Here is a 461,373-nt window from a genome sequence, read left to right as displayed (position 1 = left end):
CATCGGGCGTGCAATTGGTGTCGACGATGGCGACGACCGGGATGCCCAGCTTCTTCGCCTCGTGAATGGCAATCTTTTCGTGACCGACGTCGATCACGAACAGCACGTCCGGCAGCGACTCCATCGCCTTGATGCCGCCCAGGCTGCGTTCCAGCTTCTCGCGCTCGCGACGCAGGCCCTGGGCCTCGCGCTTGCTGTGCTGTTCGAGCGTGCCGTTGGTCGCCATCTCATCGAGGGTCGTCAGACGCTTGATGGAACCGCGCACGGTCTTGAAATTGGTGAGCATGCCACCCAGCCAGCGGTGGCTGACGAAAGGCATGCCGGCGCGCTGCGCCGCTGCTTTCACCGCCTCGCGGGCCGAACGCTTGGTGCCGACGAACAGCACGCGGCCGCCGTCCGCCACGACCTGGCGGATGAAGCCCGCCGCGTCGTTGTACATCGGCAGGGTCTTTTCGAGGTTGATGATGTGGATTCGGTTACGCTCGCCGAAGATATAAGGAGCCATCTTCGGGTTCCAGAAGCGGGTTTGGTGTCCGAAATGAACGCCCGCTTCCAGCATCTGTCGCATGGACACGCTGGTCATCGCAAAACTCCTAAGGGGTTGAGCCTCCATCTGCCCCAGCTGACGACCTGTCTTTATCGGACAAGCACCCCGTCAACTGTGTCGGTCAGATGTGAGAATTCAGGTTAAAGAGAGAGAGATTCGTTGCCAAAAAAACGCGCGCTTTATACCATAAACTCCATGATCGTTCACAACTTTTTCCAGCTGGCGCTAAACCCATGATGCGTGGGCTGTTGCAGTCGCTAAACCGCAAGGTCGCAGGCGTCGAAGAAAGCGCGGCCTCCCTGACTTCCGCCCCAAATGCCATGCAGGTGACGATCAAAACTCCCGCCGAACAGGAACAGATGCGCGTCGCTGGCCGGCTGGCCGCGGACGTGCTCGACATGATCGGCCCGTACGTCGTGCCCGGCGTCACCACCGAAGAGCTCAATGCCCGCTGCCACGACTATATCGTCAATGTGCAGAAGGCCGTGCCGGCTCCGCTGAATTATCGCGGCTTCCCGAAGTCGATCTGCACCTCGGTGAATCACGTGGTCTGCCACGGCATCCCGAGCCCGGACAAGCGCCTGAAACAGGGCGACATCATCAATCTGGACATCACTGTCATCAAAGACGGCTGGCACGGCGACACCAGCCGCATGTTCGCCGTCGGCAAGATCGCGCCGGCTGCGCAGCGGCTCATCGATATCACGCATGAAGCCATGTGGACCGGCATCCGTCAGATTCGTCCCGGCGCCCGACTGGGCGATCTTGGTGCATCCATCCAGCAGTTCGTGGAGCCCCAGCACCTGTCGATCGTGCGCGAGTATTGCGGACACGGCATCGGCCGAATCTTCCACGAGGATCCCCAGGTGCTGCATTATGGCGAGCGAGGCCGCGGCGTAGAGCTGGTTCCCGGCATGACCTTCACGGTCGAGCCCATGGTGAATGCCGGCAAACGCCACGTGCGGCTGCTGCCCGACGGCTGGACCGTCATCACCAAGGATCATTCCTTGTCCGCACAATGGGAACACACGGTCCTGGTGACTGACACCGGCTACGAAGTGCTGACGCTCGGCGCCGCTCAGCGCTGAGTATCATTAGCACTCCTTTCGTTTCTCAGCCGGTCTCTCATGCCTGTCGTCACTCCGGATGACCTGGAAGAGCTTGCCTCGCCCACGCAGGCGAGCGATCCGTCGTGGGACTATCTGGCAGCCATGCAGCCGCAGCTGGCGGCCAATCCACAGGACGTCGCGACCTTTCGCACGGCCCTGACCGAAGGCGACAACCGCCTCAAGCAGCGCTTCCTCGATGACGAGCCGGTTGAGCGCCTGGTGCGCGACCGCGCGCGCCTGGTCGATGCTTTGTTGAAAACCGCGTGGTCGATGCACATCGGCGAACACGTGCGCGACGTTGCATTGATCGCGGTCGGCGGCTACGGCCGCGGCGAGCTGAACCTCTGCTCCGACATCGACATCATGATCCTGCTGCCCAAGAGCGAATCCGCACCGTGGCAGGGCTCGCTGGAAAAATTCCTCACCTTCATGTGGGACATCGGCCTGGAAGTGGGCCATAGCGTGCGCACCATCGACGACTGCCAGCGCGAGAGCGCCGCCGACGTCAGTGTCGCAACGACCATGATCGAAGCCCGCCTGCTCCAAGGCCCCGAGTTGTTGTTCGAAGCCATGCGTCGCGCGCTCGCTCCGGAGCGTGTGTGGCCGACGCGCGATTTCTTCGAAGCGAAGGTCAACGAGCAGACCGCGCGTCACCATCGCTACTACGACACCGCGTACAACCTCGAGCCGAACGTGAAATCGAGCCCGGGCGGCCTGCGCGATATTCAAACCATCGGCTGGGTCGCGAAGCGCCACTTCGGCGCCGAGTCGCTCGATGAGCTGGTCGAGCACGGCTTCCTCACCCGTAGCGAACTGCGCAAGCTCAAAACGGCGCAGGCGTTCCTGTGGAAGGTCCGCTTCGCGTTGCACGTCCTGACTTCGCGCCGCGAAGATCGCTTGCTGTTCGACCATCAGATCCGGCTCGCGAAAATGTTCGGCTACGAAGACGCGACCTACACGCTCGCGGTCGAACAGTTCATGCAGCGCTACTACCGCACGGCCATGGACGTGAGCCTGCTGAACGAAATGCTGTTGCAGCTGTTTCGCGAGGCCATTCTCACCGATCCGAACGTGCCGCCGGCGCCGGTGAACGCACGTTTCCAGATCCGCAACGACTTCCTCGAAGTCACCTCGGACGACGTGTTCGATCGCTATCCGTCGGCCATGCTGGAGCTGTTCGTCATCATCGAGCAGAACTCCGAGAAGATCCGCGGCGTGCGCGCAGAAACGATCCGCCAGCTGACGCGTCACCTGTGGCTGATCGATGAAGAGTTCCGCCAGCATCCGCGCAATCATCGGTTGTTCTTCGAGATCCTGAGCGCGCCGGTCGGCGTGACGCACGAGCTGCGTCGCATGAACCTGTACGGCGTGCTCGGCCGCTACATTCCGGCGTTCGGCCGCATCGTCGGCCGCATGCAATACGATTTGTTTCATGCGTACACGGTCGACGCGCACACGCTGTTCGTGGTCAGCAATCTGCGTCGCTTCGCGATGCCGAAGTACGATCACGAGTTCCCGGCGTTGTCTCGCATCATGCAGTCGCTGCCGAAGCCGGAGCTGGCGTATCTGGCTGCGATCTTCCACGACATCGCCAAGGGCCGTGGCGGCGATCACTCCGATCTCGGCTCGGTCGACGCCGAAGCCTTCTGCCTCGAGCAGGGCCTGTCGCGTTACGACGCACGCCTGGTCGCCTGGCTGGTGCGCAACCATCTCGTGCTGTCGGTCACCGCGCAGAAAAAAGACATCTCCGATCCGAAAGTCATCAACGAGTTCGCCCGGCACGTCGGCGACCAGACGCACCTGGATTATTTGTATGTGCTGACCGTCGCAGACGTGCGCGGCACGAACCCGAAGCTCTGGAACAACTGGAAACAGTCGTTGTTCGCCGAGTTCTACGAGCGCACGCGTCAGGCGTTGCGCCGTGGCCATGAAAGTCCGCTCGATAAAGATGAGCTGATCGCCGAGACGCAGGCGCGGGCCAAAGACCTGACGACGCGCGCGGGCGTCGGCGAGATCCTGCGGCAATCGGTGTGGCAACGCTTCACCGAAGATTACTTCCTGCGGCATACGCCGGAAGAAATCGCCTGGCACACGAAGATGCTGGCGGAGCGCGATAACGGCGATCAGGGCTCGCTCGTCTCCGTGCAGCAGCTTTCCGGGCGCGGCGGCACGGGCATTTCGACGTACACGCCGCAGACCCAGCACAGCTTCGCTCGCACCACCGCCCTGCTCGACCAGCTCGGCTTGAACATCGTGGACGCTCGCATCACCCCGACCGCCGACGGCTTCAGCCTCGACGTGTATCACGTGCTGGAAGATACCGGCGCGGAGATCACCGATCCGGCGCGCATTCGTGATATCGAGCAGCAGCTCGCGCACGCGTTGTCGAAGCCCGACAACGTTGCTGTGACCGTGACTCGTCGTGCCCCACGACAAGTGCGCATGTTCACGACCGCGACGCAGGTTACTTTCAGCGAAGAGCCGGTGAACGGCCGGACCATCGTTGAAATCATCGCCGGCGACCGGCCTGGCCTGCTGTCGCAGGTTGCCAAGGTGTTCATGGCCGCCGAGGTGAAGATCTTCACCTCGAAGATCATGACCGTCGGCGAGCGCGCCGAGGACGTGTTCTACATCACCGACGACGCCGGCGGACCCTTGAGCGCCCAGGCAAAGCAGCAGCTGGCGCAACGAATTACCGAAACACTCGACCGCCGCGTATGAATCCCGCTCTGAACAAGCTGCAGCCGTATCCCTTCGAACGGCTGCGGACGCTGCTGGCCGGCGCTCAGCCGCCCGCCGATCTGTCCTGGATTGCGATGTATATCGGCGAGCCGAGGCACCCGGCGCCGCCGTTCGTGATCGACGCGCTCACTCACAACATGCAGGGGCTGGGCAGTTATCCCCTCACCGCAGGCATTCCGCAGCTGCGCGAGTCGATCGCCAATTGGTTGACCCGCCGCTTCGAGCTGCCTGCCGGTTCGATGTCGCCGGAGACCATGGTGATACCGGTCAATGGCACCCGCGAAGCGCTGTTCGCATTCGTGCAGGCCATGACGAATTCGAGCAAGCAGCCGCTGCTGGTGATGCCGAACCCGTTCTATCAAATCTATGAAGGCGCGGCGTTGCTCGCGGGCGCCGAGCCCTACTTCATGCCGAACGATGCCGCTCACTCGGCATTGCCAGATCTGGACAGCGTGCCTGCGGACGTCTGGAAACGTTGCCAGATTCTATTCCTGTGCTCGCCCAGCAATCCGACTGGCGCCGTGGCCAGCATCGAATATCTTCAGCACGCACTGCAGCTCGCGGAGCGCTACGACTTCATCGTCGCGTCTGATGAGTGTTACAGCGAAATCTACTTCGATGAAGCCAAGCCACCCGCAGGCCTGCTGCAAGCCGCGGCCGCCGCCGGCAATACTTCATACGAACGCTGCATCGTGTTTCACAGTTTGTCGAAGCGCTCCAGCGTGCCTGGCTTGCGCTCGGGCTTCGTCGCTGGCGACGCCAAGCTGATCAAGCCGTTCCTGCTCTATCGCACATATCACGGCTCGGCCATGCCGCCGCCGGTTCAGTTCGCCAGCATCGCGGCGTGGAACGACGAAGCGCACGTGCTCGAGAATCGCAATCTGTATCGCCAGAAGTTCGGGGCCGTTCTGCCCATCCTGCGCGAGGTGATGCCGGTCGACATGCCCGAGGCCGCGTTCTACTTGTGGCCTGAGGTCGACAACGATGAACGCTTCACGCGCGAGTTGTTCGAGCTGCAGCACATCACGCTGTTGCCGGGCAGCTACATCGCACGCCCCATGCCTGACGGCACCAATCCGGGGCGCGGCCGCGTGCGCATTTCACTGGTCGCGAAGGTGCCCGAGTGCATCGAGGCCGCGTCGCGCATTCGCGAGTTCGTCAAGAGCAGGACCTGAAACAGACGACAGGGGCACTGACTTTAGTCAGTGGTCGGCGCTCGGTTTGGGATACAATTCCGCCCATGACCGAGCTAGCCAATATCATCAATGACGCTTTCGAGCGTCGTTCCGAATTCAATCCCAAGAACGCGCCCACCGATGTCCGCGGTGCAGTCGAAGAGGCGTTGACGCTGCTCGACAACGGCAAGGCCCGGGTCGCCGAAAAGCGCGACGGCAAATGGGTCGTCAATCAATGGCTGAAGAAGGCGGTGCTGCTGTCCTTCCGGCTTTATGACAATCGGCCGATGGAAGCGGGCTTCACGCAGTTCTTCGACAAGGTGCCGCTGAAGTACTCCGATTACGACGAAGCGCGCTTCCGCGCCGAAGGTGTACGCGTCGTGCCGCACGCCATCGTCCGTCGTGGTGCATTCGTGTCGCCGAATTCCATTCTGATGCCCTCCTACGTCAACGTCGGCGCGTTCGTCGGCGAAGGCACGATGGTCGACACGTGGGCAACCGTCGGCTCGTGCGCGCAGATCGGCAAGAACGTGCACCTGTCGGGCGGCGCCGGCATCGGCGGCGTGCTCGAGCCGCTGCAGGCCAATCCGACCATCATCGAAGACAACTGCTTCATCGGCGCCCGCTCCGAGATCGTCGAGGGTGTGATCGTCGAGGAAGGCGCGGTCATCTCGATGGGCGTATTCATCGGCGCCAGCACCAAGATCTACGATCGCGAGCGCGATGAAGTGACCTATGGGCGCGTGCCCGCCGGCGCGGTCGTCGTGGCCGGCTCACTGCCTTCGGCGACCGGCAAGTGCGGCCTGTACTGCGCCGTGATCGTGAAGCGCGTCGACGCACAGACGCGCTCCAAGGTCAGCTTGAACGAGCTGCTGCGAGATTGATCTACTTCGGGTACTTCGTCACCAGCAGGCTGTAAACAGTCTCTGCGCCGGTGACGAAGTTGCCCATGCGCATGTTCTCGTCGAACGTGTGCTGATTGTTATCGGCGTTCACCGTCGGCACCAGCAAGAACGGTAAGCCGAGCGCCTCGACCAGCACGTCGGTCGGCACCGTCCCGCCCATCATCCTGATTCGCACCGGCTCCGCCTTCGGCGCCGGAGCAGTGGCTGACTTCAAAGCAGCCATCGCCCAGCGCCCGACCGGCGCATCCATCGGCACGCGCGCCGCGGCTTCCACACTCCCGAGCTTGAACATTGCAAGCTTGTCGTACTTCGCACGCTCCTCTTTGGTCGGCGCGGCGTCGACCAGGTGATAGCCCTGCTTCTCGATGTGACGTTTCAACAACTCGAACAGGCGGCGACCGTCCGTCTCCGGCGTGGTGCGAATGTCGATTTCAGCGATGGCTTCGCTGGGCACGATGTTCGACGCCTTCGCTCCAACCGAAGCCGAGGCCATGCCTCGCACGTTGAGCGATGGATACTGAAGCGCTTCCTGATAGGTCGCACCGACGCCCTCGGCCTTCGCGATGCCCGCACGCTTCAGCAGCGCGGCCTCGTCGTCGCCGGTCGCTCTGAGAATCTGACGATCGGCGTCCGTGAGATCGATACCATCGTAATAACCCTCGACCCGCACCCGGCCGTCGTCATCTTTCATCGACGCGAGCAGCGAAGCGAGCCGCAGCGCCGGGTTCGGCACATAGTTGCCAAAGTGACCGCTGTGTAACGGCGCGGTTGGACCGAACACCGTCAACGTCGCCTGCGTAATGCCGCGATTGCCGAACACGAGCGTCGGCTTGCCGGAGCCGTGCAGCGGACCGTCGAGTACGATCAATGCGTCCGCTTTGAACAGCGGCGCGTTGGCTTTGACGGTCGCGGCAAGACTCGGCGAGCCCATCTCCTCTTCGGAGTCGAGCAGCACTTTCACATTGATAGCCGGCTTCTTGCGCTGTGATTGGAGTACATCCATGGCCGTCAGCAGCATGACGATGGGCGATTTATCGTCAGACGCGGAGCGCGCGAACACGCGCAGCTCCGGGTCGAACGGCTTTGCAAACAATCGCTCGCGCGGAACCTCTTGCCACGCGCCCTGCGCGTTTCTCTCCTTCACGACTGGCTCGAATGGATCCTTCTGCGCCCACTCTTCTTTGACGATGGGCTGACCATCGAAGTGCGCGTAGAACAGAATGGTCGGCGCGGATGCCTGCGCCCCACTCAGCTCGGCGAGAATCATCGGCCGCCCGGCCGGATTGTCGAGCCGATGCGTTTTGAAGCCGCGCTTCTGAAAGCTCGTTTCGAGAAAGGCGACATTACGCTGGATGTCGCTCGGCTCGGCCGCAACGTTCGGCAGGCTGAGTAACTCGAGATATTCAGGGAGGTTCTTCTGCGTGGCCGTGGTGATTGCAGTCGCCTGCGAGCCGGCCAGCGCATTTGCCTGGAGCAGCAGAACGCAAAGGCCGGCCGCGATGCTGTTCAGTCGGTGCATCAATTCGCTCCCGTGCTCTCTACCGCGCGACTGTCGCGCTTGCCGCCCCACTGCACGTACATCAAGCATTCATCGCTGAGACAACTGTCGACGTGCGTCTGATTGCCAGGCTGGAACCAATAGCTGCCTGGACCGAGCAGCTTGGCAGTCTCCGCGGTTTCGCCGGGCTGCCAATGCTTCATCTGGCCTTTGACGACGACGAGGTCGTAGTCCGAGGAGTGAACGTGCATGCGCCCCTCGCCTCTGCCGAACTTCATGAGCATGGATGACGGCCCGTTCGCTGGATCGCCGCGGAGGATGGCGACCTCCGGAGACCCGGGCCGTGCGGGATCCATTGGCTTGAACACAGCGCCTTCGATCGGAGTCACGATCATTTGCGGTCCGGACGCCGCGTAGATGCCGGCAGCGAAGCCGAAAACAGTACATGCGACCGACAGGAACATCGCGCGACCAACCATAGCAGGCGCCCTCCGATAGATCGGCGCATCATACGATGTCGCGACGGCGGAGGAATCCAGGCCGAGTCGGCGGACCGCTATCGCGCGGCGGACCGTCGAAATCGACCGCCCGCGGGTCGAATCGTGGGAAATTATTTCTCGGGAGTGCCGGCTTCGGCGGCTTTCTTCGTGTGTCTGACGTCTTCGCCGCTGGCGACGAACAAGACCTGCTCGGCGATGTTCTTGGCATGGTCGCCGATGCGCTCCAGCCCTTTGAGCGCGAACACGGTATCGATGGTCGCGCCGAGGAAACGGGCGTCTTGCATGGCGAGCGTCAGGATCTGACGAAGCGCGGCGGCGAACTCGTCGTCGAGCTCCGAATCGCGAGCACGCACTGCGCTCGCCATCTCGGCATTCGATTCGTCCAGAGAACGGACCGCATCCCGAAGCATGCCGGTGGTCAGCTCCGCCATGTGCCGCAGGAAACGTGCGACTGCGAGCACCGGCCCTTGTGGCTCGCCCGTGGCGACGCGAGCGGCGAACTTCGCGATTTTTTTCGCTTCATCGCCCGCGCGCTCCAACTCGACCGTAATCCGGGAAGCGGCCTTGGCCATGCGCAGATCGCTCGCCATCGGCTGATGAAGCGCGATCAGCCGAAACGCCTCGCGATCGACGAAGCGCTCCAGCTCGTTGACTTTCTTTTCGCGGGACAAGACCAGATCGGCGATCGTGGCGTCGCCATCGAGCAGCGCACGCACGGCGGCCGAGACCTGGTCGATCACCAGCCCGCCCATGCCCACGATCTGCAGGCGCAGGTCGGAGAGCGCGGCATCGAATGCCTTGGCGGTGTGGCCTTCCACGGGATCGGAGCCGCCCATGTTCATGGCGATCGACGTTAGCCGTAACGACCGGTGATGTAGTCTTCAGTCGCCTTCTTGCTCGGGTTGGTGAAGATCTTGGCGGCCTCGTCGAATTCGATGAGCTCGCCCAGATACATGAAGGCGGTGTAGTCGGAGACACGCGCGGCCTGTTGCATGTTGTGAGTCACGATCAGCACCGTGACCTGATCGCGCAGTGTGGAGATCAGCTCCTCGATCTTCGCCGTGGCAATGGGATCGAGCGCCGAGGTCGGCTCGTCGAACAGCAGGATTTCCGGCGTGGTTGCGAGCGCGCGGGCGATACACAGACGCTGCATCTGACCGCCGGACAATGCCAGCGCCGAATCCTGCAAGCGGTCTTTCACTTCATCCCACAACGCGGCGCCACGCAGTGCCTTTTCCACTTCCTCGGCGAGCGTCGCGCGATTGCGCACGCCACGCAGACGCAGGCCATAGGCCACGTTCTCGAAAATCGTCTTGGGAAACGGGTTCGGCTTCTGGAACACCATGCCGATGCGCATGCGCACTTCGATCGGATCGATGCCCGAGCCGACCAGATTGATGTTGTCCGGGTGCAGCGTGATGCTGCCTTCGTAGCGCGTGTCCGGCTGCAGATCGTGCATACGGTTGAAACAACGCAGGAACGTGCTCTTGCCACAGCCGGACGGACCGATCAGCGCCGTGACCTGCTTGTCCGCAATGGGGATCGAGAGGTTCTTCAGCGCGCGGTTCTGGCCGTAATAGAAGTTCAGGTTCTCGACCTGCGCCTTGACGCTGGTGATCGCACGCGACTGACGAGTGTCATCCACCGCGATGGAAACGCGGGGCGCCGCGACTCCCGCCGGCGGTTGGCGTGCAGGTTCTTCGTTACGCAAAGTGCTCTCCGGGGTGCCCCGTGTGCTCGTGGTGTCGATCATAGGTCACCAATTGATCTTCTTGCGGAAGCGGTAGCGAATCCAGATCGCCACCGCGTTCATGAGCAGCGTCATGCCGAGCAGGATGGCGCCGGCCGCCGCCGCGTTCGCCTGGAACGCCTGGTCGGGACGCGACACCCAGTTGAACATCTGGATGGGCATGGCCGTGAATGGATCGCTCAACCACTGGAAAGAGATAAACGGAAACTCGCTGGTGATCGGCGACGACGGCAGGAACGCGATGAAGCTCAGCGCGCCGATCGTGATGATGGGCGCCGTTTCGCCGATGGCGCGTGACAGGCCCAGGATCATGCCGGTGAGAATGCCGCCCGTGGAGTACGGCAACACGTGATCCTTGGTCACTTCCCAGCGCGTGGCGCCCAGGCCATACGCCGCCTCGCGAATCGACTTCGGCACAGCGCGAATCGACTCACGCGTCGCGACGATGACGATAGGCAGGATCAGCAGCGCCAGCGTCAAACCGGCAGCGGCAATGCTCTGCCCCAACCCGAACTGATACACGAACAAGCCCAGTGCCAGCAGGCCGTAGACGATGGACGGCACGCCGGCGAGATTCGTGACATTGATTTCAATGATCGCCGTGAACCAGTTCTTCGGCGCGTACTCTTCCAGATAAATCGCCGCGGCCACACCGACCGGCACCGCGCAGAACGCAGTCACCAGCATGATCAGCGAGGTGCCGACCCAGGCGCCCAGGATGCCGGCGCGCTCGGCGCGGCGCGACGGAAAGTTGGTGAAGAAGTCCCAGCCGAAGCGCTCCGAGCCGTCGAGCACCAGGTTCATGAACAGCACGGCCAGGATGCCCAGACAGGCGAACATCAGCACCAGGCCGACGATCACGAACACCTGATCGAGCATCTTGCGCCGCGACAGGCCGGTGCGGATCGAATCCGGGTTCAAATAATCCGGAACGTTTGCGGTGGCCATCAGTACGCCTCGCGGAACTTACGTGTCAGCGAGAAGCCGATCACGTTGAAAATGAGCGTGATCAACATCAGCACCAGACCGGCGGCAAAAATACTCTGATATCCGATACTGCCGTGAGGCAGATCGCCCAGGCTGACTTGCACGATATAAGCGGTGATGGTCGCTGCCTGCTCGCGCGGGTCGAAAGTGAAGTTCGGCTGCATGCCGGCGGCGATTGCGACGACCATCGTCTCACCGACGGCGCGCGAGATGCCGAGAATGAACGCGGCCGCGAGACCGGAGAATGCACCTGGCACAACGACGCGGAGCGCCGTCTGCAAGCGAGTCGCGCCCATGGCGTACGAGCCTTCGCGCATGTAACGCGGGACGGCGCGCATCGCGTCTTCGCTGACCGACGCGACATAAGGAACGATCATCAAGCCGATCACCAGGCCGGCGCTCAGCATGTTGAAGCCTGGCAGCTCGGGCATGAGCATCTGTAACAACGGGGTCACCGCCGTCAGCGCGAAGTAGCCGTACACCACCGTCGGCACCGCGCCGAGCAATTCGAGGATGGGCTTGACCGTCTCGCGCAGCCGGTGCGACGCGAACTCGCTCAGGTAGATCGCAATGATGGTGCCCACCGGCACCGCCACGATCAGCGCCACGATCGTGGTCGTCAACGTGCCCGCCACCAGCGGCAGGATGCCGTAGTGCGCGTCCGCGAACAGCGGCGTCCACATGGTGTCGGTGAGGAAGTCTTTCAAAGAGACGTGATCGAAGAACGCAGCCGATTCCGTCAACAGGATGACGACGATGGCCAGGGTCGTGAACACCGCGACCAGGCCGGCCGCGAGCAGGAACGTCTCGACGATGCGGTCCCGGATCTTGCGGTAGCGCAGGCCGCTGCGCGAAACCAGATCGTTGGACTTTGTAGCCGCAGTAGAAGCCATAGATACCCGCTTACCCGTGTGTCACGCCGTCAGGCTGTGCACCGGCCCGTCCGCGAAGGGCGCATTGTAGTGATACGGCGCGCCTGATCCCAGCTCCAGCGAGGCAGAACTCCCGGCAAGGGGAGCACCGGGAATCCCGCCCGCTGGTTTACCTTATCGATCGCCTAGTAATCAGACGGGGATTAGAGCTTGCCTTCGCGCGCCAGCAGCGCGTCGATGGTCACACCCACTTCCGGCACGCCGCCGAACACGGTGCCCAGCTTCTTGTCGCCGAAGTGTTTCAACGCCACCTTGTAAGCCTCGGCCGGCAGCGGGACATAACCCACTTCCTCGGCGAGTTTGGCGCCATCGGTCAGGTAGAACTGGATGAACTCCTTGACTTCGGCGCGGGCGGCGGCCGTGTCACGTACGTAGATGAAGAGCGGACGCGACAGCGGGTTGTAGCTGCCATCGTTCACGGCTGCGATGCTGGGGCCGATTTCCTTGCCCTGCGGATTCACGATCGGCACCGCACGCATCTTGTCCTTGTGCGCGATGTAGTACGCGTAGCCGAAGTAGCCGATGGCGTTCTTGTTGTTCTCCACGCCCTGCACGAGCACGTTGTCGTCTTCGCTCGCGGTGTAATCGCCACGGCTGGCCTTGGCCTTGCCGTTCACGGCTTCGGTGAAGTAGTCGAACGTGCCGGAGTCGGCGCCCGGGCCGAACAGCATCAGCGGCTGGGCCGGCCACTCGGAACGCACCTGGTTCCACTTGGTCACGCGACCCTGCGCACTCGGCTCCCACATCTTCTTCAGGTCAGCGGCGGTCAGCGACTTGACCCAGTCGTTCTTCGGGTTGACCACGACCGTCAGGGCGTCGAACGCCACTGGCAGCTCCAGGTACTTGATACCGGCCTTGGCGCAGGCTTCCATCTCTTCCTTCAGGATGGGGCGCGAGGCGTTGGAGATGTCGGTCTCGCCACGGCAGAAGCGCTTGAAGCCGCCGCCCGTGCCCGCGATGCCTACGGTGACGCGAACCTTGCCCTTCTTGCTGATCTGGAATTCTTCGGCGACCGCCTCGGCGATCGGAAACACGGTGCTGGAGCCGTCGATCTTGATGACGCTCTGCGCGTGTGCCAACTGCGGCGCGGCTACGGCCGTGAAGCCCGTCAGGAAGACCGACGCGCCCAACTTGTGCCACAACTTCATTGATTTGAACCCTCGTTAGAAGAGTGCGGACCGAAAACAGGAGAATCCAGCTAGCTGGCGCGGAGTGTGACGGCCTTCGATGACAGTCGTATTACAGTGGGCCGGCGGCGGCTGCGATTTCGTCATCTGGGCGTAACAAGCCGCTGACCGTCGCCCAAAATTCGTTTTGGGGTAGCGACTTAGCGACACCCCTTGCGAGCCGGGGTGCGCCTGGATATAAGACCGCGCCCACTTCCCACCGCTCACTTCTCTCCCAGGAGTTCACGCCCTTGCCCACGCCCGCCGACGACCCGACTCTGCTCCTGACCCAGGAACTCATCCGTCGTCCCTCGGTCAGCCCCGAGGATCAGGGTTGCCTGCAGATCATTGCGCAGCGTCTGGAGGCCGCCGGCTTCCGCGTCGAGCGCATGCCGTTCGGTCCGGTCGAGAATATCTGGGCCCTGCACGGCACCGGGCGCCCGCTGCTGTGCTTCGCCGGACACACCGACGTGGTGCCGACGGGTCCGCGGGAAGAGTGGCACACCGATCCGTTCGAGCCGGTGGTCCGCGACGGCATCCTGTACGGTCGTGGCGCCGCGGACATGAAGAGCGGCCTCGCTGCCATGGTGGTCGCCACGGAGCGCTTCGTCGCCAAGCACCCCGATCACAAAGGCACCCTCGCCTACCTGCTGACCAGCGACGAGGAAGGCCCGTCGGTCGACGGCACTCGCCGCGTCATGGAAGTGCTCGAGGCGCGCAACGAGAAGATCGATTACTGCGTGGTCGGCGAGCCGAGCAGCACCGACAAACTGGGCGACGTGATCAAGATCGGCCGGCGTGGCTCGCTGTCCGGCAAGCTGACGGTGCACGGCGTGCAAGGGCACGTCGCTTATCCGCATCTGGCCGACAACCCGGTCCACGCCGTCGCGCCCGCCTTGGCGGAGCTTGCGGCACGCACCTGGGACAAGGGCAATGAGTTCTTCCAGCCAACGACGTTCCAGATCTCGAACATCAGCGCCGGCACCGGCGCGCCGAACGTGATTCCGGGCGAGCTGAAGGCGCGTTTCAACATCCGCTTCTCCACCGAGCAGACGGTCGAGAAACTGCAGTCCACGATCACCGAGATCCTGAACCGTCACAAGGTGAACTACACGCTGGAGTGGTTCGTCTCCGGCCTGCCCTTCTTCACCGCGCCGGGCGCGCTGTCGAAGGCAGTGGTGCAGGCGATTCAGGAAAAAGCGAATCGCACTCCGGAGCTGTCCACCACTGGCGGCACCTCAGACGGCCGCTTCATTGCACCGACCGGCGCGCAGGTCGTCGAGCTCGGCGTGCTCAACGCCAGCATTCACAAGGTGAACGAGAACACCCGGGTCGATGACATCGTCACGCTCACGGATATGTATGAGCGCGTGATGGAGTTGATGCTGGCGAAGTAGCTGCCGACCGGCCCTCGACCGGTCAGTAGTTGTTTGTTTTTCTCGGGCGGGCGGCGATATTGACGATCACCGCCCAGCTACCGAGCGCCACCAGCGCGATCAGCACCCACCAGGGCATGGACAGACCGAGCAAGCTCCAGTCGACCTTGCCGCACTCGCCCGAGCCGAACAGCACTTTGTTGATCACGTCCGTCAGGGGCATGATCTCCAGCAGATAGTTCAAGTCGGCGCCGCAGGCCGCGACCGAACCCGGCGGCTGCGCCTGGATCCAGATGTGACGCGCGGAAATGCCGATGCCGACGAGCGCGGCCAGATCGATCAGCACCCCGTACGCCAGCGCCCCTTTGCTCGATGAGGGATTGTGAAGCGCGGCGATCAGAAACAAGACGCCGACCGCGATCACCGCGACACGCTGAAAAATACAGAGCGGACACGGCTCCAGCCCGAGCACGTGCTGCGCATACAGCGCATACCCCATCAGAGCCGCACAGGCGAGAAAGCCGAGCGCGTTTCCCGCGCGACGATTGATTGTCAGCATGAATTATCGGGCTGGCGGAAGCGATTCCTGCTGACGCTGTGAGCGCGACTGCAGATGTTTCTCCACGTCTTCCATGGAGAGGTGGCGGATGTCCTTACCGTGAACCATGTAGACCACGTATTCGCAAACGTTCTTCGCGTGGTCACCGATGCGCTCGAGCGCGCGAGCAACCCACAGCACATCCAGCGCCCGGCGAATGGTGCGCGGATCTTCCATCATGAAGGTGATGCACTGGCGCTGGATCGCTTCGAACTCTTCGTCCACCAGGCGATCTTTTTTCGCGATGGCGACGGCGCCTTCCGGATCGAGGCGTGCGAACGCATCGAGCGCTTCGTGCACCATGTCGCCGACCAGCCGGCCCAGGTGCTTGATCTCGCGATAGCGATCCGCCGGCCGCTCCACTGCCGCCAGGCGCGAGCCGATATAGCCGATCTTCTCCGCTTCGTCGCCGATGCGCTCCAGGTCGGTGATGGTCTTGATGACCGCCACGATCAAGCGCAGATCGGACGCGGCCGGGGCCCGGGTTGCCAGAATCCGGCTGCAATCGTCGTCGATGGCCACTTCCATGGCGTTCACTTTCTGGTCGCCGCGCGCTACCTGCTCGCCCAGGCGGCTGTCGCCCTGAACCAGCGCCGTGACCGCCTGCTTGAGCTGCTCCTCGACGAAGCCGCCCATTTGCAGCACGTTGGTACGCACGCGCTCCAGGTCGTCGTTGTAGCGACTCAGGATGTGATGAGAGAGATCGGACTTTTCCATGACATCACCTTTAAGATCGCTGGCTGTATAACCCGCGGACTGGGAAAAGAAAAGGGCGGAGAGCGCCATCCGCCCTCCGCCCCGCGGACTGTGCTCGAATCAGAACTTGACGTTGAAATCGACCTGCAGACGATCGTAGTCCACGTCGAGCTGACCCAGGCTGTTGGCAAGCTCCGCGTTGCGCTTGTTCAAGAAGTACGTGGTGTTGATCGTCCAGTTGCGCACCGGCGCGTAAGCCCCGCGCAGCACCCAACCTTCGTTGTCGGAGAAGCCGCCGGCGAAATCGGAGTCGATCAGCTGTGCGAACAGTGCATCCTTCTCGATCTTCTGGTAGCCGGCGCCCAGTTCCCAAGTGCGATAGTTCGACGCCTTGCCGAACAGCACACCGGCGGCCCAGGCCAGGTTCTCCTCCGACGGATCCTGGTTCTCGGCAACGTCCGCCCACACCGAGAACGGCAGCTCGCCGAACTGGGTGTTGAACTCGGCGCTCAGGTTGATGACTTCGTAGTCATAACGCAGCACTTGAGTCGTCGTGGCGCCGCTGACGATGGTATCCGTCGTGTTGTTGTTCGCATTGGCGTTGTAGAACGGCGAACGACCCACCGCCGCGCTCAAATCGTAGTAATGAGCGGCGAGCATCAAGCTGCTCGAACCTATCGGCAAACGCGTGCCGATCTGCAAGCCGTGCAACATGGTATCCGCGGTGCGCGTGTTCTCGGTGCCGGACTGTTCGGTCAGCCAGTAGTTGTACGCGGTGCCGAAGAACGTGCCGCTCTGGAAACCGACCGCCAGACCTTCCGGCGTGATGTCGTTGTCCCAGAACAGACTCTGGCCCGGCTTCACGAACGGCTGCTTCATCTTGCCGCCGATCAGGTTGCCCCACGAGGCGAACTTCCAATCGAAGTAGGCGAGATCGAGGTCGAACGGCTTCTTCGTGAACACGCTGTTCAGGCTCTGGTTGCCGGAACGCGGATCGTTGCTTTCGGCGGTCGTCATGCCGATGCCGACGGTGATGTTGTCGGTCGCCTTCACGGTCGCAGCCAGACGTGCGCGGATGCGATCGCGATAACGATCGGCGGTTGGCACGAGCCCCACCCCCGAAACATTGCTGAGCGTTTCATCGCTGATGTACTCGTAGCGATAGCGCACGTCGCCGGTGAATGCGACCTTACCGGCCCAATCCGCGCCCTTGGTTTTCGCGACCTCGACCGCCTGCTGCGCCGTTTCCTTGCGCAGGCCGCGCGCCTCGCCCTTCAGATAATCGTCGTTGGCCAGCAGCTTCTCGTCCGTGGCCTTGAGCTGTTCGTTCTCCGACTTCAGCTGCGTGTTTTCCTGTTCCAGCTTGTCGACTCGCTGCATGAGCGCTTCGAGCTGCTCACGGATCTGCGCCAGCTCATTGGGACTGGCTGCCTGGACGCCCATCGACACCGAGGACAGTGCAGTCGCCAGTGCGGCTGCGAGCACGAGGTTCTTCACATTGCTCTCCGTTCGTTGTTAGGGAAAACAAGGCCGCGACATGCGGGCGTTGCCCCAAGTGAACTTAACGGTGAGCGTTATACGGCCGACTTATTACAGTAATGTTTCAGCAGGCCGCCTTTGGCGCCCGTTAATTTCAGTTGCATTACGACGACAGGCGCCAACTATTACAAGCAGCAACAATACGGGCGCAGGCATGGCTCGAGCAGAGGGAATATCCCAGGCAGCAGGACGCGAGCCCGGTCTCCCGGGCGGAAAAGGAATGAATCAAGCGGTGGCGAGGACGCCGGCGCTGCGTGAAATCACGCGAGTGCGGGGAAAATGACAGGTGAAGGTGCTGCCGACGCCTTCCTTGCTCTTGATCTCGAGCGTGGCGTCGTGGCGCTGCAACGCATGTTTGACGATGGCCAGGCCCAGGCCCGAACCGCCCATGCTGCGCGCCCGCCCCGGGTCGACCCGATAGAAACGTTCGGTCAGACGCGGAATATGCTCTTCTGCGATGCCGACGCCGGTGTCTCGGACCGACAGATGCGCGCCGGCATCGTCGACCCACCAGCGCAACTCGATGTCGCCTTCCGCCGGCGTGTATTTGACGGCATTGGTAATCAGGTTCGAAGCCACCGAGTGCAGCTCCGACTCGACCCCTTTCAACAATGCATCGCTTTCCAGTTGCAACCGGACATTGCGGGGCCGCTCATCGAGGGCCATCACTTCCTTGCGCAACAGCGCGAGCATGCCGGCCATGTCGACCGCGCTCTCTTCCTGCGTGTGCTCGCCGGATTCGAGCTTCGACAGCTCGAGCAGATCCTTGATGATGGTCCGCATGCGCTCGGCCTGCCGGCGCATCTCCAGCACCGGCGTATTCCACGCCGGATCGAGCTCCTCGTCGTCGGCCAGCGCATCGAGATAACCGCTGATGACGGTCAGCGGCGAGCGCAGCTCGTGCGATGCATTCGCGACGAAGTCCTTGCGCATCGACTGCAGCTGCTGCTCCTGGCTCACGTCGCGCACCATCAGCAACTGCCGTTCGGCCGTGCCGGTGCGCACGATGTTGAAAGCCAGCCAGCGATCGGTCTCCAGGTCCTGCACGATCGGGCCTTCGCTCGGATGACCGGTCTTCAAGTAATCGACGAACGCGGGATGACGCACCAGGTTCTCGACGCGGATGCCGACATCGCGCTTGCGCCGCAGCCGCAGCCATTCGCCGGCGCGGCCGTTGAACCAGAGGATTTCATGATCGGGACCGAGCAGCACGGCGCCCTCGGGCATCGCGCTGGTGAGGCGGCGAAATTCGCGCAGCAGGCCCGTGACCCGGGCCCGATGAAACTGCTTGCGTCGATAGATGCGGCTGATGATGGTCACGACTTCTCCCCACACGCCGCTGATGTCCGGGGGCGACTCGACGCGGCGGTGGCGCAGCCAATACTCCACGCGCAGCACGTTCCACAGCTGCACGATCGAATAGATGCCAAAGGTGATCGCCAGGGCCAGCGCGACGCGGCCGAACATCAGGCCGATCAGGAACGCAACTGCCAGCGCGATGCCGAGCCGCGATACGGATCGCCAGCCCGACGGCGAAAAAGCGCTGAGTATTTTCTTCAACGGCTACTCCGCGCGCGTTGAGAATCGATATCCCGAGCCTCGCACGGTCTGAATGAAACGATCGTAATTGAAAGCTTCGAGCGCCTTGCGCAAGCGACGGATGTGCACATCGACCGTTCGTTCTTCCACATAAACGTTACCTCCCCAGACGCGATCGAGGAGTTGGGCGCGACTGTACACCCGCTCCGCATGCGTCATGAAGAAGGACAGCAACCTATATTCGGTGGGGCCGAGCTGCACGGTGCGATCGCCCACGGTGACGCGGTGGCCGGCCGCATCCAGCACCAGCCCTTCGGCCTCGATCAGCTCTTCGCCGCTGCCATTGGTCGACCTGCGCAAAACCGCATTGATGCGAGCCAACAGCTCGCGCGGCGAAAACGGCTTGGTCACGTAGTCGTCGGCGCCGCTGTCCAGGCCCATGACCTTGTCCTGCTCTTCGGCACGGGCGGTGAGCATGATCACCGGCACTTCCTGGGTTTCCTTGTCGCGCTTCAACGCGCGGGTCAGCTCCAGGCCGCTCATGTCGGGCAGCATCCAGTCGATCAGCACCAGATCGGGACGCTGGTCTGCGATGCTGGCGCGCGCGGCGCTCACGTCCGCCGCTTCCCTCACCTCGAAACCGCTACGTCGCAATCCGAAGGCGATCATCTCGCGGATGGGCCGCTCATCCTCGACGATCAGAATTTGCTTGGTTGCCATGAGATAAGCGAAGTGGCCTTGAATTCAATGACATGGGTGACGGGGCACATTACAGCAATGAAGTATTACAGTCGCATGACGCGCCTCGGGGAAATTGCCCGATAGATGACAAAGCTGCGAACCCCGGCAGAAATCGAGCGGCTTTGTTGCAGGCTGCTTACAGCCCGGTGAGCCTCAGGTGCCTTTGACGTGCGCGACCTGATCGCGCACGTAAACGGGCTCGGCTTCGGTCGCGGGCCGGCCGCGGCCGGCGCGAAATTCCGCTTCCGCCAGCAATGCGATGTCGCTGGCCTTGGGCAATGCCGCTTCATAAACGGTGCGAGCGCCGGTCGCCAATCGTGCGCGCAACTGCGTGTACGCCTTGAAACCCGTCCCCGCCAGAACGGTGTAGTTACCTTCGACGACCTCATCCGGCGCATCCACCCGCTCTGCCGAGAGCGGCGTAACCAACTCCGCGCCGTGCTCGCGAGCGAAGCTCGACCAGTACACCTGATTCATGCGGGCATCCATGCACACCAGAATTCGATCGTCCGGCTGCGCGACTTGCTGAGCCACGGCGGCGAGATTCGAAACGCCGACGGTTTGCAGGCCCGCGCCGAACGCCAGCCCCTGAACGACGCCGACGCCGATGCGCACACCGGTGAACGCGCCCGGCCCACGCCCATAAGCGATGCCGTCCAGATCGGCGAGGCGCACGCCGCCTTCTTGCAGCACCGACTCGACCATCGGCAACACCAGATCGGCGGCGCCCCGCGGCTGCTCGCTGCTTCGCTCAACCACTTTGCCATCCAGGCGCAGAGCGACGGAGCAACGTTCGGTGGCCGTATCGATTGCAAGCAAACGCATGAAACTACCAATCAATGACGGCGGAAGGATTCATCGCAGCCGGATCCGGAGCGAGCCCGATCGCACTCAACCGCTCATATAAGAACTGTTGGACGTCGACCAGATTCTCGGTGCGCGGCATGGACGGCAGGCTGTCCAGGAAAATGCGGCCGTAGCCCTTGGTCCGCAGGCGCTCATCACACAGCATGATGACGCCGAAATCGTTCGGGTCGCGCATCAGCCGGCCAACGCCCTGCTTCAACGTGATCACCGCTTGCGGGATCTGCTCTTCGAAGAATGCATTGCCGCCGCGACGCTCGATGGCATCCAGACGCGCCTTCAGCACGGGATCGTCCGGCGCGGCGAACGGCAGCTTGTCGATGATCACGACCGACAGCGCCGCGCCCTTCACATCGACGCCTTCCCAAAAACTGCTCGTCCCCAGCAGCACGGCATTGCCCCGCTCCCGGAACTTCGACAATAGCGCTTCGCGGGGCGCATCGCCCTGAACCAGCACCGGGAACGGCAAAGCCGGCCCCAAGCGAGCCAACAACAAGTCCGCCGCTTCACGAAGCGCGCGATGACTCGTGAACAACATGAAGGCGCGCCCACCGCTTGCTCTCAAAACGGGCAGCGCGGCGTCGACGACGCTCGCTGTGTGTCGCGGCGACGAGGGCGGAGGCAATCCCTTTGGCAGATACAAAAGAGTCTGCGACTCGTAGTCGAACGGACTGCCGTAGCGTGCGGTTCGCGCGTCACGCATGCCAATCCGCTGCATGAAGTGATCGAAGCTTTCCCCGATCGCGAGCGTCGCTGACGTACACACCCAGGCCGCGGCGTTCGCTTGCACGAGCTTGCCGAGTTGCTCGGCCACGTCGAGCGGCACCAGATGAAACGACACGCCCTGCCCCGAGCTTTGCGCCCAACGCACGCTCGGCACCGCCGCTTTGCTCTCTTCTTCGATCATCGAGTTCAATCGGTCCGCCAGGTCGGCGGCGCGCCGGCGCAGATTGGCCAGTCCCGTGTTGTCTTTGGAGGCTTCGACCAGCGACTGCGTCAGATCGTCCAGTGAAATCCGCAGATTGGCGAGCCCTTCGATCGTGAGCGAAGGCCAGTCCTTATACTCGCAACGCTCGCGCTGGCTGCGCAGCGAATCCTGCAGATCGATCAGCTGTCGATCGATGGTTTGCGAGAACGCCGCAGACACAGCCTGCTGAGGCCCGGCCAGTAACAACTCGCTGGCGAGATCGCGCGCCAACGATTGCAGCTGACGGCTCGAAACCGTGAAGCCCAGAAAGTTCGCAGCCACTTCGGGCAGCTGATGAGCCTCGTCGATGACGATGGCGTCGGCGCCCGGCAGCAGATCGCCGAAGCCTTCTTCTTTGAGCACCAGATCGGCCATCAGCAAATGATGGTTCACGACCACGATGTCGGCGCCCTGCGCATTGCGCCTGGCGTTGACGACGTGGCAGCGATCGAACGAGGGGCACTCGGGGCCCAGACAGTTATCGCGTGTCGACGTGACCCAGGGCCACACCGGATCCGAATCGCTGAGCTGCGCCAGCTCGGAGATATCGCCTTCTTTGGTGACCTGCGCCCAGGTGCGCACTCGGTTCAGCGCGGCGGCGACTTCACGTCGAAGACCGCGAGAGACGGCTTGTTGCTCAGCCATCTCGAGCCGGTGCACGCAAAGATAGTTCGCGCGCCCTTTCAACAGAGCGACGCGCGCCGGACGACCGATCGCCGCCGACACGGTCGGCAAATCGCGATGGAACAATTGATCCTGCAGATTGCGTGTGCCGGTGGAGATGATCACTCGCCGGCCGGACAGCAACGCAGGCACGAGATACGCGAACGTCTTGCCCGTGCCGGTCCCCGCTTCGACGATGAGCCGGCCCTGCGAGCGCAGCGCCTGCCACACGTGCTCCGCCATCGCGATCTGCTCATCGCGCGTCGCGAACCCAGGGATTGCCGTCGCCAGCGGTCCCTCGGCTCCAAAGATTTCCTCGAAGTCCTGCATCAGTTGAAGGTAGCTCTAAATCGCGCCAACGCGGTGGCTCCGGGCGCCAATGGATTGTCCAGAGTCCAGCGGATGTGCGTGTAACGCGCCGGTGGTGCGCGCGTGCCGTCAGTCTGCTTCAGGCTCTCGGGCCGGCCAAAGGTCTGGCCGCCATCGATCGAAAACTCGATCTCCGCCCCCGGCCCGGCCGCGGATCCCGGCAGGTAGGTGGTATTGGCTGGAATCAATTGACTGACCTGGACCTTATTGGCGAAGACCGGCGTTGGATTGGTGATTCGTACTGTGTAGTAGACGACTTGCCCTTGCGACAGCCGGGTTGCCGGCGCCAGGCGAAAGGTCGGGCGCTCCGCGGGGCCCGTGGTCTCGCGAACCTCCGCCACCAGCTGGGTGCGCAGCTCCACCGCCTCGGTAGCCAAGGTCGGGGTGGCGAACGTTGTCAGCCACACAACTAGTAAAACCAGGGATTTCATCAAGATACGCAATATTCCTGCGTCAGCCGCTGAGCACTCGTGTTACGGAAACCCGACAAGCCATGCAGCGCGGAAGGCGCTGGGTATAATCACTGGCACTAATACATCTATGAGTTTTCATGAAGTCGCGAGGTTGCCGCTCTAATGACCACGTCTAACGCATCCCTCAAACGCTGGGTGGAGGATGTCGCCCGCCTCACTCAGCCGGATTCGATCCACTGGTGCAACGGGTCGGATGCCGAGAACAGCGCACTGATCGAAGCGATGCTCAAGAGCGGCGATCTTATCAAGCTCAACCAGGACACCCATCCCAATTGTTATCTGCACCGCTCCCATCCCTCGGACGTGGCGCGCGTCGAGCATCTGACGTACGTCTGCACGCGCAATAAGGAGGATGCGGGCCCGAACAATCACTGGATGGATCCCACCGAAGCCCATCGCAAGATCGACGGCTTGTTCGCCGGTGCGATGAAGGGCCGGACCATGTACGTGATCCCGTACTGCATGGGCCCGATCGACTCGCCGTTCGCCCGCTGCGGCGTCGAGATCAGCGACAGTCCGTACGTCGTCGTCAACATGCGCATGATGACGCGCATGGGCGACCCCGCGCTGAAGCGCATCGAGCGCGAAGACAAGTACGTGAAGGGCCTGCACTCGATCGGCGATCTGAATCCCGACCGCCGTTTCATCATGCACTTCCCCGAAGAACTCACCATCAAGAGCGTGGGCTCTGGCTACGGCGGCAACGCCCTGCTCGGCAAGAAGTGTCACGCACTGCGCATCGCGAGCTACCAGGCGCGCGAAGAAGGCTGGCTCGCCGAGCACATGCTGCTCATGGGCCTGCAGAGCCCCGAAGGCAAGACGCATTACATTGCCGCGGCCTTCCCGTCCGCGTGCGGCAAGACCAATCTCGCCATGCTCGTTCCGCCGAACTCGATGCCCGGCTGGAAGATCTGGACGCTGGGCGACGACATCAGCTGGCTGCACGTCGATGACGAAGGTCAGCTGCGCGCGATCAATCCCGAATCGGGTTACTTCGGTGTCGTGCCGGGCACGAACCGCAAGACCAACTGCAACGCCTACGACATGATCCAGCGCGACACGATTTTCACCAATGTCGCGGTGACCGAAGACAATCAGCCCTGGTGGGAAGGTCTCGAGACCGGCAAGCCCGCGCTGGATTGGCAAGGCAAGCCATACACCGGCAACGGCCCGGCGGCTCATCCGAACTCACGTTTCACCGTCTCGGCGAAGCAGAACCCGATTTACTCGACGCTCGCGGACGCGCCGGAAGGCGTGCCGATCTCCGCGATCCTGTTCGGCGGACGTCGCCGCGAAGTTGCTCCGCTCGTTTACGAAGCGCGCAACTGGGCACACGGCGTGTTGGTCGGTGCGGGCATGGCATCCGAGACGACCGCCGCGGCCGTTGGCCAGATGGGCGTCGTGCGTCGTGACTCGATGGCGATGAAGCCGTTCGCCGGCTACAACTTCGCCGATTACTTCGGCCACTGGCTCAAGCTCGGCAGCGGCAAGAACGCCAGCAAGCTGCCGAAGATTTTCCACGTCAACTGGTTCCGCCAGGACCGCAACGGCAAGTTCATGTGGCCCGGCTTCGGCGAGAACCTGCGCGTGCTGAAGTGGATCGCCGATCGCTGCGACGGCCGAGCCGAAGCGATCGAAACTCCGATCGGCCTCGTGCCTCGCAAGCAGGACCTGGACGTGAACGGCCTCAACATGGATGCGTCCACGCTCGAGACCTTGCTGTCCATCGACCCCGCGGCCTGGCGCCAGGAAGTCGATGCGATCGGCAAGTACCTCGACGAGTTCGGCAGCCGTGTGCCGAGTCAGCTGCGGGAAGAGTTGAAAGGTGTCGCGAAGCGATTGGAAGCGGCGAACGCCGCCTAACTCCGGCGCATGAAACAAAGCGGCGGCGCCTCACGGCGCCGCCGCTTTTTTATTTGCTGATTACAGCGAGCCCGGCAGCGTCCAGCCCTGGTACCACAGGTTCGAGCCGTTCGGGTTCACCGCGCCCAGGAAGTTGTTGGCTTCGAGAAACGTAGTGTCCGCAAGGCTTTCCGTGTGAGCAGCCTTGAACCCGGCCCAGTCGTAGTTCGCGCCCAGCGTCGCCTGCGCCACCGCAGTGGTGTAATTCGCCGCCAGCGCCGGATCCACAGCGAACACCGTGGTCTGATTCAGCACCGCATCGCCGAACGCGCCGCCGGCGCCGCAATTGACGATGACGTTATCGAAGTACATCGAAACGTTGCGATTCGCCTGCGCTCCGGAGCCGCTCACCACGACGCAGCTCGTCACGGTGCTGCTCGGGCGCAGCGTGATGATGCCGTTGTGGAAGAAGCCGCCGGTGCGGGCCTTGAGGTTCAGCGCGGTCGCGTTCGCATCGACCGTGTTGACCAGGAACGTGAAGTTGGCCAGCGTCGGCTTCGACAGCATGGGGCTGGTCGTGCTGCCATCGGTGTCCGCTTCGACGGCATTGCCGTCCGTGTTCGCGCCGGCCTGGTTGACGATGGCGTACTGGATGTTGCCCTGATAGCCCTCGTCCCAGTCGATGGTGTCGTCGAGATTGTTCGTCAACACCAGGTGCTTCATGTTGACCGTCCCGCCATACATCTCGATGGCGTCGTCCTTGTTGTTGTGGACCTGGATGTAATCGACCACGGTGCCGGAACCGACGCCGACGAAGGAGATGCCGTTGATCTCATTGCCGGGCGCGAACTCGTAGCCGCCTTCCGCGACGACCACATACCGCAGCGAGCCGCTGTTGTCGGCGTTGTTGTAACCGCCGGCGAAGCCCGACTCGCCCTCGGCGTCGACGTTACATGCGACGCTCGAAACCGTGCCGCAGGTGTTGTGCTGAGCATAGCCGTGAATGATCAGGCCGCCCCACTCGCCGGTGCCGTCGTAGTTATCGTCCTCGGAGCTGAAGACGATCGGCGCACTGGCCGTGCCTTCCGCCATGATCTTCGAGCCGCGGGTGATGATGATGTTGGCGAAGGTACCCACCTGCGCCTTGATCTGCGTGCCGGCCTCGATGGTCAGCGTCACATTCTGCACGGCGAGGCCGTTGGCCAGCGTGCCCGGCGTCGCGGACATTTCACCGTTGCCGTTGCCAACCGTCACTCGGTCGGCGAGATACCAAATTGTGTCGGCAGTGAGAATGGTGCTCGACGAAATGGACGACGGCAGCTGGCAGACGTTCGTGCCAGTAGAGGTCTGCGGGCGCGACGTGGCGAAGCTCGGGCAGGTGGACACGCCGTTGCCGGGGTTGGTGGGATTGTTTGGCGCCTCGTTGATCGTATCGCCTTCAATCGTCAAGGAACTACGATCGCCATCCGAGCAGGCGGACAGCCCCAAGGCGCTGGCAACCGCCGCCGCGACCAGGACCAACTTATTCGAACGCATGATGACTCCTCTAACTATATGAACGGTTGCTGTCGCAACGACCTGCTGCGGATCAGAACTTCCAATCGAAACCAGCTTCGAACTCCGCGCCCCGGCGATAGCTCTGGAAAGTCTGGCCGCCCTGCGTGAACTCGACGTCCGAGTCCAGCAGATTGATGGCTTTGAACTTGAGCACGAAGTCATCGAAGACCTCGTAGCGATAGTTGAAATTGAGGCTCAGGCGCGGCTCTTCGATGATGTCCGGATTGCCCTGGATGCCCACGTCCTGGATCGACTCGCCGTTCTGGTTGAGCAGCAGCGTGTACTGCTGACGCGTGCCGATGTTGTCGTAACCGATGATCAGGTTGGCCGTGTAGTCGGGCTGGCCCTGCAGCTTGCGCGACGCGCCGTTGGCGAGATCCACATCGGATTCGATGTAGCTCGCGTTGACCGCTACGAACAATGTGTGCGTGTACGCCGCGTTGAGACCGAACTCCTTGCGGCCATCGACTTCGACGCCGTAGATCGTCGCGGCATCCGCGTTCTGGAAAGTACGCGTGTTGCCCGCGGTACCCGAAGCGGTCACCGCGACGCGTTCGATCGGATCCTTCAGATCTTTGTAGAACAGCGCGACGCTGGCGTTGTCGGCATCGTTCCAATACTGCTCGAAGCGCAGGTCGTAATTGTTGACTTCGGAAATCTTCAGCAGCGGATTGCCGCGCACGCGGAAGTCGAACTCGTTGTCATAGAACGTCGCGTTCGATGTTTCCTTGAAATCCGGCCTTGCGACGGTACGCGACGCGGTGGCGCGCAGCTGGCTCTTGTCGCTCATGTACCAGTTGAAAGACAGCGACGGCAGGAAGGAGCCTTCGTCGATCTCCGAGCGCACCGCTTCCTGAGCGCCGGCCAGCGTGAACGTGTCGGTCGTCTGCTTGAACTGCTCGTAGCGGCCGCCGCCGACGATCTGGAAATCGCTGAACTTGTAGTCGTAGCTCACATAGCCGGCATACAGCTCGAGCTCGGCTTGATACGAATCGCTGGGCAGCGTCTTGTCGTCGAAGGCATAGCCGGTCGCGGGATCGCCCGTGATCGTATCGCCATTGATGACATCGCCGACGCTCAGGTTCGGTGCGTTGGTCTCGGCGCCACGGAATCCGTAGCTGCGTGATTCGGATTCGCGCTCGCGCGTGATTCCCTGCAGACCGGCCGACAGCGTCGAGTCGTCGAACTCATAGCTCCAGTCGGTCGACACATCCAGGTTGTCGTCCGTCAGGTCGTCATAGCGACGCAGAATGTCGGCTGTTTTCAGGTTGTAGATGCCGGTGCCGCTGCCGGCGCCGTCCGTGATCTGGCCGGTGACCGGATCGATGTCATCGCCGGTGCGCAGGTCATAGCGAACTTCACGACGATCTGGCGCGTCGCGCTCGGCGCGGCTGCCCGTGACCTGCCACTTCGCGAGCAGATTGCCGAGGGTGTGCTGGCCGCTGAACTGCTGCGCAATGAACATGCGCTCGATCCATTCCATGCTGTAACGGTAGGACGGCACCAATTCGTCGCCGTCGAAACCGTCGGAGATGCGCACCGAGCTCTCGGTCGAACGCGACAGCAGCGAATTCGACGCGAAGCTGTGATCGCCGATGCTCCAGCCCAGCGACAGCAGTCCGCTCATATCGGAGTTATTGCTGTGCTCTTCGAACTTGAAGTTATCGAGCAGGTCGCCGCCGCTGCCGTAGGTGCGCGAGACGCCGTCCGTGCGCTGCGACCAGCCGTTGGTGAAATTGGCGGCCGCGAAGTAGCCGAGCTCCGAGTCGCCGATGCCGAAGGTGTCCCCGTAGTTGAGGTTCAGCGTGCCCTTCGGCCCGGCGGTGGTGGTCTTCGGATCCAGATTGTCCTTGATGAGCAGGCCGCCGGCCTGCTGCAACTTGCGAATCGTGTTGGCGGACAAATCGGTGCGATTGATCGCGTCCGAGATCAGCGGCAGCAGGCCATCCTGTTCGCGACTGCCGTCGTCGATGCCGAAGAAATCGAAGTCGCCGCTGATCGGATCCGAGTTGACCCTATCGCCAGTGAGATCGGAGTTGTAGCCGATCGATGCGCTCACCGAGCCGCCGGGCTGATTCGGGAACGTACGAGTGTTGATGACCAGATTGCCGCCGGTGCTCTCACCCGGCATGTTGGCCGTGAAGGTCTTTCTCACGTCCAGCTGCGAGACCATGTTGGTCGGGAACAGATCGAGCGGCACCGTGCGCTTGGACGGATCGGTGCTCGGCATGGTCGCGCCGTTGAGCGTCGTCGAGACGTAACGATCGCCGAGACCGCGGATGAAGACGTAGCGATCTTCCTGGATCGTGATGCTCGGCACGCGCACGACCGACGCTGCGACGTCCGAGCCGCCTGCGCGCGCCAATGCTTCGGCATCGATGATATCGACGATGTTCGCTGCCGCCTGCTCCGTCTCGCCTCGTTCGCGCTGACTCACGACAACGACTTGTTCCACGTCGGCGGGCACGACATTCACCGCCGCCGCGCCTTCGCCGGCGAACGCCAGGTTCTGCTGTGCGTTGATGCCGCTGACGACGCGCACGTTTTGCCGGAGCGGTCCGCCCGTGATCATCGGGTGACTCACTACGATTTCATAAGAGCCGCGCGGCAGTTCCAGCGTGTAGCGGCCGTTCGCATCGGTGGTCGCCAATGCACGTGCATTGCGAACTGTGACGGTGGCGTGATCGAGCGGCGTGCCGTTCAAAGTCACAACGCCGGCGAGAGAGCCGGTCGCCGCGCCGCTGCGCTCGGCAGCCACCTGATTCTTTGCATACGAATCGATCGCAACCGTCGGCTCCGAGTTCGCCGCGAGCGTGACGGTGATGTCTACGTTCTGGCCATTGGCGGCGTCGAAGCGAAACACATGCACAGGCTGACCGGAGGCCAGCACCTGCACACTGTGAGGACCGGCGCCGAGATCGAAAACAAAGCTGCCGCCGGCGCTGACCGGCTGCGGCGCGCCGCCGTCGAGCGAAATCGCCATATCGGTGGCGAGCGCGCCATCGCGGAATACATGGAGCACCAGTTCATCGTCGGCCGCGGCGGCGTTGGCCAAGCAGGTCAGTACCGCTGCGGAAATGAGGTTCTGGCTGAATTTCTTCATTGAACGGGCTCTCGCCATCGCTGTTCGAGAAGATCGTTCCCGGCGAGAACGATCCTCAGCTTGCTACTAGGTTCGGTGATTAATATGAGTGCCGGTCGCGCGGCGGCACGATGTTGATGATGCTGAAGCCAAGCCGCGCCGCCGTCGTCATATGAGGCGCAACCTTAGGGCGCACGTCTTACAAATGCGCTACTGAAATGTGACAGTCACATTACGTTGCAACGATTAGCGAACGACGCAGCCGTGCGGTGGCCGCGCGTAATGTGAAGTTGGGACGGGATTTCTTGCGGGCAGCCGAAGAGCGGCCGCGGCGCGACGTAACAGAAACGAATTATGACGGTGAGATTATGGCGCGGGCGGCGCGGTCAGCTGTGCTCTGACCGCTGTGGCGCGCTATTCTTCGCAAACGTAGCGAACGGTCAGCGACGAATTGTTCTCCGGCACGCGGCCGAAGCCGATCAGGCCCTCGCCCTTCAATTGCATCGTATCGCGGCGAACGAAGGCTTCTTCGCCTTCGCGCGTGGTGACGAACGTGCCGTTGGTGCTTTGATCGACCAGCTGAAATTTGTTGCGGACCAGCTCGATCTTGGCGTGCAGACGTGAAATCAGATTGCCTTTCACGACAATGTCATTTTCTTCGGCACGACCGATGGCGATGTTCGCACGGTTCTCGTCGACGACGATCTCCTGCCCCTGAAACCGCAGACGCAAGCGACGCGCACGTTGCTTGTCGCGACTCGCGGCCGAGTTGCCTAGCGCGATAGCGGGCAACATGCTGGTGGCATCTTCCTTCTGCCACAGCACTTCGAACAATTCGTCTTCGCTGGTCTTGCCCTTCAGGGTGGCCACGTCGATCTGCCGCACGGCCGACTGCCACTCGGGCGCCAGGCGCTCGACCATGGCGCTGGTGATCATGATCTGCCCGGCCTTGGCCTGGCTGGTCATGCGGTTCGCAGTGTGGACGGCGGCGCCGAAGATATCGCGGTTCTCGAGCACCACCGGCCCGAAGTGGCCGCCGATGCGGATGGCGATGGGCTGGCCCTCGACCTTCAGCTCGGCATGAATGCGAATGTCGTGTTGCATGCGGCTGCCGGCGTTGATGGCGTCGTTCGCCGTCGGGAACGTCGCCATGATTTCGTCGCCGATGGTCTTGATGACCGTGCCGTGATTCTGCTCGGTGGCCGCCCGCATGATCTCCACGCAGGTCAACACCATATCCCGGGCGCGCAGGTCGCCCATGACTTCGTAGATTCGCGTGCTGCCGACGACGTCGGCAAACAGAATGGCTAGTTCGATGTCCTTTCCCATGACCCCTTGGCGCTCATCGTCGTCGTCGTCTCCCGCCTCGTCGCCGCCCCATTGGTATCCTTGCTGCTTCGCTTGAGGTTCCCGGCCGGCACCCGAACGGCCGGGTACGGACGGCAGTATATACGACAACGCTACATAACCCCGCAGGATCCCTACAAATTGACGGGCTGCCGGGGTCGACAAAGGAGTTCGGATGCTCGAAATGGTTCCCCCCCACGCCCGGCGCCGCCTCGCTGGCACCGGTCACGCCGCCAGTTTTTTGGCACTGTTGGCCCTCGGCGTTCAGCTTTCGGCCGGTCCAGCCATCGCCCAGGGCACGCAAATCGCCGACTGGACCGAAGCAGAACTAGCCACCGCCGGCGCGCTGCGCGACCGCGCCCTGAAAGGCACTTCCGCCTTCGAGCACGTAAGCTCGCTGGTCACCGAGGTCGGCCCGCGGCTCGCCGGCTCCCCCGGCGACGAGGCGGCCGTGCGCTGGGCCATGAACCGGCTCGGCAAACTGGGCTTTACCGGAGTGCGCACCCAGGACGTGCTGGTCCCCCGCTGGATCCGGGGCACGACCGAAGTCACTCTGCTGGGCCCGGCTCCGCAGCCGCTGGTCGCCGCCACTTTGGGCGGCAGCATCGGCACCGGCGAGGAAGGCATCGAAGCGCAGGTGGTCGAGGTCGACTCGCTCGAAGCACTGACCGCGATGCAGGCCGGCGACATCAGGAACAAGGTCGTCTTCATCAACCAGCGCATGGAGCGGACCAAGGACGGCGCGTCCTATGGCACGACCGTGAAGAATCGCACTCAGGGCGCGAGCGCGGCCGGCAATCTCGGCGCGGTCGCCCTCGTGATCCGATCCGTCGGCACCTCGGACGAGCGCTTCGCCCACACCGGCCGCATGGTGTACGACGTGAGCGCCCCTCGCATTCCGGCGTTCTCGTTGTCGAACCCCGATGCCGACACCTTGTCGCGTCAACTGAAGACAAACAAACAGCTGCGGCTGCGCCTGAAGTCGACGGCGCGCGAAATGCCGCCGGCCTGGTCGGCCAACGTCATCGGCGAGATCCCCGGAACGGACCGCGCGGGAGAAATCGTGTTGTTGGGTGCGCACCTGGACTCGTGGGACCTGGGCCAGGGTGCGCTGGATGACGGCGCCGGCGTGGCCATCGTCGTCGAAGCGGCCCGCTTGATCTCGCGCCTCGATCGCAAGCCCTCACGCACGATTCGCGTAGTGCTGTTTGCCAACGAAGAGTTCGGCTTGTCGGGCGCAAAGGAGTATGCGCGACTGATCGGCGATGAACACGCGAAACACGTGCTCGCGATGGAAGCCGATACCGGCATCGGCCCGGTGATTCGGCTCGAGTCGCAGGTGGCGCCCGAATCTCTTGGCGCAATCGAAAAGATGCGTGCAGCGATGCAGCCCTTGCCCATCGAAGGCGGCAGCAACAACGCCTCCGGCGGCGCGGATCTCGGCCCGCTTCGTTCTCTGGGCGTCCCGGTGCTGGATCCCGTGCTCGATGCCAGCTTGTACTTCGACGTGCACCACACGATGAACGACACGCTCGCGAAGGTCGACGCCAAAGTGCTCGACCAGACCGTCGCCGCTTATGCCGTCGCCGCCTACCTGGCCGCGACCAAGCAAGGCGATTTCGGTCGGCTGGCGCCGGTCCCGTTCAATCGCTGAGCGGGTTGGCTTTTCCCCCTCCCGTACGCGGGAGGGGGTCAGGGCGTGGGTCTTCCGCTCCGTGATTCAGCGATCTCGGTGAAGTCCACATTCATCACCGGATACTGGCGCCACTCGCCATAATCGAAGTGCCACCACTCGTTGACGTAAACATCGAAGCCCTCCGCTTCCATTGCATTCTTGAGCAGGTCGCGACGCCATCGCTGCAGCGACGTGCCCCCCACATACAAAGGTGACGAGCGCGCCGAGGGCTCGTCGTACCGGCCCGGCATATCCACGATCTTGCCGATCGCCAGGTCGAACATGCTGATGTCCGCCGCGCAACCGCGATTGTGTCGCGAGCCCTGCGAAGGATCGGCGACGAACGGCCGGCTCTCCGGCGGCACGGCATCCCAGAACATCCGCGTCGCGTACCAGGGTCGATAGCCATCGATCAGTGCAATACCGAAGCCCTGCCCGGCAAGCTTGCGATGCGCACGAATCAATCCGCTCGCTGCCGGCCGTTGCAAGAAGAAGCGCGGCGAATCGTAGAACGGCGCCCCCATGAAATTGTCAGTCGTCGCATAACGCACGTCGAGCTTCGTGCTTGGCTCGAGTGTGTTCACTTCGACCAGGTCCGGCTTGCGGAGCCGACCCGATTGCGAAGGCGGCGACATCTTGCGGGCACCGGCCAGAAGCCCAGCGATGTATGGCGCGTTTGCGCGGCTGCGCACTTCCGTCTCGGCACCGAGGTCGACTCGCGGCATGACGACGCCACTGAGACTCGCAGCCTCGGCGATGCCTCGCTCGTTCCGCATGAAACGCAACTCTTCATTGGCGTACAACCCAACGGCCGGGAATCGATAAGCATCCTTCCCTGCCCGCTCCAGCTTGTAGTGCTGCGACCACTCGACACGTGCGTAGGTCTCACCATCGCGCTCGTAAACGCGCAGAATGTTGTGCGCCCAACCGTACTCACCGATCAAGCCCGCGAGCTCTTCAGCCGGTTCAGGCGGTCGTTCCCAATTCGTCCGTCGATACGTTGCTCCGCGAAATGTGATCGCGCGGGCTTTCGTATCGAACTGCACTTCATCACCAGCTACCGCGACATCGTCGACAACGAGCCGGCCGCCGCGCTGACGTAACTCGCCCGCCACTTCCGGCGCTTCAATAAACACTCGTTGATCAACCGTGCGGATGTCCAGGCTTCGAGCGCCATCGCTGTAATGACCTTGCAGCCGGTGCGCGAGACCGACGGAAATATTGTTACTCGCCTCTGACGTTGGCCGACGCTGCTTCGTGCGCGCGGCCATGACCTGTCTCGCTGTGATATCACGCACGCGCTTCGCCACCGGTTGCGCGCTGTCGATTGCCATCAAGGTGATTACGGCGAAACTGTCGGCGGGAAACATGGACAGATCTGCTGTGTAGCCGTACACCCCACCGCTCAACGAGACCACCTCGCGACGATCCAGCACGCCTCGCTCACCGCTAAGTGATGCAGCGTCGCGAGCGAGCAAATCCTGGGCGAATCGTGCGACATCCTGCATGCTGGACTGTGCCCCTATCGATGCCGCGACGCCAGTATCGAACACCGCCGGCGCGAATCGCTCCCCGTCGAACGGCGCCACCACTGCGTGTGCCAACGACTGTTTGTCCGCTCGCAGGGACGTGTGCGCCATGGCGCGTGGAGTGAAAACTGCTTCGGCGAGCAGCTGGTCGAATGGCTTCCCGCCGATCACTTCGACCACCCGAGCGAGCACTGCGTAGCCCGCATCCGAATGTTTGACAGCTGAGCCGGGCTGCGAGACCAGCGCCGTCGCATTCAAGCTCGTGACCGTTTCAGCGAGCGTCGCGCCTCCGAGATCCGCATGGCTTCCTTTGGGCGGCATGCGCACCAGGCCACTGCGATGTTCGAGCAAGTGTCGGACCGTAATCTCGCCGCCGAAGGTATTGCGAGGCTGAAAGGAAGGCAGGTAACGAGTGACGGGCGCATCGAGGTCGACCGCGCCACGCGTGGCAAGCGAGCGCACTGACTCTGCGGTGAATTCCTGCGTAAGTCCGCCGATTCGATAGATGGTGCTCGCGTCGACCGGCACCTTGCCCGAAGCGTCCGCGTGCCCGACACCGCCCGACCAGACGAGACCGTCACGCGTAACGATGCCGACCATGATGGACGGAATATCGCGGGCGGCGCGCTCCTGCTCGGCCACGACCAACGCCGCCTCGCCCGCTCGCTGCCAGATCCCGTCGGTGTTGCTGGACGCCGCTGTCGATATGGCAGGCATCAATGCCGCAGCCATGACCACGGATCGCCACATACTTCTTCCCCTCTTTCTTGTTGCTTCCCTGGGAAGCGCTCGGGGGAATTCTACCGTGACTGCTCCCTGCGATTTCTTTCCTTTCTTCCCTCGCTTTCCCTATTTCCTTCTGCGCCCAGGGGCGCTAGGCCGCCTGAACGATTCGCAAGGCGTCGAGCAGCAACTCCGCTCCCGCCGTCGGTTGGCTAGCGCCTTCGGACAGATAGCGGCGCCACGAGCGCACTCTGGGCAATCCGGCATACAAGCCCTGAACGTGCTTCACCATGCTACGCAGTCGATGTCCCTCCGAGAGCCGGCTGCGCACATAGTCCGCATACTGCTGAATCACCAGCTCGCGCGCCGGCAAATCCCAGCTCGGATCGAATACAGCCTGCTCCAGCTGCGCCAACAGATACGGATTCGAATAAGCCTCACGCCCGATCATCACGCCGTCGAATGTTTGCAAATGAGCCTGCACTTCTTCGACCGTGCGGATGCCGCCGTTCAACACGAATGTGAGATTGGGAAACTCAGCGAGCAACGCGGCCGCGACATCGTACTTCAACGGCGGGATCTCGCGATTCTCTTTCGGGCTCAGCCCCTTGAGAATTGCCTTGCGAGCATGCACGACGAATACCTCGCAACCCGCCGCGGCCACCGTCGAAATGAAGTTACGCAGGAATTCGAATTCCTCAGCCACCTGCGGCATCGGCTCGATGCCGATCCGGCACTTCACCGTCACGGGCACACTCACCACCGCTCTCATGGCACTCACGCACTCAGCCACCAGCGCCGGCTCGCCCATCAAACACGCGCCAAAGCGTCCGCTCTGCACGCGATCGCTCGGGCAGCCACAGTTCAGATTGACCTCGTCGTAGCCCGCGTCCTCTCCCATCTTCGCCGCAACCGCCAGCTCCTTCGGATCGCTGCCACCCAACTGCAGGGCCACGGGATGTTCGGCCTTGTCATAAGTGAGCAGCCGAGCGCCATCGCCTCGGACCAGAGCGGCCGAGGTCAGCATCTCCGTGTATAAGAGAGTGTTCGGGCTCAACAGGCGCAGGAAATACCGACAGTGTCTGTCGGTGTAATCCATCATGGGAGCTACACTCACCTTCCGAGCCTTTGAAAGGCTGGAAATCTCGTTCGAAATGGCTTTTTTTCCAGGGTTTTCCATTCGTGGCGTTGGTGCGGAATTTCTAGGGATTCGGGGGAGTATTTAGGTTGCGGGGGCTACAAAAAGGCGACATAAAACGCTTGTAGCCCCGATGTGATCGTAACATGACGCACATCCTTGCGAGAAAGCAGGCCGACGGATCGACCCGATACACGGCGGTAGTCCGAATCCGCCGGAACGGCAAGATCCTCTATCGGGAAGCCAAGACGTTGACCCATAATGCTTCGGTCATGAAAAACTTTTTGGTTCTTGGGCTATGCTGGTTTGCCTTCAATGCCGAGGCCGGGTGCTCAAGCGATACTGAAGGGAAAGCCCCGTACCCGACCCGCACGATCACGCTGCAGAAGCGATATCTGAAAGAGTTCTACTACTATCGCGCAGACCATTACGCGATCGTAGTAGATGCCGAGACATTGATTCGAAGGCTGGAAGATCAGGGGCACCGTCGTTCGGGTCATGCCGATAGAATGCTTCAGGATATTCGCAACCGCGTGCCGGCCGGTCAGTGGAAAGATCTCTTTGCACTGCTCATGAAGGACGCGTTGTATCTTATCGATCTGGAAATTCTGATCGCGGACATCCTGGAGAAGGGCGAGGCGATGCTGATCGATGCCTGGGAATTGCCCCAGTACGAGCGGCGGTTGGTGCCTGCAATCGTAATGACGTCGATCAACAACGGAGGGTGCGCAGGAAGAGAATTCCGCACGTCCAATGGGGACTTGTTGTTCAGCGTAAGGGACTCGGTCACCGATTGATCGGACTGCGATGATCGACACATGCTCGCCGCAGGGTGCGAGCACTTTTGCCCGTTTGTTCGCCTTTGCTATTGGTCGCACGCTTGCTACGGCCAAGTTGGAAGTATCGCCGATAATTCGGCGATACTCCCAACCACAGAGACCGCCGGCCGTGTTGGTAGCCCCCTTCCCGCGAAGGTGCGGCATCGGTCGAGGGCCGCGCGCCGGTCGAGGTGTCCAGGCGTGGACTCCCGACTCGCATAGGAGGAATTCGAGACCGTCGCGGTAAGATCGCTACCGGCGCACGACAGTGCGGCGGTCACGTCCATCAGGAATAGGTGGCTACATGGGTCTTACCAGCAGCTTTCCCCACATTGCCCTGCTGCTCTCAGTAGTGCTTCTACCCTGGGCTAGTGCCCACGAGGCCGCGCCATGGCGCGATCCGTCGCCACACAAGGTGAGGTTCACTACCGTTGCAGAGAACGTTCAGCTGGAAACACTCGATTGGGGCGGGAAGGGGCCGCCCATCGTGTTACTCGCTGGCGGTGGCAACACCGGCCATGTGTTCGATGATTTCGCGCTGAAGCTTCGTGAGCATTACCGAGTGTACGCGGTGACACGCAGAGGTTCTCCGCCTTCCAGCATTCCAGAAGATAGTTACTCCGCCGATTGTTTGGGGGACGACGTGGTCGCCGTCATCACCGCGCTCAAGCTGACCAAGCCCATTTTGATGGGACATTCCTACGCTGGATTCGAACTGAGCAATGTCGCTTCCCGCTACCCAGAGCAGATTGCGGCAGTGGTCTACCTCGATGCGTTCCATTCGCTAGACCCCGACTACGAAGCAGAAGGGTTCTACAAAATCGTCGAATGGAAACGGCAGCTGCGAGACTTCGAGCAGAGGTTCGATGAACTCCTGGCTGAGCCCTGGGACTCGCGCCCGCTCGCTGGGCATATGCTTCAGGAAAATCTACCGCAGCTTCAAGCCATTCTTGAAAGGCTGATCAGAATCGAAGACGGCCGTCCACCGCGACCGGATCCGACGCCGGCCGACCTTGACAGCTTTCGTGCGCTCCAGGCGTGGTATGCACGGGGAGCAAAAGTTGTATTGCCCGAGGCGGAGTTCCGAATGATGCAGGCCACGGATGCGGACGGCCGCCCCGTCATGAAATTTCGTCGCCCGCCTTTCGTTGGCCCCCAGATGGAAGCGGCCAAGCGCAAATACACCGATGTTCGCGTGCCGGCGCTCGGCATCTTCGCTGCCATGAACGATCCAGGGACCGTCGCTGACGGCGATCCGGAAGCGCGCTCGAATGCTGAAGCCTACACCTGGTTCCAAAATGAGCGAACCAAGAGACAAATGGCACTGTTTCAACGCGACCTTCCTCATGCCCGGGCGGTGCGCCTCGAACGAGCCGATCACTATGTTTTCCTGTCGAATCAAAAGGAGGTGTTGGAGCAGCTGAACGCCTTCACTGCGACACTGCCGTGAGCACCAGCACCACACAGCCATAATCCGGCTCAGGAAAGAGGCCCCGCCATTCTCCACTCGCGCGGCCACCAAGGAGTGGGACCGGCGCTAGAGAAGTCAGCTGGAGAACTCCCTCGCCCTCGCGGGCGCGGCACCAGTAGAGCTGACGCTGGCTACCCTGATCCGCTGGTACATAGAAACCTTCGAGACCGTCTCGCCATGGTAACGGTCGAAGCGGTCTGCACTCGAGTTCTTAGAAGCGCATCCGATCGGGCAATTCAACCCGCTCGCTGTCACACCCGACGTCCTCGCCCCTCAAGGTCGCGTCTGTTTGCGGAGCTCACCAACCTCGCCTTCCGAAGTGGGTGCAGGAACACCGATATTGAAACCCTGGTACATCTTGAGTGAGTCCCATGCGCCTCGCGCTTGGTTCTCGCGATCAGAATCAACTCGACGCATCAGAGCTTTTCGGATTGCGCCAATTGGCGGTCGCGCTATGGTCCTCGGCGCAGTGCTGCACCTCGACCATATAGTTCATGTCCCGCGCTTCTACATGCCGCGTCGCAGGCCGCTCGAGACGAACTGGCGACACGAGCTGCGGCGATGGGCGTTGCATCTGCTCGTGTTGCCACCTGAGCAGGCGAAACCGTGGCCTCGGTGCGTTCAGCTTTTCGTCAATCCACTTTTCTTGTGGTTGGCGTGCCAACTCAAAGTACGGATTCCTCGTAGCATGCGTAGCTGCGCGCTCGGCCTGGCCCTGCTCGCCCCCGCACGCGTTTCACCGTCGGCAACCTCCGGCCAACGGCATTCGCGGACCCTCCCCCAATGCTGGACTAACCGCCGCCGCACCTTCCACTCGCATCACATTCCCTTCACAGCATCTCTTTTCACGCAATTCGAGGCCGCCTCCGAGTCCATTCATCGCGCCTGGTCGCACAGCGGGTTGCTGGTACGCCTAGGCACGATGGTCTTTGCGATTGCGTTCCTCGCAATCGCTGCATCGACGCCGCTGTCGCTTCATGAACAGCTCATGATGTTGGTGTCGATGTGGGGCATGACGCTGATCGTTCGTCGGGCGGCAGGACTGGCCTCAGGAATCATCATGATGGTCTTTTCCATCATTGCCTCGTCGCGCTACATCTGGTGGCGCCTCACGCAGACGCTGGGCTTTGATTCGGCGACGGAAGCGCTCTTTGGCGCCGCGTTGATCGCGGCCGAATGCTACACGTGGATCGTGCTGCTATTGGGCTATGTCCAAAATGCGCGACCGTTGCGCCGCAGTCCCGTCGCCCTGCCGGAAGACCGCAATTGCTGGCCGACAGTGGACGTGTACATACCCACGTACAATGAGCCTCTCTCAGTCGTAAGACCGACAGTTCTGGCCGCGCTCAACATCGACTGGCCCGCCGACAAGCTCAATATCTACGTCCTCGACGACGGCAGGCGCGCCGGCTATCGCGAGTTCGCCGGCGAGGCGCAAGTCGGATACATAACTCGTTCGGACAATGCACATGCCAAGGCCGGCAACCTCAATCACGCGCTGCGGATGACTAATGGTGAGTTCATCGCAGTTTTCGATTGCGACCATATTCCTGCGCGTTCGTTTCTCGAGACCACTATGGGGTGGTTCCTTGCCGACCCGCGCTGCGCGCTACTTCAAACGCCGCATCACTTCTTCTCTCCCGATCCGTTCGAGCGGAATCTCGGCACGTTTCGTCGAGTACCGAACGAAGGAAGTCTCTTCTATGGCGTCACTCAGGATGGCAATGACCTGTGGAATGCAGCCTTTTTCTGCGGCTCTTGTGCTGTGCTGCGCAGGAATGCCCTCGAGGAAGTCGGCGGCATCTCACTGGAATCAGTGACTGAGGATGCGCACACGGCACTCAGGCTGCATCGACGCGGCTATACGACTGCTTACCTACGGCACGTGCTGGCAGGCGGACTCGCGCCGGAAAGTCTGTCGGGGTACATCGGGCAGCGTATCCGGTGGGCGCGCGGGATGGCTCAGATATTCCGACTCGACAATCCACTCAGTGGCAAGGGCTTGGATGTGTTTCAGCGCCTCTGTTACGCCAATTCCATGCTGCATTTCTTTTCTGCGGTTCCACGCCTGATCTTCCTGGTCGCGCCGCTGATGTATTTGTACTTCGATCTCCACGTCATCAACGCAGCGGCGCTGACGCTCGCTGCATATGCCGTGCCCCACATGCTACAGGCGAATCTTGCCAACTCGCACATGCACGGCCGCTACCGACATTCATTCTGGAACGGAGCTTATGAAGCGGTAGTCTCCTGGTACATCGCATTTCCTACGTTCCTCGCCCTGCTCAATCCAAGACGCGGAAAATTCAACGTGACGCCGAAGGGCGGCGTCGTCGAGCAAGACTTTTTCGATCTGCGGATCGCGGCACCGTATCTCGTGCTGGCGGTGCTCAATGCGGTCGGGGCGCTTCTCGCGATCCCTCGGTTGCTCGCATGGAACGCGTTCGAGGCCGACACTGTCGTCGTCAATCTCATCTGGACGATTTTCAACCTGATCACGCTCGGCGCCGTGCTCGGCGTCGCAGCCGAGATCCGGCAGGTGCGCGGAGTCCAGCGAGTCTCACGGCGCATGCCGGCGCTGCTCTACACCTGCCAGGGCGCGAAACACTCAGGCGTCATTGAGGATTTTTCGATGCGCGGGCTTGGCCTCACGACTGCGGCGTCACATGGCCTGCAGCCCGGCGAGTCGGTCACGGTTGCGCTTGCCGATGGCGACGCCGAGCACATGTTTCCCGGAACGGTGGTGAGCACTCAAGCGAATCGCCTGAGTATTGCACTGCACGCTCTTCCGATCGAAAAGCAGCGGGAGTATGTGCGCTGCACGTTCGCCTCGACAGACGGTTGGGTCGACTCTGCGACAAGCATCGATCGGCCTCTGGCGAGCTTCGCGGAAGTGCTGCTCGTCGCAGTCACAGGGTATGTGCGCGTGCTGCAGGTTTTCTCTATGGGTCTGCTCGCTTGGCGCGGTGGGGCGCAATCCCGGGCCTTGTGAGTGGGAGTCGGCATGGGACTCTGGAGCGCCTACTTTTTCTCGAAATTGCTGCTCTATGCGGCCGGGTACATCGGCTTCGCGCCGTGGCTCAATCTCCTGTTCGCGGTGTTCACGGCGTTGCCGACGCGAAACGCGCGCCAGCGCGTTGTCAAGAATGTGTTCGCCGTTCCCATTGGCATTGCTCTGCTCTATCACGACTCCTGGCTCCCTCCAGTCGATCGCGTGCTGTCACGGGCGCAAAACGTAGCCTCGTTCACCGTCCCCTATTTGATCGAGCTCCTTGGTCGGTTCATCAATTGGAGAGTGCTCGCTGCATTGGCGGTGATGCTCGCGGTGTACGATCTCGCGAGGCGCAAGCTGCGTATGAGTACGTTCGTCTTTGTCGGTATCCTCATCACTATACTGGCGCCGGAAAGCGGCCTGCTGCTCGTGCCGAAAATAAGCTCGAATCCAGTCGCGCCGGCGGGGACATATACTGCCCCGGACCCGCGCAGCATGTCGCCTAAACAGCTGGACGAGTTGTTGTCCGCATTCTACGAGGCAGAGCGTTCACGGCAGGTCGCTTACCGCCAGGGTCAGCAGACTGCGGAGCCTTACGACATCCTACTGGTGCACGTGTGCTCCTTGTCGTGGGATGACCTCGAGGCAGTGCGCTTCACCGGCAACGCGCTATTCGACCGCTTCGATATTCTTTTTGCAGCGTTTGATTCGGCGGCGAGCTATAGCGGTCCGGCCGCGATACGACTCCTGCGCGGCAATTGTGGAGCGACGACGCACCAAGGGCTGTACAGCCCCGCAAGGCCCGAATGCCTGGTCATCGACGGCTTACAGAACGCTGGGTTCGAGCCTCACTGGTTGATGAATCACGACGGCCACTTCGGCAACTTCCTCGATGACGTGAGCGAGCGCGCCGCCTTCCCCGCCGCACCCGAGAATCCCGCCGAGGCGGCCGTGGCACAGCGTTCGTTCGACGACTCGCCGATTTACGATGACTATTCTGTTCTGTCCCGCTGGTGGCGCGAGCGCGCGGCCAATCCCGCACCGCGCGTCGTGCTGTACTACAACACCATCAGCCTTCACGACGGCAATAAGGCACAAGGCGATCACGCCAGCTCATCCTATGCAGCGCGCCTCGCACGATTCACCAATGACATGAGCAGGGTCTTGGATGAGTTGGGGAAATCGGGCCGACGAATGATCGTTCTTTTCGTTCCGGAGCATGGCGCTGCAGTGCGTGGAGACCGCAGACAGATACCAGGACTGCGCGAGATCCCTACTCCAGCCATTACGCGTGTGCCGGTCGGTGTCGTACTTCTCAACGCGGCGCAATCGCCGGCGCGCGTGCAGCAACGCGTCGACACGCCGACGAGCTATCTCGCGCTGAGCGAATTGCTGTCGCGCTTTCTTACCGATGACCCGTTCGAGAAGACGACCGATCTGGCCGCCTACGCAACGAATCTCCCGTCGAGTGAGCCGGTCGCCGAAAACGACGGCACCGTCATCATGCGAGTCGGGAACGATTACATGATGCGCACGCCAGACGGTGAGTGGTCGCACTGGGCCGCTGCGCGATAGCGCATCGTACTCTTCAATAATCGCTGAAGAGCGTTACCGGTCGTGGCGGTTCTGCGAGCGGCGGACCGGGTGAGCCGATGATGTGTCGCAGATAGATCATGTACGTGGTGGGTTCGTAGAAATCCGCGCGATCGATATCCAGCTTGGCCCCGACCACCATGGCGCGCGAAATTTGCCATTCGACGGCCGCATACCCCGAAAGACTCAAGCCGCTGCCGCGACTGTTCGGAAAATTTGGTGAGTCGAACCCTGAGGGCAAAGGCGATGCCGCGGCCCGGCTTTGCAGTTCTGGATCGTCGGGATAGAAGGCGGCTTCGTCGACCCGGCTCAACGTGTACGAAACGGCAGCACGCACCCTATAACTCCAACGGCCGGAGATTCCCTGCACCTCGATCGGCGCGGTGAGACTCAGATAGGATTGCGGGCTGTAGTAGCCGCCGTTCCCAAACGTATGGTTCTGCAGGTTTCGATCGTAACTCCAATAATTGATCGTCGTGCCGATAAAGGCGCGGGTTTCCTCGCCGGAGAGAAACTTCCAATCCGCGCTCGCCCTCATCTTGAAAAAGCGGTTGTCCGGGACGCGCGTGCCGGTCAGCTCTGCAACCGCCAGCGTTCCCGAAAAACCGTAACGCTCACGAAAAAGCCCAATCCGAGCGAACGGACCGGTTGCTACCACTCCGCCCCACTCGACTCCGCTGATTGGGTCGCGCAGTCCACCGAAGGAGAGAACGCTGCTCGTTACCGCCCTGCGCGCGAAGCCCAGACCGAGATCCAATGACCCCCAATCCGGCGTCCATTCGACGCCGCCCACGAGGTTTGGCAACAAAAAGCCTCGCGGCGTGGAGCCGAAATCCGCATGCAACGTGTCGCTCAAGTACTCCACGCCGAAGCTCAACCCTTTCTGCGCCTCATTGACAAACGCACGCTGCGCCTGAGGTCCAGCGGCCTGGATCGTTCCCAACAGCGCCGCGGTGTCGAAGGAGCTACTTAGTTCACCCGCATCAATATCGATTGCATCCATCCGGAGGGCGAAGCGTCGGCCGTCGTCCATCGTATGCGCCCACGCGGCCGGTACCGCAGTCGAATCGAACCTCGATATCCCTGGTTCTCCGGGTTTATGGCGCGCCTCGAAAGCTGCTTCCACCCAGCTCTGCAACCGCACGTCGATATCAACCTGCGCAAGTTTCGCCTGCGTGGCGGTCGACTCATCGCCCGTACGCAGCGCTTGCGTGTAATAGTCTCGCGCCGCGACGTACCTTCGCTCATCCTGAGCAACCCGACCGGCCAGCAGCAACGCATCTGCGCGCTGGGGCGCCGTCGCGAGAACAGCTTGCACAGTTCGATCAGCAGCGGCCACATCGCCGCTGGCCAGCTGCCAACGCGTAATTCGGAGCTGGAGATCAACGTCGTCCGCGTGTGCCTGAGTCTGCACCGCCTCGAGTTGCTGCCGCGCAAGCGCTGTTTGCCCAGATTCAGCGAGAGCGCGAACCAAGGTAAGGCGCGTATTCAGATCTTCGGGCTGCTCGCTGGTCAGCACAGTCAGGCGGTCGCGTGCCGCATGAGGCTGACTGTCTGCGAGATCGAGCTCTGCGCGAGCGATACGAAGTCGTCGGTCCGCGGGGGCTCTTTGCAGCGCTTCGTCTAGCAAGCGTTGGGCGGATTCGAGGTTGCGTTCGCGCTGCAGTGTACGCACACGGAGCAAGTCGAGCGATCCTTGTAGATGCACGGTGGAAGCGCGCTGCTCCTCGGTCAGCTGACGTGTCTGAAGCCGTTCGAGCGCTGCGCTTAGCCGCTCGGTGTCATCCGCGCGATCGAACACTTCCGCGCAAACCAGCAGTTCCTGCGGCGACCAAGCTAGACCCTCCCGAGCGTCGCAAGCAGAGTGGTGAGTAGCCAAATCGATCGCGCGGCGTGAATCGCCGATTTCGATCCAGGCGAACGCAACTTGGCGCATCCGATCGGCGCTGACCCGGGCGAGCGGTTCGACCGCGACCAATGTCGCGCGGGCGCCGTCAGCATCTCCGGCCGATTTGAGGCGTCGTGCGCTCGCACTCGCCACCTCGATCTGCGCCCTCGCGTGCAACTGATTGATCGCCTCGCTTCGATCATTCGCGGCAATGTTTTCGATTGCGGCAACGGCACCCTCGTAATCGTCGATGCTGGCGAGATACAAGCCCTGCACATAGCGCATCTCAGGATCGCTCGCAGCGAGCCGAACGCCTTCGTCGAGAACCGCACGAGATTGCTCCGCGCTGCCCTGTTGCGCGTGAAGCCTCGCGAGGCGATAGCGATTCCATGGATCTCGTGGCGCGAGGACGATGGCACGCTCGAGATCACTGATGGCTTCTTTTGGGTGACCCTCTGCCTCACGCGCCTGTGCGCGCCGTGCCAATGCCAGGGCCCACAGCTCATCGCCCGACCTCGTACTTCGTGCGCTGGAGGCCGCACGCGAACTTAGCAGCGACAGTGCTTCAGCTGCGCGATCGTTGTTGGCGAGCCAGCGAACGGAGGTTTCAAACAGCCAATCGGAGCCGGGTTGCAGTCTACTCGCAGCCATGAGCAGTTCCCCGCTGAGTGCAGGATCACTCAGCGACTCCATACGGCTCGCAAGCGGTATCACGGCTTCGTACTCTCCGCTGCGGAGGGCTACGGCCGCGTGTAGCTGCACGGCTGCGAGCTCGAGCTGACCGGCGCCTTGCGCTTCGCGGCTCCGGATCATCCACGCGGCAGCGAGCGCTTCGTTCTGCATGGGCGTCCACTTCGGAAATTGGCCGGCGAGGAGCTGCGTGAGCGCCTTGCCCTCCGCGGCCAGAGCATTCGAGTCCGGCAGTGCAGTTAGAGAGGTGTTGAGCCTTTGCAGATTTCGCTTCTGTCCATCGATATCTATGCGCGCAAGACGGCCGCTTGCGAGAAGCTCGGCCTCTTCCGACGCGAACTCCTGGGCACGCAGAAGCTCACGAACAGCCGCGTCGCTCGGATGGCGCTCCAGATATTCCCGAAGAACGCGCGGTGGCACTCGATTACCTGGCTTCTGCATCGATGACGCGAGCAGAGCATCGATGTCCGCAACCCGCACATCGTCTCTGCGGGCAAGCGCGCTCAATATTTCGCTGGCCTGTCCTGCGGTCCCTTCGTGGTAAAGCAGAAGTTTCGCGAGCGCGAGCTGATAACGCGGATCGTCGCGATGAGTCTCGGCCAGCGCCTTCAATCCATGGTAAGCGGGCGTCCACCCGGATGGCGTTCCTGCAAGCAGCCGGTAGTACTCAGTGCTGAGCATTCCGCCCGGTGCGCCGTTCGGGAATAGTTGGTCGAGCTGCCGCCGCGCCTCCTCCCCGTGCCCCGTCTGGATCAAACGCGCCACAGAAGCAAGTTGCAGACGGTCGCGCGTGGCGAATCGGTACTCGATTGCAAAAGTTGTGGCAAACGCGGAGGCTGGAAAACGTCGATTCAGGCGCTCGAGCACGTGCTCCGCCGCGCGTATGTCGGACAAGCGCAGATTAAGCTCTCCAAGCTCGAGCAGCACCTCAGGAGAGTCCGGCCGCGCGGACGCAAGCTTCTCGAGCGCGAGCCTCGCAAGGTCGCCGCGGTCACGTGTTTCCCATACGCGAGCGTTGTGCATCAGGGAATCCACTGCCATTTGCGAGGAATTCTGCGCGCAGATGGCAGTGCTCGCGACGACGAAGCAGAGTGTCACGAGGGCGCGGGCTAGCACGGTTGCACCCAATTTACTTTGAGGAGTGCCGATCGCTCGAAGCGATAACGGCCCTCCAGCCAACCAAGACCGAAGAGGCTCAGGGCATCGTTGTAATACGCTTGGTTGCTCTGCAGTAACCGCGCCTCGACTCGCGCGCGGTGCTTGCGCTCCGCATCATCCATTGCGGCGTTTCGAAACATGGGCAGAAGTGCTGCAGAGAAGCCGAACGATCCATCCCCGGTCGTCGCCAGTGTCTTGGTATTTATCTTCTCGGGTGGCAGCGAACGCCGGGCGACGCTCTCGATCATCGGCGCAAAATGAGCTGCCAACTTCGAATAGGCCGGGTCTGACTCTGGCAGCGTTCCGGCCCATAGATAGACCCGGATGGCGTCATAGCTGCCGACCCCTGCAGTGGCCCGATCCGTCGCAAAGCCTTTGCCCCTGCGATACTCGACCCAGTCTGCCGCAAAACCCCGCGGCGCTGCCCCCACGATCATCTGTTCGGAGGTTCGAGCGATCTCGTTCCAGACGTCCTGCCCCGTCTGACGCTGGATGCCCCGAATGATTTGCAGCGGTACATAGCTGGGGTTCAGACGCCAGACGCCGTCATCGACGAATCCGTGCGGCCCGGGCAACAGCGTCGCGCCGAGTGCCGGAATCGAAGCGATCTCGCGTTCCACGATTCTCGAGGCAAGCGCACGGCCGAGGATTTCGTACGAGGGTTGCCCCCAAAGCCTGGCCGCCTCACCGAGCGTGTACGCCATCAACAGGTCTGCGTCTGCAGCGGCGTTACTGTCCAGAACTCCCCACGTACCGTCCGCTTGGCGCCCCCAACGCCACGCAGGAAGCGAACGCGTCAGATCGCCGCCCGCGAGATTGTTCGTGGTCCATTGCAACAGCACTTCGAACGTGTGCCGATCGTTCCCGATAAGCGCGAAGAACAGCGCATACGCCTGTCCCTCCGACACCGTTGCCTTCTCGGGTGAACTCGCATCGATGATGCGACCGTCTTCGCTCATGTACAGCTGCCTGAAACGCTGCCAAGCGGGCCATGAGTCGCATGCGTCGTTGGATGCTCCGAGAGCATCGCCCGTCGATAGCAAACTCCATACAGCGAGGGCGCTGGCGTGCAAGATGCCCCGCGCCTTGTCGCTGCGCCGGGGGCTCGCATCCTGCACGCCGCTGGTGTCCCGTGAGCGGCTCATTTGCGCGGCGCCTCACCGAGACGTATGGCCGCACGCCGTTGCAGCCAGCCGTAGAGCCAAAGCGCGAGAAGGACGGCGAAGACAAGAGTGAGTGAGATCAATAGTGAAGGTCGATTCGAGAGATGGAACCACACCCACTTCCACCATGGGAGGTCACCCACGTAATAGACCGAATCGCCCTGATAGCTCTCTACGGCGCGGCCCCGCACGATGGCGAGATCGCCACGAATGAGACGCACCTTACCGACGTCTTCGAGCGCGTCCGTGAGCGCATGAGCGGCGTCTACGTCCGTCCCAGTGAACGCGACGACCGATCTGTCTTTGCTCAGCGGAGACTCGAATGCGACCAAGGCAGCCACTTGTCCAGCAGCCGAAACGTTCACCTCAGAAGGCACGCTCGTGACCTGCTCGGCGCGCGCCAACCCCACGCTGAAGATCGGAGCAGTCTCAGGCTCTCGAAACTTGCGAGTGCGGCGACTGATGACCAGCGGCAGGTTCTGCTCCCATTGCGCGAGCAACTGATTGGAGTCCTCACCACTCAGAATCAAGAGATCTACGTTGCGCGCCTGCCGCGCCTGCATTGGATCCAGCAGCCCATACGCAATCGCAGCGGCACCGGTGTGTCGACCCATTCGTCCGAGCACGAAGAACAGCTGTTCGATGCTCTCGAGGGTCGGATTTCGCGGCAGCACGACTGCTGTCTCAGCAAGATCGGCATAACGTGTATACGGATAGCCCGAGCTGGCAAACAGTGCCAGGTCCGGCAGTACCGCGTAATGATGGAAGGAAGAGATGTCGATGGTCGAATTCGGATCGATTGCAGACCGTGACGTGTCCGTGAAGACATCGTTGCACAGACCGGTTCGTTGGCGTTCGAGGGCGAACTGAAACTGCAGCTGAACATCGGGACCGAGCGCGAAGGCGGGAATGAGGAGTTCATCTTTGCGCTGCTGGCCCGCTGCAAGTCCGCTTGCCGGATCAGGCTCCAACGGATAAGAGCGGAGGAATCTGTCGTTCACGCTCACCCGCAGCTGCGCGTTGCGCCCCTCGCTCGTCATCGTGTGTCGGTAACGAAGACTGAGCGGTATGCCGGTCCGATTCCACGTGAACAAGTCGGGCGGCAGGCGCAGATCGACCGTAATGAGCGGGGGCGAGATACCACTCACCTGTAGCGAATCCGCAGAGTCGACCAATTCGCCGAGCCTGACGGGACGATCCGAAGGTATCCAGCGCGGTGTCTCATAAGCCTTGCGACGCGCGTACTTCACTTCGGAGATGCTTGCCGACGGACCCGTCAGGACCCCATTACCCAGCACGAGTCCCTGCACGGCCTTCAGAAGCTGCGCATCGTCCTTGCCTTGTATCAGCAGGATCTTGATCCTTGGATCCTCTGGATGATCCGCGACGCTGATCGTGGGCGACTCGACATCCATGACCGGGAGTGAAGACGGACGTGCCGCATTGGTTGCAAACGCGAGCGCGTGTCGATTCGGCAGTGAATTCTGCTGCGGTGGAAATCGCGCTCCGCGGTAGTCAGCGAGAGCACCGAACCATGATGCGACGATGCCTGCACTGCGCAGCATGCTGCGCGAGGGATTGTCCGGCAGCACGATCGGCAGTACGAGCCGGCTGTTCTTGCGCCGATCGAAGAAAGGCGCCGGCAGCAACGCGAGGTCATCGCGCAACTCCAATGTACGCACGCGCAACTCGATCTCACTGTGCTCGCTGATCGTCGCCCACAAAGACGAGTGCTGTGCGTCCTCGCATTCGCGCGTGTAATGGCCTACCAGGTCGAAGCGAATCTCGTTGAAGTCGCTGAAGTAGCGAGGATCAAGCGGCACCTCGCGCTCGATCTCGCGTCCGGCTTCCGCTTTCGGCAGCGGTAGTGCTGCTTGAACCTGACCATTCAGAATGACGCGCACATGCGACAGCTCAGAGAGCATGGCGGGCGAATAGGTCATGCGCAAACGCAACTTGGCCGCGACGATCAGCTCGTCCATCCCCGCACCGACAGATACGGCCCCCACCGGCTGCCCTCCACGCAACTCCATGGCGCCTGCACCTAGCGACGCAAAGCTCAGTTTGACCTGTCGGATTTCCGTGACGTCGTGCGACGCGTGAGGCGACGATGCGTCTTGCGCGACTGCAGTGCCGCCGACGCAAACGACGATCGCTGCAAGCAAGCAGCTCGCGACTCGCCCGCGGAGAGCAGGAACGATCTCCCCTTGCGCCTGAATGAAGGTTGCGCTCATCTTCCGACGCGCGCCGTGAGCGCCTCCAGCGCAGAGTATTTCTGTCGCGCGCTATCCGTTGCGTTCTTGGATTCGACCGCAGCTCGGTAGGCCTGAGCCGCAAGCTCGAGATACAGATCACCGAGCTGCTCTTGCAGCCGCGCGGGATCCGTTTGTAGGGTGAGCGCCGATCGCAATGCGCCGATCGCACGTTGCGAATTTCCCTGCCGCTGATACACCGCGGCCAGCTGTACATAGGGCTCAGGCAACCGCGGATACTCCTGAGTCAGACGCAGGAAGACGCGCGCTGCCTCATCGAGCTTGTTCGCATCGGCCAATCTCAACCCTTCTCTGAACTGTTGCTGTGCGCGACCTTCGCTTGCGTGCGTCGAGGCGGATTCGTCAGCGATGGCTGCCTCCCCGCCCCATGCGCGAAATGTCGCGAGGATCGCGCAGCCTGCAACGTTCAGCAGTAGCACTCGGAAACTTGGCCCGCGCCCCCTTCTGATCACGGCCGATCCTCACAGCGACTGTACGTGCTGTCGCGATAGTCGTTGCTAACGACGCGTGAACCTACGAGGTTGCGAAAGCACGGTCAATTCGTGTAACAGGACGGCCAGCTCTATGTCGCACGCCTTTCTATTGAGTACGCAACCGTCGTCATTTTGAGGAGTGCTCGTGCTGGATCGTTTTCCCGTCCCGGGGCCGGTGTCGGCGAAAATGACTCTGAGATCACGCTGCCCGAGAACACGAGGCCTGACAGTACCGCAGCCTTGTCGCAAAGCGCGTTCTTGCCAGTCAATGAGTTATGATGCTCCGCGGTCGGGCTAATTGAACCGTACCCGCCATGGGGTCGCAGATTGCGTGCATATCGATTACCCGACAGGTTTCACTAACAAACTCTGCAATTTATATCGTTTGAACCTGCTAACAATCGCAAATAGAGAACAAATCGAGTCTCACTGCCTGCGGTGGGAGATGCCTGTTGAGTACACCGTCACGTTGCCAATCGCTCTCCGCGATTGCCGTCAACTCTCATGCCGCTCTCGTTGGCGGCATTGATGCCTTTTACGGCCGGATGATGGGGATGGTGAATGCGAATGTGGCCCCGGGGCCTTCGGGCGCTGACTCCGCCCAAAGTCGCCCGGCGTGGCTTTCGACGATGGAGCGGCTCACGGAAAGGCCGATGCCCATGCCACTGTCCTTGGTGGTGTAGAAAGGCTGGAACATCTGCTCGACGGATGATCCCGGTGGGAATCCGACACCACGATCGTGAACGCTCAGCTGCACGTTGCCGGAACCATCGTTCGAGGTGCGCAGCGTAATCAGACGTGGATGGTCGACACTGCTCATGGCGTCGGCAGCATTGCGGATCAGATTCAAGATCACCTGTTGTAGTTCAGCGCGGTTGCAGTCTGGTCCGTTACGCGCGGCGACATGAAAACAGCGCCGCTCACCACGTTGAGACCCCTTATCACCTCGCCGGCAGCGGACAGCTCGACGCCCCGATGACGCTCATCGCCGACTTGCACATATGCGCCGGCCTGATCGAAATTAAATAGGGTTTTCGCACGTCGAACACGGCACCGACGAGATTGAAGCGCTCCTTCAGCTCGTATCGAATTCCCGCCTCCTGCTGCTCGGTCCGCGCGGCGTCGAGGATTTCACCGCGATTGATCGCGCTCGCCGGAGCGACGCCTGAGTTCTCGAGGCCACGAGTCACGGCCCCGAAGAGCACCACCTTGCGCAACGCAGACCAGCTAAACGAAGCGTTGTACAGCCATGGTTCTTCGTCGCTGCGCGCGATGCCCTGCGTCGGATGCGCAATGCGCCTCTCGTACGATGTCTTCTGGATGCCCAGCGATGACTCAAAACGCCCGGGAATGTTCAGGTCATACGAGACACCGCCAGTCCATTGCGTGACTCGGTCTGCGGACTGCGGACCAAACGAGAATTCCGGCCGCTGTACGGGCTCGACCCGCCCAATGAACGCCTCGCCAAGGTCAACAACATCCGATCCGCCATAGCGCGCCCGAACATTCCGCGTGCGCACACCGAGATGCAAACGATGCTTTATTCCCTGACCTTCGAACGCGCGCGAGACACGGACTTCCCCGGAAGTCGAGGCCGTGAAGTAGTCAGGCTGCGCCACGAAAACGTGATTCGCAAGGCCGTCTACCTGCGTATCGAGGTACAGGTCGGCGAAGTTTTTGTTCACCACTGACCTGGAGTGAAACACGCCGGCGCGCACGATCCATTGATCAGCAAGGACTGCGTTCGCCAGCGCGCCGAAATGTTCCGCGAAGCTGTCTGCTTCGGCCCATTCCTGGCCGAAGTTCCGTGCGTCGATACGTGGCGGCAGGTGTTCGGCCGATCCGTAGATCGTCGGAACAATCCTCTTATGCTTGACGGTGCGCTTGCCCCAGAATGCCTGCAACTCCAGGTTCTGCGTCGGACGCCATTGCGGCAGCAACCCGGCCGCCGCGATCTGCCGGGTCTGGTCGGGAATGGGCTCATCGTCGCGATATGCCACTCCCGCGGCGATGCCGCCTTTACCCAGTGGGATCGAACCAGCCCTACCCCGTCGAACGGACCGGCATAGAGAATCGAAGTCAACGAGGGCTCGTTCGCGATCCCGCGCAACGTGTAATCAACGATGCCGGTCGGAGCCGGCCAGGGAAAGCCGACGGCGGAGGAGCCAACGCCGAGCTTCACTGTTGCATAGTGTCGCGCGCTGTCGCCGTTCGTCGCATGGCGTCTCCGGGCATACCGTCGTACAGTGTCGATGTTTCGGACGGCGTCACGCCCAGACGATCACCCTCGGAAACGAGGGTGAGTCGACTACTGCGCCTTCGATCTGTTTTTTCGACGCTTCTCTGGAAACTCGGCGAGGCTGTGTTCCGCGAGCAGCCAGACGCTGACGGCGTTAGTCTGAATCCGAAGCGTTGCTCGAATCCGTTATCCCGATGTTGAATTGATCGGCAACTCGCATAGGAGGAATTCGAGGTCTCGCGATAAGATCGCTACGCACGACGGATGTGGCAGGCACGTCCAGCAGGAATAGGTGCCAAATGGGCCTTACGCGCAGCTTTCCCCGCATTGCTCTGCTGCTCTCGGTATTGCTTCTACCTTGGGCTCGCGCTTCCGAGGCCGCGCCATGGCGCGATCCGTCGCCACACAAGGTGAGGTTCAGTACAGTCGCAGAGAACGTTCAGCTGGAAACACTCGATTGGGGCGGGAAGGGGCCGCCCATCGTGTTACTCGCTGGCGGTGGCAACACCGGCCATGTGTTCGATGATTTCGCGCTGAAGCTTCGCGAGCATTATCGACTGTACGCGATGACACGCAGAGGTTCTCCGCCTTCCAGCATTCCAGAAGATAGTTACTCCGCCGATAGCTTGGGGGACGACGTGGTCGCCGTCATCAAGGCGCTCAAGCTGACCAAGCCCATTTTGATGGGACATTCCTACGCTGGATTCGAACTGAGCAATGTCGCTTCCCGCTACCCAGAGCAGATTGCGGCAGTGATCTACCTCGATGCGTTCCATTCGCTAGACCCGGACTACGAAAGCAGAAGGGATCTACAAAATCGTCGAATGGAAACGGCAACTGCGTGACTTCGAGCAGAGGCTCGATGAACTCATGGCTGAGCCCTGGTACTCGCGCCCGCTCGCTAGGCATATGCTTCAGGAAAATCTGCCTCAGCTTCAGGCTATTCTTGAAAGGCTGATCAGAATCGAAGACGGTCGTCCACCGCGACCGGATCCGACGCCGGCCGACCTTGACAGCTTTCGTGCGCTCCAGGCGTGGTATGCACGGGGAGCAAAAGTTGTATTGCCCGAGGCGGAGTTCCGAATGATGCGGGCCACCGATGCGGACGGCCGCCCTCTCATGAAATTTCGTCGCCCGCCTTTCGTTGGCCCCCAGATGGAAGCGGCCAAGCGCAAATACACCGATGTTCGCGTGCCGGCGCTCGGTATCTTCGCTGCCATGAACGCCCCGGGGACCGTCGCTCAAGGCGATCAGGAAGCGCGCTCGAATGCTGAAGCCTACACGTGGTTCCAAGATGAGCGAGCCAAGAGACAAGTGGCACTGTTTCAACGCGACCTTCCCCAAGCTCGGGTGGTGCGCATCGAACGAGCCGATCACTATGTTTTTCTGTCGAATCAAAAGGAAGTGCTCGCATAGCCGACTGCTAGGGAGAATTGCCCCTCGCAACCGATCCACGATTCCAAGACGATTCCCGCGCCATGGTTCCGGCCCCAAGCTCCGCTGCCATGCTCTCGGGTATCTTCATACTTCTCACGTTCTGCTTGTTTCGATTCGATTAGTCATCGTATTTCTGGCTGCTCCAACCCCATTGCCCAGCCCCCACCTGACACCTTGATCTGGATCAGCGCGCGCCCCACATCCGGAGTCTATGCTCCGGTCGTCTTCGGCGAACGACCTTCCAGGCGCCGAGCGCTTTACTCGTTACCGACACCTCGAGGCAGATGTCCAACACTACCCTCACAGATGAAGAACGTCGTGCCGCCATAGTTCAGCAGATGCGCGAACAAACCGGCATCGATGAAGCAATGATCGAACAGCTCGTTCGCGGGTTCTATGCTCGCATCCGCGCTGATGACCTGCTCGGGCCCATCTTCAATTCGCGCATTGAGGACTGGGAACCGCACCTGCAACGCATGTGCGCATTTTGGTCGTCTGTCGTGCTGTCGAGCGGCGCCTACCACGGTCAACCGATGCGCATGCATCTGCCACTGCCAGTCGACGCCAGACACTTCGATCGATGGCTCGATCTCTTCGAACAAACTGCGCGTGATCTGTTCAGTGATCACATCGCAGGATACTTCGTGGACCGCGCGCGACGTATCGCAACGAGCCTCGAACTCGGCATTGCCACCAGTCAGGGCGTGCTACTTGGCAGAGGCGAAAGATTCATCCGCCCGCACCTCGAGGGAACTGGAAACGACTAAGGCGGACTCGTTGGTGCAGCGACCTCACGCCTTCACAACAACGCACGTGCCAATCGGGCCAGCCGATGGAACATATTCGTAACCTCCGCCGTGGCCACGCACTGTTCGTATCACGGTGGGATTAGCAGGCGACGGCTCGATCTTGCGGCGTAGGCGAGTTATGCGCAGGTCGATTGCGCGGTCGAATATCTCTCCCGGGTCGGTGCCGGACAAGGTCAACAGTTGCTCGCGTGACAGCACCACGCCGGGACGATCGGCGAACGCGCATAGCAACCCGAACTCCGTGCCGGTCAGCGCGAGCACTTCTCCTTCGCTATCGACCAAGCGCCGTCGCGCACGATCCAGGCGCCAGCGTCCAAACCAGCTTTCCCGCAGACCGGGAGCTGCAGTATTGGCCGTGGCGACGGCCACGGGCGTCGGCCGGGGCACGCCCATCCGCCGCCGCAGTACGCTTCGCACGCGCGCCAACAGTTCGCGAAGGTCGGCAGGTTTCGCGACGTAATCATCGGCGCCCAACTCGAGCCCGACCACACGGTCAGCAGTTGCGTCATTGACGGTGAGCATGATCACGGGCACATCCGATTGCGAGCGCAGCCAGCGCAATACAGTCAGGCCATCCTCGTCGGGCATGACGAGATCGAGAATCACACAATCCGGCGGACGGACGCAGAAAGCTTCACGCAGGGCCGGCCCGCTCTCCAGGCTCAGGACGTCGTAACCCTGTTTGGACAGGTACTCCACGACCACCTCGCGCGTCAGTGGATCGTCGTCCACGATGGCGATACAGGATTTCACGAAGCATTCCTCTCGACTTCCAGAAGCTGCACGAGCTTTCGCCGTGCTGCCTCGTCCATCTCGGCGAGTACAGTCAGCTCGCCATCCACATTGCCCGCCAACTCGCCGAGCCGCGCTTCTACATCCGTGACCGCACGTTGAAGCGCTAGCAAGCCGAGCGTGGCGGCGATTCCCTTGAGCGTGTGGGCTTCGCGATATGCGGCCTCACGCTCACCGGCTCTGCAATAGCTGACAATTCGCGCGGATGCGGCGGATGAACTCAGATATCGGCGCGCGGCATTCTCCCACAGGCCGCGATTATCGCCCATGCGACGGATAGCGTTCTCGAAATCATAAGCGACTGGTTCTGCAAACGACGCCGACGCGCGATCCCGCGCGATGGCTGAGCGCATCCCGACACGCGCAATCCACTTGAGCAGCGTTGCGTTCAACAACTGCACGTCGACCGGCTTGCCGAGATGATCGTTCATGCCGGCATCCAGATACCGCTGGCGATCTTCGGCCATGACGCTGGCGGTCATGGCGATGATGGGAACCGTCGCGTGCGACGATTCGAGTGCGCGAATCCGGCGCGTGGCCTCGACGCCATCCATCAGCGGCATCTGCACATCCATCAGCACGGCATCGTAATCAACCTCGGTCACGCGGGTCACAGCTTCGCGTCCGTTGACTGCAACGTCGACTGTCAGGCCAGCGCGCAGCAGGAGCTCACGCGCCACTTCCTGATTGATCTCGTTGTCCTCCACCAGGAGCACGCGCCCATTCACGAACAGCGCTGGCTTTGCCGCAGCGTGCGATTCCCCTGCAGGCATCGCCGCTGCCGCGTCAAATGCGCTCAAGATCGTGTCGATCAACACCGATGGGTTCACCGGTTTGATGAGAAAACCTTCGAAGCCCGCGGTCAATGCCTGTCTCTCGACTTCCTCACGACCGAAGGCCGTGACCATGATGATGATCGCCGGATCCGGCTGCATCAGCTCACGAATGCGGCGCGCGGCCTCGATGCCGTTCATGCCAGGCATCTGCCAATCCATCAGCACCAGTTGAAATGCGCCGGTGGCAGCCGCGCGGATCGCCTCGATCCCATTATTGGCGGATGCAACCTCGAAGCCGAAGGACTCAAGGTGGTTCTGCAAGATCGACACCGCGGTGGGATTGTCGTCCACCACGAGCACGCGCATGCCTCGTAGCGATTTCAGTTGGGCGGCGTGCCTGACGACTGCGGGTGCGAGACCGAAGCGAGCGGAGAACGAGAACGTGCTGCCACGGCCGGGCTCGCTTTCCACCGCGATTTCCCCATCCATGAGATCGACGAGCCGCTGTGAGATCGCAAGCCCGAGGCCGGTGCCGCCGTAGCGACGCGTAGTCGAGGTATCGGCCTGCGAAAACGATTCGAACAGGTTCGCGACCTGCTCCGGCGTCAGGCCGATGCCGGTATCCGCCACCTCGAAGCGTAGACGGACGAAATCGCGGCCCTTCTTAGCCGTCTTCACGCGCACCACGATCTGGCCGGCTTCCGTGAATTTGATCGCGTTGCCGGCGAGGTTGAGCAGCACCTGGCCGAGCCGCAGCGGATCGCCGATGAGTTGCGAGGGCAATCCAGGCTCGACCGCGAACAGCAGCTCCAGCCCCTTGTTGGCCGCCGGCAGGTTCATCAGATCGCTGAGATTGTCGAGCACGGCGTAGAGATCGAACGGCATGGCCTCGAGCAGCAGCTTGCCGGCTTCGATCTTCGAGAAATCGAGAATGTCGTTGACGATCTGCAGGAGCGTACGAGCCGCGCCGTCGATCTTGCCGAGGTAGTCGTGCCAGCGCTCCGGGTCCTTCGTGGTCAGGCCCAAGTGGGACAGCCCGACGATCGCGTTCAGCGGCGTGCGGATCTCGTGGCTCATGTTGGCGAGGAACTCGCTCTTGGCCTTCGATGCGGCGTGCGCCTCGTCGGTCGCCTTGCGCAGCTCGTGCTCGTGGCGGACGCGCTCGCGCAGGTCGGTCATCGTTCCGAAGAGCTGCGGTTTGCCGCCGAGCTGCACGCGCGTCAACGCCACTTCGCAGGGCCGAGGCTGACCGTCGCGCGTCTGGTGCATCCAGTCGAAGCGGTTGTAGCCGCGTTCGAACGCAAGCGAGATCATTTCCTTGGCTCTCTCCATCGACGGACGTCCGTCAGGCTGGAAGGGTGGAGAGAAGGATGGAAACTCACGTGCGAACTCCTGCTCGTCTTCGACTCCCAGCAACTCTCGCAGCGAAGGGTTGGGACCCGAGAAAACATGATCCTCGTCGATCATCACCAGGCCGATGCGCGTGTGATCGAATATCGTGCGCAGGCGTTGCTGTGCCGCCTCGGCACTGTCGCGTGCGACGGCGAGCGCACCATCCAACTCGCGACGTTCTGTCACGTCCTGCCAGAAGCCGTTGAAGATCGTGCTGCCATCGTCCTGCCGTTGCGGCGTGCCCATGGTGCGAATCCACCGTAACTCGCCGGTCGTTGCGTGGCGGATGCGAAACTCCGCACGCAAGGGAGCGAGTTCGCGTGCGGCACGCAGCGTTTCCTCGTGCGTCGGTGCCATATCGTCAGCCACCACCACCGACAACACCGTCTTGGCCAGCTGTTCGCAATCGTCTGTGTGCGCGATTCCCGCAAGTACCAGCGCGCCAGGGCTCATGTAAGTAGTCTCATAGCGGCCGTCCGGCAGCACGCGAAACTGGTACACGGCGCCGGGGATATTGGCGATGATGTCGTGGAGCCGTTTCTCGGTCTTGTCCATTTGCGTGCGCACGGCACGGGCTTCCGCTTCGAGATTCTTGAGATCGGTGATGTCCTGCCAGAAGCCATGGCAGAGCACCTCCCCGTCCACGCGCGGCAACGACGTCGCGCAGGAGCGCAACCAGCGTGTTTCTCCTGTCTTGGCGTGCCGAATCCGGTAATCCGAGTGCAGTACCCGCGGACCGCTGGCAAGCGCTGCGATACCGCTTTCAATCACCGGCAGATCATCGGCAAGTACGAGTGTGACCAGTCGTCCGATGTCGGCCTCCGCTTCGGCGCGCGACACGCCTACGAGGCGATCGATGCCTTCGCTGACGTAGGGCAGCCTCGGATTGCCGTCGCGACCGATGAGAATCTGGTAAACCGCGCCGGGCAGAGTGGATGTGAGGTTTCGCAGCCGCTGATCGAAGTCGGAGACAGGGCCGCGTACATCGCGTTCGGCATTCATAGATTTGGCTGACTCGAACTAGAGCCGTCGTGACGTGTTGAACATGCGCGCACCCAGCGCACGTGCACTGGCTTCATCGCAAACCGGAATTGTCGCCAGCGACGGGCATTGCGCCAACAACTGCTCTCGCGACAGCAACTCGGCCCAGCGCGTGTGATGCACGCAGACTGCTCCCCGCTCTGTCCAACCGGCCTCGAACATATAGCTCGCATCATTCGCCAAACCGCGCGTCTGTATGCCGTAATCGTCGTAGGTGTCGATAGTGGTGCCCACCTTGGTGTAGGGCTGGCCGTCACCGCAATAGTCGGCGCGCACCATACGGACGCAGGCTGCGTGCAACTCCACGGGGTTCTCACCTCGCGCTGCCCGCGCCCAGGGACGATACCCGAAGGTCGCACACTTTCCGACCGCGCCCGAGGAACAGGTAATCGTTATCGAATACTCGCGACCAGGGTGGCCCTCGGGAAGCACCACCGGGAACCCCCAGCGTCCACCGTTGGCATCGGGTTCGCAGGCGGGCTTCCAGCCCCCTCGCCCATCCATCACCTGGAAATCGTGGTGGAGAATGTCGGGGTACTTGGCGTCAGCGACGATAGCCGCGAGCTTCAGCGCGGTTGCCTCATTCATACCCATCTCAAGATAGACAGTGGCGCCCGCAAGTTCAGCGCCGCGCAACTCACGGCCGTCGGCCAGCTTGAGCACAAAGGCGCTGCCTTCGACTGTCAGTGTCGGAGCGGGTTGAGATTGGGTGGATTCGGCGTGGGCAGGAAGCATCAGCAGTGACAACGCTGCGATGGCGGCAAGCGCGCAGTTCTTGAACTTCATGGGGCGGGCTCGTTATGTAACGATGATCCATTGACGGCAGTACGCCCGACGGGTTTCACAACCCGTCGGGCGCATGTGCTGCGAGGACTCTTAGCGAACGGCGATCGTCTCACCGCTCGGCAGAGCGACCGCGACGGGCCGGCCGGTTGCGATACGCGGAATCGACACAGGCTGCAGCTTCAGAGCCTGCGGCAGCGAGGTGTTGAGCACTGGCCCCTGCAACACGGGACCGTTGAGTACGGGCCCCTGCAACACTGGACCGTTGAGCACGGGGCCCTGCAACACGGGGCCAGCGTGCACGACGGCGCCGAAAGCCAGCGCGGCGGCGGCGGCGGTCATTGCACAGATACTCTTGAGGCTTGTCATTTCTTTGTTCCTTCATTGATCGAAGAGCGGATCTCTTCGCTGGCCCAAAGCCTAGACATAGCCTGTTTCATCCCGACTTCCGCCGCTTGAAACATGATGTCAAGCTGGCGGGAAAGCCGGGCGCTCGCTCTCCAACGAATCACCCAACCCAGGTGGGGCTCACGAAGCCGCCGTACTTCATGTAGCAGTTCCATCCAGGACAGCAGCGTACGCTATGGCCTTCGTCATCCAGTTATCATTCGCGCATACGCCTTTAACAATCCATTCCAACCGTTGTCCGAATCGAAGATCCCACGCATCATATCCGCGCGCTCGCCGTAAGCCTCGAGCTTGCGATGCTCCAATTCCACTCGCGTATATTCCTCGTTTTCCGGAATGAACCGAACCTCGACCTCCGTATCCAGCTGTTCGCTGTACTTCCAATCTGCTGTGATGCTCCAGGACAAGATAAAGCGACCTGGCGGCTCCCACACTTTTACTTTGCCCCAGTCACACTCAGTACCGTCAGTAGCGCGCTCGAACCAGCGGCCGCCCACCCTGGGCTCGATGATCGCGGTCTCTGCGGCGGTTGCGCCGATATGATGCGATGTCAGTGGCCACCATTGCCCGAAGCGACGAACGAAAATGTCGAATGCATCCTCGCGCGATACAGCGACACGAATAGATTTACGAACGAGCAGCGAAGAGTCTGCGCCGATGTTTAGTACAGAATTCATTTCGATTTCCTCCTGACGGTTCGGCGTGAAGCGGCGGCTCTCTGCGTATCGGCCTGGAATTGCCCCAGCGCGGTTTCCCACAGGGAGTCGAGATACTTGCGGAGCTCAGCGAGCCCTTCGGGGTCGGCTTGATACAGATGGCGCGTGCCGTCGACTCGGTGAATAACCAAGCCTGCCTCACTGAGGACCCTCAGATGCTGTGAGACTGCCGGGCGAGAGACCGGGACTTGGTCAGTGATTTCAGCTACCGACCCGGGCGCTGCTGCCAATAGTTCCAGAATACGTCGCCGTGTCGCATCGCCGAGCACGGACATTTTGTTGGACGAAGCACTCATAGCCACGCTTTAGTAAGCCGTTACTAACGGTAAGTATGCACTTACCATTGCGACTGTCAACAGCCGCCCCAGCAATGGACACCCGTACCAACCTCCCCTTAGGTTCTCTGTAACAACGCGTACGCGAACGACTGCTCGTTTCCGGAGGGAGTTCGATGGATTTCGCGCCGACTCTCCGTCAGTACAAAATGACTGGCAAAGAGCGCGGCGATCTCCTCTGGGTCGCGACGCGTCACTGGGAATCCGCTGCATTGAGTCGGACCATCGGCAGCAAAGCTGCCGACGATTGCATATCCTCCCGGCGCGACTGCATTCGTCGCCACGTCCACGTAGCGGCGGACATCATTCGGATCAGTGAGAAAATGCAGGGTGGCTCGATCGTGCCAGATATCAATGCTCGATACCGGAAGCATCGCACTCGTGGCATCGGCGACCATCCATTGCACGCAGTCCCCTCGCGCTGCAAGCCGCTCCCGGGTCGCGGCCAGTGATTGCGCCGACAAGTCGAGCGCGATGATGCTCCGCACGCCGAGCGCCAGCAGATCATCGATCAGTGTCGATGCGCCTGCGCCCACATCAATCACTCGAGAGCGGGAGTCCAATCCCGCTCGTCCCATCAGCTGAAGCGAAACATCCAGGTGTGGCCGATACCAGCTCACTGCCTGGGCTGCCTTTTGATGATAGGCACGCTCCCAGTGGCTCTGACGGTCGCTGATCTTGGACATCATGACTCCATGAAAGCCTCGAATGCAGTAGCCTGACTCCCGACTCACATCAGTAGGTGCTGCCTTGCTACTGCTCAAGACGCTCGGGCTGCTCGTGGTTACGGCGCTCGCCGAGATCATTGGATGCTATCTACCTTACCTCTGGCTCAAGAAAAATGCTTCGGCCTGGCTGCTGATGCCGGCTGGTTTGAGCCTAGCGCTTTTCGTGTGGCTGCTTTCCCTGCACCCGGCTGCATCCGGGCGAGTGTATGCGGCGTACGGTGGCGGCTATGTCGCCACCGCGCTGATCTGGCTTTGGAAAGTAGATGGCGTGCCGCTTGCGGCAACGGATAATTGTTCGCGATCGATCGATCTCTCAACGCTGCTGTCGCAGTTCGCCGCATGACATCATCGGGCACTCCAGCTCGACGCAGCGCCATAAGTTCACGGGCACAGACTGGAAAACGGCGCGCTATGCGACCGCTGTGCAGATGGCCACCAGTTTCGACTGGCAGATGGGCATCCCAAGCCTAAACAAGCGGCTCAGCCGTTTTTTTCCCCTTTCCACAAAACTATAGTCATTTTGTAAAGCCGTCGGTAAATTGTCGCTCGCAGGATGCGCCGCCAATGGTTAACTGGCTCCTGAGTACGACAGGGAACGTCTCTTATGAAGGTCTTGATCAGCGTCGCGGGTGCGATGCTCTCGCTCGCTAGCGCTCATGCGACCTCTGCGGGCAGTTACGACGACGCAGTGGTCAAGGCCGCGAACAAAACATCTCGCCGCGGCAGGCCCGTGGCCGATCACTAATCCGCCCGCGAAGCGACCATGGCAAAGATCTGGGAAATCGCCGCCGCGTGCTGTCTTGGGATCGTGGCGATAAGCGGAGCGGGCGCGACTTGGGCGACTGAGAACGCTGAAGCGAGCAGCTTCGTCACAATCAGATTCGACGGCGGCGCATGTGATGAACGTAATACCCGGGTGTGGCTGGTGAATGATCATACTTATAAAACCATCGCCACCACCGTGCGTTGGCGCGCCGCCGGCGGCAAAGACCTCAGCGAGGAATTTTTCGTCAGCCCGCAAACCGTAAAAGAGATCGGATGCGCTGCCGAAGCGGCGATTGTCGAAGCCAAGTTTGCGGATTTCTGAGCGCTCGAGGTAGCTGCACAGGCGTCGGATCAACGCTGAAGCGCCTTCGCCCGCTGTTCATACTGTCGCGCGCGGTTCGCCTCCCCTTTCACCTGATATAGCAGCTGTAATTCCTCGTAGATGTAGGCTCTCGGCTGCTGCGCAGCTTCACTTTCTCGCTCCAATCGCAATTGAATTGCCAAGGCGTCGTCGATGTGATTTTGGACACGAAGCACGCGTGCGATGTGCCAATTGGCATCCCGGGCACCCTGCGAATCCTCGCTCTGCTCGCGCAGGAACAGCGCCCTGCGGAAGTACTTCAGCGCCTCATCGTACTTACGGAGGTCATACAGCGCTTCTCCGGTGTTGCTGCTGATCGAAGCCTCCCACCGCTTGGCTTCCGGTTGCTCGGACGCCGCTATGACCGCCAGCGCCTCTTGATTCCACTTCAACTGATCCTCGGGCGCAGTATCGACGAACACGAACATGTGTAGCGCATCGACAGCCAGTCCATCCAGTTTCGCCTCCTTCGATATCTTTAACGCTGTAGAAAACGCATTCCGGGCGAGGCGCGCGGATTCCGGCGTCTGGGTTGTTGGATCATGGCGATGTGATGCATAGCTGCGCCCCAGCTCGAGCCAGTATCTCGCTTTCGCTTCGGCGCCGGCCTCTGCGACGTCAGGCGAAATGGCCCGGAGCATATCCCTTGCCGCTGCGAAATCCTTGCGCAGCATGTGAGTTCGAGCGATCTGTGTCTGAATGATGAGCCGATCGTCACCGACGGCGGATTTCAAAGCTTCACGAAAGCGCTGTTCGCTAACGCCGGGGTCACTGAAGTCCCAGAGAGCCGCCAGATCCACTGCCGACATGGCGCACGCCGCCGCAATTGTCGACAGGATCGCTAATGCCAGTCGACACATCCTTGCGCGCCTCGTACCCACGGACACTGGGGATAGATCCTGAATCACTGCCACGTTGTGCAGCCTTGACATCGACGCTCACACTATAACGCGCTTCGCCACCTCGTCCCAGTTCAGGTTAGCAAAGAACGAGTCGATGTACTTGGCTGCCGCCGCGCCGAAGTCCATGTGATAAGCATGCTCATACATGTCCATCACCAGCACCGGCCGTGTATGGGGTGGATTGTGCGCATGATCGGCCATCCAATAGTTTTCGAGCAGTTGCAAATGTTCGTTATAGCCCAGGACAACCCAACCCGAGCCGCCACCGAGCCCTTGTCCGATCTTACGGAACTCACTTTCCCAGACGTCGAACATACCGAACGATCTGGCTATTGCCGACCTGAGCTGCGCGGGCGCTTTGCCATCACCACCAAGGTTGCCGAAATACAGTTCGTGCAGCACGACTGAGCCCGTACGGATGAGATGTTCGCGCTTTACATCGTTATAGAGGTACGGCGGGTCTTGGGACGCCAACTGGCCTCGCAACTTTTCCCGAACGGCATTCAGTGCCTTGACGGCGCCTGCGTAGTTGTTCTCCCAGTGAGAGACGAGCAGTTTCTCCGAGAGACCGTTGAGACTCTTGGGATTGAACGGCAAAGGCTTCGGTTCGACCGTGCGCGACAGCGCGGGGCCGGTAGCACCCGCGGTGCTCTCTTGAGCGCCGACATCGGTAGCGGCAAGCATGGTGACTCCGAGAGCGGCTGTTTGCAGAACTTTCCGGCGAGTGAGGTCAGTCATACATTGGCTCCCGTACAAGGATCTGAGCAACGCGAGCGGGACAACGAACACCGCAGCACATCCTCAACGCTCGTAATCAATAGCGCGACTGTAGTTCCCGCGACGAATCCGTCCAGGACCTCCCCAATGCTGGACTCGTGCAGCAACCGGCCGAACGGCTCATGCGCTAGGAGCGGGAATACGAACGCGACATAAAAACCAGCGCCAGCGGCCGACACTCCAAGTGGGGTCGGAGCCGTGCCGCGGGCGCTGTGAGTGCCACGGTCTGCAGGGCACACGAACCAACCGGCGCCACTACCAACGCTTGGTCAATGCCACGCCAAACAAGCGAGGTTCCAGCAGTTGTACCCCGCGCGTCAGGCCGAGCTGCTCGGACTGAACCGACAGGCCTACGATGACGTCGTCATCGGCGAGGTTCTTGCCATAAATCTGCACGTCGAGATCCCAGGCCTGGTTACGGAACATGAGGCTCGCGTTGTAGTTATCCCAGCTCCTCAGCTCGTAGTCGGCAGTGTTGAAGTGAGACGCATAAGACTCGGCCTGATGGTAGTAATCCGCGCGCAGCATCGCATCCCAATCTCCACCCAATGCCAGCGTGTACTGAGCGCCGACCGACGCGGTCCACTCCGGCGCGCCCGGCAGCTGATTGCCCTTGAGATTGACGGGAATGCCGGCGTTAGGCCTGAGGCCGAAAGCGGCATTCAACGCCGCCGATCCGCACAATCCGGCGCCAGGCAGCGGCGCTAACGCCGCAGCCGGCAACGCCCCTGCATTGATCGCAGCAATGACTCGTTCCAGTGCAGCCTGGTTGACGACGCAGCCGCCTTCGAGCGACTTTGCATAGTGCAACGACGGATCGCCCTGCGTGCGATCGAACGGGTCGACGGACGTGCCCGCGGTAATCTCTGTGTCGAGATAACCAATCTGCGCATTCAAGCGCAAGGCATCGATCGGCGACCAGACCGCCTCGAACTCCAAACCGCGAACTTCCGCGTCGAGGTTATCCACGAGGCTGGCAAAGCCATCGAGCTTGCTGAACTGATAATCCTGGTAGTCATACATGAATGCGGTGAGATTGAGCGTTACACGACCGTCGAGCAGCGTGTTCTTGGCACCGAGCTCGATCGCATCGACCGTCTCCTCATCGTAAGGCGCCGCGGAGCCCAGCGTCGTCGGCGTGTTGAAGCCGCCAGCTTTGTAGCCGCGCCCCAGTGTCAAATACAACAGCGTGTCGTGAGTGACATTCCAATCCAGCGTCACGCGCCCCGTCGTCGCATTCGACTCGAGCTTTTCCGGAAGCACCCGGCTCTCATTCCAACCCGGCGCCCCCACCACGCCGCCCTGGCCCGCTGCCGCAAGCAGGTTGACGGGATAGTACACGCGGCTTTTTTCATCCTCGGTGTAGCGGGCGCCGACCGTCAGCTTCAGCGAGTCTGTCAGATTCCAATATAGCTCGCCGAACGCAGCCTGCGATTCCAACTCGTATGGCGTGTAGACGAAGAAATAATTGTGCCCGAGGCCGCTGACCGGAATGCCGGGCGTCGGATCGTAGTAGCTCGCGTTTCGGGACGCTCGATGAAAGGCGTTGGTGGCATTCGTCGATGTAAATGTGGTCGTCTGTCGATCGAGGTTCAGCGCGAACAAGCCTGCGCTGAAGTTGATTGCGCCATCGAAGCTGGACTGCAGGCGCAACTCGCCGGTGCGCTGAATATCGTCGTTGCTCGAGTATGTGAGTGTGCGCACGCCCGTACCGGGACCGCCTTGAGGATCATCGAACACCCCACCCGGCGTCACCGCCGTGTTGTTGAATCCGATGTTCGACTGCTGACTACCCCCAGCCGCGAACGCCTCATCGCTCGTGTATGAGGCAAGGAATGACAGGGTCAAGCCGTCAGTGAGATCCCATTGCGTTTCCAGCTCGAGCAGATCATTCGTCGCCTCGTAACTTGGATCCCGGTACGCCGAGGCGCGTCGCAAATCTGGATCGGCCGTCTGACCCGCGAACGTATCGCCCGTGGTCACTCCGAGCACGTTCGAAAACATGCCGCCGAACGTCGCCACGCTGTTTACCGTGCCGAAAGCCGAGGGCTGATAGATCGAGCCTTGCGAGCAGCCGCGACTCAGATAGTTACGAGCCACTGCACTGTTGACCGGCGTCGCTCCCACGGAGCTCGGCCCCGCATCTTTGATACACAGCGTTTTCGCGCCTCCATTGCGCGAATCGTCCTCCTCGAAGCGTTCATACAGCACGTATGCCCGAAAACTTTCGGTCGGCTCGAAGGCCAGCGTCACTCGCGAGGACCATAAGTCGCGCGAGTCGATGTCGTTGCCGGTCGCAAGATTCTCGGTATAACCGTCGCGTTGTAGATAGTTTCCGGCAAGCCTCACCCCGAACATTCCGCCCAACGGGATGTTGACGTGCGCCTTCGCCTTGCGCGTGTCGTAGTCGGCATACTCGAGCGTGGTCGACGCATTGAAGTCAGTCAGATTCGGCTTCGCCGTAATGACGTTCAACACGCCGCCCGTCGCATTGCGACCGTACAGCGTGCCTTGGGGACCACGCAGCACCTCCACGCGCTCGATGTCATAGAAATCGGAGACGCCAACTCGACTCACCGTGAGCGGTACGTTGTTGTGATGTGGAAGCACGCCGGAATCGCCGGTCGATCCGATGCCGTTCGCCGAGCCGACGCCGCGAATGTTGAAGTTGGGAGTGGATCCGGTGCCGCCCGAGAAGACCAGATTGGGAACCGCGTTCTGCAGGTCGTAAGCGCCGTCGAGCTGCTGCTCTTCGAGCGCCGCTGCCGAAAACGCCGACACGGCGATCGGCACGTCCTGGATGCTCTCCGCGCGCTTCTGCGCGGTGACAATGATTTCTTCGAGCGCTTTGCTTTCCTGGGCCTGCGTGCCCGCGGCGAATACGCCGCCTGCAACACCGATCAAAGCGCCAATCGCAGTTCTTGATCTCATAGTGTCCCCCTGAATGACCCGTGCGAGCGACACGCGTCGCTGCGCGCTTAGATAACCTCCGCACCATTAGCCATGCGAGCGGGTTGCCGCCGGCACGACGCTGTTCCTCGTTGTTTACTCCGTTTCTAGTTGTGGACTCGGCTGCAAGCAAGCAAAGGAGATCGATGCATATTTACTCCTTTATTGACTTACGCACCAGTACTGTTGAGCCGTGCAAGGAATGTTTTTGGCGAGATCCACGCTGTGGAATCGCGGGGCTTTTACGGGCAAGCGCAGGCTATGGCAAAGCGGCGCCCATTCAACGAGGCGCGGGGCGCTGGTACAACTCGATCAGATAACCGTCCGGGTCGCGGACGAAGTTCGTGCCATCGATCACGGGCCGCGCGTTCTGATAGCCAGCTGCGACGACACGTTCCGCCATCTTGCGTCCGTTTGGAACGACGATCGTGATCGAGCCGAACTCGATTGCTCCGGGCTTCACCTCGCCCTTGCGAATCACGATCAGCGTGTCCTCGCGAACGTTGCCAGTGAGACCCAGCAGGTATTCGTAAGGCTCGCCCTGCGCCGGGACCTTCGCTGCAACCTTGAGCCCGAGCACTTCGGTGTAGAAGTTCTTGGATCGCTCCAGGTCACTCACGCGAATGCCGAGACCGGATACTCGTATGGGCTTCGCGTCGTCGGGTCCGTTTGTGACATTCGCCCGCGGCAGAATCACGGCATTCGGGCCGGCCTGATGAGTCGCGTTCGGGTCGATATACAGCCCATCGACCACTCGGGGGATAACCTTCGCCGTGCGTGTACTCTCCGGCGGCGCGAGCGACTTATATGATTGCACCGCCGCTGCCTGCTGACTTGCATCTGGAGTCATGACGAACGCCGGCAACGCATCCACGCGCAAGGCATATGAAATGTGAGTCTTCTCGCCCTTCGCACCGCGCGGGCTGAAATCGGCGTTCCGGCGCAAGGCGTAATAAACCGCGGGCAGTTGCACCCACGTCAGCGCCTCGATGACTGGTCCGCGCGCGTTCACCCAGCCCTGGTAAACATCCTGCCATGGCCGATAGCCGCCGACGTAGCCGCTGAGCGAGCCATCTGGCCGCATCGTGAGCTTGATCTGAGCACGCTCGAGTTCCAGATCCGGCCAGTACGCGGGCTCGCGCAGCACCCCCGATATCGGCTTGGTCGAGACGATCAATCCATTCGTCACACGGGCCGGGAAGATGGCTTCGTACTTTGCATCCGGCTTGATGCTGAAGGTGTAGTCGCGGGCGATGTTGCCGTTGCCGTCCTTCACCATCTTATCGCCGCTGACGTAGAAGCCGACCGTGACCTGCTCATCGTTCATCGGATCGTTGCCTTTGCCGGCGACGACGATCACGGTCGTCCATGCACCGTTGCGCATGGAGTCGTTGAACTGCAGCGCGCCGCTCGAGAGGCGCTGCGGACCGCGATACGTCTTCCAGCATCCGACGGTCTTGTAGAAGTTGTTGTCGATGCCGCGTTCGCCATTCGGGCTCGTGAAGCCGGTCTTCGGCTTTCCGTCCAGGTCGATGCCTTCGGCGATCGTGCCGGTCACGCCGACCAGTCCGGCATCGGGCGTCGAGGTCGGATTGACATACACGTTTGCGCGGTCTTTGCCACGAAACGCCATTTGGTTCTGACCATGAACGGCGCTGCGTGTCGGGTTGGCGGGATTGCGCAGCCATTCCGCTTCTTCGCGCGTATAACCGGCGTCCACCAGGACCTTCACCCAGTCGATCTCGGGATTGGTGCCTTGCGGACAATCGGTGCCGGGATCGATGACGCCGGTCTTCGCTCCGTAGTACATCGCAGGCTCGTTCCACTCGACGACGTACGATTTCGTCCAGGCCGCCATTGCGACACATGGCGCCGCAAATGCCGCCAACGCCAACGCTGCCCGGCTGCTACGTTTCATGCTGCGCATCCTCAGGCCATGACTTCGCCGATGGGATGGGTCGTCTTCATCGAGCCGACACCGAACTCACCGATCGGCGCGCCGGCGAGCTGCATTGCCGTCAGCGAAACGCGCGTTACCGAGTCACCCTTGCCTGCGACGTGCTGCCCGGCCTTGTGCCGTCCGCCGGCCCGCCCGGCGAGGAACATTGGAATGTTCTCGATCGCATGAATCTTCGCGTAGCCGGTATCGCTGAACGCGAGCACGATCGAGTTGTCGAGCAACGTGCCCTCGCCTTCCTTGATGGCGTCCAGCTCGGCGAGAAACACACCTAGACCCTTCATCACCTCGCCCGCAAGCTTGCTCGATTCGGGTTGATAGCCGAGCTTCGCGTCGGTCGGCTCGTCGTGCGTGATCTGGTGATAGATCTTGCTCTGGCCGGCCAGGTAGGTTTCCGAGGCGCCTGAGGTGTGCACGAACGTAAACACCCGCGACTGATTACAAGCGAGCCCCATCGCGAGCAGCTTCGCCATCACCTTGGTATTGGCATTGACCACATCGACCGACGAGATCCGCGTCGGATCCTTTGGCGCTTGCGGCACCACGCAGGCCTGGGCCTTCTCCGGTCGCTGCAACTGCACGGCGAGTTGGTTCTCCATGTCACGCACCGAGCTGAAATATTGGTCCATCTTCAGCTGGTCGTCCTTGCCGAGCCCTTTCATCAAAGCATGGCGCTGTTCCGTGACGGCGGACAGCACGCTCTGGCGTAGCATGATGGACGGGTTGGGCTTCCAGTTGTCGCTGTTCGGATCCTGAAAGTCAGGGCCGAAGAGACGATGGTACAGAGCAAGCGGCGTGGCATCGGGCGAAGCGAATGTAGAGCCCGACCGCGTGGAATAGCTCACCGGCTGGCGCGACACGGACGCATCGATGTCGATCGACTTGAAGCGAGTCGATGTGCCGATCGCATCGGCGACTTTGGTGTCGAACGACGGCGCATCGAACTTGCTGGCCGACGCGGGCGCAATACCTGACAGGATCGACGCGTGCCCGGTCCAGTGAACGAGGTTCGCGCGCCCATCGCCGATCGCTCGGAATCCGGAGAAAACCGACACTTTGTCCTTGAGCGGAGCGAGTGCTTCGAGCTCGGGCATGAGCTCGTACCCCGGCCCTGCTTTTGTCGGCACCCAACGCGAGCCGCCCGTCGGCGTATCGGTGAGACCCAGCCCCCAGAAATAAGTACCGAATCTCACGGGTAGCGGCGCTCCGCTTGCGAACGCCGTGCCGTTGGTGTCGAGAAATGCATCGAGCACCGGCAGACCGACATAGACCGCCGACCCGCCAAGCATGCCCTTCAGAACCGAGCGACGATCGAAACGCAGTTTCATCGGATTACTCCGCCGTGGATTGCAGCTGTGTCACCGTTGCTTCCGCAATCGGTTTCGAAGGCTTTGCTCTCGGTGCGACCACCTGGAAGAACTCCGGACTCGTCGCGATCTGCCGGACCAGCGCCGGGTATCGGTAGCCGCTTGCGATGAATGCCTGGGTCTGCACAGCGAGGTACGCCTTGTCGCGACCGTAGGTCTTCTCACCCACTCCATACGAATACACGTTGCGCACGAGGCAGGCGGGAACACGCGGCTCGGTGCGCAGGTATTCGCCAACGCCGCGCGCGCCCTCGATTCTCACGTCTTTGATCTCCGCGCTCACATCGATGGGCGCACCATTCTCCATCGTGCGCAGCTGTCCAAGACCATCGAAATGCTCGAGCGCAAGACCGAGCGGGTCGGTGCGGCGATGACAGCCCGAGCACCCCTCGTTCTCCATGTGATCGAGCAGACGGCCGCGGACCGTGCCCTTGGTGCTGTCCTGGACCGCGGAGAAATCGACATTCGCCGGCGGCTGCGGGGTCGCCTGGCACATGAAGATCTCCAGCACCTTGATGCCGCGACGGGTTGGCGAAGAGGTGCCGGGATGCGCGTGCAGCGACAGGAATCCGATGTCGGTGAGAATGCCTGAGCGCTCCGATTCCCGAGGTAACTCGTACCGCATCCACGACTCCTTGGACGCGTACGGCACGCGATACACGGACGCGAGCGAGCGATTGAGAAACGTATCGTGCGAGGTGAACAGATCGCGATAGTCGGCCTGCTGGGCCACCAGCAGATCGAGCGTGCGCCGGAGCATCTGCTCGCGCGCCGACTCCGCCACCGACTGATTGAACTTCGGATAGATCGCCGGATCCTTCACCAGGTTGCCGAAGCCATCCATCTGGAACATATCGGCGAAGAATGCGCTCGCGCCGTCACGGAACTTCGGCGAGGCGATCATGCGCTCGACCTGCTGTTCCAGTTCGTCTTGCGAATGAATCGCGCCACTGCGAGCGGCTGCCAGGAGCGCCGCATCGGGCGTTGAATCCCACAGGAGAAACGACAGCCGCGCTGCCTTGGAATAGGCGTCGAGGCGGAATTTTTTTGGATCGGCGGGTTCGGGCTCGGCCGATTCGATCCGGAACAGAAAATCGGGCGCGACGAGCAAACTCGTCAGCGCCAGCTCGAGGCCGGCATAGAAATCGCCCGCTTGATTTGCCCCGAGCCCGGCGGTCTTCACACGACTCTGGATCTCGGCCGACGCAAGCGGTCTGCGGAACAGCAGCTCACCGTATCGAGCCAGGAACTCGCGAGCACACGCGTCGTCGGCTTTCGCCGCATCGACCGGTGTGCAGGGGACAGCGGTCTCACGACCTTTCTCATCCAGCACTTGCCCGGAGATCGACCGCGCGAGCGCGAAATACTGCTCGAAGCCGGAGGACGTGAGCGACAGCATCGCGCTACCCAATGCGAGCAGTCCTTCTTCGCGACGCTCCGGCTCGAAGCGGGCTTCGACCTTGATGGCGGGCCCGAACACGTCTGCGATGGTGTGGCGATACTGGGTTTCGGTGATCCTGCGCAAACCCACTTTTATCGCCGGCAACTGCGTCGGACCTGGGGCCGCCGCCTCGACGGCCACGACACCGAGCAGGGTTGCGCCGAGCAGCGCCCAGGCTGAAGCCGTCTTCGTGATCAACGTTCGTTCCCCCAAGTCGCGATGCCGCCGAGCAGGCGCTGCAGCGCATGGAGCCGACCGTATTACATTATTGGAGCGACCGTCAATTAGTCGCGGGCGGCGCTCAACATTCTTCACCTGATCGGAGAAAGCTACGGCCCGTTCCGCAGGGCGGCCGTTGTTTCAGGCGTTGCAAGAACACGCTCGGCTCCTTACATGAAACAATGGGCGCCCACGCCTCCGCTGCGCTCAATCGTCTTTCTCGCGAAACTTGTCATGACAAGCTTTGCAGGTTTTCCCAAGCGCCTGCGCTTGCGACTTGATCGCCGCGGGGTCATTGCCCGAGGCGGCCTGCACAAGTTTTGCGACCTCCTCGCCGAAGGCCACCTGCCCCGCCTCGAACTGAGCCGGCTGTTGCCAGATCTCCGACTTCGCCGCGGTTTGGACGTCCGATTCCGGGCCGGTGCCGGCCGGAAACCAGCGGTGCTGCTGTTTGCTCAGATCATCGATCTGTCGCGCGTACTGGCGAATCAATGGCAGCGATGGTGGGGATTTCTTGAACTCATCGTTGATGCCCTTGAAGGCCGCGCCGATATCGCGCAAGGCGGATTGGCGCCCCTCGATGACCGGCTGCGGATCAAAATCCTGGTCGGCAACGACGGTCATGGCCGCAGCGGCAAAGCCGATACCGGCAAACAATTGGAGGACGCGCTTCGAATTCATGATGGATGACGAGCTCACGCACGCTTGGTCCAGGACACGCAGTGACCACTCGCGCGCACGGGGCTGTTGAGAACCTCACAATGGGCGCAGTCATCACTTGCTTTGGCAGGTTTGAAGTACGAACACGCCCTGCACGCCTGCTTTGGATCGGCGGCTGCGTCGGTGTATTCCAGAGAGTCGCGCATGCCTTGTACGCTGTCGCTCAAGTCGTCCGGATCGACACAGGCCGGGCCCGCGGCTGCGCTCACACAGATCAATGCCGACGCCTGCAACCCGTAGGCGATAAATCTGCGACGATCATGGCCAGCCATGCCCCCTCCGCCGGTTCCAGTGAACGATGCGCTGCATTTGAATGTTTAATGGTGTGACAGTCAACTACCCCAAAAGAACCCTATGCGCCGACAGGTCAGGCAAGCCGGGAACTGGGCATTCGCATTGACACAATGGATGCCGCTGGCTAGCGTCCGCACATCGCCCGTTCCAGTTCTCGAGTCGCCCACCGATGAGCCGCAAAGCGCCGATTACCCTGACTCGCAAGGAGTTGTATCGACGCGTCTGGTCGAAGCCGATCAGCGCGGTCGCGGACGAGTTCGGGTTGAGCGGCAATGCGTTGACAAAGATTTGCAATCGGCTGCTGGTGCCCTATCCGCCTCGCGGCTACTGGACCAAGGCAGCGGCACGCAAGGCCGTGCCGAAGCCGCCGCTGCCCAATGCGCCTGATATCAAGGCCACGCACATCATCATTCCCGGCGAACGGGCCGCATCTCGTCGGGTACGCACCCGCCTCAATCCTGAAGCTCGGCGCGAGCAGCTGATCGGCATCGCTGAGCAGCTCGTCATGGAAGCCGGGGTGCACGCCGCGACGATGAAGCGTATCGCTGCCGTGGCCGGGATCAGCGAAACACTGGCGTACAACTACTTCGGCAGTCGCGAACAGTTGTTCGTGGAGCTGGCGCGGCGCGAGTTCAAGCGAATCCGCGATGCACGGCAAGTGGATGAGCAGCGATCACATGATCACTATCAACGCATCACTCGCATGACCCGGACGTATTTGCGTCACATCGGCCGCCGCGGGGCATTGTTACAAACGCTGCTGAGTAATCCCGAAGTGCGCGCCCTGCTGCGCGCCGAGCGACGCAAGGAGCAGGACAACAGTCTGCACGAGCACGCAGACGAACTGGTCTCGCTTTACGGCATTCCCAAACCTCTCGCGCTCGGCACGACCGTCGTGCTGACGACAATGTGCCTGCGTGCCGGCAAGATCGTCGCGGACGGACGCATTCCGGTCGAATCGGCGGAACGGCTGTGCCTGAGCATGATGCTGCAAGGCTCGCGCGACCTGGTCAGTCGGGAACGGCCACCTTCTCGGGCGCTCTGAGCGCCTTCAAGCAACTGCCGATGAGGCTGTGGCAGATCTGTCGCGCGGTGGTTTGATCGAGCTCACGATGAAATACGAGACGGCCGGCCTCGTCGGGGATGGCAGTCATCATCTCGATCGCCGCGTGAATCTCCTCCCGAGTACACGGCAGTTGATCGGCCGCAAGATTCGTCAAGCGCTCCGCGACCAAGTCGCACGTCTGCCGCACCTCAGGATCCAAGTGGCCGGCCATGTACAGGTCGGTCATCAAGATGTTCAACAGCGGACCGTTGCGCGCGACGTGCTCGAAATACAGCATCGCGCACAGCACGGCGGCCTGCTCCAGATCCTGGACCTGCGAGGCGGTATCGAGGCCGCCGAGCAACAGGCTGCGAATTTCCCGGCCCAGCAAACTGTTGAACAGGTTGTGCTGTGTCGGGAAGTAAGCGTAGATGAGGGCCTTGCTCGCGCCCGCCTGTCGTGCGAGCTCTTCGACCGGCAACGGCAGATAGCCCTGCTCGACGATCATCCTCGCCGCCGTGTCGAGCATCTGCGCGCGCCGGACGTCAGGAGAAAGCCGCTTCGACTTGCCAGTTTCGGCCTTCTTCTCGGACACGGGCGGTCGCGTTTTCATGCGCAGCCCTTATAGCCCGCGCCGTTGCGCCATTCAACATCGCCAGCGGGAATGCACCTTCCTTGCCTCGGTCAACTCGCAGGACGCGGTGGCCCATCCGGAATCGTCTTCGACTTCCCAAGCTGTGGCGTGTCATTGAATAGCATCACCTCATCGCCCGCCTCGGTGAAGGCAGGCCACTGCACGCCATTGGCGCAGGTGAACGACTTCGCCTGCGGACTCATCTTGTAGAACGCAATCCAGCACGAGTTCACCAGCTTGGCTACGGCGGAGTCCGCAGCATCCGCTTTGCCCGAACTGCTCATTGCCCAGCCGGACGTTTGGATCGAATCGAACGTGAACATGAGCTCGGCCGAATGAATGGCGCCATTCTTCCACTCTCCTTTGCGGAATCCAGGGACGTGCTCGAAGTGATACAGCCACGCGCCCGCGCCACTGTCGCCCGCGAGCCTGGCGACGGTGCGTGCATTGTTGAAGCCTGGCTCACCGCCGTTCGAGCCCACCATGACCGGCACGTCGATTTCCGTGCCGGCGTTCAGCGCATCGACGGTGGCGGTCGTACGAAACCGGTTGTCTATCGGCGAGGTCACCCCTCGTCGCGTCTTCTCGCCTGCAACGAATGTTTGCGCGGACACTGCACGCAGTTGCGCTGCCGTGATATCTGCAGGTAAGCCGAGGGATGCGACGGCGTCGGCACCGCGCTGTTCCGCTTCCGCCAGGGTTTGAGCGGGCATCAGCAACGCACCTGATTGCACGATCGCTTTGTGATACAGGCCCTTCGCCGATGGAATCGACAACAGGTGCATCACCATGACGCCACCGGCGGACTGCCCAGCGATCGTCACGTTGCTCGGATCGCCCCCGAACGCAGCGACGTTGCGCTTGATCCATTCAAGCGCCGCGACCGCATCGGTCAACGCAAAGTTGCCGAGCGGATCCTTGGGACCCGCCGCCTTACTGAGCGCCGGGTGCGTGAAGTTTGCCAGCGAGCCCAGTCGATAGTTGATCGCAATCGTAATCACGCCTTGCTGTGCATTCGAAGTGCCGTTGTAAGAACCAAGGTGCCCGGCGCCGAGAAACGCTCCGCCGCCGTAGAACCACAGCACGACCGGGGCCTTGGTCGCGTTGGGCGGCGCGTAGACGTTGAGATACAGACAATCTTCTGATTGCACGCCAGCGACGCCACCCCCGTTCACAGTACCGTCGCTGTTGACTGGCTGCGGACACGGCGGCTCGTTCGCACTCGCTGCCCGCTCGCCTACCCACTTGTCCGGTTGCTGAGGTGCGCGCCAGCGCAAGTCCCCAACTGGCGGTTTCGCGTACGGCACGCCGCGGAAAACGTTAACCCCCTTCTGCACCTCCCCGACGAGCACGCCCGAATCGATTGTCACCTTCACGGGCGCCGGCTTCTCTGCCGATGACTGCGCCTGCGCGGCGCTCGCGAGCATCAAAAGCGCAGCCAACAGAGGTCCTGGATGCCTCATCGTCGTTCCCCCAAGAGCGTTCGCATTCCGTGGACCCAGAGAGTGCTTCGACAATGGTGTGATCGTCAATAGACTGCGCTCAATGGCGTATAGTTATATACGTTCCGAGCTGACTTCTTCCGCACAACGGACCAACTCATGAGTTACGAAACCCTTCGTTATGAGGTAGCCGACCGCATTCTGACGCTCACGCTGAATCGACCGGAGCGCATGAATGCGTTCACGGCGCGCATGGCGGACGAATTGATCGATGCTTTCGATGCAGCCGACGCCGACGATGAGATCAAGGTCGTCATCGTCACCGGCGCAGGTCGCGCCTTCTGCGCTGGCTCCGATCTGGAACGCGGCGGCGACACGTGGAGCAAGCATGCTGACTACATCGCCAAGCAAGCTGCATCGGAACGCTACGTCGGTGACGGTGGTGGCCGCGTCACTCGTCGCATTTATGATTGCTACAAACCCGTCATTGCCGCGATCAATGGTCCGGCGGTCGGCGTCGGCTTGACGATGACTTTGGCGATGGATATTCGCCTGGCGGTCACCGGCGCGAAACTGGGTTTTGTGTTTGCGGGTCGGGGCATCGTGCCGGAGGCTTGCTCGAGCTGGTTTCTGCCGCGCATCGTCGGCATCAGCAAGGCGCTCGAGTGGTGTTTCTCGGCACGTATTTTCCGCTCCGAAGAGGCGCTAGAGGCCGGACTCCTTCGCAGCACTCATGCTCCGGACGATCTGCTGCCGCACGCGCGCTTGCTCGCTAAAGAGTTCATCGACAACTCCTCCTGCGTTTCGATCGCGCTGATTCGTCAGATGATGTGGCGAATGCTGAGCGCACCTCACCCGATCGACGCACACGAGATCGACACTGCTGCTTTGGCCGCGCTTGGCACCTCCGCGGATGCCAAGGAAGGCATCTCGGCCTTTCTGGAGAAACGTCCCGCGCAGTTTACAGATCGCGTGAGCTGCGATTTGCCCAAGTTCTTTCCGTGGTGGACGGATCGGCAGTTCCGCAAGCTGTAGCCGGTCGCTGTTGATCGTCGTAACTTACTTCACAATGCCCGCAAGAACTCCAGCATGAGCGCGTTGGTTTCGACGGGTCGCTCCTGCTGCACCCAATGACCGGTGTCCGGAATCAGCTTGACCGATTTCAAGCCAGGCACCGCTGGACGCATCGCAGTCTCGAGTGACTGGGCGCTAGCGCCGCGAATGACGACATCCTTATCGCCCGCCAGGAACAGGACCGGCGCCGTGATCTTCGCGTCAGCTAGCTGCGGGGTGGTGTCCCAATTGCGTTGCAAGTTACGGTAGTAATTGATGCCACCGCGAAAGCCTGCGTGCTGGAACTCCGCGACGTAATAATCCAGATCCTTCTGCGTCAGCCAGGTCGGCAGTCCCTTTGGCGCTCCCAATCTGGGAATCCAGCCACCGGCAACTCGTTTCGAATCTCGAACCAACGGCTGCTCACGCGGTGAGCCCGGCGACAGATATAACCGACTGAGAATCGCGCGCGGGTCCGCGTCGAACTCCTTCTCGGCCACGCCCGGCTCTTGGAAATACAGGATGTAATTGAAATTATCGCCGTGCGCCGCGCGCAAAGTGTCTACAAGGGAATGTGAACCGCGGCCGGCATATGGAACGCTCATCGCGACCAAAGCACGGAAGCGCTGTGGATGGAGCAGCATCGCGTGCCACGTGACGATCGCTCCCCAGTCGTGCCCCATCAGAATGGCGGTTTTCTCGCCCAGCGCATCGACCAGTGCAACCAAGTCGCCCGTCACGTGGTGGATATCGTACCTCTCGACGGCCGCGGGCTTATCCGACTGCCCATAGCCACGCATGTCCGGCGCAACCGCACGGAATCCAGCGCCGGCTAGTGCTGGCATCTGATGTCGCCACGAATACCACGACTCGGGCCAACCGTGCACGAGCATCACCAGTGGGCCCTTGCCCATCTCCGCGATACGCAGACGCACGCCGTTGACCTGCACGTGGCGCAGGCTCGGCTCTTCTATTTCGCTGACTGTCATACCTTCGCCTCCCCTGGCCTCTGTGCAAGCTAATGCAATCAGTGTTAGTAGCGAGCGCGCGAACAAGCCACTGACGTTCATGTGAGCACCACGCTGAAGAGATGCGCTGGAATATAGGCCGGTCCCTGGTTCGTCAATGAAATAAACGTGAGCCCGCATAGCAGACGGGCCGACGACGGTCGCGTAGCGCGCCGTCGAGCGAACGACGTTCTTCGAAGGCACCCCGCATACCTGCGCTCAGGGCTTCCGCCCTCGTCCACACTCCTGGCCTGCCAGTGCGCCCGTCGCGCTATTTCGTCGCACGAAGGAACTTCCCGCGCTCCACCGAGTTATTGTAAATCCTACTATCCGTTATGCCCGGACCCGGCGCCCGCCGATTCGTATATATAGGCGCCCGGCACTGAGCCTCATCCGAGTCTTGCAATGTCAAGTGTCGAAGAGTTCCCGCGCGCCGCACAGCGTTCGACGGAGTACGAAGCGCTGTTATCGGCGGGCCCGACTGCGCTCGACGCATTTCCAGGCGCCGTGTATCTGTGCGATCACGAGGGGCGACTGGTTGCCTACAACCGGGAAGCTGCGACCCTATGGGGTCGGGCGCCAACGCTGCTCGAAACCAGGTTCTGCGGCTCGCAGCAGCTGTTCCTCCCGAACGGCACGCCGCTGTCGCACGATGCCTCGCCGATGGCTGAAGCGGTCAGAGCGGGCAAGTCTGGTCAAAACACCGAAGTGATCATGGGGCGACCGGACGGCTCCCAGGACGCGGTGTTGATGAACATCCGAGCGCTCCGGGACCGCCGTGGCAAGATCCAGGGCGCAATCAATTGCTTTCAGCGGGCCACGGCCACACGGCAAGTTGCAGACGACTTGCGCCGCACGAATCAGGAACTCGAAGACTTCTTCGAGAACGCCGCCATCGGCTTACACATCGTGAGCGGCGAAGGCATCATCCAGCGGGCCAACAAGGCGGAGCTGAATCTGCTCGGCTACACGAACGAAGAGTACATCGGCCGGCACATCGCGGAGTTTCATTTGGACGCGCCCGTCATCGGCGACATCCTCCAGCGCTTGTCCTGCGGTGAGCAACTGGACCGCCATCCCGCGCGTATTCGTGCCAAAGACGGCTCGATCAAACATGTGCTCATCACGTCCAACTGCCGCTTCGAGCAGGGACAAATGGTGAACACGCGGTGCTTCACCACGGACGTGACGGAGCTCCACGACTCCGAAGATGCACGACTGGATAGCGAGCGACGTTTGGCCGCGACCTACGAGGCTGCCACCATTGGAATTGCGGAGACTGACGAACAGGGCACCCTGCTGCGCGTGAACGATGCTTTGTGCAAGATGCTCGGTCGTCCCCGTGCGCAGCTTCTGGGCACTACCTTTCTCGAATATACGCACGCAGAGCATCGAGCCGAGGACGCCGCCCGCTACGCGCGTCAGGTACGGGGCGAACTCGAGAACTACGCAATCAGAAAGCGCGCAACCCGACCCGACGGTACCGTTCTTTATCTGGATGTCTACAGTTCCTCTGTGCGTGATGCGAGTGGCCGCTTCCAATACGGTGTTCGCGTGCTTCAGGATGTGACCGAGGCGAAACGGCTGGAGGACCAGATCCGCGAGAGCGAGCGGCACATGCGGAACCTGCTCGAAGCGCTGCCCATCGCGGTGTACACGACCGATCGTGCGGGTCGGATCACGTTCTACAACAAAGCGGCGGTCGAACTGTCGGGTCGCACTCCCGCACCGGGCGACGAATGGTGCGTGACTTGGCGCCTATACACACCCGATGGCGCACCTTTGCCGCACGCTGAGTGTCCTATGGCAATTGCGCTGAAAGAGAACCGTGCGGTGCGCGGTGCGGAGGCGGTTGCGGAGCGCCCCGATGGCACTCGCATACCCTTCATCCCCTACCCCACGCCGCTGTACGATGCGCAAGGAAACCTCATCGGCGCCATCAACATGCTGCTGGACATCAGCGATCGCAAGCAGGCCGAGAGTCGGCAGAAAATTCTGATCGATGAGCTGAATCATCGCGTAAAGAACACGCTTGCGACGGTGCAGTCGTTGGCCGCCCAAACGGCGCGGCACGCCGAGAGCCTCCCTGACTTCGTCGGCAAATTCCAGAATCGTTTGTTGGCCGTGGCACGCGCGCACGACCTTTTGACCAAGCGTCACTGGGAAGCCGCTTCGCTCGCTTCGCTGGCCCACGAGGTGCTGGCGCCGATGGCAAGTTCGGCGCAGGACCGCATGAGCATGGCGGGACCTGCAATCGACCTCACACCCCGCGCCGCGCTGAGCCTGACGATGGCGCTCAGCGAGCTCGCCACGAATGCCGCAAAGTACGGGGCCCTCTCATCCGAGCACGGCAGGCTTTCTGTCGTTTGGCAGCTTCGGGAAGATTCCGAAGGCGTGAGGACGCTCACCATCGAGTGGTTGGAACAGGATGGCCCGCCGGTCAAACCGCCAACTCGTCGCGGCTTCGGCGGACGATTGATGGAGCGCTGTATCGAGGGCGATCTCGGTGGCGTCTTTGATCTCTCCTATGAGCCCGAAGGCGTACGCTGCCTGATGGTCGTCCCGCTCTCGCGTTGCGCAGCGCATGGCTGACTTCACCGGTCTCAAGGCTCTGGTCGTCGAAGATGAGGGAGCCGTCGCGCTGTTGATCGAGGACATGCTGCTCGATCTTGGTTGCGAAGTCGTGGCGTCCGTGGCGCAACTCGATCGGGCATGCGAGGTGGCGCGTACGATCGCGATAGATTTCGCTCTACTCGACTTGAATCTCGATGGCGCCTCGGCGCTTCCCGTCGCACACATTCTTCGGGAACGCCACATCCCCCTGGTGTTCAGTACCGGCTACGGCAGGCACGGCATCGAGCAGGTTTTCGAATCCTATCCCATGCTCGCCAAACCGTTCGTCATCGCGGAGTTGCAGGAAAAGATAGCAACTGCGCTTGCGAACCACCGCATGTCGCTGGCCAGTGGCTAAACGCGTTCCGGAAGGTTTCGCCCCGAAACGGAACTTGCGCAGCGAGCAAGCGTTGCGAGACAGGACTCCCGAACGGGCTTAGCCGCTCCATGCGATCTCGCATCCCGATCCGCCCGAATTGGCTCAGGAAACCTCTCAGGGCCGTTCCACGCCACACTCGACTTCGTCCTTCCGCAGGTCCACCCGCTGAGCGCACCGAGACGGAACGGCTCGAACTCATTGAAGCATCACGTTACCTGTCTCGACGCTCTGATGAGCACGCTACCCAAGCGCGCATAGCAGAGTCGCACGTGGCGAGAGCCCTCGCAGCGGACCTGCTGAGCCAGGCACTCGGTCAGTTGTCGCCGAAGGCGGTTGGCGACCTGCTACTGAAGTCATACGCGAACCGGCACTTGTAATTGAACGGCGCGCACGTATCCCGGGCAGGCTGGGAACACTCCGCTTTCTGAAGCATTCAGTGGCTAGCGCTGAATATCGATACAGGATTGAAGATGGAAACCCAACACTCGCCAATGACACGCGAAGCCGTCTATCGCGAGCCGAGACATTGGGGCACGAGTGACGAGCGCATCACGGCCGCCCAACTCTCATACCTCAAGACCCTGATGTTGGACGCTGGCGAGCAGAGCACAGATCTCGAAGACATGACCCACGTGGAGGCGGCCCTGCGAATCGAAGAATTGCAGCGGCGAACCGGCCGCCGCTCGTGCAAGTAAAGTTAGCGACCGCTCATTGCAGATCCGGCGCCCGTGCCTGATCCACGAGGCTTGCGACAGCAATAGCGCCTCACGGCTCGATCCTGCCAAGGAAGATTCGCGTACGATATTGCAGCTCCACGAGGCCTTTGGCAGCGTGACGGTGGAATAATTCCGTCAAGCCCTCGGTCAGCAGCTCATACTCCGGGTGTCCAGGCTTCGGCGCATACGCATCCGATTCCACTCTAGCGATGAGCAGATCGAGCGTCAGGCTCTGACCGTTAGGCAGCTGCGTTTCGCGCCATCGACCGCTGCCGAACACGGTATCGAGCGCCGGCGCCCGGCGGTCTCGAACATCCCTTCCGCCCCACTTCTCCCGGTACTCTGTGCAACACCGAAGCAGCGTCTCGTTGTATTCGCTCATGAAGGGCGAAACCTCGTGCTGCCGCGTGTTCCAGAACAAACCGAGACAGCCGCCTGTCCTACTTATACGAAGCGCTTCGATGCGAAATTTCGCTGGCTCGAACCAATGAAACGCCTGGCCGGCGACGATCAGATCCATGCTGCTTGCTCGCAGCGCGGTACCCTCCGCATGGCCTTTGACGCTCGTAAAGCCGGCGTAGGCTGCAAGCTCACGCTCAGCTGCTGCCCGCATCGCATCGTCCGGCTCGACACCACTGACCAGACATCCCGCCCGAAGGAATGGCTCGGACGACAGTCCCGTTCCGCTGCCGATGTCTGCAACAGCGGCGCCCGAAGTCAGCGCGAACTCGTCCATCAGGAGAGTCGCAAGCTCCTTTGGATATCGAGGCCGCGCACGCACATAGGCTTGCACCCGGTCCGAGAAAACTGCTTGCCGTCCGCGCTCAGTCATCGATGCTCACCTTGCCATCATGGGGGCCACGCAGACGCGGCGGTTCAAGCCTTTCATTCGTGATCGCCTGCCGAAGCACCCATTTCATTGACGGTGTCGACAAATGCCTCTCGATCAGCGAGCCCAGCCCCCACGCCATGAGGATCGTCGGCAGATACCACACAAAGCCCCAATAGGGATCCCATCGAGCGGCCTTCACGACGCTGGCGACGGACAGCACGACGAACATGTGGGAAAGGTACATCTCATAGCTCAAGCGCCCCATGGAGCCCAGCCACTTTGCCCCCGGCCGACTTCTGAGAGCTCCCAGCTTCGCCTGCCAGTGAAACCCGAGAAGGAGACACACAGTGGCTACAGTCAGCAGCAGCGGCAAAACGTATTGAAGGGCGGCAATGCGATCGGTGAGCCCCATCACCGCAAGCAGCCCTGCCGTGCCGACGGCATAGAGGACACGTAGCTGCGCCATCGATACTGCTTGGATCTTCGCAGCGATCAACGCCGCCACGACACCGGCGGAGATGGCCGACATACCCGGGAGGTAAGCCTTTTGCTGCCAGATCTCGCTGCCACCCACGGTGGCCTTCAGAATGGGCAGCGATGCCGCGAACAGCGCGAGCAGGATCATCATGGCTGCGCGGCTCCGGATCAGGAGGCAAACAATCGGGAAGCCGAGATAGAAGATCTCCTCGATCGCCAACGACCAGAGGATGTCCCAGCTGCCGGGCAGATATCCGTGTTGTCCTTCGTACCAGTTGATGTGAAAGCCGAGCGCCGCGACGATCGCGCCCGAAAGAGATTGACCTTCCCGCCAGATGGTATAGCCCTGCACATCCAGTAAGTGCAGAACGCTCAGCACGGCGATCAGGACCAGCAAGCAAGGCAGGATGCGCGCAGCACGCCGCGCCCAGAATGCCAGAGCGTCCATCTGGTGGAGCTCTCTCCATCTGATCATCGCATGCGATGTGATCAGAAAGCCCGAGATCACGAAGAACACGTATACCGCTTCATGTCCACGATCGGTCAGGGCGTTCACCAACCAGTGGGGCAGGATGTCGGCGACGAAGCTGTCCTTCAGCGGGATGCGGATGCGCAGGTGCACGAGGATCACGAGCAGGATCGCCAGACCTCGCAGCGCGTCGATTCCCGGGTTTCGCATCAAGGCACGCGGGCCGCTCTCATTCGATCAACGCGGGATTCTTCATGATGAGCGCCATGGCCATCACACGCGCCAGATAGTCAGGATCGTTCTCGAAGCCCTGCTCGACTGCGCGCCACGGATTGCGTGAGCCTGTCGCGCGCATGGCCTCGTCTACCATGCGCTCACCAGTATTGTATGCGAGCAAGGCGAGCCCCCAATCGTCGAAGTGCTCGTAGAGGCCGCCGATCATGCGCATGGCCGCGTCAGTCTCCAGTGCGACGTTGAGCCGCTCATCGATATTCCCGTCGATCACCAACCCGAACCGGCGGGCGGTCGGCTCGATGAACATCCACAGCCCGGCGCCTCGTCGCGCATCGTCGCTGGGCGGGAGATTGCGATAACCCGATTCGATCGCAGGCACCGCCATCAGCTCCTCCGGTAATCCGTAATGAGCGATCGCTGCAGTAATCAGCGCCTCGTGTTCTTGCATGCGCCGCAAGCTCGCGCGTACGAAGGCCCGGCCGTCGGGAGTGCCGAGCAAACGATTGAGCTGCGCCACGACCGGCTCGTTCGCGACGAACGGAAAGTCACTGCCCCGCCGAGCGACTGCCAACATGCGCTGCGCCTGCTCGGGCGAAATCCTCCGATCTTGAATCGTCGAGGAGAATGCCATGGCGGTACCCGCCATCGTTGCCAGCACTACAGCACCAAGCGCCGCGGCGGGCCAGCGTCGATTGCTGGCCACTCCTCGCGTCAGGAGCGCTTCGACTCTTCGCCTCAGAACGCTGCCCGCCGCGGAACCCAGCATGCTGACGCAGATCGAGGTAACGCGCTGGGAGACCGCCGACTCGGCGACTTGCAGCAGGCAGCGGCAATAAGCCTGTGGAGAGACCTTCCGGGTTCCGATCAAGGCCTCGTCGCATGAGAACTCCTGGAGCTCCGCAATGCTCCTATTCAGCCAATGCACGGCCGGATTCCAGAAGAACAACAGGCGCAGCAGCTGGTATGCGTAGATCACCCGTGTATCGAGCTGTCGGTGATGTTGGGCTTCGTGCCGAATCGCCATGCGAATGTCGGCGGGCGATACAATCAAGTCCGCGGGCAGCACGATGAAGTGCACTCCGGGGATCCACAGCGAGAACGGTACGCGGACTGCCTGCGAGGACAGCACCCGCACGCGCCGACGCGTCGCGATTGTCTGCGCATCGACGATGATGCGCCGGATCCGCATCGCTTCGGCGAAGATCACTATGAGAAAGGCGGCCGCCCCTGCTACGAACAAACCTGTCGTGACGGCGCGAACTGCGTACAGAGGGGCCGAGACTTCCGACGACGCGACTGAAAAGCCAATTCGATGCGTATCTCGGGAGCTGTGGGTAGCATCACCCATTGATGCGCCGGACCAGATCTGTGCGTTTTTGGGCAGCCAATCCTCACGCTGCGATAGCAGCGACAGGCTTGGCAGCATCACGGCCGCAATCGTCAGCACGTATGCAATCTGCAGCTGGCGTCGATACGCGATTGCAGTGATCGAGCGCCCGCCAACGCCACGCAGACATGCCACTCCAACCGCTGCAAGCAGCAACAGGAGGTTCGCAACCAAGTACATGTTCACCGCGTGCACGGTCATCATCACTTTCCTTTCTTCCGCAGCAGCGCGCGGATCTCAGCAAGATCGTCCGAGCTGAGCGACTCGGTGTCGAGCAGCCGGCGCACGAGGAGCGCTGGAGTATCGTCGAATACGCTCGTCACCATCCGCTTCAGCGTGCTGCGCTGATAGTCCTCCTTGGACACAGCAGCGTCATAGAGATGTCCGCGCCCCTCCTTCGAACTGATGACATAGCCCTTCTGCTCCAGAATGCGCACGATCGTCGAGACGCTGGTGTAAGCAAGCTCTCGCTCGGGCCGCAGCTGCTCGACGACTTGCAGCACCGAGCAAGGACCGATGCGCCAGATGACGTTCATCATCTCCAGTTCGGTCGCCGTCAGCGGCTTCTCGATGGGCTGTGCGATACGCGCGACGCGGGATTTTCTGACCATGAGCTTCGATTGCGACGTGATGACACATCGTAACTAAGGAATTAGTTGCTGGCAACTAAGAGTTTAGTCATGATCCGCCGCGTGCCGAATTTGGCGCAGTCCACGGATACCTGAGGCGAACACATGGATGCACCCTCTGGCGGCTTCAGCCGCCGCACCTGCATTGGGATGTTGATGAGCGCGCTGGCGGGCTGCCGCAGCTCGGCCGCCTTACCTCCGGCATCTCAACCGGAGATCGCGATCACCATTGACGATTTCGACCTGAATGCGTCGACACCGCTATTCGATCCCGATGCCAGGAACACACAGATACTCGACGCGTTGCGGGCAATGCGGGTGCAGGCAGCCGCATTCGTGTGCGGCAGGCGGGTCGACAATCCGGACGGCAGGCGGCGCCTGGCGCCGTGGAGCGATGCCGGTCACATACTCGCCAATCACACGTACTCGCACTGGCACTACCCAGACACCGGCTTCGATAAATTTTCCGCCGACGTGCTGCGAGGCGAAGCAGTGATCGCGTCGTATGCAACATTCCGCAAGTGGTTCAGATTTCCGTATCTGAAGGAAGGAGCCACTGCCGAGCAACGCGACCGGATGCGCGCATTCCTCAAAGCCAATGGCTATCGCATGGGCTACGTGACAGTCGATGCCTCGGACTGGGCGATCGATGCTCGACTGCGCAAGCGACTGGCCGAGGACCCGCATGCGGCGTTGGACGGCTATCGCGCGTTCTATCTGGAGCACTTGTGGGATCGCACGCAGTTCTACGACCGCCTCGCCCGGGAAGTGCTGCAGCGACCGGTGAAGCACACGCTGCTGATCCATCACAACCTGGCTGCGGCATTGTTTCTGCCAGATCTGCTGCAAATGTATGTGCAGCGTGGCTGGCGCATCATCGATGCCGAAACAGCGTTTCAGGACCCGCTGTTTGCCGCCGAGCCGGATATTCTGCCAGCCGGCGAAAGCGTTCTTTGGGCGATGGCCAAGCAGTCAGGCCGGTTCGCCGACCTGCGCTATCCGGCGGAAGATGAAGTCTACGAACGCCGCCGCATGGACGAGCTGAAGCTGTGAGCCGACGCGACCAAGCTGGGCGCTCATCCCTGCCGCTCGTTCCACATGGCCATGAGCGCACACAGCAGCACCGTACTCGCCAACAGCGAGCCGAAGCCGGTGAGCACCACATCGAACTGCGGCGTCATCTGCTCCGATTGCACCGTTACGACGATCAGGCCGATGAAGAAAGTCACCATCCAGCCAAACCTGAGTTCCTGCTGGCGCTTGCCGAGCATCGCCGCGATGTGACGGTGCATGAGCAGAGCAACGATGACCAGGGCGGCAGCGACTGGCCTCCAGGCTTCGCGATCGGCCAGAAACCACAGCACGGCGACGGCGACGATGGCAACGATGCTGGTGGCAAACAGCCAGATCCAGCGCTGAGGGGAAGTCAGACGCTGCTCCCAGACCGCGATCGCCATCGGCAAGCCCAAGGCACTGCCGGCCAATGCGCACAGCACCGGCGCATGAAGTTGCGGCACTGGCGGCATTTTTCCCGCGGCGGACAACCACCACATTCCAGCGACAAAGTTATAAATCAGGACGCGGAAAACCGGCATGGTCAGCACGTTCTGCAGCGAGCCGGGGGCGCCGTTCCATCCGACGATCCACGCCCACTGAGTGGCGCAAGCCGCAAGCACGGCGAGGATCCATGAAACGAAGCTCCACGCGGGAATCAATGCCAGCAGTACGACGGCGATGCTGGCGGGAAACCAGCCGAGCAGCACCAACACCGGCGGCACGGGCAGCTTTGTACGCAGCAGATGGCGGGGCCAATCAAGCAGATATAGCTTCCAAAGCGCCAGCCCTGTGAACACGGCCGCGATGTTCCCCACACTGACCAGCACCGCATTCGGCTCGCCGATGGCAACGCCCGGGATAACACTGAGCGCGGCGAAGGCCAGGCCGAGCAGGATGATCGGAAACGAAACCTGCGGCCGGCCGGCAAGCCGGTCCCACCATGCAACCGCGGTGGGCTCCAACAACGGCAGCAACGACCGATGGTGCAGGCGGATCAGCTGCAGGAGCTCATATTCGCCCGGCACGCCGGCTTTGCTGATATGCGCCATCATCCAGCTGTAGAGCGGGATCTTGCGCCGCTGCAGGCCGCGAAACGCGGCCGAGTAAGGGCTCTCTCCGGAGCGCAACGTGTCGAGGAAATGGAGATCGTTGAGGCGACTCAGGATGACTTCGATCGGCGGCGTCCGATCCAGCTCCGCTTCCGGACGAGCCCAGCTAAACCTGGCGGCGGCGCTTTCCAGCAGCGAGTCGGACGCAGGAATGAAAGACGCGAGCAAACCGGCGAGCTGGCGCTCGACCCACTGTTCGGCCGACACGTTTTCCAGTGCCGGCGATTCCAGGATTTTTGCCAGCGCGCGACTTGCCTCGGGCGAGTCGCCCCGCTCGGATTTCAGCTGCGCGTGCAGCTCGCCGAACGCCCGTCGAACGTTTTCACGCTCGACATCGACGACGTTCGTTGGGTCGGCTGCCGAAGCTTTTGTTTCATTCACCGTACCGTGCGTCGGAGTTGTCGCGGACACCGGTGCCGGAGCGCGGACCGCAGCAACTTGCTGGCGAGCCCATTGCAGCGCGAGCTCATAGGCGGCGCGCAAATGCTCGAATCCCGCTCGATCGTCTTCGGGGCGAGTGAGTTTCAGCTTCGCCGCGTAGGCGCGCCGGATTGCAGCGCCATCTGCAGTGGGCGCAATACCAAGGATGCTCCATGGAGCATCAGGCGTGCTCACAAGAACACCTCGCCATCGACACCGTCGAGCGCCTTCATGAACGCATTCCGCGCCATTTCGATTTCGCGCGGATCCTGCCGTTCAAGCACCGCCTCGAATTGTGACATCCAGCGTCCGACCAACTCGCGACGCTCGCCGAGCGATTCCTCGAAGCAGCGGGCGGCCCGCGACAGAGCCACCCTGTTTGCATCCTGATCGCGTGGATGGATCTTCAGCGCAGCCAGCCGTTCTCGGCGCTGCTGCACTTCCTCGCGTTGCGTACCGTCCTCATCGTCCAGGATGACCAGCTGATGGCGCTCGTCGGTGAGCGGCACGTGTACGTCGATCTCCAACAAGCCGCTCACGTCATAGCTGAAGCGACAATCGATGTTCACTTCTCCGGCGCGACGCGGCGGCACCGGCACCTTCAACTCGCCGAGCTTGACGTTATCGCTGACCTGCCGCGCTTCGCCTTGGTAGACGTTGACGTGCACAAAGGTCTGCCCGTCGGTCAGCGTGGAGAATTGTTTCGAGCGGCTCGCCGGCACGATGGTATTGCGTTCGATGAGCGGCGCGAACAGGCCGCCGCGCAGCCCGACGCCCGCAACGACCTCGGAAATCTCGATGCCGAGCGTGTACGGACAAACGTCCGTAAGCACAATTTCATTCAGAGCGGCATCGCGCTGCTTCAGGCCCGCCTGCACCGCCGCTCCCAACGCGACCGCTTCGTCGGGATTGAGTCGCGAGTCAGGGAAGCGGCCAAACATCCTGGTCACCGCTCGGCGCACGATGGGCATGCGCGTCGCTCCGCCCACCAACACGATTGAATCGAGCTGACTGGCATCGATGCCGCCGTCCTTCAGCGCGCGAACCACGGGAACACGCAACCGTTGCAGTAAAGTCTCGGCAGCACGCTCGAACTGTTCCGTGCTCACCAGGTGCTCGGCATGCTTGTCGTTCCACGAGATCGACATCGTGGTTTGCTCTTCGCTCGAAAGCAGTCGGCGTGCACGCTCAGCCTCGGCGCGTACGCGCTGATAGAGCAGCTCGCTGCGAGGCGTGTCGGGTAGATGCCACTGCTGACGGCAGCTCTCGAGCATCATGCGGATCAGCACCTCGTTGAAGTCTTCACCGCCGAGGCGATTGTCACCTGTGCTCGCGCGCACTTCGATCACGCCGTCGAAAATGTCCAGCACCGAAACGTCGAAAGTGCCGCCGCCGAGATCGAACACCAGAAAGCGCGTCTCGCGCCCGGTTTCGTGAATTCCGTAAGCCAGCGCGGCTGCCGTCGGCTCATTCAACAGCCGCTCCACGCGCAGCCCCGCGAGTTCGCCCGCACGCTTGGTCGCCTTGCGCTGCTTGTCATTGAAGTAAGCTGGGACAGTGATCACTGCGTCAGTGATCGTTTCGCCCAGGTAGTGCTCGGCGTCTGCCTTCAACGAACGCAGCACGAACGCAGACAACTCCTCCGGGTAGTAGCGTGTCTGCCCCAGAGAAAGGGACCGACTCGTGCCCATGTAGCGCTTGAAAGCTGTGGCGGTTCGTTCCGGGTGTGTCACTTGACGGTCGCGGGCCGCCAGACCGACCAGAATCTTGCCGTCGTCATCGATGCTGACCGCCGAGGGCGTCAGCAGGTGTCCGAGACTGTTTGGAATGAGCTCGGCACGCCCGTTACGCCATACTCCCGCCGCGCTGTTTGTCGTCCCCAGGTCGATGCCGAGAATCATGAATGAGGCGCCCTCCGCTGACTTGCGCAAGTCTACCTGCATCGAACTGCACCAGCGTGACGGGCTTCACGGTGGTAGCCCTATCTCGAGGGCGCTGAGTACAATCCAACCATGATAGAAATTGATATCGAACATCCCGACCAGCCCGATGTCCGCGCGCTACTCGCCGCCAGCGATGCCTACATGGCGAGTCTTTATCCGGAACAGAGCAATCACCTGTTGGACCTGAGTGCACTGACGCGGCCTGAGGTCACGTTTATCGTTGCGCGATCGAAGAGCGGTTCTGCGGTGGGCTGCGGCGCGGTGGTCGGCTCGGGTGACGATTGGGTGGAGATCAAGCGCATGTTCGTCTGCCCTTCGGCACGGGGCCAAAAGGTCGGGCGGCAACTGCTCCAGAGGATTGAAGCGATTGCCGCTCAGCGCGGCGCCAGCTCGATACGGCTGGAAACCGGGGTGAGCCAGCCGGAAGCGCTCGCTTTGTATCGATCGGCTGGCTTCACCGAAATTGGTCCTTTCGGCGCGTACGAGCCCGATCCGCTGAGCGTATTCATGGAGAAATCGCTCGTTGCGGATGCGGGGTGAGGTCAGCGAACCTCGATCTCGACACGACGCGCCTCGGCATTCGTTCCCGCTCCAGTCACCGCAGCCGGCGGATCCATCACGATCTGCGATTCCGTTACGCCTTCAGCGACCAAGGCGTCTTTGACAGCGACGGCGCGGTCCTTCGCGATCTGCACGTTCTGATCGGGGTTACCACTGCTGTCCGTGTAGCCTGTGATGGCGACCACACGATCGTTTGCTCCTTTAGCTGAGGCCGCGACCGAGGCAATCCTCAGCCGGCCTTCTCCGTCGACGGTGACCTCGCCGGAATCGAAATAAACACTGGTCGACTCCGTCGCTGGACCGGTGCGCTCATTCACTGTCTGCGCGGTGCGCTCAGCGCCGCGCTGATCTGTGCGGTTCATGAATAACGATAACGCCAGCGCCGCAACACCGGCGGCGACTGCCCACGGCAGCCAGCGCGGTCTGTGCTGCTCCCTTGGACGCGCCCTCACCCTCTCGTGACCAGTAAAGGATTCACGCGTGCCGGACGATCGACTTGGACCGCCGGGAATTCCACTCAACAGATTCGACAGACTACCGACGCCAAGCGCGCCCGCGATTCGATCATCGAGCCCGACTCGTTCCAGCGAGCCGCGTTGTGAGAACAGCAGTGAACTCAGTCCGGAAGCGTCGAGTCCGCCACTGCCGACCTGTTTGCGCAACATGCCGAACACAATCGGCAAGCCCATCGCCAGCAGGGACATCGCCGATCTCGGACCGACACCCGCGACCTGAGAGATGGCGCTGGTGAGCGGACCGGTGCGATTGCCGAACACGGTGCCCGCGAGCGACTCGCCCAGGCCACGCATCGAATCCATGCTGCCGCGATTGCCGAAAATGCTGCCCAGCTTGCCGACGATGCCGCTATCGATGTGATCGTCATTGACCGCACGAAACATTTCTGCGGCGCCCGCAGGCGTGGCGACCCGTTGTATCAGCCCAGCGAGCATGCTTGGCCCCACCGAGCGAACCGCGTTGCGAGTGCCTTCCTCCGTTTCACCCAGCGATGAGCTCAGATGACGAATGACAGGACCGCCGAGCGCAGCATTGAATGACTCAAGGATATCGAAGCTCATGCTACCTCCTTCCGTAAGGGCGAGCGCTATGCGCTGCCCCGTGGTGAACCTCGCTATCCAATCGATCGATCCAGTGCGAAGCACGCTCCGGCCTCGCGAGTGAACGCGATTCTGATCGGCAGTCCCGATGGGTCAATGCGCACAAGGTGAACCTGTGAGGCGCAGACGACGGCGTGTCGCCGACCTGTCCTGCAGCAGCTGAATGCATCGTTTATCGGGAGTGCGCGATGCGTGCTCGTAGCTGTTCCGTGTGCGGCTCGCCGGTCGGTTGTCCTTCGATCCAGCGCATGGCTTCGTCGGGCTTTTCGGCCGCCCAGATCTGCACCATGTGTTCGAGCGAGCCGTCGTCCCGGCCGATGTCAAATTGGTCGGCCACGGCAATGGCCTGCGCAGGCTCGATGGCTGCGAGCGTTCGCATGGCGATCGTCGCGCTTGCCCTGCGATCGGCTGCCTCGAGTGAATTCATCCACTCGATAGCAGCGTCGCGATGCTTCGTGATCCATTGGCGCGCCACTTCGTCGCGAAGCGCATCACGGGTCTCGCCCGGCTCCTGCCGCGCCACCATGGCAATCACACGATTAGGATCAGCGCGCAGCAGTTCGGGCAAGACAAAATTGAATGCTGTTTCTCGGTATTGCACGTCTCGCGACACGAGCGCGCGCTCGATCGCAATGGCGAGCTGTCGGTTGCGCTCTTCCGCTCCCGAACCGATTTCGTTAGCCGCCGACGCACGATCCATCGTCGACGCGTGCACCGGTGTCGCCACCGGTGCGGTCGATTGTGGGTGCAGTTCGTCTACATCACCCGCGCTTAGTAAGTGCGCAGCGCTCACCGCCGTCAGCACGGCGATGAGCGCTGCGAGGCTTACGGTGAAGCGCACGTGTAATCGCTCGGCAATTGCGTGTTGCCATTCGGTCGGCTCACCTGGAATCCGAACGCGGTGTTCCCACCCGCCGCGACCGTTCCGTTATGCGGCGCGTTGCGCGCTGTGACTGTTTGTCCGCTGACAGTGAGCGCCGTATTCCACGATCCGATCACGGTATGACCCGCCGGCAACGTGAACGTGACCGTCCAGGAATTGATCGTGGCCGTGCCCGTATTGGTCACTCGCGCCGGCTCGATCACATAACCCGTCTGCCACTGTGTTTGCACGGTCGGCGCCACCGAGCAACCGCCGCCCGTTCCGCCGCCCGTCTGAGTCGTCGCGGTCACCGTATTCGACACCGCTGAAACATTGCCCGCTGCGTCGGTGGCGCGCACCTGGTAGCGGAAAGTGGTATCCGCGGCCAAGCCAGTATTCACGAACGAATTGGATGTGGCGGTTGCAATCTGCGTGAACGTGCCGCCGCTCGTGCCGGGCGCGCGCAGCACTTGATAGCCCGTGACTCCCACGTTGTCCGTCGACGCGGTCCACGTCAGCGAGATCGAACTACTGGTCGTCGAGGGCGCCGTGAGACCCGCAGGCACGCTGGGCGGTTGCGTATCGTCGCCGGGAGTTGCTCCCGAGACATACTGCTTGAGCCACACCATCGCCGGGCGCTCCTGTCCGCCCGTGGTGACAAGCCCGGTGCCATCACGCCAGGTTTGGCCAACGATGTAGCCCCACAGCGTGATGCCCTTGACGGCGCTGTGTTCCCAGAAGCCCGGGAACACATCCTGATATTTCGCGAGCTGTCCGGCATCGCTGCCGTTCGCGACGATATCGAGCTCCGACACCCACACGTCCAGCGCGAGCGTCGCGTAGTCGTTCAGCATCGTCGTGACCGCACTACGGTTCATGTTGTCGATGTTGAAGTAGTGCGCCTGGATGCCGATGCCATCGATCAGGCCGCGGGCTTTCAGCAGGTTGATGATGTTCTTATAGGTGTTGCGCACCGGAGGATCGTTCTCGGTGCCGTACTCGTTGATGAGTAATTTGGCATTCGGACAATTTTGCCGCGCAATCTGGAACGCGGTGATCACCCAGTCCCAGCCCGTCGCGCCATCGCCGCCCAGCGCGGCCTTCCATGGCAGTGCCGTCTTGATGGGCTCGTTGACCACATCGATCGCCCAGGTGTTGGGATAACGCTCGCAGGCGAGCCGGATCCACTCCTCGATCTCGGCGCGCTGCTGTTGTTGCGTGAGGCCCGTGAGCCAGCCCGGAAACTGCGAACCCCACACGAACGTGTGGAACTTGAACTTATAGCCGTTCGCTTGAGCGTGGTCATACGCCGCGTCCGCCCCGCCCCAGTTCATCTGGTTGCGCGTGCCTTCGACGGAACCCCACTTGGTCGCATTCTCGGGAGTGATCTGATTCCAGTACGTGTTGAAGTTGGCCGGCACGCTGTTGCCGGTGACGTTGCCGACGAATTTCGGCTTGCCATTGGCCATCTGCGCGAGCGCCGGCTGTGCAAACAAAGCTGCGGCGCCCAGACTCAGGACAATAGATAGGATTCGGCCAGTGACGGCCGTGCGAATAGTCATAGGAAGTCCCCCTCCATGAGAACTGAATTCGGTCAGGTCCTTTGCGTCCTCTGCTCCGCGTCGTTGCTGACGCGGGACCTGAACATACGCCGATTGTTAGCGGTACCGCAACTGTTTCAAACCGATTCGGATGGCGCCTAGGGCGCCGGGAGATCCGGAGATCAAGTGCGGACGATCTTCAGCACTGAAGCAAGCTCAGCCAGAGTGTACGGCTTGCGTAGTACGCCAAACCCTTCACTCTCGGCGCGCGCCGATGCCGCATCGGCGTAGCCGCTCGTGAGCAGCACAGGAATGTTTGCTCCGCGTTCACGCACTTCCCGCCCGAGCTCCACGCCGTCCAGCTCGCCGGGCATCATGATGTCCGAGAATATCAGATCGAACTTGCGATCCTCGGCGAGTGCGGCGAGCGCGGCGGAGGCGCTGGCGACACGCTGCACTCGATACCCGAGCGTGCCGAGCATGCGGCTGACCATTACCGCGACATCATTATCATCTTCGACCAGCAGCACCGCGCCGGCGGAGCTGTGCGGAGATGTTTTCAGTGTGGAGTCCGTAGACCCCACGGCGTTCGTCGCCGGCGGCAGTATAGATCGTGGCAGCAGCAGCGAGACGGTCGTGCCCCGCCCCACTTCGCTTTCGATCTGAACATTGCCGCCGGACTGCTGCGCGAACCCGTACACCTGGGCGAGTCCCAGGCCCGATCCCTTGCCCACCTCTTTGGTGGTAAAGAAAGGTTCGAAAACACGACGCTGCACCTCGGTGCTCATGCCCACGCCGCTGTCGATGATCGAGAGTCGAACGAAATCGCCTCGCAATCCGTCCAGATGAACCGAAGGCGCGTTGCGTGCGCGAACGATGATGACACCTCCCTTCGGCATGGCATCGCGCGCGTTGACTGCCAGGTTGAGCACGACCAACTCGAGCTCGCCAGGATCCACGTGCACGGGCCACAGCGCCTCGCTGAATTCCAACTGCACCTGGACATTGCCGCCTAGACTGCGGTCGAGCAACTCGCGCATCCCGCCAATCTGGGCCACCAGATCGACTGGCTGCGGCTGCAATGCCTGCCGCCGTGAGAATGCCAACAGCTGTCGGGTCAGCGCGGCGCCCCGGTGAGCGGCCTGACGCATGCCATCCATGAGCAGTTTACGTCGCGCGCCATCGGCGGTGTGGTCGAGCATCTCCAAGCCGCCCAGAATGACCATGAGCAAGTTGTTGAAGTCGTGAGCAACACCACCGGTGAGCTGCCCCAATGCTTCGATTTTCTGCGCCTGGCGGAGCGACTCCTCTATGCGGGCACGCTCCGACATCTGGGTGCGCAACTCCTCGTTGGTAACTTCGAGCTCACGAGTGCGCGCAAAAACCAACTCCTCCAGGTGCACGGCGGCGGCCGCTTGCGCATCGAGCAGCGCCTTCAATTCGAATTGGCGTCGACGAGCTCGCACGGCCGCCTGCACGGTACTCGTCAAGGTAATCGCTTGAACCGGACGCTCCAGCAAGGAAACATTGCGCAGTGTGCTGACCAGCTCGCGCCGCCAGCCAGAGACATTGGCGTGGACGACGTGACTGGTGAGAACGACGAAGGGCAGATCGGACCAGGCGGGCTGCTGTTGGACCCAGGCGGCGAGAGCCGTGCTGTCCTTGCGATACACCGCCTCCTCCGCCAGCAGCACGGCGGCTACTTCGGTCGTCAGATGCTTCATCAAACACGCAAGGTCGCGACAGACCTCGGTGCTCAACCCCGCACGGCTCAGCAACTCCGAGGCGGCGGAGGCATCCCGGCCTATCGGGGCAAGCACCAGAACCCGCAGTCCGTCCGGCTCAGGCGCCTCCACGAGATTCACTCTTCATCAGTGGCGTCGGATCGCCGGTGTATTGCGGCGTGCCCGAGAAGATGCCGCTGAAGTTCACGAGCGGCGGGCCGACCTCGATGCCTTGGGGGCTAAGGCGGAACTCGCGGATCGTATGCTCATGATGGCCGCTGCGCTTCTTCACGACCGATAGGGCACGCCTCACCAGGCCGCCATACTCGAAGTATCGCAGCATCAGCACCGCATCGCTCAGGTAGCTGATGTCCAGCGGCGTGTCCATCGGACCGACGAGTCCGTGCTGAGCAAGCACCAATATCGTCAACACGCCTTGCTGATTCAGATAGGTCAGCAGCTCGTGCATTTGCAGGATCAGGAAGCGACCGTCGGGCATCGCATTCAAATAGCCGTTCAGGCTGTCGATGATGATCACGCGCGAGCCATCGACTTCCACGCTCCGGCGAACGTTCGCCGCAAACTCTCCGGGGGACAGCTCGGCGGGATCGATCTGCTGGAAACGAATCGAGCCCTTTTCGAGAGCCTCGGCCAGTGGCAAACCGATGGTTCGAGCGCGCGCCTCGAGCGTGCCTCTACCTTCATCGAATGCAAAGAACACAGCGTGATCGCCGCGTTGCGCGGCTGAGATCGCATAGGTCAGCGCGAGCGAGGACTTACCGACACCCGCCGCTCCAATGAGCAAGGCATTCGTGCCCCGCTCGAGGCCGCCGCCGAGCAGGCGATCGAGCTCCGCGCTGCCGCTGGAAACGAACTCGCCGACGAACTGCGAGTGATGCTCGGCTGCAATCAGTCGAGGGAAAATCTCGAGCCCTCCTCGGCGGATCGTGAAGTCATGATAACCGCCGCGAAAATTGATCCCGCGCATCTTGAGCACTCGAATGCGACGACGTTCCGCGCCGTAGTCGATCGCAAGCTGCTCCAGCAGCACCACGCCGTGCGAAATCGAATGCAGCTGCAGCCCGCCGGCGTCCGCTCCGGACAGATCGTCCAGCAGCACGACCGTGCATTGGCGGCTGGCAAAGTAATGCTTCAGCGCCAGGACCTGCCGGCGATAGCGCAGCGGATCCTGCGCCAATAACCGCAGCTCCGAAAGACTGTCGATCACGACCCGCGTCGGATTGAGCGCATCGACGCGATCGAAGATCAGCTTCGTGGTCTCGCCCAGCTCCAACTCCGAGGGGTGCAGTATGGTCAGCTCGCGCTCCTGATCGAGGGCGCTCTCGGGCGGTATCAGTTCGAAGACGTCGACTCCCTCCAGCGACCACCCGTGTCGCTTAGCGACGAGCTGTAGTTCGAGCAAGCTCTCGGACAACGTGATGTACAAGACCGGCTCGCCCCGTCGCGCTCCTTCCATGAGGAACTGCAGGGCGATGGTGGTCTTGCCACTGCCCGGGCGCCCTTCGTAGAGATACATCCGGTGACGGTCGAAACCGCCGCCGAGGATGTCGTCCAGGCCCGCGCTCCCGGTAGATACCCGCTCAGGCTCCGCGCCGGCGCCATTGTCGAGTGAATTTCGTTCAGTCATGCGCAGCTCCTCTTTTAAGTGGGATACGTGCGCTCCACATTGGTAGTGTCATCGACGGTGAAAACTTACAAAGTCGCCGAAAAGTTCCGATGCTCGTCGTGTCCGCGGCCGCGAGTAGCATCAGCTCTGCAACATGGTTTGAATCCGCTCGGCCAGCACGTGCATTTCGAACGGTTTGGTCAGCAACTCCATCCCCGGTTCCAGTTGTCCGTCGCCGACCGCGGCGTTCTCCACATATCCGGTGATGAACAGCACGCGCAGGTCTGGCCGACTGAGCCGCGCGAAATCCGCGATCTGGCGACCATTCATCCCGCCGGGTAAACCGACATCGGTGACCAGTAAATCAATGTGCGCATCGCTCTCGATGATCTTCGTCGCGGACGATCCATCCGTCGCCAGCAGTATCCTGTAGCCCGCCTCCCGCAGCACATCGGCGATCAGCATGCGCATGATCGGTTCGTCATCGACGACCAACAAAGTCTGGCTTCCGCACCCAATCCCGCCGTCAGCCTCGGCAGGCTCGGCACCCGGCTCCACGGCGCCGCTGTATCGCGGAAAGAGAAGCGTGATCTGCGTACCCCGCCCCACCCGCGATTCGATACTGACATTCCCGCCGGATTGCCGAACGAAGCCATAGATCATCGACAGGCCCAAGCCAGTGCCTTGACCCAGAGGCTTGGTAGTAAAGAAGGGATCGAAGGCACGCGCGACCACTTCGGGCGTCATCCCAGTCCCGACATCAATAACCCGAAGCGCGACATACTGGCCAGGTGCGACGTCTCGGGCGCGTGCCGCCTCCTCGTCGAAAATCTGGTTCGAAGTCTCGATGACGAGCACGCCGGGATTCGGCAACATCGCATCCCGCGCATTGATGCACAGGTTCAGCAACGAATTCTCCAGCTGCGAAATGTCCAGCCGGGTGGCCCACAGGCCTTCGGCGCCGCGCACTTCGACTTCGACCTGCGGTCCCATCGTGCGCCGGATCAGTTCCTCCATCCCCCCAATCAATCTGTTCAAATCGACCGGTTTGGGATCCAGGGTTTGACGCCGTGAGAACGCGAGCAGCCGCTGCGTCAACGTTGCAGCACGTCGAACGGCGTCGCGAGTTGCGTCGAGGTATTTCTCGATGCCAGGTTTGCCGTCCTTCAGCCGCTTCTCGATCAGCGACACGCTGCCGCCGATGGCGGCGAGCAGATTATTGAAGTCGTGAGCGAGGCCACCGGTCAGCTGCCCGACCGCTTCCATCTTCTGGGACTGGCGGAGCGCCTCCTCCGCGGCGCGCAGGCGCGCCTGATCCCTCAAGCGTTCGGTCACGTCGTGCACGAACTGATACGCGCCGATTCGCTGTCCCTCCCGATTGCGCAGCACATTGAACCGGATCTCATAGCTGCGCCGGTCGTTGTCGGGATCTCCGAATGCCTGCACGGTGGTGAATGCCTCACCGGCGAGCGCGCGACCCCACAGCCCTTTCACCTGCACGAGATCATCGGGTCGATGTGCGAGAACTTCGTCGATGGTCTGCCCCACTCGAGGACGAACGCCGAACACCCGCTCGAATTCGTCCGCAGAGGCGCGATTGATTGCCATGAACCGAAAATCCAGATCGAACACCTGCACGAACGAGTCGGTGCCTTCGACCATGTCGGCCAGCAAATTGCGCTCCGCCACCGTCGTAGCCACTTGCTGTTGCAACGCTTGCTCGTCTTCCTTGCGGCTCGTGATATCCGTGGCCGCGCCGAACCACTCCAACAGATCACCGTTGGCATCGAATATCGGAATCGCTCGTGAGGCAGTCCAGCCCCACGTGCCATCGGCTCTGCGCACCCGGTGCTCGAGCTCGAAAACGCTCTTGGTCGCGATGGCCTTGTCGATTGCGGCGGCGATCATCGCTTGATCGTCCGGATGAATGTAGTTGGCGAGCCAGCTCGCCCTGGGCTGCTCGGTATCTTCGAGGAAGCCTCGTCCCGCCAGCTCGAGCATTTCCGTCCAATCGGGATTCATGCGGTAGATGATGTCCGAGGTTGCCGTCACCAGCGCCCGCAAACGCTGCTCGCTTCTAACGACGCTCGCGTGCGCTTCCCCTCTTGCGCGCTCAGCCAGCATCAGTTCGGTCGTTTCGGTACAAACGCAGAACATCCCCGCCACCGCGCCGCTCTCGTCGCGCACCGGAGAATACGAAAAGGTGAACCAGGTCTGTTCGTCATAGCCCCGGCGATTCATCAGTAAGGGCAGGTTCTCACGGTAGGTTGCTCGCCCGGCCATCGCCGCTTCGATGAGCGGACTGATGTCCGGCCAGATCTCCGACCAGATATCGTAGAAGCGCGAGCCCAGCGATTGCGGGTGTTTGCTGCCGAGCACCTCGGCGTAGGGGTCGTTGTAAAGAAACCCGAGCTCCTTGCCCCAGGCGACGAACATGGGGAACTGCGACTGCAGCAGCAGCCCCACGACGGAGCGCAACGATTGCGGCCATGAAGCGGGGGGGCCGAGCGGTGAGTGGGACCAATCATGCTCGCGCATCATGGCGCCCACTCTGCCCCCACCTTGTAAGAAGCCTAGCGGGTCATTAGCCATTCGAGCGGCCCGATCCATTCTTCGGCAGCAACACTTTGAAGGTCGTACCGGCGGCATCGCTCGATTGCACATCGATGGAGCCGTGATGAGCCCGCGCCACGGAGCATGCAATGTACAGTCCGAGGCCCATATTGCCTCTGGCATTCGTCCCCGGTTCCGAGCTGTCTGCGCGCACCAATGGCTCGAAGATGCGATCTATGATGCGCTTTGGAATGGCCTCGCCATCATTGTGTACGTTGATCGCGAGCGTCTCGCGATCGCCCTGCAACGACACCAAAATTGGCTGGTCGGCGGCGCCATGTTGAACGGCGTTCTTCAGCAGATTCGACATCAGCTGTTGCAGCCGTCCACCATCCCAAACCCCCTTTACATCCCCTGCCGAGTCGAATCTGAACTCCCGATCGGAGTAGATTGTTCGCAGCTCCCCGATCACGCGATTGCAGACTTCGGCCGCATCGACGGGCCGCGGGTTGATCGGCAACTGACCGCCGAGCTTGGTATGCGCAACGTCGAGCAGTTCCTCGATCATGGTGTGTATCTGCTGCGCGCTGTCACGCACGTGATCCACCATGTCGGAGTGCTTGCGTGCCGGCGTTTCAGGCTTCTGCAGATAAGCTGCCGCGCTCAGGATGACTTGCAACGGGCTACGCAAGTCATGGCCCAGCGCGCCCATGAACAGCTCGCGAGTGCGGTTGAGCCGGTCCCAGAAGCGCTTGACCGATTCGCTCAGTGCCTGGTCGATGCCTTCATTGAACCGGGTCACCTGATCGATGGCGTCCTCGGCAGGAGCGTCCTGCTCTCGCCATCGCCGCAGCACACTGGCGCGTAGCGCACGGAACTCAGCGACCATCTCCGGCATCGAGAACCCATCCTCGAGGCGGCCGCCGCCGTGCTGCTGAGCCGCCGAATCACCGGCCTCTTCGGCGGCATCGCTATGACCCTGGGACTGGGACAGCTCTTCGTCGGCGTTCTGCGGACACTCCATATCGCTCGCGATCGTCTTCAGAATCTTGCCGGCGTGGTCTCGCAACTCCTTCGGATCCATGGAACGGGCGCAGGGCAGCGATCGCGCAAACTCCTCCCACTCCTGCAGAATCCCCGCCATATCGGCAGCAATGAATTGAGCAAGCCTCATCGTCCCCACCCTGCAATGCTCGTGCGCCTAGATAGGGACGACAATGCCTGGAGACTGCCGTTGGTGCCGTCGCAGGATTATTCGATGGCGCCCGGAACAGTGCTCATCGATGAGCAGTTCTGCGATTTAGCTCGATCGATTTAGTCGCGGCCGACAGGTGCGCAGCCGGGGCAGCTTGGACGCATCGATGATCGGGCCCGGGTGCGGGCGGAGTTGGAAGGCGCCCCTCGCTAGTCGGTCGACGCCTGCCTCGGTTCGATCTCGAGCAGCTCCACCTCGAAGATCAACACAGCGTTGGGTCCAACATAGGGCGGCGATCCCGCTTCTCCATAAGCCAGGTTGGCAGGGACATACAATTCCCACCTGGCGCCTTCCGACATCAACTGCAGTGCCTCGGCCCAGCCTTCGATGAGCGCTTTGGCGCTGGTGCTGTAAGGCTCGCCACGTGAGTAAGTGCTGTCGAATTCGGTCCCATCGATCAGCCTGCCTCGATAGTGAACTGTCACGTCATCCTCTACGGTCGGTCTATATCCGCCACTTCCCTTGGCGACCACCTTGTACTGCAAGCCGCTCTTGGTGACTACCACACCTTCCTTCCTGGCGTTTTCTCTCAGGAAGATCTCGCCTGCGCTTTTGTTTGCTGCGGTTGCCGCCGCCCATTCTGCTTCTTTCTGCTTAGCATGAGCTTCTTGATAGAGTTGAATCGTTGCGGCAATTTCTCCAGCAGACATCTTCTTCTCGCCGCCCTCGAGCACAGCCTGCATCGCAGCCGCCATGAGGGCGACGTTCATCTCGATGCCTTCGGCCCTGAACTGTTCCGCCAGATGAGCTCCGTAGGCATAGCTATAACGATCTTCCAGAGTTTTGAACTCTGGTTGGCCTTCCGGGGCCACTGCTCCTGCTTCTGCTACGTCGGCAGATGCAGGCAGTCGATTGCAGCCGCCCATGCACGCCAGAGTCAGCGCCAACACAGCGACCGCGCATTTGTTTCTTTTCATTGGGTTTGCCCGCTGAAACGCACAAAAACCCCAACCGCGAATGGTTGGGGTCCTTTTTAGAGAACCAAGCTGACAGCGACTAAAGCAGCAAACGGTCAATCTGGCTACGCATTGCTGCGCCGACCGCGCCACCGGTGCCGGAAACAGGTGCGAAGTGAGTGCCGATGGTCGTTACCTGTCTGTAAATGGTCGAGTTGCGCCTGCAGTTCGCCGCGTTGCTGGGCAATGCAGGGGCCAACGTGTCACCAGTACTGAAGATGCAAGTAACGTCCACGTTGGCAGCCACGGGGCGCTGGATTCTGACCGTGAAAACCGTATCGGGCTGAACGGCAATGACACATGACACCGCTGAGCCAATGACGTTTGCAGCGTTGAAAGAACCACCGCCGCCTTGCGAGTGACCCGAGGTACAGATTTTTGGAGCTGGATTGAGGATGCCGGCGTAACGGCTCCTCGCTTGACTGACAGCGTCGCGAACGTCAGTACCGCTTCCAGAACTCGCGGTGGTAGCAGCCGCCACCAAAACGCAACGTTGAGCAGCGGCCGTCAGCAAACCCGAGTACGTGGTTGCACCGCCGCCGGTACCGTTGCCCCACCCCAAGATGTTGTAACGCCCGTCACCACCGCTGGGCACGTAGAATCGAGCACCGATTCCGCTTTGAATGCTAACACTGCAAGTCTGGGCAAATGCGCCTGGCGACATCAAGCAGCCAAGCAAGAGCGCGGACCCAATGAGTACTTTGATGTTCACGATTACCCCCCAAAGTTTGAGCTTCCATGATCGGCACGGTCAGCCTGCATGAATTGGCGTTGACCAACCCACGCTGGGGATCTTAGGTAACCGTATTCAGGAACAATATGACCTCACTTTCCTGATCTGGACAGAAATGGCAGCTGAGGTATCCGCGTCATAACGCACACCTCTACTTCGCATCACGCGCCTGCCAATCGGAACTCGTCAGGCGAGCCCGTTCCCGCTCTTCGGGACTGAAGTACTGCTCGAATAATTGTTCGATCTGGCGCTCACGCTCGACCTCGTCCAAACCCGCCTGCACGACGTAGCGTCGCGCCTGCCAAAAACCATTGAAGCGGCTTTGCCAGGCTGCCTCTTCACGGTCGGCCGCGGCCAGATCGCGCGCGCTTTCCGCGCTCAGAAGCTCTTTACGGGTGGCGTAAATGTCGGCGCTCGACGCGCCTTCCTCACGCAGCCGTTGCACCTTTTCCGCTGCTGCCTCTTCCGGCGCCAACAGCCCCAGCGCTAGCAGCCGATCGTTCAACTGCTCCTGCAAGGCCTGCTGCTGAGTCTGTTTCTCTTCATCCGTCAAGTTCGCGTTCGTCTGAATCGCGATGGCGGCGAGCATGTGGCGCCCATTGGTATCTTCCACTTCGAACAATTTGTCAGCGGTTTCTGCGCCGAGATAGCTGCGTCGCAGCTGCACCAGTTCTTCGTAGCGGTCGGCGGGCGTTTGGTCGAGCGGTTGCCCTTCGAACTCCCTCTCTGCCAGACGAAATCGATAGTAGTTTTCCAGGATCTGCGCCGCTTCTTCTCCTGCCTGCCCCGCCAACCCGGTGCGAATCAACGTCTGCAGCTCTGACATGGCCGCCGCGTTCAGATTGGGTCCCAGCTCGTCAAATCCCTGCTCGAGTGCTTCCTTCATCGTTTGATCCGGCACCACACGGCCATTTTCATCGAGCTTCATGCTCTGCAGAATTCTGTAGATCAGCACGACGTTGGCAGACACTTCGGAGTCCTCGCCAGCGTCGGGTGCTGACTCGCTCTTGCTGAAATTCTGCCATTGCCACTTATATGCAATGGTGTCGCTGTTCTTGTCTTTAGCTTCCGCACGAGGTGGCGCACGCATCACGCTTTGTTCCCCAGGCAACGCCCAGTAGGCCAATCCACCGATCACGCCCGCCGCCGCAAGACTGGCAATCAGTATCGATTTTCTTGGCATGGGATTGGTTCGGTTGCAAAGTGGGTAGCGCCGTCCACGGAGCCGTACTACCACACCTGATTGTCAACCAACAGTCCCAATCAACGCCGCGCATCTGTTCTATTACCAAGGATCTCCATACGTACTACGTTCACGCCTCCATCGGCCAGTTCAGGCAACCTGGCAAACCATGACTGCACATGAGGTGTGGCGTTGTGAGCCTCGAAATCCGCCTGGCTCACGAAGATCTCGTAGAACACAAAATGTCCCGGCGCCTCGCGATCGGCCCGGGATCATTGTCCATGGACGCTCGTCTGTATGGCCGCAAGCGCATAGATCTCGGTCGTTCGCAGCGAACGCCTTGAGGCTCTGAGCCGCTTGCCCGACCAACTCCTTAGTCTAGAACGAGGTCGATCACCGTGGCGGAGTATGGCGCCAGCGAATGTTTCAGCGTCGAGCCCGATATCACCAGATTGGACTGCTGCACATCCGCTGAGCCTTCACCGGTGCGTGCGGCTTCGTCCTGTGGAATGCCATAGCTGTACACACACGCCTTGCCTCCTTTCTTCATCCCGGGGATGTTGATGGAAGTAGCGAGGCTGGCGCTCGGATGCTTGTTGATCAACAACAATCGTAGCGACTTGCCGCCGTCGCGGACCGCGTAGACACCCAGACTGCTGTAGTCGCTCTGGGCTGCTACGACTAACTCTCCGCCGCGCGCGAAGTGTTTGAGTAATTTGTAAACATAGAAGGTGGGATAGCGGTCGGCGGGGCCCGCCGGGTCCGCATCGTTGACGATGCCATAGTCGCCATAGCGGCGCCACCCATACAGCGACGAGCTATTGTTGTTGCCGGCTTCGCGGCCATTGCGCAAATCCCACCAGACCATCGCCTTGAACTCCGTCTGCAGAATGCTGCCGATGCTGTCGGCCAGGAACAGTCCATTGACCAGACTGGTGGTCTGCTTGCCAGGATTGCTGTAGACCGAATTGTTCTCGGTGCAAATCAACTCGACGCGGCGACCCTTGGCTCCAAGGTAATCGTCGACCATCTGCCGGAGGTTGCCAGCATCGCTGGACCAACTCGCCGCGGAGTTCAGCAGGAACAAATCGCTCTCGCCGCCTGGTCCCTGCTCGTAGCGATGATAGATGACGAAATCCGGCGTGATGCCGAGGTTGCGCAGCGTCGTCAGCATGACCGGCGTCCAGCCCAGATGAACCTCACCGGTGCGAGGATTCGTGACCGGATGGTCGGTATAGATGACCTCCGAGTCTTCGCCCCGCGCGACCACGGCGCCGACTTTGATGCTCGGATCCACGGCCTTCATCTTCAGGTAGTAGTCGCGGAATCGGTTCGCGTAGGTCACCGGATCGTGCGGCCGATCGTTGTTGTCGGCCTCCCAGGCGCCGTAGTTTTCATTGCCTATTTCCCAATACTTGAACGAGTACTTCTTGAGCTTGTTCGAATATCGGACCCACTCGGCCGCCTCCTCCGCAGTGCCTGTTCCATAGTTCACCGTGATGAAGACCGAGGCTTGCGTCGCAACCGCCACCTGCGCGAACTCATCGAAGCTCGTCGCCCACTCGAAGGTCTCACCTTCGCTGGTGTTGGTGCTCCAGTGATACACGTCCGACAACGATCCGCCCGGGAAACGCAGTACCTTGTTGTCGAGCTCCTCGAGCAGTGCAGTGGTATTCGGCGAGTGGAAGGCGGCATCCCATACTGCGGCGTTCACACCAAACAAGCGGTGATCCACGCGGCGCCCCGGACGCTGCGGATCCACGCGAACGTTGACGGTACTTGGCGGCGCCGCGAACTGCAGTCCGACATCGTCGACATAGAAGGTCGGCTGGTTTACGCCCGCGCTCTCCTGTAACCAGATGCCGGTGAGTGCCGCCGCATTCGCCACGCCGAGATCCGCTAAGGGAATCGTAACCTCCTGCCACGAGTTCGGCGCAAGCGGTCCGAGGCTCACTGCGGGTTGGGCAACGTCGTTCAACAGTGCGATGACGTTGAGCGTCTGCCCGCCTTGCGGCCCGCCGTTGATCCAGAACCGCAGCGATGCGTACGGCTGACTGGGAAATGCGTTGTGCTGTAGATAGAGCGCCGCGAACGGGCCCGCCGTGACCGCGATGGAAGTGGATCCAGTATGGACGCTGGCGGTGCTGGCTGGATTGACCGACGCCCAACTCCAGTTTTGCCAGCCGTTGATCAAGGCATCGTCATAGATACCCATGCCGTCGATACGCAGCGGCGGCGGCGGCGGAGTGCCGGACTCCAGAACGATATCGTCCACATAAAAGGTGGGTGAGTCCTGCCCCGCCCCTTCCTGAATCCAGAATCCATTGACGTCGTTGCGACTGTCTGCACCGAGCGCGCTCAACGGCACAACGACGCGCTGCCAGACATTCGGTGTCAGCACTTCGATCGGGATGCCGGGTTGCGCGACGTCGTTCACCACTGCAACGACTTGCAAGCGTTGCCCACCCGCAGCGCCACCGTTCACCCAGAAAGTCAGATTGAGTAGACCTTGCGTATCGATCGGCGCGGCCGCCGATCGAAGGTAGGCAGCCGACCACGCTGTTGGTGTAACTGCCAGTGAAGCGGCCCCTGTGTGCACGGTAGCCGCGTGAGCCGTGTCAGTGACGGCCCAACTCCAGTTCTGCCAACCCGGTGCAATGACATCGTCGTAGATGACGATATCGGCACGCGCGGCGCTGATGAAGAAGGCAAAGGTGGCCACCAGTACGGCGACGCAGCTCTGAATCCATCGAGCACGTGTACGCCCGCTAAAAGCATCCATACTTTTCCCCTGCGGCGTCTGTGAAATCCGTTTTCAGACTAAATAACACAGACATGAGCTCCATCCAATATGGATGTCGCCGGCGGCTGGGTGTTCAGTGTTTCCTCGGCCGAATGTATCCTGTACAGCTGCATTGGCCGATCTCAGGTAACTCATGCCTTCCATTCAGCTCGTCCTGCCCATCTTCCGAGACCTCGATGGCGCGACGCTCTCGGCACGCACCTTCTCCGAGGCTTGTATCGCGTCGGGCTGGCCTGAACCGGTCGACGACGGAGTCGGGCTGTGGGAGGTCGAGCATCCAACCGAGCGGACCTACCTCGTCCTCGACACCTCGACAAAGCCCACCACACTCATCGGTCGATTGGAGCAGGATGACGAGTATGATCCCGATGAGATGCTCGAGGACGATGAGCTACGTCGCAGATTCGACGAGCGCTTCGAGCAAGCGCTGGCGGCACTCCGCTCCTGCTTTCCTTTGGCATTGACCGAGGGAACCTACGAGAAGCCTTACAAGTGGCGGTTCGCGCATTTCCAGGGGCTGAATTCGGTGATTGCGCTGGAGCAAAGCGATTACGACCCGCAGTACGGCGTGCAGCTCGTGCTCCTGTTACAGCCGCTTCCTCGCAAACCGCATCGGTCCGCAATCACATCGAAGTGGTAGGCGTAACGCGCGAGCATCGTTCATCGCGAATGCACGCGCCACCCGCCGGGCGAGGCGCCGAACTGGCGTTTGAACGCACGGCTGAATGCCGCCTCGGACTCGTAACCCACTGCAACGGCAACTTGCGCGACACTGTCGTGCCCCTCGCGCAGGAGCTGCGCCGCCAGGTGCATCCGCCAGAGAGTCAGGTAGTGCATCGGTGGTTGGCCCACCAAGGAGGTGAAACGCTCGGCGAATGCAGAACGTGACATACCCACCTCGAGCGCCAGGACTTCTGCGGTCCAGTCTTCGGCCGGACGCCCGTGGAGCAACGCCAACGCACGTCCAATCTGTGGGTCGCGCAAACCCGCAAGCCATCCGCGTCGTTCCGCGGGAAGGCTCGCGACGTATTGACTCACCGCTTCAACGAACAAGAGCTCGGACAATTTCGCGATCACTGTTGCCGAGCCCATCCTCCCCGCCGCTATCTCGCTTACAGCGAAGCGGAACGAACTCTCGATCCAGGCGCCCGAAGCAGATGCGCGCACATCCAGTTTCAATACCGATGGCAATGACGCAAGCAGCGGGCTGAAAGAAGTCTCTGAGCCCAGAAAGCCGCACAGTATTTGCGTCGCTTCCCCGCCGCCGCCGTACTCGATTCGCGAGATGTTGCCGAGCTGCGGCGACTGAAGAATATTGCCGGCTGGAATCGGCGCCGCGTCCAGGTCGCTGCCGATCAAGTGTTCGTCGTTCTGTGCAAGCAGAACGAGCTCGCCGGCTCGTACGTCGAGCACCTCGCCCCCTTCCACTCGAAGCCGCATGCGCCCCTGAGCGACGAAATGAGATGCAATGATGTGACGCGGAGTGACCAGAAAGGGCTTGCAAAGATCCGCGGAGATCTTGCCTTTGATGCACCACGGCGCGGTGAACTCGGCGTCGAGAAAAACGCCGCCGGCCAGGCGAATCACACGTAAGACATCTGAAAACGCGTCCAACGGCAGCCGTCCTGTCAGGAGTCCGGAGCATGAAATCCGGCGCTCAGGTCATTCATCCCCCGCCCGCGAGTCCCTAGATTAGCACCCACCGAAAAGCGATTGTCGCTTTCGAACGAGCAAAGAGGATTGCATCATGAACGCCAGTGTCGCCGCTCTCGACCCGGGATCGAACCACAGCGCCCGCTACGCCAGACTCGTCAGTCAATCGAAAAAATCGGACTGGCAGATCGATCGCGATCTGATTCGCGATCGATCTTTCGACTTCTCGCGCAAGTTCCTGCCCGACGCACTGTCGCAGGTCGATCGTTTGACTTTTCTCGCAGAGGACGAGGCGCGCCTGCTCAGTCAGATCCAGGGTCGCACCTATGCCTATGTCTTCGGGCTGGTCGAGCGATTCATCAGCGCCAAGATGCTCGACCAGGGACGCGCCCACGCATTCGATGACCAACTTGCGCTCGAAGCGTTGGTGCGCTTTTCCGCCGAGGAGATCAAGCATCAGGAGATGTTCCGACGCATGGAGACGATGATCGGTTTGCAGCTCCCCGCAGGTTATCGTCAAACGGCCGATCCCAACGACGTGGCGCGCGCCGTGCTCGCAGCAAGCACCTGGTCGGTGTTGGCATTGACCTGTCACATCGAACTGTTCGTGCAGGCGCACTACGCGCAGAGCATCGGTCCCCGCGAGGAACTGTGCCCGCTGTTCAAGGATGTCTTCAAGTACCACTGGAGCGATGAGAGCCGACACGTCGTGCTCGATGAGCTCGAATGGCGGGACGAGCACGCCAGATTGTCGCCGGCCGAGCGCGATCAGGCAGTGAACGATCTGATTGCACTGGTCGCGGCCGTCGACGGAATTCTGCAGGCGCAGGCGCGAGCCGATGCGGACTACTTCATTCGCAATGTCTCTCGGCCCTTCAGCGCAGAAGAGATAACTAGAATTGGAGCGTCCGTGCTCGGCGCCTATCGCTGGCAGTACATCATTTCAGGCGTGCAGCACCCGCACTTTCGCCGGCTGCTGACCAGCATGACCACTGCCGCTCAAATGTCCCGGATACAGGCCGCGTTAGCGCCCATCATCGCTGGCTGAGGATGACGGCAATGACCATACCGATGTGGATGCTGCTCGGATTCGCCGCGTGGACATTGATCCTGCTGATGGCGACCGTCGGTGTGTATCGGTGGTTCAACATCCTGTTTCGGAAAGCGCCGATCGCTTCGTTCCGGAGCGATCGGCTCGAGGGCGAGGATTGGTATAGACGCGGAACCCGAGCCCACGCCAACTGTGTCGAGAACCTGCCAGTGTTCGGAGCCATCGTGTTCGTGATATCCGCCATTGGAGTTGACGGCGCCGCCGTGAACTATCTTTGCACGGCGGTCTTGATTGCTCGCGTCTGCCAATCCGTCGTCCACGTGTCCCATGCGCAGACTGATGCGCTCGTCACCGTGCGATTCTCGTTCTTCACCATTCAGTTGATCTGCTTTGTGGCGCTCATAGTCATCGCCGCGCGTGCGGGCACAGGGGTTTGAATCAAAGGCTTGCGCAAGCCAGCGTTGGCGCCCGCCGCACGCCACGATTGAGTCGCCCCTTGCCAAGGCCAGTCGCAGCGATCATCCCTTTGTCATCCCAATCCGGGTGGATGCGTCAATCCGATCCAAGACTTCGCCGGAATCGTAAGCTATCTTGTTCGATGGATTGGCTGATTACTGACGACCCCATGCACTACAACCGCGCGCTTGACGGCGTCCGCGCTTTGGCGATCCTTGCCGTTGTCTCCTTCCATTGCGTGGCGCCCTGGGGCAGCGGCGGCTTCCTGGGCGTCGACGTGTTCTTCGTTCTGTCCGGCTACCTGATCACTACCCTGCTTGCAGCCGAACACCGCAAAGGCAGCATCGACATCGGGGCATTCTATGCGCGACGTGCGCTGAGACTCTATCCGAGCTTGCTGTTAGTGCTGTGCGCGTACCTCGCTCTGGCGCCCATTCTCTGGCCCACCGACGAGCGTTGGTTGGTGGCCGCGCTCAACGGTCTATACCTCATGGACTACGCGCTCGCCTTCTCGACCGTACCGGGAACCATCGGTCATACCTGGTCGCTGGGCGTCGAAGAAAAGTTCTACCTGCTGTGGCCGCTCGTGTTGCCGATTCTGCTTCGAACGCGACGACCGATCTCGTGGCTGCTGGCCGCCTTTGTCGCAGCGACCCTGTGGCGATACTTCGTCACGTTCGAGTGGGGGTGGAGACAGGCTTACTTCCGCTTCGATACGCGGATGAGCGGCATCCTGCTCGGAGCGATCGCTGCGCTCGTGCCCGTCAGGGTGTCGCGGCCCACCATCATGATCGCGTGCACGGCGCTGGCTATTGCCATCATGGTTCCGATCATTGCGACAACGACTCGCTCCGTGCCCGTCGAGGGAGTGACGATTGGCGTCACGTTGGCAGAACTGTCCGCTTTCGTACTCATCTGTTACGTGAAAGACCATCCAAACAGCAGTCTGCTCGCCTCCGGCCCTGTGGCGTATATCGGCAAGCTGTCTTACGGGATCTATCTGTGGCACTTCCCGCTCGTGCTACTGCTACGGGATGTGCATGCCCAGCCTTGGTGGCTCACGCTGAGCGCGACATTGCTATTCTCGTTCGCCATGGCAGCGCTTTGCCTGCACCTGGTCGATACGCCCCTCAAGCAATGGCGCGAACGAAGAGAAGGACTCAAAACCGGTTTCTCGCCGAGGGGCGCCGAGACATGATCAGCCGCATCCAATCGGTCACTGTCCTGTGCGGGTTCACGCTGGCCGCTTTGCGACTCTCCAGCGCAGACGCGGCTGAGTGCGCTGAGCTCAAGCGCATCGAGCTGCCGCGAACGCAGATTACATTCGCCGGAGTCGTGCAAGCCGGCGCATTCAGCCCGCCTGGTGCCGCGAACGGCACGGCCAACTACGTGCGTCTGCCCTCCTTCTGTCGGGTGACCGGCACCTTGCGGCCGACCGCCGATTCGGACATTCGCTTCGAAGTGTGGCTGCCCATCGCGGGCTGGAATGGCAAGTTCGTCGGCGTCGGCAACGGTGCATGGGCAGGCTCGATTCTCCATGCCGCGATGATCGATCCGCTTTCGAAAGGTTACGCCACGGCTGCGACGGATGGCGGACATCAAGGCGATTCACTCGATGCCAGCTTTGCAGCCGGCCATGCGGAGAAGCTGATCGACTTCGGCTATCGCGCGACACACGAAATGACCATGGCCGCGAAGGCGACCATCGCTGCGTTCTACGGCAAAGTGGCGAACCGTTCGTTGTTTGCGAGCTGTTCCACTGGCGGCCGCCAGGGACTGATGGTGGCTTATCGCTACCCTGAAGACTACGACGCGATCTCGTCGATGGCGCCCGCCAACCCTGTCGTCGCTCTGATGGTGAGCTCGCTGTGGATCGGATCCGCTACCTCGAAGGATGTCGCAAGTCGGATCTCGCCCGCGAAATTCGACTTGGTGCACAAGGCCGCGGTCAAGGCATGCGATGCAGACGATGGCCTCGAAGATGGTCTCATTTCGCAACCGAGCCGCTGTCGTTTCGATCCCGCGGTCCTTGCGTGCAAGAACGCTGACGCACCGGATTGTTTGACAGCCCCGCAGATCGCGGCGCTGCACGCGATCTACAAAGGCCCGCGCAACCCGCGCACCGGCGAGTCTATTTTTCCTGGCTTCGAGCGGGGCAGCGAAGCGTTGCTGCCGATTCAGGCCTCCGGAACCGGGCTCTTCCCCGCCGTGTCCAGCTACTTTCGCGACCTTCTTTTCAACGATCCGAATTGGGACTTCCGGACCTTCGACTACGACAAGGACGTCACTCGTGCGCTAAGGGCGCACGGCGACGCGCTCGACGTACCCGCGAAAGGTCTCGACAGATATCTGGCCAGTGGGCGCAAGCTCCTGCTCTCGCACGGCTGGGCTGACCCGCTGGTGCCGCCAATGGCGAGCGTCAACTTCTACAAGGAGCTGGGCGGGAACAAAGCAAGGAGCGCCCGGCTCTTCATGATTCCGGGCATGGGACACTGTGGCGGCGGCGACGGACCTTTCGTATTCGACCCCATTGCGACGATCGACAATTGGGTGGAGACCGGTCACGCGCCCGAACACATAGTCGTCAGCAACCCGCCGGATACTCCCGAGCGCACCCGACTCGTATGTGCCTTTCCAAATGTGGCCACGCAGTCCGGCTCGGGCAGCACGGACAATGAGAAAAGCTTTCGATGCGAGAGATAGCTCTCGGGCAGATCACTGCTGTGCGTCCTCCAGCAGTGCGGCGGCGTCGTCCAGCCCTCGACGCCGCGCCACTTCCCCAGGCGTGTGCCCCTGGGGATTGCGAAAGGTTGGGTCAGCGCCGAACGCCAGTAGCAATTCGGCAATCTCGACCGATTTTTCCTCATCGTCGGGCAAGCAGAAAAGCGCCGGCTCGCCTTCGCGATCATGGCGATTCGCACGCTCGGGTGCTTCGGTGAGCAACTCTCTGACCCGGTCGACCGCACCCGCATAGCAGAGGCCGCGAAAGTTGCGGCTGACGGAGGCCAGCAGGTTCACCATCTCTGTTTGCCTGTTGAAAACAGCATGGGTGAGCGGCGTTCCGCCATAGCGCAGTTCGAACGGATCGATCTGCGCGCCGCGCTCAATGAGCAATCGTGCGATCGCCTCCGCTCCGCAATGGGTGGTGTAGTGCAAGGCACGAAGATTCTTCTCGTCTCCAACGTCGACTGACATGCCGAGGTCGAGCAGAGCCTCTGCGATGTCAGCGCGTTGCAGGCGAATGACTGCGAACATGGGTTCGTGATTGTGGAGGAACTCGGGATGTTTCAAAGCGAGCTCGCGCATCCTGGCGAAGCCGCCTGCAACGGTCGCGGCGAAGAAGCGCTCCTTTTCGGTGAGCTCGGGCCGGACCGCACCGTGACGAACGAGGAGCTCAACCATGTCTTCCCGACCGGCCAGCACGGCGTGCTTGATCACAGGTTCGCGCGAATAGAAATTGATACCGCGCGCATCCGCGCCGTGCTCCAGCAGCCAACGCAGTCGTTGAATGTGATGAGGCACGGCGTTTCCAAGAAGATAAGCGAGCGCGCTGGCGCACCTCTCACCGCCCAGTTCATTGGGGGACGGGCCGGTCCATTTGTGAGTTTCACCGCGTCTTGCGGATTCTGACCAGAGCAGGTCGAGCCAGAACGTAGAGTCCGCCCCGAGCGAGGTGTTGTAAAGAGCCTGTGGAACGAACGGATCGGCGCCGCGCGCGATCAGCAGGCTCGCGAACGCTTCCGCCACTGGATGCGCGACCTGACCGCCCTCGCCTCCGCCAATGACGCCGACCAGCACGTTGAAATCATTGGCGCCGTCGGACCAGCCCGCGTTGGGATCGGCGCCAGCATCCAGCAGAACAGTCGCGATCTCGAGTGCGTTGTGGGACACCGCTTCAATCGGCAGGCGCGCATACGCAAGCCGCACTAGCGGCGTCCAACCATCGAAACTACTGCGATCACGAACGGCGTTGGGATTCTTGCGCAGGATCGTGCGCACGGCATTCACGTCGTGGGCCGCCACGGCAGTGTGAATACTGTCACGGGCAATTTCGGGATGACGTTCCAGGACTCGGGCGGCGACGACGCCGCGCTGAGGTCCATCGGGCTCGTAGGTGCCCCATTTCTGGGTCGCCGGATCGGTGCTGTACCGGTTGACGGACTTCTCGAGAAAAAGCCGGACGCGATCGGCAAAGCTGCGCGCCCGATCTTCGAGCTCCTGCTTCAGCGCCGCCCAGGACGAAGCGCCGTATTCACGAGCCAGCGCGTGCTGTACTTGCCGAAGTTTCGGAGTGCCGGTGTGAGCGGGAAAGCTCTGGCGGAAGCGACTGAGCGCCTCGGTATCTCCAGCCGCGATGGACTTGAGCCAGCGCTTGGCCTCGCCACGCAGGGCGTCCAGATTGGAAAGGGACGAAAGAGAACGGGTCATGGCACCTTCCTTCCGAAAAACGCCTGATGTCCGCTTCCCAGGCCGGAAGAAGGTCGATACCGATTACGATTGCATCGAATGGGTGGGAGCAGGCTCCCTTGCCGCGGACCGGTGGCGCCCCAAGCGCACTAGGGCCATCCTAACTCGGTGAGCTGCCGGTCTTCAACAGCGCGAAGACTCAGCGCTTCTTGAGACCCACCACGAAAAGCACCAGTCCGGCGCCCAACGCGACGCCTCCTATCCAGTCCGGAACTCGATGCTCCTGTTGCACCTTGGCCTCGAACCCACCCACCTTGAAAAAGCTTTCTTCGCGCGTGTAGCTCACGCCGACGAGGAGCAGAAACGCCCCCACCGCCGCAAGCACGGCTCCCGAGATCAACGCAACTCGCATTACGACTACCTACTCGATTGCCCAAGCGCCCTTGGAATTCCGGCAAGCCACACCGGATGAGGTGTTCTGGCGCACACCGGGCGGTCACAGATATGAAACGCATCTCACCACGCCCGATTGTAGCCGACTGGCAGCGTTCCAGCGTTACGCCGAGACTCAATGGCCGCCTTGGTGTAGCCCTGCTTCTGGAACATCGGCGCCTTCAGTATCGAAGCATCGCCGGCGATCACCACATCCACGGTGGATCGGCGCAGCGCGATCTTTTCTCGAGATAGGTTGTGCCATGCTCAGGTCTTGGCCCCAGCTCCATGAGCTTCGGATCGTTATAGAGCGACCAGATCACGTGCCCAGTGAACTCAGGGGTCTCGGCGCCGCGTTCGAGTGAGCGAACTTCACTGGGTCCGACGCGATGACTTGACGCAGCCGAGGCAGGCCCGAACACATAGTGCACAGCTCCCGAGGCGGAGGTGAAGACAACGAGCCCACCTCGCTGTTGAACCGCTCAGCGACGTGATGCTCCCGATTCCATCAAGTGCTGCCTGCACGCCGATGTTCTTGGTAACACGTACGAGACAATAAGATCTCGCAGCTCTATTTGTCCTGATCGCAGCCGACAACGGGTCGAGATCACCTGCAATAGCAGGCCGGAAATTACACGTCTGCGAAACAGATTGGTTCAAGACCTGAATCGATTGATCCACATTTGGAATTGGCCTGCCGGAAAACGGCCTCTCTACACTCCAGCTCGACCCGAACTATCCAGAACATCCTATCGACACCGGCTCAATCGATGGAGGCTCGATCCCAAGGGGTGACACCGGTGTCAGAATCACGCACAATGCGTGAGCTTCTACGATTACAGGCTTCGATCGCGCGCGAAACATATATCGCGCCTTGACAACGATTCTGTTCGACAGGGGGAAGCAAGATGGCACAAGGTAACAACAAAGGGCCTCGCCGTGCGTTTTCGCGCATTCTGATGACGGGCTTGTGCGCTTCGGCGCTGCAGTCCGGTGCCGGCTACGCGCAAGAGAGTGGGAACGTTTCGCAGACCGAGCTCGAGGAAGTCGTCGTCACCGGCTTCCGTCAAAGTCTGGAGCAAGCGCTGAGCTTGAAGCGTGACGCTCCAAACGTACGCGACAGCATCGTCGCCGAAGACATCGGCAAGATGCCTGACCTGAATCTGGCCGAATCCATCCAGCGCATCCCGGGCGTTGCCATCTCTCGAGACGGCGGCGAAGGCCGGAATATCACGCTACGCGGCCTGGGCCCGGAGTTCACACTCGTGACCCTCAACGGCATGGAAGTTCCGTCGGCCACCGCCGGTCTCGACTCCTCCGGCGGCGTGAACCGCGGTCGCAGCTTCGATTTCAACGTGTTTTCTTCGGAGTTGTTCAATCGCATCGACGTCAACAAGTCGTCGACGGCATCGATCGAGGAAGGCGGCCTGGCCGGCACGGTGCAACTCTATACCGCGCGCCCGCTCGAGCAGCCCGGCTTCAACGCAACCCTGAGCGGACAGGCCTACTACAACGACGTCAACGAGGACATCAATCCGCGCGCCGGCGTGACGATCTCCAACACGTTCGCAGATAACAAATTCGGTGTGCTGGTCAATGCAACTTACACCGAGCGCAACCCGTTTCAGGACGGCTTCGGCACCGTGCGTTGGGAACGTCCCACGGGCAGCGGCTTCGCCAATGTCGGCGGAGCGATCGTCCACGGCACGCCGACTTCGGTGGACCGCGACGGCAATGTCGTCGATGTCGGCGCCCCCGGCATCAATCTGAATGATGTTTGGTTCCCGCGTTTGCCGCGGCAGGATTCGTTCCGGCACGCATGGGAGCGGCTGGGCACGGCGGTCAGCCTCGAGTTCCAGCCGACTGAAACATTCAATGCCGGGCTCACCTGGCTGCGCTCGGAGCTCGATCAGGACGTGGCCGCGCAGAACTCGTTCGCCCAATTTCGCACGAATGCCGGGCACGGCTACCCCGCGATCACGCCGGTCGAAGTCTGGCTGGATGGATCAGGACGCTACGCGGTCGCCGGCACGTTCAACAACGTGCGCCTGCGCACTGAAAGCCGCCTGACGGAGGACGTGAGCGAGTTCAACCAGTACGTCGGCGACTTCCGCTGGGATCTGAGCGATTCGCTGCGCTTGAGCGGCATGGTCGGCGTGGCGGAGAACGAGCTGACCAATCAGTTCTTCCGCCTGAACGTCGAGGCGCGAGCGGGTTCGACGTTCACGTACGACTTCAGGGACGACCCTGACGTCGCCACGATCCGCTATGGCTTCGACGTATCGGATCCGGCGAACTTCGCCTTGCAGACCAACAACGAGCTCATCCAAAGGAACATCGTCAATCGCGAAAACACCACCGCGCGGCTCGACCTGGAATGGCACGATGACAGCACCAGCGTAAAATTCGGCCTGGTGACGAACGAGCGCGAGCTGGATACCGCGAATTACCAGCTCGACTATACGGAGCCCGCGACCTTCGACGGCTTCGCTACCGTCTTCAATTACATCGATCTCGGCAACCACGGCGCCAACACGGATCTCAACTTCGTGGCGCTCGATTTCGACGCTGCGCTCGACGTCTACAACCCGACCGGCGGCACCTTGCGGCGGGGACCGGGTATCGCAACCTGGACGGTGACGGAACAGACCTTCGGCGGCTATGTCGAGGCCAATGCCGAAGCCGAGCTGCTCGGACGACCGCTGCACTTGAACGCCGGCGTGCGGGTGGTGCGCACCGAAACCGAGTCGAATGGCTTCGGTACTGGGGAAATTCCGATCGGTGTCGACAACTCGTACACGGACTATCTGCCGTCCGCAAACGTGGCTTGGGAACTGACGAACGATTTCGTGGTTCGTTTCGGCGCAAGCCGCACCCTCACCCGCCCCAGCCAGGCCGACCTCGCGCCGTCACGCGGCTATTCGGACGTGAACCTTTCGGTGAGCGGCGGCAATCCGCTGCTGATGCCGCAACGGTCGAACAATATCGACCTGGGATTCGAGTGGTATTTCGCCGCCGAATCGGCCGTGTCGCTGGCGTTCTTCCGCAAGGACATCGATTCCCTGATCGAAACCTCGCAGGAGGAAGGCGTCTTGTCGGCTGCCGATAGAGAGGCCGTCGCGCGCGTCTATCCGACGCAGCCGGCGCTGCTCGCCCCGGGCGTCATATGGACATTCAATCAACCGCTCAATCTGGATGGAACCGATGTGGAGGGCTTCGAAATCGCCTATCAGCAGCCCTTCACGTTCCTGCCGGGCTTCTTGAGCAATCTGGGGTTCCTGGCCAACTACACCTATGTCAGCTCGGAAACGATCTTCGAGTTCGAAGACCAGGCGCTCACCGCGCCATTGAACGGCCTGTCGGAGGACTCATACAACGCCACGCTGTATTACGAAACCGATCGTTGGGGCGCTCGTCTCTCGGTCAACGACCGCAGCGACTACACCACCGCCGTGCCGGGCGGCAACGGCAATCTGACCGAAGCAACGTCGGGCCTGCCGCACTATGACTTCTCGTCCTTCTACAATCTCACCGACACCATCGTGCTGACGCTCGAGGTGATCAACTTGACGGACGAGGCCGAACGCCTGTTCACCACCGGCGACGGCGACCTCAACCTGGTACGCGAGTACAACAAGACGGGCCGCGAGTTCTTCCTCGGCGCCCGCGTGAGCTTCTGAGCGTGAGTTCGAGCGCCGGCGGCCATCGCCGGCGCTCGCTTCGGGCGGAGCGCATCATCCACCTTTGATGCCTCCGGCTCGGGCGCGCGCCGGGCTCCTGATCTTCTGCCGCCTAAACCCTTAGCGCGGTATTGGCCGTCATTCTCCGCGCACCTGCTTGCGCTGCCTGGCGAACTGGTAATCCACTGCAATGCCCAGGCCGAGTTCCGTTGCCTTGTGACGAACAGACACAGGATCCCGGCGCAATTGCGTCGCCAGCTGCATCACACACTCATCCGCGTGCTGCCAACTCGTTGCCGTCCGACCCTGCAGGAAGGATTTCAGCTGCACGATCTCGGGCTCCTGCCATTCCCCCTGTGACCGGGCGGCCGCCTCGCGACGCAGTTCAGCTGCTTCTTCATCGCGAATGGCCTGAGTCAGTACTTCGATCAAAGTAGCTTTGTGCTCCGACGGCATCTCGCTCGTGATCACGAATCGAAGCGCGGCGTGCAAGACCGCCGGTCGATGTGGATGTTTCATATCCCCGCCTGCATGAGCACCCCTAAGGCACCGTAACGTGCCGACAGTGTGCGCGCTTCGATCGCCATTAGATAGGTATTAAGCATCACCGGTGCAGGTAGCCGTAATTCTTCTCTCGACGCCTGCCAGCCCGCTCTGACGGCAGGGCAACGACACCGGGCTGGCAGCTCTCAAGCCAGCAGCTCCGGGACCGTGCGGTTTGTCTCCAGGCCTTCCGAACGGACCCGCATGAAACCCTGCGGCAAGCGCCTGTCGAATGAAGACATCGCGAATCTGGCAAGTTACGTTCGCGCGAACTTCGGGAACCAGGCCGGCGCGGTCACGCCGGCACAGGTGAATCGCCAGCGCTGAAGCTTCAAGCCGGTAGTTGGGCCAGCACCATCCAGGCTCCCGAGGCAATACATACAACGCCGGCGATGCGCGCGACCCACTTGCCCCACGGTACAACCTTCTCCAGCAAGACGAGCAGCGCCAGGATCGCGATCCAGAGCACGTTCATTACGCCAACTACGAACAACAGCGCCATGAGCACCCAGCAGCAGCCGACACAATACATTCCGTGAAGAAAGCCCAGGTGCAGGCAGCCACGCACGTCGCTGCGAAATCCTCCGTGGCTCATCAAGAATCCCAGGGGCGTCTGGCACTGAGCAAGACAGGCGTTCTTGAGCGGCGTCCATTGGTAAACGCCAGCCGCAATCAGGACAGCCGCGCCCAGCAACATGTTGGCGCTTGCCATCTGGGCATCAAGCAGCGCTTGCCGCTCCAACAACCATTGAACAAGAGTTGCCGCGAGAGAAAATCCCGCCCAGGCCAGCAAATAACCCGCGGCGAACCAACCGGTCGCGGCGAATGGCTGGCTTGTATCTTTTCTTTGCCGAACCACGCGCGCGTACATGAGTATCATCGGAGCGGCAGACGGCGCCATCATGCCGATCATCATCGCCGCCCACATCACGAACACAAAGGCGAACTCGACAGCGCTCCATGGCGCGGCAGCTGGCGCCATCAATCCCATGCCGGCGGGCACCATGCGCAGCTCGCTCATGTCCATGCCATCCATGTCCATGTCGGCGGCAAGCCAGAGTAGATAAGCCCATGCGAGCGCAGCGATCAAGCCGAGGGCGCTCGCAATGATGAGGCGATCCCGCCGCAGCACTGCGTCCAGTGCGACCGGCATCAGGAAGCGTTCGACCAGCGGATCGACGCGTACAGACCGTTCTTCCCGGAATTATCCCAGCGCATGCCACGATCGCTGAATATGTTGCCCGCAGCTCCCACAGCCATCGCCATCTTGTCGGCGCTGACCGGATGGCCGAGGTTCGCCCACATTTCCCCGCTCGGATGCATGGTCGGCAAGGGATCGACGGACATGTGCAGGATGCCCGGAATTTCGGCCGAGCGTGTCTTGCCATCGATGCGGAAAGCGATGGGGACTTTGCTCACGCCCAGGTTCTTGCTGATCAGCGGTGTGAACGCCGCCATGGGACCGCCGGCGGCGCCGGTGAAGATCGCAGTCAGCGCCTCGGTCTGCTCATCATCGGCGCGCTCATCAATGTAGGTGGCCGCCGACCAATCGCCCTCTGCCATGACTCCAGGCGCCTGGAGAATCACGAAAACATTGAGCCCATCGAGCACGACGCTGCCATAGCGGCCGCTTTCGATGTGAAACACCAGCGGCACATTGCAAAAGCCCTCGGTCGGTCGCGAGGTCAACGGCGCGGCGGCCGACACCAGGCACGGACACACGACGCTGCAACTGCAATTCTCGAAATAGTCACCGGAAAGGTGCCATGAGACTGGGTCCGCCATCGCTCTCTCCCGCTTGCTTTCGGATGAGCTCTGATCGACGAAATGTTACGCCTCGCCGGGCTGGCGACAAAGTCCGACTATCGTTCGAGCCGGCTGTGCAGCAACTGATCCTCGATCAACCGGGTCGCACCTCGGCTCCAGGAGTAGTCGGCGCCCATCCGAAGCCCGCTGTCCGCAGCGGCGACGATAGCGCCCGTCCGGGTATCACGGACCTGGAACTTCACTACGTATTCCGTGCGGCTGATTCGACTCACAACCCCCACCAAGGACTGCTCGGCCCCGAGCTTCGAAGCGATCTCGGCGTCGCAACCGTTGCAGTCGCGCAGTGCGTGAGATCTAACAGCAGGCGCTGCTACGCTCTCGACATCGATCACCCTGTAGCGTCCAGACTGCGCGACGAGCTGACGAACGCTCTCCGTGACATTCGTCAAATGCGCGGCGTCGGACGACGTTGTTTCGGCGGACGACCCGCCAGCGCTGAAATCCTCGAGCTCGAAATCGAATACGGCCAGCTTGATCGGCGCCGTCGCGGCAGCGGCCTCAAACGTCACGAGCAGGCCAGCGCACAGCATCGCCCTGATTGCGGATCGTAAATTCGCGGCGGTTCCGAGTTGCACCTGAATCATACGGCCTCCACTTGCCTGACTTCGCCGTCATCTCCTGCGGACTTCAGCGGCCCGGCGCCGGGCACGCATCATTATTTTCATGATTTTTCCGCAGCGGATGTGCCCGACTCCGCCTCTTGTTGCCTGGCTCGCAACGACCCTGGCGCGAAGCGCGGTTTACTTCACGCCTGTGATTAAATACGATAAATAGGACCAGGCTACCCGAGCGGCTGTCGGGCCATTTCGAGGGGATCGTTTTGAACGCGACGCGCCGTATTGTCCGCATCCTATTGCGCCCCGTGGCCACCGCCGCTGTGCTGTTGGCCATGCTTGCGCCGCCGAACGCTGGCGCTGAAGCGTCCGCCGCAAAGGCGCAGCCCGCGCGTCCCAATGTAGTGGTCATTCTGCTCGATGACGTGGGTTTTTCGGATATCGGCAGCTTCGGCAGCGAAGTCGCCACGCCGAATCTGGATGCGCTCGCGAAAGATGGGCTGCGCTTTACGCAGTTTTACAACAGCGCGCGCTGCAGCCCGTCGCGCGCGTCGCTGCTGACCGGCGCCTATCCTCATCAGGCGGGTGTGGGGCATCTCGAGTCGATTGCCATCGAGGGCTCGAAGGGGCTGCACGGCAAGCTCTCCGATCGCGTCGTCACGCTCGCAGAAGTCCTGAAATCGGCCGGTTACTACACAGCCATGGCAGGCAAGTGGCATATCGGCATGACCCGCGGCGTCGCCCCGTGGCAGCGCGGCTTCGATCATTCGCTCGCTTCGGCCATCGGCGAGCTTTACTACCCCGATCAGCCTCAGCCCGGCGCTCAGCACGTGTATATCGACGGCCGCGAGGTTCGCGCGAATTCACCTGAAGTCGGCAGCGGCTATTGGTACTCCTCCGACATGTTCGTCGATTGGCACGCTCGGTTCATCGACGACGCCAAGCGCGAGCGCAAACCTTTCTTTCTCTATCTGCCCTTCGTCGCTTCGCATTTCCCGTTGATGGCGCCGCCCGATGAAGTGGCGAAATTCAAGGGCAAATACATGCGCGGCTGGGATGCTCTGCGGCGCGAGCGCTTGGAACGACAGCAACGTTTGGGCATCCTCCCGCCCGACGCCGAACTGCCGGAGCGGCTGAATAACACGTATGACTGGGACAAGCTTTCGGCCGAGGACAAGGATCGCTTCGACACCATCATGGCGGTCTACGCCGCAACGATCAGCCGGATGGATCGCGCGGTCGGCACGCTCGTCGCGCGACTGAAACAATCCAACGAGCTCGACAACACACTCATCCTTTTTCTTGCCGACAACGGCGGCAATGGCGAGAGCGGACCCGACGGTCGCCTGCGCGGCGACGATCCCGGCGGCCCTCGCTCGATCGTCTGGGCCGGTATGAACTGGGCAACGCTGCAGAACACGCCGTTCCAGTATTTCAAGCACTACACCGAGGAAGGCGGCATCGCCACTCCCTTCATCGCGCATTGGCCCAAGGGCATCGCTGCCGAGCTGCGCGGCAGCTTGGTAACGGACCCGAGCCATCTGATCGACGTGATGCCCACGCTCGTCGAGTTGAGCGGCGCCACCTATCCGAAAACGTTCAACGGTCACGCAATCGTTCCGATGCAGGGCCGCAGCCTGACGCCAGCATTTCGCGGCGAATCGCTCACCCGCGCCGAGCCGATCTTCTGGGAGCACGAAGGCAATCGCGCAGTGCGCGATGGCAGGTGGAAGCTCGTCGCCCGCTTCGAGCAGCCGTGGGAATTGTTCGATATGTCCGTCGATCGGGTCGAGCTTCACAATCTTGCAGCCACCCAACCCGAGCGCGTTCGGCAGATGGCCGCGCAATGGGACGCGTGGGCCGAGCGGAGCTACGTGGATCGATGGGTTCACGCTTACGACCCCTATTTGAAAGGCAAACCGCGGCAGAACTGGGGCGGAGGCGAAACGCCGGAACGCCCCTTGGCAATAAAGCGCTAATCGCGCGTCGAGGAAACACAGACGATGAGAATGATGACGAAGCTTGCGGCGGGGATCCTGATCGGCATTGCCGGTTTGTCCGGTCCCATGACCGCACAGACTGCAGCTCCTACGAGCGCGCCCGGCGCCAGCTACGTTGGCCCGATCGTTACGAAATGGGGCAAGGCTGTTACTCCCGAGAATGCCTGGCAAAGCTATCCGCGTCCGCAGCTCGAACGTCCGGACTGGCTCAATCTCAATGGCTCGTGGGACTACGCGATTACCAAGGCTGCCGCGGCTCAGCCGAAGCAAATGGACGGCAAGATTCTCGTCCCGTTCGCAGTGGAATCGAAACTCTCCGGTGTGGCGCGCAAGGTGCTGCCGAACGAGCGTCTTTGGTATCGACGCAGCTTCACCGTGCCGCCGAAATGGAAAGGCAAGCGCACGATCCTGCACTTCGGCGCAGTCGACTACGAGTCGCAGGTCTTTATCAACGGCGCTCCCGTCGGCGCGCATCGTGGCGGATCCGATCCGTTCAGCTATGACATCACGGAGTATCTGAAGTCAGGCGCCAACGAACTCGTCGTGCACGTGTCGGACCCGACGTCGACCGGCGATCAGCCGCGTGGCAAGCAGACGCTCGATCCCCAAGGCATCTGGTACACCGCTGTTACCGGCATCTGGCAGACGGTGTGGCTCGAGGCCGTCCCCGATCTCTATATCAAAGACGTGCGAGCCACGCCTGATATCGATCGCGGTGTGGTCTCGGTGGAAGTGGCGCTCAACGCGGCGACCAGCAACACCGACGCAGTTCGGCTCACCGCTTCGGCAAACGGCAAGGTTGTCGCCTCTACTCTCATGCGCGGCAATCGCAGCACGACGCTCGCCATTCCGGAGGCGCGTCTGTGGTCGCCGAGCGATCCATTTCTCTACGATCTCACCGCAGAGCTGGTGAAGATCGCGGATATCGGTGTATCCAGCGGACGCGACGCTCGCATTCCGCCTCTCACGACAGTAGAGCAGAACGCCTACGCGGCCGCGAAGGTGCAGTCCGATGGCGGCGACAAAGTCACAACCTACTTTGGAATGCGCAAGATTTCAGTCGGACCCAATGCGCAGGGCCGACCTGTGCTGTTGCTCAATAACAAGCCGCTGTTCCAGAACGGCACGCTCGATCAGGGCTGGTGGCCGGACGGTCTGCTGACTCCTCCCTCGGAGGAAGCGGCGCGCAGCGACATGGTCTTCCTGCAGAAGGCCGGCTTCAACATGCTACGCAAGCACATCAAGGTCGAACCCGCCCGTTATTACTACGATGCCGATCGGCTCGGCATGCTGATCTGGCAGGACATGCCCTCGGGCTCGATGGCCGATCAGTCCGTGCGACGGCAGAGCGATCGGGAGGCGACGTTCTCCTCCACTGCGATGGCCGAGCATCAAAGCGAGCTGGCGCGAATGATCGGCGCGTTGCGTGCGTTTCCGTCCATCGTGATGTGGGTGACCAACAATGAAGGCTGGGGTCAGTACGGCGCGCGCACGATGGCGACGCTGGCCAAGAACATGGATCCGAGCCGCCTGGTCAACGCGGCGAGCGGCTGGATGGATGTTGGCGACGCCAGCTCCGAGATCTTCGATATCCATACCTACGAGGAAGTGCCAACCACTCCCGTCGCACACGGCCCTCGCGCGCTGGTGGTCGGCGAATATGGCGGTGTCGGACTGGCCGTGCGCGGCCATCTCTGGTTCCCGGATCGCGACTTGAAGATCTATCAGGTGGCGCAAACCCCGGAGGACTACCTCGCCCGCTACAAGCGCAAGTTCGAGGAAATCATTCGTCAGGCGAAAGAGGCCGGTGTCAGCGCGGCTGTTTACACCCAGACCACCGACGTCGAGAGCGAGCTCAACGGACTGCTGACCTACGACCGCGAAGTCGAAAAGTTTCCGGCGGCGACCTTTGCTGAGATCGCCCGGCCGCTATTCGATACACCCTAAGCGGGATAGGCGCGTTTCGTCGCGGTCGCGGCGAAACGCGCCCCTGGGCATCGCGCGTCTTGTGATCTTCGAACTCACGCGCGCTGTCCGGTCACTGCCGCGTTCCACACTGACTATCGACTGCCTCGTCATTTACTCACGTTCACGATCGGCGGTACGGATCAGCTACCTGCCTTCGAAATGCCGCCGCTCAATCCTTGCGGGCGTTGCCGCAGCAAACAGCTGCTCAACTGGCGGTGGACGGGCAATAGCTAGAACGAGGTTGCAAAAAACAGTGCCGGGCCGCTCTGTTGTATCTGCGCTTTGCCACGCCAATCGTCGCTCGTGGACGAAACCTGGAAATTGATGTCGCGGAAGCCCAGACCGACGCTGAAATGCCGCCAGGGCTGGTAGATCACGTCCACGCCGCTGCTGAACACCTTGCCGTCGATGTCGCCGGTGTCGAGCGAGAGCCGATCCACGCGCATGCTCAACAGCCAGCGATCGGTCAGCGCCATGCGCGCATAAAGTGTCAGGAACGGCAGCGGCGCCGTCTGGCTGGCAAAGTCAGATCCGAAATTTTGCGTCGACAGGCCCGCTTCCAGCTTGGCGACGTGCGCGCCGAGGCCCACGCCGACTTCTTTATCCTTGGTGCGGAAGAACGAGTAGCCGATGCTGACCCTGAAGTCCTCGATGTTGAACGTGCCCTTGGCGACGCCGTCTATCGGAACGTTCAGATCGCCCCAGTCGATGACGCGCTGAACCTGTTTCTCATTGTCGCGGTCCAGCTTGAAATATTCCACTTCGAGCTGCCAGCGCCTGGTGAAGTGCCAACGTGCGTCGAACAGGCCGATGATGCTGCTCTCGTCCAGGCCCATATCGTCCTCGAAATCGATGAGCGCACCGGCGCCTATCGCACCGCTGTTGAGGTTCGCCGTGACGTTCGACTCGGCCCAAAGCGCACCAGCGCCCAGGTACCAGGCATCGGACAGCATGGGATGATCGGGGATACTTTCGCTGCCTTCTTCCGCAGCGGCGGAGCGCGCGAGCGATAGGAGGCTGACTGCCATCACCATCGCCACAGCTCTGGTGAGATTCTGAGCTCGCATGTCCATCTCTGTACGGTGCCCTCCAACAGGCTAGAGATGCTGCGTATGCCCGCGAATCTGTAGAGCGGGCACCTGCGAGCGGACTCATCCGTGTTGCTGCGGCAACGTCGCGGCGTAGGTCGAAGCAAGCGCGGCAAATCGTATCCGCAGTGTCCCCTTATCGGCGCGCGCTGACAGAAGCGGCAATCGCCTCGGCGAACGCTGTCGCTTGCTGTTTCAAACGGAGCGCGCCGCTCGTGGCGTCGGCACTCGCAGGGTCGCCAAGATAACCGAGCGGAGTCACGCGCTTTGCGTCTTCATAACCTTTGCGCCACGTCTCGACGTCTTTTGAAGTCAGATCCGTCGCCTCGAGCGATGCGATGAGCTCCTTGCGCACGACATCGGGAGCGGCACTCAGGAGCATCGAGGTTTCGGCTTCGCCGGCGTGCAAATCGGGATGCGCTGGCGGCTTGTCTGCAGAAACATCGGCGATGAGAAAGCCGGCATCGCTCGACTCGAGCCCGACCCGAGCAGCCAGCGGCTTCGGTACGACGTAGTGAACTCTGATGTCCGTGCCATTGTTCGATGCGCGCACTGCCTCGATGATGGCGCGGCTGTGTGCGGCGTCGTAGTGACCGGTGATGCAGTAGACCTGCTTGAAGCCCGCGGTCGTGAGGCTGCGAAACACATCTTTCATCAGCTCCGTCATCACTTCCGGGCGAATGTCGATCGATCCTGGAAACGCGCCGGTCACGCGATTCACACCCCAGTAGTACGGCGGCACGATCACGCTGGCGATGTTTCTGTCTGCGAGACTCTTCTGGATCTGCAGCAGCTGCACCGACGGGATGTACACATCCGTGGCCAGCGGCAAATGAGGACCGTGCTCTTCGATCGCGCCGATGGCCCACAGCGCGACCGCTCCGCCCTCGATGGCTTTGTCGAGCTCAACGTAAGTCATGTCCGCCATCGTTCCGGCAAACACTGAAGGCGTCGAGCCAGCAAAAGCAACATTCGCCACCGCAAGTTGAATCGCGGCGACGGTGCACGTCATGCCAACGATACTTTTCGCCATTGTTCGGACCATCGTGCGTGCCTCGACAGGTGATATCGCGAACATACTATAGATCGCGCCTGCGAACAGCCGCCGTTCGACGCCACGCACTGGGACTCATACCGAAGGCTTGCCGGAAGGCCATGTTGAAGTGAGAAATATCGTTGAAGCCCACCTGCAAGGCGAGCTGAGTGATCGGCTCTCGCGTTTCGATCAGCCGATCCGCAGCGGCGCGCAGTCGTATGCCTATCAGGTGCTGGCGCGGAGTCTCGCCGGTGAGGGACTGGAACACTCGAATGAAATGATAGCGGCTGAGGTTTGCCGCCTCCGCCATTTGCTCCAGAGTAACGGCTTCGGCATAACGGTGCTGCAACTCCCGCACGACCGCGCTTACGCGTCGTCGCGCACTGTGGTCGATTTTCGACTGGTAGCGAACAGCAGGCGTTGTATATGCCGCGGTCAGAAGCCGTATCACCGCTTCCGTTTGGTCCGCCGGGCTCGCGGCGATTCGACGAATCAACCCGTAGATAGAAAGCGTTGTACGGCTCGGAGGCAGCACCTCGGCGGGAAAGCGTTCGTTGTCCAGACCGCAGTCAGCGGCCACTTCGGCAACGAGCGTGGGATCGACGGCGATGACGGAACGGTGAACTCTCCTGGAGCCGTGCACCCAGACCCTGAAGTCCTCGGTTCCCGTTCCGAAAATGACCGCACCTCGTCCGGCTGTGACTCGACCGCTGCGCGCGGCGTAATCAAACTCACCGTCGACGACGGCGCCAATACTCGGGAAGGCATAACGCCTGTCGACAGCCCGATCGGCGCGCGCGCGGAAGAATGCCTCCCCCGCCCCGTAGACTGGAGAACGCAGCGAAAGCGCAGGGCTGTCGACTTCGACGCAGAACATAGGAAGCAATTCTCGCGACGCGCAGAGGTTGTGAGAGCGATGAGCCAAGACGAGACTTACAGCAATATTCCCCAAGTCTGCGGCAGCAGCAACTGCAATGCTCAACGTCCCCTTGCCTGAACGGAGCAATCGTGCGCGCCGAACCTACTCACCAGATCGTCGACGCCTCCTGGTTGGGCGCGAAGATGTTGGGCTTCTCGACCATTTGCTTCGGGATCGCGTGCTTTCTACAGGGGGACTTCACGATCTTCTGGCAACCTTTTCCGGAAAGTCTGCCATTTCGTCAACCGCTCGCCTTCCTCTCTGCGGCTCTGCTGGTACTGTCCGGTGCAGGGTTGTTCTTCGCCCGCACGCGACGGATCGCTGCGATCACGCAGGTTTGTTTGTTCCTCGCCTACGCTGCCTCCTGGCTGTCGGTCTTTCGGTCCGTGCAGCCCTGGCTCGGAATTGCCGAACATCTCGCAACCGTTACCGGCGCCGCCACGGTCTGGGCGCGGCTGTCGCCCCAAGCAGCTCGCGGCTGGCATTTCAGTCCTGCCGTTGCGCGGATTGCTTACGGCTGCTGCTCAATCGTATTCGGACTCGCGCACGTAGTCGCTCTCGACGGAACCATGAGCATGGTCCCAGCGTGGTTGCCAGGAGGTGCGATGTTCTGGGCGCTCTTCACTGGCGCAGGCCACTTCGCGGTGGGCATTGGCCTGATCGTCAATCGGCTCGCCGTGCTTGCCACGCGCTGGGCGAGCGTCATGTATCTCTGTTTCGCCGCCTTCGCCTGGCTGCCGGGCGCCGTGACTCATCCGGATCAGTGGCTGCGCTGGGCCGGTACGGCAATCACGTTGGTGATGCTCTCAGCCGTGTGGCTGGTGGGCGATTATTTGCGCGAGCCTCGCGGGCAAGAAACATCGAGTGGTCTACTATCGCCCGCCCGGTTGTGAGATGACGAAACCAGTCTCGGTTGCAATAGTCGGTGGCGGCATCGGTGGTCTTACTGCCGCGTTGTCCCTGTTGAGAGTCGGCATCGATGCTCACGTTTATGAGCAAGCGCGAAGCCTGGGCGAAGTGGGCGCCGGCATCCAGATCAGTCCCAATGCGTCGCGCGTCCTGCATCGACTAGGGCTCGCCGAGAACTTGGCGGCGACCGGCGTGAAGCCAATTGCCCTGCATCAGCGACGCTGGGACGATGGCCGTACGCTGCTTCGAGCACCTCTGGGTGAGCTCGTCGAGAAGACCTTCGGCGCTCCTTATTATCATCTGCATCGAGCGGATCTGCTCGATGCGCTCGCGAGCGCCCTGCCGTCGCAAAATCTGCACCTCGGTCATCGTCTCACGACGTTGGTCGATCACGGGGATTCGACAGAAGCAACCTTCGACAACGGCGCTCGGGTCGTGACCGATGCACTGGTCGGCGCCGACGGCATTCACTCTGCTGTGCGTCGCCTGGCATTCGGTCCTGAGCACCCGAATTTTACCGGCTGCGCGGCCTACCGCGGCCTGGTGCCGGCGGAGCGTCTGGCGCATCTGAATTTGGAAACAACCGCACAGATCTGGATGGGGCCGGGCAAGCACTTCGTTCACTACTTCGTGCGCGGTCGACGGCTGGTGAACTTTGTCGCCGTCGTCGAGCAAGACACGTGGACCCGGGAATCTTGGACCGACCGCGGCGACGTGTCCGACGCGCTCGCTGCTTTCGAGGATTGGCACCCGCAGCTGAGTGAAATTTTGCGCGCCAGCGACGAGACCTTCATTTGGGCGCTCTTCGATCGCAAGCCGATGGCGTGGTGGTCCGTCGGGCGCGTGACGTTGCTCGGCGATGCCTGTCACGCGATGCTGCCCTTCATGGGCCAGGGCGCCGCCCAATCCATCGAAGATGGCGCATCCTTGGCCGCGTGCCTGGCCGGCATCAGGTCCGAGCAGATTCCTGAAGCACTGCGCCGATACGAACGCTTACGACTGCCGCGAGCATCGCATCTCCAAAACTTGTCCGAGGACAACAAGCGCCGCTTCCATCTACCCGATGGCCCCGCTCAATCGGAGCGCGACGCCGTGATGGCCAGTGGAACGACCGATTGGTCGCTGCAGGCGATTGCCTGGCTATACGCGCACGACGCGGAGTTGCTCAGCGCGCGAGCCGAATGATCGTCAGCGAGTTCGGCGGAGCGGTATAGGGCATACAGCCCGCCGTCGCCGGCATGATTGAGGTCTTCGAAGAACACGCCCATCAAGTCGCGGCTGATGGCCTTCTCCTGAGCCAGATCGACTTGCACTCGAGCGGGCGCGGCGTGAGCCGTCCAACACAGGCACGACACGAGCGCAATGAGCCATCTTCCAGCGATCATGATTGCGTCAGCTCCACCAACACTACAGCCTGGCGCGGCACATCCACATCGAGCGTCGCGCGTCCTGATCTCACGGATAAGGGTTTGGATGGAGTTGGCAGCAGCTGCGATGCCTGCTCGAGTTGTTGATATTGCACTTCGTTCGGCGATTGCGGCGCCCCCATCGCCTTCCAGGCAGTAAAGGCATTTGCACGCTGCGGGTCCACGTACCACAAAGTCACGGAGCGATCACCGCGGCCGAGACCGGTGAGATTCAGAGAGACCGTCGCGTCAGCGCCGGCAAGTTCGTCATCATGATAGTTCCACAACAGCACCTGCACCTTGCGCTCGGCACGGGTGGCGAGTACGCCAACGTCACTAGCTCCGCTCACTCCCTGATTCATGATCTCTTGCAGGGACACTTGGGCACTGCTGTGCGCCTCGAGCTGCGTGGCCCCGAGCTTGCTGAACAATCGGAACACATTGAGCACCGGCAGATCGATGCCATTGGTGGCGAGCTGACGATAGCCCGCGAACCAGGGCTGATTCTCGAACGTAAAAGACCATGAGAGCACGCCGTCGAGATTGACCTTGTGTTCCTTCGCCAGCTGCCAGATGCGCGCGAAGCTGGCGGCGGTGTAGCTCGAGTACATGGTTCCGTTGCGATATGCGTTCTGCGGGCCCGGACACGCCGCGCAGCCTTCGGGGTCGCTTTCACCGATCACGATGGGCTTGCGGGCAAGCTCCGGCACGGCGGCAATCTTCGCAAAGCCGCCCGCGACATCTTTCAAGTGCGCGGCGATGCCCATGCGAACGTGCCCGTCGACGACCGTCGGCCTGCCTTTGGCGTGAAATGAAAGAAAGTCCGTCGGCGTACCGATCTCACCGGTGCTGTAATTTCGTCCGCGCGCCACGTGCGCCAGGAACCCGTCCATGAATGCACCGCCCGGCCCTGCGACGTCCGGGCCGCCCACGCGAGCGGTGGGCAACGCGCGACGAATCGCCGCGACGGAGACGTCGTGCAATCGATAGAAGTCTTCGGGTGAGCCGCGCCAGTAGGTCGGAAAGTTCGCCTCGTTCCACAGCTCGAAGTACCACTGCTCGACCTCGGCGCGTCCGTAGCGCTCGACGTTGTGCAGCGTCCACTGATGGACGAGCTCGCCCCACTTCTCATAGCTCTTCGGCGGGTAGGCCCAGCCGGTGGTGATCAGGTCATATTTGAAGCCCGGCCGCCAGACGTGCTGATAAGGCGTGCCCGGCGGTGCGCTGGACAAAGCCTGCGGCATGAAGCCGATCTGCAAGTAAGGCCGCACGCCGTTCGCTCGATAAGCATCGATGATGCCGTCGACGATCGTCCAATCGTAAACAGGCTGGCCGTCGGCCGTTTCGGTATAGGCGTTGGTGCTGCCCCATTTGAACGCGGGCGTGCCATCGCCCGTGTTCAACAGATTGTGTGCGCGAAAATAAACCTGCTGTGGCCGCAGCTCGCCCAACGCACGCAAGAGTTTTCGACCATCTTTCATGGTCGCGTAGTTCGGCTCGTCTGCGCCGAAGAAACGCCATACCGCGGGCAGCTCGCCCACCTCTCGCGCGGTGTTCACTGAGACCTGCACGTTCGACCGTTCGGATGGCGGCGACTGTGCGCCGGCGATTCCAGGCAACAAGAGCGCGAGGCAGACCGTCAACGGCCGCCAGAGTTGGATGTGCATTTCGGTGTGGCGCCCTGGTACGTGCCGAGGATCGCCGGGCAATACTCAATGCCCACACCGCTGTTGTCAACAGTTGTCTGAGTTATTCCGCGAGCGTCGCAGTGGTGTGTATTGGCCGGGAATTCAGCGCTTCAAGCGATCGAGCCAGCCACCCTCGCCTTGCGCTGCTGCGGGCAAGCGCCCCAGCTTGCTAATGCACTCCGCATACACGCCTGTTGGCTTTCCGCCGGTGAATACGTTGGCGGTCTTGACCAGCAAACTCTGCTGCTCGGCGGCTTTACACTCCAGCGTGAGTCGCTCTGCCAGCGCTTCATCCTTGTTGAGCCTGGCCGCCGTGATCATCGGCGGCAGAAACGGCACTGGAGCATCCAGGCGCATGCGCCCCGCATCCAGCGTGGCGAGAGCACCGGAGTAGTTCTGTCGAGACGATTGATAGTCAGCGTGCAGTACGAAGGCGATCACGGGCGCGCGTGGCGTCGCCAGCCATTCGACAATGGCCGCATCGCTTTTCACCGGCTCATTCTGCGCCTCGTAGTAAGCACCTGCTGCCAACTTGAAGTGTGGACTGTTCGACTTGGATGTCGCCACCTGGCGGAGCGCTTCGATCCCCGCGCGCACATCTTCGCGCGCCAGTGAGCTCATGCCAGCGATGGCTTGCTCATCGAGGTTCAGCAACTCGCCGTTATCCTTCGCCTGCTTTCTGTATTTCATTTTCTTGGTCGCCACCATGTCGCGACCGCTCGTGGCGAATTCCTGCTTGATCTGCTCGATGCGCTCGTCATTGCTCGAGTACGGCGAGGAAAACTTCAGCAGCTCATCGAATCCCTCGCGAATGAGCTTTTCGCTGCCCTTACCGCGCAGGTTGTCGACCTCGAGGGCTGCGGCTTGCGTAAGCTGGTTGTCGCTGCTGGTTTCAAGGCGACGCTTCTGCTCGTGCGCGACCATCTCGTCGCACAGCGCCTGCATTCGCTGGCTTCGCTGCACGCGGGCTTCGGCAAGCTTGGCGATGAGAGTCACGACAGCGCGGGGATCGTAGCCCGCCGCCTGCATCATCTCGAGGCCGAGGCGGTCGGCTTGCTGCTCGTCCTTCCGATTCCAGGAAGGCGCCAGGATATCGCTCCAGAACAAGCTGACATTCTGCGAATGGGCCACCCGCTTCTGATTCAGCTTGGTGTCGCTCTGCTCCGCTTTCCCCGCGCTTTTCTGGAGGCGATCGGAAGCCGCCACAATGGCCGAGTAGCTGTCGACCCCCACCGGAAATCGCTGCATGAAGCTCTTCTTGCTCGGATGCTTCTGGATCACGTGGGCAAGCTCGTGCGCCAACAGCGCCGCAAGCTCATCCTCGCTGTCCAATTTCCTCAATGTGCCCGTCGAAATGAGGATGTTGCCTTCGATGTCGGCGGCCGCAGAAAAGTTCTCCGCGGAATAGATCAACAGCCTGGGTCGATGTTGCCCCGGCTGCTTCGCCAGCAGCGTGTCGATGACGGATTGAACCGCGACGTGCAGCGACTCATCCTCGACGAACAGGTAATCATGGTGCAGGTAGCTCCGTTCAGCCTCGTTCGATGGCGCTACGGACGGCAGCTGCTGAGCACTCGTATCGACTTCGCTAGCGGCGGAAGTATCGGCCAATGAAGCTCCGACCAGCGCGGCAAGCGCGCAAGCAACCACAGCTTTCATGTTGCTCTCCTTGTGCTACTTGCAGCTGCCGATTCCGGATGAAACGGGTGTGGTTGCATCCGGAGGGGTCGAAGGCACGCCCACGATCGTGCGGGGCACAGACTCCTCGCAGGTGGACGCAGTCAGTTTCACTTCCGTCAGATCGATCCAGACCGCCCGTTGGGCGCTCAACATGATCTTGGCGAGCGCGCTGTTGACTTCGCTGCAGGCAATGACCTTCTTGTTCATCACTTCGGCGCGCGTGAGGTCCCGGTCGAACTTGCCGGCTTCAGTGTAGCCGCCGATTTTTTCCGCTCTGACTTCGACGATCTCCCGGTCCAGGGCATGGCAAGCCAGCGCCTGTCCGGCCGGGAGCAGCGACACCAACCCTGCTGCGCCAACCATCAACCTGGTGAATGCGGTCATTTGTGCTTCCCCCCATCGCATCTACGAATTCGCGCGCAAGTGTCTCGATATTTGTTGTACGAAACTGGCCGCAACGGCCAACACGATCCAGTTGGTCGGCTCCCAACCGAGCTCGATCATCCCCAGCGCCAGCGCGCTGATGAGGACAAACAAGAAGATGACCTTGCCGGTCTCCGCGGCGGCAAACCATGTGACCAGCGCGCCGCCGATCAGAAACAACATGCCGCGGGCCGTGTTGTCATGCATGAATGAAAAAGCCGCGCATCCAAGCCACGCGCACACACCGATCACGACGAAGGCCGCTGACACGAAGCCGCCTTGCTTCAGCGGACGAGAGGCCGCGAAGACCGCCACTGCGCACAGAATCGCGAGCTTGAAGAGAATCGAGAACCACTCCGGCGTGGCGCGCAGGTAGCGACCCTCGCCGGTCAACAGATTCTCCATCGCCATCGCGTGCAGCATGACGCCGGGCACCTGCCCGTGCACCGGGCTGGCCGTGCGATCCGGAATGCCGGGAATGTCAGCGCCGACGAACACAAACTTGCCCTGCAATGATTCTTTGATCAGTGCTTCATTTCTCGCACCCGAGGCATCCGAGAGGAACGACGCGGGCAGCACCGCGAAGGACATGCACGGCAAGCGGCTGTTCACGTCGCTGGCTTCGTTGGCTCGATCAGCGAGGGCCAGCATGAATTGCCAAGCCAGTGCACGCATTCGCAACCACAGGTCCGGATAGTTCACGCTGCCTGCGAAGTCGGTGTACTGACAGACGCCCGCGTCGATGTGGCCGGCAATCTTTTGAGGCACGAAGGCGCCCCATCGCACCCTCATCGGCTTTTCGAACTGACGACTCTCGCTTGCACAGGGAAGCCGATGCGCGATGCATCGATCCTGATAGAGCGCGTAGGCCGGAGTGCGTACTGCGCCAGCACGTCCGAGGCGCAACGGGTAGTAGTCGCCATAGCCGCTCCACGAAACGAGCGCCAGGCGCTTTTCCAGCGAGGCATCCAGCTTGCCCTGCTCATCGAGTCCGGGCGAGAACGAGGCGACGTCGAACTCCTCGGCCTGGCCTTTGACGCCGCCGTATTTGGGCAGGGCCGCAAAGTAGAAAGGAACATCCTTGGATCGAATGGGCTCGAGCAAGTCCGCAGGTGCGTCGTGCCGATCGGCAGCATCGGCGCGCGCCGCTGTCAACACAGCGGGAGCATTCCGATGTGGATTCTTATAAAGCAGATCCACGAACACCGCGGCCGGTGACTCGTTCGCGATCTGACGCAGCAGCATTCCCTGCTCCCCATAGCTCAGCGGCCAGCCGGGGTTCGGTTGCGATTCGAGGTAGGCCTGATCGATCAGCACCACCGTCACCTGCCCCGATCCTGACCACAGCGTCGACGACAAGCGCATGACCGTGCCGGCAGCGCGATCGCCCGTTGCTTCCTCGACTCCGAGAGGATCGACATAGGAAACGATGAAAGCCGTCAGCGCGACAATCAACGGTGCGCGGAACCGCGCTGCCCAAGAAGCAACCGCCGGCTTGATTCCATGCATGCTGCACCACCCCGCTGTTGTAGTTCTGAGATCGCTGAGATGGTCTTGGTTCTGGAGCGGCCACCTTACCTGAGATTGTTTTGGCGAAAAGATTGCGGAACTACTTAAGGTCCACAGCTGCAGCTGTGCAACATTGCGTCGCCCGTATCATTGCTGGCAACGCGGCGTTGTATACGACGATGTTCGCTCGCCACGACATCAGTCCCACTGTCGGACAGTTTTCTGAGCCTGGTTGCAATCCGTTCGTAGGTCGGATATGAAGCAGTGCAGCAGCAATCAACATAACAGCATCTTTCTCTCTGATGCTCATAAGCCAAGCCCGGGGAATTGCGATCTCGTCATGGATCGGCACTCTGTTGCTGATGTACAGCGCCAGTGCTTTCAGTGCCGATGGCGAGAAATTGTTCGCACAGTGCGTTGCCTGCCACGGCAACAAGGGCGAAGGCAACGCGACACTCAACGCCCCCGCCATCGCGGGCCAGGACGCAGCGTATCTAGAGCGACAGTTGCTCAACTACCGCAATCGCCGGCGCGGCGCTGACAAGTCCGATGTGCTCGGCGCGCAGATGCAGGCTATGGCGACGACACTCGGCGACGACGCGGCCATCGCGAAGGTTGCGAGCTATGCCGCAAGCCTGCCGAAGACCGTCAGTGCAGCGCCCGCGCCGGGAAATCTGCACAACGGAAATAACCTTTACCAAGGCAAGTGCGGTGCTTGCCATGGCGGCAAGGCCGAGGGCAATCCGGCGTTGAAAGCGCCTCGACTCGCGGGTCTCGATGCCGCGTATATAAAGCGGCAGTTTGCGCACTTCCGCGATGGGGTGCGCGGGACGGATCCGAAGGATGCGCCCGGCAGGCAGATGGCCATGATGGCCAGGACGCTGCCGACGGAGCGCGATCTCGACGACATCATCGCGTTCATTCATCGGCAGGGTCGCCCGAAATGATTCGCGCGCTCGTGTTGCTGATCGCGGCCATAGGGACCGCTGGCGCAACCGGGCCGGCACCGCCTGACTTCACGCTCAACACTTCTTGCCCGCCGGGATTCGAGAAGACCCAGGCCGGCGTGTGCGAGCTGCGCACGCTCTATCAGTTCTACGACTCGCTCGAAAATCGCGGCCTCGGCGGCACCCGCACCGCTCTGCCGCCGCACCGCGACGGATTCACACCGCGCCAGATCGATCTCGGCCGCTATCTGTTCTTCGATCCGGTGTTGTCGGGCGATGGCACCTTGGCCTGCGCAAGCTGCCACGATCCCGCCCGCGGCTTGTCCGATGGGCGTCCAAGATCGCTCGGCATTCACGGTGAGGACGCAGGCCGTGCAGCCCCGACATTGTGGAACGTTGCATTCCTCAAACGCTTCTTCTGGGATGCACGCGCGCACTCTTTAGAAGCGCAAGCTTCTGGCCCGCTCTACTCGCCGCGTGAGATGGGCAACACGCCGACCCGACTGCTCGCAAGCCTGAACGGCAACGCCACCTATCGTCGCCTGTTCCAGGAAGCATTCCCGAGCCATCGCGGCCCGATCGCGGAGCAAGAGATTTTCACCGCGCTCGCCGCCTTCCAGACCTCGCTCGTATCGCTCAACAGCCGTTACGACCGGTATGTGCACGGCTACGACGCCGCACTCTCCGAGCGCGAGATCGAGGGATTGAACGTGTTCCGCTCGTTCGTCGCGCGCTGCTCCGAGTGCCATACGCCGCCGCTGTTCACCAACGAGCAGATCGCGGTCATTGGCATGCCGGAGCCGAAAGGCCATGCGTTCGATGTCGGCGCCGAAGCCATCCTGCACAGCCCGAAGTTGAAGGGTGCGTTCAAGGTACCTACGCTTCGTAACATCACGCGCACCGCGCCGTATTCCCATTCCGGCGCGTTCGCCGACCTGCGCAGCGTCGTGGACTTCTACAACAAAGGCCGCGGCAACGCCGTGCCCAAAGACATGCACCTCTACCTGCACTGGCACATCTCGGATCCAAAGCTCACGGACACCGAGGTCGATCGAATCGTGGATTTTCTGGGCGCCTTGACCGATGAGACTTTCCTGCCGCAGACGCCGGCACGAGTCCCCTCCGGTTTGGCGCCGGCCAAGCGAGGAGAATAGAGATGAAGAAGGGCCTCATCATCGGCTTGCTGGTCGCTGCAGTGGCGTTCGGCGCCGGCACGTACTTCGGCCGCAGCGGCAAACAAGAGATGACGATCAGTTCGTCCACGCAGGGCGCCAGCTACGCGGGTGGCTTCAAGGCCGAGGGCGTCGCTGTAAAACCCGGCGACGCGATCCGGTCGGTGGCGGGTCCGGCGCCGACCAACGTCGTGGTCGTCAAGGACGGCGAATCGATCCAGGCCGCCATCAAAGCGGCGCCGAAGGGAACCATCGTCCGAGTGATGCCGGGCACGTATCACGAAACCGTGTACGTCGATAAAGACGACATCCGCATCATCGGCGTCATCGAGGCCGGCCGCCGCGCCGTGCTCGACGGCGAGAAGAAGCTCAACGACGCGATCCTGTACTCGGGCAACAACTTCGTCGCCGAGAACCTGGAGATCCGCAACTACAAGGGCAACGGGATCATGGGCCAGGCCGGCAACAACTTCGAGATCCGTAACAACGTGATCGTGGACTCCGGCGTCTACGGCATTTTTCCGCAGCTCGGCCAGAACGGCATCGTCGAGCACAACGTCGTCTCGAAGATCGCCGACGCGGCGATCTACATCGGCATGAGCGACAACATCCTGGTCGCGCACAACGATGTGTTCGACAGCGTCGCCGGCATCGAGATCGAGAACAGCCGCCACGCCATCGTCGAGCACAACTACGTTCACAACAACACGGGCGGTCTGCTCGCTTTCGTCACGCCGGGGCTGCCGATCAAGGACACGGTCGACGTGATCTTCCGTAACAACTTCGTGGTGGGCAACAACCACCCGAACTTCGGCGCGCCCGGCTCGACCGTGTCCGGCATCCCGGCGGGCACCGGCATCCTGGTGATGGCGGCCGATGATGTAGTCATCGAAGGCAACATCATTTCCGACAACAAGGTTTCCGGCATCATCATCACGGATCACGCCAACGCCCAGAACATCACGGCCGATCCGGAGTCCGAGCCGAACTCGGATCGCGTGAAGATCCTCGATAACGTGATGCTCAGGAACGGCTACGACACGATCACCGAGGCCAAGGCCCTGATGCTCGCCGAGGGCAAGGTGGGCGCAAAGAACCTGGACATCGTGCGCGTCGGCCCGAGCCCCGGCAGTTGCATCATCAATCGTCATCAGTATGTGACCGTCGGCGTGAGTGATTTCACCGAATGTGACTTCACCAACACCGCGGCCACGGTGAACTATCTGCTGCCACCTGTGCCACCGCGCGAGATCAAGCCAGGCGAGCGCGGCAAGGTCGTGTACCTCGGAATCTGCACCGGCTGCCACACATATAACGGCCGCATGATCGGCCCGCCGGTGCAAGTGATCCAGGCGCTGTACCTGGACAATCCGCAAGGCCTCGCCGACTACATCGCGAAGCCCGCGAAGAAACGTGACGACTACCCTGAAATGCCGCCGCAAGACTATCTCGATCCGCAGACGCGCCTGGCGGTCGCGCAATACATGCTGCAAGTGACGAACTGAGAACGAAGTGACTGATGATTGATAACTAATGACTGGCCAGAGGAAGACAGGCTCATGATCAATCGCAAGAACAAGCTCGCGTATGCGGTAGCCACGGTGCTGACGGGGACGGCGTTCGCAGCCGCAGTGACCAGCGCTGCCTCGGCGCAAGAAGCCACCGGCGTCGAGGAAATTGTAGTGACGGCGCAGCGCCGCTCACAGTCGCTGCAGGATGTGCCGATCGCAATCCAGGTCGTGGACAGCGCGCTGATCCAGGACGTTGCAGCGGAAAATATGGGCGATCTGAATGGCTTCGTGCCGGGCCTGGTCATCTCGGACGGCAGCCCGACCCAGCCGCGATACCAGATTCGCGGCATTCAGACCGGCGATTTCGGCGTCGGTACCGATCCAGCCGTGGGTGTATATGTCGACGGCATCTATGCAGCTCGCTCCGGCGCCTCGCTGCTCGCATTCAACGATATCGAGCGCATCGAAGTGTTGAAAGGCCCGCAGGGCACGCTGTTTGGGCGCAACAGCGCCGCCGGTGCGATCTCGATCGTCACCCGCCAACCCGAAGACGAGTTCCACTCGTTACTGCGCGTGCGCGTCGGCGAGTACGGCAAGCAGTACTACGAAGGCATGCTGAATACTCCGCTCGGCGATAACGTCGCGGTTCGCATCAATGGCGTTTATAACAAGAGCGATGGCTGGCTCGAGGACGCGGCCACCGGCCAGGACCTCATGCCCGAGGAGAACTGGGCCGGCCGCGTCGCGCTACGCTGGAAAATTTCTGACGCGACCAGCGCGACGCTCTCCTGGGACCATGACGACCTCGATCAGCTGGCACGCCCCGCAATCGGTCTCATTCCCATCTCGACGGGGCAGACGCAGGTCCCCTTCCCGGCCGATCCCGCCACTTATCTCGATCCTCGCAAGGCGCCGGTCTATAACGACGTGATCGGCAACGAAGAATCGCGTCAGCTCGACCAGGTGAACCTGTTCGTGGATCACAGCTTCGGCGCGGTCGACTTCCGTTCCAGCACTTCGTGGCGCCAGTTCGACACGGTTAATCGCGAAGACGAGGACGGCACGAATCTGATCGGCGTGTACTTCGACACAGCCAACATCGAGGACAACGAGAGCTTCTATCAGGAGTTCAAGCTCTCCGGTAGAACCGATGCGATCGACTGGGTTGGCGGTGTGAGCTACTACAAGGAGAAGGCCAAACAGATCAGCGATACCCACACGTTCACGGACGGCATCGATACTCTCGGGCTCAACCTCGGCATCTTCGAAGAGCTCAACATCGTCGACCCGCTCGGCAACCCCTTCCCGCTGTACGCCGGCACGAGCATGTTCCTCGAGCCGTTCGGCGTCACGATGCTCGGCATGCCGTGGCGGGAAGCGATGTACAACAAGGGCGACTTCGAAGCGTTCGCGGCGTTCGGCGACGTGATCTGGCACTTGAACGACAAGACCAACCTGACCTTCGGTCTGCGCTACACGCACGACTCGAAAGAGTTCACGTGGATCAATGGCCCGCACGAGACTCCGGAGCTCGACGCGGTCGTCGCGGGACTCGAGGATGTAATCGTCCCGGGAATCGAGCTGCCTTTCTTCACGGTCTTGGGGATTCCGCCCGAGGCGTACCGCTTCTCGGACATCATCTTCCAGGTGGACACACCGCCCGGCGGCCTGACCAAGAAGGATTCGTGGGATGACGTGAGCCCGCGCCTGGTGCTCGACTACAAAGTCGTTCCGAACGTCATGGTGTTCGGCTCGCTCGCCAAGGGCTACAAGGCCGGCGGCTACAACAGCACCGAGGTCGGCTCGGAGTTCGAGAACGAGGACGTGTGGAACGTCGAGACCGGCTTCAAGAGCGTGTTCCCGGACGCGGGCGTGATCCTGAACGCTTCGGTATTCTACTACATCTACGAAAACAAACAGTCGATCGCGCTGGCCAACGACATCGAAGGCTCCGACATCCCACAGTACGTGATCGATACCAGCGACGAGAAGGCGTGGGGCATCGACGTTGACGCACAGTGGCGGCCGGTCGACCAGTTCAGGCTCTATGCCAACGTTGCATTCATCGATGCGACCTTCAAGGACAAGCTGACGCGCGGCGAGGATCCGCTCGATCTTTCTGGCGAGCCGACCGGTGAGCCGTATCTCAGCGCGGCACTCGGTGCGAGCTATGGATGGGCACTCGGCGCCACGGGCGATGTGGAGCTGTCCGGCCGCTTCGCGTATCGCGGCAAGTCGCGCTGTAACGCCGATTCCGAGCGACAAGGCACGTGCGCGCTGCAGTCGGTCTTCAAGGTCGGAGAAGCGACCGAGCGCCTCGACATGCGACTCGCCTGGACCAGTGCAAGCGACACCTTCGGCCTCGCGGCTTACGTGACGAACGTGCTGGACGATCAGTACGTGACGGGCATCAACAGGCTCACGGCCGACACGTTCGGCACGCCGTTCGCGTCCATCTCCGAGCCACGCCAGTGGGGCGTGGAAGCGACGGTCTCGTTTTGAAAGCCATGGAGTCGCCGGTGGATGATTCGGTCGCCAGGTTGTTCGAGTCCCAGGCAGCCACGGCACTCAGGCTGAGACAGTCAGGCGTTGCCGAGCGGCGCCTGAAACTCACCAAGCTGCTCGCCGCGATTCTGGAGCGCAAGGACGCGCTGCTGGAAGCCGCTCATCGTGACTTGAGCAAGCATCCGACCGAAACCAACCTCACCGAAGTACTGCCGTTGGTTGGCGAACTGAAGCACGCCATCGGGAAACTGAAGCGCTGGATGAAGCCGCATCGGATCGGCGCGACGATGGCGACACTCGGGACCAGCTCGCGCGTGGTGTATCAGCCGAAGGGCCGCTGCCTTCTCATCAGTCCCTGGAACTATCCGTTGAGCCTGGCCCTGGGGCCGCTGGTCTCTGCCGTCGCCGCCGGCAATACGGCGATTCTCAAACCCTCGGAGTTCACGCCTCACACCAATCGCGTCATCAAAGACATCGTCGGCGCGGTGTTCGCGGCCGACGAGGTCGCCGTCGTGGAGGGTGCGGCGGAAACGGCCACCGCCCTGCTCTCATTGCCCTTCGACCACATCTTCTTCACCGGCTCACCCGCTGTTGGAAAGATCGTCATGGCCGCGGCAGCTCGCCATCTTGCCTCGGTGACGTTGGAGCTGGGAGGCAAATCGCCTGTCATTGTGGATGCGAGCGCCGATCTGGGCGGGGCCGCGGAACATATCATCTGGGGAAAGATGGTGAACGCCGGCCAAACGTGCATCGCTCCGGACTATGTGTACGTGCACCGTGATGTCGCCGATCGCTTTGTCGAGCTCTGTCGCAGCACCATCGCCCAGCGCTACGGCGAGACCGACGCCGCGATCAAGGCCAGCGCCGATTTTCCGCGCATGATCCACCGTCGCCACGCAGAGCGCGTCGCTCGACTCATCGACGATGCTGTGCAAGCGGGCGGTCGAATCGCATTTGGCGGCGAATCCGACGCCGATGCCCGCTATGTCGGGCCGACGCTGCTGCGAGACGTGCCGCCGGCGGCCCAGATTCGCAAAGAAGAAATCTTCGGCCCGGCATTGCCCATCCTCACGTTCGATTCTCTAGACACTGTCATCGCGGAGATCAATGCGGGCACGAAACCGCTGGCGTTGTACGTGTGGAGCAAGAGCGAGCGCACGGTCCAGGCGATCGAAACGAACACGAGCTCCGGCAGCTTGTGCGTGAATCTGTGCTTGCAGCAGTTCGCGCAACACAATCTGCCCTTTGGCGGCGTCAACACCTCCGGCATCGGCAATGCCCACGGCTTCTTCGGTTTCAAGGCGTTCTCGCACGAGCGCGCAGTGATGGCCGCCGGCCCGCTGTCGGCGCTGGAACTGCTCTTCCCTCCGTACGATGCGCGCAAACGTCGACTGAGCGAATTGCTCATCAAGTATGTGACGTGAGCGATTTCCCTGATCGTTTCCCCTGAACGTGTTGAGAGCACAACGTCGGTCGCCAACGAGCGACGCTATTCATAATTGCCGAAGAGGCGCGATCACCTAAAATTACACGGTGATCTACGATTCCTTCCGGCACTCGGGTGCCGCCTCTCGCAACATGCTGGCTGCCCTGATCGGGGGTGACGTGCTGTTCATGGCCCTGCACTGGCTGCACGTCCACACCGGCCTGCTCACCTCGGAGCTCTGGTCCATCGGATACGATCGCGGCTTCGGCGAGATGTTTCAGTATCTGAAGTACGGCGCCATCGTGCTCGCGCTCGCCTACTCGTTTCACAGAACTCGCCTGCCGGTGCTATTGATGTGGATCGGCGTGTTTGGATTCCTGTTGCTCGACGATTCGATGCGCATTCACGAGCGCTTCGGCTTGGGCATGACGGCGTGGGCGCACCTCCCCGATTTCGGCGGCCTGCGCGGCAGAGACTTCGGCGAGCTGATCTATGCTGCCATTGGCGCCGTGGTCCTCACGCCCGTTCTGGTGCTCACATACATGCGCAGCTCACCAATGGCGCGCGCCATCTCGGCCGATCTGCTCCTGCTGCTGATCATGTTGCTGGTTTTCGCGGTTGGCGGCGACACGATACATCGGCTGCTAACGAACACGATGTTCGACACCCTGGCGGCTCTGGTGGAGGACGGCGGTGAGATGCTGGTGCTGAGCTTGACGTGCTGCTACGTCCAGACACTCCGTCACCGTTCCGCTGCACCTTGTACGTATACATATCGCTGAGGGGTGATTGTACGGTCCTGACACCGGTGTCAGGGGGCTGGCCGCCGGTAGCCAATCCAGGTCGGAGATAGTCGTGTGTGCTCGAAGGATCAGCACGCAATCGTGTTCTTGCGCCTGTCGTTCCGCAGCTGTTTTCGCAGCCCGCAGCGTCGCCCGGCCAGGATCTTCTTTGTTCCAAACATCCAACGGATAGGAGATGGACAATGATTCGCAAGTTGTTTTTCGGGGGATTACTGCTGGCGGCAGCGAGCACATCCTGGGGCGCCATCAACCTGACGGCATCGGCCGGCAGTGGCCAGGTATCGCTCAACTGGTCCTATTCCGGCAGCACGCCCGTCACCCAAGAAATCTATCGCGATCTGGATTCGAACCCGAACGGACGGGTGCGCATCGCGAGCGTGAGCTCCAGCACACGCAACTATGTCGACACCGGCGTGAGCGGCGGCACGACCTACTATTACTGGATCAAGAACACTGTCAGCGGCGTCGCTGAGAATTCCAACGTGGCTTCGGCCACTCCCTCTGGCGGCAGCGGCGGTGGAACGATCTCGGGCTCGTCGTGCGGGACCGGCGGCGCGCAGACCACGGTGAATGCAACGATCCGTGTAACGAGCGGTACATACGACGGCGGTTGCCAGCGTTTCAATGCCGGCTCGGCGCTCGGCGATGGCAGTCAGTCCGAAGGTCAGCAGCCGGTGTTCAGAGTCGAGAACGGTGCAACCCTGCGCAATATCGTGATCGGCACCAACGGCGCGGATGGCATCCATACCTACAACGGCGCCGTGCTCGACAACATCTATTGGATGAACGTCGGCGAGGACGCGATGACCATCAAGTCTTCGGGCACCACCACGGTGCGCAACATCGAAGGCTACGACGCCGACGACAAGTTCTTCCAGATCAATGCCGCCTCCACGTTGAATGTGAGTAACTGCATCATTCATCGCGCCGGCAAGGCCCTGCGACAGAACGGCGGCACCACGTTCCAGATCAACGTCACTTTCGACCGCTGCGACATCAACGATATGAATGAAGGTGTGTTCCGCACCGACAGCTCGAGCAGCACGGCTCGGCTCACCAACAGCCGGCTGCACGACGCCGGCACGGTCTGTATCGGCCCGTGGTCGAGCTGTACTCAGTCTGGCAATACGAACTATTGAGCTTGGAGTGTTTTGCGCCGTGGGGCCCCGCCCCACGGCGCGCCTGCTTGCCGGGCTGACGGACTTCACACTTCCACGCGATCGACGCGGCGCCAGGCTGATTGATTCCTCAGGCCCGTGGCGGGCGGGCCGATACTTCGTGTGATGCGCTCTCCCGCCACAACACCAATGGACGCGAGCAGGCGACTTATGTCGCGCCAGATCCTGCTGGCTTTGGCGTGGCTAGGGATTGCCCTGATGCCAGGATCGGCATGGTCCCTGACGCCGAGCAAGATGCCGAGCCAATACGTGCTCGACAGCTGGCAGCTCGACAGAGGGCTGCCGCAGAACTCTCCCATGTCGCTCGCGCAGACCCGCGAGGGATATTTGTGGGTGGGCACGCAGGAAGGCCTGGCGCGCTTCGACGGCGTGCGCTTCGTCGTGTTCGATCGGCGCAGCACGCCACAGCTCGGCAGCAACCTGATCACTGCCCTGCTCGCCGATAGCCACGATCGCTTGTGGATTGGCACCTCGGCCGGCCCCGCCTTGCTGGTCACCCAGCAATTCCAGACCATCGGCGACCAGACACCGCTCGCGACCGCTTCGATCTACGACATTATCGAAGATCAGCGCGGCGATGTTTGGATAGCCACCGAGCAAGGATTGTTTCGCGAGCACGCCGGCGCCGTCGAACTCGTGCACTTGAGCAGCCGCGAGCCGACCGGCCGCATCCGTGCCGTGCTCGAAGATCGCAGCGGCACGCTCTGGGTAGCGACGGCGCTGCAGGGAATATTGCGCATCGATAACCGCCACTCGAGCCCTGCGCCGCTGCCTTCTCCGGTCCCATCGTCGGTCAACGCAAGCGCGCTGCACGAGGATCGAGACGGCTCGATTTGGATCGGCACCGAAGAAGGCCACTTATACAAACGCACCGCGAGCAATTTCCAGCGCGTGCCCTTGAGTCGAGAGCTCGGCGGGACGGTGCGCGTGCTACGACGCGACCGGGACGACAGCCTCTGGATCGCGACCACAGGCGGCGGTCTGTTTCGACTGATTGGCGCCCAGCTCACATCGCTGCGCTCGGGCGCCGTGCCCTCCAACGATGTGCGCGCGTTGCTCGAAGATCGCGAAGGCAGTCTTTGGGCCGGCTCGTACGGCGGCGGCTTGTTACGACTGCGCGATGGCAAGTTCACATCGTTCGGGCTCGACGAAGGCTTGCGCGGCAATCTGGCATGGACCATTGCACCGGGCCGGAAGCAGGACGCGTGGGTCGGCACCGATGCGGGCCTGAGCCACTATGCCGACGGCAAGTTCGAATATCTCTCGCCGCGCTTCGGCATCGAGAACGTTCGCGTCCGCACCGTAATCGAGGATCGCACCGGCGCGCTCTGGGTCGGCACTCAAGGCCGGGGCGCCTATCGATACCGGGACGGCGAGATCACCGAATACAGCGAGCGCACCGGGCTGTCCGGCAACCTGGTCAAGGCGATCATCGAAGATTCGCAAGGTCGTATCGTGATGGCGACCGACAAGAGCATCGACATCTTCGAGAACGGGACGCGCCTGCCGACGCCAGAGGCGATCGTGAAATTGGGCGCGATCACCACTGGCGCCCTGCACGAGGATACGCAGCATCGACTTTGGATCGGCACGGATGCGCACGCGTTCTATATGTTTGCAAACGGCGCAGTCACCGCCTATACGACCGCCGACGGCTTGCCCGGCAACCGCGTGTTATCCATGCACGACGACGGACACGGCGGGCTCTGGCTCGGCACGACCGGCGGGCTCGGGCGAATTCGCGATGGCAAGGCGATCTCCCTGGCTCGTGGCGCCGGTCCGCAGACAGAGACGGTGCTACAGATCCTGCGCGATCGACACGACACCTACTGGATCACCACCAATCGTGGCCTGTTCGCCATCGCCCAGCACGATCTGGAATCGTTCGCTTCCGCAGAGTCGCCGACACTCACCTATCGCAGCTATGGCATCGCCGACGGGCTGCGCACTTCCGAGTTCAACGGCGGCAACACGCGCCCTGGTTCGCTGATGCCGGACGGCTCGCTGTGGTTGCCGACCATTCGGGGCATCGTGCGCGTCGATCCGGGCGAAATCCCGGGCAATCCAATCGCGCCGCCGGTGGTCGTCGAAGGGCTGATCGTCGATGGCCAGCCGCTGTCGCTCACCGAGAATGTGCGAGTAAAGGCCGGCGCAACCCAATGGGAGGTGCAGTACACCGCGCTCAGCCTGGCGGTGCCCGAACGGGTGCAATTCCGCTATCGCCTCGAAGGCTTCGATGACACGTGGATGGATGCAGGCTCGCGTCGGAGTGCGTACTTCACCCGACTGCCACCCGGTGACTACACCTTCCGCGTACGCGCCAGTAACAACGACGGCGTTTGGAACGACACCGGGGCGACGCTGCGCTTCACGTTGTTGCCGCATTTCTACCAAACAACCTGGTTCGCGCTCCTGTGCATCGGCGCGGCGCTGGGACTGGCGGGATTGTTGTATCGCCTGCGGGTCGGCCAACTCAAACGCAACGCTCAACGCCTGGAAAACCTGGTCGCGGAACGAACGCGAGCGCTGGCGGCAGCGAAGGAAGATGCCGAGCTGGCCACGCAGGCAAAGTCGCATTTCCTGGCCAACATGAGCCACGAGATCCGCACGCCGATGAACGGCATCATCGGCATGGCCGGGCTGCTGCTCGATACGCCGCTCGACCGCTCACAACGCGACTACGCCGAAACGCTCCGCGCCAGCGCCGACTCGCTGCTGACCATCTTGAACGACATTCTGGATTTTTCGAAGATCGAGGCCGGCAAGCTCGACATCGAGCGCCTGGAGTTCGAGGTGCGCGATCTGGTCGACGATGCCGGCGCCATCATGGCGTTCCAAGCCGCGGCGAAGAATCTGCGCCTGATCGTGCACGTACGGCACGATGTGCCCAAGCGTGTGATCGGCGACCCGATGCGCATCCGCCAATGTTTGCTCAATCTGGTCGGTAACGCGGTCAAGTTCACGCAGCATGGCCAGGTCGTGCTCGATGTCAGTCGGGACGCTGCGGGCGGTGTCACCTTCTCAGTTCAAGACACGGGCATCGGCATCGCGGCTGCCGTGCTCGACCATTTGTTCATGCCCTTCACTCAGGCCGACACCTCGACGACCCGTCGCTTCGGCGGCACGGGCCTGGGCTTGTCCATCGTGCGCAAGCTGGTGGAGATGATGGGCGGCGCGATCGGCGCCAACAGCACCGAAGGTCAGGGCTCGACCTTCTGGTTCAACCTGCCGCTGCCGGTCGTTGCCGAATCGGCGGCGCCGGCCGTGAAGCGCTCCGGCCGCATTCTGGTCGTCGACGACAATGAATGCGCGCGCGAGGCCTTTGCGGATCAATTGCGACACGCCGGTTTCGACGTTGGGTTGGCGAGCGATCGCGCGCAAGCCGTGGAAATGTTGCGAGCAGAGGCGCGATTCGACCTCGCCTTGATCGATCACCACCTGCCCTCACTCGATGGCATTGCGCTCGGCGCCGAAATTGGTGGCGCGGTCGACCTTTCAGGCCTGCCGCTGGTGTTGCTCACGCCAGTCGATCGCAGCGGCGACATTCAGTGCGAGACCGCCGGCACGTTCTTCGGCTACTTGACGAAGCCCGTACGCACCAGCGCTATGCTCGATTGCATCGATCGCGCCCTGCGTCCCGCGGCTGCGCATGATCAGATCGCGGCGGCCAAAGCCGCTCCTACCGCTGAACAGGCCCGGCCTGACATCGGGGTGCGAGTGCTCGTTGCCGAGGACAACGCAGTCAACCAACGCGTTGCGCGTCGGTTCCTGGAGCGGCTCGGCTGCGAAGTCGAGATCGTGGACGATGGCGCGAAAGCGGTCGAGGCGTTGGCGCGTTCGAATTACGATTTCGTGCTGATGGATATGCAAATGCCCATCATGGACGGCCTCGAAGCCAGTCAGCGCATCCGTGCTCGAGAACGCTCCGGAGAGCGCGTACCCATCGTCGCATTGACCGCCGACGCCATGGTCGGCACGCTCGAACGCTGCCTCGCCGCGGGCATGGACGGCTATCTCACCAAGCCGCTCGACGCGGCCAAGCTCGAGCAAGTGATCGCGCGCTTCGTCATCAAACGCGCATCACCGATTCCGCCGGCCGCGGCCGCTGGCTAAGAGTTCGATCGCTCAGTTCACTCGACGCTCGCGTCCCTCCCAATACGGTTCGCGCAACACACGCCGCAGAACCTTTCCCGAGGGCCCCTTCGGCAGAGCCGATACGAACTCGACGGACTTTGGCGTCTTGAATGCAGCGATACGAGTGCGTGCAAAAGCGATGATGTCGGCGGCGTCGGCGCTCGCCTCTGCCTTCGGGACGACGATGGCCTTGACCGCCTCGCCCCATTTCTCGTCGGGCACGCCGATAACCGCGACTTCCTGCACGGCCGGATGTCCATAGATGGCGTTCTCGACTTCGGCGGGGTAGATGTTTTCCGCGCCGGACACGATCATGTCCTTGAACCGGTCGTGGATGTACAGATAGCCCTCCTCGTCCATGTAGCCTGCATCGCCGGTGCGCAGCCAACCGGCTTCATCGATGATCTGCGCGGTGGCCGCCGGCCATCGCCAGTAGCCCACCATATTGGCGACCGAGCGTGTTTCGACTTCGCCAACCTGACCCGCCGCGAGCGGTTCGCGGCTATGAGCATCGACGACGCGAATCTCCACGCCGGGCATCGCCTTGCCGGCAGCGCGCATCCGCGGACTGCCGCTAGCGATGTGATCTTCGGGCGGAAGAAAAACAATCGTGCCGGCCGTTTCTGTCATTCCGTACTGCTGACAGAAGCCGCAGCCGAACACCTGCGTCGCCTCGCGCAGCAGGTCGCTGGCAATGGGCGATGCGCCGTAAAGAATATGACGCAGCCGTCGATAGTCGACTTCCCTCACGCGGGGCTGCAATAGCAGTTGGTGCAACGCTGTCGGCACGATGAAAAGTTTCGAGACGCCCTCATGTTCGATCGCCTCGAGCACCTGCGCAGGATTGAACTCTCGCAGCACGATGGTTTTCGCGCCACTGTAGAAACCAACGATCGCCCAAGCGATGCCACCGACATGACCGACTGGCAGCGCGACCAGGTTCACATCGTCTTCCAGCCATTCGTTCCAAGCCATGCCCGTCCGCATGCCGTCGCGCCGGCCGCTCAGAATGTTTCGATGGCTGAGCATCACTCCTTTTGGAACGCCGGTGGTGCCGGAGGTGTACAGCTGTATCGCCACCGATGTCGGATCGACGGGCAGCTCTGCATCTGACACCGGCATGGCGTTGCGCCACTCGGCGTACCGTGGGAGGTCCGCGTTACCTCGCTCCATTGCGATCAAGGTTACGTCGCTTGAGAGCGCCTGACGGAAGGCGTCGAGTTTGTCGAACTGATCGCTGCCGACGAACACCATCCGAACGTCGGCATCGAGCAAAATCTGTTGCATCTCTGCTAGCGCCAACCGCCACTGCACGGGCACCAGGACCACGCCGGCCTTCGCGGCGCCAAACATGAGCTCGAAAAACTCATCGGTGCCCTTGCCGATGTATGCAATGCGGTCCGTCGGCCGGCAACTTGCGGCGTTGAGTGCATTCGCCACCCGACAGCTTGCCCGGTCCAACTCGCCCCACGAGGTAACGCGGCTCTCAAAGGAGACAGCGATGCGCTCGGGACGATACCGCGCGTGATAGCGCACGATGTCGCCCAGTACCGGCATGGCGTCGTAGTCCACTCGATCGGTCACGGCCGAGCGCTCGCCATCGATCCGTCCCCCGTGGTCGCCGTGAACCGCTTGTAGAGATAGTTGGCCGGCAAGCCCATGCGGCGACTGGCCAACGTCGGCGCCGTGTTGGGAACGGGCACCCGCTCGAATAGCGCGCCGAGCGTTCTGAGCAATCGATGTTCCCAAGGCTTCAGTTGCCATTGCCTGCCGTGCAGACCGAGCCGCTCGATCAGCCACTCCGGCAGGAGATGGATGCCTGCGCGAACCATAGTCGATTGCAGCGGCCGAAGAAACAACGGCAGCGCAGACGTCCGCAGCACGATATCCAGGAACTGCAGGATGATCGGGTGCGCCTCCAGGTGGGGCTGCATTCTTTCGAACTGTTGCTGTTGCTCGGCTCTGGATTGCGGCGCTCCGTGCGCAAGAAACAACCGGGCCGACGCCATCGACTCCCGATAGAAATGATCCCGTTGCGCGTCCGACAAGGGTCGGCAGAAGGCGGCATACGCTTCCATGAAGCCGTAACTCACCGTGCACTGGACCCAGTTCAACAACTCGGGATCGTTGGCTCGATACGGCGTGCCCTTCGGCGTCGTTCCCTGAACGCGCGCGTGCATCGCCACCACGCCCCCGATCAGCTTCTCCGCCACCGCGACCGGCGCATACACGCTCACGTGAGTCATCAGCCCGGTACGCTGCATCCGGGTCAGGGGATCGGTGGGAAAGATCGAATGTTCCCACACGCCCGTACGCACCCGTTCCTCGGCCAGCTCCAGCAGCACGGCAGTAATGCCGCCGATGAACAGCGAGATCGGGTTCTTGAAGACCTGCCAGGCGAGCGAATCGGGCGCGTACAAGGCGGGGGCGCCGCTCGGGCTCAGAAAATCCACTTGTGGAACCGCTCGTCGCTGCGGGCCACGGACGGGGTTACTCATTTGCTTTCCTTCATTCAACGGTGAACACGCACTTGCCCATCGTTTACCCGCCCGGCATGGGCTTTGAATACTATCGAGCCAAACAGGGGGCCCCACCCGGCCCTCACCCCCGGTTCGTCGGAACGGACGACTTTCCCCCCAGCCCCGCAACGGCATGATCGCGTTGGGGGACTGCAAATGAATGCGATGCCATCGAGCTCGTTCGAGCCTGGGATCATCGACACGGCGCGCGAGATCGCCGCACGCGGCCACGCCATCGGCTTGCCGATGATCGCCACCTGGGCGGACATCAGTAGCGCACGCCCGGCGACAGTGGGCCGGAACATCCCCGTCGCCGCTCTGTTCGAGTTCGCCACCGATGCTCGCGAATACTGGTTACAGCCGGACCTCGCGCTCGAAAACGCCATCGTCACCATCATTCGCTGGACCGCCGAACCGTTCTATTACGACCGCGGCGAAATCGGCGGCTGGCGCGCTCTGCACATCGCCCCCGAGCTGGAACGGCAGAAGAACCGGATGACGTTGAGCATCCGCGGCGCCATCGTCGCGCCGATTCATCTGCCGGGCAGCGTGATTGGCGCTGTCGTCTGGGCAACCGACCAACCTCGCGACAACGTGCGCGAACTGTTCGATAAACACGCCGCCGATCTTCACGTGCTGGCGTTGCGGTTCATTTCCGCCTGCAACGCCGCCATGCACGGGGAGCCGAGCATTCGTTCCTACCGGCTCACCCGCCGTGAGATCCAATGTTTGAAGCTCGCCGCCGCCGGTAAGACCGACGAGGAGATCGCCATGATCCTCGATGTCGCCATTCCCACGGTGCGCTTTCACCTCAAGAAAGCCGGCGACAAACTCGGCGAGAGCGGTCGGATACGCATCGTGCACCACGCGACGGCTCTCGGCTTCATCAGCATGCGTTTGTGATCCCGCGCATTTCAGAACTTCAGCCCGATCGTCGCGCCATAGGTCCGCGGCGGGCTCGGGAATCGGACGACCACGTTGGCGTTGCTCGCGACGGCAGTCCAATAGTATTTGTCGAGCACGTTGCGGGACCAGAGCGTAAAGGACCAGCGATCCTCCGCATCTCGCAGGCCGACGCTGACGTTCGCCACACCGTACGCAGGAATTTTGTAGAGATCGATATCCTCGAAGATGGTGTTCGACTTGCCTTGATAGCGGCCGTTCAAAGTCATCTCGAGATTGAGCCCATTGCCGAGGGGACGCAGATAAAGCAGCGAGAGACTGGCCTGGAGCTCCGGGCTGTAGATGAACTCGGCTCCGTCATAGTCCTGCGGCTGCCCGGCAGCGTTTGTGCCCACATAGTCCTTCACTTCCGTCTGCAGCCACAGCGCGGTGCCTGCGATCGTAATGCCCGACACGGGCTGCCACGTCACATCGCCTTCGACACCATAGGCTTGGGATTTCGGCACATTGTCGAGGCGCGTGAGCGCCGTATAGATGGGATCGGCGAAATAGGTGCCGATCTGCTTGTCCTCGTAGTCGTAGTAGAAGGCCGCGAGATTGGTCTGCAGGGTGCGCCCGGCTCCGGTTGCCTTCAGGCCCAGCTCATACGCCGTCAACAACTCCTGTTTCACAGGCGCGTTCTGTCGCGCAATGTTCGCAGGATTGATTGGCGTCGTGCCCGCTTTCGCACCCCGCGACACCGACGCGTAGATCAGCGTGGTATCCGCCGGGGTGAAGTCGAGCGAGGCGCGCCAGGACACGTTGCTCTCATCGAGCGTCGAGACGATCTCGTGGAACGTGCCGGTGACCGGATCGAACGTGTGACACTGGCCGGCCGAGATCGGCGCGCTCAGGATCCCGTAGTTCTGCAGGAACAACGCACGATTCACCACGTTCACGTTCGGCAGCATGCTGCCGTTGAAGTCGCGAGAGCAGCCGCGATAGTCCTGGCGATCTTCCGTGTAGCGCACGCCCGCGTTGAGCTTGAACAGATCGTTCAGGCGCAAACCGGCGTTGGTAAAGACGCTCCACGTCTCCGTGTCGATGTTGCCCACGTCTTCATAGGTGCGAAACGACCGCGCCAGGTCGGCCGCCGTGTAGCCACAACAATTGAACGGGGTCGCGAGCAGCGGCAGTCCCACCGTCCGGATCAACGACACATTGGCGTTCTGGCCGAGCAGCGTCCGGTTGGAATCGAGGATCTCGTCCTGCGCGTAGTAGGCGCCGACCAGCCAGTTCACGCGGTCGGTCTCTCCTTCGATGTGCAGATCCTCGGCCAGCGAGCGGATCTTGCCTGTCGCCTTTTGCACCAGGATCTCATAGGGCGCGCCGCTCCAGTCGAACAGCGCGTCGCGCTCGAACTCGTTGTAACTCGATAGGGACACCAGCTTGACGCTGTCGGAAAGATCCTGGTCGATGCGCAGCTTCAAACCCGTGAAAGGATTGTTCTCGCGCAGCGGCCCGGTCAGCCCTGCGCCAATGCCGATGTCGGTCGAGCGCAGGGACTCGGGCGCCCAGTCCGCACCCGTCGCATCGTTCGGCGGATTGCTGCGGATGAAGTTCACCAGCCCGGGCGCGTTGAACGGGCTGTTCGCAGTGGCCGGTGTGAAGCCGATGCCCTGCCCGGCCACGGTGTCGGACTCGTTGCGCCAATAGGTCGCGGAGAAATCGATTTGAGTGCCGTCGCCGGGCTGGATAGCTAACGACGCCCGCACGCCATGTTTCGATATCTCGCCAAGCCGTTCGCCCCGACTCGCGCTGCGCTGCCAGCCTTCGCCGCTGTTTTCGCTGCGAACGGCAATTCTCGCCTGCACCCGTTCCGACAGCGGCCCGGAGATATAGCCGCCGAAGTTATAACTTTGATAGTTGCCCACGTCGGCGGTAACAGCGGCGCCAAAGGTGTCTGTCGGCCGCGCCGTGATGAAGTTGATCAGGCCCGCCGTCGTGTTGCGGCCATAGAGCGTTCCCTGCGGTCCTTTCAATACTTCCACTCGCTCCAGGTCCATGAGCGGCCCGGTATTCATGATGGGATAGGCGTACGCCACCTCGTCCACATAGGTGCCCACTGTTGAAGTGGCGGAGAGATTGATCGTGTTGAAGCCGATGCCGCGCATCGTATACGTCGGCACGCCCTGATAGCTCTGCGACACCGTGAAGCTCGGGACCACAGTGGTAAGGTCGGCGACACTGTCGACACGCAATGCTTCGAGACTGGCGGCATCGAACGCCTGGATCGCCAGGCCGACCTCGTTGATCGACTCCGCACGCCGCTGTGCGGTGACCATGATTTCCTCGAGCGTTCCACCCGTCTCCACCGTCGATTCCTGAGCGCCGGCCGTCCTGCTGAATGCAGCCAGCCACAACAGCGACGCGAAACTCACACCCGCTCCGATTCCAATACGCATTACTCCCCCGCGGCTGGCGCCGTGACTATTCGTCTTTATATGGTCATCTTTGTATGGGTCTGGCCCTACGTTGGCAGCTCGAGCAGCCGGCGCACAGCTGTTGACCTTGATAGCAGTCAGGCCGCGGTGACCTCGCTAGGATGGGTGGCGCGGCAGGGAACTTTGGAAATAGCCGCCATCGCTGCAGCTCAGGGGGCAAAACGTGTCGCAACGTTCGGATCGAAACCCGCATCACGACACGTCGTCCGACTCGAGCACCACTCGTCGCCGCTTCCTTCAATACATCCTGGGCGGGTCCGCGACGCTGATCGTGGGCGGCACGTTCGTCGGCGCCGACGAGGCTGAGGCGTCCGTCTCTTTGCCCGAGCTGGGCGAGATCCTCGACTTCGCCGATGTTATTACGTTGGCCGAAACGCCCTACGCCAGCAACCTCGTGCTCGAAGTCACGGCCGACAACCGCGTTCGTTTCGAGCTGCCGCGACTCGACAAAGGACAAGGCATCGCGACCGCGTTCGCAATGCTGGTGGCTGACGAACTAGACGCGGACTATGCAAGAACCGACGTAGTACTCAGCGACCGCCGCGCAGACCGGCCGTTTTCCATCACCGGCAACTCCGCTGCGATCCGCGCACTTTGGAGTCCGGTCCGCAGTTTGAGCGCTCAAGCCCGCGCGCGTCTCGTCACCGCCGCGGCACGTCGCTGGAATGTCAGTGCGGGCACCTTGAGGACTTCGCAATCCAAAGTGATTGCCCCGGATGGGCGCAGCGCCACCTATGGCGAGCTCACAGCGGATGCGGCGCTGGTATTGGTCCCGCAGGTTTCCGTCACACCGAAGTCGATCGGTCAATACAAGGTGGTGGGCACCGCGCGTCCTCGCAAGAACGCCCGTGACATCGTCACAGGTGCTCAGAAGTACACGTTGGATGTCGATGTCCCAGGCGCAATGCCGACCGTCGTAGCTCGCGCTCCAGATATCAAAGGCACGGTACTTTCCTGGAACGGCAGCGCAGCCTTATCCATGCCCGGCGTGCTCGGCATCGTACCTGTGCCAAATGGCATCGCAGTCACCGCACGAACATTCAAACAGGCGTTCGATGCTCGCGATGCTCTTCAGATCACCTGGCGTCCCGGTCCCGTTCGCGGGATCTCCGACGCCAACGTCCGCAATACGCTGCAACAGATCAACACACCGCTGACCCCGGTGCTGCCTTTGGTTGGATCGCTCACCGCCACTTATGAGTTTCCGTATCTCGCACACGCAATGATGGAGGTCATGGCCGCAGTAGCCGATGTTCGCGGACAGTCCGCGGAAATCTGGTACGCATCTCAATCGCCCAACTACATCGCGTCGGAGATTGCGCAAGCCATAGGCATTCCGGCATCGAAAGTGAAGATCCATGTGCCCTTCGCGGGCGGCTCTTTCGGCCGACGTTTGTTTGGTGAAGTGGCGGTCGAGGCAGCGCGAGTCTCCAAAGCGCTCGGCATGCCGGTCAAATTGATGTGCACCCGCAACGACGATATGCGACATGGCCGGTTCCGGCCGATGTCTCGTTGCGCGATCCGCGCATCGTGGCTCGGCGGTGCGACGCTTTCCTTCGAACACCACATGGCGGCGGCGAGAAACGACTTCAGGCACGGGCTGGGCGACGCGCTGAGTGCTGCAGGCGTCAACGTAGTGCCCGACCTGTTCAATCAAGTGGGCTTCGTCACCATGATCTCGCTGCCCTATCGCTTCGGTAGCACCAGCACCAAGCTGGTGGAGCGAGAGCTCAATGTGCCCACCGGCAGCTGGCGTTCGGTGTACTCGGGCGTCATGACCGCGGCCAACGAGATCTTCATCGACGAGATGGCGCGGGCGCGCGGTTACGACGAAGTCGACTTCCGTTTGCGTCATCTCGACTCAGCAAACGCCGAGCGTTGCTTGCGGCACGTGGCGTCGGCCGGTTCCTGGGGCCGCAGGATGCCGCCCGGGCACGCGCAAGGGATCGCGATCCACGCGGAGTATCGCTCGGCCGTGGCTTATCTGGTCGAGATCGACACCACCGGTCCGGAGCCTCGCTTGTTGAAAGCCTACTGCGCTGTCGACGTCGGCGTGCCGGTCAACGTCAGCGGCCTGTCGGCGCAGATGCAGGGCTCGTTGATCGATGCCTGGTCCTCGATGTTTCGCGCCGGCAATCACCTCGACGACGGTCGGATCCGGGAAGGCAGCTTCGGTGACTTTCTCTGGTCACGCATGAACCACTCGCCGATCACCACCGAGGTGCACGTGTTTCCGGCGGAAGCTGGAGCGGAGCCCGGCGGAGCTGGCGAACTCGGCATCACCGCGGCCGCTGCCGCTTGCGTCAATGCTTACGCCCGCGCCACCGGCACGCGGCCGCGTCGCTTTCCGATTCAGGAGTTCGCCTGATGCCCGTTTACACCTTGACGGTGAATGGTGAAGAACGCGTCGTCGACGCGCCGGCAGACATGCCGCTGTTGTATGTACTGCGCGATCTGCTCGGGATCACCGGTCCCAAGTACGGTTGCGGCGTAGGTATCTGCGGCGCCTGCACGAGTCACATCGGCGGCAACGTCGCGCGTCCTTGCATCGTGCCGATCCAGAGCATCGGCAATCAACAGATCACCACGATCGAGGGGCTCGCGAATGGCGACGTGCTGCACCCGGTTCAACAAGCGTGGATCGATGAAGATGTCGCCCAATGCGGGTTCTGTCAGCCGGGTCAGATCATGACCGCAGTTCGGCTGCTCGCACAGAACTCGAATCCAACGGACGCGGAGATCGACGCCGCGATGTCAGAGAACGTTTGCCGCTGCGGCACGTATGTACGCATTCGAGCTGCGATCAAACGAGCCGCGGCCGCGATCGGATAAAGATGATCGACAACCAGTCTCGGTTCAGAGGCGAACCAAGGGGGATCCAATGAGTTCAGACCAACACCGGGCGCGTGCCAAGGTGCCGCGCGCTTCCATTCTTATGGTCCTGAGTTTGTCCGCCGGTCTCGCGACCGGCGCTCAAGCTGCCACGGACCTCATCAAGAGCAGCCGCGGCGGCTCGCAACTCTGGGACTGGTGCGAAGGCAAAGCCGACGCCGCGGTATTGCCGCCGGATCCGCGATCGCTGGTCCAGCCCGGCATCGGCACCGGTCGTGCAGTTGCCTTCAACGCGTTCTGGAAGGACTGCCACACCGATCCAGTGGCAGTGAAAGAAGCAGGCCACCCGAAGACGTGCGGCGAACTGCGCCAACGCTTCTATCGTGGCGATGGCTTGCTCGACACCGGTTCGCGCACGGTCGCTGCACTCTTCACCGGCAACAATCCCACAACGGCCGAGTCGCTGTTCGGCGCAGCCACGCTCACTGCCGCTCAATACAACTCGTTGTGGATGAGCTGGGACGGCTTCCTGCTGCGTCCGGATAACTTTGACGAACTGGTCGCCGAACGTTATGGCTCGGCGTTCGGCACGGGACGCAATCCGTATCCGAAACCCTTCGAAGATCCGAACCGCACCAATGGCGGCACCGGTCGCTTGCCGGAAATGTTCACTCAGCTACGCAATCCCGACGGCTCATGGAGTGGACGCATCGGCATCACCTGTCATGCCTGTCACAGCGGATCTGCGAATGGCGTGCAGACCCCGGGAAGCGGCAGCAGTCTCCAGGACCTGCACCTGATCCTGCGCGATGCCGTGCCTCTGGGCTATCTGCCCTCGCTCGCGTCGCTTGCGAACTTGACCCGTACTCGCGGAACGAACAATGCGAGTGACATCAATCTCGCCTTCCTGTTTCCGGATGAGGGGTTGATATCGATCGATACCGCGCTCGGGGTGCTCGCCTCCGGCTCGACGGCATCCATGGACACGCCGGCGTGGTGGAACATGGGCCATCGTCCGGTGAAGTTCGTCGATGGTGTGTTCCCAATGGATGCGCCGCGCGTCGACATGGTGTTCTACACACCGGCCTTCGGTCTGTTTGGCTCGCTCGGCGGACCGCTTTCCGAAGCCGGGCAAACGTGGATGCGTGCACACGGACCGGATGCGAACACGTGGGTCGAAGCCCTGAAGGCGCCTGCGTATCCCGCGGCGATCAATACCACGCTCGCCGAAGAAGGTGCAGTGCTGTTTCATACTCTCAACCTGTGGGCCTCGAACCGCAACAACCCGGTGCCGAAGCCGAATGAAGGCAACGGCTCTTGCGCAAGTTGCCACGGCGCCTATGCGCCGCGTTACGTGAACGATCCAGCCTTCCTGGCGACGCCTGCACTCGAGGGCATGGCCTCCTATATCACTCCGCAGCGAATCATTCAGACGGATGTGGTGCGACAACGGACCAACAACGAAGCCGTGCAGATCGCGGGCGCCAATAATTTCTTTGGGTATCCGACGACAGCGGGCACGGCCAACGATTGCGGCCCGCAAAACCGTTCGGATCTTCGCGGCAATCGCGAATTGGGCTATCTGGCTCCGCCGCTGTACGGCGTGTGGGCGACAGCGCCGTATATGCACAACGGCTCGGTGCCGAATCTCTGGGAGTTGCTGAAACCTGCCGATCGCAAACCGCTTTGGAAGCGTAAGTCCAAGACACCGCGCTGGGATCAGACCGGTCGCGCCATCATGGGTTACGACACCAGCATGGCGGCCTTCGACACGACGAAAGTGGGCTGGAAGTATGACGCGGTCCAGTGCAAGCGCCCGTCGCTCCTGGACCCGATCCCATCGCAGTATCTACGCTGCGACCCGGAGAGCGGTCTGCTGCTCTCGTGGTATGACGCCTTGCTCACCAACCTGTACGGGAACGTGATCCTGGCCTGGAACGTGCTGTTCCCGCCGACCATCACCAACTCGGACATCGAAGAGCGCAAGATCTATAACAGCTATATGTTCGGCCAGGGCAATGGCGGCCACACGTTCAATTCCGTGCTCACGGATAACGAACGCAAGGCTCTGATCGAGTATATGAAGACGTTGTGATCTTCGCGCAGGCAACGGCAGAGACGAGCGCATCGGGGCGCTCGTCTCGATCTTCACGACTTCGCGACAGTTGCCCGAAGGAAATCGAGCAACAGTCGATTGACCGCTTCGGGTTGTTCTTCGGCTAGCGAATGCCCTGCATCGGGCACCAGGTGCACGCCGTGCAACCGCGTGCACACCTTGTTCATTCCCTCGAAGGCGCCGGGCGTCTGATACACGGCCCACTCACTAGCGCCGCCGATGTAGCAGGCGGGCACGTCGATCGTTCGGCCGGCAAAGGCCTTGAGATTCAGGCCCATTCCCATGCGATAGTAATTGAGGCCGCCCTGGAACCCGGTGCGGATGAATTCTGTGCTGTACACGGTCAGGTCGGCTTCGGTCATCCACTGGCACGCAGCGATCTGCGCTTTCGACGGCATCGCCGCCGCCACGGTTGCGGCGATTCCTTTGTCGAGATCCATGATGTAGTACTCGGGCATCTGGGCGAGTTCCGTCGCGCTCCATGACTTGAGCGGATGCGGCTTGTTGCCCTTCCAGTCGGCGCTCTTGAAGTGATACATCGCTCGCAGCAAGTCGTGGACACCTTGCGGGGCATGCCACATATCCGCATTGGCTGCTTCGCTCGCACTGTACGTTGCATAGTGCTTGCGAGGACGCGGAAGCGCGGCGAGCTCTTTGTCGACATCTGTCGCAGCTACGCCGGGTCGCGGCTTGTCGGCTGAGCGGAGCGGAAGGCTCGCTGTCCCCAGGAACGGCGTGCTCATTGAGACAACCGACTGGAAAACATCCGGCCGCAAGCGCGCGCACCACTGCGCAGTGGGGGCTCCCCAATCGTGCCCAACCACCGAAGCGACCTTCTCGTAGCCCAGTGCACGAACCAATCCCAAGATATCGGCGACGCGATTGAGCATGGAGTACGGCGCCGGATCGTCATGAAACGCGACTGGGCTGGGCGCGCTGGGACCGTAGCCTCGCAGATCCGGCGCGATCACATGAAAGCCGGCGCGGGCCAAGGGCAACAATTGCCAGCGCCAGCTGTATGCGAGCTCGGGAAAGCCGTGCAGTAAGACGACGCAGGGTCTGCCAGGCGATGCGAAGCCCGCTTCGAGAATGTGCAGAGTGGCGCCGTTGTTGTTGTCGACCCGACGCGAGCGAATGCCCACAGGCAATGAGCTTTGCCCGTAGAGGACCGAGTTGTTCAGCGCCGGCCCTGGCTCGTCCTTCGCCAGGCTCGCGGCCCATGCAGGCGCTGCCACGAGACCGGTCGCGCCCTGAAGGACCCAACGGCGAGTGACTTGCTTACGCATCGAATCCCCTCTCCCTGCACGCAGCTGTTCGATTTCGAACACTCAGGCCCGCACCGGATTTCCCCGTTGCTGCTAACCGATTGATCCTTACACGATTTGATCATACGACACGGCCGCTTAGACTAGCGAGCACTGAGCAGATCGATGGGGACAGTCCGTGTGGCGAAACTATCTGAGCGCGGCGCTTCGCAACTTGTCGCGCAATCGCCTTTACGCCGCGATCAACATCGTCGGCCTGGCGATCGGACTGGCGGCGGGAATCTTCGCGGGCTTGTACGTACGTGAGGAGTTGAGCTACGAGCGATTGATCCCGGGTCACGAGAATATCTATCGCGTCTCGATGACGCGGCAAGTGCCCGGCGCGCCCGCCGCGCCCTTCAGCACTGCCTATCACCGGGTTTCGGACTGGCTTCAGAGCGATTTCCCCGAGATCCAGGCGATCAGTCGACTGTGGGTCGTCCGCAAAGCGCTGCGCCACGGAGAATTCGAAGCGCAGCAGCCCGTGGGTTTTGCCGATCCGGATTTCTTTCGTGTCTTTGCGCTGCCCGCGATCGCCGGCGATCTGGCCACCGCGCTGAGCACGCCCGATGGCATCGTGCTGACCCGCCAGGCTGCGCGAAAATACTTTGGCGAGGACACGCCCATCGGCAAGACTTTGGAGTTGGACCGCGGCACCGTGATGCGCGTCACCGCCGTGATAGAGGATCTGCCCTCCAACACGCATCTGAGCTTCACCGCCATTGCATCCAACGCGCGGCTGCTGCAGGAACTGCAGCAGCTACCGGAGTTCAACGTCCGCAAGTTCGAAGCGCACACTTATTTCAGCTTGGATCCGTCGACATCGCTGCATGCGTTGCGTGAGCGCATGGCCGGCCTGGTCGATCGCCATCAGCAATTCCCGCCCGGCATCCAGCTCCAGGTGGATGTGCTGCCCATCGCTGACATTCACCTGAAATCCTCGGGCCAGTTTCCACTCAAACCGCCTGGGGATCTGAAGACGGTCTACGCGGTTGCGGCCGTCGGCTTACTGATCGTCGTGATCGCCGCCATCAACTTCGTGAATTTGATGACATCCCGGGGATCACAACGCGCGGTCGAGGTCGGTGTACGCAAGGTCGCGGGCGCGAGCAGGCGCGATCTGATGGTGCAGTTTATCGGTGAGTCGCTGATCCACGTGACCATTGCGATGTTGGTTGCAATCGCCGCGGTCGAGCTGCTCATGCCTTACTTCAATGCCCTGCTGGATCGCAGCCCCGGCGGCGATGTCACAGCGACGATTCAGTTCGAGTACTGGCGAGACCCGGCGCTCGCGCTCGCTCTCGTTGCTGCCGTCCTCATCATCGGCATCGCGGCGGGCTTTTATCCGGCCATGCTCGTGTCCGCATTCCGCCCCATCAATGCGCTCAAGACCGGGCTGGTGCGAAGCGCCGGCTCCTTCAAGGTGCGGCAGCTGCTGGTCGTGCTGCAGTTCGGCGTCCTGGTGCTGCTGATCCTGGCCACCGCGGTCATTCATCGCCAGACCCGATTTGCTTTGAATGAAGGATTGCGCATCGATCGCAATCAAGTGCTACTGCTGTCGTTCAGAGACGCTGGAGTCCGGCAAGGATTCCAGGAAGCTCTGCGTGAGGTCGCCGGAGTCGAGGCCGTGACCAGCTCACATACCGCACCGACCAACCGTGGAACCATCCAACTCACCGCGGAGCGTGCCGGCAGCTCACCAGCAGCGCTGCAATTCACGCCCGTCGACTTCGACTTTCACGAGTTCTACGGGCTGCACCCGCTCGCCGGTCGATTGTTCTCACGCCATCGCGGTACCGATGCCGTGCCGTCCAATGGGGCTTCCGCTGCACAATTGGCACTGATCGTCAACGAAGCTACTGTGCGCGCACTCGGTCTTGCGAGCCCCGACGAGGCCGTCGGGCAGATCATAAAAATCAAGGAATGGTCGCCGAATCTCCAGTATCTGATCGTCGGAGTAATTCCTGATTTTCCGGTCGATTCGCTGCGAGTAGCGATCCAGCCGACGGTGTACTTCGTGGATCAGAGCCGGCTCGCCATGATCAGTGCTCGGTTGAACGGCCGCACCATCCCAGAAACGCTCACCCAGATCAATCGACTCTGGCAACGCATCGGCGAGCCGCGGCCCATCGAGAGCCAGTTTCTGGATGAGTATTACGAGCTGCTGTACACGGACGTGAGACAACAGGCGCGGCTGTTCAACAGCTTCACCGCAATCGCGTTGATCATCGCCTCTCTCGGTTTGTTTGGCTTGTCCGTGTTCTCGGCCCAGCAGCGCACCAAGGAGGTCGGCATTCGCAAGGCCATGGGCGCAGGCACGCAAGAGATCATGCGGCTGTTGCTGTGGCAGTTCCTGCGCCCCGTGCTGGTGGCGATCGTACTAGCGCTGCCGTTGGGAGCGTGGCTGATGCAGCGGTGGTTGAACGGGTTCGCGCAGCGCGCGTCGATCGAGGCCTGGCTGTTGATTGCAGCCGGCGCCGTGGTGGTGCTGATAGGTGCGTTGACCGTCGCCGCCCACGTCTATTTAGTCGCAAGATGGCGACCGGCCGCAGCGTTGCGGTACGAATAACTCTTGCGACGAAGTTCCTGCTCGGCACCAGGGCACCGGCTACAATCCGGCTTCCCAGTGCGTGTGCAGGAACCGAGATGATGAGAATATTGGTTGCGGGACTGGCGCTTGCCATGACCTTGTGTTTGGGCGCGTGCGCGGAGATGTCGCAGGTTCTGCAGTCGAGCGGTGTGGGTACCGCCGGTAATTCCAATCAGTCCGCCTTGTCGCGCGCGGTAAAAGAGTCGCTGGAGCTGAGCAGTACCCGAGCGGCGGATCTGCTGTCCAAGGCCGGCGGATATCAGAACAGCTCCCTCTACCGCATCAAATTGCCGGAACCCGTGCAGCCGATCGCCTCGCGGCTGCGACAGTTCGGGCTGGGCGGTCAGGTCGATCAGATCGAGAAGCTGATGAACCAGGGCGCCGAGCGTGCCGCCGTCGAAGCCAAAGGGATTTTCATCAGCGCGGTGCGAAGCATGACGCTGACGGATGCGATGGGCATCGTGCGTGGCAACGACACGGCCGCAACCGCCTACTTCCGCCAGCACACCGAAGCGGAGCTGCGACAGAAGTATCTGCCGATCATCCAAAGCAATCTGCGGCAGATCGGCTTCTACAACCAGTACCAGCAGCTGCTCAGCGCCTACAAACAATTGCCGCTGACCAACAAGCCGGACCTGGACCTGGAACAGCACGTGCTCACTCAAAGCCTCAACGCGCTGTTCACGCAAGTCGGCGAGGAAGAAAAGGCCATTCGCAAGGATCCTGTCGGCCGCGGCAGCAGCGTAATCGCCGCTGTGTTTGCTCGTTGAGCTGCTATTGCGCGGGCTGTCGGATGATGGTCTTCCATTTATCCGGCGCAGCCCGGCGGATGTCGTTCAGGTAGATCTCGTGATGCTTGCCGGCGAGCTTCAGTCCTTGGGCTTCGATAAAGCGGTGCAGCTTTGCGATCGTCGGCCCTTCTTCGCTGAACGGGCCGATGTGCAGGATCTGCGCAGCCTTGCCTTCTTCGAAGCCAGCGAACTCCACTTTGGCGAGCGCCGGTAGCGCTTTCTTTCGAGCCAGCCCCGCTCTGCACGACTCGACCAGCGGCTCGGTCACGAGCGGCGGCTGCATGATCATCAGCGTCCACTGCCACTCATCCTTACGCGCAACGCTGAACTGTGTCATGTCATCCATCCACCACAGACCCTCCAGCGGCATGACTGCATAGTCGATCGCCGCCTCGCCCTTTTTGATCGCGAACTTGATCGTGTACGCCAGACTGAAGAGCGACTCCACCGCCTCCCGATACGCGCTCGCCGTATTCGGATCGCCGGCGCCATCGATCCGCAGATAACGCAGCGTGGGGACATCGACCAGCGCCGGCTGCTTGGCCGACGCGGCGTACAGATGCTTGAGCTCTTTCTTGTAGTCGATCTTGTTCATGGCCGGACTGTATCCACGCCGCCTCATTCGTGCCACAGTTCCCCATCCACACTGCGGAGACAGACGATGAAACACTTTCTGCTGTTCTACGAAGTTGGCGCGGACTATGTGGAAAAGCGGGCGCAGTTCCGGCAAGCCCATTTGACAAAGGCGTGGGAGTCGATCGGCCGGCACGAGATGATCCTGGGCGGAGCCCTGGCCGATCCGACCGACGGCGCGGTGATTCTGTTTCGCGGAGAGTCCCGGGATGTCGCAGAAAACTTCGCGAAATCGGATCCGTACGTCCAGAACGGACTGGTGACTCATTGGTACGTGCGCGAATGGTCAACCGTGGTCGGCGAGATGGCTGCGCATCCAGTGCCGCCGACCGGCTGAAGCGTCACTCGCCCGTCTGACTGTGCGGACTATCGACGGGCTTGGACTCCGGCGAGCCCCGCTGCCGCAGAAATATACTGAACACCACCATGGACCAGATCGCCAGAAACTCGCTTTGCCAGTTCTGGAACGACTGGAACCAGAAGCGCGTGTGGCCGAAGAACTCCCATACTGAGATCTCCGCGCCGCCGTGCAGACGCTGTTCTTCGTTGAATGCCGCTGTTCCACCCATGGCGTGGGATATGAACGACACCAGGAACAGCGCAAGAAACGCCAGGCTCAGCGAGTTCTCATAAAGTCGCAGCCGCCAGCCTCCGGTTTTCACCGGACCGGGTGAATCCTTGCTGCGGTTGAGCCGCGGATCGCGATCCACTTCTTCGGGCTTGTCGGGCGACTTCGATTCGGCCGAGCCGCGCTGGTAAAGAAATACTGTAAATAGTACGTAACCGAACATCTGCAGGAACTCGCTCTCCCAGTTCTCGGCGGTCGCCTCCACGAAACTGCCGCTGCCCAAATATTCGACGAAGCTCGGTGGCGTTGCGCCATGGTCGCGTTGCTCTTCGACTTCATTGAGCCAGCCGGTCCAGGCCTGGCCCGCCCAAAAGAGCAGAAATAGCGCGAACAGCACCAGGGAAAGCCCGTTATCGCGCCATAGTCGTTTCATCAGGATCCTCCATCGTCGCGGGTACCCATTGAATTCTCGTAGGCCGAGCCAGGATCCCCGCAAGCGGAAAAAGCAAGCGGGACGCGGCTCTAGCGGTCGGCTCGCCAGGGTTTGCGGCATCCCAGCCCCCTCTATAAGATGCGCGGCCTCCATGGAACCCGTCGTCAACATCGCCGCCTACAAGTTCCTGCCGCTCGCAGGCTTGAAGGGCCTGCGCACGCGCTTGCAGGACCTGTGCAAAGAGGCGGATCTCAAAGGCAGCATTCTGCTCAGCCCCGAAGGCATCAACCTGTTCGTGGCCGGCGTCGGGCCGCAGATCGACAGGCTGCTGGCCGAGTTGCGCAGTTGGCCGGGGCTGGCGGATCTGCAGCCGAAAATCAGCCGTACCGATCACCAGCCGTTCAATCGCATGCTGGTGCGGATCAAGCAGGAGATCATCGCCTTCGGTGTGCCCGGCATCGATCCGGCGCAGCGCACGTCGCCAAAGCTCGCTGCCGCGCAGTTGAAGCAGTGGCTGGACGAAGGCCGCCCACTCACGCTGCTCGATACGCGCAACGATTACGAGATCAAGCTGGGCACGTTCAAGAACGCGCTGCCCATCGGCATCGACCACTTCCGCGATTTCCCCGAAGCCGTCGCCAAGCTGCCCGAGGAGCTCAAAGAGCAGACGGTGGTGATGTTCTGCACCGGCGGCATCCGCTGCGAGAAGGCGGGGCCGTACATGGAACAAGCCGGCTTTAAGCACATCCTGCAGCTCGATGGCGGCATCCTGAAATATTTCGAGGAGGTCGGCGGCGAACATTACGACGGCGAGTGTTTCGTGTTCGATCAGCGGGTCGGCCTCGATCCGAAACTGGGCGAGACCCATTCGACGCAATGTTTCCATTGCCAGTCGCCGCTCACGCCGGCCGAGCAGGCCCATCCTCATTATGTGCCGGGCAAGTCCTGCCAGTACTGCTACAAGACCCCGGCCGAGCAGATGACATCGAACATCGAGCGGCGCCACGAAGCCATTCGCAAGCTCACGCAGCCCCTGCCCGGCAGCCAGCCCTACGACCACTTCAAACCGGTGAACGTGCCGGTGGATTGCGATGGCCAGACGATTGTCGAGGCGCTGCACCGAGTCGTACGGCACATTCCGATCGACGTCTGGGAACAGAAGTGTGCGGACGGCTTGGTGCTCACGGCGGATCATGAGCCCGTCGCTGCTACGCATCGAGTGAAGTCCGGAGAGCGCTATCTACACCGGCTGCCCGCCGTCATCGAGCCGGCGGTGAATATGGATGTGCGCATTCTTCATGAGGACGAAGCGATCGTCGTCGTGAACAAGCCCGCACCGCTGCCTGTTCACTCCGGCGGCCGCTTCTATCGCAATACGCTGCAATGGCTGCTCTTCGACGTCTACTCGCCGCAGAAGCTGCGGCCTGCGCACCGGCTCGACGCCAACACCACCGGCATCCAGGTGCTGACTCGCACTCGCCATTTCGCCGGGCGTGTGCAGGATCAGTTCGCGCAGATGCAGGTCGAGAAGGTTTACCTGGTTCGTGTCAACGGTCATCCCGAAGCGGATGAGTTCGCTTGCGAGATGCCGATCAGCAGAGAACCCGGAAAGCTTGGCTCGCGCAGCGTCGACCCGGTCGCGGGCTTGCCGGCGCATACCGATTTCCGCGTCCTGCGCCGCTTCAACGACGGCACGGCCCTGCTCGAGGCTCGGCCTCGCACCGGTCGCACCAATCAAATTCGAATTCACATCGCCCATCTCGGCTGGCCGGTCTGCGGCGATCCGGCTTACCTCGCCGGCAGCGAAGTGGGCGAAACCCAGACTCTGAGCATCGACGCGCCGCCGCTGTGTCTGCACGCGTTCGAGCTCACGTTCCGCCATCCCGTGACCCGTCAGCCCATGACGTTCAGGGCGCCCCCGCCCGCCTGGGCTGAAGATGATAAAAGCTGAGCGGGATCAGTGCGCCGCCCGCTTCTGTAACGTCGGATAGAACTGAACAAACGTCATGTCGACCGCGGCGTGCGCTTTGTGACAAGCGAAGCACGCCGACTCCGGCATCGGCGTAGCGCTTGCGGCGTCCATGCCGAAATCGAAATAGGCCCATCGATTCTTGAAGCGGGCCGAGTCTTTCACGGACACTTCGATGCCGTGGAGATCCGTCTGCAGATACCCTCTATTGTTGGGCGCCCGCTGCGTCTCGCTGCCGCGCAACTCCAGGACGAACATCGTGCCCTCGGGCCAAACGCGGTCGCGTAGAAATGCTTCGTACGCCTCCGGCTGAACGAAAACATTGTCGAACATGACATGGCCGGTCAGAGCGGCAGCCTGAGCGGCCGGGCCGTAGCTCATCCCTAGACCAGCGCTCACGAATCGCCAACTCCGATAATCCACCGGCCGCAGTAATTTGCCGTCGGCGGAAAACTTCGCCCCTACCAGTTTTGCCTTGGCTGGCTGCGCCGGCGCGGCTGGCGCCGACCGCAATGCCATCGTCACGGGAACGGCAGCGCCAATGGCTAAAATCGCCAGCAGGACATGCATCGATCTGCGCATCGGACTATCCTTTGAATTCCAGGGGATGGGAACCGATCCATGCTGCCTCGAGACGCCGGACGCGTATTGAAAAAACACAACATCGGCCGGCCCGACGGCCTGATGGCCGCCGGCACTTTCTTTGGCGCAACTCGCCTGCAGCTTCGCTCGGGCGACTTCACTGTCAGCGCGGTGACTCATACGAATTCGCGCACCGTGCCCATGCACGCCCATGCGAACGCATTCTTCTCGATGCTGATCAGCGGCCACTATCGAGAATGGTTTGGACAGGAACATTGGGATGCGCGCCCCCTCTCCATGGTCCTGCGCCCGGCGCAGGCAGAACATCGCGACGAGATCGGACCCGACGGCTCGGTATTCCTTTGCGTAGATATCGCCCCAGCGTATTGCGATGCGCTGGCTGATTCTGGAGTTCGTTTGCAACGGCGCGCGTTTGACGATCGGCCGATGTCTCGCGTCGCTTTGCGGTTGCTCAAGGAACTGTGCGAAAAGCAGCCCGGATGGCAGAGCGTTGCTGAGTCGTTAGTAAACGAACTGGTGGCAGAGTACGCCGACGAATCACGCCGCGTAGGGCGACGAGATCCTCCGTCGTGGCTGCAGCGTGCGATCGACATGCTTCACGCCGACCCTGCACATCAATCGCTGCGCGCGATCGCCGCCGATCTGGATCTGCATCCGGTGCATCTGTCGAGAGCGTTCAAGCACTACAAGGGCATGTCGGTTTCACAATACTTGCGAGAGCTCCGGCTACAGCGCACGGCCCGCCGGTTACTCGAGAGCCGGGAGTCATTAGCTGCCATCGCCCACGACAATGGCTTTGCCGACCAGAGTCACATGACGCGCGATTTCATTCGAGCGACTCACTGGTCGCCGGCAAAACTGCGCTGTCAGTGTGAGCGACTGCGATGATTCAGTCCCTTTTTTGATCGTTAGTGGACTGTACCCATAGCGATTGCTCCGGGAGTTCCGGCAGCAGCTCCAGCTTCGCGTGCAGCAGCGCCGGCTCCAGCACGACGTTCAGATCCTGCAGCCAACGTCGCTGGCGCTGCACCTCTTCGACGACTTCCCGCTGGAGCGACTGCCACTCGGGCGGCGGCGTGACCTGCAGGAGTTGATAGGTGCGCGCGCCGCCGCTGATTTCCCGGTACGCGCTGGAGAGACGTTTCGCCTGGCCCGAAAACCGCGTCGAGATGCGCTCCTCCACACGAATCACCCCGGGAATGCCTCCGTCGCTTTGGTACTCGCTCCAATAAGTGCGCACGCGAGCCAACGATTGATCCATTCGCGGCAACAGCTGTTCTTTGTGAGCGACGAAGTCTGGCTCCAGCGCCTGAATCAGATGACTGTCCTCTTCCGGGCGCAGCGAGGACCACAGCGTCAACAAGCGGTCCGAGTACCCATCGTTGCCCTTGGTCGTCAGCAAAGCGTCGTATTCAGCGCCGATTTTCTGGTAGCGCTCGATCTGGCGCGTCGCGACTCCGCCCCACGGAGCGTCCCGTACAGACTGCAGAGTAGCAATCGCCTCTTCATGATTTCCCGCACGCCACGCCTCGGACGCTTTGGCATGTTTGGCAATGACGTCGGGCGGCGGCAGCGTTTTCGCCAGCCATGCATCGACGTACTCGGCAAAGATCGGTGTGCGGAATTCGTCGGATTGATTGAGCTGTGCAAGCTGAAACAGCTCCTTGCGTTGAACGAGTTGATTCAGCCTGTCGAAGCGCACCAGGTCCTCGCGCAGAGCCTCGACGCCAGACACACGCGGATAACGAGACGCGAACTCGTTGACCAACTTGTCGATGCTCTGGCGCTCGCCACGGTTCAAGGCCAACTGAATCGCCGCCTTCAATTTATCGATGGCCTCCAGATATAGCGCGTTGTCGCTGCGCAGACTCGTCAGGCTGCTGAAGATCCGCGAGTGGAATGGTTCGAACTGCGGAGCGCGGCTCGCGATCTGATCCACGATCAACTGATGCCGGAAACTGTCCGCACTCCACTCTTCTACCAATGAGCGTATCGGCTCTTCGTCTCGGAACATGACCAGGGGACCGGCGGTACCGCCGCGAGACGCAATGTGCGACTCCATTCTCCCGGCCCAGGCGAGCGTGTCGATCATTTGCACCGCACGAGGAATGAACGGGTGCGCTTCGCGCTGCGCTGCCAGGAAGCGAGCCGCCTCGGCGTAACGAGCGTTCTCGATAAGGCCCAACCATGTCGGCACGATGGCCTTGGTCAGCGCTTCTTCCGCCCAGGCGCTGGCTTCCGCGTCGTCGGGCTTTTGTTCGAGATAACGATTGGCGGCCGCGGCGCTCTCTGCATATTGCCCGTCGTCGAGCATTTCCTTGATGTCGCGACGATCCGAGCCGACGAGGTAGGCGATCGCGCCGGCTATGATCATCAAGGCGAGCACGGCAGTGGCGCCCCACAGAACGCGTCGACCGAAGGCGCCGCCACCGAGCGCAAGCCACACTTCCCCGACCACACTTCGCAACTTGCCCAGCCCAGTCTCGGGCGCCGTAAGCTGCGCGGTCTCCAGGGTCGGCGCACCTCGGTCGTTCACTGTTGTTGCTCCCCACGCCTCCATGCGGTCGTCGTCGATGTGAGATTGCGCTTCTGCGCTTGCGCGTGGCGAGTGGGCAGCATAGCGCACTCTCGGCGCATGACCACTGCTCGTTCTATCTATTCTGGCAGGGTCAAACGCGTGTCGGTGAGACTTGCACGAGCACAGTTGATCGCGCTGCGCGATCAACAACGAATCGCATGGCAACATGCGATTCGTTGGAGTTGTTGAATGGCGTGTCGCGACAGGCAACGCAGCCGCCCGGCGTTCCAGTTGTTTGTTTTGAGCGCGGCTCAGCGAACGATCCGTGTCAGGTCTCGAATCGAACGACTGATTGCTTTGTCACCCGCAGCAGAGAGTTGCCCCGCTTGGTTATCCCACTTCAATCGTGTCGTCCGTCCGACGCCTTTCTCATATTCGTATGACACGCCATCGTCGTCATAGAGCGTGAACTCGGCGTCCTTGCCGGGATAGACACGAATCTCCTTGAGCGCCTGCGCGGTCGCCGTACTCGGAATATCGACGCCCATCGGAACGATGGAGCCGGCGCGCACGAACAGCGGAATCACATCGACGGGTGCAGCGACCGTCACCGTCTGCCCACCCGTCAACTTCTCGTTGGTCCAGTAGTTGTACCAATCGCTACCCGCAGGCAGGTACACCTCGCGGCTCTGTTTGCCCTGCTCGGTCACGGGCGCCACCAGGAACGCGGGGCCGAACATATATTGATCGCCGATGTTGAAGACCTTCGGATCGTTGGGGAAATCCATGAACAGTGCGCGCATGAACGGCGCACCCGTGTCGTAGGTTCGCTTGCCGAGCGAATACAGGTAAGGCATCAGCGTGTAGCGCAGCTTCAAATACCGGCTGATGATGGCTTCGGCCTCCTTGCCATAAGACCAGACCTCAGCTTCTTTGCGCAGGCCGTGAGCGCGCATGGTGGGCAGGAATGTTCCGTATTGATACCAACGCACCGCCAGCTCTGGATAGTCGTCGTAGTTGCCAACGACGTTGCGCGCGTCAGACGGGTCGACCAGTGGCTTCTGCCCGGAGCGGTGATGCGGCGTGTGCCACTGCCACCCGCCGATATCGTTTCCCCAATAGGCGAGTCCGGTCGCGGTGAAGTTCAAGCCCGTCGTCACCTGCTGCTGCAAGGCTTCCCAGGTCGGGTGGATATCGGACGACCAGAACAAATTTCCGTAGCGTTGCGCCCCGATGTACGCCGCGCGCGCCAGGATCAAGTTGCGCTTGTTCGGGCGATCTCGCCGCGAGCCTTCAGCGACGCCTTGCGTATGAACCAGCGGATACAGATTGTGATACCGATCCCCCGACCCGATGCTGTAGAAGTAGCCGTCGGGCACCAGGTCGGGCTCGGTCTCATCCAGCCAGAACCAATCGAATCCCTGCGAGGCGATGTTGTCCCGGATCTTGCTCCAGAACCACTCGCGCGCCTCGGGATTGGTGCTGTCGAGCAAGGCGCCGGCGCGATCGTTGCGCACCGGCAGGCCATCGACCGGCCGGCCGTCCGCATGTTTCAACAAATAGCCTTTCGACGCCAACAGATCGAAGTAGCGCGACTCGAGCTCGAAGCGCGGCCAGACGCTGATCATCGAGCGCACGCCTTGTTCGTTGAGCGTCTTGTTCATCGCCGCCGGCGAGGGAAAATCGACCGGATTGATGTCGAGCTGGCCCATGCGAGTCCAGTAGAACCAGTCGACGACCATGATGTCGAGCGGATAGCCGCGCTTGCGATAACCGGCGGCCACGTCGAGCACTTGCTGCTGATTCTCGTAACGCGCTTTGCTCTGGATATAACCGAACGCCGCTTTCGGCGGCAGCGGCGTGACGCCCGTCAGCCTGCGATAACCGGCATAGATCTCATCCGCCGTCTCGCCCGCGATCACGAAATAGGAGACGCGCTCACCCACTCTGGACTGCCAGCTGGTGCGCCCCTGCAATCCAGGCGAGATCACGGTGCTCGAAGGATTGTCCCAGAGTATGCCGTAGCCCTTGTTCGTCACCAGGAACGGCACGCAGACCGTCTCGCCGGCCGGCGCATCGTAGTTGTGTTTGCAATCGATCGTGCGACCGCGGTGGTCGAGAATGCCTTCCTGGTTCTGACCCAGGCCATAGTAGTGCTCATCGGGGGGCGCGGGAAAGCTCGCACCGACGCGAAATGTTTTCTCGCCGTTCACGGTGTGCGGCGACAGCTCCCAGCCACTCATCTCAACGATGGTCTCGCCGCTCGGCTTGCGCACTGTGAGCGAAACGGGCGGCAGCGATGGAGCGAAGTAGCGTTGCATCTGATTCGGCGGCCCGGGGTGCGGCTGAGCTTTCACTTCCAGGGACAGCACCGGCGATGAGTAAACATCGCCCGACGCTGCGACCGCGTGCTTCCAACCCTGAGCATCCGGATTGGCAACGAACCCATAGCCTGGCGGCGCGACCGCCCGCTCTTTCTCCAGGCTCAGCGTGACCCGCACGACATTCGGCGCATAGGGCTCGATCGCGACAAAACTGCCGTTGCGATCGAGCAGCCCCAGGGGCTCGGCCGAAACGACGCTCGAACACATCAACGCCAGCGCGGTCAGCGCCGCGCGATTCATTGGAATCATGCGATTGGTCTCTCGATAGGCAAATTCGGATCAGGCGGCCTTGCAGTTGCTCTCGATGAACTGCTGATGGCTCGGCATACGTGCAACGGCGGCGTGTAGTTTACTTCGTAACCCTTCTGCTTTCTGTTGCAACTCGGCGAGCGGGATGATGTCGGCCAGCGGATCCCACCGTTGCGGCTGAACGCTTTGTCCCAACATGACGGCGACCCAGCTGGCGTCCGCGAACAGCTGCCCGTCATGCCGGGCGACCTTGCCTCGCGAACGAAACAGCTCCAGCCGGTGCGCCAGAGAGTCCGGAATCGACATGTGCTGGCAGTCGCGCCAGAACGGCTCGTCGCGACGATTGGCCACGTAGTGCAGGAGGATGAAGTCGCGGATCTGCTCGTACTCCACGATGCTGAGACGATTGAACTCCTCCTCCGCGGCAGGATCGACTGATACGGACAGCGGTATCAACGACAGGAACCGAAACACCGCCGCCTGCACGAGGTGCAGGCTGGTCGATTCGAGCGGCTCCATGAAACCGCCCGCCAATCCCAACGCCACGCAGTTGCCATTCCAGAATTTCTTGCGTCGTCCAGTAGTGAAACGCAGTAACCGCGGCTCGGCCAGAGGCTTGGCATCCAGGTTGTCGAGCAGGATGCGCGCGGCCTCATCGTCGTTGATGTAGTTCGAACAGTAGACGTGCCCGTTGCCGGTTCGATGCTGAAGTGGAATGCGCCACTGCCAGCCGGCGTGATGCGCCGTCGAGCGCGTGTACGGCGCGAAGTCTTCATTGTTTCTCTCGCAAGGCACGGCGAGCGCGCGATTGCACGGCAGCCAGTGCGACCAGTCTTCGAAGCCCGTACCCAGCGTCCGCTCGATCAGCAGTCCTTGAAAGCCGGAACAATCGAGAAAGAAATCGCCGGTGACGGTGCGGTCGTCCTGGAGCCGCAATCCCTTGATAGATCCCCGCTCACCGTCACGGTCGACGTGCACGATGCGCCCTTCATGACGCTCGACGCCCCGCTGTTCCGCGTAGCTCCGCAGATAGCGAGCGTAGAGCCCGGCATCGAAGTGATAGGCATACGCCAGTTGCGGAATGTCCTTCGACATCGTGGGGAACGGCGGCAGGAACCGTTCCTGCGCCGCCGCGATCGCCGCCGGCGCGTAGTCACTGAGCGGATGCGGATGTCCGTGAGCGTTCAGCCGCAACCAGAACTGATGAAACGAAATACCATCGATGTTCGCGCCGAACTCGCCGAACTGGTGAAAGTAGCGCTGGCCGGCGTCGCCCCAGTTCCGGAACTGAATGCCCAGCTTGAAAGTGGCCTGCGTGGCGCGCACGAACTCACGTTCATTGATCCCCAACACCTTGTTGAAGAACTGCAGCGGCGGAATCGTCGCCTCACCGACGCCGACCGTGCCGATCTCCTCCGACTCGACCAGGCTGATCGGATGTGCGCCCTTGAGCGCGTGCGCGAGCGCGGCGGCGGCCATCCAACCGGCCGAGCCGCCGCCGACGATCACGAAATGCATGTCAGAAGCTGGCCCTTACGAACACGTTGTAGCGCCGGTCCGCGCTCACCCAGTTGTGATAGGTGAGCCCGGTGTTATCCACGAAGTTGTCGACCAGAACGCGGTATGGCGCATCCGTCAGGTTGACCGCCTGCAGGCCCACTTTGAGCTTCTGCGAAACGTTCCAGGTCACCGAGCCGTCGAGCTGACCGTAGTCGTCGACCCAGGCTGGAATGTTCAGATTGGCGGCGGCCATCGTGAGCACATACTGTTCGCGCCAGTTGTACGCCAGACGCGCCTCGAAGCGTTGGGTGCTGTAGTACAGCTCGGCGTTGTAGCTGGTCTTGCTCAATCCCTCCAGCGGATAGTCGTCCAGAGCCGCGTTGTCGCGCTGGTTCTGATCGTACGGATTCGCCGCTATGTTGCGCGTGCCGCCGCTCTCGACATACGTGAACGCCGCCCGCGCTCCGAAGTTCTTCCAGAACCCGGGCAGGAAATCGAAGAAGCTGTTGTAAGCGACCTCGAAGCCCTGCACGTAACCATTGCCTTGGTTCTCCGGCCGCAGGACGCGGACCGTGCGCGTCTGACCGTTGTTGGTGTACTCCACCGAAGAGTTCAACGACGTTTCCATGAACCCTTCGAGCTGCTTGTAGAAGATCGCGCCGGTCAACGAGTTGGTGGGATTGATATACCACTCCGCCGCCACGTCGTATTGCCACGAGCGCATCGGCTCCAGATCGGGGTTGCCCGCGAAGCCGTTGTACTGGAACACGCAAGTGCCGCGCTCGGCGTTTTCAGGCAATTCGTTGCAGACGCCATTCGCCATCAAGCCGAGCCTCGCCGTGATGTTGATCGCTGGCAGCAACAGCGGAAAATCAGGTCGCGCCAGCGAGCGAGCTACCGCGAGTCGCAGGAACACGTCGTCCCGGACTTTGTAGCGCAGATTTAGACTGGGCAGAACGTCGGTATAGGTGTTCTCGTCCGTTTGCTCGTAGGAGGCGCCATTGGCGAAAGCCAGCTCGTCCGGCGCGCCGACCACGTCCGCTCCGCTGAAGGTGAGCAAGCCGGCGCCAAGATTTTCCGTTCGCACCACGCGCACGCCGACATTGCCGTCGAAGCTGTTCTTCTCGAAATGCGCGGCCACGTAACCGGCCCAGGACTTTTGATTCTGGGTATTGACCCCCAAGCCATCGTTGCCGGGCGTGCTGTCGGCATAGTCGCCGTTCCAGGGCGTCCAACCAGTGTTCGCATCAAAGGTTTTGACGCTCTGGATGGTGCTTTCAAACGCGGCCCGACTATTGAACGCCGAGGCGCTCGGAAACACATAAGCGCTCGGCGCCCGCCCGCCGTGGAACCAATCCGAGAATACCTGTTGGGTTAGAGGCACGCTCGCTTGGCCAAACGTCGTGGCTCCGCCGCCCCAGGTCTGAGCGACCCCTCCCCAGCGATAGCCCGTTTCCCGGGACGTCGAACTGTAGTCCTCGTGACGGATGCCGAAGCGGATTCGATCCAGCCAATCGCTGTTGTCGAACGTGTACTCGCCGTCGGCGCGATAGGCCCAGGCGTCGGCCTCGTTCTCCTCGTAGTGATCCATCGCCCAGCCATAGTAGTGCTGATCGGGATCGGTCATCACGCTGTTCGGTCGCAGTGCGATGCGCGGCTCGCTGCTGCCGTTCAAGCGCAGATCGAAGCCCAGCGTAGTTGGATCGGTCTGCTCCAACGTGGGCGAGCCCAGCGTCAGATCCATGATGTCCGCGTCGGCGAACGCGCGCTGCACGTCCACGTCGAAACGCCATTGATCGGCTGCACGCCAGGTCACGTGCAGGGAGACATCATGGTTCTCGCTTTCGCGCTCGTTATATCGAGCGGAACCGGCGAAGTACCTGTTGTCGATCTGTCCTGCCACCAAATAGCCGTTCGAGACCTGCAGGTTGCTGCCGGTCAGGCTATTGCCCTGCTCGGTCCACAACGCGTTCTCGTTCTGCTCGAAGGTCGCGTCGGCCATGAAATATTGCAACGACACGTCCACTCTGTCGTTCGGTCGCCATTGCAGGGCCAGCGAGCCGCCGATGCGGTCGCGATCCACGGTCAACTCACGCCAGCCGACGCCGCCCGGCGCGAGGACATCCTGGCCTTCGTAGCCGGGCAAGTTGTTGCGCCGATAGTACTTGTCGATGTGCAGCGTATGAGTCTGCGTGGTGAGTTGCGAGGCGCTGGTCGAGACCAGGAAGCCCAGCTCGCCGATGCCCGTGTTCCAGCGATCGCTGTACAGGAACGAACCCGAAGGACGCTCTTTGTTCGCCAGGTCGCCGACCGCATATTCCGCCGATGCGGCAAGGACTCGATCAGGGCTATCGAACGGCATGCGGGTGCGCAGATCCACGACCCCCGACAGTCCGCCTTCGACCATCGCCGCCGAAGGGTTCTTATAAACGTCGATGGCGGCCATCAGCTCGGGCGGAATATCTTCGAAGCCCAAGGCGCGGCTCTCCTTCGCGGAGAAGGCCGAACGTCCGTTCAGCTCGCTGCGCACCCAGGTCAAACCGCGAATCGTCACACCCGCGCCTTCGACGGCGATGCGGTCAGCGTCGCGCGCTTCCGGAATGCGGCCGATCGCGAGACCGGGAATTCGCTGCAGAACCTCGGTGACGCTGCGATCGGGCAACGCGCCGATGTCGGTAGCCGTGATGGAGTCGAGAATTTCTTCGGCGTCGGCCTTGCGCGCCTGTGATGATTTCAGTTGCTCGCGAATGCCAGTAACGACGACCTCCTCGACTTGGGACGAGGATCCCGAGGCATTCTGCGATTGCGCCGGCGACGCCGACAATGCCATCGCTATTGCCAGAGCCGGCGCTGTCGAAACCGCGCTCCGCAGTTGCAGCGCCCGGCGTACGGCGCTGGCGACGGACGATCCGTGCCCCGCCCGATATGAACTCACCTCAGCCATAACAACGTATCCCCCATTGTTTGACCCGTCGTGCCATTCACTGAGGGATTGCCATGCGCGACGCCGCGCATATTTCACGCGTTCGTCACCGTCCCCCACTCACATCCTCGACCCGTGGCTGCAGCCCGGATCGGCAATGAAATATTGTTCACTAATGATCATACGCTTTAACTCGGACAAATGTCTATCGCTCGACAAAGAAATATCGAGCGAACCTTGGACCTGCACTGCAGCCGTGTAATTTGTGGGACGGACACCCAATACAGATCCATGTCGTTCGCTCGACATTCCTCGCGGCACGGCTACCAGGCGTAGATGCTCGCCCAGGGAAAGGTGCCGCCAGTCACTGAGAAGTAGTAATAACCGTCGGCCGACCGGGTCAGCGGCAGCTGGCCGCAGGTTCTGGCTTGCCCGCCGACCGTCAACGTGCGCCCGTCGAAATTGGAACAACCCCAGCCGTTGATGGTTTGGCTGGTTCGATAGCAAACCGCGCCCGTGGTGTTGAAGTTACCGGTGTTGTTGGTGAACGAGATGGGATTGGAACATGTGCCGCCCGTGCCGCTCGTATTGAATGTCGCAGTGACATTGCGTGCTGCAGTCATCGAGACCGTGCACGTGCCCGTCCCCGTGCACGCACCGCTCCAGCCGCCGAAAGTTGAGCCACTGGCTGCGGTCGCCGTGAGCGTCACGGATGTTCCGCCCGCGTAGTTCGCGGTGCAGGTACTGCCGCAGTTGATTCCAGAAGGCGCAGACGTCACGGTGCCACTGCCGGTGCCCATCTTCGTGACGCCGAGTGAAAACGTCGTGGCCGTGCTGTTGAAAGTCGCCGTGACTGAACGCGCCGCGCTCATGGATACCATGCACGTGCCGGTACCTGAACACGCCCCACTCCAGCCTGCGAAAGACGAGCCGCTTGCGGCGGTCGCCGTCAACGTCACGGACGTACCGCTGGAATAGCTGGAACTGCAAGTCCCGCCGCAATTGATTCCCGAGGGTGACGATGTGACTGTGCCACTGCCGGCGCCCGCCTTCGTGACAGTCAGCGTGTAGTTCGTCGGAGTCCCGATGCCGGCGCCGCGCTTGATCGCATCCAGCACGCCCTGATCGATCACGCTGCCGCTGTTGCGATCGAAGATCGCGAAGCCGTTCGTCTGGCTCGGCTGCACACCGTTGTCCCAATAGTAGGTCTTGAGGCCATTCGCGGCGGCGGCTCGATTGACGTACTCGAGGTAGTACTGCCGCGCCGGCAAGCTGAGATTCGCGCGGGTGGCCACCCCGTACTCGCCGATGATCACCGGCACGTTCTGATTGACCCATTTGTTCCTCACCTGGGCAAACAGGTCGTCGTGATAAGCCTCTTGCGCCCACGTGCACGCACCCTGCGACGGATACGGCGCGCCCCAATACAAACAACTGCCGCTCGGGTTCAGCGTGAAATCGTAAGGGTCGTAGTGGTGAATCTCGACGATCAGCCGATTGGCGATCGTATCGGTCGGCATCGTGAAATAGTTCAGTCCGTGCCAGGCGTTGGTGTTGTAGGTCTGCACGACCAGGGTGCGCGACGAGTTATTGCCACCGGTGGCACGCACGGCGTTTACAAAAGTCTGGTTGTACGACTGCTGGACGGTGATGTGTTCGGTGGTCGGCGTGCCGTAGTCGGCGTGCACTTCATTGGTTCCCGCAAACAACAGACGCTCGTCGTAGTTGCGGAACGTGGTTGCGATCTGCGTCCAGTAGGCGTTTTGTTTCTGATTGACCGCGGTCTGATACGAGTACAGCGGATGTTCCTCGAGCCAGCCGCCATCCCAGTGAATGTTCAGGATGACGTACATGCCCTGGCCGTGCGCATAGTCCACGATTTGTTTGACGCGAGCCATCCAGGTCGCATCGATCGTCATCGTCGATTGATTGGCGTGACAGTCCCACGCCGCTGGAATGCGTATCGAGTTGAAACCCGCAGCCTTCACCGAGTTGATGAACGCCTGAGTGACAGCGGGATTGCCCCACGCCGTCTCGCCGCATTGGGCTTCGAGTGTGTTGCCGAGATTCCAACCGAGTTGAATCTGTGCGGCGACCTGCGTTGCCGTCGGCAAGGTCTGCGACCACGCCGCCAGAGGTGCGAGTAACAGCGCTGCCCAGAGAACCACGTTCCGTCGCAGCGGAGACCACTTGAATCCGTTCATGTGTACCCCCTGAGGATGATGTCGTCCGCCGCGCGTCGTTGACCACGCCACGGCGAGCTACGTTGCTCGTTCCGTCGACGGGCGCCACCGTGAACCTCATTGGCCATCGTTGTCAACAGGGTTTTCTTCGCTCACGCGCTGTCTCCCGAGCCATTTCCAAAGGCGCGGCGGGGACAGCCTCAACAAGAATCGTTGTGCTTTTCTGGCGTTAGCGGCGGCGCTCGGGACATTTCTGATACCGCTACCAGTCGGGTCGAAATGGTGCTACCTTTCGGCGCCGAACCGATCTCGATCAGGGGAACCCATGAATCGTCCGCCGCTGCGTCTTCTCGCATGCTCCGTGCTCGTCGTGCTCGCCGCATGCTCCTCCAAAGATCAACCCGCCGCCGAGGGCGCCAGTGCGGATCAACCGCCGGCGGCCAAGGCCGCGCGTCAATATCTGTCGCAGCCGCTGGTGTCCGAGATCTATACCGCCGATCCTTCGGCGCACATCTGGGACGGCAAGATTTATGTTTATCCAAGTCACGACATCGACGGCACGACGCCGGAAGACGATCTGGGTGCACACTTCGAGATGCGTGACTATCGCATCCTGAGCATGGACAAGATCGGTGGACCGGTCACGGTGCACCCGGTTGCCCTCGACGTGGGCCAGGTGCCTTGGGCCGAGAAGCAGATGTGGGCGCCGGACGCTGCGCGCAAGGGCGACACTTACTTCCTGTACTTCCCCGCCAAGGACAAACAGGGCGCGTTCCGCATCGGCGTCGCGACGTCCAAGTCGCCGACCGGTCCGTTCGAGCCGCGGCCCGAGCCGATCAAGGGCAGCTTCTCGATCGACCCGGCAGTGTTCACCGATGCCGACGGCCGCACTTATATGTACTTCGGCGGCATCTGGGGCGGTCAGCTGCAGCGGAACACCACGGGCACTTACGATCCGAACGGCTCCAAGACCGATCTTCAGGCGGACGATCAGCCCGCACTGACCGCGAAGGTCGCGATGCTCACCGACGACATGCTCGAGTTCGCCGAGAAGCCGCGCGACGTGGTCATCCTCGATGAGAACGACAAGCCGCTGCTGGGCGGCGATCACGACCGCCGCTTCTTCGAAGCTTCGTGGCTGCACAAGTACAACGGCAAGTACTATTTCAGCTACTCGACCGGCGACACGCACTACATCGTCTATGCGATCGGCGACTCGCCCTACGGCCCGTTCAAGTACGCCGGCCGCATCCTCGAACCGGTCGAAGGCTGGACCACGCATCATTCGATCGTCGAATGGGATGGCCGCTGGTGGTTGTTCTATGCCGATTCGCAGCTGTCGGGCCAGACACGTCTGCGCAATGTGAAAGTCACCGAGCTGTTCCACAACCCCGACGGCACGATCAAGACGATCGATCCGTTCGTGCACGAGTAGGACTCGAACCGCTACGGATTCCCCTACCCCGTAGCGGTTTTCCCGATCAGGCGGGCCCTGAAATCCGTTGCAGTTCCTCATGTCTGCACTGCGTGCAGTCGTAACAACCGAGGACAGTGTTAAGCAACGGAAGAAGCGGTCATGAGAACGAGTAGTCGAGTTACCGACGCGGAATATGTGCTCCCCGATGGCGAAGTCATCATCACGCACACCGACCCTTCCAGCTATATAACCTATGCTAACCCGGCCTTCCTGACGAGCAGCGAGTTCTCGCTCGAAGAATGCCTGGGCAGGCCGCAGAACATCGTTCGCCATCCCGACATGCCCAGAGAAGCGTTCGCCGATCTGTGGCGAACCATTCGCGCAGGCAGGTCGTGGACCGGCCTGGTGAAGAACCGACGTAAGAACGGCGGCTTCTATTGGGTACGTGCCAATGTCACACCGATGGTCGACGGTCGCGGCCAGATCGTTGGCTACATGTCGGTCCGCGTCAAACCGACGCGCGATGAAATTCACGAAGCAGAGCGCGTCTATGCCGCGATCCGCGAGGGTCGTGCGGGCGGTCTGTGCATCCGCGAAGGTCGTGTGTACGACAGGTCTTGGTTCGGCGCGCTGAAGCGCGCCATGAATCCTTCGCTGCGCACCGGCACCTGGGCAGTCGTCGGCCTTCTGAGTGCGATGCTGCTCACGATGGGCGTGGTCGGCGCGGCCACCGTCGGTTTCGGTTGGAGGACCAACCTGACCTTGCTCGCCGCCGCCATCGCGCTCGCCAACATGTTCTACATTCAATCGAATGTAGTGCAGCCGCTGATCAAACTGCAGCGCGTGACCTTCGATCTCCTCAGCGGCGATACGCACACGCCCATTCCGGCGAACGGTGTGTCCTGCATCGTCTCGGTTGCGAGGACGCTCGAGCAGGTGCGCGTGAAGCTGGACGGCGTGTTGAAAGACAACATGGCTGCGGCCGCCAGCGTCCAATCCGGTGTCGTGCAGGTCGTGGAGTCCAACACCGAGCTTTCCAATCGCACGGGCGAACATGCGGCCAGCCTCGAAGAGACCGCCGCGTCGCTCGAAGAGCTGACCGCAACTGTCACGCGCAATCGCGACAGCGCGCATGAGGCGGTCGCGCTGGCGACGCAGTCTTCTGACGTGACCACTCATGGTCGCGACGTAGTGGGCCAGTTGTTCACGACGATGACTGAGATCTCCGGTTCCTCCACCCGCATCGGAGAGATCGTCGGCATCATCGACGGCATCGCCTTCCAGACCAATCTGCTCGCGCTCAACGCCGCTGTCGAAGCGGCCCGAGCGGGCGATCAAGGTCGCGGCTTCGCGGTGGTCGCCCAGGAAGTGCGCAGCCTCGCGCAGCGTTCCGCTGCGGCGGCCAAGGAAGTGAAGGATCTGATCCAGGCCTCGGCGCACACGGTGAGTCGCGGCGCCGATCTTGCGAGCCAGGCCGAGCAGGCCATGTCCAAAGTCGTCGACTCCGTGCACCAGGTGACCGGCGTGATCAAAGAGATCGAAGCGGCGACCCGCGAGCAAGCCGCCGGCATCGAGCAGATCAACAAGGCTGTCACGCAGATGGACAACATCACTCAGCAGGACGCGCACATGGCGCAGCAGCTCATAGAGACGGCTCAAACACTGCAGGAACAATCGACCCAGATGTTGTCCGCAATCTCTGCCTTCTCGATGCAGCAGACGCACACCAATGCGCCCGCTCCCGCTCGATCGGCTTCGGCGCGCGGTGAAAAGCACTTCGCCGATGAGCGACAAGTTCGACGCGTGGCGTAAGCGCAGCTCCATGTAAAAAGCATCTACGCCGCCGCCCTTCCCGGCGCGCGGCGCATTCGATATCGTGACGGCGTCATCACCTTCTTTGGATGTCGCCCTCGGGCGACGAGTCAGCGCCGCTCACGATGGAGATACCGACGACGGTTTCAGAAACACAGCCCGGCGAGATCGGGCCGTCGCGCAGATTGACTCGCCTCGCCCGCTTTCTCGAGCGCGTGCCCTGGCTGATTCCCGCAATCAGCTTCGTGTCGGGCGTGATCGGCTTCGTGATGGTCAAGCGCGGCGCAGACCTGGCGCGCATCATCGCCATTGCCGCCCTAGCGGGCTGGCTGTGGCTGCTCATCGAGCCGTTGGTGCGACGTTTTCTGGAGCGACGCCGCTCGGGCATCGGCAAGTTCGTATCGAACTTCCTGACCCAGTCATTGCAGCAGGAAGTGCTGTTCTTTTCGCTGCCGTTTCTATTCGGCTCGTTACAGCAGGACCTGGGCCAGATCGCTTTCATCTCGATTGCTGGTGGCGCCGCCCTGCTCACCGCTATCGATCCTTTGTATGAGCGCTGGATCGCCGCCCGCGCCGCAACGCGTCTGCTGTTTCACGCTTATTGCAGCTTGATTGCAGCGGTCGTCGTCGTGCCTATGGTCGTGCATCTGTCGCTCGAAGAGGCACTGCCGTTCTCGCTCGGCGCCGTCGGTGTCTGGTTGTTGTTGACGGCGCCAATGTCGCTGCGCTCCCTGCGTTCGACCCGGCACAAACTGATCTGGGTCGCCTGCTCGCTACTCGCGCCGTTGCTGGTGTGGGTATTGCGAGCCCATGTCCCGCCGGCCGGGCTGGCAGTGACGCAAGCGGTCATCACCCAATCCATCGTCGAACGAACACCCGGCCCGCCTGTGCGCACGCTGACGACAGCGGAGCTCAGCGCCGGCGTGGTCGCTTTCGCCGCCATTCGCGCACCGAGCGGTGTCGCTCAATCCATCATCTTCGAGTGGCGGCACGCCGGCGAGATCGAACGCATCACCTCGGAAATCCAAGGCGGCAACGATAGCGGCTGGCGCACCTATTCCCGCAAAGAGATCTTCCCCGCCAATGCCCCCGGCCGCTGGATCGTCGACGTGCGAACCCCGCAAGGCCAGCTGCTGAGGCGAATGCGCTTCACGGTGAAAGACTGAAGAACCGCTTTGGTTCTCTCGGGCGCAACCTTCTGCCCGCCCGGTCACGTCCCAAGGGCTACGTCCTTATCGGCGGGGATCAGTATGCACCAGCGCAAGGAACGGTCATGGATCGTGACACTCGGGTCATTCGTCCTGTTGTTCACCACCCCAACGGCGCAGATCTTCGGCCAGCCGGATCTTCAGGGTACTTGGGATTTCGGCACCAGGACTCCTTGGGAGCGCCCCGCCGCACTAGGAACTAAACGTGCTTACACGGACGCGGAAGCAGCAGAGCTGGAAACAAAGGCTCGTCACGCAAATCTGCGAAAGGACGCGCCCATCGATCTTTCTCGGAACGCGCCGGCGATTGGCGGGCACGTCGGCGAAGAGGCCGATGAGATGGCGATGGAGCGACGCCACGAGCTCACGCGGGTCAATGGTGAGTATCGGACTGCCATCATCGTCGACCCCCTGAAGACGGCCGCATCCCGCGCCGGCAAGAGTTCGTCGACTACCATGCCAGTCTCGCGGCCAGGAACATACAAAAGGCGGACGGCCCCGAGACGCTCGATACACCCACCCGCTGCCTGCAGCCTCTGCCGGTGCCGTCCATCTTTCCCATGCCCTGGAGCGCACTGATGCAGATCGTGCAGACTGAGCACCACGTCGTGCTGCACACGGAAATGTTCCACGACGCGCGCATCGTTCCTCTGAACGCCAGACATTCGAAACGCGATTGGCCAACCTGGATGGGCGAGTCGATCGGCTGGTTCGAAGACGACACCCTCGTCGTCCACACCATCAACTTCCGGCCGGAGCAGTCGTATGCGGCGATCTTGCCGATGTCGCAGCATTTCGAGCTGACCGAGCGCTTCACACGGACCGGACCCGACGAAATCCTCTATAGCTTCGCGGTCCTCGACCCAATTGCATATACCCGCCCGTTCACCGGCGAGCGCACGCTAAAGCGCGCGGCGCCTCGCGACCGCATCCTGGAGTTCGCCTGTCATGAAGGAAACTATGCGATGACAGGCATTCTCGCCGGGGCAAGAAAGCTCGAGCAGGATGCCAGGAGAGATGCTCGATAGTCTCGCTACTGCGCGCTTGCCTGCCGCCTATAGTTGAACGCGGCGCCCCAGGTCGAGGTCTCGGTGGAGTACGTCCTCGCACCCAGTGCGAAGAAGCAGCCGCTCCACGACAGCGTGAGTGAATTCGCAAAGCCGGTGGCAACGGGAACAGCCGCGGGCGATTCAAAGAGGCCGGTCTGCTGCCAGGTGTTCTGCCGCTGATCGAACGCGACGACATAGGGTTGGCCGTAAGCGCCATCGTCACGATCCGCGAATGCCACCAAAGTTTTACCGTGCGCGCTCAGCGTCACACGAGAGCCAAACGAGCGACGATCTGGAAGTGCCGGCGTGAGCACGGTATTCGTGGGCAGCCATTGGTTCGTCGCTCGTCGATACATTCTAATGACACCAGCGGCGCCGTCCGACGCGGCGGCGAATGGCGATCCGATCGCGAGCGTGCGGCCGTCCGCGCTCAAGTCGAAACCTTCGGCCTGCCCTTCGGGTTCGTAAGCAGTGCCGCCGAAGTGCGGCTCGCTCGCCGAGCCTTCGAACTGGGCGGAAACATTCCATGCACCCTCGTTCCCTCGCTGGAAGAGATACACCGTGTTGGCGCGATTCGGCCAGCCGCCGTTCTCCCAATCTTCCGTGTCTGCGTTCTGCTCGGCCGCGAGCACCGCCAGAGTCCGGCCGTCTTCGCTCAAACGCAGGCCCCAGCCAAACCAATCGTCACTCTGCGGAGCCGGAGCAGTCACTGCCTGTTGCTCGGCCCAGGCGCCCGCTTGCTTCTTGAATACATACACCGCACCGGCAGCCCTTTGGGCCGCGCCTTCCGAATCGACGTCTTCGTATGGCGCACCTACGGCGATCACATCGCCCGCCGAGCTGACCTCGACAGTCTTGCCAAACGACGACGAATCCTGCGCACGACTGGCCCGCAACAGGCTCTCTTGCGTCCAGACCCCACTGCGACGTTTGTAAACGAACGCCGAGCCTGGCCCCGCATCCTGACTGGGCGCGTCGTAGCCCTCGTACTGAGCGCCGACCACGAGGACGTTGCCAGAATTGCTGAGCGCCACATCGGAACCGAAGAAGTCATAGCCGCGCGCTGCAGGTGGCTCGAGCTTGGCCTCCAACTGCCAGCCGGTGCTCACGCGTCGATACACGTAGACGGCGCCGGAGCCATACCAAGGCCACTCGCTGCCGCCGAAGTACCAAGCGTCGGCGACGGCGAGCGTCGAACCGTCGCCACTCAGCGCAACCTGTCCGCCGTATTGCTGATTCTTGGACTGATTCGTGGGCTCGTGATACTCGTACTCGGAAGTAATGATGTCCGGTGTCGAATTCCACGGTGCCGCGGCCAGGCTCGCTCGTGGTGTGGGTCGGCTCAGCGGGGACGCCGAAGCGGTCCCCATCACCATCGTCAGCGCGACGCTCGCCAGGCAGACACCGATAATTCTCGTGCGCACGATGAACCCACTCCCCATGGTCGACATTTCGGCCGGCCGTCATGGCCGTAGCCTTTGAAATGTTTGACCATGGAGGTGAGTTCCTCGCCGACACTACCGATCGTTCAACGCCTGGAACCCCACGGCTGGTGGATTCGGATTCTTGTACTGCGCGGACGTCTGATCCGACACGTGAGTCACTCCCTTCACTTTTGCCCACGCCTGCGCATCCGTCTTGGTGTTGGCAATCACCAGCACGCGCCGATGGCCGAGGTTCGAAAACGGTCTGGCAGCGTAATTCACGTGCCAAGGCGAGAGCGGCTTCGGATGTTCGAGGGCAACGCCATCGATATAACGCTCGCCTTCGAGCGCCTTCATCGTGCCGGCTTCCCACACGTTGTTTGCGACGATGATGAAGCTCGGCTTGATCGCGCGACGTTTTGCATCGAGGCGACGCACCAGATCGACATTGCCGGCCGCGAACGCATTCTTTTCGGACTGCGGCCAGGAATTCCACTCGGCGAGGCTGGCCCACGGCCGGATGCCGACGGCATCCAGAAACACACCGTCGACCTTGCCTTCTCGCATCAGACCTTCGACGTACTTCACAACCCAGTCAGACCAGTCCGAGCCCGCACGAATGTCGGTCATGCGGGTGTTCGGCCACGGGCTGCGCTGGCCGTACGTCGGATACGGCCACAGCGGCACCTGGCCGATATCATTCATGTAGAACTTGGTGTCCAGCGCGCACACGAAATGATCCGGGCGCGCGACAGGATTGACATATGCGAGGACTTCGGCGCCCTTCTGGCGGGCCGTCTGAAAAGCGGGGTCTTGGTGATTGCAGCGTCCGGCGATGAGCATGCCGGTGGGCTTGCCGTACAACGGTACGTTGGTGACGTATTTGAAGGCGATGCCGAGCGGATTGGCCGCTTCAGCGCTGCCCGCGACAGTAACGAGCAACAGCGATACCGCTGCAGCGAGTGCATGCATCCGGAACATGGGCGAGGTCCCCTATCAGTTTGGTTGGACGTTGTTAATGCCGCTGAGACCGGGCGACGCAGACTCTTTTTCGGAATGTGCGCGCGTGTCCGGCTAATCATTTGGCGCGGGGAACCTACGCGCCATCTGTCTCAAGACGCAAACTGTCGCCGTGGATACACGCTAAATTCTTTCTACGGCAGATTTTCAGAGCTCAACGCTCTTTTCTGGAACGCTCACGAATCGCGTGGAACTCAGACTCCGTTCGCCACTGCGGCCAGTGGCGGGAGTTGGCGAGATCGCCGGCTATGATATGAAACAACTCCGCGTCCTGAGCCGCGCCGCGCAGATCCCAGTTTGCATCCCATGCGTCGCACGTCTGGTGATAGCAGCGCATGTAGTCCGTCAGCCACTTTTCACCCGCTGGGCGGCCGCCCTCGCGCAGATCAGGCGCGCCGCTCAGCGCCATCAGCAACAGCACCGGCACGCCCTGTCGCGCCAATGAGAAGTGATCGGCGCGATAAAACAAACCGCGCTCCGGCAACGTTTCCGGTGTGATCGTTCGATCTTGTTTCTTGGCGGCCCGCGCGAGATCGTCTTCAAGATCGCTCTGCCCCGCGCCGACCAGTAGCACGTCGCGCGACAAACCTGCCGTCTGGAGCACATCGAGCGTCAGATTCGCCACGGTCATCGACAATGGATACACCGGATTCGAGGCGTATGCCTGCGAACCGATGAGACCGCGTTCTTCGGCCGTCCACGCCGCGAACACGAGCGTGCGCTTCGGGCGAGGCCCGGCCTTGAACAGACGTGCGAGCTCAACCACGCCGGCGATTCCAAGAGCATCGTCATTGGCGCCCGGCCGAACCTTTCGTCCCTGCGCATCCGGCGCGCCGAGGCCGTATGCGTCCCAATGGCCGGACATCATCACCGTCTCGTCGGGATACTCGCTACCCGTGATCTTCGCGAGCACGTTGTTACTGGTGCTTACGACGGTCGCCACGGGCACGTCGGCGGTGAATGTCGCGCCCTTCAACAACACTGGCTTGAAGTCTGCCCTGCGCGCTTGCCGCCGCAGGTCGGCCAGATCCAGCCCGGCACTCCGAAACAAATCGGTAGCAGCAGCGCCTTCCAACCACCCCTGCAATTTCAGGGTGGGCGGGGCTCTCGCAGCGTCCGCGTGCACCAGGGCATAGTTCTCCCCGCCCGGCGCGATCACCGTCGACCAGCCGTAGCCGGCGCCTTCAGTGTCGTGGACGATGAGCGCCGCGATCGCGCCCCGCCTCGCGGCTTCTTCGTACTTGTAGGACCAGCGGCCGTAGTACGTCATGCGTCGCGAGCCGAATTTGCCGACGACGGGCTCGCCGGGCTGCGCCGAGAAATCCGGATCGTTGATCAGGTACACCGCGACCTTGCCGCGCAGATCGACGCCTTTATAGTCATCCCATTGACGCTCGGGCGCCGTAACGCCGTAGCCTACGAACACCAGCGGCGCAGCTTCGACCAGCGCCTGCTGCGCATTCCGCACGGTGCTGAAATAGATGTCCTTGGACTGGACCAGCGGCCGCACCTTGCCGTCAATCGTCATCTGCAGGGTGCGCGGTGTTTCGACCTGAGTTCGCAGCAGCGGCACGCCCTGAGTCCAGGAACCGTTGACGCCACCGGGCTCCAGGCCCAGGCCGCGAAACGTGTCGACAAGATACTTGATGGTCTTGGTCTCGCCTGCCGTTCCTGGCGCGCGCCCTTCGAACTCGTCGGACGCGAGGACGCGAACGATTTCGGACAGGCGCTTGGGGTCTACGGAAGCGGCACTCGCAACACTGGATGAGGCGATGGCAATCAGTGCCGCGAGGCAAGCGAGGTGCGTCTTCATGCAGCTAGCCTAACGCGATGGCGCCGTTGTCGGAACCACAAAGGTTTGATTTCGGTCACGGCCGGTTACAAATCATGATCTGATGCCAAACGGATATTTTTCCGGCCCATGAGGTTGGCTACCTTTGCGCCCCCAATATTGTCCAGGTGCCAAGCTCCATGCGTCGATTTACACCACTCTCCGCTGCGCTGGCGGCTGTTCTCGGCGGCGTGGTGAGCGGTGAAGCCGTCTCTCAAACACAAACCACAGCGCCCAGCGATGAGCCCATCGCCACCATCGTCGTCACCGGCTCGAATATCAAACGCAGCGGCAGCGACGCACCGAATCCGGTGCAGATCCTCAGCCGCGAGGAGCTGGAAACCTCGGCCAAAGTCACGGTGGCGGATGTGCTGCGTTCCGTCTCCGCCAACACTGGCAACGCCACCAACGAAACTACCAACAATGGCTGGGCTTCCGGCGCGGCAGGTATCGGTCTGCGCGGCTTGTCGCAGAAGAACACGCTCGTGTTGCTCAATGGACGCCGGCTTGCCAACTATGGATTCCCGGCGAATGGCCTGTCGGACACGTTCGTCAATCTCAATGCCCTGCCGATGGTGGCGGTCGAGCGCATCGACGTGTTGAAAGACGGCGCCTCCGCCGTCTACGGCTCCGATGCTGTCGCGGGCGTGGTCAACATCATCACTCGCGAGAACTATCAAGGCTTCGAAGCCGGCGGCAGCTTCAGCAGCACCGATGAAGGCGGCCTCGATACACAGCGTGCGCGCTTCCTGGGCGGCATCGGCGACAAGGACAGCGACGGATACAACGTGCTCTTCAGCTTTGAAGCGTACGATCGCGATCGATTGGACCAGGACCAGCGCGACCTCACCCGCTCGGGCATCTACACCGACTCGCCGGGCGGCCGTTGGAATGGCTGGACTGCCAAGGGCGCGCGCTTTCTGGTGAACGGCGCTTCCGTGCCGCTGCTCGATGCGCAAGGCAACTGCCCTGACGGCATGGAGTTGACCGCCAGCGCACCGATCGACGGCCTGCCTGGCAACACCTGCGCAATCAACCTCGCGCCCTATACCACATTGATTCCGTCCACCGAGCGCTACCAGGGCTACATCAACGGCACGCTGCGGATCAATGACAACATCGACGCCTTCGGCGAAGTGATCTACAGCCACATTCGCGGCGCTTCGATCTTCGGCTCGAGTCCCTATTTCACTTTGGAAGGCGGACGGTTTGCGCTGAACGCCGACAGCGGCCTCGCCGAGCCCGTGCCCGCCGTTCTGCCCGCCGGCAATCCCTATAATCCGTACGGCGTCAACACGCAGATCGAATACACGTTCTTCGATCTGGGCCAGTCGGTGAAGACGAACCGCTCGGATGCGTATCGAGTCGTCGCCGGCGTGCGCGGTCGCGGCGAGCGCTGGGACTGGGAAGCCTCAGCCTTTTCGGCACGCAGCAAAGAGGAAGAAACAGTCTCCGGCGGTTTCGCGAACCGGTGGGGATTGTTTGCAGCGCTGGCCAACGGCAGCTACAACCTGCACGATCCTTCGAGCACGCCGCTATCCGTCATCGATTCGATCCGCCTGAGCACGGTGCGTCCGGCGGACTCGCGCTTGCACGGCGCAGACTTCAAGATCACCGGCAACCTGTTCGATGTGCCAGCGGGTTCGGTTGGATTTGCGGCGGGCGTCGAGTGGCGCGAGGAAGAGGTGGTGTCACGCAACCCGTGGCAAATCGATGCTGGCTTGCAGATCCGTCCTGCGATTGCGGAAGTAGACGGCAAGCGCAATGTCACCGCCGCCTACGCCGAGTTGAACGTTCCTGTGCTCGCCACTCTGGAGTTGCAGCTGGCCGGTCGCGGCGATCATTACAGCGACTTCGGCAGCGCCTTCTCACCGAAGGCCAGCTTGCGGTGGCAGCCTTTGGATGTATTGGCCGTGCGTGGCGCGGCTTCGCGTGGCTTCCGGGCGCCCTCCCTGTCGGAGAACTCGGCCAGCACCAATATTTCCTATGGCTCCGTCGTCGATCCCTACGATCCGGACGTGCCGGGCTCGCGACAGAATCCGACGTTCTTTACCGTCGGCAACTCCAACCTCGATCCGGAGCGCACCCACAGCTATAACTTCGGTGTCGTGCTGACGCCGTGGCAGGGCTCGAGCCTGAGCGTCGATTGGTATCGCATCGAGCTCGACAACCTGATCGGCACCGACAACACCAGCACGATCGTGCAGAACAATCGTCCCGGCGACGTGGTTCGTGACGCTCGCGGCAAGCTGGTCGCCGTCTACAACCGCTATCAGAACCTGAGCGAGCTGACGACGTCCGGCATCGACGTCGAGCTGCGCCGGCGCTGGCAGACTCAAAACATCGGCGAGTTTGGCGTCACCGCCGTCTATACCCACGTGCTCGACTATCGGCGCCCGCAAACCACCGGTGGGCCGCTGGTCGACTATGCCGGCAGCAACCTCGGCGCATCGTTTTCCTTGCCGCAGGACAAGGCGACGACGACGGTTGAATGGAACATCGCCAGCGTCAGGACCGCGCTCACCTGGTATCACACCGGCGGCTACGATCAGAAAGCCAGCGCCGCCGCGTCTGCTGCGCAAACTCGCGTCGACGCTTACGAACAGTTCGATCTCTATACCGGCTGGTCCTCGGGCTCGGACAATCTGACGGTGTACGCCAAGGTCGAAAACCTGTTCGATGAACAGCCGCCGTACGACGCTTCGTTTCCGGGTATTCGCGCTCCGTATGACTTCACGCAATATGACTTGCGCGGCCGGGCGTTTCTCATCGGGCTCGACTATCGTCTTTGAAGTGCCGGAACGATGATTCTGTGAAGCGGTCGTCATCCCGTCACGACATAAATCACCACAATCGCTGGCGGTGGGCAGGGTTGCCCACCGATTTCCCAGGCTCTGGAAAGCCAGCACATGACACAAGCCGCGCCCACCCAAGCGTTTCAGGTCACGCTCCTCGGCACGCGACTTAAAGAGATCAGCGATGCGCAACTGATTGCTGAGCTGCGCGCGAAACTCAAACTTTCCCCGGAGCAAGCGGGCTCTCTGCTCACCGGGCGACGCACAGTCAAGCGCGGCGTCGACATTGCCGCCGCTCAGCGCCTCGTTGGAATATTCACGCAGATCGGGCTGAAGGCGGTCGTCGAGAATATGCCGGCGCCAGCGCCACGCGCCGCAGCGCCGGCGAAGCCGATCGTCAAGGAAGAAAATCGGCCGCCCGCCCCCGAACAGCGCAATCCGCTCGTAGCTTTGCAGGCGGTCGCAGTTCAGAATCTGCCAAAGCCGCGCGCCAGCCCCGGATATGTGCTCAGCTTGCTGGTCGTCACTCTACTCTGCGTGGCGATACCGACGATCTATGTGTGCTTCACCGCCAGCATTGCAGCCGGCTGGGTCTGGTATCTCACGCACATTCACCTGCACCTGCCACGAAGCATTCATTTGATCCTGCTCGCCTACGCTGTTCCCGGGCTGGCGGGCGCCGTGCTCTTGCTGTTCCTGCTCAGGCCAATATTCGCTCGCGGTCCGCGCGAAGGCGACGCGCTGACGATCGATGCAACCAAGGAGCCAGGACTCGTCGATGGCGTACGCGCGCTGTGTCGCGCGATCGGCGTTTCGGCGCCTCACGAAATTCACGTTACTTGGGATGCGAACGCCTCGGTGCACTTCCGCGACGGCTGGCGCGGTCTGCTCACAGGACGCAAGGTGCTCACGATCGGCATGTCGCTGGTCGCCGGCCTCAATGCTCAGCAGTTCGTCGGCGTACTGGCCCATGAGTTCGGCCATTTCGCCCAACGCATTGGCATGACGTGCTCTTTTATCGTCAACTCCGTGAACGCATGGCTGGAGCGCTGCGCTCATGGTGAGGACCCGTGGGAGCAACGCATGCGGCGCTGGAGCGATGCGGCAGACAAGAACGAAGATGGCATGTTCTCCTCGCTTATCGGCGCGTGCGCCGGAGCGACCGGCTTGGCAATTGCCGGGACACGGTTCCTGATGGCCGGACTGTTCCAGGTCAGTTTCCGACTGACCCAACACATGTCGCGACAGATGGAATTCGATGCCGACCGTTACGAAGCCCTGCTCGCAGGCAGTGACACGTTTCGCGTGACCGCACGCAATCTGCGTGGGCTGAATCGTGCGTTCGGCGAGATCAATCGCAAGAACATCGCCGCATGGCGCGAGAAACGTCTGTTGCGCGACATGCCGAAAGCCGTCGCTGCGCACTTCGCCGCGTTCGACCCGAAGCGGCTCGCTGAAATCCAGGAGGAGTTGCAGGAAGAAACGACGACGCGCTACTGGGATTCACATCCACCGGATAACGCGCGTATCGAAAACGCCGAGCAGCAGCGCTCGCCCGGGTTGTATCGTGAGGCGGCGCCCGCCGCGCTCATGTTCCGTGATTTCCGCGGGTGGTGCGAACGGGCGACACGGATCTTCTATCGCGAGGCAGGAGTCGAGTTCGAAGAATCGATGCTACGCTCTGAAGAAGAAGTTCTCGGGCTGGTGCAAGGACGCGACGGTCAGCGCGAGCAGCTGGTTCGCTTCTTCAACGGACAGTTTCAGCCGTGGCCTCTGCTGTGCCTGGTCGAACCCGCCGCCAGCCCCAAGCTACCCACGGATTGGCAGACTGCCATCGATGAAATTCGCAAACGCTCACCGGATCTGACGCGCGCCTGGCAGAAAGCCAACATGGCCGAGGAAAGCCGCCCTCTGCTGCGGATCGCGGCAACGCTGAACCTGAGCACACAGGAAGTCGCAGTCGGTGGTCCGCCCCGCACGGCGCAAGAGCTGAGCCGCGAGCTCGAGCTCGTGGTTGGGCGAAGTATGGAAAGCCACCGCGTGTTGGCCGAAGGTTTCGGCCTGTACGCCTTGCGCATCAAACATGCGATTGCGTCGATGCCAGCCGCCGAACGTCAGAAGGCTATGGCTGCACGCGCCGTGTTAGTCGAGTTGTGTGCGCTCGAACGTGAAATTTCGGGCATCGAAGAACTGACCGGCGCCATCAGCATCCACCAGGATGCACTAGAGGAAGGCGAGCAGGATCGACTGTCGGATGGCTGGCTGCAGAAGATCGCCGAGCTCGCTGCCCACGTGCTGGCAAAGGTGGATCGCATCCCACAGACCATCACTGTCGGCGGCACCGTCGGCGGTTACATTCGCAGCCGCTGCCCATCTCTGCCACCGCCCGATCGCAAGTGGGACGCCAAGCGCGTCGCAGAGGCCGCCTGGCCCATCCCTGACGTGTTTCATCAGTTCTACATGCTGGCGCTCGGCGAGCTGCTTGGCTTGTGCGAAGCGGCGGAAAAGACTCAGGGCATCAAGCCGATCCGGCTGGTGGCGTGAAGCTCACCGCCAAAGTGGGCTTGTTGTTTCGCGCGGTCACCGAGCCGATCCTGGCAGCATGCTCAAAGCCGTGACGCCGGAACACTGCGAGGACTTCATCGAGGGACGACGGTGAGCACGATACCAAGAGCCCACCGCTGGTTTGCGGATCGCTGAGCAGAGCTTTGTCTTCGGCCGCAAACGTCGGCGGCAAAGTCACTTCAGCGCCGTAACCGGACCAATTGCGACCCGACGCCCCCGTCACGAATCCTTGCGCCGCCAGCGCTCGAACGCCGCTCAACAACGGAACACTCGACCACTCGATTTGTAAGTCACATCGCGCGCCGCGCGCCAACTCGAGCGCGTGGCCGGCAAGGCCAAAGCCCGTGACGTCAGTTAGCGCGTGCACGCCCGAAAGGGCCGCAAGTTCGGGACCGGCGGTGTTCAACTTTGTCGTGGTCGCCATCATCCGCTCGTAGCCCGCCGCATCCAGCGCGCCCTTCTTGAGGGCAGCCGACAGCACACCCACGCCCAGCGGCTTGCCCAGCACCAGCGCATCGCCCGACTGTGCGTCGGCGTTTCGTTTGATGCGGCTGGGATGAGCGAGTCCCATGACCACCAATCCATAAATCGGCTCGACGGAATCGATGCTGTGTCCGCCCGCAATCGGAATGCCGGCCGCCCGACAAACCGCCGCGCCGCCTTCGAGGATTCGCCCGATCGTTGCCGGCGACAGCACATTGATCGGCATACCCACGATGGCAAGCGCCATGATCGGCTGCCCGCCCATCGCATAGACATCGCTGATCGCATTGGTGGCAGCGATGCGGCCGAAGTCGTGAGGATCGTCGACGATCGGCATGAAGAAGTCGGTGGTCGCGATCAGCGCCTGCTGGTCGTTGAGCCGATACACGGCGGCATCGTCGGATGTTTCGATGCCGACCATCAGCTGCGACGGAACCGGCAGCGCCGATGTGCCTTCAAGAATCTGCGACAGCAGGCCGGGGGCGATCTTGCAGCCGCAGCCGCCACCGTGAGACAAAGAGCTGAGCCGCGGCTCCACGGATATGTCGGTTGGACTCATGACGACCCCTTCACGGCAAGCCGATCGAGCTGAGCAATGAACGCTCGCTCGTCTTCCAGACAGCGCAAATCCAGCACCAGAGCGTCATCGGCAATGCGCCCGATCACAGGCACCGGCAAACGACGGAACTCGGCCGCCAGACGTTTCAGCGCCGAGCCCGCCTTCGCGCTCGTCGGCCGACACGTCAGCGCCATGCTCGGAATGATTTCGACCGGCAACGAGCCGCTGCCGACCTCACTTGACACCGGCGTCACCTTCACCTGCCATTGCGCACCCAGCGCGGCGGACACGAGCGGCCGCAATCGGTTGGCAAGCGCTTCGATGTCAGCGAGCGGTCGCGTCAACAATCGCAACGTCGGCAGTTCCTGCATCAGCAAATCGGGCGTGCGATACGCCAGCAATGTTCCTTCGAGGGCCGCGAGCACGGGCTTCGACACGCGCAGCGCCCGCTTCAGCGGATGACGCTTGATCTTGTCGATCAATGCCTTCTTGCCCACGATCAACCCTGCCTGCGGCCCGCCGAGCAATTTGTCGCCGCTGAACGTGACAACGTCGGCGCCGCTCGCAATCGTTTCTCGCACCACGGGTTCCTTGGGCAAACCATACGCGGCGAGATCGATAAAACTGCCGGCGCCCAAGTCGACGATCAGCGGCAACTGATGCTCGTGCGCGATTCGAGAGACTTCCGGCTCCGGCACATGAGCCACGAATCCACTGATCTTGTAGTTGCTCAAGTGCACTTTCATGAGCGCGGCGGTCTTGGGACCGATCGCACGCTCGTAGTCAGCGGGGTGCGTGCGATTCGTCGTGCCGACTTCGATTAATCGGGTGTTCGCGCTGCGCATCACGTCGGGAATCCGGAAGGCGCCGCCGATCTCGATCAACTCGCCACGAGACAAAACGACTTCGCGCTTGTGGGCTAACGTCGCAAGAACGAGCAGCACGGCGGCCGCATTGTTGTTCACGACCGTGGCTGCTTCCGCCCCGGTCAGCTCGATGAGAAGGTCCTCGACCAGGTTGTCGCGCTCTCCTCGCCCGCCGCTGTCGAGATCGAACTCGAAATTGCACGCCTCGCGCATGGCCATGGAGGCATGCTCGATGGCTCGCGACGAGAGCTGAGTGCGTCCCAGGTTCGTGTGCAGCACCGTGCCCGTCAGATTAAATACTCGACGCAGTCGCGGCGTCGCGCGTTCTTTCAGGCGGTCGGCGATCTGACGCGACAATTCACTATCCGTTGGCGACAAATAATCCCGCTCACCCAGGCGCTCGCGATGCGCGTCGAGCACGGCTCTGATCGCATCGATCACGGCGCTGCGCCCATATGTCTCGCACAGGCCTGCAACGGCCGCGAAACGCGCGATCCGATCGACGGAAGGAAAAGGACGGGTAGGCTGCGTTGCCATGGATGCGAATCCGCGATGCCTCACTGTAGCCTAGCACGCACTGCCTATCATATCGTTGGCCTTAGGTAACGCCGACAACGCCTCGTCATACTGACCTCGCTCATCCGTGCGCTCACGGGCGTAGCGACCGACCGTCTGCCGGAAGAGCGCGCCCCCGGGGCATTCCCATCGGCCTCGGCTTTGCCTGCTGGCAACCAGATGCGGGCCCGAGGATTGGTAGCGGCCGATGACGGAGTGATGCCGCAAGAGCAACTCACCGAGCAGCACGTGATCGAAACGAGCGGCGCGGTCGTGAAGCTGCCCGGTTATGAAGTTGGCGGCACAGGCTTTACCGCTGCCAACATCGAGACGCGACCGGCATCGGCCGCAATCAGGTGATTCGCATCCTCGAGTTCCTCGACAGCATCGGCGTGACCCGTCGCGACGGCGATCGACGCAAGGTGCGCCCGGATTATTTTCTTATCGTCGGCCCTGCCTCGCCCTACCAACGCTCGCTGGACAGGCCCGTTCGATCGACGGCACCATAGCCCTGGAAGAGAAACATCCCCGGCGGGGTGCCCGGACTTCAAACCCGGAGGGAGGTGCCATGCATCTTCGGTAGGTTCGACTCCTGCCTCTTCCGCCGACCCTCGCTATCTGCGCCGCACCATGGACCCGGCCCATCACCAAAGTAGGTAAGAAACACAACGAGATTGTCGCCAGACGGATGTAGAGTGAACGGGGGTTCCTGGAGATGAAGAATGAAAACAGGAGTCAAGGATTTTACCAGCCGCATTCTGTATCCGGTGCCGACCGACCTGAAGCAACGGCACTCCATGCTGACCGCGGACGGCATCGCCTTCGTTCGTGAATCCATCCAGAAAAACTACCATACGGGATGGCGGTCGAAGGACAAGTATTCCGATGCTGCTTTCGCGAACGATCTGGCTGCTCATCTTCACCGGCGCATCCAAACAGATCGCAAAACGGTCGTACCATGGCTGAACAGCATCAAGCCGCTCGAAGACGCATACGTGCTGGAGGTCGGCTGCGGAACCGGGTCGTCGACCGTGGCCTTCGCTGAACAGGGCGCTGTCGTAACGGGGCTGGATATAGATGAGGGAGCTTTGACGGTTGCTCGTGACCGCTGCAATGCGCATGAAGTCACAGCGGACATCCTGCACGGAAACATCGATGGCTTCGAGTTCCCGCAGCCGTATGACTTCGTGATTTTCTTCGCCTGCGTCGAACACATGACGCACGAAGAGCGCCTCAATGCGCTGCGGAGCGTATGGCAGCAGATGAAGAAGGGGGCAATCCTGGTCGTCGTCGAGACACCGAACCGCTTGTGGTGGCTGGACGATCACACCTCGGTAATGCCGTTCTACAACTGGCTGCCGCACGAACTGGCGTACCGGTATTCCCGCTTCAGCAATCGCGAGAACTTCAGGGAAAACTTCCTGGATGACCGCTGCGAGAAGATGGAGCACTTTATTCGCCAAGGCCGCGGCGCGAGCTTCCACGAGTTTGACTTGGCGATCGGCCCAAACCTGGAAGTTATAAGTGGCTTGCGAGAGTACCAGGGCTGGCGCTACTCGATTCGTCGCTCCAGGCGAGATCGAGCTTTTCATAAACTCCTGCGCAGCATCAGACCAGATATGCACAGCGCCTGGTTTGAACCGTACCTGGACATCGCGATTAGAAAGAACTAGCTCGAGCGTTCGGTTCAGGCAGTCGATCGTCGCGCCGTTGCTCGATGCCGTCGTGGCAGGTTCAAAACCCCACTCTTGCCGCCGATCTGCGGAACGAGGCTTGCGTGTCTGGTGAGAAACGAAACGCCCGGAAGAAGTCGTCCACGCAGTAGTCTGGCGAATTCCGCCGTAACAGCGTCAGCAGCGAACGCGCCTCGTCGACCCTGCCCGCTGCAGCAAGGCAATTGACCGCGACGGCTTGTACGTTCACATGCGCGTTCGGGCGCACCGCCCCTTTGCTGGCCCACTCCGCCGCCTCTTCATATCGCTGCAGGCGAAACAGCGCGATGGCGCGCGATGCGAGCATGGCGAACATCAACGGATCGAAAGGACTGAGCTGACGGGAAATGTCACTCGCTTCGATAGCAGCGTGGGCATCGCCTTCCTGAGACTGGACGAATCCGAGCGTATAGTGCCCTAGCGCAAAGTTTGGACTCAAGGACACCGAGCGGCGCAGCTCGTGCACGGAATCGTCGAGATGGCCGCGCAGCCACTGCGCCCTGCCCATCGCCCAGTGAGCCGCGGGATCCAGATCGTCCGCGACGATACTGTCGGCGGCCGTCGCGTAGGCACGCTCGATTTCACGATCGCGGTTCGCGCTCCAGTGCAAAAACACATTCTGGAAATGAGTGAACGACAAGCAGGCGTGGGCGCGCGCAAAGGTACGATCCTGCTGCACGGCGCGCTGAAAATAATGCGCGGCGTGGCGATTGTCCTCGTCGTTGAAGCGATACATGTGCCACAAACCACGATGGTAGGCTTCCCAGGCATCGAGACTGTTGGGCGGCTTGAGCACCGCGCGATTGCGCTCGGCAATCTCGATCTGTCCGGCGAGCGAGAGCACGATGCGATTGCCAATCTCATCGAGCGCGTCGAAGGCGCCATCGCGGCTGTAACTAAACTCGTCGGCCCAGACGATCCTCCCGGTCGATGCCTCAGCCAGTTGCGCCATGACCATGAGACGTCCGCGCTGTTCACGCACTGACCCGCTGGCGACGTAGTCGACGTTGAGCAAGCGCGCCGCTTCGTCGGGTGGAACGTTCCTTTCGGTCAGCGCGAACACACTGCCACGCGCGATGACGAACAGCACTCGGAGCTTGGCGAGCCGGGTGATGATGTCCTCGGTGAGCCAATTGGCCAAGCCGCCGCCCGAAGTCACATCCGGCGTGCGCTCGGTAAAGGGCATGACACAGATCGATGCGCGCCGCTGAGCTGCACCGAGCGCTTCGGCAACCGGGCGTTGAGATTCGGCTTTCGCGGGCGGCTGGACGATGATCTGCGGCGTCCGTCCCCTCGCCGCCCGCCAGCATTCACGGATCGGCATCCAATCCAATCCTTCGCCTTCGAAGAGGCGGATCGTCGCGGCGAGGTGCTCCTCTCCTTCGCGTACCCGCCCTGTGCGTAGCAGGCGTTGTAGCAGCAGTTCGTGGGCTCGACGCTCGAACGGCGCGAGCTGCAGCCATTTCTCCAGATACGCGAAGGCGTCATTTTGATCTTGCTCGCCGACGCGATCGACGAGTTGCTCGATCACTGCGACGTGATCGGCACGGAACTGCCGACGTTGCGCCCCGAGCCAGCTTGCGAACTCCGGATTGCGATCCAGCTCCAGCCCGGCCGCGAAGTCGCCTGCGTACAGCTCGCTCAACTCACGCAGCCGAGCAACATCCAATGTTTCCAGGCCACCTGCCCGCAAGCGGGCGATGTCGTTGGTATCGACAGAACAATCCGAGAGATCGAGAGAGACACTATCGCCGGCAGCATTGACGCGTTGTTTGGATGCGTCGTCCAGCACTGCCCTGAGCTTACTGAGGCACCATCGCAACTCACCGCGCGGATCGGTCGAAGTATCGAACAACAACTCGCAGATCCGACTGCGAGACAGCGCTTCAGGCGTCACGGTGAGAAGAGCCAGCAACCCGCGTACCTTGCGCGAAGACGGCAGCGGGCGTTCCGCGCCCTGTTTCCAAAGCGTCAGCCGCCCCAAAAGCCGCACCTGGATGGAATGGTCGGTCACCTGGCCTCCATTTCCCATGGTTTTTACCACGCCCGCTCCCACGCGCCGAGCCTAATTTCCAAACCAAGGACGGCCGAAAAGACGTCCGCTGCACCTGCACTTCCCAACGTGAGACCTCGAAACAAACTTTCAGGAGATGCCAATGAAGACAATCCAAGGCCTGCTGGCCGTGAGCGCCTGTGTGTTCGCTGCGTGGACCGGCCCGGCGGCCGCCGACGCAGTGACCGATTGGAACGAAATCACCCTCACCGCAGTGGCCTCCGGCCGGCCCGGTCCGGTGGGATCGCTGGATACCGCGCTGGTGCAGATCGCCGTGCACGATGCAGTTCAAGCCATCGAGAAGCGCTTCGAGCCTTATCACATGGAGGTTCTTGGCGCTAAAGGCAGCCGCTCGGCGGCGGTCGCGGCGGCGGCTCATGACGTGCTCGTCGGTATGTATCCGACCCAGGCCGCATCCCTCGACGCCACGTATTACAACTATCTTGCAAACAATGGTCTCACAGGCGACCCCGGCCTGACCGTGGGCCAAAAGGTCGCTGCCGGCATCCTGCCGCTACGTCGTCTGGCGCCCGAGCCATTGCCGCCGCCGTTCGTCGGCAGCACGGAACTCGGCGTCTGGCGTCCCACCGATTCGTTTCTAGGCTCGCCGCCTGCACCGGCGCCGTTCTCGCCGATGGTGGCGCCCTGGATGGCCGCAACCGATCCTTTCACGCTGACTGGCCCGAAACGATTCCGGGCAGATCCGCCGCCGGCCCTCACCAGCGAGCGTTACAAGAAGGACTACAACGAAGTGAAGAGGCTGGGCGCGCTGCTCAACAGTGCTCGCACGGCCGAGCAGACGGATCTGGCGTATTTCTATAACGACAACATTTTCGCGCAGTGGAATCGCGCGCTCCGGGCGATCTCTGCGAAACACATCAATCGGATTGGCGACAACGCGCGGCTGTTCGCGCTAGCAAACGTCGCAACGGCCGACGCCGTCATCGCCGGCTGGGACAGCAAGAAGTATTACGCCTTCTGGCGTCCGCTGACGGCCATTCGCGAAGGCGATAACGACCCCAATCCGCAGACCGCGGGTGATGTGAATTGGCAGCCGCTGGTGAACACCCCGAACTATCCCGACTACACCTCGGGGGTGAACAACGTCACCGCCGCGATGACGCGCACGCTATCGTTGTTCTTCGGGCGGGACTGGATGACGTTCGAAGTGACCAGCCTGGCGCCTAATGTGGTGCAGAAGACGCGCACGTACAGGCGATTCTCGGATGCCGTGCGTGACACAGTAGATGCACGCGTCTACCTCGGAATCCACTTCCGTTTCGCCGATGAAGCCGGGCGTACGCAGGGCACCCGAGTGGCCGAGTGGACGTTCAATCACTTCCTGCTGCCGATCGAACACCACCATCGCTTTGACGACTGAAGTCCACGGGGCTTCACAGGGCAACTTGTGAAGCCCCTCGTTCTACCAGGCCACCAACTCCACGCGACGGTTTTTCGCGCGACCGTCTTCGGCGCGATTGGATGCCACCGGCGAGGCGTAGCCGACCCCCCAAGGCTTGAGACGCGCCGCTTCGACGCTGTGACTCGCGACGAGCGCTTGAACAACCGACTGCGCGCGCCGCCGTGAAAGATCGATGTTGTAATCGAACGTGCCTGCCGTGTCGGTGTGGCCCACGACGAGCAACTTGAGTGCGGCGTCCTGTTTCATCAGCTTCGCGATTTCGCCCAGCGCATCCTGAGATTCCGGTTTGACATCCGCTTTGCCAGAGTCGAAGTAGATACCATACAACGCGACGCGCCCGGAGGCGGCAATCTCGCGAGCCATTGCGTTAGCATCGACCGCCACCTGCCCGGTCTGCATCGGCTTCACTTCGACGACATCGAGCAGCGTGAACACTCGATTCTTGTTCGCGCCGCCGACGCCGTAGGCCGCCGTCGTGTAGACGGACACATAGACATCGCCGGTCGGCCGCGCCAGTCGCGCGCCGAGATATTTCTGATCCTTGCCGCTGAAGTGCATGACGCTCGGTGGATTCAGCGCATAGCTGAAGTCGTTGCCGCAAGCCAGGTTCTCGCACTGATATAACGGTGTGAAGCCGCCGGCTTGCAACGACTGCTGGTAGTTTCGGAACACCTCTAGAGCGCTACGGCCTTCCGGCGCTCGATAGTGAAGACGAGTGATGCGGCCTTCGAGCGCCTGAGACGACGACGCGCCGCTGCGGCGGTCACGCACCTGGCCGGTGGGCACCGAGAAGCTGTCGAAGTCCTTCACCTCGTACTTGAGGATCTCCGAGCCGGCATAGCGCGATACGACCGGATGGTCCTTCGAGCCGGATACGTCGGCGGCGTGCGCCACCGAACCCAGAGCAACCATCGACAACACTACACACATCGTTTTCATTGCAGCTCCCGAAGCGCCTCAATGCACGACGAACAGCGGATCCTGCTGTAACGTCAAAGTGAAACCTGGTTGCCCGGTAAATCCGCCGCTGGAATTTTCACCGTCGCTCAACGACGCGCCGGAACCGCCCGCGCCGCCACTGCCACCTCCGCCGCCGCCTCCAGCCCGAACGCCTGTGCCATTCACCAGTCGTGTCACTACTCCACCCTGGCCGCCAGAAACATCGACTGTTCCGGTGTTCTCTACGGATGGCGAGGCAAACACTACGATGCCGCCGGCTCCGCCGCCGGAGCCGCCGCCGCCGTTGGCTTCGATGCGACCGGCGTTCGTGATGGCTCCATTCACGAGAACCCGCAACACGGGAGCGGGGGTGGCGGGGGCGCAGCCCGCGCCGGCGGCGACGGCGGCGGGTTGTCGAGGCGCCAGCCGGCGCTCTTGCAGATAACTGGCGATGAGGGTGGTTTTGCCGGCCCCGCCCGGGGCCGCCAGCCAGACGGCGCCATGACGACGCAGCCGGTCGAGCTCTTTGAGAAGCCGCCGCCGCGGGTAGACGCCGTCCGAGGCCGGGGGCGTGAGCTTGATCATTATTAGTAGGCCGCTCTGCGGTGAGCTGAACTGACCGGATGATAACGCAGACCGTAATCGGATAATCTATTGTGTCATGCAGAGCGAGCCCAAGCCCATCAAGGACAGGACCGCAGCGCTGGACGCGCTCGACCAGCAGCTGCTGGGCTTGTTGCGCGTGAATGCCAGGACGCCGACGGCGACGTTGGCGCGGAAACTGGGCGTCTCCCGCGGCACCATCGCAAACCGCATCGCCAGGCTCGAAGCCAACGGCGTCATCGCCGGGTATTCAGTGCAGATCCACGCCCACTCTCAGCCGAGCGGCATCCGGGCCTGGATCAGTATCGCGGTGGAAGGTGACAAGACTCGCGAGGTGGTGACGCGGCTGCTCGGCGAGCCCTCGGTGAGCTCGCTTCACGACACCAACGGTCGATGGGATCTGCTGGCCGAAGTGCACGCCGCCTCGATCGCCGAGCTCTCCGAAGTGCTGGAGCGGATCCGGAAGATCAAAGGCATCGGCAACACCGAGACCAGCATCCATCTGCAAACATTCAGGACCTAGGCGACGCGTCGCATCCGACCGCGCTTGCTCGAGCCCAGCGTCCCGCCGAACAAATCCTTCGGATCTTCCAGGTCGGGCACCAGATCGATCTGACGACAGAACTCGCGATGCTCACGCGTCAGATCGTGCAGGAACTTCAGCGCCGAATAGTCCTCCAGCGCGAAACCGACCGAATCGAACACCGTGATCTCGCCATCACTGCCCCGTCCCGGTTGCACGCCATTGACGACGTCGGCGAACTCGGTGACGGAGAAATCCGCCGGCATCTGTTGAATCTCGCCTTCGATGCGCGACTGAGGTTCGTACTCGACGATGACGCGTGCATCCGCCCGACGCAGAATATCCGCGTGCAACTCGGTCTTGCCCGGGCAGTCGCCGCCGACTGCGTTCAAGTGCATGCCAGGAGCAACCATCGACGGCGTCACGATCACAGCGTTGCGCTTGTCAGCGGTGACGGTCGTGATGATGTCGGCGCCGAGTGCGGCTTCCGCGCTCGACGTCGCATGTACCAATGAAATGCTTCGCAGCTCCGGCATAGCACGAAGATTCTCAGCCAGCTTCGCGGTCGCGCGCGGATCGACGTCGTAGAGCCGCAGCTCAGTGATGCCGAGCATGCGATGGAACGCGATCGCCTGAAACTCGCTCTGCGCGCCATTGCCGATCAACGCCATCGTTTTGCTGTTCGGTCGAGCCATCCACTTCGCGGCGAGCGCGGACATCGCGGCGGTCCGAAGCGCAGTCGTGACGGTGAGCTCCGAGAGCAGCACCGGATAACCCGTCGACACTTCCGCCAACACGCCGAACGCAGTGACGGTGAGCAGGCCCAGGCTGGTGTTCTTGGGATGACCGTTCACATACTTGAACGAGTACAGATCGCCATCGCTGATCGGCATCAATTCGATCACGCCCACCTCGGAATGGCTCGCGAGGCGCGCCGATTTTTCGAACTGGCCCCAGCGCCGATAGTCCGCCTCGATCTGAGCGGCGAGACGCTCCATGAACTCGCCCGGCCCGATCTGGTTCACCAGCCGCTGAATGTCTGCGATGCCGACGTAGTCGACCATTGTCCTTTCCTCGTCCAAATGCTTGTCAGGCAAGCAGTTATGGTAGGAAGGCCCGATGTCACGCAGAAGCAGGCAAGCTGCCCGGCGGCGCCCGGTTTATTGACGAAACGACAGCTCCTTTTGACGTTCCGGCAACGGGCCGTGCCGATGACAGAGATCGTTCACCGCTGCGGCGACCTGCTTCTCGAGGCCGTCGGCGACGCAGACGGTCATCATCGAAGCCCGCAGTTCACCGTCCCAGTAGGGATCCAGCGCCTCTTCTTCGAAGTCCCGGCGTAACACGATCACGGGCGTCTGGCGCGTGCGAGGATCGATGCGCATGCGGGCGATGACGCCGGCCGCCGGGATCAGCGGCAGCTCCTCCGCCAACAACACCAGATCGGGGATGGGCGGCTCCGCCGTGAGCAAGCCGCGATGAAACAGAAATCGCAGCGCCTGCTCGCCGTCTTTTACACGGAGCATCGACGCATCGGGCAGATGTCGTCGGACACCCTTCGCGATCGCCGTCCAGTCACTGCCGCTGGGTTCTGCAACGAGTACATTGATATTCATGATGGCTCATCGATATCTCACATACTGAGTACACGAGCGACTGCGGAAACTGGTTGCACCTGCGACGATCGCTGTAGAATCTGCGCATCATGAGCGAGGCGAATCAAAATCAGGTCGCTGTGAATCTAACCGACAGTCTCATCGTCGCTCGGGTCCGGGGTTGCCCCACCGAAGCGGTGTTGCAGAAATGTCAAGCAGAGGTGCTGTCGCTCGTTCGTGAGAGCGGCATCAGGAAAGTTCTCTACGACGCGCTCGATATGGAGCCGCCGCCGGTGAGCATTCCCTGGGTGCAGCGGGCGTTGGACGAGCAGCTGGTCGATGTGAAACTCCGTCGCGCCATCGTTGTTCCAAACGCCAAGCTGGCATTTCTTGCGCGCCTGGCGTTCGGCGAGGGCGACTATCGGGTCTTTTATGAAGACAGGCTCGCCGCCGTGAACTGGCTCTGCGCAGAGTGAGTAAATAAGGGAAGCGCCGCATGGCGTGGCCGCTTCTCACGCGCGCGCCGGCTGCACATTGGCGTTCAGACGGAACAAGTTCGACGGATCGTACTTGGTCTTCAGCGCCACCAGCTTTTGGTAGTTGCCGCGATAGTTGGCGTTGATGTCTTTGGCCGTCGCCTCGCGTGGCATGTCGTTGATGTAGAAACCGCGCGTGAACTTCTCCAGCGTCGACCAGTGACGGCGCGTCGCTTCAATGTGATCCGACGGATCGTCGCCATGCCGCCAGCCGGCCATGACCATCATATTGGCCATCGCGTACCTGTTGGCGAAAGCCGTTGCGTCCTCGGGCACTCGGCCGCAAGCACCGCCGCAGTGCTGGAAGAACACTGCCGTGGTTCGGCGCGGATCGCCCTTGAGTCCATCGATCAACGCTGCAATCAAGTCTGCCGGCAGCGCCGAGATGAACCCGCCCTTGATATAAGTGCCAAGCATGCGCGCATCGGCCCAATCGCCCGACCGCTGCACCTCCACATAATCCATGGCTTTGACCGTATCGCTCATGGGGGTTCCGACCTTGCGAATCGGCGCGAGCGCGCGATCGGCATCCTTCGCCGCTCCGCTGTAGCAAACATCGAGTTGCGCGACGCCCGGAGCACCGCCGGGCGGCAGCACGAGGATGGGATCGAAGTAAAGAGCGTCGGGCGCCGCCAACGCATAGTCCGCATACATCGAGAGCACGTCGCGTGCCCTCTCGACGGGGAACGTCAACTTGCCGGCAATCACCTGACGCTGCATCGGATGAAGGTTGAACTCGAAGTTCGTCACGACGCCGAAGTTGCCGCTGCCGCCGCGCAAGCCCCAGAACAAATCCGGGTTCTCACGCGAGCTCGCGTGACGCAACTGACCGTCGGCCGTCACCACATCCATCGAGTTGAGATTGTCGATCGCCATTCCATAGCGACGCGCAATGCGTCCGAACCCGCCACCGAGCGTCAGCCCTCCTACGCCCGTGTGCGAGACGGTGCCGAGCGGCGTGACCAGGCCTTGAGCCATCGACTCACGGTCGACCAATCCCAGCAGGCTGCCACCCTTCACCGACACACGCTTGGCCGTTGCATCGACCGTCGCGCCGCGATAGCTCTTGAGATCGATCTGCATGCCGCGCTCGCAGGTCGACTGCCCGGAATGACTGTGCCCGCCGCATTTCACCGCCAGCAACAAATTGTGTTGCCGCGCGAAGCTCACCGCCTTTTGAATATCGGCGGCCTCGGTTGGCTGTACGATGAGTGCGGGATATTTGTCGAAAGAAGGATTCAACAACAAACGCGCTTCGTCGTATCCGGCATCGCCTCGCAGGAGCAGCTGACCTTGCAGCGCTTCTGCAAACTCACGAACCTCTGCACTGCTGAGCGTGACTGCCCGCCCATCGGCAGTGACTGCGGAAATATCGGCAATGGGCCCGGAGCGAGCGAACGCCGGCACGAATCTGAAGGTCGGCAGCGTGGCAGCGGCCAGGATCGCGGAACTGACGAACTCGCGGCGTTTCATAGCACCCCCGGTTGATGCGCAGCACATTCGTTCTTCTACTCGGTCCGCCCGAGTAGATGCGCCTGCGCTCGAGAATGCAACCCGCGTTGCTACTACTGTCTTTGGTCAGGAGGTGCGACGGAAGGACCGATCACGATGAGCTTGTCTTCGGCTTGAATGCGCAGGTCGTCTTCCCAGAATCCGTAGCTGCGTCGGTCGCGCACCACGCGCAAGATCGAAGCCCGGTTCTCGAACGGCCGACGGCCGATTTCGTCGGGGTGCGGAGTGCGCTCGACCAGAGTCACCTGGCCGCCGGCGCTGATCAGGTCCATCACATAGGTCGCCAGGTGCGAGGACTCGATGGAATCGGCCATCAGAATGCCACCCACTCGCGAGGGCAACACCGTCGCGCTCGCGCCGCTCTGTCGCAACAACTTATCGTTCTCCGCCTCCTCGACCCGCGAGACGATGCGAACGTTCGGGGCGAGATTGCGTGCGGTCAAGGTGATCAGTACGTTGGTGTCGTCCCGGTCCGTGCAAACCAGCAGAGCCCGCGCCTGCTGTAGCATCGTTTCGCTCAACGTGTGCTCGCGACTGGCGTCGCCGAGGATGCCGATGTAACCCAGCTCCGCCGCCTCTTCGATCCGCCCTTGATCGAGATCGACGATCAGGATGTGCTGCTTGTCCAGGCCTCGCGCGACCAGTTCGGCGGCGGCGCATCGGCCCGCGTGCCCGAAGCCGCACAACACCACGTGGCCTTGCAATCGCGCCTGCAGTCGTCGCATACGAAAGTCCTCGATCAGACGCTGTAACACCAGCTGATACGCCGTGCCGACAAAGATCAACCAAATGAACAAACGGATGGGCGTGACCAACAACGCATCGACCAGCCGCGCCTGGCGCGTCACCGGCACGATGTCGCCATAGCCGACCGTCGTCACGCTGACCATCGTGAAGTAGACGACGTCCGCGAACGAGATCGCGCCGTCGTGATTGTCGTGCAGCCCATCGCGATCGAACCAGAACACGGCGATGACCAGCGCGAACATGACCAGCACCGCAGCGGCACGGACCAACAGCGTCTTGCGCACGCTGCGCTCGCCGCCGACAAATAGCCGGTGACCGGGAATCTGCAGCCGGCGGCTCAGCGCATCGCCCGCCGGATCGGCGGGCCTGTCGGAACGTCCTGCGGTAACGGCCATACCGCTATGGTACTGGCTTGGGCCGCTCCTTCAAAAGCAGCCGTTGCGCTGCCCTAACGGCTAGGGCGCACGAACCCGCGTGATCTCGAGGTTCGGATCCGCGAGTATCTCCCGCTCGCTGAACAGAATGGGCTTGGATTTCTTTTCCGAATACAGCTTCACCTGATCGAGGTAGTACGGCGAGCTCGGGTTGTCCGACTGCGCATAGGTCATGATCGAGCGCCCCCTCGGCCCTTGATCGGTGAACTGCATCCACAGGATCAGGGTCGAGCCCAGATACATCTCCGGCCAGCCCTTGCCCGGCACCCAGCCGGTCTTGTTGTGCATGAAGTTGTATTGGCCGGCATCGGCCAGGCCACCGTGCATCGGAATACGAACGTCGCCGCGTGTCTCATATTGATAGTCGCGATAGGTCGCGTCGAGCGGCACACCGGAATCCAGCAAATCTGAAATTGCCGCGTTGAGCGCCTTCGCGACGCGTGGGTCGTCGCTGTTCAAGCCCTTTGGCGTATTCAATGGATCCGCGGGATCGAACGGGACGGCGAACACTTCCTTTTGCGCCTTGTAGTCGAGATTCTCGAAGAATCGACGCCACAACACTGCGCCCGGACTATCCAGATTCTCCGTCTGATCCCAATGCTCGAGCACATCGCACGCTCCCGGCAAGCCGGCCCGCGCCGGCATCTTTCGACACAACGACACCAGGGAGTCGCGCCAGAGCTCGGCTGCGAGCACGCGATTGTCCATCGTGATCGCTTCGAGCTGATCGAGTGTGAAACGCTTCCCTGGATAACCGTCTTCGCCCTTCAGCCGGCGCTCGATCTTCAATAGGCCGTTGCGGGTGCGCAGCGAGCGTGCTGTACGCTCATCGCCGACGATCGACGGATAGCCTTCCAGTAGCTGGCGGGGATTGTTGGTCCAGTAGCTGTCGTTCGAGTTCGTGACATAGTCAGTGCGCATCAACTTCGGCAGCGCGGCGACTCCGAATGTTCCCGGCACAATCGCGTCGGCATCGCTGCCCCACTCGCACTCCGAGCGTGACCCGTCGAGGACCATTTGCCGGCGCTCCAGCATGCGGCGCCCGAGGTCTGAGTTCACGCACTTGTCGAGTTGCGCGTTCGTAACATGCGGCACGGCCGTTCGATCCGCGTAGTACGTGTTGCCTGCGGAGTCGGCAGCCATGGTGTTGAGCCAGCCGATGCCCAGATACTTGCGCCCTGCTTCATCCAGCTGCTCGACCGACTGCGCGCGATTCATGTCCAGCTGCTGATTCAACCAGCGAAAGTTCATCGCCACATCGCGCACCGCGTACGCCGTGTCTTCAGTCCAGCCGAACTCGGCACTTTGCAGCACGGTGCCGTAGTGCGTTTCCCAGAACGTGTGGCTGCGCTTCTGGAGCTTGCCGTCGGCGCCGCGAACGTCCACGGTCACGGTCCGCTGGGTCATGGCTCTCGCCTTGCCGTCATATAGATAGGTGGTAGCGGAAGCCGGCGCCAATCGAAGCTGATACACAGTGAACCGTCGTGGCGTCGCCAGCGTGTGACTCCAGGCCACATTCTCGTTGTGACCGAACAGCACGACGGGCACGCCGAGCACGCCGCCGCCGTAAACATTCAACTTGCCCGGCACGGTCAACTGCGCCTCGAACCAGCGCTCCGGCCCGTGCCACACCCAATGCGGATTGGCGAACAGCATGCCCCGGCCGTTGTCGGTCGCTTCCTTGCCCAGGGCAATCATGTTGCTGCCAGGACCTTGAGGTTGCGAGGTGATACTGGACTCGAGGTCCTTGGAGCCAGGCTTCGGCTGCACACTCTTGCTCCTGGCGCCCGCAGCGGGCGGCGCCGCTCTGACATAGTCCTGCATGAGCGCGCCGGAGCTGAGGAACGAGCTCCAATGCAGGGCGCGCAAATAGACATCTCGCTCGGTGATGGGCCGAACCCATTCAGCGCCGCGACAACGTGCATCGGGAATATTCTTGACGCCGGTTTTCGCCAGGTAATGGTTGTAGCCGGCGGCGTAGCCACGCACGAGCTGCCTCACTTCGGTTGTCGGCCCGAGCGGCGGCTTCGATCGCAATTCCTTACCGACGAGGTCGCGGTCCAGCACACTCTTCCAGAAGAAATCGCTTTGGACATTGGTGAAAGGCTCCGGCCCGGACGGGTAGGCATCCGTGCTCGGCTCGTCGGGGCCGAAATACTGCGATCGCAAGGCATTCACGGTCACCCAGCGCGCGGCGACATCGCAGATGGCGGTTTGAGCGAACGCGTAACCCAGACCGAAACCGACGCCTTCGAAGTCATCGGCCAGCACGTGAGGCACGCCATAGGACGTCGTGCGGATCTCCGCGCGCGGCGCTGCCGACGCCAGGCCGGCAAACGACAAGCCCAGCGATGCTACGGCCAGAATCGAAATGTGGTGACTGTTCATTCGTCTTGGGAACTTATCGATTTGTCGGGCGCAGCTCGAAACGGATGCCACGCATTCTCGACGCACTCAGCTCGAAGCCTGTGACCTTGCCCGACGCGTCGCGTGAGAAGCGCAACAACCCTGCCTCGCCGCTGAAGGCATCCTTCATCGCCGGTGCGAGCGGCTGAATCCTTGTTTCGAACTTGCGGCGCTCATCGCGGACTGCAAGCTTCCCCTCGTCGATCACCAGCGGCCAGGTCACATCCAGCTCCGGGCTATGGAACGTGCCGACGTAACCCTGCAGCTCTTCGGCGCTGGGCACGGCCGCCGTAAAACGCGTGGCCGGCATTTCATCGTCGTCACCGATGCGGAGCCTCAGCTCGTTCGCCGCCTGCTTGCCGGTGATCGAGAACGCCACCTTCACCGGATAGCCCTGCACTTCAAAGCTCGCCGGTCCGGTGGCGACGAGCGGCAGCGGCATCGCGCCAATTTTCAGAATCAGCGCACCCTGCTGCTCGATCACTTCCAGAATGGTCTCGGTCTTTGCCGCGAAATAGCTGCCAACGAAACGTTGCGGCGGCACAGGCTTGGCCGCCGTCTTCTTGGCGGCCGTCGTCGGCGCGCCAACAGCAGGTTTCAACACATCGGCCAGAACGACATCGGCAACCTTCTCCGACAAATCCGACGCCTCCGCACCTTCGAAATTACATAGGACCGCCACTGAGGTGTGCTGCTCGGGGAATCGCGCGAGCATCGCGTTGTATCCGACCCAGTTGCCGGCGTGATGCACACGAGGCAGGCCGCGGTACTCGTCTAGGAACAGGCCGCGCCCATAAACGACCTTCTCGCCGTTATCCAGTTGGCCCCGCTGAGTCAGACGGTCAATCAGCGACTGGCCGCCCACTCGCGGCTGGTAGAAGTTCTCATCCCACTTCACCAGGTCTTCGATGGATAAGTGCAGCGCGCCGTCTCCGGTCTGCTCCCAGTTCGACAGCGCATTCTTGAAACGAACCGTTCCCTCCGGCGCCTCGCCATCGACTGCATAACCGAGCGCTCGACCTGGGATGACTTCGGCATGCTGGTCGCGGAACTGCGCGCTCTTCATGCCCAGCGGCTGAAAGATGCGCTCGCGAGCAAACTCTCCTAGAGGCTTGCCACTCACCCGTTCGACGATGACGGCCAGCAGAAAGAAACCGCTGTTCGAGTACTCCCAGCGCGTGCCGGTGGGGAAATTGAGCGCACGCTGACGCGCGATGACGGCAAGCGCCTGTTCATCCGTCGTCACCTCCTCGACTTCCAAGCCGGATAGTGACAACAACGCTGTGTAGTCGCGCAGCCCGCTGGTGTGCCTCAGCAAATGATCGATCGTGATCGCTCGGCCGTAGTCCGGCAGCTCCGGCACGTACTTGCGCACATCGTCCGACAGCGACAGCTTGCCATCCAGCTCCAGCAAGATCGCAGCTGCCGCCGCGAACTGCTTCGACGTCGAGCCGATATCGAACACGGTCGCAGACGTGATGGGCACGCCTCGCTCCACATCCGCGAGCCCATACCCCTTCGCATGAGCCACCTGACCATTGCGCATCACGCCGACAGCGCAACCCGGCCTTGCCGGATCTGCATACTGTGCGAACAGCGCATCGATCTGTTGTCCCTGGGTCGCGCTGATGCCTTCGGATGACGCCGACGCAACCCCAACGGTCAGCACCGCCGCTGCAAACGCAGGGAGTGCGCGAATCAACGATGTATTCACGGATTCACCCGGCCTAGATTTTCCTGGGAGGTACGCTGCCTGCGCCAGAACCAGAACGCCGGCGCGCCGAGCAGGATCAGTGCTACGCCGACCAAAGCCCTTCCCGGTTGCAGGACGACGGTGTTCAACACCAGGACGCCGGCAGCGAGCACGAACACGAGCGGCGTCCATGGATAGCCGGGCGTTTGAAACACCGGCCGTGCCTGCGTTTGCCGGCGCCGATAATGGAAGATGCTGGCCGCGCCCAACGCGTAGAAAATCCAGCCCGCGAAGACGACGTACGTCAGCAGTTCCTCGAAGCCACCGCACGCCGCCATGACGGCAGCCCACGCACAGCTTACGGTCACTGCGAACGCAGGCGTCTGCCAACGAGGATGAACCTCGCCCATTCGCTCGAAGAAGATCCCGTCGCGCGCCATGGCGAAGTACACGCGTGTCGATGTTAGAACGCTTGCATTGGCCGCGCTGAAAATTGAGATGAGAATCACGAGAGCCAGCGCCTTGCCTGCCTGCGGCCCGAGCACGGCTTCGATCGCCTCCGCTGCGATTCGCTCGGAGTGCGCACTCCGCTCCGCACCGAGCGCGGCGACATACGCGATATTCGCCAGCAGATAAATGCCGATCAGCGTCGCCGTGCCGATAATGATGGCTTTGCCGACCGTGCGTTGTGGATCGATCGCCTCACCCGCCGAGTACGTGATGCAGTGCCAGCCTTCGTACGCCCACATCACACCGATCAGCGCCGCGCCCATCCCCAGCAGCAACGAAGACTCGCCACTCGAAGCGAATAAGCGGGCCTCCGACAATCCACCGCCGGTCGTGAGCATGAATGCGCTCATCAACAGGATCGCGCCGACTTTGATCGCCGTCGTCCAGTTCTGCAGGTTCGCGCTTTGGCGAGTGCCAATGACATTGACGACGGCCAGCACCACCACCATGCCGACCGCGACGACGCGAGCGCCCCAGGTCGAGAGCGGCATGAACTGACTGAGGTAGCCCGCAAATGCGACCGCGAGCGTCGCAATGGTCGCGCTGGAAATCACGAAGAACAGCGCCCAGCCGTAGAGGAAAGCGATGAAACTGCCGTACGCGTCGCGAATGTAAACGTAGATTCCGCCCGCATCTGGCTTGATCGCCGCGAGCTCGGCATAAGTCAGTGCACCGAGCACCGAGAGCACGCCGCCGGCCAGCCAGACCAGTAGCGCCGGTCCCAATTGCCCGCCCGTCGATTGCAGCACGCTGGCCGGCACGATGAAGATTCCCGAGCCGATCACGGATCCCAGCGTCAGCAGGACCAGATCGCGGAATCCCAACAGGCGCGGCAGCGTGGTCTGTGTCATGACTCCGCCAGCGATGCGTTGGTCAAGCGCCCAAGCACGCACTCACCAGTTCGTCGAAGCGAGGGCCGCCGCGAATCGGATCTGCACACGGCATGCCCAGCTCGGCGCTGTGTCGTTCGAGCAGCGCATTCGCTGCTTCTTCCGACAGCGTCACGGTGTTCAGGCTCACGCCGCCGCAGCGAACGCCGGGATTGGTGCGGCGAGCGAGTGTAAGCGTCACCTCAATCGCTTCCTTCAGACTGGGCAACTCGAAATCGGGCAGGCCATGCACCGATTCGCGACCGGCCTCATGACACATCACGATTACGTCCGGCTGCGTCCCGTGCAGCAACCCGAGCGAGACGCCGGAATACGCCGGATGAAACAACGATCCCTGCCCTTCAACCACATCCCAGTGATCGGCCGCTGCGTCCGGGGTGAGCTCTTCGGCGGCGCCCGCGATGAAATCGGCAACGACCGAATCGATCGCGACGCCCGAGCCCGAGATCATGATCCCGGTCTGACCGGTCGCGCGAAACGTTGCGGGTACATCGCGTTCATTGAACGCACGCGCCAGCGCCAATGCGGTGTATTTCTTTCCAAGCGCGCAATCCGTCCCGACGGTAAGCAGCCGTCTGCCGCTGCGTCGCCGGCCCGTACCGACGGGAAACGTCTGCCGCGGTTTGCGCACATCGATGAGGCGTCGGCCCAGTTCTAGCGCAGCCGAGCGAAGCACTGGCACATCTTCGAGTCTGGTGTGCATGCCGCTGACCAGATCCAGTCCTGCCCTGAGCGCTTCGAGCAACGCCGGAACCCAATTCGGCTGGACGATGCCGCCAGCGGGCGCCACGCCGATAACCAACGATTGAGCGCCTCGAGCGCGCGCGGCGGCTGGCGTGAGTCTAGGAAGGCCGGTAGTGATCGTGGCTGTAGCCAACGCAAATTCGCCGACGCACCGGTCGCCGGCCCAATCGCGCAGCCCCATCGCGGTCTTGGCGTCACGCTCATCGACGGAATCGCCGAGGAACAGGAGGTAGGGTTGCGGCAGGGTGAGAATACTCATGCCAGGAATATGCCGTCCGGCTCGCGCCAGTAGTGTTCGTTTTAGGGAAGCTGCGCGGACGATTCTTCGGTTCTGCTCTAGCCCGCGCTCGGTTCCTCGCGGGTCAGCCGGCCGACGATCTGCTTCAGGTCGCTGTGACCGTGCGACTTGATCGCCTTGGAGATCGGGAAGGTCACGAAGTCGAACTCGTTCTCGCTCTGGTTGCGCAGTTCGGCAATGACTTCCTGGTAGCGCTCGACGGTGGACGCGACGACGGTCATGACGTAATCCACGTGCCCGAGCACGCCGTGACAGGAGACGATCTCGGGGATCTTCAACAGCGTCTTTTCGAATTGCCTGGCGCGCGCGCTCGTGTAATTCAACAGCTTGATCTGCACCTGGAATTGCAGGCAACTGGCGAGGCGTGCGATGTCGATGTCGGCGTGATAGCCGCGAATGATCTCCGCTTGCTCGAGGCGCCGCATCCGCTCGTAGCAGCGACTGGCGGACAGCCCGACGGCCTCGCTCATCTGCACCTTGCTGATGCGCGCCTCACTGAACAGCGCCGTCAGGATGCTCAAGTCGATGCGATCGATGCGGCTGGGCCGCGATGAATTCTGCGCCATGCTTCACTCCCCGGTAATGGAACGCAGTATGCCGCATGGCCCGCGTCGCTCCCAGCAAACGATTCCTCCGCCGGCTTGCGCAAAAACGAACACAACTCACGCACGCCGGGCTGCATATTCGTAGTGTCGGTCCCTCCAACACTAGAAGAACCAGGCAAGAGGATGAGATGCGCATGAACGGCTTGTCGCGAGCGGCCCTGTCCGCTGCCTTTTTACAGACCTGCGCCTTGGCAGTTCCGGCTAGCGCCGCAGATACTCCGCGCGACACGCAGGTTCTGCAGGAAATCATCGTCACCGCGACCAAGCGTGAGGAGAAGCTGCAGGACGTGCCGGTGGCCATCTCGGCGATCACTGCCGAAGACATCCAGACGCGCGGCTTCACCAACTACGCGGACTATCTCAACACCGTGCCGGGCGTGTTCTTCGAGGACGGCGGACCCGGCGTCTCGCAGATTCGCATTCGTGGCATCAGCGGCAGCGAAGGCGGCCTGCCCTCCACCACCGCGACCTATTTCGGCGAGACAGTGACCAGCGTGCTGACCAACTTCGGCGGCAAGCCGAACCTGCGATTGGTCGACATCGATCGAGTAGAGGTCTTGCGCGGCCCGCAAGGAACGCTGTTCGGCGCCAGCGCGCTGGCCGGTGTGGTTCGGATCCTGCCTGCCGCGCCCGACGCATCGGGCTTCGAAGCCCACGTCGGCGCACGTGGCTTCACGACCGCACACTCCAGCGATGCGAGCTACCACGTCGAGGGCACCGTCAACATTCCATTGATCACCGACCGCCTGGCATTGCGAGTGGTCGGCTATCAAGACGAGATCGCCGGTTACATCGACAACAAGTTCGCCGGCCAGCCGTCCGTCGACTACGGTGCTGCGCTGGGGCTGCCCGACGGCTTGCTGATCACGCCGGCGGTCCCGGCGTTCACACGCAAAGACATCAATTCCGAAGACACCTGGGGCGTTCGCGCCGCGCTCGGCTGGCAAGTTACGGATGCTCTGAAGATCGATCTGACGCACGCCACGCAGGACGTCACGCTCAACAGCGAGCCGTTCACCATGCCGGATTTCGGTGAGTACGAGCAGAGCCGCGCGCTGGATTACTTCGAGGAAGGCGGCGCCGGCGAGCGACTCGAGATCAATACCATCGTCGCCAGGTACGATTGGGACGCCGTGTCGCTCACCTCGGCCAGCAACTGGTCGAAGATGACGCGCTTCACCAACCAGGACATCACTTATCTCGCCGAAGGCAACTTCGGCGCGCCCATCCCCTGGCCGCTGCGAGATCGCAGCGTGGGCAAGCTGTTCACGCAGGAGCTGCGAGTGCAGTCGCTCGGTGAGGGTCCGTTTCAATGGCTAGCCGGTTTGTTCTATTTGAAACAGACCGCGGACTTCTCACAGTTCGTGCCGGACTACTCGTGCCCCACCTGTTTGTCCGAGGTGCTGGCCGGCCAGGACTTCGCCGCGGACGCACCGATGGCCCGCTTCTCCGAAGAAGAGCAGCGCGCCGCGTTCGCCCAAGTCAGTTACACCTTCGCGTCGCAGTGGACCGTCGGTGTCGGGGCGCGCTATCTCGAAGACGATCTGACCAGTCTCACGCCGCCGTCGGATGGCTTTCTGATCGGCGGCGCGCAGCCTGGCGCGCCCGATCAAGAAGGCTCATCGAGCGAGTTCAACCCGTCGGCTTATCTGCGTTACGAGCCCGCCGAGGACCTGACGCTCTATTTGCAGGCCGGTCGCGGCTTTCGCAGCGGCGTGGTGAATCAGCGTCTGCCCGACGCCTGTCAGGCGGCGGCCGACGCGGTAGGCGCAGGTGCGTTCACCGATCCGGATACGCTGTGGAATTACGAGCTGGGCGTGAAATCGCAGTTCGCGGACGGTCGCCTTGGCCTCAATGCAGCGGTGTACCGACAGGACTGGGAAGGCGTCCAACTCGGCGTGTCGCTCCCCTGCGGCTTCAGCGTGCTGGCGAATGCCGGCGATGTGACCAACGACGGCGTGGAACTGGAGATGGTGGCGCAAGCCAGCGATGCATGGCGCTTCAATTTTGCGGCCTCCTACACCCAGGCGGAGTTCGAGCGCGTCGAGCCGGGCACGATCTACTCCAAAGGCGAGCGCCTGCCGGACGCACCTGAAAAGAACGGCAGCGCCGGCGCGCAGTACAGCTTCGTCATGGGGCCGGAATGGTCCGGATACGTGCGTGCGGATTACGTTTACGTCGGTGAGCTGCGCTTGAAGTTTGGCGTGGACGAGGTGCTCACCCAGGAATCGTTCAATACGGCGAACCTGCGCATCGCCTTCCAGCGGCAGGACCTGTCGATCGAGCTGTTCGGCCGCAATCTCGCGGACGAACGCGGCGTCATCGATACGGGCCAACCGTCGCTCGGCGCCAGGGAGACGCTGATTCGTCCGCGAGAAGTCGGCGTCGAGTTGCGCTACGGATTCCAATGAGCAAGTGCGAGTGACGGTCAGCCGCCGTCACTCGCTTTCACTGCGAGCAGCGATTTGACGGCCGCGACGACGCGCTCAGGCACGAACTCGAAATACCGCAGCAGATCTTTGGCGGGCGCCGACTCGCCAAACCGATCGATGCCGAGCACGACGCCGCGGCGACCGACATATTTGCGCCAGATGTCCGGCACGCCGGCTTCGACGGCGACGCACGGCAACTCGAATGGCAGTACTTGCTGGCGATAGTCCGCGTCCTGGCGATCGAACACGTTGGTCGAAGGCATGGATACGACTCGAACTGGTACGCCCTCACCTTCCAGCAGCTTCTTCGCCTCGATGGCGAGCGCCACTTCCGAACCAGTCGCAATGATGATGGCGCGCGGCTCGACTTCCGGCTCGGCCAGCACGTAGCCGCCACGACAGACGTTTGCCATCGCGTCCGGATCGCGGTTTTGATACGGAACATTCTGTCGACTGAGCACCAGACTCGTTGGCCCGCTCTCCCGATCGATGGCCGCCGCCCACGCAACGATCGTCTCCAACGTGTCGCACGGCCGCCAGACATCCATGTTCGGAATCAACCGCAGCGTCGCGACATGTTCGATGGGCTGATGCGTCGGGCCATCCTCGCCCAGACCGATCGAATCGTGCGTGAACACAAAGATCGAACGGATCTGCATCAGCGCAGCCATGCGAAGCGCGTTACGGCAGTAATCCGAGAACGTCAGGAAGGTGCCTCCGTAGGGAATGAATCCGCCGTGCAAGGCCAGTCCATTCATGATCGCGGCCATGCCGAACTCGCGCACGCCATAGTAGATGTAGTTGCCGCCGCTCGCGCTGGTCACGGCGCGCGACCCGGACCACAACGTGAGATTCGAGCTCGCCAGATCGGCGGAACCGCCAATCAGCTCCGGCAGGAACGGCGCGATGCCTTCGATCGCTTCCTGCGACGCCTTGCGTGTAGCCACCGATGCCGCCTTCGCATGAGTGCGCGCCATCAGCCTGCGAATATTCTCCGCAAGCCCTTCGGGCAGCTCGCCTTGCATGCGCCGCTCGAGCTCCCGGCCCAACTGCGGATGGGCCGTGGCATACGACGCCAGCGTCTGCCGCCAGGCGCCCTCGTAGATCGATCCCGCCTGCCGTGCATCCCACATCTCATATATATGAGCGGGGACCTCGAACGGCGCATAGCTCCAGCCCAGAGCCTCGCGAGCCGCGGTGATCTCTTGCTCGCCGAGTGGCGCACCGTGCGCATCGTGAGTGCCCGCCTTGTTCGGCGATCCCTTGGCGATAACAGTCTTGCAACAGATCAGCGACGGCTTGTCGGCCACCGACTTCGCGGCACGGATGGCGTTGTCGATGGCGTCGCTATCGTGGCCATCGACATGCGGCACGACGTGCCAGCCATAGCTGGCAAATCGCCGCGGAGTGTCGTCGGTGAACCAGCCCGAAACGTGGCCATCGATGGAGATGCCGTTGTCGTCATAGAACGCGATGAGCTTGCCCAGCCCCAGCGTACCCGCCAGCGAACAGGCCTCGTGCGAGATGCCTTCCATCAGGCAGCCATCGCCGAGAAACACATAGGTGTGATGATCGATGACCTCAAAGCCGGGTCGATTGAACTGCGCCGCGAGCACTTTCTCGGCAATCGCCATGCCCACGGCATTGGTGAGGCCCTGCCCGAGCGGCCCGGTCGTTGTTTCGACGCCCGGCGTGATGCCGTACTCGGGATGCCCCGGGGTTCTCGAATGCAGCTGACGGAAGCGCTGCAGCTGTTGCAGCGGCAGGTCGTAACCGGTCAGGTGCAACAGCGCATAGAGCAGCATCGAGCCATGCCCATTCGAGAGCACGAACCGATCACGGTTGAACCACTCCGGATTGGCGGGGTTGTGACGCAGATGACGTTGCCACAGCACCTCGGCAATCTCCGCCATGCCCATCGGCATGCCCGGGTGGCCGGAGTTTGCTTTCTGCACGGCATCCATCGCCAGCGCACGAAGCACATTGACGCCGTCCTGCCGCAGCCCCACGTTACGAGGCTTCGGCCTTCGCACGTCCAACTCGGCGCTCATGGTATGGCCCTCAAGGCTCGAGTCCCGCTCCGAGGACGCACACTCAGTTCCATGATCTCTTTTAGGTTGCTCACAATGGCGTCGGGGCGCAGCTCCTCCAGCGGTTGCCCGCGGTGATAGCCATAGTCCACAGCGACGACACGACACCCGGCGGCGTGGGCTGCCTCGATGTCAGCACGCGAGTCTCCTACCAACAGCAGGTCGATGGGCTCGACCTCAGCTTGACGACAAGCCGAGTACAGCAGTGACGGGCTCGGCTTTCGATCCTCGGGCCGCTCGGGGCACAGCACGGACGTGAAGAATCCGCTGATGCCGGCGATCTCCAGCAACGGCTGCGCGAACTTGCGCTCTTTGTTGGTCACGCAAGACAACGTGAGCCCGGCCGCCCGCAGCGTGTGCAGGGCCATCATGACGCCGGAATAGATACGGCTGAGTCGAAACACGCGTTGCCCGTACAGTTCGCGAAACAACGTCGTCGATGTTTCCTGCAAACGTGCATCCGGTGTCACGCCGCTTTGTGTCAGCACCCGCTTGACGAACTCATCGATGCCTGCGCCGATGAGGCCCGGGACGCAGTCGTCAGGCAGCGGCCGGCCGCCCAGCATGATCAGCATCATGTTGGCCGCCGCGCCCAGATCCGGAGCGGTGTCGATGATCGTGCCATCCAGATCGAATGACACGGCCGCGACGCAATCGATGAGCTTCGGCATGGTTACCTCATCTCGAAAGGGCTGGCTCCAACAGCAAGTGAGCTGAACGCGGCGACCTGCGCGCCAGCGACTCCTTGCGGCGCTCGATCAGTCGCAGAATCATCGGTGTGAAGATGAGCTGCAGCGCCAGGTCCATCTTGCCGCCCGGACACACGATGGTGTTCGAGCGCGTCATGAACGAGTCGTGCAGCATGGCCAGCAGATAGGGAAAGTCGATGCCCTGCGGATTCGCAAAGCGGATCACCAGGAACGATTCCTCCGGCGTCGGGATGAAACGCGCGATGAATGGATCGGACGTATCGACCATCGGGACGCGCTGAAAATTGATGTGCGTCCGTGAGAACTGCGGACAGATGTAGTGGACGTAGTCGTGCATCCGCCGCAGGATCGTGTCGGCGACCGCCTCCGTCGAATAGCCGCGCGTGGACCGGTCACGGTGCAACTTCTGAATCCATTCGAGATTGATGACCGGCACGACGCCGATCAGCAAGTCCACGTGCTTCCAGATCTGCACGTCCTCATGAGCGGCCGCACCGTGCAGCCCCTCGTAGAACAGCAAGTCGGTCGAATCGGGCAGGTCTTCCCATTCGGTGAACGTGCCCGGCTTCTGTGCATACGGCGCCGCCTCCTGATCGTCGTGCAGATACTTGCGGCGACGCCCCTGCCCGCAGTCGCCATAGCCTCTGAACAAGCCGTCGAGCTCCGCGAACAAGTTCGCGTCCGGACCGAAGTGGCTGAAGTACTGATCGCCGCGAGCGATCGCATCGGCCATCTGCTGCTTCATGCCTGCGCGGTCGTAGCGATGAAAGCTGTCGCCTTCGATGAACGCCGCTGTGATCGCTTCGCGCCGAAAGATCTGCTCGAAGGTCCGCGAAACCGATGTCGTGCCGGCTCCAGATGAGCCCGTGACTGCGATGATGGGATGAGTGGCTGACATGGCTGCTCCCTACGCGGGACTTCTGAGCACGCTGCGAGTGCCGAACAACGGCGCCTTGAACTCGAAATCGTTGCATTCGCGGTGATAGCGCTCGATGCGCTCTACCTCCGCACGCGCACCGAAGATGAAGCCGATGCGTTGGTGCAAGCTTTCGGGTTTGACGGTCAGCACCGGCTCGCGGCCCGTGCTGGCGCGTCCGCCCGCCTGCTCGATGAGGAAGCCGAGCGGATTCGCCTCGTACAACAGACGCAAGCGGCCGGGCTTGGTCAGGTCCCTGCGATCGCGCGGATACATATAAACGCCGCCGCGCATGAGAATGCGATGAGCCTCAGCGACCACGGCGGCAACCCAACGCATGTTGAAATCGCGACCGCGCGGGCCCGAGGCGCCTTCTTGACACTCGCGCACGTAGCGCGTGATGGGAGATTCCCAGTAACGTGAATTCGAGGCATTGATGGCAAACTCCGACGTGGTTTCCGGAATACGCAGATCCGGATGGGTCAACATGAACTCGCCGATCTCACGGTCGAGCGTGAAACCGTGTACGCCGCGGCCGGTGCTCAACACCAGCATGGTGGAAGGTCCGTAGATCGCGTAGCCGGCGCACACCTGTTCGGTCCCTGGCTGTAAAAAATGCTCCTCGGACGGGTCCGTGACACCGTCAGGACAGCGCAGCACGGAGAAGATGCTGCCGACGGCGACGTTCACGTCCACGTTCGAGGAGCCGTCCAGGGGGTCGAACAACAGTAAATATTTGCCGGTGGGAAACTCCGCCGGAATCGAGTATGGCTTTTCCATTTCTTCGGACACCATGCCCGCCAGCTGGCCGCCCCACTCGTTGGTGCGAAGGAAGATGTCGTTGGTGAGCACATCGAGCTTCTTCTGCACCTCGCGCTGGACATTGACCACACCGGCGTCGCCGTAAGCGCCGGACAGCGCCCCCTTGCCGATGAGCGTCGCGATGCGCTTGCACGCGAGTCGCACGTCGTTCACCAGCGCGGTGAAGTTGCCCGTCGCATTTTCGTGACGGCGCTGTTCCTCGATCAGGAATCGGGTCAACGTTCTGGGCGCGAGCGTCGTCATGAGTGCAATTCTCCCTGTCGTGCTGTAGGTGGGGTCTCGGCGAACACACGGCTGGCCTTGATGTCGGCCGCCTCGATCGTCATGAGATCGTTCCTCGCAAGCGACGCGGCGCGCTTGGCGAACAAGCGGCTGGCTTGTCGTAAACGTGCGCGGTCCAGCGCATTGCGAATGGATCTGGCATTCGCGAAGTGCGGTAGCGCCTGGCGGCGCTCGATGTATTCTTCCAACGCGGTCCGGGCATCGGCGCTCAGCTGGTACTGCATCTGATCGAGCATCAGGTCCGCGATGGCCAGCAATTCCGCGGCGGTGTAGTCCGGGAATGCGATGTGATGCGCGATGCGCGATGACATGCCAGGGTTGCTACGAAAGAAGCGGTCCATGCGGTCCTCGTAACCGGCCAGGATCACGACCAGGTCGTCGCGATGGTTTTCCATTTCCTGCAACAGGATCTCGATGGCCTCCTGACCGTAGTCGCGCTCGTTCTCCGGGCGATACAAGTAGTAAGCCTCATCGATGAACAGCACCCCGCCCATCGCGCGCTTGAGCACTTCGCGGGTTTTCGGCGCGGTGTGGCCGATGTATTGGCCGACGAGATCGTCGCGAGTCACTGCGACCATGTGGCCTTTGCGCACATAGCCGAGTCGATACAGGATTTCGGCCATGCGCAGCGCGACGGTGGTCTTGCCCGTGCCGGGGTTGCCGGTGAAGCTCATGTGCAGAGACAGGGCTTCCGTGCTGAGGCCTGCTTGTCGACGGACGGTATCGACGAGCAGCAGTGCACAGATGTCGCGAATGCGAGTCTTTACCGGCGCGAGGCCGACCAGCTCGCTGTCGAGTTGATCGAGCACGTCGGCGACGTGAGAATCGCGGAACGCGGCTTCGAGGTTGAAGTCGTCTGCGGTTTTAGGCACAGAACTCATTGCTAGTACCGATGCCCTTCCGGCCTTCGCGTCGCATATGAGCGCATCGAGTAGCGCACTTCGCGGCCGGGCCCTTCTTCGCGCAGCAACTCGAAGCCAGGCTCCTCCTGCGGTCGCGCGACGATGAACGACAGTCGCAGCGACTCGACACCTCGGGTCGAATCGAAGGCATTGACCTTGATGTATCGATTGGGAAACGTACGCCGGCATTCATCCACTTCCCGCATGATCCCGGCCGCGTCCTTCAGGTCGAACATGGGGTTTCCATACATCTCCCAGTAGGTATTGCGCGGATGCGGATCTTCGGTGTGCTCAACCGACACGGCCCAGCCACGTTGCAGGCAGTATTCGATCTGCGAGCTGATCTGCAGGTCGGTGAGATCGGGCAGAAAGGAGAAGGTGCCTTGAGTAAGTCGCATGGCTGTGCTCTCGGATGAGTTCAGGCGGCCGCGGTCGGCGTCGGAACAAAATCAGGCGTGTCGGTGCTCGCATAGTCGAACGTGACCTCGCCCCATGTATCGAGTGCTGCTCGCAGCGGCGTGCAGTGCTTGGCGGCGTCGGCGAGAATCGCCGGTCCTTCGCGCCAGATGTCACGACCTTCGTTTCGCGCCAGCACCACCGCTTCGAGCGCGACCCGATTCGCAGTGGCGCCAGCGGCGATGCCCATCGGATGCCCGATCGTTCCGCCGCCGAACTGAAGCACTGTGTCGTCGCCGAGATAGGTCAGCAGCTGATGCATCTGCCCGGCGTGAATGCCCCCCGACGCAACCGGCATGACACCCGGCAGTCCTGCCCAGTCCTGCTCGAAGAAGATGCCGCGCTGAAGATCCTGCGGGTTGAGCGGCTCGCGCAGGACGTTATAGAAACCTTGCACCGTGTTCGGATCGCCTTCGAGCTTGCCGACGATGGTGCCCGCGTGCAGATGATCCACCCCGGCAAGCCGCATCCACTTGGAGATGACACGGAATGAAATGCCGTGATTCTTCTGGCGCGTGTACGTGCTGTGACCGGCGCGATGCAAGTGCAAGATCATGTCGTTCTTGCGCGCCCACCGCGCCATCGATTGAATGGCCGTGTAGCCGATCACGAGGTCGATCATCACGATCACCGAGCCCAATTGCTTCGCGAACTCGGCGCGCTCGTACATGTCTTCCATGGTCGCGGCAGTAACGTTGAGGTAGTGGCCCTTCACTTCGCCGCTAGCGGCCTGCGCACGATTCACCGCTTCCATGCAATTGAGGAAACGATCGCGCCAGTGCATGAACGGCTGCGAGTTGATGTTCTCGTCGTCCTTGGTGAAATCGAGGCCGCCTTGCAGCGCCTCGTACACCACGCGCCCGTAGTTCTTGCCGGACAGACCAAGCTTGGGCTTCACGGTTGCGCCGAGCAGCGGCCGGCCGAACTTATCGAGTCGTTCGCGCTCGACGATGGTGCCCGTGGCGGGACCGGAGAATGTCTTCACATAGGCCGCCGGCAGACGCATGTCTTCGAGGCGTAGCGCCTTGAGCGGCTTGAAGCCGAACACGTTGCCGATGATGGATGCAGTGAGATTCGCGACCGAGCCCGGCTCGAACAAGTCCAGGTCGTAGGCGATATACGCGAAGTACTGCCCCGGCGACGTGGGCACTGGCTCGACCTTGTAAGCCTTGGCGCGATAGCGATCGCAGGCAGTGAGCCGATCGGTCCAAACCACCGTCCAGGTAGCTGTTGACGACTCACCGGCGACGGCGGCGGCAGCTTCGCTCGGCTCGACCCCCTCCTGTGGCGTGATTCGGAACAGCGCCAGCACATCGGTTTCCTTGGGCCGATAGCCGCTGTCCCAGTAACCCATCTGCGCATACTTCAACACGCCTGCGCGGTAGCGCTCGGCTGCCGGATTCGATGCAGTGCGATCCCCGATTCTTTTCATGGCCATCGTGCCTCGTTGATGCCGCCAACCTGTGGGGCACAATGTGGCCGGACCGAGCCTATTAGGTCCAATTCGAAATAGTTGACCGCAGGATAAGAAGCTCTTATGTAGTTAACGGGACCCGAGGCTGGAGTCACCATGCGGAACATCACCTTGAGGCAGATGCGGGTGTTCGCGGCAGTGGCGCGCTACCGCTCTTTCACCAAAGCTGCGCGTGAGCTGCACCTCACGCAGCCCGCGATTTCACAACAGATCAAGCTGCTCGAAATCGAGGTGGGCCTGCCCTTGCTCGAGCACGTCGGACGGCAGATTCATCTCACGGCAGCCGGCGATGAGTTGTTGCGTTATGCCTCGCAAGTCACCGAGCTGCTGCGTGAGGCAGGCGAATCGCTCGCCGCGATGCGCGGTTTGAAACGCGGCGTGCTGAAACTCGGCGCTGTGAGCACAGCAAAATATTTCGCGCCATCGCTGCTCTCCGCCTTCGCACCCGCGTATCCGGAAGTCACGATTCATTTCACGGTGGGCAATCGTGAAGAGATCATCCAGCAGCTCGCGGCGAACGAGACGGACCTGGTCATCATGGGCCGGCCACCTCGCGAGCTCATCACCATCGCCGAGCCGTTTGCGAAACATCCACTGGTCGTCATCGCTTCACCCAATCATCCGCTCGCGGGCAAGCGCCGCATTCCGTTGGAACGATTGGGCAGCGAGAGTTTCATCATCCGCGAGGAAGGCTCCGGAACGCGCGCGTCGATGGAGCATGTGTTCGCACAGCGTGGCGTGCCGATCCGCGCTTTCATGGAAGTGAGCAGCAACGAAACCATCAAGCAAGCCGTCATGGCCGGCATGGGCATCGGCTTCATCTCCATCCACACCGTCGGCCTGGAGCTCGCCGCCGGCAAGCTGACCATGCTGAACGTGACCGGACTGCCGCTGATCCGCGACTGGTTCGTGATCCATATGCGGGACAAGCGCCTGTCCCCGATTGCGGTCGCGTTCCGCAGCTTCCTGCTCGAAAGAGGCGCGGCCATCATTCACAAGACCGCCGAAGAAAGCAGATCTATTCTGCGGGCCGCATCCGCCTAGCGTTAGTGCGGCGCGCATTCGCGGTGCCCTGCTCGTATACAAGCACCGTCCCGGGGCAGCGTCCCCGCCTGCCCGCACGCACGCCATCAGCAACAAACATTTCATCCAACTAAAGATAGAACAAACGAATATTGCTGCTGTGCCGTTGCCTGCAAGCGGCCGCTCTGCAGGTTGGCCAGCTTGTTGCAACAACCAGCCATTCGATGCTGAACCGACAACCAAGGGAGATTACGGCGTTTGAGATCCTGATCGATCCAATGCTGCGGTAGGCCGCCTCAGTGCGGAGTGGCCTGTCGTGTCGGCACGATGCCGGCGTTTTCGTGGTTTGAATGCAGAACATACAAACACACGGGAGACGACCATGGACAAGCACTCGGTTTCGTTACGACTGGCCATTCTCGGCGCGCTGGGGACCGCTGGCGCCTCGATATCACAACCCGCACCGGCCGCGCCGGCCGGCGAGAGCGTCGAAGAAGTCACAGTGGTTGGCTCCCGCCGCGCCAATGCCGTGGACACAGTCGCTCCTGTCGATGTGATTTCCGCGGGCCAGTTCGAGAGCGTCGGCGCTCCGGACATGGACAACATGCTGCGCAGCCTGGTGCCCTCCTACAACGTCGCACAACAGCCCATCAACGACGAATCGACGCTGGTGAGGCCGGCAAACTTGCGCGGCTTGCCACCCGACAACACGCTCGTGCTGGTCAACGGCAAACGCCGGCATCGCGGCGGAGTGATCACATTCCTCGGCGACGGCATTTCCGATGGCGCACAGGGGCCGGACGTCGGCCCCATCCCAACGATCGCGCTGAAGGCAGTGCAGGTGCTACGTGATGGCGCGGCCGCTCAGTACGGTTCGGATGCGATCGCCGGCGTTATCAACTTTCAACTCAAAGACTCGGTCGAAGGCGCCGCATTCGAAGCCCGATATGGGCAGTACTTCGCAGGCGACGGAGCCACATCACAGCTGGCGGCGAACATGGGCTTGCCGCTCGGCGCGACCGGCTTCGCCAACCTCAGCTTCGAGTTCAGCGATTCGGATCCCACATCGCGCAGCGCCCAACGCGCCGATGCCCAGGCGCTGATCGACGCGGGCAATGCCGCGGTCCTGACTCCAGCGCAAGTGTGGGGTCAGCCACGGATCAAGGACTCCATGAAATTCTTCGCCAACACCGGCTATGAGTTCACGGCAAACCTGGAAGGCTATTTCTTCGGCAACTACGCAACACGCGAGGTCGACGGCGGCTTTTTCTATCGCAATCCAAACAACCGCGCCGCGGTGTATTCCAACGATGGCGGCGAATCCCTGCTGGTCGCGGATCTGAATCCGGGCAACGCCATCTCCTGCCCAATCGTTGCGATTACCGACAACGCGCCCGATCCAGCCGCCCTTGCATCGATCTCGTCCGGCGGCACGTTGGATTCGGAATGTTTCGTGTTCAACGAGATGTTCCCGGGCGGGTTCACGCCACGGTTCGGCGGCAAGATCATCGATCAGTCGGCGGTCGCCGGCGTGCGCGGCAATTTTGCCAATGGCCTGCGTTATGACGTGAGCGCGGCATATGGCGGCAGCGAGGTCGAGTTCCTCATCTACAACACGGTCAACGCCTCGCTCGGCCCGAACACACCGACTAGTTTCAGGCCCGGCGTGAATCATCAGACCGACACCAATTTCAACGTCGATCTGGCCTACCCGCTGGCGATCTCTGCGCTGGCTTCGCCACTCAACGTCGCCTTTGGCTTCGAATGGCGCGAGGAGCAATTCGAAGTTGAGCGCGGTCAGCTCGAGTCGTACCAGATCGGCCCGCTGGCAGCCCAAGGCTTCAGCTCCGGCTCGAACGGCTTCAGCGGCTATGGTCCGCAGTCCGAAGGTGTGTTCGCGCGCGAAAACATCGCGCTCTATCTCGACCTCGAGGCTGATGTCACCGATAAGCTGATCTTCGGGACGGCGGTGCGCTGGGAAGATTTCGACGACTTCGGCACGACGACGAATTTCAAAGTGGCGGCGCGTTACGAGCTCACAGATACGTTCGCGGTGCGCTCGACCGTCAGCACCGGCTTTCGCGCTCCCACGCCGGGACAAGCAAACATCGTCCGCACGATTACGCAGATGGTGAACGGCCAATTGACTGAAACCGGTGTGCTGCCGCCGACCAATCCGATCGCCAGCGCGTTGGCCAGTATCGCTTCCGACGGCGAATTCTCCGCCGCGCCGCTCAAGCCCGAGGAGTCCTTCAACTGGACCCTTGGCACGACGTTCGATCTGGGTCCGCTCGGCGTCACGCTCGACTATTTCAACATCACGCTGGAGGACCGCATCGCCCTGAGCAGCCTGATCGACATCGACCGCACCGATCCGGACCAACTCGCCATCCTGAATCAGTTGAGCGCGAGCGGCGTGCCGGGCGCGTCGACGCTGACGGCGTTTCAATTCTTCACCAACGACTTCGAGACCGAAACGCAGGGCATTGACCTGGTCGCGACCTTGCCTTTCGAGTTCGCCGGCGGTCAGTCGAGCCTGATCCTGGCGCTCAACTGGACCGAGACCCAACTAAAGGAGATCACCGCCTTGGCCGACGCGACCCGCAAGATACAACTGGAAGATCAGCTGCCGGGCTATCGCGCGATCCTCACCGGCTCTCACGCCATGGGGCCTTGGAGCTTCATGGCTCGCACCAGCTATTACGACTCGTACATCGTCGCGCTGGATATCGGCGCGGACGCCAGCGGCGAATTCGATGGCAAGTACGGCGGCGAACTGCTGGTGGACATGGAAGTGAGCTACCGCATCACCGACGGCTACCGGCTCACCGTGGGCGCACAAGACATTTTCGACAACATGCCCGATCAATTCCCCAATCCCGAGCTCAACAGCGGCGCCATCTATCCCACCGGCTCGCCGATGGGCTTCAACGGCGGCTTCTGGTACGCGCGACTCAACATCGATTTCTGAATCGCGCTGAGTAAAGAACTGGGGCGGCGTGCCTCGGCACGCCGCGTCTGGCTGTCGAGGGAAAAGACGCATGAACACACCGCTCTCACGACGCACGTTCCTACACCTGGTCGGCGCATTCGGCGGCTCGACAGCAGTGTATCGCGCAGCTGTCGGAATGGGATTGCTGCCGCCGGGCACACACACTGCTCGACCCGACATCGCTCCGCTGCGCACTGGGGATCGAAAGTCGGTATTGATTCTCGGCGCCGGCATTTCCGGGCTCGCCGCTGCCTACGAGTTGAGCCGCAGAGGTTATGACGTGCAGGTGATCGAAGCGTCGCACCGAGCCGGCGGCCGCAATCTCACTTTGCGGGGCGGCGATCTGGTCGACGAGGCAGAGTACCCGCAAACCTGCGAGTTCGATCGCGATCCGGATCTGTACTTCAATGCCGGGCCCGCGCGCATACCAGGGCACCACGCGTCATTGCTCCAGTACTGCAAGGAGCTGGGCATATCGCTCGCGCCCTTCATCAACGAGAACCGCAACGCCTGGGTGCAGGACGACGCGATGTTCGGCGGCCGCCCGGTGCGTAACCGCGAATACATCGCCGACTCGCGCGGCTTCGTCGCCGAGCTGCTCGCAAAAACCGTGCGCCCCGACAGTTTCGGGGCGAACTTCGACCAGCGCGACTACCAGCAGCTGCTCGAGTATCTGCGCCAGTTCGGCGAGCTCGACAGCCGCTTCAAATACGTCAGCTCCTCGCGGGCAGGCTACGCCACGCACGACTACACGAGTCCGCCTGCTTTCAAACAACCATTGAACGCCAGCGAGCTGCTGCGCTCCGGCTTCGTTTATCTCATGAGCTTCAGCGAGTTGGATGACCAATCCGCGATGATGATGGAACCGGTCGGCGGCATGGATCGCATCATCACTGCGTTCATGGCTAAGGTCGGTCGCCTGGTGAAGCTGAGCTCGCCGGTAGAGTCCATCCGCCTGGGCGCTGCGGGCGTCGACGTGCGTTATCGTCATGCCGGCGATGTCGTCCATGCTCATGCAGATTTCTGCCTCACGTGCATACCCATGCACCTGCTGGGTCGTATCGAGCATAACTTTCCCAAGGAGTACGCCGCTGCGCTCACCGCTGTACCCCATGGCAAGCTGTTCAAGATCGGGCTGCAGATGAAACAACGATTCTGGGAGAACGAAGGCATCTACGGAGGCATCTCCTGGACCCTGCAGGACATCATGCAGTTGTGGTATCCGGCGCACGGCATCCACCGGCAGAAGGGAGTGATGCTCGGGGCATACACTTTCAGCGATGAGGTGGCCGAAAGGTTCGCGCGATTGCCGCCGGCGCAGCGAGCCGCGCTGGCGATCCAGCAAGGCGAGAAGATCCACCCCGGCTATGGACGCTACGTCGAGAGCAGCATCAGCATCGCCTGGCATCGCATGAATCACCTGTTCGGCTGCCCGGTGCAATGGAGCGAGCCGCTGCAGTCCCAATGCTTCAAGACATTGCAGGCGCCGGCCGGCAACCATTACCTCATCGGCGACCAGATGAGCTATCACCCGGGCTGGCAGGAAGGTGCGCTACATTCCGCATTCCACGCAATCGCGGATATCGATGAGCGAGTCCGCGCGGGCGCCCTCTGATCTCGACAACAAGGAATCATGATGAACCGACTGCTCTGTTCGACGGCCGCGTCACTCTGCCTCCTCGCCAGCAGTGCAAACTCCGCTGAAGTGGTGCGGCATCCACTGCTCGGAGGCTCGAAGTTTCCGATCGCGCGAGCGGTCGAGGTCCCCGCGGGCGCGACCATTTTCTTTCACAGCGGCACCACTCCCGCGCCTGCCGATCCGAAAGCGCGTGCGGGCACCGCGGCCTATTGGGGCGACACCAGGACTCAGGCTCTGAGCACGTTCGCGAAGATCAAAGAATCGCTCGATCAGCTCGGCCTGGGCTTTGGCGACGTGGTCGCGATGACGGTCTACCTGGTCGGCGATCCCGCCAAGGGCGGCCGCATGGATTTCGACGGCTTCATGGCCGCCTACTCGCAATTCTTTGGCACGGCCGAGCAACCGAATCTGCCGGCACGCTCGACCGTGCAAGTCGCCGGCCTGGTCCAGCCCGGCATGATGGTGGAGGTCGAAGTGCACCTGGTAAAACGCGGCAAATGAAGCCCGGTCCGGCGCGTCACTGCGCCCCCGGCGCTCGGCATGCTCCGATTTGCATCTCCCGTAATTACTCATACAATTAAAAAGAGCGTCGGGGCGGTAACCATTTCGCTGGCAACCGCTCTTTGACTGCGACAGCACAGGGGGATGAACGAAGTGTCGACAGGAATCAATCGTCGCGAATTGCTCGCGGCCGCAGGTGCGTTCGGTGTGCTCTCTCAGAGCACCTCTTCGAGCGCCGCTCCTGCATCGAAGAGTAGCGCTCCCCTGCTCGCTCCCACGCCGCCCATGGGCTGGAATAGCTGGAATTCCTTTGCGACGACCATCACCGAGGAACAGGCGATCGCGAACGCCGAGATCATGGCGCGCGAGCTGAAGCCGTTCGGTTACGACATCTTCACCATCGACATCCAGTGGTACGAAGGCGCCGCCAAGGGCTACGACTACAACACCAAGCCCATTCCGACGATGGATGAGCACGCGCGACTGCTGCCCGCGCCGAATCGATTCCCTTCGAGTGTAAAAGGTGCAGGGTTCAAACCGATCGCTGACAAGGTGCACGCCCTCGGATTGAAGTTCGGCGTGCACCTCATGCGCGGCATTCCCCGCCTCGCGGTGGAACGCAATCTGCCCATCCTCGGCGGCAAGTGGCAAGCGCGAGACATCGCGAACACAGCCAGCATTTGCCCCTGGAACCCGGACATGTACGGCGTCGACATGAGCAAGCCCGGCGCGCAGGAGTACTACAACAGCGTGTTCGCGCTGCTCGCCTCTTGGGACATCGACTTCGTGAAGATGGACGACATGAGCCGACCCTACGATGCGAACGCGCCGGAAATCGAAGCCGCGCAGCGGGCCATCCAAGCCAGCGGCCGGCCGATGATTCTGAGCCTGTCACCCGGCGAAACGCCGCTTGCGAGCGGCGAGCATGTACGCCAATTCGCGCAGATGTGGCGCATCAGCGATGACTTCTGGGATGAGTGGCCACAATTGAAAGCGCAGTTCACGCGACTGGAAAACTGGTCGATGTTTCGACAGCCCGGGCGCTGGCCGGACGCGGACATGCTGCCGCTGGGCCGACTGCAGATGGGCAAGCGCGATTGTCGCTTCACACCGGACGAGCAACGCACCTTGATGACGTTGTGGTCCATCGCGCGCTCGCCGTTGATCATGGGCGGCGATCTGCGACACCTCGATCCCGCGACGCTCGCGTTGTTGACCAACCGCGAAGTGCTTGCGGTGAACCAGGCGAGCCGCGACAACAAGCCAGCCGCGCTCATCGAAGAAGTCCGCACATGGACGGCCCGCGCCGAGCAAGGCGAGATGCGCTATCTCGCGATGTTCAATATCAGCGACAAGGCCGACACCAAGCCCGTCCACTTCGATCTCTCGCGCCTGGGATTGAAATCCGTGAAGGTTCGAGATCTCTGGGCCCAGCGTGACATCGGCGCGGTTCGTGAACGCGTGTCCGCCACGCTCGCCCCTCACGCCTGCCTGCTTTACGGCCTCACTCCCGTGTAGCTCAAAAAAGTGCGACGGCGCGGTAACCGATTTCGCGGCGAACGCTCTTAAGACTGCAACACGGTTACGACTTCACGGGCGACATCCGAAAGAACCATGTCAGCCGAGGCTGCTCGCGCATTGATTACCGGCTTGGTTGCCAGCCACGGCGTAAAACTGCGCCGCTTCCTGCTGCTACGAGTGCGCAATGCCGCCGACGTGCCGGACATGTTGCAGGAGGTATACCTCCGGATGTTGCGCGTGTCGAACGTGGAGTCGATCCGATCGCCGGAGGCTTATCTGTTCACGGTCGCGCAACATGTCGTTCAACAACACTCGCTGCGACAATCGGCGGCGCCGCCGTCGATCGAGCTGACCGAGATGTTGAATTCCGCACGCGCCGTGCCGGACGTAGATCCGGTGCTCGACCTCGACGCGCAACAATGTCTCGAGCAATTGCAGTCCGAGCTGGATCGACTGTCACCGAAGCTGCGCGCCACGTTCCTGCTCCATCGTCGAGATGGTCTGTCGCTCGATGAAATCGCCGAGCGGCTCGGCACCTCGCTGCCGATGGTGAAAAAGAACCTCATGCAAGCCCTGGTGCAATTGCGCCAGCGGCTGGAGCGAGGTTGAGCCATGCCGCGCATTTCATCCGCCAGGCTCAATGCGCAGATCTACTCCGAAGCTTCGGAGTGGTTCGTGAACTGTCGCAGCGGCGCGCTCGACGACGCCACGCGCCGCAAGTTCGACGCCTGGTTGCGTCAGTCGCCACAACATTTGAGCGCCTACCTGGAGCTCGCCGCGATCTGGGACGAAGGTGCCGCGCTGGATGCAGAACGTCGCTGGGACACCGACACGCTCATCGCAGAGGCGCTCTCAGATCAGAGCAATGTCACCCAGTTGATCACCCCGTCCACCGTGCGAGCCCCCGCCACGATTTCTCACGCACGGTGGGCGGCGGTGGTCGCCTGTATCGCCATCGGCCTGGCCGCGTTCGTCTGGGTCTATATGTTTCGCGAGCCCATCTACATCACGCAGATCGGCGAGCAGCGCTCCATCACCTTGCCGGATGGCTCGACGATGGAGCTCAACTCGCGCTCGAAAGTGCGCGTTCGCTATTCCGAACAGGAGCGCGCGCTGGAACTGCTGGAAGGCCAGGCGTTGTTCCGCGTGGCCAAGAACCCGTCCCGACCTTTCATCGTCACCAGCGACGGCACACGAGTGCGCGCGGTGGGAACGCAGTTCGATGTGAACAAGAAACGTGAGGGCACGGTCGTGACAGTCGTCGAAGGTCGAGTTTCCGTGCTGACGGATGTGTCCGACGCCCGCGTCGATGCCATCGCCGTCAACGTGACCGAATCGATGCCGCAGCTCCCGCAGGAGAGCGGCGCAGGCGCCGGAATTCTGCTCGCCGCGGGCGAACAAATGTCGGTCAGCGACAACGCCGCGGAAAAGATTCAACAACCCGATGTGGCGCGCGCCATCGCCTGGACGCAGAAACAACTGGTGTTCAAGGCCGCGACGCTGACCGAGGTCGCCGAGGAGTTCAATCGGTACAACCAGCGGCAGCTCATCGTGCAGGACCCGGAGCTCTACGAGTTTCACATCAGCGGCGTGTTCGCGTCGACCGATCCGGGCGCGCTGCTGCAATTCCTGCGCGAGCGCGCCGGCGTGCACGTCGTGGAGAGCGACAGCGCGATCTATCTGACGAAGCAACGGTAACGAGAGCCCGTCGCACCTCAGACGACGGCTCGAACGATGGATTGAGAACGAGCTTCGCCGCGAGCGGGGCTGGGGGATGTCATGCGAGTAAGCGTAGCGGCTGTTTGCCTGGCGCTGATGGGATTGTCCAGCACCGCGGAATCCCAAGCCGCTGTCAGGAAACAAACGGATATTCCGTCCCAGGGCCTGGGACTGGCGCTGCAGAGCCTGGCGAAGGAGCGCAGCTTTCAGCTCGTGTATGTCTCCGAGGAAGTCGACGCGCTGAATACTCAGGGCGCCGTCGGTGAGTTCACGCCCGAAGAAGCGCTCGCGAAGCTGCTCGCCGGCACCGGTCTCACCTTCAAATATCTCAACGAACACACCGTCACGATTTTGCCGGTCGCGACCTCGGCGCCCGAGCGCGAGCGGCCCATCAACGCAGAGTCCGGAGATCAACGCGTGCCACGCATCAGCAGACCTTGGATAGTCAAGAACGTTCGTCTGGCTTCAGCGGCATCGGCCGTCATGTTCGGTGTGGCGGGTGGGCCCGCCGCCGCGCAGTCTGCGGCCGCGCCACAGGATCTGGAAGAAGTCGTCGTCACGGGCATTCGCAGCAGCTTGCGCCAGGCGATGGAGATCAAGCGCGACTCGGATCAGATCGTCGACTCGATCGCCTCGGAAAGCCTGGGCAAATTTCCGGACACCAACATCGCCGAGTCCTTGCAGCGAATTACCGGCGTGTCCATCGATCGCAGCGGCGGCGAAGGTCAAGGCGTCACGGTGCGCGGCTTCGGACCGGAGTTCAACACGGTGCTGCTCAACGGTCGTCGGCTTGCGTCCGACACCGGCGCGCGCTCATTCAACTTCGATGTGCTGCCCGCCGAACTGATCTCCCGCGTCGATGTTTACAAGAGCGCGACAGCCTTGCTTCAGGAAGGCGGCATCGGTTCCGCGATCCTGCTGCACACTCCCCGCCCGTTGGAGCTCGGCGACTTCAAGAGCATTCTGTCCGCCAAGGCGCTGTACGAAGATCTCTCGGAGAACACCACGCCCGAAGTGTTCGGCATGATCAGCGACACGTTCGCCGACGGACGCATCGGTCTGCTCGCCTCCGCTTCCTATCAAAAGCGCGAGAACCGCTCGGAGCGCATCCTCACCGACGGCTACCTCACCGCGCCTCGCGACAGCATGACGCTGATCGCCGATGACCTCGCCGCGCAGGGCTATTCGGCCGACGATCAATTCTTCATTCCGCAGAATCTCAACGTCAGCCCGGTCGATGAGGATCGCGAGCGAATCAACGTCAACGCCACCTTCCAGTACCAGATCACGGACAAAGTGCGCCTGACCGTCGATGGCATGTACGACAAGTTCAACGTGTTCACCGAAGCGAACTCGCTGGGCTTCTTCGTCACGCCGTCCATCATCACCAACGCGCAGTTCGACGAGCATCGAACGGCAACGAGCATCACGCAGACCATCGATGCCGCAGTCGACTACACCCGTTCCGAGCGTGACCGCCCCACTGACATCTATGCTGGCGGCTTGAATCTCGAGTGGGACGTGAGCGACAGCGTCAATCTGTCGCTCGACTCGTCGTGGTCTCGCGCCAAATCAGGCGGCGCCGAAGGGACCAACGTTGCCGTCGTCGGCTTCCGCAAGGATATTTACACGCTCTCCTACGCGCCCAATGGCATCCCGTCGGTCACCGGCGTGCCCTCGGCGGATTACGTCGACCCAAGCCTGCCGGTGGCGCACTTCAATCTGCGCGGCACCGGCGGCGGCCCACTCGGCGGCGGCGCCGATCTCGAAGATGAAATCTACGAGCATCGCATCGAAGCGCAATGGCAGCCGGAGAGCGATGTGCTGAGACGCGTCACCGTTGGCGGCTACTACTCATCAGAGAAACAGAGCCGCGACACCCGCCTCTCGGACAACAACATCCTTTGCATGTACTGCGGCTACTTCGTGGGCATCCCCGACAATTTGATGCGGCCCTTCAGCGTCGGCTCCGGCTACCTCGGTGGCCGCGTATCCGTGCCTTCGACCTGGCAGGCTTTCGATATCGACCGCCTGCTCGCCTATCTCGAGTCGCCCGAAGCGGCCAGCGCGCGCGACGCTGCCCAAGGGTTGGCGCCTGGCAGCACGTTGGCCGAGCTCGCGGCGAGCAATGGCTTCGAGATTCATCAACGGCCGGACTCTTCGCGAGTCGAAGAAGAGGTCGCGGCACTGTATGCCGATGCGAGCTTCGAGGGCTCGCTCGCTCAGATGCCCTGGAATCTCACAGTCGGCGGTCGCTACGTGCGCACCGAGACGACGGCATTCGGTATCTCGCAGGCGCTGCAGGATCTGGTGAACAGCGGCGATCCCACGCTGTACACGACGATCCTCGGCGATGCCGTCACCGTGAACCAGACGAACAAGTACAACGACTTTCTGCCCAGCTTGAGCTTCCGCTTGAATGTCGCCGACGACGTGGTGCTGCGATTTGCTGCCTCGAAGACGCTGACCCGTCCGCCGTTGGGCGCTTTGTCGCCTCGCCTCGTCATCGGCACGACTCGCCCGGGCAACTTGCAGGCATCGAGCGGCAATCCGGACCTGAAGCCGTTCAAGTCCAAGAACGCGGATCTCTCGGCCGAGTGGTACTACCAGGACAACGGCTTCATCACCGTGGGCGTGTTCTACAAGGAAGTCGAGAACTTCCTGGTGAACACCGTCGAGAATCGCGCGCTGCCGATCGCCGACTCGGACAATCTGTTCGCGGGCGATCCGGTGTTCGAAGTCAGCCTGCTCGACAATCTGGAGAGCGCCACGGTCAAGGGCGTCGAGATCGGCGCCCAGCACAGCTTCGACTACTTGCCCGGCTTCTGGCAGGGCTTCGGCCTGGGCGCGAACGCGACGCTGGTCGAGAGCGGCGCCGAGCTCAACGTCGACGATGTGTCACAAACCTTCGCCCTCGAAGGCTTGGGCGACTCTTATAACGTCGTCGGCTTTTACGAGAACGGTCCGCTGGAAGTGCGCGTTGCGTGGAACCGCCGTGAGCGATTCCTGCGAACTGCAGTCGGCTTCGGCGGCGAGCCGACCTTCGTCGAGCCCTATCAACAGATCGACGCGCGCGCCAGTTTCGCAATCTCCGATCACCTCTCGGTGTTCGCGGAAGGCGTGAATCTGGGCAACGAAATCCAGCATCGCGTCGGTCGCTACGACAACCAGATCCTGCTGCTGGAGGAAACCGGACGCCGCTACACCATCGGCGTCCGCGCTGAATTCTGACGTCGCTGTAAGCTGAGGCCTCGGCGGGCGCTGACGCGCCCGCCTTTGTTTGCAATGTCGTTCGATTTGCTGGACGCTATCGACAGCGGGAGCACGAACGATGACCACCAAGCGCCGACGTATCGTCTGGCTGATTCTACTTGTGCCGCTGTATGCGGCCTGCTCGGTGACCTACCTCGGCCAGTCCGGCCGCTTGAGCAACAACGATTGGCGGACCGCGAGCCGCGAGCCCGTCGGCCTCGCGCCCGATCCGGTCAAGACACCCGAAGCGGTCGTGCAGGTGTACGCGGCACGCACCATCAACTGGAAAGGATACTTCGGCGTGCACACCTGGATCGCCGTGAAACGCAGCGGCGCGCCGGAATTCACAGTGCACGAAGTCATCGGCTATCGATTGCGGCGGGATGGAACGACGGTCGTCTCACGCGTGCGGCCGCCCGACGGTCGCTGGTTCGGCGCCGAGCCGGACTTGCTCAAAGATGTGCGCGGCGCCGGCGTCGATGCACTGATCGATCGCATCGAGACGGCGGTGCAGAACTATCCATACAACGATGTATATCGAATCTGGCCCGGCCCGAACTCGAACACGTTCACGGCGTTCGTTCTTCGCGACGTGCCTGAGCTGCGCGTAGATTTGCCGCCCACCGCGATCGGCAAGGATTATCTCGGCCTCAGCCCTGTTGCTCTCACGCCGAGCGGCACCGGCGGTCAGGTGAACGTCTTCGGCATCGCCGGCGTTGCCGCCGGCTGGGAAGAAGGCGTCGAGCTGAATCTGCTGGGACTGACTTTCGGCCTCGATCCGGCGAGCTTGTCGATCAAACTACCGCTGCTCGGCCGCATCGGGCCGGACGATCATGAGCCGGTGATCATCGAATAACGCTGCCGCCGTCGGGCCGCGAGCCAGGCTCCGGCGACGATGCCGGTCACAGCCATCCCATAGTGAACCAGCCACACTGCGTAGTGCCATGGCAGTCGAACCTGTTGCCACGACAGTGTGATGAGAAAAACGCTGGCAACGAACACGGCTATCGCAAGCGCCGGGTGTCGAGCGTTCACACGAGCCACCAGCCAGCCGCTCGCGACGAAGAAAGCGAACCTCAACAGCGCACCGAGCAGCCAGACGAGAAAGTAACCTTCGCCTCGATCGACGCCGGCATGCCTCAAGAACCAGTACATGTCGCCGATGTGAGCGATCAGCACTGCATTTAATTCCCGCCAGAGCAGGATGGCGCACCAGCCCGCGACCACGGCGACGATCAGCGAGCGACCGCTGTCGCGCACCGCGTCCGCTATATCAGCACTGACGGCGGCGAGCGCCTGGCGCCAATACCACCACTTCGACTTGCCTTCCTGGTGCAACTCCAGCAGGTCGCCGATCAACGATTCGGCGTGTCGGCCGCGCAGACATCGTTGTAACAACCAGGTCGCAATCCGCAGCGGTGGTCGAGAAGTCATGCCGAGTCACTCCTGAGCTGCGGAATGCCATTCCAGAGGCTTTGCAGCGAGCGCTGCGTCTCCCTCACCTGTTTCAATCCTTTGGCAGTCAACTCGAAATAAGTCTTCGCGCGCCCGCCTCTCGCAGCGGTGGCTTCACCGGTTTCGGAGCGCACCAGGGCGTCTTCCTCGAGTCGGCCCAACGTCGAATAAACAACGCCGATCGCCAGCTCTCTGCCGGTGCGCTTGTTGATTTCCTCGGCAATCGGCACGCCGTACGCCTCTCGCCCGAGGCGCAGGATCGCCAGCATCACCATCAATTCGGTCTGACTCAGATGTTGCCGCTTCATTTATTCCAAAATAGTGAATAAATGAGCGAACGTCAACTCGAGGCGCAGCTCGGCTATTTTGCGAACAGTTGTCCGATATCCTTGAACGCCTTGAATTCCAGCGCGTTCCCGCACGGGTCGAGCAGGAACATGGTGGCCTGTTCGCCGGTTTGGCCTGGAAAGCGGATGTGAGGCTCGATCACGAATTCGATGCCGAAGGATTGCAGACGTGCGGCGAGCGCTTGCCATCGATCCCAGTCGAGCACGACGCCGAAGTGCGGCACGGGCACATCGTGGCCGTCCACGGGATTGGTGTGAGCGCGCTCCTGCGACGCCGTCTTCGGGTGTTCGTGAATCACCAGTTGATGACCGAAGAAATCGAAGTCCACCCACTGCGCGCTCGAGCGCCCTTCCGCCAGCCCGAACACTTCACCGTAGAAGCGGCGCGCAGCGGGCAGATCATGAACGGGGATGGCAAGGTGAAAAGGCGCCAGGCTCATCGTGTGTCATCACGGCTCGAGGAAATTCATCCTAGCCGGCGATTACGACAGCAGACAAGAAAAATTCGTTATGCTCGGCGCGCGCCGGGTGACAGCGCTCACTACGAGGGACCTCTGCATGAAGTTTGTCCTGACTTGCCTCGCAACTTTGCCGTGGGTGGCCGGACTCGCACACGCGGCCGACTCGCAATCGTTATTCGACGGCAAAACGCTGAACGGCTGGCGCGTCGTCAATGGCTCGGCGAAGTACGAAGTGGTCGACGGCGCCATCGTCGGCACGACCACTGCAGGCTCGCCCAATAGTTTTCTAGCAACAGACCGAACTTTTGGCGATTTCGTGCTGGAGTTCGAAGCCAAACAAACCGTCGGGCCGACCAACAGCGGCGTGCAGTTCCGCAGCCAGAGCAAGCCGGAAATCATGCAAGGCCGCGTGCACGGGCCGCAGATGGATCTGGACCCTTCCGAGCGCCAATGGACCGGCGGCCTGTACGATGAAGCGATGAGCGGCTGGTGGTATCCCGGCACGCTCAACCCGCAGCCCGGCCTGTACAAATTCAACGAGTGGAACCGGATCCGGATCGAGGCGATCGGTCCGTCGATGCGCACCTGGGTCAACGGCCAGCTGTCGGCGTACGTGCTCGATGCCACTTACCAAGACGGCTTCATCGCGCTTCAGGTGCATTCCATCGACAAGCCCGAGGAAGCGGGCCGCCAGATTCATTGGCGCAACTTGCGGATCACGGAACGTCCGGCCGCCTCGCCTGCCGAAGCGAAGATCTTCGTGCGCAACACCCTGCCCAACGATCTGAGCGAGGTCGAGCGCAAACAGGGCTGGCAATTGCTCTGGGATGGCACATCGACCACCGGCTGGCGCAGCGCCAAGGGCGATGCGTTCCCCACTCGCGGCTGGAAGGTCGACGATGGCGAGCTGGTCGTCACGGGCGGCGGCGGCGGCGACATCGTCACGGAAAAAACCTTCCGCGCCTTCGAGCTGCAGCTCGATTTCAAGCTCACGCCCGGCGCGAACAGCGGCATCAAGTACTACGTGGGCGACTATGGCACCGGCGACGCGCTGGGACTCGAATATCAGCTGCTGGATGACGAGCGTCACGCCGACGCGAAGCAAGGCAAGGACGGCAATCGCACGATTGCATCGCTGTACGATATCCAGCCGCGCGGCCGGCTGATGACCAATGTCGGCCTCGCGCCGAAGGTCGGCGAGTGGCAGCACGCGCGCATCGTCGCCAAACCCGACGGCACCATCGAACACTGGCTCAACGGCGTGCAGGTGCTGACGTTCAAGCGCGGCTCGGAAGATTTCCAGCGCCGCGTCGCCGACAGCAAGTTCAAAGACATCGCCGGCTTCGGCAAGCTGGAACAGGGCCGCATTCTGCTGCAGGATCACGGCGACGAAGTCAGTTTCCGCAGCATCAAAATTCGCGCGCTTTAGAGAATCAGCGATGAGCAACACCGATCGACGCACTTTCCTGCAATCCGCCGGGCTCGCCGGCCTCGCCTCGGCCATGTCATCAGCGGCGGTTGCGCAAGGCGCGCCCACTCACGAGAACGCGAAGACCGAGGCGCCTGCGAGCAAACATTCGATCCGCTTCAGCGTGATCGGCCTGGATCACGCGCACATCTACGGCATGACCGCTGCGCTTCAACGCGGCGGCGGCAAACTTGTCGCCGTTTACGGGTCCGACCCGAAACAGATCGCCGATTTTCGCGCCAAGTTCGGGGAAGTGAAGGTCGCGCGCAGCGAGGACGAGATCCTGCAGGACAAGTCCATCCAGCTGATCGCGGGCGCGGCCATTCCCGATCAGCGCGCACCTATAGGCATTCGCGCCATGCAAGCCGGTAAGGATTACCTGGCGGACAAGCCCGGCATCACCACGCTGGAACAGCTGGCCGAGGTGCGCAAGACGGTCGAGTCGACCGGACGGAAATTCGCGATCATGTATTCCGAGCGGCTCGAAGTACGCTCGGCCGTCTATGCCGGTGAGCTGGTTCGCCAGGGCGCGATCGGTCGCGTGATTCAAACCGTCAACCTCGCTCCCCATCGCGTGAACGCGCCTTCCCGCCCGGACTGGTTCTGGGACAAGGCGCGCTATGGCGGCATTCTCACCGACATCGGCTCGCACCAGGCCGATCAGTTTCTGTACTACACCAACAGCACCCAGGCGCGGGTCGTGGCTGCGCAGACCGGCAATCTGGCGCATCCCAACCATCCGAAGTTCGAAGACTTCGGCGACATGATGATCAGCGGCAACGGCGGCACGGGTTACGTGCGCGTCGACTGGTACACGCCCGATGGCTTGAGCACCTGGGGCGATGGCCGTTTATTCATCCTCGGAACCGAGGGGTACATCGAGCTGCGCAAATACATCAACGTCGCGTCCGGACTGTCCGGTGGCAATCACTTGTACCTCGTCGACCGCAAACAGGCGCGGTACATCGACTGCAATGAAGTGGCGCTGCCGTTCGGCCCGCAATTCGTCACGGACATCGTCGAACGCACGCAAACTGCGCAGGATCAGAAGCAGGCGCTGCTGGCCGCGGAGCTGGTCCTGGCCGCCCAGAAGGCGGCAACCCCGCCAATCCTGAGCTAATTGGCCTGACCACCCTGTTAGCGATCACAACCCAGCATTGACAGGGCTCCCGCGCTGATCTAACAATCTGCTGGTCAGGCCACTTTCCAACGATGAAGGTGGCCGGCCAGGGGGAATATCCGGTCTGCGATGCCGCTTGAACAAGGCGGCACGGCTGCGCTCGCCCGCAGCAAAACCAAGCTCCTCCATTGCGATTCGGCCCACGATCCACGAGAACGAAGGAGCTGACGATGGAAAGATTTGTTACTTCGGCCAGCGCGGGAGTATTGAGCTTGTGCCTGGGCACTGTCGCTCTGGCGCAAGAAACATCCACCGCCGAAACCGGCCAACTCGAAGAAGTCGTCGTCACTGGCTACCGCGAGAGCCTCGAGGTCGCCCTGGACGCCAAACGCGATTCGGTGAATTTCACCGATTCGATCACCGCCGAGGACGTCGGCAAGCTGCCGGACAACAACCTCGCCGAAGCGCTACAACGCGTGCCGGGCGTGCAGATTTCACGCACGAACGGCGAAGGCCAGCAGATCTCACTGCGCGGCATGGGCCCGAGCTTTGCTCGCGTGTTGCTCGATGGCATGCCGGTCTCGGCTGCATCCGAAGGCAGCGTCGATCAACAAGCGCGCAACCGCGAGTTCGATTTCGATCTGCTGCCCTCGGAAATCTTCAGCATGCTGCAGGTCTCGAAGACGCCACGAGCGAGCACCGTCGAAGGCGGTCTGTCCGGCACGGTGGATCTGCGCACGCCCCGCCCCTTCGATTACAACGATTTCCAGGCCAGCTATCAGCTGCAGGGCGCGTATCAATCTTCGTCCGAAGAAGTCGATCCTCGCGGCAGCTTCCTGGTCAGCAAGAATTGGGATGGCAAGTTCGGCGCGCTGTTGAGCGTGTCCATGTCCCAGCGCACCTTCCGCACCGACGGCTGGACCTCGCAAGGCTGGACCTCCGGCCGCATTCCAAACAATCCTCCGGCGGCGGGCTATGCGGGCGGCTTCGATTGGAATCTGCCGAGCGTCAACTCGACGCCCGCCAATCAGCGCCCCGATTACGTCAACGAATCTGGATTGACCAACGCGCAGCTCGCCAACGCGCAGGTGCCGCGACTCGGGCGGCCCGAAACGCAAACCGGCGATCGCGATCGCGTCGGCGGCACACTGGCGCTGCAGTGGGCGCCCAACGACCGGCTGTTGTTCAATCTCGACGCGATCTACGCCAAGCTGGAATCGGACTTCGATCGCTACACCAACAACCTGCTGGTGAGAAACACTACGCCGGGAACCGCGGGAGTGACCGGCTTCGGCTACATCACGCCGAGCAATTTCCAGATCGACGGCAACAACACGCTGACGCACGGCACGTTGCTCAACGCGAAGTTCTGGTCGGAGAATCGCCTGTTCCAGCAAGAGTCCGACTTCAAGCACCTGGGCCTGGGCGGCTCGTGGCAGATCACCGATAACATCGGCCTGGACGTGAAGGCATCGAAGGCGGAGTCCGATTTCCGCTGGCGCATGACCACGTACTTGTTCCTGTCCCGGCCAGGCACGGTCGACATCGACGTGAACGGCGGCATTCCGCGGATCACCCCGCAGCTCGATCTGGCGGACGTGGCCAACTGGCAGTTCGACACGGTTCGCGTGCAGCCTCGCACCCGCGAGGAGGAGAACGAGAACCTGTCGCTGGACCTGAAGTTCGGCGACGACGAACGAAACATTCGCGTCGGTGCGCTCGCTAACAAGTACTACCGTGAACGCCTCGCCTACTCCTCATCGGTCGGTGTGACGCAAGGCACGGCGCTGACCCCGTTCGGTTACACGGGCGGAGCCAACCTCAACGAGTTCAACATCACCAACTTCGCCGAAGTGGTGCCGGTGAAGAACTATGGCAAGGACCTGGATGTGGTGGGCTACAACCGCTGGATCGTCAGCGACCTGGACGCCTTCAGCGGCATGATGAATCCGAACGCGCTCGACGCGGCCGCCAACCTGGACTTCCAGAACTCCGGCAGCTTCGAGGAAGAGAATCTGTCGGCGTATGTCGAAGCCAACACCGCTTTCGACTTGTGGGGCCGCACCCTGCGCGTCAATGCCGGTGTGCGCTATGTACAGACCGAGCACGAGATGATCGGCTTCATCCGCGTCCCCACGACGCCGCCGGCCGCCGGCAACCTGTTCGGACTGCGCAAGGAAGATTACGGTCGCAACACCATCGACGGCGATTATTCCGAAACGCTGCCGTCGCTCAATCTCGCCTACGACGTGAGCGACTCGGTGCTGGCGCGCTTCTCCGTCTCTCGAGCGCTGACGCGCCCCAACCCTTCCGACTTGCAGCCGTTCACTTCGATCAGCACCAGCGGCGTCGTGTCCCAGGGCAATCCCAACCTGGATCCGTACATCGCCGATCAGCTCGACGGCGGCATCGAGTGGTATTTCACGGAAGGCGCGGTGTTGGGCGGCAACCTGTTCTACAAGGAGATCACCGGCTTCGTCACCCGGCAGAACATTCCGCAGCCGTTCCGTAATGCCGGCATCGCGCTCGATACCATCACCGACCCGACCATTCTCGCGCTGCTGCCGAACGGCCTGGACACCGTCCTGCTGTTCAACACGCCGGTGAACATCGAGGCGGTGACGTATCTCAAAGGCGCCGAGCTGCTGTATCAACAGCGCCTGGACATGCTGCTGCAGGGCCTGGGCGTGACTCTGAACTTCACGCGCCTGGACTCGGGCAGTCAGACCATCCTCGGCCTGGCGGAGAACAATTACAACGCCATCGCTTACTACGAGCAGGACCGCTTTGCGTTACGACTGTCGTATAACTATCGTGACGACTACGTCGAGTGCGAGCTCAACTGCGGCTCGACTTCGCCGGAAACCGGTTTTCGGCGCGAGGCGGGCTATCTGGACTTTTCCGGTAGCGTAAACTTCGAGGCGCTCGGTCAGGCGCTGACGCTGAGCCTGGAAGCGCTCAACCTGACCGATGAAGAGGAATATTCGTTCTACGGTTACGAGAACCGTGCGAATACATTGAACAAACCCGGCCGCCAGTTCATTTTGGGCATCCGCGGCCAGTTTTAGGAAGACGACATGCGAACACGACACCCCATGAGCTCCGTTTCCCGCCGGACTTTCGGTAAGACGCTGATGGGGTTGTCGTTGCCGCTGATATTGCCGAGCCGGTTGCTGGGCGCCGAAGCGCCCAGCAACCGCATTCGTGTCGGGCAGATCGGCTGCGGCCGAATTGCGCGCGGTCACGACATGCCGGGCGTGTTGAAGTCCGGGCTCGCCGACATCGTCGCAGTCTGCGATCTCGACGCGAAGCGCGCGGCCGAGGGCAAGACGCGCGTCGAGGAGCTGTACCGCGAAATCAACGCACCGATGCCGACGGTCAGCGTGCATGAGGACTATCGCGAACTGCTTCTGCGCAAGGACATCGATGCGGTGGTCATCAGCACGCCGGATCATCAACACGCCGAGCCGGCGCTGGCCGCGATCCTCGCGGGCAAGGATGTTTATTTGCAAAAGCCCTTCACCATGACGATCGCCGAAGGCAAGCTCCTTCGGGACGCCGTCGCGCGCCACCGGCGCATCCTGCAGGTCGGCAGTCAGCAGCGCTCATGGATCCAGTTCCGTCAGGCCGCGGAGCTGGTCCGCTCGGGCCGCATCGGTCAGGTGCGCAGCGTCGAAATCGGCTTGCCCATCGATCCCACCGCTCCGGACGACCCGGTGCAGCCCGTGCCGAATGGCTTCGACTACAATCGCTGGCTCGGCCCCGCCGAGTTCGCGTATTACACCGAGCAGCGCGTGCATCCGAAGGTCGGATACGAAACACGTCCGGGTTGGCTGCGTAACGAAGCGTTCTGCCTGGGCATGATCACCGGCTGGGGCTCGCATCATTACGACACCATGCATTGGGCGCTCGACCTGGAACACAGCGGTCCGTCCCGCGTCGAAGGCACGGCAGAGTTCCCGACCAATGAGATCTGGAACGTGCACGGCGCTTACGACGTGAAGCTCACTTATCCGGGCGATATTCACGTGCATGTTTCCGACAAGCACAACAACGGCCTGAAGTTCATTGGCGAGGACGGCCGCTGGATCTGGGTGACGCGCGACGGTATGGCGACCGCCAGCGATCCCAGTTCCGGCAATACCATGCCGCCGCTCGACGCGAGCGATAAGAGCCTGCTCGATCCCAAGGGCTTGAAGGTCGAGCTGCCGCGCAGCGACAGCCATCACAAGAACTGGCTGGAAAGCGTGCGCTCGCGCAAGGAGCCGCTCGCCCCCGCGCACATCGCTCATCGCAGCGGCAGCGCATGCATCGTCAGCTGGATCGCGATGAAGCTGCAACGGCCGCTCACCTGGGATGTGAAATCCGAAAGTTTCCGCAACGACCCCGAAGCCAACAAATGGCTGTCCCGTCCGGAGCGTGCGCCGTACGGCGTGCACGGCCTGCTGGAGAGCTGAGCGGCACCATGCGGAATCTGTTGAAGTCGCTGGTGGGCGCGACGCTGATGTTTGCTGCCCTCTCCTCTCATGCCGAAGGTGTCACGGGCCCGGTGCGTCTGATCACGCTCGACCCGGGTCACTTCCACGCCTCGCTGGTTCAGAAATTCATGTATGAAGGCGTCGACCCGGCGGTGCACGTCTACGCACCCAAGGGCGACGACGTGCTCGAGCACATGAAGCGCATCGAAGGCTTCAACAAGCGTGCGGATCAACCCACCAGCTGGCGCACCGAGATCTACACCGGCCCCGACTACCTGCCGCGCATGCTCGAAGATCGCGCCGGCAACGTGGTCGTCATCTCGGGAAACAACGCGCACAAGGCGGAGTACATCCTGAGCTCCATGCAGGCCGGCTTCAATGTGCTCGCCGACAAACCCATGGCGATCACGCCGGCCGATCTGGAGAAACTCGAGCAAGCGTTCGCGCTCGCCGAGAAGAAAGGCACGCTGCTCTACGACATCATGACCGAGCGATTCGAGATCACTTCGATCTTGCAGCGTGAGCTGTCGCAGCGGCCGGAGCTGTTCGGCACGCTGCAGAAAGGCACGCCTGCCGATCCCGCCATTCGTAAAGAGAGCGTGCACCACTTCTCGAAGATCGTCGCCGGCTCGCCCCTGAAACGGCCGCAGTGGTTCTTCGACGTGCGGCAGCAGGGCGAAGGCCTGGTCGATGTAACGACGCACCTGGTCGACCTGGTGCAATGGCAGGCCTTTCCGGAGCAGGCACTCAAACCCGCGGACGCGAAGGTGCTGAGCGCGAAGCACAGCCGGACACCGATCACGTTGGAACAGTTCAAGAAGACCACGGGCGCGACCACCTTTCCGGATTTCCTGAAATCGGATGTGCAGAACGGCGTGCTGAATGTTTACGCAAACGGCGAGTTCACCTACCGCTTGCGCGATGTACACGCGCTGGTCTCGGTGAAGTGGGACTTCGAAGCGCCGGCCGGCGCTGGTGACACCCACTTCTCCGTGATGCGCGGAACCAAAGCCTCGCTCACGATTCAGCAAGGCGCAGCTCAACAATTCAAGCCCGTGCTCTACATCGAAGGCACCAAGGACGAAGCGGCGGTGAAGAGCGCCATCGAATCCTTGCAAAGCAAGTATCCAGGCGTGGGTGTGCGCCGCGACGGCACACGCTGGGCAGTCACGGTGCCCGACAAATACAACGTGGGCCACGAAGCACACTTCGCCCAGGTCACCGAGAACTTCCTCAAATACCTGCGCTCAGGCAAGCTGCCGGCATGGGAAGTGCCGAACATGCTCACCAAGTACTCGACCATCATGCAGGCGTATCGGCTCAGCCGCGCCCCGTAAGACTCCACGACCACGGAATGCGATTTCATAGAGTGGGCCTCGGCGCCATCGCGGGCGCGTGCTTGGCATTGATTCCCGCGTGGCACGCGCAGGCGCAGAGCGGCGACCGGCCGGGTGAGCAACAACAACCGCCGCCGTCCCACATCAAAACGCCTCCGGCGCCTGCGCTGAATGCAGAAGCCGCGCTGAAAACACTGCGTGTCGCGCCCGGCTTTCGAGTGGAGCTCGTCGCGAGCGATCCGCTGCTGTTCGATCCAGTGGCCACGACCATCGGGCCCGACGGTCGCATGTGGGTCGTCGAGATGCGCGCTTTCATGCCCAATGTCGACGGCGTGGGCGAAGACGCGCCGATCGGCACGATCGCCACACTCGAAGATACGAACAACGACGGTCGCATGGACAAGCGCACCGAGTTCGCCGGTGGGCTGATGCTGCCGCGCGCGCTGGCGCTCGTCGCCGACGGCGTGCTGGTCGCCGAGCCGCCCAACCTCTGGTTCATGCGCGACACCGACAACGACGGCACAGCCGACGACAAGCAACTGGTCGCGAACGATTACGGCAATCCGTCCAACCCCGAGCACAGCGCGAATGGCTTGCTGTGGGGCTTCGACAATTGGATCTACAGCGCCAATCACACGACCCGTTTTCGCTACCAGCGCGGAAAGTGGCAACGCGAGCCGACAGCGTTTCGCGGTCAATGGGGCATCGCGCAGGACGACTTCGGCCAGCTGTACTTCAACAACAACAGCGTCGCGCTCTACACCGAAACGCTGCCTGCCGAATATCTGCTCCGCAATCACCATCTTCCGAATCCGCGCGGCTCGAATGTGCAGCTGGCGCGAGCCAGCGAAATCTCCGTATGGCCCGCTCGGGTGACGACCGGCGTCAATCGCGGTTATAAAATCCTGCGAGAAGACGGCACCCTGCCCGTCCTCACTGCTGCCAGCGGGCCTGCGATCTACCGCGGCACGTTGTTCCCGGAAAGCTTCCGCGGCGATGCCTTCATCTGCGAGCCGGCCGGCAATCTCGTAAAGCGGCTGGTGATCGAAGAGCGTGACGGCATTCCCCGAGTGCGCAACGCTTACGAGCGAACCGAATTCCTCGCCTCGACTGACGAGCGATTCAGGCCCGTGAATTTGTACAACGGGCCTGACGGATCGCTGTATGTCGTCGACATGTATCGCGGCGTCATCCAGCACCGCATCTTCCTCACGACGTATCTGCGCAACCAGATCAAGGAGCGTGGCCTCGAGGCGCCGCTCGGCATGGGACGCGTCTATCGTATCGTGCCGGAGAATATTGCCCGTCACCCTGCGCCGAATCTGGCGAAAGCAACGTCATCGCAGCTCGTCGATGCTCTCCATCATGAAGGCGCGTGGGTGAGGGAGACGGCGCAGCGTCTGCTCGTCGAGCGTCAGGACGCGAGCACAGCGTCTGCACTTCGACGCTTGGCGACCAATGCATCTCGACCTGCGTCGCGCGTGCATGCGCTCTGGACGCTCGAGGGCATCGACGCAGTCGATTGGGCCACCGCAGCTGCGGCTTTGCGCGATGCCGAACCTCGCGTCGCATCCACTGCAGTTCGTGTGTCAGAAAAATTTCTGACAACCGATCCAGACCGCACGGTCAAGGCATTGTTAGATCGCGCGCGATGGAACGAGCCGGCAGTCGTGCGCCAGGTTGCACTGTCGCTCGGCGAAGCCATCGGCAATCAGGCAGACGCCGCGCTGCTAGAACTCGCCCGTCAAGCGGGTGCGCAGCCTTACGTCGCCGATGCCATCGTCAGCAGCATCGCTGGTCGCGAATCCGCGTTTGTGACATCGCTGATGACGACGGACGATGAAACCGCTACTTCCGGCGCATCGTCCGTGCTCGCCGTCGCTGTGGCAACGGTGCTGCAGGCAGGCGATATCGAGGAGAGCCAGGCGCTGCTCGACCGCCTGACTCAACCCAAGACCAGTGCGTGGATCCGCACGGCCTTGCTCGATGGCGTCGATCGTCTCATTCCTCGCGCGGACGATGGCTCGAAACGGATGGCTTACCTGGCCGTCGAGCCCAAAGCACTGCTCACCTATGCAGCCAGCGGTGCGACCGATGCGCCGAGGGCCGCGCAATTGGCGAAATTCTTGCGGTGGCGTGGCTCCACGGTCGACGTGGCAGCTTCACTCGCAAAGCTGACACCTGAACAACGCGCGCTCTACGACAAAGGCCGCACCGCCTTCGCCGTTTGCGCCGCCTGCCATCAAGAAGAAGGCCAGGGTATGAAAGGACTGGCGCCCGCGCTTGCGGGCTCGCAATGGGTCAACAGCTCGCCGCAGGCAGTGGTGCGCATCGTGCTCAATGGCAAGGTGGATCAACTCGCCATGCCGGGTCTCGGCAGCGCGCTCGACGATGAGACCATCGCGTCGATCCTCACCTATGTGCGTCGCTCGTGGGGCAATGAAGCGAGCCCCATCGATCCGCGCACCGTCGAATCCATTCGCGGCGTCGTCGCCCATCGCGACGAGCCCTGGAGCGACGAAGAGTTGCAGCCGCTACGCTGAACGGGCCCGTTGTCGGCGCTGAGCGACAGCCCCGACTGAATTTGTCAACGCGGCCGGTCCCTGCGCCCCCCGGCCGGCCTACCGCAGGCCCCCTCGGGTAATCCGTTGGTCGGCTTAATCCGCTCCCCGGGCGCGAAACCCGGCTCGTCCTATTGTTTTGCCGTTTTTTCTGGCTCTATGCTGGCGGCCACAGCACGGAAGTGTGCGCAGAAGACATGCACGCGGCTCATCACCCTATTTTCGTTGTTTTATCGATCCTTACAGCGTGGTTCGGTTCCTGGACCGCGCTCGATCTGTTCCGTCGGGTGCGAGCGCATGGCGGCGCATGGCGCATGGCCTGGATCGCTGCGGCGGGCATCGCGATGGGCCTGAGCATCTGGTCGATGCACTTCATCGCCATGCTCGGTTTCGATCCCGGCGACGAAGTGCGCTACCAGGTCGGGCTCACGCTGTTGTCGCTGGGACTGGCGATCGCCACCACCGCCTTCGCATTCTTTTTCGCGTCCCGGCAGCAGTCGTTCAGTCGGCTATTGTTCAGCGGCGTGACCATGGGGGCAGGCATCTGCACCATGCACTACGTCGGCATGGCGGCGTTGATCACCGGGGTCGCTCTCACTTATGAGCCAATGTATGCAGTGCTCGCGTTCATCGTGGCGGTCAGCGCATCCACCGGCGCGCTGGTGATGGCAGCCAAGAACACGACGGGTGCGCAACGTGCTTTGGGAGCGTGCGCGCTGGGCTTTGCCATCGTCGGCATGCACTACTCCGCGATGCTGGGCGTTGAGGTCGATACAAGCTCGCTGCGCGACATCGAGCCGGCGGGTATCGATTCGATCGTGCTGGCCGTCGGCGTGGCTGCGGGCACCTTCTTCATCTTACTACTGACGTTGATCGCGGCCCTGCACGACCGCCGGGTCGAAGCGTTGGCACTGAGGGCTGCCTTGCAGAGCGAACAACAGCTGCGCGCGGTCCTCGACAATCTGCCAATCGGCGTCCTGGTCGCAGCGGCGCCCGCCGGCGAGGTGCGCTTTGCAAATGCCGAAGCGGAACGGCTGCTCGGTCGTCGCATCGACACGCAGGCGATCTGGGATCAGCAGATCGCGGGCGGCGTGGTCGATCAAACCGGCAACCAGTTGCTGCCCAAGGAATACGTTCTCTACAAGGCGATGGCGGAGAACCGTCGCGTCGGCCCGCAATTGCAGAGCTATCGCCGGCCCGATGGAGAAGTGGTGCAGTTCGAGACGACCGCCGCTCCGGTGCACGCTGGCAATCACGAACAGCTGACGGTTGCCGCGTTCCAGGATGTCACTGCAAAGCTGTTTGCCGAACATCGCGCCGCTGAGGCCATCGCTGCGAAATCGGAGGCGGAAGCTGCGCTGATGCACGCACAACGGCTCGATGCGCTCGGCCGCCTGACCGGCGGCGTCGCTCACGACTTCAACAATCTGCTGACGGTCGTGATCGGCGCGCTCGATGTCATTCTCAAGCATCCCGACAACGCCGCGCGACGCAAGCGACTCGGCGAAGCCGCGCTTGCCGCCGCCCGGCGCGGCGAACGACTCACTGCGCAACTGCTGGCATTCGCACGTCGACAACCGTTGCAGCCGCAGGCATCCGATCTCAACGTCCTGATCCGCGAATGCGAGCCGCTGTTGAAGCGCGCGACCGGAGAATCGATCTCGCTGGTGCTGCGTTTGTGCCCCGACGAAGCCGTCGCGCTGATCGATCCGGCGCAATTCGAAGCGTCGATGTTGAATCTGCTGGTGAACGCGACCGACGCGAGCGCCGCGGGTGGTGAGATCGTCGTGCAGACGCAGGTCGTCGAGCTGTCGCACACAAACGCTCCGAATCTGCCGGCGGGCCGCTACCTGGAGCTCACCGTCGCCGATCGGGGCGAAGGCATGAACGAAGCGGTGATGAGTCGGATCTTCGAGCCGTTCTTCACCACCAAATCTCCGGGCAAGGGCACCGGACTCGGCCTGAGCCAGGTGTATGGCTTCGTGCGTCAGTCCGGCGGCGAGGTGCAAGTCCGCAGCGCGCCGGGCACGGGCACGACTTTCAACGTGTATCTGCCGATCGGAGCCACCCTGCCGGTGCCCGAAGCGTCCGAACCGGTGATCAGGTCATCCGACCTCGTATGGAATATTCTGCTGGCCGAAGACGATCCGTCGGTCGCAGGCATCGTGGAAGTGATGCTCGCCGATCTTGGCCATCGCGTTGTCCGTGCCGAGAACGCCGAGGAAGCGCTGCGCATTCTGCAATCGAAGGTGCAGATCGACGTGCTGGTAAGCGATGTCGTCATGCCCGGCGATATGAACGGCGTGGCGCTGGCCAAACGGGCCGAGCAACTGCGGCCCGGCATCAAAGTATTGCTGAGCTCGGGCTACGCCGGAGAAACATTGGAAGAATCGCTCGCGCACGGCGGCGATTGGCCGTTCCTCCGCAAGCCCTATCTCGCCAGCGAGCTCGCCGAAGCACTCGAACGACTCCGCGGCCCGGGCAGCGACGATCACTTCGAGCGCCGCATGCTGCCAACCGGCTAGGGATCGAATGTCGCGGTCTCTTTGCCTTGGGTCGAATCGAGGCCGAGCACCTCTTTCAACCCGGTCGCGCCGACGAAGATGGCGTTGTGGATCTGCGCATCGGTGAGAATAGCGCCACCGAGTTTCGCGCCCTCCAGGTTGGCGCCCTTGAGCGACGCGTGCGTGAGCACGATCCGGATCAATCCCATCGGCTGATTGCGCATATCTGCGCCGGCCTTCAAGTCGGATAGGTTTGCGCCCTCGAGGTTGACGTCATCGAGCTTGCTCATCAGGCGTGCGCCGCGCAGATCCGCACCGGACAGATTCGCCTTATCCAGCAAGAGACGCCAAAGATGCTCGCCTCGCGTAGGTCTGCTTTCACCAGCACGGTCCCGCGCATCAGCGTCAGATCCAGGTTGCAGCGAGCGAGCTTCGCGTTGGCAAGATTGGCCCCGTCCAGATTCGCCCCGAACAATCGGGCGCCGCGGAAATCGATGCCGGAGAGATCGACGCCATTCGCTTGTAAATTGGAAAGATCCGTAGTGCCGGATTCGAGTTGCGATATCACCTGTTCCCGAGTCGCAGGCGCAGCGAATGACGAACTGGCGCAGAGGAGATACGCCAGACCCAGGCGAGCGACCACTGCCCTGCATTGCCACAAATTCACCCAATGTTTCCTGGCACGCACGCCTCGGTCCTATTCCACAAATGTTTCGCTACCGCAACGACTGTATCACTGTGCCGGTGTGTGCCGTAACAGTGTCACGTACTGACACATTGTGAGCTGTTGCCGTAACCACACGCCTTGCCCTTCGCTGCTCTCCTCGTTGCAAACAATGCGCCGCTGCATGTCGATTGCCTACGACCGCAGCGCGCCGTGTGCACGCGAATGACCTCATCCCGAAGTGGCATAGCCCTTGCTACAGGTCGGGCAACGGTCAACACCGTATTGGGGAAAGCCATGCGCATCAAAGAACGCCGAAATGGGCTCACCTATATCTGCTGGTGTACGGCTACAGCCGCACTAGCCGCAAGTTTCGTGCCCCGCTCCTCCGCCGCGGTCGAAGTCGCCGCCGGTGACTGGACCTTGACGGCCAGCGGCAATGTGAATGTTTACTACATCCACTCCAGTTGCGAAGAACAAACGACGCTCGGAATCACCGGCGGGCTCGCGTGCCGTGGTGCAGCTGGAGAAGACAGCACCTCCTCGGTCAGCAACGGCCTGCTTCCGGCCGCCCTTGCGATCGGGGCCAAAACGACCCAGAAGGGCCTCGACCTCTCGGTGACTTTCGGCTTCTATCCGGGCATCAGCACCAACGACGGCAGCCCGAATCTGCAGCAAGGCGCAGACCTGCTGAACACGGCGCTCGGCACCACCGCCATCGACATGCGCCAGGTGTTCATGACCTTCGGCAACGACAAGATGGGCGAGTTCATGCTCGGCCGTAACATCGGCCTGTTCGGCGCCGACGCAATTTTGAACGACATGACGCTGCCCGGCGTCGGCGCTGGCAATGGCAACTACGCGGCGCCGGCCAACACATCGCTGGGCTCGATCGGACTCGGTTACATCTATACGGACTGGCTGGGTCAGATCAACTATACGACGCCGAGTTTCGGCGGCTTGAAAATCACCGTCGGCATCTTCGATCCGCTCGAGCCCATCACTCAAGGCACGGCGACGCCCGAAGGCAGCCCCGGCTACCACGCCAAGGTTGCGTTCAAATCGGACGTCTTCTATGCATCGGCCAGTTTCATCTCACAGAAGCACGAAGGCCCGCTCAACATCGGCGACTTCGACAGCCGTGGCTTCGACGTCGGCGGCAAAGTCACCTTGGGCGATTTCGAAGTGCTCGCCTGGTACTACGACGGCAAAGGCATGGGCACCACAGCGTTGTATCTGTTCGGCGCGACGATCACCGGCCAGGAACGCGACTCCGATGGCTTCCTCGCTCAGGCAACCTACAAGTTCGGTGACGTCAAGCTCGGCGTCAACTACGGTCAGAGCAATCTGGATCTCGCCTCGGGCGAAGCGCCCTCGGACCTCGTGAAAACCAACGAGAAATATACGGCCGGCGTCTATTATTCGGTGACCGAGAATCTCACCGCGATCCTCGAGTTCTCCGATGTGCACGCCGAAGCTCACAACGGCATCGAGAACGACAGCAACACCTTCAACATCGGAGCGTATCTGTCGTTCTGAGATCGCTCGAGTTCGAACCGACGGGGCCGGCGCTGTGCGGAACTGAACGCCGCCCCCGGTGACAACATTCTCCAGCCCGTGCTATACGGCCGAACGTCCGCCATGGACGAGCGGACGCAAGCGACGCACGGGGGAAGGACATGGACGCCGACGCAGCTGTCATTCCGCTGCAGCTTCATCCCTTGGGATTCATCGAAGCATTCACGCAACTCGGCGCCAGCCTTGCCACTCTGCTCCGCGGTACGGGCATCTCGCAGTCGATGCTCGACGATCCCCGTGTGCGTATTTCATATGCACAGCAGGCGCGGCTGATCGCCAACGGGCTGTCGCGATGTCGCCGCCCCGGCCTCGGTTTGCTCGTCGGTCAGATGTTCGATTGGAGTTATTACGGCACCGTCGGCGGGGTCGTGCAGTGTAGTCCCAGCCTGCGTGCGGCCGGTGAAGCCTTCCAACGTTATTTGATGATCGCGCAACCGTGGTACGCATTCCGCGGTCGGCGCCCCACGACGTATCTGGATCTCAACGGCATGATCGTCGATCCGCTCGACTGCTTTCCTGCCGGTGGCGCACCTGCTCCGTTGCGCCAGTTCGAAGGTGAATTCCGTCTCGCTGTGCAGCTTCGCATCTGGGACTCGTGCGGCAACAAGGCAGCACCCGACACCTCCATCCGTGTGTGTCTCAACTACTCCGAGCCAAGCTACGCAGATCTGTATCGCTCGCTCCCCTGCACTTCGGTTCGCTTCGATTGCCCGCGCTCCTACATCGCCGCACATCGGCATTTCGTACTGGAACCGTTCCGTCCATTCCGACGGCGCGCATTCGATCGAATCATCCAGCGCTGCGAGCAGGAGTTGGCGGAATCGCAGGTCGAGCCGAGCTATCGGGCCAAGGTTCGCTGGCACGTGTTCGCCGGCTTCAACAAACGCCCGCCGCTCAAAGAGATCGCCTCGATGTTGAGCGTCACGCCTCGCGCCCTGACACGGCGGCTCGCCAGCGAAGGCGTCACCTTTCGCGAGCTCTCGCACGAAGTTCTCATGGAGCTCACGGCACATCACCTGCGCTGCTCGCGCTTGAGCGTCGATCAGATCGCGGAGCTGATGGGCTTCTCGTGCGCGTCCAGCCTGCGTCGCGCCATACGGAATTGGAGCGGCAGCGCTGCTGGCACTCTACGAGAAGCGGAACCGCTGAGTGCCGCGCGCCGCATCAACACAAGCCAATCCTCCACCAAAGCGGTAAGTCGTGTCATAGCGCGCTCGTAGCAGCAGTCTTTAGGATCGGCCCGGCACAGCATCACGATTGCGTCTCTACGCGGGACGCACGTTACAGGGGGACGATCCAATGCTTCACTCGTTCACGCCGCGCGTTCCGCGCCGGCGCAAGCTCTTATGCCTCAGTGCTTTGTTGACCGCCTGTTGCCTGTCGGCAGGTGTCGCTCGCGCCGATGTGATTTTCCAGGAGGCCTTCTCGGCCGGCTTGGGTCAATTCACATCGACCGGCACCGTCTCGACGACTACCGGTGTAGCGCGCCTGCGTGGCAGCCTCGGCAGCGACGATGGAACGATCACGTCGGCTGCGATCAACGCGCAGGGTTTCACGGATATTTCGCTGAGCTTCGACCGTTCCTCATCCGGCCTGGACCTTGGCGAAGCTGGCATTGCCGCTGTTTCGATCAATGGCGGCGCCTACGTCACGCTGGAGTCGAGCCGCACGGCCGCTGGACGAGTCACGATGCCACTCGGCGCATCTGCTGCAAACGCCAGCCGCATCGTCATACGCTTCAGCATCAATGCGAGCAGCACGCTCGAAACCTACGACGTCGACAACGTCTCGCTGTCGGGCACCCGCGGCGGCGGCAATCCAGACGGTCCGCGGCCGGCGCTTGGAGAATTTGTGACATTCGAGACGGGCCAGGTCCGCCCGCTCGCTTTGTCGAGCAACGGCGCTCGTCTGTATGCGGTCAACACGCCAGACAACCGGGTTGAAGTATTCGACACCACCGGCGCCACGCCGACCCTGCTGCAATCCATCGCGGTGGGATTGGAGCCTGTCGCAGTGGCGCTCGCCAACGATAACGAACTGTGGGTGGTCAATCACTTGTCCGATAGCGTCAGCATCGTCGACGTGTCGTCGCAGCCGGCGCGCATCGTCAACACCCTGCTGGTTGGCGATGAGCCGCGCGACCTCGTGTTCGCCGGGCCTTCGAATGCCTGGGCATTCATCACCGCCGCGCATCGCGGCCAGAATGCTCCGTTCAATCCGCAACTCACGACCGCGGGCGTCGGTCGCGCGGATGTGTGGGTGTTTGCTCGAAACAATCTCGGCACGAAGCTCGGCGGCGCGCCTGCCACGATACTCAACATGTTCGGCGACACACTGCGTGGGCTCGCGCGAACTGCCGATGGCAGTCGTGTGTACGCCGCCGTGTTGAACTCCGGCAACCGCAGCACCGTGCTCACGGATGACATCGGCGAAGGCGGCATTTCCAAGCCACCGCCGTTCAACGCCGCTGACGGCACCACACAGCCGGGCACCGGACTGATCGTGCAGTTCAATGGCACGAACTGGCTGGACGGCGGCGACCCGCGAACCGGCGTCGCGCCGCAGATCTGGAACAATCGCGTCAAGCTCACTTTGCCCGACTACGATGTGTTCGCGATCGATGCGACGGGCACATTACCGCAGGTCACGAGCCGCATCAGCGGCGTCGGCACGACGTTGTTCAATGTGGCCGTGAATCCGCGGACCGGTGTCGTCTATGTGAGCAACACCGAAGCGCTCAACCGCACTCGCTTCGAAGGCCCTGGCAGTCGGGCAACAACAGTTCGCGGCCACTTTGCAGAGAACCGCATTACCGTCATCAGCGGCACTTCCGTGGCGCCCCGCCACCTCAACAAACACATCACCAGCTATAACAGCAGTGTCGGCACGGCGGCGGAACGTGCGCTGAGCCTGGCTACGCCGCTAGAGATGGCAGTGAGCGCTGACGGCAGCAACTTGTTCGTCGTCGCGATGGGTTCCGGCAAGCTCGCTCGCTTCAGCACGTCGCAGCTGGAAGCGAATACCTTCACTCCCGCCGCCGCGAATCAATTGACCCTCACGGGCGGCGGCCCGACTGGCGTGGTGTTCGATGAAGCACGGGCCCGCGCTTACGTTCTGACTCGCTTCGACAACGGCATCTCCGTCGTCAACACGACGCAGTTCACCGAAGCGGCGCACGTCCGGATGTTCAATCCAGAGCCCGCAGTGGTCACCACCGGCCGGCCGTTCCTTTACGACGCCAACGCGACGTCGAGCCGCGGCGACTCCTCCTGCGCCGGCTGTCACACCTTCGGCGACATGGATCAGCTCGCGTGGGATCTGGGCAATCCCGACGACGTGCTCGTCCAGAACCCGACCGCCTACAACACCAACATTCCCATCTTCGGCCGCAACCGCAATCTGCACCCGATGAAGGGACCGATGACCACACAGAGTCTGCGCGGCCTGAAAGGCAATGGCCCGATGCACTGGCGCGGCGACCGCACCGGTGTGAGCCGGGACGGCAACGAAACACTCGAGGAACAGGCGTTCGAGGACTTCAACGTCGCGTTCACCGGCCTGCTCGGCCGCGCGACGCAGCTCAGCGAAACAGAGATGGATGCGTTCGCGAAGTTCGCGCTGCGACTCACCTACCCACCGAATCCTGTCGCCAATCTGGATAACTCGCTCACGACGATCCAGGCGCAGGGCCAGCAGATCTACAACACAGTCACTTCCGACACGCTGACCACCTGCAATGGCTGTCACGTGGTCAACCCGGCGCAGAATCGCTTCGGCACCGACGGCACGATGGCGATCGAGGGCGGGGGTGTCGATGAAGACTTCAAGATCCCGCATCTGCGCAACATGTATCAGAAGGTCGGCATGTTTGCCGAGAACACTCAGACCACCTCGCCTTTCCTCGGCGATCAGATTCGCGGCTTTGGCTTCGACAACTCCGGCGCCTCCGGCACGGTCAGCCTGTTCCTGAGCGCGCCGGTGTTCACCTTGAACGCGACTCAGCGAGCCCAGGTCGAGCAGTTCGTGCTCGCGATGCCCGCCGAGATGAATCCCATCGTCGGCCAGCAAGTCACGGTGACTCCCGCCAACGTGACCCAAAGTGACGTCGTCGCGCGTGTGAATCTGCTCGTGCAACGCGCGTTGGTCACGACGCCCCGGCCCGAATGCGAGCTGGTCGCGAAGGCAGTGATACAGAACGTTGCTAAAGGCTGGGTGATGAACAGCAGCCAGAGCTTCGTGCCGAACGCCGCGTCGGAGGCGGCACTGACACTGCAGGGGCTGCTGAATCAGGTCAGCTCGGCCGGAACGACGGTGACATTCACGTGCGCGCCGCCGGGAAATGGTTCGCGCATCGGTGTCGACCGGGATTCGGACAATGTGCTCGATCGGGATGAGACCTGAGGAACTGGCAACGGAGGGCCACGCCTATGAGATTGCTCACATTCGCGACCATCGCGATCGGTGCGCTGGTGAGTGCCGGTGCGTCCGCCGCCACTATCTTTCAGGAGAATTTCGCAGGCGGCTTGGGCACATTCACATCCAGCGGCAGCGTGACGACGGGAACCTTTGGCGCACGCACGCGTGGCGGCCTCTCTGGTGGCGCGCAGATTACCTCTGCCGCCATCAGCACCGCAGGCTTCACGAGCGTACAACTGAGCTTCGACCGCACAACGTCCGGGCTCGACCTGGGCGAAACTGCCACCGCTTCGTACTCGACGGACGGCAGCAGTTTCACTCCGCTCGAGTCCGTTCGAACTGCGAGCGGTCGTGTCACGCTGAGCCTCGGTGCTGGAGCCAACAATCAGAGCCGCGTGTTCCTGCGCTTCGCGGTCAGCGCCAGCAGCCTGCTGGAAACGTACACCGTTGCAAACATCGTGCTCGATGGCACGGGCGGCTCGGATCCCGATCCGGGCGGTGGCGTGCTGCCGCCGGTATCGAGCATCGAGACCGACGGTCCGTTCTCGACCACCGTCGACATGAGTGCCGGCTCCGGCCGCAGCGGCTGGGTCGTGCGTCCGACGACGCTCGGTCAAAACGGCTTGCGGCATCCTGTGTTCGTCTGGGGCCCGGGCGCAGGCGCGACCCCGAGCAGCTATGAATTCCATCTGCGACGCCTCGCTTCACACGGATTTGTCGTTTACTCGGAAGTCTCGACCAGCAGCGGCAGCGAGCTGCGCGCCGCCTTGGATTGGCTGGTGAGTGAGAATGGGCGCGCCGGCAGTCCCTACTACCAACGTCTGCCCTGGATCGCATGGCAGCCGGCGGCCACTCGCGCGGCTCGATCGGCACCTTCGCCATTGCCAGCGATTCACGACTGAAAACAACGATTCATGTCGCCGGCGGCTCGTTCGATGGCAACGGCTCTCGCAACTTGCGCAATCCCGCAATCTACATCTGCGGCGAGAGTGACACGACAGCAACGCCCAACTGCGAACGCGACTACAGCGCAACCACAGTACCAATCGTGTTCACCATCATGGACAACGTCGGTCACATCGACGCGGCCCGTTCGGGATTGCCGGCCATCACCGCCTGGCTGCGCTGGCACATCGGCGGCGAAACCGAGCGTCGCAGTATGTTCATCGGCGCGGGCTGTTACTTCTGCGGCGGCATCTGGTCGACGCGAAGCAAGAACTGGTGAGGCGCGCTCTCATCGCATGTGTGGTTGCGGTCGCGGCGTGGTGGATGGCTTCGAAGGAAACATCGAACCCCGAATCCACTCCGCCACCGCCGCCGCGTGTCGAACGAATTGATTCGCCAGTCGACGCAGCAATGCCTGCGCCTGGCGCAGAGGAGCAAGAGCCGGCGATTACGATCGCTCCGAAGTACGCGGCGCTGCTCGACCAGCTGCCGCCCCTGACCGCCTCTCGCCTACGGGCATTGCTCGCGGACTCCTCCGCCAGACGCGAGCGCGAAATCTCACTGCTGCTGAGCGCGGAGGAATACTCGCTGTACGAGCAACTTCGCGAGTCCGACGCGATTCAAGCTCACCTGCAAGTCTTCGCGAACCAGGTTCAAACGACGTCGCCGCTACACCCCGAACAGCAGCGTGCGCTGCTGCTCGCGAAGTTGAATCACTCAACCGCCGCGCAATTGCTGGTGCTCGATCCCGAGCTGGACCGAGCAAACATTCCAGCCATGGAGCGAGCCTACGCACGCGACCTGGCCGCAGCGGGTATCGATCATCACCAACGCGCCTTTCTCGACGAAGTGCGGCCTTTGCTAACAGCCGCGCAATGGTCTGAATTGCTCGAGTTCGAGCGTGTCAGCATCGATGACTTGCTAACGCCAGTCATCGAAGACCACTCTGCAGTACAGCCTGAGGCGCCGATCAGCGGAGCAGATAATCCATGAACCCGGTGCCAGAGCAGACGTGAACGAGTTGCCCCAACCCCCGGTAGGAGACGTGTGACCTTCAGGCTCTCGAACTAAAACAAACATTTACACCAGCATCGAACCGCCCGAGTCGAATTGACGTTCGGGTGCGTTCTTGCCCATGCATGGTATTTTCGTGATTCGTCGTGTTATATGCCTCCGCCGTCGATTCCGTGATGAGCGATCCACAGCCGCAGAGCGGAACGAGGTAGCAGCTCCCACTCGCCAGGCCGGCGCGTGCGAATCATCAACATGAACGATGCATCAGGGGATCCACATGGACAGGAAGAGCCTCCTTCACAGATGGGCCATCGGACTGGGTTTGCTGGTTCTGGCCGCCAGCGTCAATGCGCAAACGAATCCCTATCAAAAGGGACCCGATCCAACCTCCGCTGCGTTGAACGCCACCAGCGGTCCGTTCAGTGTCGCAACCTCCTCCGTGTCGAGCCTGGTCACCGGCTTCGGCGGCGGCACCATCTACTACCCGACGACGACCGGCAGCTACGCGGTGCTGGCGATCTGCCCCGGCTTCACCGCAACTGAATCTTCGATCGCGTGGCTGGGCCGTCGTATCGCAACGCATGGCTTCGTCGTGATCACGATCGACACCAACTCCACGCTCGATCAACCGCCGAGCCGCGCGACACAGCTGATGGCAGCGCTCAACTACGTCACCAATTCCAGTAGCGCCACCGTTCGCGCCCGGGTCGACGCCTCTCGACGCGGCGTAGCCGGTCACTCGATGGGTGGCGGCGGAACGTTGTATGCCGCGCGTGACAATCCTTCGTTGAAAGCGGCGGTGCCTTTGACCGCATGGAGCACGATCAAGTCGTTCTCGAGCGTGCAGGTGCCGACGCTGGTCGTCGGTGCGGAGTCGGACTCCGTCGCGTCGGTCGCCTCGCATTCCATTCCGTTCTACAACAGCCTGTCGAGCTCGCTCGACAAGGCCTATGCGGAACTGAACGGCGCCTCGCACTTCGCGCCCAACACCACCAACACGCCGATTGGCCGTTATTCGGTGGCCTGGGTGAAGCGCTTCATGGATAACGACACGCGCTATTCGCCGTTCCTGTGCGGCGCGCCCCACGAGAGCTATGCCACGTCGCTGGTGTTCTCGGACTATCGGTCGACCTGTCCGTATTGAGCGCTCGGGCCTCTGATGGCGGCTGCAATGGCCGCCATCCTCGCCCAACCCATCAGGAGCGATTGCATGCGAAGTCGGATTCTTGGCCTCGTTTGTTTGCTCGTCGCGAGCGGAGCCGCGATCTTCTGGTGGTCGCGTCCGGATGTTTCGCAATCGGTCGAGATTCGCGCGCCTGGGGAACTGCCAGCTGCGACTGCCCCAACTGGAACGGCCGAAGTCGAAGCGAGGCCTGCCGAATCTGACCACCCCGCTGAACCCGAGCCTGCGACGACGACGCCTGCACCGGAAACACCGCCTGGCAAGACCGACGGTAAAAATCCATTCCGCGTCGATAGCACCGGCAAGCTCGTCCTCGACGAACAAACGCGCCTCAACATGGAAGCGTTGTTTGCACAGACCGATCGCGCAGATCTACTCGACGCTCAGCAAGACGCCACGGCGAAGTTGCCGCCGGCGGCCGCGGCCGAAGCGACAGCCCTGCTCGAACGCTACGAAAACTATTCGAAACAGCAACGACAGTCCTATCCCCCCGGCATCGCGCCCACCACCGAGGAAGCCGCACTCGCGGAGCTCGATGGTCTGCACGCACTACGCGTCGCGCACTTCGGGCCGGAGGCCGCAAGGGCGTTCTTCGGCGCTGAGGAAGAGGTCACGCGCTCGCTGATCGATCTGATGCGCCTGGAAAAGGATCAAAGCCTGACGCTGCAGGAAAAGGCCGAGCGTGCCCAGAAGCTGCACGACCAGATCGAAGCCGGCCAACGGCACTAAAAGAACCCGTTGACCTGCGCGAAATAGATCTTCCGGTTCTGCAGATCGTTCTGGGGAATGCCGTCGTAGATGCGCGCGCCGACTCTGAGCTGCACGAACTGGAACGGCACATATTCCCAAACCAGGCTGTAACGATTCTGCTCGTCTTCGTCCACGTCGGTATCGGGCTCGAACACCTCGGCCGTCAGTTTCAGATTCTGACCTTTGCCGACCAGCCAGTTCGCCTCGATCAAGCCGACCCATTGCTTGCGCTCGACCGGCCCGAGGGTTTCGTCCGTCAAATAGTCCGCTTCGGCGAGCCACGCGATCGGGCCGGTGCGGACGCCAGCGAACACGCCCTGCATTTGTCGGTCGCCGGCGTCTGTATGATTGTTATTGAAGCCCGCGCCAAATCGCCAGACATTCTGAACGTGTTCGGCTCGCAAGCTCACCTGCTTACCTTCATCGGGCTCGGGCCCGCTCGCCGTGCCATTGGAAACGGCGAGCTGCGCGGACCACTGCGCCGACTCGTAGCCGACCTGCACGCCACGATCCGGCGTCGCGAAGTTGATGCCCGTCACCTGTCGAATGTAGGCCTCGTCATCCTCGATCCGCAATCCATACGGCAGATAGAACTGCCCGGCCTGAACGTTCCATCGCTGATCTTTCGTGGTGTAACGAGCGAACGCTTCCAGATTCTGACTGCCGCCAGGCGCGATGCGCTGGTCGATATAAACCGCCAGTCGGTCTGGAACCGCCGAGATCGCGAGATACGCCCGCAGCTCTTGGAGCTCGAATTCTGAGGTGGCATCGGCGTTGGGCACGTCGGTGTACGTCGCATTGGCGCGCAGATTCCCGCCGAGCGCGACGAACGAGCTCAACACACCCGTCCACGCATCCGTTCCCGTGCCTTCAATGCGACGCGCCGGCAATGCGCTCTGCGCCCAGCCATTGCCAAAGGCGTTGCGCATACCGCCGCCGGCTGGATTGAAATGACAGCTGGCGCACTTCAGTCCCTCGCGAACGGCGAAGTACGGCTCGGCCCGAGCGATGTGCAGACTGGAGACAAGTACGAGTGCGACCAGCGCGCAAATGTTCCGAAGCACGGTGCCCGACCTCATTGAGTCATCTCCACGGTAAAGCGCAGAACGAAGTCCCCGCCTGGCGCACCGTCCCCATCGCCATCAATCGGCCGCGCTTGCAGATCGGCCATTGCGACCGGATCAGTGCCGCTGATGTGCAACTCATATGAATCCGCACTCAGGGGCGCGAGGCGCGGGGTAATCGCGAGCACGGTGGGCTGGTCGGATCGAACTGTCGCGTCGACGGGCACTACACGTTCGTTGCCCGAGTCGAAGTTGCCGTCACCGCCGCTGGCGCGCAGCGCGATCAAGCTCGATTGCAGCAGTGAAGCATCGAGCTCGACGTTCGATGCGACGACCACATCTCGCACCGGTCCCGGCACGACCTCATCGCTCTCCGGCGACACTGCCGTCAACTCTACGAGCTCGAAGCGCACCTTCGCACTGCCGCCCACTGCAGTGTTGTTCGCCGCACCGTCCGCGATCCACTGGCGGATGACTGCGATCGTCTCCGCAGGCAACGCCGGCTGATTGAGAGGCATGCGCGCACCGACCGCCGCCGTGCCCGCCAGTTTCTGGATCAAATAACTTGCATCGGGATTGCTCGGTTGCACGCGTTGCAGAGACGGCGCTTCGACGCTCGGCGCATTCACGAGCAATGCGTATGACGCGCCCTCCTCGAGTCGCAAGCCCAATGGCGCGGCTGCACCGGCATGACATCCAGTACAGACGGGTGTGAAAACATTGTCCTGGATGGATTGAAAATCGGGCTGCAGCGTGCCGCTGCTCTCGCCTTCCGGCCGACCGTTCTCATCGAGACCACTACCGTCGCCAGCGCAGGCAGCCAGTGCACAAGTCGTGCACAGCGCCAGGAGCTTTGCCTTCCTCATGCTCTCACCCAGCTTGTTGTTCGTGGCATGAGTGCCTGCGAACCCGAGCCAGGTTCATCTGCGCACGTTGAACTTTCGGAACATCGCTCAGGTACTCATGCCTGCAACCCTGGCATCGACGCTCGTGGGGAATGTAAACATGCGCACGCACAGAACAATCCTGTCTTCGCTCGCAGTGACGATGATTGCCGTCAGCGGCTGCGGTGGAGGTGGCGGATATGACGGACCCGATCCGGCACCCGCCCAATCCGCTGCGCCAACAGCATCGATCACTGCGCCGCCCGGCGCCTCGGTGAACAGGACAGTGCCATTGAGTGCCACCGCCACCGCAGACGCGGGCGTCAATCGCGTGGAGTTTCTCGTTGACGGCGCCGTCATCGCCACCGATACCACCGCGCCCTACGAAGCCAGTTGGGACACTTCGACGATCGCCGATGGCGCGCATCAACTGACAGCACGCACCGTCGACAGTGCAAATGCTTCTGCGACCTCGACGCCGGTCGCAGTCACGGTACTGAACTCCCCGACGATCGACGTCGCCGTGAGCGCAGCCGAAGTGTTTCCACGAACCGACTCCACTGCGACGGGCGCCGGACAGCTCACATTCAATCTGGTGACGGGCGCCGTGACCGGTGGCGTCACGCTCACTGGCATTACAGCGACGTTCGCACATATTCATCAGGCCATTGCGGGCACCAACGGCCCGGTGATCGTCGATTTCGTGCAGAGCGGCACCGATCCGAATCGCTGGGATGCAGTGGCCGGCGGTACTTTGACCGCCGAACAGGTAACCGCGCTGCTCGCCGGTCAGATGTATGTAAACGTGCACTCCGTCGCCTTCCCTAGCGGCGAGATTCGCGGACAGATTCGCCCACAAGGAATCGTCGTTGCCATCGCAGGACTGGATGGCACCAGCGTCGTGCCGCCGGTGTCGACGACGGCAGCCGGTTTCGCCGCGATGACTGTCGATGAGGCCGCGAACACCGCGACCGTGCATGTGCAAACGACCGGAGTGGACGATGCAACTGAAGCACACGTGCACAACGCCGCGGCCGGCGAGAATGCTACGGCGCCGCTGTTCTCATTGATGAAGGACCCCGCCGCGCCCACCCATTGGTTACTGGAGGGGCAAAGCGTCACCCAGGCCGATCGCGATGCGCTCGCGGCCGACCGGCTGTATGTCGATGTGCACACACCCGCGGCGCTCGCCGGTGCATTGCGCGGTCAATTGTCATTGAATGCAGCGGCGCCACCGCCACCACCGCCGCCGCCAGCAACGACCGTGACATTGGCGCAGCTCCAGAGCACGATCTTCACGCCGATTTGTTCGGGATGTCACAGCGGCGGCGGCAGCTCGCTGCCCTCCTCGATGAATCTATCCAGTGCAGCCGCATCGTTCGCGGCGCTTGTAGGTGTCGCGAGTACAGAACAGCCAGCAGTGCAGCGAGTGAGCGCCGGCGATCCGGATGCGAGTTATCTGGTCCGCAAGATCGAAGGCGCCGCCGGTATTACGGGTGGCCGCATGCCGCTCGGCGGCGCACCGCTCGATCCGGCGTTGATCGCCAACGTCAGAACTTGGATCAGCGAAGGCGCGCAAAACAATTGACGGCGAGGACACTGCCAGTACTCATCGGGCCGTCGATGCGCGTATGCTGCCGATACCGGGAATGCTCTCGGATTAGCAGCGCGCCAACGGCCCGACATGAGCACGTTCATCGCCAACGATGCCTCGCCGAATGTTCGGCCCGCCATTGTTTCGAAGATTGTTTCTTGGGTCGCGTGTGCAGTGAGCTGCACCGCTCCGTTCGGCCTCGCGCACGCCGAGATCAAGTGGGCGGGCTCTCTGGCCGTGACCAGCGACTACATTCAGCAAGGTTTGTCACAAACGCAGGGTGAGCCGGCACTGCAAGGCGGACTGCGTGCGCAGCTCGACGAGCGCTGGACGGTCGGCGCCTGGGCCTCCGCGATCGATCGGTACTATGGGCAAGGCGCGAGCACCGAGATCGACGTCTATGCAGCGCGCGCGTGGAGACTGAGCCCGGATTGGGTCACTTCGGTGACGGCGACGCATTACTTCTATCCCGATGACTCGCCCTATGTGAGCTACGACTACGACGAAGTCACAGCGTCGCTGGGGTATCGATCCACGCTGTTTGCGACCGTCGCGTGGTCGCCCAACTATGGCGATGCAAGTTACGAAGGCTACGCGGATGACCGCTCGGCGCTGTCCTATGAGTTGAGCGCCAATCAGCCCCTCTTCGCCGGTTGGTCCGGCAATGTCGGCGTCGGATACCGCGACCTCAGCGACCTGTTCGATGAGCAGTATTGGTATGGCCACGCCGGGCTGATGCACTCGACCGACCGGTTCACCGTCCATCTCACTTATACGTATGTGGACCGCACGGCACGCGAGCTGTTCGGGCACGAGCGGGCCGCAATTACCTGGCTGGGCACCGTGATCTGGAGATTCGGTCCGCTGCATTGAACCGTCCGGCCTGCCCCGGGAACTTACCTGCGTGATGACGCGCACTCATAATGAATCGGGCCCGAGATTGACGACGGTCGCCAAACCGTCGGCACTCAGCAATAACGAAGCGGAGCTGGCGCTGATTCGTCGCGTGAGCCTGCGCGATCGCGCCGCCTTACGGGAGCTCTACCTGCTGTATCACCGCCGCCTGTCGCGTTTCCTGATGCGCCTGACCCAACGCCAGGACGTCGCCGAGGAAGTGATCAACGATACCTTGCTGGTGGTATGGAACAGCGCCGACCGGTTTCGCGGCGACTCCCGTGTTTCCACCTGGATCGTCGGCATCGCGTACCGGCGCGCACTGAAAAGCGTCCGGCGACGACGCTCGTTCGAGTTGCTCGAACTGGAAGCGACCGATTCGCTGGTCGGCGTCGATGGCGTGCAGGCCTGCGAGACCCAGGAGTGGATCGAAGAGGCGCTGGAGGAACTGCCCGTCGAACAGCGTATGTGCCTGGAGCTGGCGTATGTGCTCGGCCACTCCTGCGAGGAAATCTCGGTAATCACCAGCTGCCCGGTCAACACCGTCAAGACACGCCTGTACCACGCACGCCGCAAGCTGAGCACGCTGCTGCCGTTGCTGGCCGGTAATCCACCGAACACGCCCCAGAACAATAACCAGAGTCCGTGAGACTTCGCATGCACCCCCGAATGCACGCCAACCATGAGCACTGCTGGGAGTTGATTCCCTGGGTCGTGAACGGCCGGGCCAGCGACGCCGAACAGCGCGCCGTGCTGACGCACGCTGAAAGCTGCGCCGAGTGCCGGGACGAATTGCAGCGGCATCGCGCCCTTCATAGTCACATGCGCGGCAGCGACGATGTGATCCCGGCGCCGAACGCATCGTTGCAGAAACTGCTGGCGCGAATCGATGAGCAGCCCAAGGCAGAGCCGGCCGAATCTCGCCGCCTCAGACGGCCGTGGCTGATCGCCGCGCTGTGGCTGCAGTGGGTGGCCATCGCTGCGCTCGCCAGCGCGTTGTTTACTACAGTGCGACAGCCGGAATACAAAACGTTGTCCACGCCAACGCAGGAAATTTCCGATCCGCGAGCAGCCGTGCGCGTGGTGTTTGCTCCCGAGGTCTCGTTGAGCCAGGTCAACGAGCTGTTGCGACGGGTCGAAGCGAACATCATTGCCGGGCCGAGCGAAGCGGGGGTCTATACGCTGGCGGCGCCGGCCGGCACGGACGTACAACGGATCATCCTGACCTTGCGCGCCCATCCGGAAGTGCTGTTTGCCGAACCGAGTCAGCTCGCCGCTGGAACGGGCCAATGAGACGCCTGACGGCACTGCTCGCGATACTGGTCGTCGCCGGCTGCACGCAGCTCACGCGCGAGACGACGGATGAGGAGTTGATTCGCACTCATCCCGAACGGTTCGTGGTCATCACGTTACACAACACTGACACGACGCCCTCCGCTCGCGCTGGCTCTTCGCCGCGCGATTACGGCTCGACCATGCCCTATGCGATCGCGCCGACGACGCGGGCGACCGCTCGCCAGCTCGCCACTCATTATCGAATGAAGCCGGTGCGCGAGTGGCCCATTGCGCAACTGAGCGTTCATTGCATCGTCTACGAAATGAACGCCGGCGAATCGCAGTCCGATCTGCTGCGTCGGCTGCGCAGCGATGCACGAGTCGAGTCGGCGCAGCCGTTGAATTCGTTCGCCACGATGGGCCGCGCCGACACCGGGTCATATGACAACGGGCCCTACAACGATCCTTACGCCCGACTCCAAGGTAGCCTGACCGCGATGGGTGTGCCGCAGGCCCACGCCTGGTCGCGAGGCAAAGGCGTGAGCATCGCGGTGATCGATACAGGCGTGGACGCGTCGCACGCCGATCTTGCGGGCAGCCATGTCTCTGTCAGCAATTTCACAGGACAACGGCTGCGTCCTGCCGCCCATGGCACGGCGGTGACCGGCATCATCGCCGCGACTGGCGGCAATCGCCTTGGCATCGTCGGGGTCGCACCGGAAGCGGACGTCCATGCATTGGCGGCGTGCTGGGCGGCGGCGGCCAATCCCTCGCAAGCGGTCTGCGACAGCTTCACGCTCGCGATCGCATTGGCCAATGCCATCGAGTTGAAAGCAAACGTCGTGAACCTGAGCCTCGGCGGCCCGAGCGATCCGCTGTTGCGGCGACTGGTCGAGCACGGCCTCGCACGCAACATGATTTTTGTCGCCGCCTTGCCCGGCGCCGGAGTGGCGAACGGCTTCCCGTCGGAAATTCCTGGCGTGGTCGTCGTCGATGCGGTGGGCCACGAACATACCGCCCGAGATGTCCTGCTCGCCCCGGGCACCGATGTGCTCACCCTGGTGCCGCCCAATGGTTATGACTTTGTCTCGGGCAGCTCGATGGCGGCGGCCAATGTCTCCGGCGGCATCGCCTTATTACTGTCACATCGGCTGAAGGCCAACGAGGTCCGCGAGGTCCTGGCACAGACCGCCCCCACCGGCGACAGCATCAACCTATGTGTCGCCCTTGCCGGCCGCCAGGCGCACCAACGCTGCCAGCCCACGGTGTCCCGCGCCGCCCGTTCAGATTAGTCGACCGGGCTGTTTTTTTTCCCGCGCAGGCTTACTCTATCCCTGCCTTCACGCAGGGGGGCACATGGTCGCGCTCGCTGGCCTTCTCGAGACAAAGAACGCGCAACGCACGGTAGCGGCAGTTGCCTCGGGAGCGCTTCACCTCGCGATTTTCATTGTCGCCTTCGTCCTGGGCGGCAAACAGGAAGGCATCGGCGCCAATGACCAGGCATTTGCGCAACTGGTTCTGATCGAAGCGCCCGAGGTCGACCGCGCCGAGGGCGTCGAGCTGCGCCCCATCGAGCCGATGCAGGCATCCGTTCTGCCTGCCGAGATTTCCGTCAGCATGCCCGATCCGCCGCTGCCCGCCTCCGAGGCGGTGCGCAGCGAGCCAGAAGACCAGCAGATCACACCGCCGCAGGTCGAGGCGCCGCCGTTGCCGCCGGTGACGCCGCCGGTCGAACAACCCGAAGTGACATTCCTGGCCTCGATCCAGGAACAAACCTCGCTGCCGCAACGCCTGGCCAAGCTCGCCGAAGAGCTGCAAAACAAGCCCGAAACGCCGCTGCACTGGGAGCAGGACGGCAAGCAGTACACCGCCAAGATGATCTGGGAGCGCGCTCGGGACGGCACCGCGCTGGACCGGGTGATCGCGGAAGTGAGCGCATCGGACCAGGGCAAACTGATGTCGACTCGGATCATGCTCAAACGGCTCGCGTTCTCGCAGTTCACCCAGGTGGTGGATCGCTGGGATCCGATGGTCCAGCTGCACGATGACGTCATCGTCGGCCGTTTTCACAGCAATTCGCAGTTCAACGTGTTCCACGACTCGCGCGTCGGGCCGAAGTTTCTGGGCAAGGTCACGACCGCCGCGAAAAGTTTCGAAATGTCCGCCCGAGGCCGCGGGCGCCAGTCGGACATTTTCGCGGGCGGCATCGAGACCCGCACCAATCGCATCAACCTGCCGCAATCGCTGCAGCCCTTCGCCTGGGCCCCCTACGACCCGGAAGCCCGCATCCACCAGCTCACGGATGACACGCGCATCCGCTTCTTCGCCGATGGCAGCTACATGTGGCGCACGAATAATGCACCGGGCTCGGGCTATATGAATAAGCCTTCCGAGCATCCGGTGTACTTCGTCGGCAACATGGGCTCGACGCTGTACGTGCAAGGCATCGTCTCCGGCAACATGCTGGTCTACTCGCCGACCAAGATCGTGATCGAGGACGATCTGACTTACGCCAACGACCCGCGCCGCGACTCGAGCTCGCGCGACTATCTCGGGCTGGTGAGCGATCGTTACATCGAAATTGCCTCGCCTGGCACGACCGGCCCGGGCGACCTGACGATTCATGCGGCCATTTTTGCTGGCCGCCGCTTCGTCGTGCGCGACATCGACCATCCGCGCTCGGCAACATTGAAGGTTTTCGGGAGTCTGTCGGCCGGCAGCCTGTCAGCCAGCGAGCCGCGCTACGCCACCGAAATCGAGTACGACAGTCGCTTCGAGCAGCGACGGCCACCGGGCTTCCCGATGACCACCCGCTACGAAGCCGAGCGCTGGAGCGGTCAATGGGTCGAGACGTCGGAACGAATGGCCGACGACACGCTCTAAAGCGCAAGGCTAGGATTCGACCGGGCGAAGACAGGCGCGGAGAATTCATGCGGATCTGGGGGAATTGGGGAGGCTGGCGCCTGATGGGTGTCGAGAGAAATATGGCCCCGCGTGTGCTTTGGTTCGCGCTTGTTTCGTTGGTGCCGTTCGCGTGCCCGGCGAACGATGTCGATGTGCCGTCCGCCGTGCCGCCACCGGTGGCTAACAGCGCCGAAGATACTGTCGAGGAAGTGGTCGTCGCCGCCCCCGAGCCGCGATACGTCGCGCCCACGCTCAGGGATCGCATCGGCCGCGTGTGGGCGCCGGTCTATATCAACGGCAAAGGTCCCTACAAACTGGTGCTCGACACGGGCGCCAACCGCACCGCCGTCATTCCCTCGCTCGCCAAGAAGATCGGCACACCGGCCGGCACGAATGTGCTGAAAGTGCTCGGCGCGACCGGCTCCTCCATCGTGCCCGCCATCAAGGTCGACAGCATCGAGGTCGGCGACCTGTTTCTAGGCGATCGCCAGGTGGCGATCGTGCCCGACGTGTTCGGCGGCGCCGAAGGCGTGCTCGGCGCGGACGGCCTCAGCGACAAGCGCGTCCACATCGATTTCAAGAACGATCAGATCTCCATCCTGCGCTCGACCGGCCCGATGCGCGGCCATGGCTACACCCGCATTCCGGTGAAGCTGCGCTACGGCCACCTGCTGATGTTCGACGTGAAGCTCGCCGGCGTCCGCACGCGCGCGATGCTCGACACCGGCGCACAAACAACGATCGGCAACCGGAGCCTGCACGAGGCGCTGGCGAAGAGAAAGCGCAAAGGCGTGGAGAACACCATCATCGGCGTGACACTCGATGTACAAAAAGGCGAGACGGTGCTCGCCCCCGCCGTCGAGCTCGGCGATCTCACTCTGCGCGGCATGCACGTGACGTTCGGCGACATGTACATCTTCGACGCCTGGGATATGACCGACACCCCCGCCCTGCTCATCGGCATGGACATCATCGGCCTGCTGGACGTCCTGGTCATCGACTACAAACGGCGCGAGCTGCACCTGAGAGCGCGCAGCTGAGCCACGACAAATTCAAGGCTGCAAGGAGAGCATCTCGATGGCCAGGGCAATCGTCGGAGCAGTTGTACTGTCACTGAGCTTCGCAACGATCGCGTTTGGAGCGCCCGCGTCTGACTGGGTCGTGCCGCGCACCGTCGACGGCAGGCCCGACCTCCAGGGCAACTGGAGCAACGAAACCCAGACCCCGCTCGAGCGGATGGGCAAACAGGGCCCGACGCTGACCGACGAGCAGGCCGCTGCCCTTGAAAACCGCGCGCAGCTGGTGGAGGAGTTTCGCGACCGGCCCAGCGACCCCAACGCTCCGCCGCCCTCGAAAGGCGGCGACGGCGCGTTATCCCCGCCGGGCAACAAGACGTTCGTCGAGCAGATCGCCGAGGCGGCCGGCGGCGCAGTCGGCGGCTACAACGGCTTTTGGCTCGACCCGGGCAACAAGGTCATCCGCATCGATGGCGTCGCGCGCAGCTCGATCATCGTCGACCCGCTTGACGGCCGCATTCCGCCACTGACTGCCGAAGGCAAGCAGCGCGCCTCCGAACGCATGGCGCTGATGAGAAAATACGGCGAGTACGACCACCCCGAAGTGCGGCCGCTCTCCGATCGCTGCATCATTTCATTCGGCTCGAACGCCGGCCCGCCGATGCTCCCGAATTATTTTTATAACAACAACTACACCATCGTGCAGACGCCCGATCACGTCATGATCATGACTGAAATGAACCATGACGCGCGCGTGATCCGCATGGGAGCGACCCGGCACGCGCCCTCGCAAGTGCGGCCGTGGTTTGGAGATTCGATCGGACATTGGGAAGGCGACACGCTCGTGGTCGAGACCACGAACATCCATCCGACGCAACTGGCGCAGACTTCGCCGCTGTGGCCCTATCGTGGAGCCTCCGAGAAGCTGAAGGTGACCGAGCGTTTCACGCGAACGGGTCCGAATGTCCTGCTCTACAAGTTCACGGTTGAAGATCCCTCGACGTTTACCGCGCCCTTCAGCGGCGAGCTGCCGTTCAACCGCATCGACGAGTTGATTCACGAATATGCGTGCCACGAAGGGAACTACGCGCTCCCCGGGATCCTGGCAGGAGCCCGCGCGGAGGAACAAGCCAAGGCGGACAAGCAGCAATAGCGCATGTCGTTAACCTATGCGGGCAAATCTCGCGCTTCAGGAGTCGTGCCTCCTTCGGAGTCGCGCCCATCGTCCTCGGGCGAGCGCGGCGGCGCCATCATGCCCATGACACTGAGCAGCGCAGTGACCACGAAGAAAACACTCAGCGCGAACGGCTCCCATCTCTGCAAGTCCAGCAGCACGAGCGTGAAGTTGAGCGACACGAACGCGACGCAGGCGATGCACGAGTAGACACTGGACTTCACTACCAGCCCCATCGTGCGCAGGCGTCCCGCGTGCGTTTCGAACGGATTGGGCTTCTTGCCATAGAGCACCGCGTACACGACAGCTCCTTCCAGCAGGTAGACCAGCGTGATGGCGCCGATAGTGACGAGCCCGGCAAATCCCGAGAACGGGTGCCGCAGGATATAAATCACGAACGCGACGAACAGAAAATAACTCAACACCGCCAGGCAAACGACGAATGGCGAGACGAAGTCGAACAGCCCACGGCGTTGCAGGACGGCTTTGCGCTTGCTCTCCAACATGGCGGGCTTGTGCACGCTGTTGAATCTGATGACCGACCACACGATGAAACCCAGCGGCAACGCCTGCACGAGGAAATATCCGCCGACCAGCGCCTCCACCGGACCATCATCCCAGTCCGGTTGCTGCATGTATTTGAACAGCCAGCCCAGCAGCAACAATCCGAGCGCTGCGATGCCGATGTTCACTGCGCGGTATCGAGTGACAAAACGCTTTTGAGCGAGACCGACGTCGGTGCCCGGGTAGAGCTGCGCCAGACGTTCGGTTGGGATGCTTGCCGCCTGGCGTCGCATGTAGCGGATGAACCAGGCCGGATACAGGCCTGACATTGCCAGTATCTGGATCACGAACACCGCAAAGAAGGCATAGGCTTCGATCATGACGGCACCTCACTTTGCCGGCGGTTGCCGGCTGATGGCGCTGGCGAAGGCATTGCGCAGCTCCGAGTCGGTCACGCCTGCCTCGCGCAACTCGGCGATCGTTTCGCCGAGCTTGCGCAGAGTCCATTCCTGCAGATTGAACTTACAGTTTGCTTTGGCCTTGGGGTGGACATAGGTGCCGCGATAACCCTTGGCTTCGATGATCGAATCCCGCTCCAGCAGCTTGTAAGCCTTCGCCACGGTCTTGCTGTTGAGCTCGAGGTCGTTGGCGAGCTGGCGGATCGAAGGCAGCGCATCGCCCGGCTTCAGAACACCCGCGGTAACGGCAGCCTTGATCTGCTCGATCAACTGCTCGAACTGAGGCACGGGGTCGTCGATGTCGATGGTGATTTCCATCGGCGCGCTCGCTGTTGTACCAGTCGGACCCATGGTACAAGTGGGCCGATGGGTTAGCAAGCCCGGTACAGGTGAACGAGAAACTTCCGCCCGAGCGGCGTCGTTACTAACCCATTCAGATGCGGAGTAAGGGACATGCTCGACACCTTCATGGCGGAAACAATCGATACCGAAAACACACGGATCTTCATTCGCCGCGCCGGGGCAGGCGCGCCACTCCTGTTGCTGCACGGGTTTCCACAAACTCACGTAATGTGGCACCAGGTAGCACCGAGCCTCGCCCGCAACTTCACGGTCATCTGTGCCGATCTGCGCGGCTATGGAAACAGCGGCAAACCCGCCTCGCCCGCCGATCACTTGCCGTATTCGAAGCGAGCGATGGCGCTCGATATGATTGATCTCATGCGAGCGCTGGGCTTCCCGCAATTCGCCGTGGTCGGACACGATCGCGGTGGTCGCGTCGCTTATCGCATGGCGCTCGATCACCCGCGCGCGGTGCTTCGCGTTGCTGTTTTCGATGTTATCCCCACCCTCGAAGTCATTCGGCGCACAGATGTGGGATCTGCTTTGACTTTCTGGCCTTGGTCGCTGCTGTCGCAACCTGCACCGCTGCCGGAGAAACTGATCAGCGCACATCCCGAGGCGGTGATTGACGATGCCCTTGCAAACTGGGGGTCGGAGCCGAGCTCCTTCTCGACCGAAGCGAGGGCTGCATACGTCGATGCGTTGCGAGACCCAGAGACTGTGCACGCGATTTGCGAAGAGTATCGTGCCGCTCTCACCTGCGATCTCGCCATGGATGAGGCAGATCAAACCGCAGGACGCAAAATCGCCGCGCCCCTGCTCGCACTCTGGAGCCACGGCGGCGGCCTGGACACTTGGTACCGATCCGCGGGCGGGCCGATCGAGCTATGGAAGAACTGGGCGCTGGACGTGAGAGGTCGCGCCATCCACGGCGGGCATTTCTTCCCTGAGCAGAATCCAGCTGAAACGATCTCCGAGCTCGAAGCGTTTCTTTGTTCCGGCTGAGCGTACGTGCGGGGAGCGGGCCCTTCTGGCAACTTCGGCCTGGGCGGTGCAGGGAACAGCACATTGCAGGGACAGGATCGCCGCAGCGATGCCAATCGTTGGAGTGTGGGTGCTACGCCTTGCGGAAGCTCACCAGCGCCGGATCGATCACGCCCGCGTCCAAGCTGCCGGTGCGTGCAAACAGTGACCATAATGCGCGGACTTTCTGGGCAGTGGCGTGCACCTCGGGCCAGCTCAGCCCTGCCACCAGATCGGCGTCGTGCCAGGTCTTTTCCTCACCGAACAACAGCGGCAGGTCGATGGCGTGCGTCGCGCCCAGTCGATTGGTCTTCGAACCCCAGTGGATCTTGTACGTGTAGGCGCGGCCGCCGGCCCGAGCGTGACGCTTCGCGAAGCGATCCGCCGCAGTGGCGTACACCTTTCGCGTGATGGTGCTGATGGCCGTGCGACGAATGGTGTTGCCGAGCAGCGGCAACGCTGCAAGTTTTCGCAGCGGCTCGATGATGGGGATGAAGAACGAGCCCTCCTCTGCAGTCGAGCCGATCAGCACATCGACATGGCGCGCACATCGCGACCATGCCGAGTCCACGTCTTCCTCGGCCGGCAATGGATGATGTCCATACTGCGTGCCGAACGGCATGCTCGCCGGCCAGCCAAATCCTTCGGACGCTGCGACGACCGAAGCTTGCGCGGCGATCACGTCGTCGGTGGGCGCATCGTGAGCAACATGGCCCGCAATCTTCATCATCGCTGCGTACATCTTGCGACGACCCAGACTGATGCCCAACGGCGCGCTCTGAATGATCGCCCGTCGAAACAGATCCTTCGCACCGTCTGCAATCATCAAATGAGCGATTGCGTCGCCGCCCGCGGACTGGCCGAACAAGGTGATGTTGTCCGCGTCGCCCCCGAATGCCGCGATGTTTGCTTTCACCCAGCGCAGCGCTTCGATGATGTCGAGCAACCCGACGTTCGCAGCTCGCCCGCCGGAGCCGCCGAGAAAGCCCAGCAGCCCCAACCGATACGTGATCGAAACGACGATGACGCTCTGTTCTTCCACCAACGCGCGAGCGTCATAGATCGCCGCGTCGCCTGCGCCAAAGACATACGAACCACCGTGGATCCACACCATCACGGGCCGCTGGTCGCCGGGCGCAATGTTGTCAGGCCGCGTAACCGACAAACGCAGGCAATCTTCCGTCGTTGCGAGCGTGCGCAGCGACGACTTCATCAGCCCCATGCCGAACGGATGATCGGCCTGTGCACAGGCCGGCGCCCACCCGGTCGCCTCGATGCTGGTCGGCGATGCAGGCTCGGGCGTCGGCGGCTGAAATCGACTCGCACGGGCGTAACGGATACCCGTCGCACGAATCACCCGCCCGTCGCGCCAGCCGATGATGCGGCCCGCCGGTGCGTCGAAGGAAGGAGAAGTCATCGGCGAACTATAGCCGATGTGATCCGCTCAACTGACGGGGCTTAGGGTCAACAGCTTGTCATGAACGTATGACTTGGCTCGCTGGCAGGCAGACTCCATGGGTTCCCCCGAAGCCATCAGTGCGGCGATGGCTGAGCTGAGCGCACATCCCGTGCCGCGCATGGTTACGTCAAGGCGCCGGGCCCGAAGCAAGGTCGGCGGTCCGGCATGATCTACAAGCACGTCCACGGAATCCGCGTCGGTCCCATGCCCGCCTTTGAGCAGGACGCCGTCCGAACCGAAGCGCAGTAATGCTCGTGCTTGCCCTGCTTGCTCCGAGTCGGTCCGAGCAACGTGCTCGCCGAGCAACGCGCTGGCCTCGATCAAGTTTGGGGTCATGAGCGAACATCGAGGCAACAATCGATCTCGCAGCAATTGCAGACCCTCTGGATCCAGCAGCGCCGCCCCCGAGGTCGAGCGCAGCACAGGATCCACGACGATCGGGATGTGACACCTGTCGGGCAACTCATCGAGGATTGCACGCACGATCTCACCCGTGCCAAGCATGCCGACCTTGATGGCGCTGACGGTGTTCGAGCGCAGAGCTGTGCGCAGTTGCAGCCTCACTAGCTCCGGCGCGACCATGCAGGAGGCTTCAACGCGACTGTTTGTTTGCGCCGTAACGGCAGTGACGACGCAAGACGCGCGAGCGCCGAGCTCGGTGATGACTTCAACGTCCCGCACCAGGCCGGCGCCACCGCTGGAGTCCGTGCCAGCAATGACAAGAACATGTGCCGCGTTGGACATGCTACTTCGCTGCCTGGCGCGTCGCCTCGATCCATTCACGCGCCCTAAGCTCCGGCGTGGCGTGTCTCAGAACGTCTGAAACGACCGCCGCGCTGTTCGCGCCCGATTTGAAAACATCCGGCAGTCGCTCGACCGTGAGCCCGCCGATGGCAACCAGCGGAATCGGTGCGATCAGCCGTTTCCACTCCACGATGCGCTCCAGCCCCTGCGGCGCCCACGGCATCACTTTCAACGTCGTGGGATAAACCGGCCCGAGCGCGATGTAATCAGGACCGAACGTCAGCGCTCGCTCCAGCTCCTCGTGACTATGCGTACTGATGCCGATACGAACGCCTGCTTTCTTCAACGCTGGCACGTCCGCTTCATCGAGATCCGCCTGTCCGAGGTGCACGAAGCCGCAACCTTCATCGAGCGCAATCTGCCAATAATCATTGACGATCAAGCACGCGCCCGTCCGCGCGCACAGCGACTTGGCCGCGACTACTTGCTCACGAATCTCCGGGTCCGATCTATCTTTGATTCGCAGCTGCACCAGCTTCACGCCGACCGGCAGCAACCGCCGCAGCCACGACACGTCGTCGACGATCAGATAAAACGGATCGAGCTTCATACCAGGTGCGCCAGGCCGATTTCGGGCGTCGAAGGAATCGCAACGTCACTGGGCAGCATGGGCTGCGCGATAAATGCCGCATGACCTGCCTTAACGGCGTCTGCAAAGGCCCGCGCCATTCCCACGGGATCTCCTGCTCGCGCGACCGCCGTGTTGATCAGCACACCGTCCATGCCCAACTCCAAGGCCCGCGCCGCGTGCGATGGCACGCCGATGCCCGCATCCACGATCAACGGCACTTCGGCAAATCGGGCACGCATGGCGCGCAAGCCGGGAATGTTGTTCAAGCCCTGTCCCGAGCCGATTGGCGCGCCCCACGGCATCAGCACGCGACAACCCGCATCCAGCAGCTTGTCAGCAACGACCAGATCTTCGGTCGTGTATGGAAAGACCTGGAACCCGTCGTCGCACAGAATTCTTGCGGCTTCCACCAGTCCGAACACGTCTGGCTGCAACATCGTGCGATCGCCGATGACTTCGAGTTTGACCCAGGTCGTGCCGAACACTTCGCGGGCCATGTGCGCTGTCGTGACCGCCTCCTTCACCGAGTGACAGCCCGCGGTGTTCGGCAGCACGCGGACACCCAGCGAGCGAATGATCGAGAAGAACCCTTGCCCGGAACGTTCGTTGCTCGATTCACGCCGCAGCGACACAGTGACGACGTCAGTCCCAGACGCCTTGACCGCCTCGGTCAACACCGCCGGCGAGGGGTATCGCGACGTTCCGAGCAGCAGGCGCGAGCTCAACTTCGTGTCGTAAACAAGCACGTCAACCTCCTTGCATCGGGGCCACGACTTCGATGCGATCGCCCTCGCTGAGGACGATATCCAGCCGCTGAGTCTTTGGAATGAACTCGCCGTTCACCGCGGTCGCGATGGCGCCGTCGCAATAGCCCAACTCGCGCAGCGCCTGATCCAGCAGGTTTCCCGAGATCTCTCGCTCGACGCCGTTAAGCGTAATCTTCATGAGCCACCTGAGAACAAGATTCGCCGGCCAACACGGCGTCCGCAGCCATCTGCGCGAATGCGGGCGCGAGCAGAAATCCATGCCGGAAGAAGCCATTGATATAAACGCGATCGGCTCGCCGCACGATGCGCGGCATGTTGTCTGGAAAGGCCGGACGCACTTGCGTGCCCAGCTCAAGAATCTCCGCCTCCGCGAACGCCGGATGTAACGAACACGCGGCGCTGAGGAGCTCCAGCACCGACCTCGCCGTGACACGGCTCGAATCGTCGCTCTCGATCATGCTGGCCCCTACCATGAACACGCCGTTGGGGCGCGGCACGATGTACGCTGGAATTCGTGGATCGACCAGGCGGACCGGCCGATTGAGCGTGATCTCTTTGGACCGCAGCACCAGCATTTCTCCTTTGACCCCGCGAAGCTCCCGTAGAGCCTCCCTCGCGGCCAGCCCGGTGCAATCGATGACTACATGATCGCCCGCGGGCCCGGCGGCGTCCGAAGCACCGAAATGCATTCGCCCACCCAACGAAACAAATCTGTCTGCCAGAGAAGACAGTGCCTCGCGCGGATCGATGTGGCTCTCATCCTTGAAGAACAAACCTTTCGGAAAACGATGTTCCAGCGCTGGCTCCAGCTCGCCAATGCCACTCGCGTCCAACCATTCGTATCGGGTCGTCCTCCGACTGAGATCGACCAGGGCCGATGCGTGTCGGCCGTGCGCGACCAACAAGCTCCCGTGCTGGACCAACGACGGCAGCCGTTTCTTCCACCACGCGAGGCTCCGCTCGCCAAACGTCGCGACCAGATCGGCCGAATGATCACACTCGCACCAGGGCGCGAGCATGCCGCCGGCGAACCACGAGCAGCTTTGCGGACCGAAGCTGTCGGCCTGCTCGAACACTTCGGTGGCGACGCCGCGTTCGGCGAACTCGACGGCGCAGGTCATGCCGGCGACGCCGGCGCCAATGATCGAGACACGCACGTGGCTCAGGCCTGCTCTGAGCGAACGTAGATCTCGCCCTGCTCGCGAAACTTCACCGCCATCTCGTTCATGCCCGACTCGCGCGCCGCTGCTTGAACCTCGTGCGAGATGCGCATCGAGCAGAACTTCGGGCCACACATCGAACAGAAATGCGCAAGCTTGTGCGCTTCACGCGGCATGGTTTCATCGTGGAAGGCGCAGGCGGTGTCGGGATCCAGCGAGAGATTGAATTGATCTTCCCACCGGAAGTCGAAGCGCGCGCGTGAGATGGCATCGTCACGGTCTCGCGCGCCCGGATGGCCCTTGGCCAGATCTGCCGCATGCGCTGCGATCTTGTACGTGATGACGCCGGTCTTGACGTCGTCGCGGTTCGGCAGGCCCAAATGTTCCTTCGGCGTGACGTAGCAGAGCATCGCCGTGCCGAACCAGCCGATCATGGCGGCGCCGATCGCCGACGTGATGTGATCGTAGCCCGGTGCGATGTCGGTGGTCAGCGGCCCGAGCGTGTAGAACGGCGCTTCGGCGCAGTGCTTGAGCTGCTCATCCATGTTCTCTTTGATCTTGTGCATCGGCACGTGGCCGGGCCCTTCGATCATCACCTGGCAGTCGTGCTTCCAGGCGATGCGAGTCAATTCGCCGAGCGTCCTGAGCTCTGCGAACTGCGCGGCGTCGTTGGCATCGGCGATCGAACCCGGACGCAAGCCGTCGCCCAGCGAGAAGCTCACATCGTAAGCGCGGCAGATTTCGCAGATCTCCTCGAAGTGCTCGTACAGGAAACTCTCGCGATGATGGGCGAGGCACCACTTCGCCATAATGGAGCCACCGCGCGAGACGATGCCGGTGACTCTGTTCGCCGTCAGCGGGATGTATTGGAGCCGCACGCCCGCGTGGATCGTGAAGTAGTCGACGCCCTGCTCTGCCTGCTCGATGAGCGTGTCGCGAAAGACCTCCCACGTCAGCGCTTCGGCCACGCCATCCACTTTTTCCAGCGCTTGATAGATGGGCACGGTGCCGATGGGCACCGGCGAATTGCGCAGGATCCACTCGCGAATGTTGTGGATGTTCTTGCCGGTGGACAGATCCATGACGGTGTCTGCGCCCCAGCGAATCGCCCACACCATCTTGTCGACCTCCTCCGCCATGCTCGAAGAGACGGCGGAGTTGCCGATATTTGCATTGATCTTCACCAGGAAGTTGCGCCCGATGATCATCGGCTCGGACTCCGGGTGGTTGATGTTTGCAGGGATGATTGCGCGACCCGCCGCGATTTCGGCGCGCACGAACTCAGGCGTCACGTATTCCGGAACGCTGGCGCCCCATGAGTTGCCGTCGCGATTGGCCGCCGCTCTGAGCTTGGCACGTCCGACGTTCTCTCGAATCGCCACGTACTCCATCTCGGGCGTGATGATGCCGGCGCGTGCGTAGGCCAGTTGGGTCACACCCGCGCCCGCTTTCGCACGCAGCGGTGGCTGCTTGACAGGAAACTCGGTGATGGCCGATTCGATGCGGCGCTGACCTTCGTGACGCTCGACGTCGCTGCGAGCAAGAATCCACGGCTCGCGGACGCGTGTCAGTCCGCGCTCGATTTGAATGTTTGCTCGAGGATCGGTGTAGGGTCCGGAGGAATCGTAGACGACTACATCGGGCTCATTGGCCGAGGGGTGCAGCTTGATAGCGCGCATCGGCACTTGAATGTGCGGGTGCAAGACGCCGGATTCGTAGACTTTTCGCGAGGAAGGCAGCGCGGCTGTGCTGACGGGGACTGTGGTGGCGTTCATCTGATTCTCCATGTGGAGATCCAGCGCCGCCCCGGTGTACTAAAGCACGCGCCCACGCGACGTCCCCAAAGCAATCGAGACCGGGACCCTCGCTTTCGCGCTCAGACTTTCCTACGCCAGCATGACCTGGATCAGGTGTAAGGGTCGCCATATCGCGCACGAGCGCCAATGACCTCTCAGCCCCTATAGGGACTCCCCTAGCGAGCGCGACGTTACCTTTTGCGCGCGAGGTGCGTCAAGCTGCGTTCAAAACGCCAGCTCGCTTTGCTTGTCCGACGCTCCCCCGGAGCGCCGGATAAAACGGACCGGTTCGCCGATGCGGACGATTCCTCCGCTGAGCACACGCGCCGTGATTCCGCCGTGTCCGCGGACCGCGCTGTGTCCACCCGGCCCAAATGTTTCCTCCATTCTCGAACATGGATGGCAGGGTCCGGTACCTTCCATCAGAGCGCCGCCGATCGTGAACTGCGCGCCGTTCAGCGACAGCAGATTGATGCCGCTGACGACAATGTTCCGTCGCAACAGCGCAGGATCGATGCGAGCCTGGCCAAGGAGCTCGGCAATCACCGACAGATGCTCGCTCTGGATCAATGTCACCTGTCGCTTGCTCGACGCGCCGCCGCTGAATCGATCTCCGCTGAGCCCTCGACCTTCGCGTGCTGCCACGCTGTCGACAACGATCATGGGCTCGCGCCTCGCGGGACGGACACCGATCCATTCAACCCTGCCAACCCGCGGCACGCTCGAGAGCAAAACCTGAAAGCCTTCAGTCATGTCGGGCATCGTACCAATGTATACATTGGCGTGCGCTTCGATGTTTCTCGGTCCGAGCAGCTAGGCATCATAGCTTCCGTCATTCCTTCGGCCATGTGGAGAATCGCTACTTGCGGGTAAATTTTTGCCCAGCGCATATTCGCGGCGATCACTACAACCGAGGGGGAATGAGCCGTGCGTAAGATCCACCTACTTACCATTGTGCTGCTCGCTACGCTTGCGACGCATCCGGCGCAGGCCATTACTGGCAAATTCGTCGAAGACTTTCAGCATCCGTTCGTGGGGCTCGCCGTGTTCTATGACGAGTCGGGCGAGTTCATCGGCCGCTGTTCCGGCTCGCTGCTGTCGCCGTCATTGTTTCTGACCGCCGGCCATTGCATCGAAGGCGCTGCCAGCGCGCGTGTTTATTTCCAGCAGGATGCCGGCGCGAACTACGATCCGGAGACCGAGCTCGATCCTGTCACGGGCTATCCGGAAACCTGCCTGAGCCAGCCCTGTACGACCTCCAGCGAGCTGATCAGCTATGGGTACCCGCAGCCCTTGCCAAATACACGCGACGCGGCGCTGCTCATCCTGGATGAGCCCATCAACCTGAGCGAATACGGCGTCCTCGCGGCGGCCGGATCGCTCGACGCGCTCGCTACCCGGCGCGGGCATCAAGCACTCGATTTCACCGTGAGTGGCTACGGTCTGACCTATACGAATCCGGCCACGACGATCTCGTTCCGCGAGCGCCTCATGGCCTCCTCGCGGCTGGTGAATCTGCGCAGCGCACTCAACGGCGGCTTCAATCTGCAGACCACGAACAACCCGGGCATCGGCGGCGGTACCTGCTTTGGCGATTCCGGCGGCCCGGTGTTCTACGGCAGCTCGAGCTCGAACCTGATCGTCGGCATCACGTCCTTCGGCCTGTCGAGCAACGTCTGCGCGGGCGTCGACTTCTCGTACCGCACCGACCAGGCCGAGTTGATTGAGTTTATTCTCGCCAACGTGCCCGAAGGCGAAACGGTGAGCGTCGTGCCGCTGCCTTGATCGCCTGCTGGACCAGTTAATCGAACGCGCGGGCCCGCCGCTCAGGGAAGCCCTGAACCCCGGCGGGCCCGCTTGCTCCTTTCCCGTCGCCGCGTCCGCTTTGCGACGGACCTCTCAAAATCTACTACGGGATCACCGTAATTTTTCCGCCGCGCCTGCCGATGCAGGCCATCAGACGACGGATAACGCGCAGTGGCGACATCGTTGCTGCCAGACGCCAATGCTCAAAAAAATCGCCATATCTGAAGTTCGAACCGGGATGTTCGTGGCTTCGGTCGAGGGACCGTGGCTCAAACATTCCTTCTGGAAAACCCGCTTCCTGGTGGATGCGGAGTCGTTGGCTCGCCTGCAGGCTTCGGGCCTCGCCGAGTGCTGGATCGATACCTCCAAAGGCCTGGATGTCGCGCGCCCCAAAGCCGAGACGCCGGTCATCGAAATCGTTCCGGCGCCGCCGTCGGCGTCGAAACCGAAAGTCCGCCGCTCCATGGGCGACGAGTTGCACAACGCAGCCAATGTGTTGAAGCGCTCCAAGCAAGCGGTCAACTCTCTGTTCGCCGAAGCGCGCATGGGCAACGCCGTCAACACGAGCGAGTGCGCGCCGCTGGTCAATGACATCGTCGATTCCGTCGACAGCAACTCCCACGCACTGATCAGCCTGTGTCGGCTGAAAACCGCCGACGAATACACTTACATGCACTCTGTGTCGGTGTGCGCGCTGATGGTCTCGCTCGGCAAGCAGCTCGGCCTCGACGAGGCCACACTGCGCGATGCCGGCATGGCGGGGCTGCTGCACGATCTCGGCAAGGCAGTGATGCCCCAGGAGATCATCAACAAGCCCGGCAAGCTGACCGACGAAGAGTTCACCATCATCAAGTCGCATCCGGTGCGTGGCCACGAGATGCTGCTGGAAAGCGGCGTCGACAATGAGCGCGTGCTCGATGTCGCCCGTCATCATCACGAGCGCATCGACGGCAAGGGCTATCCCGACGCGCTGAGCGCCGACAGGATTTCTTTGATCGCCCGCATGAGCGCGGTCTGCGACGTTTACGACGCCGTCACCTCAGATCGGCCCTACAAGGCCGGCTGGGATCCGGCCGAATCGGTCGCGCGCATGGCGTCGTGGGAAGGTCATTTCGATTCGGTGGTCCTGCAGACGTTCATCAAGACCATCGGCATCTATCCGGTCGGCTCGCTGGTGCGCATGGCGTCCGGCAAGCTGGGCGTGGTCGTGGAACAGAACCCCACCAAGCTCACCGCGCCGAAAGTGAAGCTGTTCTTCTCCACCAAGTCGGGCATGCCGTTCGAGCCCAAGCTGGTGGACCTGACCGAATCGCACGTCACCGACAAGATCGTGGCGCGTGAGCCGCCGGAGAACTGGAGCTTCGGCTATCTCAACGATCTGTGGGCAACTCACGTTGCGTGAGTGACGGACAGAACTGACTCGGCGGGTGGCCCAACACCCGCTTGAACATCGCAGTGAAAGCGCTCGGACTGTCGTAGCCGAGATCGCCGGCGACATTCCCGACTGGCCGACCGGCCGCGAGCTGCGTCATGGCCGCAAGCAATCGCGCTTGCCGACGCCACGAGCCGAACGTAATCCCCGTCTCTTTGTGAAACAAACGCTCGAGCGTGCGTGAGCTCGCGCCCACCGTTGCACCCCACTCCGCGCTCGTCCTGCAGTCCGAAGGGTCTTGCAGGATTGCCTGGCAAATGCGACGCACACGAGTGTCTTCCGGCATCGGAATGTGCAGCGGCAACGCTCCGATCTCTCGAATCTCGCTCAAGATCAGTTCGATCAGATGATCCGACGGCGGCACGCGCGGCTCGGCTTCAGTAAGCGCCACCATTCGCAAAATCATTTCACGCAGCAGCGGCGTAACTTCGACGACGCAGCACTCCGTCGGCAAGTCGCTCCGAGCATCGGGACGGAAGAACAACGTGCGCATCTTCACCGCGCTGTTCGCTCGGATTTCGTGAGGCACTTGCGAGGGCACCCAGATCGCGCGCATCGGCGGCACGACCCAGATGCCGTTCGGGGTATCGACTCGCATGATGCCGGCGGACGCGTGGATGAGCTGCGCCCGGTCGTGCTGATGGCGCTCGATCAAATAGCCGGCCGGATAATCGCGCGCGAACGCGACGATCGCCTGCGGACTTTCCTCCAGTTTCCGCACGATCGCCAAGGCTGAGCCGTTGACGGGCATGCACGCGCTCATTGCTGAGCGGCTTTAGCCCGCTGCACGTCGGGCAGCCAGAGCGAGAGCACGCCGAGCAGCGGCAAAAAAGCACTGATCTTGTACACCAGCGCGATGCCGTATACGTCCGCCAGATGTCCGAACGACGCCGCGGCCAGGCCGCCGATGCCGAACGAGAAACCAAACATCAATCCGGACATCATGCCGACGCGCGTCGGCAACAGCTCCTGTGCGAACACGACGATGGCCGGGAACGCAGAGGCAATCGTGAGCCCGATCACCACGGTGAGCACTTCGGTCCACGCCAGGCTCACGAACGGCAGCATGAGGGTGAACGGCAAGGCGCCGAGCACCGAGAATTGGATCACTGCCTTGCGGCTGAAACGATCGCCGAAGTAACCGCCGAGCAGCGTGCCCACCGCGATCGAGCCGAGGAACAGGAACAAATGCACCTGAGCTTCGACGACGCCCATCTGGAAGCGCTCGATCAGATAAAACGTGTAGTAGTTGGTCAGGCTCGACATGTAGGCGTATTTGGAAAAGATCAGCAGCAGCAGGATGGTCATGCCTCGCACGACCGTCGCTCGCGGAATGGGCGAGTCCTGCTTGCGTGGCGCATGCGCACGCTGCAACCGAGGCAACCCGTGGTGCTTGTACCAAACGCCAACGTTCCAAAGGATGGCCGTCGACACCAGCGTCACCAGCGCAAACGCTCCGAGGCTCGATTGCCCCCACTGCACGACCACCAGCGCTGCGAACAGCGGGCCGATGGCCTGGCCAGCGTTGCCGCCCAGTTGAAACAACGACTGCGCCAGCGAATGCCGGCCGCCCGCTGCCATGCGAGCAACGCGTGACGCCTCGGGATGAAACACCGACGAGCCCATGCCCAGCATCGCCGCGCCGACGAGCAGCCATTCGAAGTTGCTCGCCAGTGAAATCACCAGCAGTCCCAGTGCTGTGAACAACGTGCCTGCCGGCAGCGAGAACGGCGCGGGCCGGCGGTCGGCGACATAACCGACGACGGGCTGAAGCATCGACGCCGTCAGCTGATACGCCAGCGAGATCCAGCCCAGCTCCGCGAACGTCAGGTGGTGGCTCGCCTTGAGTGCGGGATACGAGCCTTGCAACAGCGACTGCATCGTGTCGTTCAACAAGTGGCAGCAGCTGATCGCAATGATCACGGGGAAAGCGGTCTCGTCCCGCCAACCGGCAGGATCGCGAGCCTCGGCCGAAGAATTCAAAGGGTGCTCCCAGGGAGAAATCGCTGCCGACGGCACTGTCCGCAGCGGATCGGGTGCAAGTGTAAGGAGTCCGCGACGCGGCGTCCCTAACAAGATTGACACCTTTCGTCGCGAAACGGACAACCCGTGTCGGGCAGCCTACTCGCCCAGCAAGTGCAGGACGATTTCCCGCTGGTGCGGCCGCTGACGGTGCTCGAACAGGTAGATACCCTGCCAGGTGCCGAGCGCTGGTTCGCCATCGAGCACGGGGATGGATAACTGCACTTGGGTCAATGCCGTGCGCAGATGCGCCGGCATGTCGTCGGGCCCTTCGTCATCGTGCTCATAGCGGCCCGGATCCTCCGGCGCGATCTGCTCGAAGAACCCTTCCAGATCGGTGCGCACCTCGCGGGCCGCGTTCTCCTGTATCAGCAACGACGCCGAGGTGTGCTTGCAAAAGACCGTGAGCAAGCCGGTGGTGACTTGCTGAGCGCTCACCCACGATCGCACTTCCCGCGTGAACTCGACCAAGCCGCGACGGGTGGTGCGAATCGAAAGAACGTGGCTGAACTGACGCATCAGGAAATCTTGGCACCGACGGCCCGTAAACAGAACGCCACGATGCCCTCCACCAGTTCCGCCCGCCCGTCCCGCTTGGCCCGGGGTGCGATTGGCCGGATCAATGCTTCGGTGAAGGCGCCGACGATACAAGCCGCGCCGATATCGATGGATTGAGCCGGGAATTCCCGCTTCTCGACGCCCTCGATCAACAACGACTTGAACACTTCGCCGAACCGAATGCGTCCTAGCAGACGCGCCTCGTCGACTTCCTGCTCGGCCGGCTCGGCGATAAACGCATAAGCCAGATACGGCCCTTCGAGCGCGCGATTCGCAAACGATTCCACGCAGGCCCGCAGCCGCGCCGTCACATCGCCCTCACCTTTGACGATCTGCTGCAGGATTGCGATTTCGTGATCGATGGCGCTGGTGAGCACTTCGACGAATAGCGCCGACTTGGACGGAAAGTAACGATAGATGGCCCCGGCCGACAGCCCGGCACTCGAGGCCACGGCGGCAATGGAGGCGTGATTGAACCCGCCCTCGGCAACCAGGGCGCGCGCCGCCTTGAGGATGCGCTGGCGGTTATCGGCCAGGCGCTCCTCCATGAGGAAGGATCGCTTGTAGCTCATGGACCGGATCCTAGCATGAAGTGAATTGCGATTTTTTTTGTGAATCGCCATTCACTTCTTGCCTGCCCCCTCCTACAATGCCTACCGGACCGAGACACCGCGGCCAACAGGGGTTTCATGAACGTAATTGCTTCCAAGCTGCGGACCAGCAGCGACGAATACCGCGCCAACAGCGCCGCCCTGCGGGCGCTAGTCGATGAATTGCGCGAGCGGACCGCCACCGTCGCTTTGGGCGGCTCCGAAAGCGCCCGGCAGAAGCACACCTCCCGCGGCAAGCTCCTGGTCCGGGATCGTATCGATCTGCTGCTCGATCCGGGCACCCCGTTTCTCGAACTCTCTGCCCTGGCCGCCTTCGGAATGTATGGCGGCGAAGTCGCCAGCTCGGGCGCAGTCGCTGGCGTCGGCCGTATCAATGGCCGCGAATGCGTCATCGTCGGCAACGACGCGACCGTCAAAGGCGGCACGTACTATCCGATCACCGTAAAGAAACATTTGCGCGCGCAGGAAATCGCGCGTGAGAACCGCCTGCCCTGCGTGTATCTCGTCGACTCCGGCGGCGCATTCCTGCCCATGCAGGATGAAGTGTTTCCGGACAAGGAACATTTCGGCCGCATCTTCTACAACCAGGCGAACCTGTCCTCGCTCGGCATCCCGCAGATCGCTTGCGTGATGGGCTCGTGCACCGCCGGCGGCGCCTATGTGCCAGCGATGAGCGATGAAGCCGTGATCGTTCGCAATCAAGGCACGATCTTCCTGGGTGGCCCGCCGCTGGTGAAAGCCGCAACGGGCGAAGTCGTGAGCGCTGAAGACCTGGGCGGCGGCGATGTCCACACTCGCATCTCCGGCGTCGCCGATCATCTCGCCGAGAACGATCATCACGCACTGGCGCTGGTTCGTCGCATCGTCGGCAATCTCGGTCCTCGCCAAACGTTGTTTCAGCCGCAGTCGGTCGAGGATCCGCTGTACGACCCTGAAGAACTGTACGGCGTCATCCCAGCCGATACTCGCAAGCCGTTCGATGTGCGTGAAGTGATCGCTCGCATCGTCGACGGTTCGCGCTTCGACGAATTCAAAGCGCGCTTCGGCAACACGCTGGTCACGGGATTCGCGCACGTGTATGGCTATCCGGTCGGCATCATCGCCAACAACGGCGTGCTGTTCTCCGAGTCCGCACAAAAGGCGGCGCACTTCATCGAGCTGTGCTGCCAGCGTCGCATTCCGTTGGTGTTCCTGCAGAACATCACCGGCTTCATGGTCGGCCGCAAATACGAGAACGAAGGCATCGCTCGTCACGGCGCGAAGATGGTGACGGCGGTTGCGACGGCGCAGGTGCCGAAGTTCACCGTGTTGATCGGCGGCTCCTACGGCGCCGGCAACTACGGCATGTGCGGTCGCGCCTACTCGCCCCGCTTCCTGTGGACCTGGCCGAATTCGAAGATCTCCGTGATGGGCGGCGAGCAAGCGGCCAATGTGCTCGCGACAGTGCGCCGTGACGCCCTCGAAGCTCAGGGCAAACAGTGGAGCACGGCCGAGGAAGAAGCCTTTAAAGCGCCGACCAAGGCGCAGTTCGATGCGCAAGGCAGTGCCTACTACGCCACCGCACGCCTCTGGGACGACGGCATCGTCGATCCCGCACAAACACGGCGCACGCTGGGCCTGGGTCTCGCGGCTGCGGCCAATGCTCCGGTGAGCGACACGCGCTTTGGCGTGTTCCGCATGTAAGCAAGGATTGGAAACAACATGTTCACAAAAATCCTGATCGCCAATCGCGGCGAGATTGCATGCCGGGTCATCGCCACTTGTCGCAAGCTGGGCATCCGCACGGTCGCTGTTTATTCCGAAGCCGATGCCGGCGCGCGCCACGTCCGACTCGCCGATGAAGCCTATTGCGTCGGCCCTGCCGCCTCGCGCGAGAGCTATCTCCGCATCGATCGCATCATCGAAGTTTGCAAGCAATCCGGTGCGCAGGCGGTGCATCCGGGCTACGGCTTCCTCTCCGAGAACGAGAGCTTCGCGCACGCGTGTGAAGAGAACGGCATCGTGTTCATCGGCCCGCCGGTGAAGAGCATTCGGGCCATGGGCCTGAAGTCCGCCGCCAAGGCGCTCATGCAACAGGCCAAGGTGCCGCTGGTGCCTGGCTACCACGGCGCCGATCAAGATCCGGCGTTGTTGCAGCGTGAGGCCGATCGCATCGGTTATCCGGTGCTGATCAAAGCTTCCGCGGGCGGCGGCGGCAAAGGCATGCGCGTCGTCAACGCACCGAATGAGTTCGCCGCGGCGCTCGCTTCATGTCAGCGCGAAGCTCGCACGTCATTCGGCGACGACAATGTCCTCATCGAAAAGTATCTCCAGCAGCCGCGCCACATCGAGATCCAGGTGTTCGCCGACAAGGCCGGCCACACGATCAGCCTCAACGAGCGCGACTGCTCGGCCCAGCGCCGACATCAAAAGGTCGTCGAAGAGGCGCCCGCTCCCAGCGTAAACGCCACTCAGCGATTGGCGATGGGCAAAGCCGCTTGCGACGCCGCGCGCGCCGTCGGATATGTCGGCGCCGGCACCGTGGAGTTCATCGCCGACTCGCAGGGCAATTTCTATTTCATGGAAATGAACACGCGCCTGCAGGTCGAGCACCCGGTCACCGAAATGATCACCGGCCTCGACCTGGTCGAATGGCAGCTGCGCGTCGCCGCGGGCGAGGACTTGCCGTTGACGCAGGACCAGGTGCCCCTGAACGGACATTCGATCGAAGTCCGCATCTACGCCGAAGAACCGGAGAAAGGTTTCCTGCCTTCGGTGGGTCGGCTCGCCTACTTCAAAACGCCGACGCCTTCCGCTCACGTGCGACTCGACACGGGCGTCGAGCAAGGCGATGAAATCACGCCGCACTACGACCCGATGATCGCAAAGCTCATCGTTTGGGATCGCACCCGTGAGGCGGCGATCGAGCGCATGCTCGGTGCGTTGGCGGAGACACGCATCGTTGGCGTCGGTCACAATGTGAACTTCCTGTCGCGGCTGGTTGGGCACGCGGCATTTCGCGAAGGTCGCGTCGACACGGGCCTGATCGAGCGCGAGCGCGCCACGCTGATTCCGGCCGCTGGCGAGCTGCCGAAGGAAATATTTGAGGTCGCCGCCCTCGCGCAGCTCGCTGCCGAACGCGAACAAGCCGCGCAATCGAGGTCTCCGTGGAGCGTCACCGACGGCTGGCGAATCAATGGCGCGCAGAACCGGTCCTTGCAGTTCTCCGTCGGCGAACAGAGCGCGGCCGTTTCAGTTCGCTACACAGCAAGCGGCTACGTCATCGATGACGAGCCTGCGCGCGTGCAACGCACATCCAATTCGGATCTGCGTATCACGATTGGCCAGCGTCACATCAACACCGCCGTCGTGAAATCCGGCGAGCAGATGCACGTGTTCGTGCGCGGCCACCAGCATGTGCTCACCTACGTCGATCCGCTGGTGCACGCGGGTGAGGCCGAAGAAGCTCAGGGCGGACTGACCGCTCCGATGCCAGGCAAGATCATCGCCCTGCTCGCCGAGCCTGGCGCGGAAATCGCGAAGGGCGCGCCGCTGCTCGTGATGGAAGCCATGAAGATGGAGCTGACCGTGTTTGCGCCGAGCAAGGGCAAGCTGGTGAGCTACCTGTGCAATGCCGGCGATCAAGTGAAGGAAGGCGTGCCGCTGGTGGACTTTCAGGCCAGCGCCTGACGGCCAGTACCGCGCTCACATCGAACCTGGTGTGAGCGCGATGCCGCTCGATGCGGCCAGGACGATAATCGGTGCCCCACGCCCGAATAACCGCACGGGCGTACACGCCATAGGTATGTGCCATCGCCGACACTGGAACCAATGAGCGGGCCTTGCGTTCCACGGGTCTCGCGTCGGCTCGGAGCGTGTCATGGCAAAGGTCCTGGTTCTCTACTACTCCTCGTATGGCCACATCGAACAGATGGCGAACGCAGTCGCCGAGGGCGCTCGCTCCGCTGGCGCTGAGGTGGCGGTCAAACGCGTCCCCGAGACAGTGCCCGAAGATGTGGCACGCAAGTCCGGCTTCAAGCTGGACCAGCCGGCGCCGATCGCCACCGTCGATGAGCTGCCCCAATACGACGCGATCATCTTTGGCACCGGCACCCGCTACGGCAACATGACGGCGCAGATGAAGACCTTCATCGATCAGACCGGAGGGCTTTGGCTGAAAGGCGCGCTGGTCGGCAAGGTCGGCTCGGTGTTCTCGTCATCGAACACCCAGCACGGCGGCCAGGAGTCGACCATCCTGACATTCCATCCCGTGCTGCTGCACCTGGGTTTCATCATCGTCGGCCTGCCGTACGCGTATCAGGGACAGATGGGCGTCAGCGAAGTCATGGGCGGCACTCCGTATGGCGCGTCGACGATTGCTGGCACCGATGGCAGCCGGCAACCTTCGAAAGTTGAATTGGAAGGCGCGCGCTACCAGGGCAAGCACGTCGCGGAGATCGCAGCGAAGCTCGCGGGGCGCTAAGCGAAGCGGACCCACCAGTACGCCCCGCCGACGAGCACACAGCCCAGCAGCACCCATACCATGCTGAGCTTGTAACGCGTCAATGCGATGAACGCGGCGAGGCTCAGCAGCACGGCACCCGGCTCGATGGTTGCCCACTCCGGCACATCGAGCTGCATCGGGCCGGCGTCGATGCGATGCACGCGACCGAACAGCGTGTGAATCGCAAACCAGATCGATAGATTCAGAATCACGCCGACGACCGCTGCGGTGACGCAGGACAGCGCCGCGTTCAAGCCGCGATGGCGGCGCAGTGACTCCATGTAAGGCGCGCCGAGAAAAATAAAAAGAAACGACGGCAGGAACGTGACCCAAGTCGTCAGCAGCGCGCCGAGCGTCGCGGCTACCCAGGGGTTGAGTGGTTCGGCGAATCGATAAGCGGCGAGGAAGCCGACGAACTGCAGCACCATGATCAGCGGGCCCGGCGTCGTTTCCGCAAGCGCCAGGCCATCGATCATTTCGCCAGGCTGCAGCCACTGCAGATGTTCGACGGCTCGTTGCGCTACGTACGCAAGCACGGCGTAGGCGCCGCCGAATGTGACGACTGCAGTTTGACTGAACATCACGCCCTCTTTCACCAGGACGTGCTGGGATCCAAGCCACACCGCCACTGCTGCGACTGGCGCCAGCCACAAGGCGATACAGGTAATCGTTACGACAACAGCTCGACGCGTCGAGGGCTGTGCGTGCGAGAGGTGGCCCTCGGCGTGCATGCGATCGACGATGTACTCACCGTCATCGGCCACCTCGGACGCAGAGCCGTGCGAATTGGACGAGACGTACTTGCTGGCAAAGAAGCCGATCAAGGCCGCGCCCAGCACGACGAGCGGAAACGGCACGTGAAAAGCCCAGATCGTGACGAAGGCTGCGGCCGCAATCCCGACCATGAAACTGTTCTTCAGCGCCCGACTGCCGATGCGCAGGACCGCTGATACGACGATCGCGAGGACAGCGGCCTTGAGCCCGAAGAACACGACAGTCATCGCTGCGACGCCGGAATAGCGAACGTACAGCCAGCTCAGCAACAGCATCGCAAGGACGCCGGGTATGACAAACAGCGCACCGGCCACGATGCCGCCCCAGGTTCGGTGCATCAGCCAGCCGATGTAAGTCGCGAGTTGCTGTGCCTCCGGACCGGGCAACAGCATGCAGTAGTTCAAGGCATGGAGAAATCGAGACTCACTGATCCAGCGCCGTTGCTCCACCAGCTCACGATGCATGAGCGCGATCTGCCCCGCGGGGCCGCCGAAGCTCAGCCAGCCGATGCGAGTCCAGACTCTGAGCGCCTCGGCAAAAGACACCGAGCCAGCAACGCTAGCTGTTGAGGAAGAATTGGAATCGGGCGCGGTGGTGGTGCTCACGGCCGCCATTTATGGTCAGCAGCCTGGCGTTGGTCAAGCCTCGTAGGGCGCAGCGTCCAAATCGAACATCGATCGGTTACAAATGGGTCAACCCATGCCGCGAGCATCGCCTCGCAAGGAACGCTTACGATCACTCGCCTCGCTGATTGCCGCTTGAGAGCCAGACCGCAATAACTCGAGCTGCTGTTGAAGCGGGGCTCGACGCTCCGGTGGAGCGACTGTGAGCAAGTCTTCCAGTGCTGCGCGCATGCGGCGCGCAATCTGCGGCGATCCGGCGCCCGCCATGCGGATTTCGTCGAATGCGAGGTGGACGTAGTCGTCCCACGACATCACTCGAGTCACCAAGCGCACCACGCCCTGGTCGTCGCGATACCGCCCGTCGGGGAACGAGCGTGACGCCAGTTGACGCAAGCAATCGTGCAAGCGGTCGATCGACTGCACCGCCGTGGTCGGATCGAGAAAGGGAGAATCGGATAACGATCGCTCGGCGATGTCGACCAACATGCGCAAGCCATAGGCCATATCCTGATCGAGCGTGCGCTCCATCCCAAGTACTATGCAGCGTACTACCGCTTTCTCATCGAGACGTTCCGGTGAGCCGGCAACTTCAAACAACGGGGAGTCCGCCGGCACGAACTCACCGAGCATCGGCCGGAGCGTGAGTACGCAATGACTGGCCTCTGCAATCTGCACCAGCGCACGGTGATTGATCTCGACCACGACGCCTGAGTGTGGCGCGCAGATCGTCGGTCGTTCGAACTCGCGCCGCATGCTCACATTCGGATAATGCGCATCGAGCAGACTGCGCACATCGCTGCCCACCAGCTCGATCAGCGCCGACACCCGCAGCTTGCGCCCGATGTGATTCACATACCACACCAGCACAATGATGCTGACGACGACCAGCACGAAGGCAACCACAACAGCGAGTCCTGGGACGGTGCCCCCGCCATCCGTCTGCACCTCGCGGAGCGTCAGCATCGCATGCGCGAACGTACCCACGAACACGCCGACGGCGAACTGACTGGGCTTGTCCTGCAAAATCCGCTGAACGATTCGCGGCGAGAATTGACCCATGGCGAGTTGCACGACGACCATGGTGATCGTGAGCACGAGCGCGGCGAGACTGACCATGGACGCCGCAACCGTCCCAAGAATTTCCAAAGCCGAGTCTGGACCGCCGCTGATGGACTCGGGCACGAGTTCGTAGTCGAACGCCTTGTCGATCGCGATCGTACCGAACGAGAGACCCACGCCCGCGATCACGCACATCAGTGGAATGAACCACAAGCCCTTGGACAAGCGAGAGAATGGTTGCGTGCGTCTGGGTCCATGGCGGTTCATTACCGCTTAAGTCGCGGATGCGTGCTTTGGGTCCGAGTGTCGCGAAGGCTGGCAATTCTTGTGCGCCTTTTCACTACCGCGGCAAGGTCAGCTCGCCTCCCACCCACCGCCCAGCGCCTTGAACAACGTAATCGACGCATTCACCCGCGCCAGCTTCGCCTGCACCAGCGAATCCTCAGCATTCAACTGGGACGTCTGACTCTCCAACACGGTCAACAAATCGTCCGACCCCGCCTGATACCGAGTCGTCGCCAGCCGCAGCGCCAGCTGCGCCTGCTCGACCGTCTGCGACAGCAGCGTCGTGCGCTGATCGGCCGTTGAAACCGCGCTCAAGCTGTCATTCACTTCCTTCACACTTGTCAGCACCGTCTGCAAATACGTCTCCACTAACTCACGTCGGCTCGCATCGGCCAACTGCACCTGCCCTCGCAGCTCGCCGCCATCGAACAAGACTTGTGTGAGCGACGTGGCGAGCGATGCGAGCGACGCCGACCCGCCGGTCAGCCAATTCGTCACTACGCCCGTCGCACTCAATTCCATGTTCGGATACAGCGCCGCACGCGCCACACCGATGTCCGCGTTCGCCGCAACCAAGTCCGCTTCAGCCGCACGCACATCCGGTCGACGCTGCAACAGATCGCCAGGCTGCCCAGCGGCAATCGCTGGCAACTGCGTATACGCAAGCGTTTCAGTGCGGACAGTGAAGGCCTGAGGCACACGCCCGAGCAGCAACGCCAGCGCACTCTGCGTCTCCGTCAGGCTCTGCTGCAACTGAGGCACCTCGGCTTCGATGTTCAACAACGCAGTGCGCTGTTGAGCGACATCCAGGCCACTCGCCGCACCTTTGTCGTAACGAACCTCGACCAGCGACATCAGCGACCGCGCCGCTTCGAGATTCTTCTGCGCAATGGCGAGCCGATCCTTCAACGCGAGCGTCTGGAAATAATAGGAAGCCACATCCGCCTGCAACACCAACCGAGTCGACGCCATATCGTATTCACGAGCCGCAACCCGTGCCGCCGCCGACTGGACGTTCGCTCGATTCGCGCCCCACAGATCCAGTTCGTAGTTCACCGACAGCTGAGAATCATCCGACGACGCCAGCGAACGTGCGCCACTCAACTCCTTCTGCCGCGAGCCCCCGACCGACAGCGTCGCGTACGGCGCCAACCGACTGCTCGCCATCTTCGCCGTCGCCTTCGCCTGCTCGATGCGTGTTGCCGCGGCTGCGAGATCATGATTCGCGGCAAGCGCTTCCGACATCAGCTGCTGCAGCTCCGCATCTTTGAACAGATCATTCCACTCGCTGGGTGAATCGCTAGTTGCAGCTACCTTCTGGTCCGCCCACGACTCCGGCAGACCGGCATTGGGCCGCTCATACGTCGGCGTAAGACTGCAGCCGGCGAGCACCGCAAACACCGCTAGAGCCACGGCCCGTTTCATACAGGTCCTCATGTTCATTACTCCGATGCCAGGGCGACGACGGGATCCATGTAAGCCGCCTTCCGCGCCGGGAGGTAGCCGAACAGCACGCCCGTCAGCAGTGCTGAAGCCAGCGCCAGCAAAGCAGGCGTTGCCGTGAAAGCGACGTTCGTTCCCAAAGCTTGCGCGATGAAGCCCGCGCTGAAGCCTAGCGCCACGCCGATCAATCCACCTATTCCGCACACTACGAGCGCTTCAGTGTTGAACTGCAGCAGGATGTTGCTGGCGCGCGCGCCGGTCGCCATCCGCACACCGATTTCACGAGTCCGCTCCGTCACGCTGACCAGCATGATGTTCATCACGCCGATGCCGCCGACGATCAGCGAGATCGCCGCAACACAGCCGAGCAGCAACGTCAGCGTATTCTGCGTCGACGCCGCTGCAGCCATGAACGAGCTGGTGCTGCGGATCTGGAAATCCTCGAGGTGATGCCGGGACATCAGCAACTGACGGATTTCTTCCTGAGTCTGCGCGGTGCGTTCATCCGACGCCAGCTTCACATTGACGGAACCGAGGTATTGCTGACCGAACAGCCGGTTGAAGCCCGTGGACAGCGGCACGAACGCCGCATCGTCCATGTCGGAGCCGAATGAGTTCGCGCCCTTGGTCGAGAGCACACCGATGACTTCGAACGGCGTGTTTCCCACCAGCACGAACTCCCCCACCGGATCCTCATCGTCGGGGAACAGATTCTTCGCGACGGTCTTGCCGAGCACGATCACGGTCGCATAGCTGCGAACATCGTCGTCCGTGATGAACGTGCCGCTAGCCATCGGCCAGTTCTGCGTCACCTGGTACGCCGGCCACACGCCGGTGATGTTGCTCTGATAGTCGATCGAGCCCATACGCAGCGTGGCGCGCGTCTTTCGTTCCGGCGACACGGCAACCACGTTGTCCAACTCGGCGATCGCCTCCCCATCCGCGGGGACCAGCGTGGCTATATCACCGGACGGCCGTGTCCCCGGCGCGCCAGGGAACACGAGCAACAGGTTGCTGCCCATCGCCGAAATCTGCTTCATCACGGCTTCTTTACTGCCATTACCGATGGCGAGCATGGTGACGACCGCGGCAACGCCGATCATCACACCGAGCAGCGTCAAGGCGCTGCGGAACTTGTTGGCGCGAAGCGATCGCATGGCCATCTTGACCGCCTCTGCCAAGTCGTCGAACCAGTTTGCACGCGCCGCAGTCGAGGCACGCTCAACGGCCCCGCCGGCAACCGCGCACTTGACACCCGAGTCATCGACAATCCGCCCATCCTTGATGTGCAGAATGCGCTCGGCGTGCTCGGCCACCGAAGCGTCGTGTGTGATCAAGATTATCGTGCGGCCTTCCGAGTGCAGTTGTTTGAGCAGCGCCATCACTTCGGCGCCGCTACGACTATCGAGCGCGCCCGTGGGTTCGTCGGCGAGAATGACTTCTGCATCGTTCATCAACGCGCGCGCAATCGACACACGCTGTTGCTGACCGCCGGACAGTTGATTCGGCCGATGATCCGTTCGCTCGCCCAAGCCGAGCTTGGCGAGCAAGCTCTTTGCGCGCTGCCTGCGCTCATCCTGCGCCATGCCCGCATAGATCGCCGGCAGTTCGACGTTCTCCGCCGCCGTCACGGTTGCAAGCAAGTTGTAGCGCTGGAACACGAACCCGAACGTGTCACGACGCAAGGCCGCCAGCTCATCGGGATTCAAACTGCCCACATCGACGCCGTCCACCTCGTAGCGGCCTTCGTTGGGTCGATCCAGGCAGCCGAGGATGTTCATCAGCGTCGACTTGCCGGAACCCGACTGACCCATGATGGCCACGAACTCGCCGCGCCGGATTTCCAGCGAAGCATGGTCGAGCGCGCGGATTTCAGAGTCGCCGCTGACGTAGACGCGACTGGCGTCGACGACTCGAATCAACGGGGTGCTGGCGTTCATGGTGCTCTCCTGATGTGCGGCTCAGAGGCGCGGGCCCATCTGCCGACCACCACCTTGCGGAGCGCCACCCGCCGGCGGCACCGCAGCTGCGACGACCAACTGGTCTCCCGGCAACAGGCCGGAAACGATCTGCGCCATCGAACGGCTGGTGAGACCCACCTTCACATCCCGCTCGACGACACCGTCGTTGGTCAGCACCTTTGCTTTATAAACATTGGCTCCCGCGTCACGTTGCGCCTGCAGAGCATTGATCGGCGCGAGCGGCACATCCTTCGCTTCGCCCAAGGTGAAGAACACTTGCACCGTCATCTGCGGCAGCAGCAGCTTCTCGTGGTTGTCCACGTCGATGAGCACGTTGTAGAGCACCACGTCGTTCTCGACGACCGGCGTCGGATACACTGCGCGCACCTTCCCTTGCCACTTCCTCTCCGGCATACCGAGCGTCGTGAAGGTCGCCGGCATGCCCACGGCGATGCGACTCACATCGGCCTCAGCGACCTGCGCCCACACAGTCATCACATCCATGTTTGCGACCTGAACGATGACGGGTGCGGACTGCGAGGCATTCACAGTCTGACCTTCGAGCGTCGTCTGCGACGCAACCGTGCCGTCGAGCGGCGCGTAGATCTTGGTGTAGCCCAGGTTGGCGAGGTCGCCGGCGAGCGTCGCTTCGGCGGCTTTGATCTGAGCGCGTGTCGCAGCGACGGTGGCGTTAGCGACTTTGGCCTGCGCGTCTGACTGATCCACCGTCGTCTGGCTGATCGCATCGGCCGCACGCATTTGCTGATTGCGCTTTAACTCAGTGGCTGCCAGTGCGGACTCCGCGAGCTGCTGATCGAGCTGGGCTTTGAGATTTTCGAGCGTGGCGCGATCCTTTCGAACCGTGGACTCGTATACCGTCGGATCGATCTCGGCGATCAGATCGCCCTTGGACACGCGGTCGCCGATCTGCACATGAATCTTCATGACGCGGCCGGACACCTGCGTGCCGACATCGACATAATCCTTGGGCTCGATCGAACCTACCGCGGTGATGCTCTTCTGCAGGTCGCCCCGGGTCACGGCGACCGTGCGCACGCCGGCATCGTCGTCCTCGCCGATGTAATGACAGGCTCCGGCCACCACGGCGACCACCAGTACCGCCGCCACGCCCAGCTTGCGCCAGCCGCTGAATTTTCCTGTGTGTTGCACGCTCGAGCCCTCGCCAGCCACGTTTTTCATGGGAATCAGGATGGGCGGCAAACGTGGAGGAAAATTGAAGACTTTGTGGAGTTGGCCCCCGAGTCTTGCCCGCAGCCGCCGGGCGGGCCTTAATGGCGTCCCATGAAATGGAGCATTTCGACCAAGTTATTCCTGGTCCTGGTCGCGATCAGCATCGCCGCCGTGGCCGCCATGGGCGTGTCCGCGCGTATCAGCTTCACCCGCGGCTTCATCGGCTATCTCAACGAGCAGAGCACGACCTATGTCGACTTGGTGATTCCCCGATTGGCGGAGGCGTACAAAAACGAGGGCAGCTGGGAGTTCCTGAAGCACAATCCACGGGCCTGGTATCGACTGCTCGACACTCGTCCGCGTCGCGACGGCCCGCCGCAATTCTCCGAAGTAGATTTCACCGCCGTGCAGCTGCGAATGACGCTGCTCGATGCGGACAAGGACATCGTCATCGGCAATCGCAGCCAGACCCCCGGCGCCCCGATGCGGGCCATCGAGGTCGACGGCAAGACCGTGGGCTGGCTGGCGCTCGTGCCCTATCAGCAGGCGACGGCCGCCGCCGACGTGCGTTTCCAGAAACGTCAGCTCACGCAGAACTGGCTGATCGGCCTGGGCACCGTTCTGATCGCAGCGCTGGCTGCATGGTGGTTGTCGCGCCTGCTGGTGACACCGCTCACACGGATGGCGTCGGCCACGCACAATCTCGCCAGCGGCGACTACACCGTTCGTATTCCGGTGACGTCGAAAGATGAGATCGGCGGCCTGTCGCAAGACTTCAATCGACTCGCGCAGGCGCTGGCACACAACGAGCAGCTGCGTCGCTCGTTCATGGCGGATGTCTCGCACGAGCTGCGCACGCCCCTGTCTGTGCTGAAAGGCGAGCTCGAAGCCATCGAAGACGGTGTGCGCAGCATGACGCCCGAGACGCTGGCCTCACTGCAATCGGAAGTTGCAACGCTCAACAAGCTGGTCAGCGATCTTTACGATCTATCGCTGTCCGACATCGGCGCGCTGAGCTATCGCATGACCGATGTGGATATCGGCGAGGTGCTGCACTCCACACTCGCCGCCTTTCAGCAGCGGCTGGCCGAGCGCGGACTCAAAGTGGAAGCGAACATCGATTCGCCGGCGCTGGTCAATGGCGATGAAGGCCGACTGCAGCAGCTGTTCAATAACCTATTGGAGAACTGCGCGCGCTATTCGCAAGCGGATGGCGTCGTGCGCGTCGGTTGCCGGAACACCGGCGGCGAGGTGCTCATTGAAATCGAGGACTCCGGGCCCGGCGTGCCGGCCGATATCCTGCCCCGCATCTTCGAAAGATTCGTGCGTGCGGAAGCTTCACGAAATCGCTCGCACGGCGGCGCGGGACTGGGCCTGGCCATCTGTGCCAACATCGTTCAGGCTCACGGCGGTACGATCACTGCGAGCGCGGCGCCCCTGGGTGGTTTGCTGATCAGCATTCGACTGCCGCCGCTGCGTACGTTGAAGGTGTGACATGAGCGACGGCGCTCCACAAACCCGAATTCTCGTCGTCGAGGACGAGCCCAAGCTCGCGCAACTGCTCGCGGACTATCTCACCTCGGCGGGCTATCACACGCAAATGGTCGGCGACGGTCGCGAAGTCGTGCCCGCCCTCAAGTCGACGCATTTCGATCTGATGCTGCTCGATTTGATGCTGCCGGGTCGCGATGGCCTGGAGGTGTGCAAGGACGTGCGCGCGTTCAGCAGCATTCCCATCGTCATGGTGACGGCACGGGTCGAAGAGATCGATCGACTGCTGGGACTGGAGCTGGGCGCAGACGATTACATCTGCAAACCGTTCAGCCCTCGCGAAGTTGTCGCGCGTGTGAAGGCGATCCTGCGCCGCAGCCCGCAGCAGGTGCAGGCGCAAGTCGACTCCAAGCTGAAGATCGATGAAACGCAGTTCCAAGCCACGCTCAATGGCCAGACACTGGATCTCACACCCGTTGAGTTCCGCCTGCTCAAAACATTGTCAGCCTCGCCCGGCCGCGTGTTCTCGCGTCAGCAGCTGCTGAATACGTTGTATGAGGACCATCGCGTGGTGACCGATCGCACCGTCGATAGCCACGTGAAGAACTTGCGTCGCAAATTACAACAGGCGAATCCCGGCGACGAGCTGATCGAATCGATCTACGGCGTAGGCTACCGCTTCACGCTCTAGTGCTCGCGCCGGACCGGTGGCGGCATGCGCAGCTCGTGTTTGCGCACGGAATTGAGATAGCGGTGCACGCGATCGGCGTCCGGTGTGGCCAGCAAGTCGACCGGCCGGCCGCCCAATGTTTCGTTCGGGGTACCGAGCCAGGCTTTCGCTCGCTCCACCGAGCCGAGCACTTCCACGATCGTGCGAAACAGGCCGACGAGTTGCAGCGCGCCCTGCCACTCCTCCCGCTGTGGATCGAGCACACTTTCGCCCGCCTGCAACCGGGCCGCGTCATCGACCGACACGTGCAATAGGGAAGCTAAATTCTCTGCCAGGTTGAGCTGATCCACGGCGCGCAACACCGCCTTGGTCAGCAAGGCCGGGGACAGTTGTTTCAAATCGGCACGGTCTGCAGCCACGCTCTGGCCTCATCCAGGTTCTCGAACGACCGCATCGCTATCCCACGCGGCGCTCGTGACATGACATTCGCGACGGACTGCTTGCCAAAAAATCCATTCGGGCACTTGCTCGCCGCCGCTTTCAAGCCCTGGCTCAGCGCCCGGGGCAGCCAATCCTCACGCAGCCACGCCTGTTCGTCCGTCGGGATCAACTCGAGCGCGCTGTCGTTGCCCAGAATTTTGTGTAAAGCATTCCGTCGCAACAGATCGAGAGCGCACTCGTGGACGAAGCGCAGCTGTGCGCTGGTGGCATACCGACCCCAGACCAGCACGACACACGGAATCGCCGCATCCACCGAGATCCGGCAAATCGGATTGTCCGCGATGTCCGCGACCAGCCTGGCGCCGTCGCTGGATTCCGCCCGGACCACCTCCGTGAGCTGCCGCAGGAACTCCGTTTCCCGCCCTGCCGCTGCTCCATCCGTCATTTCGTCTCGACCGCCCTCCAGATTCCACAACGGCGATCATAGTGGGATACGCGCTCGGCGGCGACCCTTGCGGATTTTTTTCGGCCCGTTCAGGCCGCGGCCGGTCGGCACTCGGGCAGCACGAAATAGAACGTTGCGCCCGCGCCCGGTTGCGACTCGGCCCACACTCGCCCGCCGTGCTTTTCGATCACCGACTTCACGATGGTGAGGCCCAGGCCCGTACCTTCGAACTCACGCTCGGAGTGCAGCCGTTGAAATGCGCCGAACAGACGTGGCGCGTAGCGCGGATCGAATCCAACGCCATTGTCGCGGACGAAATAAGCACGATCGCCCTCGACGTCGGTTGCGCCCACCCAGATCTCGGGATTGGGCCGCGTCTGCGAAAACTTCACCGCATTCGAAATCAAGTTGCGCAATGCCAGCGTGAGCAGGCCGGCATCGGCGCGCACACATTCGGACGCCAATGCGATGTGCACTTCGGCGGGCGGTTGCGGATTCACCTCCTCCACCACCTGCCGCATCAGATCGGCGAGCTCCAGCTGCTGAGTCTGCAGCTCGCGCTGACTCACCGACGCGAGCTTCAGCAAATTGTCGATGATGGCGTCCATGCGTCGGGTCGTGTCCATGATCGCATCCATGTAGCGCTGGGCTGGCGGCGCAGCGGCCTTGCCCAGATCTTCGCCGAGCAACGATGCGTAACCCTTGATCGCACGCAACGGCGCGCGCAGGTCGTGCGACACGCTGCGACTGAATGCTTCGAGATCCCGGTATGCCGCTTCCAGGCGGCGATTCGCGGTTTCCAGTTCCTGCGTACGCTCGCTCACGCGTTGTTCGAGCGTCGCATTCAGCAGTTTCACCTGTTCCTCTTGCTGGCGTCGCGCTGTGATATCGCGCAGCGACGCGAAGAACACCGTCTGGCCACGACGCAGCGTCGACGCAATCGAGATGGCCACGATGATTTCGGTGCCGTCACGTCGCAGCGCCGGCATCTCCACTCGCTTGCCGAGCACGGTGTGCTTGCGGACATGAAAATTCTTTATCGCATCGACGTGCGCCTGACGCAGGCTCTCCGGCACGATGAGCTCGGCGAGCCGGCGCCCCAGCACGTCGACCTTGGTCCAGCCGAAGGTCTGCACCGCCTGCTTGTTCCATTCGATGATGCGGTCCTCCGCATCGATGACGATGAACACCTCGAGCGAGTTCTCCAGAATGGTCGCCGCGTCGCGCTCCTGTTCGAGCAAGCGCTCGTCGGCCAGCACTCGTTCGTGCAGCATGTGCCGGCTGCGCGCCATCGCGAACGCCAGGCTGCTCAACAACAACGAGCCGCACGCGCCGACGATCCAGACGAGCCACACCGGCACCACCTGGTTGTTCCTGATCATCGCTGGCGTGGCGGCCACGCGCAGCGTCCAGCGATGCCCGCCCACCACGATATCGCGCAGGACGTGCATCGAGTCGGCGACACCGGAGTCGTTGGGCGCGCGTCGATAGAGCAGCGCGCTGGCGTTCGGCTGCTGATCGTCATAGAGCGCGAACTCCACATCGCGCGGATCGCCTTCGAAAACATGCTCCATGAGATCGCCGGCACGGAATGGGCTGTAGACATAGCCGACCAGCGCCGCGCGCCGCTCGGTCACCGACGATGTGGGCAGGTCGCGCTGGTAGACCGGCACATACATCAGGAAACCTGGCTGCGGCTTGGAGTCGATTTCCTGCACCAGGGTCACTTTGCCCGACACTGCCGCGATCTGCTCGTCGCGGGCCCGCTCCATGGCGACCCGACGCACGGCCTCGCTGGCCATGTCGAAGCCCAGAGCCTGCTTGTTCCGTTCGTCCTGCGGTTCCAGGAAAACAATCGCGGTCTGCGGATGCTCGTCGCGGCCGGCCGGATTGCTCCACGGCTTGGCGGGAAAAGCCTGCAATTGCTCGGGACTCAACTTGCTCACGACTGCCGTGAATCCGAATCCCTGCACTCCGCTCAACACCTGACCCAGGTTCAACGGCTGCGCGAAACGCCGCCACTGCTGCTCGGTGATCGGCCAGGCGTCGTTGATGAAGCCCGCGCCGGCGCGCAGCACTGCTTCACACGCCATCATTCGATCCTCGATGGCGTGCTGACTATGAGAGGCGCGTTCTTCCAGCGTGCTCAATGTGAGCGTGCGCGCCGCCCGGTCCATGGAGAGCGCAAACGCCGCCGTCACCGCGGCCCCCAGCCCGAGGATGGCTAGCGCGACCGCTCCTGGAAACAACCACCCCGAACGAGATTGTTCTTGTGGATGGTCAAACCTACCAGGCACGAATTGCCCGTCCCGTACGATCATCGGCTCCTGGTCACCGTCCCCTGACGGCCGACACTATCGCTGGGCAGCACGATGCCGCATGGGTAGAAATACGATTGTGGGGTCCACGCATCGCCCGCTGCGGCAAGGGGCAGCGCACTGACGGTCAAAGCGAGCGCGCGATCTCGCCCGCGTCCGGGCATGTTTCCAGTGTCATGATTCGCTCGACCCACGAGTCGATCGTGGCAAGGCTAGGCTGCGAGCGCGCGCGCTGGCAACAGTCGCGAAATTTTTCAATGAGGGCGGCGTCCGATGCGGGACGTTGCGGGCTGCCCGACGGCTCGTCGATCTCGAGCTTCACACGCCTGCCATCCTTCAATTCCAACTCCACGGACCCGCGTAACACGTCGGGCCCCGATGCCCCCGAACGCGTGGAGTCGGCTGCAAAATGCACTCGACTCGCGAGATCGAGCACGGCCGCGTTGCTCAGCGCGTCGTCGGTGAAATCATCCAGCGTCACTGTGCCTCGATGCATCGCCGTCGCGACCGTGAACGGCAGACTGAACTTCGCGTCGATCGCCGTCGCAGGGCGCCGCTTCTGAGCGACGGGCTCTGCCAACATGAGATTGAGACGGCTGCCGGTCAGCTGCACGCTCGCGACATTGGCCGGATCGATCCGGTGATCTCGAACGAGTTGCGCCGCTGCCTCGATGTAAACGTGCGTTCCGCGGCAAGACGGCCATGGTTTGAAGGCGATGTCGTCGATTTCGAAGCGCTCACCCAAGGCCTGCGTCAATGCCTCAGGCTCATACGCTCCTCTCGCATACAAGGCGAAGAAGCCCGCGCGGCCCTCGAACGGACGATCGAATCCCTTCACTCCTTTGCGTGCCAGCAATGCTGAAGTTATCCCGAGCTGCGCCGGAAATGCGTCGCGTACGGCACGGATGTGAGAGTGCGGGCTGAACTTCAGCTCGGCACTGCAGGTCGCCTGGCAGAGCGTGAGTGAGAACGCGTCGGTCAATTGCGATGGGTTGAGCTTCAACAGCCGGCCCACGGCAGCAGTCGTTCCGAACGCAGCGATGATCGGCGGCGGATACCAGCCATGCTCATCCAGCGGCACTCGAAGTGCGAGCCCGATACGACAGGCAACGTCGCAACCGAGCACGAGCGCCGCGATCAGCTCTTTGCCATCGATGGCAGCGAAGGCTTCGCACACAGCCAACGTTGCAGGAATCGTCGGCGCATTCGGGTGCAAGAGCGCTCGATCATGCGCATCTTCGAAGTCCAACGCGTGCGCCAGGGCCCCGTTCGCGAAGGCCGCCATCGCTGCCGGCGCTCGCGCGCCCGTGGCGAATACGGTGCTCTCCGGTCGCCCACCCTGCTCCACTGCGAGCTCGACGAACGGCTGGCACACTGGCGCCAATCCAGTTGCCGCGAGCGACACACCCAACCCATCCAACAAACAACGCTTCGCCATCTCGCGAGTGTGCTGAGGGATGTTCTCGTAGCGTGTGCCCGCTACGAAGGCGGCAAGCGCTTGGGAGATCGAATCTGTCATCGGTTACTTGGCGGCGTCGGGCTGCAGCCCGTTGGATGCATCGTTGGAAGTTCGCGCGCGTGAAATCCAATGAAGAGTCGCGAGCGCGGCGATGTAGAACGCAGCGAGCGTCCACACCAGTCCGCCAAACGACCCGGTGGAATCGTGCAAGCTGCCGATCAACGGATGCGCGAAAACGCCGGAGCCACTGCCGACAACGGTGATCATTGCGAACGCTGCCGCGGCGGCACGCCCTTCCAGCAATTGCATGGCCAGCGCCCAGAACACGCCTTGCGCTCCACCGGCCCCAAGGCACGCCAGCAAGAAAGCGGCGAAGGCGAATGTGGTACTCGATCCCTGCAGCGCAGCCGAACAGAAGAATCCGAAAGTGGCAATCGCGACCGAAATCCGCAGTGGCGTCGCTCGATCTTTCACTTTGTCCGAGCTGCGACCTGCGCTCAGGCAGCCAATACTGAAAGTAATCCACGGCAAGCTGTTGAGCATGCCGACGGCAAGATTGCCGGCGCCCGACACCTGCCGGATCATCAGCGGCATCCAGATCGTCATGACATTGATCGCCAGCACCATCGTGAACAGCACGAAGCCCAGCGCCCACACCATGGGATTGAATGCAGCTTCGCGGATATTGCGCAGGGCGCTGGCGTGCTCTGACTTGTCTGCCACCTGGCTCAGTTCAGCGATCAGCCAGGCGCGTTCTTCGTCGTTGAGGAATTTCGCCTCCGCCGGCGTGTCCGGGATCGCCTTGAGGCACAGCAGCCCCATGAGCACCGACGGCACACCTTCTAGAATGAACAACGACTGCCAGCCATGTAGATTGGCCCAGTCGACGTCCAGCAGCGCCCCCGACAGCGGCGACGCCACGATCATCGAACACGGCACAGCGACGAAGCTCACGCCTACTGCGTAGCCCCGCACACGCTTGGGAAAAATGCGGCTGATGTAATAGATCATGAAGGCATGGAAGCCCGCCTCCGCCATGCCGAGCGCGAAGCGATTCACCAGGAACCAGAACTGATCCGGCACGAATGCGGTGGACGTGGATACCAACCCCCATGCGCAAGCGATGATCGCGAATCCGCGACTGGCGCCCAAACGACGCAGCAACTCGGCGTTCGGCGCTTGAAACAGCAGATAGGCCAGCGTGAACAAACCCGAGCCCCAGCCGAACACTTCGGCGCTCAGGCCTAGCGCGTCGTTCATTTGCAGCGCCGCGAATCCGATGTTGCCCCGGTCGATGGCGAAGAAGAAATACAGCAGGAACACGATGCTCGCGACGTGCAGCATCAGTTTTCGTTCAACGCGCTTCTGAATGTCCACGGCCGCTCTCCCGACTCGTCAACGACGCGCGAGCGCCTTGTGATACTGGTCGTCCGCCTCGGCAACGATGGCTTCTGCATCGGCCGGCAACAGCAGACGATCCTTCACCAGTGCCTGGGCTGCTTGCTTCACCGACTGCACATATGCGTCTCGTGAGGCATAGCGCTCCTCGATCGACAAGCGTGGATCCTTGCGCTCTGCGCGTTCTTGCCGAGTCGCAGCGAAAGGCACGTGCAGTCCGGTCGCCATGCACAGATCGCCTTCGCCGAAGCCTGGCTTGCGCACGTTCCAGCCGGCGTTGGTCGCGAGCGGCACGCTGACGAATGGATGACGAATACCACCGATCATCAATCCATCGGCATCCGCCTGCGGCACGAGCAAGGGATAGGAGCCGATGCGCTTCGGCGGCTCGTGGCTGAAGTCGTAGTAGTGCTTCGCCGAAAACGCGCCCACGTAGGGAGCCTCGTACAACTTCGGAAAGTTGTACGCAGACTTCGCCACCAACTCACCTCGCGCCACGGTGGGGTAGCGACTGGCCGGCGGCGCTTCATCGTTCGCCACCCAACGATCAAGCGCCGTGAACAGCGCTCGCGCGAACACGCTCCAATCGATCATCGCGGGCGCTGGAGCGGCACAGAATGGCGGGCTCATGCCGGGTCGGGGCGTCGACGTGTGCTCGGTGCCCGCAAACACGAACACGCGCACGTTGTCAGGCATCGTGAGATCGCGGCCGCTCGCATCGACATACGTCAGCGTGCCGCCGTGCCAGAGCTCGTTCTCGGAATCGATATGAACAATGCGAGGACAGGTACGCGTGGCCGAGCAACGACGAATGACTCCATCGGTGCGGCCACTCAGCGCGTCGCGAGTCACGGGATAGCTGAACGGAAACTCATCGCCCCGCAGTCCCCAGCTGGTGTGTTGCGCGTCCTTGAGCCCCGGCCGAGCGAACGCCGAGTTCACGGAGTTGCGACCGGCGCCGGAGATCACGATGTTGGCGCCATCGAGGACGATGCGGCCGGACTCGTCTTCGTTGAACTCCGAGACCAGCTCCTTCAGCGTGCGCCCGGTCTGGGAGGCGCCGAGGCCGATGACTTTCTTGATCGCGGACCGCAGCGGATTGCCTTCCGCATCGCCGTATCTCAGATAGGAAACGAGATCGCGCATCGATGCCAGCGCCAGTCCGTAGACCACCGGATCCTTCGCGCGGTAGACGAACTCGAACAACGCGCCGGGGCTCGTGCCCGCGGGCTTGGTCACTTCGATACGCCAGGGATCGAGATATCGCCACGCTAGACTCGCAGGCGATACGGCAGGATCCGCGTCGCGCTCGCGCATCGCCATGGTTCCCTTCTCGTTTACGTCTGCGGCCGGATACGAGAGATAGCCGACGAAGGTTCCCTCCGCGCCTACATCGAAAAACTGTTCTCTGGTCATCCCAGTGACGTCTGCGGCAACGGGCAAGCGAGCACTGAGCGCTGTCGAGCTCGGAGGACGCGGCAAGCGACTGCCCAGCGCAACAGCCATCGGCGGCGCGTCCGTTACTGGATACTCCGCCTGCCAACCGCTCATCACGACGGTAAAGCCGGCATCCATCAAGAAGCCATCGCCTGCTTCGGCCGCGGCACTGAAGCTGCCTCGGCCGGCGCCCGGCGCCACACGATTCAACAAGCCGACGCTCAATGAGCGACCGCGATTGACCATCTCATAGAGCATGCGGCCATTGCCTTTCGCCAGATCGACGGGCTTGAGGATGACCACATCGGCATCGAATGCGACCCGACCTTGAGCGTCGCGCGGCGCCTTCTGAATATTCACGAGTCCCGCATTGACTGGCGCGGCGGGATCGACCCGATGGTGAGCGACGGCGCGAATCAACTCATATGCACCGACGGAGCCAAACGTTCGCCCTGCAAATGCCGGCTCGGTGGATTTCACTTCGAGCTCGACCAGCTCAGCCCGCGCCTGCCCCGTGAACGCGAGCATCACCCCGATCGCAATCAGCGTCGCCAGCTTCATTCGTCCATCGCCTCGAGTAGCAGTTCGTCGCCAGCAACGACATATCGCGCGTTCAGTCCTTGGCTCGCCGTGTGACGCTCGAGGTACGAGCGCACCTCTTCGAACCTCGGATCGCTCGCCTTCAGGATCTCCGGCTGCGACATCGGCCCGATGAATACCGGCAGCACACTGATGCGCGCTGGCTCACCTCGCGTCAGAACGCACTTCACGATGGCGCTGTGTCGCGAGTCAGGCGGGAAGTTGTAGGTGATACCGAAGTTCGGCTGCCACTCCGGGTGCAGCTTCTGAATCTCTCGAAATCCCTTGCTGCTTGCGTGCTTCTCGTCCATGTGCAAGTCCATCGCGAAGTTGCACAAGCTGTAGAAGATGGGCTTGCCCTGGTAAACATCGACGCCTTTCAGAATGTGCGCGTGATGGCCAAGGATCACATCGGCGCCCGCATCGATCGCGGCGCGCCCGACATCGCGTTGATAATCGGCGATCACGCCGGGAATGAAGTGAACGCCCCAGTGCAGCGACACCGCAATGAAATCGACCTCCTTGCGAAGTTTGCGAATGTCGTCGGTGAGCGCTTTGAGGTCGTCGCGGTTCGGAAATGTGTGGACTCGACAGGGCGTGCCCGGCTGGTCATGCTCGACCTGCTCGTAAATTGTCCACGCGCGCATCGGCGCACAGCCCGGGCGATTCTCTTCGGCCCAGAAGCCCATCGGCAGAATGGAGCTGTATGCGAGAAAGGCGACACGACGGCCCTTCACCTCGCTAATGACCGGCTTGCGCGCTTCGGCGATGTTCGCGCCGACACCGACGACGCTGAGCCCGCTCTCACGCAAGGCCTGCACGGTGTCGAACATCGCGTCGGCGCCCCAGTCCATGCAGTGATTCCCGGCCATGGACGCTACGGTGAAGCCCGCTCTTCGAAGTGCTGGTGCTGCGGCCTTCGGGCTGCGATCCGTGTGCCTCACCTGCGGCAAACGCGCGCCGCGTTCTGAAATCGGCAGCTCGAGCTGCATGAACGCAACGTCGGCCCGCTGCAATGTCGGCCGCACGTAATCGAACAGCGTGTCCGGATCGGGTCGGCTCGGGCCGATGTCGCCGACGGCATAGATCAGCACATCGTCCGACTTCACTACGGCGCTACACATGCAAAGTTCTCGGCGTCATCGATGCTGCCTGCACCTTTGTAGCGCGCCACCTTCGGATAGGGACACAGCGGGCGCGAACGCTCGACCTTGCCGGCCTTCACGTTGCTCGCGACGATGCGCTCGGGCGCAGTCCCTTGTTCCACCCATCGCTCGAGCGCCATCAACACATCGTGCTGGGCATCCAGTACCGGCGGATCGCCCGCGTTACCAAAGCTGTTCGGGCCCGGTCCGCCGCGGCAGTGATACATGCCGGGCACCATGAACATGCGGAAGAAGCCATCGGCCTTCTGCTCGCCCACTTTGCGCCGCACCGCTTCGTAGTAATTGATGCTGTTGTAGGGGGACGGCCCCGAATCGTCCCAGCCGTGATACAGAATCAAGCGCGCGTTGCGCTTTGCGAACGGAGTCAGATCGACGTTATCGGATATCAGCGCCTTCAAGCGCTCGCGCGCGATGGGCAGGTCACGTTCCAGAACGAACGACGCCGGATCCCAGCTCTTGTCCTGAAACACCGCGTATCGATACATGTCGGCGCCGAGCTTGCCTCGACGCTCCAGCTCCGACGCCGGCAGTAAGGTGCCGATCGCAGGCGGCGGATAAATCTCCTTGCCGGTGGCGTCTGTCAACGGCGAGAACAAACCGCGCAGATTCTCCACTTGCGCCTTGCTCAAGCATTGCCCCTGCTCCGCGCCGGTACACGCCAGGGAGGCAAAATCAAACTTGCACGAAGGCGGATGCTCGATGAGCCCGTCCTCGGCGCCATCATTCTTGTCGCAAGAGGCGACCATGCGCGCGACCGCAAACTCCATATCCTGCTGTGTCAGTCGCCCCGGAGCCGTAGCCCCGTTTGCACGGCCACTGAGCATCACGTACGTCGACATGTCGGGAAAGCTCGTGCCAGGCGCGCCGGAGACGATGCCGTCGTAGTCTTCGGGATACCTCTGCGCGGCTGTCAGCCCTTGCTGGCCGCCATTCGAACATCCCATGAAATACGAATAGCGCGCAGGCCGCGTGTAGTACGTCTTGAGAATCTGCTTGGTCGCGGCCGCGGTGAGATGTTGTGCGCGCCCGCCATAGTCTTCGATCCGCTGCGGATGACCCAGAGCCCACGATGCGTCCATCGGGCCGCCCTTGTGCCCTGTATCTGTCGAAGCCGTCGCGTAGCCGCGCTTGAGCCCGTGCGCGAGCGAGCTGAAGTTGATGAAGCCCGCATAGCCGCCGTTACCCACACCGAGATGCTTGCCATTCCAACGCGACGGCGCCGGCAACCACAGTTCGAACTCGATCTCCGTCTCGATACGCCCTTGCACGCGACAGAAGGGATCACTGACGGCGACCGCGCCGCGCGTGAGCGTGTCGTTCTCTACAGTCCACGTCGGCGCTGGCTCGATGAATGTCGCGGTGAGCTTCGTATCCTTCAACGCCAGCGCCTGCAGCGCCGAGCACGACTGATCGTCCGCATGCGCGCCACTCATTGTGACGACTGAGATCAGCAGCGCTGCAACCGATTGCTTCATGCCCACCCCCACTGCAAACATTTCTCGCCTCTCCATAAGTAAACAGAGATGGCTTCATAAGCACTTCATATGGCTCGACGCCACAAGCGTCGCGGCGGCGACGATTGTTTTCTTCGGCATTCACTTCGTCAAGACAACAGAGACAAAATAAATTTCTTTGTGCTATTACTTCTCGCGCTCGAAACGAACACACAACGATGAAATGGGGGATACATGCCGAGCCACGCTGTTTCTTTACGTCGCGCACTTCGTCACGCACTCGGCCTGGCGTTCACTGCAGTCTCGCTCGGCACACCGCACGCGTTCGCGCAGGATCAGACCGCGAGCAGCGAAGGCTTGAATGAAGTTGTCGTCACAGGCAGTCGCATTCGCGGCGTGGAGCCGACCGGATCGGCCGTCATCGCCTTGGATCGCGATGTCATCGTCGAAACCGGCGCGCCGACGACGAGCGATCTGATCAGAAAGCTTCCGCAGATCGTCGGCCTCGGTGCCTCCGAAACGGCGTCAGGCGCGCAGAACGGCGCGGCGAACGCAACTCGCGGTGTCGCTGTGAACTTGCGTGGCATCGGGTCGAATGCAACGCTGCTCCTGCTCGGCGGACGACGCATGCCGCCGGCCGGAACGCAAGGCCAGTTCACAGATGCGTCAGTCATTCCATCGATTGCGGTCGAGCGCCTCGAAGTCGTTGCGGACGGCGGTTCCGCAATCTATGGCTCGGATGCGGTGACCGGCGTTGTGAACCTCGTGCCGAGACGCGATTTCGACGGCGCGGAAAGTTGGGCACGCTACGGCGCGGCCGACGGCTACTACGATTGGTCCGTCGCGCAGATTGGCGGTTTCGATTGGAGCACGGGCCATGCGATGGCGGCCATCGAGCACACCTATCACAGCGCACTCGAAGGCAAAGACAGGGATTTCTACACTTCCGACCTGCGACGCTTCGGTGGCGACGATCTGCGCTCGCAACAGTGTGCCCCTGGCACCATTGTGGTCGGCGGTGTTCCTTACGCGATTCCTGCGAACTCGACGGGCACGGGCCTGACACCGGCCTCGTTCACAGCTAACACGCGAAATCTCTGCGACAACCTGAAGCGCGGCGACATCATTCCCGATTTGAGACGGACCAGCGCGTTCGTCGCAGTCACGCAGGACCTGGGCGATGCAGTTACCTTGTTCGCCGAGGGTTATTTCTCGCAACGCAGCTTTTCTTTGCGGGACTCACAGGTCGTCTCCAATCTCACGGTGACGCGCGCCAACCCGTACTACGTCAATCCTACCGGCGGCACCGGACCGATCACCGTTCAATATGACTTCGCCAACGACGGCGGCATTCCTGAGAATCCCGGTGAGGCAGAGTCGTGGCAAGCCGTGTTCGGCGCGCGCTTCAATCTTTCCACCACCTGGCAAGTGGAAACTTACGTCGCGCATGGCAAGAGCGAAGACTTCGTGCGCCGGACGCAAAATCTGAACACCACGCCCGGCGGCATCAACGCTGCGCTCGCTATTACCGATCCTGCGCTGGCGTTCAATCCCTTTGGCGGTGGCGGCATTTCCAATCCCGCTACGGTCGCCGCCATCCGCAATGGCATGTTCATCATCCAGGGCGACACCGACATGACAGTGGCAGCGGTGCAAGCCGATGGTCCCGTGTGGTCGTTGCCCGGTGGCGATGTGCGCCTTGCTTTGGGCGGCGAGTATCGAGACGAGGGGTTGAACGGCCTTCTCACGCAAGGCTCCGCGGTAGCGCCTGTGTACGTGCCGAGCAAAATTTCTCGAGACGTGAGCGCCGTGTTCGCCGAAGCCTATGTGCCGATCATCGGCGCCAACTCCAACACTGGACAGGAACTGGGTGTCTCGCTCGCCGGGCGCTACGAGGAGTACAGCGACTTCGGCGACACCTTCAATCCAAAAGTCGGCGTGACGTGGCGCCCGTTCGCTGATATCGCTGTCCGCGGCAGCTGGGGCACCTCCTTCCGCGCCCCCGGCCTCGCCGAAAACGATCCGCGCTCCGGCGGCTACGGTTTATATGGCGATACCCTGCCCTGCAATCACCGTCCTCCTGCAACAACCTGCCAAGGCATCGGCATCGCGGGTGGCAATCCCGATGTGAAACCTGAAGAGGCGACGACGTGGTCCACCGGCTTCGAGTACACGCCACAGGCACTGCCTAACCTGCGCGCGTCTCTTACTTACTTCAGCATCGAATACGAGAATCAAATCATTGGTCTTCGCGGCAGCGCCGGTTTGCTGACCAATCCCATCTACGCGCCCTATCGCACTCTGAATCCCACGGCGGAACAAGTGGCCGCGCTACTTGGGTCAGGTTTGCCAATCAACTCGTCCATCAATCCGGCGACCGTGACTTATATCCAGGACGGCCGTCGCCAAAACCTGGGCGAAACCATCGCGAAAGGCATCGATGCGGCCCTCAACTACGACTGGGACCTGGCCGGCGGCCAGCTGAGCGCGGGCTTCAACGGTTCGTACTTCACAAAGCTAACCACGTCCCAGGCGCCCGGCGCGCCTCAAGTCGACGTCCTCAGTACCCTCAACTTCCCCCAACGCTTCCGCGGCCGCGCAGAACTTGGCTGGCGGCGGAATGAGTTCAGCGCGCTGGCGTTTGTTAACTATGTGAGCTCGTACGATCAGGTTGGGGTCGCGGTGCCTCGAACCATCGATGCGTATAAGACGGTGGATTTGCACTTTGGATATGAGCTGTCGCAGTGGTCCGAGGGGCTGTCGGTTGCACTGGACGTGCAGAATGTTGCGGATGAGGATCCGCCGTTTGTGAATATCTCAGGTGGGTACGACCCGCAGTCGACGAGCCCGATCGGAAGATTGTTTGCGGTGAGTGTTCGCAAGGACTGGTGAGGAAGAAGAGAGGTTTGCATGGAAGGAGACCGAAGCAGAGCCGAGCGCCGCGCCCACCATCTCTTTTCTTGGAGCGTGACGCTACTACCGCCACATCGGCGGCTGTCGGGTAGGGGGTGTCTCCTCCCGGCAGACGCGAGCCACAGTTCCTCTTCGTCCCGACCACACACAAGCCGCAGTTCGCAACGCCCAAATTCCGCCTCTTGAGCAGGCCCTCATGACCACTAAACATCTGATCCTTGCAATCTGCCTCCTCTCCGCAGCCGCAGCGGCCAGCGAAACGGCGAGCGTAAAAAACATAGAGGCCGACTTGATCGGCAAGCCGCCGTCAGGCGAGTACGGCGTCGTCATCGAGCAGGATGCGTCACTGGCGACGCACACCATCTACCGCCCCGCCAAACTCGGCGCCATCAAACATCCCGTCATGGCGTGGGCCAACGGCGCCTGTAAGAAATCCGGTTTGCTGTTCGCCGAGTTTCTCGCCGAGATCGCCTCGCACGGCGTCGTGATCATCGCCGACGGCCCGCCCATTCTCGAAAAGCGCGTTCCGCCCGAGCAGCGTCGGGAACCCACTCCTCGACCCAGCCCCAGCTCACTGAAGCTCGACGGCACTCCTCTCATCGCCGCGCTCGACTGGGTCGAAGCTCGCAACAAAGAACAGGGCAGTCGTTATTTCGACAAGATCGACATGAGCAAAGTCGCGGTCATGGGCATGTCCTGCGGCGGCCTCATGGCCTACGGCGCGTCCAGCGACAAACGTGTCACCACGGTCGGCATCTGGAACAGCGGCTTGCTCGAGCCCAACGCTCCCATCCTCGCCTCGCTTCACAGCTCCGTGCTGATCGTCACTGGAGGTCCTCAAGACGTCGCACATCCCAACGGACTGCGTGACTTCGAAACGCTGCCCGCCGCGATCCCCGTCTTCCATGCCGTGCGCCCGGCGATCGGCCACCATGGCACCTATTCCGAAGACAACGGCGGCCCGTTCGGCGAAGTCGCGGTGGCGTGGATCCGATGGCAATTGCTCGGTGACGAATCGCAGGCCAGCAAGGGAATGTTCGTCGGCGAGCGTTGCTCGCTGTGCGTAAACGCCGATTGGAAAGTCCAACGACGTGGCCTCGAATGAAATAAGAATACTGACGGCGTCCCAACAGACGCCAACTGGCGCACCAAAGTCACCGCCAATATAGGTAAGTCCGCCCTATCAGGCTGCAATGCGAGGGTTCTATCGTCGGCGCTCCACCTCAGGAGAACCCCCATGACAACCTGTCCGCGTCCATTACTCTTCGCCGCACTTCTGGGTCTTCCGCTGCTGGTCTCTGCGGCCGACCCGGCCGCAACCGATAGTGCGGAGCGCGCTTTGACCAGCAGGGGCTCCGCGCCGCTCGTCGAAAAGGTGAGACGCGCCACGACGGAGTTCAAGAACCTGAGCGTCGCACTCAACGAAGGCTGGGTGGCGGCAACACCTTGCGTCAGCGGCCCGACCGCAGGGGCAATGGGAGTGCACTTTGTACTACCCGCTCGCGTCGGGGACGGAGAGGTCGATGGCGACGAGCCCGAAGCGCTGATCTACGAGCCGCTGGCGAGCGGCGAGATGCGTCTGGTGGGTGTGGAATTCATCGTGATCGCCGACGATTGGGCTAGCAAACATCCGGACGGCGCCGCACCGTCGGTCGACGGCCATCTGATGCATTTCGTGGGCGAACCCAATCGTTACGGGCTGCCCGCCTTTTACGAACTGCACGTGTGGGCGTGGGAGCGCAACCCCGACGGTTATTTCTCCGATTGGAACAAGCTCGTGACTTGTAACAAGCAGACCGCGGACTAAGCCTTATCCGCGCCGATGCGGACCAACGCTTTGCCAAGATGCTGGCCGCGCACCATGCGCTCGAACTGCGCAGGTGCGCTGGCCAGGCCGTCGGAAATGTCATCGACTTGAACGAGCTTGCCCTCGCGCAACCAACGCGAGCCGAGCCGCACCCATTCGGGAAGGCGATTGAAATAGTCGTAGACGACCATGCCCATGACCGTCGCACGCTTGCCCATCACCGGCCCGAGCGGATAGGCAGCGGGCGGCCCATCCGAGTGGTAATGATCGGCGAGGCCGCAAAGAACGACACGCCCATACAAACGCAGCAACGGAAACGCCTTCTCATAAACCGCGAGTCCGACGTTCTCGAAATGAATGGTCGAACCTTCGCCGACGGCTTGCTTGAGCGCCGCCGCCCAATTCTCGGTGCGATAGTCGATGCAGGCATCGAACCCGTAGCGTTGCGTGACGAGCGCGCATTTCTCCGGCCCACCAGCTATGCCGATGGCGCGTCCACCCAACGCACGCACGATCTGCCCTGCCACGCCGCCGACAGTCCCAGCAGCGGCATCGACAGTGAGCACATCACCCTCTTTGGCTTTCGCCAGTTGTGTGATGCCCACCCAAGCCGACAGCCCGGGCATGCCGAGCACACCGAGATGTGCCGTTAGCGGCAGTGTCGGATCAACTTTCCGAGCGCCACTCGCAGGAATCGCAGCGATGTTCGTCCAGCCGGTCTCCGCGACGACATAGTCGCCACGCGCAAAGTCCGGATGATCCGAATCGAGCACTTCAGCCACTGCCCAGCCCGGCAGAGAAGCCCCCGGCGCAGGCGCAGGTTCCCCCATGTGCTTGCCACGCATGCGAGAGCCGAGATACGGATCGAGCGACAACGCAATGACTCGTACACGCAACCCATCGCGTGGCGCTGCTGCCGGCACGGGCCGTTCGACCAACGCGAGGTCCGCTGCAACCGGACGGGCTTGCGGCGAGTGACGAAGTACGACTTCCTGATTCCCGGCTGACATGGCTGACCTTCGTTGTAAGTCTCGTACTAGCGACCGATCTCGAGCAACTCGAGCAGTTCCCCTGCGGGCCCTCGAACCGTCGCTGCACGACGCCCGCCATACACGGGCCCCGAGCGGCGCACGGGCGCTTCGATATATTCCAGCGGCAGCGCGTCCAAGTCGTTCACCGCGAGCGTCACCAAGGCGTTCGCCGGCGGCAGCGTGCCCTCCGGTCCCGATCGAACCGTCGCGCTTTCGGGATAGTCATCGACTTCGACGATCGGCAGCCGCCCCTTCTGCACCATCGTGATGGTGCTGCGATGATCCTTCGGCAGACCGAAGGCATTGTTGATCATCGAGTATGCGAGCGTGTAACTGCTGCCCACGTCCAGCTGCAGCAAGTGCTCGTACCACTGCACCGTCGCTTCGCGGTTCGGCGTCGCGAGAATGACGATGAATATGTGATCGGTGAGCGAGTTGGCCTTCGGCAGATCCGAAGTCGGCGTGTTCTCCGCGACTTCATTCAGATAAATCATCTCGCGGCCGCGCCCTAGCACCTGCATCGGGATGAAGTATGGCAAGCCCTCGAGCGCTTTCGGCGGACCGACCACATCGAAGCCGCTGCCTTGCAATCGTCCAGGCCAGCCGAAGACATCCTGTACGGTCAGCTCGTAGGCCGCCCAACCGTAAGTGCGCGTCGGGCGAAAATCCGCCGGCAACGGCGCTTCGACCAGACGAATGAAACAATGCGCCCCGCTCTTCGGTTGCAGCGTTGCGGTTTTTGCGCCGGCGCTGCGTGGGCAACCCCAGCTCGCCGCGAGATCCGCCGTAAGCGGCCCGTGATCTACCAGCTCGAGCCCCAAGCGCTCGTGATAATCGGCCAGGGCGGCGTTGAGATCCGGTGTGGTGACGACGCCGCCGACGATGCGGCCGTGAGTCAAATAGTTGCTCATTTGAACTGTGCTTTACGCTTGGCAAGGAACGCCGCGACGCCTTCAGCAAAGTCCTCGCTGCCGAACGCGGCCGAAAACATTTGCTGGGTGGACGCGTCGTCATCCGGCTGGCCATCCAGAATTCGTCGGATGATGCTCTTGATCGCGCGGATCGCTTGCGGCGAGTTACTCGCAATCACCTCGGCAAGCTGGTTCGCTTCGCTCGCGGCGTCCTCGCTAAGAAGCTCCACCAACCCGATCCGATGCGCCTCGGCGCCATCGAGCAACTGACCAGAGAACAGCATGCGCTTGGCCTGCCCCGGCCCCACCAGATCGACCAGCAGCTTCGTATCGTGCAGCGAGTACACCAATCCCAGCTTCGCGGGCGTGATACCAAACCGCGCACGCGGACTGGCGACACGAATGTCACATGCGATGGCAAGCCCACAGCCACCGCCGACGCAATCGCCGTCGATGAGAGCAATCACCGGCTTCGGCGCGCGCGCCAGCTCGGACTGAACTCTGCGAATCGCCGCCTGATTCATCTTCTGCCACGCCGGATCGAGCGCCCCCGTCGCGAACTCGGAAATGTCGGCGCCGGCGGAGAACACGCCATCGACCGCTGACTGCAGGATCACGACCTTGATGGCTGCGTCCTTCATCGCGTCATCGAGTAACGATGAAAACAAATCCCACATCGCCTGCGTGATCGCATTGCGCTTCGCAGCTCGGTCAATCACCAGCCGCGCAATCGCGCCCTGCTTTTCGAGGCGGACCGTCACGGCGGGCTCACCTTGGCAAAGTGCCTGGCGATCTCGTGCCGCGTAGTGATCCACACGTCGCGTTTTGCCGTTGCATATTTCAGGAATTCTTCGAACGCCCAGATGCGACCGGGACGGCCGATGATGCGCAGGTGCAAGCCGAGCGACATCATCTTCGGGAAGCCGGCTTCGCCTTCGCGATACAGCTGGTCGAAGCACTGCCTTGCATATTCCAGCCACTGCGTCGGCGTCATGGCCGGGTCGATCCACATTTTCATATCGTTGGTATCGAGCTGATACGGCACGATCGCGATCGGCTTGCCCGGCACGGTGGTGCGATCCCAGAACGGCACGTCGCCGGAGTAGTCGTCCATGTGATAGCTGAAGCCTTCCTCGATCAGCAGGCGTCGAGTGTTGTCCGTGTGCAAATAGCGGCTGAGCCAGCCCATCGGACGCACGCCCACGGTCTTCTGAATCGAAGCCACGGCTTTGCGGATGAACTCACGCTCGTCGGCTTCATTCATTTTGAACTGATGGATCCAGCGCCAGCCGTGGCTGACCGGCTCATGGCCGAGCTCGGCGATGGCCTTTGCAATCTCGGGATGGTTCTCGAGGCTGAGCGCCGCGACCGTCCAGCTCGCCTTCACGCCATAGTCGCGCAACAGTTTGACTATGCGCGGCGCGCCGGCCTTGATGCCGTACAGATAATTCGATTCGTTGCCGTAGTTTCGAATGGGCATCTTGAGATGAATGCCCAACTCGTCGACCGGCTCCATGCCTTTGTCGCCGCGGGCGACCGTCATCTCCGAGCCTTCTTCGACGTTGACGACGATCGACAGCGCCAGCTTGGCGCCATTCGGCCACCCGATGCGTTCTTCCTGCATCAGTGCATCTCCTCGCCGCCGGAAACATTGAGCGCTTCGCCCGTCACATACACTGCATCGTCGGAAGCGAGCCACGCGCAAGCAGCGGCGGTGTCGCTCGCGAATCCAGGCCGGCCGAGCGGGTTCTTGCGCTTCATGTTCTCGATGTAGGCTTCGACGGTCGGAAAGCCCAGCAGCTTCGAGAAATACTCGTTCTGTTTGGCGCCGAGGCCGGTCGTCACATGGTTCGGACACACCGCGTTGACGGTAACGCCATGCGCGCCGAGCTCGATCGCGGTGGATCGAGTCAAACCGACCATGCCGTGCTTCGAGCTGGTGTACGGCGCCATGTGAGGAAAGCCGGACTTCGCGGCCTGGCTCGCGATATTGATGATGCGTCCGCCCCGCCCCTGCTTGATCATCACGCGCGCGGCGGCCTTCGTGCCGAAGAACGCGCCCGAGAGGTTGACGCCAAGCACCGCGTCCCATTCGCTCGCAGTTGTTTCCAACAGCGGTTTCATGATGTAGCCGATGCCCGCGTTGTTCACCCAGATGTCGAGCGAACCGAAGGCTTCCACCGCCTTCTGCGCCAAGGCTTCGCAACTCTGCTCGGAACGCACGTCACACGGAATGGTGACGACTTTCGCGCCGCGCTGACGCAGCTCGGTCGCGATCTTTTCCATCTCCGCCGTCGTGCCGATGTCGCCTGCTCCCATGTGCTGAGCCGGCGCACCCAGGTCGGAGACGACGCAGTTCGCGCCCTCGTCGGCGAAGCGTTGCAGGATGGCCTGGCCGAGGCCTTTGTCGCGACCGGAGCCGGTCACGACCACGGTTTTGTTTTCGAAGCGCCGCATCAGATTGCCTGCGTCAGAATGAATTGAGGATTGTCCGCAAACTGTTGGAATTCAGCGGCGACCTTCTGCACGGCCTCGCTCCCCACGTCCGCGCCGAATGCATTCATATCCGGGACGTCGATCACCTCTATATAAGAGTACGGCGGCTTCGCATCGGCGCCGAGCAGCCCGGTCGCGCGGTACACCTGAAAGTCCGCAACCGATTTCAATGCACGCACGCCCGGGATATCCGTGGTCCGCGCCCACTTCTCATAAGCCGCCGCGTCCGCGCCGGGCTTGAGATTGAATAGAACGACGATTCGCATGGGGAGTCCCTCGCTTTCTAATTGATAGGTGGAGGCGTATAGGCGCGCAGGCCCGCATCCAGTTCTCGCGCGACCGCGATCAATCCAGCTTCGTTGCCCGGAGCGCCGACGAGCTGAACAGCGACAGGCAGACCGTGCTCATTGACGCCCGCTGGAATACTGATCGCCGGCAGGCCGGCGATGCTGGCCAGCGCGGTGAAATTCGATTGGCTGACAGGCGGTCTCGATGTGTGCTCGAACGCAGCTTGCGGCGCAGTTGGCAGCAACAGCACGCCATCCTTGCCGATGCTGTCGCGAAGAAGCTTTCGCGTGCGCTCGAGCACGGCCTGAGCGTCCGCGTACTGCGCCTCCGAACGACCTTCTACATAGCCAAGCATAAACTTCAGTTCCGCCGAGAGAACTTCGGCGCGCACACGGCGCGTCTCGCCGAGATGCTCGATCAGCTCTCGAACGGCCACGATGAACCCCGCAGAGCGTATGGCCAACGCATCGTCCTGAAGTTCGATATTGGCGGCCGGCCGATCCAACAGCAGCTGACGCGCCTTCTCGTATCCAGCAATCACAGCCGGCTCACACTCGGATGATTCGACCAAGCCATCGAGGAGCAACACACGCTTCGGCTCAACGGCGGGCGAAACATCCATCAACACACGAAGGACCGTGTTCAGATCCTCCAACGAGCGCGCGAGCGGCCCGATGGAATCGAGGCGTTCGCTCAAGGGCATGAGCCCCGCGGATGAGACCAGCCCCGTGGTCGGCTTGATGCCATACACACCGTTGTAGGCCGCTGGAATACGAACTGAACCAAGCGTGTCCGTGCCGAGCGAAGCGATACATAGTCCAGCTGCGATCGCTGCGCCACTGCCACCCGATGAGCCGCCGGGCGTGTAACCTTCGCGATGAGGATTCATGGCCCGACCGAACCACGGATTGTCAGTGGTCGCACCAAGCGCCGCCTCGTGCATATTCAGCGTGCCGAGCACGATGGCGCCGGCTTCCTTCAGTCTCGCAACGACGTGCGCGTCACGATCTGCGACCACCCCTCGTCGCAACTCCATGCCTGCGTTCCATTCGAGTCCTTGGACCGCGATGTTTGCTTTGATGCCGACCGGCACGCCTTCGAGCGCTCGTGCCTGTCCTCTCTGGATACGCTCGCCGCCGGCAGCGGCATCCGACAACGCGCGTTCTCGATCGACCTCGATGAATGCCTTCAGCGACGCAAGCCGCTCGATCCGATCCAGATAGCTCGCGACCACTTGCGCAGGCGTCGTCTCGCCAGCGGCATAAGCGGCTCGCAGACTTGCTATGCTGACTCTCCGCCAATCGCTCACGACTTGCGCTCGTCAATCAGTCGAATCGGTTTCTGACGCACGTCGATCTGGGTCAGCGACGCGGTCTCGCCCGCGCCCACCAGCTTCACCAACACTTCGACGCCCAACCCTTGCCGCAACACGCCGGCGAGTTGTTCCGGATCCGTGCCGCCACGGGTTTCGAGCACGACGACCATGTCGTCGCGCATCGTGCCCGGATCCCGCGTCAGGCGGCAGACATACTCGCCCGTGAGATCGCTGCGGTTCTCGATCAATGCCCCGATGGCGTGCGGGAACACATTGATCCCGCGCAGCTTGACCATGTTGTCGCTGCGGCCTTTGAAGCCAGCAATGCGGCTGAACACCATGCCGGTCTGATTCGTACCAGTCAGCTCGTGTGTGATGTCGTGCGTGTTGAAGCGGATGCAAGGCGCGATGTCGTCTTTGAACAGCGTGGTGACGACCATGTCGCCCACCTCGCCTCGTCCCACGGGCACGCCGGCATCGACATCGAGCAGTTCCAGATATTGCGCGTCTTCCCAAACATAGAGACCGTCGCGCTCAGGGCCTTCACCGGCAATCGATCCGGTATCGCCCACGCCGTACCAATCGAATGCCTTCGCACCGTTCCACGCCTGCTCGACACCTGAGCGATCTTCCGTACCGAGGTGGCCGCAGATCATGCGGATGTTGATCTTGTCGAGCACGCCTTCTGCGCGTGCGACTTCAGCGAGCTTGCGGATGTAGTCGATGAAGCCGACCAGCACGGACACGTTGAAGTCGGCCATCAACGCCACCTGATTCGCCGAACGCGTTTCGATGCCGGTGCCGGCGGAAAGGAAGATCGAGTTCGTGAAATGCGTGACCGCCTCGCGAATGTAGTGGCCGCCGTTGATCATGCCGTGCCCGTACACGGACTGCACCACGTCTGCGGGCTGCAGGCCCTGCCAGCGATACATGCGCCCCACGAGCAGATTCGTGACCTCTCGACCTTTCGGACCGAACAGCAGCGCCTGCGGACGGCCGGTGGTGCCCGAGGTCGTGTGAAAAATCACCGGTGCACGCTCTGCTCCGCCGACACCGGCGAAATCGCCATACGGCGGATGCTCGGCGATCGACTTCATCAAGTCGCTCTTGTCGTAGACCGGCAGCTTGACGATGTCTTCGAGGCTGCGGATGTCGCCGGGCTCGATGCCCTTCGCACCCCACAACCGCTGATAGAACGGAATCTGCCAGCCGCGCTTCATCAGCCGCAGGAAGCGCTGATTCTGCAGTGAGCGCAACTCATCGCGGCTCATCGCCGTGTAACGCGCAACGAAGGCGTCGCCGATGGGATAGTCCTCGAGCATCTGCCGGGCATCGAATGCTTCGAAGTACGAGGGAAACGTCATGCATCACTCCGCATGAGAGAAGAAAGACAGCGGATCCAGGAACAATTCATCATCCAGACCGTCTGCAGCCAGCTCGCGACAGAGCCCGCGCTTGGCAGCCACCTGCGCAGTGCTCATAGGCGCGGCCGGGTGGCCTAGAACATTGGGCACGTCGCGCTCGATCTTCGCGCCATCGTTTCGATGGACGACGATGCGCTGAGGCGCCAACGCATTGGGATTCGGATTGGCGTCGCGAGTGATCTCGAGCCCGGACGCCAGCGCCATGATGTTCGGATCAGAGAATGTTGCCGCCGTGAAGCGGCGCGGATCGATACGACCGTCGGTGAGCATCAGCGCAGTGAGCAGCGGCAGACACAGGCGTGCGTACGCCGATGTCATCGCAGGCTGCAGCGGCCGACCGACCAGTCGGTGAACGAGCGTCGGCACGAACGCTTCGATGCGCGCCACCGATTCCAGGTCGACGAGCCCCTCGCGACGCAGCGCGTCGAGCGTCGAAAGCACACCGTGGCTCGCTCGCCCACTTGGAAATGGTTTCACACTGACTTCAGCGATACGCCACACCGAGCCGATCGTGTTCGTGTACGTGGCGAGATCGCCGTCATCGATCAACTTGAAATAGCCGAACGGCCCTTCGAGCACATCGTGCGGCCCGGTGAGACCGGCCTTCACCAAATCGACAGCCGCTATTGCCGCCCGAGCCGCGCCAGCAATCTGCAGCGGCAACGCGATCGACCCTTCGACATGCGCCTGCATCGTGCCGGCGCATTGTGAGTAAGCCAGGCCGAGCACGTCGTCGACATCCTCCAGGCCTTCGATGCGCGCTACTGCCAGAGCAGCGCCGATGCATCCCGCCGTCGCCGGACGGAAGAAGCGCAGCGGACTGGTCGCGGCGAGACCGAGCCCACTTGCTATATCGACACCGACTGCTAGCGCAGTGAGCGCGGCTTCCGGATCACAGCCGCCGCGACGATCGATCGCTGCCAGCAAAGCGGCGGTAACCGTGGACAACGCATGCACGACGGCAGGCTCGTGCACGGCGTCCCATTCCAAACAATGAATCTGAAATGCATTCACGAAGGCCGCGCTCGCCGCTGGCAAGCGCACGTTGCTCGCCAACACTCGTGCCTCGTTGCCTGCGCCCCAGCCGCGCGCCGCAGTGAGCACGCCGGAAGCGCCTGGCGCCGTCGATCCCGCCGCTCCGACAGCTAACGTATCGGCAAGCAGCCGTAGGGTCGCCTCGCGAACCTCCGGGGGCAGCGTGTGCGGGGCTCGTGCGAAATCCAGCAGTTTGCGAGTGGCGCTCACACCAGCCCCCTCACGACTGCGGTGATGTCGCGAACGCTGTGGGCCTCGAACACCGTGCGCACGATGTCATCGATCGAAGACGAGGCCAGTCCGCCCCACTCCATCAACTCTCGCACTTTGGTGACGACGCCAGCCTCGCTCAACGGGCGCTCCGGATCGCCGAGCGTATCGCTCAACGTGACCTCGCCGGAGTCCGACGTGACGCGCGCACCGAAATGGGCTGGATATGCCGCCGTCATTTCTGGTGATTCCTCGACGGTCACCAGCTTGCGAAGCTCGGCCAATTCCTCGATGGCGGCGGGCTCGAAATCGCTGAGGCGCGGCCTGCCCCGCTTCATCACGATCGCGACCGCGTGCTGTAGCGAGAACTTGGCCTCGAGCACGCTAGCCGGATTCAAACGATTACAGAACACCAAGGCGTCGCGATAGGTGCTGACGGTGATGCGCCCGGTCAGTAATCCTCGGCTCTTGAGCTCCATGGCGGCGTCGATAGCTGGGTGCGCATGCCGGCAAGCGCCCCAGGGCTTGAAGCTCACGGCTTCAATCTTCCATGCGCCACCGAGATCGAGCGGCTTTGGCTGCAGGCAAGTTGCCGCCAGCAAGCCCTGCGGACCTTCCAATATGAAACGTGGCCCGGTCACGCCATTGCGCGCCTGACGAGCGGCGGCGACGCCGGTCGCCATGGCATGCGCCAGATGCCATTGTTTCGCCATGACGGGTTCGTGCCGCATTTGCCAGAGCCCGCCGGCCACCGAGCCCGCCAGGCCCAGCGCCGAGACGAGCTGGTCACGATCCGCTCCTAACAAACAGGCGGCGGCCGCCGAGGCGCCGAAAAACCCAGCCGTCGACGTGTTGTGCCAAAACGAATAGTGGCGCGCATCGAACATCGAGCCCACCGCGATCATGGCCTCGTAACCTCGAATCGCCGCCTCCAGCACCGAATCCAGCGCGTCACCGCCCACATCGAGCACGGTTGGCCAGATCACCGGCCCGGGGTGCAGCAGCGCGGCGCGATGCACGTCATCCATTTCCAACACGTTTCCAAGCCATGCGGCGGCTTGAACAGGCGCGCCCGACTGCGCGTTTCTCTGGATTTTTCCGACTGCCGACGTTCGCGCCCCGGCCACGCAACCCAGCCAATCCAGCAAGTGCAGGCGGGCCCGCCGGCGCACCGAACCGTCAATGGGCTGCAGAAGTCGCTCCGCCAGGCGCTCGGTTTCGCTAAGCTTGCTACTATTCATTGCAGGTGGCTCTCCACCGACAATTGCCAAATGGAGGCGTTGGCTTGGCAGCAAAGATCAAAAGATCGACGCGCAGCGCGGTTCGCAAGCCGAAGTATCAACAGATCGCGGCCGAACTGCGTGAAGGCGTTTTGCGCGGCGATTACCGGGACCTGGATCAGTTCCCGACCGAAAGTGTTCTGTGCGAGCGCTACGGCGTCAGCCGTTACACGGTGCGCGAGGCGTTGCGCTCTCTGCAGCTCGAGGGCTTGATCGAGCGCACGCGCGGCTCCGGCACCACGATTCAGCCTGCGACCGCTCGTGGCGGATCGTTGTATCAACTGTCGAGCGTCCGGGAAATTCTTCAATACGCACGCGATACCAAGTCTTCGTTCACGCCGTTGGGCATGATTGAGCTGCCCAAGGACATTGCGGCAAACGTTGGCGCGCCGTCCGAGGAGCGCTGGTTTCATTTTCGCGGCTTGCGTACACGACCCGGCCAGCCGGAGCCCATCGCGTTGACGGATGCATACATCCATCCCGACTTCCAGGGCGTGGTCGATAAGATCAAGCCCAATGGCGCCGCGATCTTTGCTCAGCTCGAACGGCTCGCGCGCGTGAAGATGACGCACGTCACTCAGAACATCAAAGCGGTGGCGGTGAGCAATCAGGTAGCGGCCGAGCTGAATATTCCGCGCAAGACGCCGTGCCTGCACATCCTGCGTTGTTACATGGGCGCCAACGACCGGCTGTTCGAGATCTCCTCGAGCTACCACCCCGCCGATCGCTTCGTCTACTCGATGCACATCGACCTGGAACAATAACTCAGCCATCGCCGAGCTCCGGCGCCGGCCGCGGGGTCCAGGCCGGCTCGCCCGGGAAACGAATGGCCGGCGCAATGTGATAAGCGCCATCGGCCTGGGCCACCAGGCCGCGCTCCGCCAGGTGCGGCTGAGCGAAAGCCTCGCGAAAATCCAGCACCGGCGCGAACGCCACATCCTTGTCGGCGAACCACTCGATCCAGGCATCACGCGAACGCGTGCGAAACGTTTGTCGGAGGAAATCGACCAGCGGCAGCTGCGCGAGCCCCGGCGGCTCGCTCGCCAGCGGAATCAACTCGGGCCGGCCCAGGGCATTGAGCAGATTCGCCGCGAATTTCGGCTCGCGGCCGCCCAGCACGATGTGCCGACCGTCGGATGTTTCATAAACGTTGTAGAACGCCGCGCCACCCAGCGATCGTTGGTTGCTGGAACGCGGCGGCTCACCACCTGCCATCGCCGTGCCGACGATGTGCGAACACCACGGCAACAGCGAATCGAACATTGCGATGTCGAGATAGTCGCCGCACCCGCTCTTCTCTCGGCCCAGCAACGCCATGAGGACAGCCGACAACCCGGTCAGTGCTGCAGCCATGTCGGCGGACGGAGCCCCCGGAACGACCGGCGTTCCATCCACACCATCATTCACTGAAATAAAACCGCTGAGCGCCTGGACCGCCAGATCGTGGGCCGCGTGATGGGCCATCTCGCCGGTCTGACCGAATGCGGAGATAGAGCAGTAAACGATACGCGGGTTTCGCGCCGACACAGCTTCATAGCCGAAGCCGAGTCGCTTCATCACGCCCGGGCGGAAGCCTTCGATGAACACGTCGGCGCCATCGATCAACGACCACAGCGCGGCGACGCCGTGAGGCGATTTCAGATCGAGCGCAACGCTCTGCTTGCCCCGATTCAAATTGCGAAACCACACCGACTGCCCGGCTTCGAACGGCGCCTGCGCGCGCGCCGGATCGCCCGCCGGCGGCTCCACCTTGATGACCTCCGCTCCCTGGTCGGCCATCATCACCGACAGCATCGGGCCCGGCAGGAACTGCGACAGGTCGACGACTTTGATGCCGGTGAGCTTGCCCATGGACTTCAGACGATGCCTCTGTTCTTGAACGCTGCGATATCCGCCACGCTGTAACCCGCTTCGGCCAGCACGGCGTCGGTGTCCGCTCCCAGCAACGGCCCGGCGCGATTCGGCAAGCGCTTGCCATCGAGCCGGATCGGGCTCGCGAGCACTCGCAGTTCGGGACGATCGGGATGCGCGACAGTGTCAATCATGCCGATGGTACGCAAATGCGGATTGTCCAGCGCCTCGTCGAGCGACAACACCGGTGCAACGGGCATATGGCCACAGAGCAGTTGGACCCAATGCGCGGTCGGGTGCTGCTTGAACACGTCATCGAGGATGGCTGTCAGCTCTTCACGATGCGCGAGCCGATCAGCCGGCGTGACGAAGCGAGGATCGCGCGCCAGCTCGGGCTGCCCGATCTTATCCACCAGCGTGCGCCAGAACTTCGGCAGCTGCGCCATCACGAACACCCAGCCATCGGCGGTGCGGAACATCTGGCTCGGCGTGACCGACGGATGCGCCGAACGCGGCGTGCGAGGAATCAAATCGCCTTCGTTCAAGTACCACATCGCCGGATAGCTCGTTTGATGAACCGCGACGGACAGCAGATCGACGTCCACGTCGCGCCCCTGCCCCGTACGCTGAGCATCGAGCAACGACGCGAGCAAACCGATCGCCATCTGCGCGCCCGTCATGAAGTCCACCATCGACAATCCAAAGCGAGTCGGCGGAGCAGTCGGCTCGCCGGTCAACGACAAGAAGCCCGCTTCCGCCTGCATCAAATAGTCATAGCCCGGCCAGCGCGTGCGCTCGTTGTCGCGTCCATAGGCGGACAAGTGCGCGCAAACCAGCGCCGGGTTGACGTCTTTGAGGTCATCGTAGGTCAAACCGATCTTCTTCGGCAGATCGCCGCGCAGATTATTGACCAGCGCGTGGCTCTGCGCCGCCAGCCGGTGCAGGATGGCCTTGCCCTCGGGGCTGCTGAGATCGAGCGTCAGCGAACGCTTGTTGAGATTGAAGCTCTGAAAGTACAGGCTCTCGTTCTCTCGCAGATAGTGCGGGCCGACAGCGCGCGCCGTGTCGCCTTCGCCGGGCGATTCGATCTTGATGACCTCCGCGCCGAGCTGCGCCAGGAACTGCGTGCCATAAGGACCCGCGCCGTATTGCTCGGCCGAGAGAATACGAAAGCCTGCGAGCGGCAAGGACTTCATGCCGGATTCCTCTTCAGCCACTGCTTGGCAATGATCATCCGTTGCATTTCGTTGGTGCCCTCGCCGATGCACATGAGCAGCGCGTCCCGGTAGAAGCGCTCGATCTCGTATTCCTTGGAGTAGCTGTAGCCGCCGAAGATGCGCATGGCCTCTTCGGAGTTGCGAACCGCCGCTTCAGAGGCGAAGTACTTCGCCATGCCCGCTTCCATGTCGCAGCGTTCGCCGCGGTCGTAGGCTTCGGCGGCATTGGTCACGAGCAATCGTGCCGCCTCGGCGCGCGTGACCATCTCGCCCAACTTGAGTTGGATGGCCTGATGCTGGGCAATCGGCTTGCCCATGGTCTTTCGGACCTGCGCATAGGCGGTGGCGAGCCGCAGCGAGCCTTCCGCCAGACCGACGCCGCGCGCGGCGACGTTGATGCGGCCGAGCTCCAAACCGCCAGTGGCCTGGAAGAACCCCTGGCCTTCTTTGCCGCCGATCAGGTTCGCGGCCGGCACTCGATAGTTCTCGAATACCAGCTCGGCGCTGTCGATCGCCTTGTAGCCGAGCTTGTCGAACTTCTTGCCGACGCTGAAGCCCGGGCCCTTCGGGCAGACAAAAAAGCTCATGCCGTTGTAACGCGGCTCGGCTTTCGGATCGGTTTTAACCAGCACGGCGAAGCAGCTGCCCTGAATGCCGTTGGTGATCCAGGTCTTGGTGCCGTTGATGATGTAATCATCACCATCGCGAACCGCAGTCGTGCGAATGGCTTGCAGATCCGTGCCCGCGTCGGGCTCGGTCAGCGCCAGGCCGCCGCGAATCTCGCCGGACGCGAACTTCGGCAGCCACTTCTGCTTCTGATCTTCAGTGCCGAAGCGTTCGACCGCCGCGGCCATGATCAGATGTGAGTTGACGATGCCGGTGATCGCCATCCAGTACGAAGAGATCGTGGCGATGATCTTCGCATACGTGGTCGCCGGCAGGCCCAGCCCCTCGTACTCCTGGCCGATCGTGGCGCCGAACAGCCCCATCTCCTTCATCTGCTCGACCAGCTCGGCCGGCCAGATGTCGTTGTGGTCGTGATGCATCACGACCGGGCGCACCTCGCGCTCGACCCAACGGTCGATCGCTTCGAGCAGAGCCTGTTCCGCGGACGCTTCGATGCGTCGTTGCGAATGTGCTGACACTTATGAATTCCCTCAGTCGCCGACCGGACCGCAACCGCGCTTCCAGATCAGCATGGTCCGGCTGAATGTACAGACGATGTCGCCGTGCTGGTTCTTGCCCGTCGTCTTGACGGTCACGATGCCCTGCTCGGGACGCTTGGCGGATTCGCGCTTGTCGATCACTTCGCTCTCCGCATACAGCGTGTCGCCGGGGAACAGCGGATGTGACATCCGGATGTTGTCCCAGCCCAGGTTCGCGACCGCCTTCTGGCTCACGTCCGAGACGCTCATGCCGACCATCAGCGCGACCGTGAACGGCGAGCACACCAGCGGCTTCTTGAACTCGGTTTTCTTGGCGAACTCGTAATCGAAGTGCGCCGGGTGCGTGTTCATGGTGAGCAACGTGAACCACACGTTGTCGGTATCGGTGATCGTGCGTCCGGGACGGTGCTCGTACACGTGCCCCACCACGAAATCCTCGTAGTAACGTCCAAAGCTCTCGCGATAGCGGCCCGGACTGATTTCAATGACCCCATCACGCATCGTGCTCGCTCCGCATGTTCATCAAACTGCCCTGATCCAGAATTCTTCGATAGCGGCGCATGATCGGTGCCTCGAGCATGCGGCCCTTGAAACGCACAGCGGCGCCGTTGGCCGCTGCGAATGCTTGTGCTGCTTCCTGCGCCTCGGCGATCTCTTCCGCCGTCGGCAACATCACTGCGTTGATTGCATCGACCTGCGCCGGATGAATCGCCGCCTTGCCGGTGAAGCCCAATTGCTTCGCGGCGCGGGTCTCGGCGATCAAACCTTGTTGATCGTCCAGCCCGATGAACGGAACATCGATGGCTCCGATGCCCGCACCTGCGCACGCGAGAATGAAAGCGCCGCGCGCGGCGAGCAGCGGCTCCCACGCCAGCGCGACGCCGAGCTCGGCAGCGAAATCACCGCCACCGAACATCATTGCGGCGACGCCCGGCGCAGCCGCGATTTCATGAGCCGCCCGCAAGCCTTGCACCGTTTCGATCAACGGCACGATCGCCGGAGCCTTGCCGCCGAACGCTGCTGTGACAACGGCGATCTCAGCTGCGCTCTCGACCATCGGAACCAACAACAGCGGCGGCGCGATGTTCGCGTTCACGAGCGCCAGCAGATCTTCCAGCCCCGCGCGCGTCTTGATGCCGTTGATGCGCAGAGCGAGGCGTCGATCGCCCGCACCCAACGCAGCGAGCGCGGCGGCCCGCGCCGTGGCCTTGTCGGATGCGGGGACCGAATCCTCGAGATCGACACAAACAATGCGGGCCGCCGAGGCCAGCGCTTTCGATGTGCGCTCCGGCTTGCTGCCCGGTACGAACAGCACACTGGCAACATCGTTTGCTACGTTCGTCATAGCGGCTTCACCGCGCCGAGGTACGAAGTCACAAGCAGCAGCAGGTAAACCGCCCATACCCACCAGCGCGTGCGGTCCATCGTGGCCCGCAGCGGCTTCTCGGTGGCGTCACTCGATCCTTCCTTGATGAGGCGACCCAGCTGCGGCCCGACCGGTTTGAAAGCAACATCGATCATGATTGCGGCGGCGAAGATCACGCCGAACAGAAATGCTTTTGCGGCAAGCCAGGTCGGAATGAGCGGTGCGCCGGTCGCCAACGACTGCGCGCCGATCCACAGATAACCGACCATGATGAAACATTTGAGCCAGAACTCGATCTTGCGATTGCGCACGGCGCGCGGTGTTTGATCGTGCAGATGTGCATCCCACACCAGCCACAACCACACCAGGCCCGCCAGCCACGCCGTTGCGAGCAGCCAGCCAGGCACGGCCCACCAACCGCCGGCCGACACCACTGACAAGGACAGCGGCACCATGAGCGCCCACGCGGTGCGCGGCACCATGTCCACCTGCACCAGCAGCTTCAACAGTGCGAGACGCTGATCGAGCGTGTAGCTCTCTCGCTTACGAAAGTGCTGTCCGAGCACGAACACACCGACGTCTGCACCGAGCCAGAGCACGAACAACAGCAGGTGCAGATAAACCAGTGTCGGGTACATCAGTGGCATCGCTCGTGCATCTCCCGTCGTCTTTTTACCTGTCGCCGAGCGCACCGGAACGGGCGCTGGATGACAGTCTCGTAATCATCATAGCGCCCATGGTATTTGTCCGGACAACTTTTTTGCAAGCAAGCTTTTTTGCACAGCATTGCAGCGCGCGTGCAACGACTGCGCGGCGCCGGCCCAAGTCGCAGGATGCGCGCGGTTACAATTGTCCATACAACTCTAAAGCATTGTGCGGCGGCGGTTTCCCGCGCCCTGCACTGGCGTGTCGGCCAGGGCACGCTTGACAAGGTGCCCGTTTAGTGCGATTTGTCCGGACAACTTTTTGCCGCGCTTTAGAACAACGGGAGGGGAATATGCGCAATCTGTTTGGCCTGGCCACAGCTCTGACGACCAGCCTCGTGACCATGCCGCTGTACGCACAGACCGATGCGGGATCCGACGAGGCCGCCTCGTCCGGCATCACCGAGGTCATCGTTACGGCTCAACGCCGCACCGAAAGCGCGCAGGACGTGCCGATCGCGATCTCGGCGTTCTCCGCCGAGCAGCTGACCAGCCAGGGCGTGTCGAACACGCTGCAGATCGGTCAGTACATCCCCAACATGGTGGCGCAGAACAACACCGGCCTCGGCTCGGCGAACGCGTTCTATCTGCGCGGCCTGGGCAACAGCGAGACGGTGGCCACGTTCGACCCGCCGGTCGGCACTTACGTCGACGACATCTATCTGAGCCGCCAGAACGCCAACAACCTGAGCTTGTTCGACGTCGAGCGGGTCGAAGTGCTGCGCGGTCCGCAGGGCACCCTGTTCGGCCGTAATACGACGGGCGGCGCCGTGCGCATGATCATGGCGGATCCGGGCGACGAGCTGGGCGGCTACGCCGAGATCGGCTATGGCCGCTACAACAAGCAAGTCGCACGCGGCTCCATCGATGTGCCGGTGTTCGACAAGCTGGCCGTGAAGCTCAGCGGTTACTGGCAGGAAGACGACGGCTACGTGAAGAATGTCACCACCGGCGATCGTCTGAATGACGACGACGGCTGGGGCGCCCGCGTCGGCCTGAAAGCTGATTTCACCGACGCACTCTCCTGGTCGGCTTCGTTTGCAAAGATCCAGGCCGATGGCGAGAACATCCTCAATTTCGAGTGCAACCCGGCGAATCCCGCCGACTGCAACGGCCGTTTCGCGAGCACCGGCCTGCGTGAAGGCGCAATCGGCGCGTCGCCTTATGCTCCGCTGGTGATCTCGGGACGCAAGGCAAACTATCTGCTCGGCGCCCGCTCAGAGACCGACCTGATCACGTCGAACTTCCAGATCGATCTGAGCCCGGACTTCCAGTTGAGCTTCATTACCGGCTACGTCGACACGACCCAGCAATACGGGCTGGACTTCTACGATGGCCGCGGCGGTCCGTCGCTGGCATCCCCGAACCCACCGGTTCGCGGCTTCACCCGTGGCGGCTTCACCATCCTCAATGACGGCTCGCACGAGCAGTTCAGCCAGGAAATCAAGTTGAACGGCAGCCTGGGCGATGGCTTCGCCGACCTGGTCGCAGGCGTGTACTACCTCGACGAGAAGAACACGACGGATTTCGCCGACATCTTCGGCGACACGTTGCTGCTCGCAGACCGCGTGCTGGACAACACGACCGAAGCGCTCGCCGGTTATGCGCAAGCCGACTTCAACGTCACCGACGAGTGGAAGCTCACGGCCGGCATCCGCTACACCGACGAAACCAAGAAGATGTCGATCCGCGACAATCGTCCGAGCTGTAACGACGGCACGATCGAGGCGACGTGCATGGACAACGTCAACCTGATCTCCCCGTCCGGCAAGCCGATTCCGCGAGAGATGGGCACCGACATGTGGACGCCGCGTTTTGCGGTCAACTATCAACCTTCGGGCGACGTGCTGCTGTTCGCATCGGCGACCCGCGGCATGAAGTCCGGCGGTTGGAACGCCCGCAGCACGCCGGCTCGCAGCGTCCTGCCGTTCGGCCCGGAAAAGGTGTGGAGCTACGAGACCGGCGCCAAGACCGACTGGTTGAACAATCGCCTGCGCGCCAACCTGACGTTCTTCTACCTGGACGTGTCCGACCTGCAGACGCCCTCGGCGCTGCTCAACGCCAACGGCTCGATGACGTTCCTGACCCGCAACTTCGCGGACTACGAGAACAAGGGCATCGAGCTCGAGCTCACGTACATGCCGATCGACGGCTTGACCACGTACTTCAACGCCGGCTTCCAGGACGACAAGTACAAGATCGACCGCAACGCGCCGGACTTCGACGAGTACGGCATCCAGTCGGTGGGCGCGCAGCAGCGCTTGTGTCAGCAACAGCTGGCGACCGGTGCGATTCCGAACGCCAGCCCCGCTGTCGCCGCCTGCGCCGCCGGCGTCATCACTGCCGATGGCCAGATCGCCGAACCGGTGCGCACTCCGGACGTGACGCTGTCGTTCGGTGCAAGCTACGACATTGCGCTGGGCGCGAGCCGCATGACGTTGGTGCCTTCGATCAACGCCAGCTATCGCACCGAGCAGGAAGTGGCGACCAACAACCTGACCATCTACAGCGGCTCGGTCACGGGCACCAATGGGACCTTCCCCTCCAACCCGTACGGCGGCGACTTCATCACCGGCTCGCACAGCCCGGAGGCGTGGTTCGTGAATGCCACGCTGACGTTGTTCGGCGCGGACGATCGCTGGCTGGTGGCGGCCGAGTGCACGAACTGCTTCAATGAGACGGCAGTCAACACATCGCTGGCCAACACCTCCTACATCAACGCTCCGATGCAGTGGATGCTTCGCACGAGGTTCAACTTCTGATGACAGCAGGCGAAAGCCGCGCCGACACCGTGTCGGCGCGGCCAGCTTCGGAATTCAAGCGGGGCTCCAAACCGCTGGTCGCGGCGTTGCTCGGCGTGGCGTGCGGCGCCTCGCCGTTGCCGTTCAACGTGCTGCCGCTGGTGATGGGCCCGATCCACAAGGAATTCGGGTGGGATTTCGCTTCGGTGAGCGCGGGCGTGACCGTGTTCGGTCTGATCGCTTCGTTCATGGCGCCGGTGTTCGGCGGGCTGGCCGACCGCTTCGGCGTCCGGCCCGTCGCCTTGTTGTCGTTGTTTCTGTTCGGGCTGATGTTCGGCGCGTTCTATTTCCTGCCCGGCTCGATCGGAGGTTACATCTTGTTCTGGGCGGCGCTCGGCGCGATCGGCATCGGCTCGACCCCGGTGACCTGGAGCCGCGCCGTCAGCTTGTGGTTCAACCGCAACCGCGGCCTGGCGCTCGGCATCATGTTGCTGGGCACGAGCCTCGCCGCGATGGTCGTCCCTCAGATCGCACAACGCGCCATCGCAGCCGGTGGCTGGCGCATGGCGTTTCCGGTCGTCGCACTGTTGCCGATACTGGTCGCGTTGCCGATCGGCTATCTGTGGTTTCGAGAGCCGCGCGCCGACGAGCGGCCCGCCGGTGTCGGCGGCGCGGATGGCAAAGTCACCGGCATCACGCTCGCACAAGCCGCGCGTGGCTATCGCTTCTGGGTGTTGCTCGGCTCGATCTTGATGATCGCGTTCGCTTACGGCGGCGCTCACATTCACATCGCGCAGATCGTCGGGCTGCACGGCTTTTCGGCTCAAGTCGCCGCGAGTGTGCTCGGTGTCGTCGCGATCGGCATCCTCACTGGACGACTCCTCGTGGGTTTCCTGTTCGATCGTTTCTGGGCGCCGGGTGTCGCCTTCCCTGCTCTGCTGTTGCCGGCACTGGCTTGTTATCTGCTGATGGGAACGGACACGAGTCTGCCGTTAGTGATGACGGGCGCGTTCCTGCTCGGCTTCGCTGCCGGCGCCGAGTCCGACGTGATCGCGTTTCTCGCTGCGAAATATTTCGGCATGGCCCATTACGGCCGCATCTACGGCGTGCTGTATATGCCGTTCGGCATCGGCTCGGCGATCTCTCCCATCATCTACGGCATCGTGCGCGATCGCACCGGTGGTTACGATCCGATGTTGCTCGTCGCGATGGTCTTGTTCGCCGTCGGTGGCGCCATGCTGCTGGCCCTGGGCCGCTACAACGACAACTTCGCCGAGCCCAGCGCCGACGCCGAGCCCGAGCTGGTCCGAGCTTCCTGATCCCAGCGCTTTGATATGAACGCTTCGATGCAAATTGCAAACGATCCCCTGGCGGCGCTTGCCGCCGCCGTTGGCCCACAAGCCCTGGTGACCGATCCAGCCGAGCTGCGCTACTACTCGCACGATGTTTATAGCGGCGGCGAGACTGCGCTCGCCGTGCTCCGTCCGAACGACAAAGACACGCTCGCTCGCGGAATCGCGGCCGCCACTAAAGCCGGCCTCGCAATCATTCCTCGCGGCGGCGGCATGAGCTACACGGGTGGCTATCTCGCACCTAGCAAGCAGGCGCTGCTCGTCGACACGGGCGCGATGAACCGCGTGCTCGATATCAACGAGACGGACATGACCGTAACTGTCGAGGCCGGCTGCACGTGGGACCAGCTGCAGCGCACGTTGAAGCCGAAAGGATTGCGAGCGCTGGCCTGGGGCACCTTGTCCGGCATCAACGCCACCGTCGGTGGCGGCATGAGCCAGAACGGCATCTTCTGGGGCGCGTCCGGCGGCACGGTTGTCAATGCGGCGATCAGTTTCGAAGTCGTGCTCGCTGACGGAACTCTTGTGAAGACCGGCAGCGACTTCTTCCGCACGTTCGGACCGGATATCACGGGCCTGTTCGCCGCCGATTGTGGCGCACTCGGTGTGAAAGCGACGATCACGCTGCAGACGGTTCGCGAAGGCACCGCCTTTGCGTACGGCTCTTTCAGCTTCCCCGAGGCCGAAGGCTACTTCAAGGCCATGAGCGCGGTCTCACGCGAGGGCCTGGCCTCCGAATGTTTCGGCTTCGACCCGAACCTGCAGGCTCAGCGCATGAAACGTGAGAGCCTGACCAGGGATGCGCAGTCGCTGGTCAACATGATGAAGGCGCAAGGCTCGGCCTGGAAGGCGCTCAAGGAAGGCGCGAAGGTTGTCGCCGCGGGCCGCTCGTTCCTCGATGACGCGCACTTCTCGCTGCACGTGATCGCTGAAGGTCGTCATCAAAGTGCGGTCGATGCCGACATGAAGGCGGTGGAAGCCATTGCCGTTCGATTCGGCGGTCACAGTGTCGAGAACACGATCCCGAAGATTCTGCGCGCCAATCCGTTCCCGCCGGTGAATTCGATGGTCGGACCGGAAGGCGAGCGCTGGGTGCCGGTGCACGGCTTCCTGCCGCACAGCCGACTGGTCGAGGGCTGGAATCGCATTCAAGCAATGTTCGCCGAGCATGCGACTGCCATGGCGAACAACGGAGTGACCACCGGCGCGTTGCTGTGCGCAGTGAATCGCTCCACTTGTTTGATCGAGCCGGTGTTCTATTGGCCGGACGAGCTGCAGGACATCCACCGCCGTTCTGTCGAAGCCGCACACCTTGCGAAGCTCAAGGGATTTCCGGCGAATGAGTCGGCTCGCGCGTTGGTCAAGCAGTTGCGCACGTCGCTCATCGGCATCTTCCGCGACTTGGGTGCGACGCATCTTCAGGTCGGTCGCGCTTATCCGCTGAAGCAGGCCAGCGACCCGCGCGCGTGGGAGCTGTTGCAAGCGGTGAAGCGCGCGGTCGATCCGAACAACCTGATGAATCCCGGCAGCCTGGGACTATGATGGATGGGCATCGATCGCCGGCAAATGCTCGCGGGCATGGTGGCAGCAGGTCTGCCCTCGTCTGCCGTCGGCGCCGCCGATACTTCGCGGAGTAACCGTATGACTGCGGTCTCTCAATACGCAGCCGTGGCTTTGCAAATCGCCGCTCGCTCGGTGGAGCGCCTGGCGGATCGCGCGGCTGCGCGTCAGCAGATGCTCGCGATGATCGAAGCGATCGGCGTGAAGCTGCGGAGCTCCAGCGTCTTCATTCAGCAGTACGGCGGCACACCAGTAAAGCTCGCGGTTCTGCCAGAGTATGTGCTGACGAGTTATCCGGGCCGCATCTCCATTCCAGACTTCGCAGCCAAGGCCGCGCTCGACATCGACGGTCCCGAGTATCAGGCACTCGGCAAGGTCGCACAGTCACAGCAGTTGTTTCTGGCTGGCAACGCGTACGAACGCGACGCTCACTTCCCCGGCCTCTACTTCCAGACGAGCTTTGTCATCGGCCCCAGCGGCGATGTCGTCCTGCGTTACCGCCGACTGAACTCGATGTTCGCGCCGACGCCTCATGACGTCTGGTCGAAGTACCTGGACATCTACGGCATCGACGGCGTCTTCCCCGTCGCTCGCACCGAGATCGGCAACCTCGCCGCCATCGCCTCCGAAGAGATTCTGTATCCGGAGATCGCCCGTGCCCACGCGCTGCGTGGCGCCGAGATCTTCGTGCACAGTTCCTCCGAAATCGGCTCGCCGCTCATGACGCCGAAGGCGCTGGCCAAGCGCGCGCGGGCGATGGAGAACATCGCGTACGTCGTGTCAGCAAACACCGCAGGCATCGAGGACACGACGCTGCCGCTCGATTCGGCCGACGGCAATTCGGTAGTCATCGACTACAAGGGCGCGGTGCTGGCCGAAGCGAATACTGGCGAAACCTTTACCGCGTTCGCCGATCTCAACCTGGACGCCTTGCGCCATCAGCGACGCAAGCCGGGCATGACCAACTTCCTGGCGCGTCAGCGGCTCGAGCCGTTCGCAGCCGTGTATGGGGCCACTGTCGGACAGCCGGCCAACGGCCTGATCGAGAACGGCCAGGTGAAGGTCCCGGACCGCAATCATTTCCTGCGCGCTCATGAACAAGTGATCGAGCGCCTCGCGAAGGATGGGCTCATATGAAACGTGAAGATGTGCCGCCGCCGTACACCGCGGTGACCCGGCACGAAGTGTTTCCGACGCCGACTCACGACGAAGCGGCGCGCTTCAACTTCCTCACCGCCTTCAACAAGTATTTGTCCGGCGTCGTCGGCCCTGGCAATAAGCTCGCTTACGAGAAGCGCGTGCTGCCCGCGTTCCGAGCCGAGCATCAGCGCGATCCGAAAGACCGCTTCGAGATCCGGCACGCGATGAACAAAGATCCATGGCATCGCTTCTGGTCGGCCTGCAAGCGCAACTCCATGGAGATGCGCCAGCAGAACGGCCGCTCGATGGTGCTGCGTCAGCTGGAAGCGCTGGATGCCAAAGCTCGTGAGTTCAATGCGGATCGACCGACACTGGAGCTCAATCCCTCGGTTGCCACGCCTCGCTATCAAAATGCGGTGGATATTCACTGCATGCCCGGCTCGTATCATGGCGAAGAGCGGCCTGGCGATGTGTCCGCCGGCGCGAACTACGATTGCGGCATCTTCGCGACGACCGCGGGTGGGCTCGGCGCGCTGTCCGATGGCGGCGGGCAGGCGCTCGTCGAATGGATCAAACGCGAGCGCCCCGGCTGGACGCCGAAGCGCATTCTCGACGTCGGCTGCACCATCGGCCACAACATCGTGCCGCTCGCGCTCGCGTTCCCGGAAACCGAAATCATCGCCATCGATACTGCCGCGCCCGTCCTGCGCTACGGACACGCACGCGCTCAAGCGCTCGGTGCGAAGAACCTGAAGTTCATACAGATGAACGCCGAGGACCTGAGCCGCTTCCCCGACGGACATTTCGACTGGGTGCAGACGACGATGTTCCTGCACGAACTGTCCGGCAAGGCGCTGCCGCAAATCATTCGCGAAGGCGTGCGTGTGCTCGCACCGGGCGGACTGATGTTGCACCTCGAACAGCCGCAATACTCCGATGAGATGCCGTTGTACGAGCAGTTCATTCGCGACTGGGACGCCTTCAACAACAACGAGCCGTTCTGGTCGGCCATGCACGCCATGGACCTGAAGAAAGTCATCGAGGCCGCCGGCCTGCCCCGCTCCAGTCAGTTTGTGACGGGCGTGCGCGCAGTCGTCGACCCTACCGTCTTCCCGGTCGCCGCATCGGGCGAGAAGGAAGATCACGGTCGCGCTGCCGTCTGGAACGCATACGGAGCCTGGAAGCCGCAATCATGAGCGACATCGATTACATCCTGCGCGCGGGCGCGCGAGCCAAGGGCAAGCGCCCTGACTTTCTCGGCGACCCGAGCAGCGAGCGCATGTTGTCCATCCTGCTCGCGGTTGTCGGTGAGGTGTCGGTGCTGAAGGAGCGGCTCGATACGGTGGAGCGACTACTCGACAGCAAAGGCACGATCAGCCGTGCTGACATCGAGAAGTATCAGCCCGATCGCGACGCCGCTTACCAGCGCGGCTTGATGACCAAGGAATACATCGCCCGCGTCATGCGCGGCGTCCAGCAGGAAATGGAGGCGATGCAGACGGACGAGAAGCCGGTCGCCGATATCAGCGTAGACCTGCGAGATAATTGATGAAACATCGTGCTGTGAGCGGGCTCATCCGCTATACCTCCAAGAAGCCCGACTTGCTCGACAAAGAGCGCGGCCGCGAGTGGTTCACCTTCACACACCACGGCGACGGCAGCGCGATCTTCCGCGCTCGCTGTGAGATCGAGGAACCTGCCCCGACCGTGCTGCGAGACATCGTGTACTCGCTCGACAGCGCCGGCCGCCCCCAGAGCCTGCACGTGCACCTCACCGTCGGTGATCGCTTCATGGGCTCGGGCTGGCTGCGTCATGAGCCGGGCAACGACAGCGGTGTGGTCGAATGCGAGAGCTTCGGACCATCGATTGGCAGGCTGTCGCAGCGAGTCGAATACACGGGCGCAATCGACGGCTTCGGCACTCACCCGGTGGCTGGCGACGCTTACACGACGCGCTGCATGGACCTGAGCAAGGGCCCGCATCGACGCGCCATTCGCGTGTTCGTGCCCTCACCCGATCATCGAGGCGCCACGCCGCCGCAGATCGCGGAAGTAGCCATCGGGCTGGAGTACGTGGGGGAGGAAACGATCACCGTTGCGGCCGGTACGTTCAAGTGCCGGCACTTCCGCTTCGTCGACGATGAAGGCCCGGGCATGGGCGGTAAACAACATCCGCACTACGATGTTTGGGTGACCGCCGATGACGACGCCATCTTCGTGCAAGGCGGCGTCGGCGGTTATATGCAGACGTGGTACGAGCTGGTGGAGCTTCAGCGCTGAAGCGCTTCCTCTGAATACGCCGCGAGCGGCGCCGGCGCGCCGCTCTGACGAATCAGCGCCTGCTTGCGGAAGAACCTCAGCAGGCCGCTCTCTCCCATGCGTGACGGCCCGAGGCCGCTCGCACCGAAGCTGGACTTTTCGGCCTCCCAGACCATCGTCGTCAACGCTCCGTCGTTGATCGACACGGCGCCCGCGTTGATGCGTCCAGCGATTTCCTCGGCTTCCTCAGTTGTACCAGCGAGCACGGCGGCTGAAAGGCCGAAGGTGCCGGCGTTCGCATGTGCTACGGCCTCGTCGTTCGTATCAAATACCGTCACGGGGATGACGGGGCCGAACGTTTCCTCGGCCATCACGAGCATGTCAGGCGTGACATCCGTGAGAACCGTCGGCCGCAAATACTTCCCGCCGCCGAGCGTTTCGACGCGTCCGCCGGCCAACAACTTCGCGCCACGTGACACAGCATCGTCGATCTGTGCCCGCACGATGTCCGCCTGCCTCGCGCTGATGAAAGGCCCGATGTCACCGACTTTGATATCGGGATAATTGAGCCTCACGGCCTGCGCCTTCTCAACCAGCGCAGCCAGGAAGCGCTCAGCGATGGGGCGCGCGACGTAAACGCGTTCGATGGACTGGCACGCCTGCCCGGTGTTCACTACCGACGCGCGCAACGCGATGCCCGCCGCGTTCTCAGGATCGGCGCTTGCGAGCACGATGAGTGGGTCTTTGCCGCCTAGCTCCAGACTCGCTGGAATAAATGCGCGTGCGGCGCTCTCGCCTACTTTGCGACCGGTGGCGACGGAGCCGGTGAACGCGATGAAATCGACGTTAGGAATCAGCGCAGCGCCGGTGGCGCCATCGCCCTCGATTACGGTCAACACGGACGCGAGCTCTGGGACTTCGACAATCGCCTTCATCAACGGACGAATGAAGCGTGGCGTGATCTCGGACGGCTTCACGATGACCGCACAGCCCGCCGCCAACGCCGGAATCGTGTCGATCATCGACAGCAGCAGCGGGAAGTTCCACGGGCTGATGACGCCTACCAGGCTATAAGGCACGAGCCGAGTCGACGTCGTGATCGACGGAATCGCTGTGCCCTGACTGGAAGCTTGATAGCGAGCGATCAAAGCCGGCGCACTCTGCACCCAGCGATTCAACATCCGGATGACGCTATCGACCTCGACTGCCGATAGTCCAGCGCGCCCCGTGTCGGCAATCAGCGCTGCGACCAGAGCCTCGCGATGACGCGCGACACTTTCAGCCAGTCGCCGCAGCGCGCCCGCTCGGCCCTCTGCGCCCTTGTCCAGCCAAGCGCGCTGGTGCGCTCGCAGGTCGGCAGCAAGCGCCGAAACAGCGTCCGCGCCAACCGGGTCAATGGAGTGATCAGCCACGCCCGTGCGCGGATTAATGACAGCAAGACTCACTGCTGCGTCCGCCAGCTCGCCACAATCTCTTCTCCCGTTGCGAACCACGCTTCCCGGCGCTTGCTCAACTGCTCGAGCAACTTCTCGAACGCGTCGATTCGATACGGCAGGCCAACGATGTACGGCGTAATGTGCAACGGAAGGACGCGACCGCCATAGCGCTTCGCTTCACCCGCCAGCCAATCGAACGCATCGCCAACCTGCTGGGCATAGCTGTCGATCGACTGCTGCTGAACCGTAATAACCTGTCGATCCGACAGCTCGTGATTGAGCGGCAAATTGACAAGGCCGTTCGAGAACGCATACGGCAGCTCATCGTTGGCCCAATCGCACATGTAGGTCAGCCCTGCCTCCTTGAGCAAGCGCGGCGTATTCCAGCTCTGCGAGCGCGCAATCGACAACCACCCAGACGGCTTCTTGCCCGCAACCGACAGCGCTGCGAGCGATCGCTCGATCAACGCACGCTCTTCTGCTTCGGGCAGACCCGTCGCAATCGCGCCGTTCATATCGGTGGAATGGGCAATGATCTCGTGCCCCTCCGCCACGATGTCTGCAATGATCTGCGGGTACCGTTCAGCGATCGCGCCATTGGTCGCCACCGACGCCTTCACACCCGCCTTCTTGAAGGCATCGAGCAGTCGATAGAAACCCACTCGCGTGCCGTACTCTCGCGCGGTGTAGTGCCGATAATCCGGATACGGCGTCACCATGTGGCCCGGCGCACGAAAGGGCTTGTCCGAGGGCGTCATCGGAAACCATTCGAGGCTCACGCACACCCACACCGCAACCGACTTGCCGCCTGGCCAGCCGACCGGGCTGCGCGAAAAGATCGATGACCACTCATACAAGTCGTGGTCATAGCCCTCGCGACGCTTCGCGTATTCGAGATACGAAGGCTCAAGCGCCATGGGCGGCCCCCTGGTAGTGATGATCGTAGTAGTGATCCGCAATCTCGCCGGCGCGCGCAATCCAGGCGCGACCATCAGCCGCGATGTGCTTGAGCACCTCGGCGAACGGCCCGATGCGATGCGGCTGGCCGATCAAGTAAGCGTGCAGCGGGATGCACATCACCGTGCCCGACTGCTCGCCTTCAGTCGCCAACCGGTCGTACTGACGGATCAACGCATCCGCGTAGTCGCGCGGTGACATGTTGTAGACGAAGAACCCATAGTGATCGTTGACTTCCAGGCTGTATGGAATGGAAATCAAGCGACCCGACTTCACCTTCACCGGTTGCGGCTGATCGTCGTGGTACAGATCGCAGGTGTAGTGCAGACCGTACTCGGCGAGCAGATCGAGAGTGCGCGTGGTGTGCGTCAACGCAGGCGCGAGCCAGCCGCGAATCGTCTGGCCCGTGGCTTCGCGCACCGTGCGAATCGAATCCTCGATGATCGCCCGCTCCTGCGCTTCGTCCATGCCGTACGTGTAGCGCGTGTTGTAAATGCCGTGGCTGAAGAACTCCCAACCGCGTCGATTGGCGTCGGCAACGACTTCCGGATGATGCTGGCAAAGCGCCACCGACAGCGATACCGAGCCCGGGAAGCCGTACTTGCTCATCACCTCGGCCATGCGCCAGTGCGAGACGCGATTGCTGTGATCTCGATGTGAGAAGCCGACCACGTCGGGGTGCGGCTTGGTCCAGCTCTTGCGGTGAGGATTGGCGGGCGGATCGATCTCGTAGTACTCGAGGTTCGGCGCCACCCACACCGCGATCTGCTTGCCGCCCGGCCAGACGATCTTCGGTCGCGCGCGATACGGCTTGAAATCGTAAAGCTGCGGATCGGCTCGTTGCACAGTGTCCATCAACGCGCCTCCAGCCACTCGATCACGACCTGCACCGGCTCGACATCGGCGTACTTCAGCTGCAGGTCCGTCAGATTCGCGAAGTGATAGCTCTCGTGTTTGTCGGCGCACGTTTCGATCGGCACGATGGTGCGAAATCCATAGGCCAAAGCATCGACCGCCGTAGCTCGCACGCAGCCCGACGTGCTGCCGCCAGTCACGACGACCGTATCCACTTTGTGCCAGCGCAGATAACTGTTCAGCGGCGTCTCGAAGAATGCCGACGGCATGCGCTTGGTGTACTGCAAGTCGTTGGGATCGATGGCGCAGCGTGGGTCGTACGCGTGTCGCTCGCTGCCGTACTTGATGTTCTGCAGTGAGTCCGGCGTGTTGGTGCGGATACCCCACACCCCGGCATCGCCAGCGTCGTCTTTGTAACCGACGCGGCTCCAGATCACCGGCATGCCGCGGCTGCGCGCCAGTTGCGAAATCGTGTTGATGTACTCGATTTGCCGCGGATCGGTCTCATACGCGGTTTTGAACATGTCGATGCGCGTGTACGCCTGCTGCATATCGACGTTGACGATGGCCAGCTTTGCCCCGAAGCCGAACTTGTTGCGGGCCGGGTTGGCCATGGTCTGTTCGAAGATCTGTCGCGCGGTGCGTCCATCGCACACCATCTTGGTTCCGATCGGCTGCATGCTCACTCCCGCGAAATCAGCGCTTAACGCGCAAGTCGCAAAAAAGGCTTGTGTAAGTAAAGTTGTCCGGACAAACTTGTGGCATGAGGATCTTCCGCCATTTCGTGCGCGTCGGCAACCGTCGCGTCCACTACCGCCGGGCCGGCTCCGGGCCGAGCCTCATCATGGTGCACCAGAGCCCGCGCAGCTCGGCGGAGTACGAGCCGCTGATGCGCAAGTGGGGCCAGCACTTCACCTGCATCGCGCCGGACTCGCCCGGCTTCGGCCAGTCCGATCCGCTGCCCGGCTCGCCCGAAATCGGCGATTTCGCGCAGCACTACCTCGACTTGCTGGACGCGCTGGGCATCGAGCGCACCGCCGCCTACGGCTTTCATTCAGGCGGCATCATTCTGGTCAGCGCGGCCAGGCGCAGCCCCGAGCGCTTCACGGCGCTGGCCATTGGCGGTTATGCGATCTGGACGCCGGAAGAAATGGCGCACTTCCGCGAGGGCTACCTGCCGCCGTTCCAGCCGAGCGCCTACGGCGAGCACCTGGTGTGGCTGTGGAATCGCATCCTCGAGCAGACCTGGTTCTTCCCCTGGTTCGACGTGCGCAACAGCACGCGTCTGCGCGTGGCTCATGACGACCCCGTTCGCACCGACGCGGTCGTGCGAGACATGCTCGATAGCGGTGACGCTTATCGCGCCGGCTACGGCGCCGTGTTGAAAGCACCAAGAGACATTCCGGCCCCGACCGCGAAAACGCCGCCTGTGCTGATCGCCGCTTATGAGGGCGATCCGCTTCACTCACACATTCCGCGACTGGGCACCTTGCCGCCGAGTTGGAGCGCGCGAGGTGTCGCGACGCCGGCCGAACTCGAAGCGGCGTGTTTGCAGCATGTGCGTCAGACGCCGCCGATTCCGTGCCCCGCTCCGCCTGAGAACGCAGATGCGGGCTTCGTCGTTGTAACGGCGCCTGGCTTCGATGGCTTGATTCACTGGAGCGGCCGGCGCGATGCGGACACTGTCGTGCTGCATGCGCCGGGACGATCGACGGAACTGCTCGATACGTCGCGGGTACTCGCAATCGATCTGCCGGGCCACGGTTTGTCGGATGATTGGCAGAACGGCCGCTCCGTGGAGTTGAAAGATTGGAATGCCGTTGTCACCGCCGCGATGAAAGCCATCGGCGTAAACAGCAAGCCCGCGATCGTTGGCGAAGGCTTGTCTGCATTCCTTGCGGCCGACGTTGCACGAAGCACTGGCGCAAATAGCTGGGGTGCAATCGACGCTCACATTCCGCAGTCGCAGGACGCACGGCGGTGGGCCGACGCGGCCATTCCCGATCTCACGCCCGATCGCTTCGGCAGTTATTTGAACGCTGCCTGGAGCGCGGTTCGCGCCGGTCACTTCTTCTGGCCATGGTTTGACGGCAAAGCAGCGAACGCTGTTCCCTTCGAAGCCGCCGACATCACACCGGAAGCGCTCGCGTTGGAACATCGCAGTCTGATTCGTGCACGCTCGGGCCGCGCGTTGCTGCGAACGTTGCTCAATGTCGATCGCGAGCAACTTCTCGCCGGCGCACCTGCTATCGCGAACTGGGAACGAGCCGCCTGGGCCACGGAGCGCGCCGACATCTGGTCACCGAAGGTTTAGGAGATTCGCATGGGAATTCGTGAAGACATGCCGGTACTCGCGCGCCACGAAGGGGTGTGGGATGGCGTCTATGTTTATTACAACGCCGCCGGCGTGAAGATCGACGAGCATCAGTCCCGCCTGCTGTGCCGTTTTCCTGCGCAGGGCCCGCATCCCTATCACCAGACCAACTTCTACACCTGGGCCGACGGCCGCACCGAAACTCGCGACTTCCCCGCTCGCTACGCCGACAAGCGCGTGTGGTGGGACAATGAACTGATCAAGGGCTGGGCTGCAGAAGTCGCGCTCGATGAATATCGACGCACGGTGATGCTGTACTGGCAGCGCCAGGGCGATCCCAGCCTGTATCTTTACGAGATGATTCAGCTGTCCGATGACGGCCAGAACCGCTGCCGCACCTGGCACTGGATCCGCAACGGTCAGTTGGAAACGCGCACGGCAATTCAGGAGCGGCTCATCAGTCGCGACTGGCAGTCGTACGAGAAGTAGCTGGAGAGGCGACACTGTCCAAGCCAACCACACTGTTCGCCAAGCTGTGGGACCAGCACGTCGTCGCCACCCTCGACGGTGGCGTCGACCTGATCGCTATCGACCGTATTTTCCTGCACGAGCGCACAGGCGCCGCTGCGCTGAACAGCCTGCGAGAGGCCGGCCGTGCGATCGCCGATCCATCGCGCGTCTTCTGTGTCATGGACCACATCGTCGATACACGGCGTGGACGCAACGATCAGACATTGATGCCCGGCGGTCAGGCATTCATCACGGAGACGCGTAGTGCGGCACGCGAAGCCGGCATCACGCTCTTCGATGTCACCGATCCTGATCAAGGCATCGTGCACGTGATCTCGCCGGAGCTCGGCATCGTGCTGCCTGGCTGCACATTGATTGCACCCGACAGCCACACCTGCACCCAAGGTGCGTTTGGCGCGCTCGCGTGGGGCATCGGCTCCTCCGAAGCCGAGCACGCGTTGGCAACCGGAGCGCTGCGTCTGTCGCGCCCGAAGACCCTGCGCGTGACGTTCACCGGTGTGCTTCCAGCCGGCGTGACCGCAAAGGACCTGATCCTCAAGTTGATCGCACGTCACGGCGCGGGCGGCGGCAAAGGTCATGTCGTCGAATTTGCCGGCGAAACTGTCACCGCGCTGGACATGGAAGCGCGGATGACCCTGTGCAATATGGCGACCGAGTTTTCGGCGATGACCGGCATCGTCGCCCCCGACGAGAAAACATTCGCGTGGCTCGAAGGCCGCCGCTATGCCCCGACTGGCGAGTTGCGAGTGCAGGCACTGAAGCATTGGCAAAGCCTTCGCACTGACGACGGCGCGCAGTTCGATGCCGAGATCCTCATTGACGCGAACAGCATCGAACCCATGGTCAGCTGGGGCACCTCGCCCGAGCACAGCATCGGCATTTCCGGCACGGTGCCCTCGGGGGCGCCGGAAAGGGCACTCACATATATAGGCCTGGAGAGCGGACAGCGCCTGGCCGGCACGCCTATCGATGCGGCCTTCATCGGCAGCTGCACCAACAGCCGATTATCGGATCTGCGTCGTGCCGCGGCGCTGCTCAAGGGCCGGCGGGTCGCGCCCGGCGTCAAGGCGCTGTGCGTGCCTGGCTCCATGCACGTGAAGCGCGCAGCCGAAGCCGAAGGTCTCGATGTGATCTTCGAACAAGCCGGTTTCGAATGGCGCGAGAGCGGTTGCTCCATGTGCTTCTACGCAGGCGGTGAGAGCTTCCCGCCGGGCTCGCGCGTCATCTCCTCGACCAATCGCAACTTTGAAGGGCGACAAGGCCCGAACATTCGCACGCACATCGCCAGCCCCGAAGTGGTGGCGGCCAGCGCCATCGCGGGATGCATCGCCGATCCGCGGGAGCTGCGACCATGACGCCGTTCACCGTACTCACATCCGTTGCCGCTCCCCTGCTTCGCGACAACGTCGATACGGACGCGATCATTCCCTCGCGTGAGATGAAGAGCACGGGCAAGACCGGGCTCGCCGCTGGTTTGTTTGCCCCGTGGCGATACCTCTCGCCCGGCAGCCGCGATCCTGATCCGGCGTTCGTGCTCAATCAGCCGCGTTACGCCGGTGCGCGTATTCTCCTGGGCGGTGACAACTTCGGTTGCGGCTCCAGTCGTGAGCACGCCGTGTGGGCACTCGCCGAGTACGGCATCCGTGCCATCATTGCCCCGAGCTTCGCGCCGATCTTTGCAGGCAACTGCATTCGCAATGGCGTGCTGCCCGTCGTGCTCGATCAGGGAAGTATCGCTGCAATTGCAGCTGTGAACGAGCCGGTGAGGATCGATCTCGCTCAACAGCAGGTCGAAGCGGGCTCGCAGCGTTGGACTTTCGCGATCGGCGCCGAGGCCAAGGCGATGCTGCTCGAAGGTCTCGACGGCATCGAGCTCACCTTGAAACATCGCGAGCGGATCGCCGCATTTCAACGAGCAGACCGGCTCGCCCGTCCCTGGATTTATTTCTCCACACAACCATGACACGCATTCACCTGAGCGAAGTCGGGCCGCGCGACGGCCTGCAGAGCATCAAACGCGTCATGCCGCTCGATGCCAAGAAGGCGTGGATTGCCACCGAAGCGGCCGCCGGCGTGCGCGAAATCGAAGTCGGCAGCTTCGTGCCCGCCGCGCTCCTACCCCAGATGGCGGACACCGCCGAACTGGTCGCCTTCGCCCGGATGATTCGCGGACTCTCGGTGGCCGTGCTCGTTCCCAATCTCAAGGGCGCCGAACGCGCCATCGCGGCCGGTGCGCAGAAGATGTCGATTCCGTTCTCCATGTCCGAAACGCACAGCCTCAAGAATGTGCGCAAGAGTCACGCGGCGATGGTCGAAGAGATTCGCGCTATCGCCGAGCTCGTCGCTGCACAACCTGCCGAGAGTCGGCCTCACTTCGAAGTCGGCTTGTCCACGGCCTTCGGTTGCACGATGGAAGGCCCGGTCAGCGAGGACACCGTCGTGCGTCTTGCTGCTGCATCCATTGCAGCCGGCGCAGTTGAAGTCGGCCTGTCCGACACGACCGGCTATGCGAACCCCGCACAGGTCAAACGCCTGGTGCGCAAGGTGAAAGCAGAGATCGGGTCGAACAAGCTCAACACGCTGCACCTTCACAACACTCGCGGCCTGGGGCTCGCCAACGCGCTCGCCGGACTCGAAGAAGGCATCACGACGCTCGATGCATCACTCGCCGGCCTCGGCGGTTGCCCGTTCGCACCTGGTGCTTCTGGAAACATTGTCACCGAAGATCTCGTGTTCATGCTGCAAGCGATGGGCTACGAGACCGGCATCGATCTGCAACGGCTGCTGGAAGTCCGCCGCATTCTCGCAGAAGCGTTACCAGGCGAGCCGTTGTATGGATTCACGCCGGACGCCGGCCTGCCGCTGGGCTTCAACGATGGAGTACGCGCATGAGCCGGCCTGCCCCGCTGAGTGGTTTGAAGGTCATCGAACTCACTCACATGGTGATGGGCCCCGCCGCCGGCGCGATGCTGGCGGCCTTGGGTGCTCATGTGATTCGCGTCGAGCCGCTCGAAGGCGACAAGACGCGCACGCTGCTCGGCTCGGGCGCCGGTTACTTTCCGATGTACAACCGGCACAAACAGAGCATCGCGCTCGATTTGAAGGCAGAAGACGATCTCGCGCTTGCAAAGCGCCTTGCAACGAGCAGCGACATCCTCGTTGAGAATTTTCGGCCCGGCGCGCTCGACAAAATCGGCCTGGGCTACGAAGCGTTGTCTGCCAGCAATCCTCGCTTGATCTACTGCTCCGCCAAGGGCTTCCTGCCGGGCCCGTACGAAGACCGCACGGCGCTCGATGAAGTCGCGCAAATGATGGGCGGGCTTGCGTACATGACGGGTCCGCCGGGCCGGCCTTTGCGCGCCGGCGCGAGCGTCATCGACGTGACCGGCGGAATGTTTGGTGTCATCGGCGTGCTCGCAGCGCTCGAAGAGCGCCATCGCACCGGCAAGGGCAAGCTCATCCAGGCCTCGTTGTTCGAGACGACGGTGTATCTCGTCGGCCAGCACATGGCGCAGTTCGCGGTCACCGGCAAGCCCGCGAATCCGATGCCGGCTCGCATTTCGGCGTGGGCCATTTACGACGTGTTCGAAACCAAGGACGAGCCGATCTTCATCGGCGTGGTCACTGACGCGCTTTGGGAGAAGTTCTGCAAGCTCTTCGGGCTGAACGAGCTGTGGGCGGACGAGTCCCTGCGCAAGAACAATGCCCGCGTTCAACAGCGCGACCGTATTCTGCCGCAGATCAGAGCGTTGATTGCCGGCTTCACGCGCGCCGAGATCATCCAACGGCTGGAGGGAACGGGCTTGCCGTTCGCGCCCATCGGCAAGCCCGAAGACATGCTCGACGATCCTCACCTGCTCGCCTCCGGCGCCCTCGAATCTGTGCAGCTCGGCGACGGCAAAACGACGCGGCTGCCGACTTTGCCGATTGCATTCGACGGTGAGCTCGTGGCGCGCGAGGCGTCGCTGTCTCAGATCGATGAGGATCGCGAGGCCATTCTCCGTGACTACCTTGGGTCGTGAAATAACTTCACGGCCAGCCGGCGCGTAGGAGATAGTCCGGGCCGGCCGTCGGCAGAAAGGGTCTGCGTATCCACTCGGCGTCCGCTCGTCGGCTATGCTGGCTGCCATGAGCTCCTACCGGTGGACATTCGTTCTGTTGGCGCTGCTGGCAACTGCGACTGTGGCCGCGCCTCGCAGCGTGCTTCTGATCATCTCCGACGACCAGGGCCGCGACCTCGGCGCTTACGGCAACCCCGTTTTGCAGACACCCGTCCTCGATGGGCTCGCGGCGCGAGGCACGTTGTTCACCAATGCATTCGCCACCGTTTCCTCCTGCAGCCCGAGCCGCTCCGTGATCTACAGCGGCTTGTACTCGCACAGCAATGGCATGTACGGCCTGGCGCACGACGTTCACAACCAACATTACCTGCCTTGGGTTCGCACCCTGCCCCAGATACTCAAGGCCGCCGGCTACGCAACCGCGCTGGTCGGCAAGAAACATATTCTTCCGGAGTCGGCGCTGCCCTTCGATGCGGAGTTGGCGCCGGAGAAGCCCGGCGTTCGTGACGTGGCGTTCATGGCAGAGGAAGCACGTAAGTTCATGGCTGCGACTGCCGGCAAGCCGTTCCTGATGATCGTCGGTTTCAGCGATCCGCACCGCGCGGCGGAGAACTTCGGCAACACGCAGGCGTGGCCGTCGGTCGAGAGGGTCACTTACGATCCGAAGAAAATCCCAATGCCAGCGCACCTGCCCGACGCGCCTGAAGTCCGCAAAGACCTCGCCGACTATTACGAATCGATCAGCCGGCTCGACAGCGGCATCGGCCTGCTGCTCGACAGCTTGCAGAAATCCGGCCGCGCGGCCGACACGCTCGTCATCTTCCTGAGCGACAACGGGCGGCCGTTCCCGGGCGCGAAGACCACGCTCTACGACGAAGGCATCCACTTGCCACTGATCATCGCGGCGCCGACACAATCCAAGCGTGGGGTGAAGAACGAAGCCATGGTGAGTTGGATCGACATCGCACCGACCATCCTCGAGTGGGCGGGCGTACCCGGACCGAAGGAATATAAACTGCAGGGCCGATCGTTACTTCCCATCCTCGAGCAGAGCCGGCCGCAGAGCTGGGAGCGCGTGTACGCGTCGCATGGTTTCCATGAGATTCAGCAGTACTACCCCATGCGCGCGTTGCGCACGCGACAATACAAATACATCGCGAATCTCGCAGCGCCGCTGCCGTTTCCCATTGCTGGGGACATCGCCTCCTCGGCCACGTGGCGTGCGATCGAAGCGAAGCCGTCGCTAGGACTCGGCGCACGCTCGCTCGACGCCTTTCTGCACCGGCCCGGCGAAGAACTCTATGACTTGAGCAAGGATCCGCACGAGCTACGCAATGTCGCGAACGATCCGGCCTATCGGCAGGTCGTGCAAAGCATGCGAGCGGATATGAACAAGTTCCGAGTGGAAACACACGATCCGTGGCTGCCGGGCACCTCCTCGCCCTTCGGCGAGCACTGACTCAGGCAAACACCGCGTCCAGGAACATCATCACGGCGAAGCCGCCGAGCAGCGAAAAGGTCGCGATGTCTTCGTAGCCGCCGCGATGGGTTTCAGGAATGATCTCGTCGCTGATGATGAACAACATGGCGCCGGCCGCCATGCCGAGCACGATGGGCATCATCGGCCCGGCAATCCACACCGCCGAGGCGCCGACCGCGCCGCCCAAGGGCTCGACCAAGCCGGTCAGCGATGCGACCAGGAACGCTTGTGACTTGGGATAGTCGATGGCCAGCATGGCCGCCGCAACCGCCAGCCCCTCGGGGATATTTTGCAGCCCGATGCCCACCGCCAGCGGCGTCGCCTTGCCCATGTCGCCGCCCGCGAAACCGACGCCGACCGCCATGCCTTCGGGAAAGTTGTGCAGCGTGATGGCGATGATGAACAACCAGAGCCGCTGTATTCGCAGGCTGTCCGGTCCTTGTTTGCCGAGCACGAAGTGCTCGTGCGGCACGCGCGTGTGTATCCAGTACAGACCGATCGCGCCGGCGAGCAGACCGGAGATGACGATCAGCACTGCCAGCGGCTTGGAAGAAATGTGCGCTTCGGCATGGTCGAGCGCCGGCTGCAACAGCGAAAAGAATGTCGCCGCCAACATGACGCCGGCCGCGCCGCTCAGCAATGCATCCTGCGCTCTTGGCGAGGGGCGCCGAAAGAAGAACACCCAGACCGCCCCGATCACCGTGCCCATGCCGGCGACAAAGCTCGCCATCAGACCACGCCAGAAAATCTCATGAGCTTGCATGCCGCGGATACTAGCGCGTCGTGCAGCGACCAGTCTTGCGCAAACTAACGATAGTTGGGCAGCACCAGCGAACCGAAACTGAGATAGACCGCATCGCGTCCATCGAACGTGCGGCCATAGCCGAACTGCAAAGGACCGATGGGCAAGTCGAGTCCGAGGAACACGCTGCCAGCCTTGATCAGGTCGCCGGTCGAAACGTCCGCGCGATCGAGCCAGGCATTGCCGCCTTCCAGACTGCCAGCCAGGTACACCGGCAGATCGAACAGCCCACTCTGCACCGACTCCGCCGGCGCCAACGGTTGACCCACGTCGACGACGATCAGACGATCGACGCCCATCTCACGAGCCACATCGATGGGAAGATTGTTGACGACGCCGCCATCCACGAGTACTCGCCCCTCGTGCTTCACGGGCGCAAACGCGCCGGGGACCGCCATGCTTGCGCGCACCGCCAGCGCCAGCTCGCCGGACTGAAACACGACCGGCTTGACCTGGCCGATGTCGGTGGCGACACAACGGAACGGAATGGGCAGGTCATTGAAGCTCTCGACCTTGCCGCGGCCAAGAAACATCCGGCGCAGCCACAGGCCCAGCTTCTGTCCGCGCACCAAGGTGGGAATGCGCTCGCGCTCCAGCACCTTCAGGACGCCGATGTGAGCTGCGCCTCGTGCCCCGCCGCCGCCGAGCACGAGCCCGATGCGCTCGCCTTCCGCTTGCGCAAGATTGCTCATACACGTCGCCAGCAACAGCAGGACACCGCGAGCCGCTTGCCGCCAATGCGTGCATTTCATGATCTGCCTCGGTATGGACGGGCACCGAGGGCTCGACTCTGCTCGCACTGGCGCCACTTTGGTGGCGCAAGTCTGATGGAAAGTCAGCTGCTCTTACGGCGGCGGGCTGACCGAACTGGCACGGCCATCGCGGGGCGCGCTAGGGACTCAACGGATAGCTCAGGCGACGGACAGCGACGCGATCCGACTGATAAGAGGCCAGCCACAGATCGTTATCGACGAGCACGGCGGCCGATACGCCGTTGAACGCCGGATCGGGACCGTCATAAGCGATCAGCTTGAATTGCATGGTCGCCGGATCGAGCTGCGCCACGCCGTAGCCCCGGTGGCACAGCATCCCGTCGGCTTTGCCGTCGACGATCTTGCGGCGTCCACCGCACGCCGGTTCGTCGAACTGCATGCCCGCGAGCAAGAGCCGTCCTTCGTGCCAGTGAATGTTGTCAGGCATGAAGCCTGGTGCAGCCGCACGACGCACGGGCTTCGACGGATCGGCGCGTGAGAACACCACGACCGAGCGCCAGCCGAATGCGACGACATAGAATTCCTTGTCATCGCGCGATGTCTCGATGCCGTTGTTTCCTGGCAGCTGCGTGCCCTGGAGCAACTTGAACTGTTCCGCGCCCGGGCGCCACTCGTAAACGCCGCCAGTGGTCTTGCCGAGCACGAAGTCGGCGATCGACGTGCCCGAATGCGTCAGCACGCTCGCCAGGATCGTTCCATCGGAGAATGTCGCGACGCTGTTGGCCGCGATGCCTTCGGGTAACAACACGCAGCCGATCCACGACAGCTTTGGCTCGTCGGCCCGCGCATCGACCAGAAATACTTCGATGCTTTCCCGACCGCCGTGATTCACCACGTAGAGCCGATGCGAAGCTGGCGCCACGGACCGAAGACTGATGCCCTGCGCGTTGAATGATTCTGCAGACGGCGGCGAAGAACAGCGCGGGAAGGCCTGCCTATCATGTTGAATCTGATCTGGCGCTCCCGAGTACCAAAGCCGCAGCGAGTGCGCCGAGCTATCCACCAGCTTCAGCCCTGCACCGTTACTGAAGCCGCTAAAGACCAGCCAGCGCGTGCCGGGAATGCGAGTGACATCCTCGGCTCGCTCGGCGCCGCAAATGAATTGGAGAGAACGGGTCGGCGCGCACCCGGTCGAGGACGAATCGCTCGCTGCGGGCTGCACCGAGCCCGCAGCGAGCCAGAGGATGAACCAGGCAGCGACTCGCACCACGACTACATCGAGAAGCGCAGTCCCAGGTAGTACGAGCGGCCGACGGCGTCGAACACGCTGGTGTCCGTACTCGTCTGCGAGCTGGACACGAACACCGAATCCTTATCGGTCAGATTGGTGATGCCCATGCGGATCTGCCATTGATCGTTGAATTCATACGAGCCGACCAGGTCATACAGGTTGTACGTCGGCACGCCGACGCCGGGATTCGCCGGTGTCGTCACCGAAGTCACATCGTCCATGGCGTGCTGATATCGCCAACGCACCGACACCGATGCGCCGCCGATGCCGTAGCCGACGCTCGTCAGCGCCTTGTACTCCGGATACGACGCGCCGATCGTGTTCGTGCCGCCGTACTCCTGGAACGGCGTATTGGGCAGCGTTTGAATCGAGAAGTTCTTGGAGTAGCCCACGCCGGTGGAGAAGAACACGCGGCCCGTGCCGAAGCCGATCTCGTTCAAGTCGGCGCTCCAGGCGAACTGCACGTCGATGCCGCTGGTCTCGAGCCCGCCGAGATTCAGATAGGGCGTCCGGATGACCTGCAACAGACCGTTCGCATCGCGAGTCAACAAGGCGCAGAACGAATTGCTGGGATCGTAGCCGGGATTCGAGCCGTCCAGGTTGTAGCACTTGCTGAGCGCCGTGAGGCCCGGAACGATGGATATCACGTCCTTGATGCTGATGTCGTAGTAGTCGACCGACAGCGTGATTCCGCTTACCCAGGGCGACTGCGAGCCCGGCTGCCACGAGAAGCCAATGTTGTACGTGTCGGCGGTCTCCGGATCCAGATCTCGATTGCCTCGGGTCAAGCCGGCGGTCGCCGTCGTCGGGAACGTGTAGTTGTCGATCACGCTCGTTGGGATGCCCTGCGCCAGGCACAGCGATCTCACGCTGGCGCCGCCTGCGCCCGTGCGAGCGGTCGAGCGGACATCGCAAGGATCGCCGATGGAAGCCGGCGGTGTGCCGAACGCGATCTGCGAACCGCTGTCGGCGGCGAACAGCTCGCCGATATTCGGCGCACGCACGGCGCGCTGATAGCCGCCGCGAATCAGCAAGCCGGGCGTCGGCGTCCATTTCAGGTCGCCTTCATAGCTGTCGACGCTGCCGCTGGTCGAGTAATCCGACCGACGAAACGCCGCGCCCACGTTCAACCGCTCGATCAGCGGCAGGTCGGCCAGAATGGGCACGTCGATCTGCGCCGCATACTCGGTCACGTCGTACTTGCCTTGCGAGGGCAGCGAAGCAATCACGGCTTCGATGTTCTGCGAGGCCAGCTGCGAGTCCGGGCTGTATCGATACGTGTTCTTTCTGTGCGAAGCCAACAACGCCAGCTTCACCTCGCCAGCAGGCATGCTGAACAGATCGCCTTGAGCGACGCCTTGGAAATTCGTTTGCGTCAGCACTTCGGTGCTCTTCGCCGTGGTCGTCATGTATGCGCGACACTGCGGCGAGATGTTGCTGCTGTTCGCCAGGCCGAACGGATTGAAGCCGCCCGCACACAGCGAATTGCCGCCATCCGGCGCGTTCAGCAGATTCTGCACCTGACTCTTCAACACGGCGTTGTAGTTGGACTGCAGATGGTTCGTGTCGTCATAGGAGCCGTACAGATCCCAAGTCCAGCTCTCGAACGGCAGGACGCCCTTTAGTCCGACCAGATACTGCGACGTGTCGTAGTGCTCATCCCATGACTTGGCCGGCAGTCCAACGTAACGGCCATTCCAGGTGAAACGCGCATTCGGATCGCTACGCGACGCGAGCAGCGTTCGCAGGTCCGCGGGAATGAACGGATTCGTGATTGGGATGCTCGTCAGCGTGCCGAACTGCGTGAGACTGCCACCGCTGCTGGTGGTGACCTCGGAGTCGACGTGCATGAACTGACCGTACAGGGTCAGATTGTCGGTGAAGTCGTAATCGAACTTGGTGTAGATGGACGTGCGATCCAGCGGGTTCTGGATCACCGTCTGCGGGCCCACCGGCATGCGCACGTTGCCGGCGATGATCGCATAGGCGCCGTCCGTCGGGCCGCGATAGTTCCGCGCGCCCGTCTGCGAGAACAACGTGCCATCGTCGTTGAAGCCCAGATTGAGCGTGTTGCCGACCGTGCTCGTCACGCCATAGCTTGCGAACAGGCTGTTGACCGCGGCCTGGCTCGGCAGGTTGGTCGCCGAAGGCACGAACGTGCCCTGGCCAATGAAGGACGACGGCGTCACCAGGTCGAAGAAATCGCGCTTGTTGCCGTTCAAGCCTTCGCGTGTCGAGTACCCGATGGACAACAGCGCCTGGCCGCGACTGTCCGCAAAGGAAGTTCCAAACGCAGCGGACGAGGTTATCTGCTCGTAGTCGCCGCGCTCCGAGTTGCCGTATTGCACGTCGGTGCGGATCCCCTCGAAGTGCGGAAGCGTGATGAAGTTGACGACGCCTGACATCGCGTCCGAGCCGTACACCGCCGAAGCGCCGCCAGTGATGGTCTGCACGCTCGACAAGATGGCGTCGGGAATCAGGTTGATGTCGACGTTGCCGGAAATATCGGCAAGTGGCAAACGGCGACCATCGAGCAGCACGAGGTTACGGTTGGAGCCCAGGCCGCGCAGGTTCACGGTGGCGTGGCCGCCCGTGCCCTGCCCGCCGTTGCCCGCCGTGCCTGAGGGCGAGAACTGCGGCAATTGATTGAGCGCCGCTTCGAGCGTGACCGCGCCCGTCTCTTTCAACGCCTCGGCATCGGCGATGACGATGGGACTGGGCGCGACGTGATTCGGATCGGAGATCAGCGAGCCGGTGACCACGACCTCTTCGAGCCCACTCGCCGCCTGATCCTGAGCCAGGGCCGTGCTTACAACCGTTGTCGCGGCTATGCCGGCGACGAGGCGCCATCGTGTCTGTTTCATTGTTCATCCCCCCAAACGTTCATGTTCCTCGCACCGTGGTGCTCGGATCTTGTCGATGTCGAACCAGAAATCAGCTAATCGCGCCCCCTCTTCATTCCGCGGCAGCGAGCGCAGCGGGCCGGCGCGCCAGAGAATCGAAATGCTGGGCCATGCGCTGTGCATCCGGCGCAATACCCGTGAACAAGCGGAATGCGCCGACCGCCTGATAGATGGCCATGCCTCCGCCATCGAGCGTGCGACAGCCGATGCTGCGAGCGGTCTTCAGCAACTGCGTCTGCAACGGGAAATAGATGATCTCGACGACCCACTGCGATGCACGAAGCAGGTCGGCCGGCAGTGGCAGCCCGGGGTTCTTCGTCATGCCAGTCGTGGTCGCGTGCACCAGCCCATCAGCAGCGGCCATGGCCGATCGCAGGTCACTGACTGCGCGAATCTGTCGAGAAGGAAACAACTCGCTCAGCAGCGCGACCAGTGCTCGCATCTTCGGAGTGTCGATGTCGTAGATGTCCAAGCACTGCGCGCCGAGCTTGAGCATGGCGTAAGCGACGGCGGCGCCGGCGCCACCGGCGCCAAGTTGCACGACACGCTCGGCAATTGCACCTTGCAGACCGAGCTTGAAGCTTTCCGCGAAGCCCCACCAATCGGTGTTGTGCCCAACGCGGCGGCCTTCCGAGAACACCACAGTGTTCACAGCGCCCAGCGCCTGCGCGTCGTCGCTCAAGGAATCGAGCATCGGCAGGATGATCTGCTTGCAAGGATGGGTGATGTTCAACCCCGCCAGGCCTCGCTCCTGTGCAGACGCCAACAGCGCCGGCAGTGCAGTCACGCCGCCGTTGATGCGATCCAGATCGATCAGCTCATAGCGATAGTCCAAGCCTTGCGCCGCGCCCTCTTCCATGTGCAGCGCCGGTGTCAGCGACTGTTGGATGCTCGAACCGATCAGCCCGGCCAGCACGCGACGATTGCTTGCGGTGGAAACGGCGGAACTCACTTCCGTTCGCCTCCGGTCACCGCATCGATGAACTCGAACGTCTTTGCCAACGCCTGCAGACTCGCCTGACGCGTTGCCTCGGGCGAGCTGCCAATGAAGCTGTGATCGACCGCGGGAATCACCAGCAACTGCGATGCGACACCTTTCGCTCGCAGCGCCGCGTCGAAGGCGCGCGACTGGTCGACCGCAACGACCTTGTCGAGCTCGCCATGAATCAGCAACGCCGGCGGATCTTTCGCATCGACATGTGAGATCGGGCTGGCGAGCGCAACCTTGTCGGGACACTGCGCCGGCGCGCAGCCGAAGTACTTACCAGCGGCCGACACGGCATCGTCGACGCCGGGCGGCGGCGGGGGAATGGCGTTGAAATCGAACACGCCGTACCAGGCCACCACGCCCTGCACGCAGTCGGACTGGCTCGCGATGTTCTTATCCGCAGCGCTCGGCTCTACTGCTTCGACGCCGCATGTAGTCGCAGCCAGCGCCGCCAACTGCCCCCCTGCGGAGCCGCCCCACAGGATGGTCTTCTGCGGATCGACGGAGTGTTTCGCGGCGTTGGCTCGCAGCCATTTGATCGCGTTCTTCACGTCGTGAATCGCGGCTGGGAACTTCGCTTCAGCGCTGAGGCGATATTCCAACGACGCCACCACATAGCCTTTGCGAGCCAGCGAAGCGAGCACCCCGGGCCAGTTCGCGAACGCGCCGGAGTGGCGCGTGTGACCGCTCTGCCAGCCGCCGCCGTGGATATAAACAACCAGCGGACGCGGCCCCTTGGGTGCGAGCTGACGATAGATATCGAGACGCAACGGCCGGAAGCCTGCCGGTGCGCTGTAAATCACGTCGGGATAACTCTCGACATCCGATCCGAACGAGACTTTGGCTCGCGGATACCGATCGTCGAGCACTGGCGCAGCGGCCGTCTCGGCAGTTACATCGGCGCGAGCCGGCGCCGCCAGCTGCAACGCCACGACTGCTGCCCCTACTCCCAGCCCGAATCTGCGCACGCCCCTGGAACTCATGTGCTCTGGCCGCCCAGTTATGTCTGTACTAGTTCGTACATACTGCCTCGGCACAGGACCAATGGCAAGCGTCGCGCGGCAAGGACTGGTTTCAGCCCTGGGCGTCGGGGCGATAGCGCGACTGCGCGGCGATACGAATGGCAGCGTTGCTGGCGCCGTAAGCCTGGTAGTTACGTCGCTGCACGACCTCGAAGAAGAAACGCTTGGCAAACGCGCGCGTGATCAACTGGAAGTATTCGCCCTGCCCGTCGCGCTCGTACAGGATATTGTTGGCCGCAAGGCGTTCGATCAGCGCTCCATCGAGATCGAATCTTGCCTGCAGATCTTCGTAGTAGTTCGCCGCAATGGGCAGCATCTGCGCGCCGCGCTCCTGCAACAACCGGGCGGTTTTGAAGATATTGTCGGTCTGCAACGCCAGGTGTTGCACACCCGCACCCATGAATCCGTGCAGGAAGCGTGACGACAGCGTTTGCGGCGTCGGCGAACTGTTCAGCACGATACGGAATGTTCGGTCGGACGCTTCCAGGGCCTGGCTATAGACCAATCCAAACGGATCGTCGATCTCCACCTGCGCCGTCTTGGAGACTGCAAACAAGGAAAGGTAGTACAACAGCCACGACAGCATGGCCTCGTACTGCATCGTCTGAGTCACATAGTCGATGCGGAGCAACCCGACAGCCCGCGCGCCTGCTGTCGGGTCGCTGACCGAGAGGAAATCATTCTTCCAGACGTGCTGCTCTTCACCGTCCCGAATGAAATAAAGCAAGCTTTCACCCACGCCGCGAGCTGCAGGAATCTGCAGCTCTCCGGGGGCGACAGGCTGGGAAAAACTGCTGATCTGCAGTGCCTGCGCGCGCTCCATCGCCGCTTGCACGTCCTCGACACGCACGCCCATCGCACACACCGAGGCGCCATGCATGTCCGCATACGCTCGGGCGAAGCTGGCAGGCTCATTGTTGATCAGCAGATTGATGCCGTTCTGACTCCAGCGCGTGACGCGCTTGGAGCGATGCCGTCCCGTGAGCGTGAATCCCAGGGTCTCGAACATCTTGCCCAGCGGCTCGACCTCGTTGTCGTTGGCGGCGAATTCGATGAACTCGATGCCGTGACACCGGACACGCGGCGGCCGCCCCGAACCCTTGGCCAGCAACAAACGTCGCGCGACCTGATCTTCGATGTATCGCAGGGAACGCATGCCATCGACCGCGCTCGTCGACGCTGCGCTCGCCCGGTAACGATCGTTGAACACTTCGAGCGACCAGATGCCGTTGTAGCCGCGGGCCCGCAGCGCTGCGACGTACGCTTCGAGATCCAGCTCGCCCTGCCCGGGCAAGTAACGAAAGTGACGGCTCCACGAGCGCAAATCCATCTGAATGACCGGCGCGTCCGCGAGGTGTACCAGGAAGATCTTGACCGGATCGATGTCGGGCAGGCTGTCGATGGGAATGTTTCGGACCAGCGAATGGAAACTGCCTAGCACCAGGCCCAATGCGGGATGATTGGCGTCCTTCACGACCGACCAGGCTTCGCGATGATCGAAAATGTATCGGCCCCAGGCGAGCGCCTCGTAGCCGATGCGCATGCCGCGCGCATGCGCCCGCTCCGCCAGTTCATGGAAGTCCGCGACGATGCGTTGACGATCCCCCGACGTGGCCGTGGATGCGTTGCTGCCGACGATCAGCAGATCGGCACCCACCTGCTCCATGGTGTCGAGCTTGCGCTCGATCAGATTGAAGTTGTGCGCCCGAGCTGCGCCGGACATACCCTCGAAATCATCGACTCGCTGGAACGCCGTGCACTTCAACCCGAACTCGCGGATCATCCGCCCGACATCGCGCGCCGTACCGTCGAAAGCGAGCAGATCATTCTCGACCAGCTCGACGCCGTCGAAGCCGGCGTCGGCGATGGCGCGCAGCTTGGCGTCGAGCCGGCCGCTGATCGAAACCGAGGCGATGGAGGTGAACATGGGCGGCGCACTCCTGGCACTTGCGTCCGTACCGGTTCGTACACTCTACGCGCCAACAGCCTGATGCACCATCCCTGGTCGCCGCGGCTCGCCGCTGAGAGCCTGTCAGCCCTTGCGCACTTCCAATAGCCGCTCTACCGCTTCGATGATTATTTTCTTATGGCGCTTGCGGAGCTTCGGATCGGACAGATCGCGCTCGAAGATGGCGCCGAACGTATGCCGGTTCGAGACGCGGAAGAAACAGAACGCGCTGATCAACAGGTGCACGTCCACCGGGTCGAGATCGGCGCGGAACACGCCCTCCTTGCGCCCTCGCTCCAGAATGCTGGTCAGCGTGCGAATCACGCTCTGGTTCACGTCCTTGATGGAGGTGAGATTGGTCAGGTGCTTGGCCTGGTGAATGTTTTCCACGCTCACCAAGCTGATGAACAGCGGATGCGTCTCATCGTAATCGAATGTCAGCTCGATCAGCTTGCGCATGGCGGCGCGCGGTTCCATGTCGAGCAGCTTGGCCTTTTCCTCGAGCGCTCGGATATCCATGTAGGCCTTTTCGAGCACCGCCTGATACAGGCCCTCCTTGCCCTTGAAGTAGTAATAGATCATCCGCTTCGAAGTGCGCGTGCGCTCGGCAATCTGATCGACGCGCGCGCCGCTCAAGCCATTGATGGCGAATTCTTCGGTGGCGACCGCCAGGATGTCCTGCACCGAGGCCTCCGGATCGCGCGTCACTACCGGCGGTTGTTCCGCGGCGGCTTTTTTCTTGGCTGGCTTGCTCATGGCTGACCTCGTTCATTGACACTCTGTACTGCCTGGTACATAGTGAAAAATTGGACCGGTTGGTACATGACCGGCCTCGATGACTGTGCACGCTGGGGGAACGGGATGGAGAACACGGCGACAGTGGCAGTGAAAGCGGACACGAGCGTCGTGCGCAGTCGCGCACGGCTGACCGTGTTGGGGCTGATCACTGTCGGCACCATGATCAATTATCTGGATCGTGCCGTGCTGGGCGTCGCCGCCCCGTCGATGACCAGGGAGCTCGGACTGGATGCGGTGGTGATGGGCATCGTGTTCTCGGCTTTTTCTTGGACCTATGCCGCCGCTCAGATTCCCGGGGGCGCGTTCGTCGATCGCGTCGGCGCGCGGCTGTCGTATTTCTGGTCGGTCAGCATCTGGTCGGTATTCACGCTGCTGCAGGGCCTGGCGTCGGGCCTCGTTTCCTTGCTCACATTCCGCCTCGGGTTGGGCATCGCCGAGGCGCCATGTTATCCCACCAACAGCCGCGTGCTAAGCACATGGTTTCCACAACACGAGCGCGCCCGTGCGACGGGAGTTTACTCGGTGGGCCAGTACTTCGGGCTGGCGTTCCTGAGCCCCCTGCTGTTCTGGATCGTCGCCGAGCTCGGCTGGCGGGCGTTGTTCGTGATCGCGGGCATTGCCGGCCTGTTATTCGCGGCGGTCTGGCTGAAACTCTATCGCGACCCGCACGATCACCCCACCGTCAACCGGGCCGAGCTGGAATACATCGAGGCCGGCGGCGGGCTGGGCTATCGCGGCACGGCCACGCCGTTCGCCTGGCGCAATATCGGCCGGCTGCTGAAACATCGACAGGTGCTCGGCGCGTCGATCGGCCAGTTCGCCGGCAATTCCACGCTGGTGTTCTTTCTGACCTGGTTCCCGACCTACCTCGCCACCGAGCGGAACATGGGCTGGCTCAAGGTCGGCTTCTATGCGGTGATGCCCTTCATCGCCGCCTCGGTCGGCGTGCTGGTCGGCGGCTGGGTTTCGGACATGATCATCCGGCGCACGGGCTCGGCAACCTTGGGCCGCAAGCTGCCCATCCTGACCGGCCTGCTGCTCGCCTCCACCATCGTGATCGCGAACTTCGTCGATAGCGACCAGGTCGTGATCGCCGTGCTGTCGGTGGCGTTCTTCGGCCAGGGCATGGTCAACCTGGGCTGGACGCTGATCACCGACGTGGCGCCGAAGCGGCTGATCGGCTTGACCGGCGGCGTATTCAACCTGTGCGCAAACCTCGCCGGCATCATCACGCCGCTGGTCATCGGCGTGATCGTCGGCGCCACCGGCTCGTTCTTCTTCGCGCTCGCCTACATCGCGTTCGTCGCCATCGTTGGCGCACTGTCCTACATCTTCATCGTCGGGGAGGTGAAGCCGGTCGAGATGGACGTTTAATCGCGAGGTGTCCGCGGTGCGCCGGCCCCAACGGCGCCCGGCATGTTCACGGTCGAGAAGAAATCCATCCGCTTCACATCGAAGCGGCGCACCTTGATCTCATCGCCGAACTCGATGAACTCCTGGGTGCGCACCGTGAACATCGGTGCCTTCACTGCCGCTGTCGCTGGAATGCCGGTTTTTGCGAAGGCCACCAGCACATCAGACATCTTGTCGGCCAAGGCGCGATCGTAGTCCGTCCAGGCGCGAGTGGGGCGGATGCGGTTATAGACATCCTGCGTCAACAAGAAGAACGGCACCTCGCTCGTGTGATAGGCGCCGGCCGTCGCGGGATTGAGGTCGGCGATCGCCACACCCGGCTCATACGAATGCGGGTGGCTATACATGTACACATAAGTCGCCGCCTTGCCTTGCGCGACTTGTCCGAGCGCCCAGCTACGAATCGACGTCGCCATGCCGCCGTCGCGAACGGCAGCAGCGCCGACAGTCGGCACCTCCGCATCGGCACGTACCGGATAGAGTTTCAGGAACTGATCGGCCTTGTCACCGAAGTATTGCTTCGCTGCCGAGTTGAACTCATCGATGGTGCGGGCCGTGCGCAGCTCGTTCCCGCTCTCGTCGCGGGTGAACCCGATCAGCAACGGCACATCGTTCTGAGCGCCGTTCGCAAAGATCTCTCGCGGCGCCTGCGGCATGAAGTAAGCGTCGATGTTCGGTCGGAACCGCACGGTGCCGGCCGTGCCGCCCAACTGGAATTCGGCCTGCGCGGCGAGGATGCGATCGGCGGGCACGTTGCGGAGATCGGCAAGCGAGTCAACCTTGAGTGCACGCTGCAACTCCAGGCCGGACTGTTCGGCTTCGCTCTGCGAGATCGGATCCGATCCGGCCCGCAGGCCGCCACCACTCATGCCGACGATGCGATGAAACAAGCCCTTCGCGAGCGGACTGGCCTGCAGACTGAAGGCAGAGCTGGCGCCGGCCGACTGACCCATCACCGTCACCCGATTCGGATCGCCGCCGAAGCGCTCGATGTTCCGCTGAATCCATTGCAAGGCTGCGATTTGATCGAGATGGCCGTAGTTTCCCGAGGCTCGATGCGGCGAAGTCGCGGTCAACTCCGGATGCGCCATGAAGCCGAACGCGCCGACGCGATAACCGGCGGTGACATAGACGACGCCCTTCTGCGCCAGCCCTTCGCCGCCATAGTTAGGCATGCTGGCCGAGCCTATGGACAATCCGCCGCCATACAACCACAGAATGACGGGCGCCTTCTCCCCTTGCGGCAACGAAGCCGGCGCCCAGATGTTCAGATACAAACAATCTTCGCTGGTCGCCTCCTCGCCAAAGTAATGATTGATGTGGTGCGGCCGGAGGATCTGGATGCACTCGGGCGCGAAGCGGTCTGCGTTGTACACGCCTTTCCACGCTTCGCGCGCTTGCGGCTCGGCCCAGCGCCGATCGCCCGTCGGTGGGGCAGCGAATGGCACACCGAAGTAGGCTCGCACGCCAGACGGAAGCAGTTTGCCGCTGACGTTGCCGGTATCGATGGCGACCGGGTCGCCGGGAATCGGTGTCTCGACGATCTGCGCAGCGGCGCTGCTCATCCACAAAGCAGTCGTTGCCAACAGCGCGCGACACACGGCCGCACGCAGGCCCAAAGAGTTCTGCATTCAATCCCCCGAGATCAGATATTGGCGTCAGGCGTTGGCTGTGGGCTGCCCGGCTCAGGTCGACACGTGGCTCACCTTTCGGCCCGGCGAATAGATGTCCATGATGTTCCAGTGGCCAGCAGTGGGCACGGGCGCATTCTCCATGATCACATCCAGCAGGTACGGCTTGCCACAGCTCACCGCGTGCTCCAGCGCCGGCTTGAATTGATCCGCCGCCTCGATGCGCACCGAGTCCACGCCGTAAGCTTTGGCCACGGCCGCGAAGTTCGGCGAGTACGGCTGATCGTTGTGACGGAACACCGTGCCGAAGGTCGTGCCGAAGTGCGCCTTCTCCAGGCCCGCGATCGTGCCGAAGGCCAGGTTGTTCATCACCACCCACACCACAGCCGCATTCTGTTCGACGGCGCTCGCCAGCACGGCAGGGTTCTGTCCGAAGCCGCCATCACCGACGAGCGACACGACCACGCGATCGGGCCGTGCGATCTTCGCACCCAGTGCGGCCGGAGCACCGAAGCCCATCGTGGCGTAGCCGCCCGGCGTGAAGATCGTGCCGGGCTCGTAGATGGGGAACTGTTGGCCGACACCATTCTTGTTCCAGCCAACGTCGGTCGTAATGAATGCATCCCGAGGCAGCACGGCTCGCACATCGGCGAGGATGCGCTCGGGTCGCATCGGGAATTGCGAGCTTGCTTCCGCCGCGGCGTTATTACTCTTGAACTGCTTGCGATAGGCGGCGATCTCCTGTCGCAACGACTCGTTGCGGCGCGGCTGTGACAGCAACTCACGCGCAACCCGGTTGAGCACGGTCAGCGCCTGCTTCAGATCCGCAATCACGCCCATCTCCACCGGATAATTTCGACCGAGCTCGGACGGATCGATGTCGATGTGGATCAGCTTCGTCGGCGGCATGTTGAAGGTGTACTCACCTTCCCACGAACTGCAGTCGGCCTCGCAGAATCGCGTGCCCAGCGCGAGCACATAGTCGGCATTGCGACAGCTGTCGTTGATGTACTTGGTGCCCCAGAAGCCCGTCATGCCGAGCGTCAGCGGATGATCGTCGGGCAGCGCGCCCTTACCCATCAACGAATGCGCGACCGGAATACCCATGTGATCGGCGAAATCGCGCAGCTCCTTAGCCGCATCTGCGAGCAGGATACCGCCGCCGACATACATTACGGGTTTGCGTGCGCTCAGCAGCGTCTTCACGATCGTGCGAGCGGCCGTGTCGTCGATCGACGGTTTCTGATAGGTCGATGCGTTCGCCTTCACGCGATCGAACAACGTCGAGCGGGCTTCGGCGGAGAAGATATCCATCGGCACGGAAATCAGCACCGGCCCCGGCCGTCCGCTCTCGGCGAGATGAAACGCCTTGTCGACGATCTCCGGCAGATGATCCGGACGCTCCACTCGCCATGCGCGTTTGACGAAGGGACGATAAATCTCGAACTGCGAGGCGTCGGCGTGCATGTTCACCTCTTGATGAGGATGCTTGCCGTAGTAGTGGCTCGGCACATCGCCCGCGATCACGACCATCGGGATCGAATCGAGCGCCGCGTTCGCCACACCCGTAGCCGCATTCGTGAGGCCCGGCCCGAGGTGGCTCAGCACCACACCGGTCTTCCTACTCGCTCGCGCGTAGCCATCGGCGGCATGAGCTGCGATCTGCTCGTGTCGCGTGTTGACGAAGCGAATCGAGCTTTTCTCGAGTGCCGCCAGCACCGCGATATTGGTGTGCCCGCACAGGCCAAAGATGTGATCGACCCCGCGCGCTTCGAGATAAGCGACCAGCAACTGGGCTACGGTTTGTGTCATAACGGACCTCGACCTGCGAATGCCAATGCGTTATCGATCCGGATCGAGCGAGCGTCGCTCCGGGCCGCTGTAGGTGTAGGGAATCTCTTTGGGCATGGGGCCTTTGATGCGCTGGTTCAGCTGCGCCTGTTCCCATGCGTGCGACAGAATTCCCACGGAGCGCGACAAGATGAACAAGCCGCGCCCCATGGGCGGGGGAAATCCCAGTTCGGAAAAGATCACCGCGGTGACGCCATCGATGTTCATCGGAATCGCTTTGCCAGTGCGTCGACGCAACGCCGCCTCGACTTCCCTACCGATGCGCGCGTAGTTGCCCGAAACCGTGCCCTCGCGCGACGCGCTCTCCACGAGTGCAAACAAAGGAGCAACGCGCGGGTCGACGGGATGAAAGCGATGACCGAAGCCGGGAATGATCTTTCCATTGCGCGCGATGTAGCTGTCGAGCACACGATCGGTCGACGCCGCCAGGTCGTTGCCGCTCGCCGCACGAACTTCTTCGTACAACTCCATGCACTGCTGGCCGGGGCCGCCGTGAATGTCGCCGAGCACATTGACGCCCGAGGCGACGGCATTGTTGAGATCGACCCCGCAAGTAACCGCCATGCGGGCGATGGCAATCGAAGGCGCATGCGGCCCATGATCCACCGACGCCACCAGCGCGGCCTCGAGCAGCCTGCTTTGTCCCTTGGCGGGCAGCTCGCCCCGGGTCATGAGCCAGATCATGTCGGCAAACGAAACGCGCCCTATCAGCTCTTCGATCGGGTAGCCGCGAATGCCGATTTCGCCCGGGTGAATATCGATGATGCGCGTGTTCCACCAGGCTTGCGCCTTGTCGATCAGCTGCGAAGCGTCACTCATATCGCACCGGCAGCGCGGAACTTCTCGATCTCTTCCGATCCATAGCCGAGATCGCCGAGCATTTCCTCGGTGTGCTGGCCCAACGTTGGTGGCCGCAGGTCGGAGGGAACATCGGCATCGGAATACCGGTAGCCACCCTGCACGACGCTCACGTCTTTGCCGATACCGGCAACGTCCGAGACTTTGCGAATCAATTGGCGGTGCGCGATCTGTGGAAGATCAAGCGCCTGCGGCACGCTCAACACGCGCCCTGCCGGTACGCCGGCTTTGTTGAGCTGATCCTCCCAATACACGGCCGGCTGCTGCCGCAGTTCCGTCTCGATCAGTAACGTCAGCACTTCCCGATTACGCTTGCGGGATTCGCGCGTCAGGAAGCGAGGATCGCCGACCAGATCCGGCCGCTCGATGAGCTTCGCCAGCGATGCAAACTGATCATCGGTATTGGCAGCGATATTCAACAAGCCGGCGCCCGTTCGGAACGTGCCGGACGGCGCAGCCGTGAAGTTGTCGTTGCCAATGGGCTCGGGCTCGACGCCGGCGATCAGATAGTTCGACACGATCCAGCCCATGGTCGCGATGGTTGAATCGAGCATCGAGACGTCGATGAAGCGGCCTTCGCCCGTGCGTTCTCGTCCTACGAGTGCGCTCGAGATGGCGAAAGCAGCGGTCAGTCCGCCGATGCTATCGCTCACCGGATAACCAACGCGATATGGCGCGTTGTGACGATCGCCGGTAATGCTCATCACACCCGACATGCCCTGCACGATCTGATCGTAGGCCGGCGCCTCGCGCATCGGCCCTTCCTGACCGAAGCCGCTGATGGCGCAGTAGATCAACTTGGGATTGATACCCGCGAGTGCGTTGTAGCCCAAGCCGAGGCGGTCCATCACGCCGGGCCGAAAGTTCTCGACCAACACGTCGGCGCTGCGCACCAGCCGGCGGAATATCTCTTTTCCGCCTTCGAGCTTCAGATTCAGCGTCATGGATTTCTTGCCGCCGTTCTGCGCGATGAACGATGCGCCCATGAGCTGCTGGCTCAGCTCCGGATCTGCTCCGAGCTGACGCGCGAGATCACCTGTGCCCGGCGCCTCGACCTTGATGACCTCCGCACCCGATAAGGCCAGCTGATAGGCGCAGAATGGCCCCGCCAGCACATTGGTGATATCGATGACTCGGATGCCGGACAGCACTGCCGTCATGAAGACTTCCTCGCTGGGGCGCTGGCAATCCAGACACATTTGGTGTCCAGGTATTCACGGATCGCATCGACGCCGGACTCGCGTCCGAGCCCGGAACGCTTCATGCCGCCGAACGGCGCGGTGAAACTGGTGGCGCGATAGTTGTTCACCCATACGGTGCCGGCCTTGAGCTTCGCGGTCATCGACATGGCGCGGTTCACGTCCTTCGTCCAGACGGCAGCGGCCAGGCCGAATGCCACATCGTTGGCGATCCGCACCGCATCCGCTTCGTCCTCGAATGGAATCACGCACAGCACGGGGCCGAAGACTTCCTCCTGCGCGATGCGCATTCGCATGTCGACGTTGGTGAAAATGGTCGGCTCGATGAACTGACCCGCACCAAGATCGCTACGCGCTTGGCCACCGGCGATACAGCGCGCACCCGCGGCCTTTGCGATGTCGATGTACTTGAGGATCTTTTCGAACTGCGGACGCGTAGCGATCGGACCCACCTGTGTCTCCGCCACGGTTGGGTCCCCCAGCCGCAGCCCCTTGGTGAATGCAGCCAAACGCTCGACGAACTCGTCATGGATGGACCGCTGTAGCAACAGCCGAGAGCCCGCCTGGCAGCTCTGTCCTGACGCGGCGAAGATGCCTGCGAACACGCCGTTCAAAGCCTGATCGAAATCCGCGTCCTCGAAGATGATGTTCGGCGACTTGCCACCAAGCTCGAGCGTGACCGTCTTCAAGCCACGCGCGGCGAGCTCGTAGACGCGAACGCCCGCCGCCTCTCCGCCCGTAAAGCCAATGTGAGCAACATCGGGATGCAAAACCAGTGGCGCGCCAACTTCGTCACCCAAGCCTGTCACCACGTTCACGACACCGTCCGGAAAGCCGGCGCGTCGAAACAAATCGGCGAATTCGACGATGGCGCAGGAGGTGAACTCCGACGGCTTGATGACCGCCGTGCATCCCGCGGCAAGCGCCGGAGCCAACTTCCAACTCGTCAGTGTCAGAGGCGAATTCCAAGGCGTGATGATCCCGACGACGCCTTTCGCCTCGTAGCGGATGTAGGTCAGCGCGCCGCCTTTGTCGTTCGGCACGACATGGCCTTGCACTTTGTCGGCGAGGCCGGCGTAGTAGTGAAAATATTCGCCGACGTAACGAACCTGTGCATTGACCTCCGAGGCCAATTTGCCGTTATCGCGTTGTTCGATCTGCGCCAGGCGCGGCGCCTCTTCGATGATGAGATCGGCGACTTTGCGCAGTAACGCCGCTCGCCTCGACGCCGTGATTTCGCACCACGCTGGATTCGCGAACGCGGATTTCGCCGCGCTTACCGCCGCCGCCACATCGTCGGCGTTACCGCGTGCAACCTCGGCCCATGCTTCGCCCGTGTACGGATTCTCACTCGCGAGATAACTCCCGCTGCGCGGCGCTGTCTCCTGGCCGCCTATGTAGTGCCCATAGCGTCTCATTTATTCGGTCCGCAGCCGTCCGCACTCATCGAGACGATGAGAATCCCCGCGGCGGTCGAATGGTAGAGTAGCCCTTTATGGACTAACTAGTCCATACGCGTGTACCATTTGGTTCATAACGACCGCTTGGGCCGCGCATGCACCCTGAATATTCCCTCGCCTATCTCACTGTGCTGGGCATGGCCCCGCCACGGATGGTCGCCGTAGCCGCCAAGGCGGGCTACACCTACGTTGGCTTACGGCCTAGCGCCGTCACGACCGACGAGCCGCGCTATCCGCTGCATCGGGATCGCGCGATGTTGTTGGAAACGAAACGGCAGCTCGCCGCCACTGGCGTGCGGGTATTGGATGTGGAACTCATTCGACTGACACCAGACTTCGATGTTCACGAACAAGATGCGCTACTCGACGCGAGCGCCGAACTCGGCGCCCGGCATCTCATCGCGCAGGGCTCCGATTCGAACCAGGAGCGCGTCACCGAGCATTTCGCCCAACTCTGTGACGCTGCGGCCAAGCGCAATCTCACCGCCGATATCGAATTTGTGACGTGGACGGAGACAGCGGATCTCGCCCGCGCCGCTGCAATCGTTCGAGGCGCCGCCCGAAGCAACGGCGGACTCTTGATCGACACGCTGCACTTCTCACGCTCCAACGAGGACGTGGCTGAGCTTGCGAAGCTCCCGCGCTCGTGGTTCCACTACGTGCAAGTCTGCGACGCGCCGAGTAAGCCGCCGCCAACCTTGGATGGATTGATCTTCGCCGCGCGCAACGACCGATTGTTTCCTGGCGCCGGCGGTTTGGATCTACAGGGCATCCTCGGCGCCCTGCCCCCGGCAATTCCCTATTCGCTCGAGATTCCCACGGCCACGTTGGCCAAAAAGGTGGGATTGGAAGAATGCGCGCGACTCGCGATCGAGAGCGCAAAAGACTTCTTCGCGGCTAAGACCTCGCGCCCCATCCCATCGACGCCATCCTCGCGCCGCTTGCATCACTGAGAAAGCGCAGGCGCCGAGGAGCGTTCCGCCCCTCGGCGCCCGCCTGAACATCAAAAGTTCAGCTGCAAACCGGCGTAGTAGTAACGACCCAGGATGTCATACGTGCCCGGCTGCGTCTGACCGATGGTGCCTCCGACGATCGGCGGTTCCTCGTCGGCGATGTTATTGACGCCGCCGCGGAACAAGATGCCGTCGTTCAAGCGATAGGCCAGCGTTAGATCGAACAAGTCATAGGACGGCACACCGGGCGCCGGGCTCGCCGGCCGAGTCACCGCCGTCACGTCATCCATCGAGGGCAGATGGCGCCAGCGCACGCCCGCCTCGAAGTTCGTGAGCCGATACGTCACGGACGTGAGTGTCTTCCAGTCCGGCAATGGAATGCCGCCGTTCTGAGTGCCGTCGATGGTTCCCGCGAATTCCTGCCAGGCCGAGCCTTCCAGCAGTTGCACTTCATAGGAGTTGGTGAAGTTCGCAAGCAGATTCACGTCCAGATTGCCCGGGCCGAGCGGGAACTGCCAGTCGATCTGCGCATCGACGCCGCTGGTGCGCAGGCCGCCGAGATTGAAGTACGGAGTGGCGATGATGTCGACGCCGCCGGTCGTGGCATTGCGCTGAATGATCTGGCAGTAGACGTTGGCTGCATCGTACGAAGGATTGCTGCCGTCGAGGTTGTAGCACTTGCTGAGCGCGGTGCCGCCACTCACCGGACCGATCACATCGGTGATATCGATGTCGTAGTAGTCCACCGAAATCGAAACATCCGAGAACAGCGGCGCATCGAATGCCGGGCGCCACACGGCGCCGAAGGTGATCGTGTCCGCTTCTTCGGGCGTCAGATCGGTGTTGCCACTGTTGATCACGCCGATGGCCACCGTCGTGTACTGATAGGTGTCCGCAATCTGCCCGGGAACACCGGTCGCCACGCAGAGCGCTCGAACTGCTGCGCCATTGGCGCCGGTACGCGCCGACGAGCGCACGTCGCACGGATCGCCCTGCCCGGGCGGCGAACCGATCTGCGCCTGCGCCCCCAGCCGGTTGTACAGCTCGCCAATGTTCGGCGCCCGGATCGCGTGCTCGAAGCCGCCACGGAAGGAGAAGCCGCGGAACGGCTCCCACATACCGTCGGCCTTGTAGGTTTCAACGCGGCCCGAGACATCGTAGTCGGAGACACGGAAGCCCAGATTCAAATCCAGGCGATGCGCGAACGCCTTGTCCTTCAGCAGCGGCACGAGCAGCTCGAGCGCCGCTTCTTTGACGTCGCTCGATCCTTCTGCGGGATACGTCTGCAAGGTGCCGATGATGTCGAGATTCTCACGAGACGGATCCGGGTCGAACTCGAATTTGTTCTCCCGAGTGTCCAGAGTGAACGCGAATTTCAAGTCGCCCGCGGGCAGTGCGAACAGCGAGCCTTTGACGCTGGCTTCAAAGATGGTCTGTGTGAGCTGCGTGTAGTCGTGAGTCTCGGCTTCGAGATAGTCACGGCACGCCCGCGAGACATTCGTCGAATTCCCGAAGCCGAAGGGATTGAAGCCGCCGGCACAAACCGATGCGCCGCCGTCCGGCGCGTACAGCAGGGTACGCATGCGAGACTGCAGGATCGCCTTATCCTGAGTCTCGACCAGATCGGTCGAGTCGTACGACCCATAGATATCCCACTGCCAGTCCTTGAACGGCAGATCGCCTCGCACGCCAAAGATATATTGCCCGACCGTGAAGTCGGACGGGAAGGCGCGCGCTTCCAATCCCATGAAGCGCTGATTGATGGTGAAGTCCGCGTTCGGGTTCGGGCGCGACGCCAGAATAGTGCGCAGGTCATTCGGAATGAACGGATTCGTCACGGGCACGGTCGGCACGACATACAGCGTCGGCGTCCAGCCCACCTGCCCGGTCGCGGTCGTGCGGTTGTACAGAAACTGGCCGTACGCCTCGATGTGCTCCGTCACGGCATAGTCGAACTTGCCGAAGAACGACTTGCGCTCCATCGGATTGACGATGTACTCCTGATACGTCACCGGCTGGCGGACATTGTTGCCCGTCGTGCTGAAGTATTCGGTGGTCGGGCCCTTGTAGTTGATCACGCCGATCTGCCCGAACAGCGAGCCGTCGTCGTTCACGCCCAATGAGCGAGAATTCAATACGGCGCCCGGCGCTACCCCGTACTGAGCAAACACCGTGTTGAGCGCAGCCTGGGTCGGCAAATTCGTGGGTGACGGCACATACGTGCCATTGGCGATGAACGACGACAACACGCCCAGCTGATAGAAGTCGCGGTCCTTGCCGAACAGCACATCGCGATCGGTATAGCCGGCCGACAGCATCACGTTGCCGCGGCCCTCCTCGATCTGGAAGCCTGCAGTGATGCCCACATCGGTGGTGTTCGCGTCGCCACGATCGCTGATGCCCGAGCGCAGATCGATCTGCACGCCGTCGAATCGGCGCTTGGTCTTGAAGTTGACGACACCCGACATCGCGTCCGAGCCGTACACGGCCGACGCGCCGCCCGTTATCGTTTCCACCCCTTCGAGGATGAACTGCGGAATCAGGTTAACGTCGACGACAGCATTCGCGTTCGACAGCGGCAGGCGCCGACCGTCGAGCAACACCAGGTTGCGCTGCTCGCCGAGGCCGCGCAGATTCAGCGATGCGCGTCCCGCGAGCGCCACTGCGCCGATCGTGCTCTGCGTCTGGCCCTGCACGAACTGCGGCAGCTGATTCAGCGCGTTCTCGATATTGACCGTGCCGGTCTGAGTAATGGCCGCTTCGCCGAAAGTGACGATCGGGCTGGTCGATGAATAATCCGGCCGGGAGATGCGCGAGCCGGTGACGACGAGCTCTTCGACCTCCTCGCTCGCGGCGGTGCTGGCCGGCTCGGTCGCCTGGCCGAAAGCAGCACCGGCGGTGAAGACGGCAAGAAAAGACACAGCCTGCGCAGCAGCCATTGTTCTAATACGCATCGATTGCCCCCTGTCTTGACGATGTTCTCGAGCGCTCGCGCGTTTCCATTGCCCTGAAATGAAACATGGGCTCACGAGCCATGCCAGCTTCGGGGGCGAGCGGATTTGCATCGAGTGTACGAACTAGTACGTTTGTGTCAAGAGCAGTACATCGGGCAGCGCGTGCGTTGACATGTACGAAATGGTTAGTTTATGTTCGATCGACCGGCGCGGGCCACTGCGCCGGCGAACAGCAAACAAACGACGATGTAGGGGGCGTGCGAATGGATCATTTGCATGACGAGCGCATGCGCGCGGCCGCCGGTCACGAAGTCGTGACACCGATTACCTGCTCGCGCGGGCCGCCCCTGCCCTAAAGCCTTTCGATCCAGCGGTCATCAGCCTCGTTGCGCCAAGTGCGGCGCTCTCTAGTCGCGCCCATCGACGGACGCGAACAACGTGTCACGGAGATTTCGATGAAGCTCAAACTCGCCCTGTCTCTTGCGACTGCTGCGCTCTTTCTCGCCCCGCTCGCCCATGCCGGCGACGACTCCGACGACGGTCGAGGCGGTCATCGCAAGCCCCACCCTCGCGCCGCCGATCTCAGAGATTGCTGCACGGCTGGCGACGAAGATTTTCCCAAAGTCGGCGGCAATCTTGGCAACCAGAACTACAGCCGACTGAAACAAATCAATCGCGCCAAGCTGCACAAGCTTGGCGCCGTATGGCTGAACAAGATCGAAGGCGGCATGACGACCGGCACCAATCAGAGCACGCCGGTGGTCGTCGATGGCGTCATCTATATCGAATCTGCGCTTGGCAACGTGATCGCGGTCGATGGGCGCACCGGACAGACCAAATGGAAATATCTGCAGACGCGCGGCACTCTCACGCGTCGCGGCGTCGCTGTGGGCCAAGGATTGGTGTTCACGCTGTCCGGCGACAACTATGTCGTCGCGCTCGACAAGGATACCGGCGAGGTCGTATGGGAGCGGCAGCACGAAGGCTGGGGCAATGTCGAAAAGGTCGCCGTCGTTTATTACGGCGGTCGATTGTTCATCGGCACGAATGACGCCGATCGAAACGCCGCGCTGGCGCTCGACGCAACCACCGGCGACAAGCTCTGGCACTTCTGGGGCGCACCCGGCCCGGGCGAGTTCGGCAATGACACCTGGGAAGGCGACACGTGGCAGGAAGCCGGCGCGGCTCCCTGGATCCATCCCGCCATCGATCCCGAGCTGAAGACCGTCTACTTCACATTCGGGAACATTCGCGCCGGCACTTCACAGGACGGCTCGACGCGCGGCGGCGACAATTTGTTCGGCAACTCCATCGTTGCGCTCGACATGAACACCGGCGCCTACAAGTGGCACTTTCAGTCCGTTCATCACGACATCTGGGACATGGACAACGTCATGGCCCCCGTGATCGTCGACGCGAAGATCCGCGGGCGCGATCGCAAACTCATCGTCTATGGCAGCAAGTCGGGAATGTACTACATCCTCGACCGCCGCGACGGCAGCGCCCCGCTCGGCATCGACGAAGTGCCCGTGGCTCAAGAGCCGCGACAGAAAACATCGCCGACTCAGCCGTTCCCTCGCCAAGGCGCGTGGACAGAAACGTGCGTCGTCGATCAACCGCTGGGCACTGCAGTTCCAGGTAATCCCAATCGTGCCGTCCCCAACTATGAGCGTGGCTGTATCTATCCAGCCCATTGGGATGTTCCGATTCTCTCGATTCCGGGTCACGGCGGCGGCGCGGACTGGAATCATCATTCGTTCAGCCACAGCACACGCCTGATGTACACGGGCTTTGGCTACGTGGCCTCGGCTCATTCGCTCACCGAATCGAGCAATGGCTTGCGCCCGCCGGGCGAGTACCAGACCGGCGGCATCGTCGCGGTCGATCCGAGCACGAATCGCATTCGCTGGAAGAAGCGCATGCCGTACTCGCTGGCTCACGGCAACGGCATTCTCACAACCGCGTCGGATCTGCTCTTTATCGGCCAGCCTGATGGCAACCTGCTGGCGCTCGATGCGCGCAATGGCGAAGAGCTGTGGCGATTCCAGACCGGTGCGGCCATTAGTGCGAGCCCGATCAGCTATGAGATCGACGGCGAGCAATACATCGCGATCTATGCCGGCGGCACCGGCATTCCTTACGGCAACTCGGCACCGCGCGGTGACAATCTCTGGGCGTTCAAGCTCGGCGGCAAACTCGCGCCGGCACCGACTCCACCCGGGCCTGTCGTTCGCCGGCCGGTCTCCGGTGGTCCTGTCGAGGGTAGTGTCGTGGCCAACACCGTCGTTCTCGCTCGCACGTACAACGCTGCGACCAATACCGTTGGCGCGACTGAGTCGACGGCGGTCAACGGGATGGCGCCGACTCACCTGCGCGTCGCGCCGGGCACGATTGTGACCTTCACCAACCCGGCCACGAACCTCAACACCCACTGCGCCACGCAGTTCTTCGAAGGCTTGTTCAACTTCAGCCTCGCGCCCGGTGAGTCGGCGACGTATCGGTTCGATCAGCCCGGCGAGTATTTCTTCAACGACTGCTTCAGCCCGCGACCGACGGGCAAGGTGGAAGTCGTGCAGCCGACCAACAATCCATAGGGGATAGAACATGACGAACAAAGAAGCTCTGATGCGAACTGCGTGGCTTGCTGCCGCAACGTTGGGACTTTCATTGACTGCCGCCGCTGGCGATCGCGGCTATGACGACGACGATCATTACGATCGCCACGACAAGAACAGCAGCTACGACCCCGCATACAACGTTTGCCGAGGCGTCGATCCTCGTTGCTATCACGATTGGGCAGCAGCCGAGCGCGAAGGCAATCGCGTGCTGATCTACTCGCGCACCGCCGGGCCGCGACACGCAAATCTCGGCCCTCGTCTTGCGGCTGGGCTGAACCCGCCGCTCGGCGCCGGCAACGTGGTGCAGAACGCACTCAAGAGCTGGCTGGAACAGGAAGGCATCGAAGTCGACTGGACCGAAGATGTCACGCGCCTCTCCAATCTGCACCGCTACAAGGCCGTGATCTTTGCCAGCACGACTCGCGACACACTGCAGGCGCACGGCCGCGCGATCGATCCAGCATTCGCCGTCAACACCTCCACCAGCGCGCACCTGGATGCGGCGAAGACGGCGCTGCGACAATACATCCGCGCTGGCGGCGGGTTCGTCGGTATTCATAACGCGTTCGGCACGGAGTACAACTGGCCCTGGTACGAAGGACTGCTCGGCAACGCCAACTACTACGATCACGGCGCGAATCAGGACGGGATGGTGAAGATCGTCTCGCGCAACGATTCGTCCACCAATGGCCTGCCGAAGACCTGGCCATTCCGCGATGAGTGGTACAACCTCGAGCCCTTCCCGACGCGCGTGAAGTTCCTCGCGACGGTGGATGAGAACACGTTGGCCACGCGTCGCGAGCTGCATCCGGGCCACGGCGACTTTCATCCTGTGACATGGTGCCAGTACTACGATGGCGGCCGCTCCTGGGTCACGACCCTGGGCCACGATGGCGCGGCGTTCACTGACGGCTCGGGATTCCCCGGTCAACCGCAGTTCAAACAAATGATCGTGAATGGCATCAAGTCGGCGATGGGTTTGGCGCCGTTCTGCACCAGTGGGCGCGGATATTGATGAGCCTTGAGCGTGTCCTGCTGGCTGTTCTGATCAGCGTCGGCATCACTCCTCACGGCGCGGCGGATGAGCGCAGAGCTTCATTCGCCGCGCCGGCTGGACTGACAGTGGTCACAGATCGCCTCTACTTCGGCGCGTCGGCCCCCGACACCGGCTTTGAGCTGTGGATCGCGGACGGCGCCGACGCCGGTACGCGCCAGGTCAAAGACATTCGCGCCGGCTTCCGGGGCTCCTATCCCGCTTTTCTCACATCGTTCCGCGATCGCGTCTTCTTCGCGGCGGACGACGGCGCCAATGGCATCGAGCTGTGGGCAACGGATGGAAGTACGCAAGGCACGACGCTCGTCAAAGACATCCAGCCAGGCCCAGGCGCATCGACACCCAATGCGCTCACCGTTGCGGGCGATCATCTCTATTTCGTCGCCAACGACGGCTCGCATGGTCATGAGCTATGGCGGACCGACGGCACGGCGAGCTCCACCTCTCTGGTCGCTGACATCTCTCCCAGCTCGGCGGGTTCCATGCCACGTCACCTCACCGCAGCGGGCAATCGTCTCTTCTTCGTCGCAAGCGACCCGGCCGCGGGTACGGAAGTCTGGGTCACCGACGGCACACCGTCCGGTACGCGCCGAGTCAGCGACATCAATCCTGGCTCACCGGACACCACTGTGTATTCGTTGAGTTCGTTTGGCGACTTTGTCGTGGTTGTCGCCGCTGACGAGGCTCACGGCATCGAACTGTGGCGCACCGATGCACAAGCAAACGCGCGATTGATCAAAGACATCCGCCCCGGCCCGGCCGCCTCGCGACCGGGCTACCTGCAGCGACTCAACGATCACATCTACTTTCAGGCCGACGACGGCAGGCACGGCTTCGAGCTGTGGCGCACCGATGGCACTGAGCGAGGCACACAACTCGTCATGGACATTCGCCCCGGCGTCGCAGGCTCGCTGCCGAGTCATCTCGTCGCCGCGGGCGACACTCTCTTCTTCGCAGCGATGGATGGGAAACACGGCGTTGAACTGTGGCAAAGCGACGGCACAAGCAGCGGTACGCGCATCACGGCCGATCTCAACACCGGAACGGACAGCTCATCGCCGGGCCAACTCACCGCCATCGGCGACACACTCTACTTCGCCGCAGGCACGTCGGCACACGGCTGGGAACCCTGGAGCGCGAACAAGCGCACACAGGCGCTCGCGATGATGTCGGACGTGCGTGCCGGAAAGGACAGCTCCTACCCCCACGAATTTGTCGTCCTGGGCGAGCACATCGCGTTCGTCGCCGACGACGATCAAGGCCTGGCGCGGCTGTGGGTCGTCAAGCCGAATGCAGAAACGTCGCCACTCCATTCAGGAACATCTGCACGCTGATCATCACCAGCACCATGCCCATCAAGCGCTCCATGGCGATCAAGCCGCGCTCGCCCAGCGCGCGATAGAAAAACGGCGCGGCGATCAGGATCGCTGCGGTTGCCGACCAGGCAATGGTTGTTGCGAGCCAGAGTTGGAACGTGCTTTCAGCGGTTGCTCGAAGCAACAGCAACGTCGCGAGCGTCGAGGGTCCGGCGATCAGGGGAATCGCCAGCGGCACCACCAGCGGCTCGTCGCTGAGCGACTCTTCATGCGCACCGGGCGCTGGGAAGATCATGCGCACCGCGATCAGGAACAACACGATGCCGCCGGCGATGCTGATCGTCTCCTGCTTGATCTGTAACAACGTCAACGCGCGATCGCCGACCAGCATGAAGAGGATCAGGACGACGTACGCGATCAACACTTCGCGCACCAGCACCTTGCGCCGCCGCTCCGGCGGCACCCGACTGAGCACCGTCAGGAACACCGGCACGTTGCCCAGCGGGTCCATGATCAACCAAAGCGTGATGACGGCGGAAAGAATGTCCATCCACCCAGGATCTCACAAACAGGCTGATCGCGACTATGGGAGCGGCACTAACGCCGTAGCGGAAACATCGCCCGCACCTGCGGATCGCGCAGCCACAGGCCGGCCCACATGAACAGGCCGAGATAGATGCTGAAGAGCTGGTGACTGAAGAGCGGGCTGCCGGCCCGGATCTGGGTGGCCATGGCGCCGCCGAACAGGCCCATGAACAGGATGGCGCCCAGGATGTTGGTGCGGGGATAGAGATAGAGCACCAGGCACGCCAGCTCGAGAATGCCGATGGCGAAGGCGTAGCCCGGCGGCCAGCCAAGCTGCAGCAGTGTCTCCTCGGCCACGGGCAGGCCGAGCAGCTTCGGCGCAACGGAGGCGCCCAGAATAAACAGGGCGAACAGCGCAGTGAGCACTCTGCCCGTCCAGATCGTCGGTGTCGCTTTCATGGTCCCTCCGCCAGCGGCGGTGTTGGTCGAAATGAGCATTCGACCCTAGGACGCGGTCAGTAGGCGAGTTCCGACAGCCGAGGTGACCAAACTTTCATGGCTGTCTATGCGGGTTCAGCCAAATCGACGAAACAGGCGAATCAGCGAATTGACCTTGGGCTGCGGCTTCGGCTCGGGCCGATAGGCCTGGGTGCGGATCGTCTTCTCGCGCCACTCGAAATAGGACGGGCTGGACGACTTATCGTCCTCATCGTTCAAGGTGAGGCGAGGAATTCGGGCGCGGCCGCGAACTTGGTTTTGCATGGGCGCCAACTTAGGGCAGCCCTCACTCCGCCTGAATAGGGCGTCCGCTGAACCCACTCTGCGGCGCCCACGCTGTGAAGAATCTGCTCGCTCAACCTTCCGAGGCGTTGCGGTTTGAGGCACCCGTGAGTCGTTGCACGGTCAATTTCCCGCTACTAGACTCGGCCGCTTCCAGGATTGGACTGCGCCGCATGCTGTTGCTCGATCCGAAGTTTCCCAGCCGACCGGCCGCATGATCGTCCCACGCCTCATACCGGTCATTGCGTTCGCGATCGCCTTGTTGGCGTCAGCGGGTTGCGCAACCCTTGGCGGTCGCGATCCACTGCAGGTGACGGTGGCCGGGATCGAGCCACTCCAGGGCCAGGGGCTGGAGCTGCGCATGCTCGTGAAATTACGAGTGCAGAATCCGAACGACGCGCCGGTTGATTACAACGGCGTGGCCGTCGAGATGATCGTACAGGGAAAAACTTTCGCGACCGGCGTCAGCGACGCCAGCGGAAGTGTGCCGCGCTTCGGTGACACCCTCATTAGCGTACCGATCACCGCCTCCGCGTTTCGAATGGCTGGCCAGGCCGTCAACATCTTCCGGGGCGGTGGCGCCGGACCGATCACCTATGAGATGAAAGGCAAGCTCAACGGCCCGGCCTTCAACAGCATGCGATTCCGCACGCAAGGTGAATTCGATTTGACGGCGCCGGGCACGGACGGCGATGACGCCGGCTGATCACTCCCACTCGATCGTCGCCGGCGGCTTTCCCGAAATGTCGTAGGTAACTCGCGAGATCCCATCGACCTCGTTGCAAATCCGCCGCGCCACCAGATCCAGGAACTCATAAGGCAGGCGCGACCAGCGAGCAGTCATGAAGTCGATGGTCTCCACAGCTCGCAGCGCGATGACATAGTCATAGCGACGGCCGTCGCCCATCACAGCAACCGAGCGCACCGGCAGGAACACCGCGAACGCCTGGCTGGTGCGATCGTAGAGATCGTGCTTGCGCAGTTCGTCGAGGAAGATCGTGTCCGCCTTGCGGAGCAGATCGGCATATTGCTTGGTGACTTCACCGAGGATGCGCACGCCAAGGCCGGGGCCTGGGAACGGATGGCGATACACCATCTCGCGCGGCAGGCCGAGCTCGACGCCGAGTTTGCGCACTTCATCCTTGAACAGCTCCCGCAGCGGCTCGCACAACTTGAGATTCATCTTCTCGGGCAGGCCGCCGACGTTGTGATGACTCTTGATCACGTGCGCCTTGCCGGTGCGCGAGCCGGCAGACTCGATGACGTCGGGATAGATCGTGCCCTGCGCGAGCCAGCGAATACCCTGCAGCTTGGCGGCCTCTTCTTCGAACACTTCGACGAACAGCCGGCCGATGATCTTGCGCTTGCGCTCCGGATCGACTTCACCCTTCAGCGCAGTGAGGAACCGTTCCTCGGCATTGACGCGAATGACGCGCACGCCCATGTGCTGAGCAAACGTTTCCATCACCTGATCGCCTTCACCCTGCCGCAGCAGACCGTGATCGACGAACACGCAGGTGAGCTGATCGCCGATGGCGCGATGTAACAGCGCGCCGACGACGGACGAATCGACACCGCCCGACAAGCCGAGCAGCACATTGTCGCGACCGACTTGCTCACGCACGCGAGCGATGGAATCGGTGATGATGTTGCCCGCGCTCCAGCGCGCCTCGCAGCCGCAGATCTCGCGCACGAAACGTTCGAGGATCTTTTCGCCCTGCAGCGTATGGGTCACTTCGGGATGGAACTGAACCGCGTAGTAGTGACGCGACTCGTCAGCCATTGCAGCCAGCGGCACGCTGCTGGTGAACCCCACAGCCACGAAGCCTGGCGGCAGCTCATCGACCTTATCGCCATGGCTCATCCACACATCGAGCAACGCGCGGCCCTGCGCGTCTTTGTGATCGAACAGACCGTCGAACAATTTGCAGGGCGCCGACGAGGTCACCTGCGCATAGCCGAACTCGCGATGCGTGCCGGCAGTGACGCGGCCACCAAGCTGCGCCGCCATCGTCTGCATGCCATAGCAAATGCCCAGCACCGGGACGCCGCTTTGAAACACCGCCTGCGGGGCCGTCGGACCTTTCGTGTCCGTGACCGACTCCGGACCGCCCGAGAGAATGATGCCCTTCGCGCCAAACTCGCGCACCTCGGCATCCGTGACATCCCAAGGCAGGATCTCGCAATACACGCCGCTTTCGCGCACGCGGCGAGCGATCAGCTGAGTGTATTGCGCACCGAAATCGAGAATCAGAATGCGGTGCGCGTGAATATCCGAACGAGGCAAAGTATCAGCTGACACGGTAGTTGGGTGCTTCTTTTGTGATAGTCACATCGTGAACGTGGCTCTCGCGCACACCGGCGTTCGTGATGCGCACGAACTGCGGCCGCGTCCGCATCTCTTCAATGGTGCGGCAGCCGGTGTAGCCCATCGCTGCGCGCAGCCCGCCGGCCAACTGGTGCAGGATGGTGACGATCGAACCTTTGTAAGGTACGCGGCCTTCGACGCCTTCCGGCACCAGCTTCTCCAGCTCCGCGGTGGCGTCCTGGAAATAGCGGTCTTTGGAGCCGTGCGCCTGAGACATGGCGCCGAGCGAGCCCATGCCGCGATAAGACTTGTACGACGCGCCTTGATACAACTCGACTTCGCCCGGCGATTCTTCGGTGCCGGCGAACATGCCGCCGCACATCACCGAATTGGCGCCGGCGACCAGCGCCTTGGCGATATCGCCCGAGAAGCGAATGCCGCCGTCCGCGATCAACGGCACGCCGGAATCCTTCAATGCAGCGGCGACGTTGGCCACCGCCGTGATCTGCGGCACGCCCACGCCGGCCACGACACGGGTCGTGCAGATCGAGCCGGGGCCGATGCCGACCTTCACGCCGTCGGCACCCGCCTCGACGAGCGCCAACGCCGCCTCGGCGGTAACGATGTTGCCGCCGATGACCTGCTGATCGCGCCAGGTGCTCTTGATCTCGCGGACCATCTGGATCACGCCGCTCGAATGGCCGTGCGCGGTGTCGACAATGATCACGTCGACGCCGACTTCACGGAGCGCAGCGACGCGCTTCATCGTGTCCGCACCAGTGCCGACCGCGGCGCCGACGCGCAACGCGCCTCGATCGTCCTTGGCGGCACGCGGGAATTCGGTGGCCTTCTGGAAGTCCTTGACCGTGATCATGCCCTTCAAGTTGAAGTTGGCATCCACGACCAGCACCTTCTCGATGCGATGCTTGTGGAGCAGCGCCAGCACTTCGTCCTTCGGTGCGTTCTCGCGCACGGTGATGAGGCGCTCTTGCGGGGTCATGACGGTGGAAACCGGCGCGTCGAGCTTGGTTTCGAAGCGCAGGTCACGGTGAGTGACGATGCCGACCGCCTTGGAGCCGACCACGACCGGGACGCCGGAGATGTTCTTGGAGCGGGTCAGCTCCAGCACTTCGCGAATGGTCTTGTCGGGCGAGATGGTGATCGGGTCGTGGATGACGCCGCTTTCGAACTTCTTCACCTTGCCCACTTCGCGCGCCTGGGCTTCGACGCTCATGTTCTTATGGATGATGCCGATGCCGCCTTCCTGCGCGATGGTGATCGCCAGGCGCGCCTCGGTGACCGTGTCCATGGCGGCGGACAGAATGGGCAGATTGAGTCGGATCGCGCGAGTGAGTTGCGTGCTTAGGTCAGCGTCGCGCGGCAGGAAATTGGAGTAAGCCGGGACCAGAAGCACGTCGTCGAAGGTGAGTGCTTCCTCGAGAATACGCATGGGAGTGCCCGCGGGTTATCGATGAAAGCACGCCATTGTACGCGGCGGAGCCCCTTCGGTAAATGTATCTTGCCTCGAGCCGGGCATCTGGCCCGACAGGCAACGCCGGACGTGCGCACCCGGGACGTAGGCTGTAGCCTTCCGGGCATGAATCGCGAACTGGAATTCGACTTCTCCATGCCCCCGCCGGCGCCGAAGCCGCCTGCGGAGACTACGCCCGCCGCGCCGCCAGCCGAACCCGCTCCTGTGGCCAGAAAGGCCGCCACTGCGCCGGTCCGTAAGGCCGCCCGGGCGCCGGTGCGCGCGCCGATAGACGATATCGATGGGCCGACGCCCGCCTCCACCGAGCCTGAACGGGATGTCTACACCCCCGGTCGGCTGAACAAGGAGGCGCGCATGCTCCTGGAGCGGGGCCTGCCGTCGCTGTGGATGGAGGGCGAGATCTCCAACCTGTCGCGCCCCTCCTCCGGCCACTGGTACTTCTCGCTCAAAGACGAGTCCGCCCAACTGCGATGCGCCATGTTCCGTCAAAAGAACCTCGGCGCCCGCTTCACGCCCAAGGACGGCATGCACGTGCTGACGCGCGGACGCGTGAGCCTTTACGAGCCGCGCGGTGAGTATCAATTCATCGCCGACTACATCGAGGAAGCGGGCGAAGGCGTGCTCCGCCGGCGCTTCGAGCAGCTGAAAAACAAGCTGGCCGCCGAGGGCCTGTTCGACACGAACCGGAAGAAGTCGCTGCCTCGCCTGCCCCGACGCATCGGCGTCGTCACCTCTCCGACCGGGGCGGCCATTCGCGACGTGCTCAATATTCTGCGCCGCCGGTTCTGCACGATCCCGGTGTTGATCTATCCGGTTCAGGTGCAAGGCGAGAGCGCGGCGGGCCAGATCGCCCGAACCATTCGCATGGCGTCGGCGCGCGCCGAGTGCGATGTGTTGATCGTTGCTCGCGGCGGGGGCTCGCTCGAGGATTTATGGGCGTTCAACGAAGAAGTCGTCGCGCGCGCCATCTACGATTGTCAGATTCCGGTCGTGTCCGGTGTCGGTCACGAAGTCGATTTCACGATCGCCGATTTCGTCGCCGACGTGCGTGCGCCGACGCCGTCGGGTGCGGCGGAAATCGTCGCGCCCGATTGCAATGAATGGACACGCAGTGTCGACCTGCTCGGCCGCCGCGTGCGAACCGCGATGGTGCGAAACATGGCGTCTCGACAGCAACGGCTCGTGTGGCTGGAGCGGCGTCTCGCGCAAGTGCATCCCGGCGTGGAGTTGCGACAGAAGGCGCAACGTCTCGATGACTTGGAGCAGCGCTTGAGTCGGTGCATCCGGCACGGGTTGTTTCAGCGTCGAAGCACGCTCGTCGAGCTCGCTGCACATTTGAGGCAGCGCTCGCCTGCCCTGCGCGTCGCCGCCGCGCGCGGCAGATTGGAGATCGCACGCAAGACGCTGGGCACGTCTTTGCAGCGGCGCGTGAGCATCGCCGAGAGTCGGCTGCGTCACGCGGCCAGCAATTTGCGTCAGCAGTCTCCGGCCGCCCGCATCGCGACCTTGCACCGTCGAGTCGAGATTGCCGATCGGCGCATGGAGACCTCGTTGCAACGACAGCTGCGCAAGCTGGAAGCACGATTCACGCTCGCGGCCGGCAAGTTGAATACAGTGAGCCCGCTTGCGACCTTGCAGCGTGGCTATGCCATTGTCTCCGACGCCCAAGGCACGGTCGTTACTGATGCCGCGGCAGTGAACAAAGGCGACATCATTCAAACCCGTTTGTCCCGCGGCACCTTGCAAGCTCGCGTCGAGCAGATCACGCCGCATCGAGATGACGAGAACCAATGACCTCGACGATCCAGTCTCGCTTGCTTCGTTTCTCCGCTGCTTTGTTGCTTTTCGCCGGCTTCGCCGCCGGCGCCGCAGTGCTGCCGAAAGAAAGCCGCGTTCCCGGCGGCATCGCGCTCGTGCCCGTGCCGGGTGGCGAGATGGCGCCCACGGTGATCTTCAATACGCATCGGGTCGCGGTCGTTCGTCGCGACGATCAATGGGTCGCCGTTGTTGGCATTCCACTCGCAGAGAAGCCGGGGGAGCTGAAGGTCAAGGTCAGCACCACTCAAGGCACGACCGAAGTGCCCTTTCGCATCACGGACAAGAAATATCGCACTCAGTACCTGACCATCAAAGATCAGCGGAAGGTCGAGCCCAATCCGGATGATCTGAAGCGCATTGGCGCTGAGACGAAGCGCTCGGACGCGGCGCTGTCGAAGTACACCGCGCTGGAGACGCCGTCACTGCAATTGCTGTCACCCGTGGAAGGCGTGCGCTCCGATTCATACGGCTCGCGCCGCGTGTTCAACGGCCAGCCGCGCAATCCGCATTCCGGCATGGACATCGCCGCCCCCAAAGGCACGCCCATCAAATCGCCCGCCGCGGGCACGGTGGTAGAAGCCGGCGACTTCTTCTTCAACGGCAACACGATCTACATCGATCACGGCGACGGCCTCGTGACCATGTACTGCCACCTCGACACCATCAAAGTAAAACTCGGCGATCGCGTCGACCAAGGCCAGCTGATCGGCACCGTCGGCGCCACCGGCCGCGTCACCGGCCCGCACCTCCACTGGGGCGTCGCGCTGAACCGCGCGATGGTGGATCCGGCGCTGTTCATTGGCAGCAAGTAAGGCTCCATGCACCGGACTTAATCTCCGCAGATTTTGCGGAGATTAAGCGTCTCTATCTCCGCACCGCCTAATTGTCGCCAGGCCAGCGATTCGCTTGCTCAGGCGCAATTTCTCTCTCATTGCAGGGCGATCCCACCCGGACGAGGGGTCCAACGAGACCGTGTAACCATCACGCCCGGCTCCTGCGCCCCACGCTTTGCAATGAAATCATTGACTTACTTGGCAACCAGCAAGCCCTGATCGATTGAATTAACCGTTCATCACGGATTCGCCAGCTTCAGCTCGGCCAGGAAATCGGTGATCACCGGCCGGAAGCGGTCCATGTCGACCAAGAATGAATCGTGGCCCTGGATGGAAGCGAGGCGGGCGAACTGCACGGTGCGGGTGCCGTTGCTCAGGCCGTCGGCGAGCTCTTGTTGTTGTTCGATGGGGAACAGCAGGTCGGTCTCGACGCCGATGATCAAGGCGCGCTCGACGCTGAACCGGCGCAGCGCCTCGGCGACGGAGCCGCCGTGGTCGGCGAGGTCGAACAGGTCCATGGCGCGCGAGATGTAGAGATAGCAGTTCGGGTCGAACTGGCCGATGAATTTGACGGCGTGATTTTCCAGATACGACTCGACTTCGAAGTCGATGCCGAACGGATCGCCCGGCTTGCGCTCGGCGTTGGCGCGCTCGCGGCCGAAACGTTGCAGCCATTCCTTCGCGGAACGATACGTGATCATGCCGAGCTTGCGCGCCAGGCGCATGCCCTGCACGGGAATCGCATCGGACGCGTAGTTGCCTTCGAGCCAGGCTGGATCTTTACGAATCATCTCTCGCTGCAATGAGCGCAAGGCGATCGCGAATGGCGTCGAGCGCGCGGCGGAGGAAATGGAAACGAGCGCCCTCGCCCCTTCAGGAAACAAAGCGCAGTAAGCCAGGACGGTCATGCCGCCGAGCGACGGGCCGACGACGGCGGCGAGTTTTTTGATGCCCAGAGATGCGACGACTTCATGGCCGGCCCGTGCGATGTCTTCCACCGTCAGCACGGGGAACGTCAGTCGATAGCACTGACCGGTGGCGGGATTGATGGACGCCGGCGAGGTGGAACCGAACGGACTGCCGAGCGAGTTCACGCAAATGACGAAGAAGCGGCGCGTGTCGATGGGGCGGCCCGGACCGATCATGTCTTCCCACCAGCCCGGCGCGGGATCCTCGGTGGAGGATGCGGCGTGCGCCGAGGGCGACAGGCCGGTGAAGATCAGAATGGCGTTGTCGTTGCAGAAGCTCAGGTCGCCCCAGGTCTCATACGCGATCTGCACGTCCTGCAGAGCGCCGCCCCGCCGCATGGGAAACGGGCGGTCGAGCTTGAGGATTTTGCGGGCTGAAGCCATGAGTGCCTGTCCAAGACCGTGTTGTCACCGTCAGTGTAAACCCGAGCCGTGACGATCGAACATTGCTGGGCGCTATATGCAGATTGCTGGCCGGAAGACCCGCCTTAGGTTTTCTTGTGAGAGCGCTTCGCCCTGCGCTGCTCGGTGCGACGCTGGCGCGGTGTCAGCGGATTCCTTTTACCTTTGAACGGATTGTCATCGGCACGGAATTGCACGCGCACCGGTGTGCCTTCCAGGCGAAAGTTCTTGCGGAACACGTTCGCCAGGTAGCGCTTGTATGCATCGGGGACGTGCTGGATCTGGTTGCCGTGGACCACGATGATGGGCGGGTTGCGCCCGCCCTGGTGCGCGTATCGCAGCTTGATGCGACGGCCGCGAACCAGCGGCGGCTGGTGCTGCTCCATCGCCGTCTCCAACACTCGCGTCAGCTCGGGCGTCGCCATCTCTCGCATCGACGCGTCGTATGCGTGCTTCACGGCGCGCATCAGCTCGCCCACGCCCGTGCCATGCAACGCCGAGATGAAATGAACCGGCGCGAAATCCAGGAACGGCAGGCGCAAATCCAGGCCCGCGCGGATCTCATCTCGCTTGTCGGAAGGAATACCGTCCCACTTGTTGACCGCGATCAACAAGGCGCGGCCGCGCTCTGCGACCATGCCGAACAAACTCGCGTCCTGCTCGGTCACCGCGTCGTGAGCATCGATCACGCCGATCACGACGTTCGCTGAATCGACCGCCTGCAGCGCCTTGATGACGCTGAACTTCTCGATCGCTTCCTCGACGCGGGCGCGGCGTCGCACGCCGGCGGTGTCGATCAATGTATACGTTTGGCCGTCGCGCTCGAACGGCACGAACACCGCATCGCGCGTGGTGCCGGGCTGATCGAAGGAAATCAGCCGCTCTTCGCCGAGCAGACGATTGATGAGCGTCGACTTGCCGACGTTGGGCCGACCGATGACTGCGACGCGAATGTCGTCCTGTCCGCCCGCGGCAGCGGCGCCTTCAGGAAGCTCGATGCCTTCGAACACGTCGTCCATCAGGCTCCGCACGCCATCGCCATGCTGAGCGGAGATCGCTTGAGGCTCGCCTAAGCCGAGCCCATAGAAATCAGCACCGGCCGTTGCCGAGTCGACACCCTCCGCCTTGTTGGCAAGGAGGAATACCTTCTTGTTCAGCTTGCGCAGCGTCTGCGCGATGTAGTGATCGTCCGGCGTCACGCCGGCGCGCGAGTCGACCAGAAACAGAACTCGATCCGCCTCTTCGACGGCGCGCAGCGCTTGCTTGACCATGTGCTGCTCGACGCCCTGCGCATCGACGACCAAGCCGCCGGTATCGACGACGACATAGGGAATCGAGCCGACTTTGCCGTATCCGTAATTACGGTCGCGCGTGAGGCCGGGCATGTCCGCGACGAGCGCGTCGCGGGTGCGCGTGAGAAAGTTGAACAACGTCGACTTACCGACGTTGGGGCGACCGACCAGAGCAACAACAGGCAGCATGATGAGTAATTGGAAAATATCGAAAAGGTGCGTGCTGCCTGGGCAGCGGCCAACTATTGACCGCTGTCAGCTGTTTTGACTTCGCGAGCTTTGCTTTGAAACGCGAGCAACTTGCCCGAGTCGGTCTGCACGAACACGCGCTCGTTGTCGCTGATCGCGGCGTTGGTGATGCGCTCGCCGTCGGTCTTCTGACGCGCGACGATGGCGCCCGTCTCCTTGTCGAGCCAGTGCAGATAACCCTCGAAGTCGCCCACCACCAGCGCATCGCCGTCGATGGCCGGCGCGGTCAAGCCACGACGCCTCATCGTGTCCTGCTCCCACTGCACGGCGCCGTCACTACGACGCATGGCGACCACGACGCTGTCCGCGTTGGTGAGATACAAATTCTGCTCGTCCATGGTAAAGCCGCGATAGCTCGAAGCATCGCGCGCCCACCAGATCTGACCGGAATCACGCGCCAGCATCGCGACCCGACCCTGGAAGCCGACGACGAAAATATCGTCGCCCGCGATGCGCGCCGGCGAATCGATGTCGGAGAGGCGTTCCAATTCGGTACGGCCGCGAGGCGAGTTCACGATCGTGTCCCACATCACTTCGCCATTGCGCGGGTCGATGGCCAGCACCTTGCCGTTGTCGAAGCCGGCGATGATGCGATCTCCAGCCAGCACCGGCGGCGCCGTGCCACGCAATGTCAGCCTCGGCACCTGTTCATCGACCGCCCACTTGGTCGCCCCGTCGGTCGCCGACAGGCCTTCGACGTGACCGTCGACGGTGCGGATCACGACCACGTCGTTCACGATCAGCGGCTGAGCGAGGATTTCGCTGGCAATGGCCTTGCGCCAGCGTTGCGCGCCATTGGTGGCATCGAGCGCCACGATGTCGCCGTCGCTCGAGCCGACTACTACCAGGCCACTGGCAACTTCAGGCCCCGCCGACAGCGCCAGCTTGGTCTTCGCGACCCAGTTGCGCTTGCCATTCGCGGCCCCCATCGCGATCACTTCGCCATCGTGAGAGGCGGCATACACGACACCGTCGACGACAATTGGCCGCAGCGCCAGACGCATCCGCTCCGAATCACCGCCGAGCCCTGCCGTCCAGACGCGATGCACGTCGCGCGTCGCCTTGATCTCGGTCAGCTCCGCGGGCGGATCGACCTCCTTGTCATTGTCGCAGCCGAGCATCACGAGCAAGGCCGTCGCGGCAGCGGCGATGCGCGCGCCACGATACAGACGATTCAAGGAAGTCTTCTTGTCGATCATGGCTGACCCTCGGCCGGGGCCGCCGGCTTGGTCTCGGGCGCGGCGGCTGCTTTATCGCCGCCCACGTCCTGCAGTTTCATTTCGAGCAAAGTGCGGTCGATCGCGCGATCGGCACGTGGATCGATGTTAGCCGCGAGCGCAGCTGCATACTCGGCGCGCGCCCCTTCAGGATTGCCTTTCGCAACCTGAGCATCGCCGCGAATCTCGCGAACCTGAGCGGCAAAGGCACCGGCCTTCTCCGGATCCAGCAGACTCAGCACCTCGTCATGCTTGCCTTGCTGAATGAGCACACGAGCCACACGCAGGCGCGCCACCCAGGCAAGCTCCGCGTCGGCGGACTCATCGGCGACCGCCCGCAGCAGCGGCAGAGCTTCATCGAACTTGCCGTCCTCGACGTGCTTCCTCGCCAGCAACAAGCGGGCGTGCTGTGTGTACGGCGACTGCTTGTGATCGGCCGCGAGCGAGCTCAGCGATCGGTTCGCCGCCTCCACGTCCTTCTTGTCCAGCGCGCCACGAAACTCTTCGTACACCTTGGCCGCCGCAGCAGCCTGATTCGCGGTGTGGACTTTCCAGTACTGCCAGCCGCCCAGCAGCACCAGGCCCAGCACGACGCCGCCGAGAATCCAGCTCCAGTTCTCCCGCCACCAGTTGCGGAGCGCTTCTTCCTGATCGCGATCGGTCAGATATTCTTCGACCATGACTTGCCGTCTTGAATTGTAGTAAGGGTTGGAGACTTAAGCCCAAGGTCAACGTTGTGCCAGGCGCGCGCCCAGCTCGTCGACCAGTCGCTCCCAGGCGACTTCCACCTGCGGTGCCTCTACCCGCAGGGACTTCAGACCAGCGACGCGCTTTTCAGTTTCCGAGTCGCCGAGAATCAGTGCCCAGGCCGCGCCACTCTTGTCGGAGCGCTTGAGCTGCGACTTGAAACTGCCACCGCCACAGTTCATCTCGATGCGCAGACCGGGAATTTGGTCGCGCAGATTTTCTGCAATTCGCAGCCCCTCGGCCTCGGCGCGCTCACCGGCAACGACGAAGTACACGTCCGGCGCCGGCGTCGGCACTTCGCCGTGCTGGACCTTGATGAGGTCGATGATGCGCTCTTGTCCGAGCGCCCAGCCGATGGCGGGCGTCGAATCGCCGCCGAGTTGCTCGACCAGCCCGTCGTAGCGGCCGCCCGAGCACACCGCGCCCTGCGAGCCCAATTCGGTCGTCACCCACTCGAACACCGTGTGCGAGTAGTAATCGAGACCGCGGACCAGCAGCGGATTCAACACGTACTTCACGCCCAGCGCGTCGAGGTGACGGCACAGGCCGCCGAAGTGTGTGCGCGACTCTTCGTCGAGATGCTCGGTCAGCATCGGCGCGTTCTTGATGATGTCCTGCAGATCCGGATTCTTGCTATCGAGAATGCGCAGCGGGTTGCCGTCCAGACGTCGCAGGCTGTCCGGATCCAACTTGGACTTGTGCGCGGTGAAGTATTCGACCAGCTTCTCGCGATACACACGGCGCGAGGCCGGCGTGCCGAGCGAGTTCAGGTTCAGCTCCAGGCGTTTCACGCCCGCCTTGGTCAGCAGACGCGAGCTCAGCAAAATCACTTCCGCATCGATGTCCGGACCCGGATAGCCAAAGGCTTCCACGTCGAGCTGATGAAACTGACGGAAGCGGCCACGCTGCGGCTTCTCGTGACGAAACATCGGTCCTGACGTCCACACGCGCTGCTTCTGATTGTGCAGCAGCCCGTTGCTGATCATCGCGCGCACGATGCCGGCAGTCGCCTCCGGACGCAGCGTCAACGAGTCGCCGCCCGGATCCTGGAAAGTAAACATTTCCTTCGACACGACATCGGTGAACTCGCCGATCGAGCGCTTGAACAATCCGGTGTGCTCGACCAGCGGCACGCGGATTTCCTGATACGCATACGAGCCAAAAATCTCGCGCGCCAGGTTCTCCAGGCGCTGCCAGGCCGCCGAGTCGGCCGGCAAGATATCGTTCATGCCGCGAGGCGGCTGGATCTGCTGCTGAGTCACTCGACCGGAACCTCACCACTCGCTTGCGCGCTCATCATTTCCACGGCGCCATTCGCGGTGACCACGAACTTGGCCGCATCCCGCCCTGCCCTGCGTGGCACCACCACCGGTTTATCGTTCACCTGGACCGTGACCGCGGACGCCTTGCCGAGCGTGACTCGTATTGGCGGGACGCCTGTCAGCGTGCTCACCTTGCCGCTCTCACCCAGACCGAACATCAAACGTTTGCCGGTCGCGTCGTAGATCTCGGTCCACGATGCGTCGTTGAACTGAATTTGCAGCCGGACTTGTATCCCCGCTGTTTCCGATGCCGCCGCTGCAGGCACGGCATTCGATACTGGCGGCGCCTGAGGCGCAGGCTCCGATGCGTCCGCAGGTTCCGGCGGCAACGTCGAGGGCAACGAACCGGCTTCGGTCACCGCCTCGTCCGGAACCGCCGACTGCATCGGATCGCCCGGCGACGACACCGTCGACCACAGCCACCAGCCCAGGGTCAGCGCGATCAAGCCCACGCCCGACCACAACGGCCCCGCGAGCGAGCGACGTTCCATATCGATCGGCGCACTGGCCACCGACGCCGGAATCGGCGCGGGGATTTCCTGCACACCGGTCAGCGCCTCGTAACGCTCGATGATGAGCTGCGGCGACAATCCCAACAGTGCGGCGTACTGTCGCAAATGCCCGCGTGCATACACCGCTGGTCCGAGCTGCTCGAAACGATTGTCCTCGATGGCCGCGACGGCGCGCGCATCCAGGTGCAGCTCTTCGGCAATGTGCAGCTGAGTGATCGAGCGTCGCTCGCGCTCCTTGCGCAACAATTCGCCAGGCGTCAGGGAGTCATGCGCAGGCCCGCTCGAGCCCGCTGGCTCAGGTTCATTGCTGTGACCCGCTGCATTCATCCAGGATTCCGCTCGGACTCGATCAACTCCTTGGTCTGAGCAGCCCTCGGGTATTCCAGCTTCAAACGTTCCGCATAATTCTTGGCTGCGGCCACGTTGCCGAGGCCCCGCTCGATGCGCACGCCCAACCACAGCGAAGCCGGGGTGGTGCGGCCCACTTCGATGTACCGTTCGAGGAAGCCACGCGCGGACAAATAATCGGTTTGTTTGTATTGCAGATCGGCCATCTGGAACAGCGCTTCGCCGAACTTCGGCCGCACTTGCAGCGCCTTGCGCAGATTGGTCTCGGCGCCCTTCAGGTCGCCGCCGTTGCGGGCGCAGTTGGACGCGTTCAGATACGCAACTTCGGGGGTGCGATACAACGGATTGGTCGCAGCCTCGATCATCAGCTTTTCGCCGCGCGAGTACTTGCCCTTCTGGCACAGAAAGGCGCCGTAGTTGTTCTGCACTTCCGGATTCTTCGGATCGAGCGCCAGGCCCTTCGCGAAGTGCGATTCGGCCTTGTCGCTATCGCCGAGCCGCTCGTACAGCATGCCGGCGGTGATCTGCGCCTGGGAGTTGCGCGGATTCTGCTCGACCGCCTTATCGATCTTTTCCTTGGCCTGAACCAGGTTGTTCTTGCGCAGATAGTCGGTGCCGATCTGCAGATTGATTTCGGCGGCACGCTCGTTGTCCGGGGAGCCCAACTGCGTGCTACCAGTGCTCACGCAACCGGCGAGCGCGGCCGATACCACCAGGAAAGCCACCGCCGTACTTCTCATTACTGCACCGCCACTGAGATCAGCTTCGAACCCAGACGAACTGTCGTACGGTCGTGCACGCGTCCCACCAGCTGGCCGCAGGCGGCATCGATGTCGTCGCCGCGCGTCCGACGCGTCGTCGCGATCACTCCGTTCGCATTCAGAATGTCACGGAAGCGCTCGATGGCGGCAGCACTGGAGCGTTTGTAACGCGTGCCCGGAAACGGATTGAACGGGATCAGGTTGAGCTTGGCCGGCCGGCCCTTCAGCAGGGTTACCAGTTCGTGCGCGTGCTCCGGACGATCGTTCACGCCGTCCAACATGACGTATTCGAAGGTGATGCTGCGGGCGTTTTGTTTGTTGACGTACACCCAGCACGCATCCAGCAGCTCGGCGATCTTGTGCTTGCGATTGATCGGCACGAGCTCGTCGCGCAACGCGTCGTTCGGTGCGTGCAACGACACGGCGAGCGCGCAATTCGTTTCTTCGGCGAGCTTCAACATCTGCGGCACCAGGCCCGACGTGCTCACCGTGACACGACGACGCGAAATATCGAAGCCCAGATCGTCCATGAGGATCTCAGTCGCCGGCACAACGTTGCGATAGTTCGCCAGCGGCTCGCCCATGCCCATGAACACGATATTGGTGACCACGCGATCGCCGCCGTGCTGATAGCCGAGCTCCTTGTTCGCCAGCCACACCTGGCCGACGATCTCGGCAGCATTCAGATTGCGATTGAAGCCCTGCTGCGCGGTCGAGCAGAAGGTGCAATCCATCGCACAGCCGACCTGGCTCGAGATGCACAGCGTGCCGCGGCCTGGCTCGGGGATGAACACCATCTCGATGCCCTGCTTCACGCCTTCACTCGTGTTCATCGCCAGCAGCCACTTGCGTGTGCCATCGGCGGACACCTGAGTCATCGTGATTTCCGGCACCGCGACTTCGGCGACTTCAACGAGCTTCGCGCGGAAGCTCTTCGCCAGATCCGTCATCTGGTCGAAATCGGCAACGTGGCGCTTGTACAGCCACTTCATCAGTTGCCGGGCGCGAAACGGCTTCTCGCCCATGTTCGCGACGAACGCCTCCAACTCGGTCCGAGTGAGACCGAGCAGGTTGGTTTTGGCGGTCGTCGCGTTCATGAGAGCGCCTGCAGTCGCGATCAACGCGTGCGCGGGCAGAGTTCGGTCGCCGAGAAGAAGTATGCGATCTCGATTTTCGCGTTGTCGAGGCTGTCGGAGCCGTGCACCGTGTTCTCATCGATGCTGTTGGCCAGGTCCGCGCGGATCGTGCCCTTGTCGGCCTTCTTCGGGTCGGTGGCGCCCATCAGCTCGCGGTTCTTGGCCACCGCGTTTTCACCTTCCAGCACCTGGAGCATCACCGGGCCGGAGATCATGAACTTCACCAGGTCCTTGAAGAAGGGGCGCTCCTTGTGGACCGCATAGAAACCCTCGGCCTGGGCCTGGGTCAGCTGAACCATCTTGGCGGCAATGATCTTGAGGCCGGCCTGCTCGAAGCGGCGGTACACCTCACCGATCACGTTCTTTTGCACGCCGTCGGGTTTGACAATGGAAAAAGTGCGTTCGACCGCCATGGAATCGTCCCGTTAATCAATGAATTGGAAAGAGTTTGCCGAACCTGACCAAGGCTGGTGTCGCCGGGCGGCGGCAATTGCGCGCGCGCAGTCTACCCGGCATGGCCGGGAGCAGCAAGAAAATGAGCGGGGACGCGGAGTTAGGCTTCAGGCCTAAGCACTTACACGCTGAAGCTCTCGCCGCAGCCGCATTCACCTTTCGCTTTCGGATTGCGGAAGCGGAACGCCTCATTGAGGCCCTGCTTCACGAAGTCCACCTCGGTGCCATTGATGTAGTCGAGGCTGTCGCGGTCGACAATGACTTTGACTCCCCGGTCCTCGAACACCACGTCGTTGGAGCCGACGTCGTCGGCATAGTTCACGACATAGGCGAAGCCTGAACAGCCGGTCTTCTTGACCGCGAGGCGCAGGCCAACGCCATGCCCCCTGCGTGTGAGGAAAGACTGGACACGATCGGCGGCGGCGGGAGTCAGTGAGATGCTCATAGCGTGTACAAGCGTGATGGCGGCGGCCTGCTGAATCAAGTGCGAAGGTCATGCCTTTTCGGCCGACCGACATTCCATGCACTGCTGATTATGGAATAAGCCGGGTCCAGGCTTCACTCAATGCGCGCACAGCGTCTTCGAGAATGAGAAGTCGGCCACGCTTTTCCAGCGGAAACTGCAGCGCCTGGTCCGCATCGCGCCAGCGCCAGGCTCGCAGCTGCTCGCGACTCAGCCCCACCAGGCGCTCGCTCAGCCAGGAGCCGGCGGCGATGCAATGAGGACAACCGTACGCTTCGAAACGCACCGCTTCGATTCGTTCCTCGGCGACTTGCGCACTGAGAACGAACATCGTGCCCTGCGCGACGCTGCCGGCCGTGCCACGGATGACGCCCTCGCCCGCTTCGAAGTGTCCGCCGTTGCGTGGATGCTCGAAGTGCTCGACGACGGTTGAAGAATATTCAGGTTCCATGCGGATGACCCAAGGACGCTGCTCGCTTCGCGAGAAGCTAGGGAGTCGGTGTGGATGTCGGAGCCAGGGCGCGCAGCCGCCCGACCTCGCGGCTCACGATGGCGATGGCGCGATCGACGTCGTCCTCGGTCGTGAAGCGCCCCAAGCTGAACCGGATCGAACTTTGCGCCAATTGATCGCTCCTGCCCAACGCGCGCAGCACATACGACGCTTCGTCCGAACCCGACGCGCAGGCTGAGCCCGACGACACTGCCAGCTCACGCAGCCCGAAGCGCAGGCTCTCGCCTTCGACATTGTGGAAACAAACATTGAGCACGCCGGCAACACGCTCGGTGGGATGGCCGTTCAGCTCGACGCCACCGATGGCGAGCAGCCCTTTCAGCAACCGCTCACGAAGCGCCGAGAGGCGCGTGACATCGGCCTCGCGTTCACGCTCGCCGATCTCGAATGCCAGGCCCATGCCGACGATCTGATGCGTCGGCAACGTGCCCGAGCGCAGTCCGGTTTCCTGGCCGCCGCCATACGATATCGGCCGCAATCCCAGCGGCGGCCTGCGACGGATGTACAGCACACCGATGCCCTTCGGGCCGTAAGCCTTATGCGCGGTCAGCGACAACAGATCGATATTCATCGCCTCGACGTTGATCGGCAGTTTGCCCGCACTCTGCGCGGCGTCCACATGGAATGCGACGCCTCGCTCGCGACAGATCGCGCCGATCGCGGCCACATCTTGAATTACGCCCGTTTCGTTGTTGACGTGCATGAGCGACACCAGCTGCGTTTCCGGCCGCAGCGCTTCCCGAACCTGCTCGGGTCGCACGATGCCGTCGGTGCCCGGCTTCAGCCAGGTGACCTCGAAGCCTTCCTTCTCCAGCTGCTTGAACGCATCGACCACAGCTTTGTGCTCGGTGCGTGAAGTCACAACGTGACGGCCGCGATCGGCATGAAATCGCGCGACGCCGAGGATCGCGAGGTTGTCCGACTCCGTTGCGCCCGACGTCCAAATGATGCATTCCGGGCGCGCACCGATCGCTGCCGCCACTTGCTGCCGCGCCTTTTCGATCATCGAGCGAGCGCGAGTGCCGAACGTGTGCCCCGACGATGGATTGCCGTGCGCGCCCTCGGGGCGCAGGCATTCGATCATCAGCTCGGCAACGCGTGGGTCGACGGGCGTGGTGGCGGCGTAATCGAGATAAATCGCCGGGGAAGATGATTTGTGTGAAGGCGTCATGAGGAAGCGGTTTTCCCAGCCGGGCGCCGGCGCGATTGCACGGCGGTGAGAATGCCACGAAGGATATTCATTTCATTCTGATCGAGCCGTGAACGGTTGAACAAGCGACGGATGCGCGCCATCAAGTGGCCGCCGCCGGTGCGGTCGCGGAAGTCGATTTCTTCCAGCACGCGTTCGACGTGCTCATACAGCAATTCCATCTCACGCGCGGTGGCGAACGGCACATCGGGCGGCTGCGGCGTGGGCGCGTCGGCCCGCGTCGCCAGCATGATTTCGTATGCGATCACCTGCACCGCCATCCCGAGATTCAGCGACGCGTAGTCACCGGCGGTCGGAATGGTCACGAGCCGCTGACAGCGGGACAGCTCATCGTTGCTCAGCCCGAACTTTTCCGAGCCAAACACGATGGCGACATTGCCGACCTGCGCCGCCTCGGCCACGAGCTGCGCGCATTCGCGGGGCTCGACCAGATCGAAGCTCAGATAGCGCTTGCGGGCGCTGGTGCCGACCACGAAGCCGCAGTCGGCGATCGCGTCGTCGAATTCCTCATGCACCCGGGCCGCATCCAGCACGTCGTCGGCGCCCGACGCCCGCGCGGTCGCCTCCGCATGAGGGAATGCCTTAGGCCGCACCAGGTGCAGCTCGCTCAGCCCCATGTTTTTCATGGCGCGGGCCACCGCGCCGATGTTGCCGGGGTGGTTTGGATCGACCAGGACGACACGAATACTCATCGTAATGCGCTATTCTAGCGTCCCTTCGGACGGCACGCCGCCGTCTCGCTCTTTACCACTCCCTGCCCCCTGCCCTGATCCGCGTTGGATCCGGGCTCGTTCGTCGAGGTCGTCTTTCCATGCAGCCTTTGCTCAATATTGCCGTCCGTGCCGCCCGCCGTGCCGGTGAAGTCATCGTCCGTGGCATGAACCGCGTACACCGCCTCGATATCCGCCAGAAGGGGCAGAACGATTTCGTCTCGGAGATCGACACCCAGGCCGAGATGGAAATCATCGATACGGTGCGCAAGAGCTACCCGGATCACGCCTTCCTCGCCGAGGAAAGCGGCTCGCACGGCGGCTCGATCGACAGCGAATTCGTGTGGATCATCGATCCGCTCGACGGCACCACCAACTATCTCCATGGCTTTCCGCAGTTCGCCGTTTCCATCGGCGTGCAGCGTCGTGGGCGCATGGAACATGCGGTCGTTTACGACCCGCTGCGACAGGAGCTGTTCACGGCGTCGCGCGGTGAAGGTGCGCAGCTCGATGGGCGGCGGATTCGTGTGAGCCCGCACGTGGGGTTGGAGCGAGCGCTGATCGGGACTGGGTTTCCGTATCGGACCAATCTGCACTGGATCGATCAGTACATGGCCATGTTCAAGGCAGTGACGCAGGCAACTGCGGGCATTCGCCGGCCGGGCGCCGCGGCGCTGGATCTCGCTTATGTGGCGGCGGGCAGGCTCGATGCGTTTTGGGAGTTCGGGTTGTCGCCTTGGGATACTGCCGCCGGAACTTTGCTGATTACTGAAGCCGGTGGGTTGGTGAGTTCGCTTCAAGGCACGGAATATAAACAGGGCGGGAATATTCTGGCGGGGACGCCGAAGGTGCATGCGCCTTTGCTGGAGTTGCTGGCGCCCCACGTTCCTGCGGAACTGACCTGAGAGCGCTTGCCCCGGCCAGCCGCACCGGCAACAAGCCGAGGCGGCTTCTTCTCGTAACCCGTTCCTCCCCGAGCGGGAGGAACTAAACTTTCAATTCATCGGGCCCGGCGCTCTGCCGAAGGCAGAGCCGCCGGACTCCGAGCGGTCAGTCCTGAACGGGCGCGGGCTGCTTGGTGCTGCCGTTGCTGTGCCCGTTCTGGCCGAGCGGGCTGCGGCCGTAGCCGTACACCGCGTACACCAGCAGGCCGATGCCGGCCCAAATAAAGAATGTCAGCTGCGTGCGCAGCGGCAGCGAGAACATCAGGAACGCGCAGCCCGCCATCGCGAGCGGCGCGACGATCCATACGCCGGGGGCGCGGAACGGGCGATGACGATCCGGGTCGCGCTTGCGAAGGATCATCACACCAGCCGCCACCGTCAGGAACGCGAACAGCGTGCCGCTATTCGAAAGATCCGCCAGCACGCCAACCGGGAAAAACGCCGCGAACACCGTCACCGCCAGGCCCGTCACGATCGTCACCACATGCGGCGTGTGGAAGCGCGGATGAATCTTCGTAAGCTGCTCATTGAACGGCAATAACTTGTCTCGCGCCATCGAGAAGAAGATGCGCGTCTGGCCGAACAGCATCATCAGGATCACCGAGGGCAGCGCCAGGAACGCGGCCAAGCCGATCAACTGCGACACTTTCTTCCAGCCGATCTGATCGAGCACATGCGCCAGCGGTTCGCCGCTGCACACCAGCTTGTCGGCGTTCTCCGGCTGACGGCACGCGATGGCTACGTCCGCACTGCCCGGCTCGTAAGCCAGATTCGTGGCCGGATCGATCACCGGCTGCGCGCCGATCGAGCCCACCGCGCCGCCGGCGACGAGCACGTAGAAGATCGTGCAGATCACCAGGCTGCCGATCAGACCGATCGGCATGTTGCGTTGAGGATTCTTGGTTTCTTCCGCCGCCGTCGAGACCGCATCGAAGCCCACGTAGGCGAAGAAGATCGAAGCGGCGGCACCCGCGATGCCCATGCCGGAGATCTCGCCGATGAAGCCGTTGGGCGAGAACGGCTCGAAGTTCTCCATGCTCATCACCGGCACTGCCAGGATGATGAACAGCGTCAGCGCCGCGATTTTGATGGCAACCAGGATCGCGTTCACGGTGGCGCTCTCACGCGTGCCGAGCACCAGCAGGCTGGTCACGAGCAAGGCGATAACCGCAGCCGGCACGTTCATGATGCCGCCGACGTGCATGCCGCTGGTGAAGGCCGCGGGAATGTCTATGTCGAAGGATCGTTCCATCAATCCGACGAAGTAGTTCGACCATCCGACCGAGACCGCGCTCGCCGCGACGGCGTATTCGAGAATCAGCGCCCAGCCCACCATCCAGGCGATCACTTCGCCGAGCACGGCGTAGGAGTACGTGTAGGCGGAGCCCGAGACCGGCACCATCGCCGCCAGCTCCGCGTAGCACAGCGCGGTCACGGCGCAGACGAAGCCGGCGATCACGAACGACATCATCATGCCGGGACCGGCCTTTTGTGCGGCTTCGGCGGTGAGCACGAAAATACCGGTGCCGATCACGGCGCCGATGCCGAGCATGGTCAGCTGGAACGCGCCCAGGGTGCGCGTCAGCGATTTCTTCTCGGCGCTCTCGAGAATCGATGCGAGAGGTTTGATACGCCAATTCATTATGTCGGTTTCCTCGGGTCTGTCGTGCCAGTGGTTAGACCGCAATCAAGGTGGAACAGCCGCTCCCCGTGCGGAGCGGATCATAGGCGCATCCGGCAGTGAACGTCACCCGACCTGAGACAGGAAGACGCCAGAAACGTCTGCGCACCGAGGTGGGCCGCGGAGGCATTCCCTGGCACCACAATGGGGACAATATCTGTAAAGTCATGCACCAACGCTCGTTGCATACAGAGTCGAGACCGTCGGCCGCCATGAATAATGTCTTAACCGTAATGTTCGGAGTCACGGTCACGCCGTGGAAGCTCATCGGCTACACCGGTGTGTTCCTGTTCGCCGGCCGCTGGTTCGTCCAGCTCGCCGCCTCGAAGGCCCACGGCAAGCCGGTCATGCCCACCCTGTTCTGGTACATGAGCGCCGCCGGCAGCGTGCTGCTGCTCGCCTATTTCATCTTCGGCAAGAACGACTCCGTCGGAGTCATGTCGAACCTTTTCCCGCTGTTCGTCGCGCTCTACAACTTGTATCTGGATCGCAAGAACAGGCAAGGCCGGGGCAGCGCGGCCTGATCGCAACACTTTGTTGCTTTCCTACTCTTCCTCGAGCTTCTTGCGCAGCTGAACCGGCTCGTCCTTAGGCCGGTTCGCGCGCTTGCGCACCTGGATGTTGAGCATCTCCACCAGCACCGAGAACGCCATGGCGAAGTAGATGTAGCCCTTCGGGATGTGGAAGCCGAGGCCTTCGCCGACCAGCGCCACGCCGATCAGGATCAGGAACGACAGCGCCAGCATCTTGATGGTCGGATGCCGATCGACGAAATCGCTGATCGGGCCGGCCAGGAACATCATCACCAGCACCGCAACGACCACCGCGGCGATCATCACCTCGACATGGTCGGCCATGCCGACCGCGGTGATCACCGAGTCGAGCGAGAACACGATGTCGATGATGGCGATCTGGACGATCACCGACATGAACGATGCCCCGCCCTTAGCCTCGCGCTCTTCGTGCGCGCCTTCCAGGCTGCCGTGGATCTCGAGCGTGCTCTTCGCGATCAGGAACAGACCGCCGCCGAACAGGATCAGGTCCCGCCCCGAAATACCGCGGCCCAGGATCGAAAACAACTCATCCGACAGCCCCATCACCCAGGTGATCGACAGCAGCAGCAGGATGCGCGTGATCATCGCGAGCGACAGGCCGATGGTGCGGCCCCGCGCCCGCTGCTCCGGCGGCAGGCGGCCCACCAGGATGGAAATGAAAATGATGTTGTCGATGCCGAGGACGATCTCCAGAGCCGTCAGCGTCAGGAACGCCAGCCACACCTGGGGATCAGTCAAGAATTCCACAGTCCGAACCTCACGAGATAACAGTCACGATTCAATCGTTGCGCAGGTCGGGCGTGCCGGACGCAGCCTCGCGCCGCGACACCCACAACGACGCCACGACGCCGATCGCCAGGAACCCGACGATCACACCGAGCGAGATGGCGTGCGGGATCTCCAGATGATGGTGCAGCATCATCTTCACGCCGACGAAGCCTAAGATGAAGATCAGGCTGAACTTGATGTACTTGAACATCATCATCAGGCCGGCGATCGCAAAGTACAGCGAGCGCAGCCCGAGGATGGCGAACGCGTTCGAGGTGAACACGATGAACGGCTCCTGGGTCACCGCGAAGATCGCGGGAATGGAGTCGACCGCGAACACCACGTCGGCGAAGTCGACCAGCAGCAAGGTCACGAACAGCGGCGTCGCATGGCGGGCGCCATCGACCATCGTGAAGAAGCGCTCGCCATCGAGCTTGTCGGTAACCGGATAAACTCGGCGCGCCAGCCGCACCAGCACGCTCTTGCCCGGGTCGAACTGCTCTTCTTCGCTCTTCAGCATGCGCGCCGCCGAGAGCAGCAGGATCGCGCCGAAGACATAGAACATCCAGTCGAAGGAATGGATCAGCGCCGCGCCGGCCGCGATCATCGCGCCTCGCAGCAGGATGGCGCCGACGATGCCCCAGAACAGCACTCGATACTGGAACTGCGGCGGAATCTTCATGTACGTGAAGATGATCGCGATCACGAAGATGTTGTCGACCGACAGCGACCACTCGAGCAGATAGCCGGTGATGTACTGAATCGCCGCTTCGGCACCGCTCGGTGCGTCGGGCGAGGTGCGCCAGCCGAACCAGTGATGCTCGTAGACGCCGTACACCAGCGCGGAGAACGACAGCGCCACCAGGATCCAGACAACCGTCCAGCCGAGCGCCTGGCGGACGCTCATCTCCTTCGACTCCCGGTGCAGCACCACCAGATCCAGCGCCAGGACGCTCAGATACAGTGCGAAGAAGACCACCCAGACCATCAAGCTCATGGCTCAGCCCGCTGCTGCTGTCGTTATTGCGGTATCCGCCACGGGGGCCTGGGGTTCCAAGGGAGTTACGGCAAAGCGTCGAGTTCGGAGGTGTCTTTCTTCTGCTCGATCAGGTCGAGCGCCGACAGCTTCATGTCCAGGGCCAGCGCGCCGGCCACGTAAATCGAGGAATACGTGCCGACCAGGATGCCGATGGTCAGCGCCCAAGAGAAGCCGCGCAGGGTCTCGCCGCCTTCGATCAGCAGCACGACCACCACCAGCAGGGTGGCGCCCGACGTGATGATGGTTCGCGACAGCGTCTGGTTGATCGAGGCGTCCATGACTTCTTCGGGGCTGGCTTTGCGCATCGAATGGAAATTCTCACGCACCCGATCGAACACCACGACGGTGTCGTTCAGCGAGTAGCCGATGACGGCCAGGATCGCGGCCAGCACGGCGAGGTCGAACGGAATGTCGCTGACGGCGAAGAAGCCCAGGATGATCAACGGATCGTGCAAGGTCGCGATGATGGCGCTGACGCCCATCTTCCATTGGAAGCGCCACCAGGTATAGATGCCGATCAACACGAACGTGAACAAAATCGCCAGGCCGCCCTGATTGGTCAGCTCCTCGCCGACCTGCGGACCGACCACCTCGGCGCGACGCAGTTCGACCTCGGGATCGGTCTTCTTCAGCGCGTCAGTCACCGCCTTGCTGACCTGATTCACGTCCTGTCCGTCGGTCGGCAGCAGGCGCACCGCGACGCTGCGCTCGTCGCCGAAGTTTTGCACCTGGGCTTCGTGGAAGCCGGCCTCCTGCAGCGCCGTGCGTGTGCGCTCGATGTTCGCCGCCTTCGGATACGCGAACTCGAGCACCACGCCGCCGGTGAAGTCGATGCCCAGATTCAATCCGTGCACGAACAGCAGCACGATGGACGCGATGATCGCCACGCCCGACACCCCGTACCACACCTTGCGGGTGTGCATGAACGGGTACTTGGTTACCTTGTGAAAGAACTCCATTGCGGGGCTCTCTTAAATAGACAAGTGATCGAGCTTGCGGCGGCTACCCCAGATCGCGTGGACCAGGGCGCGGCTGCCGACAACCGATGTGAAGAGCGAAGTGATGATGCCGAGCGTCATCACGATGGCGAAGCTGCGGATCGTGCCGGTGCCGAACGCGAACAGCACGACGCCGGCGATCAAGGTCGTGACGTTCGAGTCGGCGATCGTTGCGAACGCCTTTTCGAAGCCGACGTTGATCGACTGCAGCGGCGAGTTGCCGTTGCGCAGCTCCTCTCGGATACGCTCGTAGATCAGGATGTTCGCGTCGACCGCGATACCCATGTGGAACACGACGGCGGCGATGCCGGGCAATGACAGCGATGCCTGCAACATCGAGAGCAGGCCGACCGTGAGGACCAGGTTCGACAGCAGCACCAGATTCGCGATCCAGCCGAACGCGCGGTAGTACACGGCCATGAACGCGAACGTCAGCAGCAGGCCGATGGCCATGGCGCGAATGCCGCGATCGATGTTGTCCTGACCCAGGCTCGGACCGACCGAACGCTGCTCGACGATGGTCTGCGGAGCCGCCAACGCGCCGGAACGCAGCAACAGCGCCAGCTCGCGGGCTTCGGTCGCCTGCAGGCCGGTGATGCGGAAGCGATCCGACAACACGCTTTGAATGGTCGCGTCGCTGATGACCTCTTCTTCGGTACACAACGCGCCGTTGCGCGTGCCTTCGCACCGCTCGCCTTCGGCCAGTTGTTTCTTCTCGATGTAGACGACGGCCATGCGCTTGCCGACGTTGTCGCGCGTCGCTTCCATCATCGACTGACCGCCGCGCGAATCGAGCACGACGTTCACCTGGGGCGAGCCTTCGGCGAAACCGGAACTTGCGTCCGACAACTGCTCGCCGGTGGCGATGATGTCGCGCTTGACCAGGATCGGCCGGCCGTCGCGCGTATTCAGCAGCTTCGAGCCGATGGGAACGCGCTTGGTCTGGGCGGCTTCATAAGGATTGTTGGTCTCATCGACCAGGCGGAACTCGAGGGTCGCGGTGGCGCCCAGCACGCGGATCGCTTCGTTCGGATCCTGCACACCCGGCAATTGCACGACGATACGGTTGACGGCCTGCCGAGTGACGATGGGCTCGGAGATGCCCAACTCGTCGACACGGTTGCGCAGCGTCGTGATGTTCTGCTGAACGGCCACGTCCTGACGTCGTTTGACTTCGGCCGGCGTCATCGTCATTTCGATCACGGGGCCTGCGGCGCTATCGGAAGTATTCAGCAGAATGCTGCCGTCGGGCGAACGCAGAGCGTCCTGCGCCGCGGTCAAATCGTCCTGACTACGCAGGGTTACGCGAACCGACTCGTTTACTCGCGTCACCGAGGCATAAGGAACTCGCTTGTCGCGCAGCGTCGCGCGGGCGTCGCGCTCCATACGATCGATCGCCTGATCCACCGCGCCTATCGTGTCCACCTCATAGACGAAGTGCACGCCGCCCCGCAGGTCGAGGCCGAGGCTCATCGGCTTCAAGCCGATGGTGCGCATCCAGTCCGGCGCGCGTGAAGCGGTCGAAAGCGCGACCAGGAATTCGCCGTTGCCTCGCTTGGCGATGGTTTCACGCGCCTTGCTTTGAGTCTCCGCGTCCGCGAAGCGCAGGACCAGGCGATCCTTTTCGGTATACGAAGCTTCGACCGGCACGCTGTCGGCATCCAGCAGGCTCAGCACTTTGTCCTTGCTGGCCTGGTCCATGGCCGCCCGGTCGTTGCGCGACAGCTGCAGCGCCGGCCCCTCGCCGAACACGTTGGGTAACGCGAACAGCGTGCCGACCACCATCACGATGATGATCAGCCAGTATTTCCACTTGGCGAATTGATACATGGGTAATTTTTGTCGCGGCCTTCGGACCGGGCCGCAGGCCCGGCGCTACCTATCCTTGGGTTAAGCGCTCTTCAAGGTGCCCTTCGGCAGCTCTTGGGATACGGCGTGACGCTGCACTTTGATGTTGACGCCGGGGGCGATCTCCAGGGTCACGAACTGCTCGCTCACCTCGACGATCTTGCCCAGGATGCCGCCGCTGGTGACGACCTCGGCGCCGACGCCCAGGGCCGCCACCATGGCGCGATGTTCCTTGGCGCGCTTGGTTTGCGGACGGATCAGCAGGAAATAGAAGACGACGAAAATCAGCACCAGCGGCAAAAATTGCATGAGCGCGTTGGGCTGGGCCGAGGTGCCGGTCGCCTGTGCGGCAGCGGTGGAAATCAACCAGTCCATCTTGCAATGCCCCCGAAAACGAAAAACTGGGGAAGAACCCCGGGAAAGGACGAGAAAAACGGCTCTGCCGGCGCGAGCACGCGCGCACCCGGGCACCGCCGGGTCGGCAAAGAGCGGCGCATTATACACACCGCCCTTCCGGCCACTATCCAGCCCTGTTCAGGCCGCCTGTGGGCCGGGCGACTTGCCGTACACTGTCCGCCCCCCGTGAGCTATGAGGCTGATTCGGCTGCATGCTTTCCCGTGATGTCCTGATCCTGCTGCTGCTCACTTTGTTGAACGGATTCTTCGCGCTGTCGGAAATGGCGCTGGTCGCCGCCAAGAAGGTGCGTCTACAGGCAGCGGCGGAACAGGGACGCTCGGGGGCCAGGTCGGCCCTGGCGCTGATGGAAGATCCGACCTCCCTGCTGTCGGCGATCCAGATCGGCATCACCATTATCTCGATCGTCAATGGCGTCTACAGCACCAATGTATTCGCCGATCCGCTTGCCGGGCAGCTGGTGGACCTGGGCCTGCCCGCAGAGTTCGCCGAAGAAACCGCCTATGTCCTGGTCGTGCTGGTGGTGACCTTCGTGACGCTGGTCATCGGCGAGCTGATACCCAAACGCGTCGCCCTGCTGCATGCCGAATCCCTGGCGACCTTCGTCGCGCCTGCGATGCGTTTGTTCGCCACGATCATGGTGCCGTTCGTGTGGTTGTTGCGCGTGACGGTGAATCGGCTGCTCAAGTTGCTGCCCATCTCGTCTGCGCCGCAGGCGGCGGTCACTGAAGATGATGTGCGTGCGCTGGTCGCCGAAGGCACGACCGCCGGCGTGTTCCTCGCTTCGGAGCGTCGTTTGCTCGAAGGCGTGCTGGCGCTGGCCGATCGCAAGGTAGGCTCCATCATGATTCCGCGCCAGGACGTGATCTGGCTGGATATCGAAGAGCCGATCGAAGTGCTGTGGCAACGAGCCAAGGAAAGCGGTCACGCGCGCTTCCTGGTGGCGCGCGAGAAGTTCGACAACCTGCTCGGCATGATCACCCTCGCCGACCTGAGCGAAGCTTTGCACCGGGGCGAGCTGGATCCGGAGAAGGACCTGGATCCGCCGCTGCACATTCCCGATTCGATCTCGGTCCTGCAGCTGCTCGATCAGTTCCAGCGCTCCAGCACCCACCTGGCCCTGGTCACCGACGAATACGGCGAAATCGAAGGCATCACCACGCCCATCGACATTCTCAAGGCGATTGCCGGCGAGCTGCCGGACCTGGGCAGCCGCGAGCGCGCCGAATATGTGCAGCGCGACGACGGTTCGTGGCTGGTCGACGGGCACATGCCGATCGAAGAGTTACAGCAGCGTCTCGGCCGGCGCGACATGGGCGGCCGCGACTATCACACCGTCGCGGGCTTCGTGCTCGCCCGCCTCGGCCGCATTCCCAAGGCCGGCGACACGCTCACCTGGCGCGATCTGAAGATCGAGATCATGGACATGGACGGCGTGCGCATCGACAAGATCCTGCTGCGCAAACAGGCGGCCACTTGAGACCTTAAGGCGAGCCCGTCTTCTTGACCGGGAGCGGCTTGGTGCCGTCCGCCGTGACGATGGCGACGTCTTCCTTGGTCGAATGCTCTTCCAGCCACTCTCGCCAGATCGCGAGCGACACCGCCAGCAGCACCGGACCGATGAACAGGCCCACCAGGCCGAATGCCAGCACGCCGCCGAGCACGCCGAACACCACCAGCAGGAACGGCATGCGCGTCGCGTTGGAAATGACCAGCGGACGCACGATGTTGTCCACCCAGCTGACCAGGATCAGGCCCCACAGGATCAGGCCGATACCGTCGACCATTTGTCCGCGCACCAGTGCCCACGTCGCGAGACTGCCCCACACCATCGGCGCGCCGAACGGAATCAGCGCGATGATGACGGTGACCGCACCCATCAGCACCGGCGCTTCGACCCCGAAAATCCAATAGCCGAAGCCCGCCGCCACGCCCTGCGCCAGCGCGCCGAGCATCAGTGCATACACCACCGCCTGCGTCGTGTAACCGGCCGCGTCGATGTAATCATGCACTCGCGGGCCCAATATTCCTTCCAGCACGGCGCGCGCTTCCCGCATCAGCCGCGGTCCATCGCGTAACAGGAAGTACATGGAGAACACGGCGAAGAACAGCTTCGCGACGTTGCGTCCCGCTCCGCCAATGAGCCGTGTCACTTCAACCGATGACTCCTCCATCATCAGCATCACCTGGCCGCGCAACGCCTTGGGATCGGCGGAGATTTGATTCAAGATCTCCTGCGCCTGCGCGCCGACATACGGCAAGTCGCGAATGGCCTGCGGCAGCACTGGTTTGGTGGCGAGGAAATCCTGGATCGCGCCATACGCCGCGACCGCTTCCACGCGCAGCATCAGGATCAGCCAGACCAGCGGCACGACGATGATGACCGTCACCAGCAGGGTCGAAATCAACGACGCCGCCGGATTGCGACCGCCGCACATCTTCAAAATCCGCAAGTGCATGGGCCAGGCGACGTACGCGAGGATGGCGCCCCAGATCAGCGGCACGATGAACGGCTGCAGCACCGAGAAGGTCAGCAGCAGAATGCCGAGGATCAGACCTGCGACCAGCAGGCGGCGGAACCAAGGCGCGGTAGGCAGATCGGCAAGCATGAATGGGGAGCCGCTAACTCAAGCGCGTTTGTCGCATTACTCGCTGGCGTCGGTCCGCGACCGGCGCGCATAGAAATCCGCGGCGAAGGCCTCGAAACGATGCTCCTCGATGGCAGTGCGCATGGACTGCATCAAGGACAGATAGAAGTGCAGATTATGAATGCTGCCGAGCCGCGCGGCCAGAATTTCGCCGCAGCGGTCCAGGTGTCGCAAATAGGCACGGCTGTAATTCGTGCAGGTGTAACACGAGCATGCTTCGTCCAGTGGACCCGTATCGGTCTCGTATTGGGCATTGCGGATGCGCACTACGCCGGTACTGGTAAACAAATGTCCATTGCGTGCGTTGCGTGTCGGCATGACGCAATCAAACATGTCGACGCCACGGCGCACCGCTTCGACCAGGTCCTCCGGCGTTCCGACGCCCATCAAATAGCGAGGCCGATCTTTCGGCAGATGCGAGACGATGCCATCGAGCATGCGCTCCCGCTCTTCTTTGGGCTCGCCGACCGCGAGGCCGCCGACGGCATAGCCGTCGAAGCCGATCTGCTGCAACCCGGCCGCCGACTCCTGGCGCAGCGCTGTGTACATGCCGCCCTGGACGATGCCGAACAGCGCGTTGGGATTGTTGAGCCGATCGAACTCGGCCCGGCTGCGCAGCGCCCAGCGCAAGGACAATTCCATCGAGCGCCGCGCCTCAGGTTCCGTCGCCGGATACGGCGTGCACTCATCGAAGATCATCGCCACATCCGAGTCGAGATCCTTCTGCACTTGCATGGAGCGCTCGGGCGTCAACATCACCGCATCGCCATTGACCGGCGAGCGGAAGTTCACCCCCTCCTCCGTGATCTTGCGCATCGTGGCCAGGCTGAACACCTGAAAGCCGCCCGAGTCGGTGAGGATGGGCTTTTCCCAATGCATGAACCGGTGCAGTCCGTCGTGAGCCCGAATCACCGGCATGCCGGGACGAAGCATCAGATGAAACGTATTGCCGAGCACGATCTGCGCACCCATGCCAACGAGCTCTTCGGGCGTCATCGCCTTGACGGTGCCGTAGGTGCCCACGGGCATGAAGATGGGCGTCTCGACCACGCCGCGAGGAAACGTCAAACGACCGCGACGTGCGCCGCCGTCAGACGTGATCAATTCGAACTGCATTCCCATGAGCTAACGACGCTCCAGAAACATCGCGTCACCATAACTGAAGAAACGATAGCGCTGCGCGACCGCGTGCCGGTACGCGCCCATCACTTCGTCGAAGCCGCCGAAGGCGCAGACCAGCATCAATAAGGTCGACTCCGGCAGATGAAAGTTCGTGAGCAACGCATCGATCACTTTGAAGCGATAGCCCGGCGTGATGAACAAGCGCGTCTCGCCTTCATAGGGCTGCAGCGAGCCCGATTGCGCCGCCGACTCGAGCGAGCGCACGACCGTTGTTCCCACGGCAATCACGCGACCGCCGCGTGCTTTCGTCGCGGCGATAGCGGCACACGCTTCGGCGCTGACGCTGATGCGCTCGGCGTGCATGCGATGCTGTTGCAGATCGTCGACGCGCACGTTTTGAAAGGTGCCCGCGCCAACGTGCAATGTCACAAACGTCGATTCGACGCCCTTGGCTTTGCACCGAGCCAGGATCTCATCGTCGAAATGCAGGCCCGCCGTCGGCGCCGCGACGGCGCCAGGTTCTCGCGCGTACACCGTTTGATAGCGGGTCGCATCGTCGAGCTCGGCGTTGCGCTCTATATAAGGTGGCAATGGCATCGAGCCATGTTGCTGAAAGAACGCGAGCGGCTCGGTGCTCAACTGCAGCTCGAACAGATCGTCATGTCGAGTGACGAAGCGGGCTTCGACACCGCCCGGCAGCGCGACGGGCGCCTCGCTCCGCAGCGGTTTGCTCGCATGCACGTGGGCGAGGATGCGATTTCCATCGAGCACCCGCTCGAGCAGGATTTCCACCTGCCCGCCCGTCGGCTTCACCCCGTGCACCCGCGCAGGAATCACCCGGGTGTCGTTGAAAACCAGCAGATCGCCGGGCTTCAGCAGGCTGGGAAAGTCGGTAAATCGTAGGTCCCGAAGCGGCTCAGCCCGCGGAATGTGCAGCAGCCGGCCACCCGCCCGCTCTACAGGAGGGTGCTGAGCAATCAGGTCGACCGGGAGGTCATAGGCGAAGTCGGTGCGCCGCATGGGGCGCGCACGGTAGCAGAAAGATCGCCGCCTGCGTTGACTCGCAGGCGGCGCCCCGAGAGACGCAGCACCGTTCCCGGGCAGGGGGACTCGTTACGCCGGCTCGTCCACGATGGTGATGAGACCGCGCTCGCCCGGTGGCGGTGGCGGCAACGGCGGGCCACCGGGGCCGGGCCCGATCATGACGTCATCGCGCGGCCCCTCCGGCCCGTCCAACTGTTGGTGGAACATGAACGGCCCGGTGTGCGCGGCCGCCGGCGTGTCGGGAATCGTGATGTCGAACGACATCTTCTTTTTCTGGCGCAGCACATTGAGCGTCAGCTTCTCGCCGGCCTGATACGAGCCGAGAATTCGAAACGCATGCCCCGGATTCGCCGGCGTGCGGCCGTCGATATCGACGATCACGTCGCCATCTTCCAGTTTCAGGCGACTGTCGGCAGGCGCGCGCACCACGAGCAAGCCCTTTTCGGTGCCGAAGTACTGACCGAGCTTGGGCGTCAGCGGCACCAACTCTGCCGAGCCGAACACGCCGACCGCGCGGATCGCGCCGAGCGGCCCCATCGGAAAGCCGGGTACGCCGGCACTCGCGAACTTCCCGCGCACCGCCATCGGCGGCATGGAGAAGATTCGATCCGCCGCTTCCGGCGTCACGGTAGCCGTGGCGACCTTGTTGTCGCGCCGATAGCGCAGTTGCACCTTTTCACCGGGTTTCACTTCGCCCAGTTCCTTGAGCAGCACTTCGCGCGCGCTCAAATCGTCAGTGCGCTTCAGTTGCTTGTCGCCGATGGAGAGCAGCACATCGCCCGCCTTCAATCCCGCGCTCTCCGCGGCACCGCCGGGACTGACGCTGACGATCGCGACGCCCTCGGATTGCTCCTCGCCGCGCGGACCGAGGTTGATGCCCAACATGGCGCGCGGCGGACCGAAGCCGGTGAAATGCCGCATCTGGGGCACCGAGAAGTCGGACATCGACATGCTCAGCTGAGCGACTTCGCGCGCCGCCGTATCTAGCCGACGCCGCGCATCTTCGAGCTTCTTCTCGATCTCCGCCTGCGACTCCTCGGATTTCTTCTCGACTTCCGCCGCGGAAACCGACGCGGTCGCCACGGCCGCGGCAATGGCCAGTAACGCGACGCGAACCATCGTCGTCGAACGCAATGACCTGGTCGTCATAACCTTGTGCTCCCAGTGTTAAAACCAGAGTGCGCCGGCCTCGGCGTAGCGCACCTTCACCAGCGAATCCATCAACTCCACGCGCTCACGCCACAGCTGACGCGATTGCGCCTCGCTCAGATCGGCTTCGGGCGCGTTGGACAGCTGGAAATCCAGCCACTGAATGCGCTGTTCGATCGTGTCGATGGTCGCGGCCGTCGACACGCGCTCGATGCGCGGCCGCTCCGGCAGCTTCTGCAATAGCTGCTCGAGCTGCTGGGATTGCGCGACCAACTCATCGACATGCGGGACGATCTGCGGCAACGGAGCCTCAACCGTCGCGAGCTCGGTCGTCGCCCCGCTGCTCCGATCGAAATGACCCGCGACCAACGTAATCACCGTCAGCGTCACCACCGCCGCGGCAGCCGCCGCGAGCCCGATCTTGCCGAGACGGAAACGGCGGCTCTGGGGTTCAGGAACCGCGGCTTGAATCCGCTCCCACGCCAGATCCGGCGGCTCGAACTGCGGCAACGCCCGCATTTCCTCGCGAAGTGTCGACAGACGCTGCAGCTCGCCGGCGCAGATCGGGCACAGCCGGACGTGCTCGGCCACGTTCGCCGCGACCGGCTCGCCGTCCCGAAGGCCTAACAAGTGCTTGATGCGTGCGTGCATGACGTTGATCCCGCCGGTTGCTCCAGCAGCTCGCGCATCCGGGCATGCGCCCGCGCCAGCTGCGACTTCGAAAAACTCGCCGTGCGTCCTAGCAGGCGTCCAATCTCCGCGTGTGTATAACCTTCTACGTCGTGCAGCCACACCACGCTGCGCGTGAGCGCAGGCAGCGTCGCCAGAGCACGTTCCACATCGGCACTCGCCGAGGCCTGCGCCTCGGGCAGCGACGCACCATCGAGCAGCACCATTGGTGCCGTGGACTCGTCGTCGTTGTCCAGGTACAGCAGGCTGCGATGCCACGGCGAACGCAGGTACATCAAGCACTTGCTCACCGCGATACTGCGCACCCACCCACCGAAAGCCCCCTCCCCGGTATACGCGCCGATGTTCCGCAGAACCTCGATGAACGTCTCCTGGAACAGCTCATCGGCAATCGCCGCGCGCACCACCAGGCGCCGGATCAGGGTATAGATGGGTCGCTGACAGGCCCGATAAATGGCCTCATGGGCCCGCGGCTCGCCCGCCTGGGCAGCCCGAACCACTTCAGCGGCGACCTCGATACCCTGAAAGTGCGACATCGGCAGGTTTGATGCGGCTCACGGCAAAAAGGTCGCAAAAAAAGTGGTTGTAGCCGGGCAACGGCATTCCGCTATAATCGCCGCCCTTCGCTTCCCGTAGCCGGTGTGGCGGAACTGGTAGACGCAGCGGACTCAAAATCCGCCGCCCTTAAAAGCGTGTGGGTTCGATTCCCTCCACCGGCACCATCCGATCGTCCGACACCCTCCGTCGGCATCGCTAAAACCCCTAGAAAACAAGCATTTCCGCGAGACTCGGCTCGCGGACCGTGCGTTGCCGTCCGGGGGCAGCTGAGCCAACGTGGGGGTACAAACGGGGATATCGTAGACACCAATTCATCGATACCCCCATTTGGATTCCCAATATGGCGTTACCTCTGACTGAAACTGCAGTGAAGGCCGTCAAACCTGCAGAGAAGCCATTCAAGGTGTACGACGGGCGCGGCCTCTTCTTGTATGTGCCACCAACGGGTGCGCGACTGTGGCGGATGAAAAATCGATATGGCGGGCGCGAAAAGCTGCTTGCCATCGGCGAGTGGTAAGGGCGACTTCAAGCAAGTAGGATCGAGAGACATACAAATCAGATACTGACGGCGGCCGTTCCGTTTTCGAAGCAAATTCCGCGCCGGACCCTCTCCCAATGCCGCAAATGGCTCGCGTCTGCTTGCCGCCTGGAGAACTGTGGCTCGACACTGCTTCATATCCTCCCACATGAAGCGCATCGTCTTTTCGTGGACCGTCTGCTCTCCGCGCTGCGGATCCTTCGAGCCACTACATTAAGACGAATGATGCCTCCTACGCTGCCACTCCAAGCTTGTCGCGACACCAACGAGGCTACGATGAATTCTGCTGACCGCCTCGCGCCTATCTGCACCATCAGCCTGCAGCCTGCGAATTAAAGCATTGATCTCCCGCAGCTGGGGCGACGATCATTTCCACTTCGACGCCGAGTAAAGTTGCAAGACTAGGAGAAAAGCATGAAGGCCAATCAGCAATTGTGACATCGACGAAGTGCTGGTTCAGCGGATTCTGCAGTTTTTCAGCGATTCGCAGTCTGTCAGTTTGTCTCAGTGTCGGGGTCAAATCCGCAATGGCACTGCAGGTAGGCCTCGATACTGAAATGATCGCTCCCACTCACCTTCGCCAGGACGCTTTTCAATCTCGTCGTTATGCACGACAGACGTACGCCATAAACCGGCGCTAAGAGCACACTCTCTGACCATGACGGTCGGGCTGCGCCTTGCTCGAAACTTTGATTTGCAAGGCCAAGTGCCCCGATTTTCGGGTCACCACAAGATCAACCATGACTGAAATTACACCCGAGCAAGCAAGAGCCATCGCAGCTATCAAAGCAGCACCTGAGAAGGCCGGGCTCACGCAAAGGGAACTCTCACGCATGATCTCCAACTCGCACAGCGTCGTTCAGAAGATGGAGGATGGCACGCAACACGTCCGCGTAATCCACCTGACAGCGATTGCGTCCGCAACCAAAACTGACCCGATCAAGCTGTATCGGGCCACACTCCCATTTAAGGAGTGCCACGATGCGATTCCCCTTTGACACTGCTGGCGGCTGCTGGGTGGTTCACTTTCGCGCAGTACCGCGTGCGCGGAATCTACGGGCACCGACGCGTGCCACTGTCAGTACCACTTGGCAGGGGACGATCGCGAATGATTCATACGCGGCATTGAGGTTCGAAGCCGTACGCTCGACTGGCAGACGATGCGCTTCAACTTGCAGCCCGGAGTTTGTGATCGGCGGCTTTCGGCCCGAACGGAAAGGACCGTCTCGAGTTCCTGATTGTCGGCATGTACGAAGGCTCGCAACTGAAGTTCGCTTCCAAGGTACGCGCGGGTTTGGACAAGACCAAGCGGGGCCGCTTCGAAAGGCGCTTGTAGTTCACGCGGTCACGCGCTGCCCCTTTGCTGATCTGCAAAACGCTCAACGACGCGGAAAGACAATGTTGTCCAGCTGTGCCGCCACGCGATAACGCTGACTCTCAGTGGAGGCCCTCTCAACGGCAATCTCCGTTTTGCTGAGCAGGCCTCGCTGGATCAGCCACACCGTGTACGCATCGAGCGCAACCTGTTCCTCCGCTGACACCGGCGGAAAATCGTTGCGAAGACAGTAATGTTCGAATGCCCTGACAATGTTCATAGCCACCTCGTATTCTGCGGTTTGAAACGCGCTAATACTCTGATGTGAAATCAGCCGATCGAGTGTGGTTATTAGTTCCTTGAGGAAGTGATCTGCATCAGGCCTGCACTTGCAGGCACATCGAGTTCCTCCTGCGAGTTGGCGCCCGCCTGCCGCCAGCATGCGGCTGTAGCGCCTGAGCGTATGTAAACCAACCTGCTCACGAGCGTTGTCTCTGGGAACCTCCGGACGATGTTCTGTTATCTCGCGCTCTGCAGATACGAGACGAGATTGGAGACATCCTCCTTCGAATAGTTCTCGAGCAGCGCACCATGGCGCTGACGCCCGAGGGACTTTGCATCCCCCCGCCGGTCCACTTTGAACGAGGTCTGGCGGTTCAACGCATCGGGTGCCAAGATTTGCGCCCGCAATTTCTGGCGATCGTACGTGCGGCCGATGCGAGCCAGATCGCGCTCGGTCGAATGGCATGCACTGCATGCTCGGGCAAAATAGTCCCTGCCAGCGGCGGCATCGCCTCTCCGGTCCGGAGCAGCGACCAGTTCCTTGTACCGCCCTTGCTGGCGCGCATAGTGGATCCACCTCGCTATGGCAATGATCTGCTGTTCACTCAGGTCTGAGTACTGCGGCATCGGTGACAAACTGAGCGTCTGGGGGAATCCCGCGCGCACCACGGGACCGATCACGTTGCCATTGTCGTCGGCGCCAACCATGGGCGAGCGCATCAAGTCCGCTGCTTCGCCGAGCGGCTGAAGGTTGACACCGTGACAATACGCGCAGCCCGCCACGACGTATGTCTCCTTCCCATGCTGGATGAGCGAATCGTCGAGCACCGGCCCCAGGAACTCCGCGTTGTAACTTCGCCCTGCCGTTGATGGATCCGCTCCCGCGCCGCTGGTGGCGAGCAAGCCGAGGCTTCCGATGCAACACAGGACCAGCCTGCGCAGCGAGTCAGCGTTGGTTCTTTTCATCTTGGCTTCCTCAACCTCAAGCGAGCGCGCGCTTGCAGTAATCGAACATCAACTGCACTTCTTCGACACCCGAGCGCAGCGTGCCGTGCTCGAATTCGATGATGGCCGGGATGGACCATTGGTTATCTCGGATCATCCTCAGGATCTCGATGAGCGGCGCATCTCCTTCCCCAAAGGGCGTGCTACGACCGTTGTTGCGGCGGCGGTCCCCCAGATGCACGCTGGCAACTCGCGAATGGTGCCGCTCGAGGAAGCCCAGGCAATCGCCGTTCGCGGCGACGAAATGCCGCACATCCAGCACGGCCTTGAAGTCCGGCGAGTAACTGAGCGCCTTGATGAAACTTTCTTCGCTGCTCAAGGCGTCGGGATCGGATAGGTTGGCGTGGTTATGCAGCCCGAGGAACATGCCGTGTTTACCGGGAAACGAGGCCAGCCGCTGTGCCGCCGACAGCCACATGGACCCGACGCAACCTTTCGCGCCGAGCGTCTGCCCCGCCCGAAACAGTGCGTCGACTTCCGCGTCGCTCGAGTCGCGCAGACTGGTCCGGAAGTCGACATAGTAGGTGAACACTGTAATGCCGACGTCGTCGAACTCCTTTTTGATCGCCAGGTAGTAGTCGGGGGCAACGTTCAAGCGCCATTGGCGCAACTTCTCGCGAGCCTGCTCCGGCGTCACACCGGGGGTGCGGAAGTTCGGCTCCACCCAAGGCGACATCAACTCCACCATGCCCATGCCGTTGGCGAGCAACCGCTCGATGAGTAGCGGTCGATTCTCGCGAGTCATCGGCAGATCGTGGTAGCAATAAGGTTGCAGACCGAACTGCACGCCCTCGATAAGTGATCGATTGGCGCCGGCAGTTGCCGTGGTTGCGGCGGACGCGTCCCGACTGCCAAGGCTGCTGATACCAACTGCGCTCGACAGGCCACCGAGGGCCAGCTTGCCGAACTCACGTCGCGTGACATTCATCTATTGCCTCCAAGAGAGGTATTGCACATCGCTGTGCCGTTATCGGGTGTCGCATGTTGCACCCAGGGCCGCGCGAAGCACGCGACGCCTGCACCTCGAACCTGCGTTTCGATGGCGAATAGACCGCCGGCCAGCGGCTCGGCCGCCAGCTGCTTGAGACTGAGGCCCTTGCGGGCGGTGGTGACGAACAGCGTCGTACCATTGCCGCCCCCGAATGCGCACTTGGTCGGATTGCTCACGGGCAACGCAAGCTGCTCCTGAACGTCCCCACCGGCCGACAATCTGACGAGCTTCCGCCCCGCCCACATCGCGCACCATAGACTGCCCTGCTCGTCGACCGCCATGCCGTCGGGATAGCCGTCGTCGCCATCGAACTGATGAAACACCTCGAGCTCACCCGCCAGGCCGAACCGGTCGATCCTGCCGCGATAGATGCGCCGAGCAAGCGTGTCGGTAACAAACATGAGTCCCCGAGCCAGATCGAAGGCGGGACCGTTGGTGATTGCGAAGCCGCCCCAAATCGCATCGGTATTACCGCTGCTGTGAAGTCGGTGGAAGCGCCCACGCGGCTTGCGCTCGAGCAAATCCATGGTGCCGTACCATAGCGCGCCCCACGGGTCGCACGCACCATCGTTGGTGCGAAGTCCGGGACTGACTCCCGGCGCGATACGCCGGCCGACAGTGCAGCTGAAAGAGTCGAGCTCATAGAAGCCCGACGCCGAGGCGGCAATCAGGCGACCCGCGCCGGCGGGCACCAGGCAGGTCGCTGCGAACGGCAAAGTCCATCGAACTCGGCTCCCGGTCGCGGGATCCAACACACACAGTTGCGCGTGCACGATGTCCACCCAGTAAACGAGTCGATCGTGCCAGAGGGGGCTTTCGCCAAGTTCGGCCCTGGCTGCCCAGATGCATTGAGGTGTCATCAGTGCGAATGGCGCGGCAGTCCTTCGACATCGGCGATTCGAGAGTACGTCTTTTCGGTCGCGAGTCCGGCACCTTCGTCCAAGGGTCGCACGTAAGCACGATAGATCTCCTGCCATGGCGTTTGATTGTTCAATCGATTCGCGGCCGCATTCGCACGACGCCGGGACAGCTCCGACTCCTCGACCAGCAGATCGACCCGACAGCGCATCAGGTCGATGCGCATGCGGTCGCCCGTCTCAACCAGAGCGAGCCCTGCTCCGGTGGCTGACTCGGGCGTGACGTGCAGAATCGAAGGGCTGGCAGACGTACCGCTCTGCCTGCCATCGCCGATGCACGGCAGGATCTCGACGCCGCGACGGACCAGATAGTCCGGTGGCGACATGTTGACCACTTCTGCCGAGCCGGGATAGCCAAGCGGCCCGCAGCCACGCATGACCAGGATGCAGTCTTCGTCGATCGCGAGAGCCGGGTCGTCGATGCGATTGTGATAATCCTCCGGCCCATCGAACACCACAGTGCGGCCGACGAACACGCCTGGTTGCTGCGGGTCCTGCAGATAACGGCGCCGGAAAGCATCCGTCAACACCGACGCTTTGAACACCGCCGAGCGAAAAATATTACTGTCGAGAATCACAAAACCGCCGTTGGGTCGAACGGGGTCCGCAAAGGGGCGGATCACGCGCGGCTCCGAACTGGCACTGTCGGAATACAGCTCGCCGACGCTGCGCGCGGACACGGTACGTGCGGCCCCTTCCATCACTCCAGCACGCAGCAACTCACCCAGGACCGCCGGCATGCCGCCGGCCCGATAAAAATCCTCACCGAGGTAGTCGCCTGCTGGCTGGCAGTTCACCAGCATCGGAATCTCGGCCCCGCATCGAGACCACTCCGATAGCGCGAGCGGATGTCCGGCGGCCTCGGCGATGGCTTGGAGATGGATGGTCGCGTTGGTCGATCCGCCGAGGGCGGCGCATGCTCGAATGGCGTTGCGAAAGGCCGCTGGCGTGAGGATTGCGGAGACTCGCAGATCCTCGTGGACCATCTCGACGATTCTGCGCCCGGTCGAGTAGGCCATCTGTGATCGTTCACGGTACGCGGCAGGAATCGCCGCGCAACCCGGCAGCGACATGCCCAGGGCTTCGGCGAGACAATTCATGGTCAACGCCGTGCCCATGGTGTTGCAGTGGCCGATGCTCGGTGACGACGCGAGCACCTCTTGCATGAATTGCTCGAAATCGATGTCGCCGGCCTTCAAGCGATCGCGCGCACGCCAGATGATCGAGCCGGAGCCGACGCGCGTCTCTCCCGACCAGCCGTTCAACATCGGCCCGCCGGAGAGCACGATGGCCGGAAGATCGACTACCGCGGCCGCCATCAAGCCGGCCGGCGTGGTCTTGTCGCAGCCGGTTGTGAGCACAACTGCATCCAGCGGGTAGCCGTGCAGGATCTCCACCAGTCCGAGGTACGCGAGGTTGCGATCGATTGCGGCCGTGGGACGCTTGCCCATCTCGTGGATAGCATGCACGGGGAACTCGAAGGGAACGCCGCCGGCATCCCTGATACCGTCTCGAACGCGTGCGGCCAGGGCGATGTGGTGGCGATTGCACGGCGCGAGATCGCTTCCCGTCTGAGCGATGCCGATGATCGGGCGGCCGGAGCGCAGTTCTTCGGCGGTGAGCCCGTAGTTCAGGTACCTCTCGATATAGATGGCCGTCTCGACAGGATGGTCCGGATCGTCGAACCACGCACGACTGCGCAGCTTGCGAAGTGGCTTGTTCATCGCTGTTTGCCTTTGTTTCCAGGTGAGGAAGGTGCGCCCGACCGCAGCGCCCCACCACATCGCAATTCACCGTCGAGCGCGCTTTTTTTCCCGCCTGCGCTCGCAACCCGTTAGCCGTGAGGGGCCACAGCGATCCGCGGGATCGACGTGAGAGCTGCATCCTTCACCGCTCCCTCGCCCAGCTGCAGCGCATGTTGACGATATTCGCTTGGACTCATGCGCTTTATCGCGCGGAAGCGTCGGTTGAAGTTCGAGATGTTGCGGTAACCGCAATCCATGGCGATGTCGGTGATACTGGCAGTGCGGACGCCAAGCAGGCGGCACGCCTTATGGACGCGCAGAATATTGACGAAGTCGACGAACGTCTGCCCGGTCGCCGCTCGAAAGAACCGGCTGAACGAAGCTGCCCGCATGCCGAGACGCTCGGCGATCTCGGCCTGGCTGATCTCGAGCTCCAGGTTTTCGAGCACATACCGGTGCACGATTTCGATGCGATGCCGGTTCACCGGCGTGATGTCATTGTTGAGGCGATAGTCGCTGGCCGCGAGCTGCTTGCGGTCCTGGCACTTCGAGAGCAGATGAAAAACATTCAACAGTCGCAACAGGCGGTCCAGTCCGCGCTGCGCCACCATCGCATGCAACAGCTGGCCGACCTCCGCTACCGTCGGTCCATGGAAATGCAGGCCGTTGGCGGCGTCGGCCAGCAGCCGAGCTATCGCTCGCGTTTCGGGAATCCGGTCGAACAATCCGCCCAGGTCGCTTTCGCAAAACTGTACGACGATCAGCTCCGCCGAGTGGCGGCCGACGCCCTGTACGTCGTTCTGCCAGCAATGCGGTAGATTCGGGCCGACTAGCACCAGGTCGCCGGCGCCGAAGTGTTCGATGCTGTCACCTACGAAGCGAGTGCCCTGCCCACGGATGAGCCAGGTCAACTCGAACTCGCGGTGATAGTGCCAGGTGTGATCCGCGGACAGGTCTTCGCAGGAAAAGTGCAAGCAGCGGAAGCTGCTCTCCGAGTCGGTTTGGACAGATTCGAAGCGAGCATCCAATGCCTGAGGCGCGCGTTCGCGGGTCGCGGTTCGCTTCCGCACCCATGCGGTGCCAGCAATCGCTTCCGCCGCGCCCCTGCCATTGTATGTCTTCATCGAAGCTTTCATCGATTGCTCGAGTACAGCTACGCCGGATTGATCGAAGTCCAGGCAGCGTCGGCCCGACTCGAGGCGATCGCCGCTTCGATGAATCGCATTCCTCGCAATCCGTCCAACGCACCCGGCAATGGATGCTCGTCGGCCTCGCCATGCGCGCCCCGCGAAATCTCGATGAGCGCCGCGAAGTCGCGATACAACTGGCCGAAAGCTTCGATGTAACCTTCCGGATGTCCACTGGGCACTCGCGTGGCGCGCGCCGCTGCCGGACCCGCGCCGGCTCCACCACGCGAGACAATCTGCGGTGCCTGACCCAGCTTCGCGATTCGCAACTGATTCGGATGCTCCTGAATCCATTCCAACGAGGCGCGCTCGCCATACACCCGCAGGCGCAAGCCGTTTTCGTGTCCGGCCGCCACCTGGCTCGCCCATAGCAGACCACGCGCTGCCCCGTCGAACCGCAACATCATCTGCGCGTCATCGTCGAGCCTACGCCCGGGAACGAAGGTGGACAGCTGGGCAGCCACGGCCTGACATCTCAATCCCGTTACGAACTCGGCGAGATGAAAGGCGTGCGTGCCGATGTCACCAACGCAGCCGCCCGCGCCGCTGCGGGCTGGATCGGTGCGCCATTCGGCTTGCTTCTGACCGGTGCTCTCGAGCGGGGTGCTGAGCCACTCCTGGGGGTATTCGACCTGCACGACCCGTATTGGTCCAAGCTCGCCGGCGGCGACGAGCGCGCGAGCCTCACGCACCATCGGGTAACCGCTGTATGTGTGCGCGAGAGCAAAGACCGACTTGGTGCGCTTCGCTGCGTCGACGAGGTCCTGCGCTTCCGCCACGCTGATCGTCATGGGCTTCTCACAGAACACGTGGATGCCCGCGTCGAGGAAGACGCGCGCAGGCCCATGATGCAAATGATTCGGCGTAACGATGGCTACTGCGTCGATGCGGTCCGGTCGTCGTGCCTCTTGTTCCGCCATCGTGCGATAGTCCGCGTAGCTACGCTGATCGCTAACATGCAGCTCCTCGGCGCTCGCGCGCGCGCGGTCGCCATCCGATGAAAAGGCTCCCGCTACCAGCTCGAAGCGATCGTCGAGCCGCGCCGCCATGCGATGTACCGCGCCGATGAAGGCGCCCTGGCCTCCGCCAACCATGCCCAGTCGCAGTCGCTTACGCATGTTGCTTCAACCCCAGCAAGTCACCCACCAATGCATGATCCACATTGGAATTGGCGAAGTCGTCGAACGCCTTGTCGGTCACTTTGATCGTGTGCTGAGAAATGAACCTAGCACCCTCGGCGGCACCGACGGCGGCGTCCTTGAGCGCACACTCCCATTCGAGCACGGCCCACCCGGGATAGTCATAACGGGCCAGGCGAGAGAAGATCCCGCCGAAGTCGACTTGACCGTCTCCGAGGGAACGGAAGCGCGCGGCGCGCGCCAGCCAGGGTTGATATCCGCCATACACACCCTGACGCGGTGAAACGTTGAACTCGGCATCCTTCACATGGAAAGCTCGGATTCGCTCGTGATAGACATCGATGTACCCGAGATAGTCGATGTGCTGCAGCAGGAGATGACTGGGATCGTAGAGCATGTGGCAGCGTCGATGGTTGCCGACGCGCTCCAGAAACATTTCGAAGCTCACGCCGTCGTGCAAATCCTCGCCCGGATGAATTTCGAAGCACACGTCGACGCCCGCGTCATCGAACGCGTCGAGAATCGGCCGCCAGCGTCGCGCCAGTTCCTTGAATGCCTCATCCACCAGCCCCGGAGGCCGCGGCGGCCAGGGATACATATACGGCCACGCAAGCGCGCCGGAGAAAGTTGCATGCGCGGTGAGTCCGAAGTTTCTGGAAGCCTTCGCCGCCAGCAGCAGTTGCTCGTTCGCCCATGCCTGGCGCGCGACCGGATTTTGGTGCTGCGCGGGCGGAGCGAAAGCATCGAAAACACGATCGTAGGCAGGATGCGTCGCGATCAGCTGCCCTTGCAAATGAGTCGACAGTTCGGTCACGGCCAGTCCCAGCGCCGCCAGTTTTCCCTGAATCTCTTCGCAATAGCTCTTGCTGTTCGCGGCCGCGGCCAGATCGAACAGCCGCGCATCCCAGGTGGGGATCTGCAGACCCACGAACCCCAAGTCCGCCGCCCAACGGGCGATCGATTCCAGCGTGTTGAACGGCGGCGCATCGCCTGCGAACTGCGCCAGAAAGATCGCCGGACCTTTGATCGTTTTCATCGAACCCCCTCAAGACGTGTTGCGCTCGTACGGCCAGTTCGCTTGTGAGAAGACGCCGCCGTCTACCCACACCGTCTGACCTGAAATGAAAGCCGCGGCCGGCGAGGCGAGGTAGAGCACTAGCGCGGCAACGTCGTCGGGACGCCCAACTCTGCGCATTGGCGTGATCGCGGACCACGTCGCCGCATAATCGCCGGCCTCCGCCTGCGTGCGCTCGATCTCGATCGCACCCGGCGCGACGCAGTTCACTCGGATGCCATGAGGCCCGAGCTCGACTGCGGCAACCTTGGTGAGTTGCTCGATCCCGCCCTTGGACGCCGTGTAGTCGACCAGTTTTGGGAACGCCAGTTTGTTGCAGCCCGAGCCGATGTTCACCACCGCCCCGCCCTTGCCTGCCGCAACCATGCGACGCGCCGCGGTCTGCGTGTTGAGGAAACAACCTTTCAGGTTGGTGCGGATCACGCGGTCCCAGCTCGCCTCCTCCAATTCGAGCAACGACGCCCACGTCTGAATCCCGGCGTTGTTGACCAGCAAGTCCGGGGCGCCGTGCCAGAGATCGACTTGCTCGTAGAACTCATCGACTTCGGCCTTCACGCCAACGTCACAACGCAGCGCAAGGACGTCCGCACCGGCGACCCGTGCGCTGGCGGCTGTTTGCTCGGCCTCAGCTGGACTGCGGAAGTAGCTGAATGCGACGTTCCAACCCGCGCTGGCCAGTGCGTTGACGCAAGCACGACCGATCCCCGTGCTGCCACCGGTGACGACTGCGAGACGGCGTCGTGGCTCGCTCACGCTTCATTCCTCTGCAAAACCTGGTAAACGCGCTGACGCTGCTCGCCCAAACCCTGGATGCCGAGCGCTATCTCGTCGCCCGGCTTCAATGCAAGGGGCGGCTTCTGTCCCATGCCAACGCCCGGAGGCGTGCCGGTGCTGATGATGTCGCCGGGCTGCAGGCTCATGAACTGGCTGATGTAGTGCACGAGGAACGGCACATCGAAGATCATGTTGCGGGTATTGCCTGCCTGCATGCGCTTGCCGTTCACGTCGCACCATAACTCGAGATTGCTCACGTCGGGAATCTCATCCGGAGTCACCAGCAACGGCCCGAGCGGTGCAAACGTATCGCAGCCTTTGCCCTTGTCCCATTGCCCGCCGCGCTCGAGCTGATATGAACGCTCGGACACATCGTTGATGACGCACAATCCTGCCACGTGCTTCATGGCATCTTTGGCGTGGACGTAATGCGCAGGCCTGCCGATGATCACACCCAGTTCCACTTCCCAGTCACTCTTGACCGAGCCGGGCGGCAGCAGCACATCGTCACAAGGCCCGCAGATCGAGGATGTCGCTTTCATGAAGACCACCGGCTCGGAGGGAATGTCCATACCGGCCTCTCTTGCGTGGTCCACGTAGTTGAGGCCGACGCAGATCAGTTTGCCGACGCGCGCAACGGGCGGCGCAATGCGAACCAGCTCATCGAGCAAGGGCAGCCGATCAGGGTCGATCGCACGAAAGGAAGTGAAGTTGCCGGCCAGATGAGCCGCGGTGAAATCGCCGATCAAACCATGCAGGTCGCGATATCGACCCTGACGGTCGACCATGCCCGCCCGCTCTTGTCCTGGCTCGCCGTATCGAAAGAATCGCATTGTCTGCTCAACCCCGCCTGCTCAGCCAAATGGCCATGATCATTTGTCTCTTACTTCCAAGCTTACGCACCGCTCGCGTGCTCACCGCGCCTCGCTTGCCAGCAGCACGCGATGCAATGTCGCTGCCCATTCGTTCGCCATGTGGAAGAACGAAAGATGATTGCCCGGAAATGGCACCAGGCTGGCGCCCAGTTGCGCCGCTAGCGCCTGGGATGCTTCAGCGTAGAACCGTTTCTTGCGCAGCGACTCCTCGCCGACTGCCACCACCACTCGCACCTCACTCTCTTTGAGTGCGGCGATGTCTGGAATGTAATTGACCACTGGCAGCAGCTCGACTTCCATGGACACCTCGGCATTGCGCTCGGCGCTTACATACGCTGCTGAGTGCTCCTTCTTGAATGCATCTGCCAGCTTCGCGGCCTGAGCCATCTGTCCTATGGGCAAGCCCGCGAGCAGCGCGAACCGCAGGGCAGCCGCTGTCGTGCCGAACTTAAGTGACGTCTTGTATACGCTGGCAATAGACCTGCGCCATCGGGCGGCATTCTTGAGCAACGCCAGCAGGGGCGGCTCGTGAGCTACCAGCAACCGCACCGCTTCCGGATATCGTTTTGCGAGATCCAGACCAATGATGGCGCCACTGCTGCTGCCGAACACGACGGCGCGGTTCTCGCCGGCCGCCCGCAGCACGGCCAGGGCATCCCGGCTCTGTTGACTAATCTCGAAATTCAGCGGCGCTTTACTGGTGCTCCGCGCGTTCGCTCGCCGGTCGTATGTGATCACTCTGTAGTGCCGGGCGAGGAGGTCAGCCAGCGGGTAGTACCACCACGAGTCGCCACCACCACCGCAAATCATCAGCAGCGGCGGTCCGTCGCCACGCACCTCGTAGAACAGGTCATCGCCCTCGTTTGTAGCGCGACCACTCCTGGTTCGATGCTGAAACTGTGAGATCTGCATAAGTCACATTGATTGCAAAAAGCGCCATCCGTGGCGGAAGCACGCTGAACACGTGCGGATGCGCGTTTCCTTGCGCACCCGCACGGTCAGCAGGGGGCCTGTTAGAATTTGTACCGGGCGCCTATCGTGTAGCGACGGCCCAGCACGTCATAAGTTGACGGATAGGTGTTACCGCTGTTGAAGCCGAGACCCAGTCCCGAGCCAACGATCGGCGGGTCCTCGTCCAACACGTTGGTGATGGTCAAGGTGAGCGACAATTGGTCGATCAGCTCGACGCGGGTGGTCAGGTCGAAGTAGTCCTGCGCGTCGATCTTGGCGTAAGGCGCGTAGATCGTCGTGCCCTCTTCCACCTTCGAGCCGCCGATGTGTCGCCACAACAGCGAAACGTCGTATCGGCCGACAGTCAGTGTCGTGCGTTGATTCCAGCTTGTCTCCGGTTGGATCGACAAGCAGTTGTTGCCGTACCTGGAAACGCAGTCATGCGAGTCCGAGGTGGGTGTCAGCTGAGAAACGGCGCGATTCGTCCAGTTTCCATCTAGGGCGAAGGACAGCTCTCCGAAGCTCAGTTCATGACGGTAGTCCACCGAGAAGTCGATACCGTCGGTGAGCAGGCGGCCGAGGTTGGCGAGCGGCAACGGAAAGCCACCAACTTCGGAGAACGAGCCGGTCAACTCGCCGGTCAGCACGTTACGGCGCACTGCTGTGCATGCCGGATTGGTCGCTGCGGCCGCCGACGGATTCAGCGGGTCAGCGCCGAAACAGGCCAGGATCGCATCCGCAGTGGTCGGCGCGCTGATCGCATCCGTCACTTCGATATTGTAGTAGTCAAGAGTGATAGCCAGGTTGGGCAAGAACTCCGGTTGGAATACCACGCCGATGGTGTAGCTATCAGACGTCTCCACTTTCAGCTCGGGATTGCCGCCGGCCACCACGTTGACCAGGCCGCTTGGCGGCTGCGGAATCACGCCGATGCTGGCAACAGGTGCGCCTTGCGCGAGACACACCGCGCGCAGGTTTGCATTCAATGTGGGCGCGACTCCGGCGCACGGATCAGTAGCCAGATTAGCGAGAGCGCCCGTGCGCGGAGCAAACAATTCCCCAACACTCGGCGCTCTGGCGCCATGCTGGAACGTACCGCGGAACCGCAGGCTATCCACCGGCGCCCAGGTGCCGCCGGCCTTCCAGGTGTTGTTTGTGCCGGCCGTGGAGTACTCCGAAACTCGCCCGCCGAGCTCGGCCGTCAAGCTCTTGATGAACGGCTTGTCTTCGATAATCGGAGCGATCAACTCGACAAAGCCTTCGGTCACGTTGTAGCTGCCGGTGGAATCGATGACCGCGGCGGCGCCGAGGACTTCGCCTGGCGTTTGCGAAGCCAGGTCGGAACGATTGGCAGCCTGATAGTCGCGATACTCGCCACCGACGGCGCCACTGAGCTGGTTGGATGCCCACGGGGAGGAAATCCCGAGGTCCGCCGAGATGACGCCGCGAAGGGTCGACAGAGAAGTTAACGTCCCAACGGTCGTTGCAGTGTTGAAGTAGTCGCTCATCTCCGGCGTGATACTGCCGGCCGCGCCAAACAAGTTGATCGGCACACAGTTGCCGCCGACTCGGCACTCCGTCGTGCTGACCGCGTCGAGCGCGTTGACGAAGCGCGAATACAGACCCTGTCCGGTCGAGCGCGTCTGCTGATCGCTTTCGCCGTAGGTACCGAACAGATCGAAGTTGATGTGCTCGGTGATGGATCCGCGAACGCCGGCCCTGAACTGGAACATCGTTGTCTTGAACTCCTTCTCGCGCAGGCCCGACTCGACGAAGCGGCGATTGACGCTGGTCCTGAACGTACGATACGCAGGGTCAAATGGATCGGTGGTGGCTGCCGCCGCATCGCAGTCCGCTACGCTCAGTCCGTTCGCCGCACAGAACTGCGAGCGAGCCAGCGCTGGCAGGAACGGATTGCTGTAACTGATCTCGAACGACTGACCGAAGGTTCCACCCGGTGCGTTGAGCTGCGAGATCTGGTTGCGAACGAACATTCCCTCACCATAAAGCTCGATGCCGTCCGCAACTTCGTAGTGCGCTTGACCGAACAGGTTGAACCGCTCGTAGGGCACCTGATACAGGTCCTGCTCGTTGAAGTTGAAGCCGGTGAAACTAGTGGTCGCCGGGAAGCCGCCGGTCTGAGGATCGATCTGGTAGGAGCTCGCGCCAAGCGAAAAGCGGGTCGGCACGGTGGTGCCGGACAACAGCGGCTGGCCATTGAGATACGACAACGCGTACTCGCCGAAAGGGCGCTCCCCTTGATACACCGGATCGGCATTCTGATAGCCGATACTCAGCGTCGCGTTGCCCCGGTCGTCATCGAGGTTCGCGCCGAAAGTGGCGTCGACGCGGAAGTGGTCGCCGTCGCCGCGCTCGGTTCTGCTGTCAGAAACATCGAATTGGGCGCCGGAGAAATCCTTCCTCGTGATGAAGTTGATGACGCCGGAGACGGCATCCGCGCCATACGTGGTGGAGGCGCCGCCGGTAAGCACGTCGACGCGCTCGATCAGCGCCAACGGAATGTTGTTCAAGTCGGCCTGCCCGTCCAGACCCACCGGGGTCAGGCGCGCGCTGTTCAGCATTGCGATGTTGCGATTGACACCGAGGCCACGCAAGTTGACGAAGGCGGCGCCGCGCTGGCCGTTGCCGGTATTGGAACCGACGTTGCCGACCACTCCGGGAACTTCGCGCAGAAACTGTTCCGCGCTGTTCACCTGCTTCAGTTGGATCTCGTCGGCGCCAATGACGCCCACCGGACTCGACTGCTCGAGGTTCGGATTGGTGACCAGCCGGCCGGTGGTGACGATGACCGTTTCGATTTCCGTGTCGGCCGGTCCTACGTTGGTCGAAGCAGGCGAATCCGATTGCGCCGCATGAAGCTCCTGCGCGCCCGTGCTCAGGGCTAGCAGGCTCAGTGATATTGCTCGAATACGCATGTCTCTCCCCATGTTGTCAAAATAGCGGCGCTAACCGCGGAAACCAGTGCTCGAACTCTTCATCGAATCGTCAGCGTATCTCTCCGGACTCGTAGGCCACGCAGGCATTTACACGCCGGCGCGTTCATCTCGACTCACGTCAATGCAAACCATCGTCGACGGCGTCGGTTTCTGGCTGTAAGGACAGTCCCGCACCGCTCGCCGCATGGAGCAGGAGCACGGCGAAATCTCGTTCGACGTCTCCCCGCTCGATCGCGCTTTGGACCACGTCTCTGGTAAGTTGCACGAGCGGCAGCGTCACGCCGAATTTCTCGCCTGCCTTCAAGCCCAGATCGAGATCCTTGCGCAGCAGCGGTAGCGTGAAGGTAGGCTTGAATTCGAGGTGCACGAGCGCCGGAGTTTTGTAGCGCGTGAAAGTCGATCCCATGACGCTGCTGTTGATGAAGTCGAGAAAGGCGTGTCGTGTGATTCCAGCCTTCTGCGCGAGCACTGTGATCTCGGCCAATGTCTGGATGACCGTGCCCAGCAACAGGTTGTGACAGATCTTCACGATGCGGGCGCGCTCACCCTCGCCGACGTAGCTGACGCCTACGCCCAATCGTTGCAGGAACGGCCGAACCGTCTCATATGTAGCGCTTGGACCGGACACCACGACCGTGAGTTTGCCGGCCTCGACGACTTTGGCGTTGCCACTGACCGGCGCCGCCAGCATCTGCGCGCCACGTTCGAGCGCAGCTGCGCGCACCTTGACGGACATTTCTTCCGAGACGCTCGAGCAGTCGACGAGGATCTTGGGCGCGCGTTGCCCGCTCAACAGACCGCGCGAGCCGGCCACGACCTCCCACAAATCATCCGAGGTCGAAACCATCGTGAATACCACATCACAACCGGCGAGGTCAGCCGGTGTATCGACGATCTTTGCACCAAGCGCGGCTAGCGGCTCCGCTTTGCTGCGTGTCCGGTTGAATACCTGCACGCTGCATCCTGCGCGCAGCAACCGCGCGGCCATGGCAAAGCCCATGCGGCCCGTGCCGATCCATCCGATAGTCATTCGCGGCAGATCCTGAGTGGTCATTCACAACGCTCCCGTCAACGCACCTTATTTGGCATTCGCCCACGAATGCACACGTGTGCATTAACTATACTCAGAATTTCCGGTGCCGCAAGCATTTGTTGAGAGCGGCCACTCGAGAACTGTTGTTGAGGCGCCCGTAAGCTTCGCCTAATCTCACGCCCCATGAGAAAATCGCCGCCAGGGATCAAACAGATCGCGAAACGCGCCGGAGTTCACCACTCGACGGTCTCGCGAGTTCTGAATCCGAAAACGCGCAGCATGGTTTCCGAGGAGATGGCTGATCGCATCCTCGCAATCGCTGAAGCTCTGAACTACCGCCGTAACCCGCTCGCCGCGGGGTTGAAAACTCAGCATTCGTACACGGTGGGAGTGGTTGTGCCGGACCTCACCAACCCGGTCTTCCCTCCGGTGGTACGCGCAGTGGAGCGCGTGCTCGCCAAAGAGGGTTACGTGACGATGCTGACCGACTCGGACAACAGTCGGGATATGGAACGCACGATCCTCGCCTCACTTCGAAGCCGGCAGGTGGACGGGCTCATTCTCGCCACCGCGCTGCTGAACGATGAGATCATTGCCGAGTGCCGTGAGCACAAGACGCCAATCGTGCTGGTGAATCGCACGGTCGCCGATGAAAGCATCCCCAGCGTTGTGACCAACGACCTGTACGGAATCCGCCTTGCGGTCGAGCATCTGCTGCACCTCGGGCACCGGAAGATCGCTTATGTGGGCGGGCCGTCGAACACTTCTACCGGACGGGACCGTCGGCAAGGATTTCTCGCCGCGGTAGAGGAATATCGGCTGAAGGCCGATCCGAAGCTCATTGCCGACGCGCCGTCGTTCACAATCGGGGCGGGCCGCGACGCATTACGCCTGATATTGCAGAGCAAGCGTGCGTTCACAGCGGTGGTGGCCGCGAACGACATGCTGGCTCTAGGCTGTTACGACGCGCTCGCCGAGGCGAACCTCAAGTGTCCCGGCGACATCTCCGTCACCGGCTACAACGATATGCCCTTCGCGGACCGCTTCACGCCCCCGCTGACCACGCTGCATATCCCGCATGAGGAAATGGGCGCGCAAGCGGCGCAACTGCTGCTGCGCCGGATGCGTGACGCTGATACGAAGGCCGGCTCCCTGCATCTGGATCCGGCACTCGTGGTGCGAGGATCCACTGCCAAGCTGAGTAGGTGAGACGATACCCCGGCTCACACCGCCAGAGCTTTTGACCAATCCGTGGTTTCGATGGTCCGTTTCAATGCCGCCAGATAGGCGGCGGAGTACGCGCCGTCCATCGCCCGATGGTCGAAGGATTGCGCAAGGATTCCCACTGGGCGAATCGCAATGGCGTCGCCAGCGGCGCTCTCGATCACGACCGGACGCTTGCGTATTCCGTCCATCGACAGAATTGCAACCTGCGGCTGATTGATGATCGGCGCGGTAATCAACGTGCCGAACGTGCCGGAGTTGGACAGCGTATATGTGCCGCCCTTCATGTCGTCCGGATTCAACTTCCCATTGCGCGCCCTACTGGTCAGATCGAGCAGACGCACTGCCAATTCGCCGACGCTGAGGGCGTCGGCGCGATGGATGACCGGCGCAAGCAAGCCTTCGAACGCAAGATCCACGGCGATCGCCAGGTTCACGTGAGGGTGAACATGCAGCGATTCTCCCTCGACGCTGGCGTTGATGATTGGAAATTCCTTGATCGCACGACACACGGCATACGCCAAGAACGGCAGGAAGCTGAGCCCTTGGCCGCGACGTGCGCGCCAGCTTGCCTGAGCCGATTCGCGAGCTGCCGCCACTTGCTGAAAGTCAACTTCGATAGCCTGTAAGACGTGCGGGCTACGGGCTTTTGACATCACCATGTGTTCCGCTGTTCGCTTGCGCAGGCGATTGAACGGAACGACGTGACTGGTGGGTACCGAGGCGCCGGTCGTGAGCAAGTCGCGCTTCCTCACTCGCCCATCGCGGCCGGTGCCAGCAATCCCGGTCGTGTCGATGCGCTGCTCTCGCACGATACGACGCACCGCCGGGGACAATGGCCGGCCATGCGAATCGCGCTTCGGAAGGCTGCTCCATCGGCGCGCCTTGGGCGTGTTCTCGCCTTGTGCGTTGAGTGCCAATCCGGCGGGAGTTGCGGCGGCCGCTGAGGGAGTCGACATATTGTCTTGCGGCGCGCTGGCCTTCGCGCCCTGCTCCTCGATTTCCGCTAACGCAACTCCCACCGCGACTGTTTCTCCCGCGGGCACCAGGATCCGCAGCACGCCTGCGGTGGGCGAGGGAACTTCGGTCGCCACCTTGTCTGTCTCTATTTCGAACAGCACATCGTCCGCCGCAACCGCATCGCCGTCGCGTCGGTGCCAGGCCACGATGGTTCCTTCGGTGACAGTCTCGCCGAGTTGAGGCATTAGAATCTTCATGCGCGCTCAGTACTCCACCGCGATGTATTTCTTCTCGCAGAACTCGAGCAAGCCATCGTGAGCGCCTTCCCGCCCGATGCCGCTTTGCTTCATGCCGCCGAAGGGCGCGCCCGGGTCGGATACCAGACCCCGGTTCAGACCCACCATGCCGCTTTCCAGCCGCTCCGAAAGACGCAAGCCACGCCGCAGGTCGCGTGTGTATAGATAAGAAACGAGTCCGTACTGAGTGTCGTTGGCCAGTTCGATCGCTTCATCCTCGTGCTCGAAGCTCAGAATCGGCGCCACCGGACCGAAGATCTCTTCCTGGACGATACGCGCGTCGTGCGGCACGTGATCGAGCACCGTCGGGGGATAGAAACAACCTGGCTCGCTCTGCCGCTTGCCGCCCAACAACAGCCGCGCACCGCTGCCAACCGCATCGTCGACGAGTTGTTGGACGCGATCGCAAGCCGACGCATTGATGAGCGGTCCCAGCTCCATCGCTGGATCGAGTCCGCTGCCCATTTTCAGCTGGCCCATCGCACCGATCATTCGCTCGGAAAACTCCGCCAGCACAGATCGGTGCACGTAGAAACGATTCGCGGCCGTGCATGCCTGCCCGCCATTGCGCATCTTGGCAATCATCGCGCCGCGCACCGCTGCATCCAGATCGGCATCATCGAGCACGATGAAAGGTGCGTTGCCGCCCAATTCCATCGAGCAGTTCACGACGTTAGCGGCTGCCTGCGCCAGCAGCAGTCGCCCCACCTCCGTCGAACCGGTGAAGGACAGTTTGCGTACGCGCGCATCGTTCAGCAGCGCGCCGCAAACCTTGCCGGACGTTGCCGAAGGGATGACGTTCACCACACCTCTGGGAACGCCCGCCTCCGCCAGGATCTGCGCAATCGCGAGTGCTGTCAGCGGCGTATCCGATGCGGGTTTCAAGATCACACTGCATCCCGCTGCGAGCGCAGGACCGATCTTGCGCGTCGCCATGGCCGCAGGAAAATTCCATGGAGTAACCAACAGCGACACACCCACGGGCTGTAACGAAACGATGATTCGATTACCACCGCCCGGAGCGCGGGAAATTTCTCCGATGGCTCGCACCGCCTCCTCGGCGTACCACCGGAAGAACTCGGCCGCATAATCCACTTCGGACAGCGCATCCCGCCACGCCTTTCCGTTTTCGAGAACGATGAGCCGCGCCAGTTGTTCTCGGCGCGACACCATGATCTGAAACGCCGAGCGCAATATCTCGCTGCGCTCACGCGGAGCTCGTGCACTCCACGAGGTTAGAGCGGCATGGGCTGAGGACACCGCATCGAGCGCATCACTGACAGTCGCGCTTGCAACCGTGGCCAGCACGCGTCGGCTCGACGGATCGAACACATCCAATGTACGGCCATCGCTGGCCGCACGCCATTCCCCGTCGATATGCAATCGGGTTTCGAACGGATGGATCTCAGTCATAAGCCTGCAGCACCTCGCGCACGATGCGCTCGACCGATGGAATTACATGATCTTCGAGGTTGTCCGCCGCCGGCAGCGGCACATGCGGCGTGGTGACTCGCAGAATGGGGCCGTCGAGATCGTAGAAGAGCTCTTGCGAGGCGATGGATGCGATCTCCGCACCCCAGCCGCACAGCCTGGGATTCTCCTCGACCGTGACCAGGCGTCCGGTCCGGGCGACCTCGCGAAGGATGGTCTGGGTGTCCAAGGGCACCAGCGAGCGAACATCCACGACGGTCGCGGTGACGCCGTGTTGCTCGGCCAACCGGTCAGCCGCGGCGAGCGCCTTTGGGACCATCGCGGCGAGAGCGACGATCGTCACATCGTCACCGATGCGCAGGACTTTGGCTTTGCCCAGCTGATCCACCCACTCGCCTTCGGGCACCGGGCCTTTGGTCGCGTACAGGGATTTGTGCTCGAAAAACAGCACTGGATCCGGGTCGCGAACCGCCGCTGCCATCAGGCCGACGACATCGGCCGGAGTGGCGGGCGCCACTACCTTCAATCCCGGTACGGTCATCGCCCAGTTCTCCAGGCTCTGCGAGTGTTGAGCACCGAAGCGCGAGCCGGCGCCGTTGGCCGTGCGAATGACCAGCGGCATCGTCACCTGTCCGTTGGTCATGTAGCGTGTCTTGGCGATTTGATTCGCGATGATGTCCCAGCAAACCGCGAGGAAATCCGAGAACATGATTTCGGCAATCGGTTTGAGCCCCGTCATTGCCGCGCCCATGGCTGCCCCGATCAGCGCCTGCTCTGAAATCGGGGTGTCGCGAACGCGCGTTGGCCCGAAGCGATCGAGCAAACCCACCGTGGCCTTGAACACGCCGCCGGCTGCGGCAATGTCTTCTCCCAGGAACACAACGCTGGGATCGCGCGCCATTTCTTGCGCGATCGCCGCCGCCACTGCATCTCTATAGGTTAGTTCCGCCATGACCAATCCCCATTAGCCCACACTTCAGTCATCGCGATCGACTCCTCAGGCACCGAGGATGCCTTGGCAGCTTCTGTTGCCTGATCCACCTCCGCGGCGACGCTTGCCTCGATTTTGGATATGGCCGCCTCCTCGACTCCCTGCTGCAATAGCTTCTCGCGATACAACTTGATCGGATCGCGTCGCATCCATGCCGCCACTTCTTCGGCTGGCCGATACTTCGCAGGATCGGCGCGGGAGTGACCGCTGTGCCGGTACGTCTTCGCTTCGATGAGCGATGGGCCCTGCCCGGCGCGTGCGCGTGCGAGCGTCGTCTGCGCCACCTTGAACATCGCTTCCACGTCATTGCCGTCGACGATCAGGGGTTCCAGGCCGTACGCACTGGCGCGATCCGCAGCCGGGTGCTCGACTGCCGTGACCGCACCGATCGGCGTGTATTCCATGTAGAGATTGTTCTCGCACACAAACACCACCGGCAGCTTCCAGACCGCCGCGAAATTGAGCGCCTCATGAAATGCGCCGATGTTCGTGGTCCCATCGCCGAAGAAACATACGGCCGCCTGCTCCGTCCCGCGATACTGCGCAGACCAAGCCGCACCGGCCGCGATCGGCAGGTGCGCGCCCACGATTGCGTAGGATCCCATCGCTCCATGCGGCACGCTGGTCAAGTGCATGGAGCCGCCCTTGCCGGCCATCAAGCCGCATTCACGTCCCATCAGCTCGCCAAGCACACCGGTCATCGATGCACCTCGCACTAAAGTGTGCGCATGGCCGCGATAGGTGCAGAACGTATAGTCATCCTCACGCATGGCGACGCCGAACGCGGCGGCAATCGCTTCCTGCCCCAGCGCCAGGTGACTGGTGCCCTTGATGAGATTCTGAAGAAACAAATCGTAGGCGCGCTTCTCGAGCGCTCTGACCTCCATCATCTTTCGATACAGCGCCAGGCGCGTTGCCGGATCGATGGGGACGTCCGGCGGACTCGCCATCCGTGAGTGCTTTGTGTTCATAGATGCTCGTACTCGGTTAGTACTGGTTGGCGATGGGTAGGTCCTGCGCCGGAAACAATGTGATGACCCGGCAGCCGGTGTCGGTCACGACCAGCTCTTCCTCGATGCGCGCTGCAGAGTGTCCGTCGGAGGCCGGGCAGTACGTCTCGAGGGCGAACACCATGCCGGCCTTGATCTCGTGGGGACGGTCGAAGGAGATCAAGCGGCTGATGATGGGGCGCTCATGCAAGGCAACGCCGAGGCCATGCCCGAATTGCAGCGCGAACGCTTCCATTTCGTTGGGGAAGCCGAATTCCTCGGCCTTCGGAAACACGGCTGCAATCTGGTCGGTGCCCACACCCGGACGCACCATCGCAATCGCCGCGTCCATCCACTCGCGCGCTTTGGTGTAAGCATCTCGTTGCGCAGACGTCGCTCGCCCGACATTGAATGTCCGGTAGTAACAGGTCCGGTAGCCCATGTAGGCCTGGATGATGTCGAAAAAGGCCTGATCGCCCGGCCGAATCAGCCGATCGGTAAAGTTGTGCGGGTGCGGGCTGCAGCGCTCACCGGAAACCGCGTTGACCGCCTCGACATCGTCGGATCCCATCTCGTAGAGCATCTGATTCACGCGCGCGACGATCTGCGACTCGCGCACTCCGGGTTTCAGCTCTTCGTGAATCATGTGATAGACACCATCCACCATGGAGGCGGCGGTGTTGAGCAGAATGATCTCGTCGCGACTCTTGATCTCCCGCGCATCGAGCAACGTCTGCTGGCCATCGCGGACTTCGATACCCAGTCGCTGCAACTCGAATAGCATCGGAGGCTCGACGACATCGACGCCGAGCGGCATGCCCGCGACACCGTTCTCATCGAGAACTGCTTTGATTTCGAGGGCGGCGCGCCGAATCAGGCCGGCATCCGGGGGTACGGTGCCGCGCAGTCCCACCATGCCGGCGTGGCAGCAGATCGGCTGTAACCACGGCGCATAGATGCGGTGATGAGCTGCAGCGGAGCCGAAATCCCAAAGATGCGGTTCTCCGTCTCCCGCCAGCACGGCGAACCGGCACATCTTGTCTCGCGCCCATTCGCCGATCGCGGTGCTCGTCAGATAACGGATATTGTTGTTGTCGAAAACCAGCAGCGCGCCCAGCTCTGAGTTGCGCAATGCCTGCCGCGCGCGGCCGAGCCGATAGCGATGCAGTCGTCGGAAGTCGACTCGCTCCTCGAAGTCCACCGCCATCGTACCCGGCGAGGGAATGGGTCGTGTCCAGTCATGGCGCGGATCGATGTCCTCGGCCAAGATGATCTGCCTGTCCGAAACGCGCGCCACCATACGCCATCCCCTCTCATTTCGAATGCCAGAACGGACTGGAAAGTCGCGTTCGTTAATTTACGCACACGTGTGCATAATGCTAGCATCGCCCTGCGTCGTCAAGCTCACTGGCGACAACTTCGATGCACATCCGGCAACACAGGAGAGCGCAATGCTACGTCGGGTACTAGCGATCGCACTTACATGCTCAATCACCTTTGGTTGCTCGCACACCACGCAGCCCGCGGCGCGCCAACGAATCGATGTGATCGCATTCCCTTCGACCGCCACGGTCGCGCTCTACGCCGGTGTGGACCATGGCTTTTATGAAAAGGCTGGATTGGATGTACGCTTGTCACCCACTCCGAGTTCGCAACAGCTCGTGCAGGGCCTGGTAAGTGGCCAGTACCAGTTCGGCGCCGCACTGATCGACAACTTCGTCGCCTATCGCGCCAATCAACACGCGGTGGCCCGGGATCCAAAGCATGACCTGCGCGTGGTGATGGGGCTCGCGAGCGCCAGCGTCGCCCTGGTCAGCCGAGCCGATATCGAAAGCATCCACGACCTTCGGGATCGTCGTGTTGGCATCGATGCGCCCGGTACCGGTTTTGCTTTCGTGCTCTATCACATGTTGTCGCAGCAGGGACTGAACAGGGCCGATGTCCGGCTGACGGAGAGCGGCTCCACCAAGGCACGCTGGGCGGCTCTCGAGCGAGGTGAAATCGACGCGACGATGTTGACGCCAGAGTTCGCCTTGCAGGCTCAGGCGAAGGGCTTCCGAATATTGCAGGACAGTGCCCAGGCACTGCCGCCGTACATGGGCCTCGCGCTCGCAGCCGACGAAGCCTGGGCTGCGCGTAATCCCGCCCTCGTTCGTGACTTCCTGCGCGCTACGCTCGAAGCTCACGAGTGGCTGTCTCGCCCCGAGAACCGACCGCTCGCGGCTGAGAGTCTGAGCCGCGAGCTCGGGGGCACCCCACAGGAGATGTTGCAATTGCTGGAACAGCTCCTGGCCAGCGATGCACTCATCGCCGATGGCCGGGTCAGCGAGACAGGTTTGACGACTGTTCTGACCCTACGACGGCAGTTTGGCAATCCAGCGACCATGCCGATGGATGCCGCACAGTACGTCGATCTCAGTTACCTTCCGTAGCGTCCTCGGACGAGTGAGAAGGCTTGCCGTCGTTAAGCCGCTGTCGCAGCGTGGCCACATCCAACTCGCGCTCCCAGCGCGCCATCACGATGGTGGCCACGGCATTGCCGATCATGTTGGTCAGCGCGCGAGCCTCGCTCATGAAGCGCTCGATACCGAGCAGCAGCGCCATGCCGGCCACTGGAATATCGGGAATGACGCTCAATGTCGCAACCAGTGCGATGAAGGCGGCGCCGCTGACGCCGCTCGCGCCCTTGGAGCTGACCATCGCCACTCCAAGGATGGCCAGCTGTTGCGATAACGACAGCTCGACGTTGGTTGCCTGGGCAACGAACAACGCGGCCATGGTCATGTAGATGCTGGTGCCGTCGGTGTTGAAGGTATAACCCGTCGGCAACACCAGCCCGACCAGCGACTTGGAGCAACCCAGCTGCTCCATTTTCTTCATCAACGGCGGCAGAGCCGCGTCCGATGAACTGGTCGCGAACACCAGCACGATTTCCTCGCGTATGTAGGCGAGCAGCTTCAGGATGCTGAATCCGGCAAGACGCGCGATCACACCGAGCACCAACGCGATGAAGACGGCGGCCGTGAAGTAAAACGTCGCCACCAGCTTCAACAGCGGACCGAGCGAGGCGAGCCCATATCGTCCGACCGTGAAAGCAATCGCTCCACAAGCGCCAAGCGGTGCGAGCTTCAGCACCAGCCGAATGATGTCGAAGACCGCCACGCTCACCGAATCGATCAGCATCGATAGTGGCCGCGCCCTTTCGCCCATGGCGGACAGCACGAAGCCGAACAGCAACGCGACCAGCACCACCTGCAGGACGTTTCCGTCCGAGAACGCGCTCAGCAGCGTGGTAGGAATGATGTCCAGCAGGAACTGCACGACACTTTGTTGCTTGGCTTCGCCGGCAAAGGCAACGACTGCCGAGGCGTCCAGCGTTGCCGCGTCCACGTTCATTCCCTCGCCGGGGCGCACCCAGTTCGCCACCGCCAATCCGATCAGCAACGCAAGCGTCGACACCACTTCGAAATACAGGATGGAGCGCACCCCGACTCGGCCCACCTTCTTCACATCCTTCATGCCGACGATGCCGGACACCACGGTGCAAAAAATCACCGCGGGAATGGTCATCTTGATGAGCCGGATGAAGCCGTCGCCGAGCGGCTTGAGCTCGACCGCGAAATGCGGCCATAGATGGCCCAGGAGCGCGCCGACGAATATCCCGATCAGCACCTGCACGTAGCCGATCCGATAGAACGGCTGGCCGGCTTGCGTGTTATTCGCCACGGCACTCACGGAATTCATGTATTTCTGCTCCCCCGACAAATCTTGAACGCCGACATCTCACATTACCCCGCCCATCTGGCGGAATGCAAACGTGTGCGTTACAGTCGATGCTCCGACATGCAACCTCCCCGGAGTCATCCATATGCGACAGTCCCCAGTGTTCAGCCCCCGCCTCGTGCACGCGACGGCGCTCGCCTGCGTCACGCTCGCCGGCTCGGCACCTGCGCTTTGCGCCGAGCACCTGCAAGGCACTCAACGACAGCAGCAACGCGGCTACTCGCCCGGGGTGGTCACTGAGGGCGGTCGTACCGTGTGGCTGGCCGGACATTCCGCCACCGAGGATGCCCAGGGTAAGTCGATCGCATACGATTTCGAAGCCCAGGTCCAAACCGTGTTCGACCTCATGGAGCAGACCTTGAAGCGTGCTGGCGGTTCGCTCGCCGATGTCGTCACCATGACTGTATTCATCAACGATCCGCGTCTGGGCGATAAATTCGTGGAGTTGCGCAAGCAACGTTTCCAACCTGGCAAGTTTCCGGCCAGCGCGCTGATCACGGTATCGAACTTCGCACGGCCTGGTATCGTCGTCGAGATCCAGGGAGCCGCGGTAATTGGCGAGCGCGAGGGCGCAGCCAAGCAGTAGCCCTGCGGAGGCGGGCGTACGCTGCAGATTGCAGCGTGCGCCGGCACCTCGGGCAGTGAGCGCTATGCAGTCGCGCCCCACTCCCGTTGCCGCAACTCGGCCCGCCTGATCTTGCCACTGACCGTCTTGGGCAGACTGGCCACGAACTCGATCTTGCGGGGATACTTGTACGGCGCGGTTACCGCTTTAACGTGCTCCTGTAGCTCCTTCACCAACGCCTCGCTGGCAACGTGGCCGGGAGCGAGAACGACGAATGCCTTGACAACCTCGCCACGGGTGCCATCCGGGCTCGACACGACGGCGGACTCCGCGACCGCGGCATGCTCGATGAGCGCGCTCTCGACCTCGAACGGGCCGATGCGATAGCCGGCCGAGAGAATCACATCGTCGGCACGGCCCACGAACCAGAAGTACCCATCCTCGTCGACGCGGGCGCGATCTCCGGTCCGGTACCACTCGCCCCCCAGGCATTGGGCGGTCCGTTCGGGATCATTCATGTACTCCTTGAACACTCCCTGCGGAGGCCGAGGCTTGATGCGGACCGCGACGTCGCCTTCCTGCTGTGGCTTGGCGACCTGCCCCTCATCGTCCAGTACTCGCAGCTCGATCCCCGGCGCCGGCTTTCCCATCGACCCGTAACGTGGCTCGATGCCCGGAAAGCTGCCGCACAGGAGCGCCGTTTCCGTCTGGCCATAGCCATCGCGGATGGTCAGGCCGGTAGCCTCTCGCCACGTCTGAATCACCTCTGGATTCAACGGTTCACCGGCGCCCACGCAGTGCCGGAGACGGGAGAAACGATACCGTCGCAAATCTTCCTGCACGAACATGCGATAGATGGTCGGAGCGCCGCAGAGTGTGGTGATGGGGTACCGCTGTAATATCTCCAGGCTGCGCTTGGCGCTGAAACCGCTCGTGTGGTGTACGAACACAGTCGCTCCGCACAGCCACGGACCGAAGTAGCTGCTCCAGGCGGCCTTCGCCCAACCGGTGTCGCTGATGTTCCAGTGCAGATCCTCGGGCCTGAGATCAAGCCAGTAGCGTCCCGTGTTGATATGCCCGAGCGCGTAGCAGTGCGTATGCATGCACATCTTCGGATAGCCCGTGGTGCCGGACGTGAAGTAGCAGATCGCGTTCTCATCGGCTGCCGTTGCGACGGGGTCGAACTCGACCGCGGCAGTGGCCACCGCCTGCCCCAGAGCGATCCAGCCCGAGCGATCCCGGTCCACGACGAGCTTCACGCGCAACGCCGGGCAATCAGACGCAATCTGGTCCACCTTGGCCGCGTTACTATCATCGGTCACGACGCAAACTGCGCGGGAGCTGTTCAATCTGTATTTGATATCGGTCGCCGATAGTTGCGTCGTGCCTGGCGCGACTATGACGCCCATGCGCAGGCAAGCCGTGAACACTTCCCACCATTGCGGAATACGGGGCAGGATCAGAACGAGGACGTCGCCACGGCGCACGCCACAGCTCGCAAGGACATTGCAGATTCGCTTCGAAGCAACGCTCACGTCCTTGAAGGTGCGCTCGACGTGTCGGCCATGGTCGTCGATCCAAAGCAGGGCCAACTGCTCCGGTGAGCGCTGCGCCACACGATCCACGACGTCACCGGCAAAGTTGTATTTTTCGGGGCGCGGCCACTCGAAGCCTGCGCAAGTGGCTGCATAGTCGACCAGGTGATGAGTCATAACTGTGGTTCCGCTGTGATCGGTGTCGAGCCTGGCTGCGCTACTCGCATTTGAAGTTCTGGGCCTCGTCCGTGCTGCCCTTGCCGAGCCATTTGGCGGTTTTCGGATAAACGCAAAGCGGCCGCGAGCGCACCGCCGGCTTGGTCACGTCATCGCCAGGGTGTTTGGTGGCGACGATGCGCTCCGGAGCCTGCCCTTGCTCCACCCAACGCATCAGCGCGCTCAGCGCGTTGCGCTCGGGATCGATGGAAGCCTCGATAACATCGGCCGCGCCGAAGTTGTTCGGGCCCGCGCCGCTGTGACAGTGCCCCATGCCGGGCACCATGAACAGGCGGTAGAAATCGCGAATGTCGTGGCGAACATAGCGCTCCACCGACTCGTAGTAGGCAATCGACGATTGCGCCGAGATACCCGCGTCGGCCCAGCCGTGATACTGGATGATCTTCTTGCCACCGGCGCGCACCGCACTGAGATCCGGGCTGACTGCGTTCAACAGTGCGCCGAGCCGTGCGTGCCCGTCAACGGAGGCGCGCTGCAGATCGAGCGCCAGGATGTCCATGTCCGCCTTTTCGTAGATCATGAAAGGCCAGAAATTGGTCGCGAAGAAGTGCGCGTTGCCCGGGCCGGCCTCCGGGTCGAAATAGAAGGGATACCACTCACCCTCGCCGCCTTCCGAACCCCGTGTTCCTTGATATCCGGGCGCGAGACTCAGGCCATTGGATGGGTGCCGCACGTCATCGTAGATCCGTCGCACGAGATCGACCTGTCGCGGAGAAAGACACGCGCCGTTCGCGCCAGCGTCACCTTTGCATGACAGCTCGGCGGGATCCAGATCACAGTGAAGCGGTTCACTCACCAGACCATCCGTCACGCCATCCAAGCGGTCGCATTTGCGAATCGTCGCCTGTTGAAGGGCGTCTACTTGAGCCCGTGTGAGCGGTTGCCCGGAGCGCGAGATGTCTTGAGTGACGCTCAACAGGGTCAGCATCAACCCGGTGAAGTTGTTCGCAGGCGCGCCGATCAGCCAGCCGTCGAAATCATCCGAGTAGCGCTGCGCTTCGACCAGACCTTCCCGACCGCCTTCCGAGCAGCCGCTGAAATACGCACGGTCGGCGGGGCGGCTGTAGAAACGCTCGACGAATGGTTTGGCCGCGAGGCGGGTGAGATGAACGGCGCGATGCGCGAAATCCGCCACCTTCTCCGGCTGGCCGAGCGCCCATTTGGCGTCGTTGCCGAATGTGCCGTCATCAGTGCTCGCCACGGCGAAGCCCTGGCGCAACCCCTGCATCAGGCCGAAGTAGTTGATCGAGCCGGCAAACCCGCCGCTGCCCACCTGCAAGTAGCGCTGATTCCAACGATCGGGCAGCCATACTTCGAATCCGATGTTCGACGTGGGCGTGGGATGCAGGGAGCCGATCACTCGACAGAACTTCTGGAGGCCTGGCAATTCAAACGCCTGACCATCGTGCTTGACAGAGAGTGAACCGCTGTCGATCCGCTCCGCGGATGCGACGCGCATACCCGGCATGGTCACCGACCGTAGGGCCGCGCACTCATCGTTGGATTCGCCGTTCGCCACGCTTGCCAACAGAATGGCGCTGAGCAAGGCAATTCTTGGTTTGATCATGTGTTCGACCTTGGGATCCTGATGAAATTTGTTGTACGGCGCGATCGCAATGGACTCGACTTGTCGCCTCGAGCGTCCCGATCAAGTCGCTGTTGGTTGCGCGAAAGTGGTTCGAAATAAATTACGCAAGCTGTCGAAGGCCCGCTCTGCGTCCTTCTCCGAATATGCCGGCCTGTCACGCACCGTCCATCCGTGACGAGCGCCGGGATAGATTTCGCTGACGTACGCGCCGCCCCAGCTTTGCAAAGAGCCTTCGAGACGAACGATCGCGTCGCTAGGCATGTGAGCGTCGTCCTGCGCGTGAGCAAAGTAGAGCTTGGCGCGAATCCGGGGCAGCTCGCGATGCGGGCTCGAGGAATCGTCGGTGCACAGCTCGCCACCATGGAAGGATGCAGCGGCACCGATCCTGTCCGGACGCTCTGCAGCCATGTACAACGCCATCGCCCCGCTGAAACAAAAGCCGACTACGCCGGCCTTTTCACCTCGGACGCTCCGTTGTGCCAGCAACGTATCGACGTAAGCCGCGCCATCACGCCGCATGGACGAAGGCGGCAGTGATCGCATGATCTCCTGGGCTCGCTGCCAGGTGCCTGGCTCGCGGAAGTCCGCCGCGCCTTCGAACATCGGCGGCTGACCGTACGCATGGAACAGGTGCGGCAGGAGAACCACATAGCCTTCGGCCGCGATGCGCCGGGCCATGGTCTTGAACACCTCTCTGAGTCCAAGCACGTCAGTGAGGCAGATTACCCCTGGCCACCTTCCCTGCTGCTGCGGCCTGAACAGGTGGGCATGCGTGCAGCCAGCGCCAGTATCAACCGCGATCCGTTCCTCAATCATGGTCGCCAACTCAGAACAAGCTATGCAAGGGCCTCGTCACCCGAATGATGACCCAGCGGTGGTAGCGCGCACACACCGGCCTTGCACCAGTTCGTGTACTTTTTTTCCGTGGGCTGCCACGTCTCAACTCTCGAGGAGGGCTCGTCGCAGTGCCTTGTGCCACGTCTGCCGAAAGGCGCTCGAGATCGGCGCCTCTGGGGCCAGCACGTCGAAGCCGTGATACGCGCGGGGAACCACATGCAGCTCGCAGGGCACTCCGGCCAGAACGAGGCGCTTCGCATACTCGATATCTTCAAGTGCGAAGAGATCCAACGCGCCAACTCCGATGAATGTTGGCGGCAGGTCCGCGAGTTGGTCGCTGCGGGCGGGCACAGCGCGGTCCGGCACTCGATGCGATCCCGCGGGAACTCCGAGGTATGAAGTCCAACCGAAGCGATTCGCTTCTTCGGTCCACACCCAGCGCCCGAGATGCGCGGGAGAGAAATTCGTGCTGCCCGTACGGTCATCGAGCATGGGATAGATCAGGAGCTGGAAACGAATGGGTATTTCCGCCCGGTCACGAGCAAACAACGCCAGAACGGCCGCGCACCCACCGCCCGCGCTCTCCCCACCGACACCGATCCGCAGTGGGTCGACGCCCAGTCGCATCGCGTTGGCATGCAGCCATTGGAGCGCCGCGTAGTTATCTTCGAGAGAGCCGGGGAATGGCGTCTCGGGGGCCAGCCGATAGTTCACCGAGACGATGACACACCCGCAACTCTGCGCACATTCCTGGAGTACTGCCGTGTTCATCGCCGCCGAACCGAGCACGAACCCACCGCCATGCATGTGCAACAGAGCGGGCTTGCCCGTTTGATTGGGAGCCGGGTCGATGAGCATCGCAGTGACCGCCGGCCTCCCCCCGCGCGCCGGAATCGATATCTGCTTCGGCTGAGGCGCGGGTGCTGGCAGCCGCTTTTCCCAGGTGGCGGCTCTGCCCCTGAGCAGTGACAGGTTGTCCGCGTTCGGCAGCTCACCGCCGAGCTCCATCATCGCCTCGAGCGGCCCGATCAGTTGCGGATCGATCAGTCGTGTCGCGTCCAATGAAGCACCACTCGCAGTTGCGTGAGCAACGTTGCCCTGTATTGGCAGCGGCACCGTCGCCGCCACGCCCGCGGCTGCGCCCAGGATCATCGCCCGTCTGGAAATTTCGCTCATGCGCCTGCGCCCGGCATGATCACGTCAGCCGAATTGAAATATCTTTCCCGGATTGAGGATATTGCCCGGATCCAGCGCGCGCTTGATCGTCATCATCGGCGCCACCGCCGCGCCGAGTTCCTCGATCAGCAGCTGCTGTTTGCCCAGCCCGATGCCGTGTTCTCCGGTGCAGCTGCCGTCCATATGAATGGCTCGCCGCGCCATTTGCTCATGCAGCCTCTCGGCCTCGTGCATCTCGTCCGGGTTTGCTGGATCGACGAGGATGAATGCATGGAAATTGCCATCTCCCACATGACCTGCAATCGTCGCGACGAGCGGTGATTGATCCAGATCGATGCGAGTGTGCAGCAGGCATTCGGCGAGCCGCGAGATGGGCACGCACACATCGGTGATCAGCACGCGCTTGCCAGGCTGCAAGGCTCGCGCCGCGTACAGTGCATTGTGTCGCGCCTTCCACAGCGCCGTTCGATCTTCCTGATGCAGGGCAGGCTGGCTGGGAACGCCGCCGAGCGACCGCGCCAACTCGTCGAACTGCTGCACCTGATATTGCACCGACGCGGGTGCGCCGTGAAACTCGACGAACAACGTGGGCTGCTCCGCATACGCGGCGTTTTGATCCAGACGGCGCAAGGCCGTCATCATCCTGTCATCGAGGAATTCGATGCGCGCGACGCCGAGTCCCATCTGAATTGCGGTGCTCGCCGACTCCACCGCGCCTTGAATCGTCTCGAAGGGGCAAACCACGAGCGCCACCTCCTCGGGCAGCGGATGCAAACGCACCGTGAGCTCCGTGATAATGCCGAGCGTGCCTTCGGAACCGACCAGCAGCGCCGTCAGATCGTATCCGGCGGCACTTTTTGGAGCTCGACGCGCAGTGCGAATGACGTTGCCGTCGGCGAGAACGGCGGTACATGACAGCACATTGGCGCGCATGGTTCCATAACGCACGGCGTTGGTTCCCGAAGCACGCGTGGCTGCCATTCCGCCAAGCGTGGCGTCGGCGCCTGGATCGATGGGGAAGAACAGTCCGGTCCCCTTCAGTGCATCGTTCAATTGCAGGCGACGCACGCCGGCCTGCACCGTCGCCGTGAGGTCTTCGGGCCTGACCTCCAACACCTGCGACATTTCGGACGTGTCCAGACAAAGCCCGCCGGTAGACGACAACGCGTTACCCTCAAGCGACGTGCCGGCACCCCAGGCAAGCACCGGACAACCGGCGGCGCCACACAACAGCACGGCGTCGGCAATCTCCCGCGTGCTGCGTGGAAAGGCAACCAGATCCGGCAGCAGCCCCTCCCTGTGGCCTTCATCCATGGAGTGGTGCTCCCGGACAGCACGCGAGGTCGTTACGCGGGCGCCGAAGATTGCGGTGAGTTTGTTATACAACGCATCGATCGTTGACGCGTCTACACGCTTTGTCATGACGGCCCTACTCCAAGCTGCAATGCGCACATCGCGTCGAGCATCACAAGCTCATCCCCCCATCGATCACGATGTCGCTGCCTGTCATGAACCTGGCCTCGTCGCTGGCCAGCAGCAGCGCGACTTCGGCGATCTCATCGCTGCGCCCCAGTCGTCCCATCGGCTGCCGACCGATGAATGCAGCGAGCGCGGTATCGCCGCCCTGTTGCACGATCCGTTCTTGCAACGAGGGCGTCATGATCGTCCCGGGAGAAATGCAATTGCAGCGGATGCCCTGGTCGATGTAATCCCGCGCCACCGACTTGGTGAGACCAATGACGGCTGCCTTCGTGACTCCATATGCAAACCTGTTCACAGCGCCTTTCGTCGAAGACACCACGGATGCGATGTTCACAATGGAGCCTTGGCCTGCGGCCAGCATGGACGGCAGAAATGCGCTGATAGTCGAGAACATCGACATCACGTTGACATCGAAAGCCCTGGTCAGCGTCGCAGCCGTGGACTGCAGAATCGTTCCCGACGGCACGATGCCGACACAATTGACCAGCACGCTGACATCGCCGCGCTGGCCGGCGAGCTTGCGGATCGACACCTCATCGGTAACGTCGAGCTCGATCGATGTAACACCGCGCATGGCCACCAGCGCCGGATCGATACGCTGAACGTCAGCCGCCAGCACCTGTGCACCCTCTCGCGCGAATGCCTCCGCGATGCTGCGTCCGATACCTTGTGCAGCCCCGGTCACGAGCGCCACCTTTCCCGACAACCTATCCACCGCGCCTCCTTCCCAGACGAGTGCCTGCCAGCACTAAACCGCACTAACGTAGCCTGAGGCTGTGCGTGGCGACACCACGCAGTTGCGGAGGCTTGCGTACTCTATTGCGCTCGGCTGGGGTTCACACCGGGACGCGGCAACGCGAACGCGACGTACACTCCGCCCGTGGGCGCCTTGAGATTCTTGCCGCCGCCGGCCGCGATCACCACGAACTGCTGTCCATTGACCTGGTACATCGCCGGCGTTGCATTGCCCGGGAACGGCAGCGGCGCTTCCCACAACAGCTTTCCGCTGCTCTTATCGAACGCGCGGAATTTCTTGTCGAAATTGGTGGCGCCGATGAACAGCAGGCCGCCGGCGGTCACCAGGGGCCCACCGTAATTTTCAGTGCCGGTGTCTTTCATGCCGGCCGCCGCAAGCTCCGGGTATTCGCCGAGCGGAACTTGCCACAGCGACTTGCCGCTGTTCAGATCGATTGCGTTGAGCGTTCCCCAGGGCGGAGCGACCGCGGGATAGCCTTCCGGATCGACGAATTTCTTATAACCGCCAAAGCGGTACTTGGGCTGTGCGGGCGCCGGCGCGCCGCTCGATAGTTCCTTGCTTTCCCCACTGAGAGCGTATTCGAACAAGGCGAACAACTGATCCATCCGCATGCTAGGGAACGCCGGCATTCTGCCTTTGCCCTGCGACACCGTGGTAAAGAATCCAGTACGCCCGATGCGATCGGCCACGCCGACCAACGATGGTATCAATGGCGGCGACCCCGCAAGATTGTCGCGGTGACAGACGCTGCAGTGGGTTTCATACAGGCCGCGTCCCGAGTTCTCGTTGCCGGTGTTCTCCACCACCGATCCGGTCCAAGCCACATCGTTCGCGTTGACATACAGCACTCCTGCTTGCGGATCCCACGCGGATCCGCCCCACTCGGCACCCCCGTCGAAGCCAGGAAACATCACGGTCTCCTTGCCCACGCTGAACGGCACGAACTGGCCACCGCTCACGAATTGCCGAAACTGCTCGAGTGCCCATTGACGAGCCGCGGGCGTGCGATTGGTAAGTTGCTCCTCGGTGAGTTTCTGGCGGGCGAACGGCGCCGGCAACAATGGGAACGGCTGGTCAGCCGCCGCTTGCTCGCCCGGCACGGTGCTCGCCGGAACCTTGCGATACTCGATGGGGAACAGCGGCTCGCCGCTCACGCGGTCGAGCACGTAGACGAAACCTTGCTTGCTGGTCTGCACGACCGCGTCGATGGCTTTGCCGCCGCGATTCACCGTCACCAGAGTCGGTGGCGCGGGAAAGTCCCGATCCCAGATATCGTGCCGAACACCCTGGAAATGCCACAGGCGTTTGCCGGTTTGTGCATCGAGCGCGATCAAGCTGTTTGCAAACAAGTTGTCGCCGTGGCGCTCGGCGCCGTAGAAATCAGGCGTGGCCGACCCCGTCGGCACATAAACAATGCCGCGCTCGGCGTCGACTGCCATCCCGGCCCAGTTATTTGCTCCACCGGTGCGTTCTCGGGCACCTTCCGGCCAGCTCTTGGCGCCGAATTCGCCCGACCGCGGTATGGTGTGAAAGGACCAGCGTAGCTTGCCAGTGCGTACGTCGAATGCACGAATGTCGCCGGGAGCCGCTGGCGGACTTTCTGGTAGACGCCCCCCCACGATCAACACGTCCTTGTGGATGACACCCGGGCTGGTCAACGCGATCGAGACCGACTCGAACGGCAGGCCGAGGCCCTTGCGAAGATCGATCCGGCCGCCTTCCCCGAACGTCGGGATCGGCTTGCCGCTCGCCGCGTCCAGCGCGTAGATCCAATGCATGATGCCGATCAGCAGTCGGCGGTCCTTGCCGCCCGACCAGTAAGCGAATCCTCTGCTCGGCTGCCAACCATTGAAGCCGGGGTCGAATTTCCATAGTTGGCGCCCCGACGCGGCATCGAGCGCAAACACTTTCTGCGATGGCGAGACGCCGTACAGCACGCCTTCGACGATCAAAGGCGTGGTCTGCAGCCCTCCGCTCTCACCGGTGTCGAATGCCCACGCTACCTGCAGATTGCGGACGTTCTGGCGATTGATCTGATCAAGCGCTGAATATCTCTGGTTCTCGGACCCTCCGCCGCTCATCGGCCAGTCCTGCCGCGCGGGCGGCGTAGCCGCGCGCTGCGCGGGCGCCCCGGGATCCGGTGCGGCGGAACACGGAGCACTCAGACACCACGACAGCAGCGCAGCGAAGGCACTTGTCATTCTCATTCCGGGCAATCTCCGCGGGCCGCACTGAGGCGACCGGTGACAACTCGAGGCATCTAACTCGGCATTCAGAATCCTTTCCTGGAGCGCTCTCGTCAATTCTCGCGCTTCACCGGCGACCTGTACTTTTTTTCAGCAGCCGCGGGACCGGCAGGCGACGTCAGTGAGCCCGCTGCTGCCGCTCGATCTCCTCGCGCATGCGGTCTTCCTGAGCCCGCAATTCCGGCGTGAGTTCCGCGCCGAAGTCATCCGCTTCGAACACAGGGCGTATCTCGATTTCGGCATCCTCACCCGGCATCGGAGCCGGGCAGCGGCGCACCCATTCGATCGCCTGGTCCATGGACTGGACCTCCCAAATCCAGAACCCGGCCATCACGCCTTGCGACACTGCGAACGGACCATCGATGACCTGA

Annotated in this window: 373 protein-coding genes, 2 tRNA genes and 5 pseudogenes (2 of these 380 running past the window's edge); 140 read left to right on the top strand and 240 right to left on the bottom strand. The window is 62.2% G+C overall.

What is annotated here, in order from left to right:
* Nucleotides 1-583 (bottom strand): annotated as a pseudogene (rpsB, locus tag EK373_RS25060) (30S ribosomal protein S2); its annotated part reaches 212 nt to the left of the window's first position; the annotation flags it as partial.
* Nucleotides 584-867: 284 nt separating this feature from the next.
* Here rpsB and map point away from each other — a divergent pair.
* The 4 genes from map to dapD all read left to right on the top strand — a co-directional run bounded on the left by map (nucleotide 868) and on the right by dapD (nucleotide 6,457).
* On the top strand, nucleotides 868-1,635 hold the full coding sequence (gene map, locus EK373_RS25055; protein WP_129647364.1) for a type I methionyl aminopeptidase: 768 nt from the start codon (nucleotides 868-870) through the stop codon (nucleotides 1,633-1,635).
* A gap of 39 nt (nucleotides 1,636-1,674) precedes the next feature.
* Complete coding sequence (gene glnD / locus EK373_RS25050; RefSeq protein WP_129647078.1) at nucleotides 1,675-4,377, top strand: [protein-PII] uridylyltransferase; 2,703 nt, start codon at nucleotides 1,675-1,677, stop codon at nucleotides 4,375-4,377.
* A complete protein-coding gene (gene dapC, locus EK373_RS25045) occupies nucleotides 4,374-5,573 on the top strand; it encodes a succinyldiaminopimelate transaminase (protein ID WP_129647076.1) in 1,200 nt (399 codons plus the stop codon). Before glnD ends, dapC begins: the two co-directional genes overlap by 4 nt.
* Nucleotides 5,574-5,638: 65 nt before the next feature.
* The gene (gene dapD, locus EK373_RS25040) at nucleotides 5,639-6,457 is read left to right on the top strand and encodes a 2,3,4,5-tetrahydropyridine-2,6-dicarboxylate N-succinyltransferase (protein ID WP_129647074.1); all 819 of its coding nucleotides are present in this window, start codon (nucleotides 5,639-5,641) and stop codon (nucleotides 6,455-6,457) included.
* Nucleotide 6,458: 1 nt separating this feature from the next.
* On the opposite strand, the gene EK373_RS25035 is transcribed toward dapD, so the two are convergent.
* The 7 genes from EK373_RS25035 to EK373_RS25005 all read right to left on the bottom strand — a co-directional run bounded on the left by EK373_RS25035 (nucleotide 6,459) and on the right by EK373_RS25005 (nucleotide 13,293).
* Entirely contained in the window at nucleotides 6,459-7,997 is a 1,539-nt protein-coding gene (locus EK373_RS25035; RefSeq protein ID WP_129647071.1) for a M20/M25/M40 family metallo-hydrolase, read from the bottom strand.
* A complete protein-coding gene (locus tag EK373_RS25030; RefSeq protein ID WP_129647069.1) occupies nucleotides 7,997-8,455 on the bottom strand; it encodes a DUF4437 domain-containing protein in 459 nt (152 codons plus the stop codon). Before EK373_RS25030 ends, EK373_RS25035 begins: the two co-directional genes overlap by 1 nt.
* Nucleotides 8,456-8,586: 131 nt before the next feature.
* Nucleotides 8,587-9,312, bottom strand: coding sequence for a phosphate signaling complex protein PhoU (phoU, locus tag EK373_RS25025; protein WP_157994531.1), 726 nt, complete (start codon nucleotides 9,310-9,312; stop codon nucleotides 8,587-8,589).
* A gap of 17 nt (nucleotides 9,313-9,329) precedes the next feature.
* On the bottom strand, nucleotides 9,330-10,229 hold the full coding sequence (gene pstB, locus EK373_RS25020) for a phosphate ABC transporter ATP-binding protein PstB (protein ID WP_129647065.1): 900 nt from the start codon (nucleotides 10,227-10,229) through the stop codon (nucleotides 9,330-9,332).
* Nucleotides 10,230-10,232: 3 nt separating this feature from the next.
* Nucleotides 10,233-11,174, bottom strand: coding sequence for a phosphate ABC transporter permease PstA (gene pstA, locus EK373_RS25015; RefSeq protein WP_129647063.1), 942 nt, complete (start codon nucleotides 11,172-11,174; stop codon nucleotides 10,233-10,235).
* Nucleotides 11,174-12,106 carry a phosphate ABC transporter permease subunit PstC gene (pstC, locus tag EK373_RS25010; RefSeq protein ID WP_129647061.1) on the bottom strand — a complete coding sequence of 311 codons (933 nt, stop codon included), beginning with the start codon at nucleotides 12,104-12,106 and terminating at the stop codon, nucleotides 11,174-11,176. Before pstC ends, pstA begins: the two co-directional genes overlap by 1 nt.
* 182 nt (nucleotides 12,107-12,288) lie before the next feature.
* On the bottom strand, nucleotides 12,289-13,293 hold the full coding sequence (locus EK373_RS25005; protein WP_129647059.1) for a PstS family phosphate ABC transporter substrate-binding protein: 1,005 nt from the start codon (nucleotides 13,291-13,293) through the stop codon (nucleotides 12,289-12,291).
* Between the two features lie 269 nt (nucleotides 13,294-13,562).
* Between EK373_RS25005 and dapE the strand changes: the two genes are divergently transcribed.
* Nucleotides 13,563-14,708 (top strand): succinyl-diaminopimelate desuccinylase, encoded by a 1,146-nt coding sequence (gene dapE, locus EK373_RS25000; RefSeq protein ID WP_129647057.1) that lies wholly within the window; start codon nucleotides 13,563-13,565, stop codon nucleotides 14,706-14,708.
* A 22-nt stretch (nucleotides 14,709-14,730) separates the two neighbouring features.
* On the opposite strand, the gene EK373_RS24995 is transcribed toward dapE, so the two are convergent.
* The 8 genes from EK373_RS24995 to EK373_RS24960 form a co-directional block, all read right to left on the bottom strand.
* Nucleotides 14,731-15,246 (bottom strand): disulfide bond formation protein B, encoded by a 516-nt coding sequence (locus EK373_RS24995; protein WP_129647055.1) that lies wholly within the window; start codon nucleotides 15,244-15,246, stop codon nucleotides 14,731-14,733.
* A gap of 3 nt (nucleotides 15,247-15,249) precedes the next feature.
* On the bottom strand, nucleotides 15,250-16,002 hold the full coding sequence (gene phoU / locus EK373_RS24990; protein ID WP_129647054.1) for a phosphate signaling complex protein PhoU: 753 nt from the start codon (nucleotides 16,000-16,002) through the stop codon (nucleotides 15,250-15,252).
* Nucleotides 16,003-16,101: 99 nt separating this feature from the next.
* Nucleotides 16,102-17,478: a putative porin gene (locus tag EK373_RS24985; protein ID WP_129647052.1), complete on the bottom strand. Its 1,377-nt coding sequence runs from the start codon at nucleotides 17,476-17,478 to the stop codon at nucleotides 16,102-16,104.
* 267 nt (nucleotides 17,479-17,745) lie between these two features.
* Nucleotides 17,746-19,080, bottom strand: a complete 1,335-nt coding sequence (gene phoR, locus EK373_RS24980) for a phosphate regulon sensor histidine kinase PhoR (RefSeq protein WP_129647050.1) — start codon at nucleotides 19,078-19,080, stop codon at nucleotides 17,746-17,748.
* Nucleotides 19,081-19,083: 3 nt separating this feature from the next.
* On the bottom strand, nucleotides 19,084-19,779 hold the full coding sequence (gene phoB / locus EK373_RS24975) for a phosphate regulon transcriptional regulator PhoB (protein WP_116811317.1): 696 nt from the start codon (nucleotides 19,777-19,779) through the stop codon (nucleotides 19,084-19,086).
* Between the two features lie 174 nt (nucleotides 19,780-19,953).
* Nucleotides 19,954-20,625, bottom strand: a complete 672-nt coding sequence (tsaB, locus tag EK373_RS24970) for a tRNA (adenosine(37)-N6)-threonylcarbamoyltransferase complex dimerization subunit type 1 TsaB (RefSeq protein WP_129647048.1) — start codon at nucleotides 20,623-20,625, stop codon at nucleotides 19,954-19,956.
* 4 nt (nucleotides 20,626-20,629) lie between these two features.
* On the bottom strand, nucleotides 20,630-22,624 hold the full coding sequence (locus EK373_RS24965; RefSeq protein ID WP_129647046.1) for an ATP-dependent DNA helicase: 1,995 nt from the start codon (nucleotides 22,622-22,624) through the stop codon (nucleotides 20,630-20,632).
* Nucleotides 22,624-23,094: a DUF11 domain-containing protein gene (locus EK373_RS24960; protein ID WP_129647044.1), complete on the bottom strand. Its 471-nt coding sequence runs from the start codon at nucleotides 23,092-23,094 to the stop codon at nucleotides 22,624-22,626. The genes EK373_RS24965 and EK373_RS24960 overlap by 1 nt, the downstream gene beginning before the upstream one ends.
* A gap of 138 nt (nucleotides 23,095-23,232) precedes the next feature.
* Between EK373_RS24960 and EK373_RS24955 the strand changes: the two are divergent.
* Nucleotides 23,233-24,999, top strand: a pseudogene (locus EK373_RS24955) (phosphoenolpyruvate carboxykinase (GTP)); the annotation flags it as partial.
* Between the two features lie 60 nt (nucleotides 25,000-25,059).
* Here EK373_RS24955 and EK373_RS24950 read toward each other — a convergent pair.
* From EK373_RS24950 to EK373_RS24940, 3 genes are all read right to left on the bottom strand, one after another.
* Nucleotides 25,060-26,514: a hypothetical protein gene (locus EK373_RS24950; RefSeq protein ID WP_129647041.1), complete on the bottom strand. Its 1,455-nt coding sequence runs from the start codon at nucleotides 26,512-26,514 to the stop codon at nucleotides 25,060-25,062.
* A gap of 52 nt (nucleotides 26,515-26,566) precedes the next feature.
* Nucleotides 26,567-29,638, bottom strand: coding sequence for a TonB-dependent receptor (locus EK373_RS24945; RefSeq protein ID WP_198683629.1), 3,072 nt, complete (start codon nucleotides 29,636-29,638; stop codon nucleotides 26,567-26,569).
* Between the two features lie 393 nt (nucleotides 29,639-30,031).
* On the bottom strand, nucleotides 30,032-30,946 hold the full coding sequence (locus EK373_RS24940; RefSeq protein WP_129647037.1) for an adenylate/guanylate cyclase domain-containing protein: 915 nt from the start codon (nucleotides 30,944-30,946) through the stop codon (nucleotides 30,032-30,034).
* A gap of 202 nt (nucleotides 30,947-31,148) precedes the next feature.
* Between EK373_RS24940 and EK373_RS24935 the strand changes: the two genes are divergently transcribed.
* On the top strand, nucleotides 31,149-32,618 hold the full coding sequence (locus EK373_RS24935; protein ID WP_157994530.1) for a M20/M25/M40 family metallo-hydrolase: 1,470 nt from the start codon (nucleotides 31,149-31,151) through the stop codon (nucleotides 32,616-32,618).
* Between the two features lie 38 nt (nucleotides 32,619-32,656).
* On the opposite strand, the gene EK373_RS24930 is transcribed toward EK373_RS24935, so the two are convergent.
* Both EK373_RS24930 and dusA read right to left on the bottom strand, forming a co-directional pair.
* Entirely contained in the window at nucleotides 32,657-34,918 is a 2,262-nt protein-coding gene (locus tag EK373_RS24930) for a serine hydrolase (RefSeq protein WP_129647033.1), read from the bottom strand.
* A 124-nt stretch (nucleotides 34,919-35,042) separates the two neighbouring features.
* A complete protein-coding gene (gene dusA, locus EK373_RS24925) occupies nucleotides 35,043-36,071 on the bottom strand; it encodes a tRNA dihydrouridine(20/20a) synthase DusA (protein ID WP_129647031.1) in 1,029 nt (342 codons plus the stop codon).
* 104 nt (nucleotides 36,072-36,175) lie between these two features.
* Here dusA and EK373_RS24920 point away from each other — a divergent pair, with 104 nt between their 5' ends.
* From EK373_RS24920 to bcsG, 4 genes are all read left to right on the top strand, one after another.
* Entirely contained in the window at nucleotides 36,176-36,826 is a 651-nt protein-coding gene (locus EK373_RS24920) for a hypothetical protein (protein ID WP_129647029.1), read from the top strand.
* A 325-nt stretch (nucleotides 36,827-37,151) separates the two neighbouring features.
* Nucleotides 37,152-38,297 (top strand): alpha/beta fold hydrolase, encoded by a 1,146-nt coding sequence (locus tag EK373_RS24915; RefSeq protein WP_129647027.1) that lies wholly within the window; start codon nucleotides 37,152-37,154, stop codon nucleotides 38,295-38,297.
* Nucleotides 38,298-39,219: 922 nt separating this feature from the next.
* A complete protein-coding gene (gene bcsA, locus EK373_RS24910) occupies nucleotides 39,220-41,310 on the top strand; it encodes a UDP-forming cellulose synthase catalytic subunit (RefSeq protein ID WP_157994529.1) in 2,091 nt (696 codons plus the stop codon).
* 12 nt (nucleotides 41,311-41,322) lie between these two features.
* Complete coding sequence (gene bcsG, locus EK373_RS24905) at nucleotides 41,323-42,885, top strand: cellulose biosynthesis protein BcsG (protein WP_129647023.1); 1,563 nt, start codon at nucleotides 41,323-41,325, stop codon at nucleotides 42,883-42,885.
* 13 nt (nucleotides 42,886-42,898) lie between these two features.
* Here the strand turns inward: bcsG and EK373_RS24900 are convergent, their stop codons facing one another.
* The 6 genes and pseudogenes from EK373_RS24900 to EK373_RS24875 form a co-directional block, all read right to left on the bottom strand.
* Nucleotides 42,899-46,504: a cellulose synthase subunit BcsC-related outer membrane protein gene (locus tag EK373_RS24900; RefSeq protein WP_198683628.1), complete on the bottom strand. Its 3,606-nt coding sequence runs from the start codon at nucleotides 46,502-46,504 to the stop codon at nucleotides 42,899-42,901.
* A gap of 86 nt (nucleotides 46,505-46,590) precedes the next feature.
* The gene (gene bcsZ, locus EK373_RS24895; RefSeq protein WP_129647019.1) at nucleotides 46,591-47,784 is read right to left on the bottom strand and encodes a cellulose synthase complex periplasmic endoglucanase BcsZ; all 1,194 of its coding nucleotides are present in this window, start codon (nucleotides 47,782-47,784) and stop codon (nucleotides 46,591-46,593) included.
* Complete coding sequence (gene bcsB / locus EK373_RS24890) at nucleotides 47,781-50,036, bottom strand: cellulose biosynthesis cyclic di-GMP-binding regulatory protein BcsB (protein WP_129647017.1); 2,256 nt, start codon at nucleotides 50,034-50,036, stop codon at nucleotides 47,781-47,783. Before bcsB ends, bcsZ begins: the two co-directional genes overlap by 4 nt.
* Nucleotides 50,033-50,494, bottom strand: coding sequence for a tetratricopeptide repeat protein (locus EK373_RS24885; protein ID WP_157994528.1), 462 nt, complete (start codon nucleotides 50,492-50,494; stop codon nucleotides 50,033-50,035). The genes bcsB and EK373_RS24885 overlap by 4 nt, the downstream gene beginning before the upstream one ends.
* 589 nt (nucleotides 50,495-51,083) lie before the next feature.
* Nucleotides 51,084-51,410, bottom strand: a pseudogene (locus EK373_RS24880) (ATP-binding protein); the annotation flags it as partial.
* Nucleotides 51,411-51,489: 79 nt separating this feature from the next.
* Nucleotides 51,490-52,548, bottom strand: coding sequence for a TonB-dependent receptor domain-containing protein (locus tag EK373_RS24875; RefSeq protein WP_129647011.1), 1,059 nt, complete (start codon nucleotides 52,546-52,548; stop codon nucleotides 51,490-51,492).
* 721 nt (nucleotides 52,549-53,269) lie between these two features.
* On the opposite strand from EK373_RS24875, the gene EK373_RS24870 reads away from it, so the two are divergent.
* The 3 genes from EK373_RS24870 (at nucleotide 53,270) to EK373_RS34425 (ending at nucleotide 54,991) form a co-directional block, all read left to right on the top strand.
* Nucleotides 53,270-53,632, top strand: a complete 363-nt coding sequence (locus EK373_RS24870; RefSeq protein WP_157994526.1) for an alpha/beta fold hydrolase — start codon at nucleotides 53,270-53,272, stop codon at nucleotides 53,630-53,632.
* A gap of 25 nt (nucleotides 53,633-53,657) precedes the next feature.
* Nucleotides 53,658-54,203 carry a hypothetical protein gene (locus EK373_RS24865; RefSeq protein ID WP_129647007.1) on the top strand — a complete coding sequence of 182 codons (546 nt, stop codon included), beginning with the start codon at nucleotides 53,658-53,660 and terminating at the stop codon, nucleotides 54,201-54,203.
* A 305-nt stretch (nucleotides 54,204-54,508) separates the two neighbouring features.
* A complete protein-coding gene (locus EK373_RS34425; RefSeq protein WP_129647005.1) occupies nucleotides 54,509-54,991 on the top strand; it encodes a group III truncated hemoglobin in 483 nt (160 codons plus the stop codon).
* A 24-nt stretch (nucleotides 54,992-55,015) separates the two neighbouring features.
* On the opposite strand, the gene EK373_RS24855 is transcribed toward EK373_RS34425, so the two are convergent.
* The 7 genes from EK373_RS24855 to EK373_RS24825 all read right to left on the bottom strand — a co-directional run bounded on the left by EK373_RS24855 (nucleotide 55,016) and on the right by EK373_RS24825 (nucleotide 61,962).
* Entirely contained in the window at nucleotides 55,016-55,786 is a 771-nt protein-coding gene (locus EK373_RS24855; RefSeq protein WP_129647003.1) for a response regulator transcription factor, read from the bottom strand.
* Nucleotides 55,783-58,995, bottom strand: a complete 3,213-nt coding sequence (locus tag EK373_RS24850) for a response regulator (RefSeq protein WP_129647001.1) — start codon at nucleotides 58,993-58,995, stop codon at nucleotides 55,783-55,785. Before EK373_RS24850 ends, EK373_RS24855 begins: the two co-directional genes overlap by 4 nt.
* 18 nt (nucleotides 58,996-59,013) lie before the next feature.
* The gene (locus EK373_RS24845) at nucleotides 59,014-59,820 is read right to left on the bottom strand and encodes an ADYC domain-containing protein (protein WP_129646999.1); all 807 of its coding nucleotides are present in this window, start codon (nucleotides 59,818-59,820) and stop codon (nucleotides 59,014-59,016) included.
* Between the two features lie 90 nt (nucleotides 59,821-59,910).
* Nucleotides 59,911-60,186, bottom strand: coding sequence for a hypothetical protein (locus tag EK373_RS24840; RefSeq protein ID WP_129646997.1), 276 nt, complete (start codon nucleotides 60,184-60,186; stop codon nucleotides 59,911-59,913).
* A 224-nt stretch (nucleotides 60,187-60,410) separates the two neighbouring features.
* On the bottom strand, nucleotides 60,411-60,983 hold the full coding sequence (locus tag EK373_RS24835) for an SRPBCC family protein (RefSeq protein WP_198683650.1): 573 nt from the start codon (nucleotides 60,981-60,983) through the stop codon (nucleotides 60,411-60,413).
* The gene (locus EK373_RS34420) at nucleotides 60,899-61,216 is read right to left on the bottom strand and encodes an ArsR/SmtB family transcription factor (RefSeq protein WP_129647363.1); all 318 of its coding nucleotides are present in this window, start codon (nucleotides 61,214-61,216) and stop codon (nucleotides 60,899-60,901) included. Before EK373_RS34420 ends, EK373_RS24835 begins: the two co-directional genes overlap by 85 nt.
* 119 nt (nucleotides 61,217-61,335) lie before the next feature.
* The gene (locus tag EK373_RS24825) at nucleotides 61,336-61,962 is read right to left on the bottom strand and encodes a class I SAM-dependent methyltransferase (RefSeq protein WP_129646993.1); all 627 of its coding nucleotides are present in this window, start codon (nucleotides 61,960-61,962) and stop codon (nucleotides 61,336-61,338) included.
* Nucleotides 61,963-62,032: 70 nt separating this feature from the next.
* On the opposite strand from EK373_RS24825, the gene EK373_RS24820 reads away from it, so the two are divergent.
* Both EK373_RS24820 and EK373_RS24815 read left to right on the top strand, forming a co-directional pair.
* Nucleotides 62,033-62,347 carry a YnfA family protein gene (locus EK373_RS24820; protein WP_129647362.1) on the top strand — a complete coding sequence of 105 codons (315 nt, stop codon included), beginning with the start codon at nucleotides 62,033-62,035 and terminating at the stop codon, nucleotides 62,345-62,347.
* Between the two features lie 420 nt (nucleotides 62,348-62,767).
* Nucleotides 62,768-63,091, top strand: a complete 324-nt coding sequence (locus EK373_RS24815; protein ID WP_129646991.1) for a hypothetical protein — start codon at nucleotides 62,768-62,770, stop codon at nucleotides 63,089-63,091.
* Nucleotides 63,092-63,120: 29 nt separating this feature from the next.
* On the opposite strand, the gene EK373_RS24810 is transcribed toward EK373_RS24815, so the two are convergent.
* The 8 genes from EK373_RS24810 to EK373_RS24775 all read right to left on the bottom strand — a co-directional run bounded on the left by EK373_RS24810 (nucleotide 63,121) and on the right by EK373_RS24775 (nucleotide 73,734).
* Nucleotides 63,121-63,804 (bottom strand): tetratricopeptide repeat protein, encoded by a 684-nt coding sequence (locus tag EK373_RS24810; protein ID WP_129646989.1) that lies wholly within the window; start codon nucleotides 63,802-63,804, stop codon nucleotides 63,121-63,123.
* Nucleotides 63,805-64,068: 264 nt separating this feature from the next.
* The gene (locus tag EK373_RS24805; RefSeq protein WP_232831209.1) at nucleotides 64,069-64,716 is read right to left on the bottom strand and encodes a superoxide dismutase; all 648 of its coding nucleotides are present in this window, start codon (nucleotides 64,714-64,716) and stop codon (nucleotides 64,069-64,071) included.
* A gap of 348 nt (nucleotides 64,717-65,064) precedes the next feature.
* Complete coding sequence (locus tag EK373_RS24800) at nucleotides 65,065-67,740, bottom strand: TonB-dependent receptor (RefSeq protein ID WP_129646985.1); 2,676 nt, start codon at nucleotides 67,738-67,740, stop codon at nucleotides 65,065-65,067.
* A gap of 298 nt (nucleotides 67,741-68,038) precedes the next feature.
* A complete protein-coding gene (locus EK373_RS24795; RefSeq protein ID WP_157994525.1) occupies nucleotides 68,039-69,676 on the bottom strand; it encodes a VOC family protein in 1,638 nt (545 codons plus the stop codon).
* Nucleotides 69,677-69,687: 11 nt separating this feature from the next.
* The gene (locus tag EK373_RS24790) at nucleotides 69,688-71,043 is read right to left on the bottom strand and encodes a DUF1552 domain-containing protein (RefSeq protein WP_129646981.1); all 1,356 of its coding nucleotides are present in this window, start codon (nucleotides 71,041-71,043) and stop codon (nucleotides 69,688-69,690) included.
* A 4-nt stretch (nucleotides 71,044-71,047) separates the two neighbouring features.
* Nucleotides 71,048-72,721 carry a DUF1592 domain-containing protein gene (locus EK373_RS24785; protein WP_198683626.1) on the bottom strand — a complete coding sequence of 558 codons (1,674 nt, stop codon included), beginning with the start codon at nucleotides 72,719-72,721 and terminating at the stop codon, nucleotides 71,048-71,050.
* 228 nt (nucleotides 72,722-72,949) lie between these two features.
* Nucleotides 72,950-73,366, bottom strand: coding sequence for a c-type cytochrome (locus EK373_RS34415; protein WP_407676217.1), 417 nt, complete (start codon nucleotides 73,364-73,366; stop codon nucleotides 72,950-72,952).
* Nucleotides 73,367-73,437: 71 nt separating this feature from the next.
* Nucleotides 73,438-73,734, bottom strand: a complete 297-nt coding sequence (locus tag EK373_RS24775; protein WP_129646975.1) for a hypothetical protein — start codon at nucleotides 73,732-73,734, stop codon at nucleotides 73,438-73,440.
* 191 nt (nucleotides 73,735-73,925) lie between these two features.
* Here EK373_RS24775 and EK373_RS24770 point away from each other — a divergent pair, with 191 nt between their 5' ends.
* Nucleotides 73,926-74,801 carry a TetR/AcrR family transcriptional regulator gene (locus EK373_RS24770; protein WP_129646973.1) on the top strand — a complete coding sequence of 292 codons (876 nt, stop codon included), beginning with the start codon at nucleotides 73,926-73,928 and terminating at the stop codon, nucleotides 74,799-74,801.
* On the opposite strand, the gene EK373_RS24765 is transcribed toward EK373_RS24770, so the two are convergent.
* Entirely contained in the window at nucleotides 74,767-75,414 is a 648-nt protein-coding gene (locus EK373_RS24765; RefSeq protein WP_129646971.1) for a TetR/AcrR family transcriptional regulator, read from the bottom strand. The two genes, EK373_RS24770 and EK373_RS24765, sit on opposite strands and share 35 nt — an antisense overlap.
* Before the next feature lie 71 nt (nucleotides 75,415-75,485).
* Nucleotides 75,486-76,877, bottom strand: coding sequence for a carboxylesterase/lipase family protein (locus tag EK373_RS24760; protein ID WP_198683625.1), 1,392 nt, complete (start codon nucleotides 76,875-76,877; stop codon nucleotides 75,486-75,488).
* A gap of 159 nt (nucleotides 76,878-77,036) precedes the next feature.
* Here EK373_RS24760 and EK373_RS24755 point away from each other — a divergent pair, with 159 nt between their 5' ends.
* Complete coding sequence (locus EK373_RS24755) at nucleotides 77,037-77,912, top strand: crotonase/enoyl-CoA hydratase family protein (protein WP_129646967.1); 876 nt, start codon at nucleotides 77,037-77,039, stop codon at nucleotides 77,910-77,912.
* Between the two features lie 29 nt (nucleotides 77,913-77,941).
* Here the strand turns inward: EK373_RS24755 and EK373_RS24750 are convergent, their stop codons facing one another.
* Nucleotides 77,942-78,919, bottom strand: coding sequence for an alpha/beta fold hydrolase (locus tag EK373_RS24750; protein ID WP_198683624.1), 978 nt, complete (start codon nucleotides 78,917-78,919; stop codon nucleotides 77,942-77,944).
* Between the two features lie 423 nt (nucleotides 78,920-79,342).
* On the opposite strand from EK373_RS24750, the gene EK373_RS24745 reads away from it, so the two are divergent.
* From EK373_RS24745 to EK373_RS24735, 3 genes are all read left to right on the top strand, one after another.
* Nucleotides 79,343-81,529 carry a PAS domain-containing sensor histidine kinase gene (locus EK373_RS24745; protein ID WP_129646965.1) on the top strand — a complete coding sequence of 729 codons (2,187 nt, stop codon included), beginning with the start codon at nucleotides 79,343-79,345 and terminating at the stop codon, nucleotides 81,527-81,529.
* The gene (locus EK373_RS24740) at nucleotides 81,522-81,908 is read left to right on the top strand and encodes a response regulator (protein WP_129646963.1); all 387 of its coding nucleotides are present in this window, start codon (nucleotides 81,522-81,524) and stop codon (nucleotides 81,906-81,908) included. The genes EK373_RS24745 and EK373_RS24740 overlap by 8 nt, the downstream gene beginning before the upstream one ends.
* Nucleotides 81,909-82,399: 491 nt before the next feature.
* Nucleotides 82,400-82,624 (top strand): DUF3072 domain-containing protein, encoded by a 225-nt coding sequence (locus EK373_RS24735; RefSeq protein ID WP_129646961.1) that lies wholly within the window; start codon nucleotides 82,400-82,402, stop codon nucleotides 82,622-82,624.
* A 70-nt stretch (nucleotides 82,625-82,694) separates the two neighbouring features.
* Here EK373_RS24735 and EK373_RS24730 read toward each other — a convergent pair whose 3' ends face one another.
* The 4 genes from EK373_RS24730 to EK373_RS24715 are packed head-to-tail and all read right to left on the bottom strand — an operon-like array spanning nucleotide 82,695 to nucleotide 86,655.
* On the bottom strand, nucleotides 82,695-83,477 hold the full coding sequence (locus tag EK373_RS24730; RefSeq protein WP_129646959.1) for a class I SAM-dependent methyltransferase: 783 nt from the start codon (nucleotides 83,475-83,477) through the stop codon (nucleotides 82,695-82,697).
* The gene (locus tag EK373_RS24725) at nucleotides 83,470-84,633 is read right to left on the bottom strand and encodes an acyltransferase family protein (protein WP_129646957.1); all 1,164 of its coding nucleotides are present in this window, start codon (nucleotides 84,631-84,633) and stop codon (nucleotides 83,470-83,472) included. The genes EK373_RS24730 and EK373_RS24725 overlap by 8 nt, the downstream gene beginning before the upstream one ends.
* Before the next feature lie 19 nt (nucleotides 84,634-84,652).
* On the bottom strand, nucleotides 84,653-86,245 hold the full coding sequence (locus tag EK373_RS24720; RefSeq protein ID WP_232831207.1) for a M56 family metallopeptidase: 1,593 nt from the start codon (nucleotides 86,243-86,245) through the stop codon (nucleotides 84,653-84,655).
* Nucleotides 86,246-86,247: 2 nt separating this feature from the next.
* Nucleotides 86,248-86,655, bottom strand: coding sequence for a BlaI/MecI/CopY family transcriptional regulator (locus EK373_RS24715; RefSeq protein ID WP_129646953.1), 408 nt, complete (start codon nucleotides 86,653-86,655; stop codon nucleotides 86,248-86,250).
* Nucleotides 86,656-86,778: 123 nt separating this feature from the next.
* Between EK373_RS24715 and EK373_RS24710 the strand changes: the two genes are divergently transcribed.
* Nucleotides 86,779-87,726, top strand: coding sequence for a polysaccharide deacetylase family protein (locus tag EK373_RS24710; protein WP_129646951.1), 948 nt, complete (start codon nucleotides 86,779-86,781; stop codon nucleotides 87,724-87,726).
* Between the two features lie 23 nt (nucleotides 87,727-87,749).
* On the opposite strand, the gene EK373_RS24705 is transcribed toward EK373_RS24710, so the two are convergent.
* Nucleotides 87,750-89,453, bottom strand: coding sequence for a DUF3488 domain-containing protein (locus EK373_RS24705; RefSeq protein ID WP_129646949.1), 1,704 nt, complete (start codon nucleotides 89,451-89,453; stop codon nucleotides 87,750-87,752).
* Nucleotides 89,450-91,159, bottom strand: a complete 1,710-nt coding sequence (locus EK373_RS24700; protein ID WP_129647360.1) for an Hsp70 family protein — start codon at nucleotides 91,157-91,159, stop codon at nucleotides 89,450-89,452. The genes EK373_RS24705 and EK373_RS24700 overlap by 4 nt, the downstream gene beginning before the upstream one ends.
* A 111-nt stretch (nucleotides 91,160-91,270) precedes the next feature.
* Between EK373_RS24700 and EK373_RS24695 the strand changes: the two genes are divergently transcribed.
* Nucleotides 91,271-91,741, top strand: coding sequence for a GNAT family N-acetyltransferase (locus EK373_RS24695; RefSeq protein WP_129646947.1), 471 nt, complete (start codon nucleotides 91,271-91,273; stop codon nucleotides 91,739-91,741).
* A 2-nt stretch (nucleotides 91,742-91,743) separates the two neighbouring features.
* Here the strand turns inward: EK373_RS24695 and EK373_RS24690 are convergent, their stop codons facing one another.
* The 12 genes and pseudogenes from EK373_RS24690 to EK373_RS24635 all read right to left on the bottom strand — a co-directional run bounded on the left by EK373_RS24690 (nucleotide 91,744) and on the right by EK373_RS24635 (nucleotide 108,093).
* On the bottom strand, nucleotides 91,744-92,838 hold the full coding sequence (locus EK373_RS24690) for a DUF937 domain-containing protein (protein ID WP_129646945.1): 1,095 nt from the start codon (nucleotides 92,836-92,838) through the stop codon (nucleotides 91,744-91,746).
* A 211-nt stretch (nucleotides 92,839-93,049) separates the two neighbouring features.
* On the bottom strand, nucleotides 93,050-93,718 hold the full coding sequence (locus EK373_RS24685) for a hypothetical protein (protein WP_129646943.1): 669 nt from the start codon (nucleotides 93,716-93,718) through the stop codon (nucleotides 93,050-93,052).
* On the bottom strand, nucleotides 93,703-95,301 hold the full coding sequence (locus EK373_RS33490) for an endo-1,4-beta-xylanase (protein WP_198683621.1): 1,599 nt from the start codon (nucleotides 95,299-95,301) through the stop codon (nucleotides 93,703-93,705). Before EK373_RS33490 ends, EK373_RS24685 begins: the two co-directional genes overlap by 16 nt.
* A gap of 161 nt (nucleotides 95,302-95,462) precedes the next feature.
* On the bottom strand, nucleotides 95,463-97,136 hold the full coding sequence (locus EK373_RS24675) for an ATP-binding protein (protein ID WP_129647359.1): 1,674 nt from the start codon (nucleotides 97,134-97,136) through the stop codon (nucleotides 95,463-95,465).
* Entirely contained in the window at nucleotides 97,123-98,652 is a 1,530-nt protein-coding gene (locus EK373_RS24670) for an ATPase domain-containing protein (protein ID WP_129646941.1), read from the bottom strand. The genes EK373_RS24675 and EK373_RS24670 overlap by 14 nt, the downstream gene beginning before the upstream one ends.
* A 120-nt stretch (nucleotides 98,653-98,772) precedes the next feature.
* The gene (locus EK373_RS24665; RefSeq protein ID WP_232831205.1) at nucleotides 98,773-101,067 is read right to left on the bottom strand and encodes a PAS domain-containing protein; all 2,295 of its coding nucleotides are present in this window, start codon (nucleotides 101,065-101,067) and stop codon (nucleotides 98,773-98,775) included.
* Between the two features lie 148 nt (nucleotides 101,068-101,215).
* Nucleotides 101,216-102,358: an ATP-binding protein gene (locus EK373_RS24660; protein WP_129646939.1), complete on the bottom strand. Its 1,143-nt coding sequence runs from the start codon at nucleotides 102,356-102,358 to the stop codon at nucleotides 101,216-101,218.
* Nucleotides 102,359-102,588: 230 nt separating this feature from the next.
* Nucleotides 102,589-103,251 carry an FKBP-type peptidyl-prolyl cis-trans isomerase gene (locus EK373_RS24655; RefSeq protein WP_198683619.1) on the bottom strand — a complete coding sequence of 221 codons (663 nt, stop codon included), beginning with the start codon at nucleotides 103,249-103,251 and terminating at the stop codon, nucleotides 102,589-102,591.
* A 184-nt stretch (nucleotides 103,252-103,435) separates the two neighbouring features.
* Nucleotides 103,436-104,107 (bottom strand): hypothetical protein, encoded by a 672-nt coding sequence (locus tag EK373_RS24650; RefSeq protein ID WP_129646935.1) that lies wholly within the window; start codon nucleotides 104,105-104,107, stop codon nucleotides 103,436-103,438.
* Nucleotides 104,108-104,279: 172 nt separating this feature from the next.
* The gene (locus EK373_RS24645) at nucleotides 104,280-105,311 is read right to left on the bottom strand and encodes a lipase secretion chaperone (protein WP_129646933.1); all 1,032 of its coding nucleotides are present in this window, start codon (nucleotides 105,309-105,311) and stop codon (nucleotides 104,280-104,282) included.
* 80 nt (nucleotides 105,312-105,391) lie between these two features.
* Nucleotides 105,392-105,562 (bottom strand): annotated as a pseudogene (locus tag EK373_RS34410) (putative quinol monooxygenase); the annotation flags it as partial.
* Between the two features lie 122 nt (nucleotides 105,563-105,684).
* Nucleotides 105,685-108,093 (bottom strand): alpha-L-arabinofuranosidase, encoded by a 2,409-nt coding sequence (locus tag EK373_RS24635; RefSeq protein WP_129646931.1) that lies wholly within the window; start codon nucleotides 108,091-108,093, stop codon nucleotides 105,685-105,687.
* A 154-nt stretch (nucleotides 108,094-108,247) separates the two neighbouring features.
* Between EK373_RS24635 and EK373_RS24630 the strand changes: the two genes are divergently transcribed.
* Nucleotides 108,248-108,754 carry a hypothetical protein gene (locus EK373_RS24630; RefSeq protein ID WP_129646927.1) on the top strand — a complete coding sequence of 169 codons (507 nt, stop codon included), beginning with the start codon at nucleotides 108,248-108,250 and terminating at the stop codon, nucleotides 108,752-108,754.
* A gap of 20 nt (nucleotides 108,755-108,774) precedes the next feature.
* Here the strand turns inward: EK373_RS24630 and EK373_RS24625 are convergent, their stop codons facing one another.
* Entirely contained in the window at nucleotides 108,775-109,728 is a 954-nt protein-coding gene (locus tag EK373_RS24625; RefSeq protein WP_129646925.1) for an AraC family transcriptional regulator, read from the bottom strand.
* Between the two features lie 133 nt (nucleotides 109,729-109,861).
* Between EK373_RS24625 and EK373_RS24620 the strand changes: the two genes are divergently transcribed.
* The 4 genes from EK373_RS24620 to EK373_RS24605 all read left to right on the top strand — a co-directional run bounded on the left by EK373_RS24620 (nucleotide 109,862) and on the right by EK373_RS24605 (nucleotide 113,977).
* A complete protein-coding gene (locus tag EK373_RS24620) occupies nucleotides 109,862-110,815 on the top strand; it encodes a diiron oxygenase (protein ID WP_129646923.1) in 954 nt (317 codons plus the stop codon).
* Nucleotides 110,816-110,826: 11 nt separating this feature from the next.
* Nucleotides 110,827-111,255, top strand: a complete 429-nt coding sequence (locus tag EK373_RS24615) for an MAPEG family protein (RefSeq protein ID WP_129646921.1) — start codon at nucleotides 110,827-110,829, stop codon at nucleotides 111,253-111,255.
* A 161-nt stretch (nucleotides 111,256-111,416) separates the two neighbouring features.
* On the top strand, nucleotides 111,417-112,472 hold the full coding sequence (locus tag EK373_RS24610; RefSeq protein ID WP_198683618.1) for an acyltransferase family protein: 1,056 nt from the start codon (nucleotides 111,417-111,419) through the stop codon (nucleotides 112,470-112,472).
* Nucleotides 112,469-113,977: a tannase/feruloyl esterase family alpha/beta hydrolase gene (locus EK373_RS24605; protein WP_157994524.1), complete on the top strand. Its 1,509-nt coding sequence runs from the start codon at nucleotides 112,469-112,471 to the stop codon at nucleotides 113,975-113,977. Before EK373_RS24610 ends, EK373_RS24605 begins: the two co-directional genes overlap by 4 nt.
* 12 nt (nucleotides 113,978-113,989) lie before the next feature.
* Here EK373_RS24605 and EK373_RS24600 read toward each other — a convergent pair whose 3' ends face one another.
* The 4 genes and pseudogenes from EK373_RS24600 to EK373_RS34405 form a co-directional block, all read right to left on the bottom strand.
* The gene (locus tag EK373_RS24600) at nucleotides 113,990-115,702 is read right to left on the bottom strand and encodes an ankyrin repeat domain-containing protein (RefSeq protein WP_129646917.1); all 1,713 of its coding nucleotides are present in this window, start codon (nucleotides 115,700-115,702) and stop codon (nucleotides 113,990-113,992) included.
* A gap of 178 nt (nucleotides 115,703-115,880) precedes the next feature.
* Nucleotides 115,881-116,093: a hypothetical protein gene (locus tag EK373_RS24595; protein WP_129646915.1), complete on the bottom strand. Its 213-nt coding sequence runs from the start codon at nucleotides 116,091-116,093 to the stop codon at nucleotides 115,881-115,883.
* Between the two features lie 104 nt (nucleotides 116,094-116,197).
* Nucleotides 116,198-116,332 (bottom strand): hypothetical protein, encoded by a 135-nt coding sequence (locus tag EK373_RS34070; protein WP_269813720.1) that lies wholly within the window; start codon nucleotides 116,330-116,332, stop codon nucleotides 116,198-116,200.
* Nucleotides 116,333-116,394: 62 nt separating this feature from the next.
* Nucleotides 116,395-116,586, bottom strand: a pseudogene (locus tag EK373_RS34405) (SDR family NAD(P)-dependent oxidoreductase); the annotation flags it as partial.
* Between the two features lie 435 nt (nucleotides 116,587-117,021).
* Between EK373_RS34405 and EK373_RS24585 the strand changes: the two are divergent.
* Complete coding sequence (locus EK373_RS24585; protein ID WP_129646913.1) at nucleotides 117,022-119,793, top strand: TonB-dependent receptor; 2,772 nt, start codon at nucleotides 117,022-117,024, stop codon at nucleotides 119,791-119,793.
* Between the two features lie 138 nt (nucleotides 119,794-119,931).
* Here EK373_RS24585 and EK373_RS24580 read toward each other — a convergent pair whose 3' ends face one another.
* Nucleotides 119,932-120,312 carry a hypothetical protein gene (locus EK373_RS24580; protein WP_129646911.1) on the bottom strand — a complete coding sequence of 127 codons (381 nt, stop codon included), beginning with the start codon at nucleotides 120,310-120,312 and terminating at the stop codon, nucleotides 119,932-119,934.
* Nucleotides 120,313-120,540: 228 nt separating this feature from the next.
* Between EK373_RS24580 and EK373_RS34065 the strand changes: the two genes are divergently transcribed.
* Entirely contained in the window at nucleotides 120,541-120,663 is a 123-nt protein-coding gene (locus EK373_RS34065) for a hypothetical protein (protein ID WP_269813719.1), read from the top strand.
* Nucleotides 120,664-120,667: 4 nt separating this feature from the next.
* Here the strand turns inward: EK373_RS34065 and EK373_RS24575 are convergent, their stop codons facing one another.
* From EK373_RS24575 to EK373_RS24565, 3 genes are all read right to left on the bottom strand, one after another.
* Complete coding sequence (locus tag EK373_RS24575; protein ID WP_129646909.1) at nucleotides 120,668-121,489, bottom strand: DUF2182 domain-containing protein; 822 nt, start codon at nucleotides 121,487-121,489, stop codon at nucleotides 120,668-120,670.
* Nucleotides 121,489-122,121, bottom strand: coding sequence for a DUF1326 domain-containing protein (locus tag EK373_RS24570; RefSeq protein ID WP_129646907.1), 633 nt, complete (start codon nucleotides 122,119-122,121; stop codon nucleotides 121,489-121,491). The genes EK373_RS24575 and EK373_RS24570 overlap by 1 nt, the downstream gene beginning before the upstream one ends.
* 77 nt (nucleotides 122,122-122,198) lie before the next feature.
* A complete protein-coding gene (locus EK373_RS24565; RefSeq protein WP_129646905.1) occupies nucleotides 122,199-122,747 on the bottom strand; it encodes a DUF3280 domain-containing protein in 549 nt (182 codons plus the stop codon).
* 278 nt (nucleotides 122,748-123,025) lie between these two features.
* Between EK373_RS24565 and EK373_RS24560 the strand changes: the two genes are divergently transcribed.
* Together EK373_RS24560 and EK373_RS24555 are read left to right on the top strand one after the other, a co-directional pair.
* Nucleotides 123,026-124,696, top strand: a complete 1,671-nt coding sequence (locus EK373_RS24560; RefSeq protein WP_129646903.1) for an arylsulfatase — start codon at nucleotides 123,026-123,028, stop codon at nucleotides 124,694-124,696.
* Nucleotides 124,697-124,720: 24 nt separating this feature from the next.
* On the top strand, nucleotides 124,721-126,664 hold the full coding sequence (locus EK373_RS24555; protein WP_198683616.1) for a glycoside hydrolase family 2 protein: 1,944 nt from the start codon (nucleotides 124,721-124,723) through the stop codon (nucleotides 126,662-126,664).
* A 251-nt stretch (nucleotides 126,665-126,915) separates the two neighbouring features.
* Here the strand turns inward: EK373_RS24555 and EK373_RS24550 are convergent, their stop codons facing one another.
* The 3 genes from EK373_RS24550 to EK373_RS24540 all read right to left on the bottom strand — a co-directional run bounded on the left by EK373_RS24550 (nucleotide 126,916) and on the right by EK373_RS24540 (nucleotide 129,686).
* Nucleotides 126,916-127,752: a hypothetical protein gene (locus EK373_RS24550; RefSeq protein ID WP_129646901.1), complete on the bottom strand. Its 837-nt coding sequence runs from the start codon at nucleotides 127,750-127,752 to the stop codon at nucleotides 126,916-126,918.
* Nucleotides 127,753-127,909: 157 nt separating this feature from the next.
* Nucleotides 127,910-128,806, bottom strand: a complete 897-nt coding sequence (locus tag EK373_RS24545) for a creatininase family protein (protein ID WP_157994523.1) — start codon at nucleotides 128,804-128,806, stop codon at nucleotides 127,910-127,912.
* Between the two features lie 46 nt (nucleotides 128,807-128,852).
* Nucleotides 128,853-129,686, bottom strand: a complete 834-nt coding sequence (locus EK373_RS24540; protein WP_129646897.1) for an AraC family transcriptional regulator — start codon at nucleotides 129,684-129,686, stop codon at nucleotides 128,853-128,855.
* A 131-nt stretch (nucleotides 129,687-129,817) separates the two neighbouring features.
* Here EK373_RS24540 and EK373_RS24535 point away from each other — a divergent pair, with 131 nt between their 5' ends.
* Both EK373_RS24535 and EK373_RS24530 read left to right on the top strand, forming a co-directional pair.
* Entirely contained in the window at nucleotides 129,818-130,621 is an 804-nt protein-coding gene (locus EK373_RS24535; protein WP_129646895.1) for a DoxX family membrane protein, read from the top strand.
* A 1-nt stretch (nucleotide 130,622) separates the two neighbouring features.
* Entirely contained in the window at nucleotides 130,623-131,822 is a 1,200-nt protein-coding gene (locus EK373_RS24530; protein WP_129646893.1) for an FAD-dependent monooxygenase, read from the top strand.
* A gap of 196 nt (nucleotides 131,823-132,018) precedes the next feature.
* On the opposite strand, the gene EK373_RS24525 is transcribed toward EK373_RS24530, so the two are convergent.
* From EK373_RS24525 to EK373_RS24510, 4 genes are all read right to left on the bottom strand, one after another.
* Nucleotides 132,019-133,710 (bottom strand): GH39 family glycosyl hydrolase, encoded by a 1,692-nt coding sequence (locus tag EK373_RS24525; protein ID WP_129646891.1) that lies wholly within the window; start codon nucleotides 133,708-133,710, stop codon nucleotides 132,019-132,021.
* Between the two features lie 123 nt (nucleotides 133,711-133,833).
* On the bottom strand, nucleotides 133,834-135,390 hold the full coding sequence (locus EK373_RS24520) for a M48 family metalloprotease (protein ID WP_129646889.1): 1,557 nt from the start codon (nucleotides 135,388-135,390) through the stop codon (nucleotides 133,834-133,836).
* Nucleotides 135,391-135,405: 15 nt separating this feature from the next.
* A complete protein-coding gene (locus tag EK373_RS33175) occupies nucleotides 135,406-135,795 on the bottom strand; it encodes a hypothetical protein (protein WP_157994522.1) in 390 nt (129 codons plus the stop codon).
* Nucleotides 135,796-135,816: 21 nt separating this feature from the next.
* Entirely contained in the window at nucleotides 135,817-137,343 is a 1,527-nt protein-coding gene (locus EK373_RS24510) for a CHASE2 domain-containing protein (RefSeq protein WP_129646885.1), read from the bottom strand.
* A gap of 302 nt (nucleotides 137,344-137,645) precedes the next feature.
* Here EK373_RS24510 and EK373_RS24505 point away from each other — a divergent pair, with 302 nt between their 5' ends.
* The 8 genes from EK373_RS24505 to EK373_RS24470 all read left to right on the top strand — a co-directional run bounded on the left by EK373_RS24505 (nucleotide 137,646) and on the right by EK373_RS24470 (nucleotide 150,998).
* The gene (locus EK373_RS24505) at nucleotides 137,646-138,290 is read left to right on the top strand and encodes a c-type cytochrome (protein ID WP_129646883.1); all 645 of its coding nucleotides are present in this window, start codon (nucleotides 137,646-137,648) and stop codon (nucleotides 138,288-138,290) included.
* Nucleotides 138,287-139,444: a cytochrome-c peroxidase gene (locus tag EK373_RS24500; RefSeq protein WP_129646881.1), complete on the top strand. Its 1,158-nt coding sequence runs from the start codon at nucleotides 138,287-138,289 to the stop codon at nucleotides 139,442-139,444. The genes EK373_RS24505 and EK373_RS24500 overlap by 4 nt, the downstream gene beginning before the upstream one ends.
* 2 nt (nucleotides 139,445-139,446) lie before the next feature.
* Nucleotides 139,447-140,967: a parallel beta-helix domain-containing protein gene (locus EK373_RS24495; RefSeq protein WP_129646879.1), complete on the top strand. Its 1,521-nt coding sequence runs from the start codon at nucleotides 139,447-139,449 to the stop codon at nucleotides 140,965-140,967.
* 54 nt (nucleotides 140,968-141,021) lie between these two features.
* Nucleotides 141,022-143,475 (top strand): TonB-dependent receptor, encoded by a 2,454-nt coding sequence (locus EK373_RS24490; RefSeq protein ID WP_129646877.1) that lies wholly within the window; start codon nucleotides 141,022-141,024, stop codon nucleotides 143,473-143,475.
* A 5-nt stretch (nucleotides 143,476-143,480) separates the two neighbouring features.
* The gene (locus EK373_RS24485) at nucleotides 143,481-144,902 is read left to right on the top strand and encodes an aldehyde dehydrogenase family protein (RefSeq protein WP_129647355.1); all 1,422 of its coding nucleotides are present in this window, start codon (nucleotides 143,481-143,483) and stop codon (nucleotides 144,900-144,902) included.
* A gap of 109 nt (nucleotides 144,903-145,011) precedes the next feature.
* On the top strand, nucleotides 145,012-145,686 hold the full coding sequence (locus EK373_RS24480) for a hypothetical protein (protein ID WP_129646875.1): 675 nt from the start codon (nucleotides 145,012-145,014) through the stop codon (nucleotides 145,684-145,686).
* 203 nt (nucleotides 145,687-145,889) lie between these two features.
* Entirely contained in the window at nucleotides 145,890-146,846 is a 957-nt protein-coding gene (locus EK373_RS24475) for a pectate lyase (protein ID WP_129646873.1), read from the top strand.
* 189 nt (nucleotides 146,847-147,035) lie between these two features.
* Complete coding sequence (locus EK373_RS24470) at nucleotides 147,036-150,998, top strand: two-component regulator propeller domain-containing protein (RefSeq protein ID WP_198683612.1); 3,963 nt, start codon at nucleotides 147,036-147,038, stop codon at nucleotides 150,996-150,998.
* Between the two features lie 12 nt (nucleotides 150,999-151,010).
* On the opposite strand, the gene EK373_RS24465 is transcribed toward EK373_RS24470, so the two are convergent.
* Nucleotides 151,011-152,603: a fatty acid--CoA ligase gene (locus EK373_RS24465; protein WP_198683611.1), complete on the bottom strand. Its 1,593-nt coding sequence runs from the start codon at nucleotides 152,601-152,603 to the stop codon at nucleotides 151,011-151,013.
* The gene (locus EK373_RS24460) at nucleotides 152,600-153,517 is read right to left on the bottom strand and encodes an oxygenase MpaB family protein (RefSeq protein ID WP_129646869.1); all 918 of its coding nucleotides are present in this window, start codon (nucleotides 153,515-153,517) and stop codon (nucleotides 152,600-152,602) included. The genes EK373_RS24465 and EK373_RS24460 overlap by 4 nt, the downstream gene beginning before the upstream one ends.
* 177 nt (nucleotides 153,518-153,694) lie before the next feature.
* Here EK373_RS24460 and EK373_RS24455 point away from each other — a divergent pair, with 177 nt between their 5' ends.
* Nucleotides 153,695-154,441: a helix-turn-helix transcriptional regulator gene (locus EK373_RS24455; protein WP_129646867.1), complete on the top strand. Its 747-nt coding sequence runs from the start codon at nucleotides 153,695-153,697 to the stop codon at nucleotides 154,439-154,441.
* Between the two features lie 11 nt (nucleotides 154,442-154,452).
* On the opposite strand, the gene EK373_RS24450 is transcribed toward EK373_RS24455, so the two are convergent.
* A complete protein-coding gene (locus EK373_RS24450) occupies nucleotides 154,453-156,885 on the bottom strand; it encodes a TonB-dependent receptor (protein ID WP_129646865.1) in 2,433 nt (810 codons plus the stop codon).
* A gap of 202 nt (nucleotides 156,886-157,087) precedes the next feature.
* Here EK373_RS24450 and EK373_RS24445 point away from each other — a divergent pair, with 202 nt between their 5' ends.
* The 3 genes from EK373_RS24445 to roxB are packed head-to-tail and all read left to right on the top strand — an operon-like array spanning nucleotide 157,088 to nucleotide 161,851.
* Nucleotides 157,088-159,292, top strand: a complete 2,205-nt coding sequence (locus EK373_RS24445; RefSeq protein ID WP_129646863.1) for a xanthine dehydrogenase family protein molybdopterin-binding subunit — start codon at nucleotides 157,088-157,090, stop codon at nucleotides 159,290-159,292.
* Nucleotides 159,292-159,756 (top strand): (2Fe-2S)-binding protein, encoded by a 465-nt coding sequence (locus tag EK373_RS24440; RefSeq protein ID WP_129646861.1) that lies wholly within the window; start codon nucleotides 159,292-159,294, stop codon nucleotides 159,754-159,756. Before EK373_RS24445 ends, EK373_RS24440 begins: the two co-directional genes overlap by 1 nt.
* A gap of 49 nt (nucleotides 159,757-159,805) precedes the next feature.
* A complete protein-coding gene (roxB, locus tag EK373_RS24435) occupies nucleotides 159,806-161,851 on the top strand; it encodes a rubber dioxygenase RoxB (protein ID WP_129646859.1) in 2,046 nt (681 codons plus the stop codon).
* A 53-nt stretch (nucleotides 161,852-161,904) separates the two neighbouring features.
* Here roxB and EK373_RS24430 read toward each other — a convergent pair whose 3' ends face one another.
* Nucleotides 161,905-163,158: an alpha/beta hydrolase gene (locus EK373_RS24430; RefSeq protein WP_129646857.1), complete on the bottom strand. Its 1,254-nt coding sequence runs from the start codon at nucleotides 163,156-163,158 to the stop codon at nucleotides 161,905-161,907.
* Between the two features lie 157 nt (nucleotides 163,159-163,315).
* Between EK373_RS24430 and EK373_RS24425 the strand changes: the two genes are divergently transcribed.
* Both EK373_RS24425 and EK373_RS24420 read left to right on the top strand, forming a co-directional pair.
* A complete protein-coding gene (locus EK373_RS24425) occupies nucleotides 163,316-165,745 on the top strand; it encodes an FtsX-like permease family protein (protein WP_129646855.1) in 2,430 nt (809 codons plus the stop codon).
* A gap of 77 nt (nucleotides 165,746-165,822) precedes the next feature.
* A complete protein-coding gene (locus EK373_RS24420) occupies nucleotides 165,823-166,536 on the top strand; it encodes a DUF4197 domain-containing protein (protein ID WP_198683610.1) in 714 nt (237 codons plus the stop codon).
* A 4-nt stretch (nucleotides 166,537-166,540) separates the two neighbouring features.
* Here the strand turns inward: EK373_RS24420 and EK373_RS24415 are convergent, their stop codons facing one another.
* The gene (locus tag EK373_RS24415; RefSeq protein ID WP_129646853.1) at nucleotides 166,541-167,152 is read right to left on the bottom strand and encodes a GyrI-like domain-containing protein; all 612 of its coding nucleotides are present in this window, start codon (nucleotides 167,150-167,152) and stop codon (nucleotides 166,541-166,543) included.
* Between the two features lie 66 nt (nucleotides 167,153-167,218).
* Here EK373_RS24415 and EK373_RS24410 point away from each other — a divergent pair, with 66 nt between their 5' ends.
* Nucleotides 167,219-167,527, top strand: coding sequence for a YciI-like protein (locus tag EK373_RS24410; protein ID WP_129646851.1), 309 nt, complete (start codon nucleotides 167,219-167,221; stop codon nucleotides 167,525-167,527).
* Between the two features lie 4 nt (nucleotides 167,528-167,531).
* Here the strand turns inward: EK373_RS24410 and EK373_RS24405 are convergent, their stop codons facing one another.
* Entirely contained in the window at nucleotides 167,532-168,191 is a 660-nt protein-coding gene (locus EK373_RS24405) for a DUF6766 family protein (protein ID WP_129646849.1), read from the bottom strand.
* Nucleotides 168,192-168,342: 151 nt separating this feature from the next.
* Here EK373_RS24405 and EK373_RS24400 point away from each other — a divergent pair, with 151 nt between their 5' ends.
* Complete coding sequence (locus tag EK373_RS24400) at nucleotides 168,343-170,142, top strand: sulfurtransferase (RefSeq protein ID WP_129646847.1); 1,800 nt, start codon at nucleotides 168,343-168,345, stop codon at nucleotides 170,140-170,142.
* A 6-nt stretch (nucleotides 170,143-170,148) separates the two neighbouring features.
* Here EK373_RS24400 and EK373_RS33170 read toward each other — a convergent pair whose 3' ends face one another.
* Entirely contained in the window at nucleotides 170,149-170,679 is a 531-nt protein-coding gene (locus tag EK373_RS33170; protein ID WP_269813727.1) for a cytochrome P460 family protein, read from the bottom strand.
* Between the two features lie 102 nt (nucleotides 170,680-170,781).
* On the opposite strand from EK373_RS33170, the gene EK373_RS24390 reads away from it, so the two are divergent.
* The gene (locus tag EK373_RS24390) at nucleotides 170,782-171,651 is read left to right on the top strand and encodes a helix-turn-helix transcriptional regulator (RefSeq protein WP_129646845.1); all 870 of its coding nucleotides are present in this window, start codon (nucleotides 170,782-170,784) and stop codon (nucleotides 171,649-171,651) included.
* Between the two features lies 1 nt (nucleotide 171,652).
* Here the strand turns inward: EK373_RS24390 and EK373_RS24385 are convergent, their stop codons facing one another.
* The 5 genes from EK373_RS24385 to EK373_RS33165 all read right to left on the bottom strand — a co-directional run bounded on the left by EK373_RS24385 (nucleotide 171,653) and on the right by EK373_RS33165 (nucleotide 182,541).
* Nucleotides 171,653-173,299 (bottom strand): hypothetical protein, encoded by a 1,647-nt coding sequence (locus tag EK373_RS24385; RefSeq protein WP_129646843.1) that lies wholly within the window; start codon nucleotides 173,297-173,299, stop codon nucleotides 171,653-171,655.
* A 293-nt stretch (nucleotides 173,300-173,592) separates the two neighbouring features.
* Nucleotides 173,593-175,914 carry a glycoside hydrolase family 31 protein gene (locus tag EK373_RS24380; RefSeq protein ID WP_129646841.1) on the bottom strand — a complete coding sequence of 774 codons (2,322 nt, stop codon included), beginning with the start codon at nucleotides 175,912-175,914 and terminating at the stop codon, nucleotides 173,593-173,595.
* Nucleotides 175,915-175,944: 30 nt separating this feature from the next.
* Nucleotides 175,945-177,432, bottom strand: a complete 1,488-nt coding sequence (locus EK373_RS24375; protein WP_129646839.1) for a tryptophan halogenase family protein — start codon at nucleotides 177,430-177,432, stop codon at nucleotides 175,945-175,947.
* Between the two features lies 1 nt (nucleotide 177,433).
* Nucleotides 177,434-180,244 (bottom strand): TonB-dependent receptor, encoded by a 2,811-nt coding sequence (locus EK373_RS24370; RefSeq protein WP_157994520.1) that lies wholly within the window; start codon nucleotides 180,242-180,244, stop codon nucleotides 177,434-177,436.
* Between the two features lie 416 nt (nucleotides 180,245-180,660).
* Nucleotides 180,661-182,541 (bottom strand): cellulase family glycosylhydrolase, encoded by a 1,881-nt coding sequence (locus EK373_RS33165; protein ID WP_157994519.1) that lies wholly within the window; start codon nucleotides 182,539-182,541, stop codon nucleotides 180,661-180,663.
* A gap of 304 nt (nucleotides 182,542-182,845) precedes the next feature.
* Between EK373_RS33165 and EK373_RS24355 the strand changes: the two genes are divergently transcribed.
* The 4 genes from EK373_RS24355 (at nucleotide 182,846) to EK373_RS24340 (ending at nucleotide 187,985) form a co-directional block, all read left to right on the top strand.
* On the top strand, nucleotides 182,846-183,955 hold the full coding sequence (locus tag EK373_RS24355; protein ID WP_129646836.1) for a glycoside hydrolase family 43 protein: 1,110 nt from the start codon (nucleotides 182,846-182,848) through the stop codon (nucleotides 183,953-183,955).
* A gap of 141 nt (nucleotides 183,956-184,096) precedes the next feature.
* Nucleotides 184,097-185,749 carry a methyl-accepting chemotaxis protein gene (locus tag EK373_RS24350; RefSeq protein WP_129646834.1) on the top strand — a complete coding sequence of 551 codons (1,653 nt, stop codon included), beginning with the start codon at nucleotides 184,097-184,099 and terminating at the stop codon, nucleotides 185,747-185,749.
* Nucleotides 185,750-185,874: 125 nt separating this feature from the next.
* Nucleotides 185,875-186,915 carry a DUF5924 family protein gene (locus EK373_RS24345; RefSeq protein ID WP_157994518.1) on the top strand — a complete coding sequence of 347 codons (1,041 nt, stop codon included), beginning with the start codon at nucleotides 185,875-185,877 and terminating at the stop codon, nucleotides 186,913-186,915.
* A gap of 602 nt (nucleotides 186,916-187,517) precedes the next feature.
* The gene (locus tag EK373_RS24340) at nucleotides 187,518-187,985 is read left to right on the top strand and encodes a hypothetical protein (protein WP_157994517.1); all 468 of its coding nucleotides are present in this window, start codon (nucleotides 187,518-187,520) and stop codon (nucleotides 187,983-187,985) included.
* A 5-nt stretch (nucleotides 187,986-187,990) separates the two neighbouring features.
* Here the strand turns inward: EK373_RS24340 and EK373_RS24335 are convergent, their stop codons facing one another.
* The 3 genes from EK373_RS24335 to EK373_RS24325 all read right to left on the bottom strand — a co-directional run bounded on the left by EK373_RS24335 (nucleotide 187,991) and on the right by EK373_RS24325 (nucleotide 192,263).
* Complete coding sequence (locus EK373_RS24335) at nucleotides 187,991-189,430, bottom strand: FG-GAP repeat protein (RefSeq protein ID WP_198683609.1); 1,440 nt, start codon at nucleotides 189,428-189,430, stop codon at nucleotides 187,991-187,993.
* 93 nt (nucleotides 189,431-189,523) lie between these two features.
* Nucleotides 189,524-190,411: a hypothetical protein gene (locus EK373_RS24330; RefSeq protein ID WP_129646826.1), complete on the bottom strand. Its 888-nt coding sequence runs from the start codon at nucleotides 190,409-190,411 to the stop codon at nucleotides 189,524-189,526.
* 193 nt (nucleotides 190,412-190,604) lie between these two features.
* Entirely contained in the window at nucleotides 190,605-192,263 is a 1,659-nt protein-coding gene (locus EK373_RS24325; protein ID WP_129646825.1) for a M28 family metallopeptidase, read from the bottom strand.
* A gap of 158 nt (nucleotides 192,264-192,421) precedes the next feature.
* Between EK373_RS24325 and EK373_RS24320 the strand changes: the two genes are divergently transcribed.
* Nucleotides 192,422-195,073: a TonB-dependent receptor plug domain-containing protein gene (locus tag EK373_RS24320; RefSeq protein ID WP_129646823.1), complete on the top strand. Its 2,652-nt coding sequence runs from the start codon at nucleotides 192,422-192,424 to the stop codon at nucleotides 195,071-195,073.
* Nucleotides 195,074-195,190: 117 nt separating this feature from the next.
* Nucleotides 195,191-197,620 (top strand): M48 family metallopeptidase, encoded by a 2,430-nt coding sequence (locus EK373_RS24315; RefSeq protein ID WP_129646821.1) that lies wholly within the window; start codon nucleotides 195,191-195,193, stop codon nucleotides 197,618-197,620.
* Here the strand turns inward: EK373_RS24315 and selD are convergent.
* A complete protein-coding gene (gene selD, locus EK373_RS24310; protein WP_129646819.1) occupies nucleotides 197,595-198,683 on the bottom strand; it encodes a selenide, water dikinase SelD in 1,089 nt (362 codons plus the stop codon). The genes EK373_RS24315 and selD overlap by 26 nt on opposite strands.
* Entirely contained in the window at nucleotides 198,680-200,086 is a 1,407-nt protein-coding gene (gene selA, locus EK373_RS24305; protein ID WP_129646817.1) for an L-seryl-tRNA(Sec) selenium transferase, read from the bottom strand. The genes selD and selA overlap by 4 nt, the downstream gene beginning before the upstream one ends.
* Before the next feature lie 237 nt (nucleotides 200,087-200,323).
* Between selA and EK373_RS33160 the strand changes: the two genes are divergently transcribed.
* From EK373_RS33160 to EK373_RS24295, 4 genes are all read left to right on the top strand, one after another.
* Nucleotides 200,324-200,464, top strand: a complete 141-nt coding sequence (locus EK373_RS33160) for a hypothetical protein (RefSeq protein WP_157994516.1) — start codon at nucleotides 200,324-200,326, stop codon at nucleotides 200,462-200,464.
* A complete protein-coding gene (locus tag EK373_RS34400; RefSeq protein ID WP_198683608.1) occupies nucleotides 200,461-200,613 on the top strand; it encodes a SelB domain-containing protein in 153 nt (50 codons plus the stop codon). The genes EK373_RS33160 and EK373_RS34400 overlap by 4 nt, the downstream gene beginning before the upstream one ends.
* A gap of 4 nt (nucleotides 200,614-200,617) precedes the next feature.
* Nucleotides 200,618-200,708, top strand: a tRNA-Sec gene (locus EK373_RS33155).
* A gap of 118 nt (nucleotides 200,709-200,826) precedes the next feature.
* Nucleotides 200,827-201,777: a class I SAM-dependent methyltransferase gene (locus tag EK373_RS24295; RefSeq protein WP_129646815.1), complete on the top strand. Its 951-nt coding sequence runs from the start codon at nucleotides 200,827-200,829 to the stop codon at nucleotides 201,775-201,777.
* Between the two features lie 61 nt (nucleotides 201,778-201,838).
* On the opposite strand, the gene EK373_RS24290 is transcribed toward EK373_RS24295, so the two are convergent.
* Entirely contained in the window at nucleotides 201,839-203,830 is a 1,992-nt protein-coding gene (locus EK373_RS24290) for a hypothetical protein (protein WP_198683607.1), read from the bottom strand.
* Nucleotides 203,831-203,972: 142 nt separating this feature from the next.
* On the opposite strand from EK373_RS24290, the gene EK373_RS24285 reads away from it, so the two are divergent.
* Nucleotides 203,973-205,250, top strand: a complete 1,278-nt coding sequence (locus tag EK373_RS24285; RefSeq protein ID WP_129646811.1) for a vanadium-dependent haloperoxidase — start codon at nucleotides 203,973-203,975, stop codon at nucleotides 205,248-205,250.
* A gap of 42 nt (nucleotides 205,251-205,292) precedes the next feature.
* Here the strand turns inward: EK373_RS24285 and EK373_RS24280 are convergent, their stop codons facing one another.
* Together EK373_RS24280 and EK373_RS24275 are read right to left on the bottom strand one after the other, a co-directional pair.
* Entirely contained in the window at nucleotides 205,293-206,231 is a 939-nt protein-coding gene (locus EK373_RS24280; protein ID WP_129646809.1) for an OmpA family protein, read from the bottom strand.
* Between the two features lie 18 nt (nucleotides 206,232-206,249).
* The gene (locus EK373_RS24275) at nucleotides 206,250-206,816 is read right to left on the bottom strand and encodes a hypothetical protein (protein WP_129646807.1); all 567 of its coding nucleotides are present in this window, start codon (nucleotides 206,814-206,816) and stop codon (nucleotides 206,250-206,252) included.
* 118 nt (nucleotides 206,817-206,934) lie between these two features.
* On the opposite strand from EK373_RS24275, the gene EK373_RS24270 reads away from it, so the two are divergent.
* Entirely contained in the window at nucleotides 206,935-207,357 is a 423-nt protein-coding gene (locus EK373_RS24270; protein ID WP_129647350.1) for an Lrp/AsnC family transcriptional regulator, read from the top strand.
* Here EK373_RS24270 and EK373_RS24265 read toward each other — a convergent pair.
* On the bottom strand, nucleotides 207,354-208,421 hold the full coding sequence (locus EK373_RS24265) for an ornithine cyclodeaminase (protein WP_129646805.1): 1,068 nt from the start codon (nucleotides 208,419-208,421) through the stop codon (nucleotides 207,354-207,356). The two genes, EK373_RS24270 and EK373_RS24265, sit on opposite strands and share 4 nt — an antisense overlap.
* Nucleotides 208,422-208,517: 96 nt before the next feature.
* Nucleotides 208,518-208,973, bottom strand: a complete 456-nt coding sequence (locus tag EK373_RS24260) for a response regulator (RefSeq protein WP_129646803.1) — start codon at nucleotides 208,971-208,973, stop codon at nucleotides 208,518-208,520.
* A gap of 89 nt (nucleotides 208,974-209,062) precedes the next feature.
* Between EK373_RS24260 and EK373_RS24255 the strand changes: the two genes are divergently transcribed.
* Nucleotides 209,063-209,428 carry a hypothetical protein gene (locus EK373_RS24255; protein WP_129646801.1) on the top strand — a complete coding sequence of 122 codons (366 nt, stop codon included), beginning with the start codon at nucleotides 209,063-209,065 and terminating at the stop codon, nucleotides 209,426-209,428.
* A gap of 36 nt (nucleotides 209,429-209,464) precedes the next feature.
* Here the strand turns inward: EK373_RS24255 and EK373_RS24250 are convergent, their stop codons facing one another.
* The 7 genes from EK373_RS24250 to EK373_RS24220 form a co-directional block, all read right to left on the bottom strand.
* Nucleotides 209,465-210,961, bottom strand: coding sequence for an FAD-binding oxidoreductase (locus EK373_RS24250; protein ID WP_157994515.1), 1,497 nt, complete (start codon nucleotides 210,959-210,961; stop codon nucleotides 209,465-209,467).
* Between the two features lie 92 nt (nucleotides 210,962-211,053).
* Nucleotides 211,054-212,142, bottom strand: coding sequence for a potassium channel family protein (locus tag EK373_RS24245; protein ID WP_129646797.1), 1,089 nt, complete (start codon nucleotides 212,140-212,142; stop codon nucleotides 211,054-211,056).
* A 60-nt stretch (nucleotides 212,143-212,202) separates the two neighbouring features.
* Nucleotides 212,203-214,569 (bottom strand): penicillin acylase family protein, encoded by a 2,367-nt coding sequence (locus EK373_RS24240; protein ID WP_129646795.1) that lies wholly within the window; start codon nucleotides 214,567-214,569, stop codon nucleotides 212,203-212,205.
* A 13-nt stretch (nucleotides 214,570-214,582) separates the two neighbouring features.
* Nucleotides 214,583-216,301 (bottom strand): serine hydrolase domain-containing protein, encoded by a 1,719-nt coding sequence (locus tag EK373_RS24235; RefSeq protein WP_157994514.1) that lies wholly within the window; start codon nucleotides 216,299-216,301, stop codon nucleotides 214,583-214,585.
* Nucleotides 216,298-217,641 (bottom strand): APC family permease, encoded by a 1,344-nt coding sequence (locus EK373_RS24230; protein ID WP_129646791.1) that lies wholly within the window; start codon nucleotides 217,639-217,641, stop codon nucleotides 216,298-216,300. The genes EK373_RS24235 and EK373_RS24230 overlap by 4 nt, the downstream gene beginning before the upstream one ends.
* Before the next feature lie 22 nt (nucleotides 217,642-217,663).
* Nucleotides 217,664-218,683: a DUF1611 domain-containing protein gene (locus tag EK373_RS24225; RefSeq protein ID WP_129646789.1), complete on the bottom strand. Its 1,020-nt coding sequence runs from the start codon at nucleotides 218,681-218,683 to the stop codon at nucleotides 217,664-217,666.
* Nucleotides 218,684-218,760: 77 nt separating this feature from the next.
* Nucleotides 218,761-219,288, bottom strand: a complete 528-nt coding sequence (locus tag EK373_RS24220; RefSeq protein WP_129646787.1) for an Lrp/AsnC family transcriptional regulator — start codon at nucleotides 219,286-219,288, stop codon at nucleotides 218,761-218,763.
* Nucleotides 219,289-219,461: 173 nt separating this feature from the next.
* Between EK373_RS24220 and EK373_RS24215 the strand changes: the two genes are divergently transcribed.
* Nucleotides 219,462-221,738, top strand: a complete 2,277-nt coding sequence (locus EK373_RS24215) for a TonB-dependent receptor (RefSeq protein ID WP_198683605.1) — start codon at nucleotides 219,462-219,464, stop codon at nucleotides 221,736-221,738.
* A gap of 17 nt (nucleotides 221,739-221,755) precedes the next feature.
* On the opposite strand, the gene tkt is transcribed toward EK373_RS24215, so the two are convergent.
* The 7 genes from tkt to EK373_RS24180 are packed head-to-tail and all read right to left on the bottom strand — an operon-like array spanning nucleotide 221,756 to nucleotide 229,369.
* Nucleotides 221,756-223,810 (bottom strand): transketolase, encoded by a 2,055-nt coding sequence (gene tkt / locus EK373_RS24210; RefSeq protein WP_129646783.1) that lies wholly within the window; start codon nucleotides 223,808-223,810, stop codon nucleotides 221,756-221,758.
* Nucleotides 223,807-224,520 carry a phosphoglycolate phosphatase gene (gene gph, locus EK373_RS24205; RefSeq protein ID WP_129646781.1) on the bottom strand — a complete coding sequence of 238 codons (714 nt, stop codon included), beginning with the start codon at nucleotides 224,518-224,520 and terminating at the stop codon, nucleotides 223,807-223,809. The genes tkt and gph overlap by 4 nt, the downstream gene beginning before the upstream one ends.
* A 7-nt stretch (nucleotides 224,521-224,527) precedes the next feature.
* Complete coding sequence (locus EK373_RS24200) at nucleotides 224,528-225,457, bottom strand: phosphoribulokinase (RefSeq protein WP_129646779.1); 930 nt, start codon at nucleotides 225,455-225,457, stop codon at nucleotides 224,528-224,530.
* Between the two features lie 9 nt (nucleotides 225,458-225,466).
* Nucleotides 225,467-226,540 (bottom strand): class 1 fructose-bisphosphatase, encoded by a 1,074-nt coding sequence (locus EK373_RS24195; protein ID WP_129646777.1) that lies wholly within the window; start codon nucleotides 226,538-226,540, stop codon nucleotides 225,467-225,469.
* A complete protein-coding gene (gene cbbX / locus EK373_RS24190; protein ID WP_129646775.1) occupies nucleotides 226,537-227,460 on the bottom strand; it encodes a CbbX protein in 924 nt (307 codons plus the stop codon). The genes EK373_RS24195 and cbbX overlap by 4 nt, the downstream gene beginning before the upstream one ends.
* Before the next feature lie 2 nt (nucleotides 227,461-227,462).
* Nucleotides 227,463-227,879 carry a ribulose bisphosphate carboxylase small subunit gene (locus tag EK373_RS24185; protein WP_129646773.1) on the bottom strand — a complete coding sequence of 139 codons (417 nt, stop codon included), beginning with the start codon at nucleotides 227,877-227,879 and terminating at the stop codon, nucleotides 227,463-227,465.
* Between the two features lie 20 nt (nucleotides 227,880-227,899).
* Nucleotides 227,900-229,369 (bottom strand): form I ribulose bisphosphate carboxylase large subunit, encoded by a 1,470-nt coding sequence (locus EK373_RS24180; RefSeq protein ID WP_129646771.1) that lies wholly within the window; start codon nucleotides 229,367-229,369, stop codon nucleotides 227,900-227,902.
* Between the two features lie 138 nt (nucleotides 229,370-229,507).
* Between EK373_RS24180 and EK373_RS24175 the strand changes: the two genes are divergently transcribed.
* The 9 genes from EK373_RS24175 (at nucleotide 229,508) to EK373_RS24135 (ending at nucleotide 242,914) form a co-directional block, all read left to right on the top strand.
* Complete coding sequence (locus EK373_RS24175; RefSeq protein WP_129646769.1) at nucleotides 229,508-230,455, top strand: LysR family transcriptional regulator; 948 nt, start codon at nucleotides 229,508-229,510, stop codon at nucleotides 230,453-230,455.
* A gap of 361 nt (nucleotides 230,456-230,816) precedes the next feature.
* Complete coding sequence (locus tag EK373_RS24170) at nucleotides 230,817-233,405, top strand: TonB-dependent receptor plug domain-containing protein (RefSeq protein WP_129646767.1); 2,589 nt, start codon at nucleotides 230,817-230,819, stop codon at nucleotides 233,403-233,405.
* Nucleotides 233,406-233,475: 70 nt separating this feature from the next.
* Nucleotides 233,476-235,041, top strand: a complete 1,566-nt coding sequence (locus EK373_RS24165) for a flavin monoamine oxidase family protein (protein ID WP_129646765.1) — start codon at nucleotides 233,476-233,478, stop codon at nucleotides 235,039-235,041.
* Between the two features lie 21 nt (nucleotides 235,042-235,062).
* Nucleotides 235,063-235,566 (top strand): RidA family protein, encoded by a 504-nt coding sequence (locus EK373_RS24160; protein WP_129646763.1) that lies wholly within the window; start codon nucleotides 235,063-235,065, stop codon nucleotides 235,564-235,566.
* Nucleotides 235,567-235,710: 144 nt separating this feature from the next.
* Complete coding sequence (locus EK373_RS24155) at nucleotides 235,711-237,084, top strand: glycoside hydrolase family 27 protein (RefSeq protein ID WP_198683603.1); 1,374 nt, start codon at nucleotides 235,711-235,713, stop codon at nucleotides 237,082-237,084.
* 96 nt (nucleotides 237,085-237,180) lie between these two features.
* Nucleotides 237,181-237,696, top strand: coding sequence for an RNA polymerase sigma factor (locus EK373_RS24150; protein WP_129646761.1), 516 nt, complete (start codon nucleotides 237,181-237,183; stop codon nucleotides 237,694-237,696).
* Nucleotides 237,697-237,699: 3 nt separating this feature from the next.
* Nucleotides 237,700-238,785 carry a FecR family protein gene (locus EK373_RS24145; RefSeq protein ID WP_129646759.1) on the top strand — a complete coding sequence of 362 codons (1,086 nt, stop codon included), beginning with the start codon at nucleotides 237,700-237,702 and terminating at the stop codon, nucleotides 238,783-238,785.
* 81 nt (nucleotides 238,786-238,866) lie between these two features.
* The gene (locus EK373_RS24140; protein WP_129646757.1) at nucleotides 238,867-242,037 is read left to right on the top strand and encodes a TonB-dependent receptor; all 3,171 of its coding nucleotides are present in this window, start codon (nucleotides 238,867-238,869) and stop codon (nucleotides 242,035-242,037) included.
* Between the two features lie 100 nt (nucleotides 242,038-242,137).
* On the top strand, nucleotides 242,138-242,914 hold the full coding sequence (locus EK373_RS24135; protein WP_129646755.1) for a DUF3750 domain-containing protein: 777 nt from the start codon (nucleotides 242,138-242,140) through the stop codon (nucleotides 242,912-242,914).
* On the opposite strand, the gene EK373_RS24130 is transcribed toward EK373_RS24135, so the two are convergent.
* Genes EK373_RS24130 through EK373_RS24120 form a run of 3 tightly spaced genes read right to left on the bottom strand, consistent with a single transcriptional unit; the run spans nucleotide 242,890 to nucleotide 244,300 of the window.
* Nucleotides 242,890-243,492 (bottom strand): hypothetical protein, encoded by a 603-nt coding sequence (locus tag EK373_RS24130; protein ID WP_129646753.1) that lies wholly within the window; start codon nucleotides 243,490-243,492, stop codon nucleotides 242,890-242,892. The genes EK373_RS24135 and EK373_RS24130 overlap by 25 nt on opposite strands.
* A complete protein-coding gene (locus EK373_RS24125) occupies nucleotides 243,489-243,821 on the bottom strand; it encodes a PadR family transcriptional regulator (protein ID WP_129646751.1) in 333 nt (110 codons plus the stop codon). Before EK373_RS24125 ends, EK373_RS24130 begins: the two co-directional genes overlap by 4 nt.
* A 53-nt stretch (nucleotides 243,822-243,874) precedes the next feature.
* Nucleotides 243,875-244,300, bottom strand: a complete 426-nt coding sequence (locus EK373_RS24120; RefSeq protein ID WP_129646749.1) for a VOC family protein — start codon at nucleotides 244,298-244,300, stop codon at nucleotides 243,875-243,877.
* Nucleotides 244,301-244,418: 118 nt separating this feature from the next.
* Between EK373_RS24120 and EK373_RS24115 the strand changes: the two genes are divergently transcribed.
* The 7 genes from EK373_RS24115 (at nucleotide 244,419) to EK373_RS24085 (ending at nucleotide 257,810) form a co-directional block, all read left to right on the top strand.
* Nucleotides 244,419-245,750 carry a 3-keto-disaccharide hydrolase gene (locus EK373_RS24115; protein ID WP_129646747.1) on the top strand — a complete coding sequence of 444 codons (1,332 nt, stop codon included), beginning with the start codon at nucleotides 244,419-244,421 and terminating at the stop codon, nucleotides 245,748-245,750.
* Nucleotides 245,751-245,760: 10 nt separating this feature from the next.
* Nucleotides 245,761-246,909, top strand: coding sequence for a Gfo/Idh/MocA family protein (locus EK373_RS24110; protein WP_129646745.1), 1,149 nt, complete (start codon nucleotides 245,761-245,763; stop codon nucleotides 246,907-246,909).
* 230 nt (nucleotides 246,910-247,139) lie between these two features.
* A complete protein-coding gene (locus EK373_RS24105; RefSeq protein ID WP_129646743.1) occupies nucleotides 247,140-249,977 on the top strand; it encodes a TonB-dependent receptor in 2,838 nt (945 codons plus the stop codon).
* A gap of 27 nt (nucleotides 249,978-250,004) precedes the next feature.
* Complete coding sequence (locus tag EK373_RS24100) at nucleotides 250,005-251,366, top strand: Gfo/Idh/MocA family protein (RefSeq protein ID WP_198683602.1); 1,362 nt, start codon at nucleotides 250,005-250,007, stop codon at nucleotides 251,364-251,366.
* Nucleotides 251,367-251,374: 8 nt separating this feature from the next.
* The gene (locus EK373_RS24095; RefSeq protein WP_129646738.1) at nucleotides 251,375-252,724 is read left to right on the top strand and encodes a putative oxidoreductase C-terminal domain-containing protein; all 1,350 of its coding nucleotides are present in this window, start codon (nucleotides 251,375-251,377) and stop codon (nucleotides 252,722-252,724) included.
* 17 nt (nucleotides 252,725-252,741) lie between these two features.
* Nucleotides 252,742-255,267, top strand: coding sequence for a DUF7133 domain-containing protein (locus EK373_RS24090; protein WP_129646736.1), 2,526 nt, complete (start codon nucleotides 252,742-252,744; stop codon nucleotides 255,265-255,267).
* Between the two features lie 215 nt (nucleotides 255,268-255,482).
* Nucleotides 255,483-257,810 carry an MHYT domain-containing protein gene (locus tag EK373_RS24085; RefSeq protein WP_129646734.1) on the top strand — a complete coding sequence of 776 codons (2,328 nt, stop codon included), beginning with the start codon at nucleotides 255,483-255,485 and terminating at the stop codon, nucleotides 257,808-257,810.
* Here EK373_RS24085 and EK373_RS33485 read toward each other — a convergent pair.
* The gene (locus tag EK373_RS33485; protein ID WP_198683601.1) at nucleotides 257,807-258,130 is read right to left on the bottom strand and encodes a pentapeptide repeat-containing protein; all 324 of its coding nucleotides are present in this window, start codon (nucleotides 258,128-258,130) and stop codon (nucleotides 257,807-257,809) included. The genes EK373_RS24085 and EK373_RS33485 overlap by 4 nt on opposite strands.
* The gene (locus tag EK373_RS33480; RefSeq protein ID WP_198683600.1) at nucleotides 258,079-258,456 is read right to left on the bottom strand and encodes a pentapeptide repeat-containing protein; all 378 of its coding nucleotides are present in this window, start codon (nucleotides 258,454-258,456) and stop codon (nucleotides 258,079-258,081) included. The genes EK373_RS33485 and EK373_RS33480 overlap by 52 nt, the downstream gene beginning before the upstream one ends.
* A gap of 294 nt (nucleotides 258,457-258,750) precedes the next feature.
* Between EK373_RS33480 and EK373_RS24075 the strand changes: the two genes are divergently transcribed.
* The 8 genes from EK373_RS24075 (at nucleotide 258,751) to EK373_RS24040 (ending at nucleotide 268,318) form a co-directional block, all read left to right on the top strand.
* Nucleotides 258,751-259,992 carry a porin gene (locus tag EK373_RS24075; RefSeq protein ID WP_129646730.1) on the top strand — a complete coding sequence of 414 codons (1,242 nt, stop codon included), beginning with the start codon at nucleotides 258,751-258,753 and terminating at the stop codon, nucleotides 259,990-259,992.
* A 140-nt stretch (nucleotides 259,993-260,132) separates the two neighbouring features.
* Nucleotides 260,133-261,251, top strand: coding sequence for an AraC family transcriptional regulator (locus tag EK373_RS24070; RefSeq protein ID WP_129646728.1), 1,119 nt, complete (start codon nucleotides 260,133-260,135; stop codon nucleotides 261,249-261,251).
* A gap of 79 nt (nucleotides 261,252-261,330) precedes the next feature.
* Nucleotides 261,331-264,432 (top strand): YncE family protein, encoded by a 3,102-nt coding sequence (locus EK373_RS24065; protein WP_198683599.1) that lies wholly within the window; start codon nucleotides 261,331-261,333, stop codon nucleotides 264,430-264,432.
* Between the two features lie 26 nt (nucleotides 264,433-264,458).
* Entirely contained in the window at nucleotides 264,459-265,349 is an 891-nt protein-coding gene (locus EK373_RS24060) for a hypothetical protein (protein ID WP_129646726.1), read from the top strand.
* Nucleotides 265,283-265,672: a hypothetical protein gene (locus tag EK373_RS24055; protein WP_129646724.1), complete on the top strand. Its 390-nt coding sequence runs from the start codon at nucleotides 265,283-265,285 to the stop codon at nucleotides 265,670-265,672. Before EK373_RS24060 ends, EK373_RS24055 begins: the two co-directional genes overlap by 67 nt.
* A complete protein-coding gene (locus tag EK373_RS24050; protein ID WP_129646722.1) occupies nucleotides 265,669-266,385 on the top strand; it encodes a hypothetical protein in 717 nt (238 codons plus the stop codon). Before EK373_RS24055 ends, EK373_RS24050 begins: the two co-directional genes overlap by 4 nt.
* 298 nt (nucleotides 266,386-266,683) lie before the next feature.
* Complete coding sequence (locus tag EK373_RS24045; RefSeq protein WP_129646719.1) at nucleotides 266,684-267,550, top strand: alpha/beta hydrolase family protein; 867 nt, start codon at nucleotides 266,684-266,686, stop codon at nucleotides 267,548-267,550.
* 66 nt (nucleotides 267,551-267,616) lie between these two features.
* Complete coding sequence (locus EK373_RS24040) at nucleotides 267,617-268,318, top strand: lipase secretion chaperone (RefSeq protein WP_157994512.1); 702 nt, start codon at nucleotides 267,617-267,619, stop codon at nucleotides 268,316-268,318.
* On the opposite strand, the gene EK373_RS24035 is transcribed toward EK373_RS24040, so the two are convergent.
* Both EK373_RS24035 and EK373_RS24030 read right to left on the bottom strand, forming a co-directional pair.
* Complete coding sequence (locus tag EK373_RS24035; RefSeq protein ID WP_129646715.1) at nucleotides 268,315-269,418, bottom strand: porin; 1,104 nt, start codon at nucleotides 269,416-269,418, stop codon at nucleotides 268,315-268,317. The two genes, EK373_RS24040 and EK373_RS24035, sit on opposite strands and share 4 nt — an antisense overlap.
* Nucleotides 269,415-270,269 (bottom strand): hypothetical protein, encoded by an 855-nt coding sequence (locus tag EK373_RS24030; protein WP_129646713.1) that lies wholly within the window; start codon nucleotides 270,267-270,269, stop codon nucleotides 269,415-269,417. The genes EK373_RS24035 and EK373_RS24030 overlap by 4 nt, the downstream gene beginning before the upstream one ends.
* A gap of 139 nt (nucleotides 270,270-270,408) precedes the next feature.
* Here EK373_RS24030 and EK373_RS24025 point away from each other — a divergent pair, with 139 nt between their 5' ends.
* The 8 genes from EK373_RS24025 (at nucleotide 270,409) to EK373_RS23990 (ending at nucleotide 279,123) form a co-directional block, all read left to right on the top strand.
* Nucleotides 270,409-271,875 carry a CHRD domain-containing protein gene (locus tag EK373_RS24025; RefSeq protein WP_198683598.1) on the top strand — a complete coding sequence of 489 codons (1,467 nt, stop codon included), beginning with the start codon at nucleotides 270,409-270,411 and terminating at the stop codon, nucleotides 271,873-271,875.
* Between the two features lie 96 nt (nucleotides 271,876-271,971).
* The gene (locus EK373_RS24020; RefSeq protein ID WP_129646709.1) at nucleotides 271,972-272,754 is read left to right on the top strand and encodes a TorF family putative porin; all 783 of its coding nucleotides are present in this window, start codon (nucleotides 271,972-271,974) and stop codon (nucleotides 272,752-272,754) included.
* Between the two features lie 34 nt (nucleotides 272,755-272,788).
* Entirely contained in the window at nucleotides 272,789-273,424 is a 636-nt protein-coding gene (locus tag EK373_RS24015) for an RNA polymerase sigma factor (protein WP_129646707.1), read from the top strand.
* Between the two features lie 8 nt (nucleotides 273,425-273,432).
* Nucleotides 273,433-274,068, top strand: a complete 636-nt coding sequence (locus EK373_RS24010) for a S8 family serine peptidase (RefSeq protein WP_129646705.1) — start codon at nucleotides 273,433-273,435, stop codon at nucleotides 274,066-274,068.
* Complete coding sequence (locus EK373_RS24005) at nucleotides 274,065-275,342, top strand: S8 family peptidase (protein WP_129646703.1); 1,278 nt, start codon at nucleotides 274,065-274,067, stop codon at nucleotides 275,340-275,342. The genes EK373_RS24010 and EK373_RS24005 overlap by 4 nt, the downstream gene beginning before the upstream one ends.
* Nucleotides 275,343-275,406: 64 nt before the next feature.
* Nucleotides 275,407-276,933, top strand: coding sequence for a hypothetical protein (locus EK373_RS24000; protein ID WP_129646701.1), 1,527 nt, complete (start codon nucleotides 275,407-275,409; stop codon nucleotides 276,931-276,933).
* 101 nt (nucleotides 276,934-277,034) lie between these two features.
* Nucleotides 277,035-277,994, top strand: coding sequence for a retroviral-like aspartic protease family protein (locus EK373_RS23995; RefSeq protein WP_198683597.1), 960 nt, complete (start codon nucleotides 277,035-277,037; stop codon nucleotides 277,992-277,994).
* Between the two features lie 37 nt (nucleotides 277,995-278,031).
* Nucleotides 278,032-279,123, top strand: coding sequence for a hypothetical protein (locus tag EK373_RS23990; RefSeq protein ID WP_129646697.1), 1,092 nt, complete (start codon nucleotides 278,032-278,034; stop codon nucleotides 279,121-279,123).
* 14 nt (nucleotides 279,124-279,137) lie between these two features.
* On the opposite strand, the gene EK373_RS23985 is transcribed toward EK373_RS23990, so the two are convergent.
* Nucleotides 279,138-280,028, bottom strand: coding sequence for a hypothetical protein (locus EK373_RS23985; protein ID WP_129646695.1), 891 nt, complete (start codon nucleotides 280,026-280,028; stop codon nucleotides 279,138-279,140).
* Nucleotides 280,029-280,037: 9 nt separating this feature from the next.
* Nucleotides 280,038-280,424, bottom strand: coding sequence for a GntR family transcriptional regulator (locus EK373_RS23980; RefSeq protein WP_129646693.1), 387 nt, complete (start codon nucleotides 280,422-280,424; stop codon nucleotides 280,038-280,040).
* A 135-nt stretch (nucleotides 280,425-280,559) separates the two neighbouring features.
* Between EK373_RS23980 and EK373_RS23975 the strand changes: the two genes are divergently transcribed.
* Nucleotides 280,560-281,453 (top strand): alpha/beta fold hydrolase, encoded by an 894-nt coding sequence (locus EK373_RS23975; protein WP_129646691.1) that lies wholly within the window; start codon nucleotides 280,560-280,562, stop codon nucleotides 281,451-281,453.
* 112 nt (nucleotides 281,454-281,565) lie between these two features.
* On the opposite strand, the gene EK373_RS23970 is transcribed toward EK373_RS23975, so the two are convergent.
* The 8 genes from EK373_RS23970 to EK373_RS23935 form a co-directional block, all read right to left on the bottom strand.
* Nucleotides 281,566-282,888, bottom strand: a complete 1,323-nt coding sequence (locus tag EK373_RS23970) for a carboxylesterase family protein (RefSeq protein ID WP_129646689.1) — start codon at nucleotides 282,886-282,888, stop codon at nucleotides 281,566-281,568.
* Nucleotides 282,889-282,915: 27 nt separating this feature from the next.
* The gene (locus tag EK373_RS23965) at nucleotides 282,916-283,674 is read right to left on the bottom strand and encodes a hydroxymethylpyrimidine/phosphomethylpyrimidine kinase (RefSeq protein WP_129646687.1); all 759 of its coding nucleotides are present in this window, start codon (nucleotides 283,672-283,674) and stop codon (nucleotides 282,916-282,918) included.
* Nucleotide 283,675: 1 nt separating this feature from the next.
* A complete protein-coding gene (locus tag EK373_RS23960; RefSeq protein WP_129646685.1) occupies nucleotides 283,676-284,284 on the bottom strand; it encodes a thiamine phosphate synthase in 609 nt (202 codons plus the stop codon).
* Nucleotides 284,281-285,051, bottom strand: a complete 771-nt coding sequence (locus EK373_RS23955) for a thiazole synthase (RefSeq protein ID WP_129646684.1) — start codon at nucleotides 285,049-285,051, stop codon at nucleotides 284,281-284,283. Before EK373_RS23955 ends, EK373_RS23960 begins: the two co-directional genes overlap by 4 nt.
* Nucleotide 285,052: 1 nt before the next feature.
* Nucleotides 285,053-285,250: a sulfur carrier protein ThiS gene (gene thiS / locus EK373_RS23950; RefSeq protein WP_129646682.1), complete on the bottom strand. Its 198-nt coding sequence runs from the start codon at nucleotides 285,248-285,250 to the stop codon at nucleotides 285,053-285,055.
* Complete coding sequence (locus EK373_RS23945; protein WP_129646680.1) at nucleotides 285,234-286,229, bottom strand: FAD-dependent oxidoreductase; 996 nt, start codon at nucleotides 286,227-286,229, stop codon at nucleotides 285,234-285,236. Before EK373_RS23945 ends, thiS begins: the two co-directional genes overlap by 17 nt.
* A gap of 5 nt (nucleotides 286,230-286,234) precedes the next feature.
* Nucleotides 286,235-288,007, bottom strand: a complete 1,773-nt coding sequence (thiC, locus tag EK373_RS23940; protein ID WP_269813717.1) for a phosphomethylpyrimidine synthase ThiC — start codon at nucleotides 288,005-288,007, stop codon at nucleotides 286,235-286,237.
* A 246-nt stretch (nucleotides 288,008-288,253) separates the two neighbouring features.
* Nucleotides 288,254-288,781, bottom strand: a complete 528-nt coding sequence (locus EK373_RS23935; RefSeq protein ID WP_129646676.1) for an MOSC domain-containing protein — start codon at nucleotides 288,779-288,781, stop codon at nucleotides 288,254-288,256.
* A gap of 174 nt (nucleotides 288,782-288,955) precedes the next feature.
* Between EK373_RS23935 and EK373_RS23930 the strand changes: the two genes are divergently transcribed.
* Nucleotides 288,956-289,813: a S1 family peptidase gene (locus EK373_RS23930; RefSeq protein WP_129646674.1), complete on the top strand. Its 858-nt coding sequence runs from the start codon at nucleotides 288,956-288,958 to the stop codon at nucleotides 289,811-289,813.
* Between the two features lie 220 nt (nucleotides 289,814-290,033).
* A complete protein-coding gene (locus EK373_RS23925; RefSeq protein WP_129646672.1) occupies nucleotides 290,034-291,236 on the top strand; it encodes an HD-GYP domain-containing protein in 1,203 nt (400 codons plus the stop codon).
* On the opposite strand, the gene EK373_RS23920 is transcribed toward EK373_RS23925, so the two are convergent.
* The 4 genes from EK373_RS23920 to EK373_RS23905 form a co-directional block, all read right to left on the bottom strand.
* Nucleotides 291,205-292,017, bottom strand: a complete 813-nt coding sequence (locus EK373_RS23920; RefSeq protein ID WP_129646670.1) for an AraC family transcriptional regulator — start codon at nucleotides 292,015-292,017, stop codon at nucleotides 291,205-291,207. The two genes, EK373_RS23925 and EK373_RS23920, sit on opposite strands and share 32 nt — an antisense overlap.
* 8 nt (nucleotides 292,018-292,025) lie before the next feature.
* Entirely contained in the window at nucleotides 292,026-293,249 is a 1,224-nt protein-coding gene (locus EK373_RS23915) for an MFS transporter (protein ID WP_232831202.1), read from the bottom strand.
* 138 nt (nucleotides 293,250-293,387) lie between these two features.
* Entirely contained in the window at nucleotides 293,388-293,807 is a 420-nt protein-coding gene (locus EK373_RS23910) for a secondary thiamine-phosphate synthase enzyme YjbQ (protein ID WP_129646668.1), read from the bottom strand.
* Complete coding sequence (locus EK373_RS23905) at nucleotides 293,807-294,418, bottom strand: TetR/AcrR family transcriptional regulator (protein WP_129646666.1); 612 nt, start codon at nucleotides 294,416-294,418, stop codon at nucleotides 293,807-293,809. The genes EK373_RS23910 and EK373_RS23905 overlap by 1 nt, the downstream gene beginning before the upstream one ends.
* A gap of 117 nt (nucleotides 294,419-294,535) precedes the next feature.
* On the opposite strand from EK373_RS23905, the gene EK373_RS23900 reads away from it, so the two are divergent.
* The 3 genes from EK373_RS23900 (at nucleotide 294,536) to wrbA (ending at nucleotide 298,919) form a co-directional block, all read left to right on the top strand.
* Entirely contained in the window at nucleotides 294,536-296,140 is a 1,605-nt protein-coding gene (locus tag EK373_RS23900; protein WP_129646664.1) for a carboxyl transferase domain-containing protein, read from the top strand.
* An 18-nt stretch (nucleotides 296,141-296,158) separates the two neighbouring features.
* Entirely contained in the window at nucleotides 296,159-298,126 is a 1,968-nt protein-coding gene (locus tag EK373_RS23895; protein ID WP_129646663.1) for an acetyl/propionyl/methylcrotonyl-CoA carboxylase subunit alpha, read from the top strand.
* Nucleotides 298,127-298,316: 190 nt separating this feature from the next.
* Nucleotides 298,317-298,919, top strand: a complete 603-nt coding sequence (gene wrbA, locus EK373_RS23890; protein ID WP_129646661.1) for an NAD(P)H:quinone oxidoreductase — start codon at nucleotides 298,317-298,319, stop codon at nucleotides 298,917-298,919.
* Here wrbA and chrA read toward each other — a convergent pair.
* The 5 genes from chrA to EK373_RS23865 form a co-directional block, all read right to left on the bottom strand.
* A complete protein-coding gene (chrA, locus tag EK373_RS23885; protein ID WP_129646659.1) occupies nucleotides 298,916-300,328 on the bottom strand; it encodes a chromate efflux transporter in 1,413 nt (470 codons plus the stop codon). The two genes, wrbA and chrA, sit on opposite strands and share 4 nt — an antisense overlap.
* A 78-nt stretch (nucleotides 300,329-300,406) precedes the next feature.
* A complete protein-coding gene (locus tag EK373_RS23880; RefSeq protein WP_157994511.1) occupies nucleotides 300,407-301,621 on the bottom strand; it encodes a DUF2254 domain-containing protein in 1,215 nt (404 codons plus the stop codon).
* A 129-nt stretch (nucleotides 301,622-301,750) separates the two neighbouring features.
* Nucleotides 301,751-303,106, bottom strand: coding sequence for an efflux transporter outer membrane subunit (locus tag EK373_RS23875; protein ID WP_157994510.1), 1,356 nt, complete (start codon nucleotides 303,104-303,106; stop codon nucleotides 301,751-301,753).
* Nucleotides 303,107-303,123: 17 nt separating this feature from the next.
* Entirely contained in the window at nucleotides 303,124-305,064 is a 1,941-nt protein-coding gene (locus EK373_RS23870) for a MacB family efflux pump subunit (protein ID WP_129646653.1), read from the bottom strand.
* A 21-nt stretch (nucleotides 305,065-305,085) separates the two neighbouring features.
* Nucleotides 305,086-306,285 (bottom strand): efflux RND transporter periplasmic adaptor subunit, encoded by a 1,200-nt coding sequence (locus EK373_RS23865; RefSeq protein WP_129646651.1) that lies wholly within the window; start codon nucleotides 306,283-306,285, stop codon nucleotides 305,086-305,088.
* Nucleotides 306,286-306,387: 102 nt separating this feature from the next.
* Here EK373_RS23865 and EK373_RS23860 point away from each other — a divergent pair, with 102 nt between their 5' ends.
* Together EK373_RS23860 and EK373_RS23855 are read left to right on the top strand one after the other, a co-directional pair.
* The gene (locus tag EK373_RS23860) at nucleotides 306,388-307,770 is read left to right on the top strand and encodes an ATP-binding protein (protein ID WP_129646649.1); all 1,383 of its coding nucleotides are present in this window, start codon (nucleotides 306,388-306,390) and stop codon (nucleotides 307,768-307,770) included.
* A 1-nt stretch (nucleotide 307,771) separates the two neighbouring features.
* A complete protein-coding gene (locus EK373_RS23855; RefSeq protein ID WP_129646647.1) occupies nucleotides 307,772-308,458 on the top strand; it encodes a response regulator in 687 nt (228 codons plus the stop codon).
* Here the strand turns inward: EK373_RS23855 and EK373_RS23850 are convergent.
* The 8 genes from EK373_RS23850 to EK373_RS23815 form a co-directional block, all read right to left on the bottom strand.
* Nucleotides 308,455-308,856: an antitoxin Xre/MbcA/ParS toxin-binding domain-containing protein gene (locus EK373_RS23850; protein WP_129646645.1), complete on the bottom strand. Its 402-nt coding sequence runs from the start codon at nucleotides 308,854-308,856 to the stop codon at nucleotides 308,455-308,457. The two genes, EK373_RS23855 and EK373_RS23850, sit on opposite strands and share 4 nt — an antisense overlap.
* On the bottom strand, nucleotides 308,832-309,323 hold the full coding sequence (locus tag EK373_RS23845; protein WP_129646643.1) for a hypothetical protein: 492 nt from the start codon (nucleotides 309,321-309,323) through the stop codon (nucleotides 308,832-308,834). Before EK373_RS23845 ends, EK373_RS23850 begins: the two co-directional genes overlap by 25 nt.
* An 89-nt stretch (nucleotides 309,324-309,412) precedes the next feature.
* Complete coding sequence (locus EK373_RS23840; protein WP_198683595.1) at nucleotides 309,413-311,620, bottom strand: CHASE domain-containing protein; 2,208 nt, start codon at nucleotides 311,618-311,620, stop codon at nucleotides 309,413-309,415.
* Nucleotides 311,621-311,768: 148 nt separating this feature from the next.
* Entirely contained in the window at nucleotides 311,769-313,160 is a 1,392-nt protein-coding gene (locus EK373_RS23835; protein ID WP_129646639.1) for an MmgE/PrpD family protein, read from the bottom strand.
* Nucleotides 313,161-313,163: 3 nt separating this feature from the next.
* Nucleotides 313,164-314,477 carry an MFS transporter gene (locus tag EK373_RS23830; RefSeq protein WP_129646637.1) on the bottom strand — a complete coding sequence of 438 codons (1,314 nt, stop codon included), beginning with the start codon at nucleotides 314,475-314,477 and terminating at the stop codon, nucleotides 313,164-313,166.
* A gap of 18 nt (nucleotides 314,478-314,495) precedes the next feature.
* Nucleotides 314,496-316,496, bottom strand: coding sequence for an alpha/beta hydrolase domain-containing protein (locus tag EK373_RS23825; protein WP_129646635.1), 2,001 nt, complete (start codon nucleotides 316,494-316,496; stop codon nucleotides 314,496-314,498).
* Nucleotides 316,493-317,638, bottom strand: a complete 1,146-nt coding sequence (locus EK373_RS23820) for a CapA family protein (protein WP_129646633.1) — start codon at nucleotides 317,636-317,638, stop codon at nucleotides 316,493-316,495. The genes EK373_RS23825 and EK373_RS23820 overlap by 4 nt, the downstream gene beginning before the upstream one ends.
* Entirely contained in the window at nucleotides 317,623-319,155 is a 1,533-nt protein-coding gene (locus tag EK373_RS23815; RefSeq protein WP_157994509.1) for a tannase/feruloyl esterase family alpha/beta hydrolase, read from the bottom strand. Before EK373_RS23815 ends, EK373_RS23820 begins: the two co-directional genes overlap by 16 nt.
* Nucleotides 319,156-319,368: 213 nt before the next feature.
* On the opposite strand from EK373_RS23815, the gene EK373_RS23810 reads away from it, so the two are divergent.
* From EK373_RS23810 to EK373_RS23800, 3 genes are all read left to right on the top strand, one after another.
* A complete protein-coding gene (locus EK373_RS23810; protein ID WP_129646629.1) occupies nucleotides 319,369-322,026 on the top strand; it encodes a TonB-dependent receptor plug domain-containing protein in 2,658 nt (885 codons plus the stop codon).
* 217 nt (nucleotides 322,027-322,243) lie between these two features.
* Nucleotides 322,244-323,152, top strand: a complete 909-nt coding sequence (locus tag EK373_RS23805; protein ID WP_129646627.1) for an alpha/beta hydrolase — start codon at nucleotides 322,244-322,246, stop codon at nucleotides 323,150-323,152.
* 132 nt (nucleotides 323,153-323,284) lie between these two features.
* On the top strand, nucleotides 323,285-323,854 hold the full coding sequence (locus EK373_RS23800; protein ID WP_129646625.1) for a hypothetical protein: 570 nt from the start codon (nucleotides 323,285-323,287) through the stop codon (nucleotides 323,852-323,854).
* Here EK373_RS23800 and EK373_RS23795 read toward each other — a convergent pair.
* The 10 genes from EK373_RS23795 to EK373_RS23750 are packed head-to-tail and all read right to left on the bottom strand — an operon-like array spanning nucleotide 323,851 to nucleotide 333,805.
* On the bottom strand, nucleotides 323,851-324,864 hold the full coding sequence (locus EK373_RS23795) for a zinc-binding dehydrogenase (protein WP_129646623.1): 1,014 nt from the start codon (nucleotides 324,862-324,864) through the stop codon (nucleotides 323,851-323,853). The genes EK373_RS23800 and EK373_RS23795 overlap by 4 nt on opposite strands.
* Nucleotides 324,865-324,890: 26 nt before the next feature.
* Nucleotides 324,891-325,796: a VOC family protein gene (locus EK373_RS23790; RefSeq protein ID WP_129646621.1), complete on the bottom strand. Its 906-nt coding sequence runs from the start codon at nucleotides 325,794-325,796 to the stop codon at nucleotides 324,891-324,893.
* Entirely contained in the window at nucleotides 325,793-326,557 is a 765-nt protein-coding gene (locus EK373_RS23785; RefSeq protein WP_129646619.1) for an enoyl-CoA hydratase/isomerase family protein, read from the bottom strand. Before EK373_RS23785 ends, EK373_RS23790 begins: the two co-directional genes overlap by 4 nt.
* On the bottom strand, nucleotides 326,554-327,420 hold the full coding sequence (locus EK373_RS23780) for a polysaccharide deacetylase family protein (RefSeq protein ID WP_129646618.1): 867 nt from the start codon (nucleotides 327,418-327,420) through the stop codon (nucleotides 326,554-326,556). The genes EK373_RS23785 and EK373_RS23780 overlap by 4 nt, the downstream gene beginning before the upstream one ends.
* Nucleotides 327,420-328,253, bottom strand: coding sequence for an SDR family NAD(P)-dependent oxidoreductase (locus tag EK373_RS23775; RefSeq protein WP_129646616.1), 834 nt, complete (start codon nucleotides 328,251-328,253; stop codon nucleotides 327,420-327,422). Before EK373_RS23775 ends, EK373_RS23780 begins: the two co-directional genes overlap by 1 nt.
* The gene (locus EK373_RS23770; RefSeq protein ID WP_129646614.1) at nucleotides 328,253-328,558 is read right to left on the bottom strand and encodes an REDY-like protein HapK; all 306 of its coding nucleotides are present in this window, start codon (nucleotides 328,556-328,558) and stop codon (nucleotides 328,253-328,255) included. Before EK373_RS23770 ends, EK373_RS23775 begins: the two co-directional genes overlap by 1 nt.
* A gap of 17 nt (nucleotides 328,559-328,575) precedes the next feature.
* Nucleotides 328,576-329,889, bottom strand: a complete 1,314-nt coding sequence (locus EK373_RS23765) for an amidase (protein WP_129646612.1) — start codon at nucleotides 329,887-329,889, stop codon at nucleotides 328,576-328,578.
* Nucleotides 329,886-331,259, bottom strand: a complete 1,374-nt coding sequence (locus EK373_RS23760) for a phenylacetate--CoA ligase family protein (protein ID WP_129646610.1) — start codon at nucleotides 331,257-331,259, stop codon at nucleotides 329,886-329,888. Before EK373_RS23760 ends, EK373_RS23765 begins: the two co-directional genes overlap by 4 nt.
* Before the next feature lie 3 nt (nucleotides 331,260-331,262).
* Nucleotides 331,263-332,564 carry an MmgE/PrpD family protein gene (locus tag EK373_RS23755; RefSeq protein WP_129646608.1) on the bottom strand — a complete coding sequence of 434 codons (1,302 nt, stop codon included), beginning with the start codon at nucleotides 332,562-332,564 and terminating at the stop codon, nucleotides 331,263-331,265.
* Nucleotides 332,561-333,805: an MmgE/PrpD family protein gene (locus EK373_RS23750; protein WP_129646606.1), complete on the bottom strand. Its 1,245-nt coding sequence runs from the start codon at nucleotides 333,803-333,805 to the stop codon at nucleotides 332,561-332,563. The genes EK373_RS23755 and EK373_RS23750 overlap by 4 nt, the downstream gene beginning before the upstream one ends.
* Before the next feature lie 44 nt (nucleotides 333,806-333,849).
* On the opposite strand from EK373_RS23750, the gene EK373_RS23745 reads away from it, so the two are divergent.
* Nucleotides 333,850-334,608, top strand: a complete 759-nt coding sequence (locus EK373_RS23745) for a GntR family transcriptional regulator (protein WP_198683594.1) — start codon at nucleotides 333,850-333,852, stop codon at nucleotides 334,606-334,608.
* A 1-nt stretch (nucleotide 334,609) separates the two neighbouring features.
* Here the strand turns inward: EK373_RS23745 and EK373_RS23740 are convergent, their stop codons facing one another.
* From EK373_RS23740 to EK373_RS23715, 6 genes are read right to left on the bottom strand one after another with little or no spacing between them, the layout of a single operon-like run.
* On the bottom strand, nucleotides 334,610-335,695 hold the full coding sequence (locus EK373_RS23740; protein WP_129646604.1) for a CaiB/BaiF CoA transferase family protein: 1,086 nt from the start codon (nucleotides 335,693-335,695) through the stop codon (nucleotides 334,610-334,612).
* Nucleotides 335,696-335,700: 5 nt separating this feature from the next.
* Nucleotides 335,701-336,891 (bottom strand): CaiB/BaiF CoA transferase family protein, encoded by a 1,191-nt coding sequence (locus EK373_RS23735; protein WP_129646602.1) that lies wholly within the window; start codon nucleotides 336,889-336,891, stop codon nucleotides 335,701-335,703.
* Nucleotides 336,888-338,057 carry an acyl-CoA dehydrogenase family protein gene (locus EK373_RS23730; RefSeq protein ID WP_129646601.1) on the bottom strand — a complete coding sequence of 390 codons (1,170 nt, stop codon included), beginning with the start codon at nucleotides 338,055-338,057 and terminating at the stop codon, nucleotides 336,888-336,890. Before EK373_RS23730 ends, EK373_RS23735 begins: the two co-directional genes overlap by 4 nt.
* Nucleotides 338,058-338,069: 12 nt before the next feature.
* Nucleotides 338,070-338,579: a MaoC family dehydratase gene (locus EK373_RS23725; RefSeq protein ID WP_129646599.1), complete on the bottom strand. Its 510-nt coding sequence runs from the start codon at nucleotides 338,577-338,579 to the stop codon at nucleotides 338,070-338,072.
* Entirely contained in the window at nucleotides 338,572-339,423 is an 852-nt protein-coding gene (locus tag EK373_RS23720; RefSeq protein ID WP_129646597.1) for an HpcH/HpaI aldolase/citrate lyase family protein, read from the bottom strand. Before EK373_RS23720 ends, EK373_RS23725 begins: the two co-directional genes overlap by 8 nt.
* Nucleotides 339,420-340,091 (bottom strand): hypothetical protein, encoded by a 672-nt coding sequence (locus EK373_RS23715; RefSeq protein ID WP_129646595.1) that lies wholly within the window; start codon nucleotides 340,089-340,091, stop codon nucleotides 339,420-339,422. Before EK373_RS23715 ends, EK373_RS23720 begins: the two co-directional genes overlap by 4 nt.
* Before the next feature lie 350 nt (nucleotides 340,092-340,441).
* On the opposite strand from EK373_RS23715, the gene EK373_RS23710 reads away from it, so the two are divergent.
* The 7 genes from EK373_RS23710 to EK373_RS23680 all read left to right on the top strand — a co-directional run bounded on the left by EK373_RS23710 (nucleotide 340,442) and on the right by EK373_RS23680 (nucleotide 349,221).
* Nucleotides 340,442-342,910, top strand: a complete 2,469-nt coding sequence (locus EK373_RS23710; RefSeq protein ID WP_129646593.1) for a TonB-dependent receptor — start codon at nucleotides 340,442-340,444, stop codon at nucleotides 342,908-342,910.
* The gene (locus EK373_RS23705) at nucleotides 342,910-344,208 is read left to right on the top strand and encodes an MFS transporter (RefSeq protein ID WP_198683593.1); all 1,299 of its coding nucleotides are present in this window, start codon (nucleotides 342,910-342,912) and stop codon (nucleotides 344,206-344,208) included. Before EK373_RS23710 ends, EK373_RS23705 begins: the two co-directional genes overlap by 1 nt.
* 27 nt (nucleotides 344,209-344,235) lie before the next feature.
* Nucleotides 344,236-345,783: an FAD-binding oxidoreductase gene (locus EK373_RS23700; RefSeq protein WP_198683592.1), complete on the top strand. Its 1,548-nt coding sequence runs from the start codon at nucleotides 344,236-344,238 to the stop codon at nucleotides 345,781-345,783.
* Between the two features lie 99 nt (nucleotides 345,784-345,882).
* Nucleotides 345,883-346,938: a nitrilase-related carbon-nitrogen hydrolase gene (locus EK373_RS23695; RefSeq protein WP_198683591.1), complete on the top strand. Its 1,056-nt coding sequence runs from the start codon at nucleotides 345,883-345,885 to the stop codon at nucleotides 346,936-346,938.
* Nucleotides 346,935-348,137, top strand: a complete 1,203-nt coding sequence (locus EK373_RS23690; RefSeq protein ID WP_129646588.1) for a class I SAM-dependent methyltransferase — start codon at nucleotides 346,935-346,937, stop codon at nucleotides 348,135-348,137. Before EK373_RS23695 ends, EK373_RS23690 begins: the two co-directional genes overlap by 4 nt.
* Nucleotides 348,134-348,490, top strand: a complete 357-nt coding sequence (locus tag EK373_RS23685; RefSeq protein ID WP_198683590.1) for a hypothetical protein — start codon at nucleotides 348,134-348,136, stop codon at nucleotides 348,488-348,490. Before EK373_RS23690 ends, EK373_RS23685 begins: the two co-directional genes overlap by 4 nt.
* Entirely contained in the window at nucleotides 348,490-349,221 is a 732-nt protein-coding gene (locus EK373_RS23680) for a hypothetical protein (RefSeq protein ID WP_129646584.1), read from the top strand. The genes EK373_RS23685 and EK373_RS23680 overlap by 1 nt, the downstream gene beginning before the upstream one ends.
* Here the strand turns inward: EK373_RS23680 and EK373_RS23675 are convergent.
* From EK373_RS23675 to EK373_RS23660, 4 genes are read right to left on the bottom strand one after another with little or no spacing between them, the layout of a single operon-like run.
* A complete protein-coding gene (locus tag EK373_RS23675) occupies nucleotides 349,212-350,645 on the bottom strand; it encodes an aldehyde dehydrogenase family protein (RefSeq protein WP_129646582.1) in 1,434 nt (477 codons plus the stop codon). The genes EK373_RS23680 and EK373_RS23675 overlap by 10 nt on opposite strands.
* Nucleotides 350,642-351,553, bottom strand: coding sequence for a polysaccharide deacetylase family protein (locus EK373_RS23670; protein WP_129646580.1), 912 nt, complete (start codon nucleotides 351,551-351,553; stop codon nucleotides 350,642-350,644). The genes EK373_RS23675 and EK373_RS23670 overlap by 4 nt, the downstream gene beginning before the upstream one ends.
* Complete coding sequence (locus EK373_RS23665) at nucleotides 351,543-352,448, bottom strand: polysaccharide deacetylase family protein (protein WP_129646578.1); 906 nt, start codon at nucleotides 352,446-352,448, stop codon at nucleotides 351,543-351,545. Before EK373_RS23665 ends, EK373_RS23670 begins: the two co-directional genes overlap by 11 nt.
* On the bottom strand, nucleotides 352,448-353,128 hold the full coding sequence (locus tag EK373_RS23660; protein ID WP_129646576.1) for an isochorismatase family protein: 681 nt from the start codon (nucleotides 353,126-353,128) through the stop codon (nucleotides 352,448-352,450). The genes EK373_RS23665 and EK373_RS23660 overlap by 1 nt, the downstream gene beginning before the upstream one ends.
* Nucleotides 353,129-353,211: 83 nt before the next feature.
* Between EK373_RS23660 and EK373_RS23655 the strand changes: the two genes are divergently transcribed.
* The 7 genes from EK373_RS23655 to EK373_RS23625 all read left to right on the top strand — a co-directional run bounded on the left by EK373_RS23655 (nucleotide 353,212) and on the right by EK373_RS23625 (nucleotide 360,813).
* Entirely contained in the window at nucleotides 353,212-354,762 is a 1,551-nt protein-coding gene (locus tag EK373_RS23655) for an alpha/beta fold hydrolase (protein ID WP_129646574.1), read from the top strand.
* 9 nt (nucleotides 354,763-354,771) lie between these two features.
* On the top strand, nucleotides 354,772-355,251 hold the full coding sequence (locus EK373_RS23650) for a DUF3598 domain-containing protein (RefSeq protein WP_129646572.1): 480 nt from the start codon (nucleotides 354,772-354,774) through the stop codon (nucleotides 355,249-355,251).
* Nucleotides 355,252-355,265: 14 nt separating this feature from the next.
* On the top strand, nucleotides 355,266-356,648 hold the full coding sequence (locus EK373_RS23645) for a 3-isopropylmalate dehydratase large subunit (protein WP_407676216.1): 1,383 nt from the start codon (nucleotides 355,266-355,268) through the stop codon (nucleotides 356,646-356,648).
* A complete protein-coding gene (leuD, locus tag EK373_RS23640; RefSeq protein WP_129646568.1) occupies nucleotides 356,645-357,256 on the top strand; it encodes a 3-isopropylmalate dehydratase small subunit in 612 nt (203 codons plus the stop codon). The genes EK373_RS23645 and leuD overlap by 4 nt, the downstream gene beginning before the upstream one ends.
* Nucleotides 357,253-358,185, top strand: coding sequence for a hydroxymethylglutaryl-CoA lyase (locus EK373_RS23635; protein ID WP_129646566.1), 933 nt, complete (start codon nucleotides 357,253-357,255; stop codon nucleotides 358,183-358,185). Before leuD ends, EK373_RS23635 begins: the two co-directional genes overlap by 4 nt.
* The gene (locus tag EK373_RS23630; RefSeq protein WP_129646564.1) at nucleotides 358,182-359,315 is read left to right on the top strand and encodes a CaiB/BaiF CoA transferase family protein; all 1,134 of its coding nucleotides are present in this window, start codon (nucleotides 358,182-358,184) and stop codon (nucleotides 359,313-359,315) included. The genes EK373_RS23635 and EK373_RS23630 overlap by 4 nt, the downstream gene beginning before the upstream one ends.
* Before the next feature lie 106 nt (nucleotides 359,316-359,421).
* Nucleotides 359,422-360,813: a sulfatase family protein gene (locus EK373_RS23625; protein WP_198683588.1), complete on the top strand. Its 1,392-nt coding sequence runs from the start codon at nucleotides 359,422-359,424 to the stop codon at nucleotides 360,811-360,813.
* Between the two features lies 1 nt (nucleotide 360,814).
* Here EK373_RS23625 and EK373_RS23620 read toward each other — a convergent pair whose 3' ends face one another.
* The 8 genes from EK373_RS23620 to EK373_RS23585 all read right to left on the bottom strand — a co-directional run bounded on the left by EK373_RS23620 (nucleotide 360,815) and on the right by EK373_RS23585 (nucleotide 371,257).
* Nucleotides 360,815-361,597 carry a ZIP family metal transporter gene (locus EK373_RS23620; protein ID WP_129646560.1) on the bottom strand — a complete coding sequence of 261 codons (783 nt, stop codon included), beginning with the start codon at nucleotides 361,595-361,597 and terminating at the stop codon, nucleotides 360,815-360,817.
* A 44-nt stretch (nucleotides 361,598-361,641) separates the two neighbouring features.
* On the bottom strand, nucleotides 361,642-362,388 hold the full coding sequence (locus EK373_RS23615; RefSeq protein WP_129646558.1) for a patatin-like phospholipase family protein: 747 nt from the start codon (nucleotides 362,386-362,388) through the stop codon (nucleotides 361,642-361,644).
* Nucleotides 362,389-362,527: 139 nt separating this feature from the next.
* A complete protein-coding gene (locus tag EK373_RS23610; RefSeq protein ID WP_198683587.1) occupies nucleotides 362,528-363,619 on the bottom strand; it encodes a hypothetical protein in 1,092 nt (363 codons plus the stop codon).
* Nucleotides 363,620-363,621: 2 nt separating this feature from the next.
* A complete protein-coding gene (locus EK373_RS23605) occupies nucleotides 363,622-366,504 on the bottom strand; it encodes a TonB-dependent receptor domain-containing protein (RefSeq protein ID WP_129646556.1) in 2,883 nt (960 codons plus the stop codon).
* Between the two features lie 91 nt (nucleotides 366,505-366,595).
* Nucleotides 366,596-367,495 carry a shikimate dehydrogenase gene (locus EK373_RS23600; RefSeq protein WP_129646554.1) on the bottom strand — a complete coding sequence of 300 codons (900 nt, stop codon included), beginning with the start codon at nucleotides 367,493-367,495 and terminating at the stop codon, nucleotides 366,596-366,598.
* The gene (locus EK373_RS23595) at nucleotides 367,492-368,514 is read right to left on the bottom strand and encodes an alpha/beta hydrolase (RefSeq protein WP_129646552.1); all 1,023 of its coding nucleotides are present in this window, start codon (nucleotides 368,512-368,514) and stop codon (nucleotides 367,492-367,494) included. The genes EK373_RS23600 and EK373_RS23595 overlap by 4 nt, the downstream gene beginning before the upstream one ends.
* A 91-nt stretch (nucleotides 368,515-368,605) precedes the next feature.
* Entirely contained in the window at nucleotides 368,606-370,480 is a 1,875-nt protein-coding gene (locus EK373_RS23590; protein WP_129646550.1) for a bifunctional sugar phosphate isomerase/epimerase/4-hydroxyphenylpyruvate dioxygenase family protein, read from the bottom strand.
* A gap of 105 nt (nucleotides 370,481-370,585) precedes the next feature.
* Nucleotides 370,586-371,257, bottom strand: coding sequence for a TetR/AcrR family transcriptional regulator (locus EK373_RS23585; RefSeq protein WP_129646548.1), 672 nt, complete (start codon nucleotides 371,255-371,257; stop codon nucleotides 370,586-370,588).
* A 105-nt stretch (nucleotides 371,258-371,362) separates the two neighbouring features.
* Here EK373_RS23585 and EK373_RS23580 point away from each other — a divergent pair, with 105 nt between their 5' ends.
* Nucleotides 371,363-372,673, top strand: coding sequence for an MFS transporter (locus EK373_RS23580; protein WP_129646546.1), 1,311 nt, complete (start codon nucleotides 371,363-371,365; stop codon nucleotides 372,671-372,673).
* Here the strand turns inward: EK373_RS23580 and EK373_RS23575 are convergent.
* The 5 genes from EK373_RS23575 to EK373_RS23555 are packed head-to-tail and all read right to left on the bottom strand — an operon-like array spanning nucleotide 372,670 to nucleotide 379,669.
* Nucleotides 372,670-374,343: a carboxylesterase/lipase family protein gene (locus tag EK373_RS23575; protein ID WP_129646544.1), complete on the bottom strand. Its 1,674-nt coding sequence runs from the start codon at nucleotides 374,341-374,343 to the stop codon at nucleotides 372,670-372,672. The genes EK373_RS23580 and EK373_RS23575 overlap by 4 nt on opposite strands.
* A 54-nt stretch (nucleotides 374,344-374,397) precedes the next feature.
* Nucleotides 374,398-376,155 carry a thiamine pyrophosphate-binding protein gene (locus tag EK373_RS23570; RefSeq protein WP_129646542.1) on the bottom strand — a complete coding sequence of 586 codons (1,758 nt, stop codon included), beginning with the start codon at nucleotides 376,153-376,155 and terminating at the stop codon, nucleotides 374,398-374,400.
* A gap of 30 nt (nucleotides 376,156-376,185) precedes the next feature.
* Nucleotides 376,186-377,013, bottom strand: a complete 828-nt coding sequence (locus EK373_RS23565; RefSeq protein WP_129646540.1) for a citryl-CoA lyase — start codon at nucleotides 377,011-377,013, stop codon at nucleotides 376,186-376,188.
* On the bottom strand, nucleotides 377,010-378,212 hold the full coding sequence (locus EK373_RS23560) for a CaiB/BaiF CoA transferase family protein (RefSeq protein WP_129646538.1): 1,203 nt from the start codon (nucleotides 378,210-378,212) through the stop codon (nucleotides 377,010-377,012). The genes EK373_RS23565 and EK373_RS23560 overlap by 4 nt, the downstream gene beginning before the upstream one ends.
* Complete coding sequence (locus EK373_RS23555) at nucleotides 378,209-379,669, bottom strand: aldehyde dehydrogenase (protein WP_129646536.1); 1,461 nt, start codon at nucleotides 379,667-379,669, stop codon at nucleotides 378,209-378,211. The genes EK373_RS23560 and EK373_RS23555 overlap by 4 nt, the downstream gene beginning before the upstream one ends.
* A 137-nt stretch (nucleotides 379,670-379,806) precedes the next feature.
* On the opposite strand from EK373_RS23555, the gene EK373_RS23550 reads away from it, so the two are divergent.
* Nucleotides 379,807-380,664, top strand: coding sequence for a sugar phosphate isomerase/epimerase family protein (locus tag EK373_RS23550; RefSeq protein ID WP_129646534.1), 858 nt, complete (start codon nucleotides 379,807-379,809; stop codon nucleotides 380,662-380,664).
* Between the two features lie 50 nt (nucleotides 380,665-380,714).
* Here EK373_RS23550 and EK373_RS23545 read toward each other — a convergent pair whose 3' ends face one another.
* Nucleotides 380,715-383,618, bottom strand: coding sequence for a TonB-dependent receptor domain-containing protein (locus EK373_RS23545; protein ID WP_198683585.1), 2,904 nt, complete (start codon nucleotides 383,616-383,618; stop codon nucleotides 380,715-380,717).
* A gap of 455 nt (nucleotides 383,619-384,073) precedes the next feature.
* On the opposite strand from EK373_RS23545, the gene EK373_RS23540 reads away from it, so the two are divergent.
* The 3 genes from EK373_RS23540 to EK373_RS23530 are packed head-to-tail and all read left to right on the top strand — an operon-like array spanning nucleotide 384,074 to nucleotide 388,624.
* The gene (locus EK373_RS23540) at nucleotides 384,074-386,212 is read left to right on the top strand and encodes an outer membrane protein assembly factor BamB family protein (protein WP_129646530.1); all 2,139 of its coding nucleotides are present in this window, start codon (nucleotides 384,074-384,076) and stop codon (nucleotides 386,210-386,212) included.
* 10 nt (nucleotides 386,213-386,222) lie between these two features.
* On the top strand, nucleotides 386,223-387,251 hold the full coding sequence (locus EK373_RS23535; protein WP_198683584.1) for a ThuA domain-containing protein: 1,029 nt from the start codon (nucleotides 386,223-386,225) through the stop codon (nucleotides 387,249-387,251).
* On the top strand, nucleotides 387,251-388,624 hold the full coding sequence (locus EK373_RS23530; RefSeq protein ID WP_129646528.1) for an ELWxxDGT repeat protein: 1,374 nt from the start codon (nucleotides 387,251-387,253) through the stop codon (nucleotides 388,622-388,624). The genes EK373_RS23535 and EK373_RS23530 overlap by 1 nt, the downstream gene beginning before the upstream one ends.
* Here EK373_RS23530 and EK373_RS23525 read toward each other — a convergent pair.
* The 3 genes from EK373_RS23525 to EK373_RS23515 form a co-directional block, all read right to left on the bottom strand.
* A complete protein-coding gene (locus tag EK373_RS23525) occupies nucleotides 388,572-389,156 on the bottom strand; it encodes a YhgN family NAAT transporter (RefSeq protein ID WP_129646526.1) in 585 nt (194 codons plus the stop codon). The two genes, EK373_RS23530 and EK373_RS23525, sit on opposite strands and share 53 nt — an antisense overlap.
* A gap of 47 nt (nucleotides 389,157-389,203) precedes the next feature.
* Complete coding sequence (locus EK373_RS23520; protein WP_129646524.1) at nucleotides 389,204-389,590, bottom strand: DoxX family protein; 387 nt, start codon at nucleotides 389,588-389,590, stop codon at nucleotides 389,204-389,206.
* A 114-nt stretch (nucleotides 389,591-389,704) separates the two neighbouring features.
* Nucleotides 389,705-389,893, bottom strand: coding sequence for a hypothetical protein (locus tag EK373_RS23515; RefSeq protein WP_129646522.1), 189 nt, complete (start codon nucleotides 389,891-389,893; stop codon nucleotides 389,705-389,707).
* Nucleotides 389,894-390,125: 232 nt separating this feature from the next.
* On the opposite strand from EK373_RS23515, the gene EK373_RS23510 reads away from it, so the two are divergent.
* Nucleotides 390,126-390,617 carry an LEA type 2 family protein gene (locus EK373_RS23510; protein WP_129646520.1) on the top strand — a complete coding sequence of 164 codons (492 nt, stop codon included), beginning with the start codon at nucleotides 390,126-390,128 and terminating at the stop codon, nucleotides 390,615-390,617.
* Here EK373_RS23510 and guaA read toward each other — a convergent pair whose 3' ends face one another.
* On the bottom strand, nucleotides 390,618-392,198 hold the full coding sequence (gene guaA / locus EK373_RS23505; RefSeq protein WP_129647342.1) for a glutamine-hydrolyzing GMP synthase: 1,581 nt from the start codon (nucleotides 392,196-392,198) through the stop codon (nucleotides 390,618-390,620).
* A 4-nt stretch (nucleotides 392,199-392,202) separates the two neighbouring features.
* Nucleotides 392,203-393,669, bottom strand: a complete 1,467-nt coding sequence (gene guaB / locus EK373_RS23500; protein ID WP_129646518.1) for an IMP dehydrogenase — start codon at nucleotides 393,667-393,669, stop codon at nucleotides 392,203-392,205.
* 147 nt (nucleotides 393,670-393,816) lie between these two features.
* Here guaB and xseA point away from each other — a divergent pair, with 147 nt between their 5' ends.
* Nucleotides 393,817-395,505: an exodeoxyribonuclease VII large subunit gene (xseA, locus tag EK373_RS23495; protein WP_198683583.1), complete on the top strand. Its 1,689-nt coding sequence runs from the start codon at nucleotides 393,817-393,819 to the stop codon at nucleotides 395,503-395,505.
* On the top strand, nucleotides 395,502-396,341 hold the full coding sequence (locus EK373_RS23490; RefSeq protein ID WP_129646516.1) for a M23 family metallopeptidase: 840 nt from the start codon (nucleotides 395,502-395,504) through the stop codon (nucleotides 396,339-396,341). Before xseA ends, EK373_RS23490 begins: the two co-directional genes overlap by 4 nt.
* A gap of 260 nt (nucleotides 396,342-396,601) precedes the next feature.
* Here the strand turns inward: EK373_RS23490 and metX are convergent, their stop codons facing one another.
* From metX to EK373_RS23425, 13 genes are all read right to left on the bottom strand, one after another.
* Complete coding sequence (gene metX, locus EK373_RS23485; RefSeq protein WP_129646514.1) at nucleotides 396,602-397,714, bottom strand: homoserine O-acetyltransferase MetX; 1,113 nt, start codon at nucleotides 397,712-397,714, stop codon at nucleotides 396,602-396,604.
* Nucleotides 397,715-397,818: 104 nt separating this feature from the next.
* Nucleotides 397,819-399,213, bottom strand: a complete 1,395-nt coding sequence (gene der / locus EK373_RS23480; RefSeq protein WP_129646512.1) for a ribosome biogenesis GTPase Der — start codon at nucleotides 399,211-399,213, stop codon at nucleotides 397,819-397,821.
* Nucleotides 399,214-399,266: 53 nt separating this feature from the next.
* A complete protein-coding gene (gene bamB, locus EK373_RS23475; protein WP_129646510.1) occupies nucleotides 399,267-400,472 on the bottom strand; it encodes an outer membrane protein assembly factor BamB in 1,206 nt (401 codons plus the stop codon).
* A complete protein-coding gene (locus EK373_RS23470) occupies nucleotides 400,469-401,170 on the bottom strand; it encodes a YfgM family protein (RefSeq protein ID WP_129646508.1) in 702 nt (233 codons plus the stop codon). Before EK373_RS23470 ends, bamB begins: the two co-directional genes overlap by 4 nt.
* Nucleotides 401,171-401,218: 48 nt before the next feature.
* Nucleotides 401,219-402,499 carry a histidine--tRNA ligase gene (hisS, locus tag EK373_RS23465; protein ID WP_232831200.1) on the bottom strand — a complete coding sequence of 427 codons (1,281 nt, stop codon included), beginning with the start codon at nucleotides 402,497-402,499 and terminating at the stop codon, nucleotides 401,219-401,221.
* The gene (locus tag EK373_RS23460) at nucleotides 402,496-403,398 is read right to left on the bottom strand and encodes a RodZ domain-containing protein (RefSeq protein ID WP_129646506.1); all 903 of its coding nucleotides are present in this window, start codon (nucleotides 403,396-403,398) and stop codon (nucleotides 402,496-402,498) included. The genes hisS and EK373_RS23460 overlap by 4 nt, the downstream gene beginning before the upstream one ends.
* Nucleotides 403,395-404,159: a type IV pilus biogenesis/stability protein PilW gene (gene pilW, locus EK373_RS23455; RefSeq protein ID WP_129646504.1), complete on the bottom strand. Its 765-nt coding sequence runs from the start codon at nucleotides 404,157-404,159 to the stop codon at nucleotides 403,395-403,397. The genes EK373_RS23460 and pilW overlap by 4 nt, the downstream gene beginning before the upstream one ends.
* Nucleotides 404,159-405,277: a 23S rRNA (adenine(2503)-C(2))-methyltransferase RlmN gene (gene rlmN / locus EK373_RS23450; protein ID WP_129646502.1), complete on the bottom strand. Its 1,119-nt coding sequence runs from the start codon at nucleotides 405,275-405,277 to the stop codon at nucleotides 404,159-404,161. Before rlmN ends, pilW begins: the two co-directional genes overlap by 1 nt.
* 20 nt (nucleotides 405,278-405,297) lie before the next feature.
* On the bottom strand, nucleotides 405,298-405,729 hold the full coding sequence (gene ndk / locus EK373_RS23445; RefSeq protein ID WP_129646500.1) for a nucleoside-diphosphate kinase: 432 nt from the start codon (nucleotides 405,727-405,729) through the stop codon (nucleotides 405,298-405,300).
* A gap of 161 nt (nucleotides 405,730-405,890) precedes the next feature.
* Nucleotides 405,891-406,214 (bottom strand): HesB/IscA family protein, encoded by a 324-nt coding sequence (locus EK373_RS23440; protein ID WP_129646498.1) that lies wholly within the window; start codon nucleotides 406,212-406,214, stop codon nucleotides 405,891-405,893.
* Nucleotides 406,215-406,302: 88 nt separating this feature from the next.
* Nucleotides 406,303-406,683 (bottom strand): iron-sulfur cluster assembly scaffold protein, encoded by a 381-nt coding sequence (locus EK373_RS23435; RefSeq protein ID WP_129646496.1) that lies wholly within the window; start codon nucleotides 406,681-406,683, stop codon nucleotides 406,303-406,305.
* A gap of 37 nt (nucleotides 406,684-406,720) precedes the next feature.
* The gene (locus EK373_RS23430) at nucleotides 406,721-407,914 is read right to left on the bottom strand and encodes an aminotransferase class V-fold PLP-dependent enzyme (RefSeq protein WP_129646494.1); all 1,194 of its coding nucleotides are present in this window, start codon (nucleotides 407,912-407,914) and stop codon (nucleotides 406,721-406,723) included.
* On the bottom strand, nucleotides 407,911-408,645 hold the full coding sequence (locus EK373_RS23425; protein WP_198683582.1) for an RNA methyltransferase: 735 nt from the start codon (nucleotides 408,643-408,645) through the stop codon (nucleotides 407,911-407,913). Before EK373_RS23425 ends, EK373_RS23430 begins: the two co-directional genes overlap by 4 nt.
* 119 nt (nucleotides 408,646-408,764) lie before the next feature.
* On the opposite strand from EK373_RS23425, the gene EK373_RS23420 reads away from it, so the two are divergent.
* A complete protein-coding gene (locus EK373_RS23420; RefSeq protein WP_129646490.1) occupies nucleotides 408,765-409,568 on the top strand; it encodes an inositol monophosphatase family protein in 804 nt (267 codons plus the stop codon).
* 145 nt (nucleotides 409,569-409,713) lie between these two features.
* Here the strand turns inward: EK373_RS23420 and EK373_RS23415 are convergent, their stop codons facing one another.
* On the bottom strand, nucleotides 409,714-411,249 hold the full coding sequence (locus tag EK373_RS23415) for an amino acid permease (RefSeq protein ID WP_198683581.1): 1,536 nt from the start codon (nucleotides 411,247-411,249) through the stop codon (nucleotides 409,714-409,716).
* 251 nt (nucleotides 411,250-411,500) lie between these two features.
* On the opposite strand from EK373_RS23415, the gene EK373_RS23410 reads away from it, so the two are divergent.
* Complete coding sequence (locus tag EK373_RS23410) at nucleotides 411,501-411,812, top strand: lipid-A-disaccharide synthase N-terminal domain-containing protein (RefSeq protein ID WP_129646488.1); 312 nt, start codon at nucleotides 411,501-411,503, stop codon at nucleotides 411,810-411,812.
* Between the two features lie 21 nt (nucleotides 411,813-411,833).
* Here the strand turns inward: EK373_RS23410 and EK373_RS23405 are convergent, their stop codons facing one another.
* The 5 genes from EK373_RS23405 to yajC form a co-directional block, all read right to left on the bottom strand.
* Nucleotides 411,834-412,589: a TerC family protein gene (locus EK373_RS23405; protein WP_129646486.1), complete on the bottom strand. Its 756-nt coding sequence runs from the start codon at nucleotides 412,587-412,589 to the stop codon at nucleotides 411,834-411,836.
* 31 nt (nucleotides 412,590-412,620) lie between these two features.
* Nucleotides 412,621-413,607 carry a TerC family protein gene (locus EK373_RS23400; protein WP_129646484.1) on the bottom strand — a complete coding sequence of 329 codons (987 nt, stop codon included), beginning with the start codon at nucleotides 413,605-413,607 and terminating at the stop codon, nucleotides 412,621-412,623.
* A gap of 65 nt (nucleotides 413,608-413,672) precedes the next feature.
* A complete protein-coding gene (gene secF / locus EK373_RS23395) occupies nucleotides 413,673-414,608 on the bottom strand; it encodes a protein translocase subunit SecF (protein WP_129646482.1) in 936 nt (311 codons plus the stop codon).
* 12 nt (nucleotides 414,609-414,620) lie between these two features.
* Entirely contained in the window at nucleotides 414,621-416,477 is a 1,857-nt protein-coding gene (gene secD / locus EK373_RS23390) for a protein translocase subunit SecD (RefSeq protein ID WP_129646480.1), read from the bottom strand.
* A gap of 60 nt (nucleotides 416,478-416,537) precedes the next feature.
* Nucleotides 416,538-416,870, bottom strand: a complete 333-nt coding sequence (yajC, locus tag EK373_RS23385) for a preprotein translocase subunit YajC (protein ID WP_129646478.1) — start codon at nucleotides 416,868-416,870, stop codon at nucleotides 416,538-416,540.
* Between the two features lie 233 nt (nucleotides 416,871-417,103).
* On the opposite strand from yajC, the gene EK373_RS23380 reads away from it, so the two are divergent.
* Nucleotides 417,104-418,390: a hemolysin family protein gene (locus EK373_RS23380; RefSeq protein ID WP_129646476.1), complete on the top strand. Its 1,287-nt coding sequence runs from the start codon at nucleotides 417,104-417,106 to the stop codon at nucleotides 418,388-418,390.
* 4 nt (nucleotides 418,391-418,394) lie between these two features.
* Here the strand turns inward: EK373_RS23380 and EK373_RS23375 are convergent, their stop codons facing one another.
* The 6 genes from EK373_RS23375 to EK373_RS23350 all read right to left on the bottom strand — a co-directional run bounded on the left by EK373_RS23375 (nucleotide 418,395) and on the right by EK373_RS23350 (nucleotide 424,099).
* Nucleotides 418,395-419,519, bottom strand: a complete 1,125-nt coding sequence (locus EK373_RS23375) for an AI-2E family transporter (RefSeq protein ID WP_129646474.1) — start codon at nucleotides 419,517-419,519, stop codon at nucleotides 418,395-418,397.
* 36 nt (nucleotides 419,520-419,555) lie between these two features.
* Nucleotides 419,556-420,674: a tRNA guanosine(34) transglycosylase Tgt gene (tgt, locus tag EK373_RS23370; protein ID WP_129647338.1), complete on the bottom strand. Its 1,119-nt coding sequence runs from the start codon at nucleotides 420,672-420,674 to the stop codon at nucleotides 419,556-419,558.
* Nucleotides 420,675-420,683: 9 nt separating this feature from the next.
* A complete protein-coding gene (queA, locus tag EK373_RS23365) occupies nucleotides 420,684-421,700 on the bottom strand; it encodes a tRNA preQ1(34) S-adenosylmethionine ribosyltransferase-isomerase QueA (RefSeq protein WP_129646472.1) in 1,017 nt (338 codons plus the stop codon).
* 93 nt (nucleotides 421,701-421,793) lie between these two features.
* Nucleotides 421,794-422,873 (bottom strand): PDZ domain-containing protein, encoded by a 1,080-nt coding sequence (locus EK373_RS23360; RefSeq protein WP_129646470.1) that lies wholly within the window; start codon nucleotides 422,871-422,873, stop codon nucleotides 421,794-421,796.
* An 18-nt stretch (nucleotides 422,874-422,891) separates the two neighbouring features.
* Nucleotides 422,892-423,524, bottom strand: coding sequence for a hypothetical protein (locus EK373_RS23355; RefSeq protein WP_129646468.1), 633 nt, complete (start codon nucleotides 423,522-423,524; stop codon nucleotides 422,892-422,894).
* A complete protein-coding gene (locus EK373_RS23350) occupies nucleotides 423,497-424,099 on the bottom strand; it encodes an RNA polymerase sigma factor (protein WP_129646466.1) in 603 nt (200 codons plus the stop codon). The genes EK373_RS23355 and EK373_RS23350 overlap by 28 nt, the downstream gene beginning before the upstream one ends.
* Nucleotides 424,100-424,198: 99 nt before the next feature.
* Between EK373_RS23350 and EK373_RS23345 the strand changes: the two genes are divergently transcribed.
* From EK373_RS23345 to EK373_RS23335, 3 genes are all read left to right on the top strand, one after another.
* A tRNA-Leu gene (locus tag EK373_RS23345) sits at nucleotides 424,199-424,285 on the top strand.
* A 176-nt stretch (nucleotides 424,286-424,461) separates the two neighbouring features.
* Nucleotides 424,462-424,638: an Arm DNA-binding domain-containing protein gene (locus EK373_RS23340; RefSeq protein ID WP_129646464.1), complete on the top strand. Its 177-nt coding sequence runs from the start codon at nucleotides 424,462-424,464 to the stop codon at nucleotides 424,636-424,638.
* A gap of 761 nt (nucleotides 424,639-425,399) precedes the next feature.
* On the top strand, nucleotides 425,400-425,657 hold the full coding sequence (locus tag EK373_RS23335) for a helix-turn-helix domain-containing protein (RefSeq protein ID WP_129646462.1): 258 nt from the start codon (nucleotides 425,400-425,402) through the stop codon (nucleotides 425,655-425,657).
* 381 nt (nucleotides 425,658-426,038) lie between these two features.
* Here EK373_RS23335 and EK373_RS33150 read toward each other — a convergent pair whose 3' ends face one another.
* From EK373_RS33150 to EK373_RS23270, 13 genes are all read right to left on the bottom strand, one after another.
* Nucleotides 426,039-426,254, bottom strand: a complete 216-nt coding sequence (locus EK373_RS33150; protein WP_157994508.1) for a hypothetical protein — start codon at nucleotides 426,252-426,254, stop codon at nucleotides 426,039-426,041.
* Nucleotides 426,255-426,493: 239 nt separating this feature from the next.
* Nucleotides 426,494-427,159 carry a c-type cytochrome gene (locus tag EK373_RS23325; RefSeq protein WP_157994507.1) on the bottom strand — a complete coding sequence of 222 codons (666 nt, stop codon included), beginning with the start codon at nucleotides 427,157-427,159 and terminating at the stop codon, nucleotides 426,494-426,496.
* 79 nt (nucleotides 427,160-427,238) lie between these two features.
* Complete coding sequence (locus EK373_RS23320) at nucleotides 427,239-428,189, bottom strand: sugar phosphate isomerase/epimerase family protein (RefSeq protein WP_129646456.1); 951 nt, start codon at nucleotides 428,187-428,189, stop codon at nucleotides 427,239-427,241.
* Nucleotides 428,186-429,112 carry an SMP-30/gluconolactonase/LRE family protein gene (locus tag EK373_RS23315; RefSeq protein ID WP_157994506.1) on the bottom strand — a complete coding sequence of 309 codons (927 nt, stop codon included), beginning with the start codon at nucleotides 429,110-429,112 and terminating at the stop codon, nucleotides 428,186-428,188. The genes EK373_RS23320 and EK373_RS23315 overlap by 4 nt, the downstream gene beginning before the upstream one ends.
* Nucleotides 429,112-430,893, bottom strand: a complete 1,782-nt coding sequence (locus EK373_RS23310) for an IlvD/Edd family dehydratase (RefSeq protein ID WP_129646452.1) — start codon at nucleotides 430,891-430,893, stop codon at nucleotides 429,112-429,114. Before EK373_RS23310 ends, EK373_RS23315 begins: the two co-directional genes overlap by 1 nt.
* 110 nt (nucleotides 430,894-431,003) lie before the next feature.
* Nucleotides 431,004-432,038: an AraC family transcriptional regulator gene (locus EK373_RS23305; RefSeq protein ID WP_198683580.1), complete on the bottom strand. Its 1,035-nt coding sequence runs from the start codon at nucleotides 432,036-432,038 to the stop codon at nucleotides 431,004-431,006.
* A gap of 29 nt (nucleotides 432,039-432,067) precedes the next feature.
* Nucleotides 432,068-433,219, bottom strand: a complete 1,152-nt coding sequence (locus EK373_RS23300) for a Gfo/Idh/MocA family protein (protein WP_198683579.1) — start codon at nucleotides 433,217-433,219, stop codon at nucleotides 432,068-432,070.
* Nucleotides 433,212-434,276 carry a sugar phosphate isomerase/epimerase family protein gene (locus EK373_RS23295; protein ID WP_129646448.1) on the bottom strand — a complete coding sequence of 355 codons (1,065 nt, stop codon included), beginning with the start codon at nucleotides 434,274-434,276 and terminating at the stop codon, nucleotides 433,212-433,214. The genes EK373_RS23300 and EK373_RS23295 overlap by 8 nt, the downstream gene beginning before the upstream one ends.
* A gap of 9 nt (nucleotides 434,277-434,285) precedes the next feature.
* Nucleotides 434,286-435,068, bottom strand: coding sequence for an SDR family NAD(P)-dependent oxidoreductase (locus EK373_RS23290; protein ID WP_129646446.1), 783 nt, complete (start codon nucleotides 435,066-435,068; stop codon nucleotides 434,286-434,288).
* Nucleotides 435,065-435,922 carry a fumarylacetoacetate hydrolase family protein gene (locus tag EK373_RS23285; protein WP_129646444.1) on the bottom strand — a complete coding sequence of 286 codons (858 nt, stop codon included), beginning with the start codon at nucleotides 435,920-435,922 and terminating at the stop codon, nucleotides 435,065-435,067. Before EK373_RS23285 ends, EK373_RS23290 begins: the two co-directional genes overlap by 4 nt.
* A gap of 81 nt (nucleotides 435,923-436,003) precedes the next feature.
* Nucleotides 436,004-436,876, bottom strand: coding sequence for an alpha/beta fold hydrolase (locus tag EK373_RS23280; RefSeq protein ID WP_129646442.1), 873 nt, complete (start codon nucleotides 436,874-436,876; stop codon nucleotides 436,004-436,006).
* A 101-nt stretch (nucleotides 436,877-436,977) separates the two neighbouring features.
* Nucleotides 436,978-439,851, bottom strand: coding sequence for a TonB-dependent receptor domain-containing protein (locus tag EK373_RS34060; protein WP_129646440.1), 2,874 nt, complete (start codon nucleotides 439,849-439,851; stop codon nucleotides 436,978-436,980).
* A 139-nt stretch (nucleotides 439,852-439,990) separates the two neighbouring features.
* Nucleotides 439,991-440,926, bottom strand: coding sequence for an NAD(P)-dependent oxidoreductase (locus EK373_RS23270; protein WP_129646438.1), 936 nt, complete (start codon nucleotides 440,924-440,926; stop codon nucleotides 439,991-439,993).
* 162 nt (nucleotides 440,927-441,088) lie between these two features.
* Here EK373_RS23270 and EK373_RS23265 point away from each other — a divergent pair, with 162 nt between their 5' ends.
* Nucleotides 441,089-442,114: a LacI family DNA-binding transcriptional regulator gene (locus tag EK373_RS23265; protein ID WP_129646436.1), complete on the top strand. Its 1,026-nt coding sequence runs from the start codon at nucleotides 441,089-441,091 to the stop codon at nucleotides 442,112-442,114.
* Between the two features lie 14 nt (nucleotides 442,115-442,128).
* Here EK373_RS23265 and EK373_RS23260 read toward each other — a convergent pair whose 3' ends face one another.
* From EK373_RS23260 to EK373_RS23240, 5 genes are read right to left on the bottom strand one after another with little or no spacing between them, the layout of a single operon-like run.
* Complete coding sequence (locus EK373_RS23260) at nucleotides 442,129-443,346, bottom strand: dihydrolipoamide acetyltransferase family protein (RefSeq protein ID WP_129646434.1); 1,218 nt, start codon at nucleotides 443,344-443,346, stop codon at nucleotides 442,129-442,131.
* Between the two features lie 6 nt (nucleotides 443,347-443,352).
* Nucleotides 443,353-444,798: an NAD-dependent succinate-semialdehyde dehydrogenase gene (locus tag EK373_RS23255; RefSeq protein ID WP_129646432.1), complete on the bottom strand. Its 1,446-nt coding sequence runs from the start codon at nucleotides 444,796-444,798 to the stop codon at nucleotides 443,353-443,355.
* Entirely contained in the window at nucleotides 444,791-445,768 is a 978-nt protein-coding gene (locus EK373_RS23250; RefSeq protein WP_129646430.1) for an alpha-ketoacid dehydrogenase subunit beta, read from the bottom strand. Before EK373_RS23250 ends, EK373_RS23255 begins: the two co-directional genes overlap by 8 nt.
* Complete coding sequence (locus EK373_RS23245) at nucleotides 445,756-446,778, bottom strand: thiamine pyrophosphate-dependent dehydrogenase E1 component subunit alpha (RefSeq protein ID WP_129646428.1); 1,023 nt, start codon at nucleotides 446,776-446,778, stop codon at nucleotides 445,756-445,758. Before EK373_RS23245 ends, EK373_RS23250 begins: the two co-directional genes overlap by 13 nt.
* A gap of 16 nt (nucleotides 446,779-446,794) precedes the next feature.
* A complete protein-coding gene (locus EK373_RS23240) occupies nucleotides 446,795-448,096 on the bottom strand; it encodes a M24 family metallopeptidase (RefSeq protein ID WP_129646426.1) in 1,302 nt (433 codons plus the stop codon).
* A gap of 244 nt (nucleotides 448,097-448,340) precedes the next feature.
* On the opposite strand from EK373_RS23240, the gene EK373_RS23235 reads away from it, so the two are divergent.
* Nucleotides 448,341-449,228 carry an ABC transporter substrate-binding protein gene (locus tag EK373_RS23235; protein ID WP_157994505.1) on the top strand — a complete coding sequence of 296 codons (888 nt, stop codon included), beginning with the start codon at nucleotides 448,341-448,343 and terminating at the stop codon, nucleotides 449,226-449,228.
* Here the strand turns inward: EK373_RS23235 and EK373_RS23230 are convergent.
* Nucleotides 449,212-450,540 carry a dicarboxylate/amino acid:cation symporter gene (locus EK373_RS23230; RefSeq protein WP_129646423.1) on the bottom strand — a complete coding sequence of 443 codons (1,329 nt, stop codon included), beginning with the start codon at nucleotides 450,538-450,540 and terminating at the stop codon, nucleotides 449,212-449,214. The genes EK373_RS23235 and EK373_RS23230 overlap by 17 nt on opposite strands.
* 124 nt (nucleotides 450,541-450,664) lie before the next feature.
* Between EK373_RS23230 and EK373_RS23225 the strand changes: the two genes are divergently transcribed.
* A complete protein-coding gene (locus EK373_RS23225) occupies nucleotides 450,665-451,165 on the top strand; it encodes a RidA family protein (RefSeq protein ID WP_129646421.1) in 501 nt (166 codons plus the stop codon).
* Between the two features lie 62 nt (nucleotides 451,166-451,227).
* On the opposite strand, the gene EK373_RS23220 is transcribed toward EK373_RS23225, so the two are convergent.
* The 8 genes from EK373_RS23220 to EK373_RS23185 form a co-directional block, all read right to left on the bottom strand.
* A complete protein-coding gene (locus tag EK373_RS23220) occupies nucleotides 451,228-452,856 on the bottom strand; it encodes an AMP-binding protein (RefSeq protein WP_129646419.1) in 1,629 nt (542 codons plus the stop codon).
* A gap of 40 nt (nucleotides 452,857-452,896) precedes the next feature.
* The gene (locus EK373_RS23215) at nucleotides 452,897-454,483 is read right to left on the bottom strand and encodes a tannase/feruloyl esterase family alpha/beta hydrolase (RefSeq protein WP_129646417.1); all 1,587 of its coding nucleotides are present in this window, start codon (nucleotides 454,481-454,483) and stop codon (nucleotides 452,897-452,899) included.
* An 81-nt stretch (nucleotides 454,484-454,564) separates the two neighbouring features.
* Nucleotides 454,565-455,320: a dienelactone hydrolase family protein gene (locus tag EK373_RS23210; protein ID WP_129646415.1), complete on the bottom strand. Its 756-nt coding sequence runs from the start codon at nucleotides 455,318-455,320 to the stop codon at nucleotides 454,565-454,567.
* 123 nt (nucleotides 455,321-455,443) lie between these two features.
* The gene (locus EK373_RS23205) at nucleotides 455,444-456,517 is read right to left on the bottom strand and encodes an alpha/beta hydrolase (protein WP_198683578.1); all 1,074 of its coding nucleotides are present in this window, start codon (nucleotides 456,515-456,517) and stop codon (nucleotides 455,444-455,446) included.
* Nucleotides 456,518-456,541: 24 nt separating this feature from the next.
* Nucleotides 456,542-457,939 (bottom strand): FAD-binding oxidoreductase, encoded by a 1,398-nt coding sequence (locus EK373_RS23200; RefSeq protein ID WP_129646413.1) that lies wholly within the window; start codon nucleotides 457,937-457,939, stop codon nucleotides 456,542-456,544.
* Nucleotides 457,940-457,982: 43 nt separating this feature from the next.
* The gene (locus EK373_RS23195; protein WP_129646412.1) at nucleotides 457,983-458,714 is read right to left on the bottom strand and encodes an SDR family oxidoreductase; all 732 of its coding nucleotides are present in this window, start codon (nucleotides 458,712-458,714) and stop codon (nucleotides 457,983-457,985) included.
* Nucleotides 458,715-458,815: 101 nt separating this feature from the next.
* On the bottom strand, nucleotides 458,816-460,957 hold the full coding sequence (locus EK373_RS23190; RefSeq protein ID WP_198683577.1) for an outer membrane protein assembly factor BamB family protein: 2,142 nt from the start codon (nucleotides 460,955-460,957) through the stop codon (nucleotides 458,816-458,818).
* Between the two features lie 163 nt (nucleotides 460,958-461,120).
* A protein-coding gene (locus EK373_RS23185) for a YciI family protein (RefSeq protein ID WP_129646408.1) crosses the window boundary here: on the bottom strand, nucleotides 461,121-461,373 show its 3' portion. Its footprint extends 185 nt past the window's final position; the window shows 253 of its 438 coding nt (coding positions 186-438); its start codon lies beyond the right edge, outside the window — the gene reads right to left on this strand; it ends in the stop codon at nucleotides 461,121-461,123.

Origin of the sequence: Peristeroidobacter agariperforans (assembly GCF_004138335.1) — a bacterium.
GTDB lineage: Bacteria > Pseudomonadota > Gammaproteobacteria > Steroidobacterales > Steroidobacteraceae > Steroidobacter > Steroidobacter agariperforans.
Note: the sequence above shows the minus strand (reverse complement) of the source record. Positions and strands in the feature narration are given on the sequence as shown.

Coding starts and splice junctions, on each gene's coding strand:
- EK373_RS24720 (WP_232831207.1), bottom strand. CDS start 86,245: ATGACCGTGCACGCGGTGAACATGTACTTGGTTGCGAACCTCCTGTTG.
- phoU (WP_129647054.1), bottom strand. CDS start 16,002: ATGGAAAAGTCCGATCTCTCTCATCACATCCTGAGTCGCTACAACGAC.
- EK373_RS23605 (WP_129646556.1), bottom strand. CDS start 366,504: ATGAAACAGACACGATGGCGCCTCGTCGCCGGCATAGCCGCGACAACG.
- EK373_RS23550 (WP_129646534.1), top strand. CDS start 379,807: ATGCACCCTGAATATTCCCTCGCCTATCTCACTGTGCTGGGCATGGCC.
- EK373_RS24380 (WP_129646841.1), bottom strand. CDS start 175,914: ATGATTCCAATGAATCGCGCGGCGCTGACCGCGCTGGCGTTGATGTGT.
- leuD (WP_129646568.1), top strand. CDS start 356,645: ATGACGCCGTTCACCGTACTCACATCCGTTGCCGCTCCCCTGCTTCGC.
- EK373_RS23910 (WP_129646668.1), bottom strand. CDS start 293,807: ATGCGTCAGTTCAGCCACGTTCTTTCGATTCGCACCACCCGTCGCGGC.
- EK373_RS24105 (WP_129646743.1), top strand. CDS start 247,140: ATGGAAAGATTTGTTACTTCGGCCAGCGCGGGAGTATTGAGCTTGTGC.
- EK373_RS23590 (WP_129646550.1), bottom strand. CDS start 370,480: ATGTTCACCTCCATCGCCTCGGTTTCGATCAGCGGCCGGCTCGACGCC.
- EK373_RS23995 (WP_198683597.1), top strand. CDS start 277,035: ATGGCCCCGCGTGTGCTTTGGTTCGCGCTTGTTTCGTTGGTGCCGTTC.
- EK373_RS23810 (WP_129646629.1), top strand. CDS start 319,369: ATGCCGAGCCACGCTGTTTCTTTACGTCGCGCACTTCGTCACGCACTC.
- pstB (WP_129647065.1), bottom strand. CDS start 10,229: ATGATCGACACCACGAGCACACGGGGCACCCCGGAGAGCACTTTGCGT.
- EK373_RS24100 (WP_198683602.1), top strand. CDS start 250,005: ATGAGCTCCGTTTCCCGCCGGACTTTCGGTAAGACGCTGATGGGGTTG.
- EK373_RS24690 (WP_129646945.1), bottom strand. CDS start 92,838: ATGAGCTTCGATATCCTTGAGTCATTCAATGCTGCGCTCGGCGGTCCT.
- wrbA (WP_129646661.1), top strand. CDS start 298,317: ATGGCAAAGGTCCTGGTTCTCTACTACTCCTCGTATGGCCACATCGAA.
- EK373_RS24185 (WP_129646773.1), bottom strand. CDS start 227,879: ATGCGACTTACTCAAGGCACCTTCTCCTTTCTGCCCGATCTCACCGAC.
- EK373_RS24150 (WP_129646761.1), top strand. CDS start 237,181: ATGTCAGCCGAGGCTGCTCGCGCATTGATTACCGGCTTGGTTGCCAGC.
- EK373_RS24450 (WP_129646865.1), bottom strand. CDS start 156,885: ATGCGTATTGGAATCGGAGCGGGTGTGAGTTTCGCGTCGCTGTTGTGG.
- EK373_RS24415 (WP_129646853.1), bottom strand. CDS start 167,152: ATGAACAAGATCGACTACAAGAAAGAGCTCAAGCATCTGTACGCCGCG.
- EK373_RS34415 (WP_407676217.1), bottom strand. CDS start 73,366: ATGACCGTCGTTGCCGACCAGGATTTTGATCCGCAGCCGGTCATCGAG.
- EK373_RS24410 (WP_129646851.1), top strand. CDS start 167,219: ATGAAACACTTTCTGCTGTTCTACGAAGTTGGCGCGGACTATGTGGAA.
- queA (WP_129646472.1), bottom strand. CDS start 421,700: ATGCGGCGCACCGACTTCGCCTATGACCTCCCGGTCGACCTGATTGCT.
- EK373_RS23960 (WP_129646685.1), bottom strand. CDS start 284,284: ATGAAGCTCGATCCGTTTTATCTGATCGTCGACGACGTGTCGTGGCTG.
- EK373_RS23295 (WP_129646448.1), bottom strand. CDS start 434,276: ATGAAAACGATCAAAGGTCCGGCGATCTTTCTGGCGCAGTTCGCAGGC.
- EK373_RS23580 (WP_129646546.1), top strand. CDS start 371,363: ATGGAGAACACGGCGACAGTGGCAGTGAAAGCGGACACGAGCGTCGTG.
- EK373_RS33160 (WP_157994516.1), top strand. CDS start 200,324: ATGCCGCAAGAGCAACTCACCGAGCAGCACGTGATCGAAACGAGCGGC.
- bcsZ (WP_129647019.1), bottom strand. CDS start 47,784: ATGAGCCGCTCACGGGACACCAGCGGCGTGCAGGATGCGAGCCCCCGG.
- EK373_RS24040 (WP_157994512.1), top strand. CDS start 267,617: ATGCGAAGTCGGATTCTTGGCCTCGTTTGTTTGCTCGTCGCGAGCGGA.
- EK373_RS23265 (WP_129646436.1), top strand. CDS start 441,089: ATGAGAAAATCGCCGCCAGGGATCAAACAGATCGCGAAACGCGCCGGA.
- EK373_RS23595 (WP_129646552.1), bottom strand. CDS start 368,514: ATGAGTTCCAGGGGCGTGCGCAGATTCGGGCTGGGAGTAGGGGCAGCA.
- EK373_RS24715 (WP_129646953.1), bottom strand. CDS start 86,655: ATGGTCAGAAAATCCCGCGTCGCGCGTATCGCACAGCCCATCGAGAAG.
- map (WP_129647364.1), top strand. CDS start 868: ATGCAGGTGACGATCAAAACTCCCGCCGAACAGGAACAGATGCGCGTC.
- EK373_RS24755 (WP_129646967.1), top strand. CDS start 77,037: ATGAGTTACGAAACCCTTCGTTATGAGGTAGCCGACCGCATTCTGACG.
- EK373_RS24600 (WP_129646917.1), bottom strand. CDS start 115,702: ATGACCCGTTCTCTTTCGTCCCTTTCCAATCTGGACGCCCTGCGTGGC.
- EK373_RS24770 (WP_129646973.1), top strand. CDS start 73,926: ATGAGCCGCAAAGCGCCGATTACCCTGACTCGCAAGGAGTTGTATCGA.
- EK373_RS24965 (WP_129647046.1), bottom strand. CDS start 22,624: ATGCAGGACTTCGAGGAAATCTTTGGAGCCGAGGGACCGCTGGCGACG.
- EK373_RS23775 (WP_129646616.1), bottom strand. CDS start 328,253: ATGCGGCGCTTCGAAAACAAAACCGTGGTCGTGACCGGCTCCGGTCGC.
- EK373_RS24345 (WP_157994518.1), top strand. CDS start 185,875: ATGGAGATACCGACGACGGTTTCAGAAACACAGCCCGGCGAGATCGGG.
- EK373_RS23655 (WP_129646574.1), top strand. CDS start 353,212: ATGAGGATCTTCCGCCATTTCGTGCGCGTCGGCAACCGTCGCGTCCAC.
- EK373_RS23965 (WP_129646687.1), bottom strand. CDS start 283,674: ATGTCCAACGCGGCACATGTTCTTGTCATTGCTGGCACGGACTCCAGC.
- EK373_RS24565 (WP_129646905.1), bottom strand. CDS start 122,747: ATGATTCAGGTGCAACTCGGAACCGCCGCGAATTTACGATCCGCAATC.
- EK373_RS23815 (WP_157994509.1), bottom strand. CDS start 319,155: ATGAAGCAATCGGTTGCAGCGCTGCTGATCTCAGTCGTCACAATGAGT.
- EK373_RS24140 (WP_129646757.1), top strand. CDS start 238,867: ATGCGAGTAAGCGTAGCGGCTGTTTGCCTGGCGCTGATGGGATTGTCC.
- EK373_RS24170 (WP_129646767.1), top strand. CDS start 230,817: ATGGACAAGCACTCGGTTTCGTTACGACTGGCCATTCTCGGCGCGCTG.
- EK373_RS24750 (WP_198683624.1), bottom strand. CDS start 78,919: ATGACAGTCAGCGAAATAGAAGAGCCGAGCCTGCGCCACGTGCAGGTC.
- chrA (WP_129646659.1), bottom strand. CDS start 300,328: ATGGCGGCCGTGAGCACCACCACCGCGCCCGATTCCAATTCTTCCTCA.
- EK373_RS24620 (WP_129646923.1), top strand. CDS start 109,862: ATGAACGCCAGTGTCGCCGCTCTCGACCCGGGATCGAACCACAGCGCC.
- EK373_RS23625 (WP_198683588.1), top strand. CDS start 359,422: ATGAGCTCCTACCGGTGGACATTCGTTCTGTTGGCGCTGCTGGCAACT.
- EK373_RS24285 (WP_129646811.1), top strand. CDS start 203,973: ATGAAGACAATCCAAGGCCTGCTGGCCGTGAGCGCCTGTGTGTTCGCT.
- EK373_RS23760 (WP_129646610.1), bottom strand. CDS start 331,259: ATGACGTTTCCCTCGTACTTCGAAGCATTCGATGCCCGGCAGATGCTC.
- EK373_RS23250 (WP_129646430.1), bottom strand. CDS start 445,768: ATGGCGGAACTAACCTATAGAGATGCAGTGGCGGCGGCGATCGCGCAA.
- EK373_RS24110 (WP_129646745.1), top strand. CDS start 245,761: ATGAGCAACACCGATCGACGCACTTTCCTGCAATCCGCCGGGCTCGCC.
- EK373_RS24745 (WP_129646965.1), top strand. CDS start 79,343: ATGTCAAGTGTCGAAGAGTTCCCGCGCGCCGCACAGCGTTCGACGGAG.
- EK373_RS24485 (WP_129647355.1), top strand. CDS start 143,481: ATGGAGTCGCCGGTGGATGATTCGGTCGCCAGGTTGTTCGAGTCCCAG.
- EK373_RS24315 (WP_129646821.1), top strand. CDS start 195,191: ATGACACAAGCCGCGCCCACCCAAGCGTTTCAGGTCACGCTCCTCGGC.
- EK373_RS24460 (WP_129646869.1), bottom strand. CDS start 153,517: ATGAGTAACCCCGTCCGTGGCCCGCAGCGACGAGCGGTTCCACAAGTG.
- EK373_RS23790 (WP_129646621.1), bottom strand. CDS start 325,796: ATGAGCAACTATTTGACTCACGGCCGCATCGTCGGCGGCGTCGTCACC.
- xseA (WP_198683583.1), top strand. CDS start 393,817: ATGAATCGCGAACTGGAATTCGACTTCTCCATGCCCCCGCCGGCGCCG.
- EK373_RS24440 (WP_129646861.1), top strand. CDS start 159,292: ATGCCCGTTTACACCTTGACGGTGAATGGTGAAGAACGCGTCGTCGAC.
- EK373_RS23690 (WP_129646588.1), top strand. CDS start 346,935: ATGAAACGTGAAGATGTGCCGCCGCCGTACACCGCGGTGACCCGGCAC.
- EK373_RS33165 (WP_157994519.1), bottom strand. CDS start 182,541: ATGAACGGATTCAAGTGGTCTCCGCTGCGACGGAACGTGGTTCTCTGG.
- EK373_RS24605 (WP_157994524.1), top strand. CDS start 112,469: ATGATCAGCCGCATCCAATCGGTCACTGTCCTGTGCGGGTTCACGCTG.
- EK373_RS23620 (WP_129646560.1), bottom strand. CDS start 361,597: ATGCAAGCTCATGAGATTTTCTGGCGTGGTCTGATGGCGAGCTTTGTC.
- EK373_RS23990 (WP_129646697.1), top strand. CDS start 278,032: ATGGCCAGGGCAATCGTCGGAGCAGTTGTACTGTCACTGAGCTTCGCA.
- EK373_RS23865 (WP_129646651.1), bottom strand. CDS start 306,285: ATGAAAAACGTGGCTGGCGAGGGCTCGAGCGTGCAACACACAGGAAAA.
- EK373_RS24825 (WP_129646993.1), bottom strand. CDS start 61,962: ATGTCCAAGATCAGCGACCGTCAGAGCCACTGGGAGCGTGCCTATCAT.
- EK373_RS23770 (WP_129646614.1), bottom strand. CDS start 328,558: ATGCGAATCGTCGTTCTATTCAATCTCAAGCCCGGCGCGGACGCGGCG.
- EK373_RS24175 (WP_129646769.1), top strand. CDS start 229,508: ATGCGGAACATCACCTTGAGGCAGATGCGGGTGTTCGCGGCAGTGGCG.
- EK373_RS23895 (WP_129646663.1), top strand. CDS start 296,159: ATGTTCACAAAAATCCTGATCGCCAATCGCGGCGAGATTGCATGCCGG.
- EK373_RS24390 (WP_129646845.1), top strand. CDS start 170,782: ATGCTGCCTCGAGACGCCGGACGCGTATTGAAAAAACACAACATCGGC.
- tsaB (WP_129647048.1), bottom strand. CDS start 20,625: ATGCGTTTGCTTGCAATCGATACGGCCACCGAACGTTGCTCCGTCGCT.
- EK373_RS24200 (WP_129646779.1), bottom strand. CDS start 225,457: ATGTCAGCCACTCATCCCATCATCGCAGTCACGGGCTCATCTGGAGCC.
- bamB (WP_129646510.1), bottom strand. CDS start 400,472: ATGATCGACAAGAAGACTTCCTTGAATCGTCTGTATCGTGGCGCGCGC.
- EK373_RS24630 (WP_129646927.1), top strand. CDS start 108,248: ATGCCTTCCATTCAGCTCGTCCTGCCCATCTTCCGAGACCTCGATGGC.
- EK373_RS24510 (WP_129646885.1), bottom strand. CDS start 137,343: ATGCATGGAATCAAGCCGGCGGTTGCTTCTTGGGCAGCGCGGTTCCGC.
- EK373_RS23555 (WP_129646536.1), bottom strand. CDS start 379,669: ATGAGACGCTATGGGCACTACATAGGCGGCCAGGAGACAGCGCCGCGC.
- EK373_RS23425 (WP_198683582.1), bottom strand. CDS start 408,645: ATGAGTATTCGTGTCGTCCTGGTCGATCCAAACCACCCCGGCAACATC.
- EK373_RS24405 (WP_129646849.1), bottom strand. CDS start 168,191: ATGAAACGACTATGGCGCGATAACGGGCTTTCCCTGGTGCTGTTCGCG.
- EK373_RS24400 (WP_129646847.1), top strand. CDS start 168,343: ATGGAACCCGTCGTCAACATCGCCGCCTACAAGTTCCTGCCGCTCGCA.
- EK373_RS23650 (WP_129646572.1), top strand. CDS start 354,772: ATGGGAATTCGTGAAGACATGCCGGTACTCGCGCGCCACGAAGGGGTG.
- EK373_RS23215 (WP_129646417.1), bottom strand. CDS start 454,483: ATGATCAAACCAAGAATTGCCTTGCTCAGCGCCATTCTGTTGGCAAGC.
- EK373_RS24275 (WP_129646807.1), bottom strand. CDS start 206,816: ATGATCAAGCTCACGCCCCCGGCCTCGGACGGCGTCTACCCGCGGCGG.
- guaB (WP_129646518.1), bottom strand. CDS start 393,669: ATGCGTATTCTCGAGGAAGCACTCACCTTCGACGACGTGCTTCTGGTC.
- EK373_RS24790 (WP_129646981.1), bottom strand. CDS start 71,043: ATGAAACTGCGTTTCGATCGTCGCTCGGTTCTGAAGGGCATGCTTGGC.
- EK373_RS23565 (WP_129646540.1), bottom strand. CDS start 377,013: ATGAGTGACGCTTCGCAGCTGATCGACAAGGCGCAAGCCTGGTGGAAC.
- selA (WP_129646817.1), bottom strand. CDS start 200,086: ATGGCAACGCAGCCTACCCGTCCTTTTCCTTCCGTCGATCGGATCGCG.
- EK373_RS23925 (WP_129646672.1), top strand. CDS start 290,034: ATGCTCAAAAAAATCGCCATATCTGAAGTTCGAACCGGGATGTTCGTG.
- EK373_RS23820 (WP_129646633.1), bottom strand. CDS start 317,638: ATGTGTAGCGCCGTAGTGAAGTCGGACGATGTGCTGATCTATGCCGTC.
- EK373_RS24245 (WP_129646797.1), bottom strand. CDS start 212,142: ATGGCCGTTACCGCAGGACGTTCCGACAGGCCCGCCGATCCGGCGGGC.
- EK373_RS24865 (WP_129647007.1), top strand. CDS start 53,658: ATGGCTGAGCCCTGGTACTCGCGCCCGCTCGCTAGGCATATGCTTCAG.
- EK373_RS25030 (WP_129647069.1), bottom strand. CDS start 8,455: ATGGTTGGTCGCGCGATGTTCCTGTCGGTCGCATGTACTGTTTTCGGC.
- EK373_RS23470 (WP_129646508.1), bottom strand. CDS start 401,170: ATGGTCGAAGAATATCTGACCGATCGCGATCAGGAAGAAGCGCTCCGC.
- rlmN (WP_129646502.1), bottom strand. CDS start 405,277: ATGAACGCGACGACCGCCAAAACCAACCTGCTCGGTCTCACTCGGACC.
- EK373_RS24660 (WP_129646939.1), bottom strand. CDS start 102,358: ATGAGGCTTGCTCAATTCATTGCTGCCGATATGGCGGGGATTCTGCAG.
- EK373_RS24065 (WP_198683599.1), top strand. CDS start 261,331: ATGCTTCACTCGTTCACGCCGCGCGTTCCGCGCCGGCGCAAGCTCTTA.
- EK373_RS23375 (WP_129646474.1), bottom strand. CDS start 419,519: ATGCTTGCCGATCTGCCTACCGCGCCTTGGTTCCGCCGCCTGCTGGTC.
- EK373_RS23210 (WP_129646415.1), bottom strand. CDS start 455,320: ATGATTGAGGAACGGATCGCGGTTGATACTGGCGCTGGCTGCACGCAT.
- EK373_RS24645 (WP_129646933.1), bottom strand. CDS start 105,311: ATGCCAAGAAAATCGATACTGATTGCCAGTCTTGCGGCGGCGGGCGTG.
- EK373_RS24025 (WP_198683598.1), top strand. CDS start 270,409: ATGCGCACGCACAGAACAATCCTGTCTTCGCTCGCAGTGACGATGATT.
- EK373_RS24165 (WP_129646765.1), top strand. CDS start 233,476: ATGAACACACCGCTCTCACGACGCACGTTCCTACACCTGGTCGGCGCA.
- EK373_RS33170 (WP_269813727.1), bottom strand. CDS start 170,679: ATGGCATTGCGGTCGGCGCCAGCCGCGCCGGCGCAGCCAGCCAAGGCA.
- EK373_RS24375 (WP_129646839.1), bottom strand. CDS start 177,432: ATGCATTTCGTGATCGTCGGCGGCGGCTCGGCCGGTTGGATGGCCGCC.
- EK373_RS23780 (WP_129646618.1), bottom strand. CDS start 327,420: ATGCAGGAAGAACGCATCGGGTGGCCGAATGGCGCCAAGCTGGCGCTG.
- roxB (WP_129646859.1), top strand. CDS start 159,806: ATGAGTTCAGACCAACACCGGGCGCGTGCCAAGGTGCCGCGCGCTTCC.
- EK373_RS24540 (WP_129646897.1), bottom strand. CDS start 129,686: ATGTTCTGCGTCGAAGTCGACAGCCCTGCGCTTTCGCTGCGTTCTCCA.
- EK373_RS24455 (WP_129646867.1), top strand. CDS start 153,695: ATGAATGCGATGCCATCGAGCTCGTTCGAGCCTGGGATCATCGACACG.
- EK373_RS24500 (WP_129646881.1), top strand. CDS start 138,287: ATGATTCGCGCGCTCGTGTTGCTGATCGCGGCCATAGGGACCGCTGGC.
- EK373_RS23985 (WP_129646695.1), bottom strand. CDS start 280,028: ATGATCGAAGCCTATGCCTTCTTTGCGGTGTTCGTGATCCAGATACTG.
- selD (WP_129646819.1), bottom strand. CDS start 198,683: ATGAGTCCAACCGACATATCCGTGGAGCCGCGGCTCAGCTCTTTGTCT.
- EK373_RS23615 (WP_129646558.1), bottom strand. CDS start 362,388: ATGAAATGCACGCATTGGCGGCAAGCGGCTCGCGGTGTCCTGCTGTTG.
- EK373_RS24610 (WP_198683618.1), top strand. CDS start 111,417: ATGGATTGGCTGATTACTGACGACCCCATGCACTACAACCGCGCGCTT.
- EK373_RS24550 (WP_129646901.1), bottom strand. CDS start 127,752: ATGCGAGCTCAGAATCTCACCAGAGCTGTGGCGATGGTGATGGCAGTC.
- EK373_RS24695 (WP_129646947.1), top strand. CDS start 91,271: ATGATAGAAATTGATATCGAACATCCCGACCAGCCCGATGTCCGCGCG.
- EK373_RS23570 (WP_129646542.1), bottom strand. CDS start 376,155: ATGACACAAACCGTAGCCCAGTTGCTGGTCGCTTATCTCGAAGCGCGC.
- EK373_RS24030 (WP_129646713.1), bottom strand. CDS start 270,269: ATGAGGAAGGCAAAGCTCCTGGCGCTGTGCACGACTTGTGCACTGGCT.
- EK373_RS23825 (WP_129646635.1), bottom strand. CDS start 316,496: ATGAAGCTGGCGACGCTGATTGCGATCGGGGTGATGCTCGCGTTCACG.
- EK373_RS23575 (WP_129646544.1), bottom strand. CDS start 374,343: ATGCAGAACTCTTTGGGCCTGCGTGCGGCCGTGTGTCGCGCGCTGTTG.
- EK373_RS24020 (WP_129646709.1), top strand. CDS start 271,972: ATGAGCACGTTCATCGCCAACGATGCCTCGCCGAATGTTCGGCCCGCC.
- EK373_RS23350 (WP_129646466.1), bottom strand. CDS start 424,099: ATGTCGCACTTTCAGGGTATCGAGGTCGCCGCTGAAGTGGTTCGGGCT.
- EK373_RS24575 (WP_129646909.1), bottom strand. CDS start 121,489: ATGCCGGTCGCACTGGACGCAGTGCTGCGGCGGGATCGCCTCATCATT.
- der (WP_129646512.1), bottom strand. CDS start 399,213: ATGCTGCCTGTTGTTGCTCTGGTCGGTCGCCCCAACGTCGGTAAGTCG.
- EK373_RS34065 (WP_269813719.1), top strand. CDS start 120,541: ATGAAACCCTGCGGCAAGCGCCTGTCGAATGAAGACATCGCGAATCTG.
- EK373_RS24320 (WP_129646823.1), top strand. CDS start 192,422: ATGCGTCGATTTACACCACTCTCCGCTGCGCTGGCGGCTGTTCTCGGC.
- EK373_RS23340 (WP_129646464.1), top strand. CDS start 424,462: ATGGCGTTACCTCTGACTGAAACTGCAGTGAAGGCCGTCAAACCTGCA.
- EK373_RS24180 (WP_129646771.1), bottom strand. CDS start 229,369: ATGAAAAGAATCGGGGATCGCACTGCATCGAATCCGGCAGCCGAGCGC.
- EK373_RS24765 (WP_129646971.1), bottom strand. CDS start 75,414: ATGAAAACGCGACCGCCCGTGTCCGAGAAGAAGGCCGAAACTGGCAAG.
- EK373_RS24580 (WP_129646911.1), bottom strand. CDS start 120,312: ATGAAACATCCACATCGACCGGCGGTCTTGCACGCCGCGCTTCGATTC.
- EK373_RS23225 (WP_129646421.1), top strand. CDS start 450,665: ATGCGACAGTCCCCAGTGTTCAGCCCCCGCCTCGTGCACGCGACGGCG.
- tkt (WP_129646783.1), bottom strand. CDS start 223,810: ATGAGCGCCGAGTTGGACGTGCGAAGGCCGAAGCCTCGTAACGTGGGG.
- EK373_RS23935 (WP_129646676.1), bottom strand. CDS start 288,781: ATGACTGAAGGCTTTCAGGTTTTGCTCTCGAGCGTGCCGCGGGTTGGC.
- EK373_RS23980 (WP_129646693.1), bottom strand. CDS start 280,424: ATGGAAATCACCATCGACATCGACGACCCCGTGCCTCAGTTCGAGCAG.
- secD (WP_129646480.1), bottom strand. CDS start 416,477: ATGTATCAATTCGCCAAGTGGAAATACTGGCTGATCATCATCGTGATG.
- dapC (WP_129647076.1), top strand. CDS start 4,374: ATGAATCCCGCTCTGAACAAGCTGCAGCCGTATCCCTTCGAACGGCTG.
- EK373_RS24815 (WP_129646991.1), top strand. CDS start 62,768: ATGGCAAAGATCTGGGAAATCGCCGCCGCGTGCTGTCTTGGGATCGTG.
- EK373_RS33490 (WP_198683621.1), bottom strand. CDS start 95,301: ATGACTATTCGCACGGCCGTCACTGGCCGAATCCTATCTATTGTCCTG.
- EK373_RS23355 (WP_129646468.1), bottom strand. CDS start 423,524: ATGCACGCACGCATCAAGCACTTGTTAGGCCTTCGGGACGGCGAGCCG.
- EK373_RS23200 (WP_129646413.1), bottom strand. CDS start 457,939: ATGACAAAGCGTGTAGACGCGTCAACGATCGATGCGTTGTATAACAAA.
- EK373_RS24160 (WP_129646763.1), top strand. CDS start 235,063: ATGAACCGACTGCTCTGTTCGACGGCCGCGTCACTCTGCCTCCTCGCC.
- EK373_RS24725 (WP_129646957.1), bottom strand. CDS start 84,633: ATGCGAAACCCGGGAATCGACGCGCTGCGAGGTCTGGCGATCCTGCTC.
- EK373_RS23795 (WP_129646623.1), bottom strand. CDS start 324,864: ATGTCAGCCGGGAATCAGGAAGTCGTACTTCGTCACTCGCCGCAAGCC.
- EK373_RS24920 (WP_129647029.1), top strand. CDS start 36,176: ATGACGCACATCCTTGCGAGAAAGCAGGCCGACGGATCGACCCGATAC.
- EK373_RS24570 (WP_129646907.1), bottom strand. CDS start 122,121: ATGGCGGACCCAGTCTCATGGCACCTTTCCGGTGACTATTTCGAGAAT.
- EK373_RS25035 (WP_129647071.1), bottom strand. CDS start 7,997: ATGCACCGACTGAACAGCATCGCGGCCGGCCTTTGCGTTCTGCTGCTC.
- EK373_RS24475 (WP_129646873.1), top strand. CDS start 145,890: ATGATTCGCAAGTTGTTTTTCGGGGGATTACTGCTGGCGGCAGCGAGC.
- EK373_RS23715 (WP_129646595.1), bottom strand. CDS start 340,091: ATGCCACTGATGTACCCGACACTGGTTTATCTGCACCTGCTGTTGTTC.
- EK373_RS23900 (WP_129646664.1), top strand. CDS start 294,536: ATGAACGTAATTGCTTCCAAGCTGCGGACCAGCAGCGACGAATACCGC.
- EK373_RS23860 (WP_129646649.1), top strand. CDS start 306,388: ATGAAATGGAGCATTTCGACCAAGTTATTCCTGGTCCTGGTCGCGATC.
- EK373_RS24120 (WP_129646749.1), bottom strand. CDS start 244,300: ATGAGCCTGGCGCCTTTTCACCTTGCCATCCCCGTTCATGATCTGCCC.
- EK373_RS23710 (WP_129646593.1), top strand. CDS start 340,442: ATGCGCAATCTGTTTGGCCTGGCCACAGCTCTGACGACCAGCCTCGTG.
- EK373_RS24420 (WP_198683610.1), top strand. CDS start 165,823: ATGATGAGAATATTGGTTGCGGGACTGGCGCTTGCCATGACCTTGTGT.
- pstC (WP_129647061.1), bottom strand. CDS start 12,106: ATGGCTTCTACTGCGGCTACAAAGTCCAACGATCTGGTTTCGCGCAGC.
- EK373_RS24945 (WP_198683629.1), bottom strand. CDS start 29,638: ATGAAGAAATTCAGCCAGAACCTCATTTCCGCAGCGGTACTGACCTGC.
- EK373_RS24995 (WP_129647055.1), bottom strand. CDS start 15,246: ATGCTGACAATCAATCGTCGCGCGGGAAACGCGCTCGGCTTTCTCGCC.
- EK373_RS23260 (WP_129646434.1), bottom strand. CDS start 443,346: ATGAAGATTCTAATGCCTCAACTCGGCGAGACTGTCACCGAAGGAACC.
- EK373_RS24230 (WP_129646791.1), bottom strand. CDS start 217,641: ATGACACAGACCACGCTGCCGCGCCTGTTGGGATTCCGCGATCTGGTC.
- EK373_RS23280 (WP_129646442.1), bottom strand. CDS start 436,876: ATGCAGATCTCACAGTTTCAGCATCGAACCAGGAGTGGTCGCGCTACA.
- EK373_RS23415 (WP_198683581.1), bottom strand. CDS start 411,249: ATGAATTGGCGTATCAAACCTCTCGCATCGATTCTCGAGAGCGCCGAG.
- EK373_RS24035 (WP_129646715.1), bottom strand. CDS start 269,418: ATGAGGTCGGGCACCGTGCTTCGGAACATTTGCGCGCTGGTCGCACTC.
- EK373_RS24615 (WP_129646921.1), top strand. CDS start 110,827: ATGACCATACCGATGTGGATGCTGCTCGGATTCGCCGCGTGGACATTG.
- EK373_RS23245 (WP_129646428.1), bottom strand. CDS start 446,778: ATGAACACAAAGCACTCACGGATGGCGAGTCCGCCGGACGTCCCCATC.
- EK373_RS24665 (WP_232831205.1), bottom strand. CDS start 101,067: ATGTTCGTCGCCTGGGGCAAGGAGCTCGGGTTTCTTTACAACGACCCC.
- EK373_RS24070 (WP_129646728.1), top strand. CDS start 260,133: ATGGACGCCGACGCAGCTGTCATTCCGCTGCAGCTTCATCCCTTGGGA.
- EK373_RS24800 (WP_129646985.1), bottom strand. CDS start 67,740: ATGAGATCAAGAACTGCGATTGGCGCTTTGATCGGTGTTGCAGGCGGC.
- EK373_RS24845 (WP_129646999.1), bottom strand. CDS start 59,820: ATGAAGTTCAAGAACTGCGCGCTTGCCGCCATCGCAGCGTTGTCACTG.
- EK373_RS23630 (WP_129646564.1), top strand. CDS start 358,182: ATGAGCCGGCCTGCCCCGCTGAGTGGTTTGAAGGTCATCGAACTCACT.
- EK373_RS24220 (WP_129646787.1), bottom strand. CDS start 219,288: ATGGCGCAGAATTCATCGCGGCCCAGCCGCATCGATCGCATCGACTTG.
- EK373_RS24520 (WP_129646889.1), bottom strand. CDS start 135,390: ATGAAAGCTGTGGTTGCTTGCGCGCTTGCCGCGCTGGTCGGAGCTTCA.
- EK373_RS23380 (WP_129646476.1), top strand. CDS start 417,104: ATGCTTTCCCGTGATGTCCTGATCCTGCTGCTGCTCACTTTGTTGAAC.
- EK373_RS24795 (WP_157994525.1), bottom strand. CDS start 69,676: ATGAAACGTAGCAGCCGGGCAGCGTTGGCGTTGGCGGCATTTGCGGCG.
- EK373_RS24950 (WP_129647041.1), bottom strand. CDS start 26,514: ATGCGTTCGAATAAGTTGGTCCTGGTCGCGGCGGCGGTTGCCAGCGCC.
- EK373_RS24430 (WP_129646857.1), bottom strand. CDS start 163,158: ATGCGTAAGCAAGTCACTCGCCGTTGGGTCCTTCAGGGCGCGACCGGT.
- EK373_RS24935 (WP_157994530.1), top strand. CDS start 31,149: ATGGTTCCCCCCCACGCCCGGCGCCGCCTCGCTGGCACCGGTCACGCC.
- pstA (WP_129647063.1), bottom strand. CDS start 11,174: ATGGCCACCGCAAACGTTCCGGATTATTTGAACCCGGATTCGATCCGC.
- EK373_RS23905 (WP_129646666.1), bottom strand. CDS start 294,418: ATGAGCTACAAGCGATCCTTCCTCATGGAGGAGCGCCTGGCCGATAAC.
- phoB (WP_116811317.1), bottom strand. CDS start 19,779: ATGGCAACCAAGCAAATTCTGATCGTCGAGGATGAGCGGCCCATCCGC.
- EK373_RS24010 (WP_129646705.1), top strand. CDS start 273,433: ATGCACCCCCGAATGCACGCCAACCATGAGCACTGCTGGGAGTTGATT.
- EK373_RS24060 (WP_129646726.1), top strand. CDS start 264,459: ATGAGATTGCTCACATTCGCGACCATCGCGATCGGTGCGCTGGTGAGT.
- EK373_RS33150 (WP_157994508.1), bottom strand. CDS start 426,254: ATGAACATTGTCAGGGCATTCGAACATTACTGTCTTCGCAACGATTTT.
- glnD (WP_129647078.1), top strand. CDS start 1,675: ATGCCTGTCGTCACTCCGGATGACCTGGAAGAGCTTGCCTCGCCCACG.
- EK373_RS24015 (WP_129646707.1), top strand. CDS start 272,789: ATGACGCGCACTCATAATGAATCGGGCCCGAGATTGACGACGGTCGCC.
- EK373_RS23490 (WP_129646516.1), top strand. CDS start 395,502: ATGACCTCGACGATCCAGTCTCGCTTGCTTCGTTTCTCCGCTGCTTTG.
- EK373_RS24340 (WP_157994517.1), top strand. CDS start 187,518: ATGCCCTGGAGCGCACTGATGCAGATCGTGCAGACTGAGCACCACGTC.
- EK373_RS23835 (WP_129646639.1), bottom strand. CDS start 313,160: ATGACAGATTCGATCTCCCAAGCGCTTGCCGCCTTCGTAGCGGGCACA.
- EK373_RS23740 (WP_129646604.1), bottom strand. CDS start 335,695: ATGGGCAAGCTCACCGGCATCAAAGTCGTCGACCTGTCGCAGTTCCTG.
- EK373_RS25005 (WP_129647059.1), bottom strand. CDS start 13,293: ATGAAGTTGTGGCACAAGTTGGGCGCGTCGGTCTTCCTGACGGGCTTC.
- EK373_RS24545 (WP_157994523.1), bottom strand. CDS start 128,806: ATGGCGAAAAGTATCGTTGGCATGACGTGCACCGTCGCCGCGATTCAA.
- EK373_RS24045 (WP_129646719.1), top strand. CDS start 266,684: ATGGACAGGAAGAGCCTCCTTCACAGATGGGCCATCGGACTGGGTTTG.
- EK373_RS23535 (WP_198683584.1), top strand. CDS start 386,223: ATGACGAACAAAGAAGCTCTGATGCGAACTGCGTGGCTTGCTGCCGCA.
- EK373_RS24095 (WP_129646738.1), top strand. CDS start 251,375: ATGCGGAATCTGTTGAAGTCGCTGGTGGGCGCGACGCTGATGTTTGCT.
- EK373_RS24900 (WP_198683628.1), bottom strand. CDS start 46,504: ATGCACAACGCTCGCGTATGGGAAACACGTGACCGCGGCGACCTTGCG.
- EK373_RS23635 (WP_129646566.1), top strand. CDS start 357,253: ATGACACGCATTCACCTGAGCGAAGTCGGGCCGCGCGACGGCCTGCAG.
- gph (WP_129646781.1), bottom strand. CDS start 224,520: ATGCCGAAGCTCATCGATTGCGTCGCGGCCGTGTCATTCGATCTGGAT.
- EK373_RS24085 (WP_129646734.1), top strand. CDS start 255,483: ATGCACGCGGCTCATCACCCTATTTTCGTTGTTTTATCGATCCTTACA.
- EK373_RS23530 (WP_129646528.1), top strand. CDS start 387,251: ATGAGCCTTGAGCGTGTCCTGCTGGCTGTTCTGATCAGCGTCGGCATC.
- EK373_RS24260 (WP_129646803.1), bottom strand. CDS start 208,973: ATGAATATCAATGTACTCGTTGCAGAACCCAGCGGCAGTGACTGGACG.
- EK373_RS23725 (WP_129646599.1), bottom strand. CDS start 338,579: ATGCGTGATGGGGTCATTGAAATCAGTCCGGGCCGCTATCGCGAGAGC.
- EK373_RS23700 (WP_198683592.1), top strand. CDS start 344,236: ATGCAAATTGCAAACGATCCCCTGGCGGCGCTTGCCGCCGCCGTTGGC.
- EK373_RS24005 (WP_129646703.1), top strand. CDS start 274,065: ATGAGACGCCTGACGGCACTGCTCGCGATACTGGTCGTCGCCGGCTGC.
- EK373_RS23435 (WP_129646496.1), bottom strand. CDS start 406,683: ATGGAACCTGAATATTCTTCAACCGTCGTCGAGCACTTCGAGCATCCA.
- EK373_RS23310 (WP_129646452.1), bottom strand. CDS start 430,893: ATGAACAAGCCACTTCGCAAGCTGCGCAGTCGTGCGTGGTTCGACGAT.
- EK373_RS23515 (WP_129646522.1), bottom strand. CDS start 389,893: ATGCAAAACCAAGTTCGCGGCCGCGCCCGAATTCCTCGCCTCACCTTG.
- EK373_RS23545 (WP_198683585.1), bottom strand. CDS start 383,618: ATGCGTATTAGAACAATGGCTGCTGCGCAGGCTGTGTCTTTTCTTGCC.
- EK373_RS23255 (WP_129646432.1), bottom strand. CDS start 444,798: ATGACTGAGATCCATCCGTTCGAAACCCGATTGCATATCGACGGGGAA.
- EK373_RS23720 (WP_129646597.1), bottom strand. CDS start 339,423: ATGACGAACGTAGCAAACGATGTTGCCAGTGTGCTGTTCGTACCGGGC.
- EK373_RS23525 (WP_129646526.1), bottom strand. CDS start 389,156: ATGGACATTCTTTCCGCCGTCATCACGCTTTGGTTGATCATGGACCCG.
- EK373_RS24490 (WP_129646877.1), top strand. CDS start 141,022: ATGATCAATCGCAAGAACAAGCTCGCGTATGCGGTAGCCACGGTGCTG.
- EK373_RS24635 (WP_129646931.1), bottom strand. CDS start 108,093: ATGGATGCTTTTAGCGGGCGTACACGTGCTCGATGGATTCAGAGCTGC.
- pilW (WP_129646504.1), bottom strand. CDS start 404,159: ATGAGAAGTACGGCGGTGGCTTTCCTGGTGGTATCGGCCGCGCTCGCC.
- EK373_RS23800 (WP_129646625.1), top strand. CDS start 323,285: ATGACAACCTGTCCGCGTCCATTACTCTTCGCCGCACTTCTGGGTCTT.
- EK373_RS23540 (WP_129646530.1), top strand. CDS start 384,074: ATGAAGCTCAAACTCGCCCTGTCTCTTGCGACTGCTGCGCTCTTTCTC.
- EK373_RS23705 (WP_198683593.1), top strand. CDS start 342,910: ATGACAGCAGGCGAAAGCCGCGCCGACACCGTGTCGGCGCGGCCAGCT.
- EK373_RS23875 (WP_157994510.1), bottom strand. CDS start 303,106: ATGAAACGGGCCGTGGCTCTAGCGGTGTTTGCGGTGCTCGCCGGCTGC.
- EK373_RS23870 (WP_129646653.1), bottom strand. CDS start 305,064: ATGAACGCCAGCACCCCGTTGATTCGAGTCGTCGACGCCAGTCGCGTC.
- phoU (WP_157994531.1), bottom strand. CDS start 9,312: ATGGGCGGCTCCGATCCCGTGGAAGGCCACACCGCCAAGGCATTCGAT.
- EK373_RS23975 (WP_129646691.1), top strand. CDS start 280,560: ATGCTCGACACCTTCATGGCGGAAACAATCGATACCGAAAACACACGG.
- EK373_RS24195 (WP_129646777.1), bottom strand. CDS start 226,540: ATGACGACGCTCGCGCCCAGAACGTTGACCCGATTCCTGATCGAGGAA.
- bcsG (WP_129647023.1), top strand. CDS start 41,323: ATGGGACTCTGGAGCGCCTACTTTTTCTCGAAATTGCTGCTCTATGCG.
- EK373_RS23315 (WP_157994506.1), bottom strand. CDS start 429,112: ATGACACCTCAATGCATCTGGGCAGCCAGGGCCGAACTTGGCGAAAGC.
- EK373_RS24775 (WP_129646975.1), bottom strand. CDS start 73,734: ATGGCTGGCCATGATCGTCGCAGATTTATCGCCTACGGGTTGCAGGCG.
- EK373_RS24055 (WP_129646724.1), top strand. CDS start 265,283: ATGGCAGCCGGCGGCCACTCGCGCGGCTCGATCGGCACCTTCGCCATT.
- EK373_RS24330 (WP_129646826.1), bottom strand. CDS start 190,411: ATGTTCCGGATGCATGCACTCGCTGCAGCGGTATCGCTGTTGCTCGTT.
- EK373_RS23230 (WP_129646423.1), bottom strand. CDS start 450,540: ATGAATTCCGTGAGTGCCGTGGCGAATAACACGCAAGCCGGCCAGCCG.
- EK373_RS24280 (WP_129646809.1), bottom strand. CDS start 206,231: ATGAAAACGATGTGTGTAGTGTTGTCGATGGTTGCTCTGGGTTCGGTG.
- EK373_RS23670 (WP_129646580.1), bottom strand. CDS start 351,553: ATGGCGCTTGAGCCTTCGTATCTCGAATACGCGAAGCGTCGCGAGGGC.
- EK373_RS23695 (WP_198683591.1), top strand. CDS start 345,883: ATGACTGCGGTCTCTCAATACGCAGCCGTGGCTTTGCAAATCGCCGCT.
- EK373_RS24810 (WP_129646989.1), bottom strand. CDS start 63,804: ATGCTGCGCAAGGATTTCGCAGCGGCAAGGGATATGCTCCGGGCCATT.
- EK373_RS24255 (WP_129646801.1), top strand. CDS start 209,063: ATGAGCGAGGCGAATCAAAATCAGGTCGCTGTGAATCTAACCGACAGT.
- EK373_RS23400 (WP_129646484.1), bottom strand. CDS start 413,607: ATGAGCTTGATGGTCTGGGTGGTCTTCTTCGCACTGTATCTGAGCGTC.
- EK373_RS24960 (WP_129647044.1), bottom strand. CDS start 23,094: ATGAAATCCCTGGTTTTACTAGTTGTGTGGCTGACAACGTTCGCCACC.
- EK373_RS24130 (WP_129646753.1), bottom strand. CDS start 243,492: ATGACTTCTCGACCACCGCTGCGGATTGCGACCTGGTTGTTACAACGA.
- EK373_RS24525 (WP_129646891.1), bottom strand. CDS start 133,710: ATGCACATCCAACTCTGGCGGCCGTTGACGGTCTGCCTCGCGCTCTTG.
- bcsB (WP_129647017.1), bottom strand. CDS start 50,036: ATGAGCGCAACCTTCATTCAGGCGCAAGGGGAGATCGTTCCTGCTCTC.
- EK373_RS23510 (WP_129646520.1), top strand. CDS start 390,126: ATGATCGTCCCACGCCTCATACCGGTCATTGCGTTCGCGATCGCCTTG.
- EK373_RS24000 (WP_129646701.1), top strand. CDS start 275,407: ATGGTCGCGCTCGCTGGCCTTCTCGAGACAAAGAACGCGCAACGCACG.
- EK373_RS23430 (WP_129646494.1), bottom strand. CDS start 407,914: ATGACGCCTTCACACAAATCATCTTCCCCGGCGATTTATCTCGATTAC.
- EK373_RS24155 (WP_198683603.1), top strand. CDS start 235,711: ATGAACGAAGTGTCGACAGGAATCAATCGTCGCGAATTGCTCGCGGCC.
- EK373_RS23520 (WP_129646524.1), bottom strand. CDS start 389,590: ATGAAAGCGACACCGACGATCTGGACGGGCAGAGTGCTCACTGCGCTG.
- EK373_RS24470 (WP_198683612.1), top strand. CDS start 147,036: ATGTCGCGCCAGATCCTGCTGGCTTTGGCGTGGCTAGGGATTGCCCTG.
- EK373_RS23585 (WP_129646548.1), bottom strand. CDS start 371,257: ATGAGCAAGCCAGCCAAGAAAAAAGCCGCCGCGGAACAACCGCCGGTA.
- EK373_RS23855 (WP_129646647.1), top strand. CDS start 307,772: ATGAGCGACGGCGCTCCACAAACCCGAATTCTCGTCGTCGAGGACGAG.
- cbbX (WP_129646775.1), bottom strand. CDS start 227,460: ATGAGTTCTGTGCCTAAAACCGCAGACGACTTCAACCTCGAAGCCGCG.
- EK373_RS23920 (WP_129646670.1), bottom strand. CDS start 292,017: ATGCCCGTCAACGGCTCAGCCTTGGCGATCGTGCGGAAACTGGAGGAA.
- EK373_RS24915 (WP_129647027.1), top strand. CDS start 37,152: ATGGGTCTTACCAGCAGCTTTCCCCACATTGCCCTGCTGCTCTCAGTA.
- dapD (WP_129647074.1), top strand. CDS start 5,639: ATGACCGAGCTAGCCAATATCATCAATGACGCTTTCGAGCGTCGTTCC.
- dusA (WP_129647031.1), bottom strand. CDS start 36,071: ATGGAAAACCCTGGAAAAAAAGCCATTTCGAACGAGATTTCCAGCCTT.
- EK373_RS24125 (WP_129646751.1), bottom strand. CDS start 243,821: ATGAAGCGGCAACATCTGAGTCAGACCGAATTGATGGTGATGCTGGCG.
- EK373_RS23285 (WP_129646444.1), bottom strand. CDS start 435,922: ATGCGATTCTTTCGATACGGCGAGCCAGGACAAGAGCGGGCGGGCATG.
- EK373_RS23660 (WP_129646576.1), bottom strand. CDS start 353,128: ATGCAGCCGATCGGAACCAAGATGGTGTGCGATGGACGCACCGCGCGA.
- EK373_RS24355 (WP_129646836.1), top strand. CDS start 182,846: ATGAATCGTCCGCCGCTGCGTCTTCTCGCATGCTCCGTGCTCGTCGTG.
- EK373_RS24555 (WP_198683616.1), top strand. CDS start 124,721: ATGAGAATGATGACGAAGCTTGCGGCGGGGATCCTGATCGGCATTGCC.
- EK373_RS23270 (WP_129646438.1), bottom strand. CDS start 440,926: ATGACCACTCAGGATCTGCCGCGAATGACTATCGGATGGATCGGCACG.
- EK373_RS24840 (WP_129646997.1), bottom strand. CDS start 60,186: ATGACAAGCCTCAAGAGTATCTGTGCAATGACCGCCGCCGCCGCCGCG.
- EK373_RS24225 (WP_129646789.1), bottom strand. CDS start 218,683: ATGAGTATTCTCACCCTGCCGCAACCCTACCTCCTGTTCCTCGGCGAT.
- EK373_RS24090 (WP_129646736.1), top strand. CDS start 252,742: ATGCGATTTCATAGAGTGGGCCTCGGCGCCATCGCGGGCGCGTGCTTG.
- EK373_RS24495 (WP_129646879.1), top strand. CDS start 139,447: ATGAAGAAGGGCCTCATCATCGGCTTGCTGGTCGCTGCAGTGGCGTTC.
- EK373_RS24505 (WP_129646883.1), top strand. CDS start 137,646: ATGCTCATAAGCCAAGCCCGGGGAATTGCGATCTCGTCATGGATCGGC.
- EK373_RS24595 (WP_129646915.1), bottom strand. CDS start 116,093: ATGCGAGTTGCGTTGATCTCGGGAGCCGTGCTTGCGGCGGTGGGGGCG.
- EK373_RS34060 (WP_129646440.1), bottom strand. CDS start 439,851: ATGCGTATTCGAGCAATATCACTGAGCCTGCTAGCCCTGAGCACGGGC.
- EK373_RS24730 (WP_129646959.1), bottom strand. CDS start 83,477: ATGACTGAGCGCGGACGGCAAGCAGTTTTCTCGGACCGGGTGCAAGCC.
- EK373_RS24710 (WP_129646951.1), top strand. CDS start 86,779: ATGGATGCACCCTCTGGCGGCTTCAGCCGCCGCACCTGCATTGGGATG.
- EK373_RS24250 (WP_157994515.1), bottom strand. CDS start 210,961: ATGAAACGCCGCGAGTTCGTCAGTTCCGCGATCCTGGCCGCTGCCACG.
- EK373_RS24135 (WP_129646755.1), top strand. CDS start 242,138: ATGACCACCAAGCGCCGACGTATCGTCTGGCTGATTCTACTTGTGCCG.
- EK373_RS23305 (WP_198683580.1), bottom strand. CDS start 432,038: ATGAAGACATACAATGGCAGGGGCGCGGCGGAAGCGATTGCTGGCACC.
- EK373_RS24585 (WP_129646913.1), top strand. CDS start 117,022: ATGGCACAAGGTAACAACAAAGGGCCTCGCCGTGCGTTTTCGCGCATT.
- yajC (WP_129646478.1), bottom strand. CDS start 416,870: ATGGACTGGTTGATTTCCACCGCTGCCGCACAGGCGACCGGCACCTCG.
- EK373_RS23410 (WP_129646488.1), top strand. CDS start 411,501: ATGAATAATGTCTTAACCGTAATGTTCGGAGTCACGGTCACGCCGTGG.
- EK373_RS24295 (WP_129646815.1), top strand. CDS start 200,827: ATGAAAACAGGAGTCAAGGATTTTACCAGCCGCATTCTGTATCCGGTG.
- EK373_RS23320 (WP_129646456.1), bottom strand. CDS start 428,189: ATGAATGTCACGCGACGTGAGTTCGGCAAGCTGGCCCTCGGTGGCCTG.
- EK373_RS23220 (WP_129646419.1), bottom strand. CDS start 452,856: ATGACTCATCACCTGGTCGACTATGCAGCCACTTGCGCAGGCTTCGAG.
- EK373_RS23805 (WP_129646627.1), top strand. CDS start 322,244: ATGACCACTAAACATCTGATCCTTGCAATCTGCCTCCTCTCCGCAGCC.
- EK373_RS24805 (WP_232831209.1), bottom strand. CDS start 64,716: ATGCTTGCCGCTACCGATGTCGGCGCTCAAGAGAGCACCGCGGGTGCT.
- EK373_RS24735 (WP_129646961.1), top strand. CDS start 82,400: ATGGAAACCCAACACTCGCCAATGACACGCGAAGCCGTCTATCGCGAG.
- EK373_RS24670 (WP_129646941.1), bottom strand. CDS start 98,652: ATGACTGAACGAAATTCACTCGACAATGGCGCCGGCGCGGAGCCTGAG.
- ndk (WP_129646500.1), bottom strand. CDS start 405,729: ATGGCGGTCGAACGCACTTTTTCCATTGTCAAACCCGACGGCGTGCAA.
- EK373_RS23750 (WP_129646606.1), bottom strand. CDS start 333,805: ATGAATAGTAGCAAGCTTAGCGAAACCGAGCGCCTGGCGGAGCGACTT.
- EK373_RS23240 (WP_129646426.1), bottom strand. CDS start 448,096: ATGGTGGCGCGCGTTTCGGACAGGCAGATCATCTTGGCCGAGGACATC.
- EK373_RS24940 (WP_129647037.1), bottom strand. CDS start 30,946: ATGGGAAAGGACATCGAACTAGCCATTCTGTTTGCCGACGTCGTCGGC.
- EK373_RS24075 (WP_129646730.1), top strand. CDS start 258,751: ATGCGCATCAAAGAACGCCGAAATGGGCTCACCTATATCTGCTGGTGT.
- EK373_RS24240 (WP_129646795.1), bottom strand. CDS start 214,569: ATGAACAGTCACCACATTTCGATTCTGGCCGTAGCATCGCTGGGCTTG.
- EK373_RS33175 (WP_157994522.1), bottom strand. CDS start 135,795: ATGACCGCATTCACCAGGTTGATGGTTGGCGCAGCAGGGTTGGTGTCG.
- EK373_RS23735 (WP_129646602.1), bottom strand. CDS start 336,891: ATGAAGTCCTTGCCGCTCGCAGGCTTTCGTATTCTCTCGGCCGAGCAA.
- metX (WP_129646514.1), bottom strand. CDS start 397,714: ATGGCTTCAGCCCGCAAAATCCTCAAGCTCGACCGCCCGTTTCCCATG.
- EK373_RS23440 (WP_129646498.1), bottom strand. CDS start 406,214: ATGAGCATCTCACTGACTCCCGCCGCCGCCGATCGTGTCCAGTCTTTC.
- EK373_RS24370 (WP_157994520.1), bottom strand. CDS start 180,244: ATGGCATTGTCGGCGTCGCCGGCGCAATCGCAGAATGCCTCGGGATCC.
- EK373_RS24930 (WP_129647033.1), bottom strand. CDS start 34,918: ATGTGGCGATCCGTGGTCATGGCTGCGGCATTGATGCCTGCCATATCG.
- EK373_RS23205 (WP_198683578.1), bottom strand. CDS start 456,517: ATGAGCGAAATTTCCAGACGGGCGATGATCCTGGGCGCAGCCGCGGGC.
- EK373_RS23560 (WP_129646538.1), bottom strand. CDS start 378,212: ATGACGGCAGTGCTGTCCGGCATCCGAGTCATCGATATCACCAATGTG.
- EK373_RS23300 (WP_198683579.1), bottom strand. CDS start 433,219: ATGCGTAAGCGACTGCGACTGGGCATGGTTGGCGGAGGCCAGGGCGCC.
- EK373_RS24145 (WP_129646759.1), top strand. CDS start 237,700: ATGCCGCGCATTTCATCCGCCAGGCTCAATGCGCAGATCTACTCCGAA.
- EK373_RS23665 (WP_129646578.1), bottom strand. CDS start 352,448: ATGGACACTGTGCAACGAGCCGATCCGCAGCTTTACGATTTCAAGCCG.
- EK373_RS24115 (WP_129646747.1), top strand. CDS start 244,419: ATGAAGTTTGTCCTGACTTGCCTCGCAACTTTGCCGTGGGTGGCCGGA.
- thiC (WP_269813717.1), bottom strand. CDS start 288,007: ATGAACGCCACCACAGTCCCCGTCAGCACAGCCGCGCTGCCTTCCTCG.
- EK373_RS24325 (WP_129646825.1), bottom strand. CDS start 192,263: ATGAAGACGCACCTCGCTTGCCTCGCGGCACTGATTGCCATCGCCTCA.
- EK373_RS34425 (WP_129647005.1), top strand. CDS start 54,509: ATGTCCAACACTACCCTCACAGATGAAGAACGTCGTGCCGCCATAGTT.
- secF (WP_129646482.1), bottom strand. CDS start 414,608: ATGGAGTTCTTTCACAAGGTAACCAAGTACCCGTTCATGCACACCCGC.
- EK373_RS23680 (WP_129646584.1), top strand. CDS start 348,490: ATGAAACATCGTGCTGTGAGCGGGCTCATCCGCTATACCTCCAAGAAG.
- EK373_RS23335 (WP_129646462.1), top strand. CDS start 425,400: ATGACTGAAATTACACCCGAGCAAGCAAGAGCCATCGCAGCTATCAAA.
- EK373_RS23420 (WP_129646490.1), top strand. CDS start 408,765: ATGCAGCCTTTGCTCAATATTGCCGTCCGTGCCGCCCGCCGTGCCGGT.
- EK373_RS23685 (WP_198683590.1), top strand. CDS start 348,134: ATGAGCGACATCGATTACATCCTGCGCGCGGGCGCGCGAGCCAAGGGC.
- EK373_RS24740 (WP_129646963.1), top strand. CDS start 81,522: ATGGCTGACTTCACCGGTCTCAAGGCTCTGGTCGTCGAAGATGAGGGA.
- EK373_RS34420 (WP_129647363.1), bottom strand. CDS start 61,216: ATGTCCGTGCTCGGCGATGCGACACGGCGACGTATTCTGGAACTATTG.
- EK373_RS24530 (WP_129646893.1), top strand. CDS start 130,623: ATGACGAAACCAGTCTCGGTTGCAATAGTCGGTGGCGGCATCGGTGGT.
- thiS (WP_129646682.1), bottom strand. CDS start 285,250: ATGAAGATTACGCTTAACGGCGTCGAGCGAGAGATCTCGGGAAACCTG.
- EK373_RS23970 (WP_129646689.1), bottom strand. CDS start 282,888: ATGACTTCTCCTTCCTTCGACGCACCGGCGGGCCGCATCATCGGCTGG.
- tgt (WP_129647338.1), bottom strand. CDS start 420,674: ATGCAGTTCGAATTGATCACGTCTGACGGCGGCGCACGTCGCGGTCGT.
- EK373_RS23460 (WP_129646506.1), bottom strand. CDS start 403,398: ATGAATGCAGCGGGTCACAGCAATGAACCTGAGCCAGCGGGCTCGAGC.
- EK373_RS24850 (WP_129647001.1), bottom strand. CDS start 58,995: ATGAATGCCGAACGCGATGTACGCGGCCCTGTCTCCGACTTCGATCAG.
- EK373_RS23190 (WP_198683577.1), bottom strand. CDS start 460,957: ATGACAAGTGCCTTCGCTGCGCTGCTGTCGTGGTGTCTGAGTGCTCCG.
- EK373_RS24265 (WP_129646805.1), bottom strand. CDS start 208,421: ATGGTCGACTACGTCGGCATCGCAGACATTCAGCGGCTGGTGAACCAG.
- EK373_RS24350 (WP_129646834.1), top strand. CDS start 184,097: ATGAGAACGAGTAGTCGAGTTACCGACGCGGAATATGTGCTCCCCGAT.
- EK373_RS23360 (WP_129646470.1), bottom strand. CDS start 422,873: ATGACGACCAGGTCATTGCGTTCGACGACGATGGTTCGCGTCGCGTTA.
- EK373_RS24700 (WP_129647360.1), bottom strand. CDS start 91,159: ATGATTCTCGGCATCGACCTGGGGACGACAAACAGCGCGGCGGGAGTA.
- EK373_RS24215 (WP_198683605.1), top strand. CDS start 219,462: ATGAACGGCTTGTCGCGAGCGGCCCTGTCCGCTGCCTTTTTACAGACC.
- EK373_RS23845 (WP_129646643.1), bottom strand. CDS start 309,323: ATGACGGATGGAGCAGCGGCAGGGCGGGAAACGGAGTTCCTGCGGCAG.